Source organism: Bacillus sp. Marseille-P3661 (genome assembly GCF_900240995.1).
Taxonomy (GTDB): Bacteria; Bacillota; Bacilli; order Bacillales; family Bacillaceae_J; genus OESV01.
In genome coordinates, this window is sequence record NZ_LT965956.1 from 1 (window position 1) to 449,127 (window position 449,127).

The 449,127-nt window shown below is 35.7% G+C and carries 389 protein-coding genes, 4 pseudogenes and 5 riboswitches; of the genes and pseudogenes, 187 read left to right on the top strand and 206 right to left on the bottom strand.

Translation table 11 applies throughout. From position 1 onward, the window contains the following. Positions 1–636 precede the first annotated feature (636 nt). The 14 genes and pseudogenes from C1724_RS19145 to C1724_RS19210 all read left to right on the top strand — a co-directional run bounded on the left by C1724_RS19145 (position 637) and on the right by C1724_RS19210 (position 19,687). Positions 637–2,157, top strand: coding sequence for a NarK family nitrate/nitrite MFS transporter (locus tag C1724_RS19145; RefSeq protein ID WP_102348382.1), 1,521 nt, complete (start codon positions 637–639; stop codon positions 2,155–2,157). A 233-nt stretch (positions 2,158–2,390) separates the two neighbouring features. Then, positions 2,391–4,799 (top strand): nitrite reductase large subunit NirB, encoded by a 2,409-nt coding sequence (gene nirB / locus C1724_RS19150; protein WP_102348383.1) that lies wholly within the window; start codon positions 2,391–2,393, stop codon positions 4,797–4,799. A gap of 16 nt (positions 4,800–4,815) precedes the next feature. Then, positions 4,816–5,133: a nitrite reductase small subunit NirD gene (gene nirD, locus C1724_RS19155; protein WP_102348384.1), complete on the top strand. Its 318-nt coding sequence runs from the start codon at positions 4,816–4,818 to the stop codon at positions 5,131–5,133. A gap of 22 nt (positions 5,134–5,155) precedes the next feature. Continuing rightward, complete coding sequence (cobA, locus tag C1724_RS19160; RefSeq protein ID WP_102348385.1) at positions 5,156–5,920, top strand: uroporphyrinogen-III C-methyltransferase; 765 nt, start codon at positions 5,156–5,158, stop codon at positions 5,918–5,920. A gap of 89 nt (positions 5,921–6,009) precedes the next feature. Continuing rightward, positions 6,010–8,136 (top strand): assimilatory nitrate reductase catalytic subunit NasC, encoded by a 2,127-nt coding sequence (gene nasC, locus C1724_RS19165; RefSeq protein ID WP_102348386.1) that lies wholly within the window; start codon positions 6,010–6,012, stop codon positions 8,134–8,136. Positions 8,137–8,149: 13 nt separating this feature from the next. Continuing rightward, the gene (locus tag C1724_RS19170; protein WP_102348387.1) at positions 8,150–8,905 is read left to right on the top strand and encodes a sirohydrochlorin chelatase; all 756 of its coding nucleotides are present in this window, start codon (positions 8,150–8,152) and stop codon (positions 8,903–8,905) included. Further along, positions 8,890–9,921, top strand: a complete 1,032-nt coding sequence (locus C1724_RS19175; RefSeq protein WP_102348388.1) for an anthranilate phosphoribosyltransferase — start codon at positions 8,890–8,892, stop codon at positions 9,919–9,921. The genes C1724_RS19170 and C1724_RS19175 overlap by 16 nt, the downstream gene beginning before the upstream one ends. A gap of 286 nt (positions 9,922–10,207) precedes the next feature. Beyond that, on the top strand, positions 10,208–12,268 hold the full coding sequence (locus tag C1724_RS19180; protein ID WP_102348389.1) for a hydantoinase/oxoprolinase family protein: 2,061 nt from the start codon (positions 10,208–10,210) through the stop codon (positions 12,266–12,268). Beyond that, a complete protein-coding gene (locus tag C1724_RS19185; RefSeq protein ID WP_102348390.1) occupies positions 12,268–14,235 on the top strand; it encodes a hydantoinase B/oxoprolinase family protein in 1,968 nt (655 codons plus the stop codon). The genes C1724_RS19180 and C1724_RS19185 overlap by 1 nt, the downstream gene beginning before the upstream one ends. 22 nt (positions 14,236–14,257) lie before the next feature. Then, entirely contained in the window at positions 14,258–15,376 is a 1,119-nt protein-coding gene (locus tag C1724_RS19190) for an ABC transporter substrate-binding protein (RefSeq protein WP_102348391.1), read from the top strand. Continuing rightward, entirely contained in the window at positions 15,376–16,473 is a 1,098-nt protein-coding gene (locus tag C1724_RS19195; RefSeq protein WP_102348392.1) for an ABC transporter ATP-binding protein, read from the top strand. The genes C1724_RS19190 and C1724_RS19195 overlap by 1 nt, the downstream gene beginning before the upstream one ends. Position 16,474: 1 nt before the next feature. Beyond that, a complete protein-coding gene (locus tag C1724_RS19200) occupies positions 16,475–17,350 on the top strand; it encodes an ABC transporter permease (protein WP_102348393.1) in 876 nt (291 codons plus the stop codon). After that, positions 17,343–18,152: an ABC transporter permease gene (locus C1724_RS19205; RefSeq protein ID WP_102348394.1), complete on the top strand. Its 810-nt coding sequence runs from the start codon at positions 17,343–17,345 to the stop codon at positions 18,150–18,152. The genes C1724_RS19200 and C1724_RS19205 overlap by 8 nt, the downstream gene beginning before the upstream one ends. A gap of 270 nt (positions 18,153–18,422) precedes the next feature. After that, positions 18,423–19,687: pseudogene (locus C1724_RS19210) on the top strand (NAD-dependent succinate-semialdehyde dehydrogenase). Between the two features lie 440 nt (positions 19,688–20,127). On the opposite strand, the gene C1724_RS19215 reads toward C1724_RS19210, so the two are convergent. Beyond that, positions 20,128–20,835 (bottom strand): FadR/GntR family transcriptional regulator, encoded by a 708-nt coding sequence (locus tag C1724_RS19215; protein ID WP_102348395.1) that lies wholly within the window; start codon positions 20,833–20,835, stop codon positions 20,128–20,130. 400 nt (positions 20,836–21,235) lie between these two features. Here C1724_RS19215 and C1724_RS19220 point away from each other — a divergent pair, with 400 nt between their 5' ends. The 6 genes from C1724_RS19220 (at position 21,236) to C1724_RS19245 (ending at position 27,923) form a co-directional block, all read left to right on the top strand. After that, positions 21,236–22,165, top strand: a complete 930-nt coding sequence (locus C1724_RS19220) for a dihydrodipicolinate synthase family protein (protein ID WP_102348396.1) — start codon at positions 21,236–21,238, stop codon at positions 22,163–22,165. A 175-nt stretch (positions 22,166–22,340) separates the two neighbouring features. Next, entirely contained in the window at positions 22,341–23,630 is a 1,290-nt protein-coding gene (locus tag C1724_RS19225) for an ABC transporter substrate-binding protein (RefSeq protein ID WP_102348397.1), read from the top strand. Positions 23,631–23,700: 70 nt separating this feature from the next. Then, on the top strand, positions 23,701–24,648 hold the full coding sequence (locus C1724_RS19230; RefSeq protein WP_102348398.1) for a carbohydrate ABC transporter permease: 948 nt from the start codon (positions 23,701–23,703) through the stop codon (positions 24,646–24,648). Between the two features lie 14 nt (positions 24,649–24,662). Beyond that, complete coding sequence (locus C1724_RS19235; RefSeq protein WP_180994344.1) at positions 24,663–25,475, top strand: carbohydrate ABC transporter permease; 813 nt, start codon at positions 24,663–24,665, stop codon at positions 25,473–25,475. Positions 25,476–25,598: 123 nt separating this feature from the next. Further along, a complete protein-coding gene (locus C1724_RS19240) occupies positions 25,599–26,702 on the top strand; it encodes an iron-containing alcohol dehydrogenase family protein (RefSeq protein ID WP_180994345.1) in 1,104 nt (367 codons plus the stop codon). Positions 26,703–26,825: 123 nt separating this feature from the next. After that, positions 26,826–27,923 carry an ABC transporter ATP-binding protein gene (locus tag C1724_RS19245; RefSeq protein WP_102348401.1) on the top strand — a complete coding sequence of 366 codons (1,098 nt, stop codon included), beginning with the start codon at positions 26,826–26,828 and terminating at the stop codon, positions 27,921–27,923. Positions 27,924–28,264: 341 nt separating this feature from the next. Here C1724_RS19245 and C1724_RS19250 read toward each other — a convergent pair whose 3' ends face one another. Together C1724_RS19250 and C1724_RS19255 are read right to left on the bottom strand one after the other, a co-directional pair. Beyond that, positions 28,265–28,708, bottom strand: a complete 444-nt coding sequence (locus C1724_RS19250; RefSeq protein ID WP_102348402.1) for a MaoC family dehydratase — start codon at positions 28,706–28,708, stop codon at positions 28,265–28,267. A 361-nt stretch (positions 28,709–29,069) separates the two neighbouring features. After that, on the bottom strand, positions 29,070–29,633 hold the full coding sequence (locus C1724_RS19255) for a PadR family transcriptional regulator (protein WP_102348403.1): 564 nt from the start codon (positions 29,631–29,633) through the stop codon (positions 29,070–29,072). 436 nt (positions 29,634–30,069) lie between these two features. On the opposite strand from C1724_RS19255, the gene C1724_RS19260 reads away from it, so the two are divergent. The 12 genes from C1724_RS19260 (at position 30,070) to C1724_RS19315 (ending at position 43,694) form a co-directional block, all read left to right on the top strand. Beyond that, a complete protein-coding gene (locus C1724_RS19260; RefSeq protein WP_102348404.1) occupies positions 30,070–30,840 on the top strand; it encodes an enoyl-CoA hydratase/isomerase family protein in 771 nt (256 codons plus the stop codon). A gap of 30 nt (positions 30,841–30,870) precedes the next feature. Continuing rightward, positions 30,871–31,638: an N-acyl homoserine lactonase family protein gene (locus tag C1724_RS19265; RefSeq protein WP_102348405.1), complete on the top strand. Its 768-nt coding sequence runs from the start codon at positions 30,871–30,873 to the stop codon at positions 31,636–31,638. Positions 31,639–31,655: 17 nt separating this feature from the next. Then, positions 31,656–33,179 carry a class I adenylate-forming enzyme family protein gene (locus C1724_RS19270; RefSeq protein ID WP_180994347.1) on the top strand — a complete coding sequence of 508 codons (1,524 nt, stop codon included), beginning with the start codon at positions 31,656–31,658 and terminating at the stop codon, positions 33,177–33,179. Between the two features lie 60 nt (positions 33,180–33,239). Further along, on the top strand, positions 33,240–34,004 hold the full coding sequence (locus C1724_RS19275; RefSeq protein WP_102348407.1) for an SDR family NAD(P)-dependent oxidoreductase: 765 nt from the start codon (positions 33,240–33,242) through the stop codon (positions 34,002–34,004). 85 nt (positions 34,005–34,089) lie between these two features. Continuing rightward, the gene (locus C1724_RS19280) at positions 34,090–36,486 is read left to right on the top strand and encodes a xanthine dehydrogenase family protein molybdopterin-binding subunit (protein ID WP_219723281.1); all 2,397 of its coding nucleotides are present in this window, start codon (positions 34,090–34,092) and stop codon (positions 36,484–36,486) included. 105 nt (positions 36,487–36,591) lie between these two features. Then, entirely contained in the window at positions 36,592–37,473 is an 882-nt protein-coding gene (locus C1724_RS19285; protein WP_180994348.1) for an FAD binding domain-containing protein, read from the top strand. Beyond that, positions 37,470–37,943, top strand: coding sequence for a (2Fe-2S)-binding protein (locus C1724_RS19290; RefSeq protein ID WP_102348409.1), 474 nt, complete (start codon positions 37,470–37,472; stop codon positions 37,941–37,943). Before C1724_RS19285 ends, C1724_RS19290 begins: the two co-directional genes overlap by 4 nt. Before the next feature lies 1 nt (position 37,944). Further along, a complete protein-coding gene (locus C1724_RS19295) occupies positions 37,945–38,400 on the top strand; it encodes a CoxG family protein (RefSeq protein ID WP_102348410.1) in 456 nt (151 codons plus the stop codon). Between the two features lie 273 nt (positions 38,401–38,673). Then, a complete protein-coding gene (locus C1724_RS19300) occupies positions 38,674–39,861 on the top strand; it encodes an iron-containing alcohol dehydrogenase (protein WP_102348411.1) in 1,188 nt (395 codons plus the stop codon). A gap of 16 nt (positions 39,862–39,877) precedes the next feature. Further along, a complete protein-coding gene (locus tag C1724_RS19305; RefSeq protein WP_102348412.1) occupies positions 39,878–40,285 on the top strand; it encodes an acyl-CoA thioesterase in 408 nt (135 codons plus the stop codon). A gap of 35 nt (positions 40,286–40,320) precedes the next feature. Then, complete coding sequence (locus C1724_RS19310; RefSeq protein ID WP_102348413.1) at positions 40,321–41,745, top strand: aldehyde dehydrogenase family protein; 1,425 nt, start codon at positions 40,321–40,323, stop codon at positions 41,743–41,745. Positions 41,746–42,305: 560 nt separating this feature from the next. Further along, positions 42,306–43,694: a hypothetical protein gene (locus C1724_RS19315; protein WP_258000466.1), complete on the top strand. Its 1,389-nt coding sequence runs from the start codon at positions 42,306–42,308 to the stop codon at positions 43,692–43,694. Between the two features lie 160 nt (positions 43,695–43,854). On the opposite strand, the gene C1724_RS19320 is transcribed toward C1724_RS19315, so the two are convergent. Next, positions 43,855–44,973, bottom strand: a complete 1,119-nt coding sequence (locus C1724_RS19320; RefSeq protein ID WP_180994349.1) for an XdhC family protein — start codon at positions 44,971–44,973, stop codon at positions 43,855–43,857. A gap of 483 nt (positions 44,974–45,456) precedes the next feature. Between C1724_RS19320 and C1724_RS19325 the strand changes: the two genes are divergently transcribed. The 3 genes from C1724_RS19325 to C1724_RS25755 all read left to right on the top strand — a co-directional run bounded on the left by C1724_RS19325 (position 45,457) and on the right by C1724_RS25755 (position 47,280). Continuing rightward, complete coding sequence (locus tag C1724_RS19325) at positions 45,457–46,050, top strand: hypothetical protein (RefSeq protein ID WP_102348416.1); 594 nt, start codon at positions 45,457–45,459, stop codon at positions 46,048–46,050. Positions 46,051–46,326: 276 nt separating this feature from the next. Next, positions 46,327–47,079 (top strand): enoyl-CoA hydratase/isomerase family protein, encoded by a 753-nt coding sequence (locus C1724_RS19330; RefSeq protein ID WP_102348417.1) that lies wholly within the window; start codon positions 46,327–46,329, stop codon positions 47,077–47,079. A gap of 54 nt (positions 47,080–47,133) precedes the next feature. After that, positions 47,134–47,280, top strand: coding sequence for a hypothetical protein (locus C1724_RS25755; RefSeq protein ID WP_180994350.1), 147 nt, complete (start codon positions 47,134–47,136; stop codon positions 47,278–47,280). A 201-nt stretch (positions 47,281–47,481) separates the two neighbouring features. Here C1724_RS25755 and C1724_RS19335 read toward each other — a convergent pair whose 3' ends face one another. Both C1724_RS19335 and C1724_RS19340 read right to left on the bottom strand, forming a co-directional pair. Then, positions 47,482–47,673, bottom strand: coding sequence for a CDGSH iron-sulfur domain-containing protein (locus C1724_RS19335; protein ID WP_102348418.1), 192 nt, complete (start codon positions 47,671–47,673; stop codon positions 47,482–47,484). 484 nt (positions 47,674–48,157) lie between these two features. Continuing rightward, positions 48,158–49,072: a LysR family transcriptional regulator gene (locus C1724_RS19340; RefSeq protein ID WP_102348419.1), complete on the bottom strand. Its 915-nt coding sequence runs from the start codon at positions 49,070–49,072 to the stop codon at positions 48,158–48,160. 279 nt (positions 49,073–49,351) lie between these two features. On the opposite strand from C1724_RS19340, the gene nfsA reads away from it, so the two are divergent. From nfsA to C1724_RS19400, 11 genes are all read left to right on the top strand, one after another. Beyond that, positions 49,352–50,092, top strand: coding sequence for an oxygen-insensitive NADPH nitroreductase (nfsA, locus tag C1724_RS19345; RefSeq protein WP_102348420.1), 741 nt, complete (start codon positions 49,352–49,354; stop codon positions 50,090–50,092). A gap of 188 nt (positions 50,093–50,280) precedes the next feature. Next, a complete protein-coding gene (locus C1724_RS19350) occupies positions 50,281–51,351 on the top strand; it encodes a cytochrome P450 (protein ID WP_180994351.1) in 1,071 nt (356 codons plus the stop codon). 85 nt (positions 51,352–51,436) lie between these two features. Beyond that, positions 51,437–52,585, top strand: coding sequence for a 2-hydroxyacyl-CoA dehydratase subunit D (locus C1724_RS19355; protein WP_180994352.1), 1,149 nt, complete (start codon positions 51,437–51,439; stop codon positions 52,583–52,585). Positions 52,586–52,607: 22 nt separating this feature from the next. Then, complete coding sequence (locus tag C1724_RS19360) at positions 52,608–53,927, top strand: 2-hydroxyacyl-CoA dehydratase subunit D (RefSeq protein WP_258000467.1); 1,320 nt, start codon at positions 52,608–52,610, stop codon at positions 53,925–53,927. Then, the gene (locus tag C1724_RS19365) at positions 53,924–55,141 is read left to right on the top strand and encodes a CaiB/BaiF CoA transferase family protein (protein ID WP_102348423.1); all 1,218 of its coding nucleotides are present in this window, start codon (positions 53,924–53,926) and stop codon (positions 55,139–55,141) included. Before C1724_RS19360 ends, C1724_RS19365 begins: the two co-directional genes overlap by 4 nt. Positions 55,142–55,355: 214 nt before the next feature. Then, entirely contained in the window at positions 55,356–56,417 is a 1,062-nt protein-coding gene (locus C1724_RS19370) for a tripartite tricarboxylate transporter substrate binding protein (protein ID WP_102348424.1), read from the top strand. Positions 56,418–56,597: 180 nt separating this feature from the next. Beyond that, on the top strand, positions 56,598–57,056 hold the full coding sequence (locus C1724_RS19375; protein ID WP_180994353.1) for a tripartite tricarboxylate transporter TctB family protein: 459 nt from the start codon (positions 56,598–56,600) through the stop codon (positions 57,054–57,056). Positions 57,057–57,140: 84 nt separating this feature from the next. Continuing rightward, the gene (locus C1724_RS19380) at positions 57,141–58,649 is read left to right on the top strand and encodes a tripartite tricarboxylate transporter permease (protein WP_102348426.1); all 1,509 of its coding nucleotides are present in this window, start codon (positions 57,141–57,143) and stop codon (positions 58,647–58,649) included. A gap of 272 nt (positions 58,650–58,921) precedes the next feature. Continuing rightward, positions 58,922–59,146 (top strand): hypothetical protein, encoded by a 225-nt coding sequence (locus C1724_RS19385; protein ID WP_102348427.1) that lies wholly within the window; start codon positions 58,922–58,924, stop codon positions 59,144–59,146. A gap of 1,153 nt (positions 59,147–60,299) precedes the next feature. Then, positions 60,300–60,839 carry a DUF6143 family protein gene (locus tag C1724_RS19395; RefSeq protein WP_180994354.1) on the top strand — a complete coding sequence of 180 codons (540 nt, stop codon included), beginning with the start codon at positions 60,300–60,302 and terminating at the stop codon, positions 60,837–60,839. 290 nt (positions 60,840–61,129) lie between these two features. After that, complete coding sequence (locus C1724_RS19400; RefSeq protein WP_102348429.1) at positions 61,130–61,378, top strand: hypothetical protein; 249 nt, start codon at positions 61,130–61,132, stop codon at positions 61,376–61,378. Positions 61,379–61,553: 175 nt separating this feature from the next. Here the strand turns inward: C1724_RS19400 and C1724_RS19405 are convergent, their stop codons facing one another. Then, positions 61,554–61,949, bottom strand: coding sequence for a cupin domain-containing protein (locus C1724_RS19405; protein ID WP_102348430.1), 396 nt, complete (start codon positions 61,947–61,949; stop codon positions 61,554–61,556). A 235-nt stretch (positions 61,950–62,184) separates the two neighbouring features. Between C1724_RS19405 and C1724_RS19410 the strand changes: the two genes are divergently transcribed. The 6 genes from C1724_RS19410 to C1724_RS19435 all read left to right on the top strand — a co-directional run bounded on the left by C1724_RS19410 (position 62,185) and on the right by C1724_RS19435 (position 68,295). Then, the gene (locus C1724_RS19410; RefSeq protein WP_102348431.1) at positions 62,185–62,910 is read left to right on the top strand and encodes a zinc-ribbon domain-containing protein; all 726 of its coding nucleotides are present in this window, start codon (positions 62,185–62,187) and stop codon (positions 62,908–62,910) included. A 328-nt stretch (positions 62,911–63,238) separates the two neighbouring features. Beyond that, positions 63,239–64,639: a threonine synthase gene (gene thrC / locus C1724_RS19415; RefSeq protein WP_102348432.1), complete on the top strand. Its 1,401-nt coding sequence runs from the start codon at positions 63,239–63,241 to the stop codon at positions 64,637–64,639. Positions 64,640–65,241: 602 nt separating this feature from the next. Beyond that, positions 65,242–65,769 carry an adenylate cyclase gene (locus C1724_RS19420; RefSeq protein WP_102348433.1) on the top strand — a complete coding sequence of 176 codons (528 nt, stop codon included), beginning with the start codon at positions 65,242–65,244 and terminating at the stop codon, positions 65,767–65,769. 303 nt (positions 65,770–66,072) lie between these two features. Beyond that, positions 66,073–66,924 (top strand): DUF1259 domain-containing protein, encoded by an 852-nt coding sequence (locus C1724_RS19425; RefSeq protein WP_180994355.1) that lies wholly within the window; start codon positions 66,073–66,075, stop codon positions 66,922–66,924. Between the two features lie 309 nt (positions 66,925–67,233). Further along, positions 67,234–67,794 (top strand): DUF7010 family protein, encoded by a 561-nt coding sequence (locus tag C1724_RS19430; protein WP_102348434.1) that lies wholly within the window; start codon positions 67,234–67,236, stop codon positions 67,792–67,794. 21 nt (positions 67,795–67,815) lie between these two features. Then, a complete protein-coding gene (locus C1724_RS19435; RefSeq protein WP_102348435.1) occupies positions 67,816–68,295 on the top strand; it encodes a DUF2306 domain-containing protein in 480 nt (159 codons plus the stop codon). A 181-nt stretch (positions 68,296–68,476) separates the two neighbouring features. On the opposite strand, the gene C1724_RS19440 is transcribed toward C1724_RS19435, so the two are convergent. Continuing rightward, complete coding sequence (locus C1724_RS19440) at positions 68,477–69,067, bottom strand: guanylate kinase (RefSeq protein WP_102348436.1); 591 nt, start codon at positions 69,065–69,067, stop codon at positions 68,477–68,479. Between the two features lie 879 nt (positions 69,068–69,946). On the opposite strand from C1724_RS19440, the gene C1724_RS19445 reads away from it, so the two are divergent. Together C1724_RS19445 and C1724_RS19450 are read left to right on the top strand one after the other, a co-directional pair. Beyond that, entirely contained in the window at positions 69,947–70,384 is a 438-nt protein-coding gene (locus C1724_RS19445; protein ID WP_374703478.1) for a DUF1641 domain-containing protein, read from the top strand. 28 nt (positions 70,385–70,412) lie between these two features. After that, positions 70,413–71,591, top strand: a complete 1,179-nt coding sequence (locus tag C1724_RS19450) for an NAD(P)/FAD-dependent oxidoreductase (RefSeq protein WP_102348438.1) — start codon at positions 70,413–70,415, stop codon at positions 71,589–71,591. A 132-nt stretch (positions 71,592–71,723) separates the two neighbouring features. On the opposite strand, the gene C1724_RS19455 is transcribed toward C1724_RS19450, so the two are convergent. The 4 genes from C1724_RS19455 to C1724_RS19470 form a co-directional block, all read right to left on the bottom strand. Then, positions 71,724–72,938 (bottom strand): M20 metallopeptidase family protein, encoded by a 1,215-nt coding sequence (locus tag C1724_RS19455; protein ID WP_102348439.1) that lies wholly within the window; start codon positions 72,936–72,938, stop codon positions 71,724–71,726. 51 nt (positions 72,939–72,989) lie between these two features. After that, entirely contained in the window at positions 72,990–73,712 is a 723-nt protein-coding gene (locus tag C1724_RS19460; RefSeq protein WP_102348440.1) for an amino acid ABC transporter ATP-binding protein, read from the bottom strand. Beyond that, a complete protein-coding gene (locus C1724_RS19465; protein ID WP_102348441.1) occupies positions 73,709–74,371 on the bottom strand; it encodes an amino acid ABC transporter permease in 663 nt (220 codons plus the stop codon). The genes C1724_RS19460 and C1724_RS19465 overlap by 4 nt, the downstream gene beginning before the upstream one ends. 185 nt (positions 74,372–74,556) lie before the next feature. Beyond that, positions 74,557–75,396, bottom strand: coding sequence for an ABC transporter substrate-binding protein (locus C1724_RS19470; RefSeq protein WP_102348442.1), 840 nt, complete (start codon positions 75,394–75,396; stop codon positions 74,557–74,559). 439 nt (positions 75,397–75,835) lie between these two features. Between C1724_RS19470 and C1724_RS19475 the strand changes: the two genes are divergently transcribed. From C1724_RS19475 to C1724_RS19510, 8 genes are all read left to right on the top strand, one after another. After that, the gene (locus C1724_RS19475; RefSeq protein ID WP_102348443.1) at positions 75,836–76,342 is read left to right on the top strand and encodes a DoxX family membrane protein; all 507 of its coding nucleotides are present in this window, start codon (positions 75,836–75,838) and stop codon (positions 76,340–76,342) included. Between the two features lie 213 nt (positions 76,343–76,555). After that, positions 76,556–78,727: an AAA family ATPase gene (locus tag C1724_RS19480; protein WP_102348444.1), complete on the top strand. Its 2,172-nt coding sequence runs from the start codon at positions 76,556–76,558 to the stop codon at positions 78,725–78,727. After that, a complete protein-coding gene (locus C1724_RS19485) occupies positions 78,696–80,069 on the top strand; it encodes an LlaJI family restriction endonuclease (protein ID WP_102348445.1) in 1,374 nt (457 codons plus the stop codon). Before C1724_RS19480 ends, C1724_RS19485 begins: the two co-directional genes overlap by 32 nt. A 163-nt stretch (positions 80,070–80,232) precedes the next feature. Further along, complete coding sequence (locus C1724_RS19490; RefSeq protein ID WP_102348446.1) at positions 80,233–80,904, top strand: NAD(P)H-dependent oxidoreductase; 672 nt, start codon at positions 80,233–80,235, stop codon at positions 80,902–80,904. A 300-nt stretch (positions 80,905–81,204) separates the two neighbouring features. Continuing rightward, positions 81,205–82,533 (top strand): DUF2399 domain-containing protein, encoded by a 1,329-nt coding sequence (locus C1724_RS19495; protein ID WP_180994356.1) that lies wholly within the window; start codon positions 81,205–81,207, stop codon positions 82,531–82,533. Continuing rightward, positions 82,506–83,924: a hypothetical protein gene (locus C1724_RS19500; protein WP_102348448.1), complete on the top strand. Its 1,419-nt coding sequence runs from the start codon at positions 82,506–82,508 to the stop codon at positions 83,922–83,924. Before C1724_RS19495 ends, C1724_RS19500 begins: the two co-directional genes overlap by 28 nt. Then, positions 83,875–84,600, top strand: coding sequence for a hypothetical protein (locus C1724_RS19505; protein WP_258000484.1), 726 nt, complete (start codon positions 83,875–83,877; stop codon positions 84,598–84,600). Before C1724_RS19500 ends, C1724_RS19505 begins: the two co-directional genes overlap by 50 nt. Then, positions 84,597–87,797 (top strand): AAA family ATPase, encoded by a 3,201-nt coding sequence (locus C1724_RS19510; RefSeq protein WP_102348449.1) that lies wholly within the window; start codon positions 84,597–84,599, stop codon positions 87,795–87,797. The genes C1724_RS19505 and C1724_RS19510 overlap by 4 nt, the downstream gene beginning before the upstream one ends. A gap of 279 nt (positions 87,798–88,076) precedes the next feature. Here the strand turns inward: C1724_RS19510 and C1724_RS19515 are convergent, their stop codons facing one another. Then, positions 88,077–88,808 carry an EAL domain-containing protein gene (locus tag C1724_RS19515; RefSeq protein ID WP_102348450.1) on the bottom strand — a complete coding sequence of 244 codons (732 nt, stop codon included), beginning with the start codon at positions 88,806–88,808 and terminating at the stop codon, positions 88,077–88,079. A 643-nt stretch (positions 88,809–89,451) separates the two neighbouring features. Continuing rightward, on the bottom strand, positions 89,452–90,834 hold the full coding sequence (locus C1724_RS19520; RefSeq protein ID WP_102348451.1) for a Glu/Leu/Phe/Val family dehydrogenase: 1,383 nt from the start codon (positions 90,832–90,834) through the stop codon (positions 89,452–89,454). A gap of 262 nt (positions 90,835–91,096) precedes the next feature. Here C1724_RS19520 and C1724_RS19525 point away from each other — a divergent pair, with 262 nt between their 5' ends. Further along, a complete protein-coding gene (locus tag C1724_RS19525; protein WP_102348452.1) occupies positions 91,097–92,446 on the top strand; it encodes an FAD-dependent oxidoreductase in 1,350 nt (449 codons plus the stop codon). A 251-nt stretch (positions 92,447–92,697) separates the two neighbouring features. Beyond that, complete coding sequence (locus C1724_RS19530; RefSeq protein ID WP_102348453.1) at positions 92,698–93,153, top strand: DUF3237 domain-containing protein; 456 nt, start codon at positions 92,698–92,700, stop codon at positions 93,151–93,153. Between the two features lie 59 nt (positions 93,154–93,212). Here the strand turns inward: C1724_RS19530 and C1724_RS19535 are convergent, their stop codons facing one another. Further along, the gene (locus tag C1724_RS19535) at positions 93,213–93,587 is read right to left on the bottom strand and encodes a response regulator (protein ID WP_102348454.1); all 375 of its coding nucleotides are present in this window, start codon (positions 93,585–93,587) and stop codon (positions 93,213–93,215) included. 482 nt (positions 93,588–94,069) lie between these two features. Here C1724_RS19535 and C1724_RS25760 point away from each other — a divergent pair, with 482 nt between their 5' ends. Both C1724_RS25760 and C1724_RS19540 read left to right on the top strand, forming a co-directional pair. Beyond that, positions 94,070–94,207 carry a hypothetical protein gene (locus C1724_RS25760; protein WP_180994357.1) on the top strand — a complete coding sequence of 46 codons (138 nt, stop codon included), beginning with the start codon at positions 94,070–94,072 and terminating at the stop codon, positions 94,205–94,207. 228 nt (positions 94,208–94,435) lie between these two features. Continuing rightward, a complete protein-coding gene (locus tag C1724_RS19540; RefSeq protein WP_102348455.1) occupies positions 94,436–95,098 on the top strand; it encodes a YczE/YyaS/YitT family protein in 663 nt (220 codons plus the stop codon). Between the two features lie 567 nt (positions 95,099–95,665). Here the strand turns inward: C1724_RS19540 and C1724_RS19545 are convergent. Next, positions 95,666–96,103 (bottom strand): DMT family transporter, encoded by a 438-nt coding sequence (locus tag C1724_RS19545; protein WP_102348456.1) that lies wholly within the window; start codon positions 96,101–96,103, stop codon positions 95,666–95,668. 480 nt (positions 96,104–96,583) lie between these two features. On the opposite strand from C1724_RS19545, the gene C1724_RS19550 reads away from it, so the two are divergent. Beyond that, complete coding sequence (locus C1724_RS19550) at positions 96,584–97,045, top strand: DUF4231 domain-containing protein (protein WP_102348457.1); 462 nt, start codon at positions 96,584–96,586, stop codon at positions 97,043–97,045. An 87-nt stretch (positions 97,046–97,132) separates the two neighbouring features. Here C1724_RS19550 and C1724_RS19555 read toward each other — a convergent pair whose 3' ends face one another. Beyond that, the gene (locus tag C1724_RS19555) at positions 97,133–97,903 is read right to left on the bottom strand and encodes an SDR family NAD(P)-dependent oxidoreductase (RefSeq protein WP_102348458.1); all 771 of its coding nucleotides are present in this window, start codon (positions 97,901–97,903) and stop codon (positions 97,133–97,135) included. A gap of 201 nt (positions 97,904–98,104) precedes the next feature. On the opposite strand from C1724_RS19555, the gene C1724_RS19560 reads away from it, so the two are divergent. From C1724_RS19560 to C1724_RS19580, 5 genes are all read left to right on the top strand, one after another. Then, a complete protein-coding gene (locus tag C1724_RS19560; RefSeq protein WP_102348459.1) occupies positions 98,105–98,947 on the top strand; it encodes an aldo/keto reductase in 843 nt (280 codons plus the stop codon). A gap of 194 nt (positions 98,948–99,141) precedes the next feature. Further along, positions 99,142–99,819 carry a DUF421 domain-containing protein gene (locus C1724_RS19565; protein WP_102348460.1) on the top strand — a complete coding sequence of 226 codons (678 nt, stop codon included), beginning with the start codon at positions 99,142–99,144 and terminating at the stop codon, positions 99,817–99,819. Positions 99,820–99,923: 104 nt separating this feature from the next. Continuing rightward, the gene (locus C1724_RS19570; protein ID WP_102348461.1) at positions 99,924–100,442 is read left to right on the top strand and encodes a MarR family winged helix-turn-helix transcriptional regulator; all 519 of its coding nucleotides are present in this window, start codon (positions 99,924–99,926) and stop codon (positions 100,440–100,442) included. Positions 100,443–100,844: 402 nt separating this feature from the next. Next, positions 100,845–101,840: a DUF3231 family protein gene (locus C1724_RS19575; protein WP_102348462.1), complete on the top strand. Its 996-nt coding sequence runs from the start codon at positions 100,845–100,847 to the stop codon at positions 101,838–101,840. Positions 101,841–101,936: 96 nt separating this feature from the next. Continuing rightward, positions 101,937–102,755 carry an MBL fold metallo-hydrolase gene (locus C1724_RS19580; RefSeq protein ID WP_102348463.1) on the top strand — a complete coding sequence of 273 codons (819 nt, stop codon included), beginning with the start codon at positions 101,937–101,939 and terminating at the stop codon, positions 102,753–102,755. A 98-nt stretch (positions 102,756–102,853) separates the two neighbouring features. Here the strand turns inward: C1724_RS19580 and C1724_RS19585 are convergent, their stop codons facing one another. Further along, complete coding sequence (locus tag C1724_RS19585) at positions 102,854–103,432, bottom strand: helix-turn-helix domain-containing protein (protein ID WP_102348464.1); 579 nt, start codon at positions 103,430–103,432, stop codon at positions 102,854–102,856. Positions 103,433–103,592: 160 nt separating this feature from the next. Here C1724_RS19585 and C1724_RS19590 point away from each other — a divergent pair, with 160 nt between their 5' ends. From C1724_RS19590 to C1724_RS19615, 6 genes are all read left to right on the top strand, one after another. Further along, entirely contained in the window at positions 103,593–104,198 is a 606-nt protein-coding gene (locus tag C1724_RS19590; RefSeq protein WP_102348465.1) for an NYN domain-containing protein, read from the top strand. Between the two features lie 44 nt (positions 104,199–104,242). Continuing rightward, positions 104,243–105,352: a hypothetical protein gene (locus C1724_RS19595; RefSeq protein ID WP_102348466.1), complete on the top strand. Its 1,110-nt coding sequence runs from the start codon at positions 104,243–104,245 to the stop codon at positions 105,350–105,352. A 38-nt stretch (positions 105,353–105,390) separates the two neighbouring features. Next, complete coding sequence (locus C1724_RS19600) at positions 105,391–105,576, top strand: hypothetical protein (protein WP_102348467.1); 186 nt, start codon at positions 105,391–105,393, stop codon at positions 105,574–105,576. A 28-nt stretch (positions 105,577–105,604) separates the two neighbouring features. Beyond that, entirely contained in the window at positions 105,605–106,396 is a 792-nt protein-coding gene (locus tag C1724_RS19605; RefSeq protein WP_102348468.1) for a hypothetical protein, read from the top strand. Positions 106,397–106,558: 162 nt separating this feature from the next. Beyond that, positions 106,559–107,104, top strand: coding sequence for a histidine phosphatase family protein (locus tag C1724_RS19610; RefSeq protein WP_102348469.1), 546 nt, complete (start codon positions 106,559–106,561; stop codon positions 107,102–107,104). Between the two features lie 289 nt (positions 107,105–107,393). Next, on the top strand, positions 107,394–108,149 hold the full coding sequence (locus C1724_RS19615) for an exodeoxyribonuclease III (protein ID WP_102348470.1): 756 nt from the start codon (positions 107,394–107,396) through the stop codon (positions 108,147–108,149). Positions 108,150–108,273: 124 nt separating this feature from the next. Here C1724_RS19615 and C1724_RS25765 read toward each other — a convergent pair whose 3' ends face one another. Then, positions 108,274–108,417: a hypothetical protein gene (locus C1724_RS25765; protein ID WP_180994358.1), complete on the bottom strand. Its 144-nt coding sequence runs from the start codon at positions 108,415–108,417 to the stop codon at positions 108,274–108,276. Positions 108,418–108,744: 327 nt separating this feature from the next. Here C1724_RS25765 and C1724_RS19620 point away from each other — a divergent pair, with 327 nt between their 5' ends. The 4 genes from C1724_RS19620 to C1724_RS19635 all read left to right on the top strand — a co-directional run bounded on the left by C1724_RS19620 (position 108,745) and on the right by C1724_RS19635 (position 111,233). Beyond that, entirely contained in the window at positions 108,745–109,188 is a 444-nt protein-coding gene (locus C1724_RS19620) for an SRPBCC family protein (protein WP_102348749.1), read from the top strand. Positions 109,189–109,285: 97 nt separating this feature from the next. Beyond that, the gene (locus C1724_RS19625; RefSeq protein ID WP_102348471.1) at positions 109,286–109,585 is read left to right on the top strand and encodes a hypothetical protein; all 300 of its coding nucleotides are present in this window, start codon (positions 109,286–109,288) and stop codon (positions 109,583–109,585) included. A 231-nt stretch (positions 109,586–109,816) separates the two neighbouring features. Further along, entirely contained in the window at positions 109,817–110,416 is a 600-nt protein-coding gene (locus tag C1724_RS19630) for a branched-chain amino acid aminotransferase (RefSeq protein ID WP_258000468.1), read from the top strand. Between the two features lie 397 nt (positions 110,417–110,813). Then, positions 110,814–111,233: a hypothetical protein gene (locus tag C1724_RS19635; protein WP_102348472.1), complete on the top strand. Its 420-nt coding sequence runs from the start codon at positions 110,814–110,816 to the stop codon at positions 111,231–111,233. Between the two features lie 34 nt (positions 111,234–111,267). Here the strand turns inward: C1724_RS19635 and C1724_RS19640 are convergent, their stop codons facing one another. Together C1724_RS19640 and C1724_RS19645 are read right to left on the bottom strand one after the other, a co-directional pair. After that, positions 111,268–113,331, bottom strand: coding sequence for a bifunctional diguanylate cyclase/phosphodiesterase (locus tag C1724_RS19640; RefSeq protein WP_102348473.1), 2,064 nt, complete (start codon positions 113,329–113,331; stop codon positions 111,268–111,270). Between the two features lie 303 nt (positions 113,332–113,634). After that, positions 113,635–114,645 (bottom strand): M14 family metallopeptidase, encoded by a 1,011-nt coding sequence (locus C1724_RS19645; RefSeq protein ID WP_102348474.1) that lies wholly within the window; start codon positions 114,643–114,645, stop codon positions 113,635–113,637. A 400-nt stretch (positions 114,646–115,045) separates the two neighbouring features. Here C1724_RS19645 and C1724_RS19650 point away from each other — a divergent pair, with 400 nt between their 5' ends. Both C1724_RS19650 and C1724_RS19655 read left to right on the top strand, forming a co-directional pair. Further along, positions 115,046–115,474: a hypothetical protein gene (locus tag C1724_RS19650; RefSeq protein WP_102348475.1), complete on the top strand. Its 429-nt coding sequence runs from the start codon at positions 115,046–115,048 to the stop codon at positions 115,472–115,474. Between the two features lie 387 nt (positions 115,475–115,861). Further along, positions 115,862–118,639, top strand: coding sequence for a sensor domain-containing protein (locus C1724_RS19655; protein ID WP_102348476.1), 2,778 nt, complete (start codon positions 115,862–115,864; stop codon positions 118,637–118,639). A 111-nt stretch (positions 118,640–118,750) separates the two neighbouring features. On the opposite strand, the gene C1724_RS19660 is transcribed toward C1724_RS19655, so the two are convergent. From C1724_RS19660 to C1724_RS19670, 3 genes are all read right to left on the bottom strand, one after another. Beyond that, positions 118,751–120,202, bottom strand: a complete 1,452-nt coding sequence (locus tag C1724_RS19660) for a carbon starvation CstA family protein (protein ID WP_102348477.1) — start codon at positions 120,200–120,202, stop codon at positions 118,751–118,753. Positions 120,203–120,343: 141 nt separating this feature from the next. Further along, entirely contained in the window at positions 120,344–121,075 is a 732-nt protein-coding gene (locus C1724_RS19665) for a LytR/AlgR family response regulator transcription factor (protein ID WP_102348478.1), read from the bottom strand. Beyond that, positions 121,059–122,816, bottom strand: a complete 1,758-nt coding sequence (locus tag C1724_RS19670) for a LytS/YhcK type 5TM receptor domain-containing protein (protein ID WP_102348479.1) — start codon at positions 122,814–122,816, stop codon at positions 121,059–121,061. The genes C1724_RS19665 and C1724_RS19670 overlap by 17 nt, the downstream gene beginning before the upstream one ends. A gap of 239 nt (positions 122,817–123,055) precedes the next feature. Between C1724_RS19670 and C1724_RS19675 the strand changes: the two genes are divergently transcribed. Then, complete coding sequence (locus C1724_RS19675; RefSeq protein ID WP_102348480.1) at positions 123,056–124,111, top strand: YkvI family membrane protein; 1,056 nt, start codon at positions 123,056–123,058, stop codon at positions 124,109–124,111. Between the two features lie 54 nt (positions 124,112–124,165). On the opposite strand, the gene C1724_RS19680 is transcribed toward C1724_RS19675, so the two are convergent. Continuing rightward, the gene (locus C1724_RS19680) at positions 124,166–124,405 is read right to left on the bottom strand and encodes a transcriptional regulator SplA domain-containing protein (RefSeq protein ID WP_102348481.1); all 240 of its coding nucleotides are present in this window, start codon (positions 124,403–124,405) and stop codon (positions 124,166–124,168) included. Between the two features lie 229 nt (positions 124,406–124,634). Between C1724_RS19680 and C1724_RS19685 the strand changes: the two genes are divergently transcribed. The 8 genes from C1724_RS19685 (at position 124,635) to C1724_RS19720 (ending at position 134,113) form a co-directional block, all read left to right on the top strand. After that, a complete protein-coding gene (locus C1724_RS19685; protein WP_102348482.1) occupies positions 124,635–127,376 on the top strand; it encodes a GTP-binding protein in 2,742 nt (913 codons plus the stop codon). 110 nt (positions 127,377–127,486) lie between these two features. Further along, positions 127,487–128,497, top strand: coding sequence for a DUF3231 family protein (locus tag C1724_RS19690; RefSeq protein ID WP_102348483.1), 1,011 nt, complete (start codon positions 127,487–127,489; stop codon positions 128,495–128,497). A 199-nt stretch (positions 128,498–128,696) separates the two neighbouring features. Beyond that, on the top strand, positions 128,697–129,278 hold the full coding sequence (locus C1724_RS19695) for a hypothetical protein (RefSeq protein WP_258000469.1): 582 nt from the start codon (positions 128,697–128,699) through the stop codon (positions 129,276–129,278). Between the two features lie 390 nt (positions 129,279–129,668). Beyond that, entirely contained in the window at positions 129,669–131,138 is a 1,470-nt protein-coding gene (gene putP, locus C1724_RS19700; RefSeq protein WP_102348485.1) for a sodium/proline symporter PutP, read from the top strand. Between the two features lie 84 nt (positions 131,139–131,222). After that, positions 131,223–131,546, top strand: coding sequence for a DMT family transporter (locus C1724_RS19705; RefSeq protein WP_102348751.1), 324 nt, complete (start codon positions 131,223–131,225; stop codon positions 131,544–131,546). Positions 131,547–131,863: 317 nt separating this feature from the next. Then, on the top strand, positions 131,864–132,604 hold the full coding sequence (gene map / locus C1724_RS19710; RefSeq protein ID WP_102348486.1) for a type I methionyl aminopeptidase: 741 nt from the start codon (positions 131,864–131,866) through the stop codon (positions 132,602–132,604). Between the two features lie 229 nt (positions 132,605–132,833). Continuing rightward, positions 132,834–133,619 (top strand): SRPBCC domain-containing protein, encoded by a 786-nt coding sequence (locus tag C1724_RS19715; protein WP_102348487.1) that lies wholly within the window; start codon positions 132,834–132,836, stop codon positions 133,617–133,619. 59 nt (positions 133,620–133,678) lie between these two features. Next, a complete protein-coding gene (locus tag C1724_RS19720) occupies positions 133,679–134,113 on the top strand; it encodes an SRPBCC family protein (protein WP_102348488.1) in 435 nt (144 codons plus the stop codon). A 99-nt stretch (positions 134,114–134,212) separates the two neighbouring features. Here C1724_RS19720 and C1724_RS19725 read toward each other — a convergent pair whose 3' ends face one another. From C1724_RS19725 to C1724_RS19740, 3 genes are all read right to left on the bottom strand, one after another. Continuing rightward, positions 134,213–134,416: a hypothetical protein gene (locus C1724_RS19725; RefSeq protein ID WP_102348489.1), complete on the bottom strand. Its 204-nt coding sequence runs from the start codon at positions 134,414–134,416 to the stop codon at positions 134,213–134,215. A gap of 468 nt (positions 134,417–134,884) precedes the next feature. Continuing rightward, positions 134,885–135,400, bottom strand: a complete 516-nt coding sequence (locus tag C1724_RS19735; RefSeq protein ID WP_102348491.1) for a CBO0543 family protein — start codon at positions 135,398–135,400, stop codon at positions 134,885–134,887. A gap of 113 nt (positions 135,401–135,513) precedes the next feature. Then, the gene (locus C1724_RS19740) at positions 135,514–136,143 is read right to left on the bottom strand and encodes a LysE family transporter (protein ID WP_102348492.1); all 630 of its coding nucleotides are present in this window, start codon (positions 136,141–136,143) and stop codon (positions 135,514–135,516) included. A gap of 214 nt (positions 136,144–136,357) precedes the next feature. Here C1724_RS19740 and C1724_RS19745 point away from each other — a divergent pair, with 214 nt between their 5' ends. The 14 genes from C1724_RS19745 (at position 136,358) to C1724_RS19810 (ending at position 153,196) form a co-directional block, all read left to right on the top strand. Next, the gene (locus C1724_RS19745) at positions 136,358–136,780 is read left to right on the top strand and encodes a VOC family protein (RefSeq protein WP_102348493.1); all 423 of its coding nucleotides are present in this window, start codon (positions 136,358–136,360) and stop codon (positions 136,778–136,780) included. A 373-nt stretch (positions 136,781–137,153) separates the two neighbouring features. Further along, positions 137,154–138,785 carry a ribosomal protection-like ABC-F family protein gene (gene abc-f / locus C1724_RS19750; protein WP_102348494.1) on the top strand — a complete coding sequence of 544 codons (1,632 nt, stop codon included), beginning with the start codon at positions 137,154–137,156 and terminating at the stop codon, positions 138,783–138,785. 55 nt (positions 138,786–138,840) lie between these two features. Continuing rightward, positions 138,841–139,368 carry a DinB family protein gene (locus C1724_RS19755; RefSeq protein WP_102348495.1) on the top strand — a complete coding sequence of 176 codons (528 nt, stop codon included), beginning with the start codon at positions 138,841–138,843 and terminating at the stop codon, positions 139,366–139,368. Between the two features lie 296 nt (positions 139,369–139,664). Continuing rightward, positions 139,665–142,412 carry a cyclic nucleotide-binding domain-containing protein gene (locus C1724_RS19760; RefSeq protein ID WP_102348496.1) on the top strand — a complete coding sequence of 916 codons (2,748 nt, stop codon included), beginning with the start codon at positions 139,665–139,667 and terminating at the stop codon, positions 142,410–142,412. Further along, the gene (locus C1724_RS19765; protein WP_180994359.1) at positions 142,405–143,262 is read left to right on the top strand and encodes an HlyD family efflux transporter periplasmic adaptor subunit; all 858 of its coding nucleotides are present in this window, start codon (positions 142,405–142,407) and stop codon (positions 143,260–143,262) included. The genes C1724_RS19760 and C1724_RS19765 overlap by 8 nt, the downstream gene beginning before the upstream one ends. A gap of 26 nt (positions 143,263–143,288) precedes the next feature. Then, complete coding sequence (locus C1724_RS19770; protein ID WP_180994360.1) at positions 143,289–145,499, top strand: NHLP family bacteriocin export ABC transporter peptidase/permease/ATPase subunit; 2,211 nt, start codon at positions 143,289–143,291, stop codon at positions 145,497–145,499. Then, complete coding sequence (locus tag C1724_RS19775) at positions 145,496–148,384, top strand: NHLP bacteriocin export ABC transporter permease/ATPase subunit (RefSeq protein ID WP_102348498.1); 2,889 nt, start codon at positions 145,496–145,498, stop codon at positions 148,382–148,384. The genes C1724_RS19770 and C1724_RS19775 overlap by 4 nt, the downstream gene beginning before the upstream one ends. A gap of 18 nt (positions 148,385–148,402) precedes the next feature. Then, positions 148,403–149,287, top strand: coding sequence for a GNAT family N-acetyltransferase (locus C1724_RS19780; RefSeq protein ID WP_102348499.1), 885 nt, complete (start codon positions 148,403–148,405; stop codon positions 149,285–149,287). Positions 149,288–149,398: 111 nt separating this feature from the next. Beyond that, positions 149,399–149,713 (top strand): NHLP leader peptide family natural product precursor, encoded by a 315-nt coding sequence (locus C1724_RS19785; RefSeq protein WP_102348500.1) that lies wholly within the window; start codon positions 149,399–149,401, stop codon positions 149,711–149,713. Between the two features lie 253 nt (positions 149,714–149,966). Further along, positions 149,967–150,485, top strand: coding sequence for a cytochrome C oxidase subunit II (locus C1724_RS19790; protein ID WP_102348501.1), 519 nt, complete (start codon positions 149,967–149,969; stop codon positions 150,483–150,485). 25 nt (positions 150,486–150,510) lie between these two features. After that, positions 150,511–152,016 carry a cbb3-type cytochrome c oxidase subunit I gene (locus C1724_RS19795; RefSeq protein ID WP_258000470.1) on the top strand — a complete coding sequence of 502 codons (1,506 nt, stop codon included), beginning with the start codon at positions 150,511–150,513 and terminating at the stop codon, positions 152,014–152,016. After that, positions 152,009–152,620, top strand: a complete 612-nt coding sequence (locus tag C1724_RS19800; protein ID WP_258000471.1) for an SCO family protein — start codon at positions 152,009–152,011, stop codon at positions 152,618–152,620. The genes C1724_RS19795 and C1724_RS19800 overlap by 8 nt, the downstream gene beginning before the upstream one ends. 13 nt (positions 152,621–152,633) lie before the next feature. Further along, positions 152,634–152,900: a hypothetical protein gene (locus C1724_RS19805; RefSeq protein WP_102348502.1), complete on the top strand. Its 267-nt coding sequence runs from the start codon at positions 152,634–152,636 to the stop codon at positions 152,898–152,900. Positions 152,901–152,917: 17 nt separating this feature from the next. Then, positions 152,918–153,196, top strand: a complete 279-nt coding sequence (locus C1724_RS19810; RefSeq protein ID WP_102348503.1) for a hypothetical protein — start codon at positions 152,918–152,920, stop codon at positions 153,194–153,196. Positions 153,197–153,459: 263 nt separating this feature from the next. Here the strand turns inward: C1724_RS19810 and C1724_RS19815 are convergent, their stop codons facing one another. Further along, positions 153,460–154,149 carry a hypothetical protein gene (locus C1724_RS19815; protein ID WP_102348504.1) on the bottom strand — a complete coding sequence of 230 codons (690 nt, stop codon included), beginning with the start codon at positions 154,147–154,149 and terminating at the stop codon, positions 153,460–153,462. Positions 154,150–154,266: 117 nt separating this feature from the next. On the opposite strand from C1724_RS19815, the gene C1724_RS19820 reads away from it, so the two are divergent. The 6 genes from C1724_RS19820 (at position 154,267) to C1724_RS19850 (ending at position 162,627) form a co-directional block, all read left to right on the top strand. Further along, a complete protein-coding gene (locus C1724_RS19820) occupies positions 154,267–155,037 on the top strand; it encodes a gluconate 2-dehydrogenase subunit 3 family protein (RefSeq protein ID WP_102348505.1) in 771 nt (256 codons plus the stop codon). 57 nt (positions 155,038–155,094) lie between these two features. Next, on the top strand, positions 155,095–156,810 hold the full coding sequence (locus C1724_RS19825) for a GMC family oxidoreductase (protein WP_102348506.1): 1,716 nt from the start codon (positions 155,095–155,097) through the stop codon (positions 156,808–156,810). 360 nt (positions 156,811–157,170) lie between these two features. Continuing rightward, positions 157,171–159,195, top strand: coding sequence for a diguanylate cyclase domain-containing protein (locus C1724_RS19830; protein ID WP_102348507.1), 2,025 nt, complete (start codon positions 157,171–157,173; stop codon positions 159,193–159,195). A gap of 254 nt (positions 159,196–159,449) precedes the next feature. Beyond that, the gene (brnQ, locus tag C1724_RS19835) at positions 159,450–160,808 is read left to right on the top strand and encodes a branched-chain amino acid transport system II carrier protein (protein WP_102348508.1); all 1,359 of its coding nucleotides are present in this window, start codon (positions 159,450–159,452) and stop codon (positions 160,806–160,808) included. Positions 160,809–160,982: 174 nt separating this feature from the next. Then, complete coding sequence (locus tag C1724_RS26185) at positions 160,983–161,453, top strand: redoxin domain-containing protein (RefSeq protein WP_258000472.1); 471 nt, start codon at positions 160,983–160,985, stop codon at positions 161,451–161,453. A 172-nt stretch (positions 161,454–161,625) separates the two neighbouring features. Then, on the top strand, positions 161,626–162,627 hold the full coding sequence (locus C1724_RS19850) for an LLM class flavin-dependent oxidoreductase (RefSeq protein WP_102348511.1): 1,002 nt from the start codon (positions 161,626–161,628) through the stop codon (positions 162,625–162,627). A gap of 133 nt (positions 162,628–162,760) precedes the next feature. Here the strand turns inward: C1724_RS19850 and C1724_RS25770 are convergent, their stop codons facing one another. Further along, positions 162,761–162,931: a hypothetical protein gene (locus C1724_RS25770; protein ID WP_180994390.1), complete on the bottom strand. Its 171-nt coding sequence runs from the start codon at positions 162,929–162,931 to the stop codon at positions 162,761–162,763. A 421-nt stretch (positions 162,932–163,352) separates the two neighbouring features. Between C1724_RS25770 and C1724_RS19855 the strand changes: the two genes are divergently transcribed. The 6 genes from C1724_RS19855 to C1724_RS19880 all read left to right on the top strand — a co-directional run bounded on the left by C1724_RS19855 (position 163,353) and on the right by C1724_RS19880 (position 169,735). Then, on the top strand, positions 163,353–164,369 hold the full coding sequence (locus C1724_RS19855) for an acyltransferase family protein (protein ID WP_102348512.1): 1,017 nt from the start codon (positions 163,353–163,355) through the stop codon (positions 164,367–164,369). 89 nt (positions 164,370–164,458) lie between these two features. Then, positions 164,459–165,184, top strand: coding sequence for a GDSL-type esterase/lipase family protein (locus C1724_RS19860; protein ID WP_102348513.1), 726 nt, complete (start codon positions 164,459–164,461; stop codon positions 165,182–165,184). A 171-nt stretch (positions 165,185–165,355) separates the two neighbouring features. Continuing rightward, positions 165,356–166,039: an MgtC/SapB family protein gene (locus tag C1724_RS19865; protein ID WP_102348514.1), complete on the top strand. Its 684-nt coding sequence runs from the start codon at positions 165,356–165,358 to the stop codon at positions 166,037–166,039. A gap of 77 nt (positions 166,040–166,116) precedes the next feature. Beyond that, positions 166,117–167,118: an LLM class flavin-dependent oxidoreductase gene (locus C1724_RS19870; protein WP_102348515.1), complete on the top strand. Its 1,002-nt coding sequence runs from the start codon at positions 166,117–166,119 to the stop codon at positions 167,116–167,118. A 148-nt stretch (positions 167,119–167,266) separates the two neighbouring features. After that, positions 167,267–168,121 carry a M15 family metallopeptidase gene (locus C1724_RS19875; RefSeq protein WP_102348516.1) on the top strand — a complete coding sequence of 285 codons (855 nt, stop codon included), beginning with the start codon at positions 167,267–167,269 and terminating at the stop codon, positions 168,119–168,121. A 162-nt stretch (positions 168,122–168,283) separates the two neighbouring features. Beyond that, positions 168,284–169,735 carry an IS1182 family transposase gene (locus C1724_RS19880; RefSeq protein WP_102344916.1) on the top strand — a complete coding sequence of 484 codons (1,452 nt, stop codon included), beginning with the start codon at positions 168,284–168,286 and terminating at the stop codon, positions 169,733–169,735. Positions 169,736–169,888: 153 nt separating this feature from the next. Here C1724_RS19880 and C1724_RS25775 read toward each other — a convergent pair whose 3' ends face one another. Beyond that, positions 169,889–170,182, bottom strand: coding sequence for a DUF5658 family protein (locus tag C1724_RS25775; RefSeq protein ID WP_102348517.1), 294 nt, complete (start codon positions 170,180–170,182; stop codon positions 169,889–169,891). A 209-nt stretch (positions 170,183–170,391) separates the two neighbouring features. Here C1724_RS25775 and C1724_RS19890 point away from each other — a divergent pair, with 209 nt between their 5' ends. From C1724_RS19890 to C1724_RS19910, 5 genes are all read left to right on the top strand, one after another. Further along, positions 170,392–171,867: a stalk domain-containing protein gene (locus C1724_RS19890; protein WP_180994362.1), complete on the top strand. Its 1,476-nt coding sequence runs from the start codon at positions 170,392–170,394 to the stop codon at positions 171,865–171,867. 127 nt (positions 171,868–171,994) lie between these two features. Beyond that, on the top strand, positions 171,995–173,449 hold the full coding sequence (locus tag C1724_RS19895) for a phosphodiester glycosidase family protein (protein WP_102348519.1): 1,455 nt from the start codon (positions 171,995–171,997) through the stop codon (positions 173,447–173,449). 171 nt (positions 173,450–173,620) lie between these two features. Beyond that, complete coding sequence (locus tag C1724_RS19900) at positions 173,621–175,162, top strand: glycine betaine uptake BCCT transporter (RefSeq protein ID WP_102348520.1); 1,542 nt, start codon at positions 173,621–173,623, stop codon at positions 175,160–175,162. 207 nt (positions 175,163–175,369) lie between these two features. After that, the gene (locus tag C1724_RS19905) at positions 175,370–175,573 is read left to right on the top strand and encodes a hypothetical protein (protein WP_102348521.1); all 204 of its coding nucleotides are present in this window, start codon (positions 175,370–175,372) and stop codon (positions 175,571–175,573) included. After that, positions 175,554–175,868: a YbjQ family protein gene (locus C1724_RS19910; protein ID WP_102348522.1), complete on the top strand. Its 315-nt coding sequence runs from the start codon at positions 175,554–175,556 to the stop codon at positions 175,866–175,868. Before C1724_RS19905 ends, C1724_RS19910 begins: the two co-directional genes overlap by 20 nt. A gap of 57 nt (positions 175,869–175,925) precedes the next feature. Here C1724_RS19910 and C1724_RS19915 read toward each other — a convergent pair whose 3' ends face one another. From C1724_RS19915 to C1724_RS19935, 5 genes are all read right to left on the bottom strand, one after another. Continuing rightward, positions 175,926–176,315 carry an ectoine synthase gene (locus C1724_RS19915; RefSeq protein ID WP_102348523.1) on the bottom strand — a complete coding sequence of 130 codons (390 nt, stop codon included), beginning with the start codon at positions 176,313–176,315 and terminating at the stop codon, positions 175,926–175,928. A 93-nt stretch (positions 176,316–176,408) separates the two neighbouring features. Further along, positions 176,409–177,710 (bottom strand): diaminobutyrate--2-oxoglutarate transaminase, encoded by a 1,302-nt coding sequence (ectB, locus tag C1724_RS19920; RefSeq protein ID WP_258000473.1) that lies wholly within the window; start codon positions 177,708–177,710, stop codon positions 176,409–176,411. Positions 177,711–177,820: 110 nt separating this feature from the next. Beyond that, a complete protein-coding gene (ectA, locus tag C1724_RS19925; RefSeq protein ID WP_258000474.1) occupies positions 177,821–178,360 on the bottom strand; it encodes a diaminobutyrate acetyltransferase in 540 nt (179 codons plus the stop codon). A gap of 480 nt (positions 178,361–178,840) precedes the next feature. Next, positions 178,841–179,029 carry a hypothetical protein gene (locus tag C1724_RS19930; RefSeq protein ID WP_102348524.1) on the bottom strand — a complete coding sequence of 63 codons (189 nt, stop codon included), beginning with the start codon at positions 179,027–179,029 and terminating at the stop codon, positions 178,841–178,843. Between the two features lie 191 nt (positions 179,030–179,220). Continuing rightward, on the bottom strand, positions 179,221–180,258 hold the full coding sequence (locus C1724_RS19935) for a ThiF family adenylyltransferase (RefSeq protein ID WP_102348525.1): 1,038 nt from the start codon (positions 180,256–180,258) through the stop codon (positions 179,221–179,223). A gap of 174 nt (positions 180,259–180,432) precedes the next feature. On the opposite strand from C1724_RS19935, the gene C1724_RS19940 reads away from it, so the two are divergent. After that, positions 180,433–182,241, top strand: a complete 1,809-nt coding sequence (locus C1724_RS19940; protein ID WP_102348526.1) for an aldehyde ferredoxin oxidoreductase family protein — start codon at positions 180,433–180,435, stop codon at positions 182,239–182,241. Between the two features lie 98 nt (positions 182,242–182,339). On the opposite strand, the gene C1724_RS19945 is transcribed toward C1724_RS19940, so the two are convergent. The 3 genes from C1724_RS19945 to C1724_RS19955 form a co-directional block, all read right to left on the bottom strand. Continuing rightward, entirely contained in the window at positions 182,340–182,612 is a 273-nt protein-coding gene (locus C1724_RS19945; RefSeq protein WP_102348527.1) for a hypothetical protein, read from the bottom strand. Position 182,613: 1 nt separating this feature from the next. Next, positions 182,614–182,892 (bottom strand): ubiquitin-like small modifier protein 1, encoded by a 279-nt coding sequence (locus C1724_RS19950; protein ID WP_102348528.1) that lies wholly within the window; start codon positions 182,890–182,892, stop codon positions 182,614–182,616. A gap of 202 nt (positions 182,893–183,094) precedes the next feature. Then, positions 183,095–184,048 carry an aldolase catalytic domain-containing protein gene (locus C1724_RS19955; protein WP_102348529.1) on the bottom strand — a complete coding sequence of 318 codons (954 nt, stop codon included), beginning with the start codon at positions 184,046–184,048 and terminating at the stop codon, positions 183,095–183,097. A 321-nt stretch (positions 184,049–184,369) separates the two neighbouring features. On the opposite strand from C1724_RS19955, the gene C1724_RS19960 reads away from it, so the two are divergent. From C1724_RS19960 to C1724_RS19980, 6 genes are all read left to right on the top strand, one after another. Continuing rightward, entirely contained in the window at positions 184,370–185,140 is a 771-nt protein-coding gene (locus C1724_RS19960) for a sporulation protein (RefSeq protein WP_102348530.1), read from the top strand. Between the two features lie 147 nt (positions 185,141–185,287). Then, on the top strand, positions 185,288–185,470 hold the full coding sequence (locus tag C1724_RS26190) for a hypothetical protein (RefSeq protein ID WP_102348531.1): 183 nt from the start codon (positions 185,288–185,290) through the stop codon (positions 185,468–185,470). 12 nt (positions 185,471–185,482) lie between these two features. Further along, on the top strand, positions 185,483–186,304 hold the full coding sequence (locus C1724_RS19970; RefSeq protein WP_102348532.1) for a serine/threonine protein kinase: 822 nt from the start codon (positions 185,483–185,485) through the stop codon (positions 186,302–186,304). 141 nt (positions 186,305–186,445) lie between these two features. Continuing rightward, entirely contained in the window at positions 186,446–186,568 is a 123-nt protein-coding gene (locus C1724_RS26195) for a hypothetical protein (RefSeq protein ID WP_258000475.1), read from the top strand. 177 nt (positions 186,569–186,745) lie between these two features. After that, positions 186,746–187,222 carry a GNAT family N-acetyltransferase gene (locus tag C1724_RS19975; protein ID WP_102348533.1) on the top strand — a complete coding sequence of 159 codons (477 nt, stop codon included), beginning with the start codon at positions 186,746–186,748 and terminating at the stop codon, positions 187,220–187,222. A gap of 262 nt (positions 187,223–187,484) precedes the next feature. Beyond that, complete coding sequence (locus C1724_RS19980; protein WP_102348534.1) at positions 187,485–187,799, top strand: hypothetical protein; 315 nt, start codon at positions 187,485–187,487, stop codon at positions 187,797–187,799. 139 nt (positions 187,800–187,938) lie between these two features. On the opposite strand, the gene ilvA is transcribed toward C1724_RS19980, so the two are convergent. Then, positions 187,939–189,147 carry a threonine ammonia-lyase gene (gene ilvA, locus C1724_RS19985; RefSeq protein WP_102348535.1) on the bottom strand — a complete coding sequence of 403 codons (1,209 nt, stop codon included), beginning with the start codon at positions 189,145–189,147 and terminating at the stop codon, positions 187,939–187,941. A gap of 205 nt (positions 189,148–189,352) precedes the next feature. Continuing rightward, complete coding sequence (locus tag C1724_RS19990; RefSeq protein WP_102348536.1) at positions 189,353–189,700, bottom strand: hypothetical protein; 348 nt, start codon at positions 189,698–189,700, stop codon at positions 189,353–189,355. A 202-nt stretch (positions 189,701–189,902) separates the two neighbouring features. On the opposite strand from C1724_RS19990, the gene C1724_RS19995 reads away from it, so the two are divergent. Both C1724_RS19995 and mug read left to right on the top strand, forming a co-directional pair. Beyond that, positions 189,903–190,574: a DUF4230 domain-containing protein gene (locus C1724_RS19995; protein WP_102348537.1), complete on the top strand. Its 672-nt coding sequence runs from the start codon at positions 189,903–189,905 to the stop codon at positions 190,572–190,574. Between the two features lie 93 nt (positions 190,575–190,667). Continuing rightward, on the top strand, positions 190,668–191,174 hold the full coding sequence (mug, locus tag C1724_RS20000) for a G/U mismatch-specific DNA glycosylase (RefSeq protein WP_102348538.1): 507 nt from the start codon (positions 190,668–190,670) through the stop codon (positions 191,172–191,174). 199 nt (positions 191,175–191,373) lie between these two features. Here mug and dapA read toward each other — a convergent pair whose 3' ends face one another. Then, positions 191,374–192,264, bottom strand: a complete 891-nt coding sequence (gene dapA, locus C1724_RS20005) for a 4-hydroxy-tetrahydrodipicolinate synthase (protein ID WP_374703476.1) — start codon at positions 192,262–192,264, stop codon at positions 191,374–191,376. 136 nt (positions 192,265–192,400) lie between these two features. After that, positions 192,401–192,584: riboswitch (Lysine riboswitch) on the bottom strand. Between the two features lie 163 nt (positions 192,585–192,747). Between dapA and msrB the strand changes: the two genes are divergently transcribed. Next, positions 192,748–193,719: a peptide-methionine (R)-S-oxide reductase MsrB gene (gene msrB, locus C1724_RS20010; protein WP_102348540.1), complete on the top strand. Its 972-nt coding sequence runs from the start codon at positions 192,748–192,750 to the stop codon at positions 193,717–193,719. Between the two features lie 237 nt (positions 193,720–193,956). Then, entirely contained in the window at positions 193,957–195,180 is a 1,224-nt protein-coding gene (locus tag C1724_RS20015; RefSeq protein ID WP_102348541.1) for an MFS transporter, read from the top strand. 44 nt (positions 195,181–195,224) lie between these two features. Here C1724_RS20015 and C1724_RS20020 read toward each other — a convergent pair whose 3' ends face one another. Next, positions 195,225–195,941 (bottom strand): AlbA family DNA-binding domain-containing protein, encoded by a 717-nt coding sequence (locus C1724_RS20020; protein ID WP_102348542.1) that lies wholly within the window; start codon positions 195,939–195,941, stop codon positions 195,225–195,227. A gap of 163 nt (positions 195,942–196,104) precedes the next feature. Between C1724_RS20020 and C1724_RS25780 the strand changes: the two genes are divergently transcribed. Genes C1724_RS25780 through C1724_RS20030 form a run of 3 tightly spaced genes read left to right on the top strand, consistent with a single transcriptional unit; the run spans position 196,105 to position 197,347 of the window. Next, positions 196,105–196,260: a hypothetical protein gene (locus C1724_RS25780; RefSeq protein WP_180994363.1), complete on the top strand. Its 156-nt coding sequence runs from the start codon at positions 196,105–196,107 to the stop codon at positions 196,258–196,260. Between the two features lie 11 nt (positions 196,261–196,271). Next, on the top strand, positions 196,272–197,084 hold the full coding sequence (mutM, locus tag C1724_RS20025) for a DNA-formamidopyrimidine glycosylase (RefSeq protein ID WP_102348543.1): 813 nt from the start codon (positions 196,272–196,274) through the stop codon (positions 197,082–197,084). Between the two features lie 26 nt (positions 197,085–197,110). Continuing rightward, positions 197,111–197,347: a hypothetical protein gene (locus C1724_RS20030; protein ID WP_102348544.1), complete on the top strand. Its 237-nt coding sequence runs from the start codon at positions 197,111–197,113 to the stop codon at positions 197,345–197,347. A 40-nt stretch (positions 197,348–197,387) separates the two neighbouring features. On the opposite strand, the gene C1724_RS20035 is transcribed toward C1724_RS20030, so the two are convergent. Then, positions 197,388–198,176 carry an SDR family oxidoreductase gene (locus tag C1724_RS20035; RefSeq protein WP_102348545.1) on the bottom strand — a complete coding sequence of 263 codons (789 nt, stop codon included), beginning with the start codon at positions 198,174–198,176 and terminating at the stop codon, positions 197,388–197,390. A gap of 368 nt (positions 198,177–198,544) precedes the next feature. Here C1724_RS20035 and C1724_RS20040 point away from each other — a divergent pair, with 368 nt between their 5' ends. The 5 genes from C1724_RS20040 to C1724_RS20060 all read left to right on the top strand — a co-directional run bounded on the left by C1724_RS20040 (position 198,545) and on the right by C1724_RS20060 (position 205,333). Then, positions 198,545–198,859 (top strand): hypothetical protein, encoded by a 315-nt coding sequence (locus tag C1724_RS20040; RefSeq protein WP_102348546.1) that lies wholly within the window; start codon positions 198,545–198,547, stop codon positions 198,857–198,859. Positions 198,860–198,974: 115 nt separating this feature from the next. Further along, positions 198,975–199,805, top strand: coding sequence for a deoxyribonuclease IV (locus C1724_RS20045; protein ID WP_180994364.1), 831 nt, complete (start codon positions 198,975–198,977; stop codon positions 199,803–199,805). A gap of 176 nt (positions 199,806–199,981) precedes the next feature. Continuing rightward, positions 199,982–201,169, top strand: a complete 1,188-nt coding sequence (locus tag C1724_RS20050; protein WP_102348757.1) for an MFS transporter — start codon at positions 199,982–199,984, stop codon at positions 201,167–201,169. 73 nt (positions 201,170–201,242) lie between these two features. Continuing rightward, positions 201,243–201,446: a DUF6501 family protein gene (locus C1724_RS20055; RefSeq protein WP_102348548.1), complete on the top strand. Its 204-nt coding sequence runs from the start codon at positions 201,243–201,245 to the stop codon at positions 201,444–201,446. 1,385 nt (positions 201,447–202,831) lie between these two features. Further along, entirely contained in the window at positions 202,832–205,333 is a 2,502-nt protein-coding gene (locus C1724_RS20060) for a DUF3656 domain-containing U32 family peptidase (protein WP_102348758.1), read from the top strand. Between the two features lie 53 nt (positions 205,334–205,386). On the opposite strand, the gene C1724_RS20065 is transcribed toward C1724_RS20060, so the two are convergent. Further along, positions 205,387–206,070, bottom strand: a complete 684-nt coding sequence (locus C1724_RS20065) for an SIMPL domain-containing protein (protein ID WP_102348549.1) — start codon at positions 206,068–206,070, stop codon at positions 205,387–205,389. Between the two features lie 177 nt (positions 206,071–206,247). Here C1724_RS20065 and C1724_RS20070 point away from each other — a divergent pair, with 177 nt between their 5' ends. Both C1724_RS20070 and C1724_RS20075 read left to right on the top strand, forming a co-directional pair. Further along, positions 206,248–206,880 carry a thiamine diphosphokinase gene (locus C1724_RS20070; protein WP_102348550.1) on the top strand — a complete coding sequence of 211 codons (633 nt, stop codon included), beginning with the start codon at positions 206,248–206,250 and terminating at the stop codon, positions 206,878–206,880. Positions 206,881–207,000: 120 nt separating this feature from the next. Then, positions 207,001–207,195: a hypothetical protein gene (locus tag C1724_RS20075; RefSeq protein WP_102348551.1), complete on the top strand. Its 195-nt coding sequence runs from the start codon at positions 207,001–207,003 to the stop codon at positions 207,193–207,195. 145 nt (positions 207,196–207,340) lie between these two features. Here the strand turns inward: C1724_RS20075 and C1724_RS20080 are convergent, their stop codons facing one another. Further along, a complete protein-coding gene (locus C1724_RS20080) occupies positions 207,341–208,960 on the bottom strand; it encodes an ABC-F family ATP-binding cassette domain-containing protein (protein ID WP_102348552.1) in 1,620 nt (539 codons plus the stop codon). 387 nt (positions 208,961–209,347) lie between these two features. On the opposite strand from C1724_RS20080, the gene ilvD reads away from it, so the two are divergent. Both ilvD and C1724_RS20090 read left to right on the top strand, forming a co-directional pair. Then, on the top strand, positions 209,348–211,024 hold the full coding sequence (gene ilvD / locus C1724_RS20085; RefSeq protein ID WP_102348553.1) for a dihydroxy-acid dehydratase: 1,677 nt from the start codon (positions 209,348–209,350) through the stop codon (positions 211,022–211,024). A 118-nt stretch (positions 211,025–211,142) separates the two neighbouring features. After that, the gene (locus C1724_RS20090; RefSeq protein WP_102348554.1) at positions 211,143–211,793 is read left to right on the top strand and encodes a VC0807 family protein; all 651 of its coding nucleotides are present in this window, start codon (positions 211,143–211,145) and stop codon (positions 211,791–211,793) included. A gap of 122 nt (positions 211,794–211,915) precedes the next feature. On the opposite strand, the gene C1724_RS20095 is transcribed toward C1724_RS20090, so the two are convergent. Then, on the bottom strand, positions 211,916–212,176 hold the full coding sequence (locus tag C1724_RS20095) for a hypothetical protein (RefSeq protein ID WP_102348555.1): 261 nt from the start codon (positions 212,174–212,176) through the stop codon (positions 211,916–211,918). A 172-nt stretch (positions 212,177–212,348) separates the two neighbouring features. Between C1724_RS20095 and C1724_RS20100 the strand changes: the two genes are divergently transcribed. The 6 genes from C1724_RS20100 (at position 212,349) to C1724_RS20125 (ending at position 222,315) form a co-directional block, all read left to right on the top strand. Beyond that, positions 212,349–213,992: a DUF2339 domain-containing protein gene (locus C1724_RS20100; protein ID WP_102348556.1), complete on the top strand. Its 1,644-nt coding sequence runs from the start codon at positions 212,349–212,351 to the stop codon at positions 213,990–213,992. Between the two features lie 25 nt (positions 213,993–214,017). Then, positions 214,018–214,896, top strand: a complete 879-nt coding sequence (locus C1724_RS20105; protein ID WP_102348557.1) for a metal-dependent hydrolase — start codon at positions 214,018–214,020, stop codon at positions 214,894–214,896. Between the two features lie 179 nt (positions 214,897–215,075). Beyond that, positions 215,076–217,235 carry a PAS domain S-box protein gene (locus C1724_RS20110; protein WP_102348558.1) on the top strand — a complete coding sequence of 720 codons (2,160 nt, stop codon included), beginning with the start codon at positions 215,076–215,078 and terminating at the stop codon, positions 217,233–217,235. A gap of 458 nt (positions 217,236–217,693) precedes the next feature. Beyond that, a complete protein-coding gene (locus C1724_RS20115; RefSeq protein WP_102348559.1) occupies positions 217,694–220,300 on the top strand; it encodes an S-layer homology domain-containing protein in 2,607 nt (868 codons plus the stop codon). A gap of 210 nt (positions 220,301–220,510) precedes the next feature. Beyond that, positions 220,511–220,705 carry a hypothetical protein gene (locus C1724_RS20120; RefSeq protein WP_102348560.1) on the top strand — a complete coding sequence of 65 codons (195 nt, stop codon included), beginning with the start codon at positions 220,511–220,513 and terminating at the stop codon, positions 220,703–220,705. Positions 220,706–220,854: 149 nt separating this feature from the next. Further along, positions 220,855–222,315 (top strand): stalk domain-containing protein, encoded by a 1,461-nt coding sequence (locus C1724_RS20125; RefSeq protein WP_102348561.1) that lies wholly within the window; start codon positions 220,855–220,857, stop codon positions 222,313–222,315. A gap of 59 nt (positions 222,316–222,374) precedes the next feature. Here the strand turns inward: C1724_RS20125 and C1724_RS20130 are convergent, their stop codons facing one another. Continuing rightward, positions 222,375–222,620 carry a hypothetical protein gene (locus C1724_RS20130; protein WP_102348562.1) on the bottom strand — a complete coding sequence of 82 codons (246 nt, stop codon included), beginning with the start codon at positions 222,618–222,620 and terminating at the stop codon, positions 222,375–222,377. A gap of 169 nt (positions 222,621–222,789) precedes the next feature. On the opposite strand from C1724_RS20130, the gene C1724_RS20135 reads away from it, so the two are divergent. Then, positions 222,790–223,419, top strand: a complete 630-nt coding sequence (locus tag C1724_RS20135; RefSeq protein WP_102348563.1) for a LysE family transporter — start codon at positions 222,790–222,792, stop codon at positions 223,417–223,419. 2 nt (positions 223,420–223,421) lie between these two features. Here the strand turns inward: C1724_RS20135 and C1724_RS20140 are convergent, their stop codons facing one another. After that, positions 223,422–224,771, bottom strand: a complete 1,350-nt coding sequence (locus tag C1724_RS20140) for an amino acid permease (protein WP_180994365.1) — start codon at positions 224,769–224,771, stop codon at positions 223,422–223,424. A 169-nt stretch (positions 224,772–224,940) separates the two neighbouring features. On the opposite strand from C1724_RS20140, the gene C1724_RS20145 reads away from it, so the two are divergent. The 6 genes from C1724_RS20145 to C1724_RS25785 all read left to right on the top strand — a co-directional run bounded on the left by C1724_RS20145 (position 224,941) and on the right by C1724_RS25785 (position 231,636). After that, positions 224,941–226,287, top strand: a complete 1,347-nt coding sequence (locus C1724_RS20145) for an MATE family efflux transporter (RefSeq protein ID WP_102348565.1) — start codon at positions 224,941–224,943, stop codon at positions 226,285–226,287. A gap of 268 nt (positions 226,288–226,555) precedes the next feature. Further along, complete coding sequence (locus C1724_RS20150) at positions 226,556–227,698, top strand: acyl-CoA dehydrogenase (RefSeq protein WP_102348566.1); 1,143 nt, start codon at positions 226,556–226,558, stop codon at positions 227,696–227,698. Positions 227,699–227,764: 66 nt separating this feature from the next. After that, positions 227,765–229,102: an acetyl-CoA carboxylase biotin carboxylase subunit gene (locus tag C1724_RS20155; protein ID WP_102348567.1), complete on the top strand. Its 1,338-nt coding sequence runs from the start codon at positions 227,765–227,767 to the stop codon at positions 229,100–229,102. Positions 229,103–229,124: 22 nt separating this feature from the next. Next, complete coding sequence (locus C1724_RS20160; protein WP_102348568.1) at positions 229,125–229,346, top strand: acetyl-CoA carboxylase biotin carboxyl carrier protein subunit; 222 nt, start codon at positions 229,125–229,127, stop codon at positions 229,344–229,346. Positions 229,347–229,430: 84 nt separating this feature from the next. Then, a complete protein-coding gene (locus C1724_RS20165; protein WP_374703477.1) occupies positions 229,431–230,978 on the top strand; it encodes an acyl-CoA carboxylase subunit beta in 1,548 nt (515 codons plus the stop codon). A gap of 481 nt (positions 230,979–231,459) precedes the next feature. After that, positions 231,460–231,636: a hypothetical protein gene (locus C1724_RS25785; RefSeq protein ID WP_180994366.1), complete on the top strand. Its 177-nt coding sequence runs from the start codon at positions 231,460–231,462 to the stop codon at positions 231,634–231,636. 18 nt (positions 231,637–231,654) lie between these two features. On the opposite strand, the gene C1724_RS20170 is transcribed toward C1724_RS25785, so the two are convergent. Continuing rightward, positions 231,655–233,631 (bottom strand): AMP-binding protein, encoded by a 1,977-nt coding sequence (locus C1724_RS20170; RefSeq protein WP_102348570.1) that lies wholly within the window; start codon positions 233,629–233,631, stop codon positions 231,655–231,657. Between the two features lie 201 nt (positions 233,632–233,832). Between C1724_RS20170 and C1724_RS20175 the strand changes: the two are divergent. Both C1724_RS20175 and C1724_RS20180 read left to right on the top strand, forming a co-directional pair. After that, positions 233,833–235,108, top strand: a pseudogene (locus C1724_RS20175) (SulP family inorganic anion transporter). A 15-nt stretch (positions 235,109–235,123) separates the two neighbouring features. Continuing rightward, positions 235,124–235,543: a universal stress protein gene (locus C1724_RS20180; RefSeq protein WP_102348571.1), complete on the top strand. Its 420-nt coding sequence runs from the start codon at positions 235,124–235,126 to the stop codon at positions 235,541–235,543. Positions 235,544–235,571: 28 nt separating this feature from the next. On the opposite strand, the gene C1724_RS20185 is transcribed toward C1724_RS20180, so the two are convergent. Then, the gene (locus C1724_RS20185; protein WP_102348572.1) at positions 235,572–236,642 is read right to left on the bottom strand and encodes a D-alanyl-D-alanine carboxypeptidase family protein; all 1,071 of its coding nucleotides are present in this window, start codon (positions 236,640–236,642) and stop codon (positions 235,572–235,574) included. Positions 236,643–236,932: 290 nt separating this feature from the next. Between C1724_RS20185 and C1724_RS20190 the strand changes: the two genes are divergently transcribed. Continuing rightward, positions 236,933–238,408, top strand: coding sequence for a SulP family inorganic anion transporter (locus tag C1724_RS20190; RefSeq protein WP_102348573.1), 1,476 nt, complete (start codon positions 236,933–236,935; stop codon positions 238,406–238,408). Between the two features lie 130 nt (positions 238,409–238,538). Here C1724_RS20190 and C1724_RS20195 read toward each other — a convergent pair whose 3' ends face one another. After that, the gene (locus C1724_RS20195; protein ID WP_258000476.1) at positions 238,539–239,870 is read right to left on the bottom strand and encodes a purine/pyrimidine permease; all 1,332 of its coding nucleotides are present in this window, start codon (positions 239,868–239,870) and stop codon (positions 238,539–238,541) included. Between the two features lie 220 nt (positions 239,871–240,090). Here C1724_RS20195 and C1724_RS20200 point away from each other — a divergent pair, with 220 nt between their 5' ends. The 5 genes from C1724_RS20200 (at position 240,091) to xerS (ending at position 247,120) form a co-directional block, all read left to right on the top strand. Further along, on the top strand, positions 240,091–240,546 hold the full coding sequence (locus tag C1724_RS20200) for a hypothetical protein (protein ID WP_102348574.1): 456 nt from the start codon (positions 240,091–240,093) through the stop codon (positions 240,544–240,546). Between the two features lie 202 nt (positions 240,547–240,748). Beyond that, positions 240,749–241,324 carry a TetR/AcrR family transcriptional regulator gene (locus C1724_RS20205; protein WP_180994367.1) on the top strand — a complete coding sequence of 192 codons (576 nt, stop codon included), beginning with the start codon at positions 240,749–240,751 and terminating at the stop codon, positions 241,322–241,324. A gap of 115 nt (positions 241,325–241,439) precedes the next feature. Further along, a complete protein-coding gene (locus tag C1724_RS20210) occupies positions 241,440–242,801 on the top strand; it encodes an efflux RND transporter periplasmic adaptor subunit (protein WP_102348576.1) in 1,362 nt (453 codons plus the stop codon). Continuing rightward, positions 242,794–245,889, top strand: coding sequence for an efflux RND transporter permease subunit (locus tag C1724_RS20215; protein ID WP_102348577.1), 3,096 nt, complete (start codon positions 242,794–242,796; stop codon positions 245,887–245,889). Before C1724_RS20210 ends, C1724_RS20215 begins: the two co-directional genes overlap by 8 nt. Before the next feature lie 151 nt (positions 245,890–246,040). After that, positions 246,041–247,120 carry a tyrosine recombinase XerS gene (xerS, locus tag C1724_RS20220; RefSeq protein ID WP_102348578.1) on the top strand — a complete coding sequence of 360 codons (1,080 nt, stop codon included), beginning with the start codon at positions 246,041–246,043 and terminating at the stop codon, positions 247,118–247,120. Between the two features lie 429 nt (positions 247,121–247,549). Here xerS and C1724_RS20225 read toward each other — a convergent pair whose 3' ends face one another. From C1724_RS20225 to C1724_RS20235, 3 genes are all read right to left on the bottom strand, one after another. Next, positions 247,550–248,677 carry an acyltransferase family protein gene (locus C1724_RS20225; protein ID WP_180994368.1) on the bottom strand — a complete coding sequence of 376 codons (1,128 nt, stop codon included), beginning with the start codon at positions 248,675–248,677 and terminating at the stop codon, positions 247,550–247,552. A 301-nt stretch (positions 248,678–248,978) separates the two neighbouring features. After that, complete coding sequence (locus C1724_RS20230; protein ID WP_102348580.1) at positions 248,979–250,256, bottom strand: LysM peptidoglycan-binding domain-containing protein; 1,278 nt, start codon at positions 250,254–250,256, stop codon at positions 248,979–248,981. A gap of 1,923 nt (positions 250,257–252,179) precedes the next feature. After that, positions 252,180–253,415 carry an MFS transporter gene (locus tag C1724_RS20235; RefSeq protein ID WP_102348581.1) on the bottom strand — a complete coding sequence of 412 codons (1,236 nt, stop codon included), beginning with the start codon at positions 253,413–253,415 and terminating at the stop codon, positions 252,180–252,182. 206 nt (positions 253,416–253,621) lie between these two features. Here C1724_RS20235 and C1724_RS20240 point away from each other — a divergent pair, with 206 nt between their 5' ends. Next, on the top strand, positions 253,622–254,569 hold the full coding sequence (locus C1724_RS20240) for a hypothetical protein (protein ID WP_102348582.1): 948 nt from the start codon (positions 253,622–253,624) through the stop codon (positions 254,567–254,569). Positions 254,570–254,626: 57 nt separating this feature from the next. Next, positions 254,627–254,821, top strand: coding sequence for a hypothetical protein (locus tag C1724_RS20245; protein ID WP_102348583.1), 195 nt, complete (start codon positions 254,627–254,629; stop codon positions 254,819–254,821). 388 nt (positions 254,822–255,209) lie between these two features. Here the strand turns inward: C1724_RS20245 and bshB2 are convergent, their stop codons facing one another. The 3 genes from bshB2 to C1724_RS20260 all read right to left on the bottom strand — a co-directional run bounded on the left by bshB2 (position 255,210) and on the right by C1724_RS20260 (position 256,886). Further along, the gene (bshB2, locus tag C1724_RS20250) at positions 255,210–255,875 is read right to left on the bottom strand and encodes a bacillithiol biosynthesis deacetylase BshB2 (RefSeq protein ID WP_102348584.1); all 666 of its coding nucleotides are present in this window, start codon (positions 255,873–255,875) and stop codon (positions 255,210–255,212) included. A 31-nt stretch (positions 255,876–255,906) separates the two neighbouring features. Further along, positions 255,907–256,251, bottom strand: a complete 345-nt coding sequence (locus C1724_RS20255) for a YojF family protein (protein WP_102348585.1) — start codon at positions 256,249–256,251, stop codon at positions 255,907–255,909. Positions 256,252–256,412: 161 nt separating this feature from the next. Continuing rightward, positions 256,413–256,886: a hypothetical protein gene (locus C1724_RS20260; protein WP_102348586.1), complete on the bottom strand. Its 474-nt coding sequence runs from the start codon at positions 256,884–256,886 to the stop codon at positions 256,413–256,415. Between the two features lie 605 nt (positions 256,887–257,491). Between C1724_RS20260 and C1724_RS20265 the strand changes: the two genes are divergently transcribed. Further along, entirely contained in the window at positions 257,492–258,427 is a 936-nt protein-coding gene (locus tag C1724_RS20265; RefSeq protein WP_102348587.1) for an AEC family transporter, read from the top strand. Positions 258,428–258,510: 83 nt separating this feature from the next. On the opposite strand, the gene C1724_RS20270 is transcribed toward C1724_RS20265, so the two are convergent. Together C1724_RS20270 and C1724_RS20275 are read right to left on the bottom strand one after the other, a co-directional pair. After that, positions 258,511–259,182: a response regulator transcription factor gene (locus C1724_RS20270; protein WP_258000477.1), complete on the bottom strand. Its 672-nt coding sequence runs from the start codon at positions 259,180–259,182 to the stop codon at positions 258,511–258,513. 189 nt (positions 259,183–259,371) lie between these two features. After that, positions 259,372–259,578, bottom strand: a complete 207-nt coding sequence (locus C1724_RS20275; protein ID WP_102348588.1) for a hypothetical protein — start codon at positions 259,576–259,578, stop codon at positions 259,372–259,374. Between the two features lie 363 nt (positions 259,579–259,941). Here C1724_RS20275 and C1724_RS20280 point away from each other — a divergent pair, with 363 nt between their 5' ends. The 3 genes and pseudogenes from C1724_RS20280 (at position 259,942) to C1724_RS20295 (ending at position 263,527) form a co-directional block, all read left to right on the top strand. Further along, on the top strand, positions 259,942–261,399 hold the full coding sequence (locus C1724_RS20280) for an amidase family protein (RefSeq protein WP_102348589.1): 1,458 nt from the start codon (positions 259,942–259,944) through the stop codon (positions 261,397–261,399). A gap of 263 nt (positions 261,400–261,662) precedes the next feature. Further along, positions 261,663–262,934 (top strand): annotated as a pseudogene (locus C1724_RS26200) (MFS transporter). A gap of 146 nt (positions 262,935–263,080) precedes the next feature. After that, positions 263,081–263,527 (top strand): DUF3237 domain-containing protein, encoded by a 447-nt coding sequence (locus tag C1724_RS20295; RefSeq protein ID WP_219723282.1) that lies wholly within the window; start codon positions 263,081–263,083, stop codon positions 263,525–263,527. A gap of 363 nt (positions 263,528–263,890) precedes the next feature. Here C1724_RS20295 and C1724_RS20300 read toward each other — a convergent pair whose 3' ends face one another. Continuing rightward, complete coding sequence (locus tag C1724_RS20300) at positions 263,891–264,205, bottom strand: ADP-ribosylglycohydrolase family protein (RefSeq protein WP_102348592.1); 315 nt, start codon at positions 264,203–264,205, stop codon at positions 263,891–263,893. A gap of 160 nt (positions 264,206–264,365) precedes the next feature. Here C1724_RS20300 and C1724_RS20305 point away from each other — a divergent pair, with 160 nt between their 5' ends. Beyond that, entirely contained in the window at positions 264,366–265,430 is a 1,065-nt protein-coding gene (locus C1724_RS20305; RefSeq protein WP_102348593.1) for an LLM class flavin-dependent oxidoreductase, read from the top strand. Positions 265,431–265,581: 151 nt separating this feature from the next. On the opposite strand, the gene hpaB is transcribed toward C1724_RS20305, so the two are convergent. Continuing rightward, complete coding sequence (gene hpaB, locus C1724_RS20310; protein WP_102348594.1) at positions 265,582–267,030, bottom strand: 4-hydroxyphenylacetate 3-monooxygenase, oxygenase component; 1,449 nt, start codon at positions 267,028–267,030, stop codon at positions 265,582–265,584. Positions 267,031–267,272: 242 nt separating this feature from the next. Here hpaB and C1724_RS20315 point away from each other — a divergent pair, with 242 nt between their 5' ends. Beyond that, positions 267,273–268,628, top strand: coding sequence for a flavin monoamine oxidase family protein (locus C1724_RS20315; RefSeq protein ID WP_102348595.1), 1,356 nt, complete (start codon positions 267,273–267,275; stop codon positions 268,626–268,628). 63 nt (positions 268,629–268,691) lie between these two features. Here C1724_RS20315 and C1724_RS20320 read toward each other — a convergent pair whose 3' ends face one another. From C1724_RS20320 to C1724_RS20400, 15 genes are all read right to left on the bottom strand, one after another. Next, positions 268,692–270,116, bottom strand: coding sequence for a DHA2 family efflux MFS transporter permease subunit (locus C1724_RS20320; protein WP_102348596.1), 1,425 nt, complete (start codon positions 270,114–270,116; stop codon positions 268,692–268,694). A 192-nt stretch (positions 270,117–270,308) separates the two neighbouring features. After that, on the bottom strand, positions 270,309–270,653 hold the full coding sequence (locus C1724_RS20325) for a hypothetical protein (RefSeq protein ID WP_102348597.1): 345 nt from the start codon (positions 270,651–270,653) through the stop codon (positions 270,309–270,311). 129 nt (positions 270,654–270,782) lie between these two features. Then, a riboswitch (SAM riboswitch) is annotated at positions 270,783–270,890 on the bottom strand. An 89-nt stretch (positions 270,891–270,979) separates the two neighbouring features. Continuing rightward, positions 270,980–272,482 (bottom strand): tripartite tricarboxylate transporter permease, encoded by a 1,503-nt coding sequence (locus C1724_RS20330; protein ID WP_102348598.1) that lies wholly within the window; start codon positions 272,480–272,482, stop codon positions 270,980–270,982. 15 nt (positions 272,483–272,497) lie between these two features. Then, complete coding sequence (locus tag C1724_RS20335; protein ID WP_180994370.1) at positions 272,498–272,950, bottom strand: tripartite tricarboxylate transporter TctB family protein; 453 nt, start codon at positions 272,948–272,950, stop codon at positions 272,498–272,500. Between the two features lie 133 nt (positions 272,951–273,083). After that, a complete protein-coding gene (locus C1724_RS20340; RefSeq protein ID WP_102348600.1) occupies positions 273,084–274,100 on the bottom strand; it encodes a tripartite tricarboxylate transporter substrate binding protein in 1,017 nt (338 codons plus the stop codon). 13 nt (positions 274,101–274,113) lie between these two features. Then, entirely contained in the window at positions 274,114–275,097 is a 984-nt protein-coding gene (locus C1724_RS20345; RefSeq protein ID WP_102348601.1) for a 2-hydroxyacid dehydrogenase, read from the bottom strand. A gap of 522 nt (positions 275,098–275,619) precedes the next feature. After that, positions 275,620–277,083, bottom strand: a complete 1,464-nt coding sequence (locus tag C1724_RS20350) for an IPT/TIG domain-containing protein (protein ID WP_102348602.1) — start codon at positions 277,081–277,083, stop codon at positions 275,620–275,622. 66 nt (positions 277,084–277,149) lie between these two features. After that, positions 277,150–277,935, bottom strand: coding sequence for a stalk domain-containing protein (locus C1724_RS20355; protein WP_102348603.1), 786 nt, complete (start codon positions 277,933–277,935; stop codon positions 277,150–277,152). Between the two features lie 240 nt (positions 277,936–278,175). Continuing rightward, complete coding sequence (locus tag C1724_RS20360; RefSeq protein ID WP_102348604.1) at positions 278,176–280,671, bottom strand: DEAD/DEAH box helicase; 2,496 nt, start codon at positions 280,669–280,671, stop codon at positions 278,176–278,178. A 204-nt stretch (positions 280,672–280,875) separates the two neighbouring features. Next, positions 280,876–283,359: a S8 family serine peptidase gene (locus C1724_RS20365; protein ID WP_102348605.1), complete on the bottom strand. Its 2,484-nt coding sequence runs from the start codon at positions 283,357–283,359 to the stop codon at positions 280,876–280,878. 175 nt (positions 283,360–283,534) lie between these two features. Beyond that, positions 283,535–284,026 (bottom strand): hypothetical protein, encoded by a 492-nt coding sequence (locus C1724_RS20370; RefSeq protein WP_102348606.1) that lies wholly within the window; start codon positions 284,024–284,026, stop codon positions 283,535–283,537. Further along, positions 284,007–284,972 (bottom strand): ParA family protein, encoded by a 966-nt coding sequence (locus C1724_RS20375; RefSeq protein WP_102348607.1) that lies wholly within the window; start codon positions 284,970–284,972, stop codon positions 284,007–284,009. The genes C1724_RS20370 and C1724_RS20375 overlap by 20 nt, the downstream gene beginning before the upstream one ends. A gap of 239 nt (positions 284,973–285,211) precedes the next feature. After that, on the bottom strand, positions 285,212–285,775 hold the full coding sequence (locus tag C1724_RS20380) for a class I SAM-dependent methyltransferase (RefSeq protein ID WP_102348608.1): 564 nt from the start codon (positions 285,773–285,775) through the stop codon (positions 285,212–285,214). Between the two features lie 100 nt (positions 285,776–285,875). Further along, positions 285,876–287,264 (bottom strand): CapA family protein, encoded by a 1,389-nt coding sequence (locus C1724_RS20385; protein WP_258000478.1) that lies wholly within the window; start codon positions 287,262–287,264, stop codon positions 285,876–285,878. A 1,259-nt stretch (positions 287,265–288,523) separates the two neighbouring features. Then, complete coding sequence (locus tag C1724_RS20400) at positions 288,524–291,073, bottom strand: PEP/pyruvate-binding domain-containing protein (RefSeq protein ID WP_102348611.1); 2,550 nt, start codon at positions 291,071–291,073, stop codon at positions 288,524–288,526. A gap of 317 nt (positions 291,074–291,390) precedes the next feature. Here C1724_RS20400 and C1724_RS20405 point away from each other — a divergent pair, with 317 nt between their 5' ends. After that, positions 291,391–292,236, top strand: coding sequence for a methyl-accepting chemotaxis protein (locus C1724_RS20405; RefSeq protein WP_102348612.1), 846 nt, complete (start codon positions 291,391–291,393; stop codon positions 292,234–292,236). A gap of 93 nt (positions 292,237–292,329) precedes the next feature. On the opposite strand, the gene C1724_RS20410 is transcribed toward C1724_RS20405, so the two are convergent. The 32 genes from C1724_RS20410 to C1724_RS20565 form a co-directional block, all read right to left on the bottom strand. Continuing rightward, a complete protein-coding gene (locus tag C1724_RS20410) occupies positions 292,330–293,637 on the bottom strand; it encodes a TRAP transporter large permease (protein WP_102348613.1) in 1,308 nt (435 codons plus the stop codon). Next, positions 293,634–294,122, bottom strand: coding sequence for a TRAP transporter small permease (locus C1724_RS20415; protein ID WP_102348614.1), 489 nt, complete (start codon positions 294,120–294,122; stop codon positions 293,634–293,636). The genes C1724_RS20410 and C1724_RS20415 overlap by 4 nt, the downstream gene beginning before the upstream one ends. A 101-nt stretch (positions 294,123–294,223) precedes the next feature. Then, positions 294,224–295,321 (bottom strand): TRAP transporter substrate-binding protein, encoded by a 1,098-nt coding sequence (locus C1724_RS20420; RefSeq protein WP_102348615.1) that lies wholly within the window; start codon positions 295,319–295,321, stop codon positions 294,224–294,226. Between the two features lie 64 nt (positions 295,322–295,385). Beyond that, positions 295,386–296,768 (bottom strand): phenylacetate--CoA ligase family protein, encoded by a 1,383-nt coding sequence (locus C1724_RS20425; RefSeq protein ID WP_102348616.1) that lies wholly within the window; start codon positions 296,766–296,768, stop codon positions 295,386–295,388. 24 nt (positions 296,769–296,792) lie between these two features. After that, entirely contained in the window at positions 296,793–297,638 is an 846-nt protein-coding gene (locus C1724_RS20430) for an amidohydrolase family protein (RefSeq protein WP_219723283.1), read from the bottom strand. Positions 297,639–297,719: 81 nt separating this feature from the next. Next, positions 297,720–299,030 (bottom strand): phenylacetate--CoA ligase family protein, encoded by a 1,311-nt coding sequence (locus C1724_RS20435; protein WP_102348617.1) that lies wholly within the window; start codon positions 299,028–299,030, stop codon positions 297,720–297,722. Positions 299,031–299,195: 165 nt separating this feature from the next. Continuing rightward, the gene (locus C1724_RS20440; RefSeq protein WP_102348618.1) at positions 299,196–300,371 is read right to left on the bottom strand and encodes an acetyl-CoA C-acetyltransferase; all 1,176 of its coding nucleotides are present in this window, start codon (positions 300,369–300,371) and stop codon (positions 299,196–299,198) included. Between the two features lie 70 nt (positions 300,372–300,441). Further along, a complete protein-coding gene (locus C1724_RS20445) occupies positions 300,442–302,004 on the bottom strand; it encodes a class I adenylate-forming enzyme family protein (RefSeq protein WP_102348619.1) in 1,563 nt (520 codons plus the stop codon). A gap of 318 nt (positions 302,005–302,322) precedes the next feature. Continuing rightward, positions 302,323–303,552: a DUF438 domain-containing protein gene (locus C1724_RS20450; protein WP_102348620.1), complete on the bottom strand. Its 1,230-nt coding sequence runs from the start codon at positions 303,550–303,552 to the stop codon at positions 302,323–302,325. A gap of 151 nt (positions 303,553–303,703) precedes the next feature. After that, positions 303,704–304,486, bottom strand: coding sequence for a dioxygenase family protein (locus C1724_RS20455; RefSeq protein WP_102348621.1), 783 nt, complete (start codon positions 304,484–304,486; stop codon positions 303,704–303,706). Positions 304,487–304,899: 413 nt separating this feature from the next. Then, positions 304,900–306,543, bottom strand: coding sequence for a thiamine pyrophosphate-binding protein (locus tag C1724_RS20460; RefSeq protein ID WP_102348622.1), 1,644 nt, complete (start codon positions 306,541–306,543; stop codon positions 304,900–304,902). A gap of 44 nt (positions 306,544–306,587) precedes the next feature. Then, the gene (locus C1724_RS20465) at positions 306,588–308,039 is read right to left on the bottom strand and encodes an aldehyde dehydrogenase family protein (protein ID WP_102348623.1); all 1,452 of its coding nucleotides are present in this window, start codon (positions 308,037–308,039) and stop codon (positions 306,588–306,590) included. A gap of 247 nt (positions 308,040–308,286) precedes the next feature. Continuing rightward, positions 308,287–308,964: a class II aldolase/adducin family protein gene (locus tag C1724_RS20470; protein WP_102348624.1), complete on the bottom strand. Its 678-nt coding sequence runs from the start codon at positions 308,962–308,964 to the stop codon at positions 308,287–308,289. A gap of 16 nt (positions 308,965–308,980) precedes the next feature. Further along, positions 308,981–309,442, bottom strand: coding sequence for a tripartite tricarboxylate transporter TctB family protein (locus C1724_RS20475; protein WP_102348625.1), 462 nt, complete (start codon positions 309,440–309,442; stop codon positions 308,981–308,983). Continuing rightward, positions 309,417–310,925 carry a tripartite tricarboxylate transporter permease gene (locus C1724_RS20480; RefSeq protein ID WP_102348626.1) on the bottom strand — a complete coding sequence of 503 codons (1,509 nt, stop codon included), beginning with the start codon at positions 310,923–310,925 and terminating at the stop codon, positions 309,417–309,419. The genes C1724_RS20475 and C1724_RS20480 overlap by 26 nt, the downstream gene beginning before the upstream one ends. A 32-nt stretch (positions 310,926–310,957) precedes the next feature. After that, positions 310,958–311,986, bottom strand: coding sequence for a tripartite tricarboxylate transporter substrate binding protein (locus C1724_RS20485; RefSeq protein ID WP_180994372.1), 1,029 nt, complete (start codon positions 311,984–311,986; stop codon positions 310,958–310,960). A 656-nt stretch (positions 311,987–312,642) separates the two neighbouring features. Continuing rightward, on the bottom strand, positions 312,643–313,881 hold the full coding sequence (locus C1724_RS20490; protein WP_102348628.1) for an MFS transporter: 1,239 nt from the start codon (positions 313,879–313,881) through the stop codon (positions 312,643–312,645). A 159-nt stretch (positions 313,882–314,040) separates the two neighbouring features. Beyond that, complete coding sequence (locus tag C1724_RS20495; protein WP_102348629.1) at positions 314,041–314,283, bottom strand: hypothetical protein; 243 nt, start codon at positions 314,281–314,283, stop codon at positions 314,041–314,043. A gap of 121 nt (positions 314,284–314,404) precedes the next feature. Continuing rightward, positions 314,405–316,156, bottom strand: a complete 1,752-nt coding sequence (locus tag C1724_RS20500; protein ID WP_258000479.1) for an ethanolamine ammonia-lyase reactivating factor EutA — start codon at positions 316,154–316,156, stop codon at positions 314,405–314,407. Between the two features lie 141 nt (positions 316,157–316,297). Next, positions 316,298–317,428: a cupin domain-containing protein gene (locus C1724_RS20505; RefSeq protein ID WP_102348631.1), complete on the bottom strand. Its 1,131-nt coding sequence runs from the start codon at positions 317,426–317,428 to the stop codon at positions 316,298–316,300. A gap of 149 nt (positions 317,429–317,577) precedes the next feature. Next, positions 317,578–319,353, bottom strand: coding sequence for a thiamine pyrophosphate-binding protein (locus C1724_RS20510; RefSeq protein ID WP_102348632.1), 1,776 nt, complete (start codon positions 319,351–319,353; stop codon positions 317,578–317,580). Between the two features lie 31 nt (positions 319,354–319,384). Next, positions 319,385–320,875: an aldehyde dehydrogenase family protein gene (locus tag C1724_RS20515; RefSeq protein WP_102348633.1), complete on the bottom strand. Its 1,491-nt coding sequence runs from the start codon at positions 320,873–320,875 to the stop codon at positions 319,385–319,387. Positions 320,876–320,970: 95 nt separating this feature from the next. Beyond that, entirely contained in the window at positions 320,971–322,098 is a 1,128-nt protein-coding gene (locus C1724_RS20520; RefSeq protein WP_102348634.1) for an ABC transporter substrate-binding protein, read from the bottom strand. Between the two features lie 80 nt (positions 322,099–322,178). Continuing rightward, entirely contained in the window at positions 322,179–323,324 is a 1,146-nt protein-coding gene (locus tag C1724_RS20525; protein WP_102348635.1) for an ABC transporter ATP-binding protein, read from the bottom strand. A gap of 26 nt (positions 323,325–323,350) precedes the next feature. Next, positions 323,351–325,102: an ABC transporter permease gene (locus C1724_RS20530; protein ID WP_102348636.1), complete on the bottom strand. Its 1,752-nt coding sequence runs from the start codon at positions 325,100–325,102 to the stop codon at positions 323,351–323,353. Positions 325,103–325,413: 311 nt separating this feature from the next. Further along, positions 325,414–326,037: a cupin domain-containing protein gene (locus C1724_RS20535; RefSeq protein WP_102348637.1), complete on the bottom strand. Its 624-nt coding sequence runs from the start codon at positions 326,035–326,037 to the stop codon at positions 325,414–325,416. Between the two features lie 45 nt (positions 326,038–326,082). Then, entirely contained in the window at positions 326,083–326,628 is a 546-nt protein-coding gene (locus C1724_RS20540) for a cupin domain-containing protein (protein ID WP_102348638.1), read from the bottom strand. A 222-nt stretch (positions 326,629–326,850) separates the two neighbouring features. Then, the gene (locus tag C1724_RS20545) at positions 326,851–327,675 is read right to left on the bottom strand and encodes an NAD(P)-dependent oxidoreductase (RefSeq protein WP_102348639.1); all 825 of its coding nucleotides are present in this window, start codon (positions 327,673–327,675) and stop codon (positions 326,851–326,853) included. 89 nt (positions 327,676–327,764) lie between these two features. Then, the gene (locus C1724_RS20550) at positions 327,765–328,691 is read right to left on the bottom strand and encodes a LysR family transcriptional regulator (RefSeq protein WP_102348640.1); all 927 of its coding nucleotides are present in this window, start codon (positions 328,689–328,691) and stop codon (positions 327,765–327,767) included. After that, the gene (locus C1724_RS20555) at positions 328,688–329,608 is read right to left on the bottom strand and encodes a LysR family transcriptional regulator (protein ID WP_102348641.1); all 921 of its coding nucleotides are present in this window, start codon (positions 329,606–329,608) and stop codon (positions 328,688–328,690) included. The genes C1724_RS20550 and C1724_RS20555 overlap by 4 nt, the downstream gene beginning before the upstream one ends. Before the next feature lie 320 nt (positions 329,609–329,928). Continuing rightward, the gene (locus C1724_RS20560; RefSeq protein ID WP_102348642.1) at positions 329,929–331,224 is read right to left on the bottom strand and encodes a Rieske 2Fe-2S domain-containing protein; all 1,296 of its coding nucleotides are present in this window, start codon (positions 331,222–331,224) and stop codon (positions 329,929–329,931) included. 299 nt (positions 331,225–331,523) lie between these two features. Beyond that, on the bottom strand, positions 331,524–332,297 hold the full coding sequence (locus C1724_RS20565) for an IclR family transcriptional regulator (protein WP_180994373.1): 774 nt from the start codon (positions 332,295–332,297) through the stop codon (positions 331,524–331,526). 203 nt (positions 332,298–332,500) lie between these two features. Between C1724_RS20565 and C1724_RS20570 the strand changes: the two genes are divergently transcribed. After that, on the top strand, positions 332,501–333,280 hold the full coding sequence (locus C1724_RS20570) for an IclR family transcriptional regulator (RefSeq protein WP_102348644.1): 780 nt from the start codon (positions 332,501–332,503) through the stop codon (positions 333,278–333,280). Positions 333,281–333,354: 74 nt separating this feature from the next. Here C1724_RS20570 and C1724_RS20575 read toward each other — a convergent pair whose 3' ends face one another. The 9 genes from C1724_RS20575 to C1724_RS20615 all read right to left on the bottom strand — a co-directional run bounded on the left by C1724_RS20575 (position 333,355) and on the right by C1724_RS20615 (position 343,596). Beyond that, positions 333,355–334,446: a zinc-dependent alcohol dehydrogenase gene (locus C1724_RS20575; protein ID WP_258000480.1), complete on the bottom strand. Its 1,092-nt coding sequence runs from the start codon at positions 334,444–334,446 to the stop codon at positions 333,355–333,357. 309 nt (positions 334,447–334,755) lie between these two features. Then, a complete protein-coding gene (locus C1724_RS20580; protein ID WP_102348645.1) occupies positions 334,756–335,751 on the bottom strand; it encodes an ABC transporter substrate-binding protein in 996 nt (331 codons plus the stop codon). A gap of 145 nt (positions 335,752–335,896) precedes the next feature. Then, on the bottom strand, positions 335,897–337,057 hold the full coding sequence (locus tag C1724_RS20585; RefSeq protein WP_102348646.1) for an MFS transporter: 1,161 nt from the start codon (positions 337,055–337,057) through the stop codon (positions 335,897–335,899). Positions 337,058–337,093: 36 nt separating this feature from the next. Further along, on the bottom strand, positions 337,094–338,278 hold the full coding sequence (locus C1724_RS20590) for an MFS transporter (RefSeq protein WP_102348647.1): 1,185 nt from the start codon (positions 338,276–338,278) through the stop codon (positions 337,094–337,096). Between the two features lie 298 nt (positions 338,279–338,576). Beyond that, positions 338,577–339,188 carry an ABC transporter ATP-binding protein gene (locus C1724_RS20595; protein WP_102348648.1) on the bottom strand — a complete coding sequence of 204 codons (612 nt, stop codon included), beginning with the start codon at positions 339,186–339,188 and terminating at the stop codon, positions 338,577–338,579. Further along, on the bottom strand, positions 339,178–340,107 hold the full coding sequence (locus tag C1724_RS20600; protein ID WP_102348649.1) for an ABC transporter ATP-binding protein: 930 nt from the start codon (positions 340,105–340,107) through the stop codon (positions 339,178–339,180). The genes C1724_RS20595 and C1724_RS20600 overlap by 11 nt, the downstream gene beginning before the upstream one ends. Before the next feature lie 39 nt (positions 340,108–340,146). Beyond that, positions 340,147–340,998: an ABC transporter permease gene (locus tag C1724_RS20605; protein WP_102348650.1), complete on the bottom strand. Its 852-nt coding sequence runs from the start codon at positions 340,996–340,998 to the stop codon at positions 340,147–340,149. Then, positions 340,988–341,953, bottom strand: a complete 966-nt coding sequence (locus C1724_RS20610) for an ABC transporter permease (RefSeq protein WP_258000481.1) — start codon at positions 341,951–341,953, stop codon at positions 340,988–340,990. The genes C1724_RS20605 and C1724_RS20610 overlap by 11 nt, the downstream gene beginning before the upstream one ends. A 44-nt stretch (positions 341,954–341,997) precedes the next feature. Beyond that, a complete protein-coding gene (locus C1724_RS20615; RefSeq protein WP_102348765.1) occupies positions 341,998–343,596 on the bottom strand; it encodes an ABC transporter substrate-binding protein in 1,599 nt (532 codons plus the stop codon). A gap of 217 nt (positions 343,597–343,813) precedes the next feature. Here C1724_RS20615 and nikR point away from each other — a divergent pair, with 217 nt between their 5' ends. Continuing rightward, the gene (gene nikR / locus C1724_RS20620) at positions 343,814–344,221 is read left to right on the top strand and encodes a nickel-responsive transcriptional regulator NikR (protein WP_102348651.1); all 408 of its coding nucleotides are present in this window, start codon (positions 343,814–343,816) and stop codon (positions 344,219–344,221) included. Positions 344,222–344,344: 123 nt separating this feature from the next. On the opposite strand, the gene pepF is transcribed toward nikR, so the two are convergent. Continuing rightward, positions 344,345–346,132, bottom strand: a complete 1,788-nt coding sequence (gene pepF / locus C1724_RS20625; protein ID WP_102348652.1) for an oligoendopeptidase F — start codon at positions 346,130–346,132, stop codon at positions 344,345–344,347. A gap of 151 nt (positions 346,133–346,283) precedes the next feature. Here pepF and C1724_RS25795 point away from each other — a divergent pair, with 151 nt between their 5' ends. After that, positions 346,284–347,069, top strand: a complete 786-nt coding sequence (locus C1724_RS25795) for a hypothetical protein (protein ID WP_180994374.1) — start codon at positions 346,284–346,286, stop codon at positions 347,067–347,069. 103 nt (positions 347,070–347,172) lie between these two features. Here C1724_RS25795 and ade read toward each other — a convergent pair whose 3' ends face one another. The 12 genes from ade to C1724_RS20690 form a co-directional block, all read right to left on the bottom strand. Further along, positions 347,173–349,020: an adenine deaminase gene (ade, locus tag C1724_RS20635; protein WP_102348654.1), complete on the bottom strand. Its 1,848-nt coding sequence runs from the start codon at positions 349,018–349,020 to the stop codon at positions 347,173–347,175. A gap of 202 nt (positions 349,021–349,222) precedes the next feature. Further along, entirely contained in the window at positions 349,223–350,161 is a 939-nt protein-coding gene (locus C1724_RS20640) for a DMT family transporter (protein WP_102348655.1), read from the bottom strand. Positions 350,162–350,438: 277 nt separating this feature from the next. Continuing rightward, positions 350,439–351,371, bottom strand: coding sequence for a type II secretion system F family protein (locus tag C1724_RS20645; RefSeq protein ID WP_102348656.1), 933 nt, complete (start codon positions 351,369–351,371; stop codon positions 350,439–350,441). Between the two features lie 3 nt (positions 351,372–351,374). Then, entirely contained in the window at positions 351,375–352,340 is a 966-nt protein-coding gene (locus tag C1724_RS20650) for a type II secretion system F family protein (protein WP_180994375.1), read from the bottom strand. Between the two features lie 5 nt (positions 352,341–352,345). Beyond that, on the bottom strand, positions 352,346–353,692 hold the full coding sequence (locus C1724_RS20655) for a CpaF family protein (RefSeq protein ID WP_102348658.1): 1,347 nt from the start codon (positions 353,690–353,692) through the stop codon (positions 352,346–352,348). A gap of 29 nt (positions 353,693–353,721) precedes the next feature. Continuing rightward, on the bottom strand, positions 353,722–354,909 hold the full coding sequence (locus tag C1724_RS20660; protein WP_102348659.1) for an AAA family ATPase: 1,188 nt from the start codon (positions 354,907–354,909) through the stop codon (positions 353,722–353,724). 108 nt (positions 354,910–355,017) lie between these two features. Continuing rightward, entirely contained in the window at positions 355,018–355,512 is a 495-nt protein-coding gene (gene cpaB / locus C1724_RS20665; protein WP_102348660.1) for a Flp pilus assembly protein CpaB, read from the bottom strand. A 12-nt stretch (positions 355,513–355,524) separates the two neighbouring features. Next, entirely contained in the window at positions 355,525–356,430 is a 906-nt protein-coding gene (locus C1724_RS20670) for a pilus assembly protein TadG-related protein (RefSeq protein ID WP_180994376.1), read from the bottom strand. Positions 356,431–356,432: 2 nt separating this feature from the next. Continuing rightward, positions 356,433–356,816, bottom strand: a complete 384-nt coding sequence (locus C1724_RS20675; RefSeq protein ID WP_180994377.1) for a TadE/TadG family type IV pilus assembly protein — start codon at positions 356,814–356,816, stop codon at positions 356,433–356,435. Further along, complete coding sequence (locus tag C1724_RS20680) at positions 356,813–357,304, bottom strand: A24 family peptidase (protein ID WP_102348663.1); 492 nt, start codon at positions 357,302–357,304, stop codon at positions 356,813–356,815. The genes C1724_RS20675 and C1724_RS20680 overlap by 4 nt, the downstream gene beginning before the upstream one ends. 98 nt (positions 357,305–357,402) lie before the next feature. Next, the gene (locus C1724_RS20685; RefSeq protein ID WP_102348664.1) at positions 357,403–357,591 is read right to left on the bottom strand and encodes a Flp family type IVb pilin; all 189 of its coding nucleotides are present in this window, start codon (positions 357,589–357,591) and stop codon (positions 357,403–357,405) included. Between the two features lie 77 nt (positions 357,592–357,668). Then, positions 357,669–357,763: riboswitch (cyclic di-GMP riboswitch) on the bottom strand. A gap of 39 nt (positions 357,764–357,802) precedes the next feature. Continuing rightward, entirely contained in the window at positions 357,803–357,991 is a 189-nt protein-coding gene (locus tag C1724_RS20690) for a Flp family type IVb pilin (protein WP_102348665.1), read from the bottom strand. 90 nt (positions 357,992–358,081) lie between these two features. Continuing rightward, a riboswitch (cyclic di-GMP riboswitch) is annotated at positions 358,082–358,174 on the bottom strand. A gap of 227 nt (positions 358,175–358,401) precedes the next feature. Between C1724_RS20690 and C1724_RS20695 the strand changes: the two genes are divergently transcribed. Beyond that, complete coding sequence (locus tag C1724_RS20695) at positions 358,402–358,740, top strand: DUF192 domain-containing protein (protein ID WP_258000482.1); 339 nt, start codon at positions 358,402–358,404, stop codon at positions 358,738–358,740. An 822-nt stretch (positions 358,741–359,562) separates the two neighbouring features. Here the strand turns inward: C1724_RS20695 and C1724_RS20700 are convergent. The 20 genes from C1724_RS20700 to C1724_RS20795 all read right to left on the bottom strand — a co-directional run bounded on the left by C1724_RS20700 (position 359,563) and on the right by C1724_RS20795 (position 382,647). Then, entirely contained in the window at positions 359,563–360,813 is a 1,251-nt protein-coding gene (locus tag C1724_RS20700; RefSeq protein WP_102348666.1) for an aromatic ring-hydroxylating dioxygenase subunit alpha, read from the bottom strand. Positions 360,814–361,107: 294 nt separating this feature from the next. Then, on the bottom strand, positions 361,108–362,190 hold the full coding sequence (locus tag C1724_RS20705; protein WP_102348667.1) for an Ldh family oxidoreductase: 1,083 nt from the start codon (positions 362,188–362,190) through the stop codon (positions 361,108–361,110). Then, positions 362,190–363,386 carry an amidohydrolase family protein gene (locus C1724_RS20710; protein ID WP_219723285.1) on the bottom strand — a complete coding sequence of 399 codons (1,197 nt, stop codon included), beginning with the start codon at positions 363,384–363,386 and terminating at the stop codon, positions 362,190–362,192. Before C1724_RS20710 ends, C1724_RS20705 begins: the two co-directional genes overlap by 1 nt. Before the next feature lie 31 nt (positions 363,387–363,417). After that, a complete protein-coding gene (locus tag C1724_RS20715; protein ID WP_102348669.1) occupies positions 363,418–363,720 on the bottom strand; it encodes a hypothetical protein in 303 nt (100 codons plus the stop codon). Further along, positions 363,704–364,075 carry a Rieske (2Fe-2S) protein gene (locus C1724_RS20720; RefSeq protein ID WP_102348670.1) on the bottom strand — a complete coding sequence of 124 codons (372 nt, stop codon included), beginning with the start codon at positions 364,073–364,075 and terminating at the stop codon, positions 363,704–363,706. The genes C1724_RS20715 and C1724_RS20720 overlap by 17 nt, the downstream gene beginning before the upstream one ends. 29 nt (positions 364,076–364,104) lie before the next feature. After that, entirely contained in the window at positions 364,105–365,877 is a 1,773-nt protein-coding gene (locus tag C1724_RS20725) for a thiamine pyrophosphate-binding protein (protein ID WP_102348671.1), read from the bottom strand. A 402-nt stretch (positions 365,878–366,279) separates the two neighbouring features. Further along, positions 366,280–367,563: an IS110 family transposase gene (locus C1724_RS20730; RefSeq protein ID WP_102348672.1), complete on the bottom strand. Its 1,284-nt coding sequence runs from the start codon at positions 367,561–367,563 to the stop codon at positions 366,280–366,282. Positions 367,564–367,702: 139 nt separating this feature from the next. After that, positions 367,703–368,173, bottom strand: a complete 471-nt coding sequence (locus C1724_RS20735; protein WP_102348673.1) for a tripartite tricarboxylate transporter TctB family protein — start codon at positions 368,171–368,173, stop codon at positions 367,703–367,705. Then, positions 368,173–369,654 carry a tripartite tricarboxylate transporter permease gene (locus C1724_RS20740; protein ID WP_102348674.1) on the bottom strand — a complete coding sequence of 494 codons (1,482 nt, stop codon included), beginning with the start codon at positions 369,652–369,654 and terminating at the stop codon, positions 368,173–368,175. Before C1724_RS20740 ends, C1724_RS20735 begins: the two co-directional genes overlap by 1 nt. Before the next feature lie 93 nt (positions 369,655–369,747). Continuing rightward, on the bottom strand, positions 369,748–370,785 hold the full coding sequence (locus tag C1724_RS20745; RefSeq protein ID WP_180994378.1) for a Bug family tripartite tricarboxylate transporter substrate binding protein: 1,038 nt from the start codon (positions 370,783–370,785) through the stop codon (positions 369,748–369,750). A 61-nt stretch (positions 370,786–370,846) separates the two neighbouring features. Beyond that, entirely contained in the window at positions 370,847–371,869 is a 1,023-nt protein-coding gene (locus C1724_RS20750; protein ID WP_102348676.1) for an NAD(P)-dependent oxidoreductase, read from the bottom strand. 185 nt (positions 371,870–372,054) lie between these two features. Then, positions 372,055–373,563, bottom strand: a complete 1,509-nt coding sequence (locus C1724_RS20755) for an aldehyde dehydrogenase family protein (protein WP_219723286.1) — start codon at positions 373,561–373,563, stop codon at positions 372,055–372,057. A gap of 30 nt (positions 373,564–373,593) precedes the next feature. Beyond that, positions 373,594–374,355, bottom strand: coding sequence for an SDR family NAD(P)-dependent oxidoreductase (locus C1724_RS20760; protein WP_102348677.1), 762 nt, complete (start codon positions 374,353–374,355; stop codon positions 373,594–373,596). A 13-nt stretch (positions 374,356–374,368) separates the two neighbouring features. Next, positions 374,369–376,087, bottom strand: a complete 1,719-nt coding sequence (locus C1724_RS20765; protein WP_102348678.1) for a hydantoinase B/oxoprolinase family protein — start codon at positions 376,085–376,087, stop codon at positions 374,369–374,371. Position 376,088: 1 nt separating this feature from the next. Further along, on the bottom strand, positions 376,089–378,197 hold the full coding sequence (locus C1724_RS20770; protein ID WP_102348679.1) for a hydantoinase/oxoprolinase family protein: 2,109 nt from the start codon (positions 378,195–378,197) through the stop codon (positions 376,089–376,091). A gap of 45 nt (positions 378,198–378,242) precedes the next feature. Continuing rightward, on the bottom strand, positions 378,243–379,418 hold the full coding sequence (locus tag C1724_RS20775) for an ABC transporter substrate-binding protein (RefSeq protein WP_102348680.1): 1,176 nt from the start codon (positions 379,416–379,418) through the stop codon (positions 378,243–378,245). Positions 379,419–379,453: 35 nt separating this feature from the next. Further along, positions 379,454–380,134 carry an ABC transporter ATP-binding protein gene (locus C1724_RS20780; protein WP_180994379.1) on the bottom strand — a complete coding sequence of 227 codons (681 nt, stop codon included), beginning with the start codon at positions 380,132–380,134 and terminating at the stop codon, positions 379,454–379,456. Positions 380,135–380,148: 14 nt separating this feature from the next. Beyond that, the gene (locus C1724_RS20785; RefSeq protein ID WP_102348682.1) at positions 380,149–380,874 is read right to left on the bottom strand and encodes an ABC transporter ATP-binding protein; all 726 of its coding nucleotides are present in this window, start codon (positions 380,872–380,874) and stop codon (positions 380,149–380,151) included. A gap of 14 nt (positions 380,875–380,888) precedes the next feature. Next, positions 380,889–381,758, bottom strand: a complete 870-nt coding sequence (locus C1724_RS20790; RefSeq protein ID WP_102348683.1) for a branched-chain amino acid ABC transporter permease — start codon at positions 381,756–381,758, stop codon at positions 380,889–380,891. A 4-nt stretch (positions 381,759–381,762) separates the two neighbouring features. Continuing rightward, complete coding sequence (locus C1724_RS20795; RefSeq protein WP_102348684.1) at positions 381,763–382,647, bottom strand: branched-chain amino acid ABC transporter permease; 885 nt, start codon at positions 382,645–382,647, stop codon at positions 381,763–381,765. A gap of 332 nt (positions 382,648–382,979) precedes the next feature. Here C1724_RS20795 and C1724_RS20800 point away from each other — a divergent pair, with 332 nt between their 5' ends. After that, positions 382,980–383,876 carry a LysR family transcriptional regulator gene (locus tag C1724_RS20800; protein ID WP_180994380.1) on the top strand — a complete coding sequence of 299 codons (897 nt, stop codon included), beginning with the start codon at positions 382,980–382,982 and terminating at the stop codon, positions 383,874–383,876. Positions 383,877–384,380: 504 nt separating this feature from the next. On the opposite strand, the gene C1724_RS20805 is transcribed toward C1724_RS20800, so the two are convergent. From C1724_RS20805 to C1724_RS20830, 6 genes are all read right to left on the bottom strand, one after another. After that, positions 384,381–386,321 carry a TRAP transporter permease gene (locus C1724_RS20805; protein WP_102348686.1) on the bottom strand — a complete coding sequence of 647 codons (1,941 nt, stop codon included), beginning with the start codon at positions 386,319–386,321 and terminating at the stop codon, positions 384,381–384,383. Positions 386,322–386,363: 42 nt separating this feature from the next. Beyond that, positions 386,364–387,131, bottom strand: coding sequence for an SDR family NAD(P)-dependent oxidoreductase (locus tag C1724_RS20810; protein WP_102348687.1), 768 nt, complete (start codon positions 387,129–387,131; stop codon positions 386,364–386,366). Between the two features lie 71 nt (positions 387,132–387,202). Next, complete coding sequence (locus tag C1724_RS20815) at positions 387,203–389,419, bottom strand: hydantoinase B/oxoprolinase family protein (protein WP_102348688.1); 2,217 nt, start codon at positions 389,417–389,419, stop codon at positions 387,203–387,205. 15 nt (positions 389,420–389,434) lie between these two features. Beyond that, positions 389,435–391,567 (bottom strand): hydantoinase/oxoprolinase family protein, encoded by a 2,133-nt coding sequence (locus tag C1724_RS20820; RefSeq protein ID WP_102348689.1) that lies wholly within the window; start codon positions 391,565–391,567, stop codon positions 389,435–389,437. A 41-nt stretch (positions 391,568–391,608) separates the two neighbouring features. Continuing rightward, entirely contained in the window at positions 391,609–392,421 is an 813-nt protein-coding gene (locus C1724_RS20825; RefSeq protein ID WP_102348690.1) for an NAD(P)-dependent oxidoreductase, read from the bottom strand. A gap of 36 nt (positions 392,422–392,457) precedes the next feature. Next, positions 392,458–393,498, bottom strand: coding sequence for a TAXI family TRAP transporter solute-binding subunit (locus C1724_RS20830; RefSeq protein WP_102348691.1), 1,041 nt, complete (start codon positions 393,496–393,498; stop codon positions 392,458–392,460). Between the two features lie 180 nt (positions 393,499–393,678). Between C1724_RS20830 and C1724_RS20835 the strand changes: the two genes are divergently transcribed. Further along, positions 393,679–394,572, top strand: a complete 894-nt coding sequence (locus tag C1724_RS20835; protein ID WP_102348692.1) for a LysR family transcriptional regulator — start codon at positions 393,679–393,681, stop codon at positions 394,570–394,572. Between the two features lie 182 nt (positions 394,573–394,754). Here C1724_RS20835 and C1724_RS20840 read toward each other — a convergent pair whose 3' ends face one another. The 17 genes from C1724_RS20840 to C1724_RS20920 form a co-directional block, all read right to left on the bottom strand. Next, on the bottom strand, positions 394,755–395,228 hold the full coding sequence (locus C1724_RS20840) for a tripartite tricarboxylate transporter TctB family protein (protein WP_102348693.1): 474 nt from the start codon (positions 395,226–395,228) through the stop codon (positions 394,755–394,757). Next, positions 395,225–396,712: a tripartite tricarboxylate transporter permease gene (locus C1724_RS20845; protein WP_102348694.1), complete on the bottom strand. Its 1,488-nt coding sequence runs from the start codon at positions 396,710–396,712 to the stop codon at positions 395,225–395,227. Before C1724_RS20845 ends, C1724_RS20840 begins: the two co-directional genes overlap by 4 nt. 101 nt (positions 396,713–396,813) lie before the next feature. Next, positions 396,814–397,872, bottom strand: coding sequence for a Bug family tripartite tricarboxylate transporter substrate binding protein (locus tag C1724_RS20850; RefSeq protein WP_102348695.1), 1,059 nt, complete (start codon positions 397,870–397,872; stop codon positions 396,814–396,816). A 150-nt stretch (positions 397,873–398,022) separates the two neighbouring features. Further along, positions 398,023–399,219 carry a Gfo/Idh/MocA family oxidoreductase gene (locus tag C1724_RS20855; RefSeq protein ID WP_102348696.1) on the bottom strand — a complete coding sequence of 399 codons (1,197 nt, stop codon included), beginning with the start codon at positions 399,217–399,219 and terminating at the stop codon, positions 398,023–398,025. 15 nt (positions 399,220–399,234) lie between these two features. Continuing rightward, positions 399,235–399,474, bottom strand: coding sequence for a hypothetical protein (locus C1724_RS20860; protein ID WP_102348697.1), 240 nt, complete (start codon positions 399,472–399,474; stop codon positions 399,235–399,237). Positions 399,475–399,523: 49 nt separating this feature from the next. Beyond that, positions 399,524–400,777 carry an aromatic ring-hydroxylating dioxygenase subunit alpha gene (locus C1724_RS20865; RefSeq protein ID WP_102348698.1) on the bottom strand — a complete coding sequence of 418 codons (1,254 nt, stop codon included), beginning with the start codon at positions 400,775–400,777 and terminating at the stop codon, positions 399,524–399,526. A gap of 39 nt (positions 400,778–400,816) precedes the next feature. Further along, entirely contained in the window at positions 400,817–401,530 is a 714-nt protein-coding gene (locus C1724_RS20870; RefSeq protein WP_102348699.1) for a class II aldolase/adducin family protein, read from the bottom strand. 274 nt (positions 401,531–401,804) lie between these two features. Next, the gene (locus C1724_RS20875; RefSeq protein ID WP_102348700.1) at positions 401,805–402,251 is read right to left on the bottom strand and encodes a cupin domain-containing protein; all 447 of its coding nucleotides are present in this window, start codon (positions 402,249–402,251) and stop codon (positions 401,805–401,807) included. 65 nt (positions 402,252–402,316) lie between these two features. Continuing rightward, on the bottom strand, positions 402,317–403,807 hold the full coding sequence (locus C1724_RS20880) for a tripartite tricarboxylate transporter permease (protein ID WP_102348701.1): 1,491 nt from the start codon (positions 403,805–403,807) through the stop codon (positions 402,317–402,319). Positions 403,808–403,859: 52 nt separating this feature from the next. Beyond that, positions 403,860–404,312 (bottom strand): tripartite tricarboxylate transporter TctB family protein, encoded by a 453-nt coding sequence (locus tag C1724_RS20885; protein ID WP_102348702.1) that lies wholly within the window; start codon positions 404,310–404,312, stop codon positions 403,860–403,862. Between the two features lie 69 nt (positions 404,313–404,381). Beyond that, positions 404,382–405,515: a Bug family tripartite tricarboxylate transporter substrate binding protein gene (locus C1724_RS20890; RefSeq protein WP_102348703.1), complete on the bottom strand. Its 1,134-nt coding sequence runs from the start codon at positions 405,513–405,515 to the stop codon at positions 404,382–404,384. A 137-nt stretch (positions 405,516–405,652) separates the two neighbouring features. Beyond that, positions 405,653–406,801, bottom strand: coding sequence for an amidohydrolase family protein (locus tag C1724_RS20895; protein WP_102348704.1), 1,149 nt, complete (start codon positions 406,799–406,801; stop codon positions 405,653–405,655). After that, complete coding sequence (locus tag C1724_RS20900; protein WP_142386579.1) at positions 406,776–407,132, bottom strand: hypothetical protein; 357 nt, start codon at positions 407,130–407,132, stop codon at positions 406,776–406,778. The genes C1724_RS20895 and C1724_RS20900 overlap by 26 nt, the downstream gene beginning before the upstream one ends. After that, positions 407,113–407,490 carry a Rieske (2Fe-2S) protein gene (locus tag C1724_RS20905; protein WP_102348706.1) on the bottom strand — a complete coding sequence of 126 codons (378 nt, stop codon included), beginning with the start codon at positions 407,488–407,490 and terminating at the stop codon, positions 407,113–407,115. Before C1724_RS20905 ends, C1724_RS20900 begins: the two co-directional genes overlap by 20 nt. A 270-nt stretch (positions 407,491–407,760) precedes the next feature. After that, positions 407,761–408,525 carry an IclR family transcriptional regulator gene (locus C1724_RS20910; protein ID WP_102348707.1) on the bottom strand — a complete coding sequence of 255 codons (765 nt, stop codon included), beginning with the start codon at positions 408,523–408,525 and terminating at the stop codon, positions 407,761–407,763. A 346-nt stretch (positions 408,526–408,871) separates the two neighbouring features. Then, positions 408,872–409,654: an IclR family transcriptional regulator gene (locus C1724_RS20915; protein ID WP_102348708.1), complete on the bottom strand. Its 783-nt coding sequence runs from the start codon at positions 409,652–409,654 to the stop codon at positions 408,872–408,874. 130 nt (positions 409,655–409,784) lie between these two features. Continuing rightward, the gene (locus C1724_RS20920; protein ID WP_102348709.1) at positions 409,785–410,450 is read right to left on the bottom strand and encodes a DNA alkylation repair protein; all 666 of its coding nucleotides are present in this window, start codon (positions 410,448–410,450) and stop codon (positions 409,785–409,787) included. Positions 410,451–410,610: 160 nt separating this feature from the next. Here C1724_RS20920 and C1724_RS20925 point away from each other — a divergent pair, with 160 nt between their 5' ends. The 3 genes from C1724_RS20925 to C1724_RS20935 all read left to right on the top strand — a co-directional run bounded on the left by C1724_RS20925 (position 410,611) and on the right by C1724_RS20935 (position 413,351). Beyond that, a complete protein-coding gene (locus C1724_RS20925) occupies positions 410,611–411,078 on the top strand; it encodes a DUF2243 domain-containing protein (RefSeq protein WP_102348710.1) in 468 nt (155 codons plus the stop codon). Positions 411,079–411,219: 141 nt separating this feature from the next. Beyond that, on the top strand, positions 411,220–412,503 hold the full coding sequence (locus tag C1724_RS20930; RefSeq protein ID WP_102348711.1) for an IS110 family transposase: 1,284 nt from the start codon (positions 411,220–411,222) through the stop codon (positions 412,501–412,503). 398 nt (positions 412,504–412,901) lie between these two features. Next, positions 412,902–413,351 carry a hypothetical protein gene (locus C1724_RS20935; RefSeq protein WP_102348712.1) on the top strand — a complete coding sequence of 150 codons (450 nt, stop codon included), beginning with the start codon at positions 412,902–412,904 and terminating at the stop codon, positions 413,349–413,351. A 190-nt stretch (positions 413,352–413,541) separates the two neighbouring features. On the opposite strand, the gene C1724_RS20940 is transcribed toward C1724_RS20935, so the two are convergent. The 7 genes from C1724_RS20940 to C1724_RS20970 all read right to left on the bottom strand — a co-directional run bounded on the left by C1724_RS20940 (position 413,542) and on the right by C1724_RS20970 (position 420,516). Next, positions 413,542–414,825 (bottom strand): TRAP transporter large permease, encoded by a 1,284-nt coding sequence (locus C1724_RS20940; RefSeq protein ID WP_102348713.1) that lies wholly within the window; start codon positions 414,823–414,825, stop codon positions 413,542–413,544. After that, a complete protein-coding gene (locus tag C1724_RS20945; RefSeq protein WP_180994382.1) occupies positions 414,813–415,316 on the bottom strand; it encodes a TRAP transporter small permease in 504 nt (167 codons plus the stop codon). The genes C1724_RS20940 and C1724_RS20945 overlap by 13 nt, the downstream gene beginning before the upstream one ends. 86 nt (positions 415,317–415,402) lie before the next feature. Further along, a complete protein-coding gene (locus C1724_RS20950; RefSeq protein WP_102348715.1) occupies positions 415,403–416,452 on the bottom strand; it encodes a TRAP transporter substrate-binding protein in 1,050 nt (349 codons plus the stop codon). 65 nt (positions 416,453–416,517) lie between these two features. Further along, on the bottom strand, positions 416,518–417,477 hold the full coding sequence (locus C1724_RS20955; RefSeq protein WP_102348716.1) for a transketolase family protein: 960 nt from the start codon (positions 417,475–417,477) through the stop codon (positions 416,518–416,520). A gap of 33 nt (positions 417,478–417,510) precedes the next feature. Continuing rightward, positions 417,511–418,350 carry a transketolase gene (locus C1724_RS20960; protein ID WP_102348717.1) on the bottom strand — a complete coding sequence of 280 codons (840 nt, stop codon included), beginning with the start codon at positions 418,348–418,350 and terminating at the stop codon, positions 417,511–417,513. Positions 418,351–418,370: 20 nt separating this feature from the next. Continuing rightward, positions 418,371–419,402, bottom strand: coding sequence for a zinc-dependent alcohol dehydrogenase (locus C1724_RS20965; RefSeq protein WP_102348718.1), 1,032 nt, complete (start codon positions 419,400–419,402; stop codon positions 418,371–418,373). Positions 419,403–419,463: 61 nt separating this feature from the next. Next, positions 419,464–420,516 carry a LacI family DNA-binding transcriptional regulator gene (locus C1724_RS20970; protein WP_102348719.1) on the bottom strand — a complete coding sequence of 351 codons (1,053 nt, stop codon included), beginning with the start codon at positions 420,514–420,516 and terminating at the stop codon, positions 419,464–419,466. A gap of 275 nt (positions 420,517–420,791) precedes the next feature. On the opposite strand from C1724_RS20970, the gene pdxK reads away from it, so the two are divergent. Next, on the top strand, positions 420,792–421,601 hold the full coding sequence (pdxK, locus tag C1724_RS20975; RefSeq protein WP_102348720.1) for a pyridoxine/pyridoxal/pyridoxamine kinase: 810 nt from the start codon (positions 420,792–420,794) through the stop codon (positions 421,599–421,601). 75 nt (positions 421,602–421,676) lie between these two features. Here pdxK and C1724_RS20980 read toward each other — a convergent pair whose 3' ends face one another. The 25 genes and pseudogenes from C1724_RS20980 to C1724_RS21095 form a co-directional block, all read right to left on the bottom strand. Then, on the bottom strand, positions 421,677–422,927 hold the full coding sequence (locus C1724_RS20980) for a dicarboxylate/amino acid:cation symporter (protein ID WP_102348721.1): 1,251 nt from the start codon (positions 422,925–422,927) through the stop codon (positions 421,677–421,679). Positions 422,928–423,241: 314 nt separating this feature from the next. Next, positions 423,242–424,231 carry a zinc-binding dehydrogenase gene (locus tag C1724_RS20985; RefSeq protein WP_102348722.1) on the bottom strand — a complete coding sequence of 330 codons (990 nt, stop codon included), beginning with the start codon at positions 424,229–424,231 and terminating at the stop codon, positions 423,242–423,244. A gap of 171 nt (positions 424,232–424,402) precedes the next feature. After that, positions 424,403–425,242 (bottom strand): aldo/keto reductase, encoded by an 840-nt coding sequence (locus C1724_RS20990; protein WP_102348723.1) that lies wholly within the window; start codon positions 425,240–425,242, stop codon positions 424,403–424,405. Positions 425,243–425,320: 78 nt separating this feature from the next. Then, a pseudogene (locus C1724_RS26470) lies at positions 425,321–426,123 on the bottom strand (NAD-dependent epimerase/dehydratase family protein). A 181-nt stretch (positions 426,124–426,304) separates the two neighbouring features. After that, entirely contained in the window at positions 426,305–426,919 is a 615-nt protein-coding gene (locus C1724_RS21000) for a PH domain-containing protein (protein WP_102348724.1), read from the bottom strand. Between the two features lie 397 nt (positions 426,920–427,316). Continuing rightward, positions 427,317–427,841, bottom strand: a complete 525-nt coding sequence (locus C1724_RS21005; RefSeq protein WP_102348725.1) for a 3-phenylpropionate/cinnamic acid dioxygenase subunit beta — start codon at positions 427,839–427,841, stop codon at positions 427,317–427,319. After that, on the bottom strand, positions 427,841–429,187 hold the full coding sequence (locus C1724_RS21010; RefSeq protein ID WP_102348726.1) for an aromatic ring-hydroxylating oxygenase subunit alpha: 1,347 nt from the start codon (positions 429,185–429,187) through the stop codon (positions 427,841–427,843). The genes C1724_RS21005 and C1724_RS21010 overlap by 1 nt, the downstream gene beginning before the upstream one ends. 332 nt (positions 429,188–429,519) lie before the next feature. After that, entirely contained in the window at positions 429,520–429,960 is a 441-nt protein-coding gene (locus tag C1724_RS21015) for a flavodoxin domain-containing protein (RefSeq protein WP_102348727.1), read from the bottom strand. An 8-nt stretch (positions 429,961–429,968) separates the two neighbouring features. Beyond that, a complete protein-coding gene (locus C1724_RS21020) occupies positions 429,969–431,015 on the bottom strand; it encodes a ribonucleotide-diphosphate reductase subunit beta (protein WP_102348728.1) in 1,047 nt (348 codons plus the stop codon). Positions 431,016–431,038: 23 nt separating this feature from the next. Continuing rightward, complete coding sequence (locus C1724_RS21025) at positions 431,039–433,327, bottom strand: ribonucleoside-diphosphate reductase subunit alpha (RefSeq protein WP_102348729.1); 2,289 nt, start codon at positions 433,325–433,327, stop codon at positions 431,039–431,041. A 163-nt stretch (positions 433,328–433,490) separates the two neighbouring features. Continuing rightward, a riboswitch (cobalamin riboswitch) is annotated at positions 433,491–433,685 on the bottom strand. Between the two features lie 136 nt (positions 433,686–433,821). Then, positions 433,822–434,127, bottom strand: coding sequence for a 2Fe-2S iron-sulfur cluster-binding protein (locus C1724_RS21030; protein WP_180994383.1), 306 nt, complete (start codon positions 434,125–434,127; stop codon positions 433,822–433,824). Next, complete coding sequence (locus tag C1724_RS21035; protein WP_102348731.1) at positions 434,114–435,811, bottom strand: L-aspartate oxidase; 1,698 nt, start codon at positions 435,809–435,811, stop codon at positions 434,114–434,116. The genes C1724_RS21030 and C1724_RS21035 overlap by 14 nt, the downstream gene beginning before the upstream one ends. 299 nt (positions 435,812–436,110) lie before the next feature. Then, complete coding sequence (locus tag C1724_RS25800; RefSeq protein ID WP_180994384.1) at positions 436,111–436,260, bottom strand: hypothetical protein; 150 nt, start codon at positions 436,258–436,260, stop codon at positions 436,111–436,113. 255 nt (positions 436,261–436,515) lie between these two features. Continuing rightward, the gene (locus C1724_RS21040) at positions 436,516–437,685 is read right to left on the bottom strand and encodes a mandelate racemase/muconate lactonizing enzyme family protein (protein ID WP_102348732.1); all 1,170 of its coding nucleotides are present in this window, start codon (positions 437,683–437,685) and stop codon (positions 436,516–436,518) included. Between the two features lie 67 nt (positions 437,686–437,752). Further along, on the bottom strand, positions 437,753–438,682 hold the full coding sequence (locus C1724_RS21045) for a dihydrodipicolinate synthase family protein (protein WP_102348733.1): 930 nt from the start codon (positions 438,680–438,682) through the stop codon (positions 437,753–437,755). A gap of 20 nt (positions 438,683–438,702) precedes the next feature. Beyond that, complete coding sequence (locus tag C1724_RS21050; protein ID WP_102348734.1) at positions 438,703–439,644, bottom strand: alpha/beta hydrolase; 942 nt, start codon at positions 439,642–439,644, stop codon at positions 438,703–438,705. 12 nt (positions 439,645–439,656) lie between these two features. Further along, positions 439,657–440,472, bottom strand: coding sequence for a hypothetical protein (locus tag C1724_RS21055; RefSeq protein WP_102348735.1), 816 nt, complete (start codon positions 440,470–440,472; stop codon positions 439,657–439,659). A gap of 19 nt (positions 440,473–440,491) precedes the next feature. Further along, a complete protein-coding gene (locus C1724_RS21060; protein WP_102348736.1) occupies positions 440,492–441,250 on the bottom strand; it encodes an SDR family NAD(P)-dependent oxidoreductase in 759 nt (252 codons plus the stop codon). Between the two features lie 6 nt (positions 441,251–441,256). Continuing rightward, positions 441,257–442,231, bottom strand: coding sequence for an MBL fold metallo-hydrolase (locus C1724_RS21065; RefSeq protein ID WP_102348737.1), 975 nt, complete (start codon positions 442,229–442,231; stop codon positions 441,257–441,259). Positions 442,232–442,235: 4 nt separating this feature from the next. Continuing rightward, positions 442,236–442,658, bottom strand: a complete 423-nt coding sequence (locus C1724_RS21070; protein ID WP_102348738.1) for a hypothetical protein — start codon at positions 442,656–442,658, stop codon at positions 442,236–442,238. Positions 442,659–442,673: 15 nt separating this feature from the next. Continuing rightward, positions 442,674–443,969 (bottom strand): TRAP transporter large permease, encoded by a 1,296-nt coding sequence (locus C1724_RS21075; RefSeq protein ID WP_180994385.1) that lies wholly within the window; start codon positions 443,967–443,969, stop codon positions 442,674–442,676. After that, positions 443,966–444,424, bottom strand: coding sequence for a TRAP transporter small permease (locus tag C1724_RS21080; RefSeq protein ID WP_180994386.1), 459 nt, complete (start codon positions 444,422–444,424; stop codon positions 443,966–443,968). Before C1724_RS21080 ends, C1724_RS21075 begins: the two co-directional genes overlap by 4 nt. 96 nt (positions 444,425–444,520) lie before the next feature. Next, a complete protein-coding gene (locus C1724_RS21085) occupies positions 444,521–445,597 on the bottom strand; it encodes a TRAP transporter substrate-binding protein (protein ID WP_102348740.1) in 1,077 nt (358 codons plus the stop codon). Between the two features lie 97 nt (positions 445,598–445,694). Next, positions 445,695–447,239: a response regulator gene (locus C1724_RS21090; RefSeq protein WP_102348741.1), complete on the bottom strand. Its 1,545-nt coding sequence runs from the start codon at positions 447,237–447,239 to the stop codon at positions 445,695–445,697. Next, the gene (locus C1724_RS21095) at positions 447,236–448,723 is read right to left on the bottom strand and encodes a sensor histidine kinase (RefSeq protein ID WP_142386580.1); all 1,488 of its coding nucleotides are present in this window, start codon (positions 448,721–448,723) and stop codon (positions 447,236–447,238) included. Before C1724_RS21095 ends, C1724_RS21090 begins: the two co-directional genes overlap by 4 nt. Positions 448,724–449,127 lie beyond the last annotated feature (404 nt).

Here is a 449,127-nt window from a genome sequence, read left to right on the forward strand (position 1 = left end):
ACCTTTGCTTTGCTTAATCGGAAAATCTCCGCTTATATACCCCAAACCAAGCTCTATCCTGCTGTTTAACCGAAAAATCTCCGCTTATTATTAATAACTCTGGTTACTCAATTATAATCTACATACTCAATCTCAAAATCAAGCACCCTCCAATATTTATTTCATACCCTGTGATTTACTATGTGAATTAGGAGACGATAAGTTATTAAAATTTGCCAAAATGTTTATAAATCAATAAAAAACGCACTGTGAATTATAAAGTGAATTCAAGTGCGCTTTCCTATGTGGTTTACAATGTTTGCACCTCTGAAGTAAACCTGTTACTTCGTTTCGGAGGTGTTTTTATATTGAAATGCTATATTTGGAAAATAAATAAATCTTTTTCATAACTCTATTATTAACCTATTTATTTCATGGGACGTTTTTCAGCTTTCATTTCTGAATCGAATGAAACTGGAAAACGTTTTTTTTACGATTGCTCCGATTGGATCTAACAATATATTTAGAATTGTATTAAAAGATATGTTATCTTTCCTCACATGATTGAAGACGTTCTAAAAAAACTATGTAATAGTAAACACTATGAAATTGGTGATCACCAAAATACTAGTTTTAGAACAAAAGGAGTTGGAACCCATGACGGTAACTGATCTTTTTAAGTTTAAAAATGAGCGAATAAAAGTCCTTCACTTTACTTGGTTTGCTTTCTTTATATCCTTTTTCGCATGGTATAGTTTGGCGCCGCTCGCAACCACGATGATGGATGAGATGGGTTGGTTAACACCTCAGCATATTGCTGCTTTAGGAATTTGTAATGTTGTACTAACTATTCCTGCTCGAATTGTTATCGGTTCGTTGCTAGATAAGTATGGTCCAAGAGTGGTGTACTCTGGTTTGCTCGTAGTTATGTCTATTCCGGCGATCACATTTGCTTTTGGGGATAATTGGGCACAGTTAATGATTTCTCGTTTGTTATTAGGGAGTATTGGTGCAAGTTTTGTGATTGGAATTCGGATGGTTGCCGAATGGTTTCCTCCTAAAAACGTGGGATTTGCCGAAGGAATTTATGGCGGTTGGGGGAATTTTGGGTCTGCTGCAGCTGCCATGCTTTTACCTTGGTTTGCGTTAAATATATTAGGCGGAGAAAATGGGTGGAGATATGCTTTAGCGTTTACAGGCGTTTTCTGTTTCATCTATGGGATTATTTATTACATTTGCGTTCGGGATACGCCTGAAGGAAAAGCGCTGGTGAAACCCAAAAAGTCAGCTGCACTTGAAATAAGTAGCTGGGGTGATCTTGTACAGCTCATCATTTGGACGATCCCGTTAGGCGGAGCACTTGCAGTTAGCGCCTGGAGATTAGAAGGGCTCGGCTTTCTTACTCAGGAAGTTCTTCATCTTGTTTGGGCCGTGATTGGAATAGTTGTCGTTTTTCAAATCTATAACATTATCAAAGTCAATGTACCGCGTTTAAAGCGAGGCGTTCCAGAGGAAGACAAATATAAGTTTAAAAATGTTGGTGCGCTCAATAGTACGTACTTTGCTAATTTTGGTGCGGAACTGGCGATTGTGTCGATGCTGCCAATGTTCTTTCAATTAACTTTTTCGTTAACGCCAGCTGTAGCGGGTCTTATTGCATCTTCCTTTGCATTTGTGAATTTATTTGCACGTCCTTTAGGTGGCGTTCTTTCAGATCGAATGGGGAGCCGTCGTAAGGTAATGCTAGTGTACATGTTTGGCATTTCGATTGGGTTAGTTTTAATGGGGTTGATAGATTCCAGCTGGCCGCTAGCCGTAGCTGTGACCATTACCGTATTAACATCAATGTTTATTCAAGGTGCTGAAGGAGCTACTTTTGCTGTGATTCCCATGATTAAGAAGCGAGTGACAGGCCAAATTGCTGGAATGTCAGGGGCATATGGAAATGTTGGGGCAACCATTTATTTAACGCTGCTAACGTTTGTAACACCACAGCAATTTTTCTTTATCCTTGCTTCAGGTGCGTTCATTAGCTTTGTGTTTTGCTATTTCACATTGGAAGAACCGAAAAACTCATTTAGCGAAGACTACTATTTAACCGAAGTGGAGCGAAAGGAACAAGCGGAAGCTGACGCTGCTTTGTTAACAAGAGAACGGAAAGAAGTGAAGGCATTATAAAAAGGAGTTGTTTATACAACTTCTTTTTCAATTATATTTTTGGACAGGCAACCATCTTTTGTTGTATGTAACAATAGGTGACATGATTATGATAATTTAAATGTCATTAATAGGTTTATTTTGAAAAAGTATGCAAGGAAATCTAACAACATGCTTGAGCTGCCAAAATAATTACCATAACATACACCTATATACAAATGGTTTATTTGAAAAAAGAAAGTGAGGAGAATTTCATGGTCAAGCAGAAATTGATACTAATTGGAAATGGGATGGCCGGTGTTCGAACGATAGAAGAAATCTTGAAAGTGGATCCAAATCAATTTGAGATCACCATTTTCGGGAATGAACCACATCCAAATTATAATAGAATACAGCTTTCTAAAGTATTACAAGGAGATACGGAAATTAAAGATATCACCATTAATGATTGGGATTGGTATAGAGAGAATCATATAAAGCTGTTCTCCGGCGAATCTATTATTCGAATTGATAAAGAATCGCAAGTGGTCTATTCGGATAAAAGAGCAATTCAATACGACAAATTAATCATTGCTACAGGTTCACTTCCGTTCATGCTGCCTCTTCCTGGTGCTGATTTGGAGGGAGTAACAGCGTTTCGTGATATTAAGGATTGCGAAACGATGATTGAGTACTCGACGAAGTATAAAAAAGCGGCTGTAATTGGTGGTGGGTTATTAGGTCTAGAGGCTGCAAGAGGCTTACTTAATCTAGGAATGGAAGTAGATGTGATCCATATTAGTGATTGCTTAATGGAAAGGCAATTGGATCAAACAGCAGGCAGATTGCTACAAAAGGAACTCGAAAAACAGGGAATGAATTTTTTACTAAAAAAACAAACGGTCCAAATTATAGGGAAAAAGCGAGCTGAAGGATTACGATTTGGCGATGGAACCAAACTGAAAGCAGATTTAGTTGTCATGGCCGTTGGGATTAAACCAAATGTCGCACTAGCAAAAGAAAGCGGAATCCCAGTAAACCGAGGCATTCTAGTAAATGATTGTTTAGAAACAGAGATTCCTAATATCTATGCAGTCGGTGAGTGTGCAGAACACCATGGCATCGTGTATGGATTAGTTGCTCCATTATATGAGCAAGGAAAAGTTTTAGCCAAGCAACTATGTAAGGAAGAAACTGAAGGCTACCATGGTTCTATCGTTTCCACACAATTAAAGGTATCTGGTGTGGATGTGTTCTCAGCAGGAAGAATCACCGAGAATGAGGATACAAAATCCATTATGATGTATGACGATTATAAAGGAACCTATAAAAAAGTCTTGATTGAAGACGGCAAAATTGTCGGAGCTGTCCTTTTCGGTAACACAAGTGAAGGGAATAAATTACTCAGCCTTATAAATAAGGGAGCTGATGTGTCTGAGTACATGGATTTGGAAGGAACGGAAACGACAGCTGGAAGTCTTGTAGCTTCTATGGCAGATGATGAAATCATTTGTGGTTGTAATGGCGTAACCAAAGGGACGATTGTCCAAGCGATCCAGAACAATGGGTTGTCGACGATTGAGGAAGTGAAGGGATGTACAAACGCGTCCAGATCATGTGGAGGTTGTAAATCCTTGGTGTCAGACCTCCTTGAACTTACATTAGGCGACAACTATAACGTAAATGAACAAGAGCCAATCTGTAGCTGCACGACGTTATCAAGAGATGAAGTGGTCGAGGAAATTCGTGCAAAAGGACTTACACATACACGGGAAGTGATGAACGTCCTTGGTTGGAAGACTCCTGAAGGCTGTTCGAAGTGTAAGCCAGCCTTGAATTATTATCTAGGGATGATTCAACCTAAAGATTATAAAGACGAAAAGGAGTCGCGTTTTGTCAATGAAAGAATGCATGCCAATATTCAAAAAGACGGAACGTTTTCAGTGGTTCCGAGAATGTATGGTGGCGTGACGAGCGTTGAACAATTGCGAAAAATTGCCGATGTAGCCGAAAAATATCAGGTACCATTAATTAAAGTAACAGGCGGACAAAGGATTGACTTATTCGGTGTGCAGAAGGAGGACCTTCCTAAAATGTGGGCAGAGCTTGATATGCCTTCAGGCTATGCATATGGAAAAACACTTCGTACGGTAAAAACATGTGTTGGTGAAAGATTCTGCCGATTCGGTACACAGGATTCTATGGGCTTGGGGATTCAACTAGAAAAGAAACTTGAGCGTTTAAGTACTCCGCACAAAGTGAAAATGGGTGTATCCGCATGTCCTAGGAGCTGTGCTGAATCCGGAGTGAAGGATGTAGGGGTGATTGGTGTAGAGGGAGCATGGGAGATCTACGTTGGCGGAAACGGAGGCACACATCTACGTGCAGCCGATCTTTTGTGCAAGGTAAAGACAGATGAAGAGGTCATCGAATTTTCGGGTGCCTATCTACAGTATTACCGGGAAACAGCTCATTATTTGGAGCGTACATCAAAATGGCTAGAACGAATGGGACTTGATCATATAAAATCTGTCCTACATGATAAGCAGAATCGTGATTCGTTAAACAATAGATTAGATGAAGCTCTATCCGTTTTAAGGGATCCTTGGAAAGAAGCCGTTGAGAGTGAAGAGATTCAAAAGGAACTCTATCAAAGTGTCAAGGTACCAGTTACATCAAAATAAAAAAGGAGGAAACACCATGGAACAAACGCTGCAACGGGTAAAGGTGGGCACTTTAATTGAATTGCCAAAAGAGATAGGGAAAACCATTCGAATTGGAAGTCACAATATTGCAGTTTTTCGCTTAGCAAATAACAAAGTTCGTGCGATTGAAAATAAATGCCCGCATCGAGGCGGAGTTCTCGCAGAGGGAATGGTCAGTGGAGAGCATGTGTTTTGCCCTATGCATGACTGGAAGATTTGTATGACGGACGGAAAAGTTCAAGAACCAGATACAGGCTGTGTCAATACCTATCAGGTGGAAATTGAAAATGGGGACGTTTTTATAATGATTTAAGATGACAAGGGAGGAAGTCAACATGGGGAAGGTTTATATCGTTGGAGCGGGGCCAGGTGACAAAGATTTAATTACAGTAAAGGGTTTAAAATGTATTCAGCAAGCAGAGGTCATTTTATACGACAGATTAGTTAACACCGAATTATTAGATGAAGCAAAACCTTATGCAGATTTAATATACTGCGGAAAAATGCCCAATCACCATCCAATGAAACAGGAGACCATTAATAGATTGCTAGTGCGCTATGCCAAGAGCGGGAAAATTGTTACCCGTTTGAAAGGCGGTGACCCATTTGTCTTCGGAAGAGGTGGAGAAGAAGCGGAAGCACTGGTACGAAATGGAGTCGAATTTGAGGTGGTCCCTGGAATTACATCTGGGATTGCGGCGCCTGCTTATGCGGGAATACCTGTAACACATCGAGATTTGGGCTCCACCTTCGCCATCTTGACAGGTCACAGAAAACAAGGGGCAGAAGATAGAACAGATTGGAAGAGTCTTGCCAATGGTATCGATACTTTAGCCATCTATATGGGAGTTGGCAATCTTCCTTACATTGTTAGTCAGCTTTTGAAATATAAAAAAGCACCCCATACACCGGTCGCGATTATTCACCAAGGAACGACGAAAAATCAGCAGACCATTACAGGGACTTTACAAACCATTGTAGATATCGCAAATAAGAAAGAGATTGAAAATCCATCCATGATTGTGATCGGAGAGGTCGTGAAGTTTAGAGAAAAACTTCAGTCATTTGAATCGATGGAAGGTAATGCTGTTTCGTTGTAAAGGAAAGATGGGAACAACTTTCATCATGTTGTTCCCATTGTGTTTATGAGTTCTTGACAAGTGTTAGCTAGAAGGTGAGTTGATAAGTAGTGTCCGATTTACTGCAACATTTTCTGTCTAAATATAAAGAATTACAAAAGGAAGAAATTTATCAGGCCAGGTGCCCGTATTGCAGTGTCCAATGCTCGAAGGAGGTTATTGAAGAAAGGATTGTCAGCCGTAAGCAATTTAAGGTAAATCCTAATAAAGAGGACCCTACTTCAGAAGGGCGCTTATGTATCAAAGGCATGCATGCACATCAGCATGTTTTTCATAAAGATCGCGTTCTTTATCCCATGTTAAAAGTGGATGGGGAGTTTGTTCGTGTATCTTGGTGCTTAGCTTTAGACTATATTAAAGAGAAATTTCATCAAATACAGCTTGAAAGTGGAAATGATGGCATCGGGGTTTACGGCGGCGGTTCGTTAACCAACGAGGAAAGTTATTTGCTTGGAAAGTTTGCGCGAGTGGCATTAAAGACGAAATATATTGATTACAATGGCCGATTCTGTATGTCCTCTGCTGCTGCGGCTGGAAATATTGCTTTCGGAATAGACCGCGGTTTAACGATGAAGCTTTCCGATATACAAGAAACTGAATGTCTAATTTTAGCGGGGACCAACATTGCCGAGTGTCAGCCTACCTTAATGCCCTATATTCGTAAAGCTAAAAAGAATGGTTGCTATATCATTGCGATCGATCCAAGAGAAACTGCGACTACGAAACTTGCAGACTTACATATCAAGGTGAAACCGGGCATGGATGCGAATTTAGTGAATGGAATTTTGAAATTCATATTGGAAAGAGGCTTTGTGGATCAAGAATTCGTTCAGAATCGTACAAATGGTTATGAAGAGCTAAAGGATTTTTTAGAGTGCTTGAAGTTTGAAGAGCTGGAATCAATCACGAATGTGACGACGGGAGACATGGAGTTAGCGGCAGAAAAGTTTGGGAAAGCGAATTCGGCAATTGTATTGACAGCACGAGGGGTCGAGCAGCATTCCACAGGTGTAGAAACTGTAAAAAGTTATATCAATTTAACTCTTGTTACCGGGAAAATTGGAAAGCCGGGCTGTGGATACGGAGCCGTTACAGGTCAAGCGAACGGGCAAGGAGGAAGGGAACACGGACAAAAAGCTGACCAGCTTCCTGGATATCGATTGATAGAAAACAAGGAGCATCGGGAGTATATAGCTAGTGTCTGGGGAATCGAGGAATCCGAGTTACCGAGAAAAGGTGTATCCGCCTATGAAATGATGGAAAAAATCAACGAACAGGAGATTAAAGGTTTGTTTCTCATGGCCTCCAATCCGGTCGTTTCAAATCCAAATGCTATCTTGGTTGAAAAGGCCTTGAAAAAGCTCGATTTTCTCGTGGTGGTGGATATGTATATTTCAGAAACTGCTCGAATGGCCGATCTTATTTTACCAACGTCCTCTTATCTCGAAGATACGGGAACCATCACCAATTTAGAAGGGAGAGTCGTCCTACGCGAAGGGGAACGGGAAAAACCAGGGGAGACGAAACATGATTGGGAAATACTTTGTGACATAGCCGACACATTAGGAAGTGGTCAGTATTTCTCTTATTCATCACCGGAAGAAATTTTTGAGGAATTACGAAAAGCTAGTAAAGGCGGAATCGCCGATTATTATGGCATTACGTATGCTCGTTTAAAGGAAGGGAACGGCATTCATTGGCCATGTCCAGAGGAAACACATCCGGGGACGGAGCGATTATTTGGGCATCATTTTGCACATAGAGATTGGAAAGCAACTATATCAACAGTTCCCATCCAAAAGCCGAATGAAACCATTGATGAAGAATTTCCGCTGTTCTTAACAACGGGCAGAGTGTTACATCATTACTTAACGGGCGTACAAACAAGGAAAAGCAGTAAGCTATTTTCTTTATGTCCAGAGCCGTTATTAGAAATCCATCCTGAAACAGCCCAAAAGTATGGAATCGCTGATAAATCTCTTGTACAAGTGCAATCCAAAAGAGGCAATATGGTCGTACGTGCTGCCTTTAAGGAGTCCATCAGACGGGATACCCTTTTCACCTCCTTTCATTGGGGGGACATCCAAAGTGTCAATCGGGTGACAAATCCAGCACTTGATCCCCTATGCAGGATGCCTGAATTTAAGGTGAGCGCTGTGAAAGTAAGTTCGTTATAAGGAGGGAAGCTGCATGGATGGTGTTTTATATGTCTTTCATGGCAGTCGAATGAAAAAGGCGACCGAGTTCTCTATTCAGTTTGTTAAAAAGTGTATGGAAATAATCTCTATACCGATACAAGAGCACTGCTTTCTAGAACTTGCAGCCCCTTCAATGAAGCAAGGAATAGATAGTTGTGTGAAAAGAGGTGCGACAAGAATAGCTGTTGTTCCGATTTTGTTATTAACAGCTGCACATGCGAAAAAAGATATCCCTGAAGAGATTGAAAGGTTGCGAGAGTTGTATCCAGAGGTTGAAATTATGTATGGACGTCCTTTTGGGGTCCATGAAAAGATTATTGAAATTTTAATAGAAAGAATAATAGAAAAGAAAAAAAATTCGAAGGAAATGGATGTTCTATTGGTGGGGAGAGGCAGCACGGATTCAGATTCGAAGAACGATATGGAAAGGATTGCAACACTTTTACAAGAAAAAATCGACGTGAATTCCATCACCTGTTGTTACCTTGCAGCAGTTGATCCAGCATTTGAAATTGCCTTAGAGCAAACCATTAAGAAAAGTGGGCAAGTGGTTGTCCTTCCTTATGTATTATTTACAGGACTGCTCATGAATCGTATGCAAAAAGCAGTAAAAGAGGTCACGATGTTAATAGATAAGGAGATTGTTCTATGTGACTATCTCGGCTACCACCCAAACTTGAGTGACATTATAAGGGAACGAGTGTGGGAGCTTTTAGGGGAGGAGGAAAAAGTATGCAGCATTGGCTAAAAGAAATTGCAAGAGGTAAAAGGGGAGCTAAAGATCTTTCCTATGAAGAAGCCTTAGAAGCCGCTCGCTTTATTGCAGGTGGAAAAGCAACAGATGCACAACTTGCAGCGTTCTTCATCGCTGAGCGAATTAAGACAGAATCACCGCAAGAATTACTAGCATTCGTTCAGGCTTTTCAAGAAAAATGTGAAGTGATAAAAGGGCTGAATTGCATTCAGATTGATTTTGCTGGGCCATATACAGGAAGAAACACATTTGCCGCCACCATTCCTGTCTCACTCTTGCTTGCAGACTATGGAATCTCCGTTTTCATGCACGCAAGTGATTCTCTACCGCCTAAATACGGGACGTCGATCAAAGATATTATTAATGAGTTAGGAATAGAAGTAGGAAAAAGTGGGCCTGCCATTTCTGAAGATGTAAAGGTGCGGAAGATAGGATTTGCTCATTCTGAACAATTATGTAATCCACTGCAGCAAATGAGACGAATCCGTGAAGAAATCGGTGTACGAACCATTTTGAACACAGCTGAAAAACTATTAAATTTATCAGGAGCTCAATTACTCATGCTGGGAGCCTTTCATCGGACGGCAATTAATAAAATGATCCCAACCTTTGAGGGGCTAGGCTATGAAAAGGTCGTCGTGGTGCAGGGTGAAGAAGGTTCAGAAGATGTCCCTGTTCATCGTAACAGCTTTATCTATGTTTGGACAAAGGATTCTTTAAATTCCTATCTGATCAACCCAGAGGATTACGGGTTAATGGAGGAAAAGCAGGAAGGCACCTTAACGCTTAAGGACCAATGTTACATCATAATGACTATCTTAAAAGGAGAAGGAGACAAAGCGTATCCATATTATTATAAACAAGTTTTGTTAAACGCTGGAATCCGTTATTATTATTTCGGTATCACCTCATCTGTAGAAGAAGGAATTCGAATCGCAAAAAAGCAATTGCACCAAAAAAGAGGTTTGATAAAGCTAGAAGAATGGAAAGTTGGGGCACTGGCAACATAAAGGACAACATAAGGGGTCAGTCCTCCGCTGGAGTAAAGCTTTACTTCGGTGGGGGATTGATCTTTTTTATATGTGATGGTAGGACTAGGACATCGGTTTATTATCCGATGGGTTTAAATTGAGAGGTATTGTTGGAATACTGAGATGAATGCATGGTAGAGGTCAGCTAATGCAACATCAGATAAATGAAAACATTAAATTGATTATTCCTATAATTATAGTATAATAAATTACGTTCAAAATTCAGAATGTAATAAAAATAAAAAAAGGTTAGGAGCAAACTACAGTGAGTAACAACCAATACCGGTTAGGAATAGATATTGGCGGCACTTTTACTGATTTATCATTATTGAACCCAGAAACAGGAGAAATTTTTAGTTATAAAACTCCAACTGTACCCCATGATCCGGCACAAGGAATTTCAAATGGATTAGCTCTTTTAAGCAAAGACGGTTTTAAATCATCGGATATTACATACTTTGTTCATGGAATGACCATTGGACTAAATACATTACTTCAACGAAAAGGCGCAAAGATTGCTTTGTTTGTAACTGAAGGATTTAGGGATATTTTATCCTTACAAAGACTACGGCTGCCGATTCCTTATGATTTTCGATCACGGTTACCGGAGCCTTTAATCCCAAGGAAATACGTTTTTCCAATTAAAGAAAGAATGATGCATGATGGAACAGAACACTGTCCTTTGGATCTTACATACATTGATAACGCGGTTAAGCGAGCTGTTTCAGAAGGAATAGAGGGTATTGTCGTTTCGTTTCTGCACAGTTATAAGAATCCAATCCACGAGAAATTGGCTGTAGAGCGGATAAAGGAAAAGGCACCGCAGTTAGATGTCATTATGTCTTCGGAGCTTTGGGCGCAAATGCGTGAGTTTGAACGTACTGTTATGGCTGCGGCTAATCTTTACATCCAGCCTAATGTGAAGAAGTATTTTGAGACATTGAAAGAAAGACTAAATGCAGAAGGAATACAAACAACCCCATTTATTACGCAGTCTAATGGGGGATTAATGGATATTGAAACAGCCGCAGCTGCGCCTGTTCGCACGTTATTTTCAGGTCCTGCTGCAGGGGTAATCGGGTCAATCAGAGCTGCAGAATCTGCTGCGATTGAGAACGTTATAACTTTTGATGTCGGCGGTACGAGTGCTGATATTTCTATAATTGAAAAGGGGAAGGCAACATTTACACAAACGAATGAACTTGCGGGCATCCCAATTATGCTTCCTTCTGTTGCTATCTATTCTATAGGTGCAGGAGGTGGCTCTGTTGCTTGGATTGATAATGGGGGAATGTTAAAGATAGGTCCTGAGTCTGTAGGGTCAAATCCTGGCCCAGCATGTTACGGTATCGGCGAGCAAGCCGCATTAACAGATGCATTTCTTGTTTGTCAATACTTGAACCCTGAGAGATTTGCAGCCGGAAATCTCCCTCTGTACAAAGAAAAATCCGAGAAAGCACTTCAGCCGATTGCAGAGCATTTAAATTCAGGAATTGAGGATGCAGCGGACAGAATTATCCAAGTTGCAGTGGCAAATATGTACACAGAGCTTAGCAGTGTGATGGAGCAGCAGGGCTTTGACCCTCGTGAATTTAGTTTCCTAGCATTTGGCGGTGCGGGTCCTGTAATAGCAAATTTCCTAGCTGAAGAAATCCAGGCGAAAAATGTACTCATTCCGCCAAGTCCAGGTACCTTAAGTGCCTTAGGATCGTTAACTTCAGATTTCATTTATGATGCTGTTACGTCCAGACAAGGTTTACTTGAAATTTTTACACCGGATCAATTAAAAGTAGAATTCGATAGTCTCTCAACGGAAGCAGAACAATGGATTAGACAACAGGAGCTTTCGATATTAGAAAGTACTTCTCTTTTATATTCAGTGGATGCGAGATACAAAGGACAAGCCTTTGAAATCGAACTTCCAATGTCAATTTCATGGTTGGAACAGCAGGATTTCCATGAAATTAAAAATGCATTTCATCAGGTTCATCAACGCCAATATGGGCATAGTGATCCAACATCAAGTATTGAAATTATTAATTTACGTGTCCGTATCATCGGTCATACACCGAAACCTGAGTTGAAAACGATGGCAAAAGCGAAGGATATTAACCCGGCTATTTTATCGACTAGAAAAATAGTTTTGAGAGGGAAAGAATTTAATGCTAGCATTTATTCACGTGCAGACTTAAAACACGGTCAGTGTGTATTAGGACCTGCAATTGTAGAGCAGGATGATACTACTGTTGTGATATTGCCAGAATGGTTTGGGAAAATAGATGCTGCAGGCAACTTAATCATCTCGCGAATGGAGAGTGAACAATAATGCGCACAGATCCCGCACAATTAGAGATAATAAGAAGTTACTTTAATGCAATTGCTTCAGGAATGGGGCATGTTATTGAACGAACTTCCTTTACAACTTTTGTAAAAGAATCAGCAGATTTTGCAACGGCTTTAGCTACTCCAGAGGGAGAATTTTATGTTTATCCCAAAACCGTTGGCGTCACTATTTTTTTAGGTCTGAGTCTAAAGCGTGCAATCGAAGAAAGTGGTCCGTTTGAGCCAGGTGACATTGTAATTACAAATGATCCGTATACAACCGACGGCTTAGCAACACATTTGCCGGACGTTCATGTTTTTAAACCCATTTTCAAGGATGGAGAAATTATCAGTTATGCATGGGCATTTGTCCATGTTAGTGATGTAGGCGGACTTGTTCCAGCTAGTATTTCACCGACGGCAACCGATATCCATCAAGAAGGGCTGCGTATCCCTCCAGTAAAGATTTATAAGGGTGGCAAGGAAAACAAAGAGGTCATTGCATTTTTAAATGCAAATAGCCGCGTTCCTCATCTAAATTACGGGGATATCAATGCGATGATTGCTGCAGTCAATACTGCAGAGACTCGCTTGCTTGATATGGTGCAAAAGTTTGGTACGGATACAGTAAAAAATGGTATGACTGATTTGCTTGAACAAGCTGAAATGAGGGCCGGTAATATTATCAGGGATATTCCGGATGGTACATACTCTTTTGCTGACTATTTGGATGATGATATGATATCCGACGTTCCAATCCGTCTTGCTGTAAATGTCACCATTAAAGATCGTAAAATAACATTAGATTTTTCTGATTGCGACCCGCAAGTGGAAACAGCTTTTAATCTTGTGACAAATGGAAGCAGGCATTCCTTCTTATATCAAGGGCTAATCAACTATATTATAAGTACCGATCCTTTTATTCCGGTAAACGGTGGACTGACAAGGCCGATAGAAGTAATTGCTCCAAAAGGAACATTAGTTAATCCTGAATACCCGGCTGCTGTCGGAATCCGTCATTCGATTACAATGAGAATGTACAATGTTATTCTCGGAGCACTTGCGAAAGCTTTACCTGAAATGGTTCCTGCTGCTGGTGCTGGACAATCCGCAATCGTTGTTTTATCAACACCTGACGAATCAACCGGCTCACGAAAAATAGCGGTCGTCGAACCAATGGGCGGTGGCGGTGGCGGTCAGTTTGACATGGATGGTGTCGATGGCATCGATCACGCTTCGGGATTTTTGAAAAATACACCAATAGAAAGTCTTGAGCAGCATATTGATATTTTTGTGAAAAAATATGAGATTAAACAAGATACAGCAGGAGCAGGTTTCCATCGAGGTGGACATGCGATTCAGCTAGATTTTCAAATTGTAAAACCTGAATCCATTGTAACTGCACGCGGCATGGAAAGACTTCGCTTTCAACCATGGGGGCTTGCTGGCGGACAAGCAGGTTCACTTGGTAACGTAAGACTTAATCCGGATACAGAACTGGTCAAGGAACTGCCTAAAATTGAAATTTTGCGACCAGAAAAAGGTCAGGTTATTAGCATTACATCTCCTGGTGGAGGAGGATGGGGAAATCCGCTTGATCGCGATGTAGAACTTGTACTGGAGGAAGTTGAATCAGATTTATTAAGCATTCATCTTGCAAGAGAACAGTATGGAGTGGTTATAACTGAAGGTTCGCCCGGAGTGTATGAAATTGATAAAAATGAAACAGAAATGTTTCGAAATGAAAAGTCCAAAGAAAAACGATCAGATTGGGATTTTGGTTTGGCAAGAGAAAACTATGAAGCAACATGGTCGGCGGAAGCAAGTACAACCTTGGCAAAATTGCTTTTGCAGCTTCCAGCCAATCAACGTTCACACTATAAGCATTTAATTCATAAGCAATTTGCTGAAAGTAATCAACAAATTGACAAAGCATTAGTAGAGGAATGGTTTTTTAAATTAACAAACTAAATAATATCCAGAGGTGAACCTAATGAAAAAGAAAAAATTATCAATATCCTTTATCCTATCGCTTGTAATGGTATTATTACTGGCAGCATGCGGGGGCGCAGGAAATGAAGCAGAACCTGAAACTGCGAATGAAAAAAATGCAGAATTGCCAGAAACTAATGAAGTTATTATTGGAGTATACGGAGGTAACTGGGAAAAGCAAATCCGTCCAAGCATTGATAAATTCCAAGAAGAAACAGGAATTAATGTTGAGGTTGTAGCAGGGGCTGATGCCGAATGGTTCACAAAACTACGTGCCTCAAACGGAAATAACCCTCAATATGATTTATTGATTTTACAACCAGATACCATTCAACGCGGGGTTGCTGCGGATTTATTCGTTCCGCTTGACGAAGAAAAAGTACCAAACTTAGCTGATCTTTATTCTTCTGTCCAAGACAAACTAACTTTTGATGGCAAACAATATGCTGCAGGGTTTAGCATGGGCCAACTTGGTCTTGCTTATCGTAAGGATCTTGTTTCTGTGGAACCAACTAAGTGGTTAGATTTATGGAATGAAGACTACAAAGGACATGTTGCTATTTCGTCACCAAGTTATTCTGCAGGTCTACAATTTTTCTCAGGTCTTATTAATGCTTTAGGTGGGGAAGAAAGTAATCCTGAAGATGTTGATGCGGCTTTTGCTAAGTTAAATGAATTAAAGAGTAGCGTTGTAGCGTACCCTGATAATCCAGGAACCATTCAAACATTACTTGAACGTGGAGAAGCTTGGATTGTACCGTTTTGGGATGGACGTGTGTTCGCACTCCAGGAATCTGGCCTTGATTTAGGTTTTGTGTATCCAGAGGAAGGTGCTGTAGCTGCAGCTGCTAGTTGGGCTGTCACAAAAGGTAGTCCAAATGAAGCCAATGCATATAAATTGTTAAACCATTTAATCAGCCCTGAAGTACAAAAGGAATTTTCTGATCAGTCGTTCTATGGGATGACAAATAAAAATGTTGAGTATAGCGATTTCTTAAAAGATAAAGTTCAAACTGGTGAAGAGGCATATCAACAATTAAAGTGGGTTGATTATGAAACAGCTACACCAAACTTAAATGATTGGACAAATCGCTGGACGCAGGAACTTGGTGGTCAATAATGGGCGGTATTAAAATTGAACATGTGAGCCGCCACTTTGATGACAATGTGGCACTTGCGGATGTTAATTTAGTAGTACAAGAAGGGGAGTTTTTCTCCCTTCTTGGCCCAAGTGGCTGCGGTAAATCGACACTTTTAAATATTATTTCTGGTTTTTTGGAACCTACATCTGGATTGGTATACATTGGTGGAAAGGATGTCACAAGTCTACCTCCATATCGACGAAATCTCGGAATGGTTTTTCAAAATTATGCACTTTTTCCTCATTTAACTGTCTTTGAGAATGTTGCATACGGGTTGAAAATAAAAAAGCTCCCTCGTAATGAAATTCGAGAAAGAGTCACGGAAGCTCTTTCACTTGTTCAACTTTCCTCGTTTGCACAAAGAAGACCGCATCAGTTAAGTGGCGGACAGCAACAGCGTGTGGCTATTGCACGTGCTTTAGCAATCCAGCCTTCTGTCCTTTTGCTTGATGAGCCATTAAGTAACTTGGATGCTAAGCTTCGCAAGGAAATGCAATTTGAACTACGAAATATTCAACAGCGTGTCGGGATTACCACCATTCTCGTAACACATGATCAAGAGGAAGCATTAAGTCTTTCAGATAGAATTGGAATTTTAGGAAAAGGTCACCTGCAACAAGTTGGGAGTCCATTAGAGGTCTACCGCCATCCTGCCAATCGCTTCGTTGCGGAATTTATTGGACAAGTGAATTTATTTGAAGCAAGAAGGGTTAATGAAGGTCATACTGATATTAAAACAAACAAATATGAAACAGTAGAATATGAGACGGAAGGAAACCAACCTCTTCAAATAGAGGTTAAGTCACATTCTGTTCAAAAGGGATTGTTCATGCTGCGTCCGGAAAGAATCCATATATCTTTTACACCAATCGAACGATCAGTAAATGCTGCTCAAGTTACATTAAAAGAAATCAGTTACATAGGGAATGCACTACGTCTTAATGTTGTACTTGATAAGGGCGAACTAACGATCCATACACCGGACCCAGTGTTCAATGCGCTTCCTAAACCGGGTGATACATTCTGGATTAACTGGAATGCAGAAGATATTATTCTATTGGAAGCAGGAGAGTAATATGAAGAAATCTTCGAAAAAGAAAAACCAACTTTTTCACTGGATGTTGTTGCTCCCGACCTTATTATTTCTTGGTGTATTCCTAGTAGCGCCTTTGTTATTTTTAATTGTACTTAGTTTCAGAGATGTAGACAATATGTTAATCGTTCTGGATTCTTATAGTTTTGCACATTATATAGAAGTTTTTACGTCAGCTATTTATGTGGATACGATTTTATCGACTATTTGGATGGCAGTGATTACAACGGTACTTTGCTTATTGCTAGCCTATCCCGCAGCGTATTTGCTAGTTAGAGCACCGAATAGAAAACTTCGCGCACTGTTTTATATCATGCTCGTTTCACCGCTTCTTACAAGTGTCGTTATACGTACTTTCGCATGGATTGTCCTTTTGGCGCAAAACGGTTTAATCAATGAAATATTACTTAAACTCAATATCATTGCAGAACCGCTATCGCTTTTATGGAATATGAAGGCAGTTATCATCGCATATGTTCAAGTGATGCTTCCATTTGCTGTGCTTCCAATAGCAACTTCCTTGAGTGATTTAAATCCCAATTTACGAAATGCATCTATGAGCCTGGGGGCAGGACGTATTGAAAGCTTTTTTAAGGTTACACTCCCATTAACGATACCAGGAATCATCACAGGTGCAATCATCGTATTTTCTTTAGCAGCAGGCAGCTACATTACTCCATTGCTTGTTGGGGGACGGATGCAGCCGATTTTGCCTTTATCAATCTACCAGCAAGTTATGCAAGTATTTAATCTTCCACTGGCAGCAGCGATGTCGATTAGTTTATTGGCAATTGTTTTTATTGTTGTTGGATTATTGGGACTTGTATTAAAACGATGGGAGAGTAGAATGCATGGCTAATAAATTTTGTAATAAATCCATACCATGGATTGATGTTTGTATTTGGACAGTGGGAATTTTCGTTTACTTATTTTTAATTTTGCCTGTTTTTGTGATTGCACTTTCTGCTTTTAGCCCTAATGCCTATCCGGAATTTCCACCAAAAGAGTTTTCATTGAACTGGTTTTATGCTGTGTTTGAAAATCCACAATGGATGGATTCTTTATGGACGAGCGGGATACTACTTGTGATTGTTACACCATTGACTGTTATTTTAGGAACAATGGCTTCCTATGCATTGGCGAGATTGCAATTTCGCGGGAAGGAAGCCATCCAATCGTTTGTATTATCACCATTAATGATTCCACAAATTGTTCTAGGAATTGCCTTGCTTTATATATTTACTCTAATGGGGATAAATGGAAGTATTACAGCGTTAGTGATCGGGCATATGATTATTTGTTTCCCATATGTTGTAAGAACAGTAGCCGTTAGTGTTTCAAATTTGGATCCCCGATTGGAATTAGCTTCTATGAATCTAGGAGCAAATCCGATTCAAACATTTTTTAAAGTGACGCTTCCGTTAATAAAGCCAGGGATCATTGCAGGTGCTGTGTTTTCAACCGTTACGTCCTTTGGAGAGATTTCCATTAGTTTATTTGTATCATCACCGTCGACCATCACAGTACCTGTTCGTACATTTAGTTATATAGAGCAAACTTTTGATCCAAGTGTAAATGCCATCTCAGTTATTTTTATTGCCATTTCGATAATAGCACTTATTATTATTGAACGAACAATAGGATTATCTAAAGTTATGTAGCATAGTCTCAGTTCAGTTTTTTGGCTCAGGATATAATGAAAAGGTAATGTACCACGTAAATTTACCATTCGGATAAAAATGAAGTTCTATAAAGTTACCAAAACTCTGTTTATTTTCAAGCTGCTAAGGAAGTGAAGAGTAATAATGTCAAGTTTAAAAGTATTTAACCCTGCAACTGGAGAAATCATTAAGTAATTAGAAATCCATGACAACACCGAGATCCAAATACGGATTGAAAAAGGTGACGAAGCTTTTTACTCATGGAGGAAAGTGGATGCACATAAGCGTTCTGAACTGTTAAAAGCATGGTCAGCAAAGGTGCAGGAGCAAAAAGAGGAAATTGCTCAAATCATGACACTTGAAAGTGGAAAACCTTTAACTGAATCTAGAGGTGAAGTTGATTACGCGACAAGCTATATTGATTGGTACGCTGAGGAAGCAAAACGAATATATGGCCGAACGATCCCTTCGAATACACAATCGAAACGTATTTTAGTAATAAAGGAGCCCATTGGTTTAGTTGGGGCAACAACACCTTGGAATTTTCCAGCTGCAATGATGACACGTTAAGCAGCTCCTGCTTTAGCTGCTGGATGTACATTTATTGTGAAGCCAGCAGTAGACACACCATTAACGACAATTAAATTGGTTGAATTAGCACATGAGGTAGGAATTCCAAAGGATGCTTTACAATTTGTAATTGGTTCCGGAGTGAAGTCGGCAAAGCTTTTACAGAAAGTTCACTAATTCGAAAAATTACCTTTACGGGTTCGACACCAGTGGGCAAAAAGTTAATACAAGCTAGCTCGAATAAAGTACAACATGTATCCATGGAGTTAGGTGGACATGCTCCTTTTATTATTGCTAAGGATGCAGATATTGAATATGCAGTTAAACAGGCGATTGCTTCGAAATATAGGAATGCTGGCCAAACGTGTATTTGTGCAAACCGGATAATTGTCCACAATGATGTTGCAGATACTTTTACTAAACAATTTGCTAAGGTTGTAAAAGAGTTGAAAGTTGGTAATGGTCTTGAAAAGGGGACCCATGTTGGTCCTGTTATTAATAAAAGTAGCTATGAAAAAATTTATGCTCAGGTCGAGGATGCATTAAATAAAGGAGCTAATTTGTTAACAGGACATGTATATGATGTAAATGATGAAAAGGGGTATTATTATTATGTATACCCAACAGTGCTTACGAATGTAACTAATGATATGGACATTATGCATGAAGAAACATTTGGTCCTGTTGCGCCAATCACAACCTTTACAAACCTTGAGCAAGCTGTTGAAATTGCAAACGGTACTCCATTTGGTTTGGCTGCATACTTTTTTACAAATGACTATAGAACAGGAACCTATTTATATGAAAATTTAAAATTTGGTGTGGTTGGATGGAATGATGGAACACCATCTGCGGCACATGCTCCGTTTGGAGGAATGAAAGAAAGTGGTATTGGACGTGAAGGTGGAATAGAAGGTATTGAACCTTACTTAGAAACTAAATATATTTCAATTGGGAATCTATAGTCTATAATAGGATGGTTAAAATGTAAAAATGTTTTATTCCTATTTCAGGCGAAACTATAAAAACAACACTTCGTATAAAGGGGAGTGTTGTTTTTGTGATTTATCAAAAGGTTCCTACTTTAGGTATAAATTCCTTAGATACTTTACTTAGGAGTGGGATAATGTAGATGAGGTATATCATGAAATGGAAGAGTTATTTAATATCCTAGATATCAGGAAATTTTAACTTCGACCGGGTTGTTAAAAGAGGATATTCAACAGGACAAGAGTATCTATTTCAGACTAGTTCGTACTTTAGTTCCTGCCCATCAGGATATTAATGTGTAAGTATACTATGGGGCAGGAACTTTTATTTGAAACACATCATTATCTTACTAAAATATCAAACTCTTAAAAAAATGCTAGATATCCGAGAGAGCAGAAGTTAAGAGGTATTTGTATTATTTATCGTTACCAGACTTGATTACGTCTTCAATATCTTTAATAGAGATTCTGATGTGTCTTGCAACTTCTGCAGCGGCTAGTGATTCGTCTTTTTCTAATATAGCTCTAACAATATTATTGTGCGGCTCCAGCGCATGAATTGCTTTTTCTTTAACAGAAAATGACTTGGTCCGATAATTTTTAAAGGAGTCTGTTATGAGTTTATAAATTTCAATTAAAAGTATGTTATGAGTGGCGTCTACAATTTTTTTATGGAATAATTCATCAAGAGAAATTAGTTGAACTACATTATAATCTTCTACTGCTTTTTTGAACTTTTCGTTAATTATTTTCAATTCATTGAAATCAGAGTCTTTTCCATTCTTAATTGCAAGAGTAACAGCAAGTGTTTCAATTCCTTGACGGACTTCCATGAAATCCTGAATTTGAACTCCATTAATTTCAAACCAATTTGCAATACTGGCATTATCCTCCTCTGTTATTCGTTTTACAAAAGCTCCTCTTCCCGGAATAAGTTCAATATACCCTAAGGCATTTAAAACTCTATATGCTTCCCTGACTGAAGATCTCCCAACCTTTAATTTTTCACAAACTTCTTTCTCAGTAGGCATTTTATCCCCTACCTTTAAATCACCAGATGTAATTAAATCTTTCAGGTTGTTTACGATATGATCGGTTACTGAAATTTTTTCAAAGGGTTGCAAAACGATTTCTCTCCTTCATAGATTCGGATTATCTGTTGTCATACAAAATGAGTATAAGGTGAGTATGATAATCCTGTCAACTATATCCAAAAAGGTGATTTTAATAGTTCTTTACTTTAAATCTAGTTCCTTAGAAATCTTTTAAAGTTTTAAAATACCTCCATTGACATAATTTTCTTAATTATTTATACTAGGATTGTCAGACAATCTTGAAATAGTTTTTTTAAATCAGGTTTATTGTCTGATAACACACAATGTTTATTTGATAAGGGGGGATTTGATTAAAACTAAGTTTTAACTCGTAACGAGATCAAAGGTGCACAAGAAGTTACATACCATATTTTTTTTATGGGTTATTTTATCGAAACTTTTAAAAAACAAAATAAAAGGTGGGCTATACATGGAATTTTCTAAATCACATAATGGTATACAACTAAATCTCAAAGGGATTATCCCTCCAATGATTACTCCATTTTTACCAGGTTCTGAAGAATTAGATATTAAAGCCATTCAGGATGAGGCAGAATACCTTATTTCTACAGGAGTTCCTGGCATATGTGTTGGTGGCAGCACAGGAGAGGGACAGGGGTTATCGGAGGAAGAAATTTATACATTATGCAAGACTGTTGTTGATCAAGCAAATGGGCGTGTTCAAGTGATTGGCGGAGTCATCTCAGATTCAACAGCTGATGCAATGCGCAAATCTCAAGCTGCAAAAAATGCAGGTGTAAATGCGTTACAATTGACACCCCCTCATTATTTATGGTCTCCAAATACGGAAGGTTTAGTTCAACATTTCCAACGTGTTGGGGACGCTATTGAACTTCCAATCATCATTTATAATGTTATACCTTGGGTTGATATTGATGTTCATTCAATGAATGAGATTATTGACAGAGTTCCTTGGGTATTGGGAGTAAAACAGAGCGGTGGTGACATGCATAAAGTCGCGGATATGTTGGATAAGATCCACAGCAAAGTTCCTATCACAACCGGTATTGATGATCTATTATTTCCAACTTTTGTTTTAGGAGTAGATGGAGCTATTTCATGTTTAACAGCTGTATTTCCGGAGTTGACTCAGGAGTTATATCAAAAGGTTCAGAACGGTGATTATAATGGAGCCAAAAAAATACATGATCGATTGTTGCCTATTTGGAGATCAATTGAAGGGCCTACAATGCCGTACTTAGCAAAAGTAGCTATTGAAATGTTAGGACGAAAAGCTGGTGTTGCACGAAGTCCTATTTTAGCTCCAACAGAAGAAAAAAGATCAGAAATTCGTCAACGTTTAGAAGAAGGTGGTTTTATTACCGCTGTAAAAAAATAACCGTCAGCCAGCATTTCTTAACAAATTAAAAAATGCATAAATGAAAAGATATAATATTCAGAAACTATTGACAGGTAATAAACTGAAAAATATTGTATGATGTCAGATAATAACCATTTGAAGGGTGATAGTTTAAAAGATTGAATGATACTATTTTGTTAATGGGGGAATCAGTATGCTAAAAAGAAAGTGGTTTAGTAGTTTAGTGCTTATATTTACTCTTGCAATATTTACAGGTTGTTCAAGTGAATCAAGCGATTCACAAGCTAATGATGCGGGATCTGATGAAAGCGTTACTACAATTGAATTTTGGCATGGACATACCGGCCCTGACGGTAAGGTTATGGAAGAGTTAGTAAGGGCTTTTGAAGAAGAACATCCAGAAATAAAGGTCAATACTCAATCGTTGCCATGGGGTGAATTATTCACGAAAGCCCAACTAGCTATTAAAGGCGGTTCTGGACCGGACATGATGTCGATACCAATTGACCGCGTATTTTTATACAAAGATACATTAGTAAAACCAGTAGATGATTTAATTAACGAAAGTGCTATTAAAGCCGAAAATTTCGATCAATATCTTTGGGATAAAACGTTTTTTGATGGTAAGCAATATGGAGTACCACTAGACTCTCATCCATATGTTCTCTATTATCGTCCTGATTTAGTTGAAAAAGCGGGGTTGGAGCCTTTACCAAAAGACCGTCCATTAACAAGGGAAGAATTTGAAGAATATGCAACCGCTTTAACGACAGATTCACAAAAAGGTTTTGCGTATAAACAAACAGCACATCACACATGGTGGGATATTTGGAGTTTGTTCCTGCAAGCTGGCGGCTCATTATATAACGAAGATCAAACAGAGAGTAATTTTGATTCTCCAGCAACAAAAAAGGCTATCGATTATCTATTATATCTGAAAAATGATCTTCAGGTAACACCACCAACTAACTTAGACTGGACTACTGCTTTTTCATATTTTAATGATGGCCAAGTTGCAATGCTAATGCATGGATCATGGTTGATTCCTGGTTTAGAAGAGTCTGGTACAGAATATGATACAGCTATGGTACCACAATTCTTTGAAGAGGATTATGGCGTATTTGCTAACATGCACACATTGACATTAACAAGAAGTGACGAAGCTAAAGCTAAGGCTGCATTTACATTTATAGAGTGGGTTGAACAAGAAGAGAATGCGACAGCATGGGGTGTTGGCTCAGGGAATGTACCAGCAAACTTAGCAGCACGTGAAAATTATAGTGAAGAAGATAAATTAAAACCACTTGCAGAGATGGCAAATTTAATGAAAGGCAAACTATTTATGAATCCTTATACAGAAAAGGATGAAACCATTCTTTATAAACATATGGTGCCAAATCTAGAAGGTATATATAACGAAACGATCTCCATTGAAGAAGGTATCAAAAAAATAGATGAGGCGATTAATCAAGAGCTTCAGTAACTTTGGGATAAAGAGAGGACGCGTTCCTCTCTTTTCTAAAAAATTCTTATCAAGAAAGAAGTGAACTAGTGTGGAAAAAAATATTGCGACAAGAGTTGACGTTTCCCTTGTAAAAGAAAAAAGCCTTTTTTCAAAAAATAAGCTTTCGTTACTTCTTTTTTTAGGTCCATTTCTTTTGTTTTTCGTGATATTTCATGTAACGCCTCTTCTTGGCGGTTTATTTATTAGTTTCACAGATTTTCCTCTTCTCGGGGAAGTAACATTTGTTGGACTTGAAAATTACATGAAAGCTTTTAAAGATCCATTATTTCATAAATCGTTAATCAATACATTTGCATATGTGATCGGTATTATCCCTTTATTTGTCTTGTCTATGTTAGCGGCATTATCCATACAAAAAGCTAACAAAGGACGACGCTTTTTTCAAGTCATTCTCTTTTTACCTTATATTATACCGATGGCTGTAAATGGTTTTATATTTTCGTTTATGTACATGCCAAACAACGGTGTTCTCGGAGGCATCTTACGCTTTCTCGGTTTTGAGGAACAAGCTAATATTGGCTTATTAACACAACCTTCAACGGCCTTAGTGGCAGTAGTATTTGTTTGGGTATACATTCATTTAGGGTATATTATGAGCATTCTTTATAATGGACTAGAAGAAATCCCTAGTTCGTATTATGAAGCGGCCAAAATAGATGGAGCTGGAAAAATTAGAACCTTTTTTCAAATTACCCTCCCACTTTTAAGCAATGTTTTGCTTTATGTAGTAGTGACAAGTTTTATACTTGCCTTTCAAATATTCCCACTTGTTTGGATTTTGACAGGTAGTGGAATGGGAGAGGGAGCAGGAGGACCAGCTGCTTCAACTATTTCGTTAGATCTCTATATTTATCAAAGTGCATTCAGAGATCAGGCACTTGGGTATGCATCCGCATTAGGTGTATTAATGTTAATCGTTACATTCCTGATCGCTTTAATTCCGTTTAAATCATTTAAAGAAGTAACATACGATTAATTAAGGAGGATATGATGACGAAAACTAGTAGGCTTCCTTATATATTTCTATTCTTTTTAGTAGCTTTGATTTTTGTTCCACAATTATTAACTTTGTCTGCTTCCTTTAAGGAAATCTCGGAAATGTATTCTAACCCATTACGGATTATTCCAGAAAATCCAACACTTGAACCATGGGTTCGTTTGTTTTCAGAACAGCCAGTAATGAAATGGTTATTTAACAGTATTTTCATTGCACTCATAGGTACTGCTATTAACCTCGTCATTTGTTCTTTGGGAGGCTATGCATTTGCTCGTTTGAAATTTAAAGGGAAAGAAGCACTGTTCCGGCTTGTCATCATGACATTAATGTTACCGTTAGCAGTTTATATTGTTCCATTATATATTGTGATGGACAAGTTAAGTATCTTAAACACATATTGGGCTGTAGCGATACCTGTAAGTGAAAGTATATTCGGTGTATTTCTATTAACTCAGTTTTTTAAAAATATACCCGGTGAGATGGAAGAAGCAGCCCTTATTGATGGATGTAACCGATTTCAGACATTTTTGTACATTTTCCTTCCGATGGCAAAATCGAGCTTGTTTACATTGGCAATATTCTCGTTTGTTTGGAAATGGAATATGTTCTTATGGGCATTGATCGCTCTAAATAAAGTTGATCTTTACCCACTAATTCTCGGATTATCCTTATCGGTAGGACAATATGAAACAGACAAGAACGTGCTAATGGCAGGAGCTATTTTAATCGCTATACCGGTACTGATCATTTACTTTGTTTTTCAAAAGTATATTATTGGCGGTGAAGCAACGAGCGGTCTCAAATAGGCTAATAGTTTTCTAACGTTAGGATGAGAATTTTGGTCAAAGTATACTAGCTTGATTTACTTCAAAATGCTCATGACCCAAAGGACTGCTGTATCAATATTTAATAAAATGGAGGGGATTAAGTTGTTTACATCTATGGCTTATCCTACAAATTATATTCAAAGACCAGGAGCTCTAAAAGAGGTGGGCGGATGGATCACAAAATTTGGAGCACATCCGCTTATCATAGCCGGTCCTACAGCTTGGGAGAAATCCCAAGATAAAATTAAACTAAGCTTAGCTGAAAGCTCTATTGATTATGAGCTGGAATACTTCCAAGGACATTGTTCAGACACTGAATTTAAACGATTGTTGTCAAAAGTTCCTCCTTCAACAGATATCATCTTGGGTGTTGGAGGGGGCCAGTGCTTAGATATGGCGAAACTACTTGCCAATTATCTAGACATCCCAATTATAACAGTGTCCACATTAGCATCAACTTGTGCTGCATCTAGCCCCGTTTCAATTATCTATACAACAGAACATGTATTTGTAAGGGTCGAAAATTTTGATAGATGTCCTGTAGTGGCGATCGTTGACCCAGATATTATTCGAGATGCGCCGCTCCGCTATTTGAGTGCAGGCATAGGTGATACAATAGTCAAATGGTATGAGGCTTTCCCAGTGAATAATGGATTTTTAAATACGAGAACACAAGCAGGATTAAAAATGGCAGAACTAGCAAAAGATCTTTTATTTGAGTATGGTGAGCAGGCATTAATAGATTGTCAGCAAGGAATTACCGGTAAGTCTTTGTGTCAGGTCATTGATACAAACATTTTACTTGGCGGTTTAGTTGGGGGATTGGGAAGTGAAACTTGCAAAGCATCTGGTGCACATGCGATTCACTATGGCATGACCAACATTCCTGAGATGAAAAATGCTTATCATGGAGAACTAGTGGCTTTTGGTTTACTTTGTCAGTTTAAACTTGAGGGGAAATCTGACAAGGTAATTATTGAGATGATGAACTTTTATAAGAAAGTTAATCTTCCAATATGCCTTTCGGATTTAACAACTGCAGATATTTCAGAGGCTGCGTTATACAATGCAGCTAAGGGAGCCTGCGCTCCGGGTTCAACTATTCATCTATTACCTTATAAAATTAGGGAACAAGATGTTTATGAGGCAATCGTGGAAATTCATCGACTTGGGGAAACGGTAAAAAAAGAACCCACTAATCTGTAAAGAAAGACCTTTAGAATGACCAGATGGCGAATAAAATATTCTTTCATTTAATGTAAGCGTGTGTATTCTTATCTATAAACGAAATAAACAGTACTTAGCAATATGAGGAGAGGGGAGATTGGGTTGGCTGAAATACTTTTAAAAAATATTTACAAAACATATAACGAGGATGTTCAAGCTGTCACTGATTTTAATTTAGATATAAATGATAAAGAATTTATCGTGTTTGTTGGACCCTCTGGGTGTGGTAAGTCAACCACGCTTAGAATGATTGCTGGTTTGGAAGATATCTCAAAAGGAGATTTATATATTGGAGATCGTAGGGTCAATCATGTTGCTCCTAAAGATCGTGATATTGCGATGGTATTCCAAAACTATGCGCTTTACCCGCATATGAATGTATACGACAACATGGCTTTTGGATTAAAATTACGTAAATTTAAAAAAGATGAAATTGATAAGCGAGTTAAAGAAGCGGCTACTATTTTGGGCTTAACAGAAATGCTTGACCGTAAACCAAAAGCTATGTCTGGAGGACAAAGGCAGCGTGTAGCTTTAGGAAGAGCGATTGTTCGTAATCCTCAAGTGTTTTTAATGGATGAACCTTTATCTAATCTCGATGCAAAACTCCGTGTTCAAATGCGTTCAGAGATTACCAAATTACACCAACGTTTACAAACAACTACAATTTATGTAACACATGACCAAACAGAGGCGATGACAATGGCTTCCAGAATTGTCATAATGAAAGACGGAGTTATTCAACAAGTTGGGACTCCAAAGGAAGTATATGATAATCCTGAGAATGTATTTGTAGGTGGGTTTATTGGTTCTCCTGCAATGAATTTCTTTAAAGGAGTAATTGATGGCCATTTCTTTAAAATAGGAAATGTAGAAATTAAAATACCAGAAGACCGATTAAAGACTCTAAAAAGTCGGGGTTATCTAAATACGGAAGTAATTCTTGGTATTCGTCCGGAACATTTTCATGATCGATTAAGTTTTTTAGAAACGTCTCCAGAAACAAAAATAAACGTAAAAATTGAAGTGGCTGAATTGCTTGGTGCTGAATTTTATTTATATTCTAACATAGCCGGCCAAGACTTTGTTGCCCGCGTTGATGCTCATTCTGATGTGAGAAATGGACAAGATTTACAACTAGCGTTAGATATGAAAAAGGCGCATTTCTTCGATGCAGAAACTGAGCTTAAAATCAAATAATTGAAGTAATCGATTGCGGGTGGGGACGTAGGGTCAAAAATGTCCTGATGTTTCGTTTTTCCTCGCTGTAAGGAAAATGTCCCTATGTTCCTGCAAGGCTATTCTCGAAATCCTAAATGATAGAGCATGGGGATAATGATGAGGAGATGGAAGAGTTTTTTCACGATAATACAACTCATAAAATTTTAACTATAATTCAGCGGCGTTGGTCTAAGTCAGGATTAACGCTTTTTCTCATTGAAGGTATTAGCTAAATTTCCTTTTCATTTTATAAGAAAAAAGCCCTCGATAAGATATTCAAACTGCTTAAAATCTCTCGAAAGCTTTTACAATGATTTTTATTAATCTTCACTCTTTCTAAAGCTTAACATTTTGGCTACTAAACTTTGACAAACCTCATTATGTTGATTTAAAGTTTCACACTCAACAAAAAGAAGAGCTTGGTTCGGTTTTGAAGTAGAAGGTTTGATCTTTTTAATTGTGCTCTTTACATATAAAACATCACCTGGGCGAGTGGGCTGTGGCCATTTAATTTCTACTCCAGCTCCAATAAGCCCATGAGCAAAAGGCAGACTTTCTGTCATTAATCTCATCGTAATCGCTGCAGTATGCCAACCACTAGCCGCTAATCCTTTGAAAAATGTATCTTCTGCTAAATTCTCATCACAATGGAAATCTTGAGGATCAAACTCACGAGCAAAACTTTTTATTTGGTCTGCGCTTAAATGATATTTTTCACTGATAAAAGTATCGCCAACTTTTAAATCATCAAGATAAAGTACCATAAAATAGCCTCCTTCATTCATTTATATATGTACGTACATATTTCGAACACACGAAAAAATTTTTTCTTTATTTAAATCTATGTATATTCAACTATGATGGTAGTAGTAAAGATATTATCTGTCAAGAAATAATAACCATTATGAAAGAGTTATTAAGTAGGCAGTGGCTATGTAGTTACAAATACAAAAAATTGATGAAAATGGAATTGGTAAAGATTTGTTAGAAACATACAACTATACTATATTAAAAGTATCAAAAATTAATAGAATTAGGCGAAATAGCCTTGTACTTTATCGTTATAAAAAGAAATGCCCTGAAGCAACAAACTAATCAACATAGGTGCCAGGGCTGTTTATATTTTTATATTTGTTCATTATGATGATCTATGGAGTTTCGATTAATCTCCTCCATTTGACGTTGAGTTTCATCAATCATGCCCTTTAGGCCAGAAACACGGAGATCTAGTGCCATAAGCTGATAAGTCCGCGCTCGTGGGTTTTTACTAGGACGTCTAGTAATTCTTTTTCTAATTTCCCCCAATTCTTCCACCTGCTGTTCCATACTGTTTAGATTGTTTTCTAGAATTTCCATAGCTTTACTATCATCAATGTAATTTGCAAAAAACACTCTTACTAGGAACTCATCTTTTGCTAGCCGATTTTCTGCAGGAGCCATTAGCCACTCTTCTAGAGATTTTTTTCCTTCAGGTGTAATGCGATAGACTTTTTTATTTGGTTTTGATATTTGTACAATAAGATCAGACTCCACCAATCCACTTTTATTAAGGGTTTTTAGAGCGGTATAAATTTGGGTTCTACTAGAACTCCAATTATAAGATACTGAGTTTTCAAAAGTTTTATACAACTCGTACCCAGTCATATCTCGAAGTGATAGCAATCCAAGTATACAGGCTTTTAGACTCATGTTTATCTGCTCCTAATCTAAAGTTAATTGTATTAAGTATAACATGCTTTCTGTAACTTAGTAAATACCTTAATAGTACACATGCGGAATATCAAATAAAAAATAGCTATTATTCTCTTATAAAAACTTAGGCAATCGAAATATTTATGTGTATTTTAACAACTTAATATCCTTTGAAAAGCTTTCCATGGATAATTGCTTTTACAAGTCTAGAAAATCCAATAACACTTTAAGCAGCTTATTGCACTATTTTTCTTTTATATATTGTTTAAAAACAAGCTTTTACAGGAAGTTGATTTAGGACCGGGAAAATTAATCAAATTTTTTGAAAATTATATATTGCCAAATATTTTGAATTATAATATTATGTACTTAACACATATATAACGCATGCGAAATATAAAATACATTTACTATGAAAAGGGTTGATTAAGTAATGGATAACAAACTCTACACAAATGTTAAGGGTTTCGTTGCTGAAATCGTCTTAAACCGTCCTGAATTCCGTAATGCCATAAATTTAGCGATGTGGAAGTCACTTCCAGTAAAGTTGAGAGAGTTCGAACGAAACCCCGATATACGGGTGATTATCATTACTGGAGAAGGAGACCAAGCTTTTTCAGCTGGTGCGGATTTTGGTGATTTGGCTGCTGTAGCTGGAAATGAGCAACTCGTAGATCCAATACTTACAGCTGTTGAAGAAACAATGTCAACGATTGAACAATTGACTAAACCGGTCATCGCCAAAATAAATGGAGCCGCGATTGGCGGTGGATGTGAACTGGCTGCTAGCTGTGATATCCGTATAGCATCCGACCAAGCTAAATTTGGTATCCCTGCTGGTAAACTGGGAATTGCCATTACTGGACAGGATACTAGGAGACTATCATCTTTGGTGGGAGTTGGTTGGACTCGCGATTTATTAATGACTGGCCGGATTATTGATTCACAAACCGCTTTACATATTGGGCTCGTAACTAGGGTTGTACCGCATGAAGAGTTAGATAGAGAAACCGAAATACTGGCGGAACAAATTGGTAAAATGGCAGCGCTTACCTTAAAAGCAGCAAAGGTTCATTCGTTAGAAATAATAAGAGCTCAAGAACTTACTTCAAAAGATGGGTTCTCCATAGCGAAAGACGCTTGGGCGAGCAATGAGTTTAAGAAGAGGGTGAGTGCTGTTCGGGAAAAGAGTAAGACTAAGTGAGATTCATTCATTAATCGGAGGTGCAAATAAGTGAGCGGACTTAAATTATACATGTTCTCATGTGGAACTCTCGAGTTTGACCCATCATTATTTTTACCAGATTTAGAGAAGGGAAAAAAGGTAAACGGACCTGTTCCATTTTATCTGTTGGAACATCCTAAAGGAAGGGTTTTAGTAGATACAGGGTGCCATCCATCGGTTGTTGAAGACCCATTAAAGGCCTGGGGAGGATTAACAAGGGCTTTTTATCCCAAAGTTAATAAGAACGACTTAGCATCTGAGCAATTGCTACAGATGGGAATTGACCCTGATTCTATTGACATCGTGGTATGCACACATCTGCATATGGATCATGCGGGAGGGAATTGTTTGTTCCCTAATGCTAAATTTTTAGTTCATAGAAAAGAGTGGGAGACAGTTCAAGATCCTTCTCTAGAAGGAAAGGGCTATTTTCGAAAGGATTGGGACCATCCCTTAAATTACATCCAAGTTGAGGATGGGTATGACATCTTTGGTGATGGCAGCGCTGTTCTCCAATTTCTCCCTGGACACTCGCCCGGTCATATGGGAGTGATTCTTAAGCTTGATAATTCTGGAACTGTAGTTCTTGCTATTGATGCTGTACCCATGGCTGAAAATATAAAAGGTCCGTTGCCAAAGAATATTACAAATGTAGAGGAGACGCAAAGCTCAGTAAATAAGGTGAAGAGCTTGGTTTCCCAAGGTGCACGTGTAATCTCAGGGCATGATCCAGATCAATGGGCGACCTTAAAAAAGGCACCAGCCTATCTCGATTAATTTTTAGGGGGAAAAGTATGAAAAAACAGTTGATTGGCAGTATTGGCAGTATGGTTAAAAAGCAAGCTCGAATTTATGGAGATAAACCTTTGTTTATCAAGGACGATGTCATTCGCACATATCAAGATTTCGATTTTCGAACAGATCGATTGGCAAGTGGACTCATCCATCTTGGTATAACTACTGGAAAACCAATAGCAACCTATCTTAAAAACTCGATTGAACTGCTGGAAGCATATACAGCAATTGGAAAAGCAAAAGCTGCGACCGTCTGTGTAAATTCAGCTCTAACCCCAAGAGAAATCACATATATTTTTCAGGATTCTGAAGCCGAGATTATCATTACTGATGATGAGCATCTTAATAATGTAGAGCAAGTATTAGCTGATTGTCCGTGCGTTAAGCACGTCATAGTAGTAGGTGAATCGGGAGATCATTTAGCTTTTGAAGATGTGCTTACAATGTCTTTGTATACGGAATTACCTGATGTAACAGGGGACGACTTATTTTCAATCGTTTATACATCTGGTACAACTGGGCAACCGAAGGGAACTCGGCTAACTCATAGGAATTGGACTTGGGTAACTGCTGCTTGTGTGGATGCACTGAACTTCGAGGAAGATGACATCTTTGTTAGTAGCTTGCCGCTATTTCACTCCTATGCCGTAAATACATGTTTTCTTCAGGTTATTTATACAGGAGCAACAGAAGTATTAATAGAACGTTTTTCTCCAACGGCTGTATTAAATGCAATCCAAAAGTATAAAGGTACAGTCTTTCCAGGAGTACCAACTATGTTTAATTACTTAACGAATTTTGCAGAACGTAAGCAATATGATACAAGTACATTAAGAATGGCTATTTCAGCGGGTGCTGTTCTGACGGAAAAAGTTATAAGTGACTTTGAAAAAGAATTTAATATTAAAATCTATAATGGATGGGGAAGTACAGAAACTGCAACCTTTGCAACCTTTGAAAGAGTGGGAGATGAACAATTACCTGGATCATGCGGTTTACCTTTACCAGGATGTACCATCCGTATTGTAGATGAAAATGGAGAAGACTGTGCACCTGGGGTGCGTGGTGAAATGATTATTCGTGGCCCAAATGTCATGATGGGATATCAAAAAAAGCCAATAGAAACGAATAAGGCATTAAAAAATAACTGGTATCACACTGGAGATGTTGCTTATATTGATGAAAATGGGTACATTTTCGTAATCGATAGATTAAAAGATATTATCATTTCTGGTGGTTATAATGTTGCACCTAAGGAAGTGGAGGATGCGATCATAGAACATCCTGCGGTATTAGATGCTGCAGTTGTTGGGTTACCAGATGAAGCTTTAGGCCAGGTAATCAAGGCGTTTGTTGTGCTTAAGGAAGGACAGTTTATAACTTCCCAAGAATTACTTGACAGTTGCCGTCTTTCATTAGGTAAATACAAGCTTCCACGTTTTATTGAATTTGTTGAAAGCCTGCCTAGAACTACCTCCGGAAAGATTCAGCGTTTTGCATTAGTAGAAAAACAAAAAGTATAAAATACAGATATAATAAACTGAATATTAAAAGTATTCACGTTATAGGGAGGCATTAAGAAGATGGATCTTCAAATTAAAAATAAAATTGTTTTAGTTACAGGAAGCGGTCAAGGAGTCGGCAAAGAAATCGGCATGGCATTTGCTATGGAAGGGGCTCATGTGATTTTTCATTACTTGAGCTCTGGTGCTGGTGCCGTGCAGGCTGTTCAAGAGGCCCAAAATCTTGGTGTAAAGTCGATGGCTGTAAAGGCAGACATCACAAAAGCTGATGAAGTTCAAAAGATGGTTAAAGATATAGAAGAGGAATTTGGTGGAATAGACATATTAGTCAATAATGCTGCTTATGTCAAACAACAAAAATTTTTAGAGTCCAAACCTGAAGAATGGGTGCCACAAATCGAGGTTACTCTTAATGGAAACATGCTAGTTACACAAGCTGTTTTGCAAGTAATGATGAAACAAAAGAGTGGGTCAATCATCAATATTACTGGAGATTCAGGCCGTGTAGGGGAATCAGGGCTTACAGTAACCGCTACAGCTCGAGCAGGAACTATAGGCTTTACAAAATCTCTTGCAAAGGAAATGGCTCGTTATAATATTCGAGTAAATTGTGTATCCCTTGGTTTAGTAGAAACGCCTAGTTTTGCTAAACATGTCGGTGGTGTCAGCCCTGAAATCATGAAAAAAATAATTTCTGCTTATCCGATCAGAAGACTAGGTAAGCCAGAAGACGTTCCTCCACCAGTTCTCTTGTTAGCCTCTCCGCTTTCAAGTTGGGTAACCGGTCAAGTGTTTGCTATTAATGGTGGGTATTCAATGGTTTAATTCTAGTAAATTAAGAAGACAGTGGGAATATAGAGTTTATTATACATTACTTTATATATTCTTAGGGAGTGGGAGGTAAAAAATAATGAAGACCGACATTCACGAGATTGGAATTTCGGAAACAAAAGAAAAAAAGGTGGCAATGAAAAAGAACAAAAGTCTTTTCGGAGCCCCAGTTCCCCGAAAAGAAGATGCTCGCTTACTTACTGGACGTAGTCAATACATCAGTGATTTACATTTACCAGGGATGTTACATGCGGCCTTCGTACGAAGTCCACTGGCACATGCTAAAATAACATCTTTTAATATAGAAGAAACTGTAGACATGGAAGGAGTTGAAGCAATCTTAACGGGAGAAGATCCTGAGGTTTCAAGTCTTTCACTTCGAGCTATTTCGGAATTGTCAACTTATAAAACTACTAAACAACCGATATTAGCTTGGCCAAAGGTCAGGTACTGTGGAGAGCCTGTTGCCGTTGTAGCTGCTACAGATCGCTATGTTGCAGAGGATGCTGCAGAGCTAGTAGATGTAGATTATGATGAGTTGCCAGTAGTGATAGATGCATCAACGGCTGTAAATTCAGAACCTGCATTAGTACATGATGAGGCACCAGATAATGTTCTTGTATATAGGAAATTTGATAATGGTGATTGTGAAGATGCCATAGCTAATGCGGAGCTTGTTGTTAGACGGACTTTTAAGACGAACCGCCACCAGGGTGCTCCGATGGAGGGGCGGGCATGTGTGGCCGTATGGGAAAGTTTGGAGCGAAAACTTACCCTGTACAGTTCCACTCAAGTGCCACATTTAGTGCGTCATGGTTTGGCAGATGTATTAGGGCTTTCAGAAAACCAAATTCAAGTCATTACACAGGATGTTGGTGGTGGATTTGGTGTAAAGGCTATTTTCTATCCTGAGGATGTTGCGATTTGTCTATTGGCGATGAAAACGGGGCGTCCTGTTAAATGGGTTGAGGACCGAAGAGAGGGTCTAGCTACTAATACTCATTCAAGAGAACAAAGACATGATATTGAAGTAGCTTTCGATTCTGAAGGGCACATTTTAGCAGTAAAAGATCGTATTCTTTGTGACGTAGGTGCATACTCAGTTTATCCATGGACAGCTGGAATTGAGCCACTTATGGCTGGAGGACTATTGACAGGACCTTATAAGGTTGAAAATTATTTCTGCGAAACCTATGGGGTTTGTACCAATAAAGCTCCCGCCGGTCCATATCGTGGTGTAGCACGCCCTGCGACTACATTTGTAATGGAAAGAGTTATGGATATTGCTGCGCGCTCGCTGAATATAGATCCTGTTGAAATTCGACTACGTAATCTTGTTATGCCTGAAGATCTTCCATATAAATCAGCTACTAAGTTGATTCATGATAGCGAAGCATACCCAGTATGCCTAGACAAAGTATTGGAAGCGATAGATTACGATAAATTGAGAGTTGAGCAGAAAAAGTTACGTCAACAAGGAAGGTATATCGGAATTGGAATTGCTTGTTACAATGAATTGACAGGTTTAGGAAAGAAGGCCTCTGCTGGACCAAGAATGGAATTTCGGACTGGTCATGAAGCAATGACTATTCGGATTGACCCAAGCGGAAAAGTCTCTGTTTTAGCTGGAGTGACATCACAGGGCCAAGGGCTGGAGACTACGATGGCTCAATTGGTTGCATCTGAATTAGGAGTTCCTTTAGAGGATGTTCAAATTCATATGGGAGATACAAAGTTAAGTCTATTTGGATTTGGTGCTTTTGCCAGCCGACAAGCGGTAATTGGTGGTGGTGCAGCGCTTCGGACTGCAGCGGCTATTAAAGAAAAAGTATTTCAAATTGCTGGTCACATTTTAAAAACATCTCCAGAAAACCTGGAAATGGAGGATGGTATAATTTGGGATTGTAATAACCCGAACGAAACAACTAGTTTAGCAGACGTCGCTAATATTGCTTATATGCGATCACATCTGTTGCCAAAAGGTATAGAGCCTGGATTAGAAATGACACGATTCTATGATCCAGTTCACGGAACATTTGCCGGGGGTGCTCAGGCCTTTGTTGTCGAGGTACTTCCTGATACTGGTGAAGTTTCTATCCTGCGCTGTGTTTGTTCGGAAGATAGTGGAAAGGTTATTAATCCTTTAGTAGTAGATGGCCAATTACATGGAGCTATTGCTCAAGGAATAGGCGGTGTTTTATATGAACATGTACGCTATGATGAAGACGGTCAATTGCTTTCAGGAAGCTTAATGGATTACTTGCTGCCGACTTCTGCAGAAATCCCAAATATAGAATTGCGTCATGTCTCATTCCCATCTAAGAATCTTGGTGGAATGCGAGGTGCTGGTGAAGGCGGAACTTTAGGTCCTGCTGCGGGTATAGCAAATGCTGTTGCTGATGCTTTAAGCCATCTTAATATCGAGATAAATGAATTGCCCATTACTCCATCCAAGGTTAGGGATTTAATGCGCTAAACTAAATTTTTTATATTATAGTCCGTATACGTTATATAACTTGAGTGAAATAGTATATATATTATTATCAATGTTTTTTCATGATTCTAAGAAAGGGTGATGGGTGTGAAACCAGCTCAATTTGAATACTTTCAACCATCAACATTATCTGAAACGGTTTCTTTGCTCGAAGATTTTGGGCCTGCAGCAAAGATAATAGCAGGTGGGCAAAGTTTGTTACCGCTTATGAATTTCCGACTTGCTCGACCACCTTATCTGATCGATATTAATGGAGTTAGTGAATTGGAAAATATATACGTTGAGGAAGATTGCATCAAAATCGGTGCTCTTGTTCGACATTCTAGCTTAATAAGAGATCCTATAATTAAGCAATACATGCCGGTTCTTACTGATGTTGCTAAGAATATAGGGCATATTCATATCCGCAACCGTGGAACGTTTGGTGGGAGCATATCCCATTCTGATGCCGCAGCTGAATTACCGGTTGCTTCAGTAGCCCTAGACGCCACATTTCGTGTGGTTGGTCCAGATGGAGAGAGACAAATACCAGCTGAAGAATTCTTTATTACCTATTTAACGACAGCATTAGAACCAGGAGAGATTCTAGTGGAAACAAAAATTCCATTACTTTCACCTGGAACTGGTTACGGGGTTCAGGAAATTAGTCGAAGACATGGTGATTTTGCGCTTGTACTTGTCATAACGATACTTAAGCTAGCTACTGATGGAACATGCCAAGATGCACGATTCGTTATAGGCGGGGTTAGTGATCGACCTTTGAGAGCGACTTTAGCAGAGGATTATCTTATTGGCCGCACTCTTACAAATGAAGACCTAACAAAAGCGGCAAAACTGGCGGCAAAAGAGTGTGACCCAGAAAGTGACTTGCATTGCTCTGCAGAATATCGAAAAGAACTGGTAGAGGTAATCGGCAAAAAGGCTCTTGGAGAAGCCTTTATTAAAGCTAAAGGGGAGGGGAAATCATGAGTAAACAAGTTACTGTCACCATCACTGTCAATAATAAAACATATACTTCAGTAATCTCTTCACGTCTATTATTAGCAGACTATCTACGTGATGTGCTCCTATTAACCGGCACCAACGTTGGATGTGAGCAAGGGGTATGTGGGGCATGTACAGTCATGTTAGATGGAGAAGTTGTTAGATCATGCTTAATGCTTGCCATTCAAGCAGACGGGAAAGAAATTCTAACAATTGAAGGCGTAGCAGATGGAGATCAACTGCATCCCCTACAAGAATCATTCCATAAGCACCATGGTCTACAATGTGGTTTTTGTACCCCTGGAATGGTTCTAACATCCATGGATCTTCTCAAACGAAATCCATCGCCTACAGAGGAAGAGGTACGAGACGAGTTAAGTGGAAATATTTGTAGATGTACTGGATATGTGAACATTGTAAAAGCGGTAATGGCCGCATCAAGAGGAGGAGAATAAGATGCAACTTAAAGGAGAAAATCTTTGTTTAGCAGATATTGATACAGTATATAATTCATTACTTGATCCAGATTGTTTAGCCAATGCCTTGCCTGGTTGTAAAAGTTTATCTATGCCTGAGGAGGATGTATATGAAGGTGTGGTAGAACTAGGGGTAGGTCCAGTCGTAGGCAGCTATAAATCAAAGGTAATTGTCGAAGAGAAAAAGTCCCCTAAATATATTAAACTATCAGCAAACGGGAAAGGAAAAACCGGTTCAGTAACTTTTACATTAGTATTACATCTAGAGGAAGTAGATGGTGGGACTGAAGCTAGCTGGGAGGTAGATGCAAAGGTTTCAGGTCTAGTGGCTAGTGTTGGGAGTCGAGTAATGACAGGTGTTGCTCGTTTTATTGCAAAACAATTTTTTAAAAATCTTATCAATACAGATCAAATCGAAAAAGTAGAATCAAAATAAACGCTATTAAAATTAGCCTAATGGACTATAACGCTTGCGGATAACCGTTTAAATATAAAATTTATAATAATCTGCAAGAGTTATAAGTTCTTGAAACTACCACTCATGTGAGGGTGAAAAAGTAAAACTTCTATCCTATTAATCTAAGAAAAAGTTTACCTAGGCTTCACGATGCTTTTATTAAAGCTTTAAAGTAAGTAAATGGGCGTCTTTTAAAGAAAGTATAACTATTTTTAAAAAGATTACTGTAATTAAACAAAGGAGTATTGAATAATGATGATTTCAAAATTGGTGCTTCCTTCATTAAGTTTTACAGGTTGGGGATCAATAAGTAAGCTTTTAACCGAGGTTGAAAGGTTTGATCCAAAGAATATCTTATGTATAACTGATAAAGTGTTGAAGGAGATTGGACTCGTTGATAAAGTGACATATCCGCTTACTGAAAAAGGGTATAAATTAAGTGTATGTACGGATGTTGAACCTGAACCTTCACTTCAATGCGGACAAAATCTTGTATCCTATGTAAAAGAAGGTAACTTTGATCTTATTATCGGACTTGGAGGAGGTAGTACACTTGATTTGGCAAAGCTGGCAGCTGTCATGGCCACTCATGATGGACCAGTTGCTGATTATTTGAATTTAACCGGTATAAAATCAATATCGAATAAAGGGCTTCCTAAAATTTTAATACCAACCACGTCAGGAACAGGTTCTGAGGTGACAAATATATCGGTTCTTTCCCTTGAGGATACAAAAGATGTCGTTACACATGACTACCTTCTTGCAGATGTTGCCATTATCGACCCAGAACTTACTGTATCAGTTCCCCCTAGAGTAACTGCAGCAACTGGTGTGGATGCATTAACGCACGCTATTGAAGCCTATTTGTCTGTGAATGCAAGTGAAACATCAGATGCTTTGGCGTTACATGCTGTACGAAAAATTGGAAGATCTATAAAAAAAGCGGTTGAAAATGGTTCTGATAAGGAAGCGCGGATTGACATGAGTATTGGTAGTTATCTGGCTGGTTTAGCTTTTTTTAATGCTGGTGTTGGCGGGGTTCATGCACTTGCTTATCCACTTGGTGGTCAATTCCATATTGCACATGGCGAGTCAAATGCTGTATTACTCCCATATGTTATGGGGTACATTCGATCAAGTTCCGAAGAGCGAATGACAGATCTCTATTCTGAATTGACTGGGGAGAATCGTTTAGATCCAAAAGATGCGTCTTATAAATTTGTAGATTTTCTAAGCCAGCTGGTTGAAGATGTTAAAATACCACAAAGTCTTAAAGGGTTTAGTATTCCTGAATCAGCCATTGATTCTCTTGCAAATGATGCTGTTAAGCAGACACGTCTTTTATTACGATCCCCAATGCCTTTAATGAAAGACGATATTCTAAACATATATAATGCGGCTTACGAAGGGATCATTCCTTCGAGTGAAAAAGCTGTTTGAATGGAGGAGAAAGCATATGTTTGAAACACGGATCGTACCACGTGTAAGTGAAACGGATGGTGCAGGACATATTAACAACACAACCCTACCTGTTTGGTTTGAAGCAGGTAGAAATAAGATATTTGAAATGTTTATGCCTGATTTATCATTTGAGAACTGGCGTTGTATTGTTTTGCATACATCCATTGATTTTGTGAAACAAATTTATTTTGGAAAAGATGTCATTATAAGAACATGGGTAGAAAAAATAGGCAATACGAGTTTCATCCTATATGAAGAAGCGCTTCAAGAAGGGAATCTTTGTGCAAAGGGAAACGTTGTTTACATTAATTTTAATTTAAAGAAACAATCAAAAGAACCAATTCCTGAAGATATTAGAAGAAAGTTAGAAGAACATTTAAAGATAGGTCATCCTCAGATTTAGGGTGACCTTATTTTAAGGATTTAGGAGGAGATTAAATGAAACAAAGATTATTGATTAATGGTGAATGGGTTGAATCAGATGAGTATTTAGAACTAAAATCACCTTATTCCGGCGACGTAATTGCAAAAATTCCTGTAGCGACAGAGGAACAGACCGCTCTTGCCATCGAAGCCGCTGAGCAAGCAAAAGACAAAATGGCAAACATGACATCATTACAAAGATCATTAATTCTAGAAAATTTAGTTGAGCGACTTAAAGCAAGAAAAGAGGAAGCGGCACAAATTATTGCTAAGGAAGCTGCGAAACCTATTCGAACTGCAAGACAAGAAGTAGAAAGAACGATTGAAACCTATAAATTTGCTGCAGAGGAAGCCAAAAGGATCCATGGGGAAACGTTGCCCCTTGACGCTGCTGCAGCTGGTAGTGGAAGAGTTGCCTATACATCATATGAACCTTTAGGAGTTATTGGTGCAATCACACCATTTAATTTTCCGATGAACTTGGTTGCCCATAAAATAGGCCCGGCAATTGCAGCGGGAAATACAATTGTTTTAAAACCTGCTTCACAAACACCACTATCTTCTATTTTTATTGCTGAGCTTTTACAAGAATCGGGATTGCCTGCGGGAGCTCTAAATATTATAACGGGGAAGGGGAGCGTTGTAGGTGAAAAGATTGTGCAAGACCCTCGTGTGAAACTAATTACCTTTACAGGTAGTCCTGAGGTAGGAATTGGAATTCGTAATCGGGCAGGATTAAAACGAGTGGTATTAGAGCTTGGTTCTAATTCAGCACTTATTATCGATAAAAATGTGGATATTGATAGCATTATAGATCGTTGTGTAGTAGGAGCTTTTTCCTTCCAAGGACAGGTTTGTATATCGTTGCAGAGAATATATGTACATGAAGAGGTTTATAGTAATTTTGTTCAGAAATTTGTTGAGAAAACGAATGAATTAGTGATAGGCGATCCACTAGATGATAGTACTGATGTGTCTGCTTTGATTTCTGAAGGAGATGTTAAGCGAACAGTTAATTGGATAGATGAGGCACAAGAGTTAGGAGGTAAGCTTGCCACGGGTGGAAAAGTAGAGGGAAATATCTTATACCCGACTGTGATATTAAATGCAGATACAAAAGCTAAAGTATCTTGCCAGGAAGTATTTGGTCCAATTGTACTAATTAATCAATTTAAAACGATAGAAGAAGCCTTCAACATGGTCAATGATTCACGTTTTGGTTTGCAAGCGGGCATTTATACTGACAATGTACACACAGCTTTAGATGCCGCGGACAAACTTCATGTTGGAGGTGTAATGATTAATGATATCCCTACATTCCGAGTGGACCATATGCCTTATGGAGGTGTTAAAGAAAGCGGGATGGGACGTGAAGGAATTAAATATTCAATAGAAGAAATGTTGGAAATGAAACTAGTAGTGTGGAATCGAAATAAATAGAAATTTTTTAGAAAAATACTCTATAGGACCGACGTATTAAAAAACTCCCTCTGAATGATAGTAAAAATGCGAATTTGTCTTATAAGGAGGGGCTTTCAGCAGAGGTAAACAAGTGGAAATACAAAGCCGTAGCAAAATAGTAGAACCTTTTAAGTATCAATGGAAAAATAAGTAAAAGTATTTTACAAATTTTCAGAATTTTTGTTTACTTTATATTACGTGTGCGTTATATTATTTATAGGTTATAGTCTTTGTGTTTATTGAAATTTTGAGATATATTAGGTGATTTGTAGTAAGTTATATAAGCGTGGTGATGATGATGTTATAGTACGCTAGCGTTATAGGTTGGAGTTTAATAATTTTTTGAAAGGAAATATTGAAATAGTTTAAATGTAAGGTAGGGCCCAGAGCTATTGAATATTATTTTGATAGCGATTACAATCACCGATAGAGAGTATAATTAATAATTTTCTCCATTTTTCGATAATCACATATAACCATAAGTATTTAACATAAGTAAGCTACTATTTTATTCTATATGAAATGGAAGTGATGGACTGGTGTTAGGAAAGAAAAGAGAATATGGTAAAGAACAGCCATACGCGATGGGGCCTTTAAAATTAAGATTACCTTTTATTCACTACAAATTTGAGTATCCTGATTTTATTCAAGGAGCATTATTATGTATCATTCCGATGTCAGGTGCTACGATTATGGAGCAAGTTTTAGGGATCCCTTTCGAAATAAGTGTACTCATGCTAGCTATTACTAACTTTTTGTTCTTATTGCATACACATTTCGGAGATCCAGTTGTAGCTGGTTGGGTTACAGCAGGCATACCTGTCTATATTACCTTTCTAAATGGATTCCCTGAGGGAGAAGCTAGAATTCAAGCCCTTATTGCATTACAGTGCACCCTTGCCTTCATATTTTTATTTATGGCAATATTTAAAGGGGCAGATGCCTTTGTTAAAAGGGTTCCACTCTCTTTAAAAGCAGGCATATTACTCGGTGCAGGTCTTGGAGCTATTATTGGTGAGTTTTCTACCGGAGGAAGAGTATGGAGTATGCCAATTAGTATGCTTGTAGCAGTTGGCCTTGCCTTCTTCATGATGTTTTCAAAAACTGCAGAACCTCTTAGAAAAAAATACACCACGTTTCGTTTTATTGCTCAATTTGGAATTGGACTTCCTTTTGTAATTTCCTTTGTACTTGGAATTCTAATCGGTGAAGTAGCTGTACCAGATATAAAGTGGTATTTTATCCCATCCTCAATCGGTGAAATAGTTAGCAGCTATAGTATATTTGCCGTTGGAATCCCACCATTTGAATACTTTTTGAGGGCGCTACCAGTGGCATTTAGTGCGTATTTGATCGCTTTCGGGGATATCCTTGTGATTGAATCTTTATTATCAAATGCAGATAAAGTACGCAAGGATGAGAAACTTATCTTTAGCCCAACACGTAATAGTTTTATTCTATTTATTCGCAATTTTATTCAAAGTATTTTTTCACCACACTTTGGACTTGGTGGCCCGATGGTAGGTGGTGGTCAAGCAATCGTAACATCTAGGTATATCAACAACCCTCGTGAACATTTAGATAGTTATTGGGGAAGCGCAGCTTGTTTTCATTGGGGGATGAGTAGTGCTTTACTAATCGGCCCAATTGTAACACTTTTCCAACCAGGCTTAGCAATTGGAATGACACTAAATCTAGTTATTCAAGGATTTTTATGTGCATATCTTGCGATTGCAATGTTAAAACAAGGTGATGATGTACAAAAAGGGGTTGCGGCTATTATTGCAGCTGTATTAGTCACCCAAGGTGCAGCCGTTGCATTGGGGATAGGCATTGGACTTTGGCTAATTCTTGAACGTGTTTGGATTAAGGATAAAGTGGTTGAAACTGTTTCCGAAGAAGAGGATATTACAGAAAAAATAGGATGATTTTTCTTGCATCTTGAATTGTAAAAAGCCTATCTGTAAAAAGATAGGCTTTTTAATTTGAAACTAAAATTTGCTATAATTGAAGATAAGCATCTTTTTATCTATATCCTATTACTGGAGGACGATACTTTACATAAAATATTATAAATAGCTTGCTTTATTATTGGGCCTTCGTAATCATTTGTGTTCTTCCAATTTTATCAAAAATCCATCGGCTAAAACTAGTATCCCAATCATGGATAATCCCTTTCTTATGAATGGGGCCGTTTTGTTTTTTTAACGGCATTCCAGGGGAATTAGTAGCATAACTAATAATTTCAGAAAGAATACTTATAGCAATTTCCTCAGGGGTTTCAGCCCCAATATCCAAACCAATTGGCGAATGGCAGTATTCTTTACTTAGAATATCTTGTTCTTTAAGAATACGCTCTGTTCTTTTTCTTGGTCCTAGAATTCCTAAATATGATAAACGGTAGGATAACAAATGGTTTAAAAATAGAGAATCTTGTTCAAAGTGATGTGTCATAATCACTACATAATCTTTTTCGTAAATATCAAGATTTTCTGGGAATTTTCCAATCGTAGAGATAATAAGCTCATCAGCTTCTGGAAATTTCTCTTTGTTAGCATAACCTGGTCTATGATCCACAACAGTCACAAGCCAATTAAGAAGTTTGGCACCACGCACAAGAGGAACGGCGTCTGGTCCTGCTCCCAAAATAATTAGTCGGGGGATCTTCTTTAATTTTTCATAATAGATCTCTAACTGAACATCATCATCCTTTACCGTAAATAAACCTGCTTTAGAAGGATGAATCATCTGAGTGCTCTTTGCTTGGTCAAGATTATATCTAGTCGCTATAGGGTATAGGTGGGGATGACTAGAAGAAATAATTGTCGCTGTGGAAATTTGATTTTGAAGAATGGTTAACGTTTCAAGTGCTTTTTCTTGTTGTTTAATGGGCTCAAATGGTTCAATCCAAATCTTTAATGCACCATTACAGCCAACGCCTAATCCCCAAGGTAAATCCTCATCTCCAAAAAAATCATAATCTATTATACGAGGAATTAAGGTGGACATAACATTCTTTGCGTGTTCAAATATATCTTCCTCGATACAGCCGCCGCTAAGAGTTCCCAATATCGTTCCATCAGGTAAAATAATACTCTTTGCTCCTACAGAACGATATGTTGACCCTGCAGTTTGAATGATAGTTGCAATCGCTGCACTGCTTTTCGTTGCCCAACACTGTTCAAGTCTCCTTATAATTTCTAACATATTTACACTCCTTTTATTAATTTTTTCTATAATACGGATGTTACATATTGCGTATACGTCATATAATATAATCATATATCTTATTTTCAAAATTTTCAAGACATTTGAACTGAGCTGTAAAAATTGGATTTTTAGGATGACAATAGATATTTGGGGGGATGCTTTTTTTCTTGCAAAGAGCTTTTTTAGGCATTACTTGTAATCTTGCTTTTTAAGTTTATATACATCTGAAATTAATTGTTTGTAATATGTATGTTACATTACTAAAATAATTAGGATGGCGCCTTAAACTGAAGGTTTGTGGTGCTTAAACTATTTTTATATTAACCTTCGGCAAGTTTAGTTTCCTTTGGGTATGAGCTGTAACAGCCGGAAGAAGAACCATTGATATAGAACCCCACTGGCATAAGCGGTGGGAGTATCAGTATGGCGACTTTTTAATGTGTTTTTGTATGTTCGTAGTATGGAAAAGGAGAATATTAGATGGGAAAGAAAAAAACGAACTTAGCACCAAAGCGAAAACGAATGAATAGAAAGGGAAGGTTACTGAGTGGAAAGGAATGGATAAAAACATACAAGGGGAAAAACATTGTCAAGTCTTATGCTAAGTGGTTTGGGGTCAATAAAATCTGTGCGATGACAGAGCTAGAGATGTTGGGAATACAGATCTCAGAGAAAACCAAGATGAACATAAAACAAGGAGAAACTGACAAAGTACGAGCAAGACAGCTCCGGAAGAAAAGGAGTAAAGAGCAAATATTACTAGAGAACTATTTTTATGATTATTCTTATGACTTTGATGACATCTTCTCTTCCGAAGAAGGTTATATAGAAGAAACAATGACGATTGGCATTACTTATGAAGAACAAGGAGAAAACGACAAGAAAGAATGTTTCTCCTATATTAATGAATTTGGTGAATGTGTCTATTATGACTCACCTGAGGATATGTGGTTAGATTATCTCTTAGTGGAACAGCAAACTACAGATACGAACGAATTCTGGTACTCAGACAATTTTGAATGGGAAAGTTATTTTGGTCATCTTCAACCCGCATTTTGGTTTCTTCCCCTGTAATGTAAATGCGGTAGAGTACGGAAGGGTTGGAAGATTTATTGGATTTTAATTTAATTGGAATGAGTTAAGCATTTCTTAGGGAGATGCTTTTTATTTTATATCATCTAGAAAAGGTGCCAAGCGAACTTTATGGCTCTAATCAAAGGTTATTATGCTCATATATATTTTTCATTATATTGCCAAATATTCAGAATTATAATATTATTTATTTATCGTACAAATATATGCTGCATGCGATCTATAAAACATATCTACTTAGTAAGGGATTGATTAACTATGAAAGAGAGACTTTACACGAATGTAAACGGTTACGTTGCTGAAATCGTCTTAAACCGTCCTGAATTCCGTAATGCAATAAATTTAACGATGTGGAAATCCTTGCCGGTTATGTTAAGGGAGTTCGAACAAAACCCAGATATACGGGTGATTATCATTACTGGAGAAGGAGACCAGGCGTTTTCAGCTGGTGCAGATTTTGGTGATTTGGCTGCTGTGGCTTTAAATGAACAAATCATAGATCCATTATTAACAGCGGTTGAAGAAACAATGTCAACGATTGAGCAATTGACTAAACCCGTAATAGCCAAAATAAATGGAGCGGCTATTGGCGGGGGATGTGAACTTGCTGCTAGTTGTGATATCCGAATTGCATCGGATAAAGCTAAGTTTGGCATACCTGTGGGTAACCTAGGGATTGCTATTACTGGACAGGATACTAGGAGATTATCTTCATTAATTGGTGTAGGTTGGACTCGGGATTTATTAATGACTGGGCGGATTATTGATGCAGAAACCGCTTTACATATTGGGTTAGTGAGCAGGGTTGTCGCCCATGATGATTTGGATAGTGAAACAGAAATACTTACTGAACAAATTGGTAAAATGTCACCGCTTACTTTAAAAGCTGCTAAGGTTCATACGTTAGAAATAATAAGAGCACAAGAACTTACTTTAAGAGATGGGTTTTCATTAGCGAAAGAGACTTGGGCGAGCGATGAGTTTAAGAATAGGGTGAAAGTTGTTAGATAAAAAGGTCGACTAAGTAAATCTAATTTATACTTGTAATTAATTGGACGCGGAAAAGTGAGTGGGCGTAATTTATACATGTTCACATTTGAAACTCTCGAATTTGATCCATTATCATTTTTACTAGATTCATCAATGGATATTTTGGGATTTAATTTATTAGCAAACAATTATGAGCCTTTAGAGATTTTACTATTTATATAAATTACTAGGAAACTAAGTTAAGAGGTTCATTTAGAAAACTGTTTATCTGAATTGAATATGGCGGATTATTAAGGGCAGTTACTAGCTGTCCTTTTTTTGTTGTGTACAGGTTTTGATATAGGGAGAATATTATAGGGCTGATTAATGTTTGAAGTACAAACTAATAAAGACACCTCACAAATATTGTAAGGTGTTAAGGAATTACTTTGCTCTAACTACGCTTTCAAAATTTCCTTTATGGGATCCATCACAGAAAGGTTTATTTTCAGAAAGGCCACATCTGCAAAGTGAAAACGTTTCTTTAGTTTCAAACTTATTTCCTTCAGCATCAACTAATTCAATGTTGCCTGTAACACGTAATGATCCATTGTCATTAACTTTTATTGTCGCCATGTTAAATAACCTCCTTTAGTAAAATTGTAGACAAAATTATAAGGAAATAAACAAGGATGAAGAACTGAATAAGTAACAAAATAGAGTATTTTGGAAGAAGTGTTTGGTCCAAGATTGCAGAATGTGATCTTTCCTAGTAAATCGAAACAAGGAAGGATTCTGACAGGAGATGAGTAAACCCTGTGAATCGAGTCAGAAAAAGGGAAGGATTCTGACAGGAGAGTTGAAAGTAACCAAGGTTATGGGGATTAACCCACGACCTTAGTTACTTTAAGGGTGGGTTATTGGGTCGGGCTCTTGTGATCCGAGGGAGTTATCGGACCAGGGTACTGCAATAATAAACTAGATACCTTTTTTCGAGGTTATTCTTCTAAACTAATGCCAACGAAAACGGATAGAATAATAGTATTGCAAGCAAAGGTGATGCTAAATGTATGATTTAAATAATAGCATTTTTCAATTTTTTGGTCGTCTGATTTTAATTCTAGTTCACTGACTCTTCTATACAAATCCTATCTTTTAAAAAGCTTAAAAACTTTTTGTGATTGGGATAATGTGGTTTATCAGGTCTTGCCACAAGCATCAGATCGAGATAAACCGAGCCACTTTCTAATTGTAACTGTTTCAATTTTCCTACCTTTAGCTCTTCATTTACACTCAATTTAGAAAGAATAGTTATCCCGTTACCAATACTAATGATTTGCTTAATACTCTCTATGTCTTCGTATTGCATCAATATTTCATTAATTTTAATTCCTCGAGAATGAAGCATGTTCTCGATTACTTGATAATTGTAGGAGGATAAAACGACAAAAGGATAATTCGATATATCTGAGGGTGTTACATGATTCTTTGTTGCTAACGGATGACTAGGTCCAACTACTAGGGTTAATTCCGTATTTACGATTGGAGTGGCGGTTAGATTTTCTGGAACCTTTTTTCCAATGATGAAACCAAAATCGATTTCCTTTTCTAAAGTCATTTGAAATATTTGTTTTGAATTTCCCACTCGGAGGTTTAGATTTATATGAGGGTTTTCCCTCATAAAGTTACTTATTATCTTAGGTAATATATACCTAGCCGGTGTAGTGCTAGCGCCCACTGTTATATTTCCAATGTTTCCTTGCTTAACTTCTTGTAACGTTAAAAGGATCTCCTTGCTTAGATTCAATACTTGTTTTGTGTAATTATAAAAATGGTTTCCTGCTTCAGTAGTCGTTATCGTGCGTCCTCGGTCTAAAAGTATCACTTGTGTTTCTTTTTCAAGTGCACGAATATGTGCACTTACAGCTGGTTGGGATATATTTAAAATTTCAGCAGCAGAACTAAAACTTTGGGAATTAACAACCTCATAAAATACCTTTAATCTATACATGTTTGACAAGATATCAGGGTTCATGGCACCACCTCTTATAACTTTTTGTTATGAACGTATAACTTGTACCATATTGATTTTAAAATATAAGGGCGTATAATTCAAGTAAATAGATTGAATTATTTGATTATTCCAAACCTTAAGGGGTTTTCTATGGAAAATTGGTTATTACTACTAAAGAGTATTCGGGGAAAATTGCAAAATAGCGCACGCGTCTTTATCAGAAAAACAACTCGAAAAAGCAAATTTCCGCTGTCTATAATATGGTCGTCAAGAATTTGATTAGAAAGGGGATGAAATACATTGAATGAAACCATTAGGTTATTGCAAAATCATCGTTCGATAAGAAAATTTACTGATGAGCCGATCTCACCGGAACTAATGAATGAAATTTTTCACTCAGCACAGATGGCTTCGACTTCAACCAATATGCAGGCATATAGTGTGATTGCGGTAACAAATCCCGAGCTTAAGACCGAGTTGTCTGTCCTTACTGGCAATCAAAAACATGTGGAGCAATGTCCAATATATTTAGTATGGTGTGCCGATTTAAATCGCTTGAAAATTACGTGTGAATTAAATTCCAAAGAACCCTCTTATCTTAACAGCATGGAAAATTTTATTGTGGCGAATGTAGATACTGCATTAGCTGCACAAAATGCAGCAATTGCAGCAGAATCTGCAGGGCTAGGAGTAGTATTTGTCGGAGGGGTACGGAATCGTATCAGAGAGGTTACTAAGTTATTAAACATACCTGAATTAGTCTTTCCTTTGTTTGGTATGTGTTTAGGTTATCCAGTTCAGCAACCTATAATCCGACCAAGATTGCCATTAGAAGTGGTTGTACATAACGATTACTATCAAGACGAACATTTTGAAAAGTATATTTCTGAGTATGACAATCAAATAGAAAAATATATGATGGAGCGAACTCGAGGGAAAAGAAATGATAAATGGTCTGATATTATGACTGATAAACTATCACATCCTATTCGAATGCACATGTCAACATACATTGAAGAACAGGGATTTAAACTAGAATAAGAGGGTGCTAATGTATTTAGGAAATAAAAGGAGAGTCATTCAATGAGCGACATAGAAAATAGGAAGTTGGATTCAGATTCTATTGTTGATGGAAACTGCTCTAAGGAGAATACTGTCTGGAATCCTTTAGACCTATTATGATTAAGAATCCTGATGAAGTGTATGGGATATTACGGGCGGAATGCCCTGTGGCTCATACCGACCAAGTAGGCGGAGCATGGGGGTTTTTCAAATATGAGGACATTGTAAAAGCGACTCTTGATATAGAAACTTTCTCTAATGGGGAATCTAGAAATCGAGATTTACCTCGTTATCCTTTAGAGGCAGACCCGCCTTTTCATACGGCTTATCGAAAAATATTGCAGCCATTTTTTAATTCAAGAGTAATGGATGAATGGGAGCACATTGTCCGAAATTTAGTTATTGAAATGCTTGAACCACTTATTTTTAAAAAAGAGATGGATATGGCTAAAGATTTTAATTATATTCTACCAGTTCGTGTTATTTTATCTTTTCTTCATCTTCCCGATCAAGATTGCTATAGAATAGGTCAATTGTCTGAGGATATTTATCACTCCTCATATGGAAAAAATCCTGAAAAATATGCAGCTACAGTGGAGTCGTTGAAACTATACTGTCATAAGGCAGTTGCAGGTCGTAAAACCTCACCATTAGATCCTCAAAAAGATATGATTAGTAAGTTATTACAAAGTCAAATTGATAACCAAGATATAAGTGTTAAAAGTGTTGCTGGTATTCTTCATTTGCTATTAACTGCTGGACATGACTCAACAACTAGTTCATTAGGAATAATCATCAATTATTTAGCGCAAAACCCAAATGACCAAAAGCGGATACGTGAAAACACATCTTTAATACCAATGGCCATAGAAGAAATTTTACGATATGAGACACCTGTTCAGAGAATGCCCCGGACTATAACTAAAGACTTCGATTTACATGGTCAAAAGTTAAAGAAGGGAGAAAAGGTCTTTCTCGTCTGGGGTTCAGCAAACCGTGATGAAGAGGTATTTGATAATGCAGATAAATGCATAATAGACCGCAAACCAAATCGTCATCTTGTATTTGGACATGGTATCCACCATTGTCTTGGTGCACCGTTAGCACGACTAGAACTACGCGTCGCCTTGGAGGAACTGCTTCACAGAACAAAATCTTTTGAATTAAATGGCAATGTGGTTCGTACTGGCTATCCGCGTTTTGGGGTTAGTTCCTTGCCTTTAATACTTTGTACTTAACATCAGGGCTTGAAGATAATTAGTAGTGGGCATGTTAGTACTCCTTTTAACAAAACTAACTCTACTTAATAAGGGGGAATTGAATATGGTAAACAACTATTCTGACTCAATGACTAGTTTAGAATATTTGGAGCAGATATATGCTGAGCGTGATCAAAGAGCACTAGAATTGAAGAAAGAAGGAAAAAAAATAGTAGGTATTCTTGGTAACGATGTACCTGAAGAAATTTTAATAGCTGCTGACATGATACCTATATATATATTTGGGGATCCGAATGGAGACATGAATCATGCAAATCGTTATTTGGAAACCGGATCCACACCACTTGTAAGAGCCCAATTTGAAAGGATTATCAACGGGTCTTATTCGTATCTTGATTACCTTGTTATCTCTAGTTCAGCGGATTCAATTACACGTGCCTTTTACTATTTACGTTCAATTCGCAAAGTAGAGCCCGAAATGAAGATTCCAGAGCTATATTATTTTGATTTTCTTCATTCGATGAATCGGACTAGCGCTTTATACAATCGTGACCGAGCACGCGAATTTCGACAAAAAGTTGAAAGTTGGGCTGGGAAGAAGATTACTGATGAATCTATTAGAAAGGCTTTGATAACATGTAATGAAAATCGTGAACTTCTGTCTAAATTAAATGATTTACGAATAGCAAAAGAGCCGTGCGTGAGTGGGGTTCAGGCTTTAATCATTTCTAGTGTTTCCTTATGTATACCAAAAGATGAACATAATCGATTATTAAGGTCATTCTTAAGAGATGAAAAGTTTCCTAAGTTATCGGGAGTACGTTTGTTTGTTACTGGAAGCACGCATGATCATACAGAATTTTACGAACTAGTCGAATCCTCCGGAGCAATTATCGTTGGTGAAGATCATGATTTAGGCAGTAGATTATACGAAGGTAAACTAGACTTAACAGTTGATCCTATAGATACCATTACCGATAGATATCATTTCCGGATTCCGAGCACAAGACAATCTACCGTTTCTGTTAGGGTAGATGCATTGGTTAATGAAGTTCAGCATTGCGGAGCACAAGGAGTCATCTTTTTTATTCATAATGACGATGATGCACCGTCTTGGGATTATCCAGAACAGCGTAAGGCTCTAGAAAATCTAGGGATAAAGGTTCTGCTTTTGGATCGTCAAAATTATAAACTTGAAAATAAAGATAAGCTACAATCTATCATCACTACTTTTATTCATTCAATAGATTAAAAACTAAAGGAGGCGATTTAAATTGGAAAACCAAACGTCAAATGACCTTCATCGGAAGAAACCAGATGTTATTGCAAAACATCAAGAGAAACGATTGAGTTTAGCTGCAGAAGCTAACCGCTACCATAAAAAATGGTTTATGGATATGAAGGAAAGAGTAGCACAAGGTGAACCATTCGCATTTGTTACAGCACAAGTTCCTCAAGAAATATTTCGAGCAATGGATATTCCGTATGTGGTAAATCAATGGTGGTCCTCAATATGTTCTGCTAAGCAGATGTCATCTTATTATTTTGGATTACTAAATGAAAAAGGGTATCGTCAAGACCTTTGTCAATATTGTTCTCTTTCCTTAGCATCTTCGTTGGAACCGGAAAAAGGACCATGGGGGGGACTGCCAAAACCAACGTTATTAGTGACGCGCTATTCATGTGATTCGCAAGCTAAAATATTTGAGTTAATGTCTAAACAATATGGAGATATACCATTATTTCTTTTAGAAAGTACAGTGACTTCTACAATTCCAGAAAATTGGTGGGAAAAAATGCCCCACGATTGGGATGAGCTTTTTGATTCGCATCGACTTGATTTAATGGTAGAAGAGTATAAAGGTCTTATTCGATTTCTAGAAGAACATACAGGCAAGACTTTTAGTGAAACAAAATTTCGAGAAATTATGAAACTTGTAAACGAACAAGCAGCTTATAACAAAAAAAGTCGTGATTTAATTGCAGGAACTTCACCTTCACCTGTTAGTATTACAGATACGATACCAGCAGTTATGATCCCGCAGTGGCATAGAGGGACTCAATGGGCTGTTGATAATGCGCGTAAACTGTATGAAGAAATCAAGGCCCGAGTTGAAAATGGTGATTCTGTTATAAAAAATGAGCGCTTGCGAATCATGTGGGTAGGACGCGCTTTATGGTACAATATGGGACTTTTTCAACATTTTGAAAAACAATATGGTGCTGTATTTATTTGGGCGATATATTTAGCTATAGCTGCTGACGGATATGCTAGGTATGGCGGAGACCCGTTGCGTGCACTAGCTAGTCGATTTGCAGGAATGGAAGATTTATTGCATATGCCACCATGGAATAGTGAATGGTATCTTGATCAAGCGAAGAAAAATAATGTAGATGCGGTTGTCCATATGGTTACAGAAGGCCACATGGGCTCGGGGGGCACATATTTCATTCGGAAAGCATTCGAAGATGCAGGGATTCCAATACTAGAATTGCGTGCCGATGCCGTAGATGCTCGCAAATGGGATGAAGATTCGATCATCGGAAGGATTGAAGAATTTTTTGAAAATGAGTTAGGAGTGAAACCGCAATGAATGAAACAGCGCTAGATGGGGTGGTTGTACTAGATTTAACACAATTTGAAGCTGGAACAGTTTGTACACAGACACTAGCTTGGCTTGGTGCTACTGTAATTAAATTAGAACCTCCCGTTACAGGTGAACAGGGGAGGTGGGTTTCAAGGGATAAAGAGGATGAAGATGCATATGGCTTTCTTTTGCTTAATTCAAACAAAAAATCAGTGACGGTCAATCTAAAAACGGACGAAGGAAAAGAACTTGTAAAAAAAATGGCGGAAAAAGCTGATGTATTTGTCGAAAACTATGGTCCAGGCGTAATAGAACGTCTTGGATTGGATTATGAAACGTTAAAAAACATCAACCCACAAATTATTTATGCCCAGATAAAAGGGTTTGGAAAAGACGGACCGTATGCTAATTTACCTGCATTTGACCCTATAGCACAAGCCGTTGGTGCCTCGATGAGTCTAACAGGCGAACCAGATGGGCTCCCGATGCGTCCAGGATTTGCTGCATCTGATAGCGGTGCTGGTTATCATTGTACGATTGGTATTTTAGCAGCACTTCGTCAGCGGGATAAGACTGGTATTGGCCAAAGAATTGAAATAGCCATGCAAGATGTGATGATTAATTTCTGCCGCTCTGCTTGGGGGCGTCAGCTCGTTACTGGCAAAGCTACGACACGTGGGGGCAATGGTAATCGTCTGGGTTTAACTGCTCCATCTAATTTATATCCATGTAAGCCTTTTGGAAAAAATGATTATGTCTATGTTTATGTCTCCCGAGTGCCAAGTAGTTCACAATGGGAACGTTTATTAAAAGCACTCGACCGATTAGATTTATTATCGGATTCACGTTATAAAACTCCTGAATCTCGATACGAACATCGTCATGAACTTGACAAGCTTATTAGTGAATGGACGAGTCAATATACAAAATATGAAGCAATGGAAATACTAGGAGCTCATGGTGTACCAGCAGGTGCAATCCTTGATACGAAGGATATTACCAATGATCTATACCTACGAGAGCGGGGAACAATGGTAGAGATCAATCATCCCGTCCGTGGTAAGGTAGTAATGCCAGGGAATTCAATAAGATTATCAGAATCAAATGTTCCTATTAAGCCTGCACCTTTGCTAGGAGAACATAATAAAGAAATATATGAAGAAATGTTGGCGTTAACTAGTGAAGAATTGGAATATTTACGTGAGTCTGGAGTAATTTAATATATAGATAGTTTTTCCTACTAGAATACTAAAGAAAAGCTAACTGTTTAGCATTGACAGCGATCATAGATATCGTAGTTAAGAATCTATATTTACAAACTAGAAGAATAATAAAAGATTGCTGTAAGCGCTATCATGTAGTAATAGGATGACTTAAATTAGTTTGGGCTTGGTCAAAAGTTTTTTTCCATAAAAAAGTAAGGGGGCATAAAAAATGATAAAAAGTAGGTTCCTACGCATAGGTTTACTATTTTTAATAACGTTTTTAACAACCGCTATTCTGTTGGGATGTACATCTAAAGAAGTAGAAACTACTTCTGAACCGGTAAAAGAAACTCCAGATCCAGGTACAGAAGTTAAAGGTGAGTCAGAATGGCCTACAGAGCCTGTTACGATTCTAGTTCCATTGGATCCTGGTGGTGGTGTTGATGTAATGGCAAGAGGTATAACAAACTATCTACCAAAACATCTAGGTGTTCCGGTTGTAGTTGAGAATATAGGAGGAGGATTGAGTATTCCAGGAATGATGGAATATGTCAGTAACAGGCCTGATGATGGCAGCACACTGCTAGCTACATGGCAAACTGTTTTATCAGATCGTTATATTAATCATGGTGCTAAATACACAATTGATGATTTCTCTTATATTAATATCCATCAGACTGACCCAGTATCTATCATAACTCCTAAAGACTCGCCATGGAATACATTGGAAGAATTGATCAATGACATGAAAGCAAGACCGGGTGAAATTCCTGTGGGCTATTTGAGTGGTGCAGCCAGTCAGATTGCAGCTCAGAATTTTATGGATGCTTTAGGTTTGGAGCCACGTTATGTAGCATTTGATGGCGGATCAGAATTTAGACTAGCAGTTGCTGGTGGAGATGTTGCTGTTGGTTTCGGTCACTCAATTGGAGATTATTCGTTTGAGGAAGATTTAAAGATGTTAGCTATCTATTCCAAAGAGTCTTTCGAACTGTGGCCTGAAGTTCCATTAATAAATGACACATTAAAACCTTTTGGTGTGGAATTAAATGCAAATTTAGCATCAACGAGAATGCTGGCTGTTCATAGTAGTTTTCAGGAAAAATACCCTGACCGTTGGGAAAAGTTATTGGATGCCTATCAAAACATGCTTAATGACGAGGAATATAAAGCTCATTTAGAAGAATCGGGTGAAGATGTTGCGACAAGATGGTTAGGACCGGATGAATCTTTAAAAGTAACGAAAGAAATGGATGAATTGGTACTGCGTTATAGTGAGAAAGCAAAGTAAGTAATCCAAACATTACAATAAAGTTTTAAGTATAACCAAAATTAACAAGAAAATTTAGGGGATTAAATGAAAAGAAAAACTATTGTTTAATCCCCTTTTAAGTATTGGGATTACAGATTATTAGATGAAAGACTCTTTCTTTTAGAGATTCTTAATTATATGCAAGGTGAGGGGTCTAGATTGAATTATTTTCGGTTACTAAAGCGAACCATTTTACCACTTTTACTGTATGTCTTTATTTTTAAACATTATCTGGAAGTTAAAGCTGCACCTAATCCATACGATATATTGTTAATAAAAGTAATGCTAATTATTGCTTCGGTTTCTTTTGTTTTTATATTAATCGAAGAATACAAACTTCAAAGAGTTAAGAAGGATGACTCTCACAATGATAAAATTATTTTTTCAAGGTCACAGCTTGTTTTATTCACCTATATAGTTTTATATGTCGGAGCTTTATATGTATTTGGCTTTGTGCTTTCAACTGTTTTATTCCTTGTTTTTTCGTTTTTACATTTGAAATATTCAAATTGGAAGATATGTATACTAACCCCCATTTGTTTTGCTCTTTTTTTACACTTGATATTTGTAGAATTATTAAGTTTAAAACTTCCATCAGGAATACTATGGGCATTGTAAATATGATTGTTGGGTAGGAGAGTTATAAACTCTGTTCATATTAACCGCCGAACATACACTTGTTTAAAGAAGGAGGGATAAATAATGGTTGATTGGCCGGCACTTTTTGATGGTATTAATATGGTTTCCACCTGGAGTATCCTATTCTTGTCGATCTTAGGTGTAATATTAGGTATTGTTCTAGGTATGATCCCAGGACTAAGTGCCACTATTGGTATAGCATTAATGTTACCTATGAGTTACCATATGGATGCCCTTTCAGTGATGGTATTAATGTTGGGAATATATACTGGCGGGCTGTATGGTGGTTCTATTACAGCTACATTAATTAATACACCTGGAACCCCAGGCTCTGCATTTACTGCACTTGAAGGCTACCCAATGAATCAACAGGGAAAAGGTCTTTTGGCTTTAAACGTAGGTTTGATATCATCCGTTCTTGGTGGAATTATAGGGATTATTATGCTGTTTTTGTTTCTAGAGTTATTATCTAAAGTTGCTTATAGTTTAGGGTCAGCAGAATTGTTCATGATCGCCTTTTTCGCATTAGCAATCATTGCGACGATTAGTAAGGAAAGCATAGGGAAGACGTTTTTTATCGGAAGTGTTGGAATAGTATTAGCAAATATTGGGGTTTCTCCAACAGGCTTTACCGTTGGGACTTATGGCCAAGTCTATTTACTTGAAGGCATCCCTTTAATTCCAGCATTAATAGCATTGTTTGCTTTTCCGGAAGTTTTTTCTCTTATCGAAAAAAATTATATAACTTCAAATACTGACATAAAGCAACTACTAAGGAAAAGTTTTTTTAAAGAGTTCATCGCTGCCTTTAAAATTGTAATCAAACATCCATTTACAGTGATCAGGTCAGCTTTAATAGGTGTATTTGTAGGGATGATTCCGGCAGCAGGAGCGTCTGTTGCTTCCTTAATTTCGTATGGTGAGGCAAAACGAGCATCAAAAGAACCGGAGTTATTTGGCAAAGGGGCGAAAGAAGGTTTGATTGCTTCTGAAAGCGCAAACAATGCCTCGGAGGGTGGATCTTTAGGTACAGCCATTTGTCTTGGAATTCCTGGTAGTGCGGCAACAGCAATGATGCTGGCTGCTCTCACGCTGCAAGGGATAATGGCAGGTCCAAAAATGATAAGAGATCATAAAGACTTTATTTATGGAATTATTGCAGTAGAATTTGTACAAATGTTTTTGTTGCTTCTTATAGGTTTAGTGATTATATTTGTCAGTTTTAGGCTTGTTTTAATTCCTGCCAAAATTATTGCACCTTGTTTAGTTATCCTTTGTTTGATCGGAGCTTATGCTAACAGGTTTACACTTTTTGATGTATGGCTAGTTATTCTTCTTGGTATTATTGGCTATTTTCTTAAAAAATTTGATTATCCTATTATAGCGCTAGTCCTAGGTTTATTGTTGGGAGATATGTTAAATACTGAATTGATTCGAGTAGCTCAAATAAATGCTATGGACTTCACAGTGTTTTTTAAGCGTCCTATTAGTTTGATCTTATTTATTTTGACTTTATTGACAGTTGCACGTTCGTTTTATATTGATTTTAAGAAAGGGAGTTTAAAATCATAGATGGTATGGATCATCAAATAGTGTTTAGGTGATACGCCTATCATTTGAGAACAAATGCTCCAGTTACAGGTAACAGCTATATTGGCTAAAAGCTTTGCTCACTTGAAATCCCGTTTGAATTGATTCTAATTCTAACGGGATTTTTTTATTGGGTTATTATCAGGAGATATGTGCTTAGGTTATCTGCAAATATAATCGAACAGGGTGAATAAATTCTAATCATAAGTAGAAAAATATTCCTTAATATTAAGGTATCTGAAGGAGATAGAAAAGTGAAAATAGATTTTAATTTGCTTAGACAAACAGAACGATTGCATTACGACGATCCAACATGTGGTATCCTAATAGATATCTTTCAAAATGGGAAACATTGGCATGCTGTTGCCACTGCAGAAAGAGCAGAATGGTATTGTCAAAATGGATTCGGAGACACAAAAGAAGAGGCTATAGAAGAAGCAATAACGGGAGTGCTGAACTTAGTTAGAGAGGTAGATTAAACATCCATATGCATGGAATAGGATATTTTAAGATGATTTCAATATCCTATCAAAGTGTTTTCCAAAGCTGTAATAACTATTTAGGATGAACTGAGTACGTGTACGTTAAACAATAGATAAACAAAACGAATCATGATTTCAATGCTTACGCATAATCGGCACAAAGAAAAACCGTAAATTTGATCCATATATGGAACGGTATTTACGAGGTCATTTTGATGTTGAAGAGTAAACTTTTTTAGGCTATTTCCAGCAAGAGGGGAAATAGTCTTTTTGTTTTTAAAAGTTGGATAAACTTTTTTATTTTTTGTTGTAGAACAAATTTCAAATTATGTATAGCGCAGCAGTGGGAGTTTGAGGATCTTTTCGTGAATCGTCTTTCCTCAAAGGTTGATCTGCCTAGTGGAAATTAAAAGTTGGAGAGAATGAAAGAACGTGAGAGCTCTGAAAAAATTATCTTTTAAATAATTAAAATTATCAATCCATACAGGGGAGTTTGATAACTATTTAGTATCCCAATTTCTTTCATACCTTGATAAACAACCATACCCCTGTCCCCTTCATGAATATCTTGTTATGAAGGAGGTGAATGGAATATGTCAAAGAAGAAAAAAGAGAAAGAGAAGTGCTGTTGTTCCAATCAAATTTTCAATCCAATAGTACACCCTAGTTCACTCTCTAAGGTAAAAATAATACCTATCAGAGACATCCCAGACAATTGCCAATTAGTTTGTGTGGGCCCTATTTGCTCAATAGTCTGCTTTGGTGATGATTTAAGAGTCATTCATTGTGATATTGTTTGTGACGATGCGGGGAATTGCACAGTGATTTGCACACCTGACGACAACGCCTAGTGCATTCCATCTTGAGTATAGATACAAACGCCCTGTATCTTCTAAAAGCTTTAGAAAGTAAATAGTTGCATTTATTATAGAAACAAAGATTTAATTTAAACCTTGTTAGGTCAATGTAGTTGAATTAAGTCAAGTGAAAAAGTTGGTTTCCTTATTTTTATCTAGGAATCAACTTTTTTAGGGAAGGCTCTTAATACAAAATTTTAGAATTGTTAGCAGTACATAATTGTTTTTTAATATTTTTGTCCAAACTTTCACTATCAAATTTCATAAAATATAGAAAGGAGTGAAGTATTCTTATGCCATTGTTTAATAATGACCGATTGAATAAAGCCGTTAACATACCTAACCCCTTGTATCAATCTTTACAGGGGAGATATTTTGTAGGACAAACGGAACACATTCGTTTTGGAAAAGGAAAAAATGCGTGGGGAGGCTTAGTTAACCCGTTTAAATCTGATGTCAATTTATTTGTAAATGCGTTTACCATCACCAATCATTCCGATCAACCTTTTGAAGCTGAAATTTGGTTTAATCCCATTCCTCCTGGCAAACCAATGATTTCGAAAAATGTGACGCCTGCAAACACAGCCCTTTCACCGCTGCCGAAGCCCGAAGTAAAAATCACATATGCTGAATTTGTTGAAGGATTTCCAAGAAAAGGGGTGATGGCATTCAGGCGGATTGTCCCACCGCAAAGTACCTTAGCCAGTGATGAAGATGGGAAATTTATCTTTCCACCAGGAGGGTCATTTATAATTTTTTTAGTTTCACCAAATAATGAAATCATACAGGCAGAAATTGCGTTTGGCTGGTTTGAAAAAGATAAAAGGAAATAGCTGATAAAGTGAAACTCGATCAGTGTTGGGGCATCCTCTACTGATTGTTAGTAGTTAATGCTATGACCGAAAGGCCATTGAAGCAATTGGGCGTTTATGGGCTGTGCTTTATGTATTAGTAACTCGTTTCAATTGATCTACTAAAGTTTTACTGACTAGCCTACTCATATAGTGACCCTGAAGTCTAGCGCTATTTTTATGATTAAAATAACTTTTAACTTTTAGGAATCTACTTTATTTTCTATGAATAAACTTTAAACAAGAGCCATAAATGATAGGAGGAATACTTGTTGGAGAAACATGAAAGTTATTTCTATGAAAGTAAAGTAACTCGAAGTAACCTAGAGGTTGAGTTTAGAGAAGCAAAGGAGGAAGAAAAGGTTTTGTATAATCTAGTTTCGAAAAAAATACATGAAATTGCTAATGTTGATACTTTTCGCAAACCTGCTGATTTACAAAGAGAGATTACGGTTTTATGTAATTTCTTGACCGATAAATTAAAAGAAATATATAGTATTGAAAATGTATCCGCCAAATAAAGGCGGTTTTATTTTTTTATCGCCATGAAACTATTTTAACTTTTTTCTATTATTTTTGGGATTAAGGTTTATTTACTCTTAATATAAGTGATACCTGTTGTCCTCTTGTATTAAAAATTATTTCTTCCGTAGTAACAAATGAACAAACAGATCGAATCAGATGACTCGATGCTTTTTACAATGAATTAAACCATTCTTCATCAACAGGCTCTAACCATTCTGTTTCCCCAGGTGTGAGTGCTAAATGTACAAACCAACTGTCTTTTGTTGCACCATGCCAATGTTTTATATTCGGTGGAATATTCACCACATCACCAGTTTTGATGAATTGTGCTGTTTTTCCTTCTTCTTGATACCATCCCTCACCACCTGTAATTAACAAAACTTGCCCTATTTTATGGGAGTGCCAGTTAGTGCGAGCTCTTGGAGCAAATGTCACATTTCTAATAGATGTATTAAGTGGAGTTGGATCTGAGAACACCATATGTATGTATGCATCACCGCTAAAGTCTGTTTCAACTTTATGTCCCAATGGAAAGATTGTGCTATTGCATAAATGATCATTTTCCATAATTAAAATCCTACTTTCTTTTATAAGCATTCAATTCTATTTTAATTTGTCTAAATTAATAATAATTATTCATAGGCCAAGGGGACAGGTAAGGTGGTTTAATTTTTATTTTGATAAGACCAATTGACCTGTCCCTTTGACCTTGCCTAGGTGCTTCAGAAAATTTGTGTTCTTAAAATATTTATGAGAATAGTGGTGATAATAAAAGGAATCAAACATTCGAAGGGTGATTGTAGTGGCATTAATTTCATGTCCTGAATGTTCTAGAGAGATTTCTGATAAGGTAAAAAGTTGTCCTCATTGTGGCTATCCATTGGATGGGGAACAGGAGAGTACTCAAAAAGTTGAACTAACATCTGTAAATTTGAAGATGGAGAAACGCAAAAAGAAGAAATTACTTACATTAATTATAAGCCTTTTAGTGGTGGGACTATTGCTTGGGGTTGGTTACTCGGTTTACAGTAAACAACAATCCGAAAAAATAGCGGCTGAATATGCCGAAAATGTTGATCTTTTATTAATTGAAATGGTAGCAAGTGGTGCACAGGCTGAGAGTTTGCTGAATTTGACAGCAAAAGTTTGGGTTAACACAATATATGAAGAAGAAGATTTTAAAACTGACCAATATACAAAAAAATATGGTTATTTTGAAGATGATTTCAATGTCTCCTTAGCACGTCTTTTTGCTGATGAGAATACAAAAAAAACAATAGAAAGTATTGAAACGTCACAAGATAATGTTGCCGATCTGATGAAGAAACTTCAAAATCCACCTGAAGACTATCAAAAAGCTTATGAAACATTAAGTGAGTTGTATAGTGTGTACCAAGGGGTTACTGATCTAGCGATTAATCCAAAGGGAACTTTAACATCTTTTAATAGCAATAGAAATGAGAGAATAGACAAGTTTATGGAGTTGCTCAATAAAATCGAAACCCAATTACCCGAAAAAGCAAAATAAATGGCCTTAAGGAACAGTTACCTTGAAGAGGAAAATTAACACAAATGCCTAATTAAAATATAAACGCGAATAAACCAAAGTAAAAGTGGTTGAAACCATTTATGAACTAAGATTTCCAATGCTAATCCTATAAAAAAATGGTTCGACCAAATTCTTAGTGAGTTTGGTCATTTTTCTTAGCACGTAGTTAGTTAAAGCGATTTACCAGAAAATAGGGCCACAGTTTCGATTATTTTTTTAAAAAAATGTCGAATTATTTCAAATACATATTGACTCACGGCTAAATCTGGGCAAAGATAAAGATATTATTTATTTCTTGGAGGCTGTTATGAAATATATTAGTACACGCGGTAATGTAAATGAAATTGGTTTTATTGATACAGTTTTGATGGGCTTGGCAACGGATGGTGGACTATTAGTTCCAAAACAAATTCCACAATTTTCGGATGAAAAGCTGGATTCGATGTCCAAGTTATCATATCAAGAATTAGCATATGAAATTATTTCTCAATATGTAGATGGGGAAATCCCAGAGAATGAACTCAAGGGATTAATTGAGAAAAGCTATGGGACTTTCCGTCATCCTGAAGTGACACCTGTCCAAAAAGTTAAGGATAATATGTATGTTCTCGAATTGTTCCATGGACCAACTTTTGCTTTTAAAGATGTAGCGCTGCAATTTTTAGGGAATTTATATTCTTATATTGCAAAGAAGACAGGTGTTACCATTAATATCCTTGGGGCTACGTCTGGGGATACAGGTGCATCGGCTATTGAGGGTGTAAGAGGAAAAGAAGGAATTCGCATTTGTATATTGCATCCACATGGAAAAGTAAGTAAGGTACAAGAGCTGCAAATGACGACTGTGGATGATCCAACTGTTCTAAATTTAGCGATTAAAGGAACTTTTGACGATGGTCAAAGAATGATAAAAGAAATATTTGCAGATTTGGATTTTAAAGAAAAATATCATTTGCGTGCTATCAATTCGATCAACTTTGCTCGCATCCTAGCGCAAATCGTTTATTATTTCTATGCGTATTTCCAAGTGGCAAAAGAGAAAAATATAGAAAGTCTTAACTTTAGTGTGCCAACTGGGAACTTCGGGGACATTTTTGCGGGTTATTTGGCAAAGAGAATGGGTCTTCCTGTTGGTAAACTGATTGTTGCAACGAACGAAAACAATATTTTAGAACGTTTTATCAACGATGGTGTGTATGAGCCAGGTGAATTCCGTAGCACATTTAGTCCTTCTATGGATATTCAAGTTGCCAGCAATTTCGAGCGTTATCTATACTACTTGCTAAAAGAAGATTCAAGTTCAGTTACTAATTTAATGGACCAATTTAAATCCGAAGGAAAAATTGTAGTAAATGAGGAGCAGTTGCGTCAGGTACAAGCCGATTTTGCTGCATATGGCGTACAGGGTGAGGAGTGCCTGCAAACAATTAGCAAGTATTATGCCGAAACGAATTATTTACTTGATCCACATACTTCTTGTGGGGTTGCAGCATACGAACACACTACCGATTCAAATGAGGTGACTGTGACACTTGCAACTGCTCATCCAGCAAAATTTAATGAATCGATTGAACGTTGTAATATTGAGCAAACATTCCCTGAACAAATTAACGAACTGTTCGAAAAACCACAACATCTCGAAGTAGTTGAAGCTGAAAATGATGAAATTATTCGAAAGCTAGAGAAACATTTTAGTTCAGCACAATAATTGAATATAGAATTTAAAATTGCACCACCAAATTTAGTACACAGTCTAAAAATTTGGTGGTGCTTTTCTGTAGTTAAATTAAATTAACAAAGTAGACATGTAGCGAAAAAAAGTTCTTCTTTTAGCGGAAGAAGAACAAAGCAAGGAACAGTGAGAAAGGTCTTCAATAGAGGACGATGACCCAACCTTGTTGGGAACATTTTGCATCCATAACTTTAGCAGTTTCTACGAGTAATTCTCGTTCAGAAAACCATATTTCATTAAAAAATTGAGAGTTAATAGGCAGCGGGGATAAGTTTAAGTAGCTTAGTATGATAGATACTCATACTAAATACTACAGTGCCGTTTATATTTCTTATAACGTTCCAACTTCAATTAATTCGTGTTCATGAGACCTAACTTCCATCTGCTATACAAATAGCAATTGAAAGTTAGGTTTTTGTATTTATCAAAAAACAATCGGTCTATCAATAGCCCGGAGTTAATAGTAAAAATTGAATGAAAATTTATGTTAGAATAATTAGAAAATTATGTACATCTAAATTTGTTTCTGGTAGAATAACTATACAAATATAAAGTTATAAAAATTGAGGTGAGTTTTAATGGGAGCAGGGAAGAAGATTGATAGAAAGTTTATTGTCGAAAATGACTATCTATTAGAACACTTAGATCTAGTTGCGATTGATTTGGTAGAACAGCGCTACATAGCTGTTGGGGTTGATGAAGAGGTTAGAATTAGAAGTATTGAGGACTATACGACAGAACCTCACAAAGTTACTTATTATCTCTCAATCAAGAAAGGTCAAGGGATGGCTCGTATTAAAACAGAAACTGAAATTAAAGAAAATACCTATATCCAATTATTCAATAATTTAATAAGTTTAAAACCAATTATCAAAAAGAGATTATTCTATGATTATTGCGGTCATCATTTAACGATCTATAAATATTTCGGAAAATTAGAGGGACTAACGATTGTAAAGGTTGAATTTGATTCAGAGAAAGAAGCTGAAAAGTTTGAGATACCACACTGGTTCAGCACTGAAATTACAGATGATTTCTCTTATCGAAATCAAAACTTATTCCTTAAAATTAATGATATCGTTGAAACTAGCGAAGTACACGCTTAATATTAATATCTCAATTTAACCAATAGAGGTACACGTGAGTCCTACTCATATGTACCTCTATTTATGGGTTCTAAAAATATTTTGATATTTATTTTAATAAGGTGATCTAACTGTAAGAGATTATCTAAAAGTAGCTTTAAAAAGCAAATGCAAACATCGGGTGAAGGGATAGCAGAAACAATTTGAAGAAAAATCCACGTATAGCCAATCCATTAGAAAAGCGATAGGAAAATAGCCCTGTCAAAATAATTAACCATGAATAGCCTATTATGGAACATTTATTTAGATGGGGGAATCGCAATTATGAATGAAATGAGTAGTATGGAGCCAAGCAAGCTCTGTCAGGAGTTTGCTAACATTTTAGACGCAATGCCAGCTGTTATTAACGGTGTTTGTACAGCAACTCGGTCTCGGACCAATATCCACCCAACTGTTTTGAGACGCAGAGCAGAATCTTTTATGTTTGTTCCTCAGGCATTTTCATTTGAACAGTTGGACAGCCAAGGTAAAGCGTTATGCCTTGGGGAGACTGTGATTCTTCAAGAAGAAATAAATCCATTTATTTCTGTTCTAAGGTCACATAATATTTTTGTCACCGCCGTACACAATCACTGGTTATTTGATGATCCTCGTTTGATGTATATTCATTTTGAATCCATTGATGAACCACTTGATTTTGCTCGAAATACAAAGGATGCGCTTGATGTATTGACTACTAAAAATATTGGTGGTTTTGGATTAGGGAGACAGCGTGTAAATAGTAGAGCGGAAGAGTTATGTGAAGAATTTCATAGAATACTAGGTGGAGACCAAACCTTTGAAGATGGCGTTTGCATGGTGATGAGATCACGGAACGAAATAAGACCTCGGATTTTGGGAAGACCAAGTCGATCCTTCCTCGCTATTCCACAAATGTTTGCGTTTGAATCATTAACACCGGATGGCAGGGCACTGTGTAGTGGAGAAACAGTTCTTCTAGAGGAAGAATTTAATCCCTTAGCTAGTAAACTACGCGAGCATGGAATACTTATTACAGCTTTCCATAATCATTGGCTTTTTGACAATCCAAAATTGATGTACATTCACTTTGTGAAGATTGACCATCCAGTTCAGTTTGCGAAGGATGTGAGGGAATCTTTCAGAGTACTAAAATGAGCAAGAGCGACATTATCGGGGGAAAAGGTTACTTCTAAATTAAAAAGGAGTAACCAAAGCCTCCGAATTTTAAATTTTATTGGAGCGCTCAGTTATCAAGTGATCCCATGAGTATTGCATGAAGAAGGTGCCTTTTCCAAAAGAGCATATAGAGCTTTTTTCTTAGATCTAGCACAAATGGAGGACTTATCAGGAAAACCAATCTTTAGAGAAATTAGTTCAAATTATCCAAAAAAACAATGGTAAATAAAGGGAAATGTTGATATAGTAATTAGGTAGCGCCATATTAATAGAAAAAGTGGTGTATTCATGATGAAAACATTAGAAACTTTGCGAACTGAAATCGTATTTGAAGCTAAAAAAGGATATCCTATTTTACTATCGGGTTCCTGTGTGTTTTTTATATTTATATTACTTCCATTTATATTTCCAATGGCAACCGTCCAATTAGTGTGGATTTTTGGTCTAACGGCAATTTTTCCATTAGGATTATTAATCAGTAAGTTTCTCGGTGTAAATATCCTATCTTCTGGTAATCCGTTAGGTACATTAGGAGGAATCGTTGCTTTTGCACAAGCTTTTTTTATTCCAGTCTTTATCGTCGTTTATATACATATACCAGCCTACCTGCCTTTCACGATAGGATTGCTTGGAGGATCGCACTTTCTGCCTTATATGTGGATTTATAAAAGCAACGCTTATTTAGTTGTTACTTTAGGTGTCTGTTTATCTTCTTTTTTCCTTGGAGGATGGTTTGTTAACCAAGCATTTATACTTGTTCCTTTAGCAATTTTTCTTGTTTATGGGATTGGTGTACTTCTAATTATAAAAGAACTGAGAGTAGAGAGTAGTAGGTCGGACTCCAAATAAACTATTTGAGGAGAGGATCACTTGTTTAATTTAGTTTTATTTTCACATATTGCAACAGGTTTCATCTGTCTGATAAGTGGTATCTTTGCGATGTCTGCTAAGAAAAAGAAAGGCAAACATACTGTTTCGGGTGAGATTTATCATTGGTCATATGTTCTTGTGTTCCTATCAACTGTCGTGATGTCGATTATTCATTGGGAGGAAAGTGCTTATCTTTTCTATATTGGAGTTTTTTCCTATGCACTTGCTCTGCTTGGATATCTAGCTGTAAAAATAAAGTGGAAAAATTGGCTAAGTAACCATATTGGCGGTATGCTTGGATCTTATATTGGAATCGTAACCGCTACAATTGTCGTTAACAGCCCCAGAGTTCCGTTATTAAACGAAATTCCGGTTCTAATTTTTTGGTTTTTACCAACAATTATTGGTACACCATTTATAATTAAGGTAGGTAATAAGTATAAAGCGAAACGGGGAAAGGGGCATACTTCACATCTATAATCTCTTTGTGGGAGGGTGTATAGGTGTTTATTTTTTGAATTTCTGCTGCGCTAGAATTAATATTTATTTAAAAAGAATAAAGAGACCAAATCAACAACACGATTTGGTCTTCTAATTTGTATGTTATTTTAGTAATCGTAAAGTCTGTCCATGCACTTTAACTCCACAAACCGAACCCTCTTTAGTAATCCGTTTCAATCAAATTTCTTTCTAAATACGATTCAATTAATTCGCTAATTTGAAAGGAAACCTGTGGCAAATCATAATTTTCAAAAATATGCTCACATTGATTTTTATAATTCATTGTTTCATCATAATGAGACATATGGCGCTGGATCTCTGACTCACCATCTTGGCGTTTCTTTTGTCTCTCGATGACTGTTTCGCGGTTGGCATAAATAAAAATGCGAACTACCTTTTCACCATACATTTGTTTTAATTTTTCAGCTCCTTCAGGATTAAGAGCCATATAAACTAAATTATGTTCTTTAAAGGTTTCTATAATATCAATTTCACGAATTCCGTAATGATTTCCATCAATTTCAACACTTTCAAGGAATTCGCCCTGTTCCTGCATTTTTAGAAAAGTTTCTTTAGAAACAAAGTGATAGTCTTCTCCGTTGATTTCATAATGGCGTGGGGGACGAGTGGTATACGAGAGAACGGTTTCCATATCGAAGGCAGTTGCGACCATTTTTCCTAGAGTTTTTCTTCCAGAACCATCAGGGCCAGTATAAATGAAAATTCTTTCTTTTTCTTTAATTTGATACATAAATTACCTCCTTGAGTTTTGTGAATTTAATGAATCTTTTGAATTTTATATTTATTATATCATATATTCGACCTACTTTGTAGTGAAAACTTTGTGAACAATAATTGAACTCCAACTTATACATGTGAATTGTCAAACTAACAACTATTTTATATTTTATTTAACGACAAGATACAAAAGAACATTAACAAAGTAAATGAGGAATAAGTCCTGAGTCTCTGTCACCCAGTGTATATAAAGGGGTATGCCACAGTCTTTTCTGGTGAAAATTGCATCCAAGAAGCTAATAGGGGGGTTACAAGATAGTTTACAAAAACTATATAATTATTCATACTTTTATGAAAATAAAAGAGTTGAAAATACTAGGATAAGCAATTATAAGTTTATTAAAATAATATATTCACTTTTAAAATAGTAAAAATATAGTGATGTTTTATAGTAAAATAACGAATAAGGAAGATTTCTAAAGAAAAGTATGTATGTTCCCGCTTACATGATGGTTTTGAAATTATATGGAAATATGATAGATTGAATGTGTGCAATAGAAAAGGATATGTCAATGGAGAAATTGTTACAAATGAAAATAACGTTTATTTTTCTTTCGAGAACTAAACAATAGCTCGTTACGGTAAGGAATATTAATAGTTTCGTATTTCTTAAACATTAGATACTACTAGTTAATGTTTTATTTTTGTTTGGGATGAAACTGCCCTGTGTTTCGTTAGTCATTGTTGAAAGTTGAAAGAGAGATCGCAGCGTTATTCCTAGATAATATCGGAAGATCTGGAATAGCAGAATAAGTACCAGAATTCATGGACTAGGAGGAACGAAATAATGCCAGCAACTTTACTTAGAGAACGAGAAACAACGATAGAAGAAATGTTTAATAATGGATTTCAGAACAAATCATCTGAAAATGATCAAGTAAAAACGGAACTATTTGATCAACTCTCAAAACCGGAAGTTCAAGAATCACTTACAACACTTATTGAAAATCTACCCAAAATAGTAGAAATGACAACGGCGTTAAATAAATCGTACGACTTAATTCAATCGTTAACTACAGATCGCGTGTTGTATGAGGATTTAATGGGAGGAATGAAAGAGTTTATTGAGCCAGTTGAAAGTACAGTCAAAGGAATGGCTGCAACAGCAATCGAGGCAAAAGATCGTGCACAAGCTAACGACCAAAAAACAATTGGTCTTTTTGGTTTGCTTAAAATGTTAAAAGACCCACAAGTGCAAAAGATGTTCCGTTTTGTTCAAGCCTATTTGGATATAACATCTGAAAAACAAGCAAAAGGGAATGCCCAATAATTTAGTGGCAGGTAAAGGGGTTAATAGTATGACAAAACATATTGTAATATTAGGCGGAGGCTATGGTGGCTTACTATCAGCTTTAACAGCAAGGAAACATTTGTCTCAAAGTGATGCGCGTATTACGGTGGTTAATCGTTTTCCAACACATCAAATTATAACAGAATTACATCGCTTGGCAGCAGGAAATTTATCCGAAAAAGCAGTGGCGTTACCGCTGGAAAAATTATTTCGTGGTAAGAATATTGATTTTATTATTGATACAGTAGATAGCATTCATTTTGAAGATAAAGAAATCTCTTTAGAAAAAAACGACAACCTTCATTATGATTTATTAGTTGTTGCACTTGGTAGTCAAACTGCTTTCTTTGGTATTCCAGGACTTGAAGAACATAGTTTTAAGTTGAAATCAGTTGATGATGCGAAGCACTTACATGCACATATAGAAAAATGCATTGAGAACTACAGCCGAACTGGAAATAAAGCCGATGCAACGTTTGTAGTAGGTGGTGGAGGTTTAACCGGAATTGAATTAATCGGAGAGTTTGCTGATTTGATGCCACAGTTATGTAAAAAATACCGAGTTAATCGAAAGGACGTCACTTTAATTTGTGTTGAAGCAGGCCATAGTATTTTAAAAGGTTTTCCTGATGCACTCATTAAACGTGCGCAATCAAGTTTAGAATCACGAGGTGTTCAATTTACATTTGGGTTTCCGGTTACGAACGTAGACCCAGCTTCGGTTGAATTAAAAAGTGGGCGAAGAATTGAAACCAATACGCTTGTTTGGACAGGCGGTGTTCAAGGAAATGATGTGGTTGCCAATTCAGGTCTTGAAGTGAATCGTGGACGTGTACCTGTAAATGAGTATTTGCAATCAGCCGCTTACAAGGATGTTTTCTTTGCTGGCGATTGTGCTATTGTAATGGGACCAGATGACTGTCCATATCCTCCGACCGCACAGTTATCCTGGCAAATGGGTGAAAATATTGGATTTAATTTATTTGCCCACATAAAAGGTGGAGCTATGGCGCCGTTTGAACCTGTTTTTTCTGGAACGTTAGGTAGTTTAGGACGTAAAGATGCCGTTGGTATGATTGGCGGAAACCAAACACAAATCAAAGGATTGCCTGCCTCGTTAATGAAGGAAGCAAGTAATGTCCGTTACTTATCACATATAAAAGGTTTATTTAGTTTAGCATATTAATAAACTAGTTATACCGCACAGTGTACCGACGTAAATCAATAGGCAAATATAGCGGAGCCAATAATATAAAAGAGAGTCAGATGAATAGATTATTAATCTATTCATCTGACTCTTTTAATTGCGTACAAATGTTCAATGAGAAGAACAGTTCCTACCTAAAAGTTGGAATGCAGATTGGACCATCCATTTTACGCCAATTTTAATGGCGTCTTCATCTACCATAAATTTAGGGTGATGCCAGCCATTGACGATTCCTTTTTCTTCATTTCTCGATCCGACCCAAACAAAACAGCCAGGGATTTCTTTTTGGTAATATGCAAAATCCTCTCCGACCATGGTAGGTTCAAGCGTGACCGTGTTTTCATGACCGACGACATTGATGGCTGCAGAACGTACTACCTCTGTTACGTTTTTATCGTTAATAACCGCAGGGATTAGGAATTTATAATCGATTTCAACTTCGCCACCCATCGATTTGACTGTATTCGTTACGATTTGTTGAAATAACTCGTATACTTTTTGCCGAACGTTTTCGTTGGAAGTTCTAACTGTGCCCTTTAATACTGCTTTATCTGGAATTACATTATTTGTTGCTCCAGCTTGGAAAGAACCGATGCTTAGAACGGCAGATTCTTTAGCAGGAATGAAACGGCTAATTATGGACTGCAACTGACTCACAACGGCTGTACCGATGATAATAGGATCGATTGTTTTTTCAGGCATGGCAGCATGTCCGCCTTTTCCTTTAATTGTAACGGTAAAATCATCCACACTAGCCATTAAAAATCCTTCCTTGACTCCAATCGTCCCAACAGGATAATCGGGCGAGTTATGTAGGCCAATTATCGACGATACTCCGTTTAGAAGCCCGTCTGCAATCACTGAAGTAGCTCCACCTTCTGTTTCTTCTGCAGGTTGGAATAGCAAGCGAACGTTCCCAGGTAGTGAGTCCTTTAGTTCGTTCAGAACAAGCCCTGCACCTAATGTGATAGTAGTGTGGACATCGTGACCACACATATGACTGACACCATCTATTTTCGAACGAAAAGGCAGCTCCGATTCTTCTTGAATCGGCAATGCATCGATATCGGCTCGAAGTGCAATCATTGGTGCTTGGACTTTACAGATTATATCTGCGGCTGTGCCTGTTTTTAAATGGTGGGGGATCGGTTCTATTCCAAATTCCTTCAAACAACTATTGATTTGTTTTGTTGTTTCAAATTCCATATTGCTAAGTTCAGGAAACATGTGTAGCTGTCTCCGAATCTCGACGAGTCTAGGAAACAACTTGTCTACTAAATTATCTATACGTCCTGCCAATTCACTAGCAGCTAATTCTTCAGTCATAATGAAATGAACCTCCTATTATATCCTGTAATACCTTCACTAGTGGAAGTTTTATTTTATATGTCCCAAAAATTCTTTCGTACGTTCATGTTTAGGATTTTCAAAAATTGCTGTTGGGGTACCTTGTTCGACTATATTACCGCCATCCATAAAAATAACGCGATCCGCAACTTCTTTGGCAAAGCCCATTTCGTGGGTGACAACGATCATTGTCATTCCTTCTTTTGCTAAACTTTTCATAACAGAGAGGACTTCACCAACTAATTCTGGGTCAAGCGCAGATGTTGGTTCATCAAACAACATGATTTTAGGCTCCATCGCGAGCGCTCGAGCGATCGCTACGCGCTGTTTTTGACCACCTGATAAACGGTTTGGGTATTCGTTAGCTTTTTCGGAAAGACCAACTTTTTGTAGTAGCTCCAATCCTTTTTTCATAGCTTGTTCTTTTGACATTTTTTTTAGTAAAACAGGCGCTTCGATGATATTTTCGATGACCGTCATATGTGGAAACAAGTTAAATTGCTGAAAAACCATGCCGATGTCCTGGCGAAGTTTGTTAAGAGATGATTCTCTTGAATCAATCTGTTTTCCGTCTATTATAATTGTTCCGCTATTCGCTTTTTCTAACACATTCATGCAGCGCAAGAATGTACTTTTGCCAGAGCCACTTGGTCCAATGATAACCACGACTTCACCTTGTAAAACATCTAAATTTACACCTTTTAATACGTCAAGTGTACCAAAGCTTTTTACGATATTTTTACATGATATCATTCATACGCACCTACCTTTTTCTCTATTTTTCCAACAATATAGCTCATGAGCGTTGTTAGTATTAAGTAGGTTAAACCTACTAAAAGGTAAACTTCCATATACTTGAACGTACTGCTAATGATTTGTTGCCCTGTACGGAGCAAATCATATAAAGCAATTGTTGATACTAGGGAAGATTCTTTAATTAAAGCAATAAATTCATTCCCGAGTGGTGGTAGCATTCGGCGAAAGGCTTGTGGAATAATAATGCGTCGCATTGCCTGTGCAGAGCTTAAACCAAGTGATCTTGCTGCTTCCATTTGTCCTTTGTCAATCGATTGAATCGCACCTCTTGCGATTTCTGCAATATAGGCAGCTGCATTTAAGGATAACGCGATGCAAGCCGAAACAAACGGTGGCATGGTAAGGGAGCTGAATAAAGATGGAATGGCAAAGTGAATAACAAATAATTGTAATAATAGCGGGGTACCACGGACAACCCAAATATAAAATCTACTAATCTGTGATAAGACACGATTACTAGATAAGCGACCAAGCCCGATAATTATTCCTAGTATGCTTCCAAAAATAACACCAATGACTGCGATTTCGATCGTAATTAATGCACCTTGTAATAGGTAGGGAAGATATGTTGTCGCAAATGTAAGAAAATCTTTCATTAGGTCTTCTCTCCTTCATGTTCTCCAGACTCTTGAAGTAATTTCGTTCATAATAGTTCTGGTATACTTAGTCAAATTCAAAAAAATTTTAGTAAATGTAAGAAGGATAAATCGGATGACCGATTTATCCTAATGTAAGTGGGGAAGGTATCATAACGAATTTATCATTCTAGTTAACTTTATATTTATTGTTGTGATAAATCTGCTCCAAACCATTCATTACTGATTCTAGCAAACTCTCCATTTTCTTTAACTTTAGCAACTGCCTCTGTTAAAGCTTTCTCTAGTTCGTTATCGTCTTTTCGAACTGCAATTCCAACTGGAAGTTTGTGGAATGATTCACCTGCAATATCGAATACACCAGGTTTTAAGTTTTGATAATAACGACCTACTACATCGGCTACTACAACCGCATCTAAACGACCAAGACCCATGTCATTGAAAACATCTGTGTAAGCATTGTACGTTTTCATTTCTTTAATACCTTCGATTTCTTTAGCAGCGGCTTCACTTGTTGAACCGATTTGAACGCCAACTACTTTTCCGGTAAGATCTTCAATTGATTTGATATTTAATGGATTTCCTGATTGGACCGCAACAATTTGTCCTAAATTTACATATTCTACGAAATCAACCATTTGCTTTCGTTCTTCAGTTACATTCATAGTTGACATGATGATATCGTATCTACTAGCATCTAGACCTGGTAGAATACCGTCCCATGCTGTTGGGATAAACTTTGCTTCCACTCCAAGTTCCTTTGCGACGGCTTTAGCTAACTCCACATCAAAACCCGTTAATTCATTTTTATCATTACGGAAATTCATAGGAGGGAATGTATCATCGATTGCAATTGTGATTTCCCCTTTTTCTTTAATTTGAGCTAACGTGTCTCCAGTTGCTGATTCTGGTTCTGTACTTTCGTTTTCATTACTAGGTGCTGCTGGTAGTTCGGGCTCAGCTCCACAAGCTGATACCATAATAGCCATCACAGCCATTAGTAGTAACATAATAATTTTTTTCATAGTTGTTTCTCCTTTATCACTTTATTTATTTACTAAAGTAAAGTATTTTGATATATCAATATTAAATATATTAATATAAAAAATCAAGACATTTATGAATAATTAATCATTAAAAATGGGAATGTTGTTTTACATCTTATACATAAAAGTTAGTTTAAAAGGATCAAGACCTGGGACTTAAAGGGGAAAAAGTTAACGTTTTAATAATAGTGACAAAAATCGTCCTACCTTAAAGAGGTTCAAATGCATCTGTTAAAAAAATCAATAGGAAAATATAGGTTTTCACTATTTTGTAATTAGTTTGTATCTATATTGTGAATAAGTGAACAAAGTTATTCCGTTTGATCATAAATTACCTATAATAAAAGTATAAGAAGTACTTCAAAACAATTAAGAAATCCTAAAATAGGATTTTACAATATTAGAGGAGTGAGAAAACATGGTAGTGAAATGGTTAAGAGAAAATAATGTAGCAGCCGGTTTATTGGTATTATTTAGATTATATTTAGGTTATCAATGGATACATGGTGGATGGGGCAAAATAACAGGTGGCTTTGATGCAAGTGGATTCTTACAAGGTGCAATAGGTAAAGCAAGCGGTGATCATCCAGCCGTCCAAGCATGGTGGGCAGGATTCCTTGAAGGTTTTGCTCTTCCAAATGTTGATTTATTCAATGTTTTAGTACCTTGGGGTGAATTGTTAGTAGGTTTAGGACTTATTCTTGGAACATTTACAACATTTGCTGCTTTAATGGGTTCAACAATGAACTTCGCATTCTTATTTAGTGGAACAGTTAGTACAAACGCACAAATGGTATTGTTAACAGTATTCATCCTCGTTGCAGGAGCGAATGCAGGGAAATATGGTTTAGATCGCATCATTTTACCATATATCCGCCGTAAAACAATGAATAAAGAGGAAAAAGCACATAAAGTAACTGTTTAAATAAAACTTACGAAAATAGGCGTAGCTGCAATAGCAGTTACGTCTTCTTTTATTTTGTTAGATTTGCATAGTTTCAATTTGGTGAAATTTTCCTGTAAAATAGTAACTAATTGAACGAATATCTCTAAGTTAATATAAATATGGTGTGGGTGTACAGTAAAGTATAAATACTAGAGTAATTTATCTAATTATCTAAAGAGGAGCTATTAACAAATGAATCCAACGAATATGAAACAAAGAGGAAAAGTCGAACTAAAACTAGGTATAAAGTCGTCTATACCTCATATTAAACAATTAATGGGTTTAGTAACGGCTTTTTGGAAAATCAATAATCATAATGCTGAATTAGAATATAGCGATGAAGCAGGAGATGGGATTGTCTTAAAACAAGCCCTAAAAGATGAGTTAAAGACATATTTTGGTGGAGAAATAAGTGCAAGCACCATTGATGAAACGCAATTTTTTGATAAGTTGGACGGCAATCCGTTGATTAAATCAAGTCTTGAAGCACTTGTTGTAGCATTAGAATTGATTTGGAAAATTAGTGCTGTGAAATTTACAGATGAAACGATTCCTCCGAGCGCTGAGAGAACTAGGGGAGGTGGAAGAAGGTATTGCAAAAAGATCGTATTTACAAAAAATATTGATTTACTTGATTTACAAATAAAACAGAACGAGGAAGAAGTAAAAATTATTCTTTTTAACTGGATTACAGGAGAAAATTTAAATATTAATACTGATCTGGAGAATGATTTAGTGAAGTTTTTTACTATCATTTCAGAAGAAGCTGTTTATCGTATACGAATGGATGCCGATCAAAATCATGATGTCATTTTCCAACAAGAAGGCATCTATTCAAATTTCTCTGTTGGTGACGAAAAGGTAAATTTAAAAGATTATAGAGAAAATATGGGGAGCCTTAGAATACTAAATTCGATACTAAATCAAGATTTAAATTTTTATTTAAAGAAAGTCGAGAATGATGCGGTTCTAAGAGAACCTGAGTTTCTAGAGGACCTAGTTGAATACACCAAAAGGGTTAACAGCTATCTTGACATAACGAATACTAATACAAAATTCATTTTTGAGCATGAAGAAAATAATCAAACGCAAGAGATAGATGAACCTCAAGAACCAGGTATTGAGCAACAGCAAATAGAAGGTGATCTTCCATATAACTGGATCATTTTTGGTGCACCCGGAACGGGAAAAAGTAATCATATTGAGACTGCGAGGGCTAAATTCAGTAGGTATGAAAGAGTTACGTTCCATCCTGCCTATACATATGCTCAATTTGTTGGAACGTATAAACCTAAACCCATTTATAAAGAGCACGGAAGTTCTCCACGTTACTCGACTAGCAAGCCATCTAAAGCTGAATTAACTACTTCTCAGGGCGGGGCTGATTATAATGATATTTATAACATACAAAATGAACCGTATGTTACCTACGAATTTGTTCCTGGGCCACTTTTGCGAATACTAGCAGAAGCCATCCACGACTTCGAAAAAGGAATTGATAAAGACTATCTATTAATTATTGAGGAAATAAACAGGGCTAATGTAGCAAGTGTGTTTGGTGATATTTTTCAATTATTAGACCGAAAAGACGATACGGGTGAAAGTGAATATAAAATCAATATCCCTGAAGAGTTGAAAGAATACTTACGTTCAAATGACATTGACACCGATCAATTATATCTTCCACCTAACTTTTATATGTGGGCAACTATGAATACTGCTGACCAAGGCGTATTTCCTATGGATACAGCTTTTAAGAGAAGATGGGACTTTGAATACATAGATGTCGATAAAGGTGAAATGAAAATTCAATCCTATATGGTCGATATTCATCCGTTTGGGGAAATCAACTGGAACATCTTTAGAAAAGCCGTAAATAAACGTCTTTCTGGATTAGATGTAAAAGAAGATAAACAGCTTGGTCCATTCTTTATATCTATAGCGGACCTTAAAAATCCAAAAAAATTTGAAAGGGCGTTTAAAAGTAAGCTGTTGATGTATTTATATGAGGATGTTTTTAAGCACGGTAAGAAAAACGAGTTTTTTATTGAGGAAGCCAGAAATTATCCAGATGGTTTAAAACTATATAGTCAGAAAAAGAATATTTTTGCGTTTGATCTAGCAAATTTAATGAATGAAATTTCAGCACTGACTGTTGAAAATAACGCACCTACTGAACAAGACAACGCTACTGATACGGATATAGAAACAGATGTGGACACTAATATGGATGTGGATGCAGATACAGAAAGAGTTACAGAAACTGTGCATCTCCCAGCAGACGAGGAACTAACTCTTGACAATTCAGAAACAGGCGGAGATGAATTAGAAAATGAATCCGAAGAAGAAGATTCGGATGAGTGATATGATGGAAGTCATTTTTCTAAAAGAATTAATGCCATATTCAAAAGAGAATTTGGTAACAGTATTGCAACTATCTGACCATAAATTTGATCGATTTATAAACGCTTTAAAGTCTAAAAATATAGTGAAAGCCGAGAAAGATTACAAATTTAACTTTGTTGGCTTACTACAATTTGAGGATAAAACGATATTTTTTATCCCTAAATATGTTCAGCGTGAAGAAGACTACAGCGAAGTTATGAAACAACTTTTACAATTGTTTCATGTATACTCGAAACGGGAGAAAATTACGAATGATGAAATCGAGTCTCTAGGTAGCTTTCAACATTATGGGCATTATAACTTGATTTCGATCATTGATTTTTTATTAAGAGATTATAGAGAATATGGCTTGTATTCAAATGAAAAAGATGCTTATGAATGGAATCGGAATGGCGAAATCAACTGGAACAGGACTATTGAGGAAGGTACAGCTTATATACTAAAAGGAAGTTCGATTTATTTTGATTATGTGACAAACGTTATACTGAATGATGAGGAAGATGTTATTAGAAAAATTCATAAGTATGTGCTAAGTCAATGTACGAAATTTTTGGAAAGAACAGGTTTGATTGGTTATTTCACATTTCCGAGCATGTCGTTTGAAATTGAACTGGATGATTTGGGTTCAATTGAATTTATTTTAAGTAAGATCAAGGATGAATTAACCACACAGTTTAGCGATCGGAAACAGCTAGTTCTTAAAGCGTTATATTCCTTTATTTCAAAAAGTGGATTTAAGGGCCAACAGGATGGGTTAGTGATTTATGGAACGAGGTCTTTTTATCATATATGGGAAAAGGTTTGTACTTATCTGCTCGGTGATGAGACTAATAAAACATTTAGAGAAATGATAGATAAGCCGATTTGGACAGACGCATTTGGGACTCCATCCGAAAAGGATACGCTTGAACCAGATATATTGAGGGAAACCACAATATTCGGATATAGAACCTTTCTTATTCTTGATGCCAAGTATTACAAAATATACTTTAAAAATGGAGAGGTTAAGAACAATCCTGGGGTGGAGGATGTGACAAAACAATATATGTACGAGCTTGCGTATAAGGATTACTTTAAGAAACATAAGATCACACATATTTATAACCTATTTTTATTTCCTCATGATCAGTTAGGGATCATTAAATTAGGAAAGGTATCTATCAGTTTTCTACGTGCATTACAATTACAGGATGTAACTTTAATTGTTCTGCCAGCATCAGAACTATTTGATTATTATTTAAAAAGTAAAAAGTATACAAGTACTGACTTTGAAAGGTTAATAACCGTTGTGAAAAGTTAATCATGGGGACGGTTCTGGCGACTAAAGTAGCACTTCTACCGTTATAGGTGTTTATAATTCCACGGCAACTGGATGAAATTCTTTATACATGAAACAATGTGGGTAAATGCATATGTTCGAACCCCAAAAGCAATATACAAGGAAAAGGAGACTTATTAACAAAATGAACCATGAAACCAAAAAAAATGAAATTCTTCAAGCGTTTCGTTTTAGACATGCGACCAAAGAGTTCGATCCCACTAAAAAAATCTCTGATGAGGATTTTAACTTTATTTTAGAAGCTGCAAGACTTTCGCCAAGCTCGGTAGGATATGAACCCTGGAAATTTGTCATTGTTCAAAATAAAGAATTACGAGAAAAATTGCGAGAAGTTGCATGGGGAGCACAGGGGCAGTTGCTAACTGCAAGTCATTTTGTTGTAGTACTTGCAAGAACCATTAAAGATACTAAATATGATTCAAGCTATGTTAAGAATCAAATGTTAAACGTTAAGAAAATTCCAGAAGATGTGTTTGAACAAATGAAAATTAGATATAAAAGTTTCCAAGAGCACGATCTTCACCTTCTAGAAAGTGAACGAGCCATATTTGACTGGGCATGTAAACAAACTTATCTTGCATTAGCAAATATGATGACTGCTGCAGCATTAATTGGAATTGACTCTTGCCCAATTGAGGGCTTCGATTTTGATAAGGTACAAAAGGTGCTAATGGACGAGGGTTTACTAGAGGATGGACATTTGGCGGTTTCTGTCATGGCAGCCTTTGGGTATCGGATAAGAGAGCCACGTCCGAAAACAAGAAAAGATTTGAATGATATCGTGCAGTGGATTTAATAAATAAGTTCGAAAAATCAGGGAAGGTTCTTAGTTTATTCGTGAGAACCTTCCCCGTTATATTTTTAGCGTTTCGAATGAGTATTCGAAATTTGGGTTTTACCTCAAAAGTTTCCCCTTTAGTTTCCTAGAAAACTACTACCTTCTTAAATTCTGCAAATTTAAGGTTATGCCATATCCCTCAATCTCTTGATATTGAGTCAACCTGATTTCGGCTTACTTCCAATCTTTTTCCATATACCCTTCTACCATTTATTTGCTAAAATTAAACTATAGATTATGAATAGAGGACTGACAATATTGAATACAAGTTTGCTAGCCTATCTAGAAAATAATATTTTAAAAAAAGGTGAAGAATTAGAACTTCCACATCTTTTTAACGAACAACCTAATTCAATTATTGATATTCGAATTATAAAGCGTTTAGAAACACGAATTAAACTGGTTGGCCTTATTAGTTGTTCCACGGAGAATTTTGACGAAGAGGACTTAATGGCTCCAGATGACCAACTGTTGAAATTGACGATCAAGAAAAAGTTACATGTAAATGATATCTCTGAAACACTTGCGTTACCTTGGACGGATGAAGGCTGGCTCGTAAAAGAGCTGCGTTTTATGAAAGATAGCAGAACAGTTGATCGTGTATTTTATCGGATGGGATACAAGTTATATTGCTACCAACGTAAATTACAGCAACAGAACGTGAAAAATATTGAAGACGCAGTTGCTGAGTGGAAGAAAAGTACGGCTGATATTTTATCAAAAAAAACTAGAATTTCATTTATCAATTTAAATAAAGAATTAAAAGCTCCATTAATAGATTATCTTTCTACCATTCTGAGAAAAGAACATGACGTGATGAATGATCTTCCTCATATTCCTGAAAAATGGCCGATTAAAAAGAAACTAAAGTTCCTACACTTTTTAACAGCACTTGTTCAATTAACAAGGCTAAAAGCTGAATTCGACTGGAAAGAAATTGGTGCCCAATATTATCAGGAAATTGGTGGCTCGAAGGAATTTGATAGTTATAAGGATGAATTTATTGCGCAACTAGAGGAAATCATTCAAAATCCTGTAGCGACGCTTGGCTTGATAAGTTTAGGTAAAATTACGCCGCTCTATTTTTCAGGACAGCTGACAGGGACGTATTCTGAATATAAGTATGGTCCGGTTCACGCTCTGACAGATTTAGCGATTTCACAAGAAAATTATCAATCATCAGCGGAGACACTATGGTTGGTCGAAAATAGAGCAATTTTAACAAGAATTTCGGCTGAAGCTCATTTTTTAAAAGAAAATCAAGCTTTAATAGTTTGTGTGGACGGGCATCTGCGTTCATCACATCGACAATGTCTACTGCAGTTTACAAAGAATAGCGGATTTAAACAAGTGATAATTTGGACGGATTATGACCAAGACGGTTTGCAAATTGCGAGTGAACTTACTCAAGCAATTTCGGAACATTATAGAGGGAACGTAAAATGGATTACCCATGATCTTCAGGTGGTTAAAACATGGGAGGATTATGAAAGTAATATGAATCATTTTTTACGGACAAAGAAGATGGAGCAGGAACAAATTCTTGGGAGTGTGGCGGATTGGAAAAAGTGGATTCAACTTCAATAGTATCAATATTTAATGCTGAACCTTCGGCACCAGAAATGTTACAGGCAATGAAGGATATTTCCTCACTATCAGGTGTATTAAGTGACCTCGGTTCCCATACTTTTTATCAATCCCCGATCGAAATTTTACGATTTCTGCGGATCATTCAGCTCATTAATGAAGAGGCTTTAGGACTTGATGAGAAAATCGAGAATGCAGAAACACTTTATTATCGATATCGGAATCGTTATAGTGATCCGGAGGCTCCATCAAAAAAGAAGGTCGAACAAATTGTCAACATACTCGCGAAGTATAACTGGATATCTAAGCATACACGATTAATTAAAATGCGAGATGTGGGCAAACGGATGATGGATGTATTAATTCGTTTAGCTAATGATTCGCTTGCATATCATATGCATGATGATATTGGTCGCTCCCTTTTTCAAGCGAGACGGGATGCGGAAATTAGTGAAGCGTATGATGATAATGGAATTTCAGGTGGAAATAAAATTGCTAGTATGATTAAAAATGTCGATGATGCGATTCAGCTTATGAAAGAACGAGAGCTTGAAATGCTAGCAGACCGCAATGCTCTGCCACAGCTAGAACTAATTCATGAATTAATGAAAGACCTTGATGCAAAATTGCAAGAGCGTTTTCGACAGTTTCAGACGATGGAAGAAAGTCTTGTGTTAACCGATCTAATGCAAAGAGGGACGGCTGTTTTAGCAGAAGGAACAAATCTAAGTTTAGGAATGATTAATAAGTATTTAAAATTTACGACGATGCAAAAAACGCCGCTTTCTTCAAAAATTCAGCCAGAGAAAGTGCGTGAATATATTGTTAAAATGTTTGATCCACCGCTTGAATCTGACGTGCCAAATGTTTACCAATTGTTAAGTTTCATGGAACAAAATCAATATGAAGATGAGGCGGTCGACGGTATATGGATACCCGTTAAGTTTGCAGCGCCGATTTCAGCTACTGCCATTGATGAGGCAATAACATATATCGAGGAGTATGAGCCAATAACAGACAAAATTGTTGAAGAAGACGAGGTCCCGATCTTTGAAACGAATGAAATCTCACAAGATGATTTAGATGAATTAATGCGAGAATCGAACTGGTTATTAACGAAAAATATGATTGAAACGACTAAAATTGAAGAGTTTTTAGAACACCGTGAACAAACTCCTTTAGAAGAGCTAGTGATTCTAGCAACTTCTTCAGAATGGAGCGATGCAGTCAATGCACTTACTGCGATTTCCGCATTAGTAGGAAATAAGAAAGTAACGATTGAAAAATCGACTGAGAAAAAAGAGTTGCCAGTCTATGAACGAAGTTGGGAGTGGATGAATGATGACGATCGAGCCAACATTGTCCGAAAACGAAAAGGAAGAAAAAAATAAGGAAGTAGGGAACGAACATGTAGCTAACGCCAACCCATTGTACGCGCTGCAAGCAATCAAGGGTGTGTTAACAGAGGATGAAGAACTTACGTTTATGAATATTATGTTTTCTTCGTCTGCGTCTGTTCGTTCTGGAAATTTTGGATTATCACGGAGAGAAGTTGAAAAACAACTTAATATTCAAGGTGATGAAGAGAAGTTTTACTCATTTTTAACAAGAGTTAATCAAGCTGTACCGCGCTATTTTCAGTTGATTTATGATGATCGGAGAGACCAAGTCGTATTTATGATGAGGGTGCCTGCAAGAACTGCGCGCAGTACGTTAAATAAGGAAAGTCTCTCGATCTTATTATATATTTTCTATCAGCAGGAAGTTCTGCAGCATGAATTTACGACATTAGATCAGCTGTTGGATGCGTTCGGTCATGAAACAACAAAAGCAAATACTAGAATACTAGCAAATATTGATCCACTCAAAAAGATTGGCGCAATCGAAGAATATGATACAACTTCACAGGAAAAAGCTTATCAATTGACAGCGATTGGCGTAAACATGTTTTCTGATTCGTTTTTGAGACGAACAGTCGAATTCAGTCAATCGACGCAATTGAATAAAGAAGAAGTCTTAAAATTTTTCCGTCGCTATAATTATATTCAGAAAGGTGATCAAGAATGATACCTTGGCGTTTAACTTTTATCGGTATTCGTGATTATGCCCCGACATTAATCGATCTGTCGGGAGAATACGAGCATGTGATGATCACCGGGCCGAATGGGGCAGGCAAGTCAACGATAACGTTTTGCATGGGTGCGGTGTTATATTCATCAAAAGTAGATTTAGAAGGCTTAAAATCTCGCAATCTCCCTAGTGATCAAACTTGGAAGTCCAAAATAACCTTACTATTTAAGAATGGTGGCAATATGAAAATAGATGCGCCGCCATTTATTGAATTTTCCCTAGTGATTATACAAGAGCCTGGCCAGCCGATGAAGAAAGAGTTTACGATTGCAACCGGTGAGGAAATCGATCAATGGGATGAAACTATTAAGTATACGTCCGGCGATCGCTTATATAACTTTTCTGCGTATCGGCATGCCTTACAGTATAAATATAAAATTGATCCTGATTTATTTTATTTAATTTGGTATCAGCAAGAAGTAAATCAATTTGCGATCATGAGCCCTGAAGAACGGTTTCGTATTTTCAGTGAGATGCATGGTATTGATAAATCACAACGAAATTGGGAAGAAAGCATTGAAAAGTTAAAAGATACTGAGGAAACCTTACAGTATGCAGAAATAAATGTGAAAGTAAAAAAACAAGAATTAAGTGTGAAAAAGAATGAACTTGATCGCTATAACGACAATCAAAAAAGGCTTAAAGAAGGTGCCAAACAATATATGGGTGCATTATTAGCACTAGAAATATTGCACAAAAAGGGCATCGAAAGTGATCAAAGTATTCTCCAACAATTAAAACTAGACTATGAACACACCTTCCAAACTAAAGCTGAAACAAAATCAGAAGCTGAACGTAAAGGCGAAGAAAAACTAGCGTTAGTAAAATCACGTAACCATCTTAATATTCAATTACAAGTTATTGAAAACAAAATTATCGATATGCAAAAGGATGTTGTACATTTAAATGAAGAAATTAATAGTTTAGAGGAAGAGTTGAAAACGACAACAGCGAAGAAAAATAAGCTGACAAGAACAGAAGAAGAAGTAAAGCAAGGGTTATCGATCCTTTTACATCAACAACAGCAGACTGTTCTAGATTTACAAAATAATGAAAAGTTATTGCAAGGTAATAAAGAAGAGCTAAATTCGACGGTAGAATTGAAAATAAAATTAGAGCACGAAATCAAAGCGAATACAGAGCTAGAGATGAAGTATCAAGAAATCCTTCATATTTATAAGAGCAGCCATGCTGTGACAGAAAGAATAAATCTACTAGAGAATCAAGTTGAAAAATTGAAGGATATGAAACATAGTTTAACCATTCAGTTAAATGAATTAAAGGCAGAACAAGACATTTTAAGTGAAAACCGTGTACTTTCATCACGACAAGTTGAATCACTTAAATTTTTCAAAAATAAAAATATTAAAGCGTATCCGCTGCGTGAGTTGATTCAATTAGATGCCGATGCAACACTTCATGATGAGAAACTTTATAATACTATTAAATATACGATTTTTTTTGATGGAAAAGACATTATACCACCGAATGATTTGTACCATGTGCCATTAAAGGGTGTCATTCCAGATCGTTCCGTAACAAAGCTACCAAAGCTACATCTACAAATTAAAGACAATTTATTCTACGATGTGATTCCGCTTGCTATGAAGGCTTTATGGTGGGTCGAGCAATTTTTCAAAGATCATTCATTTAAAATTAAAAACGAAACATTATATGATGAAATTGGTCTTAGAGGAGCGCAGGAGAAAGAAGGCTATATTCTTAGTGAAAAAGCTTTGCGAACTCGGAAAGAAAAAGTGGCTGCATTGCTTAAAGAAAAAAGTGCCGACAAAGACCTGTTAGAAACTGACATTGACTCAAAGACAAAACAAGTCCGTGAGTTGAATGGTGTGATTCAGTCTGTGAAGGAAGCAGAAGCGTTTATAACGATGGAATATGAACGTGAACAATTGAGTCGGAAATTAGATCAAGCGGTAGAAAAAGAGAAGGATTATAAATTACAAATAGCAGAGCAGGAGAGAGAAAAAGATCGCTTGAATCGTTTACAGATTGAACAACAATTATTAGATAGAGAGCTAAGAGAAGAAGAAATGATCTACCAAGAGCTTGGTCAAATGAAAGAAAAGTTTCAGCTGCTTACAAGGTTTCAAAATCAGTATACAGATATGCTTAAACAGATATCACAAATGAAAAGCCAACGCGGAAAATTAGATGATCAATTTGACAAAGTGAATCGAGACATTAAAATCATTGAACGAAACATAGGTGACGTACAAGATTTGTTAGAAAGTCAGGCGCGGGAATTATCCGCTATAGACAAACAAATAAAAGATACAAATGATCGAATTGAATCTAGCCAACTTAAGCTTGTTCAATATATCGAAGAACTTTCTAATCTCAAAAATGTTCATGAAAAGTTGTATTCATTATTAATAGAAGATATCGAAATTATTCCTTCTGACTCAGTCCAACAACTAATTGCGATTCGTCAAGATGGGTTTGTAAAATTTGAGCACGCGATCCATGAAAGGGTCGATCCCGCAGCCCCTGATAATTACGCTGCGGTAAAGGCTGAATATGATCGATTAGATGATGATTATAAACGGACTAAAATTTTACTTGAACAAGATTTGGAACGAACCGAGCAGCTAAAAGATCATTTAGAGAAGACTGTAAATATGCGTGTATTAGAAATTCAACAACGCTTTAAAACTTATATGGCTAAGTTCCAATTTGAAGGAGAAATTAGCTGGGAATCGTATGAGGATAAACGAAAGCGTACGCACTTTAAACTTTATATTAAAGCCCGTAAAGAAGGTCATCGTGGGATCATGGAGGATGTAAGTGTGAAAGCTAGAGGTGGAAAAGTCGGTAAAGGTGTGTCAGGTGGAGAAGAATCATTAAGTTCACTGCTTTTTGCCTTAGCACTTCTCCAAAACTTACAGACTTCACCAGGTTTTATCGTGTTAGACGAATTTGACAGTGCACTGGATGAAAATCGTAAATCAAAAGTGTTCGATTTATACGTTCAAGAATTACAACGTAAATTAATTATACTAACTCCGAAGTCACATGAAGACACATACTTGAATCGGTTCAGAAAAGCCTTTGTTGTACAGCATGATCCAACCAAACCGAAAAGTGAAGTGATTGGATTAATCAAGACAGATTAATGTGGAAGTGGTAAGTTTATTTGTCAGTTATATTTTTTGAGGAAGGGACAGAGTGATAATCTGCCCCTTTAATTTCAAGGGTTCTGGATTTTAAATAAATAACCGGACTAGTGATACCTTATGAATGTCAAAAAGAACATTTTAAAAGTATGGAGGACAAACGTTGCGCTGATATGAAGAAATGAATGTATTTTTAGATAATTAAAATAAATAAGGTATTCAGTAACCAAAAGGCCCCTATTAGTGAAAATAGGGGCTTAAATGTCCGGGATTACATTATCAACTTGTCAACGGTCCGGGTTTTCCTAAGTGATACCCCTGTCCCAAGTTAACACCTAGTGTTTTTGCTAACTGAAGATCTTCCTCGGTTTCTATCCCTTCAAGAATTAACATAGAATTTTCTTTACATAGGAAAGCATAACTTTCAACTGTCATTTGCTTTAGTCTGGATTGAGACAATCCCATACCAAAATATTTATCAAGTTTAACAAATTCAGGTTCAAATTCTATGATTTTTTGGTTGCAAGCAATCCCACTGCCAACATCATCAATAGCAAATCGTACTCCTTGGTTTCGGAATTTAGAAATTACGCCTTTTAGCTCTGGAAACCCCCATTGAGTAGACTCCGCAGCATTTTCGCTTAACTCAAAAACCAGTCTATCTTTACTATAGCCAGACTCATTTAAGATCCCATCTATAAACATAAAAAAATCACTTTGTAGTAGTGTAGATGGTAATATATTTATAAATAAGAGGGCACTGCCGTTATTGTTAGATTTGGAAAATGTGTTAATACCGGTCTCTATGGCTATCTTATCAAGCATATTAACTCTCGATTCCTCTCGAGCCATTTCAAACAATTTTTCTGGATTGATCTGTTTTTTTGATCTTAGCAATGATTCATAACTATATAAAAGTTGATCATCTAATCGATAGAGTGGTTGGTAATGTGTGTATAGGTCATTTACAATAACATCAAAATGTTTAGTATTTATTTGAATCTCCTCCAGTTAGACCATATAAATTTATTTTCGAATATAGACTCTACTAAAAAACTCTATATATCATTTAACTATAATTTTAATGGAAGATTTGTTTGCGCAAAGAAAAGGAAAAGGATTAAATTTGAAAATCCATTGAAAAATTATTATACATTATAAAGTGGAAATTTTAAAAATATAGATCATTTGTGACCCGTAACATGTTAGTGATGGAGAAGGAAAGGTGGGGGAGCACTAAAACTTTTCGGAAATTGAGATTGAAATCTATCAAGCATTATTATGTTAAAATTTTCAGTTATCAGTGAAAAAAACATTTCTTATACGTAAAGATATGAATATAGTAACAACTAAAATAAACTACTTTATAGATTATGAAAAATTTGAAAATAAAAAGGCTGTATTCAAGGATAATTATCTCGAAGAAACAAATGCTGGAACCGAAGAGCTTATTTAAATATTTTATGGTAACAATAAGGGTGATTCAGTTTGTAGTATGTGCATTTATAGACTAAACCAAGAGCGGATGTCAATTGAAGACGCATTTATATCTTTTATGTTTAACTTATCCTCATTAAAGCAGTAGAATGATTCTTTTTTATATGCCTACTCCTCAATTCACAACCAAGCAGTAGGCATTTTTAGTTATCGTTTTTTAATAAAGTTTTCCTTGCCGGTATAAAATGGATGATAGTTTCATTACTGCATGGATATAGCAATTTTGTCTAAGTGGGAAGGGGTCGCTAAAAAATTGTGGTAAAACTGTATTAAATGTGGACTTCATCTTATCAAAAAGTAAACTGTATACCTCTTCCTCTGAATAAAATTGCGTTTCTCTTCCCTGCAGCCATTCAAGATAGGAAACAATTACCCCGCCGGCATTGGCGAGAATATCTGGGATTATAAGGACACCTTTATCACTCAAGTATTTATCTGCTTTTTCAGAGACAGGTGAATTCGCTCCCTCGACGATAACTTGTGCTTTTATCTCCGTAAAATTATTTTCATGAATTTGATCTTCAAGGGCAGCTAAGATTAATACATCAACATTCGTAGTCAGTAAAGCATCTCGGTTTTGAATAGTAGCTTTTATATTATGTCCTGCTAAAACTGTTTCATCAGTCGGTAAATCTCTGTTATGTTCTGTCGTATATTTTATTAAAGCAGGGATATCTAAACCATCCGCATTATATAAACATACATTATGGTCGCTGACAGCTATAATTTTGTTTTTTAGATATTGACATTTATAGGCTTCAGCAGCAGCTACCGAGCCAACATTCCCAAAACCTTGGATGGCTAGGGTTAGAGGTTGTTCTTTAAGCTTTAAAGCCGTTTGTACATATTTGTTGTCACGATTTGCGTCAAGTAATGCTTTATTTTCCTGCAAAAAGTTATGGAACAAATAGCGGAACGAAAAATAAACACCTTTTCCTGTAGCTTCTCTTCGTCCCAATGAACCACCATTCATGATGCTTTTTCCGGTAAAACTACCGCGATAGGTTTCGCCTGGATGGATCGATTTATACTCAGCCATCATCCAATCCATTTCACGTTCACCTGTTCCTACGTCAGGTGCAGGGATATCCTTTTCAGGTCCCAAACAATCAGCAAAATAACGAACGTATTTTTCGCAAATTAAATGAAGTTCCTTTTCACTAAAATTTCTTGGATTAATCACAACACCACCCTTACCTCCGCCAAAAGGAACATCGTGAAGAGCATTTTTTAATGTCATTAATTTTGCTAAATTGACGACTTCATCTTCATTTACGGTTTGATGAAACCGAATACCACCTTTATAGGGACCAAGTGTATCATTATGCTGCACCCTGAAAGCAGGAATTCGAATAACTGAGCCATTTTCTAATGAAATTCGTAAAAAGGATTTGTGGACATGATTTGGAGTAGATAGTATCGAAAGTAAGGAGTGAAATGCTTTTTCTCGTGTTTTATCTTTAAGATTTGGTAAAAAGGAGTCATCATCCATTAAAGCATCTAAGGAATGCCTGATAATGTTTTCCATCTTACTTGTCATTTATAACCCTCCATCTAATAAACTTTAGGTAGAAATGTAGACATACGGAAAGTGATCTACGAACATATAGTATAAGCTTATTCACTAAACTTTTGTTTAGAAGGAAAGAAACGGTGAAATTGATTTGATGTGATTTCGGTACTAAAAGCATGTGTGGAATAGCAATAGTTTAAGAGGAACCAACATAAACATGTGACTTTTTCATAGTACTTTCATACTATATAGCATCCAATCTGTATTGGGATTTGAAGGAGGCTATATATTGAATGAAATAGAGCTTACCGGACGGATCGTAACTCCGGGTGATGATGAGTATGAACAAGCAAGAACGAATAATAATTTAAGCAATCCCAAATTTCCGAGGATAATTGTATTTTGTCAGAATACGAAAGATATAGAGAATGCTTTACAGTGGGTGAGGGATAAGCAAATACCGTTCAGAGTCAGGAGCGGCCGGCATAGCTATGAAAATTTTTCATTAGTAAATGGTGGCCTCATCATTGACATTAGTGAAATGAATAAAATTACGGTAAACCGTGAAAAAATGACGGCAATTATTGAAGGCGGCGCCAATCTAGGTCATGTTTATCGTACATTATGGAAGCACGGTACAACAATCCCTGCAGGAACTGAAAGTAGTGTGGGGTTAGCAGGCTTAGCACTTGGCGGTGGGATCGGTATGTTAACGAGATGGTTTGGACTTACTTGTGACAATCTCCTTGAAATTGAAATGGTCTTAGCTAAAGGAACTAGAGGGGCCGAACGAATAATAGCCAATAAGAATCAAAATTCTGATCTATTTTGGGCTTGCCGCGGAGGTGGAGGCGGAAACTTTGGTATTGTAACTTCTTTCACCTTTAAGGTGCATCCTGTTTCGAAGGTGTCTATTTTTTCGATTACATGGGGATGGGAGAATTTTGAAAAGGTATTTAATGGCTGGCAGACTTGGGCAGTTGACACAGATCATCGGCTAACCTCGGAAATTGAACTGAAAACAAAAGAATCAAATCAGCTTACTGTTCAAGGTGAATATGTTGGGAGTGCAGCAAAGTTAAAACATCTACTTCAGCCCTTACTTGATTCGGGTTCTCCTACCGACGTTTTCATAAAAGAAGTCCCCTACATTGAAGCTGTAAAATTTTTTGATGAACCAAGTGGAAATGTGCCCGCTTATCGGAAACGATCAGGTTCCTTTCTAGAAAGAAAGTTCCCAGAAAAAGCGATTTTGATTATGAAGAATTTCTTGGCCAATGCTCCAAACAAAAATGCCACCATTTGGCATCAATCTCTTGGGGGAAAAGCTGCTATGCCTGAATCATTCGATTCGGCCTTTTATTACCGTAACGCCATAATAGCACAAGAATACAATTCTACATGGAATAGCCCCCAAGAGGAAAATCAAAATATTCGCTGGGTCGAGGCGTTAAGGAACGCTTTATCTCCTTATACAATAGGAGATTATGTGAATTGGCCTGATCGAAATATTAGAAATTGGCCAATGTCTTATTATGGTGATAATTTTAATATTCTTCGTAAAGTAAAAACGTCATACGATCCCTACAATGTTTTTCAATTTCCTCAAAGTATCCCACCATATAAAAAGTGGTTATAGGCATACCCCCCCGCGTGTGCAACAGTGGTAGCGCTACGGGGGGGTATTATGTCTACTAAAGTGAATTTAGTTATTAATAGTCTACTAAAGGATAATACAATAAAATTTACAATTATTTGTAGGTTATGTAAAATTAGGAATATATGATTCTAATATAAGTTTCGATGTTTACTGGACGAGAGAGCGGGACTTAATTCTATTAATATTGAATCAAAAAACCTGCAATTAAATTTTTAAGGAGGAGAGAGATTATGTCAATTGAAGTGAAACATTGTTTCGATGTTTATGTTAAGGTCGATCAACCTATTGAGGTTGGTTCTGTTGGATCTGGTCAGAGACGGGTCATTCCAATTACTGGAGGTACATTTGAAGGAGAGTTATTCAAAGGAAAAATACTACCTGGCGGGGCAGATTATCAGATTATCCGACCAGACGGAGTAACCGAAGCTTTGGCACATTATACGCTACAAACAGAAGACGGAACAAATATTTACGTTGTTAACCGTGGCTACAGACATGGACCAAAAGAAATTATAGAAAAACTAATAAAAGGGGAGCAGGTTCCAGCAGATTCCTATTACTTTAAGACTACACCTACTTTTGAAGTGAGTGGGGATAAATACTCTTTTTTAAATAAAAGTATTTTTATAGGGGTAGGTACGAGAAATCCATCGGATGTAAAAATCCAGTATTATGAAGTACTATAAAAGTTGATGACTAGGAACAAGCCTAAATACTTTTTTGAATTTCAGGCTTGTTTTAATTATCAATCATGAAAACTGTCTCCATGGTACTTCTTCAAAATAGAAACAAGATTTTCGAAATAGGGTTTTATAACAAAATCATGGGCCCCGGCTCGTAAGGCTTCTGTAATTAAGTATTGCTGACCCATTGCCGAACACATGATAACGGTTGCTATCGGGTCAATGTTCCGAATTGCTTTTAGCGCTTCTAATCCGTTTATTTTCGGCATCGTAATATCTAGTAAAACAATATCTGGTGAAAATTCTTTATATTTATCAATAGCTTCAGCACCATTACTTGCTTCTGATATCACTTCAAAACTGCTAGCTAAAACTATATTTTTTAGGTAGGTTCTCATAAACATAGAATCATCAGCAATAAGTATTGTATTGTTCATTGATATATTACATCCTTTGTGGTTTATTTTATAATCCATATTAAACTAATTGCTTAGACTTTTGATATTGAATGATTGCTACCCTAATTGTTTAGGTTACAAATTAAGGTGACGCTTTATTTCTGACGTGGTAACAAATTTCGTAGGATTTTAAATGAAATTTGGGAATGGGGCTTGTAATTATTTCTTGATCTTATGGGTCTCATTTTGCACTAAAAAGAATAATAAAGTAATCCCCTAGTGTTCTCATTAAACGCTTTTATATTATTTTAGGAATCTATTCCTATATGGGGGGAGGACTTAGTACTAGAATTGTAAATTTTAATTATGTGCTATAGTTGGCTCATTTCAGTGAGTATCGAACTTTTAGCTCCGATTAACATCCTGAATATTTATTATTAAGATTCATGAACACTTTTGTGCGCCCAACATATATTAACTTCTGTGTGGTAAGAAAATTTGCACGGAAGGAAGAGAGCATCATGGATAACATCAAATCATTAACAATAAAATATGAAAATAGTAAGAATGGGGGAAATGAATATAAGGTTATTGAAGTTAATGTATCTGATCCAACTGAATGTTTATATGCAATATGCACGCCGATTAAGATGCAATAAGGGAAACAACCTTTATTTATTATAAAAACCATCTCTTTATTACTTCCTGCAAGAGATGGTTTTTATATTTACTGGTCTTACTGTACATAATCGCCCAATTTATGATCGAAACGAGAAACGTAGGTCAACTTTCATTAAGCATTTTCTTATTATATTCACTTATTCTAATGTATAATTAGAGTTGGAAAAATAATACAATCGTAGTAGATCAAAAAGGAAGTGGAATCGATGAAGGATGTGGGCGTAAAACTTTTTTTCTATTTAATGGGGATTGTTTGCCTGACTTTTGGAATAAGTTGTTCAATTAATTCACAGCTTGGTGCCTCACCTTTGCCAGCCTTACAAGTTGGTTTACAGCAAACAATTGGATTAACAGTAGGTAGCTGGGAGTTTATAATTGGTGTCATATTTGTGGTCATAATTTCTGCTGTCCGTCGAAAAAAGCCCGATATTCTTGCGTTTTTAACTTCATTTTTGATTGGTTTAGGAATAGACTTGTGGTTATTTCTTACAAAGTTAGTCGATATACCTGATTTGTTGGTCGTTAAAATCATACTTATTTGTTTAGGCTTAATTTTTATTGGAGTCGGCGTATCTATGTATTTACAACCGAAGTTTTCACCCGCACCACCAGATGGTATCCAGATTCTTATAGAAGAGTATTTTAAAATAAAATTATCAACGGCAAGAACACTCTTTGCTGTTGCTGTTGCAGTAGGGGCTCTTGTGTTCAATGGGCCAATCGGAATAGGTACTCTGATTATGGTTAGTACATCAGGACCAATCATAGGATTCATGTATCCTATTGCTCAAAGATATTATGAGCAGTTAAATAATAAAGTTTTAATAGGAATAATCCAACAAGAAACTCAAAATGAAAGTATGCATTAGATAATTATTGCAAACTTCCAGCGTCCCGGTACGTTTATCCTACCTGGGGTATCCAATGTACAAATTAAACTGATTATACCTTTTTCTCAAATTATTGGTGGCGCAGGGCTTGCAGCAAGTATTGCTGTAGGGAGCTTACTTGTGCAGGGAATGGTATGTACTAATAGTTTTGCTGGAGCCGCATTACTAATAGGTTAGGCTGTCTGAACTCTCTGGACACTGGAGTGGAATCGCAACATTTTTTAGATGGAGGTGAGGGTACAATAGTTGTATTATTAGCAGCGATAACCCATAGTAACATATCCTTTCGCTCTTGTTGATCCCGGTTGTCTTATGGTGGTAGCAGCAATTTAATTTTAATTAAATTTGTTTTGAATCTATTTAATAAGGTATAGCATATGTAACCATTAGAATGCTAGAGAGAAATGTTTAGGTAAATTGTGTCCCCAATGCTCAAGCAGATTAGCATTGGGGGTATTTTATCGATAAAAGAAAGACTGGTAAAATTTTGCTAAATATCGTTCGTTTAAGTGATTTAAGTTAGTCATAGAAGGGTATTCTCGGGTGTTAATTTTTATTAAATAAAAAGATCGATAAAAAGAGTAGAAGAATCGCAATGATTTTTTTTGTATCAATTGGAATTCTATTACCGCCAAATAGTCCAAAATGGTCAACAACAGCACCTAGAATAATTTGGCCTCCGATGATCGCCATTAAAGAGCCTACTACACCTAATCTTGGCACTACAAGTACCGCAACTACAACATATATGGCTCCTAGAAACCCACCTGTTAATTGCCACTTTGGAACAGTCATCACTGCTAAAATATCACCTTTTCCAAAAAATATAACAACAAAAAATAATGCCATGGTTCCAATCGTAAATGAAATAAAAGAAGCCTCAAGAACACCTACTTTTTTACCTAAGCCACCATTAATTTGGCCCTGTACTGCAATGGCAGCACCTCCAAGCATAGCTAACAATGGAAATAAAATTTTTACCATAAAATTTCCCCTCATTTAATGTTTTTGTTCAAGATTCTTAAGTAATTCAATTTGAGAGAACATTTATTTAATCTTCTTCTTATTTGCTCCACCTAAGAAAATCAATATATTTCCAATATAAGTAACCTTTGAATATTCTGTCAATTATTTTTACTTGATTTGTCTTTAAGGCAAGGGATTATGACTACTTATTTTAAAGTCAATGAGAATTTATCTAATAGTTCGCTTATTGTTCTAAAACGTGACTCTGTGTACTCATGCGGTTTTGTAGTGATTTTTTTATTTAAGAATTTTGGAAATTGTTGTTTGTTTGCGCTGTTACCATTTGTCTGTTTCTGCGCTTGCCCGGAAAATAATTATTTATTTTTCCTTCCCAATTAATAGTATAGTGGTCCCTTTCAAAGCATTACAACGTAACAAGTTTCATAGATTATAATATGTGAAATCAAAATTAATTATATGAAACGAAGGGGATTAAGCATGAGTGCCACTAGTAAAATAGAATTTTTAATGAATGAAATCGATTTGAATATTTCTTTATTTGAAAGGAGAAAAGAACAAAACAAAAAGAAGGCATATTGGTTAAAGATTGCTTCTGTCATATGCTCGTCTTTAGTTACTTTATTATTAGGATTAAAGGCTGTAAATGTAAATATCTTCTCAAATATTGCATTATTTTTTGCTGCGCTCATTACACTTTTTAATGGAATAGAAGGTTTCTACAATCATAGAGGGCTTTGGTATAAAGATGTTCGAACATTGATGAGACTAAAAGAATTGAAGAGAGATATCCAATTTAATATAACAGGGGAGCAAGAACAAAGTATTTCTATTCAGGATTTAAAACGATATAAAGATAAACTTCAAACTATTATAAACGATGATATTAATACTTGGTCGAAATTACGGGAAAATCTTGAGGAACAAAATGCTGAAAATTGAAATATTGTTTTTGTTTAGCCCCAGTTGATAATCATCCGGGGCCTAATATTTTTGATGATATTACATATTCTTAACTGTTACAGCTGATTAATAATAAACAGCATTGCCTGTGCCGCCAGATACCGAAATCACATCGCCTGTAATCGAGACTGACAATGGGGATGCTAAAAAGGCTGCTACATTAGCGATTTCTTCGGATTTAACCAATCGTCCTAATGCATTCATTTTTTCCACCTTACGTAACATCTCTTCATTCGGGAAACGCTCTCTAGTTGTTTCTGTTTCGGTAATGCCTGGATATAGCGAATTGACTGTAATGCCGTATTTACCTAGTTCAATAGATGCGGATTTAGTTAAATGAACTACAGATACATTGCGTGCACCTGCACTTACGCTGCCGCCATTTCTAGCCGCCATGCCACTGATATTAATAATCCGACCCCAATTATTTTTTATCATATATGGGGAAACAGCACGTATGCATCGAAAGTATCCCATAAACTTTTCTTCGAAATCTTTTAGAATAAGTTCATCTCGTACAGAATTAAAGTCCTCTGGCTCTCCGCCACTTACACGGGCACCATTATTCACTAGAATGTCTATGCTACCCATTGTTTCTGCCGCCTTTTCAACTAGTTGCAGAATCGATTCTGGATTACCGATATCAGCTATAATCGGGAGTATATTCCTACCGGTTTCCTTAGTTAATTCCATTGCGGTTTCTTTCAACGCATCTCCATTTCGAGCGCATATTGTACAATCGACTCCTTCTAACGCTAGTTGGCGTGCAATCGCCTTCCCAATCCCACGGCTTCCCCCTGTAATGAGTGCTTTCTTGCCAAGTAATTGTAGATCCATACTTGAAACCTCCTCAGTAATAGGCATAAACTCCTTTTTTATGATTTCGCCATTTATGTTGTTTTTCCTTTCGTAAAAAGGTCTTGATATGTATTTATGCGGACAATTAATCTATTTTTATACCAATCTCAATCCCCATTAATATGAAATTTATCAGAATTATGTTAATCTTTAAATATTAATGAAAAAGGAGTGTTAAATTTGAGCAGACAAATTCCTGAAATTACACTTAATGATGGGCTCACTTTGCCGGTAATAGGTTTGGGTACATATACACTAAAGGGGAATAAAGGGGCTAATGCTATCCAAAATGCAGTTGATATAGGTTATAGACTAATTGATTCTGCGTATAATTATGAAAATGAAGGTACTGTAGGTGAAGCTGTAAGACGCAGCTCCGTTCCAAGAGAAAAATTGAGAATTACATCTAAATTACCGGGACGTTACCAGGGATATGACAAAGCAGTAATTACCATCCAAGAATCTTTATATCGCGCAAATTTGGATTATTATGATTTATATTTGATTCATTGGCCCAATCCTAAACAAGATCTCTATGTTCAAGCATGGCAAGCATTGATTGATGCTAAAAAGGATGGATTGATTTGCTCGATTGGTGTCTGTAATTTTTTACCAGAACATATTGAGCGATTAGAAAAGGAAACGGGTGTGAAACCAAGCATTAATCAAATTGAATTACATCCTTACTTTAATCAAGAGGAACTTAGAAAATGGCATAACGAGAATAATATCCATATACAGTCTTGGAGCCCATTAACAAGAGGGATTAAAAACTTGCAAAATGATAATATTCAACAAATTGCTAATAACCATAGCAAGACTATTTCACAAGTTATTTTACGTTGGCATTATCAACTTGGAGCCATTTCAATCCCTAAATCTTCATCTCCAGATAGACAAACTGAAAATATATCTATTTTCGATTTTAGCTTGGATGATAACGAAATGAGCATTATTTCAGGCTTTTCTCGTCCTGATGGGAGAATTAATAATCAAGATCCTGCTGTATATGAAGAATTTTAAGATAGTCTTTTTGAAACGAGAAGTAGGAGTAATGTATCAATAATTATATATCTTATTTATATATAAAGCATGATTGGGAATTAACACCTTCCTAATCATGCTTTTCGCGTTTGCCGAATCCTTTCCAATATTTTTCATAATACTAAGCAGGAAGATAAAAATTAAAAGTAGATGATCGGAGAGTATTGGTAATAATGAAATTATTGAATTTGACAATAGAACTTATAATTGGTTATATATTACTTTTTATAATAGTTAAATTTGTAGGGAAGAAAATAATTAGTCAAATTACACCTTTTACTTTCATCGCAGCGATTGTATTAGGAGAATTACTTGGAAATGCTTTGTACGATCATGAGATAGGTGTATTTTACATTATTTACTCCATGTGTTTATGGGGATTCTTACTTTTTGCGGTTGAATATTTGGCGCAAAAGTTTCTCAAGTTTAGAGGAGTAGTTGAGGGAAAGCCCTCAGCACTTATAAAAAACGGCATCGTCGACCGCGAGGAATTACGAAAAAACAAAATGAATATTAATCAATTACAAAGCCTACTTCGACAGAGTGAAACTTTCTCTATTAGAGAAGTAGCTTTTTGCTATTTAGAGTCTAATGGTTCGATCAGTATTCTTAAAAAATCGAAATATCAAAAAACTACTCAGGAGGACTTTAATATGATCCCTGAATCAGTATATGTACCAGTTACTTTAATTAGAGATGGTGAACTATTAAGGGATGAAATTGCTGATCTAGGGTTCGACGAAGCATGGCTTGATCATCAATTAGCAGCACAGGGTATCTCCGATTATAAAGAAGTTTTTTTGGCAGAATGGCTTGAAGGCGATGGTTTGTTTATACAACGTATAAACTAAAAAACATGATTTAATTGATAATAAGTTGGCCATAATGTTAGCACGTGTTTGATATTTTATTCTTTAAAGATTCTGATAAATTCTAACGAGTAGGAGGAGGGTATATGAATTTATCAAGAGAAAAATTTGCTAAAAGTTATGCAGTCTATGCTTTTATTAGGGGACTCAATATCGTAATAGAGCAGGACATAAAGAAAATAATAAAAAATAAAGAATTAACCTTCCCTGGTTTTAAGATTCTTTGGATTTTATATTTTGATTCCAATATAAGAATGACTGATCTGACTTTTTTTGCTCAAACCAATATTTCAAATGTATTTCGACAGTTGGAAAAACTAAATGAAGATGGTTTAGTTGTTATTAAAAATGGTGAAGATGCAAGATCAAGGGAGCTTTCCCTAACTGAAGATGGGCAAAAGCTTGTCAATGATTTTTTAGAAGAAAATTGTAATAACTCAGAGCTACAGGTCGTTCAATTGATCGAGAAAATCCCAAATGAAACCATATCTGAATTCATTGAAGTAGCCCGTTTGTTAAGTAACGAGTTAATAGGGAAATCATTCAGTGACTTTATCATAAAATCCTCCACTGAAATTCTGAATAATTCAACGTGTAAACCTTAAATAAATCTGTAAAAATTCACTGATAAATGCATATACCAAGCCGATATTGGTAGGAAATCATCATAAAACCTATAATTATCGGCTTGTTTTCATTTACCAATATAAAACTTTAGGTTTATATTGTAATAGCCTAATGAATTTTTAAGTAAATATTTGTATTCGCAAATAATGCGGAGCGTTTTAAAACATACTACGAAAGTAAAGGTAAAACAAATTTGTGAACTATCGTAAATATATATGTTTTGGTAAACCAAAAATAACGTTCAAACAGAACAACAGACTTCCGTTCATGTCAAGTGTTAGTGTTGTTAATGGTACAATGGTTCTACTTTCATGGCTTACCATGCCCTTCTTATGGACGTGAAAAATAAATTGTTTAACAGCAAATAAGGAGGTTACTAAATGCCTGATCAACCTGCGATAACTTCATCTGAGTTAGGTACTTTATGGCTTACATATCAACAAAAAACAATGATTCTAAGAATGTTAGAATACTTTAGAGAGAAAGCCGATGATAATCATGCTTCGGAAATAATAACTAGTTTGTATACCGAAACAGATCTTTATGTGGACAAAATAAAAGGTATCTTACAACAAGAAGGTGCTGTCATTCCAGTAGGATTTACAGCTGAAGATGTTAACACACAGGTGCCTAAGTTATATGACAATGGTTTTGACATCATGTTTATCCGGCTTTTAAAAGAGATTAGTATGGGTATGCATTCACTTAATATTACAATGGCATATCGGGAAGATATAGTCATGTTGTTTAAAGATCTAACTGCAATAACTCAAAAGTATTACAATCGTTGCACTCAATATTTACTTGAAAAAGGGATGCTAGCTAGGTCGCCTTATGTATCAATGCCTACAGTAATTGAATTTGTAAAAGATACAAGTTATTTCGGCGGACTTACGGCTAATCCATTTAGTGAGAAACGACCACTAAATACCGTTGAAGTAGCACAAATTTATCATTCAATTGAATCAAACAACACTGGGATGCAGATGATTACCGGATTTGCTCAATGTGGGAACAAAGAGGAAGTAAAAAAGTATTTTAAAGAGGGAGCAGAATTGGCTAAAGGGATCATTAAGGAATTGAGCGAAACATTACTACAAAGCAATATTCAAATCCCAGGACCATCTGGGGGGAATGCTACGCGTTCTACAGTGGCACCGTTTTCGGATAAATTAATGCTATACTGCACAAGTCTTTTTTGTAGCTTTGCTTTGGGGGGGAATTCATTAGGAACCGCCTTTAGCTTACGTAATGATTTACCTACCAAAATGACAATCTTTATGAAAGATATTTTTGAATATGCACATAAAGGGGCAAGAATTATGATACAAAACGGGTGGATGGAAGAACCGCCTCAGATTGAAGAAAGGAAATAATTCATTAAAGAACACTTGTGCTGAAATTACTCCACAAGTGTTCTTAGCTTTTAATTTGAAGGGATAGCATTTCATTAGAGTAGCAAAGGAGCCAGTATGATTATCCATAAAACAAACAATGTGACTGTATTTCAAAGCGCTTTATTTCAATTAAATACTACTATTGTAATAACAGATGATTTAGTGCTGGTAGTTGACCCTGGATATTTACCAAGTGAAATTGATGGAATTCGTAGCTTTGTTGATGAAGTAAAGGGAAACCGACCTATTTATCTCTTTTTTACGCATTCAGATTTTGATCATATTGTCGGTTATGGGTCATTCCCAGATGCTAAAACGATTGCAAGTGAACAGTTTTTAATAAGTAAGCAAAAAGAGAAACAATTAGAGGATGCCATTCATTATGATCATGAATTTTATATTATACGGCCTTATGAACTTATTTATCCTAACATTGATTATGTAATTAAAGGGAACGGGCAACAGCTGAAAATTGGCAAAACGTTGATAACCTTTTATCATGCTTTTGGTCATAATGACGATGGGCTCATTGCAGTGTTTGAATCTGAGAAATTGGTTATTGTTGGCGACTACCTATCAGATATTGAGTTTCCTTTTGTATATTTTAGCTTTAAAGAATACGGTAACACATTAACGACTTTGAAGAATGTATTTAAGGACGAAGACGGAAAAACACTCATTACAAGTCATGGTAATGTTACACAAGACTCAATGGAAATAAAGAAACGTTTTCATGATTCTTATGAGTATTTAGAGCTCGTAAAACGGCAAGCATCAGAAAATCATTTTGAGCAGTACTTGGCGATGAAAAAGTATCGTTTTACAACAATCTTTAGAAAAAGGCATAAGGATAATTTAGATGTGTGGAGAAAAGAGTTTAAGACGATTAAATAAGCTATTAATATTTTAAAATTTTTTGGTACTGAAATACTTAAATAAATAGGGGCAGTATCCAAAATATCTTTTAATGGTGTTACCCCTATATTTTATCATTAAAAGATGTCCAACTGTGTGTCTCCTTTATTTTGCTTTTCCACATTGTCCAATAATATTAATAGATCATCAACATCTTTCCCCTGAAAATGAGAAAGCTTGACAAAGAGAAGATTGCTTGAAGAAAAGGTTCTTAATAAATAAGAAAGTGATGTAAGCATATCTCTATCCAAACGAAGCAGTCCTGCTAGGGTAAGGGGGTCCATGTCTTGGATATTTTTCTCTACAACAGTTTTAACTTTCTCAATTAACAGCCTACGTGATATTTCAAACTCTTCTTTCCCTTTGCTAATCATTTGACCGGACTCTAAGTCAAGAAAGGTTTGGTCAGGGTGAGTTAAAAATAACTCTCCTGTAACAAGAAAGTCTGTGGAAACTTTATAAAATGCGGCAAGTTTCTCTATTGTTTTATAACTAGGTTCTCTTAAGCCGTTTTCATACCTTGAAAGAGCGCCTTTTGTAATGCCATTTTGTACAGCTGCCTCCTCTGCAGTAAGATTATGCACAAGTCTCGCCATTCGTAACCGTTCACCAAATTCCTTCTTTTTTTTCTCAATATCATTTTGTTCATTTTTCATTCAATCTTTAACCTCCGCATCCAGTAATTACTATTTGAAAAAAATTAATATTTCATTATACTACAAATACAACGGAAACAAGTTGCTTATCTTTAAACAAGTTTTCTTTATGCTTTTTATTTTATAAAAAGACACTATAAAATGCAATGGAGGAGTCAATATGTTCGAAAATACGAATCGGAAATCAAGTTATATCAATGATTTTACTGCCCTAAAAAGGGTTGCTATCTTAATGGATGAAAATAACATTATGAACCAGCTACACAATTTAGGTATTCATGGGTTAGAACGTACGAAGGATTTATTTTCTGGAATTGTGAAATATGTTAATTTGGATCCTCAATTTACTGAATACCATATATTTGGCGGGATTCCAAATTTTGCTGATGATCCGGAGAGATCTAGGAAAAGATATCGTTTTTTTGAGTCGTTAAGATATGATGGTATTCAAACTCACTTAGGATATTGTGTAAAATTACCAAATGGTAAATTTAAAGAAAAAGAAGTGGATATGCTTTATGGTCTAACAATGGTTGATTTAAGTCACAAGGTTGATCTAATCGTTTCGTTAAGTGCGGATGGGGACACAAGAATGCCAATCCGAATTGCCAAGCAAAATGGAGCACAAGTATATGCGGTGCTCTCTAGCCAAGCACCGGCAAGCACTGTTCGTGAGGAAGCAGACCGTGTGATTCACTTGGAGAATGTACTAGGTAAAATACCTGATCACAAAATTATTTATAAACCCGTTCCTAAAGTTGTGTAGAATGTGAGTGGAATAAATCAAAATAATACTAGGAGTATATTAGAATGCAACATGAATGGAAAGATGACGGTTTGTTTTATCCTTTAGGTATGTGGCTTATCTTTTTCCCGATAGTAGGATTTACTGTATTGCTAATTAGTTATATTCCTGTAAAGATCATTGAACTCCTGACGACTTGGGAGCATCCATGGAATGTTTGGTGGTGGCTTGCTGAACACATTTTTTATGATATTTTTTATACCTACACTTCTACAATCCTTTTAATGATCCTAGTTGCCCGGTATAGCTATTTTCGTATGTGGTATGTACGCACGTTAGAACAGCTCCGAAGACGTGAATTTATGCTAGATGTACAACGTTACATAGGAAGTCCATACGTACCTGGGCTTGCTTTAGAATATCTAATGCAGCCTTGTCCATCGTTCGACGGAAAGGATATCGATGATCAATACACTTTCTATAGACATGTCGTCAGTTGGTTTAGAAATACGGTCTATTTGCACAAAAATAATCAATTTGTTGGTCCACGTTATACGTATTTACAATTAATTAGTCCTTATCTTTGGTATGTTTCATTTGGTGGTATCGTGATAAGCGGGGTTCTTATTTATATTGCCACTGCATGGGGCTTTCATTATTTTTGGAATGAGCTATGGCTTGGTTATGCAAAGGTTGCATTTGGTGTACCATTGTTCATTCTAGGATGTTGGGTTCTTTCCATTACATGGGGGTTCGTACGATATCGAAGTTTTACGAGTATGTTCAATAAGGATGATTATGTAAGCGAGGTGAAATGGATTGAAGTCATGCCTGGCACCTATTTCGGGGAAAGCTTTGTGGATGCTAATAAACAGTTCCAAACATCTCTTATGGAGATATATGGTGAGTCTGCTAAAGGTCTCTCGAACTTTCCGAAAGACATATACCCAGAGCAAATGCCACGAAACATTCAATTTTACCATTACTCAGGTGATAAATACTTTGATAACATAGGGTCAAATTTTTGGGATGCTCGAGAGGCGAAGGCCATTTATCAAGAAAAGCCTAATGATCAGAATCAGCACAAGAAGAAACTTTCTTTTAAAAAAAAAACTGAAAAAGTTATTTCCATACAAAATTACGTCCAAGAAAAAGAAAATGCCAAAAAATATTAAATAATTTTATAGTTTACGAGATTAGGGAGGATCATGTCATGAAATACTTATTAAATAAAATTCAAGAATTGATAGCTACTTATACTATATTAGAGCTTGAAACTAAAAAGCAGCATGCTGAAAATGTTCAAGATAAACTAGTTTGTCAAATTGCAATTATGTTGTTACAACATACTACTAAAGATATTGTAGAAGGCCAACAAACCATATTTTCTGAGTTATAAAGATTACACAGATGAGAGGGATACAAAGATGAAACACTTGAACCGCCAACACACTAAAATAGCATTTCCTACTTGTGAAATTTGTGCTAATTTTGACCCTTTACGAAGCAAGTGCAAGCTTAAACAGCACGATGTAAGGGAACACGATATAAAGAACGCAGCTAAGTGTCGAAAAGACGGTTATTTTGTTCGTTATATACCACTTGTGCCTCGCTTTCTGCATTATAATGGAATCGCTGATATGTCTACTAGTTATTTTGTTGATTGGGATCGTGTTTCAAAGAATGAGAACGGTCAGAAAATATTTGTGCATACAAAACGAGGTGTAGAAATACCTGTTCCTGCAAATCTTTCTGTTCAAAAACTTACAATCGGTAAATGGAATTCGGGTGTCGCAAGAATAGAAACATACCAAGGTCAGCGTGAGATTATCTATGAGTTAGGAGTTATTGCTGCAAGGGAAATCGCTAAGAAGAAGGGAGTGGAATTGACGGTATTGCCTGATGAAGAACACTGGAATGGTATCCCTCATTTAGTCGAAAAATATTATGATGAAGTCCAAATAAGAGAACGAAGAAAAAGAATTATCGAAACACAAAATCCCGATGAGTGGGATGAAAGAATTAGAAGTTTATGTAACTGGACTTCACATGTTAGGGAAGATATGGAGTATAAAGAAAATTCCCCCATGAAGGAAACTCTGAACTCTTCTTCTATTAGTTTTCAGAGACCGCTCGAGTTCTTATTAAATTGCTTTTTAAACATAACTAGATATGTAAGTTCTAAAATTCATAGTGAGAGGCATATTTGTTCCAAATAAATAGTTAAAAGGAAGATCTATAATATTTTTATTTAGGGTTATATACACATGGGAGTGACTTCCCCATGTGTTTTTTTTTGGATCATATAAAAGTAAACCGTTATCGTTTTTTAACATACATTATCAATAATCTAAAACCTACTTGAAAGGAGGTATGAAAAAATGAAAAATAATTTATCCAAATTATTAAGGATGGGCGGCTATATTTTATATGCTCGTCACGCGGAAGCAACTGTTGGAGAAGATCATGCAGTTATAAATTTTCAAAACTGTTTCACCCAAAGAAATCTCTCTGAAGTTGGAAGAAAACAAGCTCGTTTTTATGGAGAGATCCTGCGTCAATTGCGTGTACCGATTTTGTATCCAATTCTTACTAGTCCTTTTTGTAGAACTATTGAAACTGCGCAATTGGCATTCAACCCTTCAAATATTTTAACTGATCCTTTTTTATTAGACCTTTATAGGTTGGGTGGCAGTTTATCTGAGAGAGAACAAGAAAGAATTTTAACTCACCTTCGAGCAGTCCTTGAAAAGGAGCCATCGCATAGAAGGAATAAAGTAATGGTTGCTCACAGTTTCCAAGAAGGTATTGGTTTAGGACAGCTGCCAAATATGGGTACAGTTGTAGTAAAGCCTAGAGGTCTTGGAAAGGGTTACGAAATTGTTGATTTACTCACATTAGCTGACTTAAAGGATTTATTAATATAATTTTAGCAATATAAATATAAATGAATGGTTAAAAAGAGTTGAGACATCATTTAGCTCTAATGTTTAAAGGAAATAAGAAGTCTTAGTTAGTGAACGACAAAAAAATGTGTTAAAATAAAAGTCCTTGGCAGGGGCACCAATCATTAAGTACAGTTGAGTTTTAAGTAGGGGATCTCTAGGAGTAGGGATCCCTGTACTATTTATTTTTATTTTATTTTTTAGCAACAGATAACTATGAAACTGCGATTAATCTACTAGTCGCTTTTTGCAAGGGGAGTAGAAAGAACAAATGAAATTTGTATCATGGAATGTTAATGGTCTTAGAGCCTGTGTAAAAAAAGGTTTTTTAAATTATTTCAATGATGTAGATGCGGATATTTTTTCTATCCAAGAAACAAAACTACAAGAGGGACAAATAGAATTAGAGCTTCATAATTATTATCAGTACTGGAATTATGCTGAAAAAAAAGGTTATTCAGGTACAGCTATTTTTACAAAAAGGAAACCACTATCAGTTAGCTATGGGATTGGTGAGGACATTGTGGAAAGAGAAGGCCGCACGATTACATTAGAATTTGAGGAGTTTTATTTAGTTAATTGCTATACTCCAAATTCTCAACGCGATCTTGCAAGACTTAGCTTTCGATTAGAGTGGGAAGAAAATATTCGAAATTACTTATTAGAACTTGATATAAACAAGCCAGTTATATTATGTGGTGATTTGAATGTGGCCCATCAAGAGATAGATTTGAAAAATTATAAAACAAATAAAGGGAATTCAGGGTTTACGGATGAGGAACGAGGTAAAATGACTACTTTACTCGCTGCAGGGTTTGTTGATTCATTTAGATATCTATATCCAGAACGAGATGATGTTTACTCCTGGTGGTCATATATGAATAAAGTTAGAGAACGGAATATTGGCTGGAGAATTGATTATTTTATCGTATCAAAAAGACTAACTAAAATGTTAGTTGATTCCCAAATTCACTGTGATATTATGGGGAGCGACCATTGTCCAGTAGCTCTTGAAATGAATTTATAGTTGATTAGGAAACTATACCTATAGTAGTAGCTTATATTTATTAAATAGCAGAAAGGCGATACGCAATTAGTGTAATCGCCTTTTTACTATTTATATAAGGTATTAATTCTTTCTTAAGGAATTATTAAGTTTCATCACTTTGATTTCTATTGTTAATTATATAAGGCTCACTGAGGTCATTTGATACGTCACTAGTTGAATGAAGTGCATCATATGCAGGATTTGTAATATAAAGAACTTGATTTTTTAGGTGCTCTTTTTCTCCCATGTAACCACCCTTTCTTACACGAAACCTCTTTATATATTTGTCATTATGCATTTGGTTTTATTCATATATTGTTAATGAAAAAGTAGTAGTGCCCATAAAAGTTTGTCATACATTTAAAAATAAGCCTATTAGCCTGTAGTATTTAATGTAGAAAGGGTCGCTGAAACTAATCACATGGTCGTCGTATCGAATTCCAGGGGAATATAACTTCGGTACTTAATAACTAACAGCATTTTTTCAAAAGAAGAAGTGCTCTTTTTGAATGTTAACAATAAACCCTTTATAATAAAATGAATTCAAATATTTCGAAAGAGAGTGATTTTGTTTATGGATACTCAAATAATTACAAAATTTAAAATACTCCAGCCTGCACATGTGGTGTTTGAAGCGATAGTAGACCCTGCTAAAATTGGGAACTTTTGGTTCTCATCAAGTTCTGAAAGATGGGATCAAGGAAAGACAATTACATTGAGATATGATGAATACAACGCAGTAGGAGATATAAAGGTTGTAGAAATAGTGGACAATTCCAAAATCGTGTTTACCTGGGGATCGGAAAGTAATGAAGAAACGGTTGTTACTATCGTATTAAAAGAATTAGAAGATAGAAGTACCATAATTGAAGTTACCGAATCAGGTTTCCGTGAAGATGATCCTGAAATAATGAATAAAATGCTAGATCAAAAAGGTGGTTGGGTATATATGCTATCTTGTTTAAAGAGCTATTTGGAAAATGGTGTAAGTACCTTGAGAGCATCATTAATTCATTAGTTCGTATATATAAATTGTATTCATACAAGTTTTATTCACTTAATATGGTTCAAGATTCACTTTCCTTACATAAGCTATTAGTGAGGAGTGGAATAATATGAAAAATGCACAGGAACTAAAAGATATCGAGACTCTAAAGTACATTAGAAATAGACTTGATTATATTTACTCCATTTCTAAAAGCAACCACAATGACAACCCTGAATTAATGGACACAATTGCAAGTTTAGCCACAGTTGCAAACATGTTTGCAAAGATTAAGTTAGAGGAAATAAACGGCAATAAAGAAACATCAAGTCCACAGGGATTTCTTGTTAATAATTTAGGTAACGCATATTCGAGAATGAAGGATTATGAAAAACAAAAAGAAATAGACTTTCCATCTTGGAAACTTTAACAGTATTTTCAGACCTCTTAAAAAGTTCATACTTGTTAAAAAACACATAAGGCGCCAAATTAGGCGCCTATTTTATTTTAAAAAATACCTGCATTTGTTTGTTAAATGCAGAATCTTTTGTGGTATGATGAGAAATAATCATTGTTCATTACTTTTGATAATTATAAGGTGAAAAGCTTCAGTATTTGGATACACTTTAAATAGATCTAAAACAGTAGGAGGGATAACAATTTGCTTAAAGAAACAATTAATCAATATCTCCAAGACCAAATAAAAAATAATAGTAAAGTCATTAAACTTTTTAGGGATGAGAAGGAATATGCTGAGCAGTATCGTTTACTGCCGGATGGAGTAACGGTAGAAGAGATAGAACCTCTTTCTCGTTTTGATGAAGCATACATCGAGCGTGGGAATAAACTAACTGATGATGTAATAGCAAAAGAAACGAATGCATTTTTAAAGCTACCAATCGACTATTTTAAAAAACATATAAATGAATTTATGTTTGTTGAGTCTAAATGGCTAGAATTTGTTAGAGTAGATGCTATTTCTTTTGAAATAGATGATGTGTTTGGTACATATGATGTGATGTTAGGATTAAGGTTCCCTAAGAAATTGGGAACTACAATTAAAGACCAACTCAGGAACCAATTACAGAGTAATGGAGCTACATTTGATCTCATGTTTAATAATGAGGATGGCTTGTGGGATCTAAACTTTTCTTTAGAACATGTAGATGGTTTTAAAGAAGAATTGACAATTGGGCAAGCATATGTGATCATTTATTCTTTTTTGTTTACCTTAGTCAAAAACATAGAGGAAAACTGGTGAAATTTATGTTTTAATACGGTTTCGAATAAAGTAATTAAAGTCCCTTTGTGAAGCGTGGTTCTGACACACCTTGGACAATTTATACATAAAAGCCAAATTCTAAAATAATTTATTTTTTGCGATTGTTTTAAACGATGCGGATATACTACTATAATGTATTACTTTTGTGAATCTGTTTACTAAGAATACCCTGAAGAAGTGTTGAGGAGTATGGATTTTCTGGTGCGATAAAATATCAGATGCCTTATGTTTCAAAATCCGAAAGACACGTAGCATGCAATTATTCGGATATCCTTTATTAGTGATTTATATAAAAGGGACGCAGGTACAGGCATCTTTTACTATACTTATGCATAGAACCTGTACAGAGTCCCTAAAAAATCTGGGAGGGGTACACGTGGCTAAAACAAAAATCAGAATTTCACCTTCGAAAGAAGATAAAGTTGAATTGACACTTGATATTGAAGGGCTTTCCAAAGAAAATTTAGTTGAAGTAGCAGATGCTTATTTTTTCGAAGATAAAAAGGTTTCAAAGAGTGGAAATGAACTGTATTACACTATTTTCTTTAATAAGAGATTTTTTAACAAAAAAGTTATCAAAAATGGTAACCCAAGTATCACAATGTATTCATCTAATAAATTATTAACAATTAATATTAAAGCGGAATTTAGTGTAACAGATATTAGACAAAATGAATCAAATTATATTTTTGAAAAAGAAGTTGCTGGAGACGTTTCATTCACAGTTAAGTTTACAGTCAGTGAAAATTACTATCGTGAGAAAATTACAGAAAAACGAGAAAATCAAGAAATGTAATAAACAACCCCATCTTAGAAATGGGGTTGTTTATTTATAACAGAATTTTATCTTGGCGTATAGTAAAATCTGTGTGCCAATCAGGAAGTTTCTCTGCATTCATAGGACGAGCAATGTAGTAACCCTGAATGATTAGAGATTCGTTCATCGCGGTAAGAAAATCAATTTGTTCCTTTGTTTCTACACCTTCAATAACAATATTTAAGTTTAATGAAGTACTAAGCGCAATAATTGCTTTCATGATAGCGGAGTCTTTCTCAGAATCAGGTATACCATCAATAAAGGATTTGTCAATTTTCAATGTTGTGATAGGCAAACGTTTAAGATAAGATAAAGATGAAACGCCTGTTCCAAAATCATCAAGAGCAACTGAAAATCCGTATTCTCGCATAACATTAACAGCCTGAATAGCGCTTTCTATATTCTTTACAACACTAGTTTCTGTCATCTCTAATTCTATATATTTCCCCTCAATGTTATACTGTTCAATGCTGTTCTTTAAAGTTTTGATAAGTTTTGGGGAAGTAACATAAGGTCCTGGTATGTTGATTGCAACTTGCAAAACAGGTTTTCTTAATGATTTCCATTCATCGATTTGTTTACAGACTTCCTCGATTATCCAATCCGTTACTCTGAACATTTTTCCATTCTCCTCCAATAACGGGATAAACACCGCTGGAGAAATAATTCCATGAATCGGATGCTCCCAACGTAGCAACGCTTCAACACCAATTATTGTATACGTTTTTAGACATAACTTGGGTTGGTAGACGAGATATAATTCATTATTACACATTGCTTGATCAATTCTATCTAGTAGGTTACGTTCAAACGTATACGTATGAATTACAGGATCATATTCGATCACTTCATTTTCATAACGAATAGTTGGATGGTTTAATACAGCCATAGTGTTGTCAAATAACTTATTTACGTCTGATCCTTTATCTGTAGTAGAATATGCACATACCATTTTTAATGATAAGAGATGATCGTTAATTTCAAGTGGTTTTGAGAGAGTAGATAGTATTTGTCTCATTGCAACCTTAAAACGCTCGAAATCACGAGCATCATCCGTAAGGAGAGCAAAGCGATTTCCCTTAATTCTATAAACTCCTACCGATAGTGGTTTTAAACGAAACATAACTTCTCCAACTCTTTGAATGATTTCATCGCCAAAATCATATCCATTTTCCCCATTCCACCTATCTAACTCATGAATGTGTAATACAGCTAGGATTCTAGAATTTGAAGTAATGTTATAATTTTTTTCAAACTGTCTTCGATTAGGTAGCTTCGTTAAAGAATCAAAATAATTTAATCGGTAATGTACATACCGATCTAAAATACTTGTTATGACTGACAAAAATAGGAGGATGAATATGCCGATTGAAACACCTAAAATTAGCAGGGGCGTATTCATTTCGTTCATATGGTGATCAATGATCAGGTTATTTGAAGAAATTGGTATATAAAATGCAATTGCTTTCATACCAGTATAATGCATACTTGCAACAGCAAGCCCAAGCAATAAAGCTGTTAAAGATTTTATTATATAATTCTTCATAAGTCTTTGTTTCGTTGAAAAAATATATATTGCAATAAGTGAAACAACCATAGCTAGTCCAATCGATAGTCCAAACAGTCCTGGTTTATAAACATAATTAGCCTCCATTACCATGGCAGCCATTCCTACATAATGCATTATAGAAATCCCAAGTCCCATAATAATTCCTGACAGCATAAATGAGAGTACAGATCGTTTTGTACGACTGGCAAAATAGAAAGCTAGAAAGGATGCGATGACCGAAGGAATAACTGAAATGATCGTAATCGTAACATCATATTTCATATGAACTGGAATCATAAAGGCAGCCATTCCTATGAAGTGCATCGACCAAATTCCGAGTCCCATGGCGATCGAAGCAAGTCCGAGCCAATAATATTTATGGAAAAAGCTGTTTTGCTGTATTCGTTCATTCATAGAAAGGGCTGTATATGATGCAAAAAAAGCAATTACTATAGATAAAAAAACGATTGGAGTAGAATATTCCCCTTGAAGGAAAATAACTTCATTAGGATTGGGTAATGAAAACATATAGATTTACCTCTGCATAAGCACAATTTATTTTTTGTATGATTTCTAGTTAAAAAGTGAAAAATTTAGTAGGGTTCTAATTAGTAAAGATATATGAGACTAGTAAAATACCGTCTATAACAAACTTTACCACATTTCCGTGCTTAATACTATGGTAATAGTGTTAATTTACTACGTCCAAAGGAATCGGGAAGATCAAAGGGGTAATTAGTAAATTTGGGTGGTACCTAGATCCGATATTTTTGATAAATATAGGATCAAGGCACCATTTTTAACCATGGCTATATAATTTTAATATATATCTTATCGTAGGCTCATTTTTCTCTCTTTCGCCTTCTTTGCTAAAAACAGTCCTATCGATTTATTTCTTTCCCAAATTGACGGAAAAGCAGCAAGAGGAAGGCTGTTTTCTTTAATTAAAGATCCGATTTCAACAGTAAATGCTGGTTTTTCAAACTCTTCCACAAACCAATCTGTATAGCCCCCACCTTGTTGGTATGAAGCGGGTTCTTCTAACTTATACCCTGTAATTCCCGAAACTTTTTCTGCAATCTGGTAATAATCATTAGTGAAATTAGTTGTATGAGTTAATCCCCATTGATTAAATCCCCAAAATAGGACGTTGCCAGAGGAGTGATATGAAACCGCAATTTCCGGTTTTATTTCGTAGGTGAAGTCAACGAGAGCTTTTACTTCTTTTGCTTCAAGGGGAGAAGAGCCCTTATAAAATTGATAGCTCGGTTTTTTTGAAACTCCTTTAATGTTTTCCCAATTAGCAGGATACTGACGATTAAGGTCTATTCCGTTTAGATTTGCCTTCCATCTTTTAAAGTTTACAGATCTTTTGTTCATTTTAAGTAGTTCTGTATGGAGATATCTTGGAAAGGCATGTATACCAAATTGCTGTAGGGTAACTCCATCTGGGTTTACCATAGGGACAAACCAAATCGATATTCCATTGAGTATATTTGGATCAAGGTGTTCTATTGTTTGCTTTGTTTTGTAAGCATCTGCATAAGTTTCGATCATTTTCATTAAAAGTGCACTAGTCAACCATTCACGTGCATGATGTGCCCCATTTAATAAAATTGACGTCTCTCCGTGCCCCAATTTAATTGCCCAAATGTTTCTTCCATACTCAGTCGTAGTTAAAGATTTGTATGAAATTAACTCAGGGTAAGTTTGAGAAAGCTCAACCATATCTTCAGTCAAAGAATCGTATGTATAGATATTTTCTGTATAAACTACCTGAGCTTGTATTTTACTGGGACAAAAATATAAACAAATCAGAATCATTAAGAAAATACCTTTCATAACAGACATCCTTTTCAACTTAGTTATCAAAGATATTTTGGTTTATGTTTGTGGCTTTCATACTAATTTTAAATTACAGAGTTATGTATTTTTTACAAAGGTCTCATTTATAACATCTTTGCTAGTCAAAATATATATTATGTAAACTTATTGTTGATTTATCATTGACAATATTTTTTCATACATATAATGCTGTCAAATGTAGGTTGATAACCATAAGGGGTGTGTAAAGGACGATAGGATAATATTAGCACTAATGGTGATTTTAAATCGGAAATAACACATTGATGCGATTTTTATATAGATTATTAGGCAAAAACACACTTTTAATTGTACAAGTTTATAGACTGATGACTAGTGAATATGATGATGTAAACTTCAAACAAAATGAGTGCATCCTATGTATTTAAATTATGATATCTATTACCATAGTCCATATATAAACGGACCTTACTGTTACGAAATACCATCGCAAACGTATTATGGTAACCAACCAATCTCTGATGAAAGGCTTTTTAGTCCATTTTTCCCATCACCAGGAGGACCGATAGGAACAACGCCACCACCAAGACCCCCAATAGGGCCACCTAGCTCCCCACCTTCATTTGGCCCACCAAGTCAAGGAACGGAAACTGGACCACCAACATCGCCACCACCAGCGTATGTACCAACTCAAACACAACAAGCAGCAGCATTTGCTGTAGATCCTGGCAGTATTAGAAGATGCTTATTCAGATACACGTATGTATGGTTAAGTAATCGTCAGCAATTTTGGTATTATCCTACATTTGTTGGTCGAAATTCTGTATCAGGATACCGATGGAATTGATTTATGTGGTTATACTTCGGTGTAAGTCTTAGACAAATTCAATCGTTTACTTGTGTATGATTACAAGAGTTATTACATTTACAAAAAAAAATTTGCTAACGTATAGCAGACGACTTTCATCTATAGATGGATAGTCGTCTTTATTAGTTTTTTTGTAGCTAGGAAACACTAGCTAAAATTGAATGTATTTGTTTTTATATCTTATTTCCTTCTTATAAAAAAATTCAAAACAGGAAAACATTCCTATTGTTTTAGTACTATACATAGAAGGACTTTTCGTAGAAAATGAAAAAAAGGAGATCCGAATTCTGACGAAGGTTTTCTGAAAATAATAGGTAATTCGTGATTTAAATCGAGTTCTAATTTATTTTACTAGTGAGGTTAATTATGAATAAAAAAATGACACTTTATCTTAATAAACGTGAGCCATTTATACAACTATTTGGCAAGATTACAGAGTGTATTTTGGTCATTAATTCTTTAGGGATTATTAAGTATTTGAATCCTTTGGCTGAAAATATGTTTAGCGTTAAATGTAGTGAGTGTAAGGATCGATCTATCCATACATTAATACCCAATTATCATGGTGAATTGAACGATGAAAATGAAAAAATATTAAGCGGTGTAAGGGGATATTTCCATCGTTTCCCGATAGAAATTCAATCTAAATCTCTTACAGTTAACAATGAGTTATTTGAAGTGATTTATGTGAAAGACTTATTAGAAGGTAAAAGTAGAACTGAGCAGATGAGGTCGTTAAGTAAGGACCTGGCCGATATAAAGTTAGCATTAGATGCCTCGACAATCGTCGCAATAACAGATGCAGCAGGGATGATAACGCTTGCTAATCAAAAGTTTTGCGAGCTTTCAAAATACAAAGAAGAAGAATTAATTGGACAAAATCACAAGATTCTAAACTCCGGCTACCATACTCAAGAATTTTTTCGTGAAATGTGGCGCACAATTTCAAACGGAGAAATTTGGAAAGGCGAGATCCGAAATAAAGCTAAGGATGGTAGCTTATATTGGGTAGATACGACGATTGTTCCATTCTTAGATGATAATGGAAAGCCATACCAATATGTAAGTATTCGTACAGATATAACGAAACGAGTAAATATGGAAAAAGAACTACAAGAAGCCATGAAAAATGATTTTATCCATACAATGAGAAACCTTCAAAATGGGATATTTAAAATGAAAAAGGATAAATGTGGAAATCTTGTTTATACCATGGGAGAAGGGAAACTTTTAGATGAAATAGAGGCTAATACAGAGGTATTGTTTAACAAAACTCCACAGGATGTTTTTTCAAAGGACATCGCCCAATTAAAACAATCTTATTATGAAAGAGCATTTGAAGGACATCGCGTTAATTATGAGGTTGAATTAAGTGGAAAGCTTTTATATGTAGATGTTTCACCAATTAAACATGGTGTTCAAGTAATTGAAATTATGGGAACTGTTCATGATATAACAGAATTGAGATCAACCCAGAGAAAGCTTGAAGTAAATCAACAACTGTATCAATCTCTTATTGAGCACAGTCAAGATTTTGTAATTTCCTTTGATTCGAATGGACAAATCATTAATACGAATCCTCGTACAGAAGAATATTTAAAAATGCGAAAAAAAACGATCGAAAATCTAATGCTACAAGATGTTTTTACAGAAACAAATAAAGATATAGTAAAAAGTAATTTTGCAAAGGCTGTTCAAGGAAATCCGCAAAATTTTGAAATAGATATTATTAATAAGCTCGGTAAAAAACTTTCGTATAATGTTACCTTTCTACCGATTATTGTAGATAAGGAAATTAAAGGTGTTTATTCTATTGGAAAAGATATTACTGAACAAAAACAAATTCAAGAAACTAATGCTTATTTAGCTCATCATGACGAATTAACACGGCTTCCAAATAGAAGATGGATTGAACAAAAGTTACGTGAATCATTAGTTCATGCTGAACAAAATCAGCAACAGCTCGCTGTATTGTTTATTGATTTGGATCGATTTAAGCATATTAACGATACTCTTGGGCATTTAATTGGTGATCGTCTGCTTGAACTTCTATCAGTACGTTTGTTAGAAAGCATTGATCAAGATGAGCAATTTGCAGCACGTATTAGTGGTGATGAATTTATGGTTCTTTGTCCGGTTATTCATAGCCAGGAGGAGCCTATTAAAATCGCAAACAACTTGATTGAGAATTTAACTTCACCATTTTATATTGAAGATTTTGAGTTATTTATTACTGCCAGTATCGGGATTTGTATATATCCAACGAGCGGAACAACTACAGTAGAATTAATGAAAAAAGCGGATATAGCATTATATAGAGCAAAAGATTTAGGTCGTAATATGTATCAACTCTATGATCAGTCGATGGATGAGAGAAATTACCAATCATTCCTATTGGAACGAGATTTAAGGAAAGCGATTATCAATAATGAATTTATCGTACATTTTCAACCGCGTGTGGATGCAAGAACAGGAGAAACAGTCGGTGCTGAATCATTGATTCGTTGGATGCATCCTACGTTAGGATTAATTTCCCCTGGCGAATTTATTCCATTAGCCGAAGAAACCGGACTTATTGTTGCTTTAGGTAAGTGGATGAAGAAAAGAGTGTGTGAACAGTTAGTAGCATGGAAGAAATCTGGAATTCCACTTATTCCAATAAGTGTAAATATCAGTTCTCAACGGTTTTTACAGAAAGACTTTTCCAAGGAAGTAAGGGAATTACTAGATGAATATCAACTAGATGGACAATGGTTAGAATTTGAGATTACCGAAAACTCTATCATGAAAAATGAAGAATATATATTGCAAACATTACACGAATTAAAAGAGATGGGTATTAGAATTTATATCGATGATTTCGGTACTGGCTATTCGTCATTTAATTATCTGAAAACGTTTAAACTGGATGGAATCAAAATTGATCGAACTTTTGTTCAAAATATATCATGTGAATCGGAGAATGCAGGGATTACCATTGCCATGATCAAAATGGCTCAGCATTTAAAAATGGATGTCATCGCAGAAGGAGTCGAAACAGAAGAGGAGTTGACTTTTTTACTGAAACAAAATTGTCATCACGTTCAGGGATTCTATTTTGGTAAGCCATGTGGTATTGAAGAATTTGAAAAAAGATTTATGTAGGTACACTTATTTCAATTAATAGAAAATGAGATTGAAATCAAAAGAAGTTTTCGAATAACTTTTGAGTCAATCTCATTTTTATTTAATCAGGAAGCTACTACAAGTCCCTCGCTAAGCAACATTATTCCAGTCGGAAATATCTTCTTCAAGCGGAAGAGCATTAGCTCGAGCTTTTTTTGCTGCTTTAAAGAATAATAAAACTAGAATGATCGTTCCAATATAACCGCCAATCCAGGCAGTACCCATATTTAGCCCAAAGCCAATCTTAGCATTTAGAATATAGGTGATCACCATCAGTAACATAAAGGTTCCTGGTACAAGAGCAATCCAGTAATTTTTTCTTGCAATGTATAAATACATCGCACCTACGAATAAAGCAATTACGGCTGTTGCTTGGTTAGCCCAACTAAAATATCTCCATAAAAGGTTGAAATCGATTTGTGTTAACACAGCTGAAATTACAAATAAAGGGATCGCAATCCATAATCTACTTGAAAATTTCTTTTGGGCAATGCTCAAATATTCTGCTATAATCATCCTTGCACTTCTAAACGCAGTGTCACCAGACGTGATCGGTAATACAACAACACCAAGAACGGCAAGTGTTCCACCGATTGCGCCAAGCATACTAACTGAAACTTCACTAACAATAGCTCCTGGACCGCCAGCTGCAAGAACTTCACTTAATCCATTATATCCATCGAATAAGCTCATTGCTGCAGCTGCCCAAATCATTGCGATAATACCTTCTGCGATCATCATTCCATAGAAAATCTTACGTCCTTGTTTTTCCTTTTGAGTAGTACGAGAGATAATTGGCGTTTGTGTAGCATGGAATCCTGAGAGAGCCCCACAAGTGATTGTGAAAAAGATTAATGGGAAAATTGGGGCATTATCAGGATGAAAATTATTTAATGAGAGCTCTGGAATAGGAGCGCCTTTTACAATTAAACCGATTCCGACACCAAGCGCGCTGATCAACAGTACGGCACCAAAGTACGGATATAAGCGACCGATAATTTTATCAACTGGTAGTAGTGTAGCCAAAATGTAATAAAGGAAAATAGCAACGACAATGACACTCAAAGCAATTTTCCCATCTGTCAACACATGAAGTAAGGCAGCCGGTGTTGTTACAAAGACTGTACCCACTAATAACAGAAGTAGAACAGCAAAGGCATTTACAACATGTTTCATTACTTTACCTAAAAACTTGCTAGCTAGTTCAGGTAAATGTGCACCGCGGTTGCGGATAGAGATCATGCCTGTTAAATAATCATGAACGGCCCCAGCAAAAATACAACCCACAACGATCCAAATAAAGGCAGCTGGCCCGTAAAGCGCTCCCATGATTGGACCGAATACTGGTCCAGTTCCTGCGATATTTAATAACTGGATTAAGGAGTTCTTAGCTGTGCCCATCGGAACATAGTCAACACCATCACCATTTACATATGCAGGTGTTGCACGTTCTTCTTTAACCCCGAAAACCTTCTCTACAAATTTTCCATAAGTGAAATAACCAATAATTAATAGAGCAATACCGGCTAAAAATGTAATCATAAATTTTTCCCCCTTTATCTGAATCCGTTTACATTATAAGTATAATAGACAAGTAATTTTGAAGGGGGATTCTGTGTTTAAAATGTTGAATATTTGATTTATAATGCATTTAAACGTGATTGAAATGCAATGGCATTTATGTCAAATTTCTAATTTTGATCTTAGAGCCTTCACATAATTACGACTAACTGACAGCATCTCATCGATGCCTTCCATTTTTAGTTGATAGGCTCCATTGAACCACGGAGTGAGACGAGTTACATATTTCAGATTTACTAGATACCCTTTATGAATCCGAAAGAAATGATAGGTACTTAGGCGATTTTCCAAATCTTTGAGAGGCGTTTTCGTCTCGTACTCTCCCGATTTTGCAATAATCTTCGTAATTTTATCATCACGAAAAATATAAAGGATGTCTTTTGGCTCTACATAAAAAATTTCCCCGTCCGCTTCAACGGCTAATTTACCAGTAGTTTTCTCTATTGAAATTTCTTTAGATGGCCCCAATTTTTTCTCAATTCGTTCGATGGTTTCCTTTAATTGATCCTCGTCATACGGTTTCAATAAATAATCAACTGCATCGTAACGAAAAGCTTCAACCGCAAATTGTGGATAGGCTGTTGCAAAAACAACTAATGGTGATTTTTTTAGTTCTATTAATGCCTTGGCTGTCTCTATCCCATTCATTAGTGGCATTTCTATATCTAAGAAGATAACATCGGGCTGCAGTTGAATGGTTTTCATAATAGCGCTTTCCCCAGATTCTGCTTCACCAACAATTTGAATAGTAGAAAAGGACTTTAATAAAAATTTAAGTTCATCACGGTTATATAACTCATCATCAACGATTAAAGTCTTAATAGTTGTTTCCATTTTGATTTTCTCCCTCTATGAATGGGATGGAAAAGGTAATGACCGTTCCTACATCCGGTTCACTATTTATTTTTAATGCTGCTTGGTCACCGAACATCATCGTTAGCCTGCGGTTTACATTGTATAATGCTAATCCACTTCCTTTTTCAGATAAAAGCTGGAGTTTACCAATTTGCGCAGATCTATCTTTGCTCATTCCGATACCATTGTCTTCTATTTCGATGATCGTTGCGTCAGTCTCTTTTTTTATCGATATTTTAACAATACAATTGTTTTCTTTATCCTTAAAACCATGCTTTATCGAATTTTCGACTAGCGGTTGCATAGTTAAAGGAGGAATAGTTTGTAGGAGTGCACTTTTATCAATATCATAAAAAACTTCTAGTTTATTCACAAACCTTGCTTCTTCAATAGCTAAATATGCTTTTACATGGTTCAATTCTTGTTCAAGCATTGTTGTACTTTGTGTGGTCACGTTCAAATTCTGTCGTAAATAATGGGACAATGAAATTAGTATTTTCCTTGCCTTTGCAGGGTCAATCCGGATGAGTGAAACAATTGTATTGAGTGTATTAAATAAAAAATGCGGGCTGATTTGTGCCTGTAGCGCTTTTATTTCTGCCTCTTTAGCAAGCTGATAGGACTTATCAGCGTCTGCTAATTCAAGTTGATTACTCATCATCGTGCTAAGTCCGGTTATAAGCTCGATGACTACATTTGTTACTTCTTTTTCAGTGCGAAAATAAAATTTTAAAGTCCCGATTATTTTACCACGCTGTTTTAATGGTGCTATTACCGCTGCACCAAGTGGACAGTCTTCATCCCGACAATGAATGGATCGTTGGTTAGCAACGACGATTTTTCCTTCTTTAATGGCATCTAAAGTAATCTGTGTTTGAATAGGACTTTCTGAACGGTGATGATTATTACCAAGTCCAACATGTGCTAAAATCTCAGTTAAGTTGGTCATTGCAACGGCACTTGCATTTAATTCGTTATGAATTATTTTACATACAGCATTAGCAGAAGTATAATTAAGCCCGTTTCTTAAATAAGCGAGAGTCTGATTAGCAATACGTAACGTTTTCTGTGCTTGCATGGCACCAGCTTTTTCTTCTTCGTTGGTCACGCTTCTAATAATTAATAGGAAAAGAGCGCATCCCAGACCATTAGCAAGAATCATTGGAAGTCCAATAATTTCAACTAATGTCAAAGCTTGTTCAAATGGACGGGCAATAAGTAAAATTACAAGCATTTGAATAGATTCTGCCAATACACCAATAAGGAAGGCAGACTTCAATTTCACATGTCGATGTTTTCTATAAAATATGCCAGATAAAATGCCCGCAATAATGGAAGCTAGTCCACATGAAAGGGCTGTGAATCCACCTAATGTATAACGATGAATTCCCGCAATTATTCCAGCACCAATTCCTACTTTATAGCCACCAAGAAGTCCTCCTAGCACTACACCGATTACGCGTGAATTGGCAATTGCTTCATCTGCATTAAGGTCAGAGGCCCAAAGGTCAAATTGCAAGCTTTGAGTATCGAGACTTAGACCCGTATACGTTCCGATGATACCAAAGAACCCAAAGAAGATAATGGCTGTAAATTGTTGTCGACAATGAAGCTGTTCCTGATAAATCATATCTCTAAAAAATTTTAGTCGGGTTAAAACAAATGCTATAGTAACTATGATTCCAAGGCGTTCGATCATGGTTATCAACAATTCCAACATATAAAAACTCCTTTAATAAGGTGACTAATAAAACGCTGTTAGACATAACATTTTTTGTTTCTTATAGTTATTTTACAGTATAGTAGCTATATTCGAACATATTTTTTCCTGATAGTTCAGCGTTTAACATATTTTGTTGTAATGGTCATTACCCCGGAAGAGTTAACACGTCTTTTTAATAAATAGCTCGTCTTTGTTAACCACGACCTTCATATAAATGATATGAGGGGGCGGATGTAGTGAAGAGGAATTGGGCAGCAGCCTTTCAAATAGCAGCAGTTTATGTTGGAACGGTAGTAGGTGCAGGCTTTGCTACAGGAAGAGAAATTGTTGAATTTTTTTCGAGATTCGGTTTCGTGGGCTTTATAAATATATTAATAAGCGGCTGCCTCTTTATTCTGTTAGGTACTAAATTGATGAGGATTTCTGCACGGATTAATGCCGTCTCATATGAAGATTTTAATATTCACTTGTTTGGAAAGTGGATAGGATCTGGAATTAATATAATTATGCTTTTCATGTTATTAGGCGTTTGTGCAGTTATGCTTTCGGGTGCAGGTGCTGTGTTTGAAGAGCAGTTAGGATTAACTAAAAGTCTGGGTATTTTTATTACAATAATTTTATCTTTTACTGTCATGTTAGTAGGAGCAAAAGGACTTTTTGCCGTAAATTCATTTGTAGTTCCTATAATGATTGGCTTTAGTTTAATGTTGATGGTTGTATCCATACAACAGAATCATTTTGTAGATCATTTTTTGAAGACATCCGCCATTTCTTTTGAAGGATGGAAGACCATGCTATATCCGTTTTCTTATACAGCTTTAAATTTGGCTCTTGCTCAAGCTGTATTAGTACCGATAGCATCTGAAATTAAAGATGATTGGTCTATAAAATGGGGGGGGATATTAGGAGGATTGGCGTTAACTTTAATACTTTTATCTAGTCACGTAACTTTAATCATGCTACCGAACCTTGAACAATATGAAATTCCGATGGCAATTGTTATGAAACAAATTGCACCCTTTCTTCACTTATTTTATATTCTCGTTATATATGGGGAAATTTTTACATCAGTAATCGGGAATGTTTTTGGCCTTGATAGGCAAATTAAACAATATGGCCAAATTCCAACAGCACTATCAATTACACTAATCTTTATAATTTCATATAGTATTAGCCTTATAAACTATGGAAAACTACTTTCTATTTTGTATCCGTTGTTTGGTTATATTAGCTTAATCTTTTTTGTACTTTTATTACTAAAACCAAGTGGTAAGGGACCAGAAACCAAATAACGGTATCTGGTCCTTATATCTTTAAGATCGAATAATGATGCTGCAGTTGATTACCTACTCTCCAAAAAGTTCATTATATGCCTGTGTTGCAGCATCCTCTGATGAAAATAACGCATCATCATCTTCAATTGTGTGAAATGTTTCATGTAGAAACAAAGCCGTTCGATTTGGATCTTTTGGATGCTGCACAATTTCTGCAGGCATTACATTAGAAACTGTTGGAGTATGGGGATTATTGTATATTACATATACATCATCACCAGGTTTTACGTCTTTCGGATCAATTGTATCCATGTAAAGCATCACTCTTTCTTTTTGATTTCTGAATTAGTTTAAGCAAATAAACTACGAAATATCAATTTTTTTCTTGCAAATCTTATTTGAGATAAGCTTATATTATTAGGTAGTAATTCAATAAAAATAAAATTATTTGCTAAAAAAGGCTATAAAATAATTTTTCTTTACGAATTAATATTTAAACTATAATTTTAAATATTAATCATATGGGAAGTGAATTACACGTATGACATCAGAGAATACATTAATTTCGAAGACGTATTACCAAAAGTTTATGATAGATAATGAGTTTAAAAATCCTATTGAAAGTCTTGCAGAATTGTATTTATCAGCGCAGAAAAATGAATATTCAAACCTTACGGAAATTCGATTTTCACAAGGTGAGCTATATTTTCATTATAAAGATTTCGAAACGGCCATTTTTAAATGGGAGACTATTCATGATGATCTCGAGCTATGGGCTAAAAAAAATATAGCCGATGCTTATTTTGAACTTGGAAATTTAACCTCAGCAGAAGATACTTATAAGTCTATTGAGACAGAACATGTATCTCTAAAAACGGAAGTGACGTTGAAATTATTATCGATATACATAGAACAGGGGCGACTTGAAGAATCCACAACCGTTATTAAAAATATAGTTGCGATCAACCCAGATTACCCGAACGTTACAAACATCGCCCGTTCTTTTTTTGAGGATTATAAGGATTGGAATAATGCGCTTGAGCTTGCAGTAAACGAAGCTATTCGCACACAATCGCTCGAATGGTTCGAAGCTATAAAATTATATATTGATTACGGTATTGCCAAATCAATTGAACCTGACTATTTTTCAAAAGTATTAGTTACCTTGTTTGAAATAGACGAGTTCTTCTTTGAAGAACTCGCAGTAGCTTTGTGGGAAAACTACAAACATCGGGAGCTCTATTTCTCTTGGATCACAGTTTTTAATAATCTTTTTATAGATTTGGAAGGTAGTCGATCAAAAGGATGGGATGAACTATCAGATCTTTATCAGGAAACATACTTTGATTTGATGAAAGGCGATTATTTTGTAAAAGATCTATCAGAAATCTTTCCAGCACTTTTAACAAATTGGTTAAAAATAACTGATTCATCAAATTGCTTTGTTGCTTCTGCCGCTGTTATTTCATGGAGTGAAGTTTTTCCATCAAGTATTAGCGTACCTGTCTTAAATAAAGCAGAAAAAATGATTGCGCATCCTAATGGATTCGATAACAGCTTAAACCACACCCTTCAATTATTCGAATCGATCTCGGTTTGGGCAAAAAACAATGGCGTTGATTTGGGTCATAAAATCAATTGGATTGTTGAAGAGCTTGCTGATACTAACGTTAATCATCTTTTTATAGCAGGTACTACTGGAAATGAAAAATCTTCATTCATAAATTCAGTACTTGGGGGAAATGTTGTTTCACCATCATCTTGTTCATTTGTAATGTTCAAGCATGCTGATGTGACGACCATAAGTGAAATTACTGATATAGATATACGTACTGGATTAACCCTTTCTGATTTTCATGGTATTAGCGAAGTACGGCGTCAGGAACCCATTATTGATTTTAGATTACCATCTAATTTTTTAGATAAATGTAAGCTTGCAATTATTGACACTCCTATTTATAAGGGAAACAAAGTGTGGAAGGAACTATTTAAATATCTGCCATTAGCAGATGCTTTGTTATATATAATTAATGTGGATTCACCATTAACCGAGAACGAATACGCTACTGTATTACAATTAAAAAAGTATGCACCTAATCTTTCTATACACTTCTTAATAAATGCTAACGGGCATAGCGAAGATAAAAAGGAAATAATTGAGACTACTAAATCAAAACTTCGTATAGAATTTCCGGATTCGAAAATGATAGTCTGTTCGTCCAGCTTACAAAATAGAGAACAGCAGGATGATATCTCCTTGTTTATCAAAAATATTACAAGAAATAATATTCATGAAGTAAGACCTAAAAATATATTGCAATTTATCCGAAAAATAATTGAAGATCTTTTTGAAAAAAGAGTAGAACTAGAAAACGGATTAGAGCAATCGATCAATTGGAATCAAATGGTCGTTTCAAAATTAACTGGTGCCATCAACCAGTTGAGTGATTTAGAAAACGAGAAAATTCACACACTCAAAAATTCTTTTATTATGATTAAAGAAGAAATCAAAGGGGACTTAGTCCGAACAATTCCAACACTTTTACGAGAATGTTCACAATTTATAAAAGAAGATTGTGATTTTAGTACTGTTCATATCGATCTAAATACAGTAATGAACGATGCGATTAGAAATTATATGCAAGATACGATAAGACCCAAATTTTCTAGATGTTTAGACGAGTGGGTACAACTAGCTAAAGACGAATTTTCCGAAAGCCAGTTGTATTTAGAAGAAATGTGTGAAGGTTTTAGAACATTGTATGAAAAAGAAAATCTTTCATTGAAATGTGATTTTCAAGTGTTTCAAGATTGGGCTCGAGATGCTGAACGGATGTCATCCATAATTGAAATAGAGGATCTAAATATATTTAATGGTATAAAACCGTCACTTATATTATTAAAGGGGTCTGGGAAACTATTTGAATATCTTCCGGCAAATAAATTAATTATCTATAAAGCTTATAAAAGGTATATTGAAAACGAGAATTATGAAAATGTAGCTGCAACAATTATTAATAGGTTTATGATGCAATTTGAATTGTTCGAAAAAACGTTAGAACGTGATATAAAAAGGTTCTATAAGGAGCCGTATGAGGAATTAGCATCAGCCATTGAGGAAGGAAATATAAACATCGAAGTAGATAAAGATTCATTGAATAATTTAAAAACAAATCCAGACATGTTCTTCGATCCATTAACACTGTTTGATATTAGGTTACGTCAATATGAACTGATATTGAATATTGGAATCGATGTACCTACTTCAAAGGTTAGTAAATAGTAATAAGCTAAAGCGATTCTTTAAGAAGAATCGCTTTTTAAATATAAAAGTACTTCATAATTATTAGTGACTTGTAAATAATAAGTTAAAAATAAATTGGAGGCATTAAGGTGGGAAATGACACAAAAGTTAAATTAACATCAGCAGAATTATCAACATTATGGAGTACATATATGAGCGATAGCGCGGCAATATGCATTGTTTCACATTTTCTGAAAACTGTTGAGGATGTTGAAATCAAACCTGAAATTGAATTCGCTCTAAATGTTTCGAAGTCTCACTTGGAAACAATAGCTCATATCTTTAACCGAGAAAACTATGCTCTACCAATCGCGTTCAGTGAAGAACTTGATGTATATATAAATGCACCAAGGCTATTTTCTGATAGTTTCTATCTGTATTTTTTACTGAATATGGGGGCGGGTGGTTTAGCTAATTATTCGATGGCATTAACGATGAGCACACGGAAAGATGTTATTGATTTTTTCAGTCAAGCAATAGAACAATCAGTCCAAATAAAAAAAAGAATTACAAATGTTATGTTAAATAAGGGCATATATATTAAGGCCCCTTATTTAGATTATAAAGATAAACCTTCATTTGTAGAAAAGGAAAGTTTTTTTAGTGGATGGTTTGGGAAAAGGCGAACACTTATATCCCAGGAACTTGCACATCTATACATAAATTCCTTTAACAGTGATCTTTCAAAGGCTATTTTAATTGCATTTAGTCAAGTAGCTAGTACACCTGAGATCAGAGATTATTTCATTAAAGGTCATGAGCTTTCTCGAACATTTATTGAAGAATTAGATAGTGTTTTAACCGAAAGCAGTGTTCCATCTCCAAGGACATGGGATACCGAAATAATGAAAACAACTGATCCGCCTTACTCAGAAAAACTTATGATGTTTTTAGTTGGAGCCATCTCTGCCATTGGGATTGCTAATTTAGGTGGGTCACTTTCATTAACATTAAGACACGATCTGGGATTGCTATATACGAATATGGTTCGCAAAATTGGTTCTTATGCTGAAGATGGGGCTAGCTTAATGATTAATAATGGTTGGTTTGAACGTCCGCCACAATGTATTAATAGAAGAGAATTAGCGAATGACAAATAACCGCCGTTTTTTAAAATTATATATACCTATATTGTGCATTCTGCAATTATGTAGGAAGCACTTTTTTATTTTTACTTGAGGTGCATGATTTTATTTTTGAATAGCTACTAGAAATTGATACATATCGTTGTAAAAACAAGGCAGAATATTACCAATAAGTAGTAGACCTAAAATTAAACCTACATAGAGGATGGTAATATTGGCTGAGAATAACCGTATTGAACAATTTGATAAAATAGTCAAAATGGGTAAAGAGGGCCAACAAGCTTTAAATCAATACTGGTTAGAACACGCTCTGTTTACTTCATTTGAATATTGGTTGATGGTAGCATTTCTGCTAATTCCGTTAATATATATACTCTTTAAAATTGATAAAAAAAAGATATTCCTAATTGGTTTCTATGGTTATAGTATTCATATGGTATTTGGCTATATTGATTTATCTGGAAGACATAGCGGCTTATGGAACTATCCTTTTCCTGTTATTCCGATGATACCAGGTCTTTCCCTCGATTCAAGCCTTATTCCCGTTAGTTTTATGCTAGTTTACCAATGGACTATAAATAATAATAAAAATTATTATTTATTCACAACTCTTTTATCAGTATTTTTTTCATTTGTATTTAAGCCTATTTTAGTTACACTTGGCTTATTCAAGATGTATGGTGATATTCACTACGTACATCTATTTATCTGTTATATCATTGTGCTGTTAATAGCAAAATTTATTACGGATGTATTTATATGGTTACATAGGAAATATTACGAGCCAATTTCATAATGACAATTAATTTTGTGAATCAAAGCGTTTTTACTATAGGTAGAGACGCTTTTTACCTTGTAATAAATATAGTCTAACCAGATAACCGTATTTTGAATATTTATAATATAATTACTTCTTTTATTATTGGATCCGTTTCCAACGTTGTGAAGTTAGTCTATACGCCAATTTATAATGGTGTATATGGCATCGTCCTTCCTTGAAATTAAGGGGAATGTTTGATAGGTTGAGTAAGCGGGCAACCTTACCAATAAAAAAAACTTGACGGCATAATTAATATAAGATTCTTCCATTGTGGTTTGGGAAACATACAAAAAAACTAAGAATGTCATGCCTATGTAAAAACCATTATATTAATTATTTCGTCTAGAAACGAAAAGGAGAGATTTGGTGAATTTTGAAATATTCATATCATTAGGTATCTATTTTATTGCAATGTTAATAATAGGCTTTTATGCATACAGGAAAACAACTAATCTATCAGATTATATGCTTGGTGGGCGTGGTCTAGGGCCGGCTGTTACTGCCCTGTCAGCAGGTGCATCGGATATGAGTGGATGGATGCTAATGGGATTGCCAGGTGCGATGTACACAACTGGACTTTCTAGTGCATGGATCGCAATCGGTTTAACTCTTGGTGCTTATTTAAATTACCTCATCGTTGCACCGCGACTACGAACTTATACAAAATTAGCAAATGATTCAATTACAATCCCCAATTTCCTTGAAAACCGATTTTCAGATACAACGAAAATTCTTCGGTCAGTTTCTGCCATAGTTGTTATCGTCTTTTTTACGCTGTACACATCAGCTGGTCTTGTTTCAGGTGGTACGCTATTTGAATCTGCGTTTGGCTTGGATTATCGACTAGGCTTGTTTGTTACTGCAGGGGTGGTCATTATTTATACATTATTTGGCGGTTTTCTAGCTGTGAGTCTAACGGACTTTGTTCAAGGCTGTATTATGTTTTTAGCCCTAGTATTAGTTCCGGTTGTTGCCTTTACCGATCTAGGTGGTACTGCTGCTGTTTTTGAGAGTGTCAAGACTATTGATCCTAATTTAATGGATATTTTTAAAGGAACGTCGGTCATTGGTATCATTTCATTTTTAGCATGGGGCTTAGGATATTTTGGACAACCACATATAATCGTCCGCTTTATGGCGATTTCTTCTGTAAAAGAACTTAAGCCTGCGCGTAGAATAGGTATAGGCTGGATGATTATTTCCATTGTTGGAGCCTTAGCTGTGGGACTTGTAGGTATTGCGTATATTTCAAAGTACAATATACCCCTTGATAATCCTGAGACAATTTTTATCTTATTTTCTAATATTCTCTTTAATCCTTATATTACAGGATTTTTACTCGCTGCAATCTTGGCTGCAATAATGAGTACTATTTCTTCACAGTTACTTGTAACGTCTAGTGCACTAACGGAGGATTTCTATAAAGCATTTTTCCGCCGTAAAGCAACCGACAAAGAATTAGTCTTAGTTGGTAGATTGGCTGTGTTGTTTGTAGCACTAATTGCAATTGGCCTTTCGTACACGCCAAACGATACAATTCTTTCACTTGTTGGTAATGCGTGGGCAGGATTTGGTGCTGCATTTGGTCCAGCTATATTATTAAGCTTATATTGGAAACGAATGAATAGCTGGGGTGCTCTAACCGGTATTGTTGTTGGAGCAGTTACGGTTATTATTTGGATTAGTATACCTGCATTAACAGGATTCATTTATGAAATGATTCCGGGTTTTATTTTAAGCTTTATCTCGATTATTATTGTTAGTTTATTAACGAGAAAGCCAAATCAAAAAATTCTTGATGAATTTGCAGAAATGGAAAATAAGATGGCTAGCTAATTATTTATAAGATAAAATATATAAAACAGGCTGATTTTTAGCAGCCTGTTTTAATTTTTTTTAGGCTAAAGGAGACTGATGAAACTGTCATATATTTATTTAGCTTTTGCAATTATTGGTGAACTTATTGGAACCTCTATGCTTAAAGCTTCAGATGGATTTTCCAAATTGTTCCCAACTATTGGCGTTCTCGTAAGTTTTACCTTTTGCTTTTTCTTTTTATCATTATCCCTTAAAACAATACCGCTAAATATGGCATATGCTATTTGGTCTGGCTTAGGAATCATTGGTACAGCAGCAATTTCTATTCTTATATGGAAGGAATCAATTAATACAGCTAGTATTGTAGGAATCATTTTTATTTTAGTTGGAGTTACAATCTTGAATTTATTTGGACCCGGACATTAGAAGTAAAGGTAATGAGTATGATAGTACTTACGAGTTTTTAATGCATTATAAAGCTGAAATGATAGAAATCTCACTATTATAATTGGTGCAACAGTTGTACTTTTCAATAGTGTATTAGAATATGTGGTAACGGAGAAATGTTTTTAATCGGTTTTTCGATTATTGGAATTGTGTGAAATTATTACTAACTTCATTACCAAATAGGATTCTATGGAAGATCATATAATAGATATTTGACTTGGATTTTTATCTGAATTAAAGGTACTATATTAGAATAAGAGTATATTATTAAAAATTAACAGTAAGTAGGGGAAATTATGATAGCAAACACAGAAGAAGATATTATTGCTTTAAAAGAAATTGGGAAGATTTGTGCAGCAATCCGAGATGAATTAGTAAGTAAAACAATTCCAGGTATCACAACAAAAGATCTTGATAGCATAGCAGGAAAACTTTTTGAACAGGCTGGAGCCATTTCAGCTCCCAAAGGGGAATATGATTTTCCGGGTTTTACTTGTATAAGTGTAAATGATGAAGTGGCACATGGTATTCCTGGTGATCGAATCATTCAAGAAGGAGATCTAGTGAATATCGATGTCTCGGGCTCTAAGAATGGTTATTTCGCAGATACAGGAATTTCATTTGTTGTAGGTCAAGGCGATGATATCTTAGTCAAAATATGTGATGTTGCCAAGATAGCATTTGAAGAAGGGTTAAAGAAAATAAAACCAGGTTCAAAAATAAGCAGAATTGGAAAAGCTGTTCACCAAACAGCTCAAAAATATGGATTTACGGTGATTATGAATCTTACTGGACATGGGATAGGTCGTACAATCCACGAAGCACCTGATCATATTTGTAATTATTTTGAACCATGGAATGATGAATTACTTAAAGAAGGTATGGTAATCGCATTTGAACCATTTATTTCAACAGATGAAGAAGAAGTATTTCAAAAGGACGATGGCTGGACATTTGCTACAGAGAATAGCTATGTTGCTCAATATGAACATACGCTAATAGTAACTAAAGAGGGTCCTGTAATCATAACAAAGTAAGATAGGGAGGACTCTTGTAACTATTTGTTTTACTGTTTGGGCGTCTCTAATTTTAGTTTAGAAGAAAAATAATATAAAAAAGATAAAAAGCAGGAATTTAATCCTGCTTTTTTTGCACAAAAAATCTTGGAGGCACAGGGAGTTGTAAGAGTGAACTTGACCTTTCTAAGTTTAACATGTTACCATCAGGTCACATGTTAAACTTAGAACCACAAAAGGAGAGTGTTTGATGGAAGAAGAATTTTCCATTGTGTTTAAAGCATTGGGACACCCAATCAGAAGGCAAATTCTTGATATCCTTAAGCAATCACCTCGAACAACTGGTGAATTAAACGATTATTTTCCTGAAGTTACAAGGTATGCCATTATGAAACATCTTAAGATTTTAGAAGAAGGGAACTTAGTAGTAGTACGGCGTGAAGGAAAGTATAGATTAAATTTTCTTAATGCGGTACCACTGCAAGAAGTGCACAATCGTTGGGTAGGGAAATACATGGAATCAACTGCCAATTCGCTTCTTAACTTACGATCTGTAGTCAAACAAAAAGGAGGAAATAATAATATGGCAAATCAAAACAAGGTAAGAGATTTCCATATCGAGCAGGAGGTTTATATAGATGCAGCGCGTGATCAAGTATTTAAAGCTTTAACGGAAAACGTAGAGGAGTGGTGGGAATTTCGATTAGCACCTAAAGGTTTATCATCTAAATTCACCCTCGAACCAGTTCCGGGAGGACAATTTTTAGAAAAATGGGGCGAACAAGAAGGGGCGTTATGGGGGACTGTCTACTATGTAAACGCTCCTGAAGAAATTCGCCTATTTGGGCACCTCGGAATGCAAGGCGCAGTAAACAGTGCATATACTTACACCCTATTAGAAAAGAATGAAGGAACATTGCTGCAACTATCACATACTGCATCTGGTGTAATCCAAGAAAATTGGGAAGAAGACCATTCCAAAGGATGGGAATATCTTCTTGGAACATTGCTAAAGAAATATGTAGAAAATAAATAAATCCAATATACTAAATGGAATTTATAATATATATGATTTGTTGGTTGGAGGAATGTCGTATGGTAGACGTAATGACAGAAATAACGATTATGCGCCCTATTTCACAAGTATCAGAGTATGCTGCAAACCCTGATCATGCTCCTGAATGGTATGAAAATATTCAATCGGCCGAGTGGAAAACACCGAGACCATTAACAATTGGTTCGCAAGTTGCCTTTAAAGCAAGTTTTCTTGGTAGAGAACTCGCTTATGTTTACGAAATTGTTGAATATAATCCAGGAAAGAAATTAGTTATGAAAACGGCAACAGGACCTTTTCCGATGGAAACTATATATACTTGGCAAGAAATTGATGATAACCAAACTCGAATGACATTAAGAAACAAAGGCAACCCCACGGGTTTTTCAAAAATAGTTTCGCCTTTTATGGCAACTATGATGAAAAAAACAAACATGAAAGACTTAAAAAAAATTAAAGAAATTCTTGAGAGATAACTAGTGGAGTGGATGAACACTTAAGTAAAAACACGCTTACGAGCCAACAAACGAAACGCTTAGAACTTTCTAAGCGTTTGTTTTTTTTAAGTTAAATGCTTAATAAAGATTATTCTTTGACGTATGTTGTACCGGTGGTTTAAGTTCTCCATCGTCAAACTTATAATCTAAAAAGGTAAGTTTAATAATAAAGCTAGCGATCATCAATAGAATTAGAAAACCTATGACAATAGAAGTCCAGAATGCACTTTTGATTAGAACTCTAAAAGCTTTTGACTCAACTATAATATTTCCCCAATCCAAGATCATTCCTCCAATCTGCTTAGATAAATACTAGAGTACATATGTAAAAAAAGCGTATACTACTTTAAGCTCTTATATATAAAATAAATAACCTTGTACATTTTTGGAAATCTACAGAATTCAGTAGCGATGAAACTATTTTTTGCGGGAATCAATAGGTAGGACAAATGGTTATTTAATATTTGGAAGAAAAGAGGTTGTGTTTAGTCCAAAAGCTCAAATAGAATTCAACTTTATAGAAGTTGGTTCTGATGATTCAGTTAGATTTACTGATCGGGAAATTACGGAGTTTGATACTACTACTAATTTTATTAAAAAAATTTTCAAATAATATCATTGTTTAACGATTGTGAAAAAAGTAAAGCTAACCCTACCAATCCTACATCTCGTCAGTAGCTAAAATAAATATGAAATGGCAATAAATTGAAAGTAATAAAAGGCTTCAAACTCAATAACCCTTTTATTACTTTATTTTATTGGAACATTAAAATAAATAACAAAGAATAAAATAACCGGAATCGAGGTAACTAATGCAATTATTGGGTATTTATAATGAAGTCTTAACATAGGAAAGATTATCATATTGAATAATACTGACCATCCCATGCTCCACCCATTATGATGGGAAACTAAATCCAAATATCGTAAATTGATATATTCAATGACTGAATATAAGGTTATCCAGAATAGTACCCATAGTACCATTTTACTTGGTCCTTGTGGGAATTTTCCTAGGTAGATAAAAACGGTGGCTGGATAAGCAACAAACATAATTAATAAAGAAATGATTGTATGATTTGATAGGAGGGTTTCAGCAAAGATACTTTCCTTATATTCCCACATTATATAATCATGACAGAGGAAGTTATAAAGTAAATCACCAAACCAAAAGAACAATATTGTTGAATAATATTTCCGCCAATCTTGCCAGTTCCCCCATTTCAATGCAGCAATTAGAAATAGACCATTAAATAATAAATGCATGTCGTCAACTCCGTATTTTTCTATGGTATATTATTTCCATATATTATTGAAAATATTATTGGGGCGACTGCCGCGTAATTAAAACGGTTATACAGTTTTCATGTTGCTGATATTCAAAACAAAGTAATAATACCTTGATAACCGAAATATAACCCAAATCCAATTAAGGATATCCCAGATATAATCGAAATCAATCTAAGGCTAGCTATTGTTAGGAATCTTCGTAAACCGGTTGTTAACGCAGCAACTAAAATATCCCATAACGTTAAACCTAGGAAGATCATACTACTATAAATCAACAATGATCCGGTACCATTTACTTGAGCTGTTTTCGCTAAAACAGATCCATAAATACCTAACCAAAATAAAATCGATAAAGGGCTAGTAATTGACATTATAAATCCAGTAAGAAAACACTTAAATAATGAATCTTTTTCACGGCTATATGATAGAGAAATCGAATTTACACCTAAGATACTCTCAACGCCTGAATAGATTAGAATAAATCCGCCAAACAGCCATAGAAATATTTGAATCATTGGAACCTCTAGAAAATGTACCATACCTAAATAAACCATTAACATAAAGATTCCATCAGCAATCATGGAGCCGGCACCAACAATCCATGCATGCCAAAATCCATTCTTGATTCCTTTATCTAAACGAGCAGAATTTACAGGGCCAATGGGTGCTGCTAATGTAAAACCTAACAAAACATAACTTAAAAGTATACTAAGGCTCAAAATAACTCCTCCAGTCCGCACTAAATTGCAACTTGTACAATTTTATGTAAGGGCTTGGGCGTGTATGAGTCCTTGTCCGTAATTTCTTAGTTTACATTGGTTAATTTTCTAGGTAGTGAGAAAGCTTAAGGAAACTAAGTTTATTTTGGATGTATGATTCCTCTTAATGGTAAAATAGATAAAATAAAATGAAAGATAAGGAGGCTTTTCGTTGATGAAACCGAGGATAACGGTTCTTACAATAGGTGTAGATGATTTAGAACGTTCGTTGAAATTTTACCGAGATGGCTTAGGCTTTCCGACAGAAGGGATAGTAGGTCAGGAATTTGAGCATGGTGCAGTTGCTTTTTTCGAATTACAAGGAGGATTCAAGCTAGCAATTTGGAATCGAAAAGACATTGCTTATGAAGCGAAGGTTTCAGAGGGCACATCAAGTTCTACAGAATTTACAATCGGTCACAATGTAGGGAGTAAAGAAGAAGTTGATAACGTGATAGAACAAGCAAGAAAAGCTGGTGCTATAATAACTGATCCGCCACACGATACATTTTGGGGTGGGTATTCAGCACATTTTAAAGATCCTGATAATCATCTATGGGAGGTAGTGTGGAATCCACAATGGGAAATTAACGATTAGCCTTAAGACTTCTTTAATTGTTCCAATAATCCTTACCTGTTATTTTTTCTTAAGAAAAAGATTAGCTGCAGTACTTACAAAATTTATTAATTGAAGTCATTACCATTTATTGGGTACTTTGTGGTATAATAACTTTATTAGTGTAAAGAAGGGATGATGGGTGGACGATGATTAACTAATCTTATTTTCAAAGTTTGAAATTCAATATTTCAAAGCATTCAAAATAGGATTAGTCTGCCCATTTTTTATTAATTAACTGTAAAGCTATTTCATTTTATAGCTCAGTTTGTGTTAACTATAAATATGACTAATCCTTCCAAATTAAATTGGGAGGATTTTTTTAATTCTCCCTTAAACAAGTGAGGGATAACTTATGAAAGAATTAATAAAATTACAAAATATAAACTTTGAAATAATGGATCAAGTTGTTTTAGAACACGTAAATGTTAATGTTCAGCAAGGGGATATTATCGGTATTATTGGAAAAAATGGTGCCGGAAAAACAACACTACTACAATTAATTAATAATTATTTTCAACCGACAATAGGCCAAATTCTTTCGCTACAACCAAACTTAAAAATTACTTTAGTTGAACAAGAAGTTGAGTGCTATTCCTTTAAAGATATGACACATGTTAAGGAAGCTTTATTAAAGAAATGGTGTGTGCCAACCTCTAGCTTTTCACATCTGAGTGGGGGTGAAAAATTAAAAGCCAGACTTGCAGATGGTCTATGTAGGGGAGCTCACATTTTGCTTTTAGATGAACCTACTAATCACCTTGATGAGGAAAGTACGGAAATCCTCATTGAACAGGTTAAGAATTATCAAGGTACGATTATTTTAGTTTCACATGATCGTTATTTTTTAGATGCTATAGTAACGAAAATATGGTCGATTGAAAATAAAAAAATTATTGAGCATAAGGGCAATTATTCCAGTTATATGGAAGAACGTCAGCACAGAAAACTTACGCAGCAACGTGAATATGAAAAACAGCAAAAAATGATTAATACGGTGGAAATGCAAATAAAAGAGCTCACATCTTGGTCGCAAAAAGCTCATGCACAATCGACGAAAAAAGAAGGCTTTAAGGAATTCTATCGTGTGAAAGCAAAACGAACTGATTCCCAGATCAAATCGAAACAGAAACGGCTTGAAAAAGAGCTTGAGAAAACTAAAGTCGAACGTGTAGAGCCAGACTATGAAGTTAGTTTTTCAATTTCAACATCGAATAAGGTTGGAAAACGATTATTAGAAGTAAAGCATTTAACAAAATCTTTTGATGAACGAACACTTTTTAAAAATGTTAACTTTACGATTCAACACGGTGAGAAGGTTTCAATAACTGGTCCGAACGGCAGCGGGAAGACAACGCTTTTAAAGATCTTGTTTGGTCAGGACATTTCTGAAGGGGAAGTATGGGTTTCACCTACAGCTAAGATTGGCTATTTAACGCAGGAAGTATTTGATTTACCACTAGAACAAACACCTGAGCAGTTATTTTATCAAGAATCGTTTAAAGATAGAGGAAAAGTTCAAAATTTAATGAAACATTTAGGTTTTACAGCTGCACAATGGTCAGAACCAATTAAAAGTATGAGTATGGGTGAACGCGTGAAATGCAAGTTAATGGCATATATTTTAGAAGAAAAGGATGTGCTCGTTTTTGATGAGCCGACCAATCATCTTGATTTACCTTCACGCGAACAGCTTGAAAAAACGTTAGCTCAATATAATGGGACTTTGATTATCGTATCACATGATCGGTACTTTCTGGAGAAAACAACTACTAGTAAGCTTGTCATTGCAAATTCTACCATTCTAAAACAATTGGAGGTAAAGTCTGAATCAAAACAGTTTCGGGATGAATTACGTTTAAAGCTTGAAACAGAACGACAAGAGGTTTTAGGCAAACTTAGCTTTATGAGTTCAAAAGATAAAGAGTATGTAGAACTTGATTTGAGATTTAATGAACTTACGAAGCAAATAAACGTGCTTAAATAAAATCCTGTTAATATGGATATTTATTTATAGCTTATTATAGAGAGGAGCATAGAAAATGAATTTTGATATGAAAGAAGCAATCGAGGTTCTAGAACGTACACCACAAACACTGGAGTTCTTTTTATTAGGCTTATCTGATGGATGGTTGCAATGCAATGAAGGTGAGGGTACATGGAATGCTCATGAAGTAATCGACCATCTTATTGAAGGAGAAATTACTAATTGGATTCCAAGGATAGAATTTATTCTTGCGAATGCTGAAAGTAAAGTATTTCCTCCTTTTGATCGTTTTTCGCATCTAAAAGAAGGTTTTCGAAAACCTATAAATCAAAAGTTGCTTGAATTTAAAACAATCAGAACGCAAAATATTAGCAAGCTTAAATTGCTTGTTGATCCACAACAACATCTTGAATTGAAAGGATTGCATCCTGCTTTTGGTGAAGTGAAACTAAGTGAACTGATTTCAACATGGGTTGTACATGACTTAACACATATTGCTCAAATTGTGCGAGTAATGGCTACTAGATACAAAGTAGACGTTGGTCCTTGGGAAGAGTACTTAGGGATTCTAAAGAGAAGATAACAATTGTAAGAAGATCAAGTTCTTGGCTAGAGAATTTGATCTTTTTTTAGGCATTTATGTTTATTTCTATAGTGGTGACGTTTATCCTATTGTTCTATGTGATTTAAGTCCTTCATACTCTTTATGAAGAATATTTTTCTTGAGTTTAACAATAGTTATCTGCTCTTTTTAATTGATTAATAAAATAAAATATAAAGACTTTAGAACTACTCTTAAGAATAATATCGTATAATTAGAAAATATAAGGAAAAATACTCAAAAAATATGAATCTATTAAAGGGAGTTGAAAGCGAAGGGTGAGTAAAATTGAACTTCTAAATATTCCCCTGTTTGCAGAGTTAGATCGGGTGCATAAAGCTAAGCTACTCACACAGTTTACCCAACATAGTTTCCATAGTGGTGAAATGTTATTTGAAGAAGGTGAGTTTGGTGATTCCCTTTATATTATTGTCCAAGGGAGAATCCGCATTTTTCTTCAATCTGATCATGACCGAACACTTGCGGTATTGGGTGAAAGAGAATCTCTTGGAGAAATGTCGCTTTTAACAGGCGATCCCCGTTCAGCTGCTGCGTGTGCAGAAACAGATGCAATCGTCCTTCGCTTAGCGAAGGAGGAGTTTGATACCTTGCTCAGGGAACATAGCTCGTTGGCAGTACAATTTGCTGGGATTTTAGCAAGAAGGATTGCAGCGTTAAACAAAACCACTAGTCACGCATCAACAGTACTAGAACCCGAGCTACAATTTGAAAATAATAGTACATCCCCCTTATCTAAGCCTGGAATAATTCAACGAGACAAAAAAACAGATGTGACATCACTACCTAATTCAGCTAAGAAATTAGCAGAATATGCTAATAATACAACTCTTTGGAACAGACAAGTAATCTGGAGAAGTTTGTTTAGTATTTTTCTTGGAGCTATCATTTATTTGGTGTTATTTTATGCTACTGATCTCCCACAATTTATTAGACTATATTGTTTATTCATCGGCGCTGGAATAACAGGTGTGTTTATTAAAGCATGGACAAAATTTATAGCTGCGTCGTTCATATTTGTTGGAATATCAATAACTGAGCTAACTGATACTAAAGCGCTTTTATCAGGTTTCGCAAAGCCACATCTTTTCACAGGTATCGCATTTGCCCTCTGTGCCCAAATCATATTCCTGTCAGGTATGTTTCAGCGCCTAATATTAACTTTGATTATACGCTTTTCTATACATAAGGTCTGGCTTTACACGATCTTAACAGCTATAGGTGCACTTTCTCCTATACTATTACCATCGAGCAGGCATAGAAGGGATGTCTTACAAGTAGCGTTTCCAATCAAAAAGGCTGTCGAATATCTTATTCCTTCAGTTGTTTTATTTATTCAAGGCTCACTCATCGGCTGGTTTGTTCTTACTGTATTAGATGTACCTTTAACATCAAAGTTGTTTTCTGTTTGGCTAATGATTGCTTTTCCTTTATTTGCGGTGATTAGTATTTTTTTACTTATTAGCTATTTTATTAGCAGAAAAAATTCAACTGACAGTGTCATACATGAAAAGTCTGTTCTTGAGGATAATCTATTAATCTTTGGATCTTGGTCACGTAAAGATACGCTCTCCATGTTGATCATGATGCTGACCATTCCAACTATATTGATATCTTGGCCGGTAGAGGTTTCGTTTTTATGGGTTGGTGTAAGTGCATTTGCTTTTCTGTACTTAATCCATGGGAATAATCAAGCGTTATGGTCGGAAAAAGAGCTTTCAGAATGGGTTGTTTTCGGATTATTAGCAGGCTTGACACAACCGTTCCTAGAATGGAGTGTTTCGCCTGAAGGCAGTGCCTTTAGCCAACAATTTTGGGCTGGTAAATCTCCTTTAGTTCCATTGCTGCTGCTATTTATAATTGTTGCAAGTTTACGCAGAAAAGCTGGATCACTACTATCGTCGTGGATCGGTTTACTAGTTACGATTTCGGCATGGACCTACTATGAACTATCGCCTGTTCTACCTGCAATAGTCACCATGTTGGCGGTATATGTTGGGAATATTAAGGAAAATTCTATTTTGACAGCAATACGTCTATGGGCGCGCCGGGCGGCGCTTAGTTGTTTTTCTATTGTTATTGTTTTTCCTGTCTGGCAAAGTATGGATTTAGGTAACACTCCATCACAAGCAGCAGTTTCAGAGCAGAATAACTCTAAATTTATTTTAGATGTGATTCTACCTGAAAATGAAAACGAGGCATTATCAGTAAAAAGGGGAATTGATTTTGCTTTTAGTGAATTAAAGGATTCTTCAACAAAGTTCACGGAAATCGAGGTTCGATATATCCAAGAAGGCGCGTTAAAGGATAATCATAAACCTGCTACGCTAGGGATTGCAGTAACTCCATCTGAAATGATGAACCCTGAAATTCCATGGATCATATTACAACCAAATCAATTGCACCCCATCAAACTTATAACAAGTGGTAAGCAAATCTTTTATCTTTCACAATCACAACAGACTGACTTAGAGCACCAAGAACTTCTTCGGCAATTAGTGGAGCAAGGTATCGAGTCCATAGTCATTTACTATGATCAAACCTCAAGGGGAAGAGAACTAGCAAAGTTGTTAGAAAACGAGGCGAAACGTGTAGGTGTTACAACAATTGATCGAATTATGCTTGTAAAATCAGCAGAAATGAACCGTCAATTTTTGAACAAATGGAGTGCATTGGAAGCCAATGCGATCATTGTATATGATCCTTCACATGAAGTTAGTAGCATTTTACGAAATGAAATGATACCGGAGTATAATCCTTTAATAATAGAAATAGAAAGTCAGCAAACGGTAAATCCACAAATACAAGATTATAAAGATCGGTATGGAATACATCCTGACACCATAAGTGCGTCAGCGTACGATGCTTTCATGCTTTCAATCGAATCGGCACAAAATTCACATACTAAATCACCAAATTCAATGGTTGAAACACTAAGTCAAATTCGAGCTTGGAGTGGAATGATCTCCGAATATGAACTCAATTTTGAGGGGGATCACAATGAATAAACATGTTTTTAGAAAAGCATCATTAGAGCAATTGTCGACACCAGATAAACTTGATATGTTAATTACCATTACACGCCCCCCGCATTGGATTGCACTATTATCAATCTTTTTGCTGATAATTGCAACGCTAATATGGAGTATAACGGCGCAGCTCCAAATAAAGATATCAGGTGAGGGGGTGTTTACGACAAGTGGTGGCGTTGTCCAGGTAGTTACTACATTTGAAGGACAGCTGACGGACCTTTCAATTGAACCAGGAGACAAGGTTGAGCGCGGGGAAACGATTGCTAGAATCTACGATCCAACTTGGATTGAAAATGATTTACAAAGTTTGCCCATTTCAAGTCTGCTTGAACAAATGAAAGTTGTGAGTATGCAACGAGGTACCGTATTGGCGGTACATTATGAAGTTGGGGAGTGGCTAAAAAGTGGAGAAGCGGTTATTGATTTGCAAACTGGTGATCCACTAAAGGATTTAGAGATGGTGGTTTACATGCCGCTACAGAAAGCGCAATTGATTAAAAACGGGACATCGGTAAGAGTATATCCGAATGGTGATCGTTCAAGCGAAAACGGAGCTATACTAGGAACAGTATTACATGTTTCTTCAAATCCTGTTGATTCGGACCAAATGCTGCGAGTTACTAATAATATGAATGTAGTTGAAAGGTTTATTGCGCAGGGATCATTGGCAGAGATACGTATAGGCTTACAAACAGAACGCTCGCACTCTACTGGACTAAAATGGACAGCACCTAAAGCTGATTCAAATTTCGTCATTCAGCCAGGATCTCTTAGTACAGTTGACTTTTTAATTCAAAAAATAAAGCCAATAGAATGGTTGTTTTAAATGGGAAAGAAAGGAATAAAAATAAGATGAAACGAGGAGTAGGATTGTTTCGGAAAAGAATAAAAACACCGACGCTGCTCCAGATGGAGGCCATTGAATGTGGTGCCGTATCGCTAGGTATCATACTTTCCTATTACGGTCGGTTTGAACCATTGGAAACTCTCCGTGTAGCATGTGGTGTATCTCGAGACGGCAGCAAAGCAAGTAATATTTTAAAGGCGGCTCGAAACTATGGTTTGGAAGCGAAAGGATATAAAAAGGAAGTGGATAGTTTAAGGAAAGTAAAGCCGCCTTTTATTATCCATTGGAATTTCAACCACTTTCTTGTAGTCGAGCATTTCGGTAAAGGGAAAGTATACTTGAATGACCCCGCTACGGGACCAACTGTTGTAACAGAAGAGGAGTTTGATAGGTCCTTTACAGGTGTAGTTATTACAATGGAGCCAGGCGAACACTTCGAACGCGGCGGACAGCCTTTTTCCATATTTCGTGCTTTAAGGAAACGAATAGCGGGAAATGAATTAGAGTTTGTTTATTTACTACTAGCAGGTCTCGCCCTTGCACTTTTAGGTGTATTGGTACCAATTTTTTTGAAGATCTACATTGATCGGATGCTGCTAGCAGGACAGCTTGAATGGCTAACAGCAATGCTCATAGGGATGGCAGTTGTAATTGCACTTCGAATGACGCTAACCGGTTTACGAGAAAATGTCCTGCTTCGTTTAGAAACCAAACTATCTCTGTATATGTCGGGGACATTTATTTGGCATATTCTTCAGTTACCTATTCACTTTTTTGCTCATAGATTTTCTGGAGAGCTTGCTAGGCGAGTACAGCTGAATGACCGGGTTGCATCTTTCTTAACGAGCCGACTAGCGGGTACAATGATTGATTTGTTATTAGTTCTTTTCTACCTTGTGTTTATGTTTTCATATCATGTGCTATTAGCAAGCACAGTCATGTGCTTTGCTGCACTAAATATCGCCTATCTTTTATATGTATCTAGGAAACGATCGGATCAAAATCAGATACTACAGTCAGACAGTGGCAAATTTGCTGGTGTATCTGTAGCAGGTATGATGAATATGGAGACGTTAAAAGCAAATGGAAGAGAAGCAGATTTCTTTTCTAAATGGGCTGGTTATCAAGCAAATCTTGTAAACTCTGAGCAGCAAGCTCGACTTTCTGCCCAATATTTATCCGCAGTACCCATCTTACTTGAATTGCTTAATAAGACAATCCTTTTAGTTTTCGGGGGTTATTTAGTTTGGAATGGCTATTTCACTGTCGGAATGTTACTCGCGTTCATTGCTTTTGCAGAAGGCTTTTTGCAACCGATAAAAGAGCTTGTGTCGATGGGGAGTGAATTGCAAGAGATGAGAGGAGACTTGGTACGGTTAGATGATGTGCTTGTACACCCAACACACTCAAATGAGAATATTAAGGAAATACCTTTAAGGCTAAATCGCCTATCCCAATCATACTATCCTAAAAAATTAACTGGTAGACTTGAAGTAAAAGATGTTGTATTTGGCTATAGTCCCCTTGAACCCCCATTATTAAGTGGTTTATCTTTTCATCTAGAGCCCGGTAAGAGCATTGCAATCGTAGGTGGTTCGGGTAGTGGAAAGTCAACTGTGGCGAAGGTAGTTGCAGGTTTATGTAAACCGAAAACAGGAAAGGTATTATTTGATGGAAATGATCGTTCTTTGATACCAAGTTCAGTTCTAGCTCATTCCGTTGCACTAGTTGACCAAAACATTCGGCTATTTGAGGGCACAGTTTGGGATAATTTAAGCTTGTGGGATGCTACCATTCCGGAGGAAGTGCTTGTGAAGGCCGCAAAAGATAGCTGTATCCATGATACGATTACTGCCAAAATGAATGGTTACGATCATCATGTTGAGGAAGGTGGGCGCAATTTCAGTGGAGGTCAAGCGCAGCGCATTGAAATTGCAAGAGCATTGGCTCAGCAGCCGTCATTGTTAATACTTGATGAAGCAACGAGTGCGCTTGATCCCTTAGTAGAATCAGAGATTTATCATAATATCCGACGTCGCGGTTGTGCTTGTCTCATTATTGCACATCGCTTGAGTGCAATTCGAGATTGTGATCAGATAATCGTTTTGGAGCATGGGCATATTGTCCAACAAGGGACACATAGTGAGCTTTCAAGAGTCGAAGGACCATATAAGCGGCTATTTGATGCATCTTCGGAAAGGCAAGGTATTTTATGATCGAAAATGCATTAGCACAATTTGCGTCGGTTGAAGAATCTGATCAAGCATGGTTGTTAATAAATGAAACAAATTATTTTTATTATGTCGCTTCAGGAACAGTTGATCTATATACTGTACCCATTCAAGATAATGGAGCTATAGCTGGTGGGAGAAATTTTTTACTTTGTGTAGAAGAGAAGGGGTTGATCTTTTCCCTACCTTCTAAAAGCGGCGTTGCAATGCTTGCTGATATACCGTCCCATACAAGATTATGGCGGATACCTGTTCGTAAGGCATTGGAAGTACTCGCAACAAGTGCTGAGTACCACAAAGCATGGGGTGAAAAAATCGACGAATGGCTACTTTTACTTGGTGAAGTCATTGCACCCTCACCACCCCTACCTGGCTGTGAAACGATTAACGAATCAGGTGATACAGTTGTAATACAGAATACTTCATTTACACCTGAAAGTGGAGTACTTTGGATTGAGTCATTGAATAAGCCAATAATGCCATGGAATATGGGGAGCCTTCCAAGAGTTAATGCAGGAGCCAAAATCCCAATTTCTAGAGCTTCATGGATTGCTGCTGCTGCAGGAAGTGTTCTTAAAGCATATAAATCTGACAAATTGTTTATAACGGGAAATTGGCTGAAGGACTTGATGGACTATCATTATCTAGTTGCAACCGTATTATTACAAAGAGCAAAAAATAATGAGTTTGAAGAGAAAGCTGCTTTACAAGCCCGGATACAGCAAAATCGTAATCTGATGGAGCAAGCCGTATCTAGCTTAAAACAAGTTACAGAAATGAATAGATTTGGGGAAAAGGACTATTACGATAATGTTGATCCTCTTATAGCTTGTATTAGACGAGTAGGGAATTGCATTGGCATCAATATTCGTCAACCTAAATCCTTGTCAGATGGTAAGCGGTTAACCCCTGAACAAATATTCCAGGAGTCTGGAGTTGCCTTTCGTCGAGTTGCACTTCGTGGCGATTGGTACCGGCAGGATCACGGGCCACTTCTCGGTTTTCTAGTGGATGGGACACCGATTTCTCTTATTCCAAAAATGGTCGGTGGCTACGAAGTGTGGGTTGAAGCAGAAACTGAGGATCCAATAATGGTTAATAAGGAAATTGCCGAACTTTTTCAACCATTTGCATATGAATTATATCGTCCATTACCGAATCGAACATTAAAATTACGTGATTTAGCAAATTTAGCCTTATCGAAAAGACTAAAAAAAGATTTAACCTTGGGGATTGGAATAGGTTTTATAGTTGGGCTATTAGGTCTCAGTTTCCCAGCAGCAACAGGTATTTTAATAGATACTTTACTTACTGATTTAGATAATCAACAATTTGTACAGATGTTTATTATGCTAACCGCTATCGCTTTTGCTGTATTTGGATTTACAATTACACAATCATGTATGTGGTTACGAATTTTTACTACTTGGGACGCTTCTCTTCAAAGTGCAGTCTGGCACCGATTATTGCAAATGCCATTGACCTTTTTTCGAGAATTTTCAGCAGGTGACCTAGCTGTCCGAGTTAGTGGTGTAAATACATTTTTTAGAGTTTTGTCTAATTGGGTTATATCCGGGATGGCTAGTACGCTGTTTGCAATATTACAGACGGGACTACTATTTTTATATATTCCTAAATTAGCTTGGCTAGCAATAGGGCTCGTTTGTATATACGTATTTGCTTTTATCGGTATTTCATTTCCTCTGATTAGACTAACTGAGAAAAAAACGGAACTTGAAGGAAGTGTAAATGGCTTATTAGTCCAGTTATTTGGAGGTATCGCCAAATTTAGGGTAGCAGATGCGGAATCAAGAGCTTTCCATCAATGGAGCAGACGATTTGGTTTACAGCGCGCATATGCGTTCAAATTAAGATCCGTACAAAACATTTTGCTGATTATAAATAGTGGCTATTTGGTAACTGCAAGTCTTCTTTTGTTTTGGTTAGCGGGGGGAAGCAACAGCGGAATGACATCAGGTACATTTGCTGCCTTCTATGCAGCCTTCGGAACATTGATTGGCTCCGTTATCGGACTTTGTTCATCTACCATTTCGTTATTTGAGTTAATTCCTTTATACAAGCGAATTAAACCATTACTACTTACACAGCCCGAGACAAGTGATAGTAATGGTGATCCTGGTTTATTGTTAGGGAGCATCGAACTAAATCATGTTTCGTTTCGTTATGACCCGGATGGACCTTTAGTATTGAATGATATTTCGTTGCATATTCAAGCAGGTGAATATGTTGCGATAGTTGGTTCTTCAGGCAGTGGCAAGTCTACCTTGCTACGCTTGTTAATTGGGTTTGACATTCCTCAATCAGGCTCAATCTATTTTGATGGAAAAGATCTAAATGGCTTACAATTAAGTGCAGTCCGTAAACAGTGTGGGGTTGTACTACAAAACGGCACGCTTTGGGCTGGTGATATAGCAGATAATATAATTGGTCAAAACGGTGGTTTATCGCTTGAAGATGCATGGGATGCAGCACAACTTGTAGGTTTAGATGAAGATATTTCTAAGTTACCAATGGGCATGCACACAGTATTATCCGATGGTTCAGGATTTCTATCTGGGGGACAGGTACAGCGAATTTTAATCGCTCGAGCCATTGTTCATAATCCACGAATTTTATTTTTAGATGAAGCAACAAGTGCCCTCGATCAAATTACCCAAGAAAAAATCACTACAACACTTGATCGAATGAATGTTACACGTATTGTTATTGCACATCGTTTGAGTACAATCCGTCACGCTGATCGAATTATCGTATTGGAAAGTGGTCGGATTGTTGAAGAAGGCAGCTACGATGAGTTAATACACCTTGGAGGTCATTTTTCTAAAATGGCCGCTCGCCAAGTCATGTGAAAAGGGGGTATCCAATAGTTGGAGACCATTCAAATTGAAAAAGTTACACCACAAAATGCTGAGCCATTTATTGGGTACACATATAAGTCTTATCGACCTCTGTTTCAAGATATATATGAATTTACAAAATCAAGTTTCATAGCTTATGGTGCTCGAAGTAAAGGGAATCCAGTTGGTATGGTTGTTGGCGTAATAGATCAAGAAAACAACAAGGGCTCATTAGTTTCAATATTTGTTGAAGGTAGTGCTAGAAAACAAGGAATTGGGAAGAGGCTGCTTGAAGAGTTAATGAATTATTTCCTTCACAAAGAAATTAAAGTAATCACTGTTGAGTATTTTGCACTTCCCAGCATTGTTCCGTTCGAAATATTGCTTAAACAATGTGGTTGGAATACACCGACCTTACATAGCAGCTATTATCGATTCAATATGGAACATCTAAAACAAGCTAAGTGGTTACAAAAGGATCACCTACCAGCTAGATATAGGCTCGTTCCATGGTCACTTGATTTAGCTGAACGCATTTCTGCCCTGCCTTTAAAAGAGGAAACTGGCTTTGTAAATTATTTTATGCCAAATTGGAAACTCGATTCCATAAATCAACATTGCAGCTTTGTTCTCATGGATGCGGATGAACCGGTGGGATGGTCTATCATTGATCATGAGGTTTCAGACACTTTATTATACCGTACCCTTTATTTACGGGAAAAATATCGGAAATCGTGGTTAGGAATTACATTAGCCGTTCATTCATCAAGGGCTGGTTTGAATACCGGGATTCCTTTTTGTGTAATTCAAATAAGAGATAATAATCAACAAATGCAAAGAATTATTAATCAATTAGTAATGCCGATGGAACCCAAAATTACTGAATACAGAAAAAACTTTATTATTCTTAGCTAAAAATTTTGAATAGATTTACAATTTTATATGTTAAACATAGTGAAATTGGCATATAATGAGTTTGCAAGTATGGGAAAAAATAGCTAGTAAACTAGCGCTTGGAGGGAAAAGATGACTTGGACAGTAGAAAAAGCAAATTTAGTTTTTGCTGATTTAAAGGAACGCGCGTCAAAAGATGAAACATTTCGTAAGCTTGCATTACAAGATCCAGCTGCAGCTGTGAAGGAATTAACTGGATTAGATTTACCTGAAGGGATAGAAGTAGAGCTTGGTGTAGATGAAAATGGAATCATTAAACAGGCTCAGGTAAATATGTCTGATACAGGAGAGCGCGAGTTAGATGAAACAGAGCTTGATGCAGTCTCAGGTGGAACCTCATTTAGTGCTTTTATATTATATGGACCAGAATATCGTACTCCAAAGTAAATAAATTCATTAAATTAAAGTTCCCTATGTATGGGGAGCTTTTTTTATTTTATGTTACTATATTTTAATCTTTTACTTAAACATTTTAGTAAAAATAAAAACTAGTGAAAAGGCATCCGTCAAGATTACTTTTTGGAAAAAATGTGAACTCCGTGATGTATTTCATGGAAAATTCATTAATTCAGGCTTATTTTAGATATTGGGGGCAAAAAAACTGTATCTTAGTAAAATGATTAAAAAAGGGGGAATAAAAATGTACCAACAGGCAGCATGGGTGATTACATTATTATTAAGTGGATTTATTATCTTTATCTTTTTATTCGTATTAACAAGGTCTAGTTATCGTGTGGAATACAGTGGAATCCAGAAAAAATGGTATTTTATTCGAAATATTTGGTTTTTTCTTTTATTCAGCATTGTCATAATTGTCAGCTATTTTACGCTTCAAGATCTACCTTTTGAGAGGGTAGAAGCGAAAGGCACTCCAATCGATGTAAATATAACAGCCCTTCAGTTTGGTTTCGATACATCTGAGGATACCTTTAAAGTTGGGGATTACGTAGCTTTTCATGTTACGAGTATGGATGTAAATCATGGTTTCGGTTTATATGATGAAAATATGAATATAGTTGCCCAAACACAGGCAATGCCAGAATACATAAATACTGTTTATTATGAATTTTCAATACCCGGTACCTACACCATTCTTTGTATGGAATATTGCGGTATTGCACATCATGCAATGACACGTGAGATTACAGTCATAGAGTAGCGATATTTTAAGGGGGGGAAATATAGTGGAAAACAATACACTTAAGGTTAGTATAGATTCAAAGACAAAGAAATCAGTTGTATTTCCGATTGTTATCAGTGGTTCCATTATTCTATTGATGATGGTATTTGGCGTTTTAATGCTTTTAGGACAAGGGAATTTACTCGAAATTAATCCAGGGATGTTTTATAAAATTATGACAATCCATGGTACTGGTATGGTTGGGGCTGGTGCCCTTGCTGGCTCAGCGATTATGTGGTATTTCCTAATGCAGTACGTTCCATTAAAACAAGTAGCATTTACCACTAATTTTGTATTTTTTCTAATTGGCGTTTCAATGGTTTTAGTTGGTATTTTTGCCTTTGACTTTGCAGGCGGATGGACATTTTTATATCCACTGCCAGCGATATCCGGGGGGATGTGGGGAAAAACGGCTGCTACGCTTTATCTAAGTGGTATGTTAGTTATCGGAACAGGTTTCCTAATTTTATTTTTGGAGGTTTCACGTGCCATTATGAAAGAATATGGCAGCTTCTCAAATGCGTTGGGTTGGCCATATATCCTTGGGAAAAAGACAGGCTATGGCCCACCGGCAGCGGTTGTTGCTAGTACTATGGTTTGCATAGTAGATATCACTGCACTTATTGCAGGTGCATCGATCCTAATAATGAGCATCATTAATATTTTTATATCAAGTTTCACAATTGATCCGTTACTAGCGAAAAACTTAATTTATGCATTTGGTCACATTTTTGCAAATTCAATTATCTATATGGGTGTAATTGCAGTATATGAATTACTTTCACGTTATACAAATCGGCCTTGGAAATCTAACAAGATTTTTTTGATCGCTTGGAATATGTCAACGCTGTTTACAATCATAATATACCCTCATCACCTTCTAATGGATACTGTTATGCCAAAATGGATGTTAATCATAGGACAAGTCCTTTCATATATGAATGGAATGCCGGTATTAGTTGTAACAGCATATGGAGCGCTAATGATTATTTACTACTCTGGCATTAAATGGGATGTTGCATCTAGTTTTTTATTCCTATCTATGTTTGGTTGGGTGATCGGGGTTGTGCCTGCGATAGTTGACGCAACAATTGTTATAAACCATGTAATGCATAATACTAAATGGGTACCTGGTCATTTCCATATGTATATGGGAATTGGTGCATGTGCTATGATAATTGGATTTATGTATTATCTTACAAAAGTGGAAGGTGGAAGAACAGATCGTGGTGTAGATCGTATAGCACTATGGTTTTACTTATTGTTTTTCCTAGGGGTAACAGGCTCATTTCTGTTTTCTGGTAAAGTAAGTGCGCCTAGAAGATGGGCTGAGCATTATCCTGAGTGGATAGCAGCAGATGTAGCTGGCGCTATCTTCGGGATGGTTGTCACATTCTGTTTCCTTTTATTTATGGTTCGCTATATTCATTATGCTAGTAAGATTGGTAAATTAGTTTCACTAAATGATGAATATAGTAGCGAACAGATAAGGTTAAAGAAACATGCCTAAGATCAGCTTATTACTGAATATGTGTATTACCGTTATTGGAACGGCCTTATTGTTTTTTGGAACGAACCACTTTCAAGCATTTACAGCCGAACAAGCACGAAGAATAGACATATTAAATCACACTCCACAATTGGAGAATGTTACATTTGAAGATAGCAAGGGAGTGTTTACAACACTTGGAGATTATAAGGGCAAATACATAATTGCAACCTTTGTTTACACAAGTTGTGGTGATATATGCCCTATAGTTGAATCGAATTTACAAGAAATATATCTAAGTCTTCCCGAACATATCCTTGGGGAAATTATTCAGATATTAAGTATTAGTTTTGATCCGGATCGCGATACGCCACATCATCTTGAACATTATCGACAATTATTTAAAGCGGATGGACAATCATGGAAAATGGTTCGAATCCCAGACCGACAAGAACTAAGGGTTCTGTTAGAGCAAACAGGGGTTGTCGTTATACCAACAGAAACAGGGTATGAGCATAATGCAGCCTTTTATTTAATTAATCCAGAGGGACAATTGATCCGAATTTTTAATTATGATGCTCCTGAAAAAATAACTAAAGAAGTTAAACAAATGCTATCGATTTAAAGGGGAACATATAATGAAACTAAAATTTTCGCTCGGACTTGGATTAATTTTACTTTTAAGTATACCATTGATTAGAAATGCACTAGTTAGTACGATGGTAGGACATATGATTGTCCAAATTCCTTTATTAGCAGTTGGAGGGTATTTAATAGGGATAAGCATTAGAGACCGAATTGGTGGGCTAATAAAATCGTATAATTCCCATGGTTTGGTAGGTTTGTTAATTGCATTATTTACTGCTTTATATTGGCTCTACCACGATCAATTGATGCAGCGCTAAACAGTGCATTGTATGAAATGTTAAAAGTAGTAATGATAGCTTTTCTAATTGGTCTGCCGCTTGCACTGAGTTGGAAAAGTCTAAATATAACAGTCAAAGGGTTTATTTGGTCAAATGTCATTTCGATGACTTTTGTTATGGGGTGGTTATATGCAAATGCCCCTACTCGTTTATGTAATAATTATTTAAATGATCAGCAAATTCTATTAGGAAATACTTTAATGTCGATTTCATTAATCCTACTACTTGTCTTGTTTTTTAAAGTTTTTTTTGTTGGATTCAAAACAACTATTTAAATAAAAGAGACCAAAATGATATCAACTAAAAAATCTCTACGGGATTATCCGTAGAGATTTTTTTAATTGTTCATTGACTAGTATTTGTTGCTGTTACTGTAAACCTACTTGATATCAATTTTAATACCAAATATTTTGTTCCAAACCAATTGGTAAAATATCATTATGAGTATTAAAAAAACCTGATCCCATTATAGTGAGAACAGGTAGTTTAAAGTCATTTGTAGGCAAAACAATAAGCTCAATCTGCTAAGCATTTCTTACTATTTTTCCTTCGTCATCTTTATTAGAGTCGATATATCCTCAGCTAGTTCATTATATTGGACAGATGAAGAAAATAAATTTGCTTTAATTTTATCGATTAAATCGTCTGCCTCTGGATTGGTAATAGTTAAGATCTGGACATTTCCGTTAAACACGTTATTCATATAATTTTTGGCTTTTTCTAGGTTATCATCAGTAAATTCTGCGTCTGTTGTACCCTCAGGTTCACCTTTGCCAGACAAACCATCTTCGCCAGATAACACGTGGTTTTGGAGAGGGTCATACTGGTTTGAGGTGGAATCAGCCTTGTCTCTTGCAAGAATTACAGTATCATCAAGTACAAATACTTTTAAACCATTGATACCTTCTCCACTTAGTCTTGATTCAAGATGTGATGAAATCCCCCCATCATGTAAACCTGAACTACCGATGAGACTATAAACATTTGACCCCATTCCATGGGTAGTACCTCCGTGTTCATCTGTAGTCTGCTTTTTCTCGCTGTCTATGCTAGGAATGATTCCAGCATCATTTATATTCTGTGTTGATACATTGGTTGGATCAGCAGAAGGTTCATGGAGATTATCCCCTTGATTATTATCACCGGCACCTTGTTGACCCGCACAGCCATAAAGTATAAAGAGGGAACTTATTACAGGAATGAACAATTTTCGCCAAGATGTTTTCATAATTTACCACCTCTAAATATTTTTTTTCAATCTTATTATTACCCGTTTTATTTTTGGTATGAATGGAAAATCTTTGGGGTAAGATACCATTATTGACGAAAGTTGGGAGGTGCTTTTATGGCAGATGATACAAAAGAACAACAGGAAAAAGGAACCCCTGAGTCAACATCACGAAGAAATTTCATTAAAAATTCTGGTTTTGTTTTGGGTGGTTTAGCTGTAGGGGGGATTCTAGGTAGTTTCTTACCCACAAAAGATAAAACAAATGACGGTGCTCCACCACCGCAACAGGCACACGAAGGTACAGAAAATTTAACATTAGCTCTAATGTATTTTACACCTGAACAATTTAAAATCGTTGAAGCAGCAACAGAACGAATTTTTCCTGCTGATGATATTGGGCCAGGGGCAAAAGAGTTGGGTGTGGCATTTTTTATCGACCATCAATTAAGCAGTGATTGGGGATTTAATGCCAGAGAGTATATGCAAGCACCGTTTTATAAAGGTGAACAGGTTCAAGGATATCAAGGACGATTAAAGCGACGTGAAATTTTCGATATAGGGTTACGCGAAATACAAAACTATAGCATGACAAAATATAATAAAGGTTTTGTTGAATTAACTGAAGATGAACAGGATGCAGTTTTAAAAGATTTTGAAGATGATAAGGTAAAGCTGACAACTATTTCAGCGAGCGGTTTCTTTAAAATGCTTCGTGGCAGCACATTAGAAGGGGCTTATAGCGATCCTTTATATAGTGGAAATAGAAATATGGATGGTTGGAGAATGAGAAGCTATCCAGGTAGTCAAATGGCATATACGGAAATAATTGAAAAAGGGTTTACCGAAATAGAACCGCAAAGTTTGCGAAGTCATCTAGGTCATTAGTAGTAAGCTAGTTATTTTATTATCTATATAAGTAATGCATAAAATAGAGGTGACAAAATGGCAAAAAAATTACCTAAAGTAGATGTGGTAATTGTTGGAGTTGGTTGGGCAGGAGGGATCATCGCTTCCGAGTTAACCAAACAAGGGTTAAATGTAGTTGGGTTAGAGAGAGGTAAGGAAAGAAAAACGGAAGATTATTTCATGGTTCATGATGAGCTTCGATATGCTCTACGTTATGAGATGATGCAGGATCTATCTAAAGAAACAATTACGTTTCGAGGGAATGAAAAAATACGTGCATTACCAATGCGTCAATATGGTTCATTTTTATTAGGTGATGGACTAGGCGGTTCAGGTGTTCATTGGAATGGACAAACCTATCGTTTTCTTCCATATGACTTTGAAATACGATCTAAGACGATTGAAAGATATGGAAAAAACAAAATCCCAGCGGAGATGACGATTCAAGATTGGGGAATTACATATGATGAGATGGAACCGTATTTTGACAAGTTTGAGCAAATGGCAGGGATTTCAGGAGAAGAAAATCCTTTAGCTGGTAAGAGATCTAACAAGTATCCTACACCGCCAATGAAAACCTCTCCCCAATTAAAAAAGTTTGCAGAAGCGGCAAAAAGCTTAAAACTTAACCCATACATCCTTCCATCTGCGAACCTGTCTGAAACGTATACAAATCCAGATGGAATTTCTCGTACAGCTTGCCAGTATTGTGGTTATTGTGAACGATTTGGATGTGAATACGGGGCTAAGGCCGATCCAGTTGTAACTGTTATTCCTGTTGCGAAAAAAACAGGGAAATTTGAAATTAGAACACATTCAAATGTGAGACGGGTTTTAAAATCTGGCAATAAAGCTACAGGTGTACTATATACAGATGTAACGACAGGCGAAGAAATTGAACAACCAGCAGATATTGTTGTTTTGACGAGTTACGTGTTTAATAATGTGAGATTATTATTAATGTCTGATATAGGACGTCCATACAATCCACAAACAGGTACTGGTGTTATTGGGAAAAACTATGCTTACCAAGTAATGAAAGGGAATGCTGTTGGATTCTTTGAAAAGGAAGAGTTTAACAACTTTGCCGGTGCCGGTGCACTTGGTATGACTGTAGATGAATTCAATGGTGATAACTTTGATCATACTGATTTAGGTTTCATTCACGGTGGATCGATCAGTATGACTCAGACCGGGCAGAGACCGATCCAAAATAATAAGGTTCCTGAGGGAACACCTACATGGGGAAAAGAATTTAAAGCAAATTCAATTAAATATGCAAATCGAACTTTAGCCGTCGGTGGACAAGGATCAAGTATGCCTTTTAAACACCATTTTCTTGACCTTGATCCGACATATAAGGATGCCTTTGGAGATCCATTGATGCGGATTACCTTTGACTTTGAGGAGCAAGATCGTCAGCTTGCAATCTTCTTAGCTAATAAATGTGCAGATATAGTAAAGGCAATGGGAGCTGATCATGTTGAGTCCCTTAAAGAGCTTGGCCCATACGATATAACAACATACCAATCCACGCACAATACAGGCGGTGTTATTATGGGAGCTGAACCTGAAACATCCGCTGTAAATAATTATTTGCAAATGTGGGATTTCGAAAATCTCTTTGTTGTTGGTGCTGTAAATTTCCCACATAACAGTGGCTATAATCCTACTGGAACAGTTGGGGCACTAGCTTACCGAGCTGCAGAAGGTATACTAAAATATAGCCAAAATGGTGGGTTATTGGCTTAGAGTTTAAGACGACATACATAAATTTCAAAAGCATTGCTTAGTAAATCAATTGTAAGAGAGAGTCCTACACTGCCGTTGTGTGGGACTTTTTTGATTTGAAAACCAGATAAATAAACTTGTAAATAAAAAAAACTTAGATAAGGCAGCCCTCGATATGATTCTTTAGAGCATGGAGGGTTTTTTATTTGCAATTATTCTAAAAGAAAAACACCTTTTATAATTAACGTAATTAGGAATGACTTCCTAGGTTCATAATAGGAATAATACCATATTTTTAGGAATGAATGGGGATTTCTATAATGTTGATGATAGGATACTATTTTATACGATTCAATAAATAAACTTTAAAGGTGTTTTATTATGTTAACTATGTATTACGAAAATGTGATGTCTGATTACACCCTTATTTCTTTAGTAGTACTTTCATTTGTGATTGGTATTTTTACTTCATACGTTGCTATTAATCTGATCCTTTGGAAATTGACAAAAATTTGGGTTGTTATATCATCGGTTATAATGGGGGGCGGGATATGGTCCATGCATTTTATTTCCATGTTAGCATTCCATATCAATATAAAAGTTCATTATAATATAACCATGATCATTTTGTCTCTGATAGTATCAATAATCTTTTCATTTTTATCCTTTAAGAAGTTAAGTACTGGCAACAATAAATACTTTTTAGTCTGTGGATTGTTAATGGGAGTGGGAATTTCATCCATGCATTATGCAGGAATGGCAGCAATGGAAATGGATACTAAAATTGTGTACAGCCCTATTTTAGTAATTACTTCTATTATAATTGCTATAATCATGTCTGTTATTTCATTTTGGATTATTTCACTTATTAATAAACAAGTATACGATCCTTTCAAGTTGAAAATAACAGGTGCTGTATTGCTAGGATTGTCTATCGCATTGATGCACTTTGTTGGGATGGGCGCAGCGAATTTTGTTGAGCATACTCACAATAATCGTTTTATTTTTGTAAAAGATTACGAAGTCTCAGGCTTTGCTATCGGCTTGACAATTGGTTTATTTTTGCTATTAGTTTTAGTAACCATCTTGATAACATCCATTATAAATGAAAAATATACGATTAAACTGAAAGAAAGTGAAAAACTATATCGCCAATTAGTTGAAGGCTCACCTGAGCCCATTATAGTTTATCAAAACGAGAAAGTAGTTTTTGTAAATGATAAATTAGAGGAACTGATAGGATATAAGTCTGAAGAAATTATTGGAAGGTCAATTTTTGATTTTATCCATGCTGATTACAATAACGACGTTAGAAGACGTATTCAGAAAATTTTTGTTGATAAAAGAGTAGAACGGATGGAGTTGAAGATATTAGCAAAGGATAATAAAATTCTTGATATAGAAGTGTCCTCGGCACTAATTATGTATAATAGCAAGCCATCTATAGAAGTATTTTTACGAGATGTTACTGAGAAAAAAATGATGGAAGAGGAGCTTAGGAAGAATGATGAACGTTATCGGTTCATTGCTGAAAATTCAACAGAACTTATTTCTTCTTTTAAGCCAAACGGAGATTATGAGTATATCTCCCCGTCATGTTGTCAAATTTTAGGCTATGATCAAAATGAGTTAATTAATAGAAATATGTTTGACTTTATTCATCCAGATGAATTTGAGATTGTAAATCGATTACGAACTGAAATGGAATCACAACTTGAGGTAGTTACTTTTACACATCGATTTCGAAAAGAAGATGGCACATATATATGGCTTGAAACAAATGCTCGCACGATACGAACTTCTTCTAGAACGATAGAGAAATTAATTGCTGTTTCTCGAGATATAACTGAACGGCTTGAAAAGGAAAATAAATTACATGAAACTATTAAAGTCTTAGAATATTTATCAAATATGGATGCCCTCACAAGCATTCCTAACCGTCGATTTTTTGAAGAAAGGCTACAAAGTGAATGGAACCGATCTATGCGGAATGGTAACCCACTATCAGCATTAATGATAGATATAGATCACTTTAAGAACTATAATGACTTTTACGGCCATCAAGAAGGAGACCGGATAATCAAACAAATCGCCCTTGTATTAATGGATACGGTTAAAAAGCCAAGTGATTTTGTAGCTAGATATGGTGGTGAAGAATTTATTGTTCTTCTTCCAGACACAGATAAAAAAGGAGCCACCCATATTGCAAAACAAATGATTAATAATGTAAGAAATTTAAAAGTATTAAACGAAGTTTCAAGTACTAGCCCATTTGTAACAATCAGTATAGGAAGTGCAACAGTTATTCCAGAAAAGTATACTCAACCTAACGAATTAATAAAACAGGCTGATATTGCTTTATATCATGCAAAAGAACAGGGAAGAAATTGCTTTATTATTAGTTAGGATTACAAAATCATGTTAATGTGCCCAATCGTACCACAATCCTTGTTCCGAAGGTTTGTGGTTTTAGTGTATATCAAGAACATTTAATAAAAATAATTTCTGGAAATTTAAATAGTTAGAAATTTTTTTGGAGTGAATTTGTCGAATATTGTTGCTTTTTCTGTTAACAGGCATTATCATATAGTATATTAATAAAATATTCTAATTATTTTTAACATAAATTAGAAGTTAAAATCTATTGGGGGCACATATATATGAATAAGAAATTATCATTTTCATCCTATACTGCGATAGGGTTTATGTTGTTTGCTCTATTTTTTGGGGCAGGTAATCTAATTTTTCCGGCTCAGCTCGGACAAAACGCTGGTACAAATTTATGGCCGGCAGTTATTGGTTTTCTAATTACTGGGGTAGGGTTGCCTTTACTTGGAATCCTGGCGATGAGTTTTTCAGGGAGTCGCGATCTAGAGGAGCTTGCAGGTCGAGTAACACCTGGTTACGGAGTATTTTTTACAGTTTTACTGTACTTAACCATTGGACCATTCTTTGCTGCACCACGTACTGGTACAGTTGCATATGATGTAGGTATTGCACCATTTTTAAGTGAAGGATCACAACAAATTGGTTTACTTATTTTTACAATCATTTTCTTTGCAACTACCTTACTGTTTTCCCTTTATCCTACAAAAATAGTAGACAACGTTGGGAAAATATTAGCTCCAGGCCTAGTAGTTTTACTAGCAGTCCTATTATTAGCAGCTCTCTTTAAGCCGATGGGATCTTTCGAAACACCTCAAGGTGCATATCAAAGTGGTGCATTTGTACAAGGGTTTCTAGAGGGATATAATACAATGGATGCTTTAGCATCACTAGTATTTGGTATTATTGTGATCAAAGCGATTCGTGCAATGGGGATTACATCAACTAAAGGAGTTTTAACATCTACAGCTAAGGCGGGTGCAGTTGCAATCACTTTACTTGGCTTGATTTATGTCGGAATTGCATACCTGGGTGCTTCAAGTGTTGAAGTGATCGGCCTAGTAGAAACAGGTGGTCCGGTTCTTAGTAATGCAGTATCTTACTATTTTGGCACTATTGGTTCTGTATTTTTAGCAGTAATGATTATCCTTGCATGTTTAACAACTGCTGTTGGATTAACGATTTCATGTGCAGAATATTTCCATAGTTTATTGCCAAGATTTAGTTATAAAACATTAGTTGTGTTCTTTGCTACTATTACTTTTGTAATTGCAAACTTTGGATTAAATAACATTATTACTTTTTCAATTCCTGTATTAATGTTTCTATATCCTCTATCTATTGTTTTAATCTTATTAGCATTTTTATCGCCTTTATTTAATCATTCACGATTAGTATATATTACTACAATTGCTGTTACTTTTGTAATTAGTACGTTTGATGGATTAAAGGCATTATGTGGTTCACTTGGTATTGAGTACTTTGGCTGGTTAAGTACCATCGTTAACTTTTTCGATCAAACCTTGCCATTATATAGTAATGGACTTGGATGGTTATTACCGGCATTAGTTGTTATTATTGTTACTAGTGTGGTATCACGTATCCAAAAGATTTCTACAGTTGAAAGTAATTAAATTTAATCAATCTGAAGTCGGTTTCCTATTTCCAGGAAATCGATTTTTTTATTTAACCGTTTACCTATGGTCAATGGATAGCTTGATGTACATTCAAATTAGGTCTAATCTAAACGATAATCGGAAACACTAATTTGTATGAAGTTTTATTAATATAATAAAGGAGGAGCGAATTTGGAAGACTCTCTAAAAATTGGTGATCAAGCGCCTGACTTTTCCTTAGCCGCAACTACAAAGGAGAAACTGTCTTTATCAAATTATCTTGGCAAAAAAAATGTTGTCGTAGCTTTTTATGGCATGAATTTCACACCAGGTTGAATTAAAGAAATTGCCTCTTGGAAAGAGGACTATAAAAGATTCGAACAGTTAAATACTGAATTGCTTGGAATTAGTGCTGATCATATTCATGCTCATCGTGTTTTTGCTGCAAGTATGGGAACACTGCCTTATCCATTACTGTCTGATTGGGATAAACAAGCGATGAAGAGCTATAAGGTGTATAATGAAAAAGGTGGAGTTGCGATCCGTTCTGTTTTCATTATTAATAAAGATGGAGTAATTACATATTTGAATACTTCTTTTAAAGCAGATCAAAAAGAAGATTATGAAAACGTTTTTATTGAGTTGCAAAAACTACAGGAATAATAATTTAGAAAAGAATTCCGCATCTAGTGTTGTGGAATTCTTTTATTTTAACAGTGTAAAATAATACTAACAAGTATAAATTGTATCTTAATATTGAGCATTTAAGTTTGTTTCCGGTTTTGAAGTTGTTATTATAAGATAGTAAATCAAGAGAAAGAAAGGACAAATTTAAATGACAAATATACATGTTCCTGTATCGGTTTTAAATTTAGCACCCATACGTGATGGTCAGAGCCCTAAAAACGCGATAGATGATATGGTAGATTTGGCGCAAGCAACAGAGCAAATGGGCTATAAACGATATTGGATAGCTGAGCATCATAACACATCAACACTTGTTAGCTCTGCCACAACTATTTTAATTAAACATACTTTAGAAAATACTAAACAAATACGTGTCGGATCCGGTGGAATAATGCTGCCAAACCACAGCCCATTAGTTGTAGCTGAACAGTTTGGAACACTGGCGACAATTTATCCTGATCGCCTTGACTTGGGTCTTGGACGAGCACCTGGTACAGACATGATGACCGCGAGTGCACTTAGGAGATCTCAACACGATTCGGTCTTTACATTTCCAGACGACGTAGCACAATTGCTTACGTATTTTGGTCCAGAGAACCGTCAAAATCAAGTAAAAGCATATCCTGGTGTAGGTACGAACATCCCAATTTATATTCTAGGTTCCTCTACCGACTCTGCCTATCTAGCTGCTAAATTAGGATTACCATATGTATTCGCATCTCACTTTGCACCAGCTCATATGGAAGAAGCAATAAATATATATCGCCAACGGTTCCAACCATCTGAATACCTGGATGCCCCTTATATGATAGTTTGTTTAAATGTCATTGCGGCTGAAAATGATGATGTGGCCAAAATTGAATTGACAACAATGCATCAATTTTTCTTAAATGTGGTAAGGGGTTCCCAATCACCTTTAAAACCACCTGTTGAAAACATGGATCTCATTTGGAATACAAGGGAAAAACAAATTGCTACATCTATGTCGAGTGTGACCTTATTGGGGAGTAAAGATTCAATCCGAAACCAATTAACAAGATTTCAAGAGCGATATAACGCAGATGAAATTATGGCGGTAACCTATATATATGATCCAGAAAAACAGAAAAGATCATATGAAATTTTAAAAGAAGTAGTTGATGATAGATAATATGTTGAAAACGCGATTATTCTCTTAAAGAATAGTCGCTATTTTTTGGTAAGAATTGTTTTTTTACAAAATTAGAAAAGACGGATTCTTAGAAAAATCCGTCTTTACAAAGTTTTTTTTAATTTTTAACGTATTAATTATGTGGCTTTTTGTTTACTTGCCGTCCACTTTTCTTTTGGCTTTGAGAGCCTGAGTTACCAATTTGAAAATCAGTACCTAATTCAAGGTCATTTTTACTAGCTTGCTTTTTAAGTTGATCATTTGTTTGATTTTTATTGCTCATTCCTTGCTTAGACATATTCATTTCAACTCGCTTTCCTATAATTCGTTTTTAATATGCCCAAATGTAAGAAAAAAACTTATCTATTCCTTACAAGTCAAAAATTGGGAATATGAGTGAATAATAGCACCAACAATTTACAATAAAAATTTTTTAAGTAGTAAAAGTTATATTGATATTTCATTTAATTAACTAATGCTACTTACGCTTGTTTGATTGATTGTATGTGTTTTTTTTAGGTTGATCCTCTTAAATAAAATCGTTCGATATACTCATTACAATAATCATAGGTTTATTAGAACAAATAAAAGCTATGAAATGCAGGAAAATTTAAACTATTTTAATAACATTACTAATATGGTCAAAACGGTTAAAAACCTTTCGAAAATTATAGACGAATAGAAATATGTTGTGGTAGTCTATAAAGGTTATTGGGAGGTTGATTATGAATACCCGTGATGCTTATTATGACAATGCAAAATTTTTACTTATTTTTTTCGTTGTATTTGGACACTTCATACAGTCATATATTCATGAAGATAAGTTGATTTACACGCTATATACAACAATTTATACATTCCATATGCCTGCGTTTATTTTAATTTCAGGCTTTTTTGCTAAGGGATTTCGAAAACCAGGCTATCTGAAAAAAGTAGCGAAGAAATTGATTATTCCCTACTTAATATTTCAGGGAATTTACTCTCTATATTACTTTTTCATCAATGACCATAAAATAATCGAATTGAATCCTTTAAACCCACAATGGTCATTATGGTTTTTAGTAAGTTTGTTTTGTTGGAATGTGATGCTTTTCCTATTTACCAAATGGACAGCAAGAGTTGCTTTATGCTTAGCGGTGGCATTAGGAATTTTTGTTGGATATTTTGATGAAATTAACAACTATTTAAGTTTGTCACGTACTTTTGTGTTCTTTCCATTTTTCCTGCTTGGCTATTATCTAAAAAATGAACATTTTGAAAAAATTCGTGATATAAAGTTCAAATATGTCTCGTTTTTTATACTAATTTCAATATTTATTGCATTTTATTTATTTCCTGACTTTGATTATAAATGGCTGTTTGGGTCAAAGCCTTATGATGCATTTAACTCTTCAGAGCTAAATGGAGGTATTATTCGTCTAGGTATTTACTGCTTAACCTTGCTAGCCACACTGAGTATCTTGGCATTGGTTCCAAGACAGAATTTCTTTTTTACAAAATGGGGCACAAGTTCAATCTATATATATTTATTACATGGTTTCTTTGTAAAGTATTTTAGAAACAGTGAATTAGTGGAGATACTGAATGAATCCGAACAAATTATAATTTTATTTATCATAACCATATTGTTAATTGCGTTTTTATCAAGTAAAATGGTTAGAAAAATTTCGCAGCCCCTTATCGAATTTAAAGTTTCTCACTCTAAAAAATATACAATAAATTCGGTTCACGGACAGAGATAGCAGAACAAAAAACTTTTTAATAAAGAATGCACATGAGGATATGGAACACTGGATAAACTCCTAATAAGAAAATATTAGGAGTTTTTCTAATGACAAAATATACCGTTATGTCTTGCATCTTTTTACTTATATTTGTTACATATTCAAGGATGGATAATTCCGCTGCAAGTACAAAGAACTTAAACATTGTAGCTTTTGGTGATTCGATCACACATGGTTCTGGTGATCCTACCAAACAGGGGTATATCCAACGGTTCAAATTTAAATTTGAAGAAAAAACCGGCTTTCCTGTTCAAATGTACAACTACGGAATACCAAAATATACAACACATGATGTATTAGAACAACTAAAGGATGAAACGATAAGAAAGCAAATTAAACATGCAAACTATATAATTCTTTACATCGGTACAAATGATTTTAGAAAAAGTGCAGACTATGAATTTGCACAGCTGGATGAAAATAAAATGAATGAAGGTAGGCGTAGTTTTTCAGCTAATATACATGCCATTCTGAATAACCTAAGAAATAAAAATATGACAGCTCCGATAATTCTTCTGGGATTGTATCATCCCTATGTGGAATATCACAACGGTAAAGACATTCAAGGCTGTATAGAACGATGGAATTATGAAATTCTAGAAGCTGCTTGTGAATATGACGAAAGTGTATTTGTACCTACTATTGATCTATTTATAAATGGACCGAAAACAGACTTCTTTAGTGATTCACTTCATCCAAATTCAGTAGGATACGAATTGATAGCAGATCGATTATTAGAAGAAGTGCTTTTGCTGGAAAAGAATTTGGATTGATGAATAGGATAACGAATCAAGATCTTTAATTAAAAACAAGGATCTTGATTTTGTTCTTACTTGAAAATTTTATGTTAAGAGAGTAAAAGGAAAATGAGATACACAGCTACTAAATTAAGTATATAATAAATAAAAAAAGCAAGGTAAATTAAATGTTAGTGAGGGGAAGTTATGGTTGTTTCACTAGGTTTGTTATTAAAATTAGGGTTATCAACTATTATAGGTGTGATCATAGGTCTGGAACGAGAACTAAAAAACAAGCCACTTGGACTAAAAACATCCATTGTTATTGCTGTTAGCAGTTGTTTATTAACGATTGTATCAATTGAGGCCGCCTATACTTTTAAAAAAGAATCAGGTGTAATGATGGATCCGATGCGCCTTGCAGCGCAAATTATTAGCGGTGTTGGTTTCATTGGGGCAGGAACTATTTTAGTTCAAGGTCTCTCTGTACGTGGTCTTACAACGGCAGCAATGATCTGGGGTGCAGCTGGACTTGGAATTGCGACAGGGGCAGGATTTTATAAAGAAGCAATTCTAAGTTTGATTTTAATCATTGTCAGTGTAGAACTTTTACCTCTCCTAATAAAATTAATCGGACCTAGAAGGCTGAATGAAAAATCAATACGTATTAAAATGACGATCAAAAAGGAAAGAAATATGACTGAAATATTTAAAGATATAAAAGCTATTGAGGTGGCGGTTGACCATGTAAAGGTTGACGATTTAGAAAATAAAGAAACGGTTATTTTAGAACTATTAGTACGAGTTAATAAGAAAAGATATACGACTGATGTTCATATGGATTTAAAAGCGATTGATGGCGTTTTAGGGGTAAAGTGCGAAACAATTTAACTAGGCATAAAAGTTTGTATCGTTGACTTTTATTGCTAGTATAGTAGTAAATCTAATAAAAGAAAGGATAAAAATAAATGGCAAACATTCAAATACCTTTATCAGTGTTAAATCTTGTACCTATGAGACAAGGACAAGAAGTAAAGGAAGCTATTGACTCAATGGTAGATTTGGCACAAGCAACAGAACAGATGGGTTATAAACGCTTTTGGATTGCGGAGCATCATAATACGACAAGACTTATTAGTTCAGCAACTTCTATTTTGATTAAACATACGTTAGAGCATACCCACTCTATTCGCGTAGGCTCAGGTGGCATTATGCTTCCTAACCATTCTCCGTTAGTAGTTGCTGAACAATTTGGAACGATGGCAACGATTTACCCTAATCGCATTGATTTAGGCCTTGGAAGGGCCCCGGGTACAGATATGATGACCGCCTATGCATTACGACGTTCTCAATATGATTCGGCATTTACATTTCCAGATGATGTTAAATCTTTACTTACATATTTCGGACCGATGGAACAGCAAGGTGATGTAAGAGCTTTTCCTGGAGTAGGCACGAACGTACCGCTATATATTTTAGGTTCCTCAACGGATTCAGCTTATTTAGCAGCAGAGTTAGGCTTGCCATATGCATTTGCATCCCATTTTGCACCAACACATATGCCAGAAGCGATTTCCATTTATCGTAATCACTTCAAGCCGTCACAATATTTAGATGCCCCGTATATGATTGTCTGTCTAAATGTAATTGCAACTGAAACGGATGAAGAAGCAATTCTCGAATCGACTACGATGCACCAATTTGGTTTAAACATTATTCGTCGAACAGAATTACCGTTAATGCCCCCAGATGAAAGCATCTATCAAACGATGAGCCCGCGCGAGTTACAAATGGTTCATGCAAGAACAAGTATAAGTTTAATTGGCAGTAAAAATACGATACGAAAACAATTAACTAGATTCCAAGAACTATATAATGTTAATGAACTAATGGTAGTCTCGTATATCTATGATACAGAAAAACAAAAAAGGTCGTATGAAATACTAAAAGAAGTTGTGGATGGCAAATAAAGAATTAAATTTATAGGTGATCTTAAAAAGAAAACATATGGCAATGTATATTATTGTCATATGTTTTTATTGTTGTTTCCTTATTAATTTAGATAAATAATTTGTGGTAGAATAATAGAGTCAAAAAGCATTTAGAGGAGAGCAAAAAATGGGCTTTAAAAAAATAATTTTAATTGTTTCTTTATCCGGACTTTTTATTAGCGGTTGTACCGTAAATGGAAGCGAAGAAACGACTGTGCAACAAGATGAACAATTGATTTTAAACGAAACTGTAGTTAGTGAAGAAGAGCATACAAATCAAAGTATTGAAGCACAAAATAATAATAATCAGGACGAATCATTGAAATCTATCGTTATTCCCACAATAGTGAATGAAGGAACAATCGTTAATCCTGATAATATAATGGCAGTTGTAAACAAGAATTATTTGTTACCATCTAGTTATGAACCTACTGATCTAGTTATTCCCAACATACCCTTTTACTTTGAAGAGGATATTCCTAAAAGATATATTAGAGCAGAAGCGGCACAGGCAATTGAGAAATTATTTAACAAAGCAAAAGAAGATGGAATCCCTCTTCTTGCTGCCTCTGGTTACAGATCTTTTGAGAGACAAAGTGGACTTTTTAACGCGAAAGCAGCCGTTGTTGGAGTGGAGGAAGCGAATACAGTTGTTGCTTTCCCAGGAGAAAGCGAGCATCAAACGGGGTTGGCGATGGATGTCACGACTTCAGAACAAAATTTTCAATTAGAAGAAGAGTTTGGTACTACCGTAGAAGGGGAATGGCTACAAGAAAATGCTCATTTATTTGGGTTCATCATCCGTTATCCGAAGGGTAAAGAGCTGATTACCGGTTACAAATACGAGCCATGGCATATACGCTATGTTGGCTTAGAAGCTGCAACTGAAATTTTTGAAAATAACTTAACCCTAGAAGAGTTTGTCGAGAAGTATAATGCTGTGCAAGTAAATAAAGAGTTGGGAAATACAAGTAACGGATAATTAAAGAGATTAACTGTATAAAGTTTACAAAAAGAGGTTCCAGTTGATTGAGGCCACTGAAAAAGTCCTTAAAATTTTAAAAAGGTATAATTCTCATATATTTGAGGAATTATACCTTTTTTCTTGTATAATTATAGTATCAATTTCAAGTGGGTGGATTGGATGATACAAAAACAAGAGATGATGAATTTAAGTCCATATATGCAAATTTATGATTTGGTTGTTCCAAAGGATAACCTTCTACGCAGAATAAACGATCTAATCGATTTTTCATTTGTTTATGAAGAACTTGAAGATAAATATTGTCATGATAATGGACGCAATGCGATCCACCCTATTCGTATGTTTAAATATCTATTGTTAAAATCCATTTACAATATATCCGATGTTGATATTGTTGAACGTTCAAAGTATGATATGTCGTTTAAATATTTTCTTGATATGGCACCAGAAGACCCAGTGATTGAACCAAGTTCTTTAACGAAGTTTCGGAAATTACGTTTAAAAGATATTAATCTTTTAGATTTACTGATAAATAAAACTGTTGAAATTGCAATTGCTAAAGGCATTCTAAAAAGTAAATCTCTCATTGTGGACGCCACACATACAGGAGCTCGTTATAATCAAAAATCAGCAAAAGAAGTTTTGATGGACCGATCGAAATTACTTAGAAAGACGATTTACCAAATAGATGTAAATATGAAATGTAAATTTCCAAGCAAAACCAATTCTGATGTATTAGAAGATCAGATAGAATACTGTCAAAAACTAGTTAAGGTAGTTGAAAAGGAAGAAATACTTTGTGAGTATCCAAAAGTTAAAGAAAAATTAAATCTTTTAAAAGAGACATTGGATGATGATATAGAACATTTACAACTTTCACAAGATGAAGACGCGAAGATTGGGCATAAGTCGGCGGACTCTTCCTTTTTTGGTTATAAGACACATATAGGTATGAGTGAAGAAAGAATTATTACTGCAGCAACGGTAACAACTGGTGAAAAAAATGATGGAAAACAATTAGAGACTATAGTGGAAAAAACGGTACGTGCAGGAATGAAAGTTAAGACTATAATTGGAGATGCAGCTTATTCAGAAAAAGGAAATATTGAGTATACCAAAAACAATGGAATAAAGTTAGTAGCTAAGTTGAATCCAGCAGTTACGCAGGGCTGCCGAAAAAAAGAAGATGAATTTGAATTTAACAAAGATGCAGGAATGTATGTCTGCAAGGCTGGGCATATGGCAATTAGAAAAGCACGTCAAGGGAAAAAGTGTGTATCAACTAATCAAGTTGACACTTATTATTTTGATGTGGAAAAATGTAAGATATGTCCTTTGAAGGAAAGTTGTTACAAAGAGGGCGCTAAGAGTAAGAGTTATTCTGTATCGATTAAATCCGATGTACATACAGAACAAATGAACTTTCAAGAAAGTGAATATTTTAAAGAAAAGTCGAAAGAGCGCTACAAAATAGAAGCTAAAAATAGTGAATTGAAAAACAGACACGGGTATAATGTTGCAAAATCCTCGGGTCTAATTGGCATGGAGATGCAAGGAGCAATGGCAATATTCGCAGTAAATTTAAAAAGAATACTGAAGTTAATGGATTAAGTAAAAGAATTATACAGTCAAAATATCAAAAAAAGACGACTCAATAAATTCAGTTTTTGAATTTGAGTCGTCTTTTTCTGTCTGTTATCCTTGATACTTTGAAAAACCGTCAGGTTTTTCAGTGCCCTCCCATCTGGCAAGCATTTTTTTATGTTAATAAGCTTTTGTAATCCAGTATGAATGTAGAATAATGATTTCGAAATATAAAATGTTCACAAAAGTTAAAACTTCAAAATATAGTCTTTTTCTAAATGCTGCATGTAAAAAAAATAAAAGAAATGGAAAGCATTTTACTAAAAAGAAATACATAGGGTGCTCAGTTAATAAGAATCCCATCCATGGATTAGCCTCAGAAATTACATTGTGATAAACCCCAATATAAGTTAAATACCCATCAGCTAAAGAGAAACAACTAAGGATAACGATCTGCAATTTGATTAAGTTCAAGGCTATCACTCCGCGAAAAGCTTTTCTACAATTAAATCGGTTAGCTACCATTGTTGACAAAATACTATAACTTTTAACCGGTTATAAATGATTATATTTTTAATATTTAATAGACTAGTGCGATTTCTTACAAAATTTTTAATAGCATATTAAGAGAGTTCGGCTCATACATTTCTATCAACTATAACTTTAAGATGGAGTGGATCTGGATGAATGCCGTGCATAAAATATCAATACAACTTTCTACTATTCTTTTTCTATTTTTCGTAGTCGCTCCGGCTATATATGCTGAAGAAATGCATGGAAAGGCTATACTCAAAGATTTAATTGTTGAGATGAAGAATGCAGAATTAAAAGCTGAAGATCCAAAAATTATATTTGAAGGGCAAACATATTTACCATTAAGAGTTATTACAGAAAGCTTAAATAAAAAAATCTATGTTGATAAAAAAACTAATACTATTATCATTAAGAGTGATAACACTAGTATGGAAAATATAAGGTTAGAAAGCAATAGCGATCGTAAGTCGGTTGAGCCACGGCCTAATATAACCTTCACTGAACGAATTAAATCAGGCGGGGCAATTGTTATAGAAGATAATGAGCAAAATATCATGTTTGAAAAAAATAGCCACGCAACTTTTTATCCTGCGAGTACGACTAAAATATTAACGGCATTAATTGCTTTAGAGAAAGGTGATTTGAACGAAGAAGTTGTCGTATCGGACAATGTTAAGCAGTTACCGATTGATAGTAGAAGAGTATTTATCAAACCTGGGGATGTGTTAACACTAGAGCAATTGTTATATGCAACATTATTATACTCAGGGAATGACAGTGCACTCGCCATAGCAGAACATATAGCAGGATCTGAAACTGAATTTGCTAAATTAATGAATGAAAAAGCTAATGAGTTAGGTGCTGGAAATTCACATTTTGTAAATCCGCATGGATATCATCACCCGGATCATTATACAACTCCATATGATTTGGCTGTTATATTAAAGGCAGCTGCTGATCATCCACGATTTTTAGATATCATTAATACCTCTTCATATAAGGCCGTATATAAAAATAAAAAAGGGAAACAAATCACAAGAACATGGAGAACTACGAATCAATTTCTGAAGAATTCATCCTTTGCTACAAAAGGAGTTATCGGTGGAAAAACAGGCTACACCGATGCAGCTGGTCGAACACTTGTAACTGTATCTGAATATAATGGCCATCGTTATTTTACGGCAATATTAAAAGGAACATCAATAGGAAGATATAAAGATACCAAAAAGCTACTTTTGAAAGCGTATAAACACAGGGAGAGCTATGATCAAAGTTTTATCAAGAATATAGATGTAACTCCAATAACTAAATCGATAATTGTGGATGGACAACCTCTTCCAAAAACGAAAAAAATGTTTATTTATAATGGTAGAACCTATATTTCACAATCCTATGTTAATGAAACACTTGCGGACGTTCAGCAAGAGGATTTATCATCTCATCTAACAAAGATAAAAATAAAACCGGCTTACGTTATGAATTCTTTAGCCATTGAAGAGATTTCGTTAACTGCATCATCTGAGATACACCTTAAAGAGTTGACTAGTCCAAAGAACATTAGTTTTAAATATATTAATCCTGTGCATTTACTAGTAGGAACACATATACAACAATTTGGACTGTAACTAATTAATTTTTAAGTGATTTGTATAAAAGTAATACGATACTTTCTACCCATTTCTCTAAATTATAGGAAATTATGTCTGTTAATGTTGTATGATTATTATATAGTTTAGGAAAAGGGGGAGAATAATGAACTTAAAATATATTAATACTATAGTTTTCTCACTAGTAGGATTGTACATCCTTTTAGCACCTTACCCAGCAGCTGCAGCTGAAAAGGCTTTATTAGATAGTAAAACTAATCGTACCTTTGTGCCCGTTCGTTTTGTTAGTGAAAATCTTGGTGCGAAGGTTAATTGGGATAGTGAAAAGTATACAGTTTCAATTGAAGATGATCAAAACACAATATTACTCTCAATTGGTGAACAAGAAGTTTTAGTAAACAAAGGGACTAAAACGATAGATACAGCACCATTCATTAAGAACAGTATTACATATGTTCCGTTACGGTTTGTTTCAACTGTATTAGGTGCAGACATTGACTGGGAACCAAAAACTGCTAGTGTGCAGATTCAAATTCCTAATACTTCAATCATAACATTAACCACTGAGCTGCTTAGTCCCTCTATGTCTACAGATGCTACAAAACAACATAGTGGATCTGCCTTTAATCATGTTGAAAAAAACTTTATTATAGAAGGAAACAAAATCAGTTCAAATATAATTACAGTTGACTTAACTAGTCCTGCTATCGATTTAAGTGTCGCACTTGCGAAAAATAAAGTTGGTGCTGTGGATAGCCTTGAAAATATAGCAAAACAACATGATGCTGTAGTAGCGATAAATGGAAGTTTTTTTGATGCTTATACCGATTTGAAAGAGCCATATGGGGTTATAATTATAGATGGAAAAATTGTTCATGTTGGAAAAGAGCGAACAGTTATTTCATTTGATGAAAAAAATAATGTAACTTTTAATATAGCCAACCCGGAAATAGTGGGTTCTACTAATGGTTCTGCAAAATGGCCGAACAATTGGTATTCGTACTGGATTAATCGTACGCCTCAATTTAATTCTAGTGCAAGCGTTGTGATATATACACCAGAGCGTGGCGATGAAGTTGGGTTTGATTACGGAACAAATATAGTCGTTGAAAAAGGGAAAGTAGTTCATATTACAAATGGTAATGTTAAAATTCCAAAAGATGGATTCGTCATTAATTTGATCGGTACAGAGGTTCATAATTTACATGATCGTTTTAAAATAGGGACAACCGTATCCTATCAGGTGGTAGATGAAAGTTTAAGTATTGAATCGACAGATGGAGCTATAGGGGCAGGGCCGCGTTTAATTACAGATGGGAAAGTCTCAATTAATTTTGAAAATGAAGGGTTTCAAGATATGAAAATTATTAAAGATAAAGCCGCAAGGAGTGCTATTGGAGTAACAAAGGATAATAAACTTCTTTTCCTTACAACTTCGGGAGCAACCATCCATGAACTTGCGGAGATGATGCTCAAGGCGGGAGCTTATCAAGCTATAAACTTAGATGGAGGGGCATCTAGCGGGCTTTATTATAATGGGATGTATCTTACAAAGCCTGGCCGAGAAATAAGCAATGCTATATTGGTGAAACATAAGTAAATATATAATTATGCATGGAGTCTAAGATCAGATTCACATGCATTTTTTTTGTTTGGGTCCGCTTAATATCCACATTTCAAACAGAGTATATGTATTCCTTTTGTGGTTAAGCTAACTTTAGAACTAAACAAGCGTTCACTAGAAATATTGTACTGAAAAGGAGTCTATACTATGAAGGATAAAGTATCAAATGTATTTTGGATATCACTAGTTATAGCAACTGCCTTTGTCATTTGGGGTGTTGTTGCACCAATTCATTTAGGTGAAATAATGGATACTACTAAAGCATATTTCCTAAACTCGTTTGGATGGTTCTATCAACTATCAGCTACTTTTTTCCTATTATTTGCGATATTTTTGATCTTTAGTAAATATGGGAACATCAAATTAGGTGATGAAAATGATAAACCTGAATTCAATCGGGCTACATGGTTTGCGATGCTTTTTAGTGCAGGAATGGGAATTGGTTTATTGTTTTATGGTGTTTCCGAACCCATCTCGCATTTCCATACCCCACCATTAGGTGAGGGTGGTACAACTGAAGCGGCTACACAGGCATTGCGTTACACATACCTTCATTGGGGATTCCATGCTTGGGCGATATACAGTACAATTGCCCTTGTGTTAGCGTATTATAAGTTTAAGAAAAAAGCACCAGGGTTAATAAGTGCAACCTTAACTCCTATTCTAGGAGATAAAGCAAAAGGACCAATAGGTACTGCAATTGATACAATTGCTGTGTTTGCAACTATTTTTGGCGTAGCTGCATCGTTAGGTTTAGGAGCTGCTCAAATTAATGGCGGCTTAAGTTACTTAACAGGAATTCCAAATGATTTCTCTATTCAATTGATTATCATCGTAATTGTAACTGTGTTATTTCTTCTTTCTGCGGGTACTGGGATTAAAAAAGGAATCAAATATTTAAGTAATGCAAATTTAATTCTTGCGCTTATACTATTAATTGCATTTCTTATCCTTGCACCTACGCAGTTTGTATTAAATATATTTACCACCACTCTTGGCAGCTATATACAAAATCTTCCTAGCATGGGATTGCGGTTAGCGCCATTTAATGCAGAAAGAGCCTCATGGGTTCAAGGTTGGACTATTTTTTATTGGGCTTGGTGGATTGCTTGGGCCCCTTTTGTAGGTACGTTCATAGCTCGTGTTTCAAAAGGAAGGACTGTACGTGAGTTTGTGTTTGCAGTATCAGTTATTCCTACCATTGTTTGTATCTTTTGGTTTGCAGTATTTGGTGGCACTGCAATCTATTTTGACTTTTATCAAGGAACAAATATTGGTGATCAACCCTTGGAAACAGCATTATTTTATGTGTTCGAGCAAATGCCATTTACAGGGGTATTGTCGGTAATTACTTTGCTACTAATTTCAACATTCTTTGTCACATCAGCCGATTCGGCTACATTCGTATTAGGGATGCAAACTAGTTTTGGTAGCCTAGAACCTCCTAACGTTGTTAAGTTTGTATGGGGATTTTTCTTATCCGCTTCAGCGGTAATCCTAATGCGGTCAGGCGGATTAGATGCAATGCAAACAGCCATCATTGTAAGTGCTTTTCCTTTAACGTTTGTATTAATATTGATGGCATTCTCTGTATTAAAGGACTTTAGTAAGGAACTAGCTGCGAAAAAGCAGAAGGTTAAAGTGGAAAAAAGGAAAATTAAAGGTAATGAAAATCCCAATCCAGCTTAATCTATTGAACGGATTAAACTCGGTACCAACAGGTTTTACGTCCTTTGATTAATAGTAATGGAAAAGTATTAAAACTCTATCCGGGAGATAGAGTTTTTTATACTGGGTATAGTTAAGCAGCATATTAATAATAAAAAGATAATTGCATAGAATGCGAATAGAACCTATAATAATGGAAAAAACTACAATGATATTGGGGAAAAGACTATGTCAAAGTTGAAATATCTGTTTATTTTTTTAATTATTATTTTTCAATTTTCAGCTATTTTTAGTTTGTTTCTTAACAAAACGTTTGCTATTTTTCTTTTTATTTGTTATGGATTGAGCATTATTGGTTTGATTGCCATATATGTAAAAGAACGAATAAAAGAAAAGAGAGAGGAAGATGAACATGATTATAGTGACTACTGAAACAGTACATGGTAAAGAAATAAAAGAGTTAAAAGGTTTCGTAAGAGGGAGTACTATACAGTCTAAGCATGTAGGTAAGGATATACTAGCGGGATTAAAAACATTAGTAGGTGGGGAAATAAAAGAGTACACTGAAATGATGGAACAAGCTCGCCAAATAGCGATTGGACGAATGGTCGAAGATGCCAAACAAAAGGGTGCTAACGCCATTGTCACTGTACGACTCGAAACTTCTGCTGTTATGCAAAATGCTTCCGAAATCATTGCTTATGGAACAGCTGTTTACGTAGAATAATTCGGATATCTAATATAAATAAGGGAGAGGGCAACCCTCTCCCACTTAATTTAAGAATTAGTCTTCATCTACAGGATATACACCGTTTTCATCGTGTACTTCTTTACCAGACAGTGGTGGATTAAATACGCAGACTACGCGCATATCTTCTTTGCCGCCACGTAATAGATGCTCATCATGTTTGTCAAGCGCATAAAGAGTACCTGGTGTGATTTTGTAGATTTTTCCATCTGCTAATGTTTCAACTTCACCATCACCTTCAATGCAATAAACGGCTTCGAGATGATTTTGATACCAAATATGTGTTTCAGTTCCAGCTTTAATTATCGTGTCATTTACTGAATAGCCCATACCATCACTTTTGTTAATTAATCGTCGACTAACCCATGTACCACCATCTACATCATGTTCTGTTCCAAGTATTTCTTCTAATTTAACTACTTTCATTACTATTCCTCCTAGTTTTTATTGTGCGGTTGTTATGTTTGATCTCGACTAATCATCGAGCAGAGAAGTCCCCTTGATAGAGTCTTCTTTATATTAAGCAGTTGCTAGTTCTTTCGCTTGTGATTTGACAACTGATTTTACACTTTCTTCGATAATAGTTAATCCTTGTTTTAATTCGGACATTTCAATCGTTAGAGCAGGGAAGAGCTTAAATACTTCACTGTTAGGTCCAGATGTTTCCATAATAAGACCACGGTTAAAGGCTTCACCACATATTTTTTCAGCCAATCCTTCATCCTGGGTACCGATACCTTGCATAAAGCCACGGCCACGAACGTCACCTTTAATCTCAGGATATTTCTTAACAATATCCTTTAAGAAATTTGTTATAATCTCGGATTTTTCTTCAATTCCTTTTTCAAAAGACGTATCGGCCCAGAAATTTAAACTTTCTGTTGCTGTTACGAAAGCATGGTTATTGCCTCGGAACGTACCATTATGTTCGCCTGGTGCCCAAACATCAAGATCACGTCTAAATAGGGTAAGGGCTAATGGTAAACCGTATCCGCCAATAGATTTCGAAAGGCAAACAATATCAGGTTTAATTCCAGCGGGTTCAAAGCTAAAGAATGTACCTGTACGTCCAACCCCAGCCTGGACATCATCTACAATAAGAAGAATATCCCACTTGCGACAAACCTGTTCGATGCGCTTTAACCACTCAAAGCGTGCTGCATTGATGCCGCCTTCACCTTGGACTGTCTCGAGAATCATTGCAGCCGGCTTATCAACGCCGCTACCGTTATCTTCCAAAAATCGCTCGAGATACTCCACTGTGTCGAAATCTTCGTCTATATAATTATCAAATGGCATAGATACGGAATTTTGTAATGGTACTCCGGCACCTTTACGTTTAAATGAATTTCCTGTAACAGAAAGTGAACCAATTGTCATACCGTGAAAACTATTTGTAAAACTGATTATATTCGTTCTTCCGGTTACTTTACGGGCAAGCTTTAAAGCACTTTCAACGGTATTTGTACCGGTTGGTCCTGGAAACATAATTTTATAATCTAGATCTCTAGGTTTTAAGATCACTTCATTAAAGCGTTTTAAAAATGTTCTTTTTGCATCAGTGGCCATATCAAGACTATGTGTAATATTATCATCCAAAATATAATCCACTAATTTCTTTTTCATTTTTTGATTATTATGTCCATAATTTAAGGAACCAGCTCCAGATAAAAAGTCAATGTACTCTTTTCCATTTTCATCCCACATTTTACTTCCTGATGCCCTTGTGAAAACAGTGGGGAAACTTCTGCAATACGCACGTACTTCAGACTCTAACTGTTCAAAAATCGACATTGGGTTTTCCTTATTATTAGGTTTCATTAGTTATAATTAACCTCCAGTTTTTCTTTCGTTATTTTGTAAAGCTAAGCTATTTCATAGCATAAGTATAAGTATTTATTCCATTCCCGCTTTATAAAAGAAAATTCCCTTTAAAATGGTCCAATTCTATACGTCAGTTCAGATTCATGATTACCTTCGGGGAACCATTCTTCAGGGAAACAATCAAAAATTTTAACGTCAGTGTTTTTCTTTTTTGCTAATCCTGTAAATAAGGATTGGGATGCAATATTAGAAGGGGAAATTGTTGCTTCTAAAAATTTCACATCTTCACAACTTTCACAATCAAGGAGGGCTTGTAAGATTTTTGTTGCAATTCCTTGACCTTGATATTGTTGTGAAACACCTATTTGCCATACAAACACAGTATCTGGCTGGTTAGGCATAATAAAAGCGGTAACAAATCCAGCTAACTGTTCTTCGTGCTTAGCGACAATACACGTATTTTCAAAATATTTTGACATCATTAAATAGCTGTAGGGTGAATTTAAATCAAGAGCACCCGACTCTTTGACAAGCTTCCACATTGATGAACCATCTTTTGCGTTTGGATTTACAAAATCAATTGTAATTTCTTTCTCTTGTACTAACACTGAATTTGAATTCGTTGTTATTGTACTTTCAGTTGACAAAGTTCCACCTCACCTTTGAGTGATAAGTTTTTCGAATGGTTAAAATAATTTTTTTAACCTTACGCTTATTAATGCTAACATCGATTGGATTGGATAATCAAACCAGTTATTTTACGAAATACATCCATAATTGAGAATATTCTAGACTCAGCTTTATTCAGGTAGTTTATATTATTAATCCCTCCCAAATCCTTTGTATTCTTAAAGATTCAGGCGAATTGTCTGAAAAGTCGACAAAAATATACATGATATTGTGTTTATCACATGAAATTGTAGAAAATTAATTATTAATTGGTTGTAAGTTGAGGGGGAGCAGCTTGTACCATTTGCAAGTGGACTATACTAACAGAAACTACGGGGGATTGTTTTTTTTCTACGGATTTTGCTTAAGACAATAAATAAACTAATCAAATCTGTAACGCATGGTGATGACATTAACCATGCGTTTTGAGTGCATCTTATGCATTTGAATTATGATTATTATCGTTTTCGACCAACCAAAACCATAATGCCATTAAAGATTAGAATACAAGAAAATACTAATACTGAAAGTACACCAATTAGAAAAGCTAACGGACTTAAAGGTTGTAAGAAACCGGTTAACGGTACTTTAATTAAAGCAAACCCAGCAAAAATACATGACAAAAATAAAAGTGGGTACCTTTCCATCGAATCGCCTCCTTTCCAAACCAACTTATGCACTTGTACATTTATTCATTATTAATTTTTCTAGAGAAAGAAAAAGGAATCAAAATACCCATAGTTGTTCGAAGAAGACTGAGGCTAAATTAGTAGATAAATATATTATTATTACTATTTAAATATAAAAACGCAGTCACTATTAACTGCGTTTTACTAATTTAATTACCTATATATTTGTGATATAAAGATTTTGCTTCTGTTATATCTTCGGTTCCCTGTACTAGCACTCTTCCGTTTTTAAAAAGAACTATCGTTATCGTATTAACATGAAATTTTAATAGAAATGGATTTCTTTCAACTTTTCCTATTTGTGCTAGTGTTTTTTCCATTTGTTCTAGGTCTATAGTGCTTTCTATTTTCGGTGATATTTGGACAGTGTTTCGCCCACATAAGGTAGAATAATCTTCTGAATGAGAGGAAGTTGAACTTAGAAATTCAAATTTACCATGAACACAAGCAGTACATTGATCATTTTTACTATTCGTAAGCTCCATGCTCATATCGTCGTTTAACCAGATATCGAATTGCTCAAGGTTAGAATTACTGTGTTGCTTGTCTCCAACTATTAATTTAATTGTTTCTGTTGCTTGATAACTAGCCACTATACTTGTGATTGGCGAAATAACACCTACTGTATCACATGTATCACCACGCACGACCGGGGGAGTAGGGAACAGGCAGCGATAACAAGGTCCACCGTGTCCATGGAAAACAGCAAACATCCCCCGAGAGCGAACAGCACCACCATAGATCCACGGGATTTTATATTTGACTGAAACATCATTCATAATATAACGGATTTGAAAATTATCTGTAGCATCTACAATGATGTCAACATTGCTAAGAATTTCTTCAGCGTTCCATGAATGAATATCTGTTACGTAGGGTTTAATTATAATAGAAGAATTTATTTTAGTTAATTTTTCATATGCTGCAATAGCTTTGGGTTTATTTTCAAGTGCATCATTTTCATCGTATAACATTTGCCGCTGCAAATTGCTCATTTCAACAAAATCCCTATCGATAATTTTTAAATAACCAACACCACTTCGTGTTAGATGATTGGCAATTACTGTCCCTAGTGCTCCTAAACCAACCACGGCAACTTTACTGTCTTTAAGTTTTAGTTGTCCTGATTGATTAATATTAGGAAATAAAATTTGCCTGGAATATCGTTCAAAACCTTCAGAAATCATTATAATCACACCCAATTAAAAATTAAAATAATATTTAAGTAATTCTATTAATTTCATTATAATTGTATTATAATAATATGCAAATAGTGGAATTTTGTAGGTATCTACATCATAAAATTCACTACTAATATCTTTTTCTACTTTACTAAATTTAATTTGAAAAGGGTGACGGGAATGAACCTAGGTGGATTTAATAACAAAGAGGTTGTAGTAGATTTATCGAGTGGTAATGTTACATACCGTGAAATCAATGAAGAATTAGCTAAGAAATATATTGGTGGTCGTGGTTTAGGTGTTAAGTACGTATTCGATAACGGTCCTGAAGTGGAAGCGTTTTCAGATGATAATTTACTATGCATAATGACTGGACCGGTAACTGGATCTCGTTCAACAATGAGCGGTCGACTTTGTGTCGTTACAAAATCTCCATTGACAGGTACGGTTACCGATTCACATATGGGTGGTTGGACTGCTGCTCGTTTGAAATGGTCTGGTGTTGATAACATTATCTTCTCTGGTAAAAGTGATAAACCGGTGTACCTATATATCGAAAATGGTGTGGCTGAACTTCGTGATGCTAGTGAATTATGGGGTAAAGGTGTTCGTGAAACCATTAAAGTTCTCCAAAACCGTTATGGTAAAGACGATTTAAGTGTAATGACAATCGGCCAAGCGGGAGAAAACAAAATTCGTTTTGCTAATTGGATGAATGAACATGATCGTGCTGCAGGACGCGGAGGAACTGGTGCTGTTGCAGGCCATAAGAATCTAAAAGCAATTGTAATTAAAGCAGCGCAAAAGGGCAATATGCCTGAACCGAAAGATAAAGATAGTTACTTAGCAGCTAATAAGAAAGCGACAAAGGCTGTGTTAGAAGGTGGCTTAACTGCTCCTAAAAAAGGCGGATTATCGCTTTATGGAACAAACGTATTAATGAATATCATTAATGAAGTAGGTGCTTTACCTTCATATAACTCAAAAGAATCTCATTTCGAACGAGCAGAAGAGCATAGTGGTGAAGAAATTCGCAAAACGATTCTTGTTGCAGACAATGCTTGCCATGCCTGTCCAGTAGCCTGTAAGAAAGAGGTAGAGGTAACAGAAGGTAAGTATAAGACTAGAGTTGAAAGCTTTGAATTTGAATCAGCATTCGCTGTAGGTTCCAACTGTGGTTTAGTTGACAAAGAACCAATAGCATTCTTAATCGATATTTGTAATGAATATGGTATGGACACAATTGAGCTAGGTCATGCTTTTTCCGTTACGATGGAAGCATACGAAAAAGGCATTATCGAAGAAAAGCTTGAGTGGGGCGATGCTGATGCGATGATCGAGCTTGCCAAAAAGATTCCATTCAGAGAAGGCTTAGGGGATATTTTAGCTGAGGGACCTGCACGTGCAGCACAAAAATTCGGGTCACCAGAGTTATCTATGTCTGTTAAAGGCCAATCGATCCCAGCGTACGACCCACGTGGAATCCAAGGCATCGGCTTAGGTTATGCAACAAGTAACCGTGGTGCATGTCATTTACGCGGCTATACAGTTGCAAGTGAGATCGCAGGTATTCCTGAACCAACTGATCGTACAGCGGCAGAAGGAAAAGGTGAATTACTAAAAGTATTCCAAGATCTGTTATCATTCTCTGATTCTATGAATATTTGTAAATTCTCATCTTTCTCTGAAAATGCTGAGCATTATGCAGAACAATACAGTACAATGACTGGTAATTCATTAACTGCTGATGATGTAATGAAGGCAGGAGAAAGAATATATAATCTAGAACGCTATTACAATAACCTTGCTGGTTATAATAAGCGTGAAGATGATTTCTTACCAAAACGCTTTACTGAAGAAGGAGCATCTGGTAACAGTAAAGGAATGGTAAGTCGCATGGATATTATGCTTGATGAATATTACCAAGTCCGCGGTTGGAAAGATGGCGTAGTAACTAAGGAAAAATTAAAAGAATTAGAGATTATCTAATTCATATATAATTAGATGGCGTTTGATATCTTCAATGCCGTCAAAATTAAAAGTCTTGTATTTTCCTCGAGAAGGAATATACAAGACTTTTTTCCGCGCTAACCACCGATACGTGTAGTTTTCTTTCGATAGTTTGCAATCAGCTTATTTAACTCGTTTTCGTTATCAGCTTTGAATAGTACGTGAACAGCATTAACAATAAACGTTGAAGTAATAGTAACTTCTTCTTCCTTAATAATTTCTGCTTTCCAAGTGTTTGTTTCAAATACAAATGGGAACGTAGTACTAATTTGTTTACCGCCTAGTTCAATAAAATATTCAATTAGATGCTCTAATTTTATTCCACGGAATTCTAATTTCTTTTCATTCATTTTAACCACCTGCAACTGGAGGAAATAATGCAAACTGATCTTCAGGATTTATAACTGTTAATAGTCCATCTTTATGGATAATATTATGGCCGTTAATAAAAACATGGACAAATTGTTTTAATATACGTTCTTCCGTAAAGATTTCTTCCTCCATATCCGGAAACATTCTTACTAATTCTTCTAGTATATCAATAACAACATAAGTTTCAGATGGTACCTCAACTATACTTGCACCACATATTTCACGTAAATTTGCAAAAACTTTAACTTTTACATTCATTATTGTGACCTCCCTTAGTTTATTTTAATATATAAATAGATTTCAAACCATATAGGTGCACATTCCCATTAATAAATCTCTAAGTATTGAATCCAAATTTGTATTTATTATTAGATACCTCGAATGTTTGAAAATAAAAAAAGCAAGTGCATTAACACTTGCAAAATGTATATATTTTTAAAGGTTATGCTTATAAAATCATTTACTTTGAAGATAGACTAGATTCAGGTGTTGTCACTTTGTCATAAAAATCTTCAAATTTATCACGATTTTCACTATCACGGTATGCCATGGCTACTCTAGGATGTTCATTAAGCAAACCTGAAATCATGTAAGGAATAATATAGCCCCACTCCCATTTTTCTCGCATTTCTAGCATATGCCTTTCAATTACTCCAAGAACAGGTTTTAATTCATAACTTGATTTTTGAATGTAACTAACAAGTAGTTCGGTATGACAGTTACCTGCTGCTCGTCCCATACCATAAACGGAAGAGTCAAGGAAAGTAACACCGTTGCGAATCGCTGAAAGTGTATTGGCAAAGGCTAACTGCATATTGTTATGGGTATGTATTCCTAGCTGTTTATTTGGTACCATTTCTTTGAATTTCTTAACTTGATGTTCAATATCTAAAGGATCTAAGCTACCGAATGAGTCCACGATATAAACAACGTCAACAGAACTTTCCCGAACCATTTCAAACGCTTTTATAAGCTGATTTTCAGGCACGCTTGATAATGCCATAATATTAAGTGTAGTTTCATAACCAAGGTCGTGAAACATTTCCACAAGCTCTAAACCTTTATCGACTTCGCGGATATAACAAGCCACACGAATCATATCTAATACACTTTCATCACGAGGCAAAATGTCATCTGGGTCTACACGTCCTATATCAACTAATGCAGATAGTTTGGTGAACTTTTTCTCAGGGATTATTTCTTTTAAAAAGTTATCATCAAGAAATCTCCATGGATTGGGTTCTGTCGCATTAAGAAGCTTTGGAGAATTTTTGTAACCAATCTCCATATACTCCACACCAGCTTCACTAAGGCTATTATACAAGTCTTGAACAAATTCAACACTGAAGTCCCAATTGTTAACTAATCCTCCATCTCGAATCGTACAGTCTAAAATTTTGCTACGATGATCCATGTCATTTCCTCCTATTATTTCGATTGTAGTTAGCATATTTGTTATGATCATTAGTATGCAATTATATATTAATATATATTTTACTATGATATCCTTGTACCCGCTAAACAGTCAATAGATTTTTCTGAAAATTTGATTTTTCAAAAGAAACAAATTGGGTCTACCATCTTATGCTTTACCATATATGTTAAATAAATGTACTTTAAAGGCCTTAAGAACGTAGAAAAGATCCATTAAAATTTCTAATTTCAGTAACAATATTTTAATACTCAAAAGATTCCTGTTATTATATAGGTAATAACTGTTAAGGGAGGAAGAGGTATGTCTTTTTTCGGAAAAATGTTTGCAAGTATTGGAATAGGTTCTGCTAAGGTAGACACTGTTTTAGCAAATGATAAATTAACACCAGGGGAAGAGATAAAAGGAAAAGTGGTAGTAAAAGGCGGAAATGTTCAACAAGAAATTGATGAAATTTATTTAAGTGTTGTTACTTTTTACGAACGTGAAGTAAATGATAAGAAAGTAAAGGAAGAAACAGTCATTGGAAAATATCGTTTATCAGAACGTTTTTCAATTAATCAAAATGAAACACAGGAAATTCCGTTTTCATTTATGCTACCGATTGATACACCAGTCACGTTAGGAAAAACCAAAGTATGGGTACAAACAGGACTTGATATTAAAATGGCTATTGATCCTGCTGATCGTGATTATATAGAAGTTAATGCCCATCCTTTAATGAATGCCTTTTTAAATACAGTCACGGATTTAGGATTTCGATTAAGAGAGGTTGAAGTGCAAGCTGCACCTCGTCATATTAGAGGAAGATTGCCTTTTCTTCAAGAGTTCGAATTCGTTCCAATTAGTGGTGAATTCAGAGGCAGACTTGATGAACTTGAAGTTGTGTTCATTTCAATTCGACCAGATCAAATGGACGTTTTGTTGCAGGTAGATCGACGAGCTAATAATTTAGGCGGCCTTTTTTCAGAAATGCTGAATATGGATGAAACAAATTTAAAAATTTCTGTTAGTAAGGAAGACATTCCATATCTAAAACAAAAGCTTGAAAACCTTATTAGACAATATAGCTAATCTCGTAGCTTTGCTGAATGATGAAAGTATAGGTGTTTTTTCAATAAACTACCTATACTTTTTTTAATGAAAAGTCTGCTTGACGTTGAAACCTTCTTTTATTTCAAACGTAAATAGTAATAACGTCAGGTATAAAGGAGAAAAACTATGTTAAAGAAATTATTAGGAAAGTTATTAAATACAAATCATCATTATCGTTATAGCAGTAGTGATAATAAAAGACGTTCCCGTAAACATTATTCTAACAAACATCATTCAAGCTATGGCCACCATCACTATAAAAGAAAACATAAAAGCGGAAGTTTTTTCTCAAGTTTCTTTAGTAGTTAATTATTAAGTGAAATGGTGATTCTTCTAAACAGAATTAAATCGTTTATTCTTGACCGTCCAATTAAAAAAGGCAATGTGTTAAAAGAACGATATAGGATAATTGAAGTTATAGGAGAAGGGAGCTATGGCATCACCTATCTTGCCACTGATATTTCTACTAACACTTCATGTGTCCTGAAACAAATAAAACCTTCAAGACGAAAACTAGAACATGTGACTAAGGCGTTTAGTTATGAAAAAAGAATACTGTCTATGCTAAACCATCCACAAATTCCGAGTTATCGAGGTAGCCTTAATCATAATGGTCACCAATTTTTAATTATGGATTATGTTCCGGGCTGTACGTTTGAAGAACTAATTTTTAACGATGGAAAACACTTTGATGAGTTAATGACTTTCAACATATTACAGCAGATCGTAGAAGTGATTCAATATTGTCATGAGTTAAATATTATTCACCGAGATTTAAGGATTCCTAATATTTTATTTAATAAGGGAAAAATTTTTATCGTTGATTTTGGATTAGCCCGTTTCACAAATACTATCACACACGATGAAAATAATCGTTATTATGAAATTGAAAAGCAGTTAAGGCGAGAAATACATCCTAATAGTGATTTTTATGCGCTCGGTCATTTTGCTCTCTTTTTATTATATTCGACGTTCAATCCGCAAATTGATGAAGAAAAAAGTTGGGAAGAGGAGTTACAGCTTACTGACCGATCACGTTGTTTTTTACGAAAACTACTACAGCTGGAGAAACCTTATTTAGACCATAAAGAATTAAACGATGATTTAACTGAGTTAATTCAATATATAAATACTATTTCATAAGAAGTAAGAAATCGTACCTTAGCAGAAGAATATTACCTATTTTACATCTGTAAGAGTTATTCCATTATTTTATAGCATGAATCATTAAAAAATACCCAAACTAACATTGTGGAGATTAACAAATAGATGGAGGTTAGTGTTATGGGTAAAAAAGATCGTAATAGACTACAGCCAAAGAAGAATAATCATACTCCAAATGATGCGGTTCGAGCTAAAGAAATTGCTCATAGTGAAGAATACTCTGCTATTGATAGAAAGAATTAAATTTCATTAATTAAAGCCGTTGTGTAAAGATACGCAACGGCTTTAATATTGATCGAAGAGTTAACCTCTCGTCACTAAAGTTCACAGAATGTTCATGATGTTTCGTTATTAATACAGACGCCATCACTTAAACCTGATAAGATGAAAAAGAGAAATAAGGAGGGGTGAAAACATCCTATGTTGGCAGGTTTTAAGGATACGTTAACCAATATTGTTGAGGTATTAAAGGAAGATGGACTTGATACGCATTATTTCGAGGATGAAGGCCGGTTTCTTTTTCGTATAGATGAACTAATGTATGACGCTGGATTTAGTTGTAATAATATTGTGCTCGATGTTTTTTTTGATGAGGAAGAAAAGGTGCTTTTTATTGGTTTATTGCGTTTTCCAAAAAGATTTAGACGATCAGGATTAGGTTCGAAAATAGTAACTGCAATTAAAAGCTATGCCAATAAACATCATTTTTTTATTTATTTAGATGCATGGAATGAATCTCAATCATTTTGGAAGAGGCATGGTTTCAAACATGTGTACACAGATAAATATAATTTTGAAATATTAGGTTATTCCGGTGATGGTTTCGATATTTTTCATGAATGGGAAACATTTAAAAAAACAAAAGTATTTAAAACATATCTTGTATGTCATGAATAATATTCCGACATTATTCTATTAATCTTTACGCGAAATGAAAAAATACGTTAATACTGCACCGGAAAATTCAGCGATGCTGTCGAAAGTTGATGTACGATTGATAGGGACAAGCTTTAATCATATTGTATAATAAATGTAAGGAGTATAGTGAAAATATTTCAAATATTCTATCATTTTTCTTCTTACATCATAAATGATAATAGATTCAATGATCATAAGAAGAGTCTACTCCTAACAAAAAAATGTTAAGAGGGATACCAATATGTTATCAGTATTTTCGCCCAAAAAACCAACACAGTATAAGTATGATGTAACGATTTTGCAAGCACCATCCTACGGACAGCGAAGAGGCTATAAAGCCGTGTATCGCTTAAACATTTTAGCTATGTCACATCATGAGGTTTTAGAATCTACTTTTCGTAAGTTTAATGTACTAGATCTAGTTCCTGCAGATTACGATGCAAGATATATTGGAACGGGAGATATTATCTTAATTGATGAAGGAATTAATGGTAAAACATATTATCAACTAAATATTGGTGGTTGGACAAAGATTAACCGTGTTCGAGTAATCTAAGTTCAATTATTATAAGTAAACTAACATCAACAACCAACAGGGTTTTAAAACCTGTTAATGCTGATGTTAGTTTATTTAGTCCGTACATGTAAAATAAAGGGAAATCATATTAGCTTGAATTTTGCTAAAAAGCGGTGTCTTACATTCTTTCTACAACCTCGTAACCTGCTGTTGTTAATGCATTAGCAATTTCGCGAATATGGATTCGATCCCTTGTTTCTAAAGAAAATTCAATTTCAGTTTGACCAGGAACAACTCTAGAGCCAATACGTTGATGATGGATATTTAACACGTTTGCTTCTAAATTAGAAATTATGCTTAGCAGCTTGTTTAAGTGGCCTGGTTTATCCGGAATTAATGTTGTAAAGGTTACAAAGCGTCCAGATTCGGCAAGGCCATGTTCGATAACTCTTGAGATGAATTTCACATCTACATTACCTCCGCTAATAATGGGTACTACATTCTTACCTTGGATTGGTATTTTATTAAACAGTAGGGCTGCTAAGCTAACTGCCCCAGAACCTTCGACAAGAAGTTTATTTCGTTCTAATAAATAGAGCATTGTTCTTGATATCTCTAATTCACTAACTGTAACGATACCATCAACATAATTTTGAATCATTTCAAATGTCTTATCCCCAGGGCGTTTTACGGCAATTCCATCGGCGATCGTATCTGACGCAATTACTTTTGTAGGTTTCTTTTCTGTAAGTGATACAGTCATACTAGGACAGGATGAGGCCTCAACTCCAAATACTTTAATTTTTGGATTAGTCTCTTTTAAAGCCATTGCTACTCCAGCTATTAATCCACCGCCACCTATCGGACAAATGACCGCATCAACATTAGATAATTGCCCTAGAATTTCTAATCCGATTGTTCCTTGCCCCGCAATAATTTTATAATCATCAAAGGGGTGGACGAATGTTGCATTCGTTTTAGATTGCAGCTCAAATGCATGGTCAAGTGCCTCATCAAATACATCTCCGTGTAGTATTACGTTTGCCCCATACTTTTTAGTAGCTTCGATTTTGGCTAATGGGGCACCTTTTGGCATTACAATTGTGGATTTAATATCGGCTGCTGAACTGGCAAATGCTACGCCTTGCGCATGGTTCCCAGCCGATGCTGCTACAACCCCTTTTTTTCTTTCATCCTTATTTAAAGAAATGATTTTGTTGTATGCCCCACGTACTTTAAATGAACCTGTTTTTTGCAAATTTTCTAATTTAATGTAGACTGAGTTATGCGAAAGGTCGCTAAAGGTTTTTGAGTAATCAAGATGTGTTTCGTGAACAACTCCTTTTAGTACAGTTTGCGCTTGAACTATATCCTGTAGATTGATCATACGGCACCTCCAAAACTTCCATTAAAAACCATCTTACTATATAAGTATAATAAAAAACTGGATGTGTTTACAATTTGTGGGTGATTATTAATTTTAGTGCATTCGACTTTACATAAAAGTTTGGGATCCTACAAAGGGTGCTCCTTTGCAGTAGGGTAGAAATTTGAAAACCTTGACGAATTATCGTCAAGGTTTTCAATATTTTTTATTGGCTTTTACTATGAATAATTTTAGCGTGGAGTATAGAAATAAAAGGGATGGGTGTACACAGTTTTGTTTTGCCCTTGTTATCATCGATTAAGAGAACTTTTCTATTTCTCCTATCAATATGAAAAATACGGCCTTTATGGGTTTCAAGTTGATTGTTATCTAGATTAGAAGTCGTAATCTCAACAATTGAGCCCTTTTGGTAGGCTTCATTTATCATTTGTTCATCTTGAAAGCTATCTTCTATCTTTGCACCTCGAGATAGTATGTAACTATGTTCTATGTTGCCCTCAGCTGTTAAATACATAATCTTGATACGTATGGTACTGTTACTGTCACCTAACATAAAAGTATCACCTGTCCGTTTAGGTTGTTAATATTGGAACTATAAACAACATTTTGTAATTTAGTTCTATCTTATTATAAATCTACCTCTTATTACCTGGCAATAGGGAGACTTAATAGAATTTTGTAGGATTATGTAGATATTTTACAGATTATTAGTTTAATATTAGTTAAGACAACAACTATACGATGAGGTGATAAGAATGAAAAGCATTGTACAGTTTCCAAATTTTGAGAAGTACATGATACAGCGATCATTTTTGGCTAAAATTAAACAAAAATGGAGATTATTAATTATAGGCAGTTTAGGGTTTGCAGTAATTCTCAGTCTATTATTACTATTGTTTCCTTCATTTTTTAATACTGCTGATATAAAGCATGGTGAAATTGTTGAATCCATCCAAGAACTAGCCATACTCGCAACAGCGGAGGCACATGTGAAAACCGTTATTGAACAAGAAGATAATGAAATATTTGGAAAAGAAATTCCGTATAATATACCTGGGACACAGAGACACCTATTACTCATTGTCCCAGCTACCATTATTGCAGGGGTTGACTTAAAGAATATAAATGAAAACAATATACAATTTAACGATAAGAAAAATGAGTTAACTATTAACCTACCAAAAGCAACAGTCCTTCAAGAGCCATCGATCAATATGTCGGAGGTAAAGGCGTTTTCAACCGAAGGCATTTTTAGAGACAAAGTGGACTGGGAAGAAGGCTTTGAGCTTGCGGCTTTAGCTAAGCAACAAATAAAAGAAGAGGCACTAGCAATGGGATTATTATCACATGCTGAAACTAATACTATAAAAACACTTCAACAATTTTTTGAGAGCACTGGATACAAGGTTAATGTCCATTTTCAATAAAGGAGGGGGCCTACTGCCGGTTGCCTGTTAATACATGGGATAAATTTAAAAGCGCCATAATGCAATTAAAAAATTATCGCGAGGGAAGCATTAATGAATCCAATACCTGATATTATAGAGGAAAATTTAAAAGTATTGTTCGTCGGTTTCAATCCGAGCATGCGTTCTGGACAAACCGGCCACCATTTTGCTAATCCTACAAATCGTTTTTGGACAATTCTCCATCAAGCGGGTTTAACTTCAAAAAAGTATACAGCTGAAGAAGATCAAACATTACTGAACTTAGGTTATGGATTCACAAATATTGTTGCCCGGCCAACGAAAGCAGCGGATGAAATTACAAATGAGGAGTATGAGCAGGGGAGAGTACTTTTACGAGAGAAAATAGAGCAGTATAAACCAAAACTTGTTTGTTTTGTAGGCAAGGGGGTATATCTTAAATATAGTAAACGTAAAAAGGCCCCATGGGGAAAACAGACAGATGAAACTGTAAAAGGTGTAATCGATTTTGTTGCTCCTTCATCAAGTGGGTTAGTCAGAATGAAGGTTGATGAAATTGTAGCGATATATAATCAACTTAAACCGTTGATAAAAGAGTAGGTCGATTTTTGGGGTTCAGTACATTCCGGGGATCTTATATAAATAAGGAATTGTATGAGTAAAGTAGCCTTACTTATTGAAGTGATGGATTATTAGTCTTTGTAGACGATTAATCCCAAATAAAAACGAAAACGCTCAGAATAAATTCTGAGCGTTTTTTACGTATTAATACTACTAGTAAGTTTAGACTAGCTAAAACTTATACTACCTGTTCTTTAATTAAGATAGGTTGCAGCTCTTTTTCTAAAGCAGCCAATTCTAGGTCATTTAAAGGTACAAGTGGTAAGCGAACTGAACCTACTTCAATTCCTTTTAAGTTTAATGCTGCCTTGACAGGGGATGGGCTAGGGGCAGCAAATAATGCTTTCATAATAGGTAATAGCTTACGGTGCATTTTACTTGCTTCAACATGATTTCCATTTAAGAATGCAGAAACCATACTTTGCATTTCGTTTCCGATGACATGTGAAGCAACGGATACAACGCCCATGCCTCCGATTGCTAGAGTAGGAATCGTCATGCTGTCATCACCGCTATATAAACTAAAACTTTCATCTGTTTGTTCGATAATTTGAGCCATTGCATCTAAGTTACCGCTTGCTTCTTTTACACACACTATATTATCAATCTGTGATAATCGAATAATTGTCTCAGGTGTCATATTAACTGAACTACGTCCAGGAATATTATAAAGCATGACAGGTAAGCTAGTTTCAGCTGAGATAGCCTTAAAATGCTGATAAAGTCCTTCTTGAGAAGGCTTATTATAGTAAGGAACTACTAACATTATTCCGTTTACGCCGATTTTTTCAGCCTTTTTAGTCAGTTCAATTGATGCACGAGTGTTATTAGAACCTGTTCCTGCAATAACAGGTACACGACCATTTGCAACTTCAACCACTTGTTGAAACAATGCTAATTTTTCATCTGTTGTTAATGTTGGTGACTCTCCTGTAGTCCCTGCGACTACAATTCCTTCTGTTCCATTTGCAATTAAATAATTTACTAATTCTTGTACTTTTTGCGTATCTACATCACCCTTTTGATCAAATGGGGTTACCATTGCTGTTAATACACGTCCAAAGTTCATTATTTCACCCTCGTTTCAATAAATAGTTAATTAAAATAGTCTATCTCGCACAGCATAATATAATTGCCAAAAAAAAATGCAACAACGATGACTATCGTTGTTGCATGGTTATTATGATAATAATAATAGCACCTATGCGTTTGATAGCCCTCCATATAACAAACCGTTATATGACAATTTTGTACCTATTCGATACAAAACCAGTGTCTGAGAAAAATGAGGTTCTCAGCACTTCGGCAAATCCCCCTTTCCACAAAGATCAACGGAACTCATTTTCCTCCCATTTGTGTACTAATGGTTTTTGCACCTCTATCCTCACTTCATTATGTAACTGAAGCAAAGTTTATTTACTTTCTTGTACAATAACAGAAAATAAAGATATTTTCAAGAAGATTTGTAAAATGTGCAAAAATTTATTAATAAAGTTAAACTATTAGGTATAGTAAACAACATAGGTAAAGTATTTTTAGAAGGAGTGCTGTTATGGAATACAATAATGAAACTTTTCAATTAGCTACATTTGCTGGAGGGTGTTTTTGGTGTATGGTTTCTCCATTCGATGAACAACCAGGTATTATAAAAGTTGTTTCAGGATATACAGGTGGCCATAAAGAAAACCCTACATATAAAGAAGTATGTTCTGATACAACGGGTCATTATGAAGCTGTACAAATTACTTATGATCCTACTCTTTTTAGCTATGAAAAATTATTAGATATATTTTGGATGCAAATTGACCCAACTGATGCAGGAGGGCAATTTCATGATCGCGGAGACTCCTATAAAACAGCGATTTTCTATCATAATGAGGATCAAAAAGTTTCAGCTGAAAAGTCTAAACAAGCATTAGCAGAAAGCGGTCGATTTTCTAAGCCAATTGTGACCGATATCCTTCCAGCAAAAACGTTTTACTCGGCAGAAGAATATCACCAAGATTATTATAAGAAAAATGCATTCCGCTATGCTTTATATAAGAAAGGATCAGGCAGAGAGGAATTTATTAAAAAGACATGGGAAAATCCTGCGCGAAAAGAAGAATTGCGTAAACGATTAACCCCTATGCAATTTGAGGTTACTCAAAATAACGGAACCGAACCACCATTTCGAAATGAATATTGGAATGAAACGAGAGATGGAATTTATGTAGATATTATTACAGGTGAACCCTTATTTACATCTTTAGATAAGTTTGATTCTGCATGCGGTTGGCCTAGTTTTACAAAACCTTTGCATAACGAGCTAATTGAGGAAAAGGTTGATCTATCACATCGGATGGTGAGAACGGAAGTAAGAGCTAAAAATAGTGATTCACATCTAGGACATGTCTTTGATGATGGTCCAGGACCAAGAGGATTACGTTATTGTATTAATTCTGCCTCATTACGATTTATCCCGAAAGAAGATTTGGAAAAAGAAGGATACGGCGATTTTAAAATCTTATTTAAAAACATCTAATTTTTTCTTTTTATTTTCACAAATGGCTAGAAATCCAAAATGGACTTTTCCTTTTAGGAAAAGTCCATTTTGGATACTAAAAAACAATTTTTATAATGGAATAATTCAAACTATTTTAAAATTTAATTGCATAGTTTTAGACCTTAAACTATACTAACATACATACAATTGAGATTATTAAACTATTATTTTTATATAATCTTTATTTCGAACTTAAACTATAAAGAAGGGATCGATATGGTTCAATCAACAAATCATAGTTCAAAAACGACATATAATATATTGTTTATCATTGGACTTGTACATTTATTAAATGATTCAATCCAAGCTGTTGTGCCAGCAATGTTTCCGATCTTAGAACAAACACATGGTTTCAACTTTGCTCAGCTGGGTTTGATCGCTTTTGTAGTGAACATGACTTCTTCTGTAATGCAGCCAGTCGTAGGTGCTTATACAGATAAGCATCCCATGCCCTATGCCTTACCGATTGGATTAACTGTTTCTATGTTAGGGATGATTGGTCTTGCCATCGCACCGTCTTATTTGACAATCCTTCTTTCAGTTATGTTTATCGGGCTTGGGTCAGCTGCTTTCCATCCGGAAGCATCAAGAGTAGCCCACATGGCAGCCGGTGCAAGAAAGGGCTTTGGACAGTCTGTATTCCAAGTAGGCGGGAACGCAGGTCAATCATTCGCCCCGTTGATATCTGCTTTAATTTTATTTCCATTAGGGCAATTTGGAGCAATTTGGTTTACAATCGTTGCTTTTATTAGTGTTGTAATCCTTTTGTATATTGCAAAATGGTATGGTGAACAAGTACGAATTCAATCTTTAAACAAAACTCGATACACAGAAAAAATACCGGTAAGTCGTCCGATTAAACTAGCCCTGTTTTTGTTAATATTTCTTCTTTTTATTAGACAATTTTACCATGCATCCATTACGAATTTTTATGCTTTTCAATTAATGGATAAATTTAAGATTGATGGTGCAGATGCACAAATATATATTTTTATTTTTCTAGCGGCAGGAGCGTTAGGTACATTTTTGGGTGGACCTCTGTCAGATAAACTTGGCAAGAAGAATGTGCTGTTGTTTTCAATGGTTGGTGCAGCGCCGCTGTGCTTAATGCTGCCATATGCTAATTTAGTAGTTTCAATGATACTGCTTGCGATTATTGGATTTATTTTACTTTCAAGCTTTTCTGTTTCCGTGGTTTATGCGCAAGAGCTTTTACCAGGGAAAATTGGGATGGTTTCTGGTTTAATTATTGGACTATCGTTTGGATTAGGAGCTATAGGATCCGTTGCTTTAGGATGGTTAGCGGATGAGTTTGGTTTATCAACTACTTTATTTTACGTTAGCTTCCTACCTTTAATTGGAATTTTGACGATTTGGCTGCCAAACGATCAAAAAGTATTAGAATTAAATAATCAAAACATCAATGCTGTCGCGACATAAGGAAAGGAGATTTGTATAGTATTATTTCATACTATGCAAACCTCCTATTTTTCATCCTGATGAAGATCTAGTAGTTGTTCAATCCGCTTTTGTTTAAGTTTGATCATCTGTTGAATAAATTGTTGATAATTTTGATCAGCTGATGTTTCAAGTTCATGATAAAGCTGTTTTAACTGTATCAAATGATCTTGCAAACTTAACTCAGTTGAATAAGAGCCGCCAGAATAGACTTTCCTTAAGATAATCTCTACTAATTTATCATTTGTAGCCTCAAGAGATTTTGTTCCTTGCCGAACGTAGATAGCACCAAATCTAAGTTCACCACGAGTTACAACAGAAGTATAGGGTACATATTTAGGGTCATATTCAATAATTAGAACTTGAAATTTCTTCAATGCCAGAGGGTCCTGCTCTTTATCATCAAACAAGAAATCTTCCGTCCGATAATGTACCCATCTCGGAAGTAAATTTTCTACCTTATTATCAATATCGGCTTTATCTAAAAAATCCCCATTTGCTAATCCATTTAAAATAACTGATCCATCATCTGCTTGACTAACTCCCACAATAATGGCTCCACCGCCTGAATTTGCAATTGCTAAAATATGTTTTGCAAGTTTCGTTAAATCAATCCATTTAGTTTTAAAATCTAAAAAATCTGTTTCACCAGTATTATTTAGCAGCAATTCTCGAAGAGTTTCATGAGTTGGATTGTCTAAAAATCTTTTTAATAGTGCCGGTTGTATATGCTCATAGTACAAAAGGTATCACTCCCTATCTATTACCTTCATTATATTCAATTACATTTTTAAAGACTATAGTGTTCTAATTTTTAAAACACTATTGGTGTATCGGCATCCAATGAATAAAAAAGAGATTTTAGATCAATATATATATGAAAATAACATTTTTGGAGGGGGATTCATGGAACAAACGCCACCCAAAGTAAACAAGAGCATTGAAGTGGATTTTTATGATTTAGATCCACTAATAAATGTAGCTGATATTTTGGAAACAGAAGAAGATGACATGGAAGAGGAATATGGTAATCCAGATGAAAATGATGATTATGCGGGTTAGGTGCTTTAAATATGCCTGAACTTCCTGAAATGGATACATATAGAACGCTTTTATCTAAAAATATAGGTGGACAAATAATAACGGGTGTTACTGTAAATCGCGAAAAGTCGATTAATGTTCCTGTGGACCATTTCATTGATAGCTTGTTAAATAAAAAAATTATCGATATAAAGAGACGAGGCAAACACCTGATTTTTATTTTGGAGACAGGGAAAGCCCTGCTTTTACATCTAATGTTAGGTGGATGGATGTACCTAGGTAATCAGAATGATAATCCTGACAGGACAAAGCAAATAATCTTGAATTTTGGAGACAAAGAACTTTATTTTATTGGTCTGCGCTTAGGTTATTTGCATTTACACACACTTGAGGAAATTGACCTAGAGCTTTCAGAGCTTGGACCTGAACCACTTGAACCATCTTTTTTATTAAAATCATTTACAAGTTTGGTTGAGAATAAGAGAGGGAAACTAAAAACAACACTAGCAGATCAAAAATTTATTGCGGGTATAGGCAATTGCTATTCAGATGAAATATGTTTTGAAGCTGGTTTAAAACCAATGAAACAAATGAATGACCTAGATGTGCTGCAGGTTAAGCGCTTATATGACTCCATACGTAGTGTGCTGTCAGCATCCATTCAGTTTGGTGGTTATATGGAGCAACCATTCATGAAGGGTGATACTTTAACTGGTGGATTCGATTCAAAATGTAAGGTGTATGATCGTGAAAACGAGCCTTGTATTAGATGCGGTAATCCAATTGTAAAAATTGAAATTTCATCACGTAAGTGTTTTTATTGTACAATTTGTCAAGTAGATTAAGATGCAACAATGGAAGGGAGATTCATTTGGAACAAATCTCAATGTATGAAAAAATGCAACGGATATATATCCTTCAGGAGACGTATCAATTATTACAACAAAAACAACAAGAGCTTCAAAATAATGGGGAAAGCTCAGCTGCGATTGAAGATGACTTAAGAAAAATTGAAGAAGAGCTACAGGAGTACACAAATTCTGACTTAATTTTAACCAATAGTATTAATAAAGACTTAATCTTCCCCTATGGGGTGTATGATGAATAGACCCATAAAGAGTAGTCTTTATGGGTCTACGATGTTTTAATTAAAACTTGCCATAATAAAAATGATTGCTTTTTGATAGAACATCCTGACCACCTGATATTGGAATTACACTTCCAGTGATAAGATCTGAATTATCATCTGTTAGGAACGATATTACTCTTGAAATATCTTCACCTGTTTCAATTTTGGTAAATGTTTCAGTAGTTGATTCATGTCTCTTAGTAGATAGGATGTCTTGCTCTTTCCATTCTCCTCTAATATCTCCAGGTGAGACCATGTTCACAGTAATTCCGTAAGGGAATTCCTCAAGTGCTAATGTTCTTGTTAACGACACTAACCCAACCTTTGCAGCGGCAAAAGCAGAACGACATGCCCAGCCTGGTGCTGTTTCTGCCTTATCGAATCCGATATTTACGATACGTCCCCACTTATTTTTTCGCATTTGTGGAATAATTTCCTTGCATAAATAAAAAGCAGCGTTTAAATTTCCATTTATTAAGTAATTCCACTCTTCATAGGAATAATCAATTAGAGTTTTACGATCATGTATGTAAGGCCCAGCATTATTAATTAATATATCAATTCTGTTAAAATGTTCTAATCCTTTATTTACTAATCGAATACAGTCATTGTAATTAGATATATCTGCCTTCAAAGCCATTGTTTTTACATTATATGTTTGCGCTAATTGATCTGCAAGAATGTGGGCTTCAGTTTCGCTGCTGCGATAATTAATAATAATGTCATTACCTTTAGCTGCTAATTCTTTTGCAGTACGTTTTCCAATTCCAAACGCACTTCCGGTAATTAAAGCAACTTTATTAGACAATTAGGTCACTCCTTTAAATATCTGTTTCACTATTTTACCATTTTTTTTCGATTTGTACGAACGCTAAGCTGTGACAATATCTAATTATTGAATTTTATGCCTATCTTTCCTATTAATAGCAAGTGTAATAAGTTTTTCTCCGGTGCTCAGCTATTTAATATTGTAATAAATAAAGATTTATTTTTATGAAAATGAAGGATTTTATTAGTTATTATCGAAATTATTAAATAATTGCTATTCAATATTTGGTTAGATAACTGTAAAAAATTAATATACTATAAGATTATTAACTTTATAATAGTTATAATTCATTTATGGTATAATATAAATGAACTATATAGGTTAATAAAGGATGGGGGGAAAAGGGTATGGAACAACAAAAGTTTATTAGCTATTTAGGAGATAAAATTAAAGATGCAAAGGTACAATTTGAACGGACTGTTGAGTGTAAGCACACGGAATTTGATGATTTATATCCATATATGAGTGAACAACCCACTTTCTTTTGGTATAAGCGTTATGTTGCATGGCAGGAGCTATTAACAGTTGTTAAAATTGCAACTGAATTAGAAATTGAGTGGCAATCCTTCTTTACGAAGAAACAACAATCCTTTATTGAGAAGAAGGTTCTAGATGCTAAAGTATTAGATTACTGGTTTGAAGAATGTAAACAAGAATCTTAAAATATTTTATGAGATCGTTATTACGGTCTCATTTTTATTTTTTAACATTTTTTCATAGCCTTCAGGAATACTACTACCATATCATCTTATTATTGTTGAATCGGAGGCTAAACCTTTGTATATCGGTTGTCATGTCAGTATAAGAAACGGTTATTTAGATGCAGCAAAGACAGCATCTCTATTGGGCGCAAATTGCTTTCAATATTTTCCGAAAAATCCGCGAACGCTTTCAGTGAAAACGATTGATAAAAAGAATGCAAATGATTGTAGAACCTTTTGTATTGAAAATGGGGTTAAATCAGTAGCGCATTCACCCTATCCGTCAGACCTAACTCCAGAAAAAGGAAAAAAACAATTAGTTATTGATTCCCTTTTGAACGATCTTGAAATTGCAGATCTGTGTGGCTCGTTAGGGGTAGTTGTTCACTTTGGAACTTATCATAATCCCAATGACCCTTTAGAAGGTTATAAACGAATGATAGAGATGATGAATAACATTCTACATAGATGGCAGGGTAAGGCTTTATTATTACTTGAAAACAATGCAGGGATGAAAGGTGAGATGGGCATTACCTTTGAGGAAATGGCACAGATCAGAAATCTTTGTCAATACCCAGATAAAGTGGGTTTTTGTCTTGACACCTGTCATTTATTTGCCAGTGGCGTTTGGACAGGAGAGAATTGGTCTGACCTTGAAAAAAAGGGGAAACAGTTAAACATTTTTGAACATCTTAAAGTTATCCATTTTAATAATTCCAAATATCCTTCAGGTTCAAGGAAAGATCGGCACGCCAATATTAAACGAGGGCATATTGGGTTAAACCAATTTAATGCTCTTGTTTATTCTTCATACTTAAAAGAACTGCCCTTTATTTTGGAAACACCAAATGAGCTTGGCTATACACATGGCGAAGAAATTAGAGATATAAAAACCTTTTTTATGTAAATTGGTACTAACGTTCATGTAGAGATGAAGAGATCCATAGGTCATACCTTTAGGCAAAAGCCTCGCTGATTGAGTTTCACTTTATTAAACATTGCCATTTCAATTATAATAATTAAGGATTCAAACAACTTTATAGGAGAAGGTGCTTTACTATCAATTTTTTAAAACGTAATTTGATGATCATGTGGTTTGCAAATTTCCTAGTTGCAGCTAGCATGACGATGATCATGCCATTTTTGTCTTTGATCATAGAATCAATGGGAAATTATCCTTCAGAATTTGTTCAAAAATGGGCAGGATTAGTGTTTGGTGTTACTTTTATAACTGCTTTCTTTTTCTCGCCTATATGGGGTAGATTTGGGGATCGGCATGGTCGGAAAAAAGTTCTTATAATTTTAAGTCTAGGTGTTTCTGTTTGTATATTTTTAATGGGCTTTGTACATTCAGTTTATCTATTATTTTTCCTACGATTATGTATGGGGATATTCGCTGGATTTATTTCGATGGCACAGGCGTTTATTTCCTCCCAAGCACCTAAAGAGAAAGCGGGTCGAGTTTTAGGAACATTACAAACAGGAAATGTAACAGGTGCTTTATTTGGACCTTTAATTGGAGGTTTGCTTGCTGATACAGTTGGTTTTAAGTACACGTTTATATTAACAGCTAGTTTAACAGCGTTGACAAGTGTTCTGATTTTTTTCATGGTAAAAGAAGTCAGCATCCAATCAATTGGGAAAGAAAAAGGATCTTTCACTCGTAAACAGGTGTTTCAATTGATATTTAAGACTCCTATGCTACTAATTGTAATGATTGTTGGCACCCTTATACAAGTAGCACACTTTAGTATTCAACCTTTACTAGCGTTATATGTGAGTGAGTTAAATGTAACAGAGAATATAGCCTTTTTATCAGGAGCAGCCTTTTCAGCTGCCGGCCTAGGTAATTTAATGTTTGCACGTGAATGGGGTAAACTTGGTGATCGCTATGGTCATGAGAAAGTATTAGGTTTTCTATTAATTGCGGTGAGTCTCGTTTATTTGCCGCAAGCGTTCGTTACTTCTGTTTGGCAATTAATGATTCTACGTGTCTTTTTAGGAATGGTATTAGGGGGATTTATTCCTTGTATTACTGCCTACATTCGACAAACAGCACCGTTGACGATCACAGGAGAAATTCTCGGTTATAATACCAGCTTTCGTTTTTTGGGTAATATGATCGGTCCGGTTTTAGGAGGCTTTTTATCCGCACATATTGGGATTTCCTCCGTATTTTATGTAACTAGTTCTCTCTTATTTTTGAGCTCCGTAATTTTATGGACTACAAGGTATCGTTATCGTAACATTCAGCCTGAAAAAGAGCTATAATAAAATAGTTTGGAAAAAAAGATTTTACCATTATAATAGTAATGATAATAATAAATGAGAAGGAGCTACTGTAATGAGAAATAATACTTGGCAAAACAGCGAAACAATTAAAAATGTAAAATGCGTACATACGAATGCAAAAAAATATAAGGTCGATACAGCGTTAACAGTAGGTAAAGTTTATGAAGTAAAAAATGAAACAGAGGAATTTGTTTTTATTATAGATAATTCAGGAAAAGTCGGCGGTTATTATAAGGATTATTTTGTTGAAGCATAAAGTTGAAATATAAGCTACTTTCTTAAAGCATGATGAATAATCATGCTTTTTTTCTGTGTTGTAGGATTTTTGGCTTTATATGAAGAGGAAACTAATGGAAGAAGAGCAAGGTAAAGCTCTTCATCGAGTTTTTGAAGAGGAAACCGCAGTGGAAAATTAATGCCAAACCACTTCATGGTGGCAATGAAGAGGAAACAACAGTGGAAAATTAATGCAAAACCTCTTCATTGAGCGTATGAAGAGGAAACCGCAGTGAAAAATTAATGCCAAACCTCTTCATGTTGCGATGAAGAGGAAACATGAAGAGGAAAATTAATGCAAAACCTCTTCATCGAGCCAATGAAGAGGAACCCGTAGTGAAAAACTAATGCCAAACCACTTCATGGAGGCAATGAAGAGGAAACAGGAGTGGAAAATTAATGTAAAACCTCTTCATCGAGCGTATGAAGAGGAACCCGCAGCGAAAAACCCATGCCAAACCTTTTCATCGAGCCAATGAAGAGGAACCCGCAGCGAAAAACCCATGCCAAACCTCTTCATCAAGCCAATGAAGAGGAACCCGCAGTGAAAAATTAATGCCAAACCTCTTCATCGAGCCAATGAAGAGGAAACCGCAGCGAAAAACTAATGCAAAACCTCTTCATCGAGCCAATGAAGGAGAAACCGCAGTGAAAAACTAATGCCAAACCTCTTCATGTTGCCGATGAAGAGGAAACCGCAGTGAAAAACTAATGCCAAACCTCTTCATCGAGCCAATGAAGAGGAAACCGCAGCGAAAAACCCATGCCAAACCTCTTCATCGAGCCAATGAAGAGGAACCCGCAGCGAAAAACCCATGCCAAAACTCTTCATCAAGCCAATGAAGAGGAACCCGCAGCGAAAAACTAATGCAAACCCTCTTCATCGAGCCGATGAAGAGGAAACCGTAGTGAAAAACTAATGCCAAACCTCTTCATTGAGTGTAAGAAGAGGAAACAGCAGTGGAAAATTAATGCCAAACCACTTCATGGTGCGAATGAAGAGGAAACTAAGTTGAAAAACTAATGCCAAACCACTTCATGGTGGCAATGAAGAGGAACCCCGAGAGAAAAACCCACGCCAAAACCTTTTATTGAGCGTATGAAGAGGAAACCAAGTTGAAAAAACCAAGGAAAAGCTCTTCATAATGCCATCAAGAGTAACCCCAATATAAAATACAAGCCAAACAACTCACCAAGGAAAATTTTCATCAATTTATTTTATATTCTCTTCCCAACAAAAAAATTCAAAAAAAATTTGTACTTCATAGTATATATACAGTAAAATAAATTTTTGAGTATGTTCTAAAATACCATTAGTTAATTAACAATCAATTGTGGAGCTATCCATGATAGTTTTACAATATGATGAGAGGATTGAGAGATTTGAAACGCACTAGAAGTTCGGTTGAATTATTAGCGCCGGCAGGGAACTGGGAATGTCTGCGGGCTGCTGTTGCAAATGGAGCAGATGCTATCTTTTTTGGCGTGGAAAATTTTAATGCTCGTGTGCGAGCAAAAAATTTCCAGGTAGAGGAATTACCTGAAATTATGGCTTATTTGCATAAATATAATGTTCGCGGGTATGTGACATTTAATATATTGGTATTTGAAAATGAACTAGATCAAGCGCGGTCTTTAGTAGAGTCCTGTATAGATGCAGGAGTAGATGCCTTAATTGTACAAGATATGGGTCTTGTGCAGTTAATTCGTGAAATATCACCGGATTTCCCTATACATGGTTCAACACAAATGACGATTACTTCTCCAGAAGCGATCGATTTTCTTAAGCCCTATGATCTTGAGGTTGTAGTTTTAGGACGAGAAAATAACTTAAATCATATTAAAACAATAGCAAACAAATCACCAATGCCGTTAGAAGTATTTGTTCATGGTGCGTTATGCGTTTCTTATTCAGGGCAGTGTCTTACATCAGAAATGTGGGGCGGCCGTTCTGCCAATCGGGGGGAATGTGCGCAAGCATGTCGTTTACCATATGATTTACTAGTAGATAATGAAGTGAAAGAAATGGGTAATATTGCTTACGTGTTATCGCCTAAAGATTTGGCGGCAATAGAAATCGTCCCTGAGTTAATTGATGCTGGTGTGTCTTCTTTTAAAATTGAAGGTCGATTAAAGTCACCTGAATATGTAGCTAATGTTGTAAGTAAATACCGAAAAGCAATTGATGAACATTTAGCGGGAAATGATTATACTCCTTCTAAACAAGAAATACGTGAACTACAGCAAAGCTTTAGTCGTGGCTTTACATTTGGATTTTTAAAAGGAACGAATAATAAGCAATTAATCGATGGAACATTTCCGAAAAGTCGTGGCGTTTACCTTGGAACGGTCAAAAAAGTTTTAAAAGATGCGGTTTTATGTGACTTAGAGACACCGCTAAAACGCGGAGATGGCATTGTATTTGATGCAGGTCGTCCTGAGGAAAAAGAAGAAGGTGGACGGGTTTACGATCTTCGTAAAAAAGGGAAAAAGCTCGAGGGTGAAGTGGAACAGTCTCAAATCGAAATTGTCCCAGGCCGTCATGATGTAAACTTAACTAAAATTAATGTCGGGGATAAAATTTGGAAAACAAGTGACCAAGAACTTGAGAAACATTTGCGTAAAACCTATGAATCTGAGCAATGTTTCCGCTTGTTCCCAGTAAATGTTTCTGTAACTGGTAATTTGGGCCAACCGTTGCTAACAGTTTGGCATGATGAAGCAACAAATCAATATGTTACAATTGAATCTGAGCAAGCATTAGAAGAAGCGCAAAAACGCCCGCTAACAGCTGATTATTTAGCTGAACAGCTTGGACGGTTAGGCGGCACTATTTATGAACTGAATAATTTAAACGTCAACATTACTGGAGATGTAATTATTCCTGTAAAAGAATTAAATCGCATGCGCCGTGAAGCAGTAGACCAATTATTAGCGGCTAGACAAGCGCCGATTCAGTATAAGAAAAACAATTCTTTATTGAAACCAGATGTACAAAGGAAGGCCAATAGAGTTAAAGATTCCGCTAATTTAATTGCACTCTGCCGGACAATGGAACAAATTCAAGCTGCATGTAACACAGATATTGATTATATATATGCTGACTTTGAATTCACAACTGACTATCCAAAGGCTGTTCAAGTGGCTAGGAATAATAACAAGTCAATTGCTTTAGCTACGCCAAGAATTCATATGCCAGGGGAAAATGGAATTCTTAACGGAATTGTCAAAGCTAAACCTGATGCGATTCTAGTAAGAAGTTTAGGTGCCGTTCAGTATTATTTGGAACAAAAATTAACGATCCCACTAATCGGCGACTTTTCTTTAAATATCGCTAATTCAAGAGCTGTTGATTTATTCTTAAACCGTGGACTAAGTCGTGTGACGCCTTCATATGATTTGAACATCCAACAAATGTTTGACATGCTCGAGAACGCGTCGACTGAAGATATTGAGATTGTTATTCATCAGCATTTACCAATGTTTCATACCGAGCATTGCGTGTATTGTACATTCTTGAGTGAAGGCACTGATTTTACAAATTGCGGAAGACCTTGTGAAAAACATCGAATTTCATTACAAGATCGAATTGGAATGAGTCATCCTGTACGCGTGGATATCGGTTGCCGTAATACCGTCTATAATGCGATTGAACAATCTGGAGCTGAGTACTTATCACAGTTTTTAACAGAGGGCATTCAAAACTACCGTATTGAGTTTTTGGAAGAAAATGAAGATAAAGTTAAAGAAGTAATTGCTCTTTATCGTGAGGCGTTAAACGGTGAAAGAACTGGTACGAGTGTTTGGAAAACGTTAAAGGCCACAAATCAATTAGGTGTAACAAGAGGACAATTGATTAAAAAATAAGACGTTGGGGAAAAACTCCCCTTCGTCTTTGATTTTTGATAAAATAATTAAGGTTATTGGATAGCAAATTTCGATTCAATTTTTGCGTTCACTTTTAGTTGGCCCGGTGAAATCGGTGTTTCAACACTTGCCATAAATTGAACTTGTTGTGGAAGTGGAGCATGACCAGTGGTAGTAATTTCAGAAATTTGATATGGTGTTGGTTGTATTGTTATACCCAAAGTGCTCGAAATAGTATTTGCTTTTTGAATACTATTTTTCACTGCAATAGTTAAAGCTTGATTATAATATTGATCAGGATTGCTAATTGTAAATTCAATATTATTTACTACATTGGCTCCACTCGCTACGGCAGTATCGATGATTTTACCTGCCTGTGTTACATCATTGCTAACAATCCTAAGAAGATGTGTAACTCGGTACCCTTTAAAGATTTGTTTACCATCTTCATAATCGTAAATCGCGTTAATGTCATATTGAACTGTTTTAATGGAAGTAGAGGGAATTCCAAGATTTTGAAGTGATTGCATTATTGTAGTAGTGATTTTTGCATTTTCTGTTTGTGCGGTACTTGCACTACTATTTTCAGTCATTACACCAATGGTAATATTTACAGTATCAGGTTCAACATCGATTGAACCTTCACCAAAAACTGTAATTTGCTTTTTTCGCGGATTATGGTTAGCTTGCTCAGGATTTCTTGGAGAATAAAAAGGAGCCTGACGATTGTAATACATATCTCTCAATCACCTCAATTTTATATGGGCAAAGAGTGAAAAGAGTCCTAACTTTAAAAAGTTACTAAATACGTCAAATTTATTTTTGCAAACATATATTATTCTATTAATGTGAACCATCATTTATAACCAAAAAGCAATCTAATTTCCATATATAGGAGGGGGAGGTGGCCATTTTTGAGAGTACTTATTTTTAGCGGAGGAAATTTAGATGCTTGGGCACTTTCTTATATAAATGAGGGTGATTATATTATCGGTGTCGATCGTGGAGCCTATTTCCTTTACAAAAACAATATAAAAATGGATGCAGCAATTGGTGATTTTGATTCTGTTAGTGAACATGAAAAAAGGCTTATATCGTTATCTACAGATCATATAGAAGATTATGATCCTATTAATAAAGACAAAACCGATACTGAGATAGCGTTGGATTTTGCATTAAATAAAAATCCAACGGAGATTGTTTTACTGGGTGTATTAGGTACTCGATTTGACCATTCATTAGCAAATGTTCATTTGTTAGTAAAAAGTTTAGCAGCAGATATAAATTGCAAAATTGTCGATAATAAAAATGAAATACTCGTTGTAAACAATAAGGTTGTTATACATAAAGAGCATTTTACGCATGTATCGCTACTGCCTTTAACTTCTGAAGTAAAAGGGATCACACTTAAGGGATTTAAATATCCATTGGAAAATGCGGCAATCAGTATTGGTGAAACTCTTGGAATTAGCAATATCCTTCTTGAGGAGACAGGAACTATTTCAATTGATACCGGAATTTTATTAGTTATTAAAAGTATAGATTAATTAATATTTATTATATTTTAACGTTTTAAACAAGCACAAATCGGGCTATGGTCTATATACGAATCCATAATTGAGAATGGATTCATTTGATATAAAATTAATTAAAAGGTGTGTTATAAAATGAGTAAAAAAATAAGTGAATTGTATGAACATGAATTAATTGAAATGGTGGCCTCAAACAAATATCAAGATCAAATAAAGAAAGAGTGGTTTAGCCGTTGGGGTCTAGAGTTCCCGTTAATCAGAACTGCATCAGGAGTTAAGAAATACGGAGAAAGTTTCACTATTACAAATAAAGAGCATGTAGCACTGTAAATAAAGAATAAAAAAGATGAAGGAGTAGACACCTTCATCTTTTTTTCATCTTCTCTTAAAAAATAAGAAAGCTATAATTTTGTAGGTACTTGTCCAGCTCCAGCGCTAGCCCTCGGAGCTAATCAAGACGAATGGTTTTTCTAGTCTATGCATACATTTCTGTTAGTTGTTTTTGAATATCACTATTTTCAAGATATTCATCATATGTCATTTGCTTGTCGACGATTCCTTTAGGTGTAATCTCAATAATGCGATTTGCAATGGTTTCTACAAATTGATGGTCATGTGATGCAAACAAAATTGAACCTTTAAAACTAATTAAACCATTGTTTAAAGCTGTAATCGATTCAAGGTCAAGGTGGTTTGTTGGTTCATCTAATACTAAAACATTCGCACCACTTAACATCATTTTCGAAAGCATACAGCGTACTTTTTCTCCTCCAGATAATACACTAGATTTCTTTAATACTTCTTCACCAGAGAATAACATTCTGCCTAAGAATCCACGTAAGAAACTCTCGCTTTCATCATTTGGAGAGAATTGACGAAGCCAGTCCACAAGATTTAATTCGCTATTTTCAAAGAACTTTGAGTTATCCTTTGGAAAATAAGCTTGTGAAGTCGTGATGCCCCATTTGAATGTCCCGCTGTCTGGTTCCATTTCACCCATTAATATTTTGAAAAGGGTTGTTTTCGCAATTTCATCTTTACCAACAAGCGCAATTTTGTCACCTTTGTTCATTGTAAAACTAATATTATCAAGAACCTTTTCGCCATCAATCGTTTTTGATATACCGTCAACAAATAGTAAGTCATTTCCAATTTCACGGTCCGGAGTAAATCCAACATATGGGTAACGACGTGATGACGGCTTGATATCATCTAATGAAATTTTATCTAGTAGTTTTTTGCGTGATGTCGCTTGTTTTGATTTAGATGCATTTGCACTAAAGCGAGCAATAAATGCTTGTAATTCTTTTATTTTTTCTTCTTTTTTACGATTAGCATCAGATGCCATTCTTTGAGCTAATTGGCTTGATTCATACCAGAAATCATAGTTACCAACATAAATTTGAATTTTACCAAAGTCTAAATCAGCGATATGTGTACATACTTTATTTAAAAAGTGACGGTCATGTGATACCACTATGACTGTATTTTCAAAGTTGATTAAGAATTCCTCTAACCATTTAATAGCTTTAATATCAAGGTGGTTGGTAGGCTCATCGAGTAGAAGTACATCTGGTTTACCAAATAAGGCTTGAGCCAATAAGACTTTTACTTTATCTCCACCTGTTAATTCTGCCATCTTCTTTGTATGAAGATCCTCATCGATTCCAAGTCCTTTTAAAAGAATTGCGGCTTCAGATTCGGCTTCCCAACCATTCATTTCAGCAAATTCACCTTCAAGTTCAGCGGCCTTCATACCATCTTCATCTGTGAAATCAGGTTTCATATAAATCGCATCTTTTTCTTGCATGACTTCATAAAGACGGGCATGCCCCATAATTACAGTCTTAAGCACTTCATGCTCTTCATATTCAAAATGGTTCTGTTTAAGCACTGCAAGACGTTCCCCTGGTCCCATAAAAACGTCACCAGTTTGCGCTTCAATTTCACCTGCTAAAATTTTAAGGAAAGTAGACTTCCCAGCGCCGTTTGCGCCGATTAGGCCATAACAATTTCCAGGTGTGAATTTAATGTTTACATCTTCAAATAACTTGCGATCTCCATATCGTAAGCTTACATTACTAACTGTAATCATGTATTAAAATTCCTCCAACTATAAGATATCTATCAAATTATAACAGAAATTAGAAGAACATGCGATAAAGTGACGTTTCATAAGAAATATTTATCTAAAAAAATAAATTGCTTGGGAATATAGGTAATGATTACTTATCGAATTCATATCAGTTTTAGTATATTGTTTAAGCATGGGGAGAAAATGTTATTCTCAACAAGTAATTTAGAATTAGAAATCTTGATAAAAATAAGGCTTTTAGAAGACTGGAAGTAAAAAAAGTAGACCGTAATTAATAATTTAGAAAAATTTTTTAAATTAAGTGTTCATTGATTTTAAAATTAATGATACAATTACTATTAGTCGAAATTTGCTGACAACTTTTTATAGATATTTGGAGGGATTATCTTGGCTGAATTACGTAGTAATATGATTAAAAAAGGATTTGACAGAGCACCACATCGCAGCCTACTTCGCGCTGCGGGTGTAAAAGAGGAAGATTTTGATAAACCGTTTATTGCGGTTTGTAATTCATATATTGATATAGTTCCAGGTCATGTTCATTTACAAGAATTTGGTAAAATTGTAAAAGATGCGATCCGCGAAGCAGGTGGCGTACCTTTCGAATTTAATACAATTGGTGTAGATGACGGAATTGCAATGGGACATATTGGCATGCGTTATTCTCTTCCAAGCCGTGAAATAATTGCTGATTCAGTAGAAACAGTAGTTGCTGCACATTGGTTTGACGGAATGGTTTGTATTCCAAACTGTGATAAAATCACACCAGGAATGATGATGGCTGCTTTACGCTTAAATATCCCTACTGTATTTGTAAGTGGTGGGCCTATGAAGGCTGGTACAACAAGTACAGGTAAAAAAGTTTCTTTATCATCAGTATTCGAAGCCGTTGGCGCACACCAAGCAGGTCAACTAAGTGATGAAGGCTTACAAGAGCTTGAACAATTTGGTTGTCCTACATGTGGATCATGTTCAGGTATGTTTACTGCAAACTCAATGAATTGTTTAGCAGAAGCATTAGGTTTAGCGTTACCTGGTAACGGAACTATTTTGGCTGTAGCTCCAGAACGTAAAGAGTTCGTTAAGCGTTCAGCTACACAATTAATGGAATTAATTAAAAAAGATATTAAACCACGCGATATCGTGACTGAAAAAGCAATCGATAATGCTTTTGCATTAGATATGGCTTTAGGTGGATCTACAAATACGGTGCTACACACGCTTGCATTGGCACATGAGGCAGAGATTGATTATCCTATCTCACGCATTAACGAAGTAGCAGAGCGTGTACCACATCTTTCTAAGCTTGCTCCTGCAAGTGATTGGCATATTGAAGATCTTCATGAAGCAGGCGGCGTATCAGCTGTTTTAAATGAGCTTTCAAAGAAAGAAGGCGCATTACATTTAGATACTATTACGGTTACTGGTAAAACTTTGGGCGAAAATATTGCTGGGCATGATATCAAAGACCACAATGTTATTTACCCTATTGATAAGCCATATTCTGAAAAAGGTGGCCTTGCTGTTCTATTTGGTAACCTTGCTCCAGAAGGTGCAATTATCAAAACAGGTGGTGTACAAGCTGGTATTACTCGCCATGAAGGACCTGCAATTGTATTTGATTCACAAGATGAAGCATTACATGGAATTGCGAACGGCCATGTAAAGGAAGGTCATGTTGTGATCATTCGTTATGAAGGACCAAAAGGTGGACCGGGTATGCCTGAAATGCTTGCGCCAACATCTCAAATCGTTGGAATGGGCTTAGGTGCGAAGGTTGCCCTTGTAACAGACGGCCGTTTCTCTGGTGCATCTCGCGGCCTATCCATTGGACATGCGTCACCTGAAGCAGCAGAAGGTGGACCTCTTGCTTTTGTTCAAAATGGCGACCATGTAGTAATCGATATTGAATCACGTACAATGAACGTTGATGTACCAGAAGAAGAATGGAATAAGCGTAAAGAAAACTGGAAAGGGTTTGAACCAAAAGTTAAAACTGGTTATCTAGCTCGCTATTCTAAACTTGTTACAAATGCTAGCATGGGCGGAATTATGAAAATCTAATTAAATGTTGGTTAATAGAAAAACATGGTTCCTTTAGAATCATGTTTTTCTTCTTTTAATAAGGGATTCATACTATAATGTTATATGTTATGTTAAATTTTTTTATAAAGGAGTTAACATGAAAAAATTCAAACCAATCCTTGAGATTCTTTGTTATATTATATTACCGATCGTCATTTGGAAATATGGACGCGCTCCTTTAGGTGATTACTACGCCATGCTATTATCAACCGTGCCTGGCTTTATTTATACAATATGGAATTTCTTTAATGATCGACAATTTAACGTTACTGGTTTATATATCATGTCTTCTTTGATCATTAATACCATCTTGGATTTAATGAGTGACTCTGCAGAGTGGATGCTATGGAATGGTATTTATTTCAATTTTGGGATGATCGCATTTTTATTACTGACTATTATTATTAAAAAGCCATTAGTCATGTATTTTTTAATTGATGCTGCTTATGTACAGGGTACTCCTCGTAAGGAGAGTTTCAAAAAGTATCGCTCGCCAAAGTACTTTAAATATTTTCAGTGGCTAACAGCTTTCTTAATTTTAAGAGATGTTCTAGAAAGTGGACTTAAAATTTGGCTTATCTATAAATATGGAGTAGACGGCTTTGATAAAATTCTAGTTGTAATGAGAACATTTGGCTGGATTTTTTCTGTACTGTTTGTCGGTGCGATTATGTTTGTATTTAATAAAATGGGCTTTTTTGATGATAAAAAGGACGATAAGAAGGACGATGATGATTTGGCGATTTAGCAAGTGGTTAAGAATCAAGGTATATCGTTACTTTGTAAATGAATAATTAAAAAAAACGCCTATTAACAATATAATGTGGTTACTAGGCGTTTTTCCATATTAGCAATTGTTGTTTTTCCCTTTTACACTTTGGATAAATTATACGGCTCTTTATCTTTGTTCAAAGCAAATGAAAAATAGGGAACAGGACCAATCATAATTCTAACAACACGAATTGGAAGAAAGTCTAATTTTTCAAAAATATAATCTAACGCACTTTTCTTAATCATATTGTTACTATCATCTGTAAGATTAATTATTGCTTCGCTTTTCTTGTTTATAAAAAGAAACACTTCGTATTTGCCTGCCGTTTTTTTTATTTCATGTTTTAGAAATAATTTCAAAACTAATCACCCTTGATCCATGTCTTTTCATTAGCTTACACAAATTAAAATTAATATATCCTGTCAACGTTTGAATAAAGTTGAGGTTGTAAAAAGTTTCCTGAAGGAAGACATATCTGTTAAAATAGCGGGAAGATAGTCATTATATTTTTTTATTTAAGGATGTGAGATATTGAATCAGGATGAGCGGATTGATTTATTAGAAAAAAAGGTTGAAACGTTAGAGTATGAAATACGTGAACTTAGATCAGCACTACAAACACATAATATAGCACCAATAGAAGTCGAAAAATCTAACAAACATATACATAAACGAAAAGTACCAACTGCCACCCAATCCGAACAAAAAGATAAGATAGATTTTGAAAAACAATTAACCCAAACTTGGCTACCACGGATTTTTATGATTGTATTGTTACTGGGAGTACTTTGGGGATTTAAAGTTGCGATTGACTTTGGAATCATAACGCCGAGTGTTAGAATATTGATTGGATATATAGTAGGCATGCTTCTTAGCATGATGGGTTATAAACAAATAAAAGAGAAACGAGAGAAGCTGGGGATCGTTCTATTTGGAGGAGCCTTCTCAATTTTAATTTTTACAACTTTCGCTGCAAATGTATTGTATTGGTTGATCCCTAGTATTTTTGCTTTTTTATTAAACATTATTTGGCTAGCATTAGGTTTAAACCAATCGATTAAATATAACTCACAATCTTTAGGGATCTTTATTGCATTAGGCGGGTATTTTGTTCCTTTCCTAGTTGAAAGTAATCAGCCGAATAGTTGGCTATTTACGCTTTATGAGACGATCTTATTTGTTGTACTATTATATCTATCATTACGAAAACAGTATATCTATTTGTATTTTATGTCCTTTTTTACATTACATTTAACATTTTTCGCTTTTTCGTTAGTCACCACATTTACATTAGATAGCTACACAATTCAAACATTAGCCTATGGTACTATTACACAGTTTTTGTTTATCAACCTTATGTTTTTAAGAAAAACCATTTATATGAAACAACAAATAACAATTTTACTAACAAGTTTTATGTTAACTATGGGTTGGGTTACAATTGTACTTGACAGGTTATTTGCACAGTGGTTTTCTTTTGTACTGACAGTGCTTTTTTTACTGTTGACAGTGTTATTTTATAATAAAAATAAAGAAAAAATGGTCATCATGTCTGTCGTTGCTTCTTTGTCATTACTCATTTCTATGTCTTATATACTTGATGATGATTGGCTTTTATTGATTGTATTGGTAGAAGGAACAGCATTACTTTATCTTGGATGGTACTTTAAGTCCGTTTTTCAAAAATTAACCGGAAGTATCATTTATTTAGCCGCCTTTTTGGTAAGCATCGAAACATCTGTTTTAAGTTTTTTTTCAACAAATTCTCTAATATGGATTACAGTATTATTTACTCTTGGTTATATTCTCTTTGGCACTATTAAAAACGAACCTAAACTTAAAGGAGCTAAATGGGGTGTAGCTTTAGCCAATGTTTATATTTGGCTGCGCTATACTACTATATTAGTACCGCTTATATTCCAAGGTGTGAGTGAGAATGTGATCCAAATGACGATTTCGTTTATTTGGGCGATCCTTGCAGTTGGAGTCGTGATTGTGGGAATAAACAAAAACAACAAAAATGTACGTTTAGTGGGATTGGGCGTTTTATTTATAGCTTTATTTAAAGTCGTATTAATTGATTTATTTATGGTTTCGATTGTAATTAGAGCCATATTATTTATAGGAATTGGCGCAATTGGTATCGTAGTTTCTAGATTATTTTATTCTAGATAACCACTTGTAATAGGAAGGAAGACCGATGGATACAATTACACATACATTATTTGGCTGCACTATTTATGGTGCATTTAAAAATAAAAAAGAATCAAAACAATATAACCGAGCGTTGTTGTTGTCTTCTATCGGGGCTAGTCAAATACCGGATATCGACGTAATCTCACAATTTTGGGACACAGAGGGATTATATCAGATGTGGCATCGCGGGATTACCCATTCTGTTTTTTTAACACCGATATGGGCATTTCTGTTTTTTATGCTCTCATGGTTTCTTTTCGGTATTAAAGATAAGCGTATATACTTTATCTCTCTTTTGGCAGTATTTATACATGTCTCTAGTGATTTATTTAATGCTTGGGGTACCGGTTATTTAGAGCCTTTTTATAATACAAGAATCACTTTTGGTACGATACCGATTATTGATTTTGTGTTTTGGATTACTATTTTAACTGCTTTTATAGTTTCAAAACGACCACAGTTTAATTCCAATAAAGTTTATCAAATAGCGTGGATTGTTATGCTGCTTCATGTTATCGTGCAGTCTGCATATGGGCTGTATATATATAATCAATATGACAGTAAATATAGTCAGGTTGCACTATCTGCTGGGTTTATTCCGTTTCATTTTACGGTTATTGGCAAACAGGAGCAAACGATCGATATTATTGAAACAATTATGTTTGCGGACGATAAAGTTCAATATTCAATACAATCGAATGAACAAGCAGATTTGGAGGTGCTATTTGAGAAACGTCCGGAAGCAAAAACATTATATGAATGGGCACCATTTGTAGTAATTGTAGATGATGATCAATACTTAGGCCTTTACGATCCGAGATTTTATCGTGATGGACAGTCATTTTTATTTGAATATATAGAAAAAAATGACCTCAACAAATAAGCGAGCCTTAAATTGGAAGACACTTTTCATTATGAAAGGTGTTTTTTTGTGACAAACTTTTACTAAGATCCTATGACAAAAATTTTGCATTGTTTTATAAAAATAATTCTTTCATTCACCCTGCAATTCCACTACAATTGTAGTGGAATTGTTTGAAAAAGGAGTGAGATCTATAGTAGATGGATACGATTTTAATATCCCAGAATCCAATATTAATAACTGTTGCAATCTTATTGACAATAATATCTTCTTATACAGCATTTGATGTATTTTCGCTATTTCGTTTTTCTGAACGGAATAAGCGATTTTTATTTCTTGGTGCTGCTTTTTCCTTAGGAATTGGAATTTGGATTATGAATTTCTTTGGAATGTTATCTATAGAAACACAGCAATCTATTTCATTTTATATACCACTTGTTGTACTTTCTATGATATTAAGCATTGCATTTTCAGGTTTAGGCTTTTACGCAGTAAGTCATCAGGAGTTGAAATTTCCTAATTTATTATTTGGAAGCTTTCTTGTAACACTTGCATTTTTATCTAGTCATTTTATAAGTACGTATGCGATCAATATGACAATTACCTATAATCCGCTGATTATTGCAGTATCGTCACTTTTAATATTTGGGGCATTTCTTTTTACTATATGGGTATTATTTTATGCAAAGAATATCTTCAAAAGAAATCATACCTGGTTAAAACCTTTGAGTGCACTTATCGTTTCAATTGCAATTATTCAAAGTCATTTCTTATTTAACCGTGCCTTAACAATTACTTATATTGATAGTCAGCCTAATCAAATTTTCTTATCTGAAACCTTTGTATTTTATCTAGTACTGTTCGTATGTATATTTGTTATTACTGGATTGATAGCATCTAGCACAATCGTTGGTAACAGATTAGCGAGTAGTAATACCTACTTAAAAGATATTCAAGCTGCACTGGATGTTTCAACTGTTGTAGCTGTTACTGATGCAAAAGGTATAATTACGTATGTTAATGATAAATTTGTTGAAAAGTCAAAGTATACACGTGAAGAGTTACTTGGTAATAAACATTCAATTTTAAATTCAGGCTATCATCCACCAGAATTTTTTAAAGATCTGTGGAAAACAATTGGTGAAGGTAACGTATGGAAGGGTGAAATTCGGAATAAAGCAAAAGATGGTAGTTATTATTGGATGGACACAACGATCATACCTTTTTTAAATAGAAAAGGGAAGCCCTATCAATATGTAGCAATCCGTAGTGATATTACAGATAGAAAACAAGCTGTAGATCAACTCAAATCAACATTAAAAGAGCTAAGTGATATAAAATTTGCACTTGATCAATCATCCATTGTTGCCTTTACTGACCATCGCGGAATTATAACAAGTGTAAATGATAAATTCTGTGAAATTTCCGGTTTTGATCGTGAGGAACTAATTGGGCAGGACCATAAAATATTAAATTCGAATTACCATACTAAGCAATTTTTCAAAAATCTGTGGAAAACAATAGGGCATGGTGAAGTATGGAAAGGTGAAATTCGAAATAAAGCAAAAGATGGAAGTTATTATTGGGTGGATACAACAATTATTCCATTTTTAGATGAGCAAGGTAAACCATATCAGTACCTATCGATTCGGAATGATATTACTGAACGTAAAAAAACGGAAGATATGCTACATCGCCAAGATAAGTTGGCTGCTGTAGGACAGCTAGCTGCGGGTGTTGCCCATGAAATTAGAAACCCTCTTACATCTATGAAGGGCTACACTGAATTTCTTCGAATGGATGAATTGAATGAACAAAGACTTGAGTTTTTCGACATTATTTTAGATGAAATAGAACGGGTTAATTTAATTGTTGAAGAGTTTATGTTGTTGGCTAAACCTAAAAATGTAAAACTTGAAAACAAAAACATTGTTCCTATCATTAGGAATACAATTTCTTTACTTGAGTTTGAAGCTAGAAAAAAGCAAATTTATTTAAAGTTTGAATCTAATACAGATGATATTCATGTCATTTGTGATGAAAATAGTTTAAAACAAGTATTTCTGAACTTCATTAAAAACGGAATGGAAGCCATGCCTAGTGGTGGAGATCTTATTGTAACAACTACTGCAGAAGATGGTCATGTGGACATTTCGATTCGAGATACAGGTGTAGGAATTCCAGCAGACAAATTAAAAAAACTGGGTGAGCCATTCTTTACAACTAAGAAGGAAGGAAATGGTTTAGGCTTAATGGTGAGCTTTAAAATAATTGAAAGCCATAATGGTACTGTCTTTATCGAAAGTGAAGTCGGTAAAGGAACTACCTTTAATATCCAATTACCATCGCAAACGGCATAAAAAGTCTCCGCTATTGGATTTTTTGTGCCGTTTCAATAGGGTTTGGTAGATGAACCTAACTAAAGTATGAGCTTATACTAAATCCGCTTTTAGTAGTTCTGAAGATATATCGAAATAACTTAAATATCTAATTGGAAGAAAATTGGTATTGAGAACATTGCCGTAAGATGTTTTAATAGTATTTGTAAGGCAGTCACATCAACTTTGAAGTCGAGCTTTTGAAAAACAGCTTTATTTCAAAGTTTTTTTTATGGCCATTTTTTGATCTACACAGTATCATTTTATCAACTGTAAATTAATTGGTAATGAGTTACTATTGAATGATTGATTGATAGAATGTTATAGTAATATAGTAAGTTAAAACATACTAAATAGATCGATTTTATCAAATATAACTAATTTCATTTATTCAAATTGAAGAAAAAATAAATCCAACCATACTAGGAGGAATTTTATATATGACTAACCAATCTAAGAAAATCAACAAGTTTGTAACAGCAGCAGCAGGAGCAGCAGTTGTCGTATCAGCAGTCGCACCAGCAGCAGGAGCAGCTTGGACAAACACGCCAGATTGGATGAAAGATTCATTACAAGATCTAGTAAACTACGGTGTTATTGATGCCGATGCAACAGTACGTGCAGATGGTGAAGTTACGCGTGGAGAAGTTGCCTTATACTTCGCTAGAGCTTTAAATTTAGATATGGAAAATGTTGAAAATCCAGGATTTGCGGATGTTCCAACTTCACATAAATATTACAAGGCGATCGCGGCATTAGCGGAAGCAGGCAAAATGAACGGTACAAAATTAGGTTTCGAACCAGATCGCGTGATTAACCGTGCAGAAATGGCATCATTATTAGTTAAAGCATTCGGTTATGAGTACGGTAATGGCGAAAGCTTAAAGTTTACAGACATGCAAGGTGCAGAATGGGCTAAAAATGCGATTGCAGCACTTGTTGATGCAAACATTGTTTCAGGTGTAAACGAAGCGAAAACATTATTTGCGCCAATGGCAACGTTAACTCGTCAAGATACAGCAGCATTCTTACACAAAACAATGGTAGCACAAGGCGTAAACTTTGCAGCACTTGTGAAACAAGTGGATGCAGTTACAGCCGTTACAACAAAGGGTGTAGATGTAGTATTCCCTAAAGTGGAAGAAGCACGCGAAGATGTAACGATTACAGTTTTAGATCCAAATGGTAACGAAGTTGCGGTGAAGCCAGTGAACCTTGAAATCGGTGATACTGAAATTTCATTCACATTTGAAAAAGAATTAGACGAAGTGGCTAACGGTATGTGGGTAGTCGGCGGCGTTGAATTTGATACGGCAGCCGTTGCAGCAGTTAAAGAAGTAAACGAAGCATCTAATCAAGTAGAATTATACGAAGCGTTATCTTCTTCATACTTCAACAACGTAAAATCTGATAACATTGTGAAATATCAAGAAGCATTAAACGCTGCAGATGAAGATGAGAAGAATTCAGTGGCGAAAATCCAAGCTATCATTAACGATGTAAACCAAGATATCGTATCTTTAAGTGATAAAGAAGATGCAGTTAAAGCGGTTAAAGATGCAGGCACGAACCAATTAGAATTATTAGCAGCTCTTCATAACTTTGATCGTGTGAATGCGGATTGGATCGTTGAATATCAAGCAGCACTACCTGCATTAGATGGTGAAGTAGAAGCAACATATGAACTTCTTCAAAACATGATCGACACAGTGAATGAAACTGAAGTGGATGCAGCCATCACAGCAGCAGTAGCTGGTTTAGATGCTGAAGATGTGGAAGACGCAATCGAGCTTGTAGAAGACTTTATCAAAGCAGATGACGAAGAAAAGAAAGAAACAGCCAAAGCGGACCGCATTGAAACATTAGAATTACATGCAGCATTAATTAACATTACAGCTGCGAACACAAATGCGAAATTAATGAATGCTTTACAAGCATACGCAGATCTTAACGAAGATTTCGACACGGACATCATCAACGATACGCTTTTAAAAGAATACCGTCATGCCTTAGCAGCTGTAACAACTGCGGCTGATAAAAATGAAATCACTGAAATCATCGAGATTTTTAAAGATGTTCATACTGCAGCCATTGCAGACGCAGTAGACGCAATCGCGGCATTAAACGAAGATGCATCAACTGCAGATGTGAAAGCAGCCTTCCAAAAGCTAGCGGATGTATCTAAAACAACGCAAGATGCATTTGATATGGACACTGTAGTTGAAGAGTCATTAGAAGATTATTTAACAGAGCTTGTCGGCGCTACAATCGAAACACAAGCAGATGTTGAAGGCGTGATCGCATTTGTGAACAACCCAACGAATGCATTAGCCGAAATCAATACGGCATTAGCGAACGCAGCAACGACTGCAGATCAATTATTCGAGTTATTACAAGACAACTCTTTAACATTAAACAACTTAGTTGAAGCAAACAAAGCACACTATCTAGCTGAAAAAGACTTATTAGCAGCCATCGTAGCTGACATCACAACAACTTCAGAGTTAACAAATGACCAAAAAGCTGAAAAAGTAGCAGCGGTTAAAGATGTTGTAACAGCTGAAAATGCTTTAGTTGAAATCAACGACGTAACATCTGTAACAGCAATGAAAGCTGAATTAGATCAACTAGCAGTGGCTGGCGTAAGCATGGCAGACTTCACAACAGAGGTAACAGCTTATATTGACCTATCTACAACTGCAAAGTTAGAAGTAGCTGAGCTTATAGTAGAAACAAAAACTGAATTCAACTCAGTTGAAGAAGTTGTAGATGCGATCACAGCACAAATTTCAGCACGCAACACCATGCTTTCAGCTGTGAACAATGCAGGTATTGAAGCGACAATTTCTGAAATGGATGCAGCTTTAGAAGCAGTAGACTATGATGCGTATAACAAGCTTTCAGCAGTTCAGCAAATTGCCGTAGCTGAAGCGTTCGTCAACAACTTCCCAACAGAAACAGTCAATAACACTGAGGCTCAAGTAAACTATACAACATTAACAGCAATCAGAGCAGATATCGATAAAGCAATCGCTCAAGTTAAGTAATCGTGCTTAAATTGTTAATTATGCCAATCACATTATGTGGTTGGTTTTTTTTATATAATGTTAACTATTTTAATCTACATTTATTTACAAATTTATATTTATTTTGTAAGTTTAATAGAAAAGAACAACAAAATTCACCAAAGATAGTATATGATAGTAATGTGATATCAATTTGCTAGCATGTACTATCATTTATAAGGAGACCAGATTATGGCTGAACACGAACGAATCCAATTAAATCTTAGAGTCACAAAAGAGACTTCACAAAGACTAGATGAAATCGTAACTTATTATGAGCAAAACACTAAATTTGGGAGAGTTTATAAAGCAGATGTATTAACCGATATTATCGAAAAAGCCTATGCTGCAATGCTCAAGCAAAATTCTTTTAAAAAACAATTCTAAAATTATTACATAACCATTATCTAGTAGAAGGAAGTATTGTCATAATGACTGCTTCCTTTTTTATATTTAAAGGAAAACAAAGAAATGTGTCGAATTAAAGGAGTGGTAAAGATGTAATTTTAAAATTTAGAAGAAAGTGGGGAATAGATATGCATAGATATTCTAAACAACTTGCCTTACTATTACTAATAATGAGTTTAATAGTTTTGGTCAATGTAGAAAAAGGATACGCAGCTGAAAAAGTTAATTTTTCATATATTTATTCAATTTCAAAGAATGAATATATAAAACATGTTGATCGCGCTAATAATAGCATTAACATTGTATCACCTAATTACTTTGATTTATCTAAGACTGGCGATCTTATTATTACTGCAAATTTTGACGGTAATTTCATTAAAGAGATGCATAACCGTAATATTAAAGTCGTACCTTTTTTAAGTAATCATTGGGATAAAGAATCCGGATTGAATGCGTTGAAAAATGCGGATGTATTATCTACTAAAATAGTCGAACAAGTACATAAAAATAATTTAGATGGGGTTAATATTGATATTGAAGGTTTGTCACATACTGAACGGGACGCTTTTACAGAATTCATTAAAACCTTAAAGAGCAAAATGCCTGTCGGTAAAGAGTTGTCTGTTGCAGTCGCTGCTAATCCTAAAGAGTCTAAAATAGGTTGGAACGGAAGTTATGACTACAATGCACTCGCTAAATATGCTGATTATTTGATTATTATGGCCTATGACGAAAGCTATCGTGGCAGTAAAACTCCTGGTCCAGTAGCAAGCAGTGAGTTTATTGAAAAATCGATTCAGTACGCATTAAAGGAAAATGTACCAAGTAATAAAATTGTATTAGGAATTCCTTTTTACGGAAGAATGTGGAAAAGTGACGATGTTATAGCTGGTAGTGGATTTTTAGGTGAAAGTGTTTGGATGTCAAAATCAGCCGCACTTTTAAATCAATTTGGCGGAAGGTCAGAGTATGTGCCAGAAAAAGCAAGCATGGTTGCTAAATTTACGATTTCAGAAACAGATTCACCATTTAAATTATTTAGTTGGAAAGATCCATTAACACCTGGGGATTATGAACTTTGGTTCGATAATGATCAAACTCTCCAAAAGAAATTAACATATGTAAATCAATATAATCTAAAAGGAACAGCTAATTGGAGTTTAGGTCAGGAATCAACCTCGATTTGGACTGCATATAAAACATGGCTTAATCCTACAGTGGCTGTAAGTAATCCTACAGATATAGAAGTTTATATTAATGGTGAGCATCAAGTGTTTGACCAAGTACCTATCATTCAATCTGGTTCAACTTTAGTACCAATGCGTGGGATTTTTGAAGCACTTGGGGCTGTGGTAAACTGGGATGCTGAAACGGGAGAAATTACAGCAAGAACAAGTCATGCTTCTATTTGGCTTAAGGCTAATTCAAAGAATACCACAGTAAATGGTGTATCAAAAGAGATTGACGTACCCGCGCAAATAATCGCTGGAAGAACTTTAGTTCCGTTACGCTTTGTAGGTGAGGCACTTGGTGCAACTGTTACATGGGTAGCAGAGACTAGAGATGTATTAATTGATAAAGCACTGTAAATTGGGGATACGATTAGGTATCCCTTTTTTTATGTTCTGAAAACAAGTTATTTTAGTTCTCATTGTAACGCACGTGCTGTTTCTTGAAGATGTCTAAATAGCTCTTTTGCATGTAGAAAATTTGAACGCTGCTCCTCTGATATGGTTTCAATGTCTACTCCAGTTATCATTTGTTGGGCAAGCTGTAACTGTTGTTGGGCTATTTGAAAATGTTGTAAATCTTCATTACTTTGTGCATGCAGTAGAGCATCATGGGCTTTTTGTACGCAATGTACAACATCATTGACTTGAGTAGTTGTTTTCATAATAAATATATTACCTCCCTATAAACCTGTGAAATATGCAAATATCAATTATTAATGTTTTTCGCGACTTTTTTTAAAATTCCAAGTAGAGGTTGTACAACGTAGACAACCTGAATATGAATGGATAGATGAGTTGTTTTTGAAAAAGTCGTGAAAAGGGGATTTACCTATGAATGTGTTTATTAGCTATATTTTATTGGGCTTATCGTTAGCAGCACCAATTGGGCCCATTAATGCAGCACAATTGGATAAAGGAATTAAATATGGATTTCTTCATGCATGGCTAGTTGGTGTAGGGGCCGTTGTAGCCGATGCCATCTATATGCTAATCGTATATTTAGGTGTTGTACAGTTTATCTCAACACCATTTATGAAAACATTTCTTTGGCTGTTTGGAAGCTTTGTCCTTTTATATTCCGGAATTGAAAGTATATATGGTGCAAATAAAATAAATTTAGTGAATAATCGTCGCGAAGACGAATCCAAACTTAAAACTTTCTTCTCTGGTTTTTTTATGTCCTTAACCAATCCATTATCGATTTTATTTTGGTTAGGAATTTATGGTTCAGTGTTAGCGCAAACAACAGTTACATACGGGCCAAGTAAACTAATTTTGTATAGTTCTGCAATATTTATAGGTCTACTTATTTGGGATATAGCGATGGCTAGTGCTGCAAGTGTTTTTCGACGATTCTTAACAAATCGCGGTTTAACAATGGTTTCACTGTTATCGGGTGTTTGTCTTATTTTATTTGGCATTTATTTCGGTTACCAAGCCTTTAAGCTGTTAATAAGCTGATCTTAAACCGGTTCTGGTTCAAATAAACTACTTCTTTCTGTTTCTTTATTCTTTTTACTCTTCTTTTGCTTAACAAAAGAAATAAGACCTATTAATAAAACAAAGCTAAGGCTTATAAAGAATCCTGGTCTTGTTGTATCTTCCAATATTGTTCCTGTAACTGCAGCTAGTATTAAAATCATGCCTACTGCTTGTTTGATTCTGCCCAAGCTGGTTAGTTTTATAATTCTACCAACGGATGCCAAGATAAAAAGCCAATTGTACAGTAGCATAAGTCCCGCTGCTGTAGTGATATATTCATAAATTTTTCCTGGTAGGACTAGAGCCGTTACAATGGAAGCAATTAATCCGATAATGATTAATAATAAAGCGAAGGTGGGTACTTTTAATATTCCTTTTTTTGCAAATATAGCTGGTGCATCATGATCTTCAGCCAATGTCACTAGTATAGTTGTGATCGCATACAATGCAGCTGCCATTGTTGAAAATCCTGCAATTATTAATGCAGCATTGAATACATGGGGTACAAACGCTATGTTGAATTGATCTAGTGCAAATATAAATGGACTTTCATCAGATGTAAACTTGCGCCATGGAGTTAGTGTTAGCGCTAGTCCAACAGCAAGTAAGTATATGATGGTTAAAAGTAATAGCATAACTTTACCGGCTTTAGGAGCTTCTTTTGGGTTTTTTAATCGACTTGCCATTAAACCCATTACCTCGATACCACCGAATGCATAAAAGGCATAAATCAATCCTGACCATAACCCCATAATGCCAACAGGGATTAATGCATTCATAGTTGTGGGTACATTAGGATCGGGTTGCCGGCCAAGCACACCAAATAACCCTAATGACGCAATAACTATAAACATTATGATGGCAGCAATTTTAATTATGGCAAATAAATTCTCTACGCGATTCAAGCCTTCTACGCCAATAAGCAACACGATAAGTGCGAGAATAGCATAAGCTGTTGCTAATACCCATAAAGGGACGTCAGGAAACCAGAACCGAGTAAAAATAGATAATGCCGTTAATTGGCTCCCCATAATTAATAGTTCGGAGGACCAATAAATCCATCCGCTGGTAAAACCAGCCCATGGTCCAAATGCTTTTTTTGCATAGGTTCGAAATGCACCTTTTTGAGGATCAGTGGATGTCATTCTTGCGAGCGCATCAAATACAAAATAAGTTCCTAATGCGGCAACGAGAAAAGCAAGTAATACAGCAGGACCACTGATTCTAATTCCAATACTTGTTCCTAAGAAGAAACCGGTTCCAATTGTAGCGCCAACTCCAAACAGTGATAATTGCCACCACTTCATATCGCTTTTAGTCTTTTCCGACATGTTACCCCTCCTTATATCTAGTTTATTTTTAGGAATTTTAAAGGTATTTATTCGTTTTCATTTAGAAACAAATGAATCTGAGCCATATTAATACCTAAGATTGGAAAATATTGATACAATGTAGCTTATTAGGTTTGTTCACAGTTACCAAGAAAGAAAAGGGATATATATGAAACAACAAGATTTTACGAACGGAAATATATTCAAACAGTTGATTTTATTTTCCGGTCCTATACTATTCACAAATTTATTGCAGGTCTCTTATCAGTTCATCGATAGCCTATGGATTGGTAATTTGTTGGGTGCAAACGCTATTGGTGCGGCGGCAGTAGCAAGTACGATTATTTTTACGATTTTGTCGTTTGTAATTGGAATCAATACAGCAACATTAACAATATTATCGCAACAAAAGGGCAGGGACGATGAGAAAGGAATTAGCAATTATTTAAATGCTTTTGTAATCATCCTATTAACGCTTGCTTTATTGCTTGGTGCTTTAGGGTTTCTTATTTCTGAAACTATACTTGTGTGGCTCGGAACTCCACTAGAGATGATTCCTCAAGCTACAAGTTATTTGCAAATTAATTTTATAGGAATTATTTTTTTATTTGGTTATAACTTTATTGGAACTGTTTTGCGCTCACTTGGTGATAGTAAAACCCCTTTGCGTTTTGTCCTTTTATCAGTGGTCTTAAATGCAATTCTAGATCCAATTTTTATTTCAACTCTAAATTTAGGAATTGATGGTGCTGCATACGCAACTATTCTTTCACAAGGCTTTGCTTTTCTGTATGGCATCAGCTATGTATTACGAAACAAACTAGTGCCATTTTCAATGCCGTATAAGCCAGGAAAACATGAAGTGTTGTTAATTTTAAAGTTAGGAATTCCAGCAGGATTACAAATGATGGTGATTTCCGCAGGAATGTTAGCTATTATGAGTGTAGTGACATCATTTGGAGAACATATTGTTGCAGGTTTTGGTGCGGCACAACGAATTGATAGTGTTATAATGTTGCCGGCTATGGCGCTGGGTACTGCTGTTAATAGCATGGCAGGTCAAAATATTGGCGCGAACCAATGGGACCGTGTCTACAAAATAGCGTATTTTGGTGTTATTTTTAATTTGTCTATTATGCTATTTATTGCTATATTGATTGTGCTTTTTGCTCGCTATGGAATACAACTATTTATTCAAGACCCTGAGGCTGTAGAATTTGGTACGACATATTTGCAAATTGTAGCATTTTTTTATCCCTTCCTAGGTATTAATTTTATATTAAATGGCATTGTTCGCTCATCAGGTGCAATGTTCCAAGTCCTTATTCTGAATATTGTCTCCTTTTGGATTTTACGATATCCGCTTACTTATATTTTTGCAAAAATACTTGGAGATAAAGGAATTCCCTATGGAATGGGTGTAAGTTTTATCATTAGCAGCATCATTGCATTTTTGTATTTTAAATTCGGCATGTGGGGAAAGAAACAATTATTTAAGGATGCCGATGATGCTTAATAATTCGTAGTTCACTATTTTGAACTGTCTGATAGGAAAGATGTCACTGTAATTAAACTACACTTTCTATTAGACAGTTTCTTTTTGATTCTCTGAATCATATTGTAAAATGCGATTCATAAAATATAGAACGAACGATATTTATTATGTTGTTCTTTATGAACAGTTTTTTTTATTGCGTGGGTTAACTCTGGTTAAACACATATTTACTATCAAAGAATCGGGCTAAATTCGTTAGTGCATGATTTAAAGATTGGAGGACAATCAGATGAATTTTGAACTAACAAAAGAGCAACAAATGATTCGTGACATGGTGCGCGCATTTGCTGAGAAAGAAGTAAAGCCTAAAGCGGATCATGTCGATCGAACAGCAGAATTTCCTTTAGACACATTTGTACAAATGGGGCAATTAGGTCTGTTAGGGATTCCTTTTCCAGAAAAGTATGGTGGCTCGGGAGGAGATACTTTATCATATGCAATTGCTGTTGAAGAAATCGGAAAGGCATGTGGAAGCACTGGACTAAGTTACGCAGCTGCTGTTTCATTAGGTGCTAGTCCGATTTTTTATTTTGGAACTGAACAGCAGAAACAAACATATCTCGTACCATTAGCGAAAGGTGAAACACTTGCATCCTTTGGATTAACTGAGCCAAATGCAGGCTCTGATGCAGGGGGCACTAGGACAAAGGCTGTACTTGATGGGGATGAGTATGTTATCAATGGTGAAAAATGCTGGATAACAAATGCAGGTTATGCCAAAACGGTTACTGTAACAGCGGTGACAGGTAAAGATTCACGTGGAAAAAATATAATATCAGCATTGATAGTCCCAACTAATTCTAATGGATTTAAGATTACAAGTCCTTACGAAAAAATGGGTGTCCGTGGTTCAAATACGTCAGAACTAATACTTGAAGATGTACGTGTACCGAAGGAAAATGTTTTGGGAGATCCAACAGGTGGCTTTAAACAATTTTTGTATACATTAGATGGTGGAAGAATATCAATTGGAGCATTAGCTGTTGGAATTGCGCAAGCAGCTTATGAAAAGGCATTGAGCTATGCAAAGGAACGGACGCAATTTGGTCAATCTATAGCTAAATTCCAAGCAATTCAATTTAAATTAGCAGATATGGCAATGGAAATTGAGCTAGCTAGAAATATGGTTTATAAAGCTGCATGGTTAAAGGATAACGGAAAACCCTTTACAAAGGAAGCTGCTTTTGCAAAATTATTCGCGTCTGAAGCAGGGTTTCGTGCATGTAATCAAGCTATCCAAATTCATGGCGGTTATGGATATATGCGAGAATATGAAGTAGAGCGATATCTTCGAGATATGAAATTAATGGAAATTGGGGAGGGTACTTCTGAAATACAACGTTTAATCATTGCAAGGCAAATTGGATGCTAATTGCGTTTAAAGGTAGAAGAGTCAGTGGTAAAGCGAACTGTTAACGCAATGAAAGGTGGGCTCTGTTTGTTTTCAAAAATTTTAATTGCAAATAGGGGTGAAATTGCAGCGCGTATTATCCGTACATGCAAAAAAATGGGGATTGAAACAGTTGCAGTTTATTCAGAGGCTGATAAAGATGCACCATACGTTTCCTTTGCTGATGAAAGTTATTGTATTGGAGGTCCCCGTGTTCATGAAAGTTATTTACAAGCTGAGAAAATAATAGATATTGCCAAAAGAACCGGTTCGGAAGCAATACATCCAGGATATGGATTATTAAGTGAAAATGCTGGCTTTGCCAAGCGTTGTAAGGACGCAGGAGTTACATTTATAGGCCCATCTCCTGACGTTATTGAGCAGATGGGAGAAAAAGTAAAAGCAAGAACTGTTATGAAGGGGGCGGGTGTTCCGATTGTACCTGGTTCGGAACAAGCAGTAACAACTGTTGAAGAAGCAGAAGTGCTTGCTGCGAAAATTGGTTATCCGGTCATGCTCAAAGCAGTTGCAGGTGGCGGTGGAATTGGTATGCAAGTTGTGAATGCACAAGTTGAGTTAGCTAAAGTGTTTGAAGGAAATCAAAAACGTGCTCAAATGTTTTTTGGAAACGGCGAGATGTATATTGAAAAATTGATCAAAAACCCACGTCATATTGAAATACAAGTACTAGCAGATGCACATGGTAATACTATTACCCTAGGTGAACGGGAATGTTCAATTCAAAGAAGACATCAAAAAATTATCGAAGAAGCCCCATCTCATTTTTTAGATGATAAAACTCGACAAGCCATGTGTGAAACAGTTGTTACCGCAGCAAAGGCTATTCATTATATAAATGCTGGTACTGTAGAATTTTTAATTGATGATAATATGAATTTTTACTTTTTGGAAATGAATACTCGTCTTCAAGTTGAACACCCTGTGACCGAAGAGGTGACCAGGCTCGATCTTGTTGAGGAACAAATCCGCATAGCTGCCAATGAAAAATTAAGGTGGACGCAGCAAGAAATTCAACTCTTAGGGCATGCAATTGAGGTGAGAATTTATGCCGAAGATCCGGTTACCTTTTTACCATCACCAGGTAAAATTACTTCACTTAATCTTCCAAGCGGTAAACAAATTAGGCATGAATTAGCTATACAATGCGAATCTGTTGTAACTCCCTTCTATGATCCAATGATTGCAAAATTAATTGTAACAGCTACTTCCCGTGACGATGCAATTTCTTCACTAATTAAGGCATTGCAAAATTACGAGATAACAGGAATAAAAACAAATATCCCATTGCTCCTGAAAGTCATTGGGCATCCAGAATTTAAAGCAGGAAATACAACAACCCAATTTCTAGGGAAGTATATTAACTAAGCTCAAAGGAGGAGTGTAAGAAGTGACTATAATAAATTCAAATATGGCAGGTAATGTGTGGAAAGTGCTTGTTAAAAAAGGTGATATGATAACTGAAGGCCAGGACGTTGTGATTCTTGAATCAATGAAAATGGAAATTCCGATTCCAACTGAAGTTACTGGAATAGTAAAAGAAGTGAAGGTAAGCGAAGGAGATTTTGTTAATGATGGTGATGAGCTAGTGGTAATTGAAAAAAATAGTTAAAAGAACTAAAAGGACTGTTTTCAGATAAATGAATTATTAACCGTAGAACGATGATTGATAACGAGATTACAAAGGGGAATGAAGATGACAAAAGATAAAGAGCATTATTCTGACCTCCAATTTCAACAACAAATAGACAAGATTCTATCAGGTGGAGCAGAAGTCTATCATCGAAAAAACGCTGAAAAAGGGAAATTATTTGTCCGTGATCGACTAAAACTATTATTAGATGAAGGCGTGAAAATTGAAGAGGCGTTTTTTGCGAATTGTCTAGCTGATGATCTTCCAGCTGATGGTGTTGTAACTGGAATTGGCAAAATCAATGGTCGAACAGTGTGTGTAATGGCCAACGATTCAACGGTTAAAGCAGGATCATGGGGAGCACGGACAGTTGAAAAAATTATTCGCATTCAAGAAACAGCGGAAAAATTAAAAGTACCTATGCTATATCTCGTTGATTCAGCAGGAGCGCGAATTACGGACCAAGTTGAAATGTTTCCAGGCAGGCGCGGCGCAGGACGAATTTTTTATAACCAAGTTAAATTATCAGGGAAAGTGCCACAAATTTGCTTATTATTTGGACCATCTGCTGCAGGCGGGGCCTATATACCTGCTTTCTGTGATATTGTTGTGATGGTGGACGGCAATGCATCGATGTATTTAGGGTCACCCCGTATGGCTGAAATGGTAATTGGCGAAAAGGTAACTTTAGAAGAAATGGGTGGAGCTAGCATGCATTGCTCCGTTTCAGGCTGTGGCGATGTACTTGTTAAAACTGAGCAAGAATCGATTCAATTTGCTCGTAATTATTTATCCTACTTTCCGCAAAATTACCAAGAAAAACCACCAAACATTGAAAGAAAATCCCCGAAACAGTTTGATAAGTCAATAGCTGAAGTCATTCCTCAAAATCAAAATGCACCTTTTAATATGTACGAATTAATTGAAAGACTCGTAGATGAAGATTCTTTTTGTGAAATAAAAAAACGATTTGCTCCGGAATTGATAACGGGCATTGCTAGACTTGAGGGTCAACCGGTTGGAATTATTGCGAATCAACCGCGTGTGAAAGGCGGAGTTCTATTTCATGATTCTGCTGATAAAGCAGCAAAATTTATTACTCTTTGTGATGCATTTCATCTTCCGCTACTGTTTTTAGCTGATGTACCTGGTTTTATGATAGGAACAAAAGTAGAGCGTGCAGGGATTATACGTCATGGTGCAAAAATGATTGCAGCCATGAGCGAAGCTACTGTACCAAAAATTTCAGTTATCGTAAGAAAAGCTTATGGTGCAGGATTATATGCAATGGCTGGGCCGGCGTTTGAGCCAGATTGTTGTATCGCGCTACCATCCGCTCAAATAGCTGTAATGGGTCCAGAAGCTGCGGTGAATGCAGTATATGCAAATAAAATTGCTTCATTGCCAGAAAATGAACGTCTTGCGTTTATTCAAGAAAAGCGAGAAGAATATAAACAAGATATTGATATTTATCGTTTAGCTTCGGAAATGGTAATCGATAGTATTGTTGAACCCGATAGTTTACGTGATGAATTGATATCGCGTTTCGATGCATATTCATCGAAATATCAAGTATTTACCGATCGAAAACATGGGGTATATCCTGTTTAGGGGATCTTGTAGAAGGTGGGTGGCTATGGAAGTAACACCCAAGAGTTGAGGTTTCCTCTTGTGTGTTTTATTTTTTCGAATAGAAAGATCAATTGATAAAGCTTCTTTATCGGGTGAATGAAGAGGAAACGGAGACTAAAAACGAATGGCAAACCTCTACATCAAGGGTATGAAGAGGAAACCGAGTCTGAAAACCAAGGTTAAACCTCTTCATTATAGGGTATGAAGAGGAAACGAGTTTGAAAACGAATGGCAAACCTCTTCAACATGCCGATGAAGAGGAAACTGAGTCTGAAAACCAAGGTTAAACCTCTTCATCAAGGGTATGAAGAGGAAACCGAGTCTGAAACCGAATGGCAAACCTCTTCATCATGCCGATGAAGAGGAAACTGAGTATGAAAACCAAGGTTAAACCTCTTCATCATGACGATGAAGAGGAAACCGAGACTGAAAACCAAGGTTAAACCTCTTCATCAAGGGTATGAAGAGGAAACGGAGACTGAAACCGAATGGCAAACCTCTTCATCATGCCGATGAAGAGGAAACATATTATGAAAACCAAGGCCAATCCTCTTCATCGGATCGATCAAGGCACCCCAATCGAAATCAAGATGGAATCACTCATAAAGAACGCGAATCTAAATATCGCTTCGGATAATCATATCAAACAAGCATGTTACCTTTTAAAATATTCTCCGCCTACCTCCCTGATTTCCTCAACAGTTTGCGGATTTTCTAATGAAGATAAATCTCCGGCATCTTTGTTTAAGAAAGCAGCTTTTATTGCACGTCGCATAACTTTTGCATTTCTCGTTTTAGGCAAATCAGCTACAAAAAATATCTCTTTAGGTTTTAAGGCTTTACCTAGCTTTTTACTAACTAGGTTCATTAACTCCTGTTTAAGAGCAGAACCATCAACGCTTTTATTTTTTAGAACTACAAAGCAAATGGCAATTTCACCTTTAACGTTATCGGGGATACCAATTGTTGCTGTCTCAACAACATTTTCGTGTTCAACTAATATTGATTCTAATTCGGTAGGACCTAGGCGTTTACCAGCCACATTTAGAACATCATCTGAACGCCCCGTAATCGTCCAGTAACCAATGTCATCTTTTATGACCCAATCACCATGAACCCAAATATTGGGCCAGCGATTCCAATAGGAGTGTACATAACGCTCAGGTTCTTTCCAAAATCCATTCGTCATACCAACCCAGGGCTTCTTAAGTACAAGCTCACCCACACAATTAGAAATGGATGACCCATGCTCGTCATAGACATCTGCAGCCATCCCCGGAATTGGAGAATTAAACGTTATTGGTGCAATCGGCTTAATTAAAACATTTCCCAAAATTCCTCCGGATATCTCAGTGCCACCCGAATAATTGCAAATTGGAATCCGCTTTTGACCAATTTTTTCATAGAGCCATAACCATGGTTCAGGATTCCAGGGTTCACCCGTTGAACCAATTACCCGCAGCTTAGATAGATCATTGCGTGCCGCCCATTTATCACCGAATTTCATTAACGACCGGATAATAGTTGGTGAAAGTCCTAAATGTGTCACGTTATGTTTACTTGTTACATTCCAGATTCTGTCAGGACTCGGGAAGTCGGGTGTTCCTTCAAAAATTAAAATACTTGCACCATTTATTAACCCACCGAATACAAGAAAAGGTCCCATCATCCAGCCCATATCTGTATACCAAAAAAGTGTATCACCTTGCTTTACATCCATTATGATGCCAGCATCAAATGCGGCTTTAATTGGAAACCCTGTGTGGGTGTGAACAGCACCTTTTGGCTTACCTGTTGTACCTGATGTGTAAATAAGCATAAGTTCTTCATTACTATTTAATCTGACAGTTTTAACAGGATTTCCTGATGTAATGATGGTTTCACCACGTTTTTTAATACTATCCCATTCTATATCTTTAGTTTTATTCCAATTGATATCGTTATTTAATCGTTTGATAACAACTACTTTTTCAATTGAAGGAGATAACTGTACTGCTCGATCTGCTTCCTCTTTCATGTTGATCCTTTTGCCGCGACGCAAAAATCCATCGGCAGTAATTAGTGCTTTTGCTTTAGCGGCCTTTATTCGTGCTGCAACGGCCTCAGCGCCATAGCCAGAAAAGGCAGGAGAAAAAATTGCTCCGAGTTTTGCGATAGCGAGCATTGCAATCACCGTTTCGGGGATCATCGGCATATAAATCGCAACGATGTCACCTTTCCGTATACCAAGGTCATATAATCCATTGCTTACGAAATTTATTTCTTCCTGCAATTGAGAATATGAATAGGTTCTTACCTTTTCATCATCACTTTCCCAAATGAGTGCCTGCCGGTCTTTGGTTAAAGAAGAGGAAGCCCATTTTTCAACCGCATTGTGCAACACATTTGATTCACTGCCTTCAAACCAAATCGGCCATTTCAAACCCTTAGAGAGATTAACGGTGTTAGCATAAGGCTTATACCATTGAATATCTAATGCCTTTACCGCTTCATCCCAAAACCACGAAATATCTGTTATAGAGTTTTGATAAAATTGCTCATAATTTTTATAACCTAACTTTTTCATCCATTGATACAATCGAGTACTTTCAATAAAATCACTTTCAGGAAACCAAACACATTCGTTCCTCATGACAGCCTCCTCTGAACTCTATAATTTTATCTAGGGACCCTTTTCAATAACTAATTAATACATTATATGCACAAATAATAGATGTAATTTTGAATATAGTGCAAAGAACTTCTTTGCTAAGCTAGAAATATTTCCATCGGATATAGTCCATCGAAACGTTAAAAATAATAAATAACAACTTGTATATAAGAAGTATTATTTATGCAAACACAAACATGGAAAGCGGCGTGGTTCGGAAATATTAAAGCTGATATTCTGTCGGGGGTTGTCGTAGCACTAGCACTCATTCCTGAGGCGATTGCTTTTTCAATTATTGCTGGAGTCGATCAAATGGTGGGATTATATGCGTCATTTGTAATAGCTGTCACAATTGCATTTGTTGGTGGCCGTCCTGGCATGATTTCAGCTGCTACTGGAGCAATGGCGTTATTAATGATTGATTTAGTTGCAGATTATGGTATTGAATACTTATTAGTTGCTACTATACTAACAGGTATTTTACAAGTATTATTTGGCGTATCCAAATTAGCAAGATTCATGAAATTCATTAGTCGCCTAAATTGTAATAACAGCCTTTGCTTTATTAATTGATAGTCCTGTACGAAGGGTAGGCGATTTGGGCACAATTATAAGTGAATTTCCAACTTTTATAATTCCAGCAGTTCCTTTAAATTTCGAAACTTTAGCGATAATCTTTCCTTATTCTTTAGGATTAGCAGTAGTAGGATTAGTAGAAACACTGTTAACGGCCATATGAGCTAACAGCTACAGGTAGTGATAAAAACAAAGAATCTAAGGGACAAGGAATTGCAAATATTGTAGCTGGATTTTTTGGTGGCATGGCTTGCTGCGCAATGATCGGTCAATCAGTCATAAACGTAAAATCCGGTGGGCGAGGAAGATTATCCATTTTAGTTGCAGGAATCGTACTAATAATACTCATAGTTTTTTTGGGGGATATTGTTGCTAGAATACCTATGGCTGCACTAGTGGGTGTGATGTTTATGGTTTCAATAGGGACTTTTGATTGGAATTCGATCAGGACGCTACGCATTGTACCGGTGTCTGATAATATTGTAATGATTGTTACTGTTGTAACTGTTCTTTTAACACATAATTTAGCAATAGGTGTCTTTACTGGAATTCTTTTAAGTGCAATTTTTTTTGTTTCAAAAATATCTAAAGTAGATGTAAAAAAGGAAGTAAGAACCAATTCAGTAATTTATGAAATAAAAGGTGAACTATTTTTTGCCTCTGTCACAGAATTGTTAGAAAGCTTTGATTATGAAACAAGCGATAGGACCAACGTTATTATAGGTTTAGGTGAAGCCCATCTTTGGGATGATTCAGCAGTAGAGGCTTTGGACAAAATTATGGTAAAATTTGAAGAACAAGGAAAGAATGTCGAATTAACCGGATAAATAAATCAAGCTCAAAACTTTTAGAGAAATTGAGCAGAAAGCTAAGTACACATTAATTTGGGGGTGAATAGATGTACAAAAAGATTTTATTAGCTTCCGATGGCTCTGAGCACTCACTTAGGGCTGCAAACCAGGCAATCGAACTTGCAAAATGCAATCCAGAGTCAGTAGTAGTAGTCGCTTATGTGGTTGATAGTTCAAAAGCGAAATCAGAAGTACTTCAAAATTGGAATAATTTAGGGGTAACGGACACTCGAAAAGAAAAAATAACAAAAACTGAGGAAAAGGCAAAAGAAGCGGGAATTACGTACGAAATCAAATTTCTTCGTGGGGAACCAGGTCCAGCACTTGTGGACTTTGTAAATGGAAATCACTTTGATTTAGTTGTTGTCGGCAGCAGAGGGCTGAATAGTCTCCAGGAAATGGTATTAGGTAGTGTAAGCCATAAAATCGCCAAGCGAGCCCAATGTCCGGTATTAATCGTAAAATAATGCATCTAATAATGCTCCCAGCAACTGTTTAGTTGCGATGGGAGCTATTTTTATATAGAAGTGGAATTTCGCCTATTTGTTTATCTTTTAAATAAACCAATAGCTTTCCGACCATTAATGGTGTTCCTGTAATGGACCATCTAATCGGATCCGGTCGAACTAATTGAATTTGAATTGAAACATCTTTCTGTTCAGCATCTGTTAACGGATAAAGAAAACGGCGATCCGTATCTACTAAATTTTCATAAAATGCATTGTTTAAATTTTCAAGTGTACCTTTTTCAACTATTTCATATAAATGATAGTTCTTGAAACTGCGTTCAAACATCGAAATGTGATCATTCCAATCATTTCGATCATTAAGCGTAACAGCTATTAATGAAAGATCCCCTTTTTTTGCAGTTGAAACTAATGTTCGTTTCGCTCTTATCGTATAACCTGTTTTTCCGCCAGTAGAATATTTATACATATTCAGAAGTTTGTTTTTATTGCGCCAAGTCACTTTGACACCCGTACTTGGTAAGGTAGCTTTATACAATTTAGTTGATGATATTTTTCGATATGTTTTATTTTCCTGGGCATATCTCGTTAACAATGCCATATCATAAGCCGTCGAATAATGGTGCTCATGGTCATCTAGGCCGTGGGGATTAGCAAATACGGTTTTCTCCATTCCAATAGCTTTCGCTTTTTTGTTCATAAGTTTTACAAAACTATCTAGACTACCACTTACATGTTCCGCAATAGCAACTGCAGCATCATTACCGGAACGTAGCATTAATCCATAAACAAGATCTTTAAGCTCCACTTTATCACCAGGTCTTAGATAAAGTGAAGAGCCTTCTGTATTTGCAGCTCTGTTACTTACTGTTACTATTTCGTCCATTTTACCTGATTCAATTGCCAGAATAGCTGTCATGATCTTTGTTATACTTGCAATTCTCATTTGTGTATGGGCGTTTTTTTCATATAATACTCTTCCAGATTCTTGTTCCATAACAATTGCGCCATGTGCTGATATAGCAAAGCTTTTATGAGGGAATAAAGCAAACAAAAGAAGTATAACGAGGGAACAGTATAGAAACTTAACCCTTTTCATAAAATCCCCTTTCTACGTTTTGTACTTTTTTACTTTTAGTTAAAAGGAATTTTATTATACGCAAAATCTCAAACAATAAATAAACTTATATAAGTTGTGTCGATTTTGTGAAAACCAAAGAAAACAAGAGATATACAGAGAAATATTTTAAAAAGTATAGATGACATACGCTTACATTAAGATTTACTGGTTTACTAGTCTGTGCTAAGATGCACTTATTCACAACGGACTCGACTTTCATGAGAGTTGAAAGTCAAAAAAATATAAAATTCTAAGGAAGAGGTGCAGTTTTGAGAGATTTACAGACAATTAAACAAGAATGGTTTGGCAATGTTAGAGGAGATATTCTTGCCGGAATCGTTGTAGCGTTAGCTTTAATTCCTGAAGCGATCGCATTTTCAATCATTGCCGGGGTTGATCCGATGGTTGGACTTTATGCTGCTTTTTGTATCGCTACTGTGACAGCATTTGTAGGTGGACGTCCTGCGATGATTTCAGGTGCGACAGGCGCGATGGCATTATTAATGGGTTCATTAGTTGCTGATCATGGCATTCAGTATTTATTCGCAGCAACCATCTTAACGGGGATTATTCAAATTTTATTTGGTGTATTTAAATTAGCACGCTTTATGAAATTTATTCCACGCTCTGTTATGATTGGCTTTGTAAATGCATTAGCAATTTTAATCTTTTTGGCTCAGTTGCCGAACTTCGTTGGAGAAAGTTGGGTAATGTATGCTATGGTTGCAGGTACGATAGCTATTATGTATATCCTGCCTCGATTTACAAATGCTGTCCCTTCCGCCTTAGTTGCAATAATCGTTGTTACGGTCATTGCAATTTTAACAGGTAGTACAGTTCGCACCGTTGGTGATATGGGAGAACTTACACAAGCACTTCCATTTTTCGCGATCCCAACGGTTCCTTTTAATTTTGAAACATTATCGATCATCTTCCCATACGCTATTGCATTAGCGATGGTTGGATTATTAGAGTCATTATTAACTGCTTCTATTGTGGATGATATGACAGATACAACTAGTAATAAAAACCAAGAATCTCGCGGCCAAGGGATTGCCAATATCATAACTGGATTTTTCGGAGGTATGGCTGGATGTGCGATGATTGGTCAAGCCGTGATCAATGTTAAATCTGGAGCAAGAGGCCGTTTATCATCTTTCGTTGCAGGTACGTTTTTAATGTTTCTAATTTTAGTACTAGGTAATGTAGTTGTTATGATCCCTATGGCAGCGCTAGTAGGTGTTATGATCGTCGTTTCGATTAGTACATTTGATTGGTCATCATTAAAAACATTAAATAAAGTACCGTTAACAGATACAATTGTAATGGTCGTAACCGTTGTGACCGTTGTTATCACACATGACTTATCAAAAGGCGTGTTTGCAGGTATTATCTTAAGTGCAATTTTCTTTGTTGCAAAAATATCTAAAGTGCAAGTTACTAGCACTCTCGATAAAATAAATAATAAGCGAGTTTATAAAGTACGTGGTCAAGTATTTTTTGCGTCTGTTACAGACCTAGTGAATAGCTTTGATCTAAAAGAAGATGTAACTACTGTTGAAATTGATTTCGCACAGGCACATGTATGGGATGATTCAGCTGTAGCTGCGATTGATAAGGTAGTACTTAAATTTAGAGAAAACGATACAAAAGTAAATATACTTGGACTAAACGAACCAAGTTCAAACCTAGTTGGAAGACTTGCTGTTCATAACAAACAGGGTGCAAAATTATCCAATCATTAACAATAATACAAAGAAATGCTGGGCGCTTTTGTGGTGTCCAGCTTTTCTTTGTTTTTCAAAATAAAAAAATAGCGGGAAACATGACTTAAATTGATAAGTCATGTTTTATGCTATTTTTTTTAGATTGGATTTATGATGATTTTCGAACCTTATTTTTGCTCTTTGCCGCATTCGATTTATCTTTCCTCCATAATTGCTCAATAAGAATAACTAAGCCTGTACCGACTAAGAGCCCGTTGCTCATCAAGTTTTGCGCAATGGACGGCAAATTCGCAAAAACCTCTGGTGGTAAGAACATCGTTCCCATACCAATTAAGTAAGTTACACCAACTATCGTTACCTTTCGTGAATCTAGAGTTGTTAGTGTTACATTCCTTATTGCCAGACCTACCAATTGTACAAAGGAAGCCATTAAGGCAGCATTGGCAATGGGTGAAGGAATACTAGAAATCAACGCAACAACAGGTGGAAAAAAAGTAAGAATGATTAATAAGGTTGCTGCAAAAATAAATGGATTTTTCCGCTTTTGTCCAGTTAATGCAATGAAACCCGCTGATGTTGCCAAAGGAACATTCGCAATAGCTGAAAAAATGCCCGCAAGACCAGTCCCAACTCCTGAAAAAGTCGTTCCCTGATTAACTTGCTTACGAAAATCTTCCTGTTTTAGCCCCAAGGTCTGGCTAACAGCTACAATGGAGGCAACCGCGTTAGAAATGACGATAATAGCTGTAATAAAAGCGACTGGAATAATACTTAGATTAAAGGATGGAATACCAAAAGCAAATAAATCAGGCACCGAAAATAGATTGGTATTAATACGATCACCCTGAACGCCGATAAGGATTTCGTAAAGAACCCAGCCGATTACAATTCCAATAAATACTGCATAACTACCCAACCATCCTTTAGCAAACGTAGAGAGTCCAAGAACAATAAAAAATGTTAAAAAAGCTAGCGCTGCATCTGGTACTTGGATGGTGCTTGAATCCCCTTGTAGACCCAGCATTCCATTTAAAAAAGTGCCACTCAATTGGACAGTTAATAAAAAGAAGAAGGTACCGGTTACTAAGGGTGTAAAAATTGGCAAGATCTTTTGGGAAATTTTAAAAACTCCAAACAAAATTAAAAAAAGTCCAGTCATGATCATCGTTGTTTGTAGCGAACTTAGTGTAGCAGTCAAGGATGTTCCGCTTTGTAAGCCCGTTATCGCCATAACCGAAAAGATACTAATCCAGATTCCTGCAGGTCCTTCCATGATGGGTAGTCGGTGGCCAAATAGTCCTTGCAGCAACGAAACAACACCGACGACAAAAAAGGTTCGTTGCATCAATCCTGATAGTTCTAGAAAATCCATTTCGTAAATAGCTCCGATTACAATTGGCAATGCTACAGAGCTAGCCAGCATAAACACAAACCATTGCATGGTTTCCATTGTTGTCGTTACAAAAGTATGCTTATTCAAAAGATAACTCTCCTAATAAATTAATTTTTACTCATTATGAGCGACGTTACTCATTTTATCATTTGTATTGCTTTTGGTTAACTAAAATACTTTATGGAAGGATAATATATGCGATAGTATGTGGGATGAATGATTTTTACTCTATAAATACTACACCTTCCATTAGAGTACCTAACACTTAAGTAAAATAGACTTGAATTATTCACTAGGAGGCTTATGGATGCTGATCCTTCAATCTGGTATTACAGGATTTCAACCAGCTCCGACAATTGAAGAGAATGTATTTAAGCAGATATGTTTCTCGTTGTTCGGTTCAAAATTAGTTAAGTATAGATATGAAGAGGATGAAACTAAGAATTTTTATGACTGTTTAATTTACTATAATGAACAAAAGTTTAACGTTCTCCTGAACATGCATTATCCTTTTATTGCTTTTGCTGAAAATCGTGGTGCATATCATTTTTCTTTTATCGATGATCCTAACCTGCGAAAAATGTTCGAAAGCTATTATACGGTATTAAGTAGTAATGAACTAAATGAACCTTTACATTTTTCTCAAAAAGGTAAAAAGATCATAATCAAAAATGATAACACTTTACACAAATATGAGTTGGAACAGATTATGTATTGGCAGCCTAAAACAGTAGGAGATATAGTATTTAACTTTTGGGATTAAAGGAGAATAAGTAAGGTTTTAGGACACTTGCTTCCGATTTTACTCATCAGTGCGATAAATCGAAACATATTTACATAGCAGAATCGCTTACATCAGAAAATAATATTTTCCTACAAACAGTAGAAATAGTCGACAACTTCTTTTTCAACATTTATTATATACATATGACTGACACCTCAGTCATATTAAAAGGAGTGAGTATGTGAAAAATACGGAGGAGTTACTGGTAGAATCGGCTTTATTAATTTTTTCAGAAAAAGGTTACCATAGTACAAGAATATCTGACATTGTAAAAAATGCAGGTGTATCTCAAGGGACGTATTATTTATATTTTAAAAATAAAGAGGATATCTTCATTAAATTAGTTGATCAATTTTTAGACCGCATTTTACATAGTCTTGAACAATTATCTAGCGAGTTAGAAGAGTATGATGATATTACTAGGTTAAAGAAACTGGTCTATCATGCATTTGATTTTTTTTATACAAATCGTAAATTTGCGGCGATTGCAATGGCACATCACAGTGAGACTCCGGCTATCCATGAAGTCTGTCAGAAACATGATGAAGCCATGGAGGCGTTTATTCGTAAAATTATTCGAACTGTTAAGCCATATAATGAGTTTAATGAAGAAGAATTGTCCATTGCGTCTAGTGCAATTTTTGCGATTTTTTCGCAACTAAATCATAAAAATTTCAATGAAAAAAACATAGATAAACGTCAAATCGATAGGTTATCTGAAGTTGTCATAAAAATGCTCGTTCATACTCATGCTTAAAACTACTAAAAGGGCGCATTTCTTATAGTGTAAAGGCCCTATATTTTTTTAGGGAAAACTGACTGACGTGTCAGTTAGTGATATTTGTTAAATTCAAACGGGGAGGAATATCAGGTTGAATACATTGCAAAAAAAGCTAAGCTTTGTAGTTATTAGTTTAGGAGTATTTGTAGCGGGTTGCTCAAGCCAAGACCCAGCCGCAACTAAAGAAAAAGCAACCGTAGTCGAATTACAGCCACTACAGGAAGAAATCTTTCCTACTTATTTATCTTATTTAGGCACAGTTATGGTAAAAGAGTTAAAGAATTATAGTTTTACAATGTCGGGAAAAGTTGAATCTATTGCTGTTAATAAGGGTGATTTTGTAGAGGCTGGTCAAGAATTAGCTAGGCTCGAAACGACTGAAATGCAATTAGCAGTTCATGCAGCACAAGGTCAATATAAAGCAGCGCAAGCGGCTTATGAAAAAGCAGTGAATGGTGCGCAAATGGAGGACCGTGAACAGGCAAAACTTACTGTAGAGCAAGCTAAGATCGCAGTAAAACAAGCTGAAAACGTGGTAGCAAAAGCTAAAGAAGGCTATGAGTTTATTGAAACGCAATATAAAAAACAAGAACAGCTCTATACGGCCGGTGCAATTTCGAGATATGATCTAGATAAACTTAAGTTAGATTTAGATATGACCAAGATAGATTACGACAATGCAAAACAACAGTTATCTCAAGCTGAAGTAGGATTATCAAATGCAAAACAAACATTAAACAAGGTTGAAAATGGTACACGTGTTGAGGATATTGAATCTATGAAGGGGCAAGCAGAACAAGCAAAAGCTAATTTGGATGCAAAACTAGAAATTGTGAGTGATGCCGTTGTGTACGCCGACCGTTCTGGTTATATTAGCGAATTACCTGTAAAGGCAGGAGATGTAATTAATGCGGGTACACCAGTGGTGATTATGCGGGATGCTAGTAAGATTGTGCAAACAGGTGTTACAGCAAATGATTTTAGTAAAATCAAAATTGGAACAAACGTTATTGTAACAGCCAATGATCAAACCTATTATGGCAAAGTTACTTACCTCAAGGATATCCCTGACATGCAAACACGCACGTATACATCAGAAATTACACTAAATGAAGAAATGAAATTACCGCTAGGCCAGGTTGTAAATGTTGATTTTCAATTAGGTGAAAAGAATGCTATTGCAGTACCGATAACGAGCATTTTAAATGATGGTGAGAAAGATTACGTGTATGTGGCTGAAAGTAACCGTGCGGTTCGAAAACTGATCAAGATAATGGAAATTAATGAAACAAATGCAATTGTTAGCGGATTACTAAATGGTGATGTTTTAGTAACTAAAGGGATAAAATCCTTACGGGGCGGTACGTTAATTACAACGATTGAAACAAGTGATCAACCTGAACAGGCAATACTAGAATCGGTAAGTGAACAAGGTGTGAACCAAAATGAATAAAGGTGTGATTTATCAGGCTATCGTAAATCGAAAATTAACGTTTTTTGCGATCTTTTTAGTTATTATTGCAGGGGTGTTTAGTTATAATGTAATTCCTAAGCAAGAAATACCCGATGTCGCATCACCTGCTGCACTTATTACAACATTAAATCCAGGTGCATCATCTTCTGAAATTGAGAAACTAGTTACAACGCCAATTGAAGCTGAAATTTCCGTTATTAACGGTATTTCAAAATTAGAATCTACCTCTGTATCGAACTTATCTATTGTAACTGTTGAGTTTGAGTCAGACGTTGATACTGATAAAGTATTTGATTTAGTCCGCCAAAAAATTGATTCGGTGGAATCTGAACTACCTGAAGGAGCACTAGAGTCCGAAATTGATACTGAGTTAACAGATACTCCAGCAGTTATTTTATCTTTTTCAGGAGAACAATATGATCAGGAACAATTAGAAGAGTATGCGGAGACATTTCAGCGAAAGTTGAGACTCGTAGACGGGATCCGCAAAACCGAGGTCGAAGGTGGCGTAGATAAGCAAATCGTAGTAGACGTCGATTTTAAAAAGCTAGATTCATACCAGCTTTCCATGGATGACGTGTTAACGGTCCTAAGCGGTCAAAATATCAATATTCCATCTGGCTCGATCGGTGAAGATGAAACGAAAATCAATGTAAAAACAGAAGGGTTGTTCGAGTCTCTGTCTGATATTGAAAATACAATTATTAATGTATCAGTGGAAAATGGCTCCGTTTTACGTATTCGTGATATTGCAGATGTTTATTTTGAGCGCAGTGAACGGGATATTAGAATGCGACATAATAGCCAGGACGCAGTATTAGTAGCGATCTATTTAAAGCAATCACAAAATAGTGTAGAAATTGGGGAGAAATTGCATGAAGAAATACAACATTTAAAAACTCAAATTCCACCCAATTTAAATGTTGATGAGGTAGTTTTTCAACCTAAAGAAGTAAAAAAATCGATTAACGATTTTATTATAAGCTTAATAAGTGGCGTTATTTTAGTTATTATTGTAGGTTTCATTGGGATGGGTTGGCGAAGTGCAATGGTAATTTCAACAGCCCTGCCATTAGCTATTTTTTCAACTTTTCTAGTTATGTATGTAGCAGGTATTGAGTTGCAGCAAATTTCGATCGCCGGGTTAATCATCGCACTAGGGATGCTTGTTGACAATTCTATTGTGGTCAGTGACTCGATCCGAGAACGATTAGAAAATGGGGAGGAGCGGATGACAGCCTGTATTAAAGGAACAAAAGATGTGGCGGGTGCCATGTTTGCATCTTTATTTACGGTGCTAACTGCTTTTACACCTTTATTAATGGTACCAGGTCCTGCAGGTGAATTTTTAAATACATTACCTAAAGTAGTGATGGTCAGCTTAATTGCATCTTATTTGATTGCTTTGCTCGTAATCCCAATGTTATCGTATTTAACAATAGCTAACGAGGAGCAACAAAAGGGAGCACAGAAGAGACTGAAATTATTTTCTGTATTTGTTAATGCTCATGCCTATGTATCTAAACGTAAATGGATCGCGCTGATTGTTATTATTATCTTATTTGCAGCAACGATCGGTACGCAATCATTATTAGGTTTATCTTTCTTTCCAAAGGCAGATAAAGAGCTGCTTTATATTGACATTACAACACAAGAAACAAATGATATTGATAGTACAGAAAACATCGTCAAAGAAATTGAAGCAGAGCTAAAAACCGTACCTGAAGTAAAAAGTTTTACGTCCGCAATTGGCGGGGGCCTGCCAAAGATTTATTTAACCGTTATGCGCAGCTTTAAATCGCCTGATACAGCTCAAATAAAGCTTGATTTCGATATAACAGATAGTGAACGATTTGAAACGAGAGCACAGTTAGTCGATTATATTCAAAAGAAAATCGACACTAATCTTGTCGGTGTAGATGCAATCGTAAAGGAAATAGAAAATGGTATTCCTGGAAGTGCACCCATTCAAATCCGAGTACTAGGTGATGATTTATTTGAAATAAAAGAGGTAGCATCTGTCGTAACTAACAAATTAGCTGAGATCCAGGGAGCTGTAAATGTTACAAATAATGGGGAGGACCTGGGATATCAATATTACATTGATGTTGATACAAATATTGCCACACAGGTAGGGTTAAGTAAATATGATATTCAGAAACAGATCGCAATTGCACTGAATGGTTTAACATCATCGACTTATCGAACTAAAAATGACGAATATGATTTAGTTGTAAAATCAAATATAGATTCAATAAAAGAACTGGAAACACTGGCTATAAAATCAAGTGTAACAGGTAAAAAAATTCCGCTTAAACAAGTAGCAACTGTAGAATTACAACCGGAATTAGCTGTTATCCATAAATATGACCGTCAATATGTAGTTGAAGTTTCCGGTTATGCGAAAAGTGGCTTTAGCCCTGTAGCTATCCAAGACCAAGTAGAAATGAATATGAAAGATGTTGATGTAGGTCAAGTAGAATTAGATTTTGCAGGAGAAAAGCATAATATTGAAGAAAACTTTGGTACAGCTGCTTCTTTTGCAGGTATTGCTGTAGCGGCTATGTTTATTATTATGTTTATTCAGTTCAAGTCTTTTATCCAGCCACTCATAATATTCATTTCTATACCATTAGCAATGTTCGGATCATTTTTAGGATTATTATTATTCGGTTTACCGCTGTCATTTACCGTTGTATTAGGAATCATTTCATTAAGCGGGATTGTAATCAACAATGCAATTATTTTAACCGATTGTATGAATCGTGAGCTGTCAAATGGTAAAAACATCATTGAAGCGACAGCAGTTTCTGTTAAAAGTCGTGTACGGCCGATATTATTAGGTGCAACAACAACAATATTTGGCTTATTACCGTTAGCAGTTTCTGGCAGCAGTTTGTTTGCACCAATGGCTGTAGCGTTGATGTTCGGAATTTTGATGTCAACAGTATTAACGTTAATTTTAATTCCGGTATTAAATGAGATTGTTATGATTGCACAGAATAAAATATTAAATCGCAGACAACAGCAAAAACTTGAAAGTTCAAATAAAGAAATAGGTTTATAAATAAAAATATGAAACGGAAACTAAGTTTAGAGAAAAATGAACTTTAAACTTAGTTTACTTTAATTAATACATTATTACGTAAAATATAAATTTGATGTAATAATGTACAATGTTTCAATAATTAGGTATAATATTCCTGAGGTGATTTTTTATGGTAAGTTCTGGGCAGCAAAATTATTACAACAAACTTGAAACAATATTAACTGAACTTCCTTGGTATGTTGAAGAATATATTGATACGAAAAGTCGTAAATTATCGGCTGCTTCGTTAGTTAATTATTGTCACGACTTTAAGATTTTCTTTAATTGGTTGCTAGCTGAAGGTTTATTCGATGGTTCAATCAAAGATATTCCGTTAACATTGCTCGAAAAGCTTACAGTTCTCCAGGTTGAAAGTTTCCTTAGTTACTTAAAATTTCAGCTTTCTAACAAGGAAATTACTGTAAATCGCAAATTATCTTCATTAAAATCATTATTTGGCTACCTGCAAAATATCGCTGAAACTGATGATTTACAGCCGTACATAAACCGTAATGTTATGGCCAAAATTGATTTTAATGACGTATCTGAGTCACCTGAAACAACTGCCAATCGTATGGAAGGCAAAATTCTGCTTGGTGATGAATATGAAACGTTCAGAGTTTTCGTTTCTGAAGGTTATTTGGAAACCGTTATAGATGATAAGAAAAAAACTAATTTCTATCATTTTAATCGTGAACGTGATATCGCGATCATTTCGATGTTTTTAGGCTCTGGGTTACGTTTATCTGAGCTTGTTGGTCTTGATTTAGGTGATATTGACTTTAATAAATACAATGCACGTGTAATTCGTAAAGGAAATAAAGAACAATATGTATACTTCAGCGAGCAAGCAATGTGGGATTTGCAAGACTATATCAACATTCGCATTGAACGATATAAAGTTGAAAAAAACAACAAAGCCCTCTTCCTTTCTGCTCCAATGGGTCCTAAAGGAACATCAAGACGTCTTACTCCACGGGCAATTGAAAAACTCGTTGAAAAATACGCGATTGCTTTTGGTAAACCGTCTTTATCAGTTCATAAATTACGTCATTCATTTGCTACAAGATATCATGCTGAAATCAATGATGTGCCTAAATTAAGACGCCAGCTCGGTCATTCATCGATTCAAACAACGATGATTTATACACATATTCAAAACGAGGATTTAAAAAATGCGATTAACAAACTAAATATGCCAAAAGAATAATATTCTACTAGAGACATAGTTGCTATGAATCTCATAGTGCTATGTCTTCTGAAATTTTTCATCCCCCCCTTTTATTTCATATTAGTTTACATAATAATTATTATGTCGATTATAAAACTTATTGAAAATAGTATTTACCCCTCAAGTCTCCATAATAACTGCAATTGAGAACTTTCTCCCCTAAAGTTAATTATTCTTTATCTTGTTCACATTGAGACCGATATTGAAATATTATTAAAAAAATAATGGCGAAAAGATGAATTCCCGTGGTTTCCATAAACCATTTACAGTTAACCAGTTTACAGACTAAATATTCTCTTTTCACCATTTAAGGCATACTTTTGCAACGCTTCTATTACAAGAAAATAAAGTCAAACTTTCAATTCATCTTCAACTAAAAAATAGAAAACGAAAATGACTGCCCTTTTTTTAAATAATAGACCGGATGACATCCCATTTTCGGATGAAATAAGAAAACCAATACGTTGTGATTATGGTTAACAGACTGACTAAAGAAAATTTGACAAATGGCGAAATGGCAATGGAATTAAACAAATACTGCCAAAGCACTGCAGTAGGTAAATGGAAGATGTATACTGAAAAACTATTATCTGCAAGAAACTTTAATAAGGTATTGCTGCGGTTAAATGCCTTATTAAATAAATATAAAACTCCCAAGCCTAATCCGAAACACATAAAAGTTTCTATAAGACTATATAAAAGATTGGCGGCACTTATTCCGCCTTGCGAATAAGGAATATAATCTGTAGTGTATTTTAAAAATGCGATTCCGCCACCGATGAGAAGCCATGGCAAGCCTAGTTTAGGCAGATTATCTAGGTACTTAAACTTATATCCCAAAATTCCAAGAATAAAAAACCCCATATATTGTGGAAGATGAGCATATTCAACCTGAATAAAGCCAAGAAATCCTTCCCAGTGATCGATGGGATTATTAATTCGAACCAAAAAGGTCACTATCCCCGTCAAAAGTGCAAGAAAGAACAATTTTACATGGCTTAGTGAAGAAATAAAAGGCAATTCAATGGTTTTGTCTCGGAACAGTACCATAATGAATACATAAATTATTGCGTAAACTAATAAATGTTCGATAAACCACATATGACCAAATTGAAAGTCTGGAAACGACGGACCCGTCCATCCACTCGGCTTTCCTTCAAGTCCAAAATACACATTCACATAATAACTCCAAAAAGACCGATAGCCGTACGAACGATAATGAATATAGTAAGTGTACATTAAAATAGGCATGATAACGAAGAATCCAAATAAAAGCGGAATCCCCAGTCTCTTGAACCTGCCCTTCAAAAAGATTTTTGGTCCCTTACTTTCAAGAGAGGCAGGCAAAAAATAGGCGGAAATCAAAAAAAACAGGCTCATAAAGAACCCAGCGTTTACTGAAAAAAAACTCCCCAGCGGAACATAATCTTGACTTTTAAAATACCAAAATCCATTAGAGCTTCCATACGGCTGTCCCACATGATGAACGACAACCAAAAGGGTCAAAAAAACTTTAAGATTATCTAAATAAAACAACCGATTTTTCAGTCTACTTCCTCCCCAATGATAAAGTATCTCCTATATTGTTTTAACAGTAAATTCTTTCAATTTAAATGTTTATACCACCCTCCCCTTTAACTCGACTTACCATAAATTACCTTTTGTTTAATATCCCCTAAGAGATGCATATTTTTTAAACATTCATAACTAGTAACTATTTTGCTGTGCCATTTCTAACAGATAAAGTTTTATGATGTACTTTGGTCCTTTACTCTTGCTATTTAAAAAACACTACTCGATAAAAGGAAACAGAGTTTCTATATGATATCCGCAACTATTAATAATCATGAACACCTGCAGCAATTTTAATTTGCGCTTGATGATCCGGATCTTGTTGATCATCTAAATGTCGGGTACTATTCTTAAAATGGAGATCAAAATGACCTTCAAATTCGTTATCTAAAATATATTGCTTTTCATGCGGCATAAATGACATGGACGCCGCTAGCTTTCGTTCGCCCACTTCAACCGTAACCGCCCTACGATTCCAACTAAACCCTCCCCATACTTCTTTCGCCTTTTCAGTATCCTTTAGAGTTAGCGGTTCTGCATCCGCATGATTCACACCCATTGTTCGTTTAATTTTAAAAGACATGCCCGTTTCGTAGTCAGTAACCGTTGCAATTTCACCGATTGGCAATAAGAACTTCGCTTCAGTCCACCAATCTAAGTATTCTCCGTGATTTTCACTTACTTGTGATTGAACTGGAATTACACGAACAGGTATTTGTAACCGTTCTCCTATTCGTATTATACTTTCTTCAGTTAATCCATTATATGCTAGCAAATCATGTAACGGTATTTTGAATGCTGTACTGATCATCCACAAACTATCACCTTTCTTAACTTCATATGGAATAGGTTCTATTGTAGTATTATTTATAGAGTCTTTTTTCTCGACATTTATATTAGAAGGTTGGTCATGTTCAATCCCAAGGTTGTTTTCTGTATCGTTAGGCGATCGAAGTGTTTCCTCCTTTTGATCTATTTCAAAGATTACTTTCTGTTCAGTGTTATCCGTTTCTTCAATTTTCTTATAAAGGTATAGAATCTGATTCGCTTGCAATTTATCATCTTTCATTTGATTGAGCCATTGAATTTTCGGTACGCTCACCCCAGATTTTCGTGAGATTGTCCATAAAGAATCTCCCTCTTTCACTCTATATGGCTCTAAGTTTTGAAGTATAAACGAATGTTCAGTACTTTCAATGCTAATATGTAAAGCGTTCGTTATAAAACGTAGCGGGATATAAGATTTATTGTTTTTAATAAAAACTGATGGTATCGTGTGGTACTGTTTATTAACCCTTGCAACAGACGAATTAGATTGTACTTGAATAACAGTATCATCTTTATGAATCCGAATAGTTTTTGTTTGTGGCTCCCATTCAGTTTTCGCTTGAAGCTTTGAGTGTAAAAATTCCACAGGTATATAGGCTGTGTTGTCTTTTATCATCGTTTGGTTTTTAGGGAGCTCAATAGATTCTGCTTGCGCAAGTTCTCCTCCCCATAAAAAACACATAGCAGTTATTCCAACCCTAATGAATCGTTTCAAATCTATCACCACTTTCCTTTTCTTTCTATTTGCTATATTTATTCTTCAAAAACATAATAACTCCTGCCTATGATTCGACAATAGTTTACTATGGCCATATAGAAAGGACTATCCTACTATTATTGGTGGAATCATAGTTAACTACATTCTTATTCTTAATAAGAGGCCGGGACAAAAGTGTTCTATCAAAAGAGAAATTCGAACTACCACTCCGGAATATACTTCGCAGGATACCACGGGCGGCTGATGAGCCTCCACGTGCTAACGCACTGTGGGGTCTCATCTAGGCCTTTCCTCCCGTAGGAGTCTGCGTATATTTCCTCCGCTAATATAGTGAATAGTTCGTCTTTTGAGTTAAACAAATTAGTTATGTCCCAACCTCTTTTCGCTGTAATAGGAGTGTTACTTATTTAAGTAATTAGCATTATTGTCCACCATTGATCTGACTCCTTTTCAGCTTTAGCTGCTTTTCCTGTCAGAATACCAGCCTGATTCTGACTCCTTTTCGGATTTAGCTCGTTTTTCAGTCAGAATACCTCGCTAATTCTGACTCCTTTTCAGCTTTAGCTCCTATTTCAGTCAGAATAATAGCCTGATTCTGACTCCTTTTCCGCTATAGCTCGTTTTTCAGTCAGAATACCTCGCTAATTCTGACTCCTTTTCAGCTTTAGCTCGTTTTTCAGTCAGAATACCTCGCTAATTCTGACTCCTTTTCAGCTTTAGCTCCTATTTCAGTCAGAATACCAGCCTGATTCTGACTCCTTTTCAGCTTTAGCTCCTATTTCTGTCAGAATAATAGCCTGATTCTGACTCCTTTTCGGCTATAGCTCGTTTTTCAGTCAGAATACCTCGCTAATTCTGACTCCTTTTCCGCTATAGCTCGTTTTTCAGTCAGAATACCTCGCTAATTCTGACTCCTTTTCCGCTATAGCTCGTTTTTCAGTCAGAATACCTCGCTAATTCTGACTCATTTCAGCTATAGCTCGTTTTTCAGTCAGAATACCTCGCTAATTCTGACTCCTTTTCAGCTTTAGCTCCTATTTCTGTCAGAATAATAGCCTGATTCTGACTCCTTTTCAGCTTCAGCTGCTTTTCCTGTCAGAATACCAGCCTGATTCTGACTCCTTTTCGGCTTTAGCTGCTTTTTCTGTCAGAATGCCAGCCTGATTCTGACTCCTTTTCAGCTTTAGCTGCTTTTCCTGTCAGAATAATAGCCTGATTCTGACTCCTTTTCGGATTTAGCTCCTTTTACAGTCAGAATACTTCGCTAATTCTGACTCCTTTTCAGCTTCAGCTGCTTTTCCTGTCAGAATACCAGCCTGATTCTGACTCCTTTTCGGATTTAGCTCCTTTTACAGTCAGAATACTTCGCTAATTCTGACTCCTTTTCAGCTTCAGCTGCTTTTCCTGGCAGAATAATAGCCTAATTCTGACTCCTTTTCAGCTTTAGCTCATCTATTCTTATAAAATGTAATTTGACAGGTACTTGCCTGAAAGAATGACAGAATCAGCCTGCCAATTTAATATAAGTATATTTCTACTACACGCTATTTTCATCGTACAACAGCTAGATCACTAGATATACGTTCAATAAACTATGCCCAAAAACCCTGCCTGAAACGTAATAAAATTACGTTTCAGGCAGGGTAATTTTTATTTAGATCTTCCTCTTTAATGTCGCCGCATGAATAGAATATAAAAGTATTTTTTCAAATCCCAGAAATAATACTTCCTTCGACTTCTTTTAACTAGTGACATTTCAATCAAGCCTTTTTCACTTAATTTAATCAGAACCCGCTTGACGGTTCGTTCCGAAAGTAAAGCATGTTTGGGAATTTCTTTAATACTTGGATAGACTTTTCGGTTCGTTTTTTTCATGATAACATTCAAAAATATTTAAATAGCTGATATTGAATTAAATTCTTAAGTCTGGTGACGCTTTTCCTTAATTAAAAGCACTCCAATCAAGCCGATAATAGAGAAAACAACTGGAGTGATAAAACCGTAATAATATCCATCACTTACACTACCTGAGACAACCTGAAAATGATCTAATATTTTTCCAAAAATGCTTGGGAGCAGTACAGCGCTTAGAAATCCACCCGTATTCGCAAATCCCGAGACAAAGCCAGATTCTTTAATAGGAAAAGATTGCCGAACTGCAGCAAAGGTTAAGGCATTTGCACCATATGCAAGGCCAATAATAAAGAAAAGTATCGTTAACAAAAGGACTGGCGGATTCCCATTGAATAAAAGAAAGACGGACCAACTCAGTAAAATAATGATGTGAACCACAATATACGGGCGTTTGATTGTTTTTAACTGACTAGCAATCCAACTAGCTAAAGGAGCACCAATAAGTGCACCCATCAAGCCAATCATAATGAGTTGACTTGCATCTGACCGTGTCATTCCATACACATTCATCCCATAGGGCACTCCCCATGAACTGATAAACCCTACATATGTTCCGACAATTCCAAAGTGGCATAAAAATAATGCCCATGCTTGCCGATTAGAAAAAATTCTTCGTAGTAATTCCCATGTTTTTTCACGCTGTTTTTCATTATTAGTAAATAGCGATTGTTTTGGTTTTTTTAAAAGGACAAAATAAAGGAGAATACCACAAAAACATAGCAATAGGCCCGCTGAAAAAAAGGCCAATCTCCAACCAAGGAGGTCAATTAATAAAGAGAAAGGGACTGTCGCCAAAAGGAAACCAAGGCTTCCTGTCATTGCTACTATACCAATTAATCGTGTAAATTCCTTTGAGCTAAACCATTGGCTTAAAATTAACACCATATTGACCCAGATGGTCGCATCTCCCAATCCAATCAACAATCTTGCAAAAAACAACATAAATTCATGTGTGCCAAGACTATATAGAATGGTACCTATTCCCGTAAGAAAAGCTCCAATAATCAGAAAAAAGTTCGGCCCATAGCGATCAGCTAAAATCCCCATTGGAATTTGCAAACCAGTATATACGAAAAATTGAATACTTGTTACTAACCCAATTGTTGTTGCGGTTACATTAAAATCTAACATGACTTGGTCAGTAATCAATCCTGGAGCGGTTCGTTGGCTCGACATTAATACATAAGTAAACAATACAGAAGCAAATACAACCCATCTAAACCGGCTATTTTTTCTGTCCAATGATATCTACTCCTGTTATCTTTTACTATATATATATGGATTACGGTAACGGTAGGAACCTGTTTTTAATAAGTATTTCCGATTTGATTAGGAGCAAATGTAGCTCGATTCATAAATGTGATGGTGCTTGTTACTATTTCTAATTAAATTGTTGTTAGAGATAGTCTATTTCGATAGAATAGTAGCAGAAAGAGGTGATAGATTTAGTGTCGCAACTAAATATAAGCAATATTGAGAAGAGAACTTTCTTTCAGTGGATTAATTTTGCAATTCCATACATATATACTGCTGGCATAATATTAATTTTACTTTGGATGGTTACAGCCACACTTATGATTGGAATCACTACTATTAAAGAGAATCCTAAAGAACTATTTTTACAATCAGAAAATACTTCATCCTCTTTAAGTACACCACCGAAAGAGAATGCTGCTAAAGCAGTTTCCGCTATCAATAAGCCAGCGCAAGAAACATGGTTGAATGTTTTAGTTAAGCCTATTGTAGAATCGAATTTTAATAAAGTAATCTTTCGAGGTCTCTTTTTACTGTTAATTTGGATGCTACTATTTTTAATAATTCCTGTTGCATTTAAACGGTTACGAAGATTTAAATTTTTTAATATGGAATTTGAGGTTGACACTGTGGAACAGGCTGCGATTGAAGCGGTTGAAATAAGTGGAACCAAAGCTAAACTAATGGCTTATTTAACGAGTGATCATGCAACTGGAAGGACAATTGAGTTTTTAAATGCCACAACTATTGATTATAGCGAAGTCCTAGAATACTTTTTAGCTGAAATTCAAGCTGGATACAAGAATTATCCGCTCAATGCTACCTTTTCATATGATATACATAGCAGTATCAGTTCTGTTCCGAATGAACTGCATGACCTAGTTGAAGAATCAAAAGAAACCGGCGAAACGGCAATTCTGAACAAAATTGACCAAGAAAATCTATTTAAGAAAAATTATCTTGTATTCTACTTTTGTTATGGTGAAGATGCCTATATAACAGTGATTAGCAGCTATACTTATTCTTTTGACATATTTGACAGATACCTTTTCGAATTATTACATAATACGGTTAGTAAAAATGTTGAGAATATTGAGTACATGGTGGCCTTAACAGTTGGCGAGGATGAACACGGAGTATGAATCAATCTTGACGAATGAAAGTGTATCCATATATTATTAAATAAAGGAGTGAAAAAAATGGCAAAAACTAAAACTCCAATTAGAATTCAAGATATAAAAGAACGGGCTGCAAAAAAATTAGGTCAAAATACCGAACGTAATACTAAACGAACCAACAAGAATAATGTAACTGGTAGCATGGTTAAACCCATCCATGTAAGTAAAACAGATCCGTTAGTCAAAAGAATGACCAATTATCAAAAAATTAATTAACCTACCTTCCCCGCTTTGAAATAAAGCGGGATTTTATTTATTGTTTATATATTTTGAGTGTTTTTTAGCAAGATCTTGCATCAGTGGTGAACGGCCTACTAAATCTGCTGGACGTCTTATCGGTAAATAACCTAAATTAATGTCTCTTATGCTTTTAAATTTCTCTCCGTTTATATATCTTTCATATATATTAGATACCTTCACATGTATTCACTTCCTTCCCGGTAAGTCTGTTCACTATTTTCACTATTCATTCTATTATATTCATCGGGTTCTCCATTATATACATATCCATGCAAAAGAGGTTATTTCAAATTGCAACTGAAATAACCTCTTTTATAGTCTCGTTTATTTAATTATAAAATCATACATATCAGAACTTTCAAAATTAGTCAAATTTTGAATAGGTCCAAAATCGTTCGGTTTTTATCATATCTTGAATTTCTGGAGCCTTATTAATAAGTTTTTCAGGCAAACCTTCCATAAATCCTGCTACTTGTGTTTTATGTGATAGAATACAAGCAATTTTCTTGTCTTGAACAGAAGTGACATCTACGACCACATCTGGTTCCCCTAACTTTTCGTAACAGTCATTGGAAAAAGCTACACAATGCAGCTTTGGGCGGTCAGCTGCTGGCATTTGCTTGATCGCATGAACGACGGCATAACCTGTAGCTTCATGGTCAGGATGAACGCTAAAACCAGGATAAAATGTAATAACAAGTGACGGCTTTAGTTCATCAATAAATTCACGAAAGCGTCCGGCTAACTCATCTAGGTCCTCAAATTCCAATGTTTTATCACGCAAGCCTAGCATACGTAAATCATCAATATCAATGGCTTTCACGGCATTTAAAAGCTCATTTTTTCGGATATGAGGTAGACTTTCGCGCGTGGCAATTGGTGGCGTCCCCATGTTTCGTCCCATTTCACCTAGTGTACAGCAAACGTATGTAACCGGTGTACCTTTTTCCCTATGTAAGGCAATTGTTCCAGAAATTCCAAAGGCTTCGTCATCCGGATGCGGTAGAATGACTAAAATACGGCTTTCCATTAAAACACTCCTTTACCATGTTTCTTCTTTGTTAAAATGGTTCTGTACTTAGCTGGCAAGCAACAGCTAATTTACCATTAGCATCATGCCCAGCTAATAATAATCGATTTTTTTCATCAACTTCCCAATGTGTCAAACCTTCAGCATAAACCCAGCCATTTTCCATCTTCATGCCAACACGGTATGGTCCATTACCAGTAATTTTAGCATGGTGATAGCGAATAACACCGTTTCGGATATAAGCTCCAACAGTCATGACAGATTGGTCTTTATGCGCCGCATATGCACCATTGGTTGTTTCTAAATGTAAATATAGATCTAGCTCGTTAAATTCATTTAGTTTGCTTTGAACTTCAGAAGGGCTAATTGGTTTCAAACGGAAATCCTCCTTCATGTAATGTAATTGTAATGTCGATAAGTTTTATATTATCAAAAAATACGAGGTAAGTCTCATTATAAACACTTAACGAAGAGATAAAAGGGATAAGCACCTCCCACGTGGAAAATGAAATGTAATGGAGGCACCATATCCCTGTTTTATTCATTTTTAATAATTTGATTAACTTTATTTCTCATTGAAGCAATCACAGTTTTCTTATAACGTATCCCTAATAGCAATATTCGTAATTGTTGGCTCCTGGTTAACGAATTAAACCGTGGTTCTTGTTTCAAAAAAGTTCGAACTATACTCCAGCTTTTTGGTGCCATTGGAAAATCATCCAATGGTTGCTTTTTAAACATACGGTTAAATAAACCCTTAACCCTCACCTTTTCGCTTTCGGCCACAATACATGGTGCATATAAATTTTTCGTGTATTTTCTTAGAAACTCAAAACGCTCTATGCCACTTACAATCACATAGCTATCATCTTTGTTATTTTTTTTGACAACCAACATATTCATGCAATCCCACATTACCCGCTGTAGCTTCTTTATTGGTTCATTCAATTTAAATGATGGATCAGGTGGTTTCAGCTTGTTTAATGGAAGATAATGTACGGTGAATTTCATGGTGCCCACCCCCTTTTTTAGATTTGACAATCATCAAAGGAGCATTAACATCACTAAAAGTATATTAGGATACATATTATTGTATGAGAAGTATAGAGAATTGGGCACAAAACATAATAGGCTCATAGTTGGTTGTTCCAACTAATTTGGCTATCTTTGTAGCTATCCATGTTCAAAACAATTGTTTTATAAATCGGATTATCATCCTTGGAATAAATGTAAGGATGTTTAAAAACAAATCAAATAAAATCGTATCACGTACCTCAATCCATAAGAATTTAAACAATCCATCATTTCCACGCTTTTTATTGTATATTTTTCTCATTTTTTATTTTCCTTTAATCCATATTGATAATTATCGAAAAGCTATCCTATTATTATTTTATCTAAAGGTATTTTAAAATATCTAAAAAAGAAAGAAATGCCGGAAATCACGGACTAATAACTTAAAGTGATTATTTTAATATACTTAATTTTCGTGATTGATAGCAATGAAATTTCTATTTCAAATAATATCCTTATTGACTATCATGTTTTAGTTACTAATTAATTATCGGTAATGGTAAAATATTGTATAAAAGTAATATATAGGAGGATGGTATGGGTTGGAATACTCAATTTTGATTCTAACAATTTGCAAGATGGCTAGTTTAATGGGAGTTGGAATATGGTTATCTTACAAACTTTCATTTACTCAAGATGTTCGTAAGTTTATGATTTTTGTAATCATGAACATCGCTATTCCTGCTCTCATCTTGAACGGCTTTTTTCAAGTAACGATTGATCAAAATTTAATCACACAAATGATGTTCGTTTTTATTTATTCATTTATATTTAATTTTGTAATTCTTTTTCTTGGGTGGATTATATCTAAAGGATTTGGATTTGAATCACGCAAGGCTGGTGAATCTGCGTTTTTATCAACCTTTTGCAATGCTGGATTAATTGGCATTCCTTTATGTGTTGCCATTTTTGGTCCTAAAGGAGCTGTGTTGGCCGCTGTGTTCGATGCAGGGATGCATTTTTCACTTTGGACGCTAGGAATATTTATGCTCCAAGAAAATAAAGTGTTTACACTTAAAAGTTTACGCTCGATGATAACAACACCTTTCATCTCGATCCTTATTGGAATAGCTATTACTTTAATCGGTATTACTCCCCACTTATTTATAAGAGATCTTATGAGTACCGTTGGCGGTGCTGCAAGTCCTTTAGCTATGTTTTATATAGGAATGCTGATTATGACACTTATCCAAAATAAGCATAAGGTGTCTATGAAACTAATTTCAGTCCCAATAAGCTTAAAGCTTATTGTTTTTCCGATCGCGGGCATGATGTTCTTACCTTTTTTACCTTTTCACATGGAAGTCAAGCAACAATTAGTTGTTATGATGGCATTGCCAGCGCTAACAATAACTTCTGTTATCATGGCACATCATAACGCTGATGAGAACTATGGAGTTATCCATACTTTGTTAACGACAGTTATTTCACTAGTGACTATTCCATTAATATTATTACTGGGTGATATCGTTTTATAATCTATCTTAGTTATAGTTGAAAAAAATCGGATCCAAGGTGCTATTTGTTGCAGTCTTGGTCCGATTCTATTAGTTTTCATATACTAACCTTTAGTAACAGTGGACTGTAGGTAATAGCCTAATTCAGTCCTATTTTTTATTTCTAACTTTTGATAAATGTTTTGAACATGCCGTTTTACTGTGTTGATACTAATGAACAATTGTTCGGCAATCTCGTTGTTAGTTAAACCGCGCATAAGTAAATCAGCAATTTCAATTTCTCTTTGCGTTAAAGCAGCAAGGATAGTAGTAGATTTATTGTCATTTAGTAGACTGCCTTGAACAGGAATTAAAAAAATGATAAATTGATTGGTACTTTTTAAGGTGTCTATTTTAATATAAATAGTCGGTAACTGCGGAACCCGAAAGCTGTGGCTATTTGTAAAGCCCCGCAGATAAGATAATAGAGTTTGTTCAATAAATTCTTGAATAGGATACTTATCATTTTTGGCAAACCTTATACAAATTTCCCAAGCTTTAGTATTATAATAGCGAATGTGAAAGGATTGCTCGATCACAAGCATTCCAATAGATAATAAATTCGCGTATTCCTCTACTACCCTATTATGAATTTTTTGGTCCTCCATTTGACTTAAATTCATTACAAATAGTTTTGATATGTATTTAGATAAAAACAGCATTCGATTTTTATCGTTTATAGTAAATTCGTTATCATCAATTGTTCGTAGGAAACTAATTGCTCCAAGCTTTCGCATACCATCGTTTATGTAGAAAGAGATAATATCTTGGTTATTATTTTTTTGAAGGAACTTAAAATAATCCGTCTCTTTAAACTCTAGAAATGGTAAATAATCGCTGTAGCAAAATACATTGTTCTTTTTTATGGTATCAAGATAAGTTTGAATGGGGTCTTTTCCCTTAAAGTAATTTGAATATTCCGTTATTTATTCTTCACTAATCTTAAGTGTAATTGGGTGGGAAAACGTACTCCCGCTCTCATTTGTTTGCCAAAAAACACCTTTGCTGTATCCGAAAACTTGAAAAAAGGATGCGAGCACTTGTTTTCGAAAATCCCTATGCGGTTTCATAATTTCTTCAATAAATTGAAATCTTTTTAATGTTTCATTTTCAGAAATGTTAAGTTGTACCATAATAACATTCCCTCCTATTTCGTTAGGTGCAAATTTTGAATATTTCCTTTTTGTTTTAAATGGTACCTTTGTACCTCAGCTGTTAAAGAATGCAGATATTCAATTCTAAAAAAAGAGCGGTTCAAGTTTTTTGAAAATTCTAACATATAATGGATATACTGTCAATTATTCTATATTCGTAATTAAATGACCCTTTTGGGTGATTTACCAACTTTTCTGAATAATGGGATAATAGGAATAGTTAAGTATAACTATGGAGGGATTAATATAAGTGATTTCTAGCAATGTATTTATGTACTTATTTTCAATAAAAAAAACCAAGGTTTGAAAACGCTATCAAATTTAACGAAGGAGTGTTATTGGATGGTTGGAAAACAACAATTAAACACTATTAAAAGCAGTTCAAATGAGCTATGGACTTGGTCTGCAAAAGATCTTGCACGCAGTATTCGTACTAAAATGATTTCCTCTCGTGAAGCAGTAACAAGCAGTCTCAACCGAATTGAACAAGTTAATCCAAAATTGAATGCAATTGTAGAAATATTGGGTGAAGACGCGCTTAAGGCAGCAGAAGCAGCTGATAAAGCTGTCGCAAGTGGCGAACAGCTAGGACCTCTTCATGGGGTGCCCATTGCGACTAAGATTAATACCGATCAAGCTGGACACGCAACAACCGATGGAGTTGTTGCTTTTAAAAACAATATTTCTGAAACGGATAGTCCTCCAATCGCAAATTTACGGAATGCTGGCGCTATTTTTGTTGGCCGCTCTAACGTTCCTTCTTTTAGTCTTAGATGGTTTTCAACTAACGATTTACACGGCCGTACATTAAATCCATGGGATGCATCTAGAACGCCAGGCGGCTCTAGCGGTGGATCAGCGGCTGCCGTGGCTAGTGGAATGGTGCCAATCGCACATGCTAATGATATTGCTGGCTCGATCCGTTATCCTTCTTTTGCATGTGGGATAACGGGTATTCGCCCTACAGTCGGCCGTGTACCTAGTTGGTCTGGTCCAGCTGCTGGCGATCAATCACTTGGTGTTCAAATGATGGTTACACAGGGACCACTGGCACGAAATGTAGGCGATTTAAGGTTGGCTCTTTCTGCAATGTCAGCACTAGATCCGCGTGATTCTATTCAAGCACCTGCCCCGTTAATCGGTGAGCCGTTGAAACTCCCAATTCGTGTAGGTGTTTTACGAGATGTTGGCATCGTTAATCCTCATATATCCGTTAATCATGCACTAGATACTGCTGCTGCATACTTGAAAGATGCCGGCTATATCGTCGAGGAGGTAGAGCTGCCATTATTTGCTGTGGCTGCAAAACTTTGGTGGTTAATTGTTTTAGAGGACCTCCAAGGGATCATCCCGATGATTAATGAATTCGGAGATGAAACAACAAGATTAAATTTACAATATAATTGCGAAGTTTCTTTAGAAATGTGGGGTAAGTGTACTCTTGAAAAATACAAGCAAGGCTATGCGCGTAGAGGGACACTGATTAAGCAGTTGCAACAATTCTTAGAAGATTACCCATTACTTCTGCTGCCTGTGTCTGCTGAGCAACAATTTAAACAAGACGAGGATATTGAAAGTCTTGATAGCAACCGCCGCTTAATCCACGCTCAGTGGCCGATGGCAGCAGTTCCTTTGTTAGGATTTCCAGCTATGTCCATTCCAACTTCTGTTTATGATGGTTTACCAACAGGCGTCCAACTTTTAGGCCGACGATTCCGAGAAGATACGTTATTCGATGCAGCTGAGATTATTGAAGCTCGTGCGAATATGACTACTCCAATAGATCCTAAATTTGTTTAAAACTACGACCATATAAAATGAAGATTAAATTTGGCTTATTACACATAATGTGAACCCTTATTTCACTTTTTGACGCGGTAACGTTGACTGCAGAAAAAATAGAAATACCGATATAACAGTTGGACAGTCCGTATAGCTGACCGTTTAAATCTCATCTAGTAAGTAAGGGTTCTATTTTTATTATTTAATAGTATATGCTTTTACATTCACTTTTATCTAACATTCTTGTAAACAAAACTAATGAAAAAGGGGAGGAAAAACAATTGGGAATTGCAAATACTAACTCTCGTTTCTATGAATATAGAATAGTTGCCCTAGTCTTTTTTGCATGGGGTTTCATTTTTTTAGACCGTCAAGCTTTATCTTTTATTGTCCCCGCATTAGTTGAGGAACTAAAGCTGACTAATGGACAAATAGGTCAGATTAATATGTGGCAAACGATTGGTTATGCATTAGCAGGGCCATTGATTGGGATTATCTCTGACAAAACAGGAATTAGAAAGCCACTACTAATTGCAGCCATATTTGCTACTACTATATTTTCAGCACTTTCAGCGTTAGCAAATTCGTATTCCTCTTTATTAATCCTTCGTTTCTTAGTCGGAGCAAGTGAGGGTCCTATTTTTCCTTTAGCCATGACGATGGTTGCAGCCGTCTCAACGAAAGGGCGCTTTGGATTAAATGCTGGAATTGTAAACGCAGGTGTGGGAATTATAGCGATGACTCTTGGTCCTATCCTAGTCACGCAATTGGTGGCATTAACCAATTGGCACTGGGCTTTTGTGTTGATCAGTGTACCGAGTTTGATATTAGGGATTTTAATATGGATGTTTACTAGTGAGGTAAAACCTTCTGTTTAAGATCAACGAACGTCCTCAGAGCAACCTGAGAAAAAGAAGACAAGTTTTCTTGAACTTTTCAAATATCGAAACGTTATCATTAGTATTTTAATTTCTATTTGTTGTATGGCGGGTTTATGGATTTTATATGCTTACGCTCCTCTTTATCTGACTTCCGTAGGACAATTATCTATTGAAAAAATGGGAGTCGTAATGTCTACAATGGGAATTGCAGGATTAGTGGCGTCCCTAGGTGTTCCTATCATTTCTGATTATATTGGTAGAAAAAAAGCTTTGATCATTTTTTCCTTCTTAGCGGTGTTAGCTCCCTTAGGTTTGTATTTATTCCCTATTGGCGCAATTGGAATTACAGCGTTAATATTGTTTGGCGGGATGTTAGGGGCAATTACACCTCTCTACATGATTATTATTCCGGAGGAAAGCCTTCCTCCACATTTAACAGCGACCTCAAGTGCATTAATCATTGGTCTTGGTGAAGTAATTGGTTCCTTTATCCTTGGTGGAGCAGGAACTGTTGCAGATTCTATTGGTTTATCCTTTGTGATGATTGTCTCGGCAGTAGCGGGTATACTTATGGCTTTATTAGGTTTTGGATTAATTGAAACAAACAAACGAATAGGTAAGAATAAAGTGAAAACAAATACTCTGATAGAGGAATTAGTTGAATCAAAATAAGGATTATCCCCCCCACTTACAATTCTTGGGGGATTCTCTCGAATTCGGGTCTTACAGCAGTTGCTCGCGGGACTATTATAACGAAACTACGACCTTTAACTAATATATAAAAACTAACCAACTATAGTAGAACTGGAGGATTAAGTATGTCAATGAACCTTGAATTTAGTTTTCATGCATATGTAGCAATTGGCAAAAGTCTTGAAATTGGTCAGGTTCCAACTGGATTTAGAAGTATTGTCCCCATTACGGGAGGCAAGTTTGAAGGCCAACTTAATGGTGTTGTAATTCCTGGTGGTGCAGATTGGCAATTAATTAGAAATGATGGAATTATGGAAGTTGAGGCTAGATATACTTTGAAAACGGATGACGGCATTTTGATCTACATTGTTAACAAAGGAATGATTAATTTAGACGAAGCCTATGCCAGAACAAGTCCTAAGTTCGAGGTTTCAGATGAAAAGTATGCCTGGTTATCAGAATCGATGTTTGTAAGCGAAATTACTCCTATGGAAAACGAAACGACGCCTATAGTAGATGAAAAGAATCCAAAACCAAATGGCGTTTCAATAAACTTTTATCGTATTACTTAATAAGTATTTTTCATTGTGTGTTTAAATGTCAATGATATTAAGACACTGTTACCCCTAGTTACAAGGAACGGTGTCTTTTTTGTTAGTAGAAAACTAGTTACAAACATTCGTTTGTTTGGGAAAAATGAAAGAACCACCGATCCTTTCATAATATTCTTCTTATTTTATACGATAGTTAGAATTATCCAGTATGATTATGTCTTTTTGATTCTCTGATCTCTGCTAATTTAGTACCTAAACGATATATATCCTCTTGATTTGTTTCAAATTTTTTTTAGTAAAAGTCTGCTCGCGATTCGATTATAAATAACTCATACGTCAGCCGATACTTGATCATAATCTCCGCTGCCGCAGTCCAGTTGTCTATATAGTTATTAAAGGTTGTTTGAAACGTGATCCAACATCTTTTGGTTTTGTATCAAACCATCTTGTAAATTCATTCCCCATCTCTTCAATTGGAGAATTAAAATTTTTTAAGATACCTTTCGCAACAGCCATCGTCATCGCTGTATCATCAGTTGTTTTGCCAGGCTCTAAACGCCAATAGCCACCACCAATAATATCTGTTAACTTTCCATACTTTTTATTAATTTCTTCTGATGTCATAAATTCTGTCGTACCACCCAATGCATCACCAATGGCCAGCCCAAAAAGGCCACTTAAAATTTTATGTTTCAAATTGTTTCCCCTTTCTATCTATTTTTTAAAGATTTCCAGAAAATACAACCTCCACGTCAAACGTGGTTTATATTCAGCTTTGTTCATGTAGATTCCGATCAATATTTTTGTATTACCGTTATTAAATGAGTAAAATAGAATGTATAGAAGGAGGAATAAAATGGCTGAACAAAATACGAATTTTGAAATAGGGATTAGTACATTTTTAGAAGCAACAACCAATCCATCAACAGGTAAGGCGATGAGTCATGCGGAACGTATCCGCAATGCAGTGGAGGAAATTGTTCTGGCCGACCAAGTTGGTTTAGACGTTTACGGAATTGGGGAGCATCATCGAAACGATTATGCAGGCTCCGCACCCGCAATTGTTCTAGCTGCTGCTGCTAGTATGACTAAGAATATAAGATTAACAAGTGCGGTTACGGTTCTATCCTCAGACGATCCGGTCCGTGTCTATCAAGCTTTCTCTACTCTAGATGCGATTTCAAATGGTCGAGCGGAAATTATGGCAGGTCGAGGATCATTCATAGAATCGTTTCCGTTATTTGGATATAGTCTCGACGACTACGATGAGTTATTTGAAGAAAAACTTGATTTGCTGCTTAAAATTAGAGAGTCAGAGAAAGTATCATGGCGTGGTGGTCACCGCCCAGCCATTGATAATCTTTGCATATATCCTCGCTCCGTACAACAACCATTACCAGTTTGGATTGCAAGTGGCGGAAATCCACAATCAGCTATTCGAGCAGGCGCTCTAGGTCTTCCGATAGCATTTGCCATTATTGGTGGTATGCCTGAGCAATTTGCTCCACTTGTCAAGCTTTATAAACAAGCGGCTCAAAAGGCGGGACATGATCCAGCTAAGTTAGAAATTGCTACACATTCACATGGATTCATAGCGGATTCAACTGATGAGGCGGCTGATTTATTTTTCCAGCCAACTCAAGCACAAATGAACAAACTTGGTCGTGAACGTGGGTGGGGACCGTACACTAGAGAAACGTACGATTCTGCACGCAGTCTGCGTGGAGCCCTATATGTCGGCGATCCTGAATATGTAGCAGAGAAAATACTTTTATTGCAAAAGAATTTAGGTATCACACGTTTCTTCTTACATATTAACGTAGGGACAATGCCACATCGTGAACTTATGCATGCGATCGAACTGCTCGGTACGAAGGTTGCACCAATTGTTCGTAAAGAGCTGTCGAAAAGCAATTCGTAAGGCTATTGGTACGAGTGGTTTAACTATAGGAAATAGTTTTAAAAAGAGGAGTGCGAGCTGGTAACAGGTCATGCATCCCTCTTTTTACCGTTTTACAGCAGTTCCTTCTTCATCGGGCAATGAAAAGGAATCCAATGTATTGAATAATTTCCTACTCAGATAAAAACGATTGTGCTAAATGTATGGCATGTGTACGATCATATTGATTATAAAGGGTTTCTGCCAAACGAACAGGATCTCCAAAGAAAAATCGCTCATATAATGTTTGTCTTGAACCGAATGAGCTCATACCTATGTCCCATGCAAGCCTAAATAGTTTAACACGTTCTTGACCGTTACGATCAAATGATTGCAAATAGTGATCAAGCTCGGACTTTATTGGCGATTTAAAGTCATTTTCACTTGGCAATGCTATCAGGCCGCTCGCACCAAGTAATTGAATAATCTCAGAAAATCTCGGGTAAATACGGGGATAATAATTAATGGCCGCTAATATTGGGTTGGGATCCGGAGTCATCGTGCCCCATTGGTCTACTTTTGCACCCATTTCAGCACTGCATACGAACCCTTTCAATGTTTCTAAAGCAATGACTACCTCTGATAATTTTTCTTGAACATGCTGAAATTTTCCTATATTAATAGTATCAATGATTAACTGAATGACACCTAGCATAAATTCCGTTTTAATAATATTTTTTGAAACAATTTGATGGCCGACATGCTCAATGAAACTACTTTGGTCGTATAAAAAGCTGTTTGCTATTATATTTCCATGTAAAAAAACACGGTCCCATGGAACTAATACATTATCAAATACAACAATAGCATCCATCTCTTCAAACCTTGTACCTAGCGGATTATTATAGTTAGAATCTCCTTTAATATAGGCTTCACGGCATAAAAATTTTAATCCAGGGGTATTGCAAGGAATGGCGAATGCATATGCAAACGATTCATCGACAATATGACTGCCAACAGGATATACAAGGATTTCATCAGTCATACCAGCCTGCGTGGCTAGTATTCTAGCCCCTTTAATAATAATGCCATCTGCTGTTTTATCAATCATCCGTGCACTAATTATCCCCTCTTCATTATTATTATTATTATTATTATTTTGGGCTCGGTTGGTTTGCGGTTTAACGAAAACATGTGTTAAAGATAAATCATTCTCCCTTACATATTCAAAATAAGCTCTAAAGTTTTCCGCACACTTTTGATCTTGAAACGAAAATAATGTTGATGCAGCATTTAACACCATTAAAACCGTGTTCATATAATCTGGTGTTCTTCCCATCATACCTGCAGTTTCTTTTGCCCATTCTTGAATCATTAAACGTCTTTTTTCTAAGTCATCCTTGGTTTTCGGTTCTAAAAAAGAGGTGCCAACAAGATCACCGGTTACCGGTGATTTAAAGGTCATAAGGTCTTTTAATTCATTGTTATGTTGGAGGTCATAAAGCCTTGCTTGACTTGAAATCACGCCTTTAAATGCAAGGTGTTCAGAGATAATTCCATGAATGGGTTTTCCGTCAATCCATATATTAGTTTTAAGACCATTTATCCGGTCGATATACTGTTTCCCATTACAAACGGCCATAATGCCTCCTCCCTTTCCAACCACTTTTTGTATATACATATGATAGTACAAATTCTACCTAGACCATCTTTAAAGAATTAGGCTGATTGCGTTTAAAAATATAGTTGAACAAAAATAATTTTGTCAATAATTCTGATAATATCACCATATGTATTGAGTTAATAAAAATAGGAATTAATATATTTAATGGGATTGCATAACTAGAGCTATTATCACTTTTTGTATTAGAGGCAGGTAAAAATATGCTAAACGTTTACGATGTAGACATCGTTATTGTCGGCGCAGGTATGGCTGGTTTAGCAGCCGCGTTAGAATGCAAAAAACATCAAATCTCGTTTGTCGTACTTGAAGCAAGGAATCGTCCTGGGGGTAGACTTTGCAGTATTTTAACAGAGGATAATATTACAATTGATCTAGGCGCCCAATGGGTAAGTACCCATCACCATAGAGTGAAAAGTTTGATCAAAGATTTTGGCTTACATACTACTTCAACGTTTACCAAAGGTCAAACCCTTTACCAATATAATGGGAAAATTAAAAAATCAAAAAGCCTGCCACCTCTTTCCCCACTTGGGATGCTTGATCTTTTTATGTTAAAAAGGAAAATAAAACAACTCGTTAAGCAATTACCAGATGATGTACCACTTTCATCAGGATTATGTTATCAACTAGATAAACAAACAGTAGCTCAGTTTATTCAAGCCAATATGTTTAGTGAAGAAGGTCGGACATTCTATAAAATGAGTGTTGAAGAAGTACTTTGTACAAAAGCGGAGCAAGTTTCACTTCTAGATCTTTTATGGTGTATTAAGTCAACCGGTTTCGTTAATTACTTGTTGGAAGCGGAGCATGAGTGGATTGTTGAAGGTGCACAAACACTTGCGGAGAGGGTAGCAGATTTTTTAGGCCAAAGTATTTTTTTCAATACACCAGTAGAAGGAATATCTTATGGAGATAAGCGGACAATAGTTCTTACAAAAGAAAAAGATTGGTGCACAAAAAAAGTGATCATTACTATTCCGCCTAACCTTACTAATGAAGTTAAATTTCATCCACCATTACCTGCGAAACGAATTAAATTAAGTGAATGTACGAATATGCCAGCAGTTATTAAAATGGTACTTGTTTATCCACAACCATTTTGGAGAAATGCTGGACTCAACGGTAAGGTTTATTCTAATGTGTCACCAGTTATATTAACGATGGATAGTTCGCCACCAGATGGGATTAAAGGTATACTAACAGTTTTCATATCTGGCGACGATGCAGAGATAATGAGTAAATATAACTCAACAAAAAGGAAACATAAGATCATCCAAACCTTAGTTAAATTCTTTGGACCAAAAGCCGGTCAGCCAGAAACAATTTATGAGAAAGATTGGTCAGAGGATCGCTGGACGCAAGGCGGGTATGGGTCCCATTATACAACAGGTGTGTTAACCAAATTCGGGACAGCATTGTTTGAACGTGTTTCATCCCTTTATTGGGCAGGAACAGAGAACGCTACTGAATGGAGAACATATATGGAAGGTGCTGTCGAATCTGGGCAAAGGGTAGCTAATGAGATTATTAATGAATTAAAACACATACGAAAATAAGAAAAATATCATAACACAGAAAAAGGACGTCCCTTTGATGGGACGTCCCTTTTAATACTTTTTTTAGAGATTGCTTACCTTCTTTAGATCCACGTTTTCATAAGCGGGTTGCCTATTTTTTATAAAAATAGAAGTTAGCAATCCTATAAACGATAGAATTGTCACTACAATAAAAGCGATATTAACGCCATGAATATCTGGAAAAGCTATTTCAGGTTTTTGTTCGGCTAGTTTCGTAGCCGTTGTCATCACCGTGACAAGGACCGCGGTCCCAACCGATGAAGCGATCATTCTCATCGTGTTATCCATGGCTGCTCCATGTGGAATCAATTTTGATGGAAGTTGATTTAAAGCTGCAGTTTGTATCGGCATTAACACCATTGCCAAACCAAACATCCTCACACTATACATTATCGTTATATAAGTGAATGATGTTTGAATATCTACTATAATAAAAGCAAATGATGCGATCACAAGGATAGAAGAGCCAATCATAACAAGCCAGCGGGCACCAATTTTGTCAAAAATGCGTCCGATGATAGGTGACATCAACCCTGTAATAAGTGCCCCTGGCAATAGGGCAAGGCCCGCTTCGAATGCAGTAAATTCCCGCATATCTTGCATAAATAGGGGGATCAATGTTTCCATTCCTATTAATCCCATAAAAGTGATTGATCCTATTACAACAGCTAAAGGAAAGATTGAATACTTAAAAACTCGGAATTCGAGCATTGGCTGTTCTAATCGTAATTGTCTTGTAATAAATAGTACAATTGATAGGATACCTACACTAATTGAGATCAGAGTCACTGGATCTAGCCAGCCATAATTCCCCGCACTCGTAAAGCCATATAGAAGTCCGCCAAAGCCAACTGTTGATAAAATGATGGAATGAACATCCACGTTTGGCTTAGTATTTTCTGTTACATTTTTTAAAGCGAAGTAAGCGATTATTATATCTATCAATGCAATGGGTAAAATGATAAAGAATAGCAATCTCCATGAATAATTGGAGGTTACCCAACCTGATAGTGCCGGCCCTATAGCTGGGGCAAAAGATATGACAAGTCCGATTAGTCCCATTGCAGCACCACGTTTATTTATTGGGAAAATCATTAAAAATACAGTTGTCATTAGCGGGAGCATAATGCCTGCTCCGCTGGATTGAATAATACGACCCAATAATAATATCTCAAAGTTAGGCGCTATCCCTCCAACTAATGTCCCAACCGCAAATATACTCATCGCTGAAATAAACAGCTGTCGCGTTGTAAATCGTTCCAGTAAAAATGCACTGACAGGAATCATTATACCGTTAACAAACATAAATACGGTCGTAAGCCATTGTGCGCTATTTGCAGTAACCCCCATCTCGTCCATAATAGGTGGAATCGCAGTGATCATTAATGTTTGATTCAGAATCGCGATAAACGAGCCTGCAAGTAAAAGCGCAACAATTGTCGTTTTATTAAAGCTAGATGATTCCATACTTCCTCCCCGTTTCTATCTAGGTTTGTAGAATTTTGAATATGGTAATGGTGTTTTAATTTTATTCAGATTCATTATTATAACAAATAATTTATCTTTTGAAAGCTATTATTTTGAATAAAATTCATCAGCCAAATTTAGTAAAAAAAGATGAGCCTAATAGCTCATCTTTTTAGAAATGGTTGTTTTGTATTAGTGTTTACCTCCAATATTATATACGGTTTCTAAATAATGGTCATATTTAAGTTCAATACCGTTATTTTTAAGAACATCCCATAATAAACGGTCCAAGGCATAGACGCCTTTAGTTTGAAGGTTTTTTACAGTTTGAAGATTAATATTTATGAAATGATCTTTATGATTAATTTTAAGCGCGATAATATAATCATTTATAGTGTTTCCCCTCACAAGAGTGTTAGCTGTTTCAAAACCCCATTCCTTTAATTCTCTATCAATACAATTTAACACATAGTTTAAAAAATCCATTGCATTCATTCCTTTTGCCATATACGCTCTGGCAGTTCCATTTGCATTCATCAGTTACTCTCTCCTTATTTTTATTTATGGCCTAGAACAATCAAAATCCGAACTATGTTGATTTTTATTAGAATTTATCCATAAAAAAGCTCCTCTCGCTTTAAACGCAAGAGGAGCTGCCGCTCGTTTTTCTTATCATTCAAAGCCATTGCTTTGCTGGTAGGAGCACCTTATTTTTAGAAAAACAGGTTGCTGTGGAGTCATAGAGCCAGATCTCTCGTCCACTCTTAATAATTTATTAAGTTACTAAAATAATAACATAACTTAACAGGGTGAGTCATTGTCAAAAAATAGTAATAACAATTATACTTAAAAGCTTTAATGTATTAACCTTGTAAATTAGGATTACGAGCCTCTCTCTTTTTATTAATATAATCCTTAACAATTGGTGTAAATAAAGTAAGGACTGCTAATGCTATTAATGTAGCTGATATTGGTCTAGAAAGAAAAATAGACATATCCCCATTACCCATTAGTAAAGATCTTCTGAAATTGGATTCCATCATCGGTCCTAAAATTAAAGCAAGAATCACTGGAGAGGCTGGATAATCATGTTTTTTCATAAAGTAACCAATGATGCCGAATATTAACATAACCCAAACATCAAACATGTTGTTACCTAGAGCATATGAACCAACAACACATAATACTAAAATGATTGCAGCTATAACTAGTTTAGGAATACTTAATACCTTAATAAACCATCGTACAGCTAGTAACCCTACAATTAACATGATAATATTAGCTAGTAACATTCCTAGAAATAGTGTATAGACAACGTCTGGATGATGTTGAAATAACAATGGTCCCGGTTGTAATCCTTGAACCATTAGGGCACCTAGCATAACTGCGGTTACAGCATCTCCTGGAATTCCTAATGTTAACAAAGGAATCATTGCTCCCCCGGTTGTCCCATTGTTGGCTGCTTCCGGTGCTGCAATTCCTTTTAGCTCACCTTCACCAAATTTTTCTTCTTTCTTTGCAAAGCGCTTTGCTTCGTTATAAGCGACAAACGCAGAAATATCGCCACCAGCACCTGGAATCATACCGATAAACGTGCCTATCCCAGTAGATCTAAGTATCGTAACTATCAAAGTTTTAAATTCAGCCCATTTCAATTTTGCTTTATTAATGGTCTTTATAACTTGTCCTTCTTTTACGGAATCTTCCACAGCTTGAAATGCCTCAGATGCTGCGAATAAGCCAATCATAACGGCTATAAAGTTAACACCACTCATCAGATTTGTTGAGCCAAAATTGAATCTTGGAAAGCCCCCTACTGGATCAATACCGATAGATGCAATTAGTAAGCCAATAAAGCACATAATAAAACCTTTAACAAGTGAATTACCTGCTATACCTGAGATAACCGACATCCCAAATACAGCTAATGCGAATGACTCGGGAGCGCTAAATTTTAATGCAAATTCTGCTAGTTGTGGAGCAATTAAAATTAAGATGAATACACTTATCACCCCACCAATAGCGGATGATATCGTGGAAACGGTTAATGCTTTTTGGGCAAAACCTTTTTGTGCAAGGGCATAACCATCAATTGCGGTGGCAGCTGAGGCCGGTGTTCCTGGGGTTCTTAATAATATGGCAGCAATCGACCCTCCATAAATAGCTCCAAAATAAACACCCACTAATAATAAAATACCAGTTATTGGTCCCATTCCAAACGTAACAGGTAAGATAAGGGCAACCCCCATGGTTGCAGTTAAACCTGGCAATGAACCAATGCATATGCCAACTGTTACGCCGCCAATCAAAATCAAAAGTACTCTTATATCTAATAAATTAGGTAGTGCCTGTAAAAAATAGTCCATGTTGTCACCTCGCTATTATGAAAAAAATATCCCTGTAGGGACTGGAACTTTAAGCATTTTGTGGAAAAATATAAAGATGAACAATGTAGTTCCCGCTGGAACTAAAAGGATCGTTAGCAAGTTTTTTACTCTTGTCATTTTCAAGAAGATAATCATGATAATTGGTGTAATTACATAAAATCCAATCACTGGTATTAATGCAACAAAAACGATTGTTAGAAACATCGTTAAAAAAGCTAACTTAATATTCCCACTTTCAGGTTGATCTTCTGTTTGTTTTTTTTCTTTCAAACCTTGGAATATTAGTATCATGGAAAAAAGAACTAAAATGATTGCATAAAGTCTTGGCATAAAGCCAGGTCCTACATCTGTAGGTGTTAAATTCTTTGGGAAACTAAAGGTTAACGAGAAGAATAGACAAGCAATTACTATAACGATAATACTCCAAATAATCTTTTCATTTTTCAAGGTCATTCCTCCTGCCTATTAGATGTTGTAGTAGATTGAAACATTAACTAACTGTGTAGAGGAGACACAATCAAGATAGATTGGTCTCCTTGTACAATTAGTAATCTTCTTAAAGTTAACAATTTTATAAAAATTATTGACCTAAATCTAGACTTGGAATAATTTCACCATACATATTATGGCTGTTAACCATCAATGTATTGAAGTCTTCAGCGTTCTTAACAACTCGTCCAAGACCATTTTCACTCATGAAGTCAACAAATTCTTGTTCTTCTGCACCTTTCATGAACGCATCAGTTAAAACAGCAACGATTTCATTTGGTGTATCCTTTGGTACAGCGACGCCTCTCCATACTCCGATTTCACCTACATCATAACCAGCTTCAGTAAAAGTAGGTACATCAGGAATTACATCAAGTCGTTCAGACGCCATAATACCTAGGAATTTTAACTTTCCAGCTTGTACTTGAGCTAACGCTTCAGGTGGTTGTACGACTACTGCTTCAACGTGCCCGCCAAGAGCAGCTGTTACAGCAGGTGCTCCGCCATCAAATGGAACATGACTATATTGAGCGCCGAACTTCTTTTCCATTGCTACCGCTGATAAGTGACCAGCCGCACCGGTACCGCCATTACCGATTCTAACTTTTCCTGGGTTTGCTAATGAGAATTCTACAAATTCTTCAAGCGTATTATATGGTGCATCAGCAGGTACTACTAATGATGATGGATCAAAGTTCATTTGTGCAATTGGTTTAAAATTTTCATACGTAATTGGGGTAAGTCCTAAATGAGGTAACATTGTAAGCTCTGCTGTTACCATTGTAACTGTATAACCATCAGGCTTAGCTTTTGAACCTTCAGCCAAACCAACAGCGCCGCCGCCACCAGTTTTATTTACAACACCAATAGATTGTCCAAGATGCTTTTCAGCCTGTAACGCTAACGCTCTTGATACAGTATCTGTTCCCCCGCCTGCAGAATAAGGAACTATTAATGTAACCGGTTTCGTAGGGAAATCTACTTTTTCTTCCGTATCTTCAGAAGGTGCCTCGGCAGAACCTCCACCTGAGCTTTCATTTGAAGAAGAACAAGCTGTAATTAACATAATAGATAATAATAATGCCAGAAATGCTGTAAACTTTTTCATACGTTTCTCCCCTTTACACATGTAGTTTATCTTTAAACTCTTTTACTACGTTTTTATAATTCTTATTTATTAAAATTTCAACTAGATTTTCTGCAGCTACCTTAGCCATATTTTCACGAGTAAATGTTGTAGCAGAACCAATATGAGGTGTTAACACCACATTCTCCAATTGCAGTAGAGGATTGTTAGGATCTATTGGTTCTTGTTCAAATACATCTAAACCAGCTCCAAATATTTGTTTTTCTTTTAATGCATTGATTAAAGCTTGTTCATCAACAGTTGGTCCTCTAGATGCATTAATAAAAATAGCTGTGTTTTTCATTTTTGCAAATTCTTTTTCACCAATAAGATGATGTGTTTCTTTTGTTAAAGGTGTCATTAGAACGATAAAATCTGATGCTGATAATAGTTCATCCATAGATGCATATGTAATGCCTAATTGCTCCTCAATATCAGACTTTCTACTTCTGTTATGATATAGGACGTTCATTCCAAATCCATGAATGGCCCGTTTGCAAATTGATTCACCTATTCTACCAAGACCAATAATACCCAATGTTCTTCCATGAACATCAAGTCCAAATAGATGGCTATCATCACCACTCTGCCACTTGCCTGCTCTCATAAAAGAGTCTAACTCAGATATTCTTCTTGCAGTTGAAAGAATTAATCCAAACACCAAATCATTCACCGTTTCATCGAGTACACCTGGTGTATTCGTGCCAACAACATTATAATTTCGCATGTCTTCAATGGAGAAATTATTATAGCCTGCTGATATATTGCTAACCACTTTAAGGTTTGGAGCGTTTGAAAGCAATTCCTCGTTAATGGGAATTCCTACATTCATTAATCCTTGAATATCTCTTACATTCTCATACAATATTCCTTTAGGAATTGTTTCCTGTTGTTCCCAACATTCAATCTCGAAAAATCCTTTTAGGTAATTTGTTACACTCTCTGGTATTGGCTGTGTAATTAGTATTTTAGGTTTCATTGTGCCCCTCCTTCCATTTAAGCGCTTTCACGTTTTACATTATAAAACGTCGTTTTGTTTTTTCTGAACAGAAATAACCCTACCTTTACCTCCCTTCCCATATACTAGAAAAAAGTTTTACAATATAAAACTATGTTTCTAATATTTTCTATTAATAGCTTAATCTGTATTTTCATATGAGTCAATACTTTTTTTTTAATTTTTCGAAAAATCATATAATATAAATCGTTTTAGTAATGTAAAAAAATATAGGTCATTTTTCCGAACGTCTGAAAATTTATATAAAAAAAACCAATGAATTCAACATTTTATCCTTACTTTCACCCGTAACTCCATTAAAAATGAGAAAACCTTTTTATAGTAATATATTACTTTAAAATAATTGGGAGAGCTTTATTAAATAATTGCAATTATACGAAACTCCAAAAAAGTCCAATAGTTTTTTATTGGAAAAATTCACACAAAAGGGAACAAACCGCCTCTTGTTGAAAGAGGCGGTTTGTTAGACTAATAGCTATACTATTATCTAGTTATATCAAATCCTAAATTAATAACTGGCATTGCTGAACCAGGGTGATCTTCGCTATACGTAAGCTGTGGAGCTAAGTAAATGTCAGGAACCTTTTTTTGTCCTCTATAGATCCCAGGATATAAATCTATTAAGTGATGTCCTGGTGCACCGTTAACTGTCATCTTGAATTTTAATGTTCCTTGGCTATTAAATGAACACATATAGCCTATATAAGCATTATCATAGGTTAGGTAATAAGCATTATCAAACTCTGTCCATCCTGAACCTTTAATTTCAATTGTCACTTCTGTTCCAGATGGTCCGGATGTTGGAGAAATGCTAACAATTGTCGGTAAAATTCGCAAGTACGTACCACCATATAGCTCGTCGCCAACCTTTAATTCAATGCGATGTGGTACACCCCCAAGGTCATCAGGGACAACAAACGCATAAGAAAGTTTTCCTGTGGAGTCTGAAACAGTTTGTCCAAGTTTTACAGCTTTTTCAGAAAATCCAGCGGCTGTTACCCGGTTCCCCACCATTGTATACCAAATGACCTCTACTCCTTCACCTGGTGGTAGACCTTCAGCTGTTAGGTTTACAGATTCACCAACTGTAGCTTCATTTTTATTCAGTACAACGCTCACTTCTGGCTTATGTTCAACATTCGGCATTTGAACTCCTCCGTCTGCTGCGGCTTTTGGAATAGGGCCAACGGCGTTTTTCTTGATGGGCTCTTCGTCCGTTACTTCAAATGTGAACGATGGTACAGGTAGATAACTATTAGGCGCTTGTTCATGATTGATATACGGAATACCTAAATAACCATGCCAAATAGTCAGATTATGCTTTCCTACCTCTCCGCTCGCACGAATTTTGGCGGTTGCTGTTCCTTCTGTTGATACAGCTGAGATTAATCCGGTTAGTTTGTTATCATAACTCAATTGCCAATTGCTCTCCATGTTTGTCCATCCGATTCCCTCTGCCGTTATAGTAATTTCAGTACCAACAGGACCTGATTCTGGTTGCATCGTGAATTTAGGAGCTACAAAATATGTATTTTGAGCAACTTTTACATTTCCTTGACTCACATAAAGGGTGTGGTCCCCGCCAAAGCCTTTTGGTACGATAAATGTTCCACTCCAATTTCCCTGATCATCAACCTTATCTGTTAATAAAATGATTTCTTTTTCCTCATATTTTGGTCCAATTACTGTATAAATCCCATCGAGATCATAGCTTCCGTCAACTGTCATCCAAGATAGCTGTACTGGTTTGTTTGGAACTAGACCTGTAGCAGTAAATGATACTTCAGAGCCAACAAATCCTTCAGTTTGATCTAAACTTAATTCACCTGTAAGCACTGGAAAAGCAAATGCATTGTGTACTGTACTTGCATACGAATATGACGTAAATGGTATCGAACAAATTAGAACTGCAATAATTATTAATAAGTGTTTTAGTGGTTTTATCATTGACTAGTAGCTCCTCTCAAAAATGTGGAACAACCGTAATGGTTGTTCCAGTGTAATTCTCTTAAATTACTTTGATTGTTCCGTAGACTCCGGTTGTTCAGTAGAGTGAGCAGGATCATTTCCTACGATCGTAATTAGAGAAGGCATCACATTAAATGGTGTATACTGTCCTTTAGAGGATTCAGTTTCTGCTGTAACAAAATAGCCTAATGTACCTTTTGGTGTGTCTTCTGTAACCTCATACGCAACAGTCCAGAACTCTTCCGCTCCTGGCATATCTGGTGGATGAGCTCCTAAATGCATATCTAAAACCTCACCTGTAGATAAATGAACTTGAACTTTTGCATTCCTTGCTAACTCACCTGTTATTGGATTGGTAGCTTTCATGCGAAAAATAACTGCATCGCCTACAGTAAAACGGCTTTGCAAAACACATCCGGCATTTCTAGATACGACATCTCCATAAACAACAAGATCGCTTTTGTACTGAATGTTTACAGTCTGTGTTGTTGCATTCCATCTTAAATCAGTGGCACCTGTTGCTTGGGCAATCTCTCTAATATAGGCTGTTGGTTTGCCGTTATTTAGAACTATATCGAGCTGTTTACCTTTAATAGTTGCGGTCTTACTCGAGGCATCGTATGTAAAATCTACACCGGTAATTTTTGAAAATGCCTCCAAATCAACATAAGTCTTTCCTTCAATAGAATGATTTGCTGTAGATTTTAATGTCTCACCATTAACAGAAAGCTTTACACCAGTTTCTGCCGCGAAGGCACCTGTTGTGAAACACATTGCAATTGCTGAAGATACTGCAACTGCTGCTATACCTTTTTTCCATGATACTTTCATATACCAACCTCCTAAATATTTACTTTTTTTCGTTATTAACATTCTATATACCCAAACAATTTTCCTGCTACTTTTTTCTTAAATATTACAGGGCCCCTTCATAATATTCGCAAAAATAATTAAATATTCATAAAAATAGTACAATGAACTTAAGTCTTTTATACGTGACAACTACTATTTATTAAGGTAAATGGGCAAAAAAAACCCACTAATTATGAAATTAGTGGGTAGATTAGGTGTTTAGAACTGGTATCTATTATCACGTTCTTCAAAATAACACTCATTACATACATTAAATTTAAACCGAGGATGCAAACTTTTACCGCATTTTTTACAAACCTTGCTAGCAATTTTGACACCACTTTTTAAATGTTCATGAATTTTATCACTAATTTCTTCGCGGACTCTTTCCCAATAATGTGCCTCGGTGCTTCTTCCTAATTTATATAAAAATAATAGATGCAGACCAACTGACTTGTAAGACAATTCAAGCTCTTCAAGTCCCAATTCTTTGATTTGAGGCTCTGGAAGTTCTTCACCATCAACAATAGTTTCAAGTTTCTGTCTCCATTGTGCCCGTAATGAGGGTTCATTTGATGAAAATGGTAAGTGTAAAAAGCCATATAAATCTGCCAACGATAGTTTGGCCTCTACAACAGTATCTTCAATTATTTCATACAAAAGTTTTTCCTCGGATAATGATGCTTTTTTTGTTCCTTTAGGACTTTTAAATTGATCCCATAGGTAAAAAAACTGACCAAGATTACGAGAATATTTTTGAAACCTTTCTAGTATACTTGTTGTTGGTGCAATCGCAAATCCTTGCAGTGGCTCATCCTCTTGTTCCAACAATCGGCCCATTGTTTTAGGATCACTATAAAAAGCTACCTTGCCAACATCATAGATCCCTTTACGGCCTGCTCGACCAGCTATTTGTTTAACCTCTTGCGATCTTAACCGTCTTCTTCTTGTTCCGTCAAATTTCTCGTTTTCCAAAAAAATAATTCGCCTTATCGGAAGATTTAAGCCCATTCCAATTGCATCTGTAGCAACAATGACTGTTGTTTCTCCTTTAATAAATCGTTGCATCTGTTTCTTTCTTGTTTCTGGGGGCATGCTTCCATAAATCATACTAACTTGATGACCTGTTTTCTGTAACTCCGAGGCAGTTTCGAGTACCTTTCTTCTTGAAAAACAAACCAGCGCGTCACCTTTTTGTGTCTGACCTAAACGGAATAAGTTATGTTCTACCTCTAATGGTATATCCCTAAAATATTCATGAACTTCAACATTTGATTCTCCGAGCAATTGTAGGATCATTGATCTTGCGTTAAAACTGCAAATAATATGGACTTCTTTTGCATTCGCTTTTGTCAGGGCTTTATACCATGAAAACCCACGATCTTTATCAGCAAGCATTTGTGCTTCATCAATAACCACAACATCGTAATAGTCTTTTTCACGAAACATTTCGACTGTACAAGCAATATGATTTGCTCCAGCTACTAGCTTTTCTTCTTCACCAGTTTTTAAGGAACAAGGGACACCTTCTTCATTTAATTTATCGTATATTTCGAGAGCTAATAATCTTAGTGGAGCTAAGTATATACCACTTGACGCCTCCTTCATATTTTTAATAGCTTGGAAGGTTTTCCCAGTATTTGTTTCACCGACATGAAGAATATATTGGATATTTCGTGTGGCAGGCGGATTGTACTCCATACCGAATATATCCTCTATCATTCGGGTCTCTTCTTCTTTTCTTCGTTTAATTTCTTCTAGTTCTTCAACCTCTTTTCTTTCCCTCTCTTCAATATCACGATTAAATATTTCCCGATGTGTTTCAACATCAAACGGTATATCAATAAGCTTACTTAGATTATCGACATATTCATTTAACAAGTCTTCGAAAATTTCATGACTGAGATCATCAAGAGGTTCAAATGCAGCTTCTTTTAAGAATTCAATACGTAAAGGTTCTTGAAACATTTCAACATATTCCTCGAATAATACCTTAGGGAGTCGCTCTTTTAACCAATTAGGGCCAAAATCAAATAAATATGTCGAAATTAGCCTTTCATATTTCTCTGCTACAATTTCGCCGAAGGTGTATTGATTATAGGCAAACTCTTGCTCGCTATATAAATATTCTGAAAAAGTGAGTGCATCAGATAATAATAATCCCTTATTTTCAATTTCAATCGCTAGCTGACTACCAAGTAAGAAACGTACATATAAATACAGATCTTCATAATGCTCACCTAATAACTGTTCAATATGGTATTCAACCTTTAACAAGTACTTTCTTCTAGACTCACGCTCTAAATGAAGCGCTCTATGATGTAAGTAGGATTCCCTGACTGTATCATATTTTTGTTTCCATATCTCAACCTGATTGACAAATTTCTCATCTAGCCAACCAACAAGATCATAGGGTTCCTCATTTCGAATTTCAGTACGAAATAACTGATTGAGTAATTTTCTCTTAGTATCTTCTATATCATATCCTTTTGCGGTAAGGTATGCTTTCTTTTCAGAAAATGTAGCGTGACTGGCGGTTAAATTAAGCCATACATTTAACCAAACCTGCTCAATGTAGTGGCCTCTTTCTCGCAAATATTGTTCGTAAGAAGGACAGTTCTCCTTCGTCTCTAAATATTTATCTATATCGTCCAACACCATTGCTTTAGCTCGTTCAACAGCTTTTAAATAATAACTTTTTAAAATATCCTCCATATAAGGCTCCTTGTTTATAAAATAGGGTTTACGTTAGTTTCTATTGTTAATGTTTTATTCATGTATATTTATTAAGTTTTTTTTGGTGCCTTATTAAGGTATATAGCGTTTAACCAAAATAAAAAGGCAATGACAATGAAACCCTTGCCACATTGCCTTTTTTAATAAGAGTACTTGTCATTAAACTAGCACAGTAGCGATTGATTAGAAAAAATAAGGTGTGATCCTGTTCATTAGTACAGCCATCTGACTTCGGGTGAGTACATCGTTTGGTTTAAAGGTTCCATCATTATAACCATAAAAAAGTTTATAATGGCTCGTTGTTGCAATTGCATGATAGGACCATTGCCTAGGATGAACATCAACGAAATGAACATTTTCAGGAATAGGTTTGTCTTTAAGAAACATTCTATGAAGCATTGCAGCCATTTGTTCTCTAGTTAATGTGTCTGCAGGCGAAAATCTTCCTTCACTTTTACCCGTCATAATGTCATGTTGAGCAATGATCTTGATTTCATTTTTAGCCCAATGCTTTCCATCTACATCCAAAAATTCAATGCTTTTGTCATTTAAAGGTTGTAGTTGTAACGCCCGAACAATAATTACAGCTGCCTCTGCCCGCGAAAGTCCTTTATCAGGTGAAAAAATACCTGGAGATGTTCCTTTCATCCATCCTCGATTTCCTGTTAATTGTATATCGGATCGAGCCCAGTGAGTGCCGATATCATCAAAGGTGATTGGAATCTTAGGTATTAATACAAGTTCTTCAGAAGGATCAGACTGTACTCCATCTTTACTGATTGATGTTACCGTAAACGTGTAGGTTTTACCATTTGTTAGATTCAGTATGTCTTTCATCGTTGTTACAATTGGTTGTTTATTGTATTTTGAACCATTCATATAAATGTAGTAACCTTCGATATTTTTTGTATCAGGTACTGTCCACTTTAACGAAACTGTTCTATCCGAAACCTCACCATCTAAATTTAATGGTACTGGAGGGATGAATTTCTTTGTAGTTACGATTTTCTTAATCGGTTGACTAACTCCTGTAGTTCCTTGCGCAACAAGCTCATATTCAACCGTCGAATTGTATGGTAACTCTCGATCTACATATGTTGTTGAAGTACCAGAATAAATGACTACACCATTCCGCCGCAAAGTATAGTGTATAGCTTCCTGCAACAGAGTCCATTGAAGTTCGATTGTATTAGCATCAATTTCTGAATAAAGAAGATTTGGAGTTCTAAGTGCTGTTGGTATTTCGACCACTAGCTCCTCACTAATCAGTTGTCCATTCAGAGCTGAAATTTCATATCTATACATTTGGCCAGGTTGTAAAGTATCCTCCGTAAATTGTAAGGCACTTCCCAAGTATATGACCTGCTCTTCACGTTTTATCATATATCGATTTGCATTTTGAACAGGCTGCCAACGAATTGTAATCGATTCGTCTGTACTTTTAGCACTTTCTAATAAAGGCTTTTCTAAGTTTAGCGGTATAAGTTCTTGTTGTTCAGTCTCTGGTAGTAGATTAAATTGAATAAGCCCATACCCATATTTTGAATCGACGCCAACTTCGCCTAAATCAATAACTGTTTCTCGCATATGGGATCGTAATTGGTCATTTGTCCACTCAGGATAGGCCTGTTTAAGAAGTGCCGCAATACCTGTGACAAAAGGTGCGGCCATACTTGTTCCATTTAAATATTCGTAGTTGTTATTTATATATGAAGAAAGAATTGTATCGCCAGGTGCAGTTAGTTCAAGTGCTGGACCCGTTGACGAAAAACTAGCTCTTGTATTATTCAATGTAGTAGCACCTACTGCTATAGCTCCTTCTAGTCTTGCAGGATAATCAATATTATCCCCAGTACCGGAAGAATTTCCTGAGTTACCCGCTGCTGCGACAATGAACATTCCTGATTGATAGGCATAATCGATTACATCTGCCAAAATCTGTGAATATGTACTCATCCCAATACTTAGGTTGATGATGTCAATGTTGTTTGTAATAGCCCAATCGATCCCTGCAACAACATCAGATAAATAGCCGGCACCATTTTGATCAAGAGCTTTTATACTATATAATTCAACATCTGGTGCCACTCCTAAAACACCTATATCATTATGCTGAGCACTGATAATTCCCGCTACATGCGTACCGTGCCCATTGTAATCATTATAAGATGTATCTCCGTTTTCTTCTGTGATAAAAGAAATTCCTCCAGTTATTTTTAGATCATTATGTTGTGTTTCAATGCCAGTGTCTAGTACAGCTACCTTTACTCCTTTACCAGTATAATGGGTTTCCCATGCTGTGCTACTCTTTGTTTTCTTGATACCCCAATCTGTTACTTCAGTATTAAGCTCAACCATTTTGTCCTTTTCGATAATTTGAATGTTAGGGTTTTTTTCCAATGCCTTTTTAGCATGTTCAGGCATTTTTGAGATAGCGATTGGCAAATTTTTTGTTTCTCGTAAAACCTTCCCACCTTTTTGGCGTATTAAAGAGGTATCTTTACTTTTTTTAAAGATAACTATATAACGTTCGTCTTCATTATCGGTCTTATTCGTCGTGACATTTATTGGGGTAATGTTATTCGTATTATTCAATTCAACCCGTTCTTCAGCCTGACAGCTAATTAAAAAAAAGAAACAACCAAGCAGAATAAAAACAACCCTCATTTAAGCTTCTCCTTCGCTAAAAATATCCGAATTATATTTTTCCTATATTGCCCAAAAGGAAAAATTAAATCCTAATTTAACTGTGGCATTCAGCGAATGGAAAACGTATTAACAAGCCAAAAAGGCTAGATTTCGTTTAGCGAATCTAACCCCATTCTAGATTATAAGTAATTTACTAAAAAATTTTAGAAAAAGCTTTGCCGCGTTTACGGGCTCGAATATTTGACTTAATTGCTTCATAAACATCAGACTTTTTTCCTTTACGCTCTGTTTTATCATTGGTCAATATGCAATAAATTAATTTAAGATCAAGTAATGTAGTTTCACGCATAATAGTGGGCTTGGGCTTTTGATCAAAGTAACTGTGAATTTGTTCTATATCTGAAAAGTTTTCATAATTTAATTTAATTCCATCAATTCCTTGAAAATTTTTATTGAAAATCAGTTCAACTATTTCTTGAAAGCTTTGTTTTTTATCAACTACTAACAGTGGGCTTTCATTATGGTTAAAAGTATCTATAGGAAGATCACCATAGCTTTTTAAAATAGAAATCATTCTATCGATATCATTTGTCTCACTTTTTAATTTTTTTCCATTGATGATGGTTAATATACTTTGATATTTTTGAAGATTACTAACAACATTGTTAAACGTGAGCTGAGTCATTCCATCGCCAACCTTTTCTATCCAAATTAAACTTAACTTGTATTTGAGAACGGTTTTCTAAGCATTCCAAAATTTCAAAAGTTAAATCTGCGTAACCGGCAACTCTTTTCCCATTAGCTGTGGCTCTGGCTGTATCTTCGTAGTTGAAAATGATTGTTTGAAAGACAAGCTTTTCTTTTTCAGATGTTAATGATAAGAGTGGTGTAATGTCTATATCTTTAAAATGCTCTTTAAGTTCATCGTGTACATTTTTATTATTTGTAGATCCTTTCTTCAATGTTTCAAATATACCAATAAGTTGTGGTTTTTCTCCGAAAAGTAATTGCGATAGCGCTGCATTCGGATGTTCTTCACAAATTTGTTTATATATTTCCTCTACAGTTTTAATATAATGTATCACGCCTCGAATACTTATTGTTTGAAAAATTGAAGGAATTATATAAAAGTCAGAAAGTAGGAAGGCTCCTTGTGTAATGATATTGTTGCTTGGTGGGCAATCAAAGAGTATATAATCATAGCGCTGATCTAGATTAGTGGTTTGAAAGAATTGCTGTAGTACAAATAGATCCTCAAATTCATTCTTTAGTGACATAGCAAGTTTATCTAAACCACCATTGCTATAAAAAATATTCGAAGGAATAAAATTAATTTTTTCTTCTGTTTGCTTAATCAAACTTGCTGGTTTTAGTTTGAAACTAATATTTGAAAACTTTTTTGACTGATTCCAAACATCATATACAAAATTTAAACATTCATTATCAGGAAGGTTATCTAAATACCTTTCCATTCTCCCAAGGCATATTTCACTTAATGAGCATTGTGGATCTAAATCAACCAGCAATACTCTTTTTCCCTCGTCAGCCATATGTAACGCAATTTGATATATACTTGTTGTCTTTCCAACTCCACCCTTATAATTACCCACGAAGATTTTCTTAGCTGTCATTCTTTTCCCCCCTCATTCGATAGTACTAATTTTATTGTGTGAAAATTAGATTAATTCATTTTTTTATAAAATATCGATAATTTTTGAAACAACGGGGATAGACGGTAACTCTTTTTAAAAGGTTCGAAATAGCTTGAATAAATAAAAAATTGTTAGAAAAAACAGGAGTTGGTTCCCCTGTTTTCGAGTTATGAATGACTTTTTCATATGCAGTCTATGAATTATTTGATTGTATTTTTTTAGGTCTTTTTTCGTACAAAGATTGTTTGGCGCCCTTCGTGCTCATTTTCTTCATAATAGAGAATCTGCATTTCTTTATATAAAGATAACAGTTCTCCGGGCTGTAATTTAAATTGATTGGAGATTCCTTCCTTCTCTTGTAATGGGCTTTTATAAAAGGTTTCCATAAAAAAATAACCATTGTCCTTTATTACAGTCTTTATGTATTGGAGAAGGTTTCGATCAAGATAATATGTAATCACAACTAAATCGTACGATTTTTCTTTTAGATGTAAATTATTCAAATCCGTTAAATCACATAAACGCGGATAGATCGTCAGCTTTTCTTTGTCCGCAAGCTTTTTAAGGTAATCAATGGCGACATCGGAAATATCCAATGCATCCACACGAAAATCTAATTTAGCTAAAAAAGTACTATTTACACCTAAACCACAAGCAACATCCAGAGCATCCCCTCCAGTTAAGTACGGTGAAATGGTCTTTAATCTTTCATTAGCAGCGGGTTGTTCATGGTTAGTTATTCTTTCTCTATATTTATTATTCCACTTTTTTCTAGGATCCATTTTAATCTTCTCCTTCAAGGGGACGTTTCCTTTAGTTTAGGGTAAATAAAAGCCCACATCAACTAAGGTGAGCTCATTAGTTTATCATATTGTAGGTAAGTTACTCATAAGTCATAGCTTTATTATTTTCATACAAAGCCCAATTTGAATTACCAATATTCTCCGAAATACGGACTAGCTTTTGTTTTAATTTAGCGGCATTTGTGCTATCCATTGGAGTTGGCTGGTAATTATTTCGATGTGAAACCGATGATATGCTAAATGGAATCACATTAATGTCTTTTTTAGTTGTCAATTTCTTATCTTTTACGTGAAAAGTTTGTTGAAATACAAATGTATCCTTATCACTTGGATTTCGATTTCCGCCAAACATAAAGTTGCCAAGACTATATACGATGAATTTCCCTTTATATTCTTCGATGCCTTGTACAACATGCGGATGATGTCCAAGCACTAAATCGGCACCACTATCAATTGTATATCTTCCTAGTGACTTTTGTACTGTGTTCGGTGTATAGCTGCGCTCCTCACCCCAATGAAAATGAACCATAACTATTGCAACATCTTTCTTTCGAAGTGCAGCAATATCATTATTAATTTTCTTTCGGAGTGATGAAGTATCGCTCCAACCTTTATAACCTAAAGCCCCAACTTTAACCCCGTTTATTTCTTTTACATATTGATGATCATTACCGAAGTAGCCAATATCAGCTTTTTTTAAATTTGCGATTGTATCATTATAGCCTTGCTGAAGGTAATCTAATGTATGATTATTAGCAAGATTCACTGATTCAATACTTCCTAAAGTCAATATTTCCGTATACGACGGGTCTCCTTTGAATCGAAATTTCTTATTTGCTTTTGCTGTCGCTGTTGTAAGTGTTGTTTCAAGATTCACCATTGTTAAATCATCATCAATAAATAAATCTTTAATATTCTTTACAAAATGTGTAAGCCCATTATCATCTGCTTCTTGATTGAAACTACCTTGATAGCCATATTCTACATCCCCGCCAAGTGTCACATCGCCAGCTGCACTTATTTTTATTGAAACTTCCTCTACATATTCTTTGACTGGTACTGATATGTCTTTATCAACTGTTGAGATCATTGCAGTATTGCTGTTGCCAATCCACTTTATATCAGCTGCAAATGCTCTATCTATCAATCGAACCGGTACCATTGTTCTGCCATTAATGACTTTAGCTGGAGAGTCTAAATCATATAGTCTATCATTTATTGATACTTCTTGTTGATTAATTTGTAACTTTATAATAGTTGATCCTTTTGTCGCGATGATCTGTTGTGTTTCATTATGCCAGTTCACCTTTGCTCCGATTGTTTCAAACAAACTCCTAAGTGGCACCATAGCTCGTCCATCTACCAACAATCCATTTTCCAATGTTATCGATTCCTTAGCTCCTACAAAACTACCACCGGTTATTAAGCAAGCTATAGTTACTAGTCCTATTAAAAATTGACGTCTCATACCTATCCCCCTAAAAGATCTATCAAGGAATTCTATTCGCAGTATGAGAGATTTAGACCATTTTTTCTTGCTGTTTTCAATTGAATTTACTAGGTAGTAGATAGATTGTATTGCAGGAAAACTATAAAACGAGCGGCTGCTATTTGCTTAAATGCTAGTAGGAAATTACGGCTATCATTGGGCCAATGAAGAGGAAAATTGTAGTAAAACCTAAGTGCTGCCTTCTTCATACGGCCATGAAAAGGAAACTCATCGGAAAACTCAGGCGCATTCCTCTTCATCCCCCTGATGAAGAGGAAACAGATCGAAGAAACCAACCGCAAACCTCTTCATACCGTCGATGAAGAGGAAACACAGCGAAAAAACCATGCGCAAACCTCTTCATCCCCTCTATGAAGAGGAAACACACCGAAAAAACCATGTGCAATCCCCTTCATACCGTCTATGAAGAGGAAACACAGCGAAAAAACCATGCGCAATCCCCTTCATACCGTCGATGAAGAGGAAACACAGCGAAAAAACCAAACACAATCCCCTTCATCCCTCTGATGAAGAGGAAACAGATCGAAAAAACTATGCGCGATCCTCTTCATACCGCCGATGAAGAGGAAACACAGCGAAAAAACCATGCGCAAACCTCTTCATCCCCTCTATGAAGAGGAAACACACCGAAAAAAACCATGTGCAATCCCCTTCATACCGTCGATGAAGAGGAAACAGATCGAAGAAACCAACCGCAAACCTCTTCATACCGTCGATGAAGAGGAAACACAGCGAAAAAACCATGCGCAATCCCCTTCATACCGTCGATGAAGAGGAAACACACCGAAAAAAACCATGTGCAATCCCCTTCATACCGTCGATGAAGAGGAAACAGATCGAAGAAACCAACCGCAAACCTCTTCATACCCCCGATGAAGAGGAAACACAGCGAAAAAACCATGCGCAATCCCCTTCATACCGTCGATGAAGAGGAAACAGATCAAAAAAACCATGCGCAATCCCCTTCATCCCCCTGATGAAGAGGAAACAGATCGAAAAAACCAACCGCAATCCCCTTCATACCGTCGATGAAGAGGAAACAGATCAAAAAAACCAACCGCAATCCCCTTCATCCCCCTGATGAAGAGGAAACAGATCGAAGAAACCAACCGCAAACCTCTTCATCCCCTCTATGAAGAGGAAACACAACGAAAAAACCATGCGCAATCATCTTCCTTATTCCTTAAAGCTATGAAGATCAATCTTACTTCAGTTTTCTATCTACACAAAAGCCTTTGCGATACAACATCTGAGTAAATTTCCATTCCATCTGTTTTAGCAATGTGAATCACATCAGAAAATTGAGCACCTTTAGGAACTAGCGATGATAGCAGATTCTTTTTTTTCAATATGCGCTCTGGATGATAAACCACATCTTTTTGCCCATCAAATATTGCAACATAAAAAATCCCCGTTTCAACTATATCTTGAAAAAAGTGACTCCCGTAAGATAATTCAGGAATAAGGCCGTCTTCATTCGAAGCAACCTCACATATGACACTCATATTAGAAAGCTCGGCAAAATGAACAGGGACACCTAAAGATGGAGTCGTCGTTCCCCATCTACCAGGACCCATTAACATGGCATTTTTTCCTTTTAGAACTTTATTGATGTTACCTATCTGCCTAGCAACAGCATATTTCCCTTGTTCATTTCGTTCCATATAAGCTTTTGCATTTACAAAAACCACATAATCAATTGGTAGACGAACATTTCCACCCATAAAGTTACCTTTAGTAGAGAAAAAGGTTTCCTGATCCTTAGTTCGTTCTGGAAATTTAACAGTTTTCCCCAATCCCCTTGTTTGAAGAGGTCGACATTGGAGAAGATTAATTTTAAATTGGTTATTTTCATTAAAATTAGCTGTGAATTCAATGTCGACAGGATAGTCATATACCTTTGATAACAAAGCTAGCATTTCTTTCATAAGTACAGGAAACTCGGTGTCTCCAAGCAAAGTTTTAAAATTTAGAATATAAGGCGCTTTTATGTTGGTATAGCCAAGCTCACGTAAGCGGTTTTCGGTTTCATAGTCTAAGGTTGCAAACATTTCTCTAGCAACCTTAATATCACTTAATATAATATTCTCTAATTTGCTACTGCTCATTTGATTTTCATTTAATGAAAGGACATCAACGTAATGTTGTGAAAATTGCTTTTGATCTTCATAGTGCATTAGTGGTAAGCGTAACGGTTCATCAAGGGTTACAATTCTTGCATAATCCCCGACTGTTCGCTCTACAGCCCGGGTCCCAAGCCCAAATACAAGTCGAAGCATGCCTGCGTCCATATCGACGCTTTTATCCCAAACATAAAGGTTAGAAGAGTTACCAACACCTGCTACGTGCGGAAAGAAGTTTTCACCATAATGATCTCCGGATACACGTTGTACCAATATAGCCATTTGTTCGTCTTTTTCAAACAGGCCTCTATTCATCCTATATGCTAATGCATCTTCATTCATTGTACTTGAATATACAGTACGAATTGCTTGTTCAAAACACTCATATCGCTCCTCAGGAGTACCCTGATTAACGCAAAATACACTCTCGTACTTCCCTGCAAATGCATTTCCGAAATTATCTTCGAGTAAGGAACTAGAGCGAACAATGATAGGAGACTGTCCGAAATATTCAAGCAGTTGAACAAACTTGTCTTTAATATTTTCTGGAAACTTACCATGCAACATTTTATCCCTTAGTTCAGGAGCGTATTTATAGTAACCTTCAGGGGTTTTTTGTTTTGCTCGAAGGTTCCACCAGCCATTTTGAACAATATAAGTATAAAAGATATCAGAACCAAGATAGAATGAATCATGAGGTTCCATAAAAGGTATAAAACGGTCCTTTCCTTCACGTTCAATGATTTTTCTTGCGATAAGCATACCTACGCTTTTACCGCCTATAAAACCGGTTCCAACTTCTCTTGATGCAATCGTTAGAATATCATGCAAAGTAAAATATTGATCACATAAATCATACATTCGTGATTTATTGCCAATTAGTAAAGACATTAAAAGTTGTTTTGTTTCTTCCTGTTTTTCAGGCTCATTACCGAGAGTTTCTTTCGCTTTATTAAAGACAACATCCCAATAGTCGAGTCGTTCCTCCACTCGATTGATACTTGAAAATAACTCAGCGGCCTCAGAGCTAGCTGTTATAACGGTTGCTGATTGATCTTGAATTAAATGTGGGAAAAACATAGTTGGAGAATAACGCTGCCAAACCTTTAAAGGATGGATATAGAAGTTATCGTTCACTTGATATAAATCAAGTAATAGTTGTGTTGTTTCACGAATACCTGCAATTGTGCTATATGTATGGACATTGCGTTTGATTGCAAAATAAGCAATTGTATCTAATTCATATAGAAACGGACATGAAACTTTAAAAAAGTTTCCAATCATTAAATCAGAATACCAATATTCTAATAAGTCTGTTAAACAATCAAAAACATAAAAAGCTTTTTTACCTTCCTCTTCAATCAGGCTATGAACAGCTGTTGCAAATGTTTCAAACCCCTTTTTTGGATCAACATTATAAATCTTTGCACCCGAAGTCTTTAATAATAATGGCTCGTGACTACCAAAACGAACATAAATCAATTTTCTTTGATCCTTTAGAGCTTGAGCAACATATGGATCAACAATCTTTTTATAGTTTTCTACTGAATCTACTTGCCATACGACGTTATCACCTAACCTAAGTTTATCAATTACCTTATCAAATCCGCTCATACCAGTACTTACTTTATCGTGTAAACCCACCAGCAACACCTACTCTTTCTACCTATTATAAATTTGCTTATTACGCATATAAAGGTTTATAAATTTAAAATTTTTCAAATTGTAGAAAAACCTTAAATTTATAATACCATAATCTTCATAATAGTTCTTGGTATATATCTTAGGTGTAAATTAGAATGGTAGTAACATGTAATAAATGTTAATTAACTAGTACTTTATATATAGTTTTTTATTATACATAGTGATAGAATAGCTATAAATGAAAGCGTTTTTAATTTTAATAGATTTTTATTAAGAGATTTAAATACAAAATCTACATAAAGAAAGGTGAAACTACTATGAATATTATGGAGAACAAAGTAACTGGTCAAGAATTAATGCAAGCTTTAATTACGATTACTCCATTTATTGCTGAGATTATGCAAACTGACATGGGTTTTGCTGTTACTGATAAAGAAAAATTTATTATACAACGAGATGGAAAAACGGTGAAATTAAATATATCTCCGGGAGACCCAGTAAAACCTAAATCTGCAATGGCCGAAGCAATGAGAACAAAAGCTCCTGCTGCAAAGAATATGGATGCCTCTTTATATGGGATTCCAGTTAGAGTATATGGCTTTCCTTTAATGGATGAACGTAACAATGTAATCGGATCTGTAGGGATAGCTAAAAACATCGAAACGTGGACAGGTCTGAATAAAAGTGCCGAAGAACTAATTGAATCTAGTGATGAAGTGGGTAATATTATTGACCAATTTATTAATGTAGCTTCACAGCTTAATGATGATAGTGAAATGCTCCAAAAGAAAGCTGATGAGATCAATAATAAATTTCAAAAAACAAATCAAATTTTAGATTCAATTAAATCTATTTCCTCACAAACACGATTAATTGGCTTAAACGCTGCGATTGAAGCAGCAAGAATTGGTGACGTTGGTCGTGGTTTTGGCGTAGTTGCGGATGAAATAAGAAAATTATCCGGAAACAGCAACGATGCTAGTGTAGAGATAGAAAAAACGTTAAGGGACCTACAAGCCGATCTGCAGAAAATAACGGATGAAGTAACTGCTATTAATAATACAGTTATAAATCAATTAGAAAAGGCAAAAGAAATTAACTCTAGAATTGATAGATTTGAAGAAATATCAAAACTATTGTTAGATTTATCAAATCGATTATAAGTGCATCTTTTTAAAAGTGGAAAAATTCAACTCAAAAGAGCCCTGTATCAGGGCTCTTTGCTTTCTGTATTTACTAGGATAACTTCCAAACTCTTAACCTAAAACCTCTGGTAAGAACGTAACTATTTCTGGTACTAACATAAGAATAATGATGCAAATTATTAATGCAAAAAAGAACGGCCATATTCCTTTAAAGATTGTTTCCAAAGGAACATCCTTTGCCACTCCTTTAATTATATAAACATTTACACCTACTGGCGGTGTAATAATACCAGCAGCAACAACCAGAGTAATTATTATTCCGAACCATATTGGGTCATATCCAAGAGTTGTTACAGCCACCGGATAAAAAACAGGGATAGTAAGGAGAATTAATGCTAAAGCATCGATAAAGAAACCTAGTATTAAATAAATAATAAGGATTAACCCCATAACGATGAAAGGCGGATATGGAAAACTACTAGCCCAGCTAGCCAATTCGGTTGGGATTTGACTTAGTGTCATAAATCTTCCAAAAATAATCGCACCTGCCAACAAGAGCATAATCATGGCAGTAATCCTAGTTGTATCTACTAAACTATTCTTTATTCCTTTCCAATCAATTCGTTTTTGAATAAGTGAAATACCTAAAATGGCCGCAGCGCCAACTGCACCTGCTTCTGTCGGTGTAAATAAGCCAATGTATAGTCCACCTAAAGAAATAACGAAAACAGCTAAAGCCTCAAAAAGACCACCACGAAGTGCATGAATTCTTTCACTCCAACTACTTTTAGGCCCAGGAGGTCCTAATTTCGGATTACGAACAACAATGATAACAATTGCTAGTATATATAAAAGCATAAGTAGAATACCTGGAAGGATTCCAGCAATAAACAGCTTCCCTATTGATTGTTCAGTTGCAATTCCATATAAGATAAAAATTACACTAGGAGGAATTAGAATCCCTAATGCACCTCCAGCAGCTACACTTCCCGTAGAAAGTGAATCATCGTAGTTATACTTTTTCATTTCAGGAATTGATATGGCTCCTATTGTCGCTGCTGTTGCCGTATTTGATCCACTAACTGCACCAAATAAACCACATGTTACTTGTGTGGCTATTGCAAGACCTCCTGGAAAATGTCCAACAAGTTTATAAGCAAAATTATACAAGCTGGTGCCTATTCCAGAGTAAAAAGCTACAAATCCCATTAATATAAACATTGGGACAACGCTTAATGTATATGATGAGAAATTGGCATAAATCTCTTTAGCCACCACACCAAGTGCAGCAGATGGTGAAGTTAGAACACAAAGACCTAGATATCCAACAATTGCCATTGTGAAAGCAATTGGCATTCTTAATGCCATTAATCCAAAAAAGACTACAATACCTATTAAGCCTATTACTAGTTCGCTCATTTTTTCACCAACTTTCTAAATGGCTCACTTAGTTGATATAAAATAATTAAAGCCATAATAAACACACCAAAAGCAACAATATAAATAAAGGGATAATAAGCTATCATCGCGGATGGAGATTTTTGTCCGGTTAAAACCATACTATAGCCGTATTTTGCAATTTCCCATGATGTTAGCAAAAAAAACACCCCGGCAACAAGCCCCATAAATAAATCAATAATTGCTTGAATCTTACCCGAGAGTTTTTCTATAAAAAAATCCACTGCAATATGACCTCTGTGAATAGCGCAATTCGCCAATGCTAAAGCGATCCCTATGGCGGTCAAAAAACCGACATAATCATAGGTACCAGCTATTGGGCTTTGAAAAAATGCTCTTAGTAAAATATTTGCAACAACCAATAACATCACCAACAGGAAAACAAATCCGGCAATCCTTTCTAAAATTTCACTGAGCTTTATTAACGCATTTGAAGGATTTTTCACGTTACCTTACACCTCACTTTGAAGATACTGACAGCCTAATTTATAAACAAGGATTATAGAAGAAGCAGAAGACTCAACTGACTCTTCTGCTTCATTCAAAATTAATATGTTCCGTTGTATTGCTCTGCAAGCGTGTTTATTTTTTCAAGTGTGCTCTTACCTGGAAGTCCTTGACCTTCAAGCTGTTCTACATACTTATTTTGATAATTTTTAAGGATTTCAATCCATTTCGCTTTTTCTTCATCAGTTAACGTTAATTTTTCCATGCCATGTTCTTCAGTACCAATTTTTAAGCCTGCCTCGTTATCCCTATCAAAAAGATTTGGGAACTCTTCATTAGAGTACTTTTCTGTTACTTTTGTGATAGCATCCTGCAGATCTTTTGGAATAGAATTCCATGTTTCTAAATTCATAGTTACATAGAATAAACCATTATAAAGAAACGGTGTTTCTGTTACATATTTAGTAACTTCGCCAAGATTGTATGCTTTAATACTTTCGGTTGCACCAAGAATACCTTTTACAATCCCTTTAGATAGAGCATCATATGAATCACCCATTGGCATTGATACAGGGATGCCGCCAAGAGATTCAATACTACCAGCACTAGCACCTGTTGTTCGAATTTCCATGCCTTTTAAATCATCTAATACTTGTACAGGTTTTTGAGTCATTAACAATGCAGGACCTGTTGTTCCTACCATGAGTATTTTAGTGTCTTGTACTTCTTGAGGATTAACTTCAGATAAAATATCTCTAGCAACATTTGAACCAACTTTAGCATTTTTGAAATCTATACCAGGCAGCTCAATCATTTGCATAATCGGGAACCGTCCAGGAGTATATGAGAAGAATGACATACCTATATCTGACACTCCATCTACAACTCCATCATACGTTTGATCGGCCGGTAATAGTGTACCGCCAGGATATGTTTTCACTTTTACTAAACCATTTGTAGCTTCTTCAATCTCTACGCCCCAAGGTTGAAAAATTTCTGTTTCAATTGGGTGAGTGCCTGGGAAAATATGTGCTACCTTTAACTCTATCGGTTTCATTTCTTCTTTCGGTTGTTCATTACTATTTGATCCTGCACTACTACCTCCGCTATTGCTGCTTTGTGATGACGAACACGCTGAAATAATTAACATCCCAACAATTAATAATAAAAAGCCTAATAAAAATTTACTTTTCTTCATACTAAATCAACCTCCCTTTAATTTATTTTCTATTAAGAATTATCAAACTATTAAAAGCGAAAATTTAATAGTTTTTCTCAAAGAAACTAGTTTTTTTAGCCATATCCTTACTTATTGAAAAAGTTCCAACTGGTAATAAGGTTATAGATGGTCTTACACTTAAATAGCGAGAGCAAGCATTTTCAAGTTCTTGTTTTAGTTGATTTAGACTCTCTCCTGATAACTCCTGACCAAGCTCTACTTTTACTTGCAATGGTGGAATTACCCTAGGTGGTTTTTCATTTAAAACAATCCTAAATTCACCCGTCACTCGTGGAATATATTTTTCAATAACTTCTTTTAATGCAGCAGGATATAATTTAACTCCTTTAATGTTTAAAACATCATCTGTTCTTCCAATGATCTTCCACCGTAACCATGAGAAACCACAATGTGGGCATGGTTCAGTATAAATTTGTATGATATCCCCAACTGCGTACCGCAATGCAGGTGACGCTTTCCAATCTAATGCTGTGATAATTTGTTCACCGATAGCTCCATCCTTAATTTCTAGCGGTTTCTTTGAAACAGGGTCGACAATGTCCCATAATAAGATTTGATCCTCACAGTAAGCATGTAGCCCCTGATAGTTGTGACTGTCACATGAAACACTATGCAACCCCCAAATTCCTGTGGCGCCATCATATAACTTTGCCCCATATGCTTCTTCTATTCTCTCACGAGTTTCAGGAATACTTGCTCCAGGTTCACCAAGAGCAAATATCCTTTTTATACCTAAATCCTTTACCTCCATCCCTAATATTTCGGGTGCTTTTTCGATCAAACGTGTAGCGATCGATGGAAGGGTAACCATAGCGGATGGTTTGGTAAGTTTGGCAAAGTTTAATGTCCTTTCAGTACCTGACTCCACACCGACAGGAATAGGGCAAGCTCCCATTCCTTGTATACCGCGCATGACTGATGTACCACCAAGCCACATTGATAAGCCAGTAGCCATTAACACCCGGTCACCCGGACGAATACCAGCTCGCCAATACCCTCGTGCAAAGGATTCATTTTGTATCTTTAGATCATGCTCTGAAAAAGCATAAAAGGTTGGCACACCGGTTGTTCCTGAAGTTGCATTAATCGCTACAACTTCTTCAGGCTTTGCGCAAAGCTGCAATCCAAAAGGATGGTTTTCCTGTTGTCTTGATTCTTCCTGTCCTTTTCGATCCTCTTCCTTTGTAATAAATGCAGGCAGACTGCGGAAATCGTCCATGGTTTTTATATCATCTGGTTCTGCACCGTTGTCTTGGAATTTCTTTTTATAAAAAGCAGAATTTTCATAGCAATAATTGATTTGCTTTTTCAACTTTTCAAACTGAATTTGTTTAATCTCTTCATGGCTTTTTGTTTCTATTTCTGGATTCCAATACTCTCTGCTCAGTTCTAATTGTCTAACCAATGCTCTATCCTCTCCCAAATATTATTAATCTTCTAATTTAAAAACTCTTCTAGCGTTTTCTAGAAATATTTTAGGTTTGACAGAATCTTTAATATTTAACTGGTCAAATTCTTTCATCCATCTTTCTGGTGTTAGTAAAGGCCAATCTGAGCCAAAGAGAACTTTATCCTGCAGTAAGGAATTCGCATACTGAACGACTATTGGCGGAATATACTTCGGTGCCCACCCAGATAAATCGATATAAACATTCGCTTTATGAACGGCAATCGCTAATAGTTCTTCATGCCAAGGCCAACCTGGATGAGCCCCAATAATCGTAAGATTTGGAAAGTCTGCTGCGACATCATCGATATAAATTGGTCGGCAATATTTCAATTTAATTCCTAGCCCACCAGGTTGTCCAGCTCCAAGTCCGGTTGTACCCATATGAAATAGAACTGGAATGCCTAACTCTTGACACTTTTCATAAATCGGATAAAAGCGATGATCATTTGGGTAGAACGCCTGTCCGGCCTGCTGGAATTTTAGTCCGATCAAACCAAGCTCTGATACTGCACGTTCAACCTCTTGTATAGCCAATTTCCCCATCCATGGATCAACGCTGGCAAAGCCCATGAATACATCTGGATGCTCTTTAACAGCTTTTGCTACATGATCATTGGAAACCGGTGGCAAGCCCGTATTTGTACGAAAATCAGTTGCTAATAAAACAGCTTTCATATCTAATTTCCGATAATAGTCTGCTGTTTCCTTGATGGTAATAATGTGTTGCTCTTGTCCAAAATACTCTTGGCCAGTGTGGAGATAATCTCCCCCTGAAACAGCTGCTTCCTCGGTCATTAAATGGACATGTGTATCGATTGCTTTCAAATCTATCTATCTCCTTTTTAAAAAACTGTCTCGCCAAATAACATCTAGAGCTACAATTATTATTTGGTTAGGTTCTAATTTTTAAATTGTAAGCTGCGTTAACTTTGCTTTCATTTCAAAGCGCGGTAAAGTGCCTTTTGGAACAAGCTGAACATCAGCAGTAAAAGTTAACTTAGAACGTAACGTTGTTTCAATCTCTTTTTTCAAGACATATAATTCTTCTTGCGTTAATTCTTCCTCATATTCAACCTTAATAGGTAATGGCGGGTGTACAAGTGGTGGCGCTTGATTTAAAAGAATGCTTATTTCACCATTCGTTCTTGGACGGAAACTATTAATTACATCCTTAATAGCTGAAGGAAAGACATTTACACCTCTTACTATTAACATGTCATCTGTGCGGCCGATACATCTTATTCTCATGCTTTTTCTGCCGCACTTACATGGCGTTGTATCTACTTGAACAAGATCTCTTGTTCTAAAGCGAAGAAGTGGCGAACACTCGCGGTCAATCGCTGTATATACCAGTTCACCTTGCATATGATCTCCATGAGGTACTTGTTTTCCTGTTTCCGGGTCAATAATTTCACAAATTACATAATCTCCTCCGACAAAGTGCATACCAGCTTGTTCTTGGCATTCACTGAATAGAACAGGTGCCATATCAGCATTACCCATTGCTTCAAGTACTTTACAACCCCATTCTTGTTCAATCTTATTGCGAATTTCTGGCAATCCTCCACCAGGTTCTCCACCAACAGACATTAGCTTGATTCCTAGATCTTTCGGTTCAAAGTCATAATTTTCTCGAACATATTCTGCTAGATAGGTAGCATAGGATGGAGTACAAAATAATACATCTGCCTCAAAATCATTAATACTTTGAATAACTCGATCAGATGCGCCAGTACCGATTGGAATAAACGTTGCACCAAGTCGTTCAATACCATCTTTCATTGAGCTTCCAACAAAAAAAGATAATCCCATTGCAAAGACAATTTTGCTAGTTTTCCTAATTCCATGGGTATATAAAACGCGTGCTAAGATTTCAGTCCAAACATCATAATCATTTCTTGTTATTCCAACGTATGTTGGCTTACCAGTTGTTCCTGAAGATGAATGAACTCGGATGATATCCTCCATCTCTGCAGCAGCATGCAAACCTAATGGCGGTTGAATTCTTTGACTTTCGCGAATTTCATCTTTAACTGTAAAAGGGAGCTTTTCTAAATCTTTAATTGTTTGAATGTCTTTAGGATTGATATTATTTTGATTAAACTTTTCCTTATAAAACGGTGATTTTTCATAAATATATGTAATTTGTCGACGAAGTTTTTCTTCTTGCAAGTCTGTTATGCTATGGAAGGGTTCATTAAAAGTATCCTTGATCATATAAATGATCCTCCTTATTATTTTTTTACTATAAGTATAAAAAAATATATATAATTTTCAGTAATTTTAAAAAATGAGAGCCATAAAACTGACTCTCAATCTACTATTCATTTTAGATGAACAGGTTTTCTTATACATTGTCATGAATGATGTGGGTTCATTGTTTTACAAAGCTTCCCAAATAGCTGCAATACCTTGGCCGCCACCGATACAAACAGCAGATGCACCATATTTCTTATTGCGTCTTCTTAATTCATAGATAAGAGTTGTGGAAATTCTAGTTCCACTTGCTGCAAGAGGGTGTCCTAAAGCAACAGCTCCACCGTTCACATTTCCGATTTCAGCATCAAAACCTAATTCTCTTTGACAAGCTAAATATTGTGCTGAAAAGGCCTCATTAATTTCAATTAAATCAAGATCTCCAACTGTTAGATTTGCTTTTCTTAGGGCTCCTTGGATGGCTGGAACAGGACCCATACCCATATATTTAGGATCAACTCCAATAACTTCCCAAGAAACAAGACGTGCAATTGGCTTCAGGCCCTTTTTCTCTGCGTAACCACTAGATGCCACGATTACTGCAGCAGCTCCATCAACCATTCCGCTAGCATTTCCCGGGGTAACAACACCATTTTCAATAAAACGAGCTTTTAATTTGCTTAATTGTTCAATACTTGTTTCACGAATGTGTTCATCCGCATTGACCACTATATCGCCTTTTCTTCCCTTTACCGTAACAGGAACTATTTCCTGTTCAAAATACCCTTTTTCTCTTGCAGCAATTGCACGCTGATGACTTGAAAGTGCGTGTTGATCAGCTTCTTCTCGTGAAATATTGTATTTTTTAGCGATGTTTTCAGCAGTTTGAGCCATTGTAACATCGCCTACTGTATCGTACAGACCGTCCCATACCCAATCTTCAATTACAGGTGCGCCTAATGGGCTGCCCCATCTCATTCCACGGATAACATGTGGAGTTTGACTCATACTTTCAGTTCCACCAGCCAACACAACATTTGCCTCACCTGTACGTATATAGCGAGCTGCTGTTAAGATAGATTCGACCCCTGTACCACACAAACGATTGATCGTTAATGCAGGAACAGGGATAGGTGTACCTGCAAGTAAACCTACGTGTCTTGCAAGAATATGTGCATCTTTACTTGATTGTTGAACGTTTCCAAACACAACGTGATCAATTTCCTCAGGAGTAATATTAGCTTTTTCAATCGCTCCTTTCGCAGCGATTGCACCTAAATTTGTTGCAGTTATTTCACGGAAAGTTCCTGAAATTTCTGTGAATGGTGTTCTTGCGCCCTCTAAAATAACAATATCACTCATAATTGCACCTCTTTTGAATTTATCTGTTTATCTGAATCTATTAATTCCATTTACTTACTTTTTAAATTAACTACTTTGGAAATACTCGCAGCTGTTCCACAATCTGTTCACGTAGTTTCATTTTTTGAATCTTCCCACTTGCTGTAACTGGGAAATCTGTAGCGAACACAACTTTTTGTGGTAGTTTGTAGTTTGCAATTTGCCCTTTAAGAAATTGAAGTATTTCTTCTTCGTTGCTTGTTTTTCCTTCTTTCAATTTAATAACTGCACAAACGATTTCACCTAGCACCTCATCAGGCAGACCAACAACTGCAACTTCAGAAATCGTTTCGTGTTTTTTTAGGACCTCTTCAATTTCTTGTGGATATACATTGAAACCACCGCGGATAATCATTTCCTTTTTACGGCCGATAAAATATAAATAACCTTCATTGTCTAAAGTTCCAAGGTCGCCTGTATAGTACCAGCCATCGGCTAAAACCTTAGATGTCTCTTCGGGCATTTTATAATAGCCTTTCATATTTCCAAAACTTTTGATAGCAATCTCACCTGTTTGTCCAGGCTCCACTTCAACTCGATTTTCATCGACAATTTTCAGCTCTACACCAGGAATTGGTAACCCTAATGTTTGAGTGATCTTATCTTCACTATCGTGATATGGCGTCATTGTAACAGTCGCTGTTTCTGTAATACCGAAAGACTGACAAAGATTCATACCAAATCTGTCTCTTATTTCTTTTACTTTATGGGGCGGAATTGGTGAGGCACCAACCATACCAGCACGTAAAGTTGATAGATCGTAATTGTCAAAATCGTCTAACTCAAGTTCTTTTAGAAACATGGTCGGTACACCTTGCTGAATCGTAACCTTTTCTTGCTCAATCACTTGTAGCATTTTACGTGGTTCATATTTTTCCATAAGAACCATTCGTGCACCACTAGATACTGAACAAAATAAGTTACAAGCCATTCCAAAAATGTGGAAAAGCGGTGCAGCAATAATAAATACATCTTTTTCTGAACACTGAAGTGAACTTGCAAGAGTATTGGCCGATTGAACAACACTTTGATGTGTAACCATTACACCTTTTGGAACACCAGTCGTACCAGATGTATATAAAATACAATACAGATCATTCGCGACTTCAATATCCGTTTCAACAATTTGAGGGACATCCAAAGCCATCCAATCTTCATACGAATCACACTGCTCACTTTTTGTCCGAACAGTTATGACCAAATTAACCATAGTTTGTATTTCTTTTATTCCGATATTTTGAATCAATTTATCAGAAATAAAAATTGCTTTTGGCTCTGAGTTAGTTAAAATATGATTGAGTTCGTGCGACTTATAGTTAGGATTAAACGGAACTAATATAGCTCCAATTTTTGCAGTAGCAAAAAATATGGTAGCGGTTTCATACCAGTTCGGCAATGATAATGCAACTCGATCACCTTTTTGTATGCCCTTACAAGATAGAACAGCAGCAACCTGATCAATATCGTATTTAAATTTTTCGTACGATACACGTGAAGACAAATCAAATAGTGCTTCCTTATTGCCGTTTCCCAAAGCAGCCCGTTTAAGAAGACCATATACTGATAAAGAGTTTAAATCTACTGTCAAGTTCATCTGCTCCCTTCTATTTTTATAGGATTGAATATAGTGCGAAGAAAATATTATGTACCCATTTTTTTATTGCTTATTTCCAACTATACTGGAACCTTGTTTCTCGATTCAAATAGTTTCCACTTATTAAAATTTTTGGAATATTTAGTTTTCATTATATAAGAATAAGGGGAAATAGTATACCTACACAATGTAGGAAAAATGTACATACAATTCGTTAACAGACTATTAAAAATAAAAATAAAAAACACGTAATTACACCCTTTTTCTGTAATTACGTGCTGTTATTGTCTTAATTGTATGGTAGATCACTAAATTTACCTACGATAAGATCCTCTTTTCACCTTCAATCGCCTGAATTGGCTCAATGTTTTGGGTGAATTCTAATGTACCAACATAAGCTCCATTATCATCACGGACGGCGAAATATCGAATATACACATATTTATCCTTAAATTTGATCCAAAAATCTTCAGAATCTTTTTTTCCTGATTTGAAATCATCTAATAATGCTTCAACTACATGGGCACTTTTCGGTGGATGGCAGTTTTGGACAGTTCGGCCAATAATTGCTTTAGTACGCGCAAATATACGTTCCTTACCATGCGAAAAGTAACGGACAACATCATCTTTATCAATAAACGTTAGATCAACAGGTAAATGATTCAACACTAACTCTAATTGTGCTAACGATAAGATACCTGTTTCCATTTTAATATACCCTTCAGAGATTGTTTTTTCAGCTAGGTCTTTTCGCTCTGGTTTCCATTCTGCTGCTGGACTTGTTAAGCAAAATCCAATTTCGTCACTTTCTCGGGCAATTTTTATCCATTCATCTTCTGTTAAATTCATCAACGCCATTGGAAAAAGGATATTTTCCTCTCGATATATCATATCCAATACTTCCTTCATAAAATAGCGGATGTTTTCAATAACAGCTTGCTGGTCTCCCTCATAATCTACTAATTTTTTCTTTCCATCCTTTATGGAATCCCGAATAAAATCGTCTATTCTCCACATGTTTGTTGAAGGCCCATTAATTCCGTACTTTTCTAAATATGGGAATATTAAATTCTCTTTACGACTAAAATGTTTATCAATATCTAGTAATAGATTGCAATCTTCGATAAGCTTATAAATATTTTCAACAGAATCTACTTTTATAAATTCAGCTAAGTGTGCTTGTATTTTACTAATTAACTTAGATAGCTCCTTATTTTCTAGTTTAAAAGTATGGATAGGATGTCCAGGTTGTTCTTCAGGTTTTTCATCGCGGTTCACCTCTTCTACAGATCCCCTCAATATTTCCGTATGCGCACCATATAAATGTTGTAAGTCGGATAAAGGAACTCCACTTGCCTCAGAAAAATCGTGTTGCAGCTGTGAAAGTTCTTCGACTGTTACTATGCCAATAACTTCATCAAAACGTGCTTTAACCTCCGCTTCATCTTTTCCATTCTGAAGATCTAGAAAAATTTCTCTTAACGCTTCCACTCGATCGGAACTTTTAGGGTTTTGTGTTTGCTCTCGGTTATTTATCATCTCGCTCATTGTAGGTTCTCCTCACTTGGCTATTTATCTATTGTTTTTACTGATAATACTTCTCATATAAACAATAACATGTATTTAATTCACCGTTAGTGATTCGAATCACAAGTTAACAAGATTATTGTGTGAAACCTTCCTTTTCCGCAAATTATAATCAGCCAAACTGCCAGACACTATGACTAAGATTGCCGTATCGAAAGCTACGGTGTATTAATTTTGCTGTTCTTTCGTGATCAGCAGCGCCCATTGCATAAAAAATCGGGATAAAATGCTCATTCCCATAACGTGGAACAGCATAGTCGGCATGGGGTGCCAAACTATCATACTTAAATAGTTTGTTCAAATCCCAATTGCTTAAATTCATCGCTAACCAATTGTCAAATTCAAGTGCCCAAGGATCTACATTTCCGCTAGTTTCAGTCCTTCTTAATGCTCGGAGATTATGAACAGTTCCACCACTACCAATAATTAGAATATCTTTTCTCCTTAACTCAGCTAGAGACTGTCCGATTTTATATTGTTCTTCAGGCGTAACACTTGGGTTGACAGACATTGAAATAACGGGAATTTCTCCATTGGGATAGAGGAATTTTAATATTACCCATGCTCCATGATCTAAACCTCGTTTCGTCTCCGTTTCAAATGGTATTTCGTTAGCGGCAAACATTTCTTCAATATATTTAACGATTGTTGGACTTCCTTTAGCAGGATACTTTATGTTGTACATTTCTTCAGGAAAACCATAGAAGTCGTAGATCGTATCATATTCCTTAACATCACTAACCAATTGCACAGTTGATTCCCAATGTGCTGAAAATAAAACAACCCCTGCCGGTTTTGGAAAAGTTCCCCCTAGCGTCTGTAAAAACTGTGTATATTCATTATCTTCAATTGCAATAAGCGGTGAACCGTGCGCAATAAAAAATGATGGCATCATCCCAGTAGCCCCCTTTTTACTTTTTAATATTCTAAAAACTTTATGTAATATTTTACCACAAGCATATATAATAATTGGAGCAATACGAATCGTAGATGAACTTTATTCTATCCTGAAACAACAGTATCGTTTTTTTACATTCTCTAATTGAATTTTGTTCTGAGTATCAATTGAAATAAATCAATAATAATAACTTTTCTAAACATTAATTACAAAAATAGTGATAGACCAGTTTGGTCTATCACTATTTTTATATATTATTAAATAGCTTAAATTACTTAGTCAAGGTTATAACTGTCGTCTTTACTTAGTTATTAGGATTAATTGACGTTTCTAGGAATTTCTACATAATAAAACTTTACTTTAAAGGTATTTATTATTTAAATACCTGATACTGTCTAAGTGCCCCACGCCTATACTTCCACTTCCTCAACTTGGACATCAAGGAGAATAGGTTCTTTGCTATTTATAGCTGTTTTTAAAATAGATTCTAGTTTCGAAAGGTTTGTCACAACTTCTCCATGTACTCCTAATCCTTTTGCAATACTTACAAAATCAATCGTTGGATGTGCTAATGATGAAGCTGGGTACTCGGAAGTTTCAGGTTCGTTTACATTTTTTCGATATTCTTTAATAGCAGCCTTAACTGCTAAATAGGTTTTATTATTACAGATCATAAAAATAACCGGTAAATTATATTTGGCTGCGGTCCATAAGCCTTGGATCGTAAATAGTGCACTTCCATCACCAATAAATGCAACGACCTGTTTATCAGGTTGAGCAAATTGAATTCCAATAGCAGCAGGAATTCCCCACCCTAATGCACCTCCACTTGTTGTATGATATGAATTTGAATAACGAAATGGAAAATGCTTTAGCAATGCCCTAGAAGATCGAATGCCTTCATCAACGATAATAGCTTCTTCTGGCAATATATTTGACATAACACAGACCACATCACTAACTTTCATTGGTTTTGAATTGTTATCAATAGGTGGACGCTCTGTCGTGCTAAGATACTTTTCTCTATTTTTATTAACCCACTCTAAAGAATTACGGTCTGTATTAAGCAAAGGTAATAGTTGTTCCAATGTCGTTCTTGAGGAGCCGACCATACCTAATGTAACTGGATATAATTTGGCAATTTCATTTGGGTTTTCATGCACATGAATAATCGTAATATTAGACTGAATTTCAGGTGCTTTTGGCAGCCCGAATTCTACAAATAAACGACAACCAACTGCAAAAATACAATCCGCTTCCTTAACTGCTGGGTGACTTGGAGCATACTCACCAGAAAAATGAGGATTTTCAGTTGAATATGTAAATTTGGTACTAGATCTTCTTGGTTCCCGCAATACCACTGCATTCAGTTTTCGGGCAACTTCTTCGAGACATTCAATTGCATCTGTATGGGCTACATCATCCCCAGCAATAATAACAACTCGATTGGAGCTATTAAGGAGTTCCGAACAGTGCTTGATATCTGATGGTAGTGGACTAACATTAACAGGTAAAACTCTCCGTTCAGGATCAATAACTAAAGGATGTTCAATTTCACGGCCTAACAAATTTTCCGGAAGTGATAAAAATACGGGCCCCATTGGAGATGATTTGGATATTTTAACTGCTCGATAAAAATCATCTACAATTTGGGTAGAGTTTTCTAATTCGCCACTCCATTTAGTAATAGACTTAGTCAGGTTTGGTAAATGATCTATCGTACAAAAACCGTCTCTATTATAAATATCTGTACTTTTATGACCAGCAAGCACTACCAATGAAGAGCGATCCCTGCTTGCATTATATAATTGACTTATACCATTACCAGTTCCAACTGTAGTATGCAAATTGGCAATTCCAACTTTCCCGCTTGCCCTTGCGTAGCCATCAGCCATAGCAACTGTCACGTTTTCATGTAAAGTTAGAATGTATTCAAATGAACGTGTTTCATTTAAAGTCTGAAGAAAAGGGGCCTCAGTACTGCCGGGTAATCCAAACACATAGGGTATATCAAGCTCTTCAATAGCTTTAGCCAAATAATCTGCCGCTTTCATTTACTCCCTCCTAAAATTCAACCTATTAATTAATTTGCATCTATTTATAAAAGCTCCTTAAGATATCGAATAGAATGGTAATCAATATAGTTTGCGAGTCCAATTTCGGAGCGGTCTCTACCTATTCCACTTTCCTTAACTCCTCCAAACGGCATATTTGGTCCTGAAGATTTGCGTGAATGACTATTTATGAATGTAGAGCCTGCTTCAATCTGCCGAGCAATCTTCAGCGCTCTGTCACGATCTCTTGACCAAACAGATGAAGAAAGGCCATATTTAGTGTTATTTGCCATCTTAACTACTTCTTCCTCTGATGAGTATTTAATGATCGGAATCACAGGTCCAAATTGTTCATTCACAACTATGTCTGCTGTTGGATCAACATCACGGATCACAGTAGGTAAAATATAGTAACCATCATTCCAGCCAGAAGGGTCTAATTTTTTTCCCAATTCAACTACTGTGGCATTTTGTTTAGAACGTTCTATCAAACTTTTAATATGTGAATATTGTCTATTATTATTCACTGGCCCTAGTGTGGCACGCTCATCCAAACCATATCCAACGATAAACTCATCTACAGCTTGACAAAATTGATCACAAAACTTTTCGTAAATACCTTCGGGTACATAAACTCTTTTTACGGCATAACAAACCTGACCTGCTCGAGAAAAAATACCCGTTATTAAATCTGGAATCCGGTCCTGTATGTCTACATCATCTAATAGAATGGCAGGATCGTTTCCTCCTAACTCCAAACTCACTCTTTTTATTGAAGATGCGGCACTTTTCATTACTGCCTTTCCTGTCTCAATGCCACCTACAAATGAAATTTTTCTCACCAATTCATGCTCAGTTAATGCTCTGCCTACTTCGATGTCACCTTGGACAACATTAATAACACCTGGAGGTAACGATTCTGCCATTTTCTTTAATCCTAAAGAAACAGAGATAGGACAATTTGGTGAAGGCTTAATAACAACTGTATTTCCTGTCATTAAAGCAGGACCTAGTTTACCCATAACTAAATTTACCGGAGAGTTCCATGGAATAATAATCGCAACTACACCCAAAGGGATCTTCTCTATGCTCATCCAGCTTATTTCGTCTTCAACGATTTGGGGTTTTAAAAATTTTTTAACAATATTAGCTGTATTTTGAACATAGGCAATTCCTCTTGGAAAATCTGTCTTCACTTCTCGAATTACAGTTCCATTTTCTTTAACTAACGTATGTGTTAATGTTTCAACATCATCTAGAATTCTAGCAGCTGCAGTTTGGACTAAACTAATTCGTTCCTTTACATCTAAACCACTCCAACTTACGAAAGCATTATTTGCTGCTATAACTGCTTGATCTACATTGCTAACACTATTATAAGCAACCCTACCAACAGTCTCAGAGAATAGTCCAGGATTTTTTACGTCGAAATAAGTATCAGAACCTACTTCTCGATGGTTAATAAAAGCTTCTAATTTTTGAGAATCATTTGACATTTTATAAACCTTCTTTCATCTAATTCTTTGAATCAGAATTTCTAATAAGAATAGAATAGATCGGTAATTGGAAAATTAATAATGTCTTTAAAAACCTGATATATACAGTTATGATCTTTATATAATTATAAATCAATTGACAGAATAGTATGAATTCTAATTTTAATTACGCGATTGCTTTTTTAACTTGTAAAACTAAAAAAGCATCCAAAATTAGATTGGATGCTTTTTAAACTATTTATTAATGCTATTGATTTAATTTGCTAAGATGATTCTCCCAAACCTTTTGAATATTTTTAGGCTGCCAAATGAAACTACACATTGACTCTATCTCTTCATCGTCTAATGAATGTGCATATCCTATTTGACTTGCCATATATTGGCGATAAGCATTTTCTTCTAGAAATACGCTTCTAGCAAACGCTTCTTGTAGATTCGAACCTACTAAAGCAGCGCCATGTGCCTTCATTAACACTGCATTTTTACTACCAAGTGTTTCTACTAATTCTAGTGCCATTTCTTTATTACTAATAGAATATGATTTTTGCAAAATAGGAACTTCACCAACAACAGCACCTTGTATAATCACTGGTCTTAGCGGAACCTTTGTAATTGTAAAAAGGGTAGACCATTTTGGATGAGTGTGTAGAACCGCATTTACATCATCACGATTACGATAAATTTCCGTATGCAAAGGAAATTCATTAGGTGGTTCCCCGTTTCCCTCCACTACATTACCATCGAAATCAATTTGAATGATATGTTCGGCCGTTAAAGAACTCCTGCTTGACTTACGCTCATTAATAAAAATTGTATTTGTTCCTGGAACTCTTACACTTGCATGTCCGTTAAAGTCAATATGTTCAGCTCGTTCTAACATTTTAATAACGTTTGCAACATCTTGTTTCAATTGAGTATGATTCATCCAATCAACCTCCTTCCTATATTCTTGCATGTAATACTAAATCAAATAGAACATACATAAATCCTGACATTATAATTGAAATAGAAAGCGCGCGAATAAACTTTGCCTTCCCGACTAACCATATGAACAAAACTAAAAAAATAGGAACTGCTATTAAATAGGATATGAATTTTAGTAAGATTGTAAAACCTACCATAGCAATTATACATTGTAATGCAACAGCCCATGTTTTACCCTCTGAAACTTCTTCACTCTTTTCTTCTTGAACAGTCTCTTTTTCGATTTTTGTAAAATTAAATTTTTGCTTAATAGAAGGAAACTGGTCTACTAAATACTGCCAGAATAACATTACAAACGTTAATAACCCTACATATAATGGAAACAATCTTGCTTTTGGATTATAATCGAATGAAAGTATGACCATTACAAGCATACTGATCAATAATAGTAAATTAAACAGGTTTCGACCATTTATCATCCTTTGTCCCTCCTTTTTTACTAACAGCTTTAATAATTGGCCGTACGAACATGTATGCTGTAATTAAGAATAAGATCAAGGAAACTGGTCGTGTGAAAAATCCTGTTGGACCAAGTAAATCTAATGTTTGGTGGAAACTTTGTTGCATCATTTCTCCTAGAACAAGCGCAATAACTAATGCAACTCTTGAATAATCATACATCCTCATTGCAAAACCAATAATCCCAAAGATAATTGTTACAATAACATCCCCGATCATTCCTTCTGCAGCGTAAGAACCTAATATAGCAAATACCATGATAACAGGGGCAATATAGACCGTATTAATTTGAGTAAGTCTTGCTAATGGTGCTGCTGCAAAAATTGCAACGATACCAACAATAATATTCGCAAAAACTAATGCATAAATAAGACTTAGTGCCACATCCGCATGATCTAGCATTAAGCGAGGACCTGGTTGTATTCCATGTAAAGTAAGCGCTCCCAATAATACCGCCATTTCAAGGCTTCCAGGAATACCAAAGATTAAAGTTGGGACAAGCGCTCCGCCATCTTTAGCATTATTTGATGCCTCAGGTGCAATAATCCCTCGAATATCACCTTTACCAAAATTACTTTCACCTTTTGTACTTGAAACTGCTTGACCATAGGCTAGAAAGTTAGAAACGGCTCCTCCAACACCCGGAATAATTCCGATAATAGTTCCGATGACAGAGCTGCGAATAAATAACCCGAAATTCTTAAATACAGCCAAAATGCCTTCCTTTACACCACTATAGGACGTATTTACTTTTTCATTTGAAATTTTTCCTTTTGTGACAAACAAGGACATCGCTTCAGAAATAGCAAATAATCCTATCAGAGCAGGAACTAATTTTACTCCATCCCAAAGATATTGAGAACCGAATACATATCTAGTTTCACCTGTAACAGGATCAAACCCGATAAATGAAACCATTAACCCGACGCCACCTGCAATAATGCCTTTCCATAATAATCCTTGTGATAGAATAGCTATCATTGCTAAACCCATAAATGCCATCATGAAGTATTCAGGATAAGAAAACGCTAAAACTACATATTTACCAACAGGTAAAATAATCGTTAAAATCACTGCTCCAAAAATAGCTCCTAGAACAGATGACGCTGTTGCTGCCCCTATTGCTTGACCTGCTTTTCCTTGCTTTGTTAATGGAAATCCATCAAATACTGTTGCAGCATTTTGTGGAGTACCAGGTGTGCCAATTAATATTGCTGTTAAAGAACCACCTATTGCAACTGCTCCAGCAGCACCTATTAACAGTACAATGGCATCGTTGGATTCCATTGTGAAGGTCATCGGAAGTAAAAGGGCCAGAACTTGTGGCCCTCCCAATCCAGGCAAAATGCCGAATACTAAACCAATTAATGACCCTAACACAAGGAAAAGGACGGATGGCCAACTTAACATATCAACTAATACTGGGATAATGTATTCAATCATTAAGCCACATCCTTTTCTACTATAATAGAAATTTAACTATTTTCTTCTAATAATTGTTTGTGAGGCTTTAACATTTCTAATGAATCATTTACAGCCTTTTCTACTTGCACATGATCACCTGGATTCCAAAGTGCTCCAGATTCTTCAACTTTTTGTTTATATTCTTCATCGTTAACAGCTTTCATAAAACTTTCTCTTAGTATCGTTAGTATATCGTCAGGTGTTCCTGGAGGAGCTGCAATAACTCGGTACATCGCAATAGAGTCTAACAATTCTTCGTGACCTAATTCTGCAATAGTAGGAACATCCGGTAATTCTGGTAATCTTTCATTGTTGTATACCCATAAAGGTTGAATTTCCCCTGAATCAAATTGACTGCTTAGGCTTTCTACTGGAAACTGAACCCAATTTACATCGCCACGAGTTGCAGATAAGATTGCTTCAGTACTACCTTTATGGTTGATCGTTTTTACATTAACTCCTAAATTTTCAGCCGATAATAAAACCCCAAGTCCATCTGTTGAAGAAATGTTTGTAATACCAGCAATAATTTCCTCAGCATTTTGGAAATCTTCTAAAGTTGTATAGCCCGATTTTTTAGAAGCACCAGCAACATAGATTGTTTTTGTAATATTACCAATATAATTCAGTTCTGTTAAATCGTAACTTGCAGTTCCTAGTACTTGATTTACAAAATGACCAGGTATATTAACTAATCCAACAGTATACCCCTCTGTACCAGCTGTTGCTAATTCACCCAATGCTATATTACCGTTACCGCCTGGTTTGTTTTCAACTACTATACTTACATCATTTGGTAAATACTTCTCCCAATAGGGTGCAAGCATTCTAGCAGCTGTATCATATCCGCCACCCGGGCTATAAGGAACGATTAATGTAATTTCCCGTTCTGGATAACTTGGTCCTGAGCTCTCCGTTTTACCTTCGTTGCTTGTCCCACTCGAGTTATTTTCATTCGAAGAACTGGTATTTGAACCTGAACAGCCTACAATAAAAAAAATAATTGAAAATACCATTAATAGAGAAAAAATTCTCTTCACACACACCACACCTTTCATTTTATAGTTTCTTAAAAATGCGCCATTATTTTTTTAGAATAAACTACCCATATTTAACTATTTATTACTCACCTCTTCCTAGTCTTTTTTTCTATTATTTTATAAATATCAATTTACACTACTGTTGAAGGGGAAAAATATTGACGTTCTCATATATGGAACATTTTTAAATAATATATAAAAAATTTATAATTTTCTAATTTTTTAACTTTATACTATTAAACATTTAAATGGTTATTGCTGTCAATATAGTTCTTAATGTTAAGAAATTTCCTTTACAAAATAAAACCCACCAAAGTGCAAAATTTCATCTGCATTTTAGTGGGTTTAACCATTTATGCTAATCTATACGATTTTGTTTTTTTATTAATTGTAACGCTCTATCCGACATTGTTGATGGAATTCCTATCTTTTCTAAATCTGGTGCACTCAAGTGATTCAACCTAACAATAAATTTAAAAATGTTGATTAAATTCATTACTAACATCCCCTTCAATGTTATAGGTATATTTTAACATTGAAAGCGTTCGACAAAAAAAGTCCAAATATGAAAATTAAGTGACAATTTCTACTTTTTTCACAGGTCATAAAAATACCCCCACCAGGAATTATAGTGAGGGGTTGTAAAATAGGATCCATTACTGTGTTTCCACGGTTTTAGGTATAAAAGCTATAACTAAATTTCCTAATAAAATAATTACCGCGATAAAGTAAAATGTTGCCTGAAAGCCGTATTGATCAGCAAGAGCACCACCAATTAATGGAGATAGTGCTGCAAGCACACTTTGGGTCGTGAAAAGTAAGCTTGTTGTAGTACCAGCCACTTTATCTTTTGTACTGCTCATAATCCATGCTTGCATAACAGGGCGCAACGAATATAAAAAGAATCCCAAAATAGCCATAGTAGCAATGAGCAGCCAATTGATTTGGATAATGACTACAGCAACTACAAGAACCGATGTCATAATCATGCCTGAGAAAATAATTTTTCTTCGATCGGTATTATCTGATATTCTACCAACGATCGGAGCAGCTATTAAGCCTCCAGCTTGCATTATTGTTATATATAAGCCAACCAAAAATGGCGATAGCGATAGTTCGATTGCTAAATAAAGAGGCAAGAAAGTCATTAAGCCATTTTGTGTCATGGAACGAATACCACTAGCTAATGCTATAAGCAAGACTGCTTTATTTTTAAATAATTCACCCAATCCTTCGCGATAATCTTTAAAGCTTGTTTTTTCTTCTGTTTTTTTCTTATTAGTATTAGAGTTAACTTTCATTTTCCTTAGCATAAACATAATAATAACGCCGACTAAAATACCAGGAATTATGTTTAAGTAGCTAATTTCACGCCAGCTAAAAGAAACTAATATAGCTCCAATAATAACCGGCGCTAATAAATCTCCAAGGTTAGCCGCCATGCCATGAAATCCAAAAACAAACCCACGCTGTTTCGGGTAAAGCTTTGATAAGGTTGAAAATGAAGCCGGATGCCACATTTCATTTCCAATCCCCATAATAATGATAAGTATCATAATAACAAGATAAGAATTAGCAAAGCCCATAAATAAGAATGGTATGCCTGCAAGGGTTAGAGAAATTGTCATAAGGAGATTTTTCTTTGTTGTCATATCTGTAAGCGCACCAATCGGCATACTGGCAATTGATTTTGCGATATACATAACAGTCACTAATAATCCTGCTTGTGTTGCACTAAAATTATATTCCAATGCTAAATATGGTAATAAGATATAAAAAGTAGCTGGATACCAATGTGTAAATGTATGCCCCAAACAGATTCCCCAAAATGCCGGGTCCTTTGTTGGCTCTGACTCTTGGATAATATTCTTTTCATTATTTATAACCGTTTCCATCTATCATCCTCCGTTTCTTTGATATCAGATACTTTACAAAAGAGTGAATGAAGATATCTAGATGTGTGTAATTATTAGGAACAACTTGATAAACATGCCTTAAACAAAGCTTAAGGGACAACAATGAGTTGCCCCGTTTCCTTCTATGAATAATATCTATTACCAAACTTGAACAATGTCACATGCTTCCACTGCATCTTCCAAGCTGCGAACATCAAAACCAGCTTGTTCAGCATTTGTCCATTCATCATCAACAGGTCGTAACCCAATAATAACTTGAATACCATTGTTTACTAATGAAATGGCTTCTTCCTTACTATCATTTGTGTATCCAAATATCCCTATCGTTTTACCTTTTAAATGCTTTAAATAGTTAGCATCTCTAATAAAAGCCTGTTCCATATATACTCCTCCTACTTTTTTCTATAAATATACTCTTCATTAATACTGCTTGTAAGAGACTGTTTCTTTATATGGAACATCTCTGACTTTTTATTTTGAGTAACATAATTATATGTTTTATCTACATTTCAAATAAAAGTGATTTAATTGTCACTGGAACCGTTCCAGATGGATAAAGAACCTTACCAATATCGATAAAATCAAAATCCTTTAACTGAACTCCATCTATGACAATCACATCATTACTTAAACCATACTCATCCTTTAAAATATGTCCCAGCGTGCTAGCGATGTCGCCATCTAACACGATCACTATGTCTTTACCCTGTTCAATCGTTGACGGTATGGCATTGATAATTCCCTTTACAAAATTGTTGATTCGTTCATAAGCAGGAACACCTATCCAGGAAAAAGCTAAAGCAATTTCTTTTTCACCTTCGACTAAGTCAAAGCGCTCAAAATGTGACCTAATCGCAGCTGAAACTTCATTTGCATCTATTTCTGGTGTAAACTGATAATCAGGATGGATCACCTGTAAATTTCTTTTTGGTAATAAATCAAAATCTGTAATAAAAATTGTGTTCCCACTAACTTGTACACTGTGTTCAGATGCACCTATCACAGTTGCTCTAATACATTCCTTCGCATCATCTATTGGATATGGAAAATCGGCTGAGTTTATGATTTCTCTTATACCTTTACCTAATAGTTTGCCTAAATCACCAAACTCTTGCTCTTCTTTTTCGTAAACATATTCGCCAACACCGCCAGAAAAAATGATTGCATCAATATTTTGTAGCTGAGTTAATCTAGAAGTTAAATAAAGTGAATCCGTATCAGACATTGGATTGTTTTCAAAAATCGAATAGAAAATAGAATTCGCCATCCATTTTGTCATAACTTCTAGTTGATCTTTCGTTATTACATCTCCTATTTCGATCGACAAACCTACTTTTTCAGCAATAGCCCTTCCACCAGGATCTAGTCTAACAACGGTATTTGTTTCATCAACAACGACTAAACGTCCACCAATATAGATTGCAGCAGTTTCAAGAACCTTCCCATTCTCAACTATTGCCAATTTTGTTGTGCCACCACCAATATCGATGTTCAATATTTTTTTCTTTTCCTCATATGAGGTTTTGGCTGCACCGGATCCATAAGCTGCTAACAGTGCCTCCATATTATGACCTGCAGTAGCGCACACAAAGTTTCCGCCTTTATCCGATAGAACATCCGCAATTCCCTTGGCATTTTCTCTTCGCATGGCCTCGCCCGTAAGAATTACAGCACCAGTATCTATTTTTTCTGGATCAACTCCGGATTGCTCATAGAATTCATCTATATACTGCCCTAATAATTGATCATCGATATGCTTTTCATCTAAATAAGGTGTTAGTTTAACTGGTGAGCGATAGAATGATTCCCTTGATGTCACTACATATCGACTAGTTAAACTTTCGCCAATTCTACGTAGATGAAGTCTAGAGAAGATAACTTGTGTACCAGATGAACCAATATCAATACCAACAGAAGTCAGTTCAATATTGTCCATTAACCATAGACCATTTCTATATGGATTTAATTCCACTTGTTCATCGTGTTCATATTGATGTCCATGGTGGTCGTGGTCTTCATCGTCGTGCTCATGGTCATGATGATCATGACTATGATTATGATGTGCGTGACTATGGTCATGATGGTCATGACTATGATTATGGTGTGTGTGACTATGGTCATGATGGTCGTGACTATGATTATGGTGGTGATCGTGGTCATCATGGTCGTGATCATGATGATGGTGATGATGTGTATCATAGTATTGATGTCTTGTATCTTCTTGGGTTACAGTTACAATCTTGTTTTTTTTCATTGACATTTTCATCTCCTTGATTGAAAAGCGGAAGTGCCTTGATTAGCCCCAATAGGCAACTTGAACAGAGCCATAATTTAAGAAACGCAGAACACTAAGGGCCGGGTACAAAAACGTACACCGGCACCTAACTTTTATCTATTATGATTGAAAGTTTGCTGGCTTTGGTGGTAGGTCTTCCAATTCATTTTTATAAGCCTCGTCCATTTGTGGTGTTAATCCATGTTTGGCAAGCTCTTCTTTAAATGTTTGTCTAACAATTTGTGATTCGTCAGCATAATCAATTTGGTCTCCGCCAATTCGTCTACTAATCCATGCTTTAGGAACACCTTGAGCATTTCTGAAGGCAACGCCTTCATATTTTAAGGCTAAATAACGAGCTGGAGTTGTACCAGAATTAAAGTGCTGGTGGAACCACATGTTAGGTGGTACGATCATACTACCTTCTTTCCAATCGTATTTCTTAGGCTCTTCACCCTCTGGCCACATTAAGCTGTAACCATCGCCGCCAAGGATGATAACATGGGCGCCAGGACCATGGCGATGACCTTTTTTATACGTAGCCACTGGGAATTCAGAAATATGACTATTCATAGAGCCCTTCGCTAAATTAAAACGAATATGTCCTCCACCTGCGCCACGTTCTTTAGCATGAATGAGTTGGAGCTTTCTTGTATCAGCTACAAAGTTTGTTTCAAGCAATAATCCTTTTTGTTCCCCTTCGTTACTAAAGTAGTCTGGCTCCCCATTAAAACGATTTTTGAAATCATATTCCGTGTTAAAGATAAACTCATGATCATCATAGGTGTTGATCACAATTGGTGAGTTTGTAACTGCTAGAAATCTAGCTCTTTCTTGGCCAGAGCCATTGAAATGCTGATGCCAGGCATTTAGTGGAATTGCGAATAAAGCGCCTTTCCCCCATTCGAAGGTTACTCGTTTTCCCTCATCATTCCAAACCGTTGTTGAACCTTTTCCATCCAAAACATAAATCATCTCTTCATATAGTTGACGTTGTGGTGCTAGTTTACCTCCTTCGGGAATTTCGCAAATGTAACAATCATTAGAGGTTCTTGATGCTTCGTGATTAATATAAACACCGTACCCCCCTCTTCTTGCCCATGGCTTTAGTTCAGTAGTGTGAAGATCTGGAATATAATGTGCTGCAATAATATCTAATCCTTCATTTTTTACCCATTTTTCATAAGCAGATACTTTTTCTGTAGAGAACTTTTTAGCTAACTTTTCTGAGACTTGTGCATTTGAAGACATGTAACGACCTCCTGTTTTCTGAATATTCCTTCTAATTAAATTGTAACGAATTTATTTTTATAAAAAAACTACTTATGTTCTATTAAGTGATTAATAATTTCATATGATTGCATATAAAGAGTCTGATATTAGTAAACTTTCATATCCCATCATCTATAGCTCATTTTATCCGTTATAATGTCAACTAATACTGGACGCTTTTCAGTTTTAATGATTTGTATCGCCTTTTTCAAGGCTGCATCAATATCACTAGGTTTCTCAATCGGTCCTATTCCAACTACACCCATAGATTGAGCTAGTTGTGCAAAATTGACGTTTGGATCTTCCAACAATGTCCCAATCACTGCTCGTTTTTCATCACGTCCCCGCTTTCGAGCAGTCGTTTTTTGATGCTCCTCTGAATTGTAATAAGAACGATTGTTATTCATAATAATTAACGCAGGCAATTTATGATGCGCTAATGTCCATAATCCTCCAGGAGTGAATAATAAATCACCATCTGATTGAATATTCACAATTAGTTTATCTGTATTCCGATGTGCTAAGCAGGCTCCAATTGTTGCGCCTATACCATAGCCTAGGCCACCACCGCCACTTTTCCCTAAGTACTGGCGGTTTTTATCCATTGTAAAGATACGGTGAGTCCAACCTTGTAAATTCCCATTAGCTAGAATAAAGTCTTCATCCTTGATTGTTTCCCAAACTTTATAAGCCAGACCTGGTGATGAAAGAAGTTCATTGGTATTCGCTTCCTGTTTTGCTCGTTGCTCCCACGTCTCACGCAATTCCAAGTGCCAATTTTTGATAATTTGATAACGTGCTTGTATAGCCTGAATGATAGAATCTGTTTTTAATAAATTTAATTCATTTAATAGCATTTCTAAAAGAAAACTGGTATCTGCTAACACATTGTTTTCAGTAGGAAACAGCCTTTGAAAATCATGCGACCATGATCGAACCAAAAAATCTTTTAATCCTATTTGAAAAACGCGAACATCAGATTGGAGAACAGATTGAGTTGTTCGATTCACACGATCAGTTTTTGAAACCGTACCATAAATATCTAATACATCTAACGCGATGACAACATCAGCCTTTGCTAAAACGTTGTGGTTATCATAAGATAAATTCATAAAATGATTGGTTGGTAAATTTAATCGGCTTCCCTTATCAATGACTGGAATTGCCCACTTATTAGCCAATGTTTGTAACAAATCAAAAGCCTTATTAGAGCGGGTAGTGTTATCTGTTACAATAACTGGCCATGATGCTTTTGATATGACATCTGCTAATTTCTTGACAATCTCTAAAGATGGAGCCGGTGATTCAGTATTGACATATGGTTTTGGGTCAGGTAAATCAGGAGATAATAACGATTGATTAGTATCTGTTTCTTGGATAACTTGTTCTTGAAGTCCTGCGTCAAAATTAACATATACGGGAGCTGTAGGTTCGGTTATTGCTAATTTATATGCCCGATATATCGAATCTTGTAAACTATGAAGCGATGAGGGTTGGTCGTCCCATTTAACATAATCTCGAACGATATTACCTTGAATTAAAGCGGTGTGTATCCAATCGGTACCTGGTCTTCGATCTTCAACATTCATTGGTCCTGTTCCACCAAATAACATGATGGGAACTCGATCACACCATGCATTATAAATCGCCATAGAAGCATGCTGCAAACCAACAACATTATGGAGTGCGGAGGCCATTGGAGTTCCGGTGGCCTTCGCATATCCATGGGCAACGCTTACAGAAATTTCTTCATGCGTACATTCAATAATTTCAGGCATTTCACACGACGGGTGATTGACTAATGAATCATGAAGTCCTCTGAATGTAGCACCTGGATTAAATGCAATATAGGGAATTTTTAAAGAAGCGATTAATTCAGCCATTAAATCTGATCCATACTTCATATTTAACCTCCACGATTAGTAGGAATTAAGTTTAAAAGGATATATTTATATTTTTAACTTGTGTGTAACTTAATAACTCATCTGTCGAGTGTTCCCTGCCAATGCCGCTATTCTTAAAACCTCCAAACGGAGCACCTTTATATCGTTTACCACCATGTCCATTAATCCAGATATAACCTGCTTCTACTTCTTCCGCCATACGTAAGGCTGTAGAAATATCATTAGTCCAAATGTTTGCACATAAACCATATTCAACATCATTTACTTGTTGGAGCATCGTTTGTTCATCACTCCATGATAAGACACTCATAACAGGGCCAAATATTTCTTTCTGTTCAATTTTCATGCCATGTTTGACCTCTGAAAAAACAGTGGGTTCAATATAAAAACCATTTGCTAGTTCAGGATCTTTCGGATGCTTTCCTCCGATTAACAGTTTAGCACCTTCGGCAATACCAGATTCTATAAATGACAATATGCGATTATAATGTTCTCTTGTAATGACTGGCCCCATATCGGTTTCGGGTTTATCCGCTAACCCACACTTTATTTTAGACACCTTGTCAACTACCCTATTTAAAAATTCTTCTTTAATTGATTCATGAACAAATACTCGGGAATTCGATCCACAAGACTGCCCTTGCGAACGAGAAAAATTCATCCCTGCAACCGCAGCCGATGCTACTTTTTCGATATCTACATCTGGGTAAATGATCAATGGATTTTTACCACCTAATTCGAGTGAAACTGTTTTTATTCCAGCCTGTGAGATAATTTTTTTTCCTGTATCTACACCGCCAGTGAAAGCAATTCTGTATACCTTAGGGTGTTTAACTAATGCTGCGCCACATACCGGGCCATCTCCCGTTACAATATTAAGTACACCTGGTGGCAATACCTTTTCAGCAAGTCTTCCTAAAAGAAGAGCACTGAGCGGTGTTTGCTCTGCAGGCTTAAGCACAACAGTATTTCCGGCGACAAGTGGGGCAGCAATTTTCCCCGCAGCAAATGAAATAGGATGGTTAAAAGGCAAAATACGACCAACCACTCCAAAAGGCTCTAGACGTGTATAGTCTAATCCCCCTCCAGGTGTTGGAATCGTCTCTCCTTTAATTTCCATCCCTAATCCTGAGAAAAAGTCAAGCAAACCTGCACCTTTTTTAGCATCAGCGACCATCGCAGTATATGGATTACCGCTATCTAATGCATCTAACATTCCAAAATGTTCAGCCCAGTTTCGTATTTCTTTGGCGAATTCTTTTAGTATGCTCGCTCTTTCATCTACATGCAATTTTTTCCAAGCTGGAAATGCTTGGTGCGCAGCATTTACTGCTAGTGTAATATCTTCTTCATTTCCTTCTGGCACCTCGGCAATTGGTTTACCTGTGGAGGGGTTAATGGTAACGAATCGTTTTCCAGATGTACTTTCTACCCATTTTCCGCCAATAAACATCTTCCAACCTTGTGTTTCCCTTTCAGCAAATTCGAGCGAACTTGCACTGTTTGCAATATATGAACTCATAGTTAACCTCCTGCAAGATTCAATTAATTGACCTGCAAGCATCTAAAACAGCTTGCAGGTCAGAATATTATCTAAATAAAGATTTGTTCTGCTTATTATTTTTTGTTAATAAAAATCTCTTCATATAGATCTTTCCACTTTGCATGCTCATCTAAAATTACTGCCGGATCGATAAATTCCATTGGCATATCATTTAAGTTAGTTTCCGCCTTTGTGCTTGTTGGAACAAAATCCATTTCCAGTAACATTTCTTGAGCTTCGTTAATCATAAAGTCATAGTACAGAACTGCTGCTGCTGGATGTGGAGCAAATCCTGATACCCCGATACCATTTGGACGTGCGATTGCCTTTTCTCCAATATAGAACCATTGCACAGGCGCTCCATCTTTGTTCATAGATTCAGCTTTATAATTGTAAATCGTAAGTGCTAACGGAACTTCGCCTGATGCAACAAGCTCAGTTAGTAATGTATGACCGTTTCTTACAGTTACATCATTTGTAGCAACAATATCTTTAAATAACTGAATCTTATCCTCACCTAATTCACCGATTAACCCAGCAAACCAGTCTAAATCTCCAGCCTCAATGCTTACTTTACCTTTCCATTTTGGATCCAGTAAATCTTCCCATGTTTTTGGTAGTTCTTCTTCAGTTAATAAGTTTGTATTATAGGCTTGTGTAAAGATGTTAATTCTATTTCCAATCCATTCTTTATGTTCAGGAACAGCTTCTGGAATTAAATCAGCTTGATATGGAGAATTTACTTTTTGCAGTGCGCCTTCGCGATGAAGTGCCTCCAATTCTCCGCCATTTGTATCAACTACGTCAAAAGTATGTTTGCCAGCCTTCGCCTCAGAAATGATTCTGTGAAGTACATCTTCCGACCCAGCTCTCCAAATGTTTACCTTAATCCCATATTTTTCTTCAAATGCTGCTCCAAGTTTTTGTGCATCTGGCATAGGTGCAGATGTATAAACCATAAGTTCTCCTTCTTTTTTTGCTGCTTCAACTAATAAATCATGACGGTCTGCTCCTTCATAGAGTGCGAAATCTTCTAGAGTTGTCGGACCTTTCTTTTCTTCTGCTTTTGGTGTTTCCCCTTCATTAGATGGTTTGGCATCACTAGACGTCTCAGACCCACCGCAAGCAGCTAAAATTGAAAGAAGTAAACTGACTACTACACATAAACTAATTAACCGAAATTTACCTTTGAAAGCATTCATCCATTTCTTCCCCTCGCTTTTTCGTAATTGATGATCAATATATAAACATAAACTAGTAAACGAGACGCTAATCTCTTAGTTTATGACACTTCTTTTTTATCATCTTTATAAATGATTTTATTTTTAGAAGAATCATCAATAACAATACATTTTGCGGGATCCATGCCTAGAAAAACGGATCTACCGCGGTCGATTCTTAAGGAAGGGTGGACCCTTGCCATTAATAAATCATCCCCAATCCTCAATTGGAAATCTAAGAATTCACCTAGGAATAATTTTGTATCTAATGTTGCAGTCCATACATTTTCAAATGCCGGTCTTTCAACCGAGACATGTATATTTTCTGGGCGAATCGAGATTTGAATTTGATCACCTATTTCCAAATCACGAATGGAGTGTGCAACAAGGTCACCGTATTGTGTCTTAACTTTATAATAGCCAGGCTCAATTTCGGAACCAATGATTTTTCCTGAAACAAAATTGGTTGTACCAATAAAATCAGCAACAAATTCATTTGCAGGCATTTCATAGATTTCTCTCGGTGTTCCAATTTGTTGAATAAAGCCTGCTGACATTACAGCGATTTTGTTTGATAATGCCAGTGCCTCGCTTTGATCGTGTGTAACATAAATAGTTGTAATTCCTAAATCCTTTTGTAAGCGCTTTAATTCGAAGCGCATACGTTCTCTTAATTTTGCGTCTAGATTACTCAATGGTTCATCAAGAAGTAACAGATCAGGTTCCATTACAAGAGCTCTCGCTAAAGCAAGACGCTGTTGTTGCCCACCACTTAGATTAGTCGCTTCTCTTGACTCAAGTCCGTCTAATGAAACTACATGTAAAGCCCTTAATACTTTTTCTTCTATTTCTTTTTTACTATATTTCTTTTTCCCAACCTGTAATGGAAAAGCAACATTTTGAAATACATTCATATGTGGCCAAATCGCATAAGATTGAAATACCATCCCAATATCACGTTTGTTAGGAGCAATAAATATCTTCTTTTCAGATGAATATATAATTCTATCACCATAAATGATCTCACCTGAACTTGGTTTTTCAAGTCCAGCAATTGATCTTAAAGTAGTCGTTTTTCCACAGCCACTCGGACCAAGAAGGGTAAATAATTCTCCTTTTGCAATATCCAACGAAATATTTTGTGCTGCTTTTACAAGCTTACCATGATCACCCGTGTATTCTTTATACAATTCTTTAACAGATAACACGGCTTTCACCTCCGTATAAGATATAGTTACCTCGCTTCTTTCACACCAAATTTTCTACTAATATATTGTGAAACCATTACTAGAATAAAGAGGAAGACAATAAAAATAACACCTAATGCGCTTAATTCAGCAAATTGCCCGTTTTGCCATAATTCCCACATTACAATCGAGATAACTTCAGAGCCTGGACTATATAAGAGAATAGAAGTAGAAAGTTCTCGAATGGAAACGATCACAATGTAGATCCATCCTGATACAAACCCTGACTTTAATAGTGGCAGGACTACTTTTTTGAATGTTGTGCCCCATGTAGCACCACTCATCGCTGCCGATTCTTCGAGTTCTTTATGGATTTGTAGCATTGACGTTGTATTATATCTTAATCCATATGGCATAAAACGAGTGATATAGGCGAAAAATAGAATCCAAATGGTTCCATATACTCCAATGTCAAAATTTAAATAAACGAACATAATCGATAGACCTAGTACTAAACCTGGGAAAACCATTGGTAATGACGCAATATTGTCTAGCAACCAACGTCCACGGATCTGCGTTTTAACAACAATCCAACAAATAACGGCAGTTAATAACATGATAATAGTTGCACTGCTTAGCGATAGAAGAATACTATTCCACGCTGAACGTCCTACAGTTGGATATTCAAAAATAAATTTATAGTTTTCAAATGTAATATTCTTAAGAGCAGCTAATGATGGTGTTTGGTAGTATCCTTGTAACGAAGACCATACTAGGACTAAAAATGGTAATAATACGATTAGTGAAAAATAAATAATTATAATACCAGCTGCTAAGAATCTCCATTTTCCAAGATCCATTTGTCTTGGGCGGAATCCTTTACCGGTCATTGTAGAATATTTATTTCCCTTGCTCGAAATCTTTGACTGGAAATATACTCCAAGTGTAGTAATTGCTAGAATAGTAATCGCATAAGAGGAAGCTAGACCAATATCACTTGGGTACTGATGTATCGCATCATAAATTGAAGATGTAAAAACCTTAATTCCTACAGGCAATCCTAAAAGTGCAGGTACCTCAAAGGACTCAATAGCTCTAACGAACATAATTAGTAGAGTAGCAAATATTGCAGGCCAGGAAAGTTTCATTGTAATTTGATATGCAATTTGACCAATATTGGCTCCACTCATCATGGCGGATTCTTCAAGAGATGGATCCATAGAACGGAAGGCAGCTGTCATTAATAAGAATGCCATTGGTGAGTAATGCAAACCTTCTACCCAAATCATCCCACCCATAGAGTAAACATCAAAAAATACTTTATCTGTATTAAAAATAGTTTGTAAAACAGTGTTCAATATTCCAATATCAGGACTTGCTAAAAATACCCAAGCAACAGTAAACAAAATTCCTGGGATGATAAGTGGGATGATAGATAAAGCATAAAATAGTGATTTGAACGGTGTATTTGTTCTTTCGTTTAACCATGCTAGTAGAGTTCCAATGATGAAGGAAATACAACATGTTCCAACAGCATAAATAAACGAATTTGAAAATAAGCCGAGTATCTCTGGGTCCGTATATGCTCTAACATAATTGCCCAGTGTAAAAGTTGCCTCCGTTTTTAGTGTTGCAGGTGTCATAAAGCTTTGCCAAATTAAAAAGACTAAAGGAATTACAGCAAAGTACATAACAACAAATATTGAAACACCAATAATCACCCACTTAAAATCAAACCTTTTGCCATCTCCTAGTGATCGCAAGGTAGGTTCTGGACCTTTCAGTTTCGGAATTCCCATTTTCTCACTCCTTTTTAATCACATTTTGTTTTTCGATAAAGTCGCTCTCGTTGCTTGTGTTGTAAGATTTAAAATATTCAGTCTATTAAAGTTGGATTTTTCCTTTTTTGTAGTAGACCATGCTTGCTACTATTACTCTACACTTATTTCATTTTTTAAACTACTTGATCATTTTAATAATCTGATCAAAAATTCGAAATATTTCTGATTTCATTTATTATTTTGATTTACTCCCTATCATCTAAATCTATTGTGTATTGTTTTTTAAATAAAACCTCCTACTCATCGTAAGAGGTCTATTTATATAGAATCTATTTGTTAACGTTTGAAGCTTTTCGTGCTTGGTCAATAAATTCCTGAACTTTTTCGGCATTTAACTTTACATTTTTATCATACTCCGGAGCATCTTCAATTTGCTCTAAATCGTTTAAACCACAATTCTTATAAATTCGGTTAATAGCAGAAATTAATCGAACAGGTTTATCCGGATCTGCATTAAAATGCTGATGAATAGTGTTTGGTGGGATATATACTAAATCGCCTGCTTCCCACTCGAATTTTTGCACATTATCCTGTGGGACCCACTTATATTTGTCGGTAATTTCGACATCACAATCCTGATGAAGGTCATAGCCTTTTCCTTCAAGTACATACAAACATTCCTCTGCTAAATGACGGTGTTTACCAGAACGGCTTCCAGGTGGAATAATTTGCATATATGCATCTACAGTTTCCATACGCGTGTTCATTTGTTCATTGAGCAAATGCTTCAATAATCCTTGTCTAGCCATTTCCCACGGCATTTCCTCTGATTTTATTATTTTTTTCCTTTGCGCATCTCGTGCAGGCTTTGTAGTGGCATCTTCTAATAAATCTTGATAATAAGTACCGCTCTCATTCCCTTGTCTCCAAACTTTTGACTCTCCAAACACCATGTATGCTCCTCCTTCTATCCTTTTATATTTTTTAAATAAAGTAATTTACTCTTCTACGTCCTCATATTCTCTAGCTTTAAAGCCTACGCCCTCTGGAGTTGGCTCAGTTGGTCGCGGTTCTACTTGTTTTTGGAATAACATGTTCATAAACATATACATCGGTTTCGTTTTAATAACTAATGCTCTAGCTGGTTTATGTTTATCAGCATTAAAATGTTGATGCACGCAATTATTATGAACAATCGCTACATCCCCAGCCTCCCAATCGTAACGAATTTCATCATGAACCTCATAACCTTTACCATCCAAAATATAAAAAGCCGCTTCATTGACATGACCGTGTTTTTGAGATTTCGCTCCTGGGCCATACTCCTCTAAATGAATATGAAACGTTTGTGTCATTCCATCTACCGGTTCCATATAATGCTTGCTGAATGTTTGTGGCCCATCGTTAAACTTAATGTCCTTTCCTTTACGTACCCTTGGTTGAGAACGTAGCTTTTCCAATTCATGTTGTAAATTATATTTACCTTGTATGCCTCTTACAAAGATCCTATCTTTTTTGCTATGATAATGTGATTCCTGACCCATATGGTATTGCTCCTCTCTTTCGGTTATTAAAAGGCTTAGCCTGTATTAGCCCTATCTATTAATTCTTGCTGACACTATTAGAATAGGGTTAACCTCTCATTAGTAATTATTATATAATTTGTTATATTCTGAAAAAACAACCTATTTTTTATCGCCTGATAATGAATTCAGTTATAAGCATATTGGCAATAATTCAAATATCCATTTTTTAATTTACCATCGTTATGAAAATAACTGTCTCATTTTTTCTTGATTTATATTTTTGACTAATTGATCTACTAGTCCACATAATGGCATTGGTGTTTGTGCTTGCTGTGCTAATTCTAAAGCTACGTCCATATCCTTTTCGGACCATTTCCCTGTACTTTTACCCCAACGTGATAATGACCAATTCGCACCGCTGCTATACATCAATGCTTCAATTAGTTTTGAAATGTCAACATTTAAGTTTTTTGCAAGAGATAAAATTTCAAAATTTGCTGTCATACTTGCCCACAACAGAAGATTATTAGCTGTTTTAGCAATTTGACCTACACCACTCTCTCCAACATGAATCACGTGCGTAGCAAATGATTCAAGCACTGGTTTTGCTCTCTCATAGTCTATTTCTTCTCCGCCAACGAAAACGGTTAGTGTTCCATTATTACAAGCCTCTTGACCCAAACATACAGGTGTGTCTAATAGTCTAATTCCCTTTTGTTTCGTTATAATTTCGATCTCTTTACATGTAAAAGGTGAAATCGAACTTGCAATACATATGATTGTCTCCTTCCTTAATGTATTTACAAGTCCATTTTCACTTAAGATAATTTCCCTTACTTGTTGATCATTTTGTACCATAATTAATACTAAATCTGACTTTTCTCCAATCGTAACAATTGAAGGAGTAGTTTTAATACCTAAAGCTGCAGCAGCTGTTATCATTTCTTGGTTAATATCATATCCTATTACCCTGTACCCATTATTTTTTATATGATTTGCCATTGGTTTTCCCATACTTCCCAATCCAATCACACCGCATGTTTTTATTACTAGATTACTGTCCATTAGTCCATCTCCTTTTCATTCACATTAATTATCTATTGAATACTATACAAAAACCCACCAAGAGGTGGGTTGATATATTTGTCTCTTCACTATTTGATTGTTTCATTTTGTTTAAAAACATTAAATTTACTTCTTCGATTTAGGCTCTGTTGGACCCAATTGTAGAATTTGTCAACTAGCTCTTCATTTGTATCTTTCCTATATACTAAATAAGCACTTCTTGTAATCTTAAAATCTTCAATCTCTTTGAAAGATAAAAACTCATCATCACTATTTCTGATTGAAAACTCAGGCAGCAATGTTACCCCAAGTCCTTCTGCTACTAGTTTTTTAGCAGTGATTTCACTGTCTACAATTAATTCTGCATTAAAATTTAGTCCAAGCTCTAATACACGATTTTCAAAAAACGACCAAAATCTTCTTTCAAATGTAATAATATTTTGTTTAAGAACGTCTTCAATTGTAACTTCCTTATCAAGGTTCTCACTCTGAATTTTTGATTGCGCAAGGAAAATTCGTTCATCATATAATACCTTTGCTTCGACATTCTCAGCGAGAGTACTATTAAAAGGACCACGCATAACACCAAATTCAACTGCGCCATCGGAGACAAGTTGTAATACCTTCATAGAGGTTACATTTTTTATTGTAAATTGTGTTTGTGCCAACGCATTTTTTTCCTGTAGAATCGCCGGAAATGCATAAGTACAAAATGAAGGAATTGCTGCAATGGAATAACGGTTATTGGAAGACGAAATTCCTGAAAGATGATCCTTTACTTCCGAAATTACAAAAATAATTTTTTCAATATACTTAATAACAGTTTGCCCTGCAGGTGTTAATGTGATTTGGTTATCACTTCTATTAATTAATTGTGCACCTATATTCTGTTCCAACGCTTTAATTCTTAGTGTAACTGTTGGTTGAGATACATTAAGTAATTTGGCTGCTCGTCTAAAATTTTTTTCCCTTACAACAGTTAAAAACGTCTCCATCTGCAATGTATCTAAGTTCATGATATTAGTTTCCCCTCTTTTTGAAAGTGATCACTTGCTATTTTCGAAATAGCGTAATCAATAAAATCATGATATATAGCTGGGAGCGGCTTATTTTTATTTGATATAAAATATGTTTCTCTTGTCCATGACGGGGCTCCATGAATCTTAACCTCAATTAATTGCTCATTCTTTAGTTCGTTCTCAATACCATGTATCGGTAAAAATGAATAGCCATAATCGTTTAATAATATTTCCTTTACTGTTTCAATATGGCTTAATTCTAGGCCAATCCAAGGATTGACACCATGTTGCAACATCCATTTTAATCTGTTCTTCCACAAAAAGGTATAGCGCTGATATGCTAATAATGGTTGATTTTTTAATTCCTCAACATAAATTTCTTTTTTAGCAGCCCATGGATTATTGGCCGAAACAACCATAATATCTCTTTCCGAGAACCAGTGTTTAAATTCAATGGTTTCATATTTTTCCCCACTTTGAACAATACCTAAATCTATTTCATTATTTATTAATGCCTCTCTTACTTTTCCTCCTGGAAAAGAAATAAGATTAAGCTGTAGATTAGGATATAATGTTTTAAACTCTTTAATTAATTTCGGCAACATATAAGTTGATATAGACGGAGAAACCCCAATTCTAAACCGCTGTTCCTCTACACTTAATAATTGAAGCTGTTTCTCCAATTCTTCTTCTAATTCACATATTTGTTTTGCATAATGAAGGAATGTCAAACCAGCTGGTGATAAAGATAGGGTTCTTCCTTTTAAGATAAAAAGTTCTTCCCCTAATTCTTTTTCAATTTTCTTTATTCTTCCTGTTAGTGATGATGGGCTTAAATACAAACGTTCCGCAGTTTCTGTTAAATTGCCGATTTCGGACATTAGTAAAAAAGATTTAATTGAATCTATATCCATCCAACACTCCTCCTTTAACTTTTTTGGAGCCTTAAAAAAATGAATAATTGAATATATGTGTTAAAATCCGTCTGCTGTTTAAGTGTTATGTATGAATAGCTAATTACTTTTTTTAGATATAATTTCATATGTTTTTCATTAGATTTACTTCCAACTAATAATCTCCTCTTACTAAGTACCTCATACCTTTTCTAATGGATTATTACCTTCATAATTCATTAGAAAAGATACAAGATCTATTCTTGCTACTGCATTAGATTAGATATAAGAGGAGCTAATTTAGCCCAACATAAATGTTGAACTAAATTAGCAGTAAACTTTTATACATTTAAAGGTTTAAATTTAGATTTTAGGTCTTCTTTTAATGCTTCGCGCCAATCTACGTTTCCTGGTGGCAATAATTTATCACAACCACGTACATCATTATGTGTTGATGGATCTATACCCCTTAGATTTTTATCGCCATCTTCCAATTGCTTTGCAGCTTCAAGCAATAGCTGTCGTGCTGTAATAATAGCAGTATCAGCCGTTCCAAGTCTTTCTTTTGAACGATCTGGTAAAGGTTTTTCCATTGTTTCTTGTAGCGCATAATCCTGAGTATTAATACCTTTAATTCCTGTGAAAGTTTTGTTACGTTGTAGATCTCTATCAATCAAATAGTTGTTTGATGCATTTCTTACTAGGCGATAGCCAGGTAATACATCTTCTGGTCCTCTACCAAAAAACGCTTCATGTTCAGCAACAAATTCTTTTGTAAATGGTATCGCAGGATCTGCACTGTAAACGAAGTTATACACCCACGTATTTTCATCATCAATTGGAACCCAGATGTGACCTGCAATACTAGGAAACTCTTCCATTACCCCATCTTTCCATTTAGTCATTGCACCTCTCATTTGTTGAGCAGGCATAATGAACTGATAACCACGAATATAAACACCGCGTTCTTTTAAGTCACGAATACCCACATACGTAAATCCATGTGGACGTTTTTCAACTTCTAGCTTAGGATTTTTAACCTTTGCTCGTAATGCGTTTGTATCTTTAATATTCTCATTATGGGCGAATGAGGAGTGAGAAGTGTCAATTCCTCCTTCCAATCCTTGCACCCAGTTAGCATTTTCAAAAGTTTTAGATACACCAACATATTGTTCACCAACACGTAACCACTCATAGTCAGGTTTTTCAGGCATTTCTTCTTTTGGTCCCATGTATGTCCAAACAATTCCTGCCGCTTCCCAAGTAGGATATCCAGCAATTTTTACTTTGTTTTTAAAACTACTTTCATCAGGTTCGTTAGGCATATCTACACATTGACCTTCTCTATCAAACTTCCAACCATGATATACACAGCGCATGCCACACTCTTCATTTCTTCCCCAGAATAGTGATGCTCGGCGATGTGGACACCATTCATCTATTAATCCAACTTTCCCTTCTGTGTCTCTAAATGCTAGTAGCTCTTCCCCAAGTAATTTTACACGTATTGGATCACTATCTGGTTCAGGTAACTCTTCAGTCAATAATGCTGGAATCCAATAGCGTCTCCAAACTTCCCCCATCGGTGTATCTTTACCTACTCTGCATAATCTCTCATTTACCTCTGGCTTTAACAATTTAAACATCCCCTTTTTTAAAGATTTACTACTATTAAAGTCAGTTTAAAGCTTTCGTAACTTTCAGAAAACTATTGGTTCCTTTATGCAGAACAATAATAAATAATGTTTAAAAATTTTATGTAGCAAGACGTTGGTACCCCTATTCAGTATTGTCTGATCAAATTTTTAAATAATCTTCCTCGCTCTGATGCGAAAGCTGCAAATCCTCCATACTGAACCATTCCATGACAGGCAGACCACTGCAACTGAACAGTATGTGCAATAGATTATATTCTAAGTTTATAAAAAAACTTGAACTAGAGCGCAAACTCTAGTCCAAGTTGTTCACTAATTAATCGACTATGCATTTTGAGTTCATTAACATAGTTATTTAGTTTAATTGAATGAAAATAATTTTGTGGTCCTGTTAAACTAATAGCTCCGACTACTCTTCCGAAATCATTATAAATCGGAACAGCCACCGAACCAACACCATTTCTATATTCACCATATGTAACGGCAAATCCCGTTTGTTGTACTTGTGTTAATTCTTTTTTTATGACTTCTGGACAAATCTTTGTAGTACTTGTATGGATTGCAAGTTTATCACTCAATACTCTAATAATCTCTTGTTCAGGTTGGTGAGCTAATAATACCCTACCAACCGATGTACAGTAGGCAGGAGCTCTATTTCCGATATCTGATATGGTTGGGTCATCTTCATCCGGCCGTTTTTTTGCCAAATAAACGATTCCACCATGATCGTAAGTCGCTAAGCGGACAACACGTCTCGTACGTTTCATCAACTGATCCATATAGGGAAGCGCTTTCTTCCTTAATTCTAGAGAGTGGTAAACCACAAAACCTAACTCTAATGCACCAATACCAAGATAATATTTCTTTGTTTCCTCATTCTTCTCAACTAATTGAGCTTCTTTTAACGAATTCATTAATCTGAAAACTGTACTTTTAGCTAATCCTAGCCTCATGCTCAGCTCGCTAATTCCTAATTCACGCTCCTCAATTGAAAACTCCTTTAATAACCTCATGGCATTTGCTACAGATGAGAGTGAATCTTTTGTTTTAGACACCATAACCCCACCTTCCATTTCCCTTTTACAAATAACCTGATAAACATTTCTTGTATTTCTTTTTCCGTATAGAAGAACAAGAACTTAAAATTTTAACAATTAAAGGATATCATATTATTCAGAATATTTACAAGATTTTATTTTTACTTTTCATATTTTCTACTATAAAAATGCGGTTTTCGACACAAAAAAGGAGGTATCTCATGAAATCGACAAAACAAGAATATACACTATCTTCTGTTAAAAATGCGTTACAAATATTAAAAAGTTTTTCAGACACAAATCAAGAGAAAAAGACAGGTGAATTAGCTACTGAGCTAGGTCTCGGAAAAAGTACAGTTAGCAGATTACTTTCCACCCTTGCTAGCGAAGGCTTTGTTAAAAAAAACAAAGAGACGAATCGCTATCGTTTGGGATTTTCAATCCTTACATTGAGCAATGTGCTAACGGCAAATCTTGAAATACATCAAGAGGCAGTGCCTGAGTTGCAGCAACTAGTAAATAAGGTTAATGAAACGGCACATCTTGTGCTGTTAGACCAACAAGAGGTAGTATATCTTCAAAAAATTGAATGCGATCAACCTGTACGAATTACGACAAAAGTTGGTAGCAAAAATCCATTACATTGTACAAGTTCTGGTAAAGTGATTCTTGCTTATAAATCCCCTACTTTTGTTGATGAAATTTTAAACTCTGGTTTGGAAAAGTTTACGAACTATACCATTATTAAGCCAGATATATTAAAAGATGAATTCGAACGAATTAAGCAAATAGGCTATGCAGTTAGCAATGAGGAATATATTGTAGGTGTATGCTCAATCGCTGCACCAATTTTTAACCATAACAATGAAATTATAGCGGCTATAAACATCGTTGGACCAGTTCAAAGAATGAATCGGAAAACAATCCCTAAATATGCCAAAGAAGTGAAGGCTTCTGCTGAACATATCTCCAAAAAAATGGGCTACATGGTAATGAGTTAGTAATACTATCTTTATAAGTTAAAAAACCCATCATTAAGATATGATGGGTTTCTCTATATATGCTTACATTCTAACTATATCCATGGTGAAACAGTGACTAATAATGGAAAGGGCTCTCCTTCCCCTCCAGCTGTTTTTAGGGCTGCGTCAGTTTGGTCTAAAGGATAGTTATGAGAATTCATAATTTTGATTGGAAACTTTCCAGATTCTATACACTCAATTGCCATTTCAACCGATTGATAGCTATGGCCGCGAACACCTTTGATAGTAATCGTTTTCTTAATAACTTCATCAATATCAAATTCCGATAGTTTCTGATATTTATAAGCACCAAGTATGATAGTAGCGCCTTTATTAGCAACAGCTAAAGAGGATTGCACAGGACCGCTGCCACCGGAGGTTACATCCAATATAAGATCGACCATCTTTCCTTTTGTTATTTCTTTGACCTTTTCAACTAAATCTTCCTCATGAATATTAATTATATGATCCACGCCTAATTTTTTAGCTAATTCTAATCTTTTTAAACTAGTTGATCTCCCTGTAACAATAACTTCAGCACCTGCGTATTTAGCAGCAAGTGCGCACGCTAATCCTTGCTGACCTGGACCTTGAATTAAAACAACCTTACCCGGACTAACGTTTCCTTCGATACACATCCATTCAAAGCCATTGGAAAGCGGCAACACAAAGGATGCTTCAACGTCGAGAACATGCTCCGAAATTTTGTGAATTACAGCATTTGGGTGTAAATACATGTATTGTGAGAACCCACCATATAGAGCAGGTGAAACATCAATAGGTGTTGCTCCATAGCGAATACCATTTGCTCTAGGATCTGTATCTAAGCATGAGCGATACATTCCTTTACGACAATGAATACATTGACCACAAGGAATGTATTCTTCCATTACAATTCGATCACCTGAAGATACATCCCATTTTTTTGAAGCAATTTCTCCTATCTGTTCGATTCTCCCTACAACATGATGACCTAAAATCCGTGGAGTTTGCTTTTTTCGATAATAATCCACATCCGTTCCACATACCCCGACAATTTCTACCTTTAAAAGACCCGCGTCAGCAGGAATATCAGGAAAAGGAAATTCCTGAATCTCAGTTTTTCTATCATTAACCGCAACCGCAGCTTTTATTTTATTCATCATTTATGAATCGCCCTCTCCTTGGTTTAGATAACAACACATTACTCTATTTATAGAATAAATGGTGACGGATTAAATTAGTACCAAACGTTCTTGCATACGGTACATGGACAATCGTATGTTATATCTAGAGCAAAGTTTCAGATATAAATGAGTCGCAGCTATTATTAAGCGCTGATTGTAATATTACACTCTCTAACTTTTTCTAAAATGTTGAGACCATACCTATTAACTTTAAAAGACCAAATCCTATGCGATTTGGTCTTCAATTGCATGATTATTTTATTTCCAAAAGAAAACAGTCTTGAGTTCTTATATTACAAATTCCTCCATAGTTGTTTTTGCAAATAAATCTTCAGCGTTAAGCTTATTCTTAATCATACCTTGTTCATATGAATATTGAATCGCAGCCTCAATCGTTTTGATATTATTCGCAAATCCATATGGCCAAAAATCTTCACCCATAATTGCTTTCGTTCTCTCAAGCTCACTTTGTAGCCATGGGAGCGTAACTTTCAGTGCAGCAGTTTGTTTAAAGCCTTCATATACTTCATTTTTAGCTTGAACAAATGCTTGATATAAGTTTGCTGCCACCCAAGGATTTCTTTCTAAAATTTCATCCTTAATGGCTACTACATGCATAATTGGGAAAATTCCTGTTCTGCTAAAATACTCCTTCTCCACTACCTCATAATTTTCAAATAATCGTTTTACATTTGGAGAACTCTTCAAGAAACTAGAGGGAGCTCGCGGTGCAATAAAGGCGTCAATTTCACCAGATTCGAGCATAGCATTTAAAGTTTGTGTTTCGCCAATTGGTTCAATATGAACATCTGATGGCAAATCCAATTTAAACTTTTCAATTCGACCAGGTGTTTCTTGTCCACCGGTTAACCAAAACATGTCTGATGGTTTCACATCATATTCATGTTCTAAGATACCTCGAATCCATAAGCATGCGGTTAATTGATATTCAGGAATACCCACTCGTTTCCCTTTTAAATCTTCAGGACTGTTAATTCCAGAATTAACATTTATATAAATACCCGAATGTCTAAACGAACGCGACATAAAAACTGGTATCGCTGTGAAATTTGGAAAGCCACGATCTTTAGCTAACAAATAGGATGATAATGACAGTTCGGCTACATCAAACTCTTGATTTCTCATCATTCTAAAAAAAGTTTCTTCAACAGGTAAATTAAGCCACCTTAAATCAATTCCTTTTGGAGAGACAGTTCCATTTGTTAACGCACTAATTCGATCATAATTCCAACATGCAAAAGTGAGTTCAAGATTATTGCTCATATAATCCTCCCTTAAATCGTAATTACTATTATTCTAATTGCTATGAGACCAAAAAAAACGGGAGGGTTCTTCTATACGGAATGGTCTGAATACTTTTTTGCTATGAATGTGTAGAAAACTCCCATAAATGGAAGTTTTCTACGTATTATTTACTTTTTACCAATTGTTCATCTGGCATCTCTTCATTAGCAGATGTTCGAGTAAAATAAGTTCCAATAAATAAAATCGCACCACTAGCCCAAAAAATTAATTTTACTCCAGATAATCCTCCTATAGCCCCAAACATCAAAGGTGCAATCACTTGTGCAGCGCGATTAAACGTTAATCGAAGGCCAAGTACTTCACCTTGGCGTTCAGGAGGTGATGAGTTTAGAGCATAAACTAAACTTAAAGGCTGACCCAGTCCTAGCCCAGCACCTAATAACACTACAAAACTGGCCATGATTATTGGGTCATCCAAAAAAGGGATCGCTAGGTAACTAATTCCGCTTAGTATTAGTGTTGTAAGTAGTACCGAGCCACGGCCAAAGCGATGAACTAAAACTGCTTGCAATAAGCGAACGACCATTGAAGCACCAGCTGAAAGAGAAAGAAGTAATCCAATGGTACTAGCACTTAATCCTTTATCACTTGCTAATATTGGAAAGTATGCTGCAAATAAATCTTTTGAATATATTGAAAGTCCGCTAATAATTAATGCGTTTCTAAGACTTACTTTCTTAAGTAAACTAAACGAGGAAGTTTGTTTTACTTGTTGCTTGAAGTTAAATTTAGGATAGTTTTTAGCGGGTATAATTACAACAAACAACCACGAAATTAATACGAGTACGAACAAAGCTATATAAGTAGATTTAAAACCTAAATGTTCGTATGTATACCCACATAATAGCGGACCAATTAATCCACCAGAGGATGCTACAAAACTCAATGTTGCAATTAATTGGTCACGTGATCCTTCTAAATTTCCGACTGTTTTTTGTATAGATACGTTTACAAAGATTTGGGCAATACCAAAGAGAATTTGTAAAATAAACAGCCCTGTTATGTTTGGAAGAAATACCGGACATAACACTGCAAAAATAATTAAAGTAGCACCGCTTAATAGAAGTTTTTTTGCACCATGATGATCAAGCCATTTACCAACTTTAATAGCAATTAACATCGGAAAAACAGAGTAAGCTGCCACGAGTATACCTATCAGTATAGTCGATGCCCCGAGGGAGTCTGCGTAAAGTGATACAATTGGCTTTGACCCATGTAATGCAATTGCATAAATCAAATGTAGAAACAATAAGCAGTAATACATTGAATCCCTTCTTTCAGGAAACTCACAGTTAATAAGCTATTCTGCTGTTTTTTCTTTTTTAATTTGCGGAATATTAGAATCTTCCTTTCTCATCCTCGTATATTTCGCACCAACCATTAATACGAGTCCGCTTAACCAAAATACAGGCGAAATCCCCGCCATTGTACCAATACTACCAAATATGAACGGTGCAATGAATTGGGACCCCCGATTAAACGTCAATCTTAAACCTAGTACCTCTCCTTGTCGATGTGCAGGACTTACATTTAAGGCATAAACTAAACTAATCGGTTGCCCCAAGCCTAAACCCGCACCTAGTAACATGACTAAAAAACCTAACATAATTTGATTTGTAAAGAATGGAATTAATACGAATGAAATACCGCTTAAAGATAAAGTATATAAAATTACTTTCCCTCGACCATATGTATGTACCAATTTAAATTGAATGATCCTGACTAGAATAGCTGCTGCTGCCATAACAGACAGGAGAATACCTATTTCGGATGCACCCATACCATTTTGACTAGCATAAACAGGAAAATAAGCAACAAACAAATCTTTTGAATAAAGAACCAATCCACTTATAAGAACAGCTTTACGAAGATTAACTTGTTTTAATAATTTCCATGTGGATTCTTTTCCACTATTTTGCGGTGGCTGCAATGATTCATCCTTTCTTGTGTTCCAATGCTCACTTTTAACCAAGAAAGCTGACATTATAGCGATAATTGTCAAAAAGAATGCTACTCTATAGGAAAATGCAAAACCGTAGTATTCATATAGGTAACCTGATGCCAATGGTCCAACTAATTCACCAAATGATCCAGTTAAACTAAACGTTGCCATTAGTTTATCCCTATTTCCAGGATAATTTCCAACTGTTTTTTGAAGCGAAACAAGTGTGGCTAAATGACTAATTCCCATTATTAATTGGGAGAGAAACAAGGCATAAATATGGGGATAAAGAGCAGGGATTATAAATGCAAGTCCGATACCTGTTCCACCTATTACAGTTAATTTTCGTGCTCCAAATACGTCCAACCACTTGCCAATTTTAATGGCAAACAGCATCGGCATAACTGCAAATCCGGAGACAAGTAGCCCAATTACTGCTTCATTTACGCCTAATGAATGAGAATATAAAGAGACTAGCGGCCTAGAACCATGTAAAATAATCGAAAAAATTGTTTGACATAACATGAAAATAAATAAACGCATATAAATGCCTCCATCTTTATAAAAGACGATATTCTACTGTTCGAAGAAGTAAAAATGTCTAAAATTTGGAATACTTAGTAAAATTATACTCCTCCTTAACAGTAATTTACTAACATTTTATAAAAATAATAACGCTTAAGCTTAAAAAAATGTATTAATCGTTCTTATAGACGGAACATCCTAAAAACAATATAAAAAAGAACCAAACTTAATCTAAAAAAACTAAAAAAAGATGCTATCTCCGCCCTTTGGCAGAAATAACATCTCCTTAATAAAAGTAAAAATAATTTAATTTGCTTTAAACGCTAATCAGTTTCTTAAAATCAACGACTTTAGTACAAAGTCTTTTCATAAGATTCCATTCATGACTGATAATTAGAATCCCCATTTTTCGTTCACTCGCAATATCTAAAACTGCATTCCAAATTTGGGCTTGTGTAATGGCGTCTAACATCGTAGTCATCTCATCTGCAATCAGAAATCGTGTTTCCGGACTTAGTGATCGAGCTACACAAAACCGCTGTAATTCCCCGCCTGATAATTCGTTCGGCCATCGAGTCAACCATTCTTCCTGAATCCCTAGCATGGAAAGAAGCTGCTGATCAGGCTCCCACCCTTCGTTGAGGATTTTCTTCATTTTCCAACGTGGATTTACAGCTTTCTCAGGATGTTGAAATACAAGTTGAACGGGTGAATAGCTTTGAGTTGGCAATGGATTCTCATTTAGAGTTACATAGCCTTCCTCAGGGGAATCATAGCCTGATAACATCCGGCTAAATGTTGTTTTCCCACAACCACTAGGACCTAGTAAACCAACAATCTCCCCTGCTTCAAGAGAGAAGTCAATTCCTCTAAATAACCAAGCCCCTTTACCATAACGCGCTCCTAAATTGTTTGCTTTAAGTTGCATGGAAACACCTCACCATTCCTTCACGCAGACTTTTAATTTCCGGCTGTTTAGAAGAACATTCAGATGTAGCTTGTTCACAGCGAGGGGCAAATAGACATCCTTGTGGCAACGCAGAAGCCAGGGGCTGAAAACCAGAAATCGGAATAAAATCATTTTGCGGCAACGCTCTCCATAATGCTTTACTGTACGGATGACGCAACGATTCACCTTTCCCACTAAAATCAGCTACTGGTGCTATTTCAACTGTTGTTCCTGCATAAAATACTGCAATTTTGTCGGCAATTTTTAATGCTGATTCAATATCATGAGTAATTAGCATAACAGCACAGCCCTTGTCCGCGAACTCACGAAAATTATTTAGCGCTTCTTCTATAACGATTGAATCTAATCCAGGCGTAGGTTCATCAGCAATTACGACGCGAGCACCACTAACCATTGCCGTTGAAACTAATATTCGTCTAGCCATACCCCCAGAAAGTTCAAATGGGTAGTTGTTTTCGACATGTGTTTCTAAATGATAGCGATCAAATACATATCTTTGGGCTTTTATACGATCGCCCTCGTTGACAGCAGCACGTACCTGTTTACCGACTTTCATTAGAGGATCTAAAAAGTTTACAGATTGCGGAACGATAACAATGTCTTTCCCTCTTATTTCAGCTTGCCGTATAGATGTTAATTCTTCCCCTTCAAATTTTATCAAACCACTGATTTGTGCATTGTTTGGAAGAATGCCAAGAATAGCATGTGCTAATAGACTTTTCCCCGATCCACTTGCACCGACTATTGCAATAATTTCACCCGGTATCATTTCTATATTTAAACTAGAAATTACTTTATTAGTTTTCTGGCGAAAAACACCTGTGTACTGTGTAAATGAAATTGATAAATCACGTACTTCAAGTATTGGTTTTGACATAATCCCCTCATCTCCTACCTCTATAAAAAACCTACAAGATTAATGATGCGCTCTGTGAGGATCTATTAACATACGTAGTTTTTCTCCAATCACATCAAATAAAAGTACAATCATAAGCAAACAAATTCCCGGAAAGAATGCAAGCCACCACATACCTGTTGATAGATAACGCATTGATTCTGAAAGTATTATTCCAACTGCAGGCTGATGTGGAGATAATCCTAACCCCAAAAACGTAACCGCCGCTTCATGCAGAATTGCATGTGGAAATAGTAATAATATCCCAACAGTGATTTGTGGAATTAAATGTGGCATTATATGTTTCTTTGCAATCCACCACCGGGACTTGCCCATTTTGTGAGAAATCTGTACAAATTCTGCTGATCTAAGCTGCATAACCTCTGATCGAATTACTCGAGCAAGACTTGGCCAATGTGTAAGAGCAATGCCAATGACTACACCTTTTAGTCCACCTCCAAATGCAAATGCAATCAAAATAAGTGTGACTAGATGCGGGACACTTAAGAAAAGATCAATTAGCCATGTTACAATATTATCAGCGACTTTACCCATGGTCGCAGCTACTAAGCCTAAAAACACCGCAATGGTTGTACTGCATATTGCCCCGATTGCACCTACTCCGATACTTAATGTAAGACCCATTATCGTTCGCGTAAACATATCCCTACCTAACCAATCTGTACCGAAAAAATACTCTAGAGATGGAGGTGCGTTTCGAAACTGTAAGTTTGAGACGAGTCGGTCACTATTAAGTAATGAACCTCCTAAAATCACACTTACTAGCAAAGTAAGTGCAACTACCAAAATAAAAATGGTTTGCTGTCTTTGATTCCATTTAGGATAAGGACGGTTAAGCTTTTTAGTCTTCATAAGAACGCACCTCTCTCATCCTTGGGTCTATAAGTAAGTAAATAAGGTCTGCTACTAGATTGCCTATAAATACAAACATAGCACTAGCAATCACTAATCCAAGTAATAACGGAACATCTCCTCGAAGTCCAGCTTCTACAGTGGCTTGTCCAAGACCCGGATATGAAAAAACTTGCTCTGCCAGGACTGCTCCACCAAACAATTCACTAAAAGATGCAAATTGGAGTGTAATGGCTGGCAAAGCAATGTTGCGCAACCCATGTCTCCAAAACAATTGAAAACCACGCTCACCTCTAGCTCTTGCAAATAAAATGTATTCACTTGACAGTACATCAATTAGCTTTTGACGGGTATGCAGGGCAACGTTTGCAACTCCTATGAAACTAAGTGTCAATGCAGGTAAAATTAGATGTTTAATTCGATCCATTAATGTAACTTCTTCTGCTAGCATGCCTACTGGTACTCCCATTCCAATCGGAAACCACCCTAACCATACAGCAAATACTATTAAAAAGAGAAGTCCCATCCAAAATGTAGGGGTAGATGCAAGGGTAAAACAATACCATTTTATGATCCGATCTATCCATGTATCTTTTTTCATCGCGGCAACTACACCCATTATAAACCCGATCACGCCGGATAAAATCCATGCTGTACTCATAAGAGCGATCGAGTGCATAAAACGTTCACCTATAACTTCAGCTACCGGACGCCGAAAAATCATGGATGTTCCTAAATCTCCTGATACCATTGCAGCAAACCATGTCCAAAACTGTTTCATAACCGGTTGATCCAATCCCCAATAAGCAGCGATTTTTTCACGTTGCTCTGGTCCAACCTTCAACATATCTGCTCCGATATATGCCTGAATGGGATCAATTGGTGAATTTTTAACTAATAAAAAAGAGATCAAGCAAATTGCAAATAATAGCGTGGCCATTTTGAGACCTTTCATTATTAGAAAGGTCCCTATTAATCTACTATAGTACCGCATGCGAGTTAATTCCTTTTCCATTCTACGATGTTATCGGTTACTGGCCATCCATGTCCGTGAGGATGGATTCTCTGTATACCAATATCAAGGTTATTTTTTACTAAATAAAGATGATCGATATTAACTAACCAAGCCCATGGTGCATCACCTTTGGCACTTAAGCCTGTTTCTCCATCCCATTGGGCTTTTTTCCAGCAGTCATTTGCTTCCGTCTCACTTGTACTAGCCAAAGCTTTGTCTAAATATTCGTCAACAATAGGATTATGATAAAAGCCAGTGTTAAACAGTTCTATACCAGCATTTTTGCTATGATAAAGGTTATACATTTCTAAAGGATCATGACTTCCCCATCCATAAAGAACTGCATTTGAATACATCAACTTATATATATCATCCCAACTTTTCCCTTCAACATGGATCTGAATTCCTAAAGGTTTTATCATATCTGCAACAGCAATAGCTAGAGACTGTCTAATACTATCACTTGCTGGATATAAGAGTGTAAATTCAGCTTTTAATGATCCTTTTTCAAGAATACTATCATTATTAGTATCTTTCCATCCTGCTGCAGCAAGGATTTCCTTTGCTTGATTCATTTTACCATCTTCAAAGACTGTTTCTGGATTCCACCAAGGCAATCCATCTACTGCTGTATAGGCAGGTGTTCCGTGTCCTTCTAACACACCTTCTACGAGAACTTGTCGATCCACTGCAATATTAATAGCATGGCGAATAGCTGAATCAGCAGTAACGTCGTTACCAATCTTGTCGCCATCTTTTGTTGTTTTTCCTTCTTTTACATATGGAAACATAATTCCACGATTGTCAACAGTTTGTACTGACTCAAGCCTCATTCCAGGAACTTGTTGATTACTAAATGCAGCTGGTATATATGCAACATCTATTTCCCCTGCCTTTGCTGCAGCAAAAGCTGCATCCTCAGCCAAAAATACAAAGGTAAGTTTCTGAAAATATGGTTTAGTATCGTAATATTCAGAATTAGCTTGAACGATTAATTGCTGCCCTTTATCCCATTGCACTAATTGATACGGACCAGAGCCAATTGGATTTGAGGCATAATCATTTCCGTAAGCATGTTTGGGCACAATTCCGGTATTCACTAAACTGTTAATAAATGTTGATTGGGCCTGTTTCAGAGTAAATGTCATGATAAAATCGCTTACAACATCAACACGTTCTAGAACGTTTAAATCAACAACAGAGCCGCCTGCTGCGGCCTTATCAAAAGTGAATTTCACATCTGTAGCAGTTAGCGGTTCACCATCAGAAAATTTCACATCATTTCGAAGTTCTACAGTCCACACCAACCCATCTTCACTTACTGTATAATTGGTGGCTATATCATTAACAATATTTAATTGATTATCTCTTTTTAGTAGCGTGCTTTGAAAAAGAGGTGAGCCGTATCTTCCCCACCCTGTGATTGGATCAAACCCTGTTTCGGGTTCAGAACCAACAGCTAATATTAGTTCATCGGTTACTACCTCTTCACTCATAATTAATTCCTCATTACTATCTACTTTATTAGTTGAGGAACACCCTGTTACTATTGAAAATAGCAGTAAGAAAAAACAAAGCATCATAAAGGTCTTTTTCACGTTATCTCCCCCATCACTTTCCGTGTTACAATTTAGTTAAATCGTAGCACGAATTACGAAATTCTACAATTCGGAAAAGTCTATCAGTTGATAAAATCTTCAGAATACATAAAAAAAAATAGAGATATCCTTTTTAAATTAAAGCCGATAAAATATATAATATAAACATACTAGATTGATTAGCTTAAGAGGGGGCAGATACATGAGTTCTACTAAACTTACTAGATTTGGGGTTTCAATGGCGGAAGATCTTTTACAAAACTTTGATGAATATATAAATGAAAAAGGGTATAGCAATCGCTCCGAAGCTGTAAGAGATCTAGTCAGGGAAGCAATCGTCCAGCATGATTGGACAAAGGATGAACAAATTGTAGCAGGTTCTATCTTAATTTTTTATGATCATCATCAAAAAAACTTGGTCAATGAAATAATTGAAATTCAGCACAATTACCATGACCAAATATTAGGAACCTCTCACTACCATATTGACCATCATAATTGTTTAGAAATCATTATCGTGAAAGGGAGAGCCGGAGTTCTAAAGAAACTAAGTGATGGGCTGACAACTTTAAAAGGGGTTAAATATAGTAAACTTACTGTATCTCCATAATCCACTTTAACTTGAGTGCTCATTATTAATATCGAAATAACGTTTAAATGCCATAGAAAAACAGCGCTCCGCAAATAATTGGAGCGCTGTTTTCATGTTGCTTTAACTTCTTTCATAAACTCTTTAAAGTCTCGAAAACTCCTTCACTAATTCATCAAATCGCTTTAAAGCATTCTCGATAGGTTCAGGCGTTGTTAAATCCACGCCGGTCTTTTTTAACAACTCCAACGGATAGTCCGAACTTCCGCTCTTTAAAAATTCCAAATATGATTTTGTTGTTTCTTCATCACCTTCAAATATCTGCGTTGCTAGTTGAATAGCAGAAGCAAATCCAGTCGCATATTTGTACACATAAAATGGACGATAGAAATGTGGAATCCTTGACCAGCCAAATTTTACTTCCTCATCGAACACGATTGTATCTCCGTTATATTCTCTAAATAAGGTTTCATACGTTTTACTAAATACATCTACATTTAACGGAAGGCCTTCCTCAGCCATTTCATGTGTTTTCTTTTCAAATTCTGCGAACATAACTTGAGTAAAAAATGTGCCTTTATACTGATCGATAAAATGGTTTACTAAATGCTTGCGTATATCTTCATTCTTTTCTGTTTTTAAAAGGTATTGGATTAATAAAATTTCATTAACTGTTGAAGCTACTTCTGCAACAAAAATACTATAACGTGCTGTAATTTGCGGCTGGTGCTGTGAGCTGAGTTTACTATGAACACCATGGCCGCATTCATGAACTAATGTGAATAAGCTATCTAAATTATCTTGATGATTTAAAAGAATATACGGATGAACACCATATACCCCAAGATTATAAGCGCCCGAGCGTTTACCAGGTGTTTCACGTACATCAATATACCGACCTTGCTTAAATTCCTTTAAGAGGTCAATATAATCTTCTCCAAGCGGAGCTAAAGCTTTGCACATTGTTTCATATGCATCTTCATATGGGATCACTTGCTTTACGCCACTTACGAGTGGAACACTCAAATCATATTGTCTCAGTTCGTCTAGATTTAATTTTGCTTTTCTAATCTCAGTATAGTGGTGCAGTGAACCGATATTATTTTTCGTCGTTTGGATAAGATTTTCATAAACTTCTTTTGGAACGTTATCGCCAAACAAAGCTTTCTCCAACGCTGATGGATATTGACGAATTCTAGAAGTTGTCACATTATTTTTGATTGCAGCAGAAAGTGTAGATGCAATAGAATTCTTTAATTGTAGATAAGGCTTATAATATGCTTTATATGCTTCCCTCCGTTTTTCACGGTCCTCATCTTCAATTAATTTTGCATACATTCCTCTTGTAAGCTCGACTTTTTCCCCGTCATCGCCAGTTACTTCTCCAAACTTAATGTCCGCATTATTAATCATCCCAAATGTAGTACTAGGTGCAGAGAGGGCCTCACCTAACTGCGACATAATTTCTTCCTGATCTTTTGTTAGCACATGTGGCTTATAGCGGAAAGATTCAAGTAGATCTTCTTTGAAATAATCTAAGCCTTTCTCAGAGTCTATGTATGCTTTTAACGTTTCTTCATCTAAACTTAATAAAAAAGGCATAAAAAAGGATGTTGCTGCACTAACTTTTACACTTAGTTGTTTAACACGATCTAAATAGGACTGTGATACTGTATCCCTTGTATCCTCGTCTACCTTTAACATCGCAAAGGCATATAATTTATTCAAAATAAATGATAACTCCTCCCGCTGTTTTAGGTATTGATACAAGGTCTGGCCATCATGAATTTCACCATCATATTTTTTTAATGCCTGAGACATAGTATTAATTTGCTGATAATCTGTCTCCCATTTGGTAACATCAGAATAGATGTCTTCCAAATTCCATTTTTCTTGAACTGGTACCTCACTTCTTGCCGAGTATCTTTTCATGTATAAACTCCTTTGACAAATATTTTAAAAAACAACACAATAAAGACAATACTAAAATATATTCGAAACTACTCTATTGAAACCCTTTTACAAGAAGAAAAAGAAATAATTATTCACTTTCTTATTTAACCTAGAAAAGGACGTGTAAACATTGGCCATTACATTACCACATATCGAAGATTCTAATACTACACTGTATTTTCCCCCAAAGGGAGAATTCGAAACGTTCACTGATGAATCACACTATGAGGAAAAAGTTAGAGAATGGGGATTATCTACCACAAAAGAAGTTAAAAGGGAATTTTGGTATAAAGAAAGAACACACCAACGCCTTGTTAGGATCAAAGGATATGAGATATATGGTGACACAAACGAGGGAAATACAATTGTGATCGAATTTCAAGATGGAAACCTAAGCTGTATTCATCCAGCCTATCTAAAAGAAATGCAATCACCAAGTTTCACAAAAGGTGTATCAGCTACTGATCAAACTCCGGCCTTAACTTCATCAGATAAGCAGGAAAAACCTGTTACTAAAGAAACGGAAAAATCGGAAACAAAAGAACAGAAAAAGAAAACAGCCATAAAAGATAAACAACCTAAGATAGAGCTTCCAGAAGACAAAGTGCATTTCACCGCAGTTGTGAAACAACTTGCACTAAGCTGGAACAATTTCAATGAGGAAAATGATGAAGTTGTCGTGTTAGAAAATGTAGTTATTCAACAAGAAAACCCAATCGAAGTGGGACTAGCGTGGTGCTCTCATACTAAAACATTGAAAAAATATGAATTACAACCTAATGATACCCTTGAGTTTGATGGGAAAATTGTAAAAAAGCGATTACCAAAGGGTAAAGATGTCGAGGATGAGTCATTATTAATTGATGTTCCTGTTCCGTATAAAGTCAACAATCCATCTAAAATAATGAAAAGTTAATAATTTTAGGACTATTACTTAAGAGACGAGTTCAAATCAGAATTCGTCTCCTTAACTTTTATTTACTACAAGTCTACCCTCTACTTCAGAGCTAGTAAACAATTTAAGACTTATATTTAGCTGTTGGATCATCCTTGTACAAAGTAACAAATTTAAAGCCATCACTTGTGACCTTCACTAAGCCCTTATCAGAAATTCGCAGCGTTGGAATAACAACAAGTGCCAGTAAGGAAAGTGTCATAAAGGCGTAATTTAAGTTACATCCCACTGCTTTTAAAGCAGCACTTACAGCCGCTGATTGATCGGCCACGACTTCATAGCTTTCCATGGACATTAACCCAGCAACTGGTAACCGGAGCTGCGTTGTTGTTCCATCTTCCATGACAACAACAATGCCACCGTTCAAATCTATTACAGTATTACCTGCCTTGACCATTAGCTCATCGTTATTACCAATAACCAGTAAATTATGTGAATCGTGAGCAACTGTCATCGCGACTGCTGCTGGTTTCGTAAGTCCGACCCCAGAAAGTAAGCCTAAATTTATAGTTCCTTTTCCAGAATGACGTTCTACGACCGCTATTTTACATAAGTTATTGCTTTCGTTAATACATAGTTGATTTTCATATACCGGAACACTTACAAAAACTTCCTTTGTTTCTACACTATTTTCAATTAACTGAATCGCACGGACATCAATCAATCCAGCAGAGATAGGAGCTGGTATCACGAATTCTTGTTTCACCAATGATCGGTTGATATGAACAGATTGCAAAGCGGCTTTGGGGTAATGATAAGTCGGCATTTGCACAGTCATTTTACCGTTTTCAGCCACTACCTGCCCTGCTGCGATTGTCATCGAAACTTTAACATTAGCAAGATCTCCATCTAGTAAAATAATATCAGCATTCGAAGCCGGTGTCACAGTTCCTATATCTCGAGATATCCCAAAGCGCTCTGCTGTGTTAATTGTAGCCATTTGAAATGCAACAACTGGCGGTACACCTTGAGCAATTGCATGCCGAACCACAAAGTCCATATGTCCTTCTTGTACTAATGATTCTGCATTACGGTCGTCTGTTACAAGCATTAATCGTCGCGGATCAATTTTCCGTTCTGTGTAAGCCTTTATCGTTTTCTCCACATCATGCCAGGCCGAACCACGGCGCATCATCGCATACATACCTAATCGAACTCGTTCGATTACGTCCTCGATTTTAGTTAATTCATGATCACTAGTAATACCTGCAGCCGCATATGCATTAATTTTCCAATCATCGACAGGCCAAGTAAAATGCCCATCAATCACGCGACCGGCTCTTAGTGATGATTGAATTTCCCCCATCATCACTTCGTCACCAAAAACGACACCTGGGAAGTTCATCACTTCTCCGAGGGAAATCACATCCGGTCCCCAAGTCATCATCTCTCTTATATCATCAGGGCCAAATAACGCCCCAGGTGTTTCAAACCCCAAACTGCTGGCTGGCACACAAGATGCAATAGCCATATAAGCCGACAATGGAGTCATTCTTCCTTCCTCAAGCATCATCTTTAGACCATCCTTACCTAGAACATTCGCAATTTCATGTGCGTCATAAAAAATGCCTGTAGTTCCGTGCGGTAAAATTGCTTTGGCAAATTGAGAGACAGTAAGTTGACTACTTTCAACATGACAATGCCCATCCAAAAGTCCCGGTGCTATATACGCCCCATCAGCATCAATAATCTTAGTTTCCTCTCCAATCATAGGTGCAACATCAAAACCAACATAAGCAATTCTTGAGCCTTGTACAGCAATTGAAATTCTTTCTACGACCTCACCCGAACAAACATTCACCAATTTACCATTACGAATAACAAGTGTAGCTGCTAGATCTCCTCTAGCTGTTGCGACTAGTTTTGGAACAACATCCGCTAACAATTCTCGAGGAAAAGCTCCATTTCCCATCCGTTCATCCCCCTGAAATACAAAGTAATAAAAATCAAAGGTCTTACCTCTTACCTATTATTGCCTACATTTTTACTGGTAACAGTATATATTAGTGTACGTTCAATTTTCGATAAACAGTATTTTCATAATAAATTATTTTTTAATAAGTCCGTTTATAAAAAAACACTATTAGAATCGGTGAAGGGATCACGTTGATGTGTTATAACAATATCAAACTGATACCAAGTAAGACTGTAATAATACCAATAACCGTAATCTTTGTGATACCTTCTTGATTTTTTAAAAAAAAGTAGCTTATAGGTGTTACAATAACAGGAGTTGATAATGTAATTAAATTAGCTATCGAAACAGGAATGTAAAACATAGAGCCAATTAGTAAACATTGTCCTATTATGGTGAAAATACCACTCAAGACAAAATATAATGCACCGTTTCGCTTAAAAGCAGCTTTCTTTTTTACTACTTTCCTCGTTTGAGGATTAAGCACTACATGACTCACAACCCCAATACAAGCACCAATGAATGCACCCAAAATTGGCTCATTCCACTCACTGACACCAGCTCCTCTAAGCACATTTCCGATGGCATATGAAATCCCACTCAGCAAGGCTACAGTTATTGATGAGCGAAACAATTTGGATGGAAATACCCTTTTTTTTGAAAGTTGTTTATCATATGTAGCGGCTGTTTCATCAATGCTATTAAATGATTTAGGCTTATAATTAACTAAAGAAAGACCTATTAAGATAAAAATTATACATACTAAATCAAATAATCCCAGTTTTTCATCCAGAAACATCCAAGCAATGATGAAAGTAAATAAAGGATTACTAACCTGAAAAGAACTGGCTTTTGCTGGACCTAATTTAATAATGGACGTGAAAAACAAAAAGCGTCCCAGGTATGTGGAGAAAAAGCCACCTAATAAAAACAAAATAAAGCCAAGATTATCCCACTGAAGACTCTCTGTTCTAAAAAAGAAAAGATGAATCCCAAAAAGGAAAAATGAAAATACAACATTAACGAAAACAGAGATAAGAAAACCATAATTTAAATCCATTTTCTTAGAACCGATATTTGTAACAATTATGTTTGCTGAGAACAAAAATAGTGCTAAAATTGCAAAAATTTCCCCCATACCTAACCTCCTATTCTATGTATGTGCTTGGTTTATCTACTCCATTTACTTACATTCGCTACAAAATTATTTTTTACAGCCTACTAGCTACCTTACCATGTTTTGCGATTTCTAGTCTATTAACAACTATTGCTGGGGTAATCTATTTATTCAGTCTGTTATAATTATATATTAATTTATAAGCAATCTTCATATCGAAAAAAACAAATAAAATAGCCATTATACCAGATTAATCTTTTTGGTATATTGGCTATTAAATACTTAGAGATCGCTAATCTTATAAAAACTGTGTAACTAAATTAACAATTACAGGTCCAATCAGAACAATAAACAAAGTAGGAAATATAAATAATACCATTGGAATAAGCATTTTCACTGGAGCTTTCATGGCTTTTTCTTTAGCTGCAAATCGTTGTTTTTCTCGAATCCTTGTTGTTTGTGTCCGTAATACTTTACTCATTCCAATACCCATTTGATCTGCTTGAATAATTGAATTCATCACACTTCTAAAGAAATCCGAAGGAACACGTTCTCTTAATTCAATAAATGCTTGTCGTCGAGATTTACCTAGTTTCATATCTTCCAACGCAGATAAAAATTCGGCTGATAAAGGGGTATTCATTTGCCCACATACCTTTTTTAGTGCTCCATCCAGTCCCATTCCAGCTTCAATTGAAACATTTAACATATCAAAAAAGTCAGGCATCGCTTTTTCAATCATTTTAATTCGTACCTTACTTTTGGCAGTTAAATAATAATTTGTATATACATAGGTGAACAATGCGCTGATACCAGATAGTACAACAACTTTTAACTTTTCGTCAGATGTTGGAAGAAACATAGCTATAAAAAGTGAAAACATAACAAGAGGTAGAGCGTATTGAAGTAAAACAAAATCTCCTGCAGATAATCCAAATGGATAACCCGCTGCTTGAAGTTTTTTATCAATTTGCTCCATTCTTTGTTTTGGAAGTTTTCCTACAGTAAAATGACGGATTTTCAATACCATTGGACGAATCAATCGTTCATATAACGTTTTATTTTGTATACTTTCTTTCTGTTCTTGCATATTTTGTTCATTATTATTTGTCAAAAGTGGAGCAAGACGTCGGTACATAATCATTTTATTTTTAAACAATTGGAGAAGAAATAAATAGCCTATACTTGTAAAAAACAAGAAAGACATAAGCCATAATAGTGTATAAACCATGATTTACACCTCAATCGTAACTACTTTTTGTATAAAGAACCACCCTAGTATCGCTGAAATGCTTCCGGCACCTAATAAAACCCAACCGAGTGGGTGTGATAACATTGGGTCAAAATAATCGGGATTCATTACATTTAATAATAGACCTAATGCTACAGGTAATAACGTGATCACTAGTGCAGACATTCTCCCTTGTGACGTTAGTGCCTTTAATTCGTCCTTCATCCGTACTCTTTCAGAGATAGTATCATGAATGGTTTCTAGAATGGTTACCAAGTTTCCACCGGTTGAACGTTGAATTAGTACTGCTGTTACAACAATTTCTAAATCTTTATTTGGTAATCGGTGTAGAAGATTTTCAAATGCATTTTCAAGTGGAATTCCTAAATTTATTTCTTTTATTGTTTTTTGAAACTCCGTACCAATTGGATCCGGCATTTCTTTTGAAACTAACTGCATGGCTTGCATAAAACTGAAACCTGATTTCATTCCTGATGCCATTGTTTCTAGGACTTGTGGAAGTTGTGCTGCACTAACAGCGATTCGAGCTGCTTTTTTCTGTCTCAAAACTATTGACGGAAGTACCCAAACAGTCAACGCTGCTATTATGGCTATCAATATATGAAACTTTAAAAGCAGTGTGCCGATCAAGGTTAAACCGAATAAACCTAACCGAATCGAAATAAATTCCTCTACCTTTAAAGGAAGTCCCGCACTTTCTAATTCATTTTCTAACTTGTAACGCTTATGATTGGATGTTTTGATATTTTTTGATAAAGTCTTAATCAATTCCTTAAATGGAGATTTCTGTTGGTCTTTAGGTTCTTTTTCAACGTTAACATCAGATTTTTTTGTATCTTTTAAGATCAATTGCTGTATTCTTCTTTTCACTTGCTGCTGCTTTTTTAAACGGTAAGTACCAATTAATGCAAAGCACAAAGTGGATAAAATAAATATAAAAATCAACATCTGAATCACTCCCCATTGAACCATTCAGCGGGCAACTCGTAACCATATTGTTCTAATTTATCAGAGCAATAAGGACGAATACCGTTTGAAACATGTTTACCGATCACCTTACCATTTGAATCTGTACCTGTTTGTTTAAAGGAAAATAAATCTTGAAGGACAATCGTTTCGCCCTCCATTCCAATAACTTCAGTAATGTTAACAATTTTACGACTGCCATCTTTTAATCTAGACTGTTGAATAATAAGGTCAATTGCACCAGCCATTTGCTCTCTGATTGCCCGAATGGGTAAATCCATACCCGCCATCAAAACCATCGTCTCTAATCGCGATAACATCTCACGTGGAGAATTGGAATGCCCTGTAGCTAATGAGCCATCATGGCCAGTATTCATGGCTTGCAACATATCTAGCGCTTCCCCACTGCGAACCTCACCTATTACAATTCGATCAGGTCTCATCCGTAAAGAGTTTTTGACTAAATCTCGAATTGAAATAGCTCCTTTACCTTCGATATTTGGTGGACGTGTTTCTAGGGAAACAACATGATCTTGTGATAGCTGTAATTCTGCTGCGTCTTCTATCGTAACTATTCGTTCATCATCGGGAATAAAGGAAGATAAAACGTTGAGTAAACTTGTTTTACCACTCCCAGTACCACCACTAATAAAAATATTAAATCTTGCTTTTACACAAGCATCAAGAAATTTAGACATATCCTCGGTTAAGGATTCAAACTGCACTAAATCAGCAATTTGGAGTCGGTTTTGCGGGAATTTCCGTATTGTTATAGACGGACCTACTAATGATAATGGTGGAATAATTGCATTTACCCTTGAACCATCAGGCAAACGTGCATCTACCATCGGACTGCTTTCATCAATCCTTCTTCCAAGAGGAGAAACTATTTTTTCAATAACCTGTAACACATGGTCATTATCACGAAAATAATAATCACTTAATACTAACTTTCCTTTTTTCTCTACGTAAATTTGATATGGACCATTAACCATAATTTCTGATACATCTGGATCATTTAGCAATGCTGTGATAGGTCCATAACCAATTAGTTCATTTGAAACCATATCGATGATTTCTTTTTTTCCTTCAAAGGTTAACCGATCATTGCTTTCATTTAAAAATTTCATCGACTCGTTTTCAATTAATTGTTTTTGTTCTTCATCAGTTAAATTCGGTTTCTTTTTTAATTCAGTGATGATATGACTTTGCATCGCAATTTTAAGTTCAGATTCTTTTGGTATACTTCCCTCTCTTTTTTGAGGTGAAGCACCTTCACTTCTACCTTCATTAAAAGAAGACGTTTTCTCATTTAGCCGTTTTAATAATGACATTCTATTTCCGCCCTCCGAAAAACTGTTAACTATTTTTTAAAGAAGAGTATACTTCTTTTCTTTTTGTCTTTTTCTGTTACTCCTAACTCATCTGGTTTTGTCTGCAGCAATTGCTCTATCGTTTTCATCATTGCTTTGGCAACTGGTGTCCTTGGGGCAGATAGCACAAATGGTTCCCCTTTGTTAATAGAAGAGATAACAGTTCTGTAATCACTCGGAATTCTCCAATGTATCTTCATTCCTAACACATTCTCAATTAATTCCATCGTCATACCTTCCATTTCAGAGTCACGATTTAACACAATACTAATTTTTTCTTTAAGTCCCAATAAGTTAAGCGTATCAATGGCAAGCTTTCCATTTTTTAAGGCTGGTAAATCTAATGACGCGATCAGCAATATATGATCCGAATGTTCAAGTGCCACTAAGCTTGTATCAACAAAGGCTGGAGGTGTATCAATTACAATCGCATCATATTGGAGTTTCATTGTCTCAATCAAATAGGCAATATGCTCGCCCGTGATTAGCTCAGCAAATTCTGGTAATGTTGGCGCCGCTAGTATATCAATCCCCATCTTAGTTTTAACCAAATAATCATCGATTGATTTGTCGCCATTTTCATATGATTGTTTCACCCAATCGTAAATTGTTTTACTTGGCTGTTCATCAAACAATAAAGAAATATCACCAAACTGCAAATCTAAGTCAATTACTGCGACATTTAAATTATGTTTATTTAATGCAACAGCTGTATTAACTGAGATCGTTGTTTTACCTACACCGCCTTTTGTGCTACAGACTGTAATAACCTTTGCTGCTTTTTGCCTTTTAAAAGTTTGATCTGTTTCTTGTTTAAGACTGATAACTTGTTCAGCCTTTTTGAAAGATTCCACAAGCTCTGTTTCATCTGTATCAATATCAACTACATCGACAGCGCCAGAAAACATTGCTTTTTTATAATCAATATCAGCTTTGTTTAAAAGTAAAAGTACAGCAGTTAAAGGATAAACGCGTGTAATGCTTTGGCAAATCTCATAAGGATCGCTAAGTGTATTCGGACCAAGAATAACGACTGTTCCTTTTGAATTTTCAAGATCTTGTTTCAGATCAGAAAAGATCTCATAGATTTTGTTCATTTTACCTAACTCGTCAAGCAGCATTTTTACAGCTGATGAATACATGCGTTTCTCGGAAAGTATATAATAATTCATTCTCATTCGGCATCGTTCCTTTTATCCTAACGGAACCGTCCATATGGTGATCACTTAAGTTTATTAAGTAAGCTTCATATGGACGGTTCCGTTGTTTTATAACTTTGTATTTCATTACTCTTTAGTTCCTTTTAACATTAAGATAACTGTTCCAACATCCTTAGCGTGTGCTAGGGATACACCCTCTGTTGGATTAACTTCAACTGTAATCATTTGATAGGGCTCTTGATTTTCTCCTTCAGAAGATACTAATGTTTTACCAACAGCTAGCACTTTTATATTCTCTAATAAAATCTCGGAGCTTTTCTGATCGCCTGTCGGTGAAGGAAGAATAGCAATAATATCTACAATAGAACCTGGTCTAACAAAACCCGATACACTTTGAACTTCATCTACTGCTATTGATATAGCTCTTTTTCCATTTGCAATTTCAAGTGTAGGGTTCGTTGGTAAAACGTTTTCCTCTTCCAGGGTATCCTCTTCAGGATCTGGTGATTTTGCCATAACCGTTTGAGTAGTATTCCCTGTATTTGTAGTAACTATATAAAATATAGCTGACATTGTTAGGCCAAAAAGAATGGCTAACAACCAGATTTTTTTTGTATTCATAATAATCACCCACTATTGTGTAAGTTTAAAACTATATGTTCCAAAATTCGCTTGTGTAGAAGAAGACTGTCCTGCATGAGTTTCATTTATGAATCGGCCTGTAACAACAGCACCTGTACTAGTAGATGACACACTTTCTAAAAAGAACGTCGCAAAACCAACGACTTTAACCTGTTTAATCTGATTTTGATCAATCTGAATTGACTCGAAAATCGGAACAAGTACGATTCTCGAACAATCATTTGTGTAATTTAAATAAGTGGAGTTGGGACATAAAGAGATACGATGCTCAATCGCACGCTTTGTTGGACCTGCTAATTGTCCTGTTTGAGTATTTAAAATTGTTCCAACTTTCAAATCAAATTCATAACCATATTTTAAATCTGTTTCATAGTCTTTTGCTCCGGGACCGGTTAAGGCGATTGCACCAAAGTTTCCAGTTGCAGAATCACTAACTTTTAGCGTTTGTAGTGACCCAAAAGACAAATCTGAGCTTGGTTGCACACCTAATGGTATAGCTCCTTTGCCAGCTGATAGCGGTTGGAGTTCAACACGCGCATTTGCCTGCACTATTGGCTCGTTAATTCCTAATGCTTTGGCAAAGTAGAATGTTGCTTTTTTACTGACTATAACCTCTAGCATGGTATAGCTTTGATTTGTCGTCATTGTAAAATTTGTCAAATCTCCACCGTTTAAGTGGATTGCATTTTGAACCTCTTGTTCTGCTTGTGAATAATAATTTGGAAGCTCTTGTGCACCTGCTAATGCAGCAGCATCTGCTATTTTCTGGAGTCTATTTTTTTCAAGATAAATGGAGCCCATATCCATCACTAACGCAAGGAAACCAACAAATATGGACATCATGAGTGCGACCAAGACAATGACAGCACCTTCTTGTTGTTTTAAGAAAGGTTTCATTTTCATTCCACCCTCATGACAGTTTTTGTGCTAACCAATAAAGGGTTTGGCAGAAATTCTTTGAATAATGGAATCGAGAAAGTTATTGGATATGTCATATTTATCGTGACATAGGATCCACTCTTTCGGTTACTTGCCGAAGGTGTTGCAGAAATAGTAATATCATTAGCCTCAAGCGATGGTGCGGACTCTTTTGCTCGTTGTACAACTTCGGTATCTAGTGCACCTAAGCTAGCGATTCGACCTGCTTCCCGACCTGCATGCTCTAGCGTTAGATATGCATGAAAAATACGTCCGAAATCAACAATACCGAAAACTAAAAACAATAAAATAATTAAACTTAAAGCCAATTCAACGGTAGCTTGTCCTTTTTGTGATTTAATCAAAGTAGACTCACTCCCGTATAGCCTACTGTTCCTAAAACAATCGCAACTCCATATGGAAAAGCGTGATGCAATTCATTTTTACTTAGGCCATTTAATGTTCTTAATTGTGCTGAAAAGAAAATTCGTTTTAAAGAGGATAACAATTCTCGCTGTTTAAGTAAGATTATTAATGCTATAATACCGCCAATTATGGCTATATAGATAAAGGATCCAATCACAAATGCTGTACCTTTTAAAGCTCCAATTGCCATTAAAAGTTTTACATCGCCAGCAGCCATACCCCCTAACGCATAAGGAATAATTAATAATGCAAATCCAGTTAATAATCCTAATGAACTGAATACAAACCCATCCCAACCTGCTGTTAGGGTGTGTAACACAATTCCTAGCAGCATTGCTGGAAAAGTGACGATATTTAATATTTTTCGTTTCTTAATATCCGTAAAAAAAGATATAAGTAATGCTATAAGTAAGATGACGTATGTCATTCTTAAACACCTCGCAAGTAAATCTTCAATTTAAAGAAAACCCCAACTTTGACAATTCATTGGAATGAAAAAGTAGGGGTTTTCTAAAGGATTTGTTTTTAAGAACCAGACGGTGTAGTTGTACCTGTAATTTTGCTAGTAATTTCACCAAACTTTTTACTGATTTCTCCACCCATTGTTGTCATTGCTATAACAGCTGCTAAAGCGATTAATCCTAGAATTAATCCGTACTCTGTCATACCTTGTCCTTCTTCTTCTTTAAAAAACTTTTTTATTGAATTTATCATTTGTGAGTTCATCCTTTTCGATTTTTTTGCATAAAAAAATACTATTCGCCGAAGAATAGTAGGTAGTCCTCACTATTTTCGGTAACTGGCTGGCATATCGTTTTTTAGTGTTGACGATTTAGCCCCTTTAGTTTTGCGTCCCGCAATTTCCCACGGTTTGCCTTTATCTCTTTTTTATATGAATAATTCTTTAATGAATGTAAGTTGTTGTTTATGATCCAGACGTTGTAGTTGCACCTGTTATTTTGCTCGTAATTTCCTCGAACTTTTTACTAATTTCTCCACCCATTGTTGTCATTGCTATAACAGCTGCTAATGCGATTAATCCTAGAATTAATCCGTACTCCGTCATACCTTGACCTTCTTCTTCTTTAAAAAACTTTTTAATTTGGTTCATCATTATATGTGACCACCCTTCAGAATATTGAGATATTTTTTGTATAAAAAAATACTATCCCCCGAAGAATAGTAGTATCTAGCGATCACTATTTTCGGCAACTGGCTGGCATATCGTTTTTAGTGTGACGATTTAGCCCCTTTAGTTTTGCGTCCCGTGATTTCCCACGGTTTGCCCTTATCACGTTGTATTACAAACAACCGATTGCTTGTTGTCGCTGTTGTTTGTAAATGAATAATAGCATCTCTAAACTAAAAGCGACAATGACAAAATTATTCATTTTATAGTTAATTATGGTATAAAATATTTAAGATTTCTTATAAAATCTTTACTTCTACATAAATAATGTCTATTAATCCAACATTTATACTTTTAGTTAATCATTATGCTTATAAAGCAAAGGTCGTGTTTTAGTGAGGTTAATTGAAACAAAAAGAGTGCATGAAATTCCTATAAAAATCATTAAATACACTAGCTTTTTTAAACGATTTAGAGGATTAATGTTTCGGCTTAAACCGATTGTTAATGAAGGAATTCTAATAGAGCCATGTAATTCGATTCACATGTTTTTTATGTTTTTTCCTATTGATGTCGTTTTTTTGAACAAGAACAATCAAATTGTTTATGCAAAAGAAAATGTTAAGCCTTGGACCGTTATCTTTCCGATAAAAAACGCTAAATCAGTATTAGAATTACCTGTAGGTTCGATATCGAGGTATCATATCAAGGCTGGTAGTTCGATAAATATATGAAAATACATTGTTGGTGAATCCTCTTCATCAACCTGATGAAGAGGATTCACTTGGTATTTTTTACGCGGTTTCCTCTTCATTGGCTTGATGAAGAGGATTCACTTGCTATTTTTAATGCGGTTTTCTCTTCATCGGCTTGATGAAGAGGTTTCACTTGGTATTTTTAATACAGATTCCTCTTCATCGGCTTGATGAAGAGGATTCACTTGGTATTTTTTACGCGGATTCCTCTTCATCGACCTGATGAAGAGGATTCACTTGGTATTTTTAATACAGTTTCCTCTTCATCGGCTTGATGAAGAGGAATCACTTGGTATTTTTTACGCGGTTTCCTCTTCATCGGCCTGATGAAGAGGAATCACTTGGTATTTTTAATACAGTTTCCTCTTCATCGGCTTGATGAAGAGGAATCACTTGGTATTTTTTACGAAGTATCCTCTTCATCGACCTGATGAAGAGGAATCACTTGGTATTTTTTACGCGGTTTCCTCTTCATCGGCCTGATGAAAAGGAATCACTTGGTATTTTTTACGCGGTTTCCTCTTCATCGGCTTGATGAAGAGGATTCACTTGCTATTTTTAATGCGGTTTTCTCTTCATCGGCTTGATGAAGAGGTTTCACTTGGTATTTTTAATACAGTTTCCTCTTCATTGGCCTGATGAAAAGGAATCACTTGGTATTTTTTACGCGGATTCCTCTTCATCGGCCTTATGAAATTGTCATTCTCATCCATGTATTTAACAATAAAAAAAACTATACGCTGATAGACAGCTTTTGCTGTCTATCAGCGTATAGTTTGACCGTTTGCTTACAAAACCTTTTTATTTAACTCCCATACTATAAAAGTCAATTAAATCCTCAACATTTGGAGCGAATCGAGTTTGGAATCGTTTAGTAGTGACATCAAATCCATCGCTATAATGATGTTTTTGTTTCTCTAAAGGCAATTCAATAAACTGATTTTTTTCTGGATCTCGAATCACACCAATCGGATCTTCACCACGTTCAACTTTTGCAATTTCTTCTTTTATCATTTGACGATACATAATAATGCCTTTATCTGTTGTTCCAAGACGCTCATCAGTGCGGTCTGCTATTGCCCCCTGCGTAATCCAACACATAATATCTTGACCGTCAATATAATCAACTATATACTCACCATTTTCATTTTTATATGGAACCTCATAAAATGGAATTTCTTTTAAAGACTCAGGAATCTCAACAGATGGATGCTGAGCATATGCTTGATACCAAACATGCCATGTTGTTTCATCATCTACGGGCACACGCATTTGAAACGCATAGCTGCCTTCACCGGCTGTTCCTCCAACAGCTAAAATGTATGGGAATACAATTGGATGCCCTACTTTCCAATCATCACTTTCCTCAGACTGTCCTTCAAATAAGCGGCGTTTTATAATACCATACTCAAATCGATCAAATGCTATTTTTTTATGATGGCGCACAAATGCATTTTCATCCACTTCTCCCTTTTGTTCTTTTACAAACTGAGCATAATGGCCGTGTAGCCATTCGGTATGGGCTGGGTCTAATGAATTTTCCATGACTTGAAGGAAATTTACCGGTAAGGTTGCATGGCCAATGCTACGGATAGCGTTTTCTACTGCAAAACCATCTATACGTGGTAGAAGTGGAGCCGGTTTAGGTCCTAAATAGGCAAAGAACAACCCTCCCATCTCTTGCACTTCATACGCTTTTATTTTAATCCGATCCTTAAATGTACTTGTTTCAGGTTCGTTTGGTTGATCAGTACAGTTGCCCTTACTGTTAAAACACCAGCCATGATACTGGCAGCGAAGTCCTTCTTCAGCAGGCATACCGTAAGCCATAGAAACACCCCGATGCGGACAACGTTCCTGAATTAATCCAATATTACCTGAACGATCTTTATAGAGTACTAAATCCTCTCCCAATAAGCGTACTTTTTTTGTAAATTTGTCTTTTAATTCAGAAACTGCTGCTATTGGAAACCAATAACGTCGGAGTAAATTACCCATTGGCGTTCCTGGACCTACCTGTGTAACTGTTTTGTTTTGCTCAGCACTCATCATAATAAATTCCTCCCTTTTAACAATTAAAACTTTGCCCCATTATTTTGTTTCGTATTACGAAACATGTTTTGTATTATGAAATTTATAAAAATAATATATCATGTTTTCCATATTTTTTCAATTAAAAAAACTAAAATTTCTGAATTTTATATTCACACTTCTTTATATTGAAATGAAATGGACATGAAAAATAATCAACTGTTTAGGTTGTTATTTAGGAACATAAAAAGAAACCACAGCTGCTATAAAACTGTGGTAACATGAACAACCTTTCTTTTTCCTCATCTTAATTCTCTACTCTGTTGTCTGAAAAATCGCAGATTTTATTTTAACTTCATTTTGCAAGAAGTCTTTTATTAAATAAACAGTATTACTGTTTAATGGAATACCAGACTTTAATCTTTCTACAAATAACTCATTTTCAATCTCTCCAGGTAAATAAATACGCTGTACATCTTTAGCCTTAGGAGATGTTTTAAAAGTGCTTATCATGAAGTCTACTCTTGTTTTGAATTCATCCACTGGTGTAAATTTGGATATGTCAAGGGCTCCGAAGAGATGTCCGCAACCCCATGCAGTCTGAACATTACTTTGAACATTATTTGTTTCATTTAATAAATTTTCCCCTTGTTCAAAAGATAATAAAGCACCCGTTAATACAGCCGATAGTACTTCATTTACAACAGCTATTCCATATCCCTTATGTCCTCCAAATGGTAATACAGATCCTCCTAATGCCTCCCAGGCGTTAGTTGTCACATCACCATCTTTATCTAAGGCCCAATTTTCTGGAATAGGTTGATCATTTCTAGCCATCATTCTGATTCTACCTCTTGCGGAAACACTACAAGCAATGTCTAATATTATCGGTGATTCGTCTCCTGCTGGAATAGCATACGAAAATGGATTATTACTAATTAGAGACTTACGACCACCCCAAGGTGCCATAACATCTCGACCATTAGTCACACTGAAACCGATCATATTATGTTCAATTGCTTTTTTAGAATAATAGTATGCAGGTCCAAAATGACTACTATTACGGACTCCTACTAAGCCAATACCAAATTGTTTGGCTCTTTCAATCGCTAATTCCATAGCATAATTAGCACCTAAAACACCCAGTGTATTATCACCATCAATAACACTAAATATCCCATTATCCACAATATGATTAAAATTGGGTTGAGCATTTAATTGTTTTTCTATAAAACCTCTAGTGTACCGTGGCAAGTTATGGATACCATGTGAGTGAATCCCTCTTAAGTCTGCATCAACTAATACATCTGCGATTATTTCTGACATCTTTTTGTCTAAACCAGCAATATCAAAAGATTGTTTGGCAATGTCTCTAAGAAGTTCAGCAGATACAATCATTAATTTCTACCTTTCAATTGTGTTTCCGGTACATCAATATTAAATAACTTAATTGCATTACCTCCTAAAATATTTCGTTTTGCCTGTTCATCTAGAAATGGTAAATCATATATGGTGCTTGGTAAATCAAAGTCCCAATGTGGGTAATCTGATGAATACATTAACTGTGTTTCTGCATTGATTGCTTTAAATGTTGACTTCAATAACTCCAAATCATCCGGTCTTTCCATTGGCTGTGTTGTAAAATAAAAATTACGAATATATTCACTTGGTTTCTTTGTTAATATCGGCGCTTCGGAAGAACGCATCATGTACTCATGATCTAAGCGCTGCATCATAAATGGTACCCAAGCTAAGCCACTTTCAATCCAAATCACTTTAAGATCTGGGAACCGTTCAGAAATGCCATTGATGACCCAATTCGTTAAATGAATCATATTATAGAAAGTAAATCCTAGTGCATGTACAGAAATAAACTTATTTAATTGTTCCATTGAACGTTCACCCATCCAATGATAACCGGCATGAAATCCAAGTGGCATTTTTTTCTCTTGAAGTAACTCATATAATCTCATATACACGTTATGATGGACCGGTTTATATCGAACACTTGTAACCATAAAACCTACAACACCAGGTGCATCAGAAAACTCTTCCACTATGCGAATGCATGCCTCCGGATCATTGAATGGGAGGTATAGCATTGTCTTAATTGACGAATCTTTTGATACGATTCTATCTGTAATCCATTTTGCATAGGCCCTAGCAACTGCTACCTCTATTTCTTGTTGAGGTTGTAAACCTAGATTCAACATCGGAGTAGGGAAAATAATAGAATAATCAATACCCATTGAATCTTTATAACGCCGAATCAGTTCAAGATCACGATCAGAAAGTGAAACTCCTTCTTTTACACTCTCAGTGCGTCTCTTTTGATACCGTGAAATTCTTCCACCCATGTCTTGATTACCTAATTCAGATGGAAGAAGTCCTGGTCTTCCTCCACCTTTTCTCGCTGAAGCTTCAGCCATATGTTTTATAATTGGCTCCTCAATGTATTGAATAATTTCAGACCACGATTCGTTTTCATAATGGTGTGCATCAACATCGACAATTGGAAACTTATTATAACCTCTAACTTCAGCTTGTTTTTTTGCTTTTGCTAATAATTGACGTGTATCAAATTCACTTTTCACTATTTTCACCCTTTATTTAATAAATTTAATGTTAGTTCCAAGATTGCCATAATCCGAGTTCAAACAACTCAACATCTGCAGCTTTTAACATAGCTGATACGGTAATCATGACCTCAGTCGCACTGACATTTTGATCAAATGGTGAAAATCTTATCTCATCTTTTTCTATCTTTGAAACATAAAGTTTCACTGCCAATGTTAATAATTTTTGTATCGTTTCCTGACTCAATTCCGCCCCATGTTCTCCACTTCGATTAGATAAAATATCTAAATTAATATATTCATTGATAATCTCTTCTAATTTAGTAAGAGTACTATTATTTGACGATGACATAAACCTCTTCCCCTTCCTCCAGAACCTCAAATTTCTTTAAACATTTACTTTTATCAGCTGCACTTTCACCAGTCTTAACATTAAATTCCCAACCATGCCACGGACATACAATATGAGTGATATCGTCTGAAAATTTTTCTCCTAAAACTGTCTTATGTTCACCAAAAATTGTTTCTACCTTCCCTAGTATTTCTCCCTCACATACTGGACCGCCTTGATGTATGCACTCATTTAGATATGCAAAGTATTGATTATCAACTTTAAAAACACAAATCTCTAATTCTTCGTTACATCTTATAATTTTTCTATTATCTTCTAAAAATTCACTCGTATTGCCAACCAAATATGTTTCCATATATATTTCTTACCTCCCTAAAATCTTTTTTACTTTGCTTGTGTAACTACATCAATGAGTACCGGTACTTTATCGCGTTTAATAATTTCAATTGCCTCTCTAATAGTTGGTCCAAGGTCCTCTATTCTTTCAATTGGACCTATACCATGAATACCAAATGTTTCAGCCATTTTTGCAAAGTTGACATTTGGATTTTCTATTCTAGTGCCAATTACAGTTCGTGATACATCTCTATTTCGATGACGTGCTATATTGATTTGATGTTCCTCAGAATTGTAGTAAGAACGGTTGTTAAACATCACAATCAAAGCTGGTAATTCATGATGTGCTAATGTCCATAGCCCTCCAGAAGTGAATAACAAATCACCATCTGATTGAATATCAACTATTAATTTGTCAGTACCTCGGTGTGCTAAACAAGCCCCAATTGTCATCCCGATGCCGCAACCGATACCTCCTCCAGCCCAACTTACCCCTAATGACTGACGCGGTTCTTTTATATCAAAGATTCTATTAACCCAACCACTTAAGCCACCATTAGCTACCATAAAATCTTCATCTTTTATTGCATTCCACAACTCAAGAGCAAATGCAGAAGCAGTGATCGGTGATTTTTGTTTCTGTTCCTCAGCCGTATTCAACCATTCTGCTCGTAGTCTGTCATGCCATTCTTTTACCTGACCAAAACGATCTTCTATAGTAATGGTCCCATTATTTACAGTTTGATTTTTTTCAGCAATAATCTTCTTCAGTAATGGTAATGCTGTTTTTGTGTCGGCTAGTATTGTTTTTTCAGTAGGAAACAACTTTTGGTAGTCTGCAGCCCATGAACGAACGCTATAATCTTGCAATCCCATAGAAAATACCCGAACGTCATCCCTTAACACAGATTCTGTTTTACGTGTAACTCGATCGATCTTTGAGACAGTACCAAAAATATCTCGAACATCAAGCGCTAATATTACATCTGCTTTTTCCAATACATTATGATTATCACCTGTTAAATTCATTGGATGAGTAGTTGACATATTAAAGTAACCATTTAAATCTAAAACAGGAATTGCCCACTCTTCAGAAAGCTCTGATAATAAACGGAAACTTTCGTCCGATCTCCCTGTATGATCAACTAGAATGACTGGCCACTCCGCAGTTATAAGTGCTTCAGCTAATTGTTCTAGACTCGATGGATTTGCTCCTGGTGAATCAGGTACATAGCGGCTTTCATCAAATGGTTCCACGGGTTTATGATTATCTGGAAGTACTTGTTCTTGAAGTCCTGAATCGAAACAAACATATGTAGGGCCTGCCGGTTCTGTAACAGCTAACCGATATGCTCTATAAATAGAATCTTCTAAACTATTTAATGTTGCAGGTTGATCATCCCACTTCACAAAATCACGGATGAGATTTCCCTGAACTAAAGCTGTATGGATCCAATCAATCCAAGGTCTCCTTTCTTCAACATTCATTGGGCCGGTACCTCCATATAAAAGCATGGGTACACGTGCGCACCAAGCGTTAAATATGGCCATTGACGCATGTTGAAGTCCAACAACGTTATGAATAGCAGCTGCCATTGGTCGACCAGTTGCTTTTGCATAGCCATGAGCAATGTCTACAGAAATTTCTTCATGGGTACAAGTTATGATTTCCGGCATATTTTTATCTGGATGGTTGATCAATGAATCATGAAGCCCTCGATATGAGGCTCCAGGATTCAGTGCAATAAAAGGTATATTTAAATTGGATATTAACTCTGCCATAATATCAGATCCGTATTTTTTTCCATTATCTAATGCCATTATTAAACACTCCCTCAATAAAGTTTAAATATCTCTAGAATCCTCACGTATTCTCAAAGTTTCATAAACACCTAATAGTTAACACACCTGAAACAGTGGATAGTATTTGAATTTCTTCAAGTTCCTTACAGGTGGAGGTGCATCCTAACCACCAAACTGGTATAGTTTGGTAATTATTAGTATAACCGTGCTATGAAAACTCCACATAACTCACGGCCGCTAACCCTCCCATGTCTCACCGGATCGGGTCCATACATTCCTTCGTCCTGCGTATCCATAAGGTGGAGGTCGGATATGCTCCTATACTGGGTCATAGCCCGAATGGTAAAAATAAACTCCGACTCTGCACTATTGGTGTTTATCTATTGAGAATATAGAGTATCTAAAGTGTTTACTGTTTGATTATGCAACCTGTAATAGGTTTTCTTGAGGTATCCCTTGTAATAACTTGGAACCATCAAATTGACATTGTTTATGTCCTATGACAAAAATGACTCGTAATAATTTACAACACAAGGCAATCAGAGACTGCTGTTTCTTTAAAGGTCTATCAGGACGTTTTGTGTAATAATGATGCAGGGCTTTAAACGTTGGATTATGTGCAACCAGAGGACGTATAGCCATATACAAAGCCCTTCGTAGTTTACTTCGACCTCGTTTAGTAATGGTTGTTTTTCCTTTGTGTTTCCCTGAACTATTCTCTCGCAAGGAGAGTCCTGCTAGGTTAACTAGCTGCTGGGGATGCTTATAATTTTTGAGATCCCCAATTTCAGATAAAAAAGTAGTGACTGTGGCTACGCCAAGTCCTGTAATATCAATCATTTCATTTGCACCAGGTATCGTTCTAACAATACCTTCTAACTCTTGATCAAGGTCTTCTAGTTGCTTTCTGAAAAGCTCTAATTGTTCAAGGAGATTATCCATCTCTCGTTGTGCAAATTGGGTTCCAATAGTTAAACCAATGCTCTTACGAGCAGCCTCTACTAACTTTGTAGCCCGTTTAATTCCAACACCTCTTTGAACAAATGGTTTCCATTCTTGAAGTATCTCTTCAGGTGTCATCTCCACGATTTGCGATGGAGATGGGAAAAGTTTTAATGTACAAAGAGCTGCTTTACCTTCCCAGTCTCCAAAGACATCGCAGAATTCTGGAAAGTAGCGATCAATCATCTTTGGAATACGCCCTTCTGTAATCATTAATTGTTGGATGAGTTGATCTCTAATTTTGACGCCTTCTCTAAGTTCAGCATAGATGCCATCTAAGAGATTAGGTACAGAGTATCGCCCATCTTTAATCAACTGTGCGATTACTTTTGCATCTTTTGTGTCATTTTTCGTGGGTGAGTTATCATCAAGTTCTTTGCTTTTCTTAACATGCATTGGGTTGACTAATACAATGTCATAGCCCTTTGCAGTCAAATAATAAGCTAGATTCAGCCAAAAATGACCTGTTGGTTCTACACCAAAAATGATATGATCTTTAGAATTTTCTTTTGCGTGGCGGTGAGCCCATTCAAGTAATAGCTCAAAGCCATGAAATCTGTTTTGGAAAATCAGACGTTTTCCGAATTCTAAGCCTCTGTCGTCTTGTGCGCGTGCTACGTGCTTTTCTTTTGCAACATCAATGCCAATAACTAAAGTTGAAGGTGTGATTTGAGAGATTTTGTGATTTTGTGTATAATTCATTATGAGTCCTCCTTGGTTACTTAAATTAAGGGTCCTTAGTGCTGATCAGCTGTGGACACCTCGTATCATACCAAGGGGCTCTTTTTTTGTTCAACCCTCAAATTTCTTCATTACAGGAATGCTCCTATCAATTATTGAATTAAATAAAATAGTTAACACCTAAACCTACGACAAAAATTAAATATATCCCTAATGTAAAAACTACTGAGTAAAGGATTGATAATTTCCACGATTCTTTTGAGATGACTTTCAAATATAAAAATAAAGCGATTGCAATGGAAGGTAAAACGTTAATGTAATAAATTAATAGAACAAAAATGGAAATCCATATTGCGAATGAGACATGGTTACGGTAAACATTAAATTTTTCTTGTTCTTCCTCCTGAGCACTTATTTCCTCTTTCTGGCGATGTAAGTAATAAGTTCTTTTCTTAAATTCAGGAAACAGGTCATTCAATACTTGTATTAAAGTTAAAACAATTAAACAAATGGAGATCATTTTAGGAACATCTGATGTACCGTTAGGAAATGTAAGTGTGGCCACAAATATAACAATTGCAAAGAGCAATATTGTAAGACTAAACAATCCATTCCTCGTAATTTTGATCATTATGCCCCTCCATTAGTTTTTTTTGCTATTTTTTTAGATAATAGAGGCCACCCTAAAGATGCAATACAGAGCAATAATAAGACTAATGTGATTGGTCTAGTAAAAAAGCCTGCAATGCCATGGGTTATCATCGTTTGATAAAATGATGACTCGACCAAGCCACCTAAAACTACTGCAATTATGAACGGGATTCTCGAAAATGAATATTTCACCATTAACATTCCGATAATTCCGAAAATAAGTGCCAAAACAACATCACCAAAATTCCCTCTATACGTATATGCTCCTACTAGCGATAGAACAATAACTCCAGGTGCAATTAATGACCCACGAATTTTTGTAACAAATGCTAACTTAGGTCCGATCAATAAGCTGATAACAAGTGCAACTACCTTGCTTACAATTGCTGCAGCAATCATAAAATAAACAATATCAATATGCGTGGTTAACATTTTGGGGCCTGGTGTGAAACCATGCATAACTAGACCTCCAATAAAAACTGCCATCCCAACACTTCCAGGAATTCCAAACGCAAGTGTTGGAAGTAATGCTCCACCTTCTTTAGAATCATTAGCAGACTCAGGAGCAATTACACCTTCAATCGCACCTTTTCCAAATTTTTCGGGATTTTTAGATGTTTGGACTGCTGAGCCGTAAGCCATAAAACTTGCCACAGAACCGCCTACTCCAGGGATAATACCGATTAGTACTCCAATTAAACATGATCGAAGAAATAACCAAAATCTACTAAAAACAGTTTTAAAACCTTCAACTACAACATTATTTTTAACTGCAAATTTAGTTGTAAAGGTTTCATCATTTTTATAGAGATTAAATGCTTCTGATATCGCAAAGATACCAATAACAAGAGGGATAAGAGGGATACCATCCCATAAATAATCAGTACCAAAAGTTAAACGGGCATTACCTAATATTGGATCTGTACCAATAAAAGCTATTATTAATCCTATTAATGCTGCAATCAAGCCTTTAAATGTATTTTCACGAGTAACAACAGCAATTACGGTTAATCCAAGAAAGGATAACATAAAAAATTCTGGAAAAGAAAAGGCTAGGACTAATCCTCTGGCTACCGGAATTAATAGATCCAATATTATAAATCCAACAATACCGCCTAATGCGGAACAAATTACTGCAACAACAATTGCTAATCCGCCTTTTCCTTGTTTCATCAATGGATACCCATCAAAGGTTGTCGCTGCACTAGTTGCCTCGCCCGGTGTATTCACTAGAATGGAGGTCATCGATCCACCATATGTTACAGATCCGTAAGCAGATATTAGTATCACAATAGCTGCCTCAGGACTCATACCAAATGTCATGGGAATTAATAGAGCTAAAGCAACACTTCCACCTAGTCCTGGTAAGATTCCTATAACAATACCAATGATGACAGCTAGTATCATCAATAGCATTATATCCCACTGCAATACAGCGCCTAATTGTGTAATAAAACCCAAACTTCACCCCTCCTAGTATGCTTAATTAATCAGTGAATATATGTGGTATCCAAAGGAACTGTGACAATCCCTTTGGATACATGTAATAATTAATTATTCAACGAACATCTCTTTTAAGATATCTTGGTATTTAGAGAAAGTATCGATAGTATCTAAAACAATTTTTTCTGTTCCTTTTGCATCTTCATATACAATTGTAAAATTTGCTTTCTCCATCATAGCGATAAATTCTGGGTTTTCTAAAGTATCTTTTAACGCTTTTTCCAGAACAGCTGCATTTTCACCTGAAACCCCAGGTGGTGCAGCTATAACTCGATTAATACTAAAGATGTCATTAAATTCACTCAAGCCAACATCATTACTCATTGGAACATCCGGATAATCTGGATGTGGTTCATCACCAAAATGTAGGATAAAATCTAAATCACCTGCTGCAATAGATTCTTGAATACTTTCATAGGTAGAGAAAACTACATCAGCATCGCCACGAATAGCTGAAAGTACGACTTCACTTGTTCCTGACACTACTAAGGGCTCCCATTCAATCCCTAACTTACTAAATATAATCGCGGCCGCAATTGTATCATTGGAGCCCATTCCTCTAGTTGCAACAATTACCTTATCACCCTTTTTCTTTAAATCTTCTAAACTTTTATATCCAGAATCTGGATTAACGACAGCCGTATAAGTATCTTTGTTTACTGTCGCTAACCATGTCATTTCAGTCAGATCGTATTCTACTTCACGAGCTAATTGCGTTGGGCCCAAACCAGATAAATTTATGATTTCAAAAGTATGTCCATCTGGCTCAGCATTTTGTAAATAATTTAATGCTGTGACACCACCAGCACCATCCATATGCCTAACTTCTACCTTTACCTTATTTGGTAAATGATCACCCATAAACTGGGCGATTGACTGTGCCCATTGACTGTATCCACCACCAGGATTATAACCAACTACAAATTCAAGATCATCTTTTGGAAAGTCTATGCTTGGTTGACTTTCTTGTTGTGTTTCATTATTTGACACATCTGTATTGGTTTGTTCCGTATTGTCTACACTAGAACTACAACCGATGACTAAAAACATTAATAGCAAACCCAGTAAAGATAAATAAATCTTCTTCAAAAAGTTCCCCCCATTCTCTTTACTTCTACCTAAAATACCTAAAAGTAAAGAATAATTTAAACTAATAAATTGATATCCTTTTTTTCCATCGTTCGATAATTTCTGAATTAACAATGTACTTTGGTGTGTTTCCATGAATGGCGTTTGTACATTCATCTATTGCTGTTAATGTTAAATGTCTAAGGTTTTCGGAGGTCAAAGAGATGCAATGTGGTGTAACAACTACATTATCCAGCCCGAACAATGGATTTGATGCAACTGCTGGTTCATTTTCAAATACATCTAACCCGGCAGCTGCTATCCTTTTTGACTTTAAGCACTCTAACAAGCTTTCTTCATCAATCACCCCCCCACGTGAAGTGTTCACAATTATTGAATCCGCTTTCATTCTATTAAGTCTATCTTTATTCAATAGGTGATGTGTTTCATGAGTTAAAACCACATGAATGCTAATAACGTCACAGGTTTTTAGTAAGTCTTCTAAGGCTAAGTTAATAACACCGGCATCCTTAATAACTTGATCAGGTACATATGGGTCATATACATAAAGCTCTACACCCCAACCTTTTAATCGTTCAACAACCGCTTTTCCAATTCTTCCGAAACCAATAATTCCAATTTTTTTGGTATAAAGTAGGTTTGGTAATATATCATAATTTCTCCATTGACCGTTTCTGGTCATCTGGTCTAGTTCAAAAACTCGCTTTAAAACAGAAAGCATCAATGTAATAGTACCTTCTGCCACAGAAATAAAATTGTGAGGTATAGGTGCATTTGTAACCAATATAGTATTCTCACTAGCAGTTTTTATATCAATTTTTTCAACACCAATACTTGATTTAGTAATGACTTTTAGTTTTGGAGCATTTTCTATAAAATCTTTAGGAACACGATCCCTTCCACCAACTATAATGCCATCACAATTACCGAAATAATCGAGTAACTCCTCTGTAGTATATTTATAATCGGGATACCTATTTACCGACTTCCCATAAATAACATCACATTGAGTTTCTAATAATGTTTTATACTCTTTTTCATATATATCTTGTGGAGTTAATAAACCAATTAACGGTTTTGGCAACTTCTCAACTCCTTTCTATAGATTTTTGGTATATTTGGATGTTCTATGAAACTGGGTTACTACATTACCTCTTATACAACTTTTACAGAATACTCAGAAAAATAAATTTAAGAACCTCCTTTCTTTAATAGTATAATAACAATAATAATTCATGATTATTCTATTTTAATAGCCGCTTTAATTTATTAAGTACGGATAAAGTGTATTGCTTTTTGTTGGGTATACGATATAAGCTCTTCTATCCCTTCTTCACTTCCCAAACCACTATCTTTATGTCCGCTAAACGGTGTCCCCACATAATGAGCAGAAGTTCCATTAACCCATATATAGCCAACGTCCAAATCTTCAGATGTACGCAAGATTTGTTGAAAATCATTACTCCAAATAGAAGCTGTAAGACCATAAGGAACAATATTTACCATACTAATCATATCGTCATAGTTGCTCCATTTAATCACAGATTGGACTGGACCAAAAATTTCCTCACTGAATATTCGCATATTAGGTGTTACACCCGAGAAAATAGTGGGCTCAATATATAAACCTTGATCTAATGAAGGATCAGAAGGTTTACCTCCACCTATCATCAAATTAGCACCTTCTTTTAATGCTGACCTGATATATCCCATAACTCTCTCAAAATGATCTTTCGAAATTAAACATCCCATATTTTTTTCAGGATCTAACGGATTTCCAATTTTCGTTTTCTCTCTAGCTTTTTCTACTAATCGCTTTAAAAATTCATCATGTAAAGACTCATGTAAGAATAAACGTGACATTGAGCCACAAGATTGTCCTTGTGATTTCAAGAAATTCATTCCATTAAAGGCGGCTTCAACGGCTACCTCTAGATCAGCATCAGGAAATACGATCATACCGTTTTTACCGCCAAGCTCTAAAGTAATATTTTTAACTCCTGTTTCAGCGGCTGATTTCAATATTGCTTTACCTGTATTTACACTTCCGACTAACGCAATTCGGCGTACTTTATGATGACGAACAAGTGCATCGCCAGCTACCTTACCTTCACCACTAATAATATTTACCACTCCAGGAGGAAGGAGATCTTTAATGACTTCTCCGAATAAAAGCGAAGATAATGGTGGTTGTTCAGGAGCTTTAACAACCAGTGTATTACCTGCAATTAATGGCATACCAATTTTTTGAGCTGTAAATCCAATTGGATGATTATAAGGATTAATTCTAGCTACTACCCCATATGGTTCTCTTCTGGTTAAATGCCAATGGACTCCAGAGGAAGGAATTGTTTCTCCTTTTATTTCAGTTGCTAGACCTGCAGCATATTCCAGTGATTCTGCAGCACGTTCAACATCTGCAAGCATAGCTAGGACTGGGTTCCCAGAATCTATGGCATCCAAGGCGGCAAATTCATCGCCCCGCTCTCTTAAAACCCTTGCAATGTTGCGTACTATTTCAGCACGTTTTAAGGGCGGGACTTTTGCCCATTCTTTTTGTGCTCTAGCAGCTGCTTCGACTGCTTGGTCCACATCCTCCTTATTTGCAAGTGGAGCTCGTGCAATATAATGGCCATTAGCTGGATTAATAATTTCATAAGTCTCACCTTTTTGAGCGTAGGTAAGTTCTCCACCAATTAACATTCTCCAATTATGATCTCGGTATTTGTTGGCAATTTGTTCCCAATAGTGTTTATCCTTTTTTATCTTCGTTTGCATGCATAAACTCCTTTTCTATCTAATTTTTAATTAATGCATGTTCGTACCACCGTCAATATTGATTGTTTGTCCTGTAATAAAGTTGCTATCTGGAGATGATAGAAAGAGCACTGCCCCTACTAAGTCCTCAGGAACCTGCATTCGCTTTATAGATTTAAGTAGATTAGATGGATGATTTTCAAAATATTTAGGATCTGTTTCTTTCAACTGTGTTTCACTTGCAGTTAGACCAGGCGTAATAGCATTAACACAAATATAATCCTCCCCAACTTCTCTAGCTAACGCACGGGTAAACCCAATAACAGCTGCCTTAGAGGAAGTATAATGTAGTCTATTAGGTGTTCCATCCCAAACACGAGTACTAGAAATGTTAACAATTTTCCCGTACTTATTATTTTTCATATATGGATAAACGGCTTTGGAACAGAGGAATAGACCTTTAACATTAACCTCCATAACCTTATCCCATTCCTCAATCGGTATTTCGATCCAAGGCCTTCGTGGTAAAACGCTCATTAAAGATGCATTATTGATCAAAATATCGATGGAACCAAAGGTATCATAAGCTTTATGTGCCATTTCTAAGGTGCTATTATTTTCCGAAACATCTACAAATACTGCGATTGCATTCCCACCATTATTTTTTATTTGTTCCACTGTGTCTTCAGCGGCACCAAAATCAATATCTGCCACCACGACTTTTGCTCCTTCTTGTGCAAAGCGCTCGGCATACACCTTTCCAATTCCTTTACCACCACCTGTAATGATGGCAACTCTATCTTTTAATCGCATCTTTTTCGCTCCTTTATTTCAGGCTTTGTCGTTTTTTTCTGGTTTCTTCCTCGTCAACTTTCATTTCTCCCTCATTGATAACAACACCATAATCCTGTAAAGCTGCTTGAATGGAAATATATCCATTCTTCACATCTCTTAAAACCATTTTCGGGTCTCGCTCGTGTGGATTACCATATCCAGATCCACCTGCGTTTTGTATTCTAATCAAATCTCCTGATTTAAGATTATAAGTTGCCAAAGGAGATGAGCATATTTCAGTCTCTGTTCCCGGATTTATAACAACGCTGCCTTTTTGTGAAGCTCTCCCTCCATTGACCCCCCAAGATCCTTTCTTAAAATGTCCCATTCTAACTGTAAACTTCGCTTCGTCTAATAATAAATATTCTCTTACAAACCCAAGACCGCCTCTGTATTCTCCAGCTCCTGCCGAGTCTTTTATAGGTTCCCACCTTTTAACAACAAGTGGGTATTCTGTTTCCAGGACTTCAACAGGTGTACTTGGTGTAATATGGTTCATTGCCAAAGTGCCAAATACACCGTCATTTTCTGATGTAGCTCCAAGAGAGGTGTTGGCTAGCTCATACTGCACTCCCGGTTTACCTGAGCGTGCTCTTGGGTAACCAATACTCGTTCCACCGATACCTAATCCCGCTGGAGCAACAACTCTATCATTACAGAAAGAAGCCATTGCCTTTTGTACACAACTATACATAAGATGTGTGGTTGGATAATAATTGTTTACTGGTGCAGGAAATTTAGCATTGGTAACCCTACCTTCAGGATTTATAAATCGAACTACCTTTCTTATTCCATCATTAATAGGAATAGTCGGATCTAAAATACCTATCAGTGCCAAAACTGAAGCTGTCTCTACAGACTGTGGCCTAACGTTAACAGGTCCATCAACCTGCTTATTACTTTCACTATAATCAAATTCGATATTTTCCCCTTGTTTTGTAATTTTTACATGAATACGAACAGGTTTATTTAAAGTAACCCCATCATTATCCATAAAAGCCTCAGCTTCATGTGAGCCGTTCGGAAGTAATGATAATTCTTTTCGAATACGCTTTTCCGACAATACCATTATTTCTTTAAACCCAGTCATGAGCATATCTTTTCCATACTCATCACACATTTCTTGTAACCGTTTTAATCCCATTCTTGTGGCCCCAACTTGAGCACGGATATCACCTACTACTTCATTTGGAGTACGACTATTACCTCGTAAGATACTCTCTATGTCAGAATTAATACCGCTATCGTTCCAAATAAGAACACCTGGAACCAACAACCCCTCATGGTAAATTTCCCTAGCATCCGCACTCGATGAGCCTGGTACTAATCCCCCTAAATCAGGTTTATGGGCAATACTCGCGCAGAATGCAATAAGTTCACTATGGTAAAATACTGGAGTAACGATAGCCATATCGGGAACATGAAAATTACCTGATGTATAAGGATCGTTAACTAGAAAACTGTCTCCCGGTTTCATTTTACTTCCAAATTTCTTTATAATAGTTTGTGCTGTTCGATGATATGGAAATAAATGATAGGGTGCACCTGAACCAGTAACAACCTTCCCCTCCCAGTCTAATATGCATGCACTTCCATCCTGTGATTCTCGTAAAATAGGAGAATATCCGCTATGAAACAACAAGTGTTCCATCATAGAAACAACCTCATTTAAACGATAACTTAAAACCTCTAAAGTTATTGGATTGATCATGTTACCACACCCCCTCAGACTTTTTAATATCTGTTCCTTCAATTTCTTGAAGGGGGCTACAGTTGATGATCATGTTTCCATAATACTCGATTTCAGCATTCATTCCAGGTAGAATAATAGTTGTGGAATCTGCTTGTTCAACAATTGCTGGTCCCTTAATACAACTTCCTACTCCAAGAAATTGTCTGTCATACACAGGTGTATTGATAAAATCTTGAACGCTATCAAAATATACATTACGGTAACCTTTTAAAGCATTCGATCCCAAACCTCTTAATTTTATTGGTTTCAAATCAAGCTTGGGTACTTTTCCTTTTACAAATAACCTGATATTAACAGTTTCTGGTTCTTCACCTTTTGCAGATAATCCATAAATTCTTTCATGCTTTTCATGAAATATATTTTTCAGTAACTCATGGAAGTTGTGTTCTTCAATTGAAGGAATATCAACCGTCAGTTCATATCCTTGTTGTGGATAACGAATATCAATTTGTTGTATTAGCTCTATCTCATTATCGTTAAAGCCTTCCGCTTTTACTTCCTCAATCGCTTGGTGTATCAGAATATCAAATTCTGTTTTTAGTTCACTTATATTGATTTGATAGATAGGTTTAATAAAACTTTTTATATATATATGTTTCACATCGGTACATAGAAGACCAACAGCACATGTAAGCCCTGGATATAAAGGAACTACAACTTTTGGAATACCAACCTCTTTCGCTAGAGCTGCTGCATGAAGTGGACCAGAACCACCAAATGCAACTAGAGCAAATTGTCTTGGGTCAACCCCTTGTTCAATCATTGTGGTTCGTAACCCCACTGCCATTTGAGTATTTACAATTGTATTAACACCAATAGCTGTTTCAACAGCGTCCATATTAAGAGATTTTCCCACATTAGTTAAAGCTTGCTTGGCAAGTCCTTTATCTGCATTCATACGACCACCCGCAAAATTGGCAGGATCTAAATAACCAAGTACAATATTAGCATCTGTAACTGTTGGTTCAGTTCCACCTCTACAATAACTTGCAGGTCCTGGAAACGCTCCTGCGCTTCTCGGACCTACTTTAAGCAAACCATCCTTTCCAATATAAGCGATTGTCCCCCCTCCTGCACCAAGTGCATTTATTTGTATCATTGGGGTCCCTATATCTTGACCAGCTATTTTCCCACGTCTTGTTTCACTATATTGGTTCTCATAAATCACACTAATATCCGCACTAGTTCCGCCCATATCAAAAGTTACAATATTTGATAAGTTAATCATTTTACCCAAAGAAGTTCCATATACCACACCAGCTGCCGGACCTGAAAGTAAAGTTTCATTTGGGTAATTAACAGCTATGTTAATTCGCATTAACCCACCATTTGATTGCATAATATAAATATGATTCGTCTGGATACCTAACTTTTTAATTTTTTTATCCAAATCTTGGAAATACGATTCCATAACCGGTCCGACAAATGCATCTAAAACCGTAGTTGAAAGTCTTATATATTCACGAATAACAGGATGTACTTTACTAGACAGTGATACTCGACATTCAGGATACAATTCTTTAATTAATTGTTCTGTTTGGAGTTCATGTTCTGGATTTATAAAGGAAAACAAATAACTTACTGCTATTGATTTAACATCCTTTTCTTTAAGCTCTTGAACTGCTTTAATTACTGAGACCTCGTTTAATGATTCCAAAACTGCTCCATCAAACATAATTCTTTCTTTGATTTCTTTAGTAAGTTCCTGAGATACCAAAGTAGGTGGTTTTTTATAAAAAGGGTCTATTATATCAGAACCAATTGGTTTAGTTCCACCTCTTGTATCATATACAGCCCTCATACCTTCAGTTATTAAAAGCCCAGTTTTAGCGCCTCTATTTTCTATAACAGCATTAGTTGCTACCGTTGTTCCATGTGCAAAAAAATCTATATCATTAAACTTTATATTTCTTTCTTCAACAAATATCTCTAACGCATTCACAATTGCTAAGGCTGGATTATTCGAATTTGATGGTACTTTTGTTGTATATATTTCTCCAGTTTCTTTATGAACGGCTGCTAAATCGGTAAAGGTTCCACCTGTATCTATTCCTACTGCCCATGTCAAGGTATATCCCCCCTATAATCTCTATTTAGAAAAAACTTAGATTCACTAGTTTAAAGTTTCAAAATTACCGTTTTTAACTATTTTTAATTGAAGATCTTTAGTTACTAGTCCATCTTTGTCAAAACTAATATTTCCAGTAAGTCCGTCATAGTCTTTAATATTTAAAAAAGCATCTCTTATTTCAGTTGAGGTTCTCTTGCCTTCTCTCAATATATCTGCAAGCATATGCACCATTTCATAATGCTGAGCACCAAAAATTTCTGGATCTTCCCCATATTTACTTTTATATTTATCTACAAATTCTTTAACCTTTGGCTTAGATGTATCAAGAGTACTAAACGTATAAACAATCCCTTCTGCAGCAGAACCTGCAATAGTCATTGTGTTAGATGTTTCAGTTGTTGAAGTTGAATAAATATTCCCTTTATATCCTAATTCGCGAATTTGTTTAAATATTAGTTGTAGTTCTTGACCTGTCCCATGTGCAATGATTCCCTCTGGATTATTCGATATTACCTTTGTAATGATTCCTTTGAAATTAGTTGTGTTTAGATCAAATGTTTCAGTATTTGTTACTTCGATTTGATCACCCGCAACTTCTTTAAACTTATCTTGGTAAATTTCACCAAGTTCTGAGTTTTCGTGTATAATACCAACTGTTTTAAGTTTTACCTCATCCTTTAAATAGTTAGCCATTTCAGTAGCCTCACCGTATACACTAATAGAATCCTGAACAGTCCACTCACTAGAAGTTGCAAAACCAGGATAAGTAACAGCTCCTGTTAACATTAATACTTCATTTTGATCTCCAACTGGAATTTGTGCTAAAGATACACCTGTCATACTTAGAAAAATAGTATTCACTTTATCTTTTGTTATGAGTTTCTGTAATGCAGAAATCCCTGTGGACGGATCACCTTTATGATCCTCGTAAACTACCTCTAGCGGCTGTCCGTTTATTCCTCCATTGGCATTGATTTCTTCCAATGCTAAATCAGTACCATTTTTAAAGTAAGTTGAATATGCTGCAAATGGACCAGTTATCGGAATAGTTGCTCCAAAACGAATAGGCTCAGTTGCATTTGTATTTTCATTACTTTCATTAGTTGTTTTACCTTGTGATTGCTCGGCAGGAGCACTACAACCACTTGCAATCGTTAAACTTACGATTAAGATTATTAACAAATAACTTACTTTTTTAAAACTAGTAAAAGAACTCATTGTATTCCTCCCCAAAATATTTTTCAAATCTTTCCCTATGCCAATTGCTTAATTTCGATAGGTGTTCCTTCTGCTAAAATCTTCCCTGATTGCAATACGTAAATCTTATTTACAACTTCCTCTACTAATTGGACTGACTGTTCTACAATCAAAAAGGAAATTCCGAACTCATGATTTATTTTTCGAATTGCTTCAAATAACTGACCAACAAGAAGTGGTGATAATCCGGCAGATGGTTCATCAAGTAAAACAAGTTTTGGGGAACTCATAAGCGCAATACCTAATGCCAGCATTTGTCGCTCACCCCCGCTCAATACACCTGCATTTCTTTGACGAAGTTCATACAGCTTAGGGAAAATGGAATATATCAATTCTTCATTTTCTTCTAATTTTCGTTTGTTTTTTTCTCTCAAACCACCCATCTCTAAATTATCTTGAACAGTTAATCTAGGGAAAATGGGCTTTTGATCAGGACTATAACTCATTCCCTTACGGCTGTCACTATACGGTGGGATATTTGAAATTGGATTATTCAAAAATTGAATGTCTCCACTTCCCCCTTTGTTTATTCCCGAAACACACTTAAGCAAAGTAGTTTTTCCTGCACCATTATGACCAATAATCGCAACGGCTTCACCACTCTCTACCTTCAAGTTAATATCGTGTAATACATTTTTATCTCCATAAGCGAATGATAGTTGTTTTATTTGTAACAATATGATTCACCACCCTAACCAAGATATAACTTTCTTAAGTCATTTGTTTTTTCAATTTCCTCTACTTTTCCTGATGCCACCATACTACCTTGAACCATAAACAAAACCTTATCAGAAATGGAGGTTACTAGATCATAGTGATGTTCTATTAACAGAACTGTTTTGTGATGAGTTCTAGTTAAGTTATATATAATCTCACCAATTTTCTCTATTGATTTTTCATCTAAACCCACAGCAGGCTCATCGAGTAAAAATAGATCCATTTCAGCTGATAATAATTGAGCTATATTCATTAATCTTCGTTCACCAAATGTTAGGGAATTGGCCAATTCCTTTCTTTTATCCTTCAAGCCAACTTCTTCCAAATAATAATCTACTTTCTCTAATGTAAGTTTATTTAGCGATTTCCCTTTTTGTAAGAACTTTTTTTTTCGTAACGCACCCATGGCAACGTTTTCAAAGATAGTTAACCCAGAAAAACAATGAGGATCTTGAAACATGCGACCTATACCAATTTTCGCCTTTTCTTCCATATCAACATCCGTTACATCTTTATTATTAAATATCACTGTTCCTTCATCAGGCTTTATGATTCCAGAAATTAAATTAAATAATGATGTCTTACCCGCCCCATTTGGTCCTATTAGACTCGTAACCTGATTTTTTTTACATGAAAAAGACACATTATCTACTGCTCTAACACTTCCGAAAGATACACTTAAATCTTCCCCCACCAACATTCGACAGCCCTCCTTTATGCAACCTTGTATTTGCCAAAAAATCCTTGTGGTCTTATAAAGACCAGCAACACTAGCAATACTCCATAAATTATTTGTTGAAGATGTCCCGCATAACTATCAGGTATCCCAATGATTCTTAAAATTTCTGGTAATGCAACCATTAAGGCTGTACCTAGTATTGGTCCATATAGACTTGCAGGCCCTCCAATAAATACGAACGTGAAAACAGTTACGGCTAGACCAATGCTAAATGCTATAGGAGACACGTATCCCACAAAATGGGCATAAAGAACACCAGCAATACCCGCAAATCCAACACCAATTGCAAAATTAATAATTTTAATGAGTTTAACATTGTATCCTAATGTCGACATGAGTAAATCATCATCACGTACTCCTTGTGCCATGACACCCCAAGGAGAGCGTTTCCAAAGTAATAGAATTGTCAGTACTATAATTAAAACAGCTGTAACCAATACTAGAAAACTAATATTACTTACGAACGTATATCCAAAAAATGTAGGACGAAGTATGCCAAACAATCCCGCAGGACCGTTGGTTATACTTTGCCAATTATGGATGATTCCAATAATAACTTCATGTAAAGCGAAAAACGATAATATTAAATAATCCTCCTTCAATCGTGACAATAAAACATATGATATAGCACCTACGATTCCTGTAATTACAAAAGCAATGATCATTGCAACAATCATATTTAATTCAAAACGTAGATAGCAAATTGCTCCAACATATGCACCGATTGCATAAAATGCTGCATGTGAAAAGGAGATTATTCCGGAATATCCGACTATCATATCTAAAGAAATCGCCAAAATTGCATAAATAGCAAATATAATTAATACATGAACTAAATATTCCATTTACTTAAGCCCTCCTAGTTCCAATTTTGCTACCGAAGAATCCTTGTGGCTTAATAACTAAAAAGAGTAACATGACAATAAAGACAACTGTTGTTTTCCACGAACTTGGTAGTACCCAAAGTGAAAGAGATTCGATAATTCCCAAAAACAAGGCCCCTAGTGCAGCTCCTGGTAAATACCCAATACCTCCTATAATTACAGCAATAACTGAAACAAACATAATTGAAAACCCTTGGTCGGGGCGGACACCAATCGCCATTGCCTGTAATGGAGCTGCTAGCGCAACTAAAGCAGAACCAATTGCAAATACAATTGTATAGATCTTATTCGTATTCATCCCAACGATGGTGGCCATTTCTGGGTTATCTGAAATAGCACGCATCATTTTTCCAATCTTAGACTTTGTAAGCACAAAGTATAAAATTATAAATACAATTACTGCAATAACAATCGCTAAAATATCTGTTATTGTAACCATAAAATTATTTCCGATATTAATAGTGGGTAATGGTCCTGAAAAAATAGAATAAGTATCCGGACCAAATATTAAGCCTATTAAATTCTCGGTAAGTATGAGAATTCCTAATGATGCAATGAGGGTCATTACTATAGATGCTCCCTTGTTCCGTAAAGGGCGATAAATAAAGCGTTCCAATGCAACACCATAAATTGCACTGCCTAGTAAAGCGATAACAAATGAAACAACTATATTAGACTGAAATATGACATAACTCGTATAGAAAAAATAAGTCCCTATCACAAAAGTAGCCCCATGTGCTATGTGAAATACCTGTGTTGCATTATAAATAAGTCCAAATCCCACTGCTAATAGTGCATATAATGAGCCTGTAGCCAGTCCCTGAATTAATAATCCAATAAGAGTTTCCATGACTTTCCCTCCTTCTAATTAATATAAAAAATATTTTTTCTTCTTACATCTAACTTAGTGCAATAATTATATGCAACTTAAAGTTATACGAACTTTCTATTTATTAAATATTATTGTTTTTTCAGTACCCCCTTCATTTTGATGCTGGTTTTGGAGATTCAGGATTTTGTCTAAGAACGTTTTAAATTTCTTATCACGCGATTATAAAATTTTATATTATTCTAACTATTTTAACTATTCTTAACTTTTAATTAATTATATAATTGTATTAATAGACAGTCCAATAAGTAAATTGGGCTTAAATATAAGTGACACTAATGGGAGGGGAAAATATGAGAATAGAACCATACTTATCTTTCTGTGCAATAGTTGAGGAAGGTGGATTTCAAAAAGCAGCAGATAAACTCTATCTAACGCAACCTGCAGTAAGCTTAAATATAAAACAACTAGAAAAAGATTACGGACAACCTATTTTAATTCGCAAGACTAAAGGGAAAATAGCGTTAACTCCTCTAGGAGAAAAAGTCTATGAATACTCCACTGGTTTAAGGGCGCAGATTGAAAAACTAGAACATTTGAAGATGGAATCATTAAAACAATTACAGTATGAAATTACGATTGATTGTAATTCCACAGGAGGGCTCTATTTATTAACCAAGACTTCCCTTAAATTTCGGGTTAACAATCCCCAAATTTATTTAACTATTAGACGCACTAGTAATCGTGAAGACTCAAGAATATTTAATAATAATGCTGACTTATATATGAATTTACTTAGCTCGATACCCAAACAAATGAGCCCTATTGCTAAGTGGGATGATAAAATGGTCATTATTGTACCAAAAGATCATGCTTTATCAGGCCGTATATTATCACAGAAAGAATTAGAAAAACAAACATTTATTTTACCAACGAAGGCATCACCTTCACGTTTTGTTTTAGATGATTATTTTAATCATAAAATAGGGACCCCAGCGAAGTGCATATTGGAAGTAGAAAATCCAGAAGCAATTAAACAGAGTGTATTATCTCAAAAAATACCTGGTATAATATTGAAAAGTGTTATTCAACAAGAGCTAGATAATGAGATATTAACTACAGTGCCTACAGAATCAGGTTTAGATATGATTTGTTATCATGTTATATTTGAAAATAATCACAGACCTTTAACCGAAGTAACTAGAAAATTTATTAAATTTCTAAAAAAGAACGATCCATTTAGTTTTTGATAATATATAATTATTAAACATAGATAATTAATTTCTATTCGATTAATTTTCAGCACAAAATAAAATCTTCCTAAACATTATTGATAATCAGCTAGAGGTACATCCATTTTTATTAATATGTTATCTTAATCGTTTCCAAACTGTACTTTTATGGGGGCAGTATATATAAAGTATAATGTATATTACGCTTGCTATTTTGCTATTTTTTCTTTATAAACAAATAGTTCCTCCCATATTATTCAATACTTCTCTGCCCCGAGTAAATTGACCGCTATATCTGAAAGCAATATCTTCTAAATTCTTATCTTTAAAAATAGAGAAGATTCCCCTTTTGTTACCATCATGATTCTCTAATTTACATACACTTTCGGTTGATATATATTTATTGGAAATACGAAAACACCACAGCCAACAATTTGACTGTGGTATTTAAACGTACTGCTATTTCTTTTCCCTTTTAATATGAATAAAAAATAAAAGTATCGGCCTGGTTTGTAAATTTTTTTAATTCTGATACGTCTTATACTGATCAGGTTGTATTTCAAGGTTTTGAAATTTTGTCTTATTCCGATATTGATCAATGTAAATAAAAATAATAATTAATAAACCAATTGAATCAATCAATACAGATACAGGGGCAACAATTAAAATTACGGCTACCAGCGACAATAAACGATAAAGCCTTTTGATAGGATTAAAGTAATAGCCTTGTAAAGCAAAGGCAAGTGCAAAAATAACAATGATTGCTTTAATTACGCTCCAGATTATTGCAAAAATGTTAGTATCGATTAGTAACAATGCTGGTTCATAAGCAAATAAAAATGGTACAACAAATGCAATTGATCCAACCTTGGTAGCTGTCAGACCCGTCTTAAAAGCATTACCTCCCGAAATAGCTGAAGCAGCGAAAGCCGCAATAGCAACCGGTGGTGTGATCATCGAAATACAAGAAAAATAGATTGCAAATAAATGGGCTACAACGGGGTTTAACCCCATTTCAATTAAAGAAGGTACTAAGATCGATATCTGCACAATATATGCGGGAATAGTAGGTAAACCCATTCCTAGAATTAAGGAAGCTATAGCAGCCATAACTAAAGCTAAAAACAAACTGCCGCCCGACATATCAATCATAAAACTTGTAAAACGATCACCTAAACCCGTTAACGTGACAGCACCGATAATTATTCCTGATACAGCTGAAGCTGCAATAACTGTCAAAGACATATTTGCGGCACCTTGTAGAGCATTTACAAGCTTAGTCCTAGTTAGTCTTGTATGTTTGGTAAATAAACTAACTAAAACTAATGCAAACATACTGTATATAATTGCAAACATAGGTGTACGTCCTATTGATAGCAAATAAACAAGAAGTATAAACGGTATTAATAAATGAAGATGTGACTTTGTAACGGATTTCCAATCTCCAATCTCCTTCTCGTCCAACCCTCTCAAGTTTAATCTTCTTGCTTCTACATCAAGATTAATCCAGACTCCGACAAAATAAAGGACAGCTGGAATTAAAGAATATAATGCGATCTGAAAATACGGGATCCCTGTAAACTGTGCCATAATAAACGCCTGTGCACCCATAATCGGTGGCAGAAACTGAGCGCCTGTTGAAGCTGCTGCCTCTACTGCTCCAGCGTATTCACGGCTATAACCAATTCGTTTCATCAAAGGAATACTAAAAGAACCTGTGCTGACTACATTTGCAACGGCACTACCGGATACCATACCTGTTAAGGCACTTGTCAGTACTGCAATTTTTGCAGGACCACCTCTCCTTTTGCCAGAAACCCCGGAAGCAAATTTTAATAGAAAGCGCCCAAACCCAACTTCTTCTAAAAGTGCTGCAAATATAACAAATAAGATAAGGAAGGTCGCTGAAATACCAAGGGGTATACCATAAATTCCATCAGTTGTATAAACTAAATTATCGATAAACATACTTAACGACTTACCGTCGTGCCCGAAAATCCCTGGTAGGTAAGGTCCCATCATAGGATAGAGAAAGAACAGTATTGCAAGTATGGTCATTCCCCATCCCATCGTTCTCTTTGTAGCATCGATAACTATTAACACGATTAGTAAACCGATTAAGGTTTCACTAGTGCTTAACGGCGTCATATAGGGAAAACGTCCACCCATCAAATAATCGTAATTCAATATCAAGTATATTTGTGAAAGAACTAATATGATTAGCAAAAGTACAGGTACATAACGATTGTAAATATAACCTAGAATGGACCTTGGGGTAGTTGTAGAATCAACTGCCCCGTTGTTGTTCTGTGGTATGAGAATTGTTAAATATAGTAGTGACAATCCTAAAGCTAAATGAATGATTCTTTGCATGTACGCTTCAAGTGAACCAAAAACACCGGTATATATGTGAAACAACGACAATCCTATTGCTACTACAGCCACTAGGATACGTGCATTCATAAAACACCTCCACTACCTAACTGATACTCGAAATGTTTACATCTAGACATTACGATATTCTTGCACACCCCATGTAGCTAAAGCTCCACCATCTACGCGAATATCCATTCCCGTAACAAAGCTTGATTCGTCAGAAGCAAGGTAGGCAACAGCTAACGCTTGATCAATTGGCTCACCCGTTCTACCTAACGGAATTTCAGGAGCTGTTCGTACACTATTCAATTGTTTTACACCAACCGGTGTTCCTGTTCGAGTTGGTGAAACAGAATTGACTCTAATACCATAATCCGCAAGATCCATTGCCATCGCTCTCGTCATATTTAACACGCCTCCTTTGGATGAACAATAACCGATCGCATTTTTTCTACCGCGATGTCCTGATGTAGATGCAATATTAACGATACTACCTTTAATATTCAGATCTATCATCGACCTCGCAACAACTTGGCAAAATTGGAAAGTCCCTGTCAAATTAATATCAATACAATCCTGCCATTCACTAGTTTCTATCTCTAATACACCTTTGTTAACTGTTATGGCAGCATTATTAACAAGCGAATCTACTTTTCCAAACTTATGAATAGTTTCTTGCACAACAGACTGAATTGCTCCTTTATCACGAATATCTAATGCGAAGGCAAGTGCCTCCCTACCTAATTCACGAACAGCATCTGCTGCAGCGTCTGCGTTTTCTTGCAGGTAATCTGCACAAACTACATTTGCACCTTCTTTAGCTAGTGTTCTAGCAACCTCTATACCAATATTTGGTCCAGTTCCAGATACGATCACAACTTTATCTTTAAAACGCATTTTCCATCACTCCGTTTAATTTATTGGTTAATTAGAAACTCTCGAAAAGGTCAAATGCTTTTTCAGAAATTTTAATTAACCTTATAGTCGTCCCATACACTAGAATCATCGTAACGGTGTTGCTCAGCTGCTATTAATAACCCGCAGTTTGAACAAATGTACTCCCATAGCTCGAAATAGGGTGAATTCCCATTTAATTTTTTTGAAATCCACGGACTTCCAGAGCCAACCTCACGTTTTATTAACAGTAATTGTTGTTTTGTTTCTTCATTGGCTGCATTACAAATCACATGATCACAGCATGGACAATAGATTTGGTGATTACGAATCCTCATTCCGCCAAAAGGCTGTGACACTCCATGACTATCTACTTTCTTAGGCTCTGTTGATTCTTTTACGTACGATGGATTTTGAATATAAGCTAATTTTAGTCTCTCGGTACGAATGTCTTTTCGTTTAGACAAAGTTGCTTCAAAATCAATCTGTTTATTTTTTATAATGACACCGTAGACCTGCTCTGCTTGTTCTTTTGATACTAAACCATTGTTAAAGTCGTCTAATACTCTTATGGGTTCTCGCTCCGTCGGATCACCATAACCGCCACCGCCATGAGGAACAGCAACAAAAACATCGCCATCATTTAATTCAAATGCAGATTTTGCTTGTAAAAACTCCTTATTTTCCATTGTTTCAACACTTATAGGCAGTTCACCTATGTTCCAAAACTCTTGAAGATTGGCCTCTCTTATTAAGATAGCAGTAGATCCTCCACCTGGAAATCCTCCTGATATTCCTGGTGAACTAGAATGATTCACACCATTTGTATTGACAGTCAAATCTATTTTATTTGTTTTATATGGTGTAAAGGCGGTTTCTGCAGATACCCCTCCACGGAACTTACCTGCCCCACCAGAATCTTTCGTTCTTCTGCGATACAAAAACATCACAGGATATAAAGATTCCAATGATTCGACATTGGCTACGCTTGAACGAGGAGCTAGTAGCTTCCCACCGACATCATAACCATCTGCAAATCCTTTCGCTCCGGTTCCTTGTAAATCGGAACTTAACAGCATAGTCGCGAAGGGTTCACCACTCTGATCCCGTCCAAACAAATTGTATACAAAAGCCGCTCCTGACCAATTGGCCATTGCTTCTTCATTAAAACTGATACTTGAGGTTAACATTTTACCTAAAGTAGCTGCTGTTGCATTCGTAGTACAAATAGAGGCATGAACTGTCCCAAACCCAACTGGAGCAGGAAATTTAGCGTGATGAACGGTTCCTTCTTTAACTTTAATATCAATTTGTCTAAATACCCCTGCATTCCAAGGTATTTTTTCGCATAAGTAAGGAAATACTGCAGTATAAACTCCGGATATTGCCGCCGCATACGTACAATTAATAAAGCCAGGACTTTGCTCGTCTGTTTCAGTAAGGTCAAAGGTTAAGTGTTCACCTTTTTTTATTAACCGGCATCGAACCGTGTATATTTTTTCATCAAAACCATCATGATCTAAATGGTCTTCGCCATACCACTCACCATCCGGTAAACGACGGAGTTGCTGTTTAAATAGAATCTGGCTGTAATCAAGCATATCCTGAAATGCATTTATAACTGTGTTGATCTTATATCGATCTATTAAACTATATAGTCTCTCACGGACAACATTTGCCGCTGCGATTTGAGCACGTAAATCAAGCTCTATCAAATCTGGTAAACGCGAATTTGTTAAATATGTTCCAAGTACATCATTTTGTAATCTACCATTGCGAACAACTTTCAAATAGCGATATCTTGGCGCTTCATCGAAAACAGATCTTGCCTTTGGGTTCCAGCTACCCGGGTATGGACCTCCTACATCTATTTGATGGATAACTGATGCTGTCCAAGCAATCCGCTTTCCATTCCAGAAAATAGGTTGAAGAATGCAAATATCATTTTGATGGCCTGCTCCCATCCAAGGATCATTTACCATATACATATCGCCTTCTTCAATATCTTCGCCTAACATCGCTATTGCATTTTTAATAATTATTGAAATAGCACTTACATGTAGGATAATATAAGCACCTACACAAAGGATTTCTCCTTCTGCGTCAGCTAGGACGACATTGAAATCGTTTCCCTCTGAAGCTACTGGTGAACCAGAGATATTAATAATCGTTTTTCCTTGTTCGTCATTTATTTGCCATAATCGATGACGTAATACCTCAAATGTAACTGGATCATTCCGTGGAATGAATTTTAGATCATTTTTTAAGTCACTATTAGTTTTCAAACTCATACTCCACGCTCCTTCTTAACCAATACTATCTACAGTAATAATGAGATTTTGATAGCGGTCCATTTCCATTTGTTGCCCATTGTGTAACGGTATTGTCGTGCCATATGAAACTATTAAAGCTGGACCAACAACGGTATTACCTGGTTTAAAATTCTCCGCCTTGTATACAGGTACATCCCTAAAACTCTTTGAATCAATTTGATACATTGGTTTATCTTCCAAATAAGCTTGGATTCCATCTGTACCTTCAAGCGGTAATGGTCTTATTTCTAATTGGTTTTCTGTTGCAGCGACAATATCTAGTCGTAGATTAAGCAATTCTATGGCACTGTTTGGAGAACTTGCTCCATGACCATATTGCTTTTCATAACTAACTTGAAAGTCGATGATAAGCTGTTTTAAGTCTGTATTTTTTAAATTTTCACTAAATTTAAGTGGTACTACGAGTTCATGTATTTGATTTCGGTAGCGTAAATCAACGCTGTAAATTAACAACACACCTTCTTCATTAAGTTTATCTCTTGAAATCTGTTCTTTTGCACGGCTAGTTAATTGATTTAAAATAGTTTGGACTTCAGGTACAATAGAAGTATCAACCTCACCATATCTATCGCGTAAAATTTTCGGATAAGATTGGACATAAGAATGGCGGATATCTGATTGGCCGATGCCAAAAGCAGAAAAGACAGTTGCTGCTTGTGGGATGATCATACGGCGAACACCAATATCAGGTCCATAACCTGTGCAATGTGTAGGCCCGCACCCACCGAATGCTAACATTGAAAAATCTCTCGGATCGTTACCACGCTCGACAGTTGTATTTCGAATTAAATCTGCCATTCGTGCATTAACAATTTGATAGATGGCAGATGCAGCTTCTTCTACACTAATTCCCATTGGATCAGCAATATGACGCTTAATAGCTGTTACTGCCTTATCTCGTGATATGTTCATTTTACCTCCAAGGAAATAATCAGGATCTATATAGCCTAGGACTACATCAGCATCTGTAACAGTTGGCAATGTTCCACCACGCATATAACACGCTGGACCTGGATAGGCTCCCATGCTTTCTGGTCCAACATGTAATGTCCCGACTTCATTTAGCCAAGCTACACTCCCGCCACCTGCACCTACTGTAACAATATCTACTGTTGGTATTGCTACAAACTGTCTTGCCATTACAGTTACAGGGGTAGTGACTGGCTGTCCGTTCAAAATTAACCCAACGTCAAAGCTAGTTCCTCCCATATCCGTTGTAATTAAATTTTCTTCACCTAAAAGTTGACCTAGTTTTTGGCTAGCAATTACCCCTCCAACAGGACCCGATAATAATGTTGTGATAGGGACTTTTTTAATTTCCTCTGCAGTAGCCAATCCACCGATCGATTGCATGACTAATGGCTCTTTAAGGTGATTCTCCTCAATTAATCTTTTTTGTAAACTATCAGCGTAGTTATGAAAAATCGGTCCAAGATATGCATTTATAGCCGTTGTATTCGATCGTTCAAATTCCCGAATAATCGGCACTAAATCACTTGATGCCACTACATAAATGTCAGGGTATTTTTGTTCGATCAATTCTTTAACTTTCTCTTCGTGTATTGAATTCCGAAATGACCATAGCAAGCAAATTGCTATTGCTTCTACTCCTTCTTTAACCAATTCATCAACAGCTTGTTCAGCTTCCTCAAGTGATAAGGAAACGACCTCGTTGCCATATGCATCGATACGTTCGTTTAAACCTCTAACCCATTTTCGAGGTACAATTTGCACTGGTGGATCAGCATGGCGATAGTCTAATAATTGCGATTCGTCAAAGCCAGCAGTTCTACCAAGAACACGAGCAATTGACAGCGTATCTTCAAACCCTTTTGTAGTTAACAAACCAGTGCGTGCACCTTTTAATTCAAGCATTGCATTCGTAGTTACAGTCGTACCATTAAATACCATTTTTGTTTTTGATAAAATGGAGGGGACCGTTTCACCAAGTTGTTCGGCGGCTGATTCGATTCCAGCCAATATACCTTCTGGGGGATTCTTTGGATTTGAAGGTGCTTTCGCAAAGAAAAAGTTCCCCTCATTATCACTAATCACAATATCCACAAAGGTTCCACCTGTATCTGTTGATATTAAATATTGATTCATAAAAACACCACCATTTATTAGTTGAATAAAACGATTAGTTATTAGAAACCAGCTTCGTATTGATGTACTTTTACTCTTTCTTTTATGAAACCAGCCATAGGCATGCTTAATCTAACAGAATCGGCCATCTCTAATACGATGCCCATATCTTTTTGCGCCCAAGGAATATTCTTCATGAATTCCCAATTTTCAAGTGCCCAGTTTTTCCCACTAGAGATTAATAAAGCTTGACGTAGACTCTCCGTTTCAACACCGTACTTTTCAGCCAATGCTAACCCTTCATGATCTGCGACAAGACAAGCCCAAAGCAACATATTATTAATTGTTTTTCCAACCTGACCAGCTCCAAGTCCACCTAGATGGTGAATATCTGGACCACATGCAGAGAGTACAGGCTTAGCTCTTTCAAGCACTTCGGAATCGCCACCAACAAACCATAATAAATTTGCTTCAATTGCACCTTTTTCACCACGTGCAACAGGCGCATCTAAAATATTAACGTCCTTTTCAGATCCCTGCTCAGCTAGAGACCTTGTTAATTCTGGACTAATTGTGCTACTGATTACGGCAATTGTTCCAGCCCTTGCCCCTTCAAAGAAACCGCTTTCTCCTGTTAACGCATCAACAACTTGGTTTGCAAAACCTGTAATAACAATAGCAACGTCAACCTGACTTGCTAGTTCTTTTGGAGAGCTCATTATTTGAGCCCCCATTTTTTCTAATTCAACCAGCTTTTCAACATCAGGATCATATAAGTAAAGGGGAAAGTTTTGCTTAAGTAAATGTTTCCCCATTGGAAAGCCCATTCGTCCTACACCAATAATACCTACACTCAATTTTTGATTTTTTACCAATAGTATCTCCCCTATCCAGTTTATAAAGATGATAGTTTACTTTAATAAAAAATTTGCCTCTTTGTAATATGCCTCAGCTCCAGGATGAAAAGGAATTCCAACATCGCGAGCCATTCCCTCTGGCGTCATAGTTTTAAAGAATTCGAGCTGTTCTTGAAACTTCGGTAACCCTTCCACCAATGCTTGTGTAAAAGCTTTGACTGTTTCAGCCGGAACATCTTTATTTGCCATAATATTTACGCTTGATGAAATCGTTTTTAAATCTTCATTTAAACCATCGTAACTACCTGCTGGGATAATATATTCATGTAACGCCTCGTTATAGCCAGATAACGTGCTAATAATTTCATCACTTAAAGAAAAGAAATGAAGATTACCAGTTGAAGATAAATCAATGGTTACAGAATTAGGATAATAGTTTCCATACATAATGGCGTCAAGATGACCATCTCGTAAGTTTTGGGCTGAGTCCACTTCTCCTAAATGTTGTTCCTCGATATCATCATAAGACATTCCCGCAGCCTTTAAAATCATTTGATTGACAACCTCGGCACCGTATCCTTTTGGCATTACACTTACATTTTTGCCTTTCAAATCTTCAATAGACTTTATATTACTATCAAAAGTTAATAGCTGTACGGGTTGCTCATAAAGAACAGCAACCTCTCTAAAGTCATTCATTGCTGTTTCAAAAGGAGCTTTACCCTGTGTTGCGTCAATAGCAGATGTACTAACGACCATTGCGAAATCACCTTGTCCTGAGTTGATCGCTAAAATATTTGCAGCGCCCCCTCCGGCTTCAAGTTTAACTTCAGAACCAGGAAACGAATCCTCTACAGCTCTTTTAATTGCATTAGCAACCGGTCCCCAGGTACCTTGTGGTGGACCTTGGTACATTGTCACCTCAAACGATTCTAAACCGCTTTCATCTTTTGTTTTTGTTTCAGAGTTGGAAGATGTTGTAGGGTTACTTTCTTCCTGTTCCGTTGGTGTCGAAGTGGATGTATTTGAAGATTGACAACCCACAAGCATTGTTATTAATAAGGCGATACCCAGACAATAAAAAACTTTTTTCAAGCAAAAGCCCTCCTTTTATTTTTTAAGTTAGTTTTTTTCTATTTATTAGAATTGTTTAAATATTCTGTTTTAATTTTAATATAGATATAGTATCATAGTCCAATAAGCATTTATCAATAATGTATAAGCCATATTTATATACGATTTATATGTCAGGATTATTTATCAAAGGAGGTAATTATGAGAATTGAACCATTAATATCATTTTGTACTGTAGTTGAAAAAGGTAGTTTCCAAGAAGCTGCTTCTATACTATTTTTAACCCAACCTGCTGTCAGCATGAATGTTAAGCAATTGGAAAAAGAATTTGGTCAAACACTGTTGATTCGAAAAGGTAAAGGTAAAATAGAGCTGACACCCATGGGTGAAAAGCTCTATGATTATTCCGTAAGATTAAGAGATCAGCTTAAAGAATTAGAAATGCTTAAACAAGAATCAACCCAGCAAGTACAATTTGAAATCATTATTGATTGTAATATTACGGCTGGCTTATACTGGCTCACTTCAATAAGCAATAGATTTCAAATGGAATTCCCTAAAGCTAGGATTTCTATTAATCATACAAACTTAGATGAATCCGTTGACAATCTCCTAGATGAAAAAAGTGACTTAGCACTACTTCTTTCTCCAGTTCATCATCCACAATTACAGACAACACTGTCTTGGGAGGATGAATTAAAAGTAATAATTTCAAAAAACTCATCCCAACCTATATCCTATTTATCTGCTAATGATTTAATTGAACAACCGTTTATCCTACCATCTAAAGGGTTACCAACTAGGGTAATTATTGATAAGTTATTCAATGATCACCTAGGGACTAAAGCAAAATGTGTATTTGAAATTGGCAACCCAGAAGCATTGAAAAGAAGTGTTCGCACCCTTGATAAATTAGGTATTATACTTGCCAGTTCTCTTGATGAGACGGATCGTAATTCATTATCATTTGTTAGCTCCGAAATTAACATGCATTGTAAGCATGTTCTCCTACAAAAGAAGAAGCGTTTTCACTCTAAAACTTTTCATGAGTTTGTTAGTTATATTATGGAGAAGACACCGATACAATTTGTTTAATAATTTAATAGTATTAAAAACAGTGAATTGATATTTACTGTTTTTTGTTGTTTTCTAACATAAAATAACCTGCCTTATTACTAATTAATAAAGGACCGGACAAAATCTCCCTTAATCTGCATAACACAAATAAGACTGCCGTATATGCAGCCTTATTTGATCTAGTTAAGAATTAAATTTCGTTATACAAAATAATACAAACCCATTCCAATAACAAAACCTAAATAAATAACGGTAGTAAATATAGTCGAATATAATATAGATAATTTCCAGCTTTCCTTTGAAATTAACTTTAGATAGATTATAAAGGATAAGAGACATGCAATTATCATATTCGTTACCATTATAAGAATTACAAATAATGCCATCCATCCTATTAATAAGTATCTTTGACCAATTGTTCCATCGGTATTTTGGTCCTCACTGTTCTCTTCATCTTTTGATTCAGATTGCTTATTTAAAAAGAGAAGTTTTTGGCTGAGGGTCGGGAATAAATCATTGATAACTTGTATCCCCGAAAGAACTAATAGAATATAAGCCATCATTTTTGGGATAAGTACAACATCACTTCTCATTCCGGAAGTACTTATAAGAATAGCAATCGTAAATAGAAAGAGGAATAGTGAAAATATACTTTTTTCAGTAAATTTGATCATATGTTTATTCCTCCATCTTTTGGCTTTTGAAATTTCTTTTTAATCGTTGGAAGTGCCAATGAACCTACAGTTAATATAAATAGGACAAGGGCAATTGGACGTGTGAAGAATCCACTTGGTCCAAAGGAAATAAGCGTTTGATGAAATGAAGATTCCACTAGTCCACCTAGCACTAATGCAATGATAAGTGCGATCGCAGAATAAGAGTACTTGCGCATATACATTCCAATAACACCAAATAACAAAGCAACTACTACATCACCTATATTCCCTCTAAAAGCATAAGCACCTACTAATGAAATACCAATAATACCTGGAGCCATCAATGATCCACTTATCTTAGTAATAAAAATCAAGCGTGTACCGATCAATAACGCAACGATTAACGCAACAATCTTACTCATAATCGCAGCAGCAATAAGGAAATAAGTCGTATCAATATTGGTTGTCAGCATTTCCGGTCCAGGAGCTAAACCATGCATAATAAGACCACCAATAAACACTGCCATTGCAGCACTACCTGGAATACCAAAAGCAAGAGTAGGTAGGAATGCTCCACCTTCTTTAGCGTCATTTGCCGATTCAACTGCAATTACACCTTCAATTGCACCCTTACCGAACTTTTCAGGATTTTTTGACATTTGAACAGCAGTACCATAAGCCATAAAACTAGCAACTACACCGCCTACCCCTGGAATCATCCCAATTGATATCCCAGTCAAACACGAACGAATGAATAGCCAAAAATTACGGAATACTGCAGAGAAACCCTCAGCGATACCTTTATCCTTGACTTTAATATCACTGGAAGTCGATGTTTTTTGTGTGAATAAGCTAAATGCCTCGGTTAATGCAAACAACCCTATAATGACTGGTATGATATCCAATCCATCCCAGAGATATGTTGTACCAAATGTGAAACGAGGCAGTCCCATGGTAGGATCTGTGCCTATAAACGCTAGCAATAATCCAAACAATGCTGAGATTATTCCACGGAACACATTTCCCTTTGTTACAACAATAATGACAGTTAAACCGAAGATTGCTAACATAAAAAACTCAGGATACGAAAAAGCCATTACGATTGGACGCGCTATAGGAATTAACAATGCTAGTGCAATAAATCCAATGATACCACCTAATGCAGAGCATAAAACTGCAACTGTAATGGCCATTCCGCCTTTTCCTTGTTTAGCCAATGGATACCCATCAAAAGTCGTTGCTGCATTCGTTGCTTCTCCTGGTGTATTGATTAGTATAGCTGTTATTGAACCACCGTACGTAACCGTACCATATGCAGAAAAAAGTAAAACAATTGCTTCTTGAGCGCTCATTCCAAATGTAAGAGGAATAAGAAGAGCTAATGCAACACTTCCACCTAGTCCAGGCAAAATACCAATTATAAGTCCAATAAGAACACCGAAAACCATAAGCATCATTAGATTCAATGAAAATACTTCAGCAAACTGATTTAGCAATAACAAAAAATCCACCTCCTGCTAGATCTATTGATTAAAAGTAATTACTTGATATTTTAAAAGAAAGAGTAGAGGCGATTAGATCCACCCTTACTCTTTCATCATTATTATTTCATGCTATATAACTCATCAATAATTTCTTTGAATTTAACAAAACCATCTAATGCACTTTTTACAGCAGCTTGTGAGCTTTTAGCATCAGAATAAGCGATTGATCGTTTTGCTTCCGTCATTTGAGTTATAAATTCTTCGTCTTCCATTGTCTTCTTTAGGGCATCCTCTAAAATTACCTTTACATCTTCAGGTGTTCCAGGAGGTGCACCAATTAAACGAATAGCATTAAAACCTGTGTTAATTTCAGCGGATAATCCAATTTCAGATGGTATTGGAACATCGGCGTGATTTGGATGTCTTACTGTATCGTAATAAAGGATTGGCTTTAAGTCACCACTTTCGATATATTGCTGAACACTTTCGTAAGAACTGAATAAAAGATCAGCATCACCGCGGATGACAGCTAAAGCGGCTTCACCCGTACCACCATGATTTAAAGGTTTCCATTTTACACCTAATTCAGCAAGCGTAACCGCACCGCCAATTGTATCTTGTGATTGAAGACCTTTTGTTGAGACAACATACTCTTTATCTGTTGTAAAATCTTCAATAGAATTGAACGGGCCATCACCTTTTACTAATGCCACGTTATTACCAGCTGCAACTTGTCCAATCCATGTAACCTCGGCTAAATCATATGGTACTTCTTGTGACAACTGTGTTGGAGCTAGGCCATTAACATTGTAAATTTTTATTGTATAGCCATCTGGAGTTGCTTTATGAACGTAATTAGTTGCTGTAACACTTCCTGCACCAGGCATATGACGTACAATGACATTCACGTCATTTGGTAAATGTTTTTCTAAAAACGGTGCCATTGCTTGTGCATAATCACTGTAACCACCACCGGCATCATACCCAACTACAAACTCTATGTCTTTTTTAGGGAAATCACTACTAGCTTTTTGTTCTTCTCCACCAGCATTACTACTGCTACCTTCATTTGCTTGACTTGAATTACTTGAACTTGTTGACGAACTACAGCCCGCCACTATCATTGCAAGTATTAATGCACCAATAAATAAAATACTTCTACGAAAACTCTTTTCCATCTACTTTCCTCCTTTATAATGCAATCTGTTAGATAGATTCCCTTGATTAAAATATAAAAATTGCTACCTTTCATTGAAAACGCATACATTAATTTAAGTAGATTGCAGAAGTATATGAATCTCCTACAATCTTTTGGTGCAATCCTTTGATTAATCTATCGAAACCTGGTGTTGTAAATAAACTTCTTTTCTTTGTTCTGAAGATTCTAGTACAGCGATACACACTTCTAAATTTGCCATTCCCCAATGACCGTCGTGAATTAACTTCTTGTCATTATAAATGGCATCATACAATTCTTCTATCATTAGATCTCTGCCGGTTTTTCCATCTAAGGTTATCTCATACTTTTCTTCATCCCCATAAATATATAAACCGTTAGGTGACTGGCGAATATCTCCCCTCTCACAGCTTACTAAGGTTAATCCAAAAAAGGGCTGTTCGGTTTGCTGCTTACTATAATCCTTTGAAAATTTTCCACCATACCCTTTTTGACTTTTAAGCAAAGTCTCTTCAGTAGGGTCTTTCAAATTTTTTATGGTAAAACGGGATTTTCCATATTCATTGGACCGAACAGAAGGTCCACCTTCACCGATTCCAAAAGTAAGTTCTGTTGTATGAAAATGGTCATACCCGTTATATACAGCTGTTGCTGCGGTACCATCTTCAAATTCAAGAAATACAGTATGGGCGCCTTCAGTAGGACGAGTTGGATCCCACTTACCTGTCATAGCTCTTACGCTCCTAATAGCTCCTCCACCAATGTAACGGATAATATCAAACTGGTGCGAACCTTGACGATATGTTATACCACCACCCAACTTAGTATCTAGCTCTGTAGGTATTCGCGGACGATAAATCCAATCATTAAAATACCAGTTATTAATCATTCTAACTTTTCCTAATTCACCACTAGCAATTACTTCTCTCATCTTTTTGATTGGAGGTTCGAAACTATGTGAGTGCCCTACCATCATTTGGACTCCATTTTTTTCTGCTAAGTGTATTAAATTTGATGCTTCATCTAAAGTTACTGCAATAGGCTTTTCAACAATAATATGTTTTTTATTTTCCGCGGCAATGCGAACATGTTCATCATGATACTCAGTCGGAGTAGCAATATAGACTGCGTCAACTTCAGGACAGCGACATATATCCTCAATACTATAAAAAGCCTTTGCGCCAAAATCACTTGAGAACTTCTCGAGTTTTTCTTTGTTTCGACCACTAGCAGCAGATACTGAAACATGCGGATGTTTCAGTATCGCTGGGATTAGTGCACTTCCCGCATTTCCTAAACCAATTATTCCAATTCGTAAATGTGGAGGATTATTACGTCCTGCGTTCATATTTCAACCGCCTCCTTACCCTTCATCGACCTCTGTTGCAGTAAACTGGATTATTTTGGTGATCTCACCACGCCAAAAGCATTCATTACACCAAAAAAATTCTATATCTCTATCAGATTGGAAAAAACGGTCTATAAAACTTTTATCTTCGTTAATTTTGTGACCACAATTCGGACAATAACTTATACTTATCTTTTCAAAAGCATTGCATGTCGTTTTATGGTTTATAGGAGATTTCTGAGCTTTTAAAACCATATATTAGCCTCCTTCATACCAATGACCTTTATAAAAGTGTTAGTATTATTTATTTAATGCCTACACCTCTATAAAAATCAATTAGGTCTTCAACATTTGGAGCAAACCGCGTTTGGAATCGTTTTGTCGTGACGTCAAATCCATCACTATAATGATGTTTTTTCTTTTCTAAAGGCAATTTTATAAACTGATTTTTAGCATGATCACGAATAACTCCAATTGGGTCTTCACCGCGTTCTACCTTTGCAATTTCTTCTTTAATCATTTGGCGGAGCATAATAATACCTTTATCTGTCGTTCCAAGTCGTTCATTCGTACGGTCTGCAATCGCACCTTGAGTAATCCAACACATAATATCTTGGCCATCGATATAATCAACAATAAACTCGCCATTCTCATCTTTATAAGGAACCTCATAAAACGGAATTTCCTTCAATGACTCAGGAATTTCAACTGCGGGATCTTGCGCATATGCTTGATACCACACATGCCATGTTGTTTCATCATCGACTGGGACGCGCATTTGGAAAGCATAACTACCTTCCCCTGCTGTTCCTCCTACCGCTAACAGGTACGGGAATACGATCGGATGTCCAATTTTCCAGTCATCGCTGTCCTCTGATTGTCCTTCGAATAAACGGCGCTTTACAATACCATACTCAAATTTATCAAATGCAATTTTTTTATGATGACGAACAAATGCGTTATCTGTCTTTTCGCCACGTAGTTCTTTAACGTATTGATCAAAATGACCATGCAACCATTCAGTATGTGCTGGATCTAATGAGTTTTCCATAACTTGTAGGAAATTCACTGGTAGTGTTGCATGACCGATACTACGAATAGCGTTTTCTGCTACAAAACCATCTAATCTTGGTAACAGTGGTGCCGGTTTTGGTCCCAAATATCCAAAAATTAAGCCGCCAAGTTCTTGGACTTCATACGCTTTTACTTTTATTCGATCTTTAAATGTACTCGTTTCTGGTTCATTTGGTTGATCCGTACAGTTCCCCTTATTATTGAAACACCAGCCGTGATATTGACAGCGAAGACCATCTTCAACAGGCATACCGAAAGCTAATGAAACGCCACGATGCGGACATTTTTCCTGAATCAACCCTAAATTTCCAGATCGATCTTTATAAAGTACTAAATCTTCTCCTAATAAGCGCACTTTTTTTGTATATTTCTCTTTCAATTCAGATGCAGCGGCAACTGGATACCAATATCTTCGTAGTAACTCCCCCATAGGTGTACCTGGTCCAACTTGAGTTATCAATTTGTTTTGCTCTGCACTCATCATAATAAATTCCTCCCTGCCATTTAATACTTTTAACGGATGTTAGATTCCAGCAAACACATTATTTCTTTCTGATTTCTCATGGTAATAATTCCAAACCTTTTCAACAATCTTAGGAGTCCAAGCGGTTTCACGTGTTCTTACTAAGTTATCTCCTTCTAATACTTTAATTTTGTCGGCTGCTGCAAGTGTGGCGTAGTATAGTTTCTTGGCATGCTCTTCGACGTATACAGTAGCAGCAAAAGCAGATTTTAGACTATCACTAACTACCACATTTCCGTGATGGCGTAATTGTAAAACTGGGTCATTTCCTAAAGCTGCTGCTAACTCCTCTCCTTGTTCAGGAGTATTTATCAAACTAGAGTCCTCAAACATATTACACTGTTCAACAAAGGAGCCTAGCATAAATACAGGTTGAAAAGGAATGTCGGCTATACCAAGTACAGTTTGCCAATGTGGGTGACCATGTACAATGGAGGATACATCACTTCTTCGTTTATATATTGCATTGTGAATATAAACTTCGCTTGGTGGTTCACTAATACCTTCAACTAGTTGGCCATTTAGATCACAAACGACAATGTCATCTGCTTTAACAGAAGCACGACTAGCTTTACGTGCATTAATTAAAAAATAATCGGTGCCTGGTAAGCGGACACTAACATGCCCATTCATATCTAGCAATTGAATATTTTCAAGCATTCGAATGGACTTCGCTAGTTGCAATTTTAACTCATTAATATTTTGCTCTGACATAAAGTACCTCCTAGGTATATGTAACTAAAAATCAAATCTTTTATCGTTTCGTAATATGAAACGTGTTTTATTTTTTTGTTATATTCGATTAACACCATGATAGCATTGGAAACATATATATTTCAATATTTAAACAATAAATAATTTTCTGAAATTTTTATCACGTAATAAGAAATACCGGATAAAAAATAAAAAGGAACAAAAAACATGGGCAAATACCTCGTTTTGCTCTATGTTTTGTTCCTATCTATTATTAATCTACATATCTTTCTTGTTAATCTACTAAAATTTTTGTATATTTCGGTGGTTCTCCCATTTTATGCGCATGAACATTTTTTCGTGTTACAAAATCTATCTTCTGACTTTCCTCGTCACTTAGAGCTCTTGATCCCAAGAGTACCATCTTACTCTCACCTGTATTTTCTAACCAATAAAAATTACCACCAGGTATTAAAGCAACCATACCTGGTTTTAACACATGGGCACTGTCATCCTTAAAATACATTGTGCACTCACCTTCAACACAATAAAACGTTTGATCTGCGTTATGACAGTGCATCTCATCATGGTCCCCAGGATTTTGATAAACATGTAACCATGTATGAAACTTTGGTCCATTCATTAATACTTTTCTAATAGCACCTGGTACTTCATTCGTATCCTGTGTAGTACCCACAACATCATTAGCCATTTTTATCATATCCACAATTTTTATTGCCATCAAAACTCCTCCTTAAATTTTATTTCATTTGAAAATTTCTTCCTTTATCAAACTAGCTTTCTAAATTACTTATTCCATTTTGGTAGAAATCTTTTAACATAGGGGTAAAAAATCATTAGAATACAAATCATGATTAATATTAATGTAATTGGTCTACTAATCATTGATGATCCGTAAAGGGAATGAGCTAGCAATAAATTTTTCTCAATAATGTCACCCAATACAAATCCAATTACGAAAGTGATTCGCGAAAACCCAAATTTCATAAATAGAAAGCCTATCAAACCGAAAAGTGCTGTTGCAAAAACATCTGTAATATTCTGGTGAACCATATACCCTCCAAAAAGGGCTACAGATATAATAACTGGGATAATTATTGATATATCTATATCTGTAATTTTCGCTAGATACTTAGATAGACCAAATGCAACTGCAGCTGCTAAAATATTTGCAATTACAACAACAAATACCATCAGATAAGTAATGTGTAAGTTGGTGCTTACCATCTCTTTTCCAGGTGTAATCCCTAAGATATACAGAGCTACAATTAGTATAGCCATACTGGAACTACCTGGAATTCCAAACAACATAGTTGTAGCTAAAGCGCCACCCTCTTTGGCATTATTGGCTGATTCCGGCGCAATTACCCCTTCAATTCTACCTTTTCCAAAACTTGCATCATCTGCATTTCTTTTTTTACTTTTTGTAGCTAACCCATATGATAAAACGTTAGCTAATTCTCCGCCAACTCCAGGAATAATTCCTATAAAAACCCCAATTAAAGCCGAACGGAGAATTAAAAGTTTGTGTTTCAAAACTTGCATAATATTTCGTAATGTAATTTTTCCAACTGTAATATCTTCATTCTGATTGATTTTAGATCCTTTTCCAAATGACAAATGCAGCATCTCAGCTATTGCAAAAAAACCTAAAAATACTGGAATCATATTAATACCATCAAGTAAATATGTGAACCCAAATGTATACCTAGTTACACCAGAGCTTAATTCCAGCCCAACAAAGGATAGTAAAATCCCTAACAAACCTGCTACCACTGATTTTAGCGTGTTTTCTTCCCCCATTGAAGACAAAAGAATTAACCCAATCAAGGCTAGGGAAAAGAACTCCGCTGGACCAAAAGCTAAAACAACAGGTGCTATAAATGGTATTAATATCGCCAAACAGATTGCCCCTATTAAACCACCTAACACACTACTTACCAAAGATGCTGCAAGCGCTTGATTGGCCAGACCTTTTCTGGCCATTGGGTACCCATCAAAAACTGTAGCTAAATTAGTTGGCGTTCCTGGAACTCCAATTAATATGGCACTAATAGAACCTCCTGTTGCTGTTACGCTTTGTGCCCCTATTAATAATCCGATTGCATTCTCTAATGACAAATTGTACGTAAAAGGCAATAAAACCGCTAATAGAAATGTTCCACCTAGACCTGGAAAGACCCCAACTAATAAACCCAACATTGCACCAATAAGAATGAACATTAAAACTTCAATATCGAACGCTAATATCCATGCTTGGATTATGGATTCAACCAAAATTTTTCACTCCTAAAAGTATCAATAAAAGAGATATATCTTTGGTAAACTCTTATAAAGTGATACTAAAAAATGGACCTTCATAAAGATATATACCAAAAATTTGTGTAAATCCCCAAAGTACTATGAAACTACCTACTAAGAATGATGATGAAATTAATAGTCTTCTTTTACCATTTAGAACCATATAGAAAAATAAATATAGTGGAATTCCAATATATAAGCCTAAATAGAAGATAAGAATAAACGGTAAAATCATAACCCAAAAAAAGGTACTAATTATTCTCTGTCCTCCTGGGGATTGCTTTTCTTGCTCTGAATTATCCTTATCTTGATTTAGTTTCGTTTTTCTAATTTCCGTTATAATGATTAGTAATTGCAAAATTACTGCAGGGATAGCAAAAATCAATGGTAACATTCGCGCTTCCTTCGGAAAATCAAGGGCCATAATAATAAACATGATCAGAACTAGAAAAAGTACTATATTAAATAAAAGTTTTCCCATTCGATTCACCACTTTTAGTTGAAATTAAATGAAGGGAGTTGTAGGGTACCCTACTCCCCCTAGTTTCATTTACTCAAACAAACTATTTATACTTGTTTTCAACTCTTCATTATTAATAACTCTTTCCACAATCTTTGTCATTTCCCCAGCTTCTTCGTTTCCTACTGGTCCATAAATCTTATTAATCTCCTCTTTAAACTCAGGATTATTTAAAGCCTTGTCGATAGCATCTGCCAAGAATTCCGCCTTTTCTGGGTCTAATCCTGGAGGACCTACTATTGGTCTGCCGATGTTGTACATATCAACTAAATTATTAAATAAAGTCTTACTATCTTCATCCATTTGATCATAATATTCACCTACAACTGGTATGTCATTAAATTCTTCACTTCTCTCGCTGCCTAATACTAATAGCCCTCTTGCAGTACCTTGGCGCATTTCCGCAATTCGACCGGTGATACTTTCTGCTTGCAATTGTACATCTCCACGTTCCATAGCAAGTTGAGTTTCGTTACCTCCATCAAAACCGGTTACTAATTCCCAAGGCAAATCAAAAGCATTCATTATTGCAGATGAATTTAAATATCCATTCGACGCTCGACCCGTTGTGGCAACCTTTAGTTGTTGCTTTTCTGCCAACAACTGATCAAAGGATTGTATTGAGCTCTTTGTAGGTGTATATAATAATTGAGACTCTGCATTAAATCTTCCTAAATACGTATACTTTGTCATGTCAAGGCCTTCTAGTCCTGGTTGGTTTGTTAATTGACCAAAAGCAAATGCAACTCCATTCAATACACCAAGTGTTAAACCGTCTGGTTTGGCTTCATAAATTAATTTTGATCCTACTATCCCTGATGCTCCTGGTTGATTCTTCACAATGATTGTAGCCCCTGTATATTCCTGCAAATAGTTTTGAACTACCCTAGCTTGCGTATCATAGCCGCCACCATTTGAGAAAGGCACGATAAAAGTAATCGTTTTCCCCTTAAAATATTCAGCAGCGCTATTACTATTCTCTTTAGTCGAACTATCAGAGTTACTTGTATTTGCTGAATTTGCAACCTCTGTAGTTCCCGGTGTAGAGCTTGCAGTATCACTATTAGTAGACGCAGTTTCTTCTTTTTTTGCACCGCAAGCCCCTAGTAATAAAATCAAACCAATTATTGCAATTAATGAAATTAAGAGATTTTTAGACTTCATAAATTACCCCTTTCAGGAATAGTAATATTCAATTATTGTTTAATTTTATACCCTAGAATGTAAACGATTTCAAAGTGTGAAAGAGAGGTGCCGTTACAACTACAAAATAAGTTACTGTTACTTTTGATTGAACTCTTTTAAATTTTGAATAATTTCATTGCATTTCTGCCAAGGATATCTCGTTTTTGCTCTTCATTTAAAAACGGTAAATCATATACCCTGCTTGGTAGGTCAAAATCCCAGTGAGGATAATCTGATGCATACAAAATTTGTGATGTTCCTACCATTTCAAAAATGGTTTGAATATAGCTGTTATCCGCTTCTAATGGTTGGGTTGTGAAATAAAACTCCTTAATATATTCACTTGGCTTTTTCTTTAGCAGTGGGGCTTCAGACATTCTCATCATATATTCATTGTCTAATCGCATCATCATAAAAGGTAACCAGGATAAACCAGCCTCAATAAAAGCAAACTTTAATTTTGGGAAACGTTCTGGAATACCATTTAAGACAAGATTTGTCATGTGAACCATGTTATACACTGGAAAACCTAATGCATGAGCAGCTAAAAAACTATTAAGAGGTTCAAAAATACGTTCACGCCAATTTAGATTCGAATGAAAACCAAGAACAAGTTCTCGCTCTTCGAGGGCTCGATAAACCTTCATCTGTCTATTTTCTTGAATCTTAGTATAGCGGTTAGAAGTTGTCATAAATCCCACAACACCTTGCTTATCTCCAAGTTCTTCAATAATTCTTAAACTCATATCCGGATCATTAAAAGGTAAATAAAGAAGTGCTTTAACTGATTTATCAACTGCTAAAATATTTTCAACAAGCCAATGATCATAAGCATGTGCAAGAGCCGCCTCTACTTCTACTTTTGGATTCATTCCTAAGGCTAAGATAGGAGTTGGAAAAAGTAAGGAGTAATCGATAGCCATGGCTTTCATAGAGTGTTTAAGGTGCGCTAATAACGCTTCACTTCCTGACCCGATACCATACAAATTGTCAGATTCTTTTACAGCCCGTTTTAATCGACCTGCTACATGTCTATCTCCCATCATATCAGGGATAAATGCGTTCATAGCTTTATGTGTATTGGACTCCATGATCCTCCGAATAGCTGGGTTCTCAACATATTTAGCGATCTCAGGGAAACAACTTGTCTCAGCATGGTGACAATCAGCATCAACTATAGTAAAGTCATAAAGTCCCCGTCGTTCAGCTTCTCTTGAAGCATTTGCTAAAAATTCTTCTTTACCGATCGAATTTTGTGTGGTCATTATCCTTCAACTCCCATTGTTCAGAATCAGAAAACCATGCAACCTCAAATGCTGCTATGTCAAAAGCTTTTAACATAGTTGAAACAGTAATGACCACATCGGTAGAAGTCACTTTCCCATTCTTTTTAAATGGAGAAGGTACTAATTGCTGAACATCTTCATCTTGAAATAGCTTTTGAACCCTTTTGGCATAAATAGGTACTATTGCACTAAACAGACGTTGTAAATTCTCATCTAGAATAATCGCTTGTTCATGTTCATCCAAACTCTCTAGCTCTGTAATAAACTTCTCGATCTGTGCATTAATTTCTTCACTCTTTAACATGGACATATACATCCTCACCCCTAACCTCGACTTGATAGCTTCTAAGACGGAATTTACGATCTGCCGCACATTCTCCTGTGCTTAAATCAAATTCCCACCCATGCCAAGGACATACTACATGTGTTTCATCTTCTGAAAAGCGTTCCTCTACTAAGGTTTTATCATCTGCTAGGACCTGTTCATATCTGCCCAACACTACACCTTGACAAATTGGACCGCCTTGGTGTGGGCATCTACTTTCATACGCTACGAAATGATCTTTCACCTTATAAATACCTATCTCCGTGTCATTATCAGTCCTGATAGTAACACCCTGTTCTGGGGAAATATCTTTAGCCTGGGCAACAAAGTACATTTTTCCCATATTATCCCTCCTACTTAATTTTGTGTACTTGTATTCTGAATATATAGAACTTTGTAGTACTTTATACTAGCTATGGCATAAGGGTTTGTTATACATAAGTAAATGGGACTTATATATCACAGGATAGGTACCCTTCCATATCAAGTGTTAATTTGATTTAGTTGAATGGAGATCTTTTCTTTCAAGATGAGTAATAGAGGTAATATTTTGAGGAAGTATAGGAACAACTCTGTTGCTGAAGCAAAAAAACTGCGTTTCCGCAGTCTTTTATTATGATTTTATAAAGCCCATTTCTTCAGATATTTTACTAGCTGTTTCTACAACTTGTTGAATTAAAATTGGAATTCTTTCTTCACTTAAACGCTGTACAGGGCACGCCGCTGTGATCACCCCTAATAAATCTCCACTATACCCAAAAATTGGAGCCACAACTGCATACGATCCCTCGACGCGTTCATTCGCACTATTTTCATATCCTTTGTAGAGAATTTTCTCAAGTTCCTGCACTAACGTAGCGGCATCTTTTTTTAAGAGATTATTGCTCTCTGCGTAGGATATAATCTTCTTTCTTTCGCTTTCATCAAGGTATGCAAGCAACACTTTACCTGAAGCTCCCACCCATAAACTATTTCTTTGGCCAACCTTACTGAAATTTCGAATTGCTAATGGGCTCTCTACAATTTCAATGCAGACGCGCTCATTTCCATCTGCAATATTTAAACTAATAGTTTCTGAGGTTTCTTCAGATAACTTTCTCATAAATGGCAGCGCAATGGACCTTAGCTCCAAGTTTCCTACTGCAACTGACCCAAGATGAAAAAATTTAAAGCCTAAGCTGTATTTTTGGGTGATTGAATCTTGTCTAATGTAATTCATATCCATCAACGTCGCCAATAATCGAAAAATGGTACTTTTATTTAACCCCGTTTTCTTTGTCAATTCACTTAAGGTAAGTTCTGGCTTTTCCATAGTAAAGCATTCTAATATCTTCATCGTTCTTTCAACCGATTGTACTTTCGATTTTCTATCATCCATAAAGTCCCGTTATAAAAAATAAGCAAATCTAGCTCTTTTAACTTATTTCAAGCTTTACTTTTTATAACAGCATTCACCTCATTTCGTTTTGGTGTTAACAGAAAATTCATCTATTATTTTATAATTAGTTTGAAGCTTTAGTAATTTAAATAAATTTACCATTTCTAGGTTAACAATTCAACAATAGTACATTTGTCGTCCTATAATTATTTTATAACAAAAAAAGGCAAACAGAACATGTTTTAGTCTGTTTGACCTTGTCTTAAAGCTCTATACCAATACCTAGTAGTCTAGTAATCAGTATAGCCTGTTTTTACATAAAGACATATTAAATATAAGTCTTAAATTAGTTTTCTTGAAAACGGTAGCCCATCCGCTTTGAAATTTTCATCGATATGTCAATGACAAGCTTGACTAATTCTTCACGTCTTTCTCCTTCCATTTTATAGCTAGCACCAGATATGCCAATTGATGCAATGCCTTGCTTTTTTTCATTAAATATAGGTGCTGCAATCGCAGTATATCCCATAAATGTTTGATCAATATCAACAAAATAACCATTTTTTCGAATGTCTTTTAAACGTTTTATAAAGTGGGTAGAGTCAGTTACTGTCTTTGGAGTTAGCGGTTCTAATGGATAATGTTCAAGCAACTCTTCTACAAATTGTCCATCCATATAAGCTAACAGAACAATACCTAAGGCACCATTGTGAATAATTCGCCTTCTGCCTACGAAGTTATTAGGTTGCAGTCCTTCATCACTGTCAAAACGCAATAAATATTGAATCGTTTCGTCATGCGGTGTTGCAAGAATAACAGAATGACCAGTCTGTTCATATAGATCTAAAAGATAAGGTTCAGATTCTCTGCGAATATCTAGGTTTTCTAGTACTATTCCTCCGTATTCTAGAGGTTTATTTCCAAGTCTATAAAGATTCGAAGACTGATCATATTGAATCAAGTCATTTCTTTCTAAAGTCCATAATAATCGATAGGTAGTTGCTTTAGCTAATTTAGTTTTATCCATTATTTCTTCAATTGTTAATGCTGGTTTTTCAAAACTAAAACAATTTAATATTTGAATAGCTCGTTCTACAGCTCTAATCGGTTCTATGTTTAATTCCCTCATGATCTTAAATCCCCAATTCTATCCTTTTTCTTCTACATTTTAATAGAATTTATCATGTATGTATAGTACTTTGTCTGAAAAAACTGAACAATCCCAAAATTCAAATGATATACTCACTGATAGAATGAGTTTATTGGAGATACTTACTACCTTCACGAATCGTTAAATTAGGCAATTGGTTTGTTTCGATAAATCGTTTAACTGAATCTGAATTCGTTTTAGAGTATTCTCTTAATGCCCATCCCATTGCTTTTTGTATGAAAAACTCCTTGCTTTCTGCATGCAATTTAATAAATCTATACAATAATAACTCATTTGTATCTTCCTTATATCTTAATTGAAACAAGATAGCTGATCTTTGCAGCCACATGTCTTTCCCATAAGCCCAGTTTTCAATATGCTCGTCTATCATTTCTGGAAATTTGCTAGCTATTTTACCAACGGGATGTTGAGCCAGCATATCTACTGTATCCCACCACGATTTAGTCATAATTAAGGTCTCCATTAATGATAGGTGATTTTTATCAAGTTTCTTTAAAGATCTTTTAATATAGTCTAGAGCTGCGTACTGGTATTCCCTCTCTTCTTTGTCCCATAATTCTAAAACAAAATCAGCTTGAAACGGATCTTTTAATAAACCACTAATTCGATAAAATTCCTTCAATAATTCATTTCTAGCAGGCGTCTTAATTCCTAAAAAAGGGAACAAATCTTTCATATATTTTTTCATTGGAAAAGCTTGTTCTACATTTCCATTTTCCTCAAATAATTTACTTAAATAATCAGTATAACTCATTATTTTTACTCCTTAGAAACTTATTTAGTTAATTTTACTAAAATCTAAAAGAAAAGTTAATTAACATTTTACATGTGATAATATTGCCCTTAGTATACTTTAATCATTCAGTGGTAAAAATGGATGAATGTTCAGAATTAATTATAAAGGGGAACATTTCATGACTATTAAAACTAAAAAAAGATTTATTAATATTGGAAGCTTTGTGTTAGGATTTGGATTTCTAGGTGCATTAGACGGCATTATCTTTCATCAGTTATTGCAATGGCATAGTGTGATCATGGCTACAGATCGTCCCGGCCAAATTGTTAGTGATGGCCTTTTCCACCTTGCAGTCACGGTTACGTTAGTTGTGGGAGGAATACTTTTGTGGCTAGCTGGAAATCCAACAACATTCTCACAAGGTATAAAATTGTTAATTGGTTGGTTTCTGATCGGCGGTGGTGCCTTCAATATAATAGAAGGTGTAATTAACCACCATATACTACAAATACACCGTGTAAAACCAACAGATCCCAATGCACTAGCATATGATTTGGCGTTCCTTGCATCTGGCTTGTTATTAATACTTATCGGTTATTTAATAAAACAAAACAGAAAACCACAAACAACAGCTGTTAACTCATAATGTTTAGAGTCATTTAGGAGCATTCCTGTAATGAAGAAATTTGAGGGTTGAACAAAAAAAGAGCCCCTTGGTATGATACGAGGTGTCCACAGCTGATCAGCACTAAGGACCCTTAATTTAAGTAACCAAGGAGGACTCATAATGAATTATACACAAAATCACAAAATCTCTCAAATCACACCTTCAACTTTAGTTATTGGCATTGATGTTGCAAAAGAAAAGCACGTAGCACGCGCACAAGACGACAGAGGCTTAGAATTCGGAAAACGTCTGATTTTCCAAAACAGATTTCATGGCTTTGAGCTATTACTTGAATGGGCTCACCGCCACGCAAAAGAAAATTCTAAAGATCATATCATTTTTGGTGTAGAACCAACAGGTCATTTTTGGCTGAATCTAGCTTATTATTTGACTGCAAAGGGCTATGACATTGTATTAGTCAACCCAATGCATGTTAAGAAAAGCAAAGAACTTGATGATAACTCACCCACGAAAAATGACACAAAAGATGCAAAAGTAATCGCACAGTTGATTAAAGATGGGCGATACTCTGTACCTAATCTCTTAGATGGCATCTATGCTGAACTTAGAGAAGGCGTCAAAATTAGAGATCAACTCATCCAACAATTAATGATTACAGAAGGGCGTATTCAAAATATGATTGATCGCTACTTTCCAGAATTCTTCGATGTCTTTGGAGACTGGGAAGGTAAAGCAGCTCTTTGTACATTAAAACTTTTCCCATTTCCATCACAAATCGTGGAGATGACACCTGAAGAGATACTTCAAGAATGGAAACCATTTGTTCAAAGAGGTGTTGGAATTAAACGGGCTACAAAGTTAGTAGAGGCTGCTCGTAAGAGCATTGGTTTAACTATTGGAACCCAATTTGCACAACGAGAGATGGATAATCTCCTTGAACAATTAGAGCTTTTCAGAAAGCAACTAGAAGACCTTGATCAAGAGTTAGAAGGTATTGTTAGAACGATACCTGGTGCAAATGAAATGATTGATATTACAGGACTTGGCGTAGCCACAGTCACTACTTTTTTATCTGAAATTGGGGATCTCAAAAATTATAAGCATCCCCAGCAGCTAGTTAACCTAGCAGGACTCTCCTTGCGAGAGAATAGTTCAGGGAAACACAAAGGAAAAACAACCATTACTAAACGAGGTCGAAGTAAACTACGAAGGGCTTTGTATATGGCTATACGTCCTCTGGTTGCACATAATCCAACGTTTAAAGCCCTGCATCATTATTACACAAAACGTCCTGATAGACCTTTAAAGAAACAGCAGTCTCTGATTGCCTTGTGTTGTAAATTATTACGAGTCATTTTTGTCATAGGACATAAACAATGTCAATTTGATGGTTCCAAGTTATTACAAGGGATACCTCAAGAAAACCTATTACAGGTTGCATAATCAAACAGTAAACACTTTAGATACTCTATATTCTCAATAGATAAACACCAATAGTGCAGAGTCGGAGTTTATTTTTACCATTCGGGCTATGACCCAGTATAGGAGCATATCCGACCTCCACCTTATGGATACGCAGGACGAAGGAATGTATGGACCCGATCCGGTGAGACATGGGAGGGTTAGCGGCCGTGAGTTATGTGGAGTTTTCATAGCACGGTTATACTAATAATTACCAAACTATACCAGTTTGGTGGTTAGGATGCACCTCCACCTGTAAGGAACTTGAAGAAATTCAAATACTATCCACTGTTTCAGGTGTGTTAACTATTAGGTGTTTATGAAACTTTGAGAATACGTGAGGATTCTAGAGATATTTAAACTTTATTGAGGGAGGTAATATGTACAGATTGGTGAGTTTCTTCGTGATATTTTCGTTTATTTCCGTAATGTTATATTTTCACAATCAAAATAGTCATTTTAGTTCTGTTACTCATTTAAACAACCATCACCCAGCTCTCATTTTACCAAAATCCGAAACTACTCCAACGATAACGGCGTCTGTCATTCAAGATCGCTCAGGAACATGGTTATTAAAAATCGAAACAAGTCATTTCAAGTTTACTCCTGAAAAAATTGGGACGGAAGATATTACTTATAATGAGGGACATGCGCATTTATTTATAAACGGTGAAAAAATTAATCGTATTTATGGGAATTACTATAATATTGATAATTTAAAGCCAGGTAAAAATCATATAAAAGTAACACTAAACGGTAATAATCATGGTGTGTTTACAACCCACGATGGTAAGGAAATTGCATATAATCAAATCATTGATGTTCCATAGGGTACATCTTTAATGAAGTCCCCTCAGACAACCTCTAATATATATCTGCTGTAAGAATAAAATAGAAGAACTGCTCCCAAATAGTTAGATTGCTTATCTAAATATTTTTGAGGGGCAGTTCTTCCTTTAATAATATATTTATTGAAGGGACAAGTCCTATAGTATACGTTTCTAAAAACCATCACTTTATTTACTTGAAAAGATTTGGTATAAACATACTAAGAGATGGTACATAAGAAATAATTAATAATACTATAATGTTTGCCACCAAAAAAGGAATCATCTTTCGAACAATCTTTTCAATTGGACGTTTGGTTACAGTTGAAGTTACAAAAAGAGCCAATCCAAGAGGTGGCGTAATTAATCCTTGTGCTAAATTAATACTCATTATTATACCAAAATGAACTGGATCAATACCAATTGAGGTAGCAATAGGTAGTAATACAGGAGTTAGTATTATTAAAGCAGGGAAAGTATCTAAAAATGTTCCGATAATCAATAAAAATATATTTATTAGTAAAAGTATTATTATAGGATTTTCAGAAAGTGCTAATATTCCATTTGCTAGAAATTGTGGAATTTGTTCAACCGCTAATAACCAAGCAAATAAATTCCCGGTGCCTGCCACTAGTAATACTGCTCCTGAAAGAACACTTACTCGCGCGCAAATAACAGGCAGGTCCTTTAACTTAATACTTTTATAAACAAAAAAAGACAAGAATAATCCATATGCCACTGCAACCGCTGCTGCTTCAGTAGCAGTAAAAATTCCTGATAAAATTCCACCTAGGATAATAAAAGGCAATACCATTACAAGTAGTGACTCTTTTAAACCTATCAATACTTCTTTTAGAGAAGGTTTAGTGATGGAGCCTTCAGGTATTTCATTATTCTTCTTCGCATGATAGGCTGTAACAATCATTAAGAAAACTGCCATTAACAAACCAGGTATAATCCCAGCTAAAAACAAGTCAATAATTGACACATTTGCAATAACAGCATACATGATCATAATCATGCTTGGAGGGATAATCGGCCCTATAGTAGATGAAGCTGCAATTAAAGCTGCACTATAATCCTTATCATAGCCTTCTTTTTTCATTGCAGGATACAAAACACTCCCCGTAGCAGCTGCATCCGCTTGGGCAGAACCACTAATTCCAGCAAATAATACACTGGATACTACGTTAACGTGTGCCAAACTACCCTTTATATGACCCAATAATAATTTTAAAAACATCATCAAACGCTGTGAAACACCAGAAACATTCATTATCTCTCCGACTAAAATATAAAAAGGAACATTCATTAATACAAAATTATCTATACCAGTAAACATTCGTTGGGGAATTACAAGAAGCCAATCTAAGTTGCCAGTAAATAATATAAAAAAAAGAGAACTAATTCCTAATACGAAAACGATTGGCACACCTGCTAAAAGAGAATAGACAAAGCCTGTCACTAGACCACCCATTTTTTATCCTCACCCCCGTTTATTATTTCTGGATTCGTTTTTCCTTTAAATAATTCATTAGAATATACTTGTATTGTATAAATAATCATTAAAATAGAGCTGAAAGGAATTGCTGCATAAGGAACATACATCGGTAAACCTAAAGACGGTGAAACTTGTTCTACGTTATCTAATATAAATTTAATTCCCGTGAACAACAATACACCCTCAAACATTAGTAAAAGCAACGCGCAACTTATGATTAATAGTTTTTGTAGCATCTTAGGCACTTTTTCTCTAATAAATGTAAGACTAGCTAATTCTCCTCTTGGTAATCCGCATGCAGCACCTAAGAATCCAATCCAAATCATAATATATCTTGCTAGTTCCTCACTCCATACCAACGAGGAGTTTAAAACATATCTACAAAAAACCTGGGCAATAACAGTTACAGTCATAATTATTAACAAATAACCAAGGGTCTTTAATAAAAAAAGATCTACAAGTTTCATTTGTGCAGCCTCCACCAAATAATAATTAGAGTGTCTTTGCTGAATATTATTCAGCAAAGACACATTTAGTAAATCGAAACATATGATCATTTTAAACTTTTTACATCTTCAATAAATTCCTTAACTTCCGGTGTTTCAGAATATTTATTATAAGTTTCTTCAGCATGTTCTTTTAATACTTCAATGTCGATTTCATTGATTGTTACACCTTCCTCTTTCATGACATTCATATACTTTTTCTCTACTTGTTTTGTGATTTCCATTGAAGCGTCAGCGGCAAGAACTGCTGATTCCTCGACTGCCTTTTGTTGATCAGAATCTAGGGAATTCCAAGCTTTATCATTCATTATTAATACAACGCTATTATTAAAATGACCTGATAACGTTATATGCTTCGCAACCTCATAGAACTTACTTGCATTTCCCCCAATGACATCGCTTTCGAAACCATCAATCGTATTTGTTTGCATTGCCGTATAAACTTCTGGGTATGGAACTGGAGTAGGATTCGCTCCAAGTGCTTTCCATGTATCTAAATGAATATTTGATTCCATACTTCTTAATTTTATACCGGTAAAATCATCAATAGTTTCTATTGGTTTGTTTGTCCAAAAATGACGGAAAGGTTGATATGTAAAAGTTAAGGCTTTTACACCAGTATCTCTTTCAAGTGCATCAAGAATTTTTCTTCCTGGCTCTCCTGATTGAGCTTTATATAATAAATCATAATTATTTTCAAATAACCAAGGCATATCTACTCCGCCAAGAACTGGTGTAAAACCAGCGATAACCGGTGAAGAAATAACACCTAATTCTAAAGTTCCCATCTTTATTCCTTCAAACATTTCTCTATCCCCACCAAGTTGCCCGCCGGGGTAAAGCTCAACCACAACACTACCATTTGTTTTCTCTTCTACATTTTTGGCAAAAGTTTCAGCGGCAACAGTATAAGGGTGATCATCCTGACGAGCAACTACATATCCCAACTTTAATGAAACAGGTTCTATGCCTTCTGCCTGTTCTCTATCTTTTGAAGGTTCGGTTGATTCTGTTGATGGTTGGTTGCCACAAGCAGCCATTAAAATCAGGATTAGCATTCCAAGTATCATAAATTTTATATTTTTCAAATCTTTCACCTTCTACACCCCTTAAATAATTTGGTTATTTACTAGATAAAATACAAAGATTAATAGAGAGAGAGCTATAAACTACTGTTATCGTTTTTGTTAACTATTTGTAGTGCTTGATTCAAAACTGCATCAACTGACATTCCGGCTTGATCCCATAATTCCTCAGTTTCTGCTACACCAAAAAATATATCTGGAATTCCAAGCCGAAGAACTTTTACAGGCGAAGCAATAGCTGCCACAATTTCACTAACAGCACTTCCTAAACCTCCATAAATATTATGATCTTCCATTGTAATAATAGCATTTGTCTCAATAGCCGCTTTTCTAATTAATTCCTCATCTATTGGTTTGACTGTATGAATATCAATAACTCTAGCACTAACTCCCACCTCTTCTAATTTTTTGCCAATTTCCAGTGCTCTGTGTACCATAACACCAGTAGCGACAATCGTCACATCTTTACCATCTTTAAGCACAATTCCCTTACCTAGTTCTATATTTGTATTTTCACAGTATAATATAGGTAAGTTTCCTTTGCCTAAACGGATATATACTGGTCCATCATGTTTAATTGATAGTCGTAATAGTTTCTTTGTCTGAATAGCATCAGATGGTGCGATTACGGTCATATTTGGTATTGCCCTCATAACAGCCATATCCTGCTCGGAAAAATGTGTGGCACCAGCGGTTCCTGCACCTACACCAGAATGAGTGGTCACAATTTTTACGTTTAAATTTGGATAAGCAACAGATGTTCTTATCTGTTCACTCGCTCTCAATGACGCAAAAACAGCAAACGTGCTAGCAACAGGGATCTTTCCGGTTAATGCCAAACCAGCTGCGGTACCAATCATATTTTGTTCAGCAACACCCATACTTAAAAAGCGGTCTTTAAAAACCTTTTGAAACTCATCTACCTTCGTTGAATTTGCTAAGTCACAATCCAAAACAAACAAATTATCGTATTCATATCCTAATTCAACCAACGTTTCACCGAGAACAGTTGGTGGTGCGGCCGTTTTTTGTGGCATAAACTATTACACACCTTTCTATTTATTAATCTTTTATTCTCCTAATTCTTTTAAGGCCTGCATCAATTGTTCTTTATTTGGTGCTTTCCCGTGCCAATCCACTTGATTTTCCATAAATGATACACCCTTGCCTTTTACAGTGTTTGCTAGAATCATAGTTGGTTTCCCTTTAATAGACTGCGCCTCATTGATAGAGTTAATTATTTCACCCATACAATGTCCGTCGATTTCAATTACATGCCAACCAAAGCTTTTCCATTTATCAGAAATCGATCTATTGTTCATGACAACATCGGTTTCACCAGTAATTTGTAATCTATTTCTATCTACAAAAGCAGTAATGTTATCTAAATTATAATGACTAGCTACCATAGCTGCTTCCCAAACCTGACCTTCCTGAATTTCACCGTCTCCTAACATAACATATACTCTAAATTTCTTGTGATCATATTTACCAGATATAGCCATTCCGTTTGCAACAGACAATCCTTGCCCCAATGAACCTGTTGTCATATCAACACCAGGAACCTTATTCATGTCTGGATGTCCAGCATACCTGCTGCCAGTCCGTTTATAAGTTTCGATCAGTTCTTCGATTTTATTAAACCCTTTTTCTGCTAAAACAGCATATAAAACTGCACTAGCATGCCCTTTACTTAAAATAAATCGGTCTCGGTCTTCCCATTTCGGATTATTAACATCTAGATTCATAAAATGAAAGTATAAAGCAGTCACAAGATCAGTAGCGGATAGTGCTCCACCTGGATGACCAGAACCTGCTTCTCCAATCATTTGGATAATATGCTTTCGAATCTTAGTACTTTTTTCTGTTAAGTTATCGATTAACTTAACATCTAAGTGCGATACTTGCATTATTTGACCTCCTTAAATAATTATTCTTCAGGCCTGAGTACTACTTTCAAACCTTCTTTTCTTTCAATAATATGAAATGCCTCCTGCCATTCGCTTAAGCCCATCTCATGACTGATCAACGGTTCTAAATCTACTAAACCACGCTCAAGTAAGTTTAAAGTTTTTTCCCAGCCACTTTTATTCTGACTTTGGACTCCAGTGACTTTTAATTCTTTTGTTGTAATTTTCTCAAAGTCAACTTCAATAGGTTTGCCATATAAGCCCACTTGGGTGAATTGACCACCTTTTCTAATTAAATCGAGACAATTAGTTAACGATTGCTGTGCACCTGAACATTCGAATACAATATCTGCTCCATACCCATTTGTAATTTCTTTTATAATTTTTAATGAATCTTCTCTCATCACATCTATAGTTAAATCTGCGCCTAATTTAGCAGCTAGACCAAGGCGCTCTTCATCATAAGAAGTACCACATACCACAACACGAGCTCCTTCTGCTTTGGCAACCTGCATGGTCAATAACCCAATTGCTCCAGGACCTGAAACCACAACTAGTTCAGTAGCTGACACTTTAGTCAAATCCATTACTCCGTGTGTAACACAAGCTAGCGGTTCGCATAGCGCAGCTGCTCTTAACTCCAAATTACTAGGTAGTAGATGTGCCATACTCTCTTCTACTATACAAAACTTTGCAAATGATCCGTTAACACCCCAACCAATGCCCAATCGATCTGAACACAAATTATATTCCCCAGACCGACAATATCTACATTTGCCACATAATTTGGCTGGGGCTTCACCTGTTACTTGATCCCCAATCTTAAATCTAGTTACCTTATCTCCAACTTCTACAACTACACCACTGAATTCATGCCCCATTATTACTGGTGGGTTGTACTTAAAAGTATCATGATATATATGCATATCTGTACCACAAATGCCGGTATAATACACCTCAACTTTAATATCATAGGGTCCTGGGTCTGGAATTGGCATATCTATATACTCAACATTACCTACACCATATTTACTTTTTACTATTGCCTTCATATTTTATCCCACCTTTTTTGGGAACGTTCCCAAAGTAATTTAAAAAAATTATTTTGATACCTTATTCCGTATTCGTGTTAATGGGAACGTTCCCAATTTCTTTTTTAAAAAAAGTAGTCTTTCTTTTTATCAAACTTGGACTATAAACTGTATTATGATAAGTGTTTTTATTTCCTTCTAAACTTCTATTATACAGTAATCTTCCAGCTTCTTTCCCCATATCATAAGCGGGTTGGTCAATAGTTGAAAGATTGATAGCTTGATGTGACGAAATTTTAATATTATCAAATCCTATGACTGAAATATCTTCAGGCACTCTAATTTGCTTTTCTAATAAATAATCTAATGTTCCGAGAGCTAATAAATCATTATTAGCAAATATAGCAGTAAAAAATTGATTGTATTCTAATAATTGTTTAGCTGCCTCTCTACCACCTTCATATCCTTTAGATTTCATTTCAATTACTAAATCTTCATCATATTGTAAATTATGATCTAATAGTGCTTGTTTGTATCCTTGTATTCTTTGTAATGTTGCAGATGAAGTCAAGGGACTTGTAATATAAGCAATATTCGTATGTTTGTAATCAATTAAATGGGAGGTAGCGAAATAACTCGCCTTAAAATTATTAACTGTTACATAATCAATATCAACATCTTCGTAATAACGATTTACTAAAACAATTGGAAATCTTTCTTTTAGTTTTAATAACTCAGATTGATTGATTGTTATAGAAGTAAAAATAATTCCTTCAACATTAAATTCTTCCAGAATGTCAATACACTCTAACTCCTTTTCAACAATACCATCAGTGTTTAAAACAATAACATTCATTCCATTTGATTGTGCAAAATCTTCTAATCCCCTACAGATATCTGCAAAATAAGGATTTCTTATATCTTCAGTTATAAAACCAATTGTTTTTGATTTGCCTGTAACAAGTCCTCTCGCTATTGCATTAGGACGAAAACCACTATCTCTTATAATATCAAGTACCTTTTTTCTTGTTTTCTCTCTTACATTAGGGCTATTGTTTAATACTCTAGAAACTGTAGAATCGGATACATTAGCCAATTTTGCAATATCAATTATAGTTAAGCGCTTTCTTTCCATTTTTTTAACTCCAATCCCTAGGTTAATTAAATATTAACAATTATTAACAGACTTGTAAATATCTTTTTCTGAATTTTCTCATTTTCTATTCGTGTTAGTCAAATACTATTATATGGCTAAAATAAAATTGCATAAAATTCAACACTTTAAAATATATAATCAAACCATAAATAATAAAAGAAATTTTTTCATTTCCAAATGTTTAATGTTACATACTAAGTTAAAATTGTATATCATTATAAAGTAGCAACAATACATATAGTGAGGGGATTTCAATGACAATGAAGAAAGCATTAACGCTAGCTGGTTCTGATTCTAGTGGCGGAGCTGGGATCCAAGCAGATCTGAAAACATTCCAAGAACATGATGTATATGGTATGACTGCATTAACTTCGATAGTAACAATGAGTCCAGAAGGTTGGAATCATGATGTGACACCAATTGGGGCAGACGTTGTTGAAAAACAACTGAACACAATCTTATCTATTGGAATTGATGCTATGAAGACTGGGATGCTAGGTTCTGTAGAAATAATAGAACTTGGTGCAAAAAAAATTGATGAATATAAGTTAGAAAAATTCGTACTTGATCCAGTTATGGTATGTAAAGGCGAGGACGAAGTATTACAGCCGGAAAACACAGATGCAATGAGAGAACTATTACTGCCACGTGCTATCATTACAACACCAAACTTATTCGAAGCAGGACAGCTAGCACAAACTGGTCCAATTAAAAGTATAGATGATATGAAGGAAGCCGCTGTAAAAATTCACGACCTCGGAGCTAAAAATGTTGTGATAAAAGGTGGTAAAGCACTAGATCCCAAGAAAGCCATTGATCTATTTTACGATGGAACAGACTTTACCTTCTTAGAAGAAAAAGTTTTAGATACTAGTTACACTCATGGAGCAGGATGTACATTTGCGGCGGCCATAACGGCAAACTTAGCAAAAGGAAGTACAGTTAATGCGGCCGTGATGGCTGCTAAGAAATTTGTAACAGCCGCTATTTCCCATGGCTGGAAACTAAATCAATTTGTTGGACCAGTGATGCATGGGGCTTATAACAAGGTAAAAGAAAGATAGAAAAACTAAAAGCCTGATTCCATACTTTAATGGGATTAGGCTTTATTTGATGTAAACTATTTCTACTCTTGTTTACTATACAAATCTAGCTTTGAGCCAATTTTTTCCTTCAACAAGTCTGCTAACCATCATTGCACAAACGGTGTTTCCAGTCGAATTTAATAATGTAGCTGGTGCATCTATTATCGTGCTAATTACTGCAATGATTGGCAATACTTCTAGAGGGAATCCAAACACACTAAGAATCAGCATTTCACCAATCATACCTCCACTTGGTATAGCCCCCATAACTGCACCAACTAAAAATGATACCCCAATGATACTAAGAATACTCGTTATACTTGTCATGTCTTTCCCAAACAAACTAAACAAGAACACAATCTTAAAAACGCCCCCGAAAACAGATCCATCTTTATGGGTATTAGCACCTAAAGGAATTATCGTTTCGGCAATATCATTTGGTACACCCATTTTTCGTACTGCATCAAGATTTACAGGAATGCATGCAGCACTTGAACATGTCGCAATAGCGGTTACGGATGGTGTGATCGCATTTTTCCAAAATACAGTTACACCCTCTCTTCCACCAGCAATAAATGCATATAATGTAAAAAATCCAAAATAATAAATAACGGTAATTACAAGATATAAAACAAACACCCTTACATAGCCACCTAAAATTTGTGGTCCTAGCTCACCTATTATCGCAGCAAAATAACATCCAAGACCGATTGGCGCATAATACATAACTAACTTCACAATTTTCATCATGATTGCAGTACCAGATGATAAAACATTTGCAATCGGTTTTCCAAATTCACCAACCATTGCAGTAGCCAAGCCAACAAGTATGGAAAAAACAATTAACTGAAGCATATTACTTTTTGAAAACAGCATTGAGAAATCGGAAACAGTAAAAGTTTGTATAAGTTGTCCGATAAAAGATACATTTTCTGCACCGTTATCAATGATGGTTTCAGACATTATACTCTTGATAGAACCGATATCAACATTTTTTAATGGATCTACCATAGTAATGCCTAAAAAACCTATAATAGCAGAAATTAAAGCAGTTAGAAGAAAAACTACTATTATACTTCCCATAATTTTCCCTAATCTTTTCATACCCTTCATATTAGCGATTGCCGAGGCAATACTAAAAAATACTAAAGGCACTATAATCGTAAACATTAAATTTAGAAATAAATCTCCTAAAGGCTTAATAATTATTGCCTTTGGTCCATAAGTCACACCTACTATACCTCCTATTAATATCGATAGAAGTAACAGCATTGTTGACTTATAACCTGACAACAATTTTCCCATGTTATTCACACCCTTCAAAAAATATCCTGACACCCAATTATTATTTGAATAAAATATTTTTACAATAGAATAACAACTTCCCACCAATATCTTATTATTGCGAAAATTCTCACTGTACAAGGGTATGTCTAAAGTTAAATCTAAGATATAGTAATTAGTTCAACATTATGTATCCCAAAATTCTTAAATAAACGATGTCCCTTACATTTACAAAATAAAAAGGGAGCGAATGCGCTACCCTTATCTATTTTCATCTTTATAAATTATTTTTAGCGTAAAGGAAACTCACCAGGTTTGTAGACTTCATCAATGCCTTAATCAATTAAAAAACCAATCTTACCAAACTGTGCCGCCGATTCAATTTGCTTGAACGCATGTTGATATTGTTCTAGTGGATAGACTTGATCTAAAACAGGCCTAATTTTATGAGTATTAATAAACTGTAGCATCTCTTTATATTCCTCTGCACTTCCCATTGTCGAGCCTAAGAGATTTAGTTGCCTATAGAAGAAATTACGGATATTGATTTGAACCTCATCTCCAGCAGAAGCACCAAATGTCACAATCGTCCCTCCAGGTCTCAACTGATCCAGTGTTTTATTGAATGTTGCTGCTCCAACACATTCGATTGCAAGATCCATTTTTTCTTCAAGAGTTTCCTTCCAATCTATATTACTGTCAATTGCTTTGTCCGCACCGAGTTCAAGGGCTTTTCTACATTTATCTTTTGAACGGGAGGTTACATAGACAGTAGCACCGGCCGCTTTTGCAAATTGTAATAAAAATGTGGCGACACCGCTACCGATTCCAGGAATAAGCACCTTCATATTCGGACTTATGTGTGCCCTTGTGAATAAGACCCGGTATGCTGTCAGTGCTGCAAGCGATAGCACACCTGCCTCTTCCCAGCTTAAATACTCGGGTTTCTGTAATGCATTTTCAGCAGGTATGATTACTTTTTCTGCAAACGTCCCATGATATGGGTAGCCGAGTATTTCAAAACCTTGTGGTGGAGCATCACTATTTTCCTGCCAACCAATTCCTGGATTTATGATTACCTCGTCCCCAATCTTGACATTTACCACTCCTTCGCCAACAGCTTCTATTACTCCAGCACCATCTGAACCGATAATCACCGGAGGTTCTGTTGACTTATGGCGGTTTAAGACAAATAAATCACGATGATTTAATCCTGCCGTTTTTAATCTAACTCGTACCTCACCAGATTTTGGTTCTATCACTGGAAAATCACGATAGGATAGTCCGCCATATCCTGTTTTTCCTTCATGAACAACAGCTTTCATATTTATCACTCCAATTTACCAACTAAGTATTAACTAGGGGGATAATATTTATGTTTAAATTGTTATTATTAAGTAGTCAAGCTACTATAACTAAACTATGCAAGACTATTACATAAAATAAGTAATCAATTCTAACAGATAAAATTATAGACGCTCCTAAGAGCGCCTTTTTTATTCTTTATTAAAATCATCTGGATCAGCAAATGCACGTTCTGCTTTATCTAATGCATCTATTGCTGACATGTCCTCTGCCGTTAATTCAAAATCAAAGATATCTGCATTAGAAATGATTCGGTTTTCTTTTATTGATTTTGGTATCGTAACAACTTCATTTTGAATATCCCAACGAATGATAACTTGTGCTGCCGACTTTCCATACTTTTCACCAATACTTGTAAGGGTTGGATCATTTAGAAGGTCCCCTTGTTTCAATGGTGACCAAGCTTCCAACTGAATACCTTGATTTTTACAATACGCCCTTAATTCTCTTTGTGCAAAATGCGGGTGGAATTCGACTTGATTAACCATCGGCTTAATTTCTGCATCTTTTATAAGGTCATCTAAATGGTGCTCTTTAAAGTTACTTACTCCTATAGCTCGAACCTTTCCGTCTTTATATAGTTTTTCCAAGGCCTTCCATGTTTCTTTATATTTACCTTTTGCAGGAAAAGGCCAATGAATTAAATATAAATCAAGATAATCTAATCCAAGTTTCTTTAAGCTTGTCTCATACGCAGCTAGCGTGGACTCATATCCTTGGTCACTGTTCCAAACCTTTGAAGTAATAAATAGTTCCTCTCTTGGTACTTCCGACTCTCTTATACCCTGACCAACGCCTTCTTCGTTTTTATAAATGGCTGCAGTATCAATACTTTTATATCCATGCTTTAATGCCGCTTTAACTGAATCAATGACTTCTTGTCCTTCTTGCACTTTAAAAACACCTAAACCTAACCAAGGCATCTTTACGCCATTATGAAGTGTGGTAGTATCTTGCAAACTTTTAACCATTATAGCTCCTCCTTAAAAATAAATGTTTTAATTACAATATTATAGTTTGACAATGTCGCGCCATTTATATTTTGGCTTTCATCCTAGAAGTTCCTTTGCCTTTTCATTGTTCAATAGGGTTTCATAGCCTGTTAACTCTCGACGAAAATCGGACACATTTGGAAAACAAGTTTCCATCAATTCACGACTTTTGATATCCATAGAAGTCTCATCTGCTGCAATATTTAAGGCAAGAACACCAAGGTTATCTTTCTCGATCGAGAGACGATAAGCAGAAGCCGCATCTCTAGCATCTATGTAGCTCCATAAAATTGGTTTTCTTTCTTCTGAATTATGAATAAAACTTGGGAACCTCTCATACATATGCGGTGCAATTACATTTCCAAGCCGTAAGGAAACAACCTGCATGCCGGTCCGATTATGTATCATTTCTGCTGTTTGTTCATTCACTATTTTTGATAAGCCGTAGCTATCCTCAGGCAGTCTTGGATGCTCTTCATCAATAGGTACATATTGCGGCTCTAATCCATTCTTCGAAAAACAAATACCATATGAGGATTCACTAGAGGTAATGACAGCTTTTTTAATCCCAAGATTTCCTGCGGTTCGAGAATATTATTAGTTGCCATGACATTATTTTTGAAAAGTAATTTCATTTGTATAAATAAAATGTCTAGGAATTGCTGCCAGATGAACAACTGCATCAGCGAGGACACCGTGAACCTCACCTAAGTTAGTTAAACCTGCGAGTCTTGTCTCACAAAGATCTTCTTTTGGGTATTGCTGGTCAACGTTAATACATCATAATTATGATCTAAAAACTCTTGAATAACTGTGGGTCCTAATAAACCACTACCACCTGTTATCACTACTTTGGCCAATTAATTCCACCTTCCTATTCTTTTAAATATTGTTACATTTATGTATTATACATTTTATTAGGATAATAATGAAATTTGTATTAAGTTAAATTTTTAGTCCTCAAAAGGATTATAAAAAAATAAAAGCGATTCCCTAGTAGAAAGAAATCGCTCAAGTGTGTATTAGATTAAGTGTAATTAATTAGTTATTGATATATGTTTCATACACATAACCAAAATCCTTTACAGTATATTTCTCTTTATTCTCTGTAAGGAACGAAAAGACATGTTGATTAATTTCCTTAAACTCCACGGACAAACGGCTTTCAGCCCCTGATGTACGGCTTAAGGCTGTTGCAGCCATATCCAAGCTTTGTTGAGTATAAGTAAGATAGTTTTCGTTATCAAACTGAATTTCAGATATTTTTACTAATGCTTTATATAAATCTTTTAATTCCTCGATGTGTTTTTTATGAACATCAACTGAGAAATCTACATTGCCAATTTTAAACTTAATTTCAACATCTAAATCAATCGTTCCAGCTGTTTCAAGGGCAACATTTGTGATCTTATTGCGGTAATAATCATAGCGGCGCAGCATTCGTTTCTTACTTACCGCACTTGTACCGTCTACATGAATTAGTGCTTTATTGGTGAAACAGTATTCATCAGTTTTTGATTTTATTAAGAAAAAGATTTTCTCATGATCTTCATGCATTACGAAATCATCTGCATCTACTTTATCGTAATCTACTGGTTTAATTACACTCCCGATATCACTTAATCCTAAAGCATCTGAAGCTATTTTTTTAAACATAATGTGTATACCAACCTTTCTTTCTAAAATTGCCTACGTAGCTATATTACTATAAATCTTCGGAGTTAATGTGATAAGGTTAGTAAAAAAGGAATATAGTCTTGGTTTTTCTTTTTATTCATTCTTTTTTTGCAGTTCTATAAACTCTTCTTGAGCAATATTACCTATATAACCTTTTTGTAACGAAATTTCTCCCCCATCCAATGAATTCGCTTTTATTTGGGCTCTGCAAGCCCAAACCAATAAATCCTAGCATACATTTCGTCAGCCTTTCTATGTGTTTTGGAATTTTGGAACAATGAAAACATGAAAAACAATAAAAACAGACGAACTCTAACGAATTCGCCTTAGGAAAAATTTTTTTATATTTAGCTTACCTAAGTATAAATACTGTAACCTACAAGAACATACTCATATTCATAGTCGTTATTACTGCTTGATCAGCATAAATTGTTCTAGAAATAATTTTCCACTCATCATTTTCTTTACGAAGAATATCATAACGCTGGCCTGTCATTTGTTCTATCTCATGGTTAGAACCTCTTGTTCTCTTATACAAAAAATAACTTCTAACACTGAATTCATTTGGGTTTGATGTACCCCGTACTTTGATATTGCTAATATAATGTCGTTGTCTTGTAGCAGGATTTTCTACCCAAGCTGACTTTGTATATAATCGTTTTACTCTTGTCGTTAATGATGTTTTGGTTTCATCAAAAAAGCTCATATCCTCAACTATATCGTTAACCCCTACACCCTGGACTGTTTCACGCAAGGGCATTTTATAGCTAATATTTTCATCGAGAAGGTCTAGCCATTCATTGTACATTCGATTATCTAATAGAAATGCTTCTTCATACAAGAAATCTTTAATTTCCTCTTTAATATCAAGTGTAACTTTACTTGGTATCACAGTACTCATTATACTTCCTCCTCAACCAGAATATCTTTTGATAGCAATTCAATCCAATATTTGTGCATACCTCGTGCAACAGCATCTAAATAAGTCGTAGGATATGCTGTTCCTGGACCTGGGAAATCTTTATCTGGTTCAACACGATCAAGCCCCATTAGATAGTTTAATACACTGTTAAAATTCAGTTCTTTATCACGAGCCATTAAACCCCCGCTTGCTTCTACAATTCGCGACCATGTTTCTGTATCATCCTGCTCCAATGTTCCAGATGGTCCGAATGAACCAAGGTAACCTTTATATGCAGCTTCTTTATATTCTTCCGGTGCTGCCTTATCAATCATAAACCATGACCAAATTTCCATTTTTTCTGGTCCCATTGGTCTCCACAGTCTAAAGTTTAAAAAGTTGTGTAAATGTCCTTCGGTACCGTGCATTGGACTTACAAATGATAAATTCGGAAACACTCCGCCAACAAAAACAGTTACCTTTTCTAAAATGTCTAACTGTGATGGAGTAAGATTTTTCTTATACATTGGCCACATTTCTTCAGGTGTTCCTTGGAATGGCATTCTTGAGCGACCAGTTTTCGATGTAATAACATTGATTCCATGACCATGTTCTAATACGACTTGATGTCCATATCCTGCAAACAGTGGATCCTCTGGACTGATGCCCATCTCCACTGTTGATCGATGTGTCGTTTGTACATGATATGGATCTGCAGCAAAGTTTTCAGCAGTTGCTTTCCAATTTGCCTTTGCCACCCATCGATGCGGCACGCCTCTTACTTCCATTCCACCGTCGCTTCTGCCTAACATAATATCTAAATAATATTTCATGTCTCCTAAATAATCTTCTAAAGACATTGAATTTGGATCAAGATTACCAAAAATCATACCTTGATAAGACTCTACTCTTGGTACTTTACGCAGATTCCAATCACTTTTACACAATTCTTGACCATACACCTTATTGCCAGCCACGACACCAATTAGTTCGCCTTCAAGATTAAAACTCCAACCATGGTACGGGCAAGTAAACGTTTTCTTTTTACCGCGATCTTCTGTACATAATTTCGGACCACGGTGTGTACATGAATTAAGATATGCTTTAAATTCTCCTTCAGTTGTTCGTACCACTAGGATTGGATCTTTAGCAATAGTTCTTGTAACATAACTACCAGGTTCTTTTAATTCAGATTCATGTGCTAAAAACTGCCAAGTTTTTCCGAAAATCTTTTCTTCTTCTAAATCATAAATATCTGGATCTGTCACTGCCCATTGTGGAAATAAGCCTTGATCCAGCTTTTCTTTTAAATTCTTAATTACCTCAGGGTCAATATTTCTTCTCATAACTGAATCCCTCCATTGAAAAAATAGAATTATTAAAGGAATAAATCGAAAAAACCAGTTCTTTGATTCACTCTATGAATTATCGATTTATATAATGAACTGATAATTTAAATATAAAACCACTAATCTGAATTGTCAATAAAAACTGAATATTCTAATAATTATAATCATTAGCACTGTGTTAATAGAATTAACTAACTAATTTTGGAATCAACAGTGACATTTAATCTCCTCATTGATTCAAATTCATCCTTTATAGTTTTTCTTTTTCCATGAAAAAAGCAATACCCCTCTTTGAGTATTGCTTCAGTACTAGTTTATTTATTGTTTTTTCACCTTGCATAATGCTGAAGTCGCCCTTTTATAGATTGTACAAAGCCATGGCAGCGGTTCAAATCTTGTAATTGTGGAGCTACCTCAATTTTCAAAGTCGCTGCTAATGTAGTATGAATGAAAAGCATGTCACGAAATTTATCCACCGCTCCACAAAAATGTGGGTAAAGTTGATCCCCTGTTCCAAAAACCCCAGTTACGATATGTTTTACCTCAACCTTCTCAAAAGCATGGTATAAATCAAGCATTTCTACTGGTATGTCTCCATTTCCCCATGTATAGGTACCTACAATGATGGCATCATAATTGTTTAATTGCTCCAAATTAAACTCGGCAATTCTAAATCGCTGAACGGTGCCGACCCTAAAAAACGACTGAATGAGCTTACATCCCTCTTCCGTATTTCCTGTGATTGAACTGTACACTATTGCAATTTTCACTTTATCACCTACAATTCATCAAAACCATTCATTTGTGATACTTTTGTATATGTTCGTGATTTTTGCTCGAAGAAATCTGATTTTGTGTCATTCATCATTTCATCACTAAATACTTGAATCCAAGGCATTGGATTACTTCTTTCTTGATAGAAATTATTTAAACCAAGCTGTCGAAGACGTTTGTTAGCTAAATATTCGATATAAGCTGAGAATTCACCCAAGTCTATTCCCTCAATGTCTTTTAAGATATACCTTGACCATTCCTTTTCAAGCTCGACGGCCTGTCCTATTGTTTGATAGACATAATCAATGTTTTCAGGACAATTTAAGCTAGGAATTTCTGTAAGGAGAATTCGTAAAAATTGTGAAATAAAATAAGCATGCTGCATTTCATCACGCTGAATATAGCTAATCATTGTGCTTGTTTTCAGCATCTTTTGCTGACGAGCTAAGTTATAGAAAAAGGCAAATCCAGCGTAAAAGTAGATTCCTTCTAAGTTAATAGAATTTACTCCTAGTTCAAATAAAGTCTGAGCTGTGGGCTGATTTCTAAAACGCTCATATGAATCTAAAATCAATTGATTCCGTTTCCGTACAAATGGGTCATCTTTTGCTTGATTAAATCGTTCATTTTGTTCAGCTAGTGGAAGAAGCGAACTTAAAATATATGAATATGACTCATTGTGCACTGCTTCTTGTTGTGAGATAACTGCAAATATAGCTTTAAAGCTTGAATCTGTAACAAACTCCATTACATGGCTCATAGTAGGAGTTTGTAAGCTATCTAATGCAGCAAGCTGCGTATTGATTCTTAGAAATACATCTTTCTCAATTTGTGTTAAAAGCTCCCATTGTTTGATATCATCTTGCATATTGATTTCTTGGGCTTTCCAAAAGTTAGCTAGTAATGTTTGATAAAGAGTGTACATTTGTGGATACGCTATATCATTCCAATTAAGCAATCCAGACGTTTGCCCATTTATGATTCTTGTAGATTTATTAGGAAATTCAGGATTTAATAATTTAATTTTGTTTAATGGTTCATTTATATTCATTTAATTTCCTCCCTTTATTCTGTTTAACTATGGCATGCCTCACACTCAACAATCTCAGCCTGGGAAGTACTGCGGACATAATAGGTTGTTTTCAAACCTAACTTCCAAGCTTCTAAATGTAAATTCAATAGTTCTTTAGCTTTAATATCATGGCGAACATATAGATTAAAACTTATACCTTGATCAATATGACGTTGACGGGCAGCATTTTGCCTTATACTCCATACTTGGTTCAATTCATGTCGTACACGTTTATAAAAAGGATAAGTCAAATGATTTATATCCGGAGCTGTAACCTTAAACTTAAAGTTTTTCTTTTCTTCTGCATATTCAACTGCATATAGTGGATCAATTCCATCTGTTGAACCACCAATTTTAGCTGTTGAAGAATTAGGTGCAACCGCCATTAACCAAGCATTGCGAATTCCATACTTCGACACTTGATCTCTTAATTCAACCCAACGAGTATCATAATAATTTCGACGATCAAAATATTGGCCTGAGTGCCATTCAGAGCCATTAAATTGACTGTAAGGCTGTTTTTCTCTAGCTAATTCCATTGAAGTACGTATAGTGAAGTAAGCTATATCCTCATATAGCTTGTCCGCATAACAAACCGCATCCTCAGATTCCCAATAAATCCCTTTAACAGCAAGGAGATGGTGCCAACCAAAAGTTCCAAGACCTACCGCTCTATACTTTTTATTGGTGAGGTTTGCTTGTCCAACGGAAATGGTATTTATATCGACAACATTGTCTAGCATTCTTACTTGTATACGAATAAGACGTTCTAATACATGATCTGTAACTGCTCTTGGAAGATTAATAGAGGACAGATTGCAGACGACAAAGTCACCCGGTTTCCGGACAATTACAATATTTCCATCCACATCTTGAAACTCATTCACTATTGTTGTAGCTGACATGTTTTGAGCGATCTCTGTACATAAATTACTACAATAGATTGAAGTTCTCCCCGCACCAAGTAGATGCTTATTCGGATTTTGACGATTTACTTCATCCCTGTAAAACATATAAGGGGTCCCTGTTTCTAGTTGAGCTACCATTATTCTTGCCATAATGTCCATTGCACGATATGTTTTTCTTGGAAGTAACGGATGGCGGATGGCCTCTTCATATTTCTCCGTAAAGTATTTTTGATCAGATTCGTCATAGAAATCTTCTAGTCCTAGAGAAATCCCATTTTCATCCTTCCAACCCATGATTTGTTTGACTTCGTGTGGGCAAAAAGTATGCCATACCCCAATGCTTCTACCGTCTTCATCTTTCTCTTCAAGCTTTTTCATAAAAAGATCTGGAATCGCTAATCCGGTAAAAATGTCATGGGCTTTCCGACGTTCATCGCCATTATTTGTTTTTAAATCTAAAAAGCCATTCATTATATCTTTGTGAAAAATATCCAAGTATACAGCGATCGCACCCTGACGTTGACCAAGTTGATCCACGCTAACAGCCGTACTATTAATTAAGCGAATCCAAGGAACTACTCCAGAAGAATTCCCTTTAAATTTCTTGATGTCAGATCCAAGTGCTCGGACTTTCCCATAATAAATTCCAATCCCCCCGCCGTCTTTAGACAATCTAGCAATATCCCAATTATTTAAGTAGATTCCGTCTAAAGAATCATCTACTGTATCAATGAAACACGATGATAGCTGTCCAAAACGTTTACCTGCATTAGCGAGTGTTGGAGTAGCAACCGTCATATATAAATGACTTAGAGCCCAATACGCCTCCTTAACCAAATCTATTCTTTTTGATTTGTCCTCATTTTTCATAAGCGTCATGGCGATGATCATAAAACGCTCTTGTGGCAATTCAAAAACGTTTCGATCATGATCTCTAGCAAGATAACGATCAGAAAGTAAAAATAAACCAATATACGTAAACAATAAATCTCGTTCTGGTTCAATTTCTTTCTCTAAACCTTCAATTTCATCCTTTGTATAACAGCTTAGTAGATCATCTGTATAAATCCCTTTGTCAACTAGTACTTTGATTAACTTATAAAAATCACCATACTTTAATGTAACTTTGTAACCACGATTCTTGGCAGCTTGTTCATAAAGTTCGTTTAAATAAAGATGTGAAGCCAAAAACGTCCAATTTGGTTGATCAATTGCAATTTTATCCAAGGCGTAAGCCAACGCTTGTCGATTGGCTTCAGTTTGTGAAAAATTCATTGTTTCTAATTTGTTTTTAATTTCGGATGTATTTAATTGATATTTTTCTGTGGCCATATGTAATGTAGTAAAAACTGTATTAGTATCATGTTGTACGTTTAATGTCATCGTTAGTTATCCTCCTAGTATTTTGATAGATTAAAGATTTTTACTAAAAATAAAAAATCCGCCCAATTAATTGAGCGGATGAAACGATAACTTCAAGAGTCAAAGATACACTTAAAAGATCTCCTGTTGCCACCGTTTCATTTTCTCAATCCCCGAAGAAAAAGAAACATCTTAAGAAAAGACAGGTCTCCTGACTCATGCATCATTCTACTTTGAACCCTTCCCATATAAGTACCTACTAAAAGCAGCTTATACAGTGGATTATTCATTTCGTCAGCATTTACAGTTGCGGGGGCAGTTCTGGAATTTAACCAGATTCCCTTTTAAGCCAAACGGCATCTTAACTCAAGGTGTAATACAATATGTAGTTTTGTTTTATAAATCAAATACTATATCTATTGCTTACGTTCAATATTAACCTACTAGATAGATTAAAGCAAGACAAATTTTCCCTCAAAGGGATACTATTCTCAATTCAAGTATACTTAATAACTTTAAATCTCTTTAACTAGCCCAATAACCGTTTTTCCGCGAGACATAGGCTCGATTTTCATTATCCCGTCCTCAGCTGGTACCGCTTGTTGCATACAGCTTAAACCAGCTTTTCCGTTCACTTTTACTGAGCAAGTTCCACACAAACCTATTCTACACGAATATCTAAATACTAGTGTTGGATCTTCATTTTTAAAAATAGTTTCAAGTACTTGTAAGGCTGTAGCCCCGGTTTTCAAATCTACTTCAAAGTTTTTCTCTATTTGTTGTCCCTCTTCATTAGGGAGGGAAATTTTAACCTTTAACATTTTTAAGTCCCCCATAATGCTGTAAATTCATAAATTGAAGTCTCCCTCCAACATTTGTTACTGTTGTATGTTGAATATTTTCAGCAACTTTTGGATAATCTAAGCGATATTGTGCACCTCTTGACTCCTGTCGTAATAATGCAGATCCAATGATGGCTTTTGCAGTTTCAATCATATGGGATACTTCAAAATAATCTAAAACATCGCGAGATAATGGTTGGTCCCCACCAACCACTTTTATTTCGACCAACATTTGTTGTACATGATCTAATTCTTCTTGGGCCTTTAATAATCCTAATTCATCACGGCGAACTCCTACATATTGACCCATAATAGATCGAATCCGCTCCTTGATCTGAAAAGGTCGATATATCCCCTTTTCATTAAATGGGAAGTTAGCTTTATAGCTTTGGACCAATGATTCTAGCCCGGTTACTGGATCGACAAAGCTATTGTTCTCATTATTCTGTGCGAATGCTGATGCAGAAAGTCCTGCCCGAGCTCCAAATACAACACATTCAGCAATCGCATTGTTCACAAGACGGTTTCCGCCATGAAGTCCTCCAGCTGTTTCACCTGCCACAAACAAACCTGCAACGTTAGTTGCTGTATCAGTATCTGTATGAACTCCACCCATAATAAAGTGCGATGCCGGACCTACTTCTACACGGTCCTTCGTTAAATCAAGTCCCATTTTTAGACACAAATTATATTCATGTAAATGTTCTTTTTTTATCTTTTCTGCACAGTGTGTTACATCTAACCATACACCGTTGTGCTCTGTTCCTCGTCCAGCTTTTATTTCTGAGTCTATAGCCTGCGCTAAGGTATCCCTTGTTACATTTTCAAGGTTCTCCGGATCATATCGTTCCATAAATCGCTCACCATCGCTATTATATAGCTTAGCTAAGTGATAAAAACTAATACAAAAACCTGCAATTGATTCGGGATAAACAAGACTAACAGGATAAAACTGGACTTGCTCCATATCAAGGAGAGACACTCCTGCCTGCAGCGCTAGCGAAAACCCATCCCCGGTAGCTTGAATCGGATTACTCGTAGTAGGATAAAGCTGGCCTATTCCCCCTGTTGCAAGGACAACTGCATTCGATTTGATGATAGCCCACTCACAATGAACTAGGTCGTATACAACAGCGCCAGCTACACGTTCATTGTTTTTTACTAACCTAACAACGATGACATCATTCCAACGATTAATGTTTGCAAGCTTTTTAGCTTGCTGAATCAATACTTTTAAAATATTAAAGCCAGTATTACCATTTTTAGCACTAATTCCTCTAGGGTGACGATGTCCAGGGGTAGTATAAACTTTAACATTCCCATTATCCTCTTTCTCTAATTTTAAGCCCCACTGAACAAGATCATTAACACGGTGTTCTACATTATTTACTAGAATAGAAACCAACTCTGGATTGGCTAAGCCTCTACCACTTTCGATTATATCTTCAAAATAGGTTTCAGTACTGTCATTGCTCACTGAGAATTGGCCTGCCCCAGCTATTTGAACAGCCCCAACGGTGTTCCCACTGCGGCCAATAACGCCTTTATCAATTACCAATACGCTTTGACCCGATTGAGCTGCATATACAGCACTACTTAAACCCGCTCCACCCGATCCAATAACTAATATATCGGTTTCGATTATACGTATTTTATTCTGCACATCCTAACCTCCTGTATGATGATGACAAACTTATTGTAAAATATATATATAACAATCTGTAACTTATTAATATGCTAAAATTCATTTCTCAAATACTTATATGTGTTTCCATTAAGTGTAACAAAAGGAATTTTATTTCTCAAATAAGCTACTAAACTCATAATAGTAATTGATTAACTTCACCTATAGTCATACCTGCTAATAGAGCATATGTCATATAAACATATACATAAACTAATAACATAAAAAGGTGCAAGTAAGTCTTTAGCAAACTATACCTGCGACCTTCAAAGTATTTCTTATTGGTTAGTTGTTTTATCCTCAATATCCGTTTCATTAGGAACCGATTCCAATCCAAAACCTGTTGAACTAATTTCATATTTTCCTTCATTTGCCCTGTTTTTTAAATCTTGAATTAAATCCTCTTGATTTATTTTGTTTTTTTCCAAGTTACCATACCTCCACAAGGTGAAATATTAATACAGTTATTCTTAATTTTTCTACAAAAATAAATTCAATATCTTTAACTTATATTGTTAACTTAAATTCTAATTTTTATTAATACCTAAATATATTATCAGCGCAAAAGTTTCAAAATATTGAAAAGAATACTCCACTATAAAAAGGAGCTTTGTTTTCAAGAAAACATAGTTAGCCTTTTTATAGTGGAGTATTATCAATAATTTAAATGAAGTTTTACTAATTTATGATTTTACTTGTGAGGTCCGATCTTGTAACTGATGAACGGTTACATCTCCCCAGCTAAGATCATCTACTCTATACTTGTCAATTAGATCCCAGTTGAGTTCTATACCCAATCCTGGAACAGATCGATCTGGGACATGTAGATAGCCGTTTTTATACTGGATTTTATTTTGAACAATATCGCCAGTATACAGTTCTGGACCTGTTGGATCAGATGTATAATTAAGATTTAATAATGATCCCCCCAAGTGGGCCATTGCAGCCGTGCCAATTGAAAGCTCTTGAGTTGTTCCTAGTAGGACACTTTTTCCTGCAACCTCGGCAGCTGAAGCAGCTTTCTTTGCAGCTGTTAGTCCACCGATAAAAACAGGAGAAATATTAAAAATGTCAACTGAATCATTCTTAATCATATCGTGTTGCTGTTTAAAGCTCCAAACATGTTCACTTACTGGTTGATCCACACGTGTGCGGAAATGATATAAGCCATCAAAATCATTTCTAAAGGTAGGACTTTCGATCATTTCAAAATTATATTTTGATAATCTCTTAACAATTCTTAATGACTCTTTCCAATCTAATAAATGACTAAAATCTAGAGATTTGATTTTTACTTTCGATCCAAATTCAGTTTGTACTCCATCGAGGAATGCCTCGTCTGCATCTACATTTTTCCCTGCATATAATCGGAAAACATTAAAACCTTCAGCAAATCGCTTACGAATAACAGCCAGATTTTCCTCAACCTCTTCCATAAATCGATGACGGAAAATTGGATAGCAAACCTTAAATTTTTCCTGATATCGTCCCCCGAGCAGTTCGGCAACCGAAACATTTAAATACTTACCACAAAGGTCATGCAATGCAATATCTACACCACTTCGAATAAAGCTGCCTTTTTCATAATAATACATAGCTTCTGGGAAATTATCGATAAGTTCCTTATTTATTAATGATATATCAAACGGATTTTTTCCTATCAAGATTGTTTTTAACACTCTTGATAAATCATTTACATCAGGTGTATACCTTGGTAAATGAGAAAAATCGGACATCTCACCAATTCCGGTAATTCCTTCATCCGTAAATAACTCAATAAGAACATGCTTATTAACAAAACCAGTGTGTCTTGGTACTCCAACAACAGTAAGTCTTAAATCTATTATTTGCATCTTAACTCCCCCTACTATTCTATTTTGAAAGGCCATTAATTATTGTAAGTTACTTTTCCGACCGGTATTAGTTTGCTACTTTATCAATCTTTAATTCGAAGCCCCAGCTTCTTAACAACTGAACAACTTCTTCTCGATCATGTTTATTTAAAGGGTTAACAGGCTCTCTAGTTACACCAGCTGTTAACCCAAGTAACTCCATAGCCTCTTTTATAATTACAACATTATTGCCATTATTGTATTTTGCACGTAAATCTTCGAAGGGTAAAATTTCTTTCCATACGTTCCAAACCGTATTTTGATCGTTCTCTTGTAAAGCTTTAAGCATTTCTAACGATTTTTGTGGATATAAGTTTACTAGTCCAGACGTAAAACCTTTTGCACCAGCATTAAAGTAAAAAGGTGCCCACTTTTCTGCAGTCCCACAAATCCATGTGACATTATGTTCTTTAGGAACCTCTTGAACTATTTTTGCAAAACGAGGTAAATTATTTATGGCATATTTAATTCCTACTAGTTTTTCAAGGGGTGCTAGCTCCTTTAAGACATTGTCACTGATTTCCGGATCTTTATAATAGAGAATAGAAGGAATATTCACAGAATCAATAATTTTTCTAAGATATGATGTTAAACCACTTTCCGTAATATAAGGATGAATAGGAGTATGAATCATCACAGCGTCAGCGCCGACAGCCTCCGCATATTGTGCAAAAGAAATAGCTGTATGAAGGGAATACCCAATTCCTGCAACTACTTTTGCTCGGCCGTCTACAATTTCAACAACTCGTTTTATTTCTTCTTTTGCTTCCTCAGGCGTTAATGCATAAAATTCACTAGTATTTCCACAAGGAACAATGACCTCAACCCCATTGTTAATTAAAAATTCAATGTTTTCCTTTAAACCATCCCAGTTAATTTCTTTTGAGCCCTCATAAAACGGAGTTATACTAATCCCACAGACAGTTTCTAATCTTTTACTAAAATCTACATAGCTCATTAAAAAGCCTCCTCTTTCTTTTATTCAATATTTCGATTTAAGAATTTAGCAATTAGTTGATAAACCTCTTCCGATTGATCAATTTCGTAAAATCGATTTAAAAAACCATGATTGACACCTTTTATCCTTCTATGAACCGTTTCAATATTTTCACGTTTCAGTCTCTGCGCATAACTTTCTCCCTCGTCACACAAGACATCATATTCTGCTGTAATAACGAGAGCAGGAGGTAAACCTCTTAAATGACTTGCTTTTATAGGTGATGCATAAGGGTTGTTTTTATCATTTAAATGGCCTATATAATACCTCCAAAATTCACTCATTCGTAATCGGGATAAACCAAATTCGTCATATTGTTTAAATGATTCATATAGACAATCATCGTGAATAGAAAAATAATCGATGACAGGATAAATAAGAACCTGATTGGCAATGCTCACATTGTATCGATCTCTCCCCATCTGACAGACAGCTGCTGCCAAGTTCCCTCCTGCACTGTCACCTCCAACAGAGATTCGAGCAGCGTCAACATCAAGCTCATTGCTATGATTATGAATCCACTCTAACGCCATATAACAGTCTTCTATTGCTGCTGGGAAAGGATGTTCTGGGGCTAATCGATAATTTACCGATATCACCTTGTATTTCGCATAATTGGCAATGTTGCGACAAATCACATCATGTGTATCTAAATCCCCTAATACAAATCCACCTCCATGTAGAAACATCAAGAGTGGATAAGTTTCCTCTCCATCTGGTTCTGGGGTATAAATGCGTATCGGAAGATCATGCTTAGCACCAATAATTACATCATCTTGCAATGAATAAATTGCTGGTCGACTTTCTAATGGGATTGTCATTTCAGCATTTCTTAATCGGAGCTCCTCAACTGTTGGCGAATAGCTAGAACTTTGAGGAGGTTGTGACTTTAGAAAACTTCGAATCTGTGGATGTAATGGCACTAGAATTCCTCCTTAATTTTGAAATGGTAGACAATCCATAGGAAATAAAAAATGAAAGTCATAAGCGGTAGCCCATCTACAACAGTCCTCGATTTTTTTTCTGATAGATTCCTGTTTTAATTGATCCTCATGAGTAAAAATACATTGAATCCTCTGTTGGTTCTTATACACTGGGTCAATAAGTCTGGCATCTAATGCTAAGGCAGGATTTAATTCATTTTCAAGCCTTATATCTGTGTGGATAAAATAGAGTTTTTCATCGAAATCATAATAATCATCACTACTAATCAAAATCTCCCTTTGTTTTCGATTTAAATAATAAACCTCGTCCCTTCCATCATCTGCTGAAAGTAACCCTTTTAACCCTAGCTGGTTTCTCTTCCAACTTCTTACTGTTTCACGCTGCCCCTGATAGAAGTGAATTCTTGGAATTGTATCAATTGCAGAAGAGCCGGCGAATTTACAAATTGCATTAACAACAAGTGTGTAATGGTTCTTTGCAACTTGGCATGGTATGCTATTTTCACTATAGCCATAATCACTTTTATAGCTGTATCCATGAAAACCAAAACGTAACCAATGTGACGCTTGCCTAAATTCATCCCGAAACTGAGTAGTCATGTGGTCAAGCGTCCACAGACCATCATTTGTTTCATAAAAACTGTATAATGAAAAAACGGCACCATATTGCTGGTTAAGTCTCTGGAACATAGAAAATATGGGGTGATCCCACACTGATTGATATCCATTTAGATCTAGCTCTCTTAAAATTTCAATAACGTCATCAACTGAAATATGCATATATCGTGGTGCATTAGCCGGGAACATTCAACTTTCTCTCCCTTCATTAATTCAAGGTATAGGTTAATGCATTTCTTCCACCGTCTATTATAAGTGTTTCACCGTTAATAAAAGATGCTTTCTCTGATGCTAAAAAGGCAACAGCATACGCAACATCCTCTGGCTGGCCAATACGGCCAGCAGGATGATAAGGTAGAACTTTATTCATAAAGGAACTACCTTCCTCATAAAATGCTGGATCCATTATTGAGGTCTTTATAAACCCTGGACATATTGCATTTACCCTAATCCCATAACTACTTAAGTCAATTGCCATTCCTTTCGTCATACTAATGATGCCACCCTTTGCGGCATTATAGGGGAAGTAATGAGGTTGTGTTCGAATTGCATGAGTGGAGGCAATATTTACAATATTAGCTCCTTTTACCTTTTTCAAAAAAGGAATAGCATGTTTCGAAACTAAATAATGCCCCTTCAGATTAATTGCAATACATCTATCAAATTCATCTATGGGACAATCCTCAACACTATATTTGAAATTGATCCCTGCATTGTTAACTAGTAATGAAAGTGAGTCAGACCCATTCATCGTCTTCTCTATTAAGTGAATAATGGATTGTTCATCAGCAAGATCCACAAACAAAGGGAGCGCGTCACCTCCATTTTCATTAATAATATTGGCTACATGTATTGCATTTTCTTCATGGATATCGGCTACCACAACTCGATATTGTTCATGTGCTAATTCCTTGGCAATGGCTTTTCCTATCCCTGAACCACCACCTGTTACAACAGCAGTTTTCATTCTTGTCTACACCTCCACTTTGTGATGCCTTACCCAAAGAACCATCTGTTCCGATACCAATGATTGAATTAAGCCTTTGCGCTCTAATTCCTCTAAACCACCTTGTAAACAGTAAAACAAATCAAAGTTTTTTTCTCTTGGCCAGTTTCCTAGCCTGTGTCCAGCGGCATCTATTAAATCTTTCAGGGTTAGCTTTTCTTTTTTATTAAGTGAATCTAAGATATATGTTTCAACTATTGCAACGAATTGCTTGCTCTCTTTAATAAACCTATTAATCTCTTTTTTTCCTTTAATTAGAGGAAAATGACTTGTTAAGAGATAGTCAACTTCTAATTGTTCGATTAATTCTATAGTCTTTAAATACATATCTGTATACCGATATGTAGGACAAAGTGTTAACGCTCCATCCCTTGTGTAAACTCCTTTACCTAGAATGGCATCTGTAATAACAGCGAGCTTATGTTTCGGATCATAAACGATCATGTGCCCTTTGGTATGTCCTGGAGAGTACAAAAATTGGACTTGCCAATCGTCAGACAAATGAAACATCTCTTGACCAATTAAACTTATATCTACATGACAACGTTCTCCTAGGTTTTTTAATAACTGAAGACTCCTATCCTCATTATAAGAAACTCCCAAATGAGCCAATTCGTTATATCTATTTTTTAAAGTTCGATTCGGATCTTCCATATCCTCACTCTCATGTTGATGAGCCATAATTGTAAGCTGCGGGAAAAACGACTTAAGGCTGGCATTACCACCACAATGATCAGCATCATTGTGTGTTACTATTAAAAATTGGGATTGTTCACCTATTAATTTATTTTCCTCAACATATGGCAAAATGTTATTAACCGGAGTAGTAGCTACTCCCGAGTCAATAAAAAGAACATTATCATCCCCAACTAAAATATGCTGGAAAAGGTAACGATCTTGATAATGAACTTCAATGCGATGAATACCAGGAAAAAGCTCCATTCTATTATCTAGCCTCCTTTACGACAGCCTTAAGGGGGCTAGATAAGGTAATTTCCTCTGACTCTACAACAAGATTTTCGCAAATAGCAAGTGTAGCATGCCCTGAAAGAGATAATGTTGCATGCCAAATATTTTTGTGAATATATATTGGTTTATCAACTAGAAAAACCTCAACATCATCCAGATTATACGTGCATGAAACACATATTAGCGCGATTCCTTGCAGAGGATTGAAGAATTCTACTGTATTCGGATGTCTTGCTAACTTTTCGATTACTTTATTATTAATGTTTGAGATCGCAAGTCTCCATCCAACTTTTTCTTTTTCCTTTAAAAATACTTCAAAGCCCATTTCATCACCAGCATTGATCACGCCGCCATATTGGGCAAATATCTTAGATGAAAGAGTTTTAATTTCATATTCCACCGGTTAACACCTCATTTATTTCATTAACAACTTAGGTATAAATAATACTAACTCTGGAATAAAAGTAATAAGTAAAAGTGTAATGACCATTATTCCATAGAATGGAAGCATTGATATGGATAAACGTTCAATGCTCACCTTCCCAATAGCACTTCCAATAAATAATGTAGATCCAACGGGTGGTGTAACCAACCCAACCCCTAAAGCTAACATCATAATGACTCCAAAGTGTACTGGATCAACACCTACCTGAGTTACAATTGGTAACAATATTGGTGTCATAATTAGTATGAGAGACGCCATGTCCATGAACATACCTAAAATAAGTAGCAATATTAAAACTATTAACAACACTACAACTTTGCTATCGGAAAAACCTAAAATACTATCTGATATAAATGCAGGAATTTTTAAATAGGCAATAAGCCAGCCAAATGCACTAGAAGTTCCTACCAATATCATTACTATTGATAGAGTCATAATGCTTCTTCCAAGTATTCCATTAAGCTCCTTTAGAGGAATCTCTTTATAAACAAAAAACGTAACAATTAAGGCATAAATTACTGCAATCGCAGCTGATTCTGTAGCTGTAAAAATACCTGAGATAACTCCGCCGACTACAATAAAAACAGTCCCAAGTCCTAGGATCGACCTCCAAAAAGATTTTGCAGCAATTTTTAAATTAAATTTATCGCCAACGGGATAATTTCGTTTAATTGCTAATACATACACATAAATCATTAAGGCAACTCCCAGTAATACCCCTGGTACTAAGCCTGCTAAGAATAACTCTCCAATCGAGACCCCGCCCGCTACTAATGCAAATAGCACCATATTGTGACTCGGTGGAATTAGTACTCCTTGTACAGAGCTTGTCATCGTCACCGAGGTTGAAAACTCTGAATCATAACCAGATTTTTTCATCATTGGAATTAAAACAGAACCTATAGAGGAGGTGTCTGCTGCAGATGATCCAGAAATACCTCCAAAGAACATACTCGCCACTATATTTACTTGTGCTAATCCTCCTCGAGCCCAGCCAACAAGCGCATTACTGAATTCAATGAGACGGTTTGAGATACCGCCAGAACCCATTATTTCTCCTGCAATGATAAAAAAAGGGACAGCCATAAGAGCATACACATTAACACCTTTAACCATATTTTGTGCAACAGTCATTAAGGGGATATCAATATACATCGTAGTCACAATAGTGGCGATACCTATTGCAAAAACAATATGAAACCCAAGTATAATCAACCCTAAAAATGTGGCTAAAAGAATTGTTACTGCAATTGGGTCTGTAATCATGTTAGTTTCCTCACTTTCCCTAGCAATGCAATCATAATACATACTCCTGAAACCAATACGGATGAATATAGCCATCCTGAAGAAATTTTCAAGCCAGGTATAATACTTGTGGACGTTAATTGAATTAATTCATAGCCTGCTTTAATCATAAATACTGCGAACACGAAGATCAGCACAGAATAAAAACGACTGAAAATTTTAAGTCCTCTCTTTGGTAGTATTAAATCAATGACACTCATTCTTATGTGCGTATTATCTTTTAATGCAATTGCGCTGCTAAGAAGTGAAAACCAAACCATTAACATAAGTACAGCCGGTTCTCCCCATGGTGGTGTACTATTTAACACGTATCGTCCAAAGACAATATAAGATGTAATTATGACCTGTAGGGCTAACATGATTTTACAAACTGTAAATACAACAGAAAAAAATGTTTCATATACCTTTACCAGCATTAGTATCCCCACTTTCGTCTTTTTAAAGGAAAGGGATTCTCCATTCATTCTCTAGGAAAATCCCTTTCTGTAATATTAATAATCTTTTAATTATTATTAAGGCGTTTGCTGAATTTTATTAATTAAATCTAAATAATCTGCACCATACTTTTCGTATAACGGTTTAACCATTTCAACCCACTTTTCAGGATCTTCAAGCTCGGAAATTGTGACCCCAGCTTCTTCTAAGGATTTTCGTGCTTCTTCATCTTTTTCTTGAGCTAATTGACGCATGTATTTTTCAGTTTCTTTCATTGACTCTTTCAATAATTGTTGATCCTCTGCACTTAAAGAATTCCACGTTAATTCTGATACAATTACAACACTAGGTGCAAATTCATGACCATTTAGTGTATAGTACGGCGCTACCTCTTGAAAATTATTAGTATAGTAACCAACGATCGGGTTTTCCGCTCCATCTACTACGCCAGTTTGAAGTGCACTATAAAGTTCTGAATAAGCAATAGGAGTTGGACTAGCCCCAAATGCCTCAACAATATCTAAGTACATTTGGCTCGGTGGAACTCGTATCTTTAGACCTTTCATGTCTTCTACCTTAGTAACTACCTTATCTCGGAAAAAGAAGTTTCTAGGACTTTCAGCAAGATAACCAAGGCCTATCATTTTACTACCCGAGTTATCAATAACATCTAAAAACTCTTGACCAATATCAGAATCAATGACGTTCCACGCATGCTCTACATTTTTAAATAGGAAAGGTAAATGGAGAACATTCATTTTCTCCATTCCTAAATCTGCTAAGTACGATGGATTAGTACGATATAAATCAAGCGCTCCCATTTGTAGGGATTGTATCATTGTTTGTTGATCACCTAACTGACCGGATGGAAAAACCTCGACAGTTATCCGTCCGTCTGACTTTTCTTCTAGAATTCTACCAAATTCTTTAATAGACATTGTTACAATATGAGTATCTGGATTTAATTCACCAAATTTAAGAACAATTTTTTCCTTCTTCTCTGTTTTCTCAGCAGGTTGATCAACATTACTTTGTGGTACATTACTTGCTGTTTCTTGTGATGTCGATTGGCCTCCGCATCCAGATAAAACAAAGATAAGTGCTAACATTGACAAAACTACATAATTGAAACCCCTTACATTCCTATTTCTCATTAACTCTCCTCCTTTGATTGATCTATTTTTATTTTAACATCTGAATTTTCTGACAACTATGGTAATTATTTGTTATACCTGTCATTTCTTGCACCATTTACTTTATGTGAATGTTCTGAATGTATTCTCGAGGTGATACACCACAATATCTTCTAAACGCCTTACTAAAATAATTAGGATCAACAAATCCTACCTCAAGTGCAATCTCCTGGATATTTTTCTTTTTTTGCTTTAAATAGTAGATAGCTTTATCCATCCTGATTTTTGTTAAGTACTCTTTAAAAGAAATTCCTACCTGTTTTTTAAAAGAGCGGCTTAAATAAAAAGGGCTAATCCCAATATAATCCGCAGTTTGATTTAGCGATATTCCATAATCCATATAGTTTTCATTCAAATATTTCTTAACATGTTCAATCATTCGATTATGTTGGTCCTGTTTCTGCTCTTTAATAGAAACAATAATTTCCGTGACTATTTCCTCTAAATAAAATTGAATGTCTTCTATTTGTCCAATTTGTTCAATCTCTCTAATAACATTTTCAATTTGATTCAATTTAAAATACCCCTCATAAAATTGAATAACACTTCGTTCAATTAAAACGCAAAGCTGTTGAGCATAGTTTTTTAGTTGATTCATATTAGCCTTTCCCGAGACCTCTGTAAAGATTTCATTCAATACGTTGATTGAATTTTGTTCCTCGACATTAATAATGTTCTCACAAAGAATATTTTCCTTTTTATAAAGATTAGATTTTTGTATATAATCAACCCCACCGGATTGCTTAAAATAAAAATATTTCTTTGCCTCCCTATAAGAATTGTTTATTATAGCCAGATTACAATAAATACTGCTTGTTCCTACCATTGTTGAAAGTTTATAGTCGCTCTCTAAATCTTGCTTTAGTTGACTTCCAATATTTTTAATAGCAGTTTCATCCTTTATGCTATTAGTACCATCTGAAAAAAGCACGACTACTAATTCACTTAAGAAGTAAAAACCTAAAATATGTTTGGTAATCATTTTATACTTTTCTAATGCCTGTTCTAATATATGATCACTAAATGTAGCTCCCTTTATCGTCCTATAAACAATACAAACATATTCCACGTCCTGTATACTTAAAATATTCTTATAATGTTGTAATTGAGAGGGTGATATATTTCTGGAGTGAACAAGATCCATAATCATGTCTCTTTTTAGGAGGTAAGAAAGATTTTCGGCTTTACTTATTAATTCATTCAGATGCTTACTTTCATTTCTTTTTTTATTAACTTTAGTAATTAAACGTTCTATTGATTCTTGAAACTGCTCATTAGGGTAAGGTTTTACTAGATAATCTGTCACTCCTATACGAATAGCTTTCTTAGCATATTCGAAATAGCTGTACGCTGTCATTATAATAATTTCACAATCTGGTAGTTTCTGTTTAATATGTTCTGAAGATTGTAAACCATCCATTACCGGCATGCTAACATCCATTAATATAATATCTGGCTTAAGCTCAAGCGCCTGATCAAGCGCTTCTTTACCATTGCTTGTTTCACCAACTACAATGATATTTTCACTAAAATATTTAGTGAGAAGAACACCAATTGATTTACGTTCAATTACTTCATCCTCAGCTATCATTACTCGTATCATGCAATCCCCTCACTTTTGATTTTTTCTTTTGGTAATATTATTTGAACTGTTGTCCCGCTATTAACGGTACTATCAATTTGCAATAAATTCCCCTTACCAAATGAAAGTTCAAGCCTTTTTCTAACATTGACTAACCCTATACTATTCTTCTTTTGTTCTACATCGTCTTCATAAGAGGCGAGAAAGATTTTATCTAGTTTTTCCTTGCCAATTCCTTTACCGTTATCAGAAATTGCAATTTGTGCATAATTTTCATGAACTTTTATATCAATATCAATTTTTCCTTCTGTTACACTACCATTAAGGCCATGTATTAAACAATTTTCTACAATGGGTTGAAGACTCATTGGCGGGATTAAAAAATCATCAATATTGTCTGTCTCATTTATACAAATTGATAATCTGTCTTGAAATCGCATTTCCTGAATAAATAAATAGCCATGTAAAGCTTTCAGTTCTTCCTTTAATGGAACTAATTTCCCCTCACTTTCAAGATTAAAGCGTAACATAACTGAAATTGACTCAATTAATTTTACTGTCGTTTCATTATCCTCTAGCATCGCGGTTCTACCAATCATATTCAATGTATTGAATAAAAAATGTGGATTCATTTGCATCTGTAAATTACGAAGCTGTGACTCTTTGAGTAACTTTTCCTTTTCTACCGTTAATAGTTTCTGATTATGTAATTGACGTTCAATTTCTGCTTTATTTCTCAATTGATTCATATACATAATGATATACTCTTTCATTTTATTAAACGCATTCGCAACATAATCTAGCTCCTGATAGTTATTTTGTTTTATATCAGGGATGTGCCATTCTCCATCAGCAAGTAATTTGGCATTTCTTGAAAGCTCCCCCAATGTTCTAAAAATATCTCTTGAAACCATTAAAGCAAACAATATACTTATTAAACCTAATGAAATGAGAACCAAATTTATTGTCGCTTGCTTTTCCTTAATATTTTCCATGATACTTGCATACTCGTTACTGCTGTATTCTAAATACGACATTATTAAAAGCTGTGATAAGCTATTCATATATGGAAATAAACTTTTGATATATTTAACATCTGCATAGCTTTCACTCGTAAATTGTTGATTGACAGATAATTTTTCAACATGTTCTTGGATATATTGATGCATATTTAATAGCATTCTGTAGTGCATAAGACTGCTGTTATCATTTTCGATATCTACCTCAATGGAATCTAATATAGTAGAAATTTCCCTACTTAATGCTTGAATTTGTAGATATGTGTCTTCATCCTTTTTCCTTAACAAAATATCAAATCTCGTTGCAATATCATTTATTTTAATTGGAAGCGTATTCAATTCACTGTTTGTTTTCACGTACTGGTTGTACTCAAGTCTAATTTCTCTATTAGAATAATTGGAGACTAGAATGACAGTAAACAAAACAGATGAAAGTGTTAAGAAAATAATTATTAAACTGAATCTGATAGTCTTTGTTTTCTTCAATATTTTTCACCCCAAATTTATATCATTTACCATTTTAATTATATACTATCATGATTTATTTGAAAGTTTTGAATATTCGACAGTATATTTAGATATAAATTAAATTAGTAATTGTTTATGATTGGTGTCCCTAAATAGAAAAAAGGCCCCAATCAACTGAGGGCACTGAAAAACCTGACGGTTTTTCAAAGTATCAAGGATAACAGACAGAAAAAGACGACTCAAATTCAAAAACTGAATTTATTGAGTCGTCTTTTTTTGATTTTTTGACTGTATAATTCTTTTACTTAATCCATTAACTTCAGTATTCTTTTTAAATTTACTGCGAATATTGCCATTGCTCCTTGCATCTCCATGCCAATTAGACCCGAGGATTTTGCAACATTATACCCGTGTCTGTTTTT

What these genes read in the sequence shown, in the direction of transcription:
- C1724_RS19145 (WP_102348382.1), top strand. Translation starts at nt 637, where the DNA reads ATGACGGTAACTGATCTTTTTAAGTTTAAAAATGAGCGAATAAAAGTC.
- nirB (WP_102348383.1), top strand. Translation starts at nt 2,391, where the DNA reads ATGGTCAAGCAGAAATTGATACTAATTGGAAATGGGATGGCCGGTGTT.
- nirD (WP_102348384.1), top strand. Translation starts at nt 4,816, where the DNA reads ATGGAACAAACGCTGCAACGGGTAAAGGTGGGCACTTTAATTGAATTG.
- cobA (WP_102348385.1), top strand. Translation starts at nt 5,156, where the DNA reads ATGGGGAAGGTTTATATCGTTGGAGCGGGGCCAGGTGACAAAGATTTA.
- C1724_RS19170 (WP_102348387.1), top strand. Translation starts at nt 8,150, where the DNA reads ATGGATGGTGTTTTATATGTCTTTCATGGCAGTCGAATGAAAAAGGCG.
- C1724_RS19175 (WP_102348388.1), top strand. Translation starts at nt 8,890, where the DNA reads ATGCAGCATTGGCTAAAAGAAATTGCAAGAGGTAAAAGGGGAGCTAAA.
- C1724_RS19185 (WP_102348390.1), top strand. Translation starts at nt 12,268, where the DNA reads ATGCGCACAGATCCCGCACAATTAGAGATAATAAGAAGTTACTTTAAT.
- C1724_RS19190 (WP_102348391.1), top strand. Translation starts at nt 14,258, where the DNA reads ATGAAAAAGAAAAAATTATCAATATCCTTTATCCTATCGCTTGTAATG.
- C1724_RS19195 (WP_102348392.1), top strand. Translation starts at nt 15,376, where the DNA reads ATGGGCGGTATTAAAATTGAACATGTGAGCCGCCACTTTGATGACAAT.
- C1724_RS19200 (WP_102348393.1), top strand. Translation starts at nt 16,475, where the DNA reads ATGAAGAAATCTTCGAAAAAGAAAAACCAACTTTTTCACTGGATGTTG.
- C1724_RS19205 (WP_102348394.1), top strand. Translation starts at nt 17,343, where the DNA reads ATGGCTAATAAATTTTGTAATAAATCCATACCATGGATTGATGTTTGT.
- C1724_RS19220 (WP_102348396.1), top strand. Translation starts at nt 21,236, where the DNA reads ATGGAATTTTCTAAATCACATAATGGTATACAACTAAATCTCAAAGGG.
- C1724_RS19225 (WP_102348397.1), top strand. Translation starts at nt 22,341, where the DNA reads ATGCTAAAAAGAAAGTGGTTTAGTAGTTTAGTGCTTATATTTACTCTT.
- C1724_RS19235 (WP_180994344.1), top strand. Translation starts at nt 24,663, where the DNA reads ATGACGAAAACTAGTAGGCTTCCTTATATATTTCTATTCTTTTTAGTA.
- C1724_RS19250 (WP_102348402.1), bottom strand. Translation starts at nt 28,708, where the DNA reads ATGGTACTTTATCTTGATGATTTAAAAGTTGGCGATACTTTTATCAGT.
- C1724_RS19255 (WP_102348403.1), bottom strand. Translation starts at nt 29,633, where the DNA reads ATGAGTCTAAAAGCCTGTATACTTGGATTGCTATCACTTCGAGATATG.
- C1724_RS19260 (WP_102348404.1), top strand. Translation starts at nt 30,070, where the DNA reads ATGGATAACAAACTCTACACAAATGTTAAGGGTTTCGTTGCTGAAATC.
- C1724_RS19270 (WP_180994347.1), top strand. Translation starts at nt 31,656, where the DNA reads ATGAAAAAACAGTTGATTGGCAGTATTGGCAGTATGGTTAAAAAGCAA.
- C1724_RS19275 (WP_102348407.1), top strand. Translation starts at nt 33,240, where the DNA reads ATGGATCTTCAAATTAAAAATAAAATTGTTTTAGTTACAGGAAGCGGT.
- C1724_RS19280 (WP_219723281.1), top strand. Translation starts at nt 34,090, where the DNA reads ATGAAGACCGACATTCACGAGATTGGAATTTCGGAAACAAAAGAAAAA.
- C1724_RS19290 (WP_102348409.1), top strand. Translation starts at nt 37,470, where the DNA reads ATGAGTAAACAAGTTACTGTCACCATCACTGTCAATAATAAAACATAT.
- C1724_RS19295 (WP_102348410.1), top strand. Translation starts at nt 37,945, where the DNA reads ATGCAACTTAAAGGAGAAAATCTTTGTTTAGCAGATATTGATACAGTA.
- C1724_RS19300 (WP_102348411.1), top strand. Translation starts at nt 38,674, where the DNA reads ATGATGATTTCAAAATTGGTGCTTCCTTCATTAAGTTTTACAGGTTGG.
- C1724_RS19305 (WP_102348412.1), top strand. Translation starts at nt 39,878, where the DNA reads ATGTTTGAAACACGGATCGTACCACGTGTAAGTGAAACGGATGGTGCA.
- C1724_RS19310 (WP_102348413.1), top strand. Translation starts at nt 40,321, where the DNA reads ATGAAACAAAGATTATTGATTAATGGTGAATGGGTTGAATCAGATGAG.
- C1724_RS19320 (WP_180994349.1), bottom strand. Translation starts at nt 44,973, where the DNA reads ATGTTAGAAATTATAAGGAGACTTGAACAGTGTTGGGCAACGAAAAGC.
- C1724_RS19325 (WP_102348416.1), top strand. Translation starts at nt 45,457, where the DNA reads ATGGGAAAGAAAAAAACGAACTTAGCACCAAAGCGAAAACGAATGAAT.
- C1724_RS19330 (WP_102348417.1), top strand. Translation starts at nt 46,327, where the DNA reads ATGAAAGAGAGACTTTACACGAATGTAAACGGTTACGTTGCTGAAATC.
- C1724_RS19335 (WP_102348418.1), bottom strand. Translation starts at nt 47,673, where the DNA reads ATGGCGACAATAAAAGTTAATGACAATGGATCATTACGTGTTACAGGC.
- C1724_RS19340 (WP_102348419.1), bottom strand. Translation starts at nt 49,072, where the DNA reads ATGAACCCTGATATCTTGTCAAACATGTATAGATTAAAGGTATTTTAT.
- C1724_RS19355 (WP_180994352.1), top strand. Translation starts at nt 51,437, where the DNA reads ATGGTAAACAACTATTCTGACTCAATGACTAGTTTAGAATATTTGGAG.
- C1724_RS19365 (WP_102348423.1), top strand. Translation starts at nt 53,924, where the DNA reads ATGAATGAAACAGCGCTAGATGGGGTGGTTGTACTAGATTTAACACAA.
- C1724_RS19370 (WP_102348424.1), top strand. Translation starts at nt 55,356, where the DNA reads ATGATAAAAAGTAGGTTCCTACGCATAGGTTTACTATTTTTAATAACG.
- C1724_RS19380 (WP_102348426.1), top strand. Translation starts at nt 57,141, where the DNA reads ATGGTTGATTGGCCGGCACTTTTTGATGGTATTAATATGGTTTCCACC.
- C1724_RS19395 (WP_180994354.1), top strand. Translation starts at nt 60,300, where the DNA reads ATGCCATTGTTTAATAATGACCGATTGAATAAAGCCGTTAACATACCT.
- C1724_RS19405 (WP_102348430.1), bottom strand. Translation starts at nt 61,949, where the DNA reads ATGGAAAATGATCATTTATGCAATAGCACAATCTTTCCATTGGGACAT.
- thrC (WP_102348432.1), top strand. Translation starts at nt 63,239, where the DNA reads ATGAAATATATTAGTACACGCGGTAATGTAAATGAAATTGGTTTTATT.
- C1724_RS19420 (WP_102348433.1), top strand. Translation starts at nt 65,242, where the DNA reads ATGGGAGCAGGGAAGAAGATTGATAGAAAGTTTATTGTCGAAAATGAC.
- C1724_RS19425 (WP_180994355.1), top strand. Translation starts at nt 66,073, where the DNA reads ATGAATGAAATGAGTAGTATGGAGCCAAGCAAGCTCTGTCAGGAGTTT.
- C1724_RS19430 (WP_102348434.1), top strand. Translation starts at nt 67,234, where the DNA reads ATGATGAAAACATTAGAAACTTTGCGAACTGAAATCGTATTTGAAGCT.
- C1724_RS19440 (WP_102348436.1), bottom strand. Translation starts at nt 69,067, where the DNA reads ATGTATCAAATTAAAGAAAAAGAAAGAATTTTCATTTATACTGGCCCT.
- C1724_RS19445 (WP_374703478.1), top strand. Translation starts at nt 69,947, where the DNA reads ATGTTTAATAATGGATTTCAGAACAAATCATCTGAAAATGATCAAGTA.
- C1724_RS19450 (WP_102348438.1), top strand. Translation starts at nt 70,413, where the DNA reads ATGACAAAACATATTGTAATATTAGGCGGAGGCTATGGTGGCTTACTA.
- C1724_RS19455 (WP_102348439.1), bottom strand. Translation starts at nt 72,938, where the DNA reads ATGACTGAAGAATTAGCTGCTAGTGAATTGGCAGGACGTATAGATAAT.
- C1724_RS19460 (WP_102348440.1), bottom strand. Translation starts at nt 73,712, where the DNA reads ATGATATCATGTAAAAATATCGTAAAAAGCTTTGGTACACTTGACGTA.
- C1724_RS19465 (WP_102348441.1), bottom strand. Translation starts at nt 74,371, where the DNA reads ATGAAAGATTTTCTTACATTTGCGACAACATATCTTCCCTACCTATTA.
- C1724_RS19470 (WP_102348442.1), bottom strand. Translation starts at nt 75,396, where the DNA reads ATGAAAAAAATTATTATGTTACTACTAATGGCTGTGATGGCTATTATG.
- C1724_RS19475 (WP_102348443.1), top strand. Translation starts at nt 75,836, where the DNA reads ATGGTAGTGAAATGGTTAAGAGAAAATAATGTAGCAGCCGGTTTATTG.
- C1724_RS19480 (WP_102348444.1), top strand. Translation starts at nt 76,556, where the DNA reads ATGAATCCAACGAATATGAAACAAAGAGGAAAAGTCGAACTAAAACTA.
- C1724_RS19485 (WP_102348445.1), top strand. Translation starts at nt 78,696, where the DNA reads ATGAATCCGAAGAAGAAGATTCGGATGAGTGATATGATGGAAGTCATT.
- C1724_RS19490 (WP_102348446.1), top strand. Translation starts at nt 80,233, where the DNA reads ATGAACCATGAAACCAAAAAAAATGAAATTCTTCAAGCGTTTCGTTTT.
- C1724_RS19505 (WP_258000484.1), top strand. Translation starts at nt 83,875, where the DNA reads ATGACGATCGAGCCAACATTGTCCGAAAACGAAAAGGAAGAAAAAAAT.
- C1724_RS19510 (WP_102348449.1), top strand. Translation starts at nt 84,597, where the DNA reads ATGATACCTTGGCGTTTAACTTTTATCGGTATTCGTGATTATGCCCCG.
- C1724_RS19520 (WP_102348451.1), bottom strand. Translation starts at nt 90,834, where the DNA reads ATGACAAGTAAGATGGAAAACATTATCAGGCATTCCTTAGATGCTTTA.
- C1724_RS19530 (WP_102348453.1), top strand. Translation starts at nt 92,698, where the DNA reads ATGTCAATTGAAGTGAAACATTGTTTCGATGTTTATGTTAAGGTCGAT.
- C1724_RS19535 (WP_102348454.1), bottom strand. Translation starts at nt 93,587, where the DNA reads ATGAACAATACAATACTTATTGCTGATGATTCTATGTTTATGAGAACC.
- C1724_RS25760 (WP_180994357.1), top strand. Translation starts at nt 94,070, where the DNA reads ATGGATAACATCAAATCATTAACAATAAAATATGAAAATAGTAAGAAT.
- C1724_RS19540 (WP_102348455.1), top strand. Translation starts at nt 94,436, where the DNA reads ATGAAGGATGTGGGCGTAAAACTTTTTTTCTATTTAATGGGGATTGTT.
- C1724_RS19545 (WP_102348456.1), bottom strand. Translation starts at nt 96,103, where the DNA reads ATGGTAAAAATTTTATTTCCATTGTTAGCTATGCTTGGAGGTGCTGCC.
- C1724_RS19550 (WP_102348457.1), top strand. Translation starts at nt 96,584, where the DNA reads ATGAGTGCCACTAGTAAAATAGAATTTTTAATGAATGAAATCGATTTG.
- C1724_RS19555 (WP_102348458.1), bottom strand. Translation starts at nt 97,903, where the DNA reads ATGGATCTACAATTACTTGGCAAGAAAGCACTCATTACAGGGGGAAGC.
- C1724_RS19565 (WP_102348460.1), top strand. Translation starts at nt 99,142, where the DNA reads ATGAAATTATTGAATTTGACAATAGAACTTATAATTGGTTATATATTA.
- C1724_RS19570 (WP_102348461.1), top strand. Translation starts at nt 99,924, where the DNA reads ATGAATTTATCAAGAGAAAAATTTGCTAAAAGTTATGCAGTCTATGCT.
- C1724_RS19575 (WP_102348462.1), top strand. Translation starts at nt 100,845, where the DNA reads ATGCCTGATCAACCTGCGATAACTTCATCTGAGTTAGGTACTTTATGG.
- C1724_RS19580 (WP_102348463.1), top strand. Translation starts at nt 101,937, where the DNA reads ATGATTATCCATAAAACAAACAATGTGACTGTATTTCAAAGCGCTTTA.
- C1724_RS19585 (WP_102348464.1), bottom strand. Translation starts at nt 103,432, where the DNA reads ATGAAAAATGAACAAAATGATATTGAGAAAAAAAAGAAGGAATTTGGT.
- C1724_RS19590 (WP_102348465.1), top strand. Translation starts at nt 103,593, where the DNA reads ATGTTCGAAAATACGAATCGGAAATCAAGTTATATCAATGATTTTACT.
- C1724_RS19595 (WP_102348466.1), top strand. Translation starts at nt 104,243, where the DNA reads ATGCAACATGAATGGAAAGATGACGGTTTGTTTTATCCTTTAGGTATG.
- C1724_RS19600 (WP_102348467.1), top strand. Translation starts at nt 105,391, where the DNA reads ATGAAATACTTATTAAATAAAATTCAAGAATTGATAGCTACTTATACT.
- C1724_RS19605 (WP_102348468.1), top strand. Translation starts at nt 105,605, where the DNA reads ATGAAACACTTGAACCGCCAACACACTAAAATAGCATTTCCTACTTGT.
- C1724_RS19610 (WP_102348469.1), top strand. Translation starts at nt 106,559, where the DNA reads ATGAAAAATAATTTATCCAAATTATTAAGGATGGGCGGCTATATTTTA.
- C1724_RS19615 (WP_102348470.1), top strand. Translation starts at nt 107,394, where the DNA reads ATGAAATTTGTATCATGGAATGTTAATGGTCTTAGAGCCTGTGTAAAA.
- C1724_RS25765 (WP_180994358.1), bottom strand. Translation starts at nt 108,417, where the DNA reads ATGGGAGAAAAAGAGCACCTAAAAAATCAAGTTCTTTATATTACAAAT.
- C1724_RS19620 (WP_102348749.1), top strand. Translation starts at nt 108,745, where the DNA reads ATGGATACTCAAATAATTACAAAATTTAAAATACTCCAGCCTGCACAT.
- C1724_RS19625 (WP_102348471.1), top strand. Translation starts at nt 109,286, where the DNA reads ATGAAAAATGCACAGGAACTAAAAGATATCGAGACTCTAAAGTACATT.
- C1724_RS19640 (WP_102348473.1), bottom strand. Translation starts at nt 113,331, where the DNA reads ATGTTTTCATTACCCAATCCTAATGAAGTTATTTTCCTTCAAGGGGAA.
- C1724_RS19645 (WP_102348474.1), bottom strand. Translation starts at nt 114,645, where the DNA reads ATGAAAGGTATTTTCTTAATGATTCTGATTTGTTTATATTTTTGTCCC.
- C1724_RS19650 (WP_102348475.1), top strand. Translation starts at nt 115,046, where the DNA reads ATGTATTTAAATTATGATATCTATTACCATAGTCCATATATAAACGGA.
- C1724_RS19655 (WP_102348476.1), top strand. Translation starts at nt 115,862, where the DNA reads ATGAATAAAAAAATGACACTTTATCTTAATAAACGTGAGCCATTTATA.
- C1724_RS19660 (WP_102348477.1), bottom strand. Translation starts at nt 120,202, where the DNA reads ATGATTACATTTTTAGCCGGTATTGCTCTATTAATTATTGGTTATTTC.
- C1724_RS19665 (WP_102348478.1), bottom strand. Translation starts at nt 121,075, where the DNA reads ATGGAAACAACTATTAAGACTTTAATCGTTGATGATGAGTTATATAAC.
- C1724_RS19670 (WP_102348479.1), bottom strand. Translation starts at nt 122,816, where the DNA reads ATGTTGGAATTGTTGATAACCATGATCGAACGCCTTGGAATCATAGTT.
- C1724_RS19680 (WP_102348481.1), bottom strand. Translation starts at nt 124,405, where the DNA reads ATGGATACAATTGATCCGAAAGACGTAAAACCTGGTGATGATGTATAT.
- C1724_RS19685 (WP_102348482.1), top strand. Translation starts at nt 124,635, where the DNA reads ATGACATCAGAGAATACATTAATTTCGAAGACGTATTACCAAAAGTTT.
- map (WP_102348486.1), top strand. Translation starts at nt 131,864, where the DNA reads ATGATAGCAAACACAGAAGAAGATATTATTGCTTTAAAAGAAATTGGG.
- C1724_RS19715 (WP_102348487.1), top strand. Translation starts at nt 132,834, where the DNA reads ATGGAAGAAGAATTTTCCATTGTGTTTAAAGCATTGGGACACCCAATC.
- C1724_RS19720 (WP_102348488.1), top strand. Translation starts at nt 133,679, where the DNA reads ATGGTAGACGTAATGACAGAAATAACGATTATGCGCCCTATTTCACAA.
- C1724_RS19735 (WP_102348491.1), bottom strand. Translation starts at nt 135,400, where the DNA reads ATGCATTTATTATTTAATGGTCTATTTCTAATTGCTGCATTGAAATGG.
- C1724_RS19745 (WP_102348493.1), top strand. Translation starts at nt 136,358, where the DNA reads ATGAAACCGAGGATAACGGTTCTTACAATAGGTGTAGATGATTTAGAA.
- abc-f (WP_102348494.1), top strand. Translation starts at nt 137,154, where the DNA reads ATGAAAGAATTAATAAAATTACAAAATATAAACTTTGAAATAATGGAT.
- C1724_RS19755 (WP_102348495.1), top strand. Translation starts at nt 138,841, where the DNA reads ATGAATTTTGATATGAAAGAAGCAATCGAGGTTCTAGAACGTACACCA.
- C1724_RS19765 (WP_180994359.1), top strand. Translation starts at nt 142,405, where the DNA reads ATGAATAAACATGTTTTTAGAAAAGCATCATTAGAGCAATTGTCGACA.
- C1724_RS19770 (WP_180994360.1), top strand. Translation starts at nt 143,289, where the DNA reads ATGAAACGAGGAGTAGGATTGTTTCGGAAAAGAATAAAAACACCGACG.
- C1724_RS19775 (WP_102348498.1), top strand. Translation starts at nt 145,496, where the DNA reads ATGATCGAAAATGCATTAGCACAATTTGCGTCGGTTGAAGAATCTGAT.
- C1724_RS19785 (WP_102348500.1), top strand. Translation starts at nt 149,399, where the DNA reads ATGACTTGGACAGTAGAAAAAGCAAATTTAGTTTTTGCTGATTTAAAG.
- C1724_RS19790 (WP_102348501.1), top strand. Translation starts at nt 149,967, where the DNA reads ATGTACCAACAGGCAGCATGGGTGATTACATTATTATTAAGTGGATTT.
- C1724_RS19800 (WP_258000471.1), top strand. Translation starts at nt 152,009, where the DNA reads ATGCCTAAGATCAGCTTATTACTGAATATGTGTATTACCGTTATTGGA.
- C1724_RS19805 (WP_102348502.1), top strand. Translation starts at nt 152,634, where the DNA reads ATGAAACTAAAATTTTCGCTCGGACTTGGATTAATTTTACTTTTAAGT.
- C1724_RS19810 (WP_102348503.1), top strand. Translation starts at nt 152,918, where the DNA reads ATGTTAAAAGTAGTAATGATAGCTTTTCTAATTGGTCTGCCGCTTGCA.
- C1724_RS19815 (WP_102348504.1), bottom strand. Translation starts at nt 154,149, where the DNA reads ATGAAAACATCTTGGCGAAAATTGTTCATTCCTGTAATAAGTTCCCTC.
- C1724_RS19820 (WP_102348505.1), top strand. Translation starts at nt 154,267, where the DNA reads ATGGCAGATGATACAAAAGAACAACAGGAAAAAGGAACCCCTGAGTCA.
- C1724_RS19825 (WP_102348506.1), top strand. Translation starts at nt 155,095, where the DNA reads ATGGCAAAAAAATTACCTAAAGTAGATGTGGTAATTGTTGGAGTTGGT.
- C1724_RS19830 (WP_102348507.1), top strand. Translation starts at nt 157,171, where the DNA reads ATGTTAACTATGTATTACGAAAATGTGATGTCTGATTACACCCTTATT.
- brnQ (WP_102348508.1), top strand. Translation starts at nt 159,450, where the DNA reads ATGAATAAGAAATTATCATTTTCATCCTATACTGCGATAGGGTTTATG.
- C1724_RS19850 (WP_102348511.1), top strand. Translation starts at nt 161,626, where the DNA reads ATGACAAATATACATGTTCCTGTATCGGTTTTAAATTTAGCACCCATA.
- C1724_RS25770 (WP_180994390.1), bottom strand. Translation starts at nt 162,931, where the DNA reads ATGAATATGTCTAAGCAAGGAATGAGCAATAAAAATCAAACAAATGAT.
- C1724_RS19855 (WP_102348512.1), top strand. Translation starts at nt 163,353, where the DNA reads ATGAATACCCGTGATGCTTATTATGACAATGCAAAATTTTTACTTATT.
- C1724_RS19860 (WP_102348513.1), top strand. Translation starts at nt 164,459, where the DNA reads ATGACAAAATATACCGTTATGTCTTGCATCTTTTTACTTATATTTGTT.
- C1724_RS19865 (WP_102348514.1), top strand. Translation starts at nt 165,356, where the DNA reads ATGGTTGTTTCACTAGGTTTGTTATTAAAATTAGGGTTATCAACTATT.
- C1724_RS19870 (WP_102348515.1), top strand. Translation starts at nt 166,117, where the DNA reads ATGGCAAACATTCAAATACCTTTATCAGTGTTAAATCTTGTACCTATG.
- C1724_RS19875 (WP_102348516.1), top strand. Translation starts at nt 167,267, where the DNA reads ATGGGCTTTAAAAAAATAATTTTAATTGTTTCTTTATCCGGACTTTTT.
- C1724_RS19880 (WP_102344916.1), top strand. Translation starts at nt 168,284, where the DNA reads ATGATACAAAAACAAGAGATGATGAATTTAAGTCCATATATGCAAATT.
- C1724_RS19890 (WP_180994362.1), top strand. Translation starts at nt 170,392, where the DNA reads ATGAATGCCGTGCATAAAATATCAATACAACTTTCTACTATTCTTTTT.
- C1724_RS19895 (WP_102348519.1), top strand. Translation starts at nt 171,995, where the DNA reads ATGAACTTAAAATATATTAATACTATAGTTTTCTCACTAGTAGGATTG.
- C1724_RS19900 (WP_102348520.1), top strand. Translation starts at nt 173,621, where the DNA reads ATGAAGGATAAAGTATCAAATGTATTTTGGATATCACTAGTTATAGCA.
- C1724_RS19905 (WP_102348521.1), top strand. Translation starts at nt 175,370, where the DNA reads ATGTCAAAGTTGAAATATCTGTTTATTTTTTTAATTATTATTTTTCAA.
- C1724_RS19910 (WP_102348522.1), top strand. Translation starts at nt 175,554, where the DNA reads ATGATTATAGTGACTACTGAAACAGTACATGGTAAAGAAATAAAAGAG.
- C1724_RS19915 (WP_102348523.1), bottom strand. Translation starts at nt 176,315, where the DNA reads ATGAAAGTAGTTAAATTAGAAGAAATACTTGGAACAGAACATGATGTA.
- ectB (WP_258000473.1), bottom strand. Translation starts at nt 177,710, where the DNA reads ATGAAACCTAATAATAAGGAAAACCCAATGTCGATTTTTGAACAGTTA.
- C1724_RS19930 (WP_102348524.1), bottom strand. Translation starts at nt 179,029, where the DNA reads ATGGAAAGGTACCCACTTTTATTTTTGTCATGTATTTTTGCTGGGTTT.
- C1724_RS19935 (WP_102348525.1), bottom strand. Translation starts at nt 180,258, where the DNA reads ATGATTTCTGAAGGTTTTGAACGATATTCCAGGCAAATTTTATTTCCT.
- C1724_RS19940 (WP_102348526.1), top strand. Translation starts at nt 180,433, where the DNA reads ATGAACCTAGGTGGATTTAATAACAAAGAGGTTGTAGTAGATTTATCG.
- C1724_RS19945 (WP_102348527.1), bottom strand. Translation starts at nt 182,612, where the DNA reads ATGAATGAAAAGAAATTAGAATTCCGTGGAATAAAATTAGAGCATCTA.
- C1724_RS19950 (WP_102348528.1), bottom strand. Translation starts at nt 182,892, where the DNA reads ATGAATGTAAAAGTTAAAGTTTTTGCAAATTTACGTGAAATATGTGGT.
- C1724_RS19955 (WP_102348529.1), bottom strand. Translation starts at nt 184,048, where the DNA reads ATGGATCATCGTAGCAAAATTTTAGACTGTACGATTCGAGATGGAGGA.
- C1724_RS19960 (WP_102348530.1), top strand. Translation starts at nt 184,370, where the DNA reads ATGTCTTTTTTCGGAAAAATGTTTGCAAGTATTGGAATAGGTTCTGCT.
- C1724_RS26190 (WP_102348531.1), top strand. Translation starts at nt 185,288, where the DNA reads ATGTTAAAGAAATTATTAGGAAAGTTATTAAATACAAATCATCATTAT.
- C1724_RS19970 (WP_102348532.1), top strand. Translation starts at nt 185,483, where the DNA reads ATGGTGATTCTTCTAAACAGAATTAAATCGTTTATTCTTGACCGTCCA.
- C1724_RS26195 (WP_258000475.1), top strand. Translation starts at nt 186,446, where the DNA reads ATGGGTAAAAAAGATCGTAATAGACTACAGCCAAAGAAGAATAATCAT.
- C1724_RS19975 (WP_102348533.1), top strand. Translation starts at nt 186,746, where the DNA reads ATGTTGGCAGGTTTTAAGGATACGTTAACCAATATTGTTGAGGTATTA.
- C1724_RS19980 (WP_102348534.1), top strand. Translation starts at nt 187,485, where the DNA reads ATGTTATCAGTATTTTCGCCCAAAAAACCAACACAGTATAAGTATGAT.
- ilvA (WP_102348535.1), bottom strand. Translation starts at nt 189,147, where the DNA reads ATGATCAATCTACAGGATATAGTTCAAGCGCAAACTGTACTAAAAGGA.
- C1724_RS19990 (WP_102348536.1), bottom strand. Translation starts at nt 189,700, where the DNA reads ATGTTAGGTGACAGTAACAGTACCATACGTATCAAGATTATGTATTTA.
- C1724_RS19995 (WP_102348537.1), top strand. Translation starts at nt 189,903, where the DNA reads ATGAAAAGCATTGTACAGTTTCCAAATTTTGAGAAGTACATGATACAG.
- mug (WP_102348538.1), top strand. Translation starts at nt 190,668, where the DNA reads ATGAATCCAATACCTGATATTATAGAGGAAAATTTAAAAGTATTGTTC.
- dapA (WP_374703476.1), bottom strand. Translation starts at nt 192,264, where the DNA reads ATGAACTTTGGACGTGTATTAACAGCAATGGTAACCCCATTTGATCAA.
- msrB (WP_102348540.1), top strand. Translation starts at nt 192,748, where the DNA reads ATGGAATACAATAATGAAACTTTTCAATTAGCTACATTTGCTGGAGGG.
- C1724_RS20015 (WP_102348541.1), top strand. Translation starts at nt 193,957, where the DNA reads ATGGTTCAATCAACAAATCATAGTTCAAAAACGACATATAATATATTG.
- C1724_RS25780 (WP_180994363.1), top strand. Translation starts at nt 196,105, where the DNA reads ATGGAACAAACGCCACCCAAAGTAAACAAGAGCATTGAAGTGGATTTT.
- mutM (WP_102348543.1), top strand. Translation starts at nt 196,272, where the DNA reads ATGCCTGAACTTCCTGAAATGGATACATATAGAACGCTTTTATCTAAA.
- C1724_RS20040 (WP_102348546.1), top strand. Translation starts at nt 198,545, where the DNA reads ATGGAACAACAAAAGTTTATTAGCTATTTAGGAGATAAAATTAAAGAT.
- C1724_RS20050 (WP_102348757.1), top strand. Translation starts at nt 199,982, where the DNA reads ATGATCATGTGGTTTGCAAATTTCCTAGTTGCAGCTAGCATGACGATG.
- C1724_RS20055 (WP_102348548.1), top strand. Translation starts at nt 201,243, where the DNA reads ATGAGAAATAATACTTGGCAAAACAGCGAAACAATTAAAAATGTAAAA.
- C1724_RS20060 (WP_102348758.1), top strand. Translation starts at nt 202,832, where the DNA reads ATGAGAGGATTGAGAGATTTGAAACGCACTAGAAGTTCGGTTGAATTA.
- C1724_RS20065 (WP_102348549.1), bottom strand. Translation starts at nt 206,070, where the DNA reads ATGTATTACAATCGTCAGGCTCCTTTTTATTCTCCAAGAAATCCTGAG.
- C1724_RS20075 (WP_102348551.1), top strand. Translation starts at nt 207,001, where the DNA reads ATGAGTAAAAAAATAAGTGAATTGTATGAACATGAATTAATTGAAATG.
- C1724_RS20080 (WP_102348552.1), bottom strand. Translation starts at nt 208,960, where the DNA reads ATGATTACAGTTAGTAATGTAAGCTTACGATATGGAGATCGCAAGTTA.
- C1724_RS20090 (WP_102348554.1), top strand. Translation starts at nt 211,143, where the DNA reads ATGAAAAAATTCAAACCAATCCTTGAGATTCTTTGTTATATTATATTA.
- C1724_RS20105 (WP_102348557.1), top strand. Translation starts at nt 214,018, where the DNA reads ATGGATACAATTACACATACATTATTTGGCTGCACTATTTATGGTGCA.
- C1724_RS20110 (WP_102348558.1), top strand. Translation starts at nt 215,076, where the DNA reads ATGGATACGATTTTAATATCCCAGAATCCAATATTAATAACTGTTGCA.
- C1724_RS20115 (WP_102348559.1), top strand. Translation starts at nt 217,694, where the DNA reads ATGACTAACCAATCTAAGAAAATCAACAAGTTTGTAACAGCAGCAGCA.
- C1724_RS20120 (WP_102348560.1), top strand. Translation starts at nt 220,511, where the DNA reads ATGGCTGAACACGAACGAATCCAATTAAATCTTAGAGTCACAAAAGAG.
- C1724_RS20125 (WP_102348561.1), top strand. Translation starts at nt 220,855, where the DNA reads ATGCATAGATATTCTAAACAACTTGCCTTACTATTACTAATAATGAGT.
- C1724_RS20130 (WP_102348562.1), bottom strand. Translation starts at nt 222,620, where the DNA reads ATGAAAACAACTACTCAAGTCAATGATGTTGTACATTGCGTACAAAAA.
- C1724_RS20135 (WP_102348563.1), top strand. Translation starts at nt 222,790, where the DNA reads ATGAATGTGTTTATTAGCTATATTTTATTGGGCTTATCGTTAGCAGCA.
- C1724_RS20140 (WP_180994365.1), bottom strand. Translation starts at nt 224,771, where the DNA reads ATGTCGGAAAAGACTAAAAGCGATATGAAGTGGTGGCAATTATCACTG.
- C1724_RS20145 (WP_102348565.1), top strand. Translation starts at nt 224,941, where the DNA reads ATGAAACAACAAGATTTTACGAACGGAAATATATTCAAACAGTTGATT.
- C1724_RS20150 (WP_102348566.1), top strand. Translation starts at nt 226,556, where the DNA reads ATGAATTTTGAACTAACAAAAGAGCAACAAATGATTCGTGACATGGTG.
- C1724_RS20165 (WP_374703477.1), top strand. Translation starts at nt 229,431, where the DNA reads ATGACAAAAGATAAAGAGCATTATTCTGACCTCCAATTTCAACAACAA.
- C1724_RS25785 (WP_180994366.1), top strand. Translation starts at nt 231,460, where the DNA reads ATGAAGAGGAAACGGAGACTGAAACCGAATGGCAAACCTCTTCATCAT.
- C1724_RS20170 (WP_102348570.1), bottom strand. Translation starts at nt 233,631, where the DNA reads ATGAGGAACGAATGTGTTTGGTTTCCTGAAAGTGATTTTATTGAAAGT.
- C1724_RS20180 (WP_102348571.1), top strand. Translation starts at nt 235,124, where the DNA reads ATGTACAAAAAGATTTTATTAGCTTCCGATGGCTCTGAGCACTCACTT.
- C1724_RS20185 (WP_102348572.1), bottom strand. Translation starts at nt 236,642, where the DNA reads ATGAAAAGGGTTAAGTTTCTATACTGTTCCCTCGTTATACTTCTTTTG.
- C1724_RS20200 (WP_102348574.1), top strand. Translation starts at nt 240,091, where the DNA reads ATGCTGATCCTTCAATCTGGTATTACAGGATTTCAACCAGCTCCGACA.
- C1724_RS20215 (WP_102348577.1), top strand. Translation starts at nt 242,794, where the DNA reads ATGAATAAAGGTGTGATTTATCAGGCTATCGTAAATCGAAAATTAACG.
- xerS (WP_102348578.1), top strand. Translation starts at nt 246,041, where the DNA reads ATGGTAAGTTCTGGGCAGCAAAATTATTACAACAAACTTGAAACAATA.
- C1724_RS20245 (WP_102348583.1), top strand. Translation starts at nt 254,627, where the DNA reads ATGGCAAAAACTAAAACTCCAATTAGAATTCAAGATATAAAAGAACGG.
- bshB2 (WP_102348584.1), bottom strand. Translation starts at nt 255,875, where the DNA reads ATGGAAAGCCGTATTTTAGTCATTCTACCGCATCCGGATGACGAAGCC.
- C1724_RS20260 (WP_102348586.1), bottom strand. Translation starts at nt 256,886, where the DNA reads ATGAAATTCACCGTACATTATCTTCCATTAAACAAGCTGAAACCACCT.
- C1724_RS20270 (WP_258000477.1), bottom strand. Translation starts at nt 259,182, where the DNA reads ATGCGAAAGCTTGGAGCAATTAGTTTCCTACGAACAATTGATGATAAC.
- C1724_RS20275 (WP_102348588.1), bottom strand. Translation starts at nt 259,578, where the DNA reads ATGGTACAACTTAACATTTCTGAAAATGAAACATTAAAAAGATTTCAA.
- C1724_RS20280 (WP_102348589.1), top strand. Translation starts at nt 259,942, where the DNA reads ATGGTTGGAAAACAACAATTAAACACTATTAAAAGCAGTTCAAATGAG.
- C1724_RS20295 (WP_219723282.1), top strand. Translation starts at nt 263,081, where the DNA reads ATGTCAATGAACCTTGAATTTAGTTTTCATGCATATGTAGCAATTGGC.
- C1724_RS20305 (WP_102348593.1), top strand. Translation starts at nt 264,366, where the DNA reads ATGGCTGAACAAAATACGAATTTTGAAATAGGGATTAGTACATTTTTA.
- hpaB (WP_102348594.1), bottom strand. Translation starts at nt 267,030, where the DNA reads ATGGCCGTTTGTAATGGGAAACAGTATATCGACCGGATAAATGGTCTT.
- C1724_RS20315 (WP_102348595.1), top strand. Translation starts at nt 267,273, where the DNA reads ATGCTAAACGTTTACGATGTAGACATCGTTATTGTCGGCGCAGGTATG.
- C1724_RS20320 (WP_102348596.1), bottom strand. Translation starts at nt 270,116, where the DNA reads ATGGAATCATCTAGCTTTAATAAAACGACAATTGTTGCGCTTTTACTT.
- C1724_RS20325 (WP_102348597.1), bottom strand. Translation starts at nt 270,653, where the DNA reads ATGAATGCAAATGGAACTGCCAGAGCGTATATGGCAAAAGGAATGAAT.
- C1724_RS20330 (WP_102348598.1), bottom strand. Translation starts at nt 272,482, where the DNA reads ATGGACTATTTTTTACAGGCACTACCTAATTTATTAGATATAAGAGTA.
- C1724_RS20340 (WP_102348600.1), bottom strand. Translation starts at nt 274,100, where the DNA reads ATGAAAAAGTTTACAGCATTTCTGGCATTATTATTATCTATTATGTTA.
- C1724_RS20345 (WP_102348601.1), bottom strand. Translation starts at nt 275,097, where the DNA reads ATGAAACCTAAAATACTAATTACACAGCCAATACCAGAGAGTGTAACA.
- C1724_RS20350 (WP_102348602.1), bottom strand. Translation starts at nt 277,083, where the DNA reads ATGATAAAACCACTAAAACACTTATTAATAATTATTGCAGTTCTAATT.
- C1724_RS20355 (WP_102348603.1), bottom strand. Translation starts at nt 277,935, where the DNA reads ATGAAAGTATCATGGAAAAAAGGTATAGCAGCAGTTGCAGTATCTTCA.
- C1724_RS20360 (WP_102348604.1), bottom strand. Translation starts at nt 280,671, where the DNA reads ATGGAGGATATTTTAAAAAGTTATTATTTAAAAGCTGTTGAACGAGCT.
- C1724_RS20365 (WP_102348605.1), bottom strand. Translation starts at nt 283,359, where the DNA reads ATGAGGGTTGTTTTTATTCTGCTTGGTTGTTTCTTTTTTTTAATTAGC.
- C1724_RS20370 (WP_102348606.1), bottom strand. Translation starts at nt 284,026, where the DNA reads ATGACTCAGCTCACGTTTAACAATGTTGTTAGTAATCTTCAAAAATAT.
- C1724_RS20375 (WP_102348607.1), bottom strand. Translation starts at nt 284,972, where the DNA reads ATGACAGCTAAGAAAATCTTCGTGGGTAATTATAAGGGTGGAGTTGGA.
- C1724_RS20380 (WP_102348608.1), bottom strand. Translation starts at nt 285,775, where the DNA reads ATGGATCCTAGAAAAAAGTGGAATAATAAATATAGAGAAAGAATAACT.
- C1724_RS20385 (WP_258000478.1), bottom strand. Translation starts at nt 287,264, where the DNA reads ATGAGACGTCAATTTTTAATAGGACTAGTAACTATAGCTTGCTTAATA.
- C1724_RS20405 (WP_102348612.1), top strand. Translation starts at nt 291,391, where the DNA reads ATGAATATTATGGAGAACAAAGTAACTGGTCAAGAATTAATGCAAGCT.
- C1724_RS20410 (WP_102348613.1), bottom strand. Translation starts at nt 293,637, where the DNA reads ATGAGCGAACTAGTAATAGGCTTAATAGGTATTGTAGTCTTTTTTGGA.
- C1724_RS20420 (WP_102348615.1), bottom strand. Translation starts at nt 295,321, where the DNA reads ATGAAGAAAAGTAAATTTTTATTAGGCTTTTTATTATTAATTGTTGGG.
- C1724_RS20435 (WP_102348617.1), bottom strand. Translation starts at nt 299,030, where the DNA reads ATGATCAAGGATACTTTTAATGAACCCTTCCATAGCATAACAGACTTG.
- C1724_RS20440 (WP_102348618.1), bottom strand. Translation starts at nt 300,371, where the DNA reads ATGAGTGATATTGTTATTTTAGAGGGCGCAAGAACACCATTCACAGAA.
- C1724_RS20445 (WP_102348619.1), bottom strand. Translation starts at nt 302,004, where the DNA reads ATGAACTTGACAGTAGATTTAAACTCTTTATCAGTATATGGTCTTCTT.
- C1724_RS20450 (WP_102348620.1), bottom strand. Translation starts at nt 303,552, where the DNA reads ATGAGCGAGATGATAAATAACCGAGAGCAAACACAAAACCCTAAAAGT.
- C1724_RS20455 (WP_102348621.1), bottom strand. Translation starts at nt 304,486, where the DNA reads ATGATGCCATCATTTTTTATTGCGCACGGTTCACCGCTTATTGCAATT.
- C1724_RS20460 (WP_102348622.1), bottom strand. Translation starts at nt 306,543, where the DNA reads ATGAAAGCGGCAGATTATTTGGCTAAAGCTATTGAAGAGCTTGATATA.
- C1724_RS20465 (WP_102348623.1), bottom strand. Translation starts at nt 308,039, where the DNA reads ATGTCAAATGATTCTCAAAAATTAGAAGCTTTTATTAACCATCGAGAA.
- C1724_RS20470 (WP_102348624.1), bottom strand. Translation starts at nt 308,964, where the DNA reads ATGAATCATACTCAATTGAAACAAGATGTTGCAAACGTTATTAAAATG.
- C1724_RS20475 (WP_102348625.1), bottom strand. Translation starts at nt 309,442, where the DNA reads ATGATAAATGGTCGAAACCTGTTTAATTTACTATTATTGATCAGTATG.
- C1724_RS20480 (WP_102348626.1), bottom strand. Translation starts at nt 310,925, where the DNA reads ATGATTGAATACATTATCCCAGTATTAGTTGATATGTTAAGTTGGCCA.
- C1724_RS20490 (WP_102348628.1), bottom strand. Translation starts at nt 313,881, where the DNA reads ATGGAAACGGTTATAAATAATGAAAAGAATATTATCCAAGAGTCAGAG.
- C1724_RS20495 (WP_102348629.1), bottom strand. Translation starts at nt 314,283, where the DNA reads ATGGAACAGGCTTTTATTAGAGATGCTAACTATTTAAAGCATTTAAAA.
- C1724_RS20500 (WP_258000479.1), bottom strand. Translation starts at nt 316,156, where the DNA reads ATGAAAAAAAACAAGATTGTAACTGTAACCCAAGAAGATACAAGACAT.
- C1724_RS20505 (WP_102348631.1), bottom strand. Translation starts at nt 317,428, where the DNA reads ATGTCTTCAAATGCACAAGTCTCAGAAAAGTTAGCTAAAAAGTTCTCT.
- C1724_RS20510 (WP_102348632.1), bottom strand. Translation starts at nt 319,353, where the DNA reads ATGAAGTATGGATCAGATTTAATGGCTGAATTAATCGCTTCTTTAAAA.
- C1724_RS20515 (WP_102348633.1), bottom strand. Translation starts at nt 320,875, where the DNA reads ATGAGTTCATATATTGCAAACAGTGCAAGTTCGCTCGAATTTGCTGAA.
- C1724_RS20520 (WP_102348634.1), bottom strand. Translation starts at nt 322,098, where the DNA reads ATGAATGCTTTCAAAGGTAAATTTCGGTTAATTAGTTTATGTGTAGTA.
- C1724_RS20530 (WP_102348636.1), bottom strand. Translation starts at nt 325,102, where the DNA reads ATGGGAATTCCGAAACTGAAAGGTCCAGAACCTACCTTGCGATCACTA.
- C1724_RS20535 (WP_102348637.1), bottom strand. Translation starts at nt 326,037, where the DNA reads ATGGTGTTTGGAGAGTCAAAAGTTTGGAGACAAGGGAATGAGAGCGGT.
- C1724_RS20540 (WP_102348638.1), bottom strand. Translation starts at nt 326,628, where the DNA reads ATGGGTCAGGAATCACATTATCATAGCAAAAAAGATAGGATCTTTGTA.
- C1724_RS20545 (WP_102348639.1), bottom strand. Translation starts at nt 327,675, where the DNA reads ATGGACAGTAATCTAGTAATAAAAACATGCGGTGTGATTGGATTGGGA.
- C1724_RS20550 (WP_102348640.1), bottom strand. Translation starts at nt 328,691, where the DNA reads ATGAACTTAGATACATTGCAGATGGAGACGTTTTTAACTGTTGTAAGG.
- C1724_RS20555 (WP_102348641.1), bottom strand. Translation starts at nt 329,608, where the DNA reads ATGGATATAGATTCAATTAAATCTTTTTTACTAATGTCCGAAATCGGC.
- C1724_RS20570 (WP_102348644.1), top strand. Translation starts at nt 332,501, where the DNA reads ATGAAATCGACAAAACAAGAATATACACTATCTTCTGTTAAAAATGCG.
- C1724_RS20575 (WP_258000480.1), bottom strand. Translation starts at nt 334,446, where the DNA reads ATGATGAATAAAATAAAAGCTGCGGTTGCGGTTAATGATAGAAAAACT.
- C1724_RS20580 (WP_102348645.1), bottom strand. Translation starts at nt 335,751, where the DNA reads ATGAGCAATAATCTTGAACTCACTTTTGCATGTTGGAATTATGATCGA.
- C1724_RS20585 (WP_102348646.1), bottom strand. Translation starts at nt 337,057, where the DNA reads ATGTATTACTGCTTATTGTTTCTACATTTGATTTATGCAATTGCATTA.
- C1724_RS20590 (WP_102348647.1), bottom strand. Translation starts at nt 338,278, where the DNA reads ATGCGTTTATTTATTTTCATGTTATGTCAAACAATTTTTTCGATTATT.
- C1724_RS20595 (WP_102348648.1), bottom strand. Translation starts at nt 339,188, where the DNA reads ATGCAACTTAAAGCAAACAATTTAGGAGCGCGTTATGGTAAAGGGGCT.
- C1724_RS20600 (WP_102348649.1), bottom strand. Translation starts at nt 340,107, where the DNA reads ATGTCAAAACCAATACTTGAAGTACGTGATTTATCAATTTCATTTACA.
- C1724_RS20605 (WP_102348650.1), bottom strand. Translation starts at nt 340,998, where the DNA reads ATGAAGACTAAAAAGCTTAACCGTCCTTATCCTAAATGGAATCAAAGA.
- C1724_RS20610 (WP_258000481.1), bottom strand. Translation starts at nt 341,953, where the DNA reads ATGAAAGGTCTCAAAATGGCCACGCTATTATTTGCAATTTGCTTGATC.
- C1724_RS20615 (WP_102348765.1), bottom strand. Translation starts at nt 343,596, where the DNA reads ATGATGCTTTGTTTTTTCTTACTGCTATTTTCAATAGTAACAGGGTGT.
- nikR (WP_102348651.1), top strand. Translation starts at nt 343,814, where the DNA reads ATGAGTTCTACTAAACTTACTAGATTTGGGGTTTCAATGGCGGAAGAT.
- pepF (WP_102348652.1), bottom strand. Translation starts at nt 346,132, where the DNA reads ATGAAAAGATACTCGGCAAGAAGTGAGGTACCAGTTCAAGAAAAATGG.
- ade (WP_102348654.1), bottom strand. Translation starts at nt 349,020, where the DNA reads ATGGGAAATGGAGCTTTTCCTCGAGAATTGTTAGCGGATGTTGTTCCA.
- C1724_RS20640 (WP_102348655.1), bottom strand. Translation starts at nt 350,161, where the DNA reads ATGGGGGAAATTTTTGCAATTTTAGCACTATTTTTGTTCTCAGCAAAC.
- C1724_RS20645 (WP_102348656.1), bottom strand. Translation starts at nt 351,371, where the DNA reads ATGGTTTATACACTATTATGGCTTATGTCTTTCTTGTTTTTTACAAGT.
- C1724_RS20650 (WP_180994375.1), bottom strand. Translation starts at nt 352,340, where the DNA reads ATGTTGATTTTTATATTTATTTTATCCACTTTGTGCTTTGCATTAATT.
- C1724_RS20655 (WP_102348658.1), bottom strand. Translation starts at nt 353,692, where the DNA reads ATGTCATTATTAAAACGGCTAAATGAGAAAACGTCTTCTTTTAATGAA.
- C1724_RS20660 (WP_102348659.1), bottom strand. Translation starts at nt 354,909, where the DNA reads ATGAGAATGAATTATTATATACTTTCCGAGAAACGCATGTATTCATCA.
- cpaB (WP_102348660.1), bottom strand. Translation starts at nt 355,512, where the DNA reads ATGAATACAAAAAAAATCTGGTTGTTAGCCATTCTTTTTGGCCTAACA.
- C1724_RS20670 (WP_180994376.1), bottom strand. Translation starts at nt 356,430, where the DNA reads ATGAAACCTTTCTTAAAACAACAAGAAGGTGCTGTCATTGTCTTGGTC.
- C1724_RS20680 (WP_102348663.1), bottom strand. Translation starts at nt 357,304, where the DNA reads ATGACATACGTCATCTTACTTATAGCATTACTTATATCTTTTTTTACG.
- C1724_RS20685 (WP_102348664.1), bottom strand. Translation starts at nt 357,591, where the DNA reads ATGATAAATTCAATAAAAAAGTTTTTTAAAGAAGAAGAAGGACAAGGT.
- C1724_RS20690 (WP_102348665.1), bottom strand. Translation starts at nt 357,991, where the DNA reads ATGATGAACCAAATTAAAAAGTTTTTTAAAGAAGAAGAAGGTCAAGGT.
- C1724_RS20700 (WP_102348666.1), bottom strand. Translation starts at nt 360,813, where the DNA reads ATGATGAGTGCTGAGCAAAACAAAACAGTTACACAGGTAGGTCCAGGA.
- C1724_RS20705 (WP_102348667.1), bottom strand. Translation starts at nt 362,190, where the DNA reads ATGATTGTATCTGCTGAACTTCTTAGAGACATTGCCAAACAATCTTTT.
- C1724_RS20715 (WP_102348669.1), bottom strand. Translation starts at nt 363,720, where the DNA reads ATGTCATCGTCAAATAATAGTACTCTTACTAAATTAGAAGAGATTATC.
- C1724_RS20720 (WP_102348670.1), bottom strand. Translation starts at nt 364,075, where the DNA reads ATGGAAACATATTTGGTTGGCAATACGAGTGAATTTTTAGAAGATAAT.
- C1724_RS20725 (WP_102348671.1), bottom strand. Translation starts at nt 365,877, where the DNA reads ATGGCATTAGATAATGGAAAAAAATACGGATCTGATATTATGGCAGAG.
- C1724_RS20730 (WP_102348672.1), bottom strand. Translation starts at nt 367,563, where the DNA reads ATGAATTATACACAAAATCACAAAATCTCTCAAATCACACCTTCAACT.
- C1724_RS20735 (WP_102348673.1), bottom strand. Translation starts at nt 368,173, where the DNA reads ATGATCAAAATTACGAGGAATGGATTGTTTAGTCTTACAATATTGCTC.
- C1724_RS20755 (WP_219723286.1), bottom strand. Translation starts at nt 373,563, where the DNA reads ATGCAAACGAAGATAAAAAAGGATAAACACTATTGGGAACAAATTGCC.
- C1724_RS20760 (WP_102348677.1), bottom strand. Translation starts at nt 374,355, where the DNA reads ATGCGATTAAAAGATAGAGTTGCCATCATTACAGGTGGTGGTAAAGGA.
- C1724_RS20765 (WP_102348678.1), bottom strand. Translation starts at nt 376,087, where the DNA reads ATGATCAATCCAATAACTTTAGAGGTTTTAAGTTATCGTTTAAATGAG.
- C1724_RS20775 (WP_102348680.1), bottom strand. Translation starts at nt 379,418, where the DNA reads ATGAGTTCTTTTACTAGTTTTAAAAAAGTAAGTTATTTGTTAATAATC.
- C1724_RS20785 (WP_102348682.1), bottom strand. Translation starts at nt 380,874, where the DNA reads ATGTTGGTGGGGGAAGATTTAAGTGTATCTTTCGGAAGTGTTAGAGCA.
- C1724_RS20790 (WP_102348683.1), bottom strand. Translation starts at nt 381,758, where the DNA reads ATGGAATATTTAGTTCATGTATTAATTATATTTGCTATTTATGCAATT.
- C1724_RS20795 (WP_102348684.1), bottom strand. Translation starts at nt 382,647, where the DNA reads ATGGAAACTCTTATTGGATTATTAATTCAGGGACTGGCTACAGGCTCA.
- C1724_RS20800 (WP_180994380.1), top strand. Translation starts at nt 382,980, where the DNA reads ATGAGAATAGAACCATACTTATCTTTCTGTGCAATAGTTGAGGAAGGT.
- C1724_RS20805 (WP_102348686.1), bottom strand. Translation starts at nt 386,321, where the DNA reads ATGAATGCACGTATCCTAGTGGCTGTAGTAGCAATAGGATTGTCGTTG.
- C1724_RS20810 (WP_102348687.1), bottom strand. Translation starts at nt 387,131, where the DNA reads ATGCGTTTTAAAGATAAAGTTGTGATCGTATCTGGAACTGGACCAAAT.
- C1724_RS20815 (WP_102348688.1), bottom strand. Translation starts at nt 389,419, where the DNA reads ATGAGTTTGAAAACTAATAGTGACTTAAAAAATGATCTAAAATTCATT.
- C1724_RS20820 (WP_102348689.1), bottom strand. Translation starts at nt 391,567, where the DNA reads ATGAATCAATATTTAATATCAACAGATACAGGTGGAACCTTTGTGGAT.
- C1724_RS20835 (WP_102348692.1), top strand. Translation starts at nt 393,679, where the DNA reads ATGAGAATTGAACCATTAATATCATTTTGTACTGTAGTTGAAAAAGGT.
- C1724_RS20840 (WP_102348693.1), bottom strand. Translation starts at nt 395,228, where the DNA reads ATGATCAAATTTACTGAAAAAAGTATATTTTCACTATTCCTCTTTCTA.
- C1724_RS20850 (WP_102348695.1), bottom strand. Translation starts at nt 397,872, where the DNA reads ATGGAAAAGAGTTTTCGTAGAAGTATTTTATTTATTGGTGCATTAATA.
- C1724_RS20855 (WP_102348696.1), bottom strand. Translation starts at nt 399,219, where the DNA reads ATGAACGCAGGACGTAATAATCCTCCACATTTACGAATTGGAATAATT.
- C1724_RS20860 (WP_102348697.1), bottom strand. Translation starts at nt 399,474, where the DNA reads ATGGTTTTAAAAGCTCAGAAATCTCCTATAAACCATAAAACGACATGC.
- C1724_RS20865 (WP_102348698.1), bottom strand. Translation starts at nt 400,777, where the DNA reads ATGATGAGTGCAGAGCAAAACAAATTGATAACTCAAGTTGGACCAGGT.
- C1724_RS20870 (WP_102348699.1), bottom strand. Translation starts at nt 401,530, where the DNA reads ATGTCAGAGCAAAATATTAATGAGTTAAAATTGCAACTAGCGAAGTCC.
- C1724_RS20875 (WP_102348700.1), bottom strand. Translation starts at nt 402,251, where the DNA reads ATGGCAATAAAAATTGTGGATATGATAAAAATGGCTAATGATGTTGTG.
- C1724_RS20885 (WP_102348702.1), bottom strand. Translation starts at nt 404,312, where the DNA reads ATGGGAAAACTTTTATTTAATATAGTACTTTTTCTAGTTCTGATCATG.
- C1724_RS20890 (WP_102348703.1), bottom strand. Translation starts at nt 405,515, where the DNA reads ATGAAGTCTAAAAATCTCTTAATTTCATTAATTGCAATAATTGGTTTG.
- C1724_RS20895 (WP_102348704.1), bottom strand. Translation starts at nt 406,801, where the DNA reads ATGACCACACAAAATTCGATCGGTAAAGAAGAATTTTTAGCAAATGCT.
- C1724_RS20900 (WP_142386579.1), bottom strand. Translation starts at nt 407,132, where the DNA reads ATGTCCATGTTAAAGAGTGAAGAAATTAATGCACAGATCGAGAAGTTT.
- C1724_RS20905 (WP_102348706.1), bottom strand. Translation starts at nt 407,490, where the DNA reads ATGGGAAAAATGTACTTTGTTGCCCAGGCTAAAGATATTTCCCCAGAA.
- C1724_RS20910 (WP_102348707.1), bottom strand. Translation starts at nt 408,525, where the DNA reads ATGGATGATAGAAAATCGAAAGTACAATCGGTTGAAAGAACGATGAAG.
- C1724_RS20915 (WP_102348708.1), bottom strand. Translation starts at nt 409,654, where the DNA reads ATGAGGGAATTAAACATAGAACCGATTAGAGCTGTAGAACGAGCTATT.
- C1724_RS20920 (WP_102348709.1), bottom strand. Translation starts at nt 410,450, where the DNA reads ATGAGTTATACTGATTATTTAAGTAAATTATTTGAGGAAAATGGAAAT.
- C1724_RS20925 (WP_102348710.1), top strand. Translation starts at nt 410,611, where the DNA reads ATGACTATTAAAACTAAAAAAAGATTTATTAATATTGGAAGCTTTGTG.
- C1724_RS20930 (WP_102348711.1), top strand. Translation starts at nt 411,220, where the DNA reads ATGAATTATACACAAAATCACAAAATCTCTCAAATCACACCTTCAACT.
- C1724_RS20935 (WP_102348712.1), top strand. Translation starts at nt 412,902, where the DNA reads ATGTACAGATTGGTGAGTTTCTTCGTGATATTTTCGTTTATTTCCGTA.
- C1724_RS20940 (WP_102348713.1), bottom strand. Translation starts at nt 414,825, where the DNA reads ATGGGTGGTCTAGTGACAGGCTTTGTCTATTCTCTTTTAGCAGGTGTG.
- C1724_RS20945 (WP_180994382.1), bottom strand. Translation starts at nt 415,316, where the DNA reads ATGAAACTTGTAGATCTTTTTTTATTAAAGACCCTTGGTTATTTGTTA.
- C1724_RS20955 (WP_102348716.1), bottom strand. Translation starts at nt 417,477, where the DNA reads ATGCCACAAAAAACGGCCGCACCACCAACTGTTCTCGGTGAAACGTTG.
- C1724_RS20960 (WP_102348717.1), bottom strand. Translation starts at nt 418,350, where the DNA reads ATGCAAGTATCGCACTTAGATGTTAAGTTAATCGATAACTTAACAGAA.
- C1724_RS20965 (WP_102348718.1), bottom strand. Translation starts at nt 419,402, where the DNA reads ATGAAGGCAATAGTAAAAAGTAAATATGGTGTAGGTAATGTTGAGTAT.
- C1724_RS20970 (WP_102348719.1), bottom strand. Translation starts at nt 420,516, where the DNA reads ATGGAAAGAAAGCGCTTAACTATAATTGATATTGCAAAATTGGCTAAT.
- pdxK (WP_102348720.1), top strand. Translation starts at nt 420,792, where the DNA reads ATGACAATGAAGAAAGCATTAACGCTAGCTGGTTCTGATTCTAGTGGC.
- C1724_RS20980 (WP_102348721.1), bottom strand. Translation starts at nt 422,927, where the DNA reads ATGGGAAAATTGTTGTCAGGTTATAAGTCAACAATGCTGTTACTTCTA.
- C1724_RS20985 (WP_102348722.1), bottom strand. Translation starts at nt 424,231, where the DNA reads ATGAAAGCTGTTGTTCATGAAGGAAAAACAGGATATGGCGGACTATCC.
- C1724_RS20990 (WP_102348723.1), bottom strand. Translation starts at nt 425,242, where the DNA reads ATGGTTAAAAGTTTGCAAGATACTACCACACTTCATAATGGCGTAAAG.
- C1724_RS21000 (WP_102348724.1), bottom strand. Translation starts at nt 426,919, where the DNA reads ATGTTTAAAAAAATAGCTTCAGATGCTTTAGGATTAAGTGATATCGGG.
- C1724_RS21005 (WP_102348725.1), bottom strand. Translation starts at nt 427,841, where the DNA reads ATGAGTACTGTGATACCAAGTAAAGTTACACTTGATATTAAAGAGGAA.
- C1724_RS21010 (WP_102348726.1), bottom strand. Translation starts at nt 429,187, where the DNA reads ATGAGAAGAAATATTGACCCTGAGGTAATTAAGAATTTAAAAGAAAAG.
- C1724_RS21020 (WP_102348728.1), bottom strand. Translation starts at nt 431,015, where the DNA reads ATGAATATAAATGAACCATTAAACAAAATTAAATTATTAAATCCTGAA.
- C1724_RS21025 (WP_102348729.1), bottom strand. Translation starts at nt 433,327, where the DNA reads ATGACATTAAACGTACAACATGATACTAATACAGTTTTTACTACATTA.
- C1724_RS21030 (WP_180994383.1), bottom strand. Translation starts at nt 434,127, where the DNA reads ATGTTAAAGGTTAAAATTTCCCTCCCTAATGAAGAGGGACAACAAATA.
- C1724_RS21040 (WP_102348732.1), bottom strand. Translation starts at nt 437,685, where the DNA reads ATGCAAATAATAGATTTAAGACTTACTGTTGTTGGAGTACCAAGACAC.
- C1724_RS21045 (WP_102348733.1), bottom strand. Translation starts at nt 438,682, where the DNA reads ATGAGCTATGTAGATTTTAGTAAAAGATTAGAAACTGTCTGTGGGATT.
- C1724_RS21055 (WP_102348735.1), bottom strand. Translation starts at nt 440,472, where the DNA reads ATGTTCCCGGCTAATGCACCACGATATATGCATATTTCAGTTGATGAC.
- C1724_RS21060 (WP_102348736.1), bottom strand. Translation starts at nt 441,250, where the DNA reads ATGAAAACTGCTGTTGTAACAGGTGGTGGTTCAGGGATAGGAAAAGCC.
- C1724_RS21065 (WP_102348737.1), bottom strand. Translation starts at nt 442,231, where the DNA reads ATGGAGCTTTTTCCTGGTATTCATCGCATTGAAGTTCATTATCAAGAT.
- C1724_RS21075 (WP_180994385.1), bottom strand. Translation starts at nt 443,969, where the DNA reads ATGATTACAGACCCAATTGCAGTAACAATTCTTTTAGCCACATTTTTA.
- C1724_RS21080 (WP_180994386.1), bottom strand. Translation starts at nt 444,424, where the DNA reads ATGCTGGTAAAGGTATATGAAACATTTTTTTCTGTTGTATTTACAGTT.
- C1724_RS21085 (WP_102348740.1), bottom strand. Translation starts at nt 445,597, where the DNA reads ATGAGAAATAGGAATGTAAGGGGTTTCAATTATGTAGTTTTGTCAATG.
- C1724_RS21090 (WP_102348741.1), bottom strand. Translation starts at nt 447,239, where the DNA reads ATGATACGAGTAATGATAGCTGAGGATGAAGTAATTGAACGTAAATCA.